This window comes from Amycolatopsis sp. N2S4-7 (genome assembly GCF_058119595.1).
Genome location: NZ_CP172299.1, coordinates 2207387 through 2665902, shown reverse-complemented (window position 1 = coordinate 2665902; position 458516 = coordinate 2207387). Strand labels below are relative to the sequence as shown.

The 458516-nt window shown below is 70.9% G+C and carries 406 protein-coding genes, 1 tRNA gene and 12 pseudogenes (1 of these 419 cut by a window edge); 233 read left to right on the top strand and 186 right to left on the bottom strand.

The window, feature by feature from the left end; translation table 11 throughout:
* On the top strand, positions 1 to 314 hold the 3' portion of the coding sequence (locus tag ACH54P_RS12300; protein WP_489912501.1) for a TetR/AcrR family transcriptional regulator. 238 nt of this gene lie to the left of the window's left edge; only the last 314 of its 552 coding nucleotides appear in the window; the start codon falls outside the window, past its left edge; the stop codon is at positions 312 to 314.
* A gap of 116 nt (positions 315 to 430) precedes the next feature.
* On the opposite strand, the gene ACH54P_RS12295 is transcribed toward ACH54P_RS12300, so the two are convergent.
* Genes ACH54P_RS12295 through ACH54P_RS12285 form a run of 3 tightly spaced genes read right to left on the bottom strand, consistent with a single transcriptional unit; the run spans position 431 to position 3796 of the window.
* The gene (locus tag ACH54P_RS12295) at positions 431 to 1729 is read right to left on the bottom strand and encodes an NAD(P)/FAD-dependent oxidoreductase (protein WP_489912500.1); all 1299 of its coding nucleotides are present in this window, start codon (positions 1727 to 1729) and stop codon (positions 431 to 433) included.
* Positions 1719 to 2573: an alpha/beta hydrolase gene (locus tag ACH54P_RS12290; RefSeq protein ID WP_489912499.1), complete on the bottom strand. Its 855-nt coding sequence runs from the start codon at positions 2571 to 2573 to the stop codon at positions 1719 to 1721. The genes ACH54P_RS12295 and ACH54P_RS12290 overlap by 11 nt, the downstream gene beginning before the upstream one ends.
* Positions 2570 to 3796, bottom strand: coding sequence for a metal-dependent hydrolase family protein (locus ACH54P_RS12285; RefSeq protein WP_489916404.1), 1227 nt, complete (start codon positions 3794 to 3796; stop codon positions 2570 to 2572). The genes ACH54P_RS12290 and ACH54P_RS12285 overlap by 4 nt, the downstream gene beginning before the upstream one ends.
* A gap of 80 nt (positions 3797 to 3876) precedes the next feature.
* Between ACH54P_RS12285 and ACH54P_RS12280 the strand changes: the two genes are divergently transcribed.
* Positions 3877 to 4467 carry a TetR/AcrR family transcriptional regulator gene (locus ACH54P_RS12280; protein WP_489912498.1) on the top strand — a complete coding sequence of 197 codons (591 nt, stop codon included), beginning with the start codon at positions 3877 to 3879 and terminating at the stop codon, positions 4465 to 4467.
* A 119-nt stretch (positions 4468 to 4586) separates the two neighbouring features.
* Entirely contained in the window at positions 4587 to 5267 is a 681-nt protein-coding gene (locus tag ACH54P_RS12275) for a hypothetical protein (RefSeq protein WP_489912497.1), read from the top strand.
* A 55-nt stretch (positions 5268 to 5322) separates the two neighbouring features.
* On the opposite strand, the gene ACH54P_RS12270 is transcribed toward ACH54P_RS12275, so the two are convergent.
* Positions 5323 to 6579 carry an MFS transporter gene (locus tag ACH54P_RS12270; RefSeq protein WP_489912496.1) on the bottom strand — a complete coding sequence of 419 codons (1257 nt, stop codon included), beginning with the start codon at positions 6577 to 6579 and terminating at the stop codon, positions 5323 to 5325.
* A 53-nt stretch (positions 6580 to 6632) separates the two neighbouring features.
* On the opposite strand from ACH54P_RS12270, the pseudogene ACH54P_RS12265 reads away from it, so the two are divergent.
* Positions 6633 to 6779 (top strand): annotated as a pseudogene (locus ACH54P_RS12265) (AraC family ligand binding domain-containing protein); the annotation flags it as partial.
* Positions 6780 to 7140: 361 nt separating this feature from the next.
* On the top strand, positions 7141 to 7371 hold the full coding sequence (locus ACH54P_RS12260; RefSeq protein WP_489916402.1) for a helix-turn-helix domain-containing protein: 231 nt from the start codon (positions 7141 to 7143) through the stop codon (positions 7369 to 7371).
* Positions 7372 to 7374: 3 nt separating this feature from the next.
* On the opposite strand, the gene ACH54P_RS12255 is transcribed toward ACH54P_RS12260, so the two are convergent.
* The gene (locus tag ACH54P_RS12255; RefSeq protein ID WP_489912495.1) at positions 7375 to 7722 is read right to left on the bottom strand and encodes a nuclear transport factor 2 family protein; all 348 of its coding nucleotides are present in this window, start codon (positions 7720 to 7722) and stop codon (positions 7375 to 7377) included.
* 56 nt (positions 7723 to 7778) lie between these two features.
* Between ACH54P_RS12255 and ACH54P_RS12250 the strand changes: the two genes are divergently transcribed.
* Positions 7779 to 8600 (top strand): MerR family transcriptional regulator, encoded by an 822-nt coding sequence (locus ACH54P_RS12250; RefSeq protein WP_489912494.1) that lies wholly within the window; start codon positions 7779 to 7781, stop codon positions 8598 to 8600.
* Between the two features lie 314 nt (positions 8601 to 8914).
* Here the strand turns inward: ACH54P_RS12250 and ACH54P_RS12245 are convergent, their stop codons facing one another.
* Together ACH54P_RS12245 and ACH54P_RS12240 are read right to left on the bottom strand one after the other, a co-directional pair.
* Complete coding sequence (locus ACH54P_RS12245; protein ID WP_489912493.1) at positions 8915 to 12049, bottom strand: MGH1-like glycoside hydrolase domain-containing protein; 3135 nt, start codon at positions 12047 to 12049, stop codon at positions 8915 to 8917.
* Positions 12050 to 12282: 233 nt separating this feature from the next.
* Positions 12283 to 13191 (bottom strand): LysR family transcriptional regulator, encoded by a 909-nt coding sequence (locus ACH54P_RS12240; protein ID WP_489912492.1) that lies wholly within the window; start codon positions 13189 to 13191, stop codon positions 12283 to 12285.
* Between the two features lie 116 nt (positions 13192 to 13307).
* Here ACH54P_RS12240 and ACH54P_RS12235 point away from each other — a divergent pair, with 116 nt between their 5' ends.
* From ACH54P_RS12235 to ACH54P_RS12225, 3 genes are read left to right on the top strand one after another with little or no spacing between them, the layout of a single operon-like run.
* Positions 13308 to 14402 (top strand): tartrate dehydrogenase, encoded by a 1095-nt coding sequence (locus tag ACH54P_RS12235; protein ID WP_489912491.1) that lies wholly within the window; start codon positions 13308 to 13310, stop codon positions 14400 to 14402.
* Complete coding sequence (locus tag ACH54P_RS12230) at positions 14399 to 16039, top strand: hydantoinase B/oxoprolinase family protein (RefSeq protein ID WP_489912490.1); 1641 nt, start codon at positions 14399 to 14401, stop codon at positions 16037 to 16039. Before ACH54P_RS12235 ends, ACH54P_RS12230 begins: the two co-directional genes overlap by 4 nt.
* The gene (locus ACH54P_RS12225; RefSeq protein ID WP_489912489.1) at positions 16036 to 18090 is read left to right on the top strand and encodes a hydantoinase/oxoprolinase family protein; all 2055 of its coding nucleotides are present in this window, start codon (positions 16036 to 16038) and stop codon (positions 18088 to 18090) included. Before ACH54P_RS12230 ends, ACH54P_RS12225 begins: the two co-directional genes overlap by 4 nt.
* A 7-nt stretch (positions 18091 to 18097) precedes the next feature.
* Here the strand turns inward: ACH54P_RS12225 and ACH54P_RS12220 are convergent, their stop codons facing one another.
* On the bottom strand, positions 18098 to 18826 hold the full coding sequence (locus ACH54P_RS12220; protein ID WP_489912488.1) for a GntR family transcriptional regulator: 729 nt from the start codon (positions 18824 to 18826) through the stop codon (positions 18098 to 18100).
* A 76-nt stretch (positions 18827 to 18902) separates the two neighbouring features.
* Between ACH54P_RS12220 and ACH54P_RS12215 the strand changes: the two genes are divergently transcribed.
* The 8 genes from ACH54P_RS12215 to ACH54P_RS12180 are packed head-to-tail and all read left to right on the top strand — an operon-like array spanning position 18903 to position 26493.
* Entirely contained in the window at positions 18903 to 20177 is a 1275-nt protein-coding gene (locus ACH54P_RS12215; RefSeq protein ID WP_489912487.1) for an MFS transporter, read from the top strand.
* The gene (locus tag ACH54P_RS12210) at positions 20174 to 21127 is read left to right on the top strand and encodes a phosphoglycerate dehydrogenase (RefSeq protein WP_489912486.1); all 954 of its coding nucleotides are present in this window, start codon (positions 20174 to 20176) and stop codon (positions 21125 to 21127) included. Before ACH54P_RS12215 ends, ACH54P_RS12210 begins: the two co-directional genes overlap by 4 nt.
* 5 nt (positions 21128 to 21132) lie before the next feature.
* A complete protein-coding gene (locus ACH54P_RS12205; RefSeq protein WP_489912485.1) occupies positions 21133 to 22515 on the top strand; it encodes an acyclic terpene utilization AtuA family protein in 1383 nt (460 codons plus the stop codon).
* Positions 22508 to 22855, top strand: a complete 348-nt coding sequence (locus ACH54P_RS12200) for a DUF4387 domain-containing protein (RefSeq protein WP_489912484.1) — start codon at positions 22508 to 22510, stop codon at positions 22853 to 22855. The genes ACH54P_RS12205 and ACH54P_RS12200 overlap by 8 nt, the downstream gene beginning before the upstream one ends.
* Positions 22842 to 24209, top strand: a complete 1368-nt coding sequence (locus tag ACH54P_RS12195; protein WP_489912483.1) for an MmgE/PrpD family protein — start codon at positions 22842 to 22844, stop codon at positions 24207 to 24209. The genes ACH54P_RS12200 and ACH54P_RS12195 overlap by 14 nt, the downstream gene beginning before the upstream one ends.
* A gap of 33 nt (positions 24210 to 24242) precedes the next feature.
* A complete protein-coding gene (locus ACH54P_RS12190) occupies positions 24243 to 25049 on the top strand; it encodes an alpha/beta hydrolase (protein ID WP_489912482.1) in 807 nt (268 codons plus the stop codon).
* 26 nt (positions 25050 to 25075) lie between these two features.
* Positions 25076 to 26110 carry an alpha/beta hydrolase family protein gene (locus ACH54P_RS12185; protein WP_489912481.1) on the top strand — a complete coding sequence of 345 codons (1035 nt, stop codon included), beginning with the start codon at positions 25076 to 25078 and terminating at the stop codon, positions 26108 to 26110.
* Entirely contained in the window at positions 26023 to 26493 is a 471-nt protein-coding gene (locus ACH54P_RS12180) for a hypothetical protein (protein WP_489917161.1), read from the top strand. Before ACH54P_RS12185 ends, ACH54P_RS12180 begins: the two co-directional genes overlap by 88 nt.
* A gap of 32 nt (positions 26494 to 26525) precedes the next feature.
* On the opposite strand, the gene ACH54P_RS12175 is transcribed toward ACH54P_RS12180, so the two are convergent.
* From ACH54P_RS12175 to ACH54P_RS12160, 4 genes are all read right to left on the bottom strand, one after another.
* Positions 26526 to 28715, bottom strand: coding sequence for a xanthine dehydrogenase family protein molybdopterin-binding subunit (locus ACH54P_RS12175; protein ID WP_489912480.1), 2190 nt, complete (start codon positions 28713 to 28715; stop codon positions 26526 to 26528).
* Positions 28712 to 29689 (bottom strand): FAD binding domain-containing protein, encoded by a 978-nt coding sequence (locus ACH54P_RS12170; RefSeq protein ID WP_489912479.1) that lies wholly within the window; start codon positions 29687 to 29689, stop codon positions 28712 to 28714. Before ACH54P_RS12170 ends, ACH54P_RS12175 begins: the two co-directional genes overlap by 4 nt.
* Positions 29689 to 30318, bottom strand: a complete 630-nt coding sequence (locus ACH54P_RS12165; protein ID WP_489912478.1) for a (2Fe-2S)-binding protein — start codon at positions 30316 to 30318, stop codon at positions 29689 to 29691. The genes ACH54P_RS12170 and ACH54P_RS12165 overlap by 1 nt, the downstream gene beginning before the upstream one ends.
* 157 nt (positions 30319 to 30475) lie before the next feature.
* The gene (locus ACH54P_RS12160) at positions 30476 to 30658 is read right to left on the bottom strand and encodes a hypothetical protein (RefSeq protein ID WP_489912477.1); all 183 of its coding nucleotides are present in this window, start codon (positions 30656 to 30658) and stop codon (positions 30476 to 30478) included.
* A 73-nt stretch (positions 30659 to 30731) separates the two neighbouring features.
* Here ACH54P_RS12160 and ACH54P_RS12155 point away from each other — a divergent pair, with 73 nt between their 5' ends.
* Positions 30732 to 31571, top strand: coding sequence for a helix-turn-helix transcriptional regulator (locus tag ACH54P_RS12155; RefSeq protein ID WP_489912476.1), 840 nt, complete (start codon positions 30732 to 30734; stop codon positions 31569 to 31571).
* Between the two features lie 39 nt (positions 31572 to 31610).
* On the opposite strand, the gene ACH54P_RS12150 is transcribed toward ACH54P_RS12155, so the two are convergent.
* Entirely contained in the window at positions 31611 to 32534 is a 924-nt protein-coding gene (locus tag ACH54P_RS12150) for an AraC family transcriptional regulator (protein ID WP_489912475.1), read from the bottom strand.
* 83 nt (positions 32535 to 32617) lie between these two features.
* Between ACH54P_RS12150 and ACH54P_RS12145 the strand changes: the two genes are divergently transcribed.
* Positions 32618 to 33022 carry a pyridoxamine 5'-phosphate oxidase family protein gene (locus ACH54P_RS12145; protein ID WP_489912474.1) on the top strand — a complete coding sequence of 135 codons (405 nt, stop codon included), beginning with the start codon at positions 32618 to 32620 and terminating at the stop codon, positions 33020 to 33022.
* Between the two features lie 146 nt (positions 33023 to 33168).
* On the opposite strand, the gene ACH54P_RS12140 is transcribed toward ACH54P_RS12145, so the two are convergent.
* A complete protein-coding gene (locus ACH54P_RS12140) occupies positions 33169 to 34170 on the bottom strand; it encodes an esterase/lipase family protein (RefSeq protein WP_489912473.1) in 1002 nt (333 codons plus the stop codon).
* A 304-nt stretch (positions 34171 to 34474) separates the two neighbouring features.
* On the opposite strand from ACH54P_RS12140, the gene ACH54P_RS12135 reads away from it, so the two are divergent.
* The 4 genes from ACH54P_RS12135 to ACH54P_RS12120 all read left to right on the top strand — a co-directional run bounded on the left by ACH54P_RS12135 (position 34475) and on the right by ACH54P_RS12120 (position 40525).
* Positions 34475 to 35419: a 3-hydroxyacyl-CoA dehydrogenase family protein gene (locus ACH54P_RS12135; protein ID WP_489912472.1), complete on the top strand. Its 945-nt coding sequence runs from the start codon at positions 34475 to 34477 to the stop codon at positions 35417 to 35419.
* A gap of 63 nt (positions 35420 to 35482) precedes the next feature.
* Positions 35483 to 37357 (top strand): helix-turn-helix domain-containing protein, encoded by a 1875-nt coding sequence (locus ACH54P_RS12130; RefSeq protein WP_489912471.1) that lies wholly within the window; start codon positions 35483 to 35485, stop codon positions 37355 to 37357.
* A 145-nt stretch (positions 37358 to 37502) separates the two neighbouring features.
* On the top strand, positions 37503 to 39137 hold the full coding sequence (locus ACH54P_RS12125) for a tannase/feruloyl esterase family alpha/beta hydrolase (RefSeq protein ID WP_489912470.1): 1635 nt from the start codon (positions 37503 to 37505) through the stop codon (positions 39135 to 39137).
* A 59-nt stretch (positions 39138 to 39196) separates the two neighbouring features.
* On the top strand, positions 39197 to 40525 hold the full coding sequence (locus tag ACH54P_RS12120) for an MFS transporter (protein ID WP_489916400.1): 1329 nt from the start codon (positions 39197 to 39199) through the stop codon (positions 40523 to 40525).
* 14 nt (positions 40526 to 40539) lie between these two features.
* On the opposite strand, the gene ACH54P_RS12115 is transcribed toward ACH54P_RS12120, so the two are convergent.
* The 8 genes from ACH54P_RS12115 to ACH54P_RS12080 all read right to left on the bottom strand — a co-directional run bounded on the left by ACH54P_RS12115 (position 40540) and on the right by ACH54P_RS12080 (position 49884).
* Positions 40540 to 41475, bottom strand: a complete 936-nt coding sequence (locus tag ACH54P_RS12115; protein ID WP_489912469.1) for an alpha/beta hydrolase — start codon at positions 41473 to 41475, stop codon at positions 40540 to 40542.
* The gene (gene fadD11 / locus ACH54P_RS12110; RefSeq protein WP_489912468.1) at positions 41472 to 43241 is read right to left on the bottom strand and encodes a fatty acid--CoA ligase FadD11; all 1770 of its coding nucleotides are present in this window, start codon (positions 43239 to 43241) and stop codon (positions 41472 to 41474) included. The genes ACH54P_RS12115 and fadD11 overlap by 4 nt, the downstream gene beginning before the upstream one ends.
* 10 nt (positions 43242 to 43251) lie before the next feature.
* A complete protein-coding gene (locus ACH54P_RS12105; protein WP_489912467.1) occupies positions 43252 to 44142 on the bottom strand; it encodes a short-chain dehydrogenase/reductase in 891 nt (296 codons plus the stop codon).
* Complete coding sequence (locus tag ACH54P_RS12100; RefSeq protein ID WP_489912466.1) at positions 44139 to 45632, bottom strand: aldehyde dehydrogenase family protein; 1494 nt, start codon at positions 45630 to 45632, stop codon at positions 44139 to 44141. Before ACH54P_RS12100 ends, ACH54P_RS12105 begins: the two co-directional genes overlap by 4 nt.
* A complete protein-coding gene (locus ACH54P_RS12095) occupies positions 45629 to 46687 on the bottom strand; it encodes a PDR/VanB family oxidoreductase (RefSeq protein ID WP_489912465.1) in 1059 nt (352 codons plus the stop codon). The genes ACH54P_RS12100 and ACH54P_RS12095 overlap by 4 nt, the downstream gene beginning before the upstream one ends.
* Positions 46684 to 47592 (bottom strand): metal-dependent hydrolase, encoded by a 909-nt coding sequence (locus ACH54P_RS12090; RefSeq protein WP_489912464.1) that lies wholly within the window; start codon positions 47590 to 47592, stop codon positions 46684 to 46686. The genes ACH54P_RS12095 and ACH54P_RS12090 overlap by 4 nt, the downstream gene beginning before the upstream one ends.
* Positions 47592 to 49103 (bottom strand): flavin-containing monooxygenase, encoded by a 1512-nt coding sequence (locus ACH54P_RS12085; protein WP_489912463.1) that lies wholly within the window; start codon positions 49101 to 49103, stop codon positions 47592 to 47594. The genes ACH54P_RS12090 and ACH54P_RS12085 overlap by 1 nt, the downstream gene beginning before the upstream one ends.
* Positions 49104 to 49224: 121 nt before the next feature.
* Positions 49225 to 49884: a TetR/AcrR family transcriptional regulator gene (locus tag ACH54P_RS12080; protein WP_489912462.1), complete on the bottom strand. Its 660-nt coding sequence runs from the start codon at positions 49882 to 49884 to the stop codon at positions 49225 to 49227.
* An 807-nt stretch (positions 49885 to 50691) separates the two neighbouring features.
* On the opposite strand from ACH54P_RS12080, the gene ACH54P_RS12075 reads away from it, so the two are divergent.
* Positions 50692 to 51948, top strand: coding sequence for a serine/threonine-protein kinase (locus tag ACH54P_RS12075; protein ID WP_489912461.1), 1257 nt, complete (start codon positions 50692 to 50694; stop codon positions 51946 to 51948).
* A 37-nt stretch (positions 51949 to 51985) separates the two neighbouring features.
* On the opposite strand, the gene ACH54P_RS12070 is transcribed toward ACH54P_RS12075, so the two are convergent.
* Both ACH54P_RS12070 and ACH54P_RS12065 read right to left on the bottom strand, forming a co-directional pair.
* Positions 51986 to 52177 carry a hypothetical protein gene (locus ACH54P_RS12070; RefSeq protein ID WP_489912460.1) on the bottom strand — a complete coding sequence of 64 codons (192 nt, stop codon included), beginning with the start codon at positions 52175 to 52177 and terminating at the stop codon, positions 51986 to 51988.
* A 522-nt stretch (positions 52178 to 52699) separates the two neighbouring features.
* A complete protein-coding gene (locus ACH54P_RS12065; protein ID WP_489912459.1) occupies positions 52700 to 55441 on the bottom strand; it encodes an AfsR/SARP family transcriptional regulator in 2742 nt (913 codons plus the stop codon).
* Between the two features lie 155 nt (positions 55442 to 55596).
* Here ACH54P_RS12065 and ACH54P_RS12060 point away from each other — a divergent pair, with 155 nt between their 5' ends.
* From ACH54P_RS12060 to ACH54P_RS12050, 3 genes are all read left to right on the top strand, one after another.
* Positions 55597 to 55935, top strand: coding sequence for a hypothetical protein (locus tag ACH54P_RS12060; RefSeq protein WP_489912458.1), 339 nt, complete (start codon positions 55597 to 55599; stop codon positions 55933 to 55935).
* Between the two features lie 10 nt (positions 55936 to 55945).
* On the top strand, positions 55946 to 56998 hold the full coding sequence (locus ACH54P_RS12055; protein WP_489912457.1) for a hypothetical protein: 1053 nt from the start codon (positions 55946 to 55948) through the stop codon (positions 56996 to 56998).
* Between the two features lie 243 nt (positions 56999 to 57241).
* Positions 57242 to 57829 carry a methyltransferase family protein gene (locus ACH54P_RS12050; RefSeq protein WP_489912456.1) on the top strand — a complete coding sequence of 196 codons (588 nt, stop codon included), beginning with the start codon at positions 57242 to 57244 and terminating at the stop codon, positions 57827 to 57829.
* Positions 57830 to 57839: 10 nt separating this feature from the next.
* On the opposite strand, the gene ACH54P_RS12045 is transcribed toward ACH54P_RS12050, so the two are convergent.
* Together ACH54P_RS12045 and ACH54P_RS12040 are read right to left on the bottom strand one after the other, a co-directional pair.
* Positions 57840 to 58670 carry a MerR family transcriptional regulator gene (locus tag ACH54P_RS12045; protein WP_489912455.1) on the bottom strand — a complete coding sequence of 277 codons (831 nt, stop codon included), beginning with the start codon at positions 58668 to 58670 and terminating at the stop codon, positions 57840 to 57842.
* A 147-nt stretch (positions 58671 to 58817) separates the two neighbouring features.
* Positions 58818 to 59339 carry a TetR/AcrR family transcriptional regulator gene (locus ACH54P_RS12040; protein WP_489912454.1) on the bottom strand — a complete coding sequence of 174 codons (522 nt, stop codon included), beginning with the start codon at positions 59337 to 59339 and terminating at the stop codon, positions 58818 to 58820.
* Between the two features lie 75 nt (positions 59340 to 59414).
* Between ACH54P_RS12040 and ACH54P_RS12035 the strand changes: the two genes are divergently transcribed.
* Positions 59415 to 59807 (top strand): nuclear transport factor 2 family protein, encoded by a 393-nt coding sequence (locus ACH54P_RS12035; protein ID WP_489912453.1) that lies wholly within the window; start codon positions 59415 to 59417, stop codon positions 59805 to 59807.
* Positions 59808 to 59836: 29 nt separating this feature from the next.
* On the opposite strand, the pseudogene ACH54P_RS12030 reads toward ACH54P_RS12035, so the two are convergent.
* The 5 genes and pseudogenes from ACH54P_RS12030 to ACH54P_RS12010 form a co-directional block, all read right to left on the bottom strand.
* Positions 59837 to 59950 (bottom strand): annotated as a pseudogene (locus ACH54P_RS12030) (TetR/AcrR family transcriptional regulator); the annotation flags it as partial.
* A 90-nt stretch (positions 59951 to 60040) separates the two neighbouring features.
* The gene (locus ACH54P_RS12025; protein WP_489912452.1) at positions 60041 to 61507 is read right to left on the bottom strand and encodes a glycoside hydrolase; all 1467 of its coding nucleotides are present in this window, start codon (positions 61505 to 61507) and stop codon (positions 60041 to 60043) included.
* A gap of 30 nt (positions 61508 to 61537) precedes the next feature.
* Positions 61538 to 63133: an SGNH/GDSL hydrolase family protein gene (locus ACH54P_RS12020; protein WP_489912451.1), complete on the bottom strand. Its 1596-nt coding sequence runs from the start codon at positions 63131 to 63133 to the stop codon at positions 61538 to 61540.
* Between the two features lie 167 nt (positions 63134 to 63300).
* Positions 63301 to 64185: an alpha/beta hydrolase family protein gene (locus ACH54P_RS12015; protein WP_489912450.1), complete on the bottom strand. Its 885-nt coding sequence runs from the start codon at positions 64183 to 64185 to the stop codon at positions 63301 to 63303.
* Positions 64186 to 64207: 22 nt separating this feature from the next.
* The gene (locus ACH54P_RS12010; protein WP_489912449.1) at positions 64208 to 66892 is read right to left on the bottom strand and encodes a glycoside hydrolase family 30 protein; all 2685 of its coding nucleotides are present in this window, start codon (positions 66890 to 66892) and stop codon (positions 64208 to 64210) included.
* 681 nt (positions 66893 to 67573) lie between these two features.
* On the opposite strand from ACH54P_RS12010, the gene ACH54P_RS12005 reads away from it, so the two are divergent.
* The 8 genes from ACH54P_RS12005 (at position 67574) to ACH54P_RS11970 (ending at position 76711) form a co-directional block, all read left to right on the top strand.
* Positions 67574 to 68158 carry a glycoside hydrolase family protein gene (locus ACH54P_RS12005; protein WP_489912448.1) on the top strand — a complete coding sequence of 195 codons (585 nt, stop codon included), beginning with the start codon at positions 67574 to 67576 and terminating at the stop codon, positions 68156 to 68158.
* The gene (locus tag ACH54P_RS12000; RefSeq protein ID WP_489912447.1) at positions 68155 to 69198 is read left to right on the top strand and encodes a glycosyl hydrolase 53 family protein; all 1044 of its coding nucleotides are present in this window, start codon (positions 68155 to 68157) and stop codon (positions 69196 to 69198) included. Before ACH54P_RS12005 ends, ACH54P_RS12000 begins: the two co-directional genes overlap by 4 nt.
* Positions 69199 to 69591: 393 nt before the next feature.
* Positions 69592 to 70890 carry an ABC transporter substrate-binding protein gene (locus ACH54P_RS11995; protein ID WP_489912446.1) on the top strand — a complete coding sequence of 433 codons (1299 nt, stop codon included), beginning with the start codon at positions 69592 to 69594 and terminating at the stop codon, positions 70888 to 70890.
* Positions 70891 to 70917: 27 nt separating this feature from the next.
* Positions 70918 to 71826 carry a carbohydrate ABC transporter permease gene (locus ACH54P_RS11990; RefSeq protein ID WP_489912445.1) on the top strand — a complete coding sequence of 303 codons (909 nt, stop codon included), beginning with the start codon at positions 70918 to 70920 and terminating at the stop codon, positions 71824 to 71826.
* A complete protein-coding gene (locus ACH54P_RS11985; RefSeq protein ID WP_489912444.1) occupies positions 71823 to 72683 on the top strand; it encodes a carbohydrate ABC transporter permease in 861 nt (286 codons plus the stop codon). The genes ACH54P_RS11990 and ACH54P_RS11985 overlap by 4 nt, the downstream gene beginning before the upstream one ends.
* Before the next feature lie 7 nt (positions 72684 to 72690).
* Positions 72691 to 73731 carry a LacI family DNA-binding transcriptional regulator gene (locus tag ACH54P_RS11980; RefSeq protein WP_489912443.1) on the top strand — a complete coding sequence of 347 codons (1041 nt, stop codon included), beginning with the start codon at positions 72691 to 72693 and terminating at the stop codon, positions 73729 to 73731.
* A 360-nt stretch (positions 73732 to 74091) separates the two neighbouring features.
* Entirely contained in the window at positions 74092 to 74310 is a 219-nt protein-coding gene (locus ACH54P_RS11975; RefSeq protein WP_489916398.1) for a hypothetical protein, read from the top strand.
* Positions 74311 to 74518: 208 nt separating this feature from the next.
* Positions 74519 to 76711, top strand: a complete 2193-nt coding sequence (locus ACH54P_RS11970; protein ID WP_489912442.1) for a glycoside hydrolase family 2 TIM barrel-domain containing protein — start codon at positions 74519 to 74521, stop codon at positions 76709 to 76711.
* Here ACH54P_RS11970 and ACH54P_RS11965 read toward each other — a convergent pair.
* Entirely contained in the window at positions 76614 to 77090 is a 477-nt protein-coding gene (locus ACH54P_RS11965) for a methylated-DNA--[protein]-cysteine S-methyltransferase (RefSeq protein ID WP_489912441.1), read from the bottom strand. The genes ACH54P_RS11970 and ACH54P_RS11965 overlap by 98 nt on opposite strands.
* A gap of 228 nt (positions 77091 to 77318) precedes the next feature.
* Here ACH54P_RS11965 and ACH54P_RS11960 point away from each other — a divergent pair, with 228 nt between their 5' ends.
* Together ACH54P_RS11960 and ACH54P_RS11955 are read left to right on the top strand one after the other, a co-directional pair.
* Positions 77319 to 78491 (top strand): glycoside hydrolase family 64 protein, encoded by a 1173-nt coding sequence (locus tag ACH54P_RS11960; protein ID WP_489912440.1) that lies wholly within the window; start codon positions 77319 to 77321, stop codon positions 78489 to 78491.
* A 42-nt stretch (positions 78492 to 78533) separates the two neighbouring features.
* Entirely contained in the window at positions 78534 to 78746 is a 213-nt protein-coding gene (locus ACH54P_RS11955; protein ID WP_489912439.1) for a hypothetical protein, read from the top strand.
* Between the two features lie 368 nt (positions 78747 to 79114).
* Here ACH54P_RS11955 and ACH54P_RS11950 read toward each other — a convergent pair whose 3' ends face one another.
* Positions 79115 to 79636 carry an ATP-binding protein gene (locus ACH54P_RS11950; protein ID WP_489912438.1) on the bottom strand — a complete coding sequence of 174 codons (522 nt, stop codon included), beginning with the start codon at positions 79634 to 79636 and terminating at the stop codon, positions 79115 to 79117.
* Between the two features lie 246 nt (positions 79637 to 79882).
* Between ACH54P_RS11950 and rho the strand changes: the two genes are divergently transcribed.
* Complete coding sequence (gene rho / locus ACH54P_RS11945; protein WP_489912437.1) at positions 79883 to 80944, top strand: transcription termination factor Rho; 1062 nt, start codon at positions 79883 to 79885, stop codon at positions 80942 to 80944.
* 4 nt (positions 80945 to 80948) lie between these two features.
* Here the strand turns inward: rho and ACH54P_RS11940 are convergent, their stop codons facing one another.
* The 5 genes from ACH54P_RS11940 to ACH54P_RS11920 all read right to left on the bottom strand — a co-directional run bounded on the left by ACH54P_RS11940 (position 80949) and on the right by ACH54P_RS11920 (position 83498).
* A complete protein-coding gene (locus tag ACH54P_RS11940) occupies positions 80949 to 81125 on the bottom strand; it encodes a hypothetical protein (protein ID WP_489912436.1) in 177 nt (58 codons plus the stop codon).
* Between the two features lie 42 nt (positions 81126 to 81167).
* Positions 81168 to 81446, bottom strand: coding sequence for a hypothetical protein (locus tag ACH54P_RS11935; RefSeq protein ID WP_489912435.1), 279 nt, complete (start codon positions 81444 to 81446; stop codon positions 81168 to 81170).
* A 248-nt stretch (positions 81447 to 81694) separates the two neighbouring features.
* Positions 81695 to 81895 (bottom strand): DUF3072 domain-containing protein, encoded by a 201-nt coding sequence (locus ACH54P_RS11930; protein ID WP_489912434.1) that lies wholly within the window; start codon positions 81893 to 81895, stop codon positions 81695 to 81697.
* Between the two features lie 76 nt (positions 81896 to 81971).
* On the bottom strand, positions 81972 to 82388 hold the full coding sequence (locus ACH54P_RS11925; protein WP_489912433.1) for a hypothetical protein: 417 nt from the start codon (positions 82386 to 82388) through the stop codon (positions 81972 to 81974).
* 57 nt (positions 82389 to 82445) lie between these two features.
* The gene (locus ACH54P_RS11920; RefSeq protein ID WP_489912432.1) at positions 82446 to 83498 is read right to left on the bottom strand and encodes a C40 family peptidase; all 1053 of its coding nucleotides are present in this window, start codon (positions 83496 to 83498) and stop codon (positions 82446 to 82448) included.
* A 457-nt stretch (positions 83499 to 83955) separates the two neighbouring features.
* Between ACH54P_RS11920 and ACH54P_RS11915 the strand changes: the two genes are divergently transcribed.
* On the top strand, positions 83956 to 84786 hold the full coding sequence (locus ACH54P_RS11915) for a peptidoglycan-binding domain-containing protein (RefSeq protein WP_489912431.1): 831 nt from the start codon (positions 83956 to 83958) through the stop codon (positions 84784 to 84786).
* Positions 84787 to 84870: 84 nt separating this feature from the next.
* Positions 84871 to 85689 (top strand): LLM class flavin-dependent oxidoreductase, encoded by an 819-nt coding sequence (locus tag ACH54P_RS11910; protein ID WP_489912430.1) that lies wholly within the window; start codon positions 84871 to 84873, stop codon positions 85687 to 85689.
* On the opposite strand, the gene ACH54P_RS11905 is transcribed toward ACH54P_RS11910, so the two are convergent.
* Positions 85643 to 86590, bottom strand: a complete 948-nt coding sequence (locus ACH54P_RS11905) for a threonine/serine dehydratase (protein WP_489912429.1) — start codon at positions 86588 to 86590, stop codon at positions 85643 to 85645. The genes ACH54P_RS11910 and ACH54P_RS11905 overlap by 47 nt on opposite strands.
* A gap of 84 nt (positions 86591 to 86674) precedes the next feature.
* Between ACH54P_RS11905 and ACH54P_RS11900 the strand changes: the two genes are divergently transcribed.
* On the top strand, positions 86675 to 87559 hold the full coding sequence (locus tag ACH54P_RS11900; RefSeq protein ID WP_489912428.1) for a LysR family transcriptional regulator: 885 nt from the start codon (positions 86675 to 86677) through the stop codon (positions 87557 to 87559).
* 99 nt (positions 87560 to 87658) lie between these two features.
* Here ACH54P_RS11900 and ACH54P_RS11895 read toward each other — a convergent pair whose 3' ends face one another.
* Positions 87659 to 88582, bottom strand: coding sequence for a LysR family transcriptional regulator (locus ACH54P_RS11895; protein ID WP_489912427.1), 924 nt, complete (start codon positions 88580 to 88582; stop codon positions 87659 to 87661).
* A 73-nt stretch (positions 88583 to 88655) separates the two neighbouring features.
* Here ACH54P_RS11895 and ACH54P_RS11890 point away from each other — a divergent pair, with 73 nt between their 5' ends.
* The 5 genes from ACH54P_RS11890 (at position 88656) to ACH54P_RS11870 (ending at position 93588) form a co-directional block, all read left to right on the top strand.
* The gene (locus ACH54P_RS11890) at positions 88656 to 89585 is read left to right on the top strand and encodes a DMT family transporter (protein ID WP_489912426.1); all 930 of its coding nucleotides are present in this window, start codon (positions 88656 to 88658) and stop codon (positions 89583 to 89585) included.
* An 11-nt stretch (positions 89586 to 89596) separates the two neighbouring features.
* The gene (locus ACH54P_RS11885; RefSeq protein WP_489912425.1) at positions 89597 to 90493 is read left to right on the top strand and encodes an NAD(P)H-binding protein; all 897 of its coding nucleotides are present in this window, start codon (positions 89597 to 89599) and stop codon (positions 90491 to 90493) included.
* A complete protein-coding gene (locus ACH54P_RS11880) occupies positions 90490 to 91080 on the top strand; it encodes a CPBP family intramembrane glutamic endopeptidase (protein WP_489912424.1) in 591 nt (196 codons plus the stop codon). Before ACH54P_RS11885 ends, ACH54P_RS11880 begins: the two co-directional genes overlap by 4 nt.
* A gap of 101 nt (positions 91081 to 91181) precedes the next feature.
* Entirely contained in the window at positions 91182 to 92948 is a 1767-nt protein-coding gene (locus ACH54P_RS11875; RefSeq protein WP_489912423.1) for a glycoside hydrolase family 76 protein, read from the top strand.
* A gap of 37 nt (positions 92949 to 92985) precedes the next feature.
* On the top strand, positions 92986 to 93588 hold the full coding sequence (locus ACH54P_RS11870) for a SecDF P1 head subdomain-containing protein (RefSeq protein ID WP_489912422.1): 603 nt from the start codon (positions 92986 to 92988) through the stop codon (positions 93586 to 93588).
* A 6-nt stretch (positions 93589 to 93594) separates the two neighbouring features.
* Here ACH54P_RS11870 and ACH54P_RS11865 read toward each other — a convergent pair whose 3' ends face one another.
* Positions 93595 to 94074 carry a MarR family winged helix-turn-helix transcriptional regulator gene (locus tag ACH54P_RS11865; protein ID WP_489912421.1) on the bottom strand — a complete coding sequence of 160 codons (480 nt, stop codon included), beginning with the start codon at positions 94072 to 94074 and terminating at the stop codon, positions 93595 to 93597.
* Between the two features lie 82 nt (positions 94075 to 94156).
* Between ACH54P_RS11865 and ACH54P_RS11860 the strand changes: the two genes are divergently transcribed.
* The 4 genes from ACH54P_RS11860 (at position 94157) to ACH54P_RS11845 (ending at position 97442) form a co-directional block, all read left to right on the top strand.
* Positions 94157 to 94798 carry an FMN-dependent NADH-azoreductase gene (locus tag ACH54P_RS11860; RefSeq protein WP_489916396.1) on the top strand — a complete coding sequence of 214 codons (642 nt, stop codon included), beginning with the start codon at positions 94157 to 94159 and terminating at the stop codon, positions 94796 to 94798.
* 478 nt (positions 94799 to 95276) lie between these two features.
* Positions 95277 to 95783 (top strand): ATP-binding protein, encoded by a 507-nt coding sequence (locus tag ACH54P_RS11855; RefSeq protein ID WP_489912420.1) that lies wholly within the window; start codon positions 95277 to 95279, stop codon positions 95781 to 95783.
* A gap of 1 nt (position 95784) precedes the next feature.
* Positions 95785 to 96750 (top strand): GlxA family transcriptional regulator, encoded by a 966-nt coding sequence (locus ACH54P_RS11850; RefSeq protein ID WP_489912419.1) that lies wholly within the window; start codon positions 95785 to 95787, stop codon positions 96748 to 96750.
* Between the two features lie 65 nt (positions 96751 to 96815).
* Entirely contained in the window at positions 96816 to 97442 is a 627-nt protein-coding gene (locus ACH54P_RS11845; RefSeq protein WP_489912418.1) for a response regulator transcription factor, read from the top strand.
* On the opposite strand, the gene ACH54P_RS11840 is transcribed toward ACH54P_RS11845, so the two are convergent.
* Complete coding sequence (locus tag ACH54P_RS11840) at positions 97423 to 100818, bottom strand: indolepyruvate ferredoxin oxidoreductase family protein (protein WP_489912417.1); 3396 nt, start codon at positions 100816 to 100818, stop codon at positions 97423 to 97425. The two genes, ACH54P_RS11845 and ACH54P_RS11840, sit on opposite strands and share 20 nt — an antisense overlap.
* A 150-nt stretch (positions 100819 to 100968) precedes the next feature.
* On the opposite strand from ACH54P_RS11840, the gene ACH54P_RS11835 reads away from it, so the two are divergent.
* The 3 genes from ACH54P_RS11835 (at position 100969) to ACH54P_RS11825 (ending at position 102454) form a co-directional block, all read left to right on the top strand.
* A complete protein-coding gene (locus ACH54P_RS11835) occupies positions 100969 to 101415 on the top strand; it encodes an Lrp/AsnC family transcriptional regulator (RefSeq protein WP_489912416.1) in 447 nt (148 codons plus the stop codon).
* On the top strand, positions 101416 to 102192 hold the full coding sequence (locus tag ACH54P_RS11830; RefSeq protein WP_489912415.1) for a hypothetical protein: 777 nt from the start codon (positions 101416 to 101418) through the stop codon (positions 102190 to 102192).
* Positions 102193 to 102310: 118 nt separating this feature from the next.
* The gene (locus tag ACH54P_RS11825) at positions 102311 to 102454 is read left to right on the top strand and encodes a hypothetical protein (RefSeq protein WP_489912414.1); all 144 of its coding nucleotides are present in this window, start codon (positions 102311 to 102313) and stop codon (positions 102452 to 102454) included.
* Positions 102455 to 102529: 75 nt separating this feature from the next.
* On the opposite strand, the gene ACH54P_RS11820 is transcribed toward ACH54P_RS11825, so the two are convergent.
* The 3 genes from ACH54P_RS11820 to ACH54P_RS11810 form a co-directional block, all read right to left on the bottom strand.
* The gene (locus ACH54P_RS11820; protein ID WP_489912413.1) at positions 102530 to 103525 is read right to left on the bottom strand and encodes a hypothetical protein; all 996 of its coding nucleotides are present in this window, start codon (positions 103523 to 103525) and stop codon (positions 102530 to 102532) included.
* Between the two features lie 90 nt (positions 103526 to 103615).
* Entirely contained in the window at positions 103616 to 105238 is a 1623-nt protein-coding gene (locus ACH54P_RS11815) for a thiamine pyrophosphate-binding protein (protein ID WP_489912412.1), read from the bottom strand.
* Positions 105235 to 106008: a cyclase family protein gene (locus ACH54P_RS11810; protein ID WP_489912411.1), complete on the bottom strand. Its 774-nt coding sequence runs from the start codon at positions 106006 to 106008 to the stop codon at positions 105235 to 105237. The genes ACH54P_RS11815 and ACH54P_RS11810 overlap by 4 nt, the downstream gene beginning before the upstream one ends.
* A gap of 120 nt (positions 106009 to 106128) precedes the next feature.
* On the opposite strand from ACH54P_RS11810, the gene ACH54P_RS11805 reads away from it, so the two are divergent.
* The 3 genes from ACH54P_RS11805 to ACH54P_RS11795 are packed head-to-tail and all read left to right on the top strand — an operon-like array spanning position 106129 to position 108410.
* Positions 106129 to 106536, top strand: coding sequence for a GntR family transcriptional regulator (locus ACH54P_RS11805; RefSeq protein WP_489912410.1), 408 nt, complete (start codon positions 106129 to 106131; stop codon positions 106534 to 106536).
* Positions 106537 to 107430, top strand: a complete 894-nt coding sequence (locus tag ACH54P_RS11800; RefSeq protein ID WP_489912409.1) for an ABC transporter ATP-binding protein — start codon at positions 106537 to 106539, stop codon at positions 107428 to 107430.
* A complete protein-coding gene (locus tag ACH54P_RS11795; protein ID WP_489912408.1) occupies positions 107427 to 108410 on the top strand; it encodes an ABC transporter permease in 984 nt (327 codons plus the stop codon). The genes ACH54P_RS11800 and ACH54P_RS11795 overlap by 4 nt, the downstream gene beginning before the upstream one ends.
* Positions 108411 to 108432: 22 nt before the next feature.
* Here ACH54P_RS11795 and ACH54P_RS11790 read toward each other — a convergent pair whose 3' ends face one another.
* Together ACH54P_RS11790 and ACH54P_RS11785 are read right to left on the bottom strand one after the other, a co-directional pair.
* Positions 108433 to 109278, bottom strand: coding sequence for an SAM-dependent methyltransferase (locus tag ACH54P_RS11790; RefSeq protein ID WP_489912407.1), 846 nt, complete (start codon positions 109276 to 109278; stop codon positions 108433 to 108435).
* Between the two features lie 86 nt (positions 109279 to 109364).
* Positions 109365 to 109565 (bottom strand): hypothetical protein, encoded by a 201-nt coding sequence (locus tag ACH54P_RS11785; protein ID WP_489912406.1) that lies wholly within the window; start codon positions 109563 to 109565, stop codon positions 109365 to 109367.
* 209 nt (positions 109566 to 109774) lie between these two features.
* On the opposite strand from ACH54P_RS11785, the gene ACH54P_RS11780 reads away from it, so the two are divergent.
* The gene (locus tag ACH54P_RS11780; RefSeq protein WP_489912405.1) at positions 109775 to 110509 is read left to right on the top strand and encodes a sugar phosphate isomerase/epimerase family protein; all 735 of its coding nucleotides are present in this window, start codon (positions 109775 to 109777) and stop codon (positions 110507 to 110509) included.
* Positions 110506 to 111606: a Gfo/Idh/MocA family protein gene (locus tag ACH54P_RS11775; RefSeq protein WP_489912404.1), complete on the top strand. Its 1101-nt coding sequence runs from the start codon at positions 110506 to 110508 to the stop codon at positions 111604 to 111606. Before ACH54P_RS11780 ends, ACH54P_RS11775 begins: the two co-directional genes overlap by 4 nt.
* Here ACH54P_RS11775 and ACH54P_RS11770 read toward each other — a convergent pair.
* The gene (locus ACH54P_RS11770; protein WP_489912403.1) at positions 111603 to 112190 is read right to left on the bottom strand and encodes a TetR/AcrR family transcriptional regulator; all 588 of its coding nucleotides are present in this window, start codon (positions 112188 to 112190) and stop codon (positions 111603 to 111605) included. The two genes, ACH54P_RS11775 and ACH54P_RS11770, sit on opposite strands and share 4 nt — an antisense overlap.
* A gap of 123 nt (positions 112191 to 112313) precedes the next feature.
* On the opposite strand from ACH54P_RS11770, the gene ACH54P_RS11765 reads away from it, so the two are divergent.
* The 8 genes from ACH54P_RS11765 to ACH54P_RS11730 all read left to right on the top strand — a co-directional run bounded on the left by ACH54P_RS11765 (position 112314) and on the right by ACH54P_RS11730 (position 120223).
* Positions 112314 to 113096: a DeoR/GlpR family DNA-binding transcription regulator gene (locus ACH54P_RS11765; protein ID WP_489912402.1), complete on the top strand. Its 783-nt coding sequence runs from the start codon at positions 112314 to 112316 to the stop codon at positions 113094 to 113096.
* A complete protein-coding gene (locus tag ACH54P_RS11760; protein ID WP_489912401.1) occupies positions 113093 to 114283 on the top strand; it encodes an MFS transporter in 1191 nt (396 codons plus the stop codon). Before ACH54P_RS11765 ends, ACH54P_RS11760 begins: the two co-directional genes overlap by 4 nt.
* A 501-nt stretch (positions 114284 to 114784) precedes the next feature.
* The gene (locus ACH54P_RS11755) at positions 114785 to 115681 is read left to right on the top strand and encodes an ABC transporter ATP-binding protein (RefSeq protein WP_489912400.1); all 897 of its coding nucleotides are present in this window, start codon (positions 114785 to 114787) and stop codon (positions 115679 to 115681) included.
* Positions 115665 to 116423 carry an ABC transporter permease gene (locus ACH54P_RS11750; protein WP_489912399.1) on the top strand — a complete coding sequence of 253 codons (759 nt, stop codon included), beginning with the start codon at positions 115665 to 115667 and terminating at the stop codon, positions 116421 to 116423. The genes ACH54P_RS11755 and ACH54P_RS11750 overlap by 17 nt, the downstream gene beginning before the upstream one ends.
* On the top strand, positions 116420 to 117388 hold the full coding sequence (locus ACH54P_RS11745) for an ABC transporter substrate-binding protein (RefSeq protein WP_489912398.1): 969 nt from the start codon (positions 116420 to 116422) through the stop codon (positions 117386 to 117388). Before ACH54P_RS11750 ends, ACH54P_RS11745 begins: the two co-directional genes overlap by 4 nt.
* The gene (locus tag ACH54P_RS11740; RefSeq protein ID WP_489912397.1) at positions 117385 to 118089 is read left to right on the top strand and encodes an isochorismatase family protein; all 705 of its coding nucleotides are present in this window, start codon (positions 117385 to 117387) and stop codon (positions 118087 to 118089) included. The genes ACH54P_RS11745 and ACH54P_RS11740 overlap by 4 nt, the downstream gene beginning before the upstream one ends.
* Positions 118086 to 119510, top strand: a complete 1425-nt coding sequence (locus tag ACH54P_RS11735; RefSeq protein WP_489912396.1) for a UbiD family decarboxylase — start codon at positions 118086 to 118088, stop codon at positions 119508 to 119510. Before ACH54P_RS11740 ends, ACH54P_RS11735 begins: the two co-directional genes overlap by 4 nt.
* The gene (locus ACH54P_RS11730) at positions 119510 to 120223 is read left to right on the top strand and encodes a GntR family transcriptional regulator (protein WP_489912395.1); all 714 of its coding nucleotides are present in this window, start codon (positions 119510 to 119512) and stop codon (positions 120221 to 120223) included. The genes ACH54P_RS11735 and ACH54P_RS11730 overlap by 1 nt, the downstream gene beginning before the upstream one ends.
* A 1-nt stretch (position 120224) precedes the next feature.
* On the opposite strand, the gene ACH54P_RS11725 is transcribed toward ACH54P_RS11730, so the two are convergent.
* From ACH54P_RS11725 to ACH54P_RS11715, 3 genes are read right to left on the bottom strand one after another with little or no spacing between them, the layout of a single operon-like run.
* Positions 120225 to 120938, bottom strand: coding sequence for a GntR family transcriptional regulator (locus tag ACH54P_RS11725; protein WP_489916394.1), 714 nt, complete (start codon positions 120936 to 120938; stop codon positions 120225 to 120227).
* A 2-nt stretch (positions 120939 to 120940) separates the two neighbouring features.
* Positions 120941 to 121855: a LysR family transcriptional regulator gene (locus ACH54P_RS11720; RefSeq protein ID WP_489912394.1), complete on the bottom strand. Its 915-nt coding sequence runs from the start codon at positions 121853 to 121855 to the stop codon at positions 120941 to 120943.
* 12 nt (positions 121856 to 121867) lie between these two features.
* On the bottom strand, positions 121868 to 122479 hold the full coding sequence (locus tag ACH54P_RS11715) for a UbiX family flavin prenyltransferase (protein ID WP_489912393.1): 612 nt from the start codon (positions 122477 to 122479) through the stop codon (positions 121868 to 121870).
* 163 nt (positions 122480 to 122642) lie between these two features.
* On the opposite strand from ACH54P_RS11715, the gene ACH54P_RS11710 reads away from it, so the two are divergent.
* From ACH54P_RS11710 to ACH54P_RS11675, 8 genes are read left to right on the top strand one after another with little or no spacing between them, the layout of a single operon-like run.
* Entirely contained in the window at positions 122643 to 123641 is a 999-nt protein-coding gene (locus ACH54P_RS11710; RefSeq protein ID WP_489912392.1) for an amidohydrolase family protein, read from the top strand.
* Entirely contained in the window at positions 123638 to 124423 is a 786-nt protein-coding gene (locus tag ACH54P_RS11705; protein ID WP_489912391.1) for an alpha/beta fold hydrolase, read from the top strand. Before ACH54P_RS11710 ends, ACH54P_RS11705 begins: the two co-directional genes overlap by 4 nt.
* Positions 124420 to 125289 carry an FAD binding domain-containing protein gene (locus ACH54P_RS11700; RefSeq protein ID WP_489912390.1) on the top strand — a complete coding sequence of 290 codons (870 nt, stop codon included), beginning with the start codon at positions 124420 to 124422 and terminating at the stop codon, positions 125287 to 125289. Before ACH54P_RS11705 ends, ACH54P_RS11700 begins: the two co-directional genes overlap by 4 nt.
* A complete protein-coding gene (locus ACH54P_RS11695) occupies positions 125282 to 125764 on the top strand; it encodes a (2Fe-2S)-binding protein (RefSeq protein WP_489912389.1) in 483 nt (160 codons plus the stop codon). The genes ACH54P_RS11700 and ACH54P_RS11695 overlap by 8 nt, the downstream gene beginning before the upstream one ends.
* Entirely contained in the window at positions 125757 to 128090 is a 2334-nt protein-coding gene (locus ACH54P_RS11690; protein WP_489912388.1) for a xanthine dehydrogenase family protein molybdopterin-binding subunit, read from the top strand. Before ACH54P_RS11695 ends, ACH54P_RS11690 begins: the two co-directional genes overlap by 8 nt.
* Positions 128090 to 128719, top strand: a complete 630-nt coding sequence (locus ACH54P_RS11685; RefSeq protein ID WP_489912387.1) for an SRPBCC family protein — start codon at positions 128090 to 128092, stop codon at positions 128717 to 128719. The genes ACH54P_RS11690 and ACH54P_RS11685 overlap by 1 nt, the downstream gene beginning before the upstream one ends.
* A gap of 4 nt (positions 128720 to 128723) precedes the next feature.
* Entirely contained in the window at positions 128724 to 130061 is a 1338-nt protein-coding gene (locus ACH54P_RS11680; protein WP_489912386.1) for a uracil-xanthine permease family protein, read from the top strand.
* A gap of 42 nt (positions 130062 to 130103) precedes the next feature.
* A complete protein-coding gene (locus ACH54P_RS11675) occupies positions 130104 to 131291 on the top strand; it encodes an MFS transporter (protein ID WP_489912385.1) in 1188 nt (395 codons plus the stop codon).
* 128 nt (positions 131292 to 131419) lie between these two features.
* Here the strand turns inward: ACH54P_RS11675 and ACH54P_RS11670 are convergent, their stop codons facing one another.
* Positions 131420 to 132433 (bottom strand): cation diffusion facilitator family transporter, encoded by a 1014-nt coding sequence (locus tag ACH54P_RS11670; protein ID WP_489912384.1) that lies wholly within the window; start codon positions 132431 to 132433, stop codon positions 131420 to 131422.
* Between the two features lie 54 nt (positions 132434 to 132487).
* Between ACH54P_RS11670 and ACH54P_RS11665 the strand changes: the two genes are divergently transcribed.
* From ACH54P_RS11665 to ACH54P_RS11655, 3 genes are all read left to right on the top strand, one after another.
* Complete coding sequence (locus ACH54P_RS11665; protein WP_489912383.1) at positions 132488 to 132847, top strand: ArsR/SmtB family transcription factor; 360 nt, start codon at positions 132488 to 132490, stop codon at positions 132845 to 132847.
* A gap of 129 nt (positions 132848 to 132976) precedes the next feature.
* Positions 132977 to 133135, top strand: a complete 159-nt coding sequence (locus ACH54P_RS11660; RefSeq protein WP_489912382.1) for a hypothetical protein — start codon at positions 132977 to 132979, stop codon at positions 133133 to 133135.
* A gap of 66 nt (positions 133136 to 133201) precedes the next feature.
* Complete coding sequence (locus tag ACH54P_RS11655) at positions 133202 to 134710, top strand: hypothetical protein (protein WP_489912381.1); 1509 nt, start codon at positions 133202 to 133204, stop codon at positions 134708 to 134710.
* Here ACH54P_RS11655 and ACH54P_RS11650 read toward each other — a convergent pair.
* Complete coding sequence (locus ACH54P_RS11650) at positions 134703 to 135512, bottom strand: MerR family transcriptional regulator (RefSeq protein ID WP_489912380.1); 810 nt, start codon at positions 135510 to 135512, stop codon at positions 134703 to 134705. The genes ACH54P_RS11655 and ACH54P_RS11650 overlap by 8 nt on opposite strands.
* A gap of 7 nt (positions 135513 to 135519) precedes the next feature.
* Positions 135520 to 136797, bottom strand: a complete 1278-nt coding sequence (locus tag ACH54P_RS11645; RefSeq protein ID WP_489912379.1) for an amidase family protein — start codon at positions 136795 to 136797, stop codon at positions 135520 to 135522.
* A gap of 100 nt (positions 136798 to 136897) precedes the next feature.
* On the opposite strand from ACH54P_RS11645, the gene ACH54P_RS11640 reads away from it, so the two are divergent.
* From ACH54P_RS11640 to ACH54P_RS11630, 3 genes are all read left to right on the top strand, one after another.
* Positions 136898 to 137476 (top strand): TIGR03086 family metal-binding protein, encoded by a 579-nt coding sequence (locus ACH54P_RS11640; RefSeq protein WP_489912378.1) that lies wholly within the window; start codon positions 136898 to 136900, stop codon positions 137474 to 137476.
* Positions 137477 to 137564: 88 nt separating this feature from the next.
* Positions 137565 to 137750, top strand: coding sequence for a hypothetical protein (locus ACH54P_RS11635; RefSeq protein WP_489912377.1), 186 nt, complete (start codon positions 137565 to 137567; stop codon positions 137748 to 137750).
* A gap of 50 nt (positions 137751 to 137800) precedes the next feature.
* On the top strand, positions 137801 to 138247 hold the full coding sequence (locus ACH54P_RS11630) for a nitroreductase family deazaflavin-dependent oxidoreductase (RefSeq protein WP_489912376.1): 447 nt from the start codon (positions 137801 to 137803) through the stop codon (positions 138245 to 138247).
* A gap of 3 nt (positions 138248 to 138250) precedes the next feature.
* On the opposite strand, the gene ACH54P_RS11625 is transcribed toward ACH54P_RS11630, so the two are convergent.
* From ACH54P_RS11625 to ACH54P_RS11615, 3 genes are all read right to left on the bottom strand, one after another.
* Positions 138251 to 138913 (bottom strand): ANTAR domain-containing protein, encoded by a 663-nt coding sequence (locus tag ACH54P_RS11625; RefSeq protein ID WP_489912375.1) that lies wholly within the window; start codon positions 138911 to 138913, stop codon positions 138251 to 138253.
* Positions 138865 to 139035: a hypothetical protein gene (locus ACH54P_RS11620; protein ID WP_489912374.1), complete on the bottom strand. Its 171-nt coding sequence runs from the start codon at positions 139033 to 139035 to the stop codon at positions 138865 to 138867. The genes ACH54P_RS11625 and ACH54P_RS11620 overlap by 49 nt, the downstream gene beginning before the upstream one ends.
* A gap of 65 nt (positions 139036 to 139100) precedes the next feature.
* The gene (locus ACH54P_RS11615) at positions 139101 to 139541 is read right to left on the bottom strand and encodes an Hsp20/alpha crystallin family protein (protein WP_489912373.1); all 441 of its coding nucleotides are present in this window, start codon (positions 139539 to 139541) and stop codon (positions 139101 to 139103) included.
* A gap of 106 nt (positions 139542 to 139647) precedes the next feature.
* On the opposite strand from ACH54P_RS11615, the gene ACH54P_RS11610 reads away from it, so the two are divergent.
* From ACH54P_RS11610 to ACH54P_RS11600, 3 genes are all read left to right on the top strand, one after another.
* Positions 139648 to 140256 carry an HSP18 transcriptional regulator gene (locus ACH54P_RS11610; RefSeq protein WP_489912372.1) on the top strand — a complete coding sequence of 203 codons (609 nt, stop codon included), beginning with the start codon at positions 139648 to 139650 and terminating at the stop codon, positions 140254 to 140256.
* 233 nt (positions 140257 to 140489) lie between these two features.
* Positions 140490 to 140723, top strand: a complete 234-nt coding sequence (locus ACH54P_RS11605) for a DUF6480 family protein (RefSeq protein WP_489912371.1) — start codon at positions 140490 to 140492, stop codon at positions 140721 to 140723.
* A 29-nt stretch (positions 140724 to 140752) separates the two neighbouring features.
* Positions 140753 to 140926, top strand: coding sequence for a hypothetical protein (locus tag ACH54P_RS11600; protein WP_489912370.1), 174 nt, complete (start codon positions 140753 to 140755; stop codon positions 140924 to 140926).
* Here the strand turns inward: ACH54P_RS11600 and ACH54P_RS11595 are convergent.
* Genes ACH54P_RS11595 through mdlC form a run of 4 tightly spaced genes read right to left on the bottom strand, consistent with a single transcriptional unit; the run spans position 140923 to position 145352 of the window.
* Positions 140923 to 141090: a hypothetical protein gene (locus ACH54P_RS11595; protein ID WP_489912369.1), complete on the bottom strand. Its 168-nt coding sequence runs from the start codon at positions 141088 to 141090 to the stop codon at positions 140923 to 140925. The genes ACH54P_RS11600 and ACH54P_RS11595 overlap by 4 nt on opposite strands.
* A gap of 31 nt (positions 141091 to 141121) precedes the next feature.
* The gene (locus ACH54P_RS11590) at positions 141122 to 142336 is read right to left on the bottom strand and encodes an MFS transporter (protein ID WP_489912368.1); all 1215 of its coding nucleotides are present in this window, start codon (positions 142334 to 142336) and stop codon (positions 141122 to 141124) included.
* Between the two features lie 11 nt (positions 142337 to 142347).
* A complete protein-coding gene (locus ACH54P_RS11585) occupies positions 142348 to 143775 on the bottom strand; it encodes a benzaldehyde dehydrogenase (RefSeq protein WP_489912367.1) in 1428 nt (475 codons plus the stop codon).
* Between the two features lie 2 nt (positions 143776 to 143777).
* Positions 143778 to 145352 carry a benzoylformate decarboxylase gene (mdlC, locus tag ACH54P_RS11580; protein ID WP_489912366.1) on the bottom strand — a complete coding sequence of 525 codons (1575 nt, stop codon included), beginning with the start codon at positions 145350 to 145352 and terminating at the stop codon, positions 143778 to 143780.
* 98 nt (positions 145353 to 145450) lie between these two features.
* Here mdlC and ACH54P_RS11575 point away from each other — a divergent pair, with 98 nt between their 5' ends.
* On the top strand, positions 145451 to 146341 hold the full coding sequence (locus tag ACH54P_RS11575; RefSeq protein WP_489912365.1) for a LysR family transcriptional regulator: 891 nt from the start codon (positions 145451 to 145453) through the stop codon (positions 146339 to 146341).
* On the opposite strand, the gene ACH54P_RS11570 is transcribed toward ACH54P_RS11575, so the two are convergent.
* Entirely contained in the window at positions 146338 to 147123 is a 786-nt protein-coding gene (locus tag ACH54P_RS11570; protein ID WP_489912364.1) for a cellulose-binding domain-containing protein, read from the bottom strand. The two genes, ACH54P_RS11575 and ACH54P_RS11570, sit on opposite strands and share 4 nt — an antisense overlap.
* A 184-nt stretch (positions 147124 to 147307) precedes the next feature.
* On the opposite strand from ACH54P_RS11570, the gene ACH54P_RS11565 reads away from it, so the two are divergent.
* From ACH54P_RS11565 to ACH54P_RS11555, 3 genes are all read left to right on the top strand, one after another.
* Positions 147308 to 148249: an NmrA/HSCARG family protein gene (locus ACH54P_RS11565; RefSeq protein ID WP_489912363.1), complete on the top strand. Its 942-nt coding sequence runs from the start codon at positions 147308 to 147310 to the stop codon at positions 148247 to 148249.
* A 42-nt stretch (positions 148250 to 148291) separates the two neighbouring features.
* Positions 148292 to 149968: an AfsR/SARP family transcriptional regulator gene (locus ACH54P_RS11560; protein ID WP_489912362.1), complete on the top strand. Its 1677-nt coding sequence runs from the start codon at positions 148292 to 148294 to the stop codon at positions 149966 to 149968.
* A 91-nt stretch (positions 149969 to 150059) separates the two neighbouring features.
* Positions 150060 to 150143, top strand: a tRNA-Leu gene (locus ACH54P_RS11555).
* On the opposite strand, the gene ACH54P_RS11550 is transcribed toward ACH54P_RS11555, so the two are convergent.
* The 6 genes from ACH54P_RS11550 to ACH54P_RS11525 form a co-directional block, all read right to left on the bottom strand.
* A complete protein-coding gene (locus ACH54P_RS11550; protein ID WP_489912361.1) occupies positions 150125 to 151876 on the bottom strand; it encodes a recombinase family protein in 1752 nt (583 codons plus the stop codon). The genes ACH54P_RS11555 and ACH54P_RS11550 overlap by 19 nt on opposite strands.
* 148 nt (positions 151877 to 152024) lie before the next feature.
* A complete protein-coding gene (locus ACH54P_RS11545) occupies positions 152025 to 154160 on the bottom strand; it encodes a cell division protein FtsK (protein WP_489912360.1) in 2136 nt (711 codons plus the stop codon).
* Positions 154153 to 154842, bottom strand: a complete 690-nt coding sequence (locus ACH54P_RS11540; protein ID WP_489912359.1) for a hypothetical protein — start codon at positions 154840 to 154842, stop codon at positions 154153 to 154155. The genes ACH54P_RS11545 and ACH54P_RS11540 overlap by 8 nt, the downstream gene beginning before the upstream one ends.
* Positions 154839 to 155168: a hypothetical protein gene (locus ACH54P_RS11535; RefSeq protein WP_489912358.1), complete on the bottom strand. Its 330-nt coding sequence runs from the start codon at positions 155166 to 155168 to the stop codon at positions 154839 to 154841. Before ACH54P_RS11535 ends, ACH54P_RS11540 begins: the two co-directional genes overlap by 4 nt.
* On the bottom strand, positions 155165 to 155500 hold the full coding sequence (locus ACH54P_RS11530) for a WhiB family transcriptional regulator (protein WP_489912357.1): 336 nt from the start codon (positions 155498 to 155500) through the stop codon (positions 155165 to 155167). Before ACH54P_RS11530 ends, ACH54P_RS11535 begins: the two co-directional genes overlap by 4 nt.
* The gene (locus ACH54P_RS11525) at positions 155497 to 155685 is read right to left on the bottom strand and encodes a helix-turn-helix domain-containing protein (protein WP_489912356.1); all 189 of its coding nucleotides are present in this window, start codon (positions 155683 to 155685) and stop codon (positions 155497 to 155499) included. Before ACH54P_RS11525 ends, ACH54P_RS11530 begins: the two co-directional genes overlap by 4 nt.
* Before the next feature lie 156 nt (positions 155686 to 155841).
* Between ACH54P_RS11525 and ACH54P_RS11520 the strand changes: the two genes are divergently transcribed.
* From ACH54P_RS11520 to ACH54P_RS11510, 3 genes are all read left to right on the top strand, one after another.
* Positions 155842 to 156222 carry a helix-turn-helix domain-containing protein gene (locus ACH54P_RS11520; RefSeq protein WP_020640049.1) on the top strand — a complete coding sequence of 127 codons (381 nt, stop codon included), beginning with the start codon at positions 155842 to 155844 and terminating at the stop codon, positions 156220 to 156222.
* A 144-nt stretch (positions 156223 to 156366) separates the two neighbouring features.
* Positions 156367 to 157929 (top strand): transcriptional regulator, encoded by a 1563-nt coding sequence (locus ACH54P_RS11515; RefSeq protein WP_489916392.1) that lies wholly within the window; start codon positions 156367 to 156369, stop codon positions 157927 to 157929.
* Entirely contained in the window at positions 157926 to 158276 is a 351-nt protein-coding gene (locus ACH54P_RS11510; RefSeq protein ID WP_489912355.1) for a signal peptidase I, read from the top strand. The genes ACH54P_RS11515 and ACH54P_RS11510 overlap by 4 nt, the downstream gene beginning before the upstream one ends.
* On the opposite strand, the gene ACH54P_RS11505 is transcribed toward ACH54P_RS11510, so the two are convergent.
* Positions 158265 to 159746 (bottom strand): helix-turn-helix transcriptional regulator, encoded by a 1482-nt coding sequence (locus tag ACH54P_RS11505; protein WP_489916391.1) that lies wholly within the window; start codon positions 159744 to 159746, stop codon positions 158265 to 158267. The two genes, ACH54P_RS11510 and ACH54P_RS11505, sit on opposite strands and share 12 nt — an antisense overlap.
* Positions 159747 to 160164: 418 nt before the next feature.
* Here ACH54P_RS11505 and ACH54P_RS11500 point away from each other — a divergent pair, with 418 nt between their 5' ends.
* The 3 genes from ACH54P_RS11500 to ACH54P_RS11490 all read left to right on the top strand — a co-directional run bounded on the left by ACH54P_RS11500 (position 160165) and on the right by ACH54P_RS11490 (position 161670).
* On the top strand, positions 160165 to 160506 hold the full coding sequence (locus ACH54P_RS11500) for a MarR family transcriptional regulator (RefSeq protein ID WP_489912354.1): 342 nt from the start codon (positions 160165 to 160167) through the stop codon (positions 160504 to 160506).
* Positions 160507 to 160588: 82 nt separating this feature from the next.
* Positions 160589 to 161416: a Scr1 family TA system antitoxin-like transcriptional regulator gene (locus ACH54P_RS11495; RefSeq protein ID WP_489912353.1), complete on the top strand. Its 828-nt coding sequence runs from the start codon at positions 160589 to 160591 to the stop codon at positions 161414 to 161416.
* Positions 161417 to 161454: 38 nt separating this feature from the next.
* Positions 161455 to 161670 carry a hypothetical protein gene (locus ACH54P_RS11490; RefSeq protein ID WP_489912352.1) on the top strand — a complete coding sequence of 72 codons (216 nt, stop codon included), beginning with the start codon at positions 161455 to 161457 and terminating at the stop codon, positions 161668 to 161670.
* Positions 161671 to 161980: 310 nt separating this feature from the next.
* Here the strand turns inward: ACH54P_RS11490 and ACH54P_RS11485 are convergent, their stop codons facing one another.
* Complete coding sequence (locus ACH54P_RS11485; RefSeq protein ID WP_489912351.1) at positions 161981 to 163447, bottom strand: hypothetical protein; 1467 nt, start codon at positions 163445 to 163447, stop codon at positions 161981 to 161983.
* A gap of 495 nt (positions 163448 to 163942) precedes the next feature.
* Here ACH54P_RS11485 and ACH54P_RS11480 point away from each other — a divergent pair, with 495 nt between their 5' ends.
* From ACH54P_RS11480 to ACH54P_RS11440, 9 genes are all read left to right on the top strand, one after another.
* Entirely contained in the window at positions 163943 to 165514 is a 1572-nt protein-coding gene (locus tag ACH54P_RS11480; protein ID WP_489912350.1) for a nuclease-related domain-containing DEAD/DEAH box helicase, read from the top strand.
* Between the two features lie 38 nt (positions 165515 to 165552).
* The gene (locus tag ACH54P_RS11475; RefSeq protein WP_489912349.1) at positions 165553 to 168678 is read left to right on the top strand and encodes a helicase-related protein; all 3126 of its coding nucleotides are present in this window, start codon (positions 165553 to 165555) and stop codon (positions 168676 to 168678) included.
* Positions 168675 to 170456: a DrmB family protein gene (gene drmB / locus ACH54P_RS11470; RefSeq protein WP_489912348.1), complete on the top strand. Its 1782-nt coding sequence runs from the start codon at positions 168675 to 168677 to the stop codon at positions 170454 to 170456. The genes ACH54P_RS11475 and drmB overlap by 4 nt, the downstream gene beginning before the upstream one ends.
* Before the next feature lie 44 nt (positions 170457 to 170500).
* Entirely contained in the window at positions 170501 to 173608 is a 3108-nt protein-coding gene (locus tag ACH54P_RS11465; RefSeq protein WP_489912347.1) for a sigma-70 family RNA polymerase sigma factor, read from the top strand.
* Positions 173605 to 175350, top strand: coding sequence for an AIPR family protein (locus tag ACH54P_RS11460; RefSeq protein WP_489912346.1), 1746 nt, complete (start codon positions 173605 to 173607; stop codon positions 175348 to 175350). Before ACH54P_RS11465 ends, ACH54P_RS11460 begins: the two co-directional genes overlap by 4 nt.
* Before the next feature lie 145 nt (positions 175351 to 175495).
* Complete coding sequence (locus ACH54P_RS11455) at positions 175496 to 177364, top strand: DNA cytosine methyltransferase (protein ID WP_489912345.1); 1869 nt, start codon at positions 175496 to 175498, stop codon at positions 177362 to 177364.
* Between the two features lie 880 nt (positions 177365 to 178244).
* The gene (locus tag ACH54P_RS11450; protein WP_489912344.1) at positions 178245 to 179042 is read left to right on the top strand and encodes a hypothetical protein; all 798 of its coding nucleotides are present in this window, start codon (positions 178245 to 178247) and stop codon (positions 179040 to 179042) included.
* A gap of 24 nt (positions 179043 to 179066) precedes the next feature.
* Positions 179067 to 181271: a YcaO-like family protein gene (locus tag ACH54P_RS11445; protein WP_489912343.1), complete on the top strand. Its 2205-nt coding sequence runs from the start codon at positions 179067 to 179069 to the stop codon at positions 181269 to 181271.
* Positions 181272 to 181311: 40 nt separating this feature from the next.
* Positions 181312 to 182382, top strand: a complete 1071-nt coding sequence (locus ACH54P_RS11440) for a phosphotriesterase family protein (RefSeq protein WP_489912342.1) — start codon at positions 181312 to 181314, stop codon at positions 182380 to 182382.
* Between the two features lie 491 nt (positions 182383 to 182873).
* On the opposite strand, the gene ACH54P_RS11435 is transcribed toward ACH54P_RS11440, so the two are convergent.
* From ACH54P_RS11435 to ACH54P_RS11420, 4 genes are all read right to left on the bottom strand, one after another.
* Entirely contained in the window at positions 182874 to 184346 is a 1473-nt protein-coding gene (locus ACH54P_RS11435) for a recombinase family protein (RefSeq protein ID WP_489912341.1), read from the bottom strand.
* Positions 184347 to 184559: 213 nt separating this feature from the next.
* Positions 184560 to 190760 (bottom strand): hypothetical protein, encoded by a 6201-nt coding sequence (locus ACH54P_RS11430; RefSeq protein ID WP_489912340.1) that lies wholly within the window; start codon positions 190758 to 190760, stop codon positions 184560 to 184562.
* A 155-nt stretch (positions 190761 to 190915) separates the two neighbouring features.
* Entirely contained in the window at positions 190916 to 193222 is a 2307-nt protein-coding gene (locus ACH54P_RS11425) for a hypothetical protein (protein ID WP_489912339.1), read from the bottom strand.
* Positions 193219 to 199668 (bottom strand): DEAD/DEAH box helicase, encoded by a 6450-nt coding sequence (locus ACH54P_RS11420; protein ID WP_489912338.1) that lies wholly within the window; start codon positions 199666 to 199668, stop codon positions 193219 to 193221. The genes ACH54P_RS11425 and ACH54P_RS11420 overlap by 4 nt, the downstream gene beginning before the upstream one ends.
* Positions 199669 to 200228: 560 nt before the next feature.
* Here ACH54P_RS11420 and ACH54P_RS11415 point away from each other — a divergent pair.
* From ACH54P_RS11415 to ACH54P_RS11380, 8 genes and pseudogenes are all read left to right on the top strand, one after another.
* A pseudogene (locus tag ACH54P_RS11415) lies at positions 200229 to 200555 on the top strand (transposase); the annotation flags it as partial.
* 631 nt (positions 200556 to 201186) lie between these two features.
* Positions 201187 to 202746, top strand: a complete 1560-nt coding sequence (locus ACH54P_RS11410) for a hypothetical protein (RefSeq protein WP_489912337.1) — start codon at positions 201187 to 201189, stop codon at positions 202744 to 202746.
* Positions 202743 to 203474 carry a hypothetical protein gene (locus ACH54P_RS11405; RefSeq protein ID WP_489912336.1) on the top strand — a complete coding sequence of 244 codons (732 nt, stop codon included), beginning with the start codon at positions 202743 to 202745 and terminating at the stop codon, positions 203472 to 203474. Before ACH54P_RS11410 ends, ACH54P_RS11405 begins: the two co-directional genes overlap by 4 nt.
* Complete coding sequence (locus ACH54P_RS11400; protein ID WP_489912335.1) at positions 203471 to 207964, top strand: coiled-coil domain-containing protein; 4494 nt, start codon at positions 203471 to 203473, stop codon at positions 207962 to 207964. The genes ACH54P_RS11405 and ACH54P_RS11400 overlap by 4 nt, the downstream gene beginning before the upstream one ends.
* Positions 207961 to 209010, top strand: a complete 1050-nt coding sequence (locus tag ACH54P_RS11395) for a hypothetical protein (protein ID WP_489912334.1) — start codon at positions 207961 to 207963, stop codon at positions 209008 to 209010. Before ACH54P_RS11400 ends, ACH54P_RS11395 begins: the two co-directional genes overlap by 4 nt.
* A 376-nt stretch (positions 209011 to 209386) precedes the next feature.
* Positions 209387 to 209602 (top strand): hypothetical protein, encoded by a 216-nt coding sequence (locus ACH54P_RS11390; protein ID WP_489912333.1) that lies wholly within the window; start codon positions 209387 to 209389, stop codon positions 209600 to 209602.
* Between the two features lie 147 nt (positions 209603 to 209749).
* Positions 209750 to 209950: a hypothetical protein gene (locus ACH54P_RS11385; RefSeq protein WP_489912332.1), complete on the top strand. Its 201-nt coding sequence runs from the start codon at positions 209750 to 209752 to the stop codon at positions 209948 to 209950.
* A 239-nt stretch (positions 209951 to 210189) separates the two neighbouring features.
* On the top strand, positions 210190 to 212091 hold the full coding sequence (locus ACH54P_RS11380) for a hypothetical protein (RefSeq protein WP_489912331.1): 1902 nt from the start codon (positions 210190 to 210192) through the stop codon (positions 212089 to 212091).
* 611 nt (positions 212092 to 212702) lie between these two features.
* Here ACH54P_RS11380 and ACH54P_RS11375 read toward each other — a convergent pair.
* The 6 genes from ACH54P_RS11375 to ACH54P_RS11350 all read right to left on the bottom strand — a co-directional run bounded on the left by ACH54P_RS11375 (position 212703) and on the right by ACH54P_RS11350 (position 217850).
* Positions 212703 to 212903, bottom strand: a complete 201-nt coding sequence (locus ACH54P_RS11375; protein WP_489912330.1) for a hypothetical protein — start codon at positions 212901 to 212903, stop codon at positions 212703 to 212705.
* Positions 212904 to 213316: 413 nt separating this feature from the next.
* Positions 213317 to 214078 carry a FadR/GntR family transcriptional regulator gene (locus ACH54P_RS11370; RefSeq protein ID WP_489912329.1) on the bottom strand — a complete coding sequence of 254 codons (762 nt, stop codon included), beginning with the start codon at positions 214076 to 214078 and terminating at the stop codon, positions 213317 to 213319.
* A gap of 145 nt (positions 214079 to 214223) precedes the next feature.
* Positions 214224 to 214979, bottom strand: coding sequence for an SDR family NAD(P)-dependent oxidoreductase (locus ACH54P_RS11365; protein WP_489912328.1), 756 nt, complete (start codon positions 214977 to 214979; stop codon positions 214224 to 214226).
* 11 nt (positions 214980 to 214990) lie between these two features.
* The gene (locus ACH54P_RS11360; protein WP_489912327.1) at positions 214991 to 215989 is read right to left on the bottom strand and encodes an acyl-CoA dehydrogenase family protein; all 999 of its coding nucleotides are present in this window, start codon (positions 215987 to 215989) and stop codon (positions 214991 to 214993) included.
* A complete protein-coding gene (locus ACH54P_RS11355; protein WP_489912326.1) occupies positions 215986 to 217119 on the bottom strand; it encodes an acyl-CoA dehydrogenase family protein in 1134 nt (377 codons plus the stop codon). The genes ACH54P_RS11360 and ACH54P_RS11355 overlap by 4 nt, the downstream gene beginning before the upstream one ends.
* Positions 217116 to 217850, bottom strand: a complete 735-nt coding sequence (locus ACH54P_RS11350) for an enoyl-CoA hydratase (RefSeq protein WP_489912325.1) — start codon at positions 217848 to 217850, stop codon at positions 217116 to 217118. The genes ACH54P_RS11355 and ACH54P_RS11350 overlap by 4 nt, the downstream gene beginning before the upstream one ends.
* 250 nt (positions 217851 to 218100) lie before the next feature.
* On the opposite strand from ACH54P_RS11350, the gene ACH54P_RS11345 reads away from it, so the two are divergent.
* From ACH54P_RS11345 to ACH54P_RS11265, 17 genes are all read left to right on the top strand, one after another.
* Positions 218101 to 219018: an SDR family NAD(P)-dependent oxidoreductase gene (locus tag ACH54P_RS11345; RefSeq protein WP_489912324.1), complete on the top strand. Its 918-nt coding sequence runs from the start codon at positions 218101 to 218103 to the stop codon at positions 219016 to 219018.
* Positions 219019 to 219027: 9 nt separating this feature from the next.
* Complete coding sequence (locus ACH54P_RS11340) at positions 219028 to 219900, top strand: MaoC/PaaZ C-terminal domain-containing protein (RefSeq protein ID WP_489912323.1); 873 nt, start codon at positions 219028 to 219030, stop codon at positions 219898 to 219900.
* Positions 219900 to 220694, top strand: coding sequence for an enoyl-CoA hydratase/isomerase family protein (locus ACH54P_RS11335; RefSeq protein ID WP_489912322.1), 795 nt, complete (start codon positions 219900 to 219902; stop codon positions 220692 to 220694). Before ACH54P_RS11340 ends, ACH54P_RS11335 begins: the two co-directional genes overlap by 1 nt.
* A 7-nt stretch (positions 220695 to 220701) precedes the next feature.
* A complete protein-coding gene (locus tag ACH54P_RS11330) occupies positions 220702 to 221493 on the top strand; it encodes an enoyl-CoA hydratase-related protein (protein ID WP_489912321.1) in 792 nt (263 codons plus the stop codon).
* Complete coding sequence (locus ACH54P_RS11325) at positions 221490 to 222701, top strand: CaiB/BaiF CoA transferase family protein (protein WP_489912320.1); 1212 nt, start codon at positions 221490 to 221492, stop codon at positions 222699 to 222701. Before ACH54P_RS11330 ends, ACH54P_RS11325 begins: the two co-directional genes overlap by 4 nt.
* Positions 222698 to 224080, top strand: a complete 1383-nt coding sequence (locus tag ACH54P_RS11320) for an OB-fold domain-containing protein (protein WP_489912319.1) — start codon at positions 222698 to 222700, stop codon at positions 224078 to 224080. The genes ACH54P_RS11325 and ACH54P_RS11320 overlap by 4 nt, the downstream gene beginning before the upstream one ends.
* The gene (locus ACH54P_RS11315) at positions 224077 to 225264 is read left to right on the top strand and encodes an acetyl-CoA acetyltransferase (protein ID WP_489912318.1); all 1188 of its coding nucleotides are present in this window, start codon (positions 224077 to 224079) and stop codon (positions 225262 to 225264) included. The genes ACH54P_RS11320 and ACH54P_RS11315 overlap by 4 nt, the downstream gene beginning before the upstream one ends.
* Positions 225265 to 225295: 31 nt before the next feature.
* On the top strand, positions 225296 to 226111 hold the full coding sequence (locus tag ACH54P_RS11310; RefSeq protein ID WP_489912317.1) for a hypothetical protein: 816 nt from the start codon (positions 225296 to 225298) through the stop codon (positions 226109 to 226111).
* Complete coding sequence (locus tag ACH54P_RS11305; RefSeq protein WP_489912316.1) at positions 226090 to 226269, top strand: hypothetical protein; 180 nt, start codon at positions 226090 to 226092, stop codon at positions 226267 to 226269. The genes ACH54P_RS11310 and ACH54P_RS11305 overlap by 22 nt, the downstream gene beginning before the upstream one ends.
* Before the next feature lie 221 nt (positions 226270 to 226490).
* Positions 226491 to 227333, top strand: a complete 843-nt coding sequence (locus ACH54P_RS11300) for an ABC transporter ATP-binding protein (RefSeq protein ID WP_489912315.1) — start codon at positions 226491 to 226493, stop codon at positions 227331 to 227333.
* On the top strand, positions 227330 to 228157 hold the full coding sequence (locus tag ACH54P_RS11295) for an ABC transporter permease (RefSeq protein ID WP_436387594.1): 828 nt from the start codon (positions 227330 to 227332) through the stop codon (positions 228155 to 228157). The genes ACH54P_RS11300 and ACH54P_RS11295 overlap by 4 nt, the downstream gene beginning before the upstream one ends.
* Positions 228158 to 228182: 25 nt before the next feature.
* The gene (locus ACH54P_RS11290; protein WP_489912314.1) at positions 228183 to 229208 is read left to right on the top strand and encodes an ABC transporter substrate-binding protein; all 1026 of its coding nucleotides are present in this window, start codon (positions 228183 to 228185) and stop codon (positions 229206 to 229208) included.
* 40 nt (positions 229209 to 229248) lie between these two features.
* On the top strand, positions 229249 to 230589 hold the full coding sequence (locus tag ACH54P_RS11285; protein ID WP_489912313.1) for a CapA family protein: 1341 nt from the start codon (positions 229249 to 229251) through the stop codon (positions 230587 to 230589).
* A 37-nt stretch (positions 230590 to 230626) separates the two neighbouring features.
* Positions 230627 to 231931 (top strand): MFS transporter, encoded by a 1305-nt coding sequence (locus ACH54P_RS11280; protein ID WP_489912312.1) that lies wholly within the window; start codon positions 230627 to 230629, stop codon positions 231929 to 231931.
* A 2-nt stretch (positions 231932 to 231933) separates the two neighbouring features.
* Entirely contained in the window at positions 231934 to 232851 is a 918-nt protein-coding gene (locus ACH54P_RS11275; RefSeq protein WP_489912311.1) for an alpha/beta hydrolase, read from the top strand.
* Complete coding sequence (locus ACH54P_RS11270) at positions 232851 to 233426, top strand: cysteine hydrolase family protein (protein ID WP_489912310.1); 576 nt, start codon at positions 232851 to 232853, stop codon at positions 233424 to 233426. Before ACH54P_RS11275 ends, ACH54P_RS11270 begins: the two co-directional genes overlap by 1 nt.
* A gap of 34 nt (positions 233427 to 233460) precedes the next feature.
* Complete coding sequence (locus ACH54P_RS11265) at positions 233461 to 233928, top strand: glycogen operon protein GlgX (protein WP_489912309.1); 468 nt, start codon at positions 233461 to 233463, stop codon at positions 233926 to 233928.
* A 392-nt stretch (positions 233929 to 234320) separates the two neighbouring features.
* On the opposite strand, the gene ACH54P_RS11260 is transcribed toward ACH54P_RS11265, so the two are convergent.
* Complete coding sequence (locus ACH54P_RS11260; RefSeq protein WP_489912308.1) at positions 234321 to 235343, bottom strand: SDR family oxidoreductase; 1023 nt, start codon at positions 235341 to 235343, stop codon at positions 234321 to 234323.
* Between the two features lie 148 nt (positions 235344 to 235491).
* Here ACH54P_RS11260 and ACH54P_RS11255 point away from each other — a divergent pair, with 148 nt between their 5' ends.
* Positions 235492 to 236034, top strand: coding sequence for a TetR/AcrR family transcriptional regulator (locus ACH54P_RS11255; RefSeq protein ID WP_489912307.1), 543 nt, complete (start codon positions 235492 to 235494; stop codon positions 236032 to 236034).
* Between the two features lie 184 nt (positions 236035 to 236218).
* On the opposite strand, the gene ACH54P_RS11250 is transcribed toward ACH54P_RS11255, so the two are convergent.
* Positions 236219 to 236803, bottom strand: a complete 585-nt coding sequence (locus tag ACH54P_RS11250) for a TetR/AcrR family transcriptional regulator (protein WP_489912306.1) — start codon at positions 236801 to 236803, stop codon at positions 236219 to 236221.
* Positions 236804 to 236905: 102 nt separating this feature from the next.
* Here ACH54P_RS11250 and ACH54P_RS11245 point away from each other — a divergent pair, with 102 nt between their 5' ends.
* Complete coding sequence (locus tag ACH54P_RS11245; protein ID WP_489912305.1) at positions 236906 to 237955, top strand: aldo/keto reductase; 1050 nt, start codon at positions 236906 to 236908, stop codon at positions 237953 to 237955.
* Positions 237952 to 238674: a DUF998 domain-containing protein gene (locus ACH54P_RS11240; protein WP_489912304.1), complete on the top strand. Its 723-nt coding sequence runs from the start codon at positions 237952 to 237954 to the stop codon at positions 238672 to 238674. Before ACH54P_RS11245 ends, ACH54P_RS11240 begins: the two co-directional genes overlap by 4 nt.
* Before the next feature lie 515 nt (positions 238675 to 239189).
* Here the strand turns inward: ACH54P_RS11240 and ACH54P_RS11235 are convergent.
* Positions 239190 to 240101, bottom strand: a complete 912-nt coding sequence (locus ACH54P_RS11235; protein ID WP_489912303.1) for a LysR family transcriptional regulator — start codon at positions 240099 to 240101, stop codon at positions 239190 to 239192.
* Between the two features lie 70 nt (positions 240102 to 240171).
* Between ACH54P_RS11235 and ACH54P_RS11230 the strand changes: the two genes are divergently transcribed.
* Positions 240172 to 241110 carry an SDR family NAD(P)-dependent oxidoreductase gene (locus ACH54P_RS11230; protein WP_489912302.1) on the top strand — a complete coding sequence of 313 codons (939 nt, stop codon included), beginning with the start codon at positions 240172 to 240174 and terminating at the stop codon, positions 241108 to 241110.
* A 50-nt stretch (positions 241111 to 241160) separates the two neighbouring features.
* A complete protein-coding gene (locus ACH54P_RS11225) occupies positions 241161 to 241937 on the top strand; it encodes an SDR family NAD(P)-dependent oxidoreductase (protein WP_489916389.1) in 777 nt (258 codons plus the stop codon).
* A 7-nt stretch (positions 241938 to 241944) separates the two neighbouring features.
* Here ACH54P_RS11225 and ACH54P_RS11220 read toward each other — a convergent pair whose 3' ends face one another.
* A complete protein-coding gene (locus ACH54P_RS11220; protein ID WP_489912301.1) occupies positions 241945 to 242352 on the bottom strand; it encodes a VOC family protein in 408 nt (135 codons plus the stop codon).
* Positions 242353 to 242444: 92 nt separating this feature from the next.
* On the opposite strand from ACH54P_RS11220, the gene ACH54P_RS11215 reads away from it, so the two are divergent.
* A complete protein-coding gene (locus ACH54P_RS11215) occupies positions 242445 to 243041 on the top strand; it encodes a TetR/AcrR family transcriptional regulator (protein ID WP_489912300.1) in 597 nt (198 codons plus the stop codon).
* A 99-nt stretch (positions 243042 to 243140) separates the two neighbouring features.
* Here ACH54P_RS11215 and ACH54P_RS11210 read toward each other — a convergent pair.
* Positions 243141 to 243251 (bottom strand): annotated as a pseudogene (locus tag ACH54P_RS11210) (winged helix-turn-helix transcriptional regulator); the annotation flags it as partial.
* 303 nt (positions 243252 to 243554) lie between these two features.
* Between ACH54P_RS11210 and ACH54P_RS11205 the strand changes: the two are divergent.
* The gene (locus ACH54P_RS11205) at positions 243555 to 244625 is read left to right on the top strand and encodes a Gfo/Idh/MocA family protein (protein ID WP_489912299.1); all 1071 of its coding nucleotides are present in this window, start codon (positions 243555 to 243557) and stop codon (positions 244623 to 244625) included.
* A 9-nt stretch (positions 244626 to 244634) separates the two neighbouring features.
* On the opposite strand, the gene ACH54P_RS11200 is transcribed toward ACH54P_RS11205, so the two are convergent.
* The 5 genes from ACH54P_RS11200 to ACH54P_RS11180 all read right to left on the bottom strand — a co-directional run bounded on the left by ACH54P_RS11200 (position 244635) and on the right by ACH54P_RS11180 (position 251786).
* Positions 244635 to 245138 carry a winged helix-turn-helix transcriptional regulator gene (locus ACH54P_RS11200; protein ID WP_489912298.1) on the bottom strand — a complete coding sequence of 168 codons (504 nt, stop codon included), beginning with the start codon at positions 245136 to 245138 and terminating at the stop codon, positions 244635 to 244637.
* Positions 245139 to 245344: 206 nt separating this feature from the next.
* Positions 245345 to 245968 carry a hypothetical protein gene (locus tag ACH54P_RS11195; RefSeq protein ID WP_489912297.1) on the bottom strand — a complete coding sequence of 208 codons (624 nt, stop codon included), beginning with the start codon at positions 245966 to 245968 and terminating at the stop codon, positions 245345 to 245347.
* Positions 245969 to 246197: 229 nt separating this feature from the next.
* A complete protein-coding gene (locus ACH54P_RS11190) occupies positions 246198 to 246614 on the bottom strand; it encodes a hypothetical protein (RefSeq protein ID WP_489912296.1) in 417 nt (138 codons plus the stop codon).
* Between the two features lie 342 nt (positions 246615 to 246956).
* Positions 246957 to 248450, bottom strand: coding sequence for an FAD-dependent monooxygenase (locus ACH54P_RS11185; RefSeq protein ID WP_489912295.1), 1494 nt, complete (start codon positions 248448 to 248450; stop codon positions 246957 to 246959).
* Positions 248451 to 248537: 87 nt separating this feature from the next.
* On the bottom strand, positions 248538 to 251786 hold the full coding sequence (locus ACH54P_RS11180; RefSeq protein ID WP_489912294.1) for an ATP-binding protein: 3249 nt from the start codon (positions 251784 to 251786) through the stop codon (positions 248538 to 248540).
* A gap of 127 nt (positions 251787 to 251913) precedes the next feature.
* Here ACH54P_RS11180 and ACH54P_RS11175 point away from each other — a divergent pair, with 127 nt between their 5' ends.
* The 7 genes from ACH54P_RS11175 (at position 251914) to ACH54P_RS11145 (ending at position 258845) form a co-directional block, all read left to right on the top strand.
* Positions 251914 to 253095, top strand: a complete 1182-nt coding sequence (locus ACH54P_RS11175) for an SGNH/GDSL hydrolase family protein (protein WP_489912293.1) — start codon at positions 251914 to 251916, stop codon at positions 253093 to 253095.
* Between the two features lie 474 nt (positions 253096 to 253569).
* Complete coding sequence (locus ACH54P_RS11170) at positions 253570 to 254175, top strand: hypothetical protein (protein WP_489912292.1); 606 nt, start codon at positions 253570 to 253572, stop codon at positions 254173 to 254175.
* A 1737-nt stretch (positions 254176 to 255912) separates the two neighbouring features.
* A complete protein-coding gene (locus ACH54P_RS11165; RefSeq protein WP_489912291.1) occupies positions 255913 to 256620 on the top strand; it encodes an SDR family NAD(P)-dependent oxidoreductase in 708 nt (235 codons plus the stop codon).
* Positions 256621 to 256655: 35 nt separating this feature from the next.
* A complete protein-coding gene (locus tag ACH54P_RS11160; protein ID WP_489912290.1) occupies positions 256656 to 257495 on the top strand; it encodes an NAD(P)-dependent oxidoreductase in 840 nt (279 codons plus the stop codon).
* A gap of 13 nt (positions 257496 to 257508) precedes the next feature.
* A complete protein-coding gene (locus ACH54P_RS11155) occupies positions 257509 to 258114 on the top strand; it encodes a TetR/AcrR family transcriptional regulator (protein ID WP_489912289.1) in 606 nt (201 codons plus the stop codon).
* A 41-nt stretch (positions 258115 to 258155) separates the two neighbouring features.
* Complete coding sequence (locus ACH54P_RS11150) at positions 258156 to 258353, top strand: hypothetical protein (protein WP_489912288.1); 198 nt, start codon at positions 258156 to 258158, stop codon at positions 258351 to 258353.
* A gap of 105 nt (positions 258354 to 258458) precedes the next feature.
* Positions 258459 to 258845 (top strand): hypothetical protein, encoded by a 387-nt coding sequence (locus tag ACH54P_RS11145; protein ID WP_489912287.1) that lies wholly within the window; start codon positions 258459 to 258461, stop codon positions 258843 to 258845.
* Positions 258846 to 259139: 294 nt separating this feature from the next.
* On the opposite strand, the gene ACH54P_RS11140 is transcribed toward ACH54P_RS11145, so the two are convergent.
* From ACH54P_RS11140 to ACH54P_RS11130, 3 genes are all read right to left on the bottom strand, one after another.
* On the bottom strand, positions 259140 to 259742 hold the full coding sequence (locus tag ACH54P_RS11140; protein ID WP_489912286.1) for a TetR/AcrR family transcriptional regulator: 603 nt from the start codon (positions 259740 to 259742) through the stop codon (positions 259140 to 259142).
* A 48-nt stretch (positions 259743 to 259790) separates the two neighbouring features.
* Positions 259791 to 260786: an NADP-dependent oxidoreductase gene (locus ACH54P_RS11135; protein WP_489912285.1), complete on the bottom strand. Its 996-nt coding sequence runs from the start codon at positions 260784 to 260786 to the stop codon at positions 259791 to 259793.
* 766 nt (positions 260787 to 261552) lie between these two features.
* Positions 261553 to 262479, bottom strand: a complete 927-nt coding sequence (locus ACH54P_RS11130) for an NADP-dependent oxidoreductase (RefSeq protein ID WP_489912284.1) — start codon at positions 262477 to 262479, stop codon at positions 261553 to 261555.
* A gap of 136 nt (positions 262480 to 262615) precedes the next feature.
* Between ACH54P_RS11130 and ACH54P_RS11125 the strand changes: the two genes are divergently transcribed.
* Positions 262616 to 263647, top strand: coding sequence for a GlxA family transcriptional regulator (locus tag ACH54P_RS11125; protein WP_489912283.1), 1032 nt, complete (start codon positions 262616 to 262618; stop codon positions 263645 to 263647).
* Positions 263648 to 263699: 52 nt separating this feature from the next.
* Here ACH54P_RS11125 and ACH54P_RS11120 read toward each other — a convergent pair whose 3' ends face one another.
* On the bottom strand, positions 263700 to 263849 hold the full coding sequence (locus ACH54P_RS11120; protein WP_489912282.1) for a hypothetical protein: 150 nt from the start codon (positions 263847 to 263849) through the stop codon (positions 263700 to 263702).
* 179 nt (positions 263850 to 264028) lie between these two features.
* On the opposite strand from ACH54P_RS11120, the pseudogene ACH54P_RS11115 reads away from it, so the two are divergent.
* Positions 264029 to 264148, top strand: a pseudogene (locus tag ACH54P_RS11115) (TetR/AcrR family transcriptional regulator); the annotation flags it as partial.
* On the opposite strand, the gene ACH54P_RS11110 reads toward ACH54P_RS11115, so the two are convergent.
* Entirely contained in the window at positions 264132 to 264806 is a 675-nt protein-coding gene (locus ACH54P_RS11110) for a DUF3592 domain-containing protein (RefSeq protein ID WP_489916387.1), read from the bottom strand. The pseudogene ACH54P_RS11115 and the gene ACH54P_RS11110 sit on opposite strands and share 17 nt — an antisense overlap.
* A 513-nt stretch (positions 264807 to 265319) precedes the next feature.
* On the opposite strand from ACH54P_RS11110, the gene ACH54P_RS11105 reads away from it, so the two are divergent.
* The 3 genes and pseudogenes from ACH54P_RS11105 (at position 265320) to ACH54P_RS11095 (ending at position 266665) form a co-directional block, all read left to right on the top strand.
* A complete protein-coding gene (locus tag ACH54P_RS11105) occupies positions 265320 to 265778 on the top strand; it encodes a hypothetical protein (protein WP_489917159.1) in 459 nt (152 codons plus the stop codon).
* Between the two features lie 52 nt (positions 265779 to 265830).
* A pseudogene (locus tag ACH54P_RS11100) lies at positions 265831 to 265971 on the top strand (acetyl-CoA C-acyltransferase); the annotation flags it as partial.
* A 421-nt stretch (positions 265972 to 266392) separates the two neighbouring features.
* Positions 266393 to 266665 (top strand): hypothetical protein, encoded by a 273-nt coding sequence (locus ACH54P_RS11095; protein ID WP_489912281.1) that lies wholly within the window; start codon positions 266393 to 266395, stop codon positions 266663 to 266665.
* Between the two features lie 3 nt (positions 266666 to 266668).
* Here the strand turns inward: ACH54P_RS11095 and ACH54P_RS11090 are convergent, their stop codons facing one another.
* Both ACH54P_RS11090 and ACH54P_RS11085 read right to left on the bottom strand, forming a co-directional pair.
* Entirely contained in the window at positions 266669 to 267985 is a 1317-nt protein-coding gene (locus ACH54P_RS11090) for a DUF4474 domain-containing protein (RefSeq protein WP_489912280.1), read from the bottom strand.
* Positions 267982 to 268290, bottom strand: coding sequence for a hypothetical protein (locus tag ACH54P_RS11085; RefSeq protein WP_489912279.1), 309 nt, complete (start codon positions 268288 to 268290; stop codon positions 267982 to 267984). Before ACH54P_RS11085 ends, ACH54P_RS11090 begins: the two co-directional genes overlap by 4 nt.
* Before the next feature lie 811 nt (positions 268291 to 269101).
* Here ACH54P_RS11085 and ACH54P_RS11080 point away from each other — a divergent pair.
* The 6 genes from ACH54P_RS11080 to ACH54P_RS11055 all read left to right on the top strand — a co-directional run bounded on the left by ACH54P_RS11080 (position 269102) and on the right by ACH54P_RS11055 (position 273438).
* On the top strand, positions 269102 to 270241 hold the full coding sequence (locus tag ACH54P_RS11080; RefSeq protein WP_489912278.1) for a serine hydrolase domain-containing protein: 1140 nt from the start codon (positions 269102 to 269104) through the stop codon (positions 270239 to 270241).
* A gap of 9 nt (positions 270242 to 270250) precedes the next feature.
* Entirely contained in the window at positions 270251 to 270940 is a 690-nt protein-coding gene (locus ACH54P_RS11075) for an MFS transporter (RefSeq protein ID WP_489912277.1), read from the top strand.
* Between the two features lie 23 nt (positions 270941 to 270963).
* Positions 270964 to 271731 carry an MFS transporter gene (locus ACH54P_RS11070; protein WP_489916385.1) on the top strand — a complete coding sequence of 256 codons (768 nt, stop codon included), beginning with the start codon at positions 270964 to 270966 and terminating at the stop codon, positions 271729 to 271731.
* 32 nt (positions 271732 to 271763) lie between these two features.
* Positions 271764 to 272255: a carboxymuconolactone decarboxylase family protein gene (locus ACH54P_RS11065; protein ID WP_489912276.1), complete on the top strand. Its 492-nt coding sequence runs from the start codon at positions 271764 to 271766 to the stop codon at positions 272253 to 272255.
* Between the two features lie 80 nt (positions 272256 to 272335).
* Entirely contained in the window at positions 272336 to 272773 is a 438-nt protein-coding gene (locus ACH54P_RS11060; RefSeq protein WP_489912275.1) for a DoxX family protein, read from the top strand.
* A complete protein-coding gene (locus tag ACH54P_RS11055) occupies positions 272770 to 273438 on the top strand; it encodes an NAD(P)-dependent oxidoreductase (protein WP_489912274.1) in 669 nt (222 codons plus the stop codon). Before ACH54P_RS11060 ends, ACH54P_RS11055 begins: the two co-directional genes overlap by 4 nt.
* 166 nt (positions 273439 to 273604) lie before the next feature.
* On the opposite strand, the gene ACH54P_RS11050 is transcribed toward ACH54P_RS11055, so the two are convergent.
* From ACH54P_RS11050 to ACH54P_RS11020, 7 genes and pseudogenes are all read right to left on the bottom strand, one after another.
* Complete coding sequence (locus ACH54P_RS11050) at positions 273605 to 273850, bottom strand: hypothetical protein (protein ID WP_489912273.1); 246 nt, start codon at positions 273848 to 273850, stop codon at positions 273605 to 273607.
* A gap of 38 nt (positions 273851 to 273888) precedes the next feature.
* Positions 273889 to 274029: a hypothetical protein gene (locus ACH54P_RS11045; RefSeq protein WP_489912272.1), complete on the bottom strand. Its 141-nt coding sequence runs from the start codon at positions 274027 to 274029 to the stop codon at positions 273889 to 273891.
* Between the two features lie 220 nt (positions 274030 to 274249).
* Complete coding sequence (locus ACH54P_RS11040) at positions 274250 to 276457, bottom strand: xanthine dehydrogenase family protein molybdopterin-binding subunit (protein WP_489912271.1); 2208 nt, start codon at positions 276455 to 276457, stop codon at positions 274250 to 274252.
* Positions 276454 to 277440: an FAD binding domain-containing protein gene (locus ACH54P_RS11035; protein WP_489912270.1), complete on the bottom strand. Its 987-nt coding sequence runs from the start codon at positions 277438 to 277440 to the stop codon at positions 276454 to 276456. Before ACH54P_RS11035 ends, ACH54P_RS11040 begins: the two co-directional genes overlap by 4 nt.
* Positions 277427 to 277963, bottom strand: a complete 537-nt coding sequence (locus ACH54P_RS11030; RefSeq protein ID WP_489912269.1) for a (2Fe-2S)-binding protein — start codon at positions 277961 to 277963, stop codon at positions 277427 to 277429. The genes ACH54P_RS11035 and ACH54P_RS11030 overlap by 14 nt, the downstream gene beginning before the upstream one ends.
* 4 nt (positions 277964 to 277967) lie before the next feature.
* Positions 277968 to 280763 carry a helix-turn-helix transcriptional regulator gene (locus ACH54P_RS11025; protein ID WP_489912268.1) on the bottom strand — a complete coding sequence of 932 codons (2796 nt, stop codon included), beginning with the start codon at positions 280761 to 280763 and terminating at the stop codon, positions 277968 to 277970.
* 402 nt (positions 280764 to 281165) lie between these two features.
* Positions 281166 to 281747: pseudogene (locus ACH54P_RS11020) on the bottom strand (fibronectin type III-like domain-contianing protein); the annotation flags it as partial.
* 143 nt (positions 281748 to 281890) lie between these two features.
* Between ACH54P_RS11020 and ACH54P_RS11015 the strand changes: the two are divergent.
* Positions 281891 to 283102 (top strand): serine hydrolase domain-containing protein, encoded by a 1212-nt coding sequence (locus ACH54P_RS11015; protein ID WP_489912267.1) that lies wholly within the window; start codon positions 281891 to 281893, stop codon positions 283100 to 283102.
* A 289-nt stretch (positions 283103 to 283391) separates the two neighbouring features.
* On the opposite strand, the gene ACH54P_RS11010 is transcribed toward ACH54P_RS11015, so the two are convergent.
* Complete coding sequence (locus ACH54P_RS11010) at positions 283392 to 283613, bottom strand: DUF8817 family protein (protein ID WP_489912266.1); 222 nt, start codon at positions 283611 to 283613, stop codon at positions 283392 to 283394.
* A 27-nt stretch (positions 283614 to 283640) separates the two neighbouring features.
* Here ACH54P_RS11010 and ACH54P_RS11005 point away from each other — a divergent pair, with 27 nt between their 5' ends.
* Entirely contained in the window at positions 283641 to 284057 is a 417-nt protein-coding gene (locus ACH54P_RS11005) for a MarR family winged helix-turn-helix transcriptional regulator (RefSeq protein ID WP_489912265.1), read from the top strand.
* A gap of 23 nt (positions 284058 to 284080) precedes the next feature.
* The gene (locus ACH54P_RS11000; protein ID WP_489912264.1) at positions 284081 to 284497 is read left to right on the top strand and encodes a hypothetical protein; all 417 of its coding nucleotides are present in this window, start codon (positions 284081 to 284083) and stop codon (positions 284495 to 284497) included.
* 423 nt (positions 284498 to 284920) lie between these two features.
* Here ACH54P_RS11000 and ACH54P_RS10995 read toward each other — a convergent pair whose 3' ends face one another.
* Genes ACH54P_RS10995 through ACH54P_RS10985 form a run of 3 tightly spaced genes read right to left on the bottom strand, consistent with a single transcriptional unit; the run spans position 284921 to position 287220 of the window.
* Entirely contained in the window at positions 284921 to 285688 is a 768-nt protein-coding gene (locus ACH54P_RS10995; RefSeq protein WP_489912263.1) for a GAF and ANTAR domain-containing protein, read from the bottom strand.
* 30 nt (positions 285689 to 285718) lie between these two features.
* Entirely contained in the window at positions 285719 to 286468 is a 750-nt protein-coding gene (locus ACH54P_RS10990; RefSeq protein WP_489912261.1) for a GAF and ANTAR domain-containing protein, read from the bottom strand.
* A 26-nt stretch (positions 286469 to 286494) separates the two neighbouring features.
* Positions 286495 to 287220, bottom strand: a complete 726-nt coding sequence (locus ACH54P_RS10985) for a GAF and ANTAR domain-containing protein (RefSeq protein ID WP_489912259.1) — start codon at positions 287218 to 287220, stop codon at positions 286495 to 286497.
* A 242-nt stretch (positions 287221 to 287462) separates the two neighbouring features.
* On the opposite strand from ACH54P_RS10985, the gene ACH54P_RS10980 reads away from it, so the two are divergent.
* Entirely contained in the window at positions 287463 to 287849 is a 387-nt protein-coding gene (locus ACH54P_RS10980; protein ID WP_489912258.1) for an STAS domain-containing protein, read from the top strand.
* A gap of 19 nt (positions 287850 to 287868) precedes the next feature.
* Here ACH54P_RS10980 and ACH54P_RS10975 read toward each other — a convergent pair whose 3' ends face one another.
* The 5 genes from ACH54P_RS10975 to ACH54P_RS10955 form a co-directional block, all read right to left on the bottom strand.
* Positions 287869 to 288612 (bottom strand): GAF and ANTAR domain-containing protein, encoded by a 744-nt coding sequence (locus ACH54P_RS10975; protein WP_489912257.1) that lies wholly within the window; start codon positions 288610 to 288612, stop codon positions 287869 to 287871.
* 25 nt (positions 288613 to 288637) lie between these two features.
* Positions 288638 to 289375, bottom strand: a complete 738-nt coding sequence (locus ACH54P_RS10970) for a GAF and ANTAR domain-containing protein (protein ID WP_489912256.1) — start codon at positions 289373 to 289375, stop codon at positions 288638 to 288640.
* Between the two features lie 217 nt (positions 289376 to 289592).
* Positions 289593 to 290813, bottom strand: coding sequence for a PP2C family protein-serine/threonine phosphatase (locus ACH54P_RS10965; protein WP_489912255.1), 1221 nt, complete (start codon positions 290811 to 290813; stop codon positions 289593 to 289595).
* Between the two features lie 243 nt (positions 290814 to 291056).
* Complete coding sequence (locus ACH54P_RS10960) at positions 291057 to 291299, bottom strand: hypothetical protein (RefSeq protein ID WP_489912254.1); 243 nt, start codon at positions 291297 to 291299, stop codon at positions 291057 to 291059.
* Positions 291300 to 291456: 157 nt separating this feature from the next.
* Positions 291457 to 291654 carry a hypothetical protein gene (locus ACH54P_RS10955; protein WP_410671453.1) on the bottom strand — a complete coding sequence of 66 codons (198 nt, stop codon included), beginning with the start codon at positions 291652 to 291654 and terminating at the stop codon, positions 291457 to 291459.
* A gap of 819 nt (positions 291655 to 292473) precedes the next feature.
* Between ACH54P_RS10955 and ACH54P_RS10950 the strand changes: the two genes are divergently transcribed.
* The 3 genes from ACH54P_RS10950 (at position 292474) to ACH54P_RS10940 (ending at position 294797) form a co-directional block, all read left to right on the top strand.
* The gene (locus ACH54P_RS10950) at positions 292474 to 292806 is read left to right on the top strand and encodes a helix-turn-helix domain-containing protein (RefSeq protein WP_489912253.1); all 333 of its coding nucleotides are present in this window, start codon (positions 292474 to 292476) and stop codon (positions 292804 to 292806) included.
* Positions 292807 to 293085: 279 nt separating this feature from the next.
* Positions 293086 to 294021 carry an ATP-binding cassette domain-containing protein gene (locus ACH54P_RS10945; RefSeq protein ID WP_489912252.1) on the top strand — a complete coding sequence of 312 codons (936 nt, stop codon included), beginning with the start codon at positions 293086 to 293088 and terminating at the stop codon, positions 294019 to 294021.
* Positions 294018 to 294797 (top strand): ABC transporter permease, encoded by a 780-nt coding sequence (locus ACH54P_RS10940; protein ID WP_489912251.1) that lies wholly within the window; start codon positions 294018 to 294020, stop codon positions 294795 to 294797. Before ACH54P_RS10945 ends, ACH54P_RS10940 begins: the two co-directional genes overlap by 4 nt.
* Before the next feature lie 1377 nt (positions 294798 to 296174).
* Here the strand turns inward: ACH54P_RS10940 and ACH54P_RS10935 are convergent.
* The 10 genes from ACH54P_RS10935 to ACH54P_RS10890 all read right to left on the bottom strand — a co-directional run bounded on the left by ACH54P_RS10935 (position 296175) and on the right by ACH54P_RS10890 (position 308333).
* Complete coding sequence (locus ACH54P_RS10935; protein WP_489912250.1) at positions 296175 to 297899, bottom strand: ATP-binding protein; 1725 nt, start codon at positions 297897 to 297899, stop codon at positions 296175 to 296177.
* Positions 297900 to 298131: 232 nt separating this feature from the next.
* Positions 298132 to 299604 carry a class I adenylate-forming enzyme family protein gene (locus ACH54P_RS10930; protein ID WP_489912249.1) on the bottom strand — a complete coding sequence of 491 codons (1473 nt, stop codon included), beginning with the start codon at positions 299602 to 299604 and terminating at the stop codon, positions 298132 to 298134.
* The gene (locus ACH54P_RS10925) at positions 299601 to 300968 is read right to left on the bottom strand and encodes a CoA transferase (protein ID WP_489912248.1); all 1368 of its coding nucleotides are present in this window, start codon (positions 300966 to 300968) and stop codon (positions 299601 to 299603) included. Before ACH54P_RS10925 ends, ACH54P_RS10930 begins: the two co-directional genes overlap by 4 nt.
* Positions 300965 to 301750, bottom strand: coding sequence for a class I SAM-dependent methyltransferase (locus ACH54P_RS10920; RefSeq protein WP_489912247.1), 786 nt, complete (start codon positions 301748 to 301750; stop codon positions 300965 to 300967). Before ACH54P_RS10920 ends, ACH54P_RS10925 begins: the two co-directional genes overlap by 4 nt.
* Complete coding sequence (locus tag ACH54P_RS10915; protein WP_489912246.1) at positions 301747 to 303294, bottom strand: class I adenylate-forming enzyme family protein; 1548 nt, start codon at positions 303292 to 303294, stop codon at positions 301747 to 301749. The genes ACH54P_RS10920 and ACH54P_RS10915 overlap by 4 nt, the downstream gene beginning before the upstream one ends.
* Positions 303291 to 304589, bottom strand: coding sequence for a protoporphyrinogen/coproporphyrinogen oxidase (locus ACH54P_RS10910; RefSeq protein ID WP_489912245.1), 1299 nt, complete (start codon positions 304587 to 304589; stop codon positions 303291 to 303293). Before ACH54P_RS10910 ends, ACH54P_RS10915 begins: the two co-directional genes overlap by 4 nt.
* On the bottom strand, positions 304586 to 305503 hold the full coding sequence (locus ACH54P_RS10905; RefSeq protein ID WP_489912244.1) for a UbiA family prenyltransferase: 918 nt from the start codon (positions 305501 to 305503) through the stop codon (positions 304586 to 304588). Before ACH54P_RS10905 ends, ACH54P_RS10910 begins: the two co-directional genes overlap by 4 nt.
* The gene (locus ACH54P_RS10900) at positions 305500 to 306138 is read right to left on the bottom strand and encodes a class I SAM-dependent methyltransferase (RefSeq protein WP_489912243.1); all 639 of its coding nucleotides are present in this window, start codon (positions 306136 to 306138) and stop codon (positions 305500 to 305502) included. Before ACH54P_RS10900 ends, ACH54P_RS10905 begins: the two co-directional genes overlap by 4 nt.
* Before the next feature lie 12 nt (positions 306139 to 306150).
* Positions 306151 to 307254, bottom strand: coding sequence for a DegT/DnrJ/EryC1/StrS family aminotransferase (locus tag ACH54P_RS10895; RefSeq protein WP_489912242.1), 1104 nt, complete (start codon positions 307252 to 307254; stop codon positions 306151 to 306153).
* Entirely contained in the window at positions 307251 to 308333 is a 1083-nt protein-coding gene (locus ACH54P_RS10890) for a DegT/DnrJ/EryC1/StrS family aminotransferase (protein ID WP_489912241.1), read from the bottom strand. Before ACH54P_RS10890 ends, ACH54P_RS10895 begins: the two co-directional genes overlap by 4 nt.
* 283 nt (positions 308334 to 308616) lie before the next feature.
* Between ACH54P_RS10890 and ACH54P_RS10885 the strand changes: the two genes are divergently transcribed.
* From ACH54P_RS10885 to ACH54P_RS10860, 6 genes are read left to right on the top strand one after another with little or no spacing between them, the layout of a single operon-like run.
* Positions 308617 to 309642 carry a Gfo/Idh/MocA family oxidoreductase gene (locus ACH54P_RS10885; protein ID WP_489912240.1) on the top strand — a complete coding sequence of 342 codons (1026 nt, stop codon included), beginning with the start codon at positions 308617 to 308619 and terminating at the stop codon, positions 309640 to 309642.
* Positions 309632 to 310486: a sugar phosphate isomerase/epimerase family protein gene (locus tag ACH54P_RS10880; RefSeq protein ID WP_489912239.1), complete on the top strand. Its 855-nt coding sequence runs from the start codon at positions 309632 to 309634 to the stop codon at positions 310484 to 310486. Before ACH54P_RS10885 ends, ACH54P_RS10880 begins: the two co-directional genes overlap by 11 nt.
* Positions 310483 to 311715: a M20/M25/M40 family metallo-hydrolase gene (locus ACH54P_RS10875; RefSeq protein WP_489912238.1), complete on the top strand. Its 1233-nt coding sequence runs from the start codon at positions 310483 to 310485 to the stop codon at positions 311713 to 311715. Before ACH54P_RS10880 ends, ACH54P_RS10875 begins: the two co-directional genes overlap by 4 nt.
* Positions 311715 to 312761 (top strand): Ldh family oxidoreductase, encoded by a 1047-nt coding sequence (locus ACH54P_RS10870; RefSeq protein WP_489912237.1) that lies wholly within the window; start codon positions 311715 to 311717, stop codon positions 312759 to 312761. The genes ACH54P_RS10875 and ACH54P_RS10870 overlap by 1 nt, the downstream gene beginning before the upstream one ends.
* Entirely contained in the window at positions 312758 to 313645 is an 888-nt protein-coding gene (locus tag ACH54P_RS10865; RefSeq protein WP_489912236.1) for a Gfo/Idh/MocA family protein, read from the top strand. Before ACH54P_RS10870 ends, ACH54P_RS10865 begins: the two co-directional genes overlap by 4 nt.
* Entirely contained in the window at positions 313642 to 314049 is a 408-nt protein-coding gene (locus ACH54P_RS10860) for a DUF6917 domain-containing protein (RefSeq protein WP_489912235.1), read from the top strand. The genes ACH54P_RS10865 and ACH54P_RS10860 overlap by 4 nt, the downstream gene beginning before the upstream one ends.
* A gap of 63 nt (positions 314050 to 314112) precedes the next feature.
* Here ACH54P_RS10860 and ACH54P_RS10855 read toward each other — a convergent pair whose 3' ends face one another.
* The 3 genes from ACH54P_RS10855 to ACH54P_RS10845 form a co-directional block, all read right to left on the bottom strand.
* Positions 314113 to 314646, bottom strand: a complete 534-nt coding sequence (locus ACH54P_RS10855) for an EF-hand domain-containing protein (protein ID WP_489912234.1) — start codon at positions 314644 to 314646, stop codon at positions 314113 to 314115.
* Between the two features lie 72 nt (positions 314647 to 314718).
* Complete coding sequence (locus ACH54P_RS10850) at positions 314719 to 315966, bottom strand: nucleotide sugar dehydrogenase (protein ID WP_489912233.1); 1248 nt, start codon at positions 315964 to 315966, stop codon at positions 314719 to 314721.
* Positions 315967 to 316011: 45 nt separating this feature from the next.
* The gene (locus ACH54P_RS10845; protein WP_489912232.1) at positions 316012 to 316308 is read right to left on the bottom strand and encodes a hypothetical protein; all 297 of its coding nucleotides are present in this window, start codon (positions 316306 to 316308) and stop codon (positions 316012 to 316014) included.
* 1250 nt (positions 316309 to 317558) lie between these two features.
* On the opposite strand from ACH54P_RS10845, the gene ACH54P_RS10840 reads away from it, so the two are divergent.
* A complete protein-coding gene (locus ACH54P_RS10840) occupies positions 317559 to 317732 on the top strand; it encodes a hypothetical protein (protein ID WP_489912231.1) in 174 nt (57 codons plus the stop codon).
* Positions 317733 to 318181: 449 nt separating this feature from the next.
* Here the strand turns inward: ACH54P_RS10840 and ACH54P_RS10835 are convergent, their stop codons facing one another.
* Entirely contained in the window at positions 318182 to 318769 is a 588-nt protein-coding gene (locus ACH54P_RS10835; protein ID WP_489912230.1) for an SMI1/KNR4 family protein, read from the bottom strand.
* A gap of 162 nt (positions 318770 to 318931) precedes the next feature.
* Between ACH54P_RS10835 and ACH54P_RS10830 the strand changes: the two are divergent.
* Positions 318932 to 319048, top strand: a pseudogene (locus ACH54P_RS10830) (oxidoreductase); the annotation flags it as partial.
* A 51-nt stretch (positions 319049 to 319099) separates the two neighbouring features.
* On the opposite strand, the gene ACH54P_RS10825 reads toward ACH54P_RS10830, so the two are convergent.
* The 4 genes from ACH54P_RS10825 to ACH54P_RS10810 form a co-directional block, all read right to left on the bottom strand.
* Entirely contained in the window at positions 319100 to 320095 is a 996-nt protein-coding gene (locus ACH54P_RS10825) for a YVTN family beta-propeller repeat protein (protein ID WP_489912229.1), read from the bottom strand.
* Between the two features lie 1242 nt (positions 320096 to 321337).
* Positions 321338 to 321829: an SRPBCC family protein gene (locus ACH54P_RS10820; RefSeq protein ID WP_489912228.1), complete on the bottom strand. Its 492-nt coding sequence runs from the start codon at positions 321827 to 321829 to the stop codon at positions 321338 to 321340.
* Between the two features lie 91 nt (positions 321830 to 321920).
* On the bottom strand, positions 321921 to 322565 hold the full coding sequence (locus ACH54P_RS10815) for an SRPBCC domain-containing protein (protein ID WP_489912227.1): 645 nt from the start codon (positions 322563 to 322565) through the stop codon (positions 321921 to 321923).
* A gap of 1 nt (position 322566) precedes the next feature.
* A complete protein-coding gene (locus ACH54P_RS10810) occupies positions 322567 to 322974 on the bottom strand; it encodes an ArsR/SmtB family transcription factor (protein ID WP_489912226.1) in 408 nt (135 codons plus the stop codon).
* 465 nt (positions 322975 to 323439) lie between these two features.
* On the opposite strand from ACH54P_RS10810, the gene ACH54P_RS10805 reads away from it, so the two are divergent.
* Positions 323440 to 324405 carry a hypothetical protein gene (locus ACH54P_RS10805; protein ID WP_489912225.1) on the top strand — a complete coding sequence of 322 codons (966 nt, stop codon included), beginning with the start codon at positions 323440 to 323442 and terminating at the stop codon, positions 324403 to 324405.
* Positions 324406 to 324480: 75 nt separating this feature from the next.
* On the opposite strand, the gene ACH54P_RS10800 is transcribed toward ACH54P_RS10805, so the two are convergent.
* Positions 324481 to 325257 (bottom strand): hypothetical protein, encoded by a 777-nt coding sequence (locus ACH54P_RS10800; RefSeq protein WP_489912224.1) that lies wholly within the window; start codon positions 325255 to 325257, stop codon positions 324481 to 324483.
* Between the two features lie 351 nt (positions 325258 to 325608).
* Between ACH54P_RS10800 and ACH54P_RS10795 the strand changes: the two genes are divergently transcribed.
* The 5 genes from ACH54P_RS10795 (at position 325609) to ACH54P_RS10775 (ending at position 330101) form a co-directional block, all read left to right on the top strand.
* On the top strand, positions 325609 to 326085 hold the full coding sequence (locus tag ACH54P_RS10795) for a DUF4383 domain-containing protein (protein WP_489912223.1): 477 nt from the start codon (positions 325609 to 325611) through the stop codon (positions 326083 to 326085).
* A gap of 80 nt (positions 326086 to 326165) precedes the next feature.
* Positions 326166 to 327389, top strand: a complete 1224-nt coding sequence (locus ACH54P_RS10790) for a low temperature requirement protein A (protein WP_489912222.1) — start codon at positions 326166 to 326168, stop codon at positions 327387 to 327389.
* A 204-nt stretch (positions 327390 to 327593) separates the two neighbouring features.
* The gene (locus ACH54P_RS10785; RefSeq protein WP_489912221.1) at positions 327594 to 328181 is read left to right on the top strand and encodes a DUF2231 domain-containing protein; all 588 of its coding nucleotides are present in this window, start codon (positions 327594 to 327596) and stop codon (positions 328179 to 328181) included.
* Positions 328178 to 328663, top strand: coding sequence for a hypothetical protein (locus ACH54P_RS10780; protein ID WP_489912220.1), 486 nt, complete (start codon positions 328178 to 328180; stop codon positions 328661 to 328663). The genes ACH54P_RS10785 and ACH54P_RS10780 overlap by 4 nt, the downstream gene beginning before the upstream one ends.
* A gap of 700 nt (positions 328664 to 329363) precedes the next feature.
* Positions 329364 to 330101, top strand: coding sequence for a hypothetical protein (locus ACH54P_RS10775; protein ID WP_489912219.1), 738 nt, complete (start codon positions 329364 to 329366; stop codon positions 330099 to 330101).
* A gap of 516 nt (positions 330102 to 330617) precedes the next feature.
* Here the strand turns inward: ACH54P_RS10775 and ACH54P_RS10770 are convergent.
* Positions 330618 to 331784: an ROK family transcriptional regulator gene (locus ACH54P_RS10770; RefSeq protein ID WP_489912218.1), complete on the bottom strand. Its 1167-nt coding sequence runs from the start codon at positions 331782 to 331784 to the stop codon at positions 330618 to 330620.
* A 162-nt stretch (positions 331785 to 331946) separates the two neighbouring features.
* Between ACH54P_RS10770 and ACH54P_RS10765 the strand changes: the two genes are divergently transcribed.
* From ACH54P_RS10765 to ACH54P_RS10745, 5 genes and pseudogenes are all read left to right on the top strand, one after another.
* Positions 331947 to 333263: an ABC transporter substrate-binding protein gene (locus ACH54P_RS10765; protein ID WP_489912217.1), complete on the top strand. Its 1317-nt coding sequence runs from the start codon at positions 331947 to 331949 to the stop codon at positions 333261 to 333263.
* A gap of 114 nt (positions 333264 to 333377) precedes the next feature.
* Positions 333378 to 334229 (top strand): carbohydrate ABC transporter permease, encoded by an 852-nt coding sequence (locus tag ACH54P_RS10760; RefSeq protein WP_489912216.1) that lies wholly within the window; start codon positions 333378 to 333380, stop codon positions 334227 to 334229.
* Positions 334222 to 335061 (top strand): carbohydrate ABC transporter permease, encoded by an 840-nt coding sequence (locus ACH54P_RS10755; protein ID WP_308678409.1) that lies wholly within the window; start codon positions 334222 to 334224, stop codon positions 335059 to 335061. The genes ACH54P_RS10760 and ACH54P_RS10755 overlap by 8 nt, the downstream gene beginning before the upstream one ends.
* A gap of 37 nt (positions 335062 to 335098) precedes the next feature.
* Positions 335099 to 336439, top strand: a complete 1341-nt coding sequence (locus tag ACH54P_RS10750; RefSeq protein WP_489912215.1) for a GH1 family beta-glucosidase — start codon at positions 335099 to 335101, stop codon at positions 336437 to 336439.
* A gap of 861 nt (positions 336440 to 337300) precedes the next feature.
* Positions 337301 to 337465, top strand: a pseudogene (locus ACH54P_RS10745) (hypothetical protein); the annotation flags it as partial.
* 197 nt (positions 337466 to 337662) lie between these two features.
* On the opposite strand, the gene ACH54P_RS10740 reads toward ACH54P_RS10745, so the two are convergent.
* Entirely contained in the window at positions 337663 to 338637 is a 975-nt protein-coding gene (locus tag ACH54P_RS10740) for a LacI family DNA-binding transcriptional regulator (RefSeq protein ID WP_489912214.1), read from the bottom strand.
* A 144-nt stretch (positions 338638 to 338781) separates the two neighbouring features.
* Here ACH54P_RS10740 and ACH54P_RS10735 point away from each other — a divergent pair, with 144 nt between their 5' ends.
* Together ACH54P_RS10735 and ACH54P_RS10730 are read left to right on the top strand one after the other, a co-directional pair.
* A complete protein-coding gene (locus ACH54P_RS10735; protein ID WP_489912213.1) occupies positions 338782 to 339699 on the top strand; it encodes a dihydrodipicolinate synthase family protein in 918 nt (305 codons plus the stop codon).
* A gap of 204 nt (positions 339700 to 339903) precedes the next feature.
* Positions 339904 to 341283, top strand: a complete 1380-nt coding sequence (locus ACH54P_RS10730) for an MFS transporter (protein WP_489912212.1) — start codon at positions 339904 to 339906, stop codon at positions 341281 to 341283.
* Between the two features lie 423 nt (positions 341284 to 341706).
* Here the strand turns inward: ACH54P_RS10730 and ACH54P_RS10725 are convergent, their stop codons facing one another.
* Positions 341707 to 342270: a TetR/AcrR family transcriptional regulator gene (locus ACH54P_RS10725; RefSeq protein ID WP_489912211.1), complete on the bottom strand. Its 564-nt coding sequence runs from the start codon at positions 342268 to 342270 to the stop codon at positions 341707 to 341709.
* Between the two features lie 58 nt (positions 342271 to 342328).
* Here ACH54P_RS10725 and ACH54P_RS10720 point away from each other — a divergent pair, with 58 nt between their 5' ends.
* The 3 genes from ACH54P_RS10720 (at position 342329) to ACH54P_RS10710 (ending at position 344418) form a co-directional block, all read left to right on the top strand.
* Positions 342329 to 343117, top strand: coding sequence for an oxidoreductase (locus ACH54P_RS10720; RefSeq protein ID WP_489912210.1), 789 nt, complete (start codon positions 342329 to 342331; stop codon positions 343115 to 343117).
* 215 nt (positions 343118 to 343332) lie between these two features.
* Entirely contained in the window at positions 343333 to 343617 is a 285-nt protein-coding gene (locus tag ACH54P_RS10715; protein ID WP_489912208.1) for a hypothetical protein, read from the top strand.
* Between the two features lie 156 nt (positions 343618 to 343773).
* On the top strand, positions 343774 to 344418 hold the full coding sequence (locus ACH54P_RS10710; RefSeq protein WP_489912207.1) for a hypothetical protein: 645 nt from the start codon (positions 343774 to 343776) through the stop codon (positions 344416 to 344418).
* On the opposite strand, the gene ACH54P_RS10705 is transcribed toward ACH54P_RS10710, so the two are convergent.
* From ACH54P_RS10705 to ACH54P_RS10685, 5 genes and pseudogenes are all read right to left on the bottom strand, one after another.
* Entirely contained in the window at positions 344406 to 344639 is a 234-nt protein-coding gene (locus ACH54P_RS10705; protein WP_489912206.1) for a hypothetical protein, read from the bottom strand. The two genes, ACH54P_RS10710 and ACH54P_RS10705, sit on opposite strands and share 13 nt — an antisense overlap.
* A 168-nt stretch (positions 344640 to 344807) precedes the next feature.
* Positions 344808 to 346073: a SulP family inorganic anion transporter gene (locus tag ACH54P_RS10700; RefSeq protein WP_489916383.1), complete on the bottom strand. Its 1266-nt coding sequence runs from the start codon at positions 346071 to 346073 to the stop codon at positions 344808 to 344810.
* A gap of 91 nt (positions 346074 to 346164) precedes the next feature.
* Positions 346165 to 346329 (bottom strand): annotated as a pseudogene (locus ACH54P_RS10695) (SulP family inorganic anion transporter); the annotation flags it as partial.
* Between the two features lie 169 nt (positions 346330 to 346498).
* Positions 346499 to 346687 (bottom strand): hypothetical protein, encoded by a 189-nt coding sequence (locus ACH54P_RS10690; RefSeq protein WP_489912205.1) that lies wholly within the window; start codon positions 346685 to 346687, stop codon positions 346499 to 346501.
* A gap of 32 nt (positions 346688 to 346719) precedes the next feature.
* On the bottom strand, positions 346720 to 347013 hold the full coding sequence (locus ACH54P_RS10685; protein ID WP_489912204.1) for a DUF1330 domain-containing protein: 294 nt from the start codon (positions 347011 to 347013) through the stop codon (positions 346720 to 346722).
* 101 nt (positions 347014 to 347114) lie between these two features.
* On the opposite strand from ACH54P_RS10685, the gene ACH54P_RS10680 reads away from it, so the two are divergent.
* From ACH54P_RS10680 to ACH54P_RS10670, 3 genes are all read left to right on the top strand, one after another.
* Positions 347115 to 347573 (top strand): MarR family winged helix-turn-helix transcriptional regulator, encoded by a 459-nt coding sequence (locus tag ACH54P_RS10680; RefSeq protein ID WP_489912203.1) that lies wholly within the window; start codon positions 347115 to 347117, stop codon positions 347571 to 347573.
* An 11-nt stretch (positions 347574 to 347584) separates the two neighbouring features.
* Positions 347585 to 349012, top strand: a complete 1428-nt coding sequence (locus ACH54P_RS10675; RefSeq protein ID WP_489912202.1) for an MFS transporter — start codon at positions 347585 to 347587, stop codon at positions 349010 to 349012.
* Between the two features lie 426 nt (positions 349013 to 349438).
* Entirely contained in the window at positions 349439 to 351769 is a 2331-nt protein-coding gene (locus tag ACH54P_RS10670; RefSeq protein ID WP_489912201.1) for an ATP-binding protein, read from the top strand.
* Here ACH54P_RS10670 and ACH54P_RS10665 read toward each other — a convergent pair whose 3' ends face one another.
* The 11 genes from ACH54P_RS10665 to ACH54P_RS10615 form a co-directional block, all read right to left on the bottom strand.
* The gene (locus tag ACH54P_RS10665; protein WP_489912200.1) at positions 351770 to 352663 is read right to left on the bottom strand and encodes a dienelactone hydrolase family protein; all 894 of its coding nucleotides are present in this window, start codon (positions 352661 to 352663) and stop codon (positions 351770 to 351772) included.
* A 269-nt stretch (positions 352664 to 352932) separates the two neighbouring features.
* Positions 352933 to 354048, bottom strand: coding sequence for a helix-turn-helix domain-containing protein (locus ACH54P_RS10660; RefSeq protein WP_489912199.1), 1116 nt, complete (start codon positions 354046 to 354048; stop codon positions 352933 to 352935).
* A 161-nt stretch (positions 354049 to 354209) separates the two neighbouring features.
* Entirely contained in the window at positions 354210 to 354887 is a 678-nt protein-coding gene (locus ACH54P_RS10655) for an alpha/beta fold hydrolase (RefSeq protein ID WP_489912198.1), read from the bottom strand.
* A 381-nt stretch (positions 354888 to 355268) separates the two neighbouring features.
* A complete protein-coding gene (locus ACH54P_RS10650) occupies positions 355269 to 356816 on the bottom strand; it encodes a hypothetical protein (RefSeq protein WP_489912197.1) in 1548 nt (515 codons plus the stop codon).
* Complete coding sequence (locus ACH54P_RS10645) at positions 356813 to 358726, bottom strand: AAA family ATPase (protein WP_489912196.1); 1914 nt, start codon at positions 358724 to 358726, stop codon at positions 356813 to 356815. The genes ACH54P_RS10650 and ACH54P_RS10645 overlap by 4 nt, the downstream gene beginning before the upstream one ends.
* Positions 358723 to 359955: a hypothetical protein gene (locus ACH54P_RS10640; RefSeq protein WP_489912195.1), complete on the bottom strand. Its 1233-nt coding sequence runs from the start codon at positions 359953 to 359955 to the stop codon at positions 358723 to 358725. Before ACH54P_RS10640 ends, ACH54P_RS10645 begins: the two co-directional genes overlap by 4 nt.
* A gap of 4 nt (positions 359956 to 359959) precedes the next feature.
* Entirely contained in the window at positions 359960 to 360595 is a 636-nt protein-coding gene (locus ACH54P_RS10635) for a 4Fe-4S single cluster domain-containing protein (RefSeq protein ID WP_489912194.1), read from the bottom strand.
* Complete coding sequence (locus tag ACH54P_RS10630; RefSeq protein ID WP_489912193.1) at positions 360592 to 361863, bottom strand: protein kinase domain-containing protein; 1272 nt, start codon at positions 361861 to 361863, stop codon at positions 360592 to 360594. The genes ACH54P_RS10635 and ACH54P_RS10630 overlap by 4 nt, the downstream gene beginning before the upstream one ends.
* Complete coding sequence (locus tag ACH54P_RS10625) at positions 361860 to 362696, bottom strand: PP2C family serine/threonine-protein phosphatase (protein ID WP_489912192.1); 837 nt, start codon at positions 362694 to 362696, stop codon at positions 361860 to 361862. Before ACH54P_RS10625 ends, ACH54P_RS10630 begins: the two co-directional genes overlap by 4 nt.
* A gap of 1 nt (position 362697) precedes the next feature.
* Positions 362698 to 363471: a vWA domain-containing protein gene (locus tag ACH54P_RS10620; RefSeq protein ID WP_489912191.1), complete on the bottom strand. Its 774-nt coding sequence runs from the start codon at positions 363469 to 363471 to the stop codon at positions 362698 to 362700.
* Positions 363468 to 364454, bottom strand: coding sequence for a hypothetical protein (locus ACH54P_RS10615; RefSeq protein ID WP_489912190.1), 987 nt, complete (start codon positions 364452 to 364454; stop codon positions 363468 to 363470). Before ACH54P_RS10615 ends, ACH54P_RS10620 begins: the two co-directional genes overlap by 4 nt.
* A gap of 987 nt (positions 364455 to 365441) precedes the next feature.
* Between ACH54P_RS10615 and ACH54P_RS10610 the strand changes: the two genes are divergently transcribed.
* Together ACH54P_RS10610 and ACH54P_RS10605 are read left to right on the top strand one after the other, a co-directional pair.
* A complete protein-coding gene (locus tag ACH54P_RS10610; protein WP_489912189.1) occupies positions 365442 to 365825 on the top strand; it encodes a nuclear transport factor 2 family protein in 384 nt (127 codons plus the stop codon).
* 80 nt (positions 365826 to 365905) lie between these two features.
* A complete protein-coding gene (locus ACH54P_RS10605; protein ID WP_489912188.1) occupies positions 365906 to 368755 on the top strand; it encodes an AfsR/SARP family transcriptional regulator in 2850 nt (949 codons plus the stop codon).
* An 11-nt stretch (positions 368756 to 368766) separates the two neighbouring features.
* Here the strand turns inward: ACH54P_RS10605 and ACH54P_RS10600 are convergent, their stop codons facing one another.
* Positions 368767 to 369036 carry a hypothetical protein gene (locus tag ACH54P_RS10600; RefSeq protein WP_489912187.1) on the bottom strand — a complete coding sequence of 90 codons (270 nt, stop codon included), beginning with the start codon at positions 369034 to 369036 and terminating at the stop codon, positions 368767 to 368769.
* A 199-nt stretch (positions 369037 to 369235) separates the two neighbouring features.
* On the opposite strand from ACH54P_RS10600, the gene ACH54P_RS10595 reads away from it, so the two are divergent.
* From ACH54P_RS10595 to ACH54P_RS10545, 11 genes are read left to right on the top strand one after another with little or no spacing between them, the layout of a single operon-like run.
* A complete protein-coding gene (locus ACH54P_RS10595) occupies positions 369236 to 370492 on the top strand; it encodes a helix-turn-helix domain-containing protein (protein ID WP_489912186.1) in 1257 nt (418 codons plus the stop codon).
* A gap of 38 nt (positions 370493 to 370530) precedes the next feature.
* Positions 370531 to 370992: a cobalamin B12-binding domain-containing protein gene (locus ACH54P_RS10590; RefSeq protein ID WP_489912185.1), complete on the top strand. Its 462-nt coding sequence runs from the start codon at positions 370531 to 370533 to the stop codon at positions 370990 to 370992.
* Complete coding sequence (locus ACH54P_RS10585; RefSeq protein ID WP_489912184.1) at positions 370989 to 372272, top strand: methylaspartate mutase; 1284 nt, start codon at positions 370989 to 370991, stop codon at positions 372270 to 372272. The genes ACH54P_RS10590 and ACH54P_RS10585 overlap by 4 nt, the downstream gene beginning before the upstream one ends.
* Positions 372269 to 373264 carry an asparagine synthetase A gene (locus ACH54P_RS10580; protein ID WP_489912183.1) on the top strand — a complete coding sequence of 332 codons (996 nt, stop codon included), beginning with the start codon at positions 372269 to 372271 and terminating at the stop codon, positions 373262 to 373264. Before ACH54P_RS10585 ends, ACH54P_RS10580 begins: the two co-directional genes overlap by 4 nt.
* Positions 373261 to 374538: a glutamate synthase-related protein gene (locus ACH54P_RS10575; RefSeq protein ID WP_489912182.1), complete on the top strand. Its 1278-nt coding sequence runs from the start codon at positions 373261 to 373263 to the stop codon at positions 374536 to 374538. The genes ACH54P_RS10580 and ACH54P_RS10575 overlap by 4 nt, the downstream gene beginning before the upstream one ends.
* Positions 374538 to 375827, top strand: coding sequence for an MFS transporter (locus ACH54P_RS10570; protein WP_489912181.1), 1290 nt, complete (start codon positions 374538 to 374540; stop codon positions 375825 to 375827). Before ACH54P_RS10575 ends, ACH54P_RS10570 begins: the two co-directional genes overlap by 1 nt.
* Before the next feature lie 5 nt (positions 375828 to 375832).
* Positions 375833 to 376048, top strand: coding sequence for an MbtH family protein (locus ACH54P_RS10565; protein WP_489912180.1), 216 nt, complete (start codon positions 375833 to 375835; stop codon positions 376046 to 376048).
* Positions 376045 to 379233 (top strand): non-ribosomal peptide synthetase, encoded by a 3189-nt coding sequence (locus ACH54P_RS10560; protein WP_489912179.1) that lies wholly within the window; start codon positions 376045 to 376047, stop codon positions 379231 to 379233. The genes ACH54P_RS10565 and ACH54P_RS10560 overlap by 4 nt, the downstream gene beginning before the upstream one ends.
* Positions 379230 to 383132 carry a non-ribosomal peptide synthetase gene (locus ACH54P_RS10555; RefSeq protein WP_489912178.1) on the top strand — a complete coding sequence of 1301 codons (3903 nt, stop codon included), beginning with the start codon at positions 379230 to 379232 and terminating at the stop codon, positions 383130 to 383132. Before ACH54P_RS10560 ends, ACH54P_RS10555 begins: the two co-directional genes overlap by 4 nt.
* Entirely contained in the window at positions 383129 to 383536 is a 408-nt protein-coding gene (locus ACH54P_RS10550; RefSeq protein WP_489912177.1) for a nuclear transport factor 2 family protein, read from the top strand. The genes ACH54P_RS10555 and ACH54P_RS10550 overlap by 4 nt, the downstream gene beginning before the upstream one ends.
* Before the next feature lie 29 nt (positions 383537 to 383565).
* The gene (locus ACH54P_RS10545; protein WP_489912176.1) at positions 383566 to 384636 is read left to right on the top strand and encodes a branched-chain amino acid aminotransferase; all 1071 of its coding nucleotides are present in this window, start codon (positions 383566 to 383568) and stop codon (positions 384634 to 384636) included.
* Between the two features lie 56 nt (positions 384637 to 384692).
* On the opposite strand, the gene ACH54P_RS10540 is transcribed toward ACH54P_RS10545, so the two are convergent.
* On the bottom strand, positions 384693 to 385484 hold the full coding sequence (locus tag ACH54P_RS10540; protein WP_489912175.1) for a hypothetical protein: 792 nt from the start codon (positions 385482 to 385484) through the stop codon (positions 384693 to 384695).
* Positions 385485 to 385791: 307 nt separating this feature from the next.
* Between ACH54P_RS10540 and ACH54P_RS10535 the strand changes: the two genes are divergently transcribed.
* The 4 genes from ACH54P_RS10535 to ACH54P_RS10520 all read left to right on the top strand — a co-directional run bounded on the left by ACH54P_RS10535 (position 385792) and on the right by ACH54P_RS10520 (position 389599).
* Positions 385792 to 386799: an ABC transporter substrate-binding protein gene (locus ACH54P_RS10535; protein WP_489912174.1), complete on the top strand. Its 1008-nt coding sequence runs from the start codon at positions 385792 to 385794 to the stop codon at positions 386797 to 386799.
* On the top strand, positions 386796 to 387554 hold the full coding sequence (locus ACH54P_RS10530) for an ABC transporter ATP-binding protein (protein ID WP_489912173.1): 759 nt from the start codon (positions 386796 to 386798) through the stop codon (positions 387552 to 387554). The genes ACH54P_RS10535 and ACH54P_RS10530 overlap by 4 nt, the downstream gene beginning before the upstream one ends.
* Complete coding sequence (locus tag ACH54P_RS10525) at positions 387551 to 388297, top strand: ABC transporter permease (protein ID WP_489912172.1); 747 nt, start codon at positions 387551 to 387553, stop codon at positions 388295 to 388297. The genes ACH54P_RS10530 and ACH54P_RS10525 overlap by 4 nt, the downstream gene beginning before the upstream one ends.
* Before the next feature lie 90 nt (positions 388298 to 388387).
* Positions 388388 to 389599 carry an acyltransferase family protein gene (locus ACH54P_RS10520; RefSeq protein ID WP_489912171.1) on the top strand — a complete coding sequence of 404 codons (1212 nt, stop codon included), beginning with the start codon at positions 388388 to 388390 and terminating at the stop codon, positions 389597 to 389599.
* Here ACH54P_RS10520 and ACH54P_RS10515 read toward each other — a convergent pair.
* The 3 genes from ACH54P_RS10515 to ACH54P_RS10505 are packed head-to-tail and all read right to left on the bottom strand — an operon-like array spanning position 389586 to position 392139.
* Positions 389586 to 390065: a hypothetical protein gene (locus ACH54P_RS10515; protein ID WP_489912170.1), complete on the bottom strand. Its 480-nt coding sequence runs from the start codon at positions 390063 to 390065 to the stop codon at positions 389586 to 389588. The genes ACH54P_RS10520 and ACH54P_RS10515 overlap by 14 nt on opposite strands.
* Positions 390062 to 391468, bottom strand: a complete 1407-nt coding sequence (locus tag ACH54P_RS10510; protein ID WP_489912169.1) for an ATP-binding protein — start codon at positions 391466 to 391468, stop codon at positions 390062 to 390064. The genes ACH54P_RS10515 and ACH54P_RS10510 overlap by 4 nt, the downstream gene beginning before the upstream one ends.
* On the bottom strand, positions 391465 to 392139 hold the full coding sequence (locus ACH54P_RS10505; protein ID WP_489912168.1) for a response regulator: 675 nt from the start codon (positions 392137 to 392139) through the stop codon (positions 391465 to 391467). The genes ACH54P_RS10510 and ACH54P_RS10505 overlap by 4 nt, the downstream gene beginning before the upstream one ends.
* Positions 392140 to 392241: 102 nt before the next feature.
* Here ACH54P_RS10505 and ACH54P_RS10500 point away from each other — a divergent pair, with 102 nt between their 5' ends.
* Positions 392242 to 392994, top strand: a complete 753-nt coding sequence (locus ACH54P_RS10500) for an SGNH/GDSL hydrolase family protein (protein ID WP_489912167.1) — start codon at positions 392242 to 392244, stop codon at positions 392992 to 392994.
* A gap of 61 nt (positions 392995 to 393055) precedes the next feature.
* On the opposite strand, the gene ACH54P_RS10495 is transcribed toward ACH54P_RS10500, so the two are convergent.
* Positions 393056 to 396190 (bottom strand): PA14 domain-containing protein, encoded by a 3135-nt coding sequence (locus tag ACH54P_RS10495; protein WP_489912166.1) that lies wholly within the window; start codon positions 396188 to 396190, stop codon positions 393056 to 393058.
* A gap of 368 nt (positions 396191 to 396558) precedes the next feature.
* Positions 396559 to 397560, bottom strand: coding sequence for an alpha/beta hydrolase (locus ACH54P_RS10490; protein ID WP_489912165.1), 1002 nt, complete (start codon positions 397558 to 397560; stop codon positions 396559 to 396561).
* 136 nt (positions 397561 to 397696) lie between these two features.
* On the opposite strand from ACH54P_RS10490, the gene ACH54P_RS10485 reads away from it, so the two are divergent.
* A complete protein-coding gene (locus tag ACH54P_RS10485; RefSeq protein ID WP_489912164.1) occupies positions 397697 to 400462 on the top strand; it encodes a helix-turn-helix transcriptional regulator in 2766 nt (921 codons plus the stop codon).
* 9 nt (positions 400463 to 400471) lie between these two features.
* On the opposite strand, the gene ACH54P_RS10480 is transcribed toward ACH54P_RS10485, so the two are convergent.
* Positions 400472 to 402220, bottom strand: coding sequence for a thiamine pyrophosphate-dependent enzyme (locus tag ACH54P_RS10480; RefSeq protein WP_489912163.1), 1749 nt, complete (start codon positions 402218 to 402220; stop codon positions 400472 to 400474).
* Positions 402217 to 403824, bottom strand: coding sequence for an MFS transporter (locus ACH54P_RS10475; RefSeq protein WP_489912162.1), 1608 nt, complete (start codon positions 403822 to 403824; stop codon positions 402217 to 402219). Before ACH54P_RS10475 ends, ACH54P_RS10480 begins: the two co-directional genes overlap by 4 nt.
* Positions 403825 to 403969: 145 nt before the next feature.
* Here ACH54P_RS10475 and ACH54P_RS10470 point away from each other — a divergent pair, with 145 nt between their 5' ends.
* Complete coding sequence (locus ACH54P_RS10470; protein ID WP_489912161.1) at positions 403970 to 404938, top strand: alpha/beta hydrolase; 969 nt, start codon at positions 403970 to 403972, stop codon at positions 404936 to 404938.
* 27 nt (positions 404939 to 404965) lie between these two features.
* On the top strand, positions 404966 to 405679 hold the full coding sequence (locus tag ACH54P_RS10465) for an alpha/beta fold hydrolase (protein ID WP_489912160.1): 714 nt from the start codon (positions 404966 to 404968) through the stop codon (positions 405677 to 405679).
* A gap of 105 nt (positions 405680 to 405784) precedes the next feature.
* On the opposite strand, the gene ACH54P_RS10460 is transcribed toward ACH54P_RS10465, so the two are convergent.
* The 4 genes from ACH54P_RS10460 to ACH54P_RS10445 form a co-directional block, all read right to left on the bottom strand.
* Entirely contained in the window at positions 405785 to 409780 is a 3996-nt protein-coding gene (locus tag ACH54P_RS10460; protein ID WP_489912159.1) for a LamG-like jellyroll fold domain-containing protein, read from the bottom strand.
* A complete protein-coding gene (locus ACH54P_RS10455; protein ID WP_489912158.1) occupies positions 409777 to 410259 on the bottom strand; it encodes a hypothetical protein in 483 nt (160 codons plus the stop codon). Before ACH54P_RS10455 ends, ACH54P_RS10460 begins: the two co-directional genes overlap by 4 nt.
* Complete coding sequence (locus tag ACH54P_RS10450; RefSeq protein WP_489912157.1) at positions 410256 to 410759, bottom strand: hypothetical protein; 504 nt, start codon at positions 410757 to 410759, stop codon at positions 410256 to 410258. Before ACH54P_RS10450 ends, ACH54P_RS10455 begins: the two co-directional genes overlap by 4 nt.
* Before the next feature lie 106 nt (positions 410760 to 410865).
* Positions 410866 to 411345, bottom strand: coding sequence for a hypothetical protein (locus tag ACH54P_RS10445; RefSeq protein ID WP_489912156.1), 480 nt, complete (start codon positions 411343 to 411345; stop codon positions 410866 to 410868).
* A gap of 286 nt (positions 411346 to 411631) precedes the next feature.
* Between ACH54P_RS10445 and ACH54P_RS10440 the strand changes: the two genes are divergently transcribed.
* Entirely contained in the window at positions 411632 to 412843 is a 1212-nt protein-coding gene (locus ACH54P_RS10440; protein ID WP_489912155.1) for an ATP-binding protein, read from the top strand.
* A gap of 42 nt (positions 412844 to 412885) precedes the next feature.
* Here ACH54P_RS10440 and ACH54P_RS10435 read toward each other — a convergent pair.
* Positions 412886 to 413212 (bottom strand): annotated as a pseudogene (locus tag ACH54P_RS10435) (response regulator); the annotation flags it as partial.
* The gene (locus tag ACH54P_RS10430) at positions 413209 to 413913 is read right to left on the bottom strand and encodes a response regulator transcription factor (RefSeq protein WP_489916381.1); all 705 of its coding nucleotides are present in this window, start codon (positions 413911 to 413913) and stop codon (positions 413209 to 413211) included. The pseudogene ACH54P_RS10435 and the gene ACH54P_RS10430, both read right to left, overlap by 4 nt.
* Before the next feature lie 733 nt (positions 413914 to 414646).
* Here ACH54P_RS10430 and ACH54P_RS10425 point away from each other — a divergent pair.
* The 11 genes from ACH54P_RS10425 to ACH54P_RS10375 all read left to right on the top strand — a co-directional run bounded on the left by ACH54P_RS10425 (position 414647) and on the right by ACH54P_RS10375 (position 423511).
* A complete protein-coding gene (locus tag ACH54P_RS10425) occupies positions 414647 to 416014 on the top strand; it encodes an ice-binding family protein (protein WP_489912154.1) in 1368 nt (455 codons plus the stop codon).
* Positions 416015 to 416535: 521 nt separating this feature from the next.
* A complete protein-coding gene (locus ACH54P_RS10420) occupies positions 416536 to 416841 on the top strand; it encodes a hypothetical protein (RefSeq protein ID WP_489912153.1) in 306 nt (101 codons plus the stop codon).
* A 177-nt stretch (positions 416842 to 417018) separates the two neighbouring features.
* Positions 417019 to 417411 carry an antibiotic biosynthesis monooxygenase family protein gene (locus ACH54P_RS10415; protein WP_489912152.1) on the top strand — a complete coding sequence of 131 codons (393 nt, stop codon included), beginning with the start codon at positions 417019 to 417021 and terminating at the stop codon, positions 417409 to 417411.
* On the top strand, positions 417309 to 418016 hold the full coding sequence (locus ACH54P_RS10410; RefSeq protein ID WP_489912151.1) for a SchA/CurD-like domain-containing protein: 708 nt from the start codon (positions 417309 to 417311) through the stop codon (positions 418014 to 418016). The genes ACH54P_RS10415 and ACH54P_RS10410 overlap by 103 nt, the downstream gene beginning before the upstream one ends.
* Positions 418013 to 418402: a cupin domain-containing protein gene (locus ACH54P_RS10405; protein ID WP_489912150.1), complete on the top strand. Its 390-nt coding sequence runs from the start codon at positions 418013 to 418015 to the stop codon at positions 418400 to 418402. The genes ACH54P_RS10410 and ACH54P_RS10405 overlap by 4 nt, the downstream gene beginning before the upstream one ends.
* Positions 418399 to 419655 carry a beta-ketoacyl-[acyl-carrier-protein] synthase family protein gene (locus ACH54P_RS10400; protein ID WP_489912149.1) on the top strand — a complete coding sequence of 419 codons (1257 nt, stop codon included), beginning with the start codon at positions 418399 to 418401 and terminating at the stop codon, positions 419653 to 419655. The genes ACH54P_RS10405 and ACH54P_RS10400 overlap by 4 nt, the downstream gene beginning before the upstream one ends.
* Entirely contained in the window at positions 419652 to 420908 is a 1257-nt protein-coding gene (locus tag ACH54P_RS10395) for a beta-ketoacyl synthase N-terminal-like domain-containing protein (RefSeq protein WP_489912148.1), read from the top strand. The genes ACH54P_RS10400 and ACH54P_RS10395 overlap by 4 nt, the downstream gene beginning before the upstream one ends.
* A gap of 1 nt (position 420909) precedes the next feature.
* Complete coding sequence (locus ACH54P_RS10390; protein ID WP_489912147.1) at positions 420910 to 421152, top strand: phosphopantetheine-binding protein; 243 nt, start codon at positions 420910 to 420912, stop codon at positions 421150 to 421152.
* A gap of 1 nt (position 421153) precedes the next feature.
* Complete coding sequence (locus ACH54P_RS10385; RefSeq protein WP_489912146.1) at positions 421154 to 421612, top strand: SRPBCC family protein; 459 nt, start codon at positions 421154 to 421156, stop codon at positions 421610 to 421612.
* Positions 421597 to 421926, top strand: coding sequence for a TcmI family type II polyketide cyclase (locus tag ACH54P_RS10380; protein WP_489912145.1), 330 nt, complete (start codon positions 421597 to 421599; stop codon positions 421924 to 421926). Before ACH54P_RS10385 ends, ACH54P_RS10380 begins: the two co-directional genes overlap by 16 nt.
* Positions 421919 to 423511: an FAD-dependent oxidoreductase gene (locus ACH54P_RS10375; protein WP_489912144.1), complete on the top strand. Its 1593-nt coding sequence runs from the start codon at positions 421919 to 421921 to the stop codon at positions 423509 to 423511. Before ACH54P_RS10380 ends, ACH54P_RS10375 begins: the two co-directional genes overlap by 8 nt.
* A 109-nt stretch (positions 423512 to 423620) precedes the next feature.
* On the opposite strand, the gene ACH54P_RS10370 is transcribed toward ACH54P_RS10375, so the two are convergent.
* On the bottom strand, positions 423621 to 425162 hold the full coding sequence (locus tag ACH54P_RS10370) for a B12-binding domain-containing radical SAM protein (RefSeq protein ID WP_489912143.1): 1542 nt from the start codon (positions 425160 to 425162) through the stop codon (positions 423621 to 423623).
* A gap of 705 nt (positions 425163 to 425867) precedes the next feature.
* On the opposite strand from ACH54P_RS10370, the gene ACH54P_RS10365 reads away from it, so the two are divergent.
* The 3 genes and pseudogenes from ACH54P_RS10365 to ACH54P_RS10355 all read left to right on the top strand — a co-directional run.
* A complete protein-coding gene (locus ACH54P_RS10365; protein ID WP_489912142.1) occupies positions 425868 to 428279 on the top strand; it encodes a phosphoketolase family protein in 2412 nt (803 codons plus the stop codon).
* Between the two features lie 268 nt (positions 428280 to 428547).
* On the top strand, positions 428548 to 429057 hold the full coding sequence (locus tag ACH54P_RS10360) for an STAS domain-containing protein (protein ID WP_489912141.1): 510 nt from the start codon (positions 428548 to 428550) through the stop codon (positions 429055 to 429057).
* 208 nt (positions 429058 to 429265) lie between these two features.
* Positions 429266 to 429484, top strand: a pseudogene (locus ACH54P_RS10355) (oxidoreductase); the annotation flags it as partial.
* 163 nt (positions 429485 to 429647) lie between these two features.
* On the opposite strand, the gene ACH54P_RS10350 reads toward ACH54P_RS10355, so the two are convergent.
* Complete coding sequence (locus tag ACH54P_RS10350; RefSeq protein WP_489912140.1) at positions 429648 to 431756, bottom strand: ArnT family glycosyltransferase; 2109 nt, start codon at positions 431754 to 431756, stop codon at positions 429648 to 429650.
* Complete coding sequence (locus ACH54P_RS10345) at positions 431753 to 433000, bottom strand: bifunctional glycosyltransferase family 2/GtrA family protein (protein WP_489912139.1); 1248 nt, start codon at positions 432998 to 433000, stop codon at positions 431753 to 431755. The genes ACH54P_RS10350 and ACH54P_RS10345 overlap by 4 nt, the downstream gene beginning before the upstream one ends.
* 167 nt (positions 433001 to 433167) lie before the next feature.
* Here ACH54P_RS10345 and ACH54P_RS10340 point away from each other — a divergent pair, with 167 nt between their 5' ends.
* Positions 433168 to 433845, top strand: a complete 678-nt coding sequence (locus tag ACH54P_RS10340; protein WP_489912138.1) for a response regulator transcription factor — start codon at positions 433168 to 433170, stop codon at positions 433843 to 433845.
* Positions 433842 to 435206, top strand: coding sequence for a HAMP domain-containing sensor histidine kinase (locus ACH54P_RS10335; RefSeq protein WP_489912137.1), 1365 nt, complete (start codon positions 433842 to 433844; stop codon positions 435204 to 435206). Before ACH54P_RS10340 ends, ACH54P_RS10335 begins: the two co-directional genes overlap by 4 nt.
* Positions 435207 to 435399: 193 nt before the next feature.
* Here the strand turns inward: ACH54P_RS10335 and ACH54P_RS10330 are convergent, their stop codons facing one another.
* Both ACH54P_RS10330 and ACH54P_RS10325 read right to left on the bottom strand, forming a co-directional pair.
* Entirely contained in the window at positions 435400 to 436248 is an 849-nt protein-coding gene (locus ACH54P_RS10330; RefSeq protein ID WP_489912136.1) for an SCO6745 family protein, read from the bottom strand.
* Positions 436249 to 436562: 314 nt separating this feature from the next.
* A complete protein-coding gene (locus ACH54P_RS10325; RefSeq protein ID WP_489912135.1) occupies positions 436563 to 436733 on the bottom strand; it encodes a hypothetical protein in 171 nt (56 codons plus the stop codon).
* A 285-nt stretch (positions 436734 to 437018) separates the two neighbouring features.
* On the opposite strand from ACH54P_RS10325, the gene ACH54P_RS10320 reads away from it, so the two are divergent.
* Positions 437019 to 438068, top strand: a complete 1050-nt coding sequence (locus ACH54P_RS10320) for a fatty acid desaturase family protein (RefSeq protein WP_489912134.1) — start codon at positions 437019 to 437021, stop codon at positions 438066 to 438068.
* Between the two features lie 138 nt (positions 438069 to 438206).
* Here ACH54P_RS10320 and ACH54P_RS10315 read toward each other — a convergent pair whose 3' ends face one another.
* Together ACH54P_RS10315 and ACH54P_RS10310 are read right to left on the bottom strand one after the other, a co-directional pair.
* Positions 438207 to 439796, bottom strand: a complete 1590-nt coding sequence (locus ACH54P_RS10315; protein ID WP_489912133.1) for an enoyl-CoA hydratase-related protein — start codon at positions 439794 to 439796, stop codon at positions 438207 to 438209.
* A 426-nt stretch (positions 439797 to 440222) separates the two neighbouring features.
* Positions 440223 to 441092: a hypothetical protein gene (locus ACH54P_RS10310; RefSeq protein ID WP_489912132.1), complete on the bottom strand. Its 870-nt coding sequence runs from the start codon at positions 441090 to 441092 to the stop codon at positions 440223 to 440225.
* A gap of 642 nt (positions 441093 to 441734) precedes the next feature.
* Here ACH54P_RS10310 and ACH54P_RS10305 point away from each other — a divergent pair.
* The gene (locus tag ACH54P_RS10305; protein ID WP_489912131.1) at positions 441735 to 442991 is read left to right on the top strand and encodes a hypothetical protein; all 1257 of its coding nucleotides are present in this window, start codon (positions 441735 to 441737) and stop codon (positions 442989 to 442991) included.
* A 98-nt stretch (positions 442992 to 443089) separates the two neighbouring features.
* On the opposite strand, the gene ACH54P_RS10300 is transcribed toward ACH54P_RS10305, so the two are convergent.
* Genes ACH54P_RS10300 through ACH54P_RS10290 form a run of 3 tightly spaced genes read right to left on the bottom strand, consistent with a single transcriptional unit; the run spans position 443090 to position 446723 of the window.
* Positions 443090 to 444574: a glycoside hydrolase family 130 protein gene (locus ACH54P_RS10300; RefSeq protein ID WP_489912130.1), complete on the bottom strand. Its 1485-nt coding sequence runs from the start codon at positions 444572 to 444574 to the stop codon at positions 443090 to 443092.
* Complete coding sequence (locus ACH54P_RS10295; RefSeq protein WP_489912129.1) at positions 444571 to 445590, bottom strand: hypothetical protein; 1020 nt, start codon at positions 445588 to 445590, stop codon at positions 444571 to 444573. Before ACH54P_RS10295 ends, ACH54P_RS10300 begins: the two co-directional genes overlap by 4 nt.
* Entirely contained in the window at positions 445590 to 446723 is a 1134-nt protein-coding gene (locus tag ACH54P_RS10290) for a glycosyltransferase (protein WP_489912128.1), read from the bottom strand. Before ACH54P_RS10290 ends, ACH54P_RS10295 begins: the two co-directional genes overlap by 1 nt.
* Positions 446724 to 447106: 383 nt before the next feature.
* Between ACH54P_RS10290 and ACH54P_RS10285 the strand changes: the two genes are divergently transcribed.
* Together ACH54P_RS10285 and ACH54P_RS10280 are read left to right on the top strand one after the other, a co-directional pair.
* Positions 447107 to 447319: an RGCVC family protein gene (locus tag ACH54P_RS10285; protein WP_489912127.1), complete on the top strand. Its 213-nt coding sequence runs from the start codon at positions 447107 to 447109 to the stop codon at positions 447317 to 447319.
* The gene (locus tag ACH54P_RS10280; protein WP_489912126.1) at positions 447316 to 447789 is read left to right on the top strand and encodes a DUF5994 family protein; all 474 of its coding nucleotides are present in this window, start codon (positions 447316 to 447318) and stop codon (positions 447787 to 447789) included. Before ACH54P_RS10285 ends, ACH54P_RS10280 begins: the two co-directional genes overlap by 4 nt.
* A 181-nt stretch (positions 447790 to 447970) precedes the next feature.
* Here the strand turns inward: ACH54P_RS10280 and ACH54P_RS10275 are convergent, their stop codons facing one another.
* The 4 genes from ACH54P_RS10275 to ACH54P_RS10260 all read right to left on the bottom strand — a co-directional run bounded on the left by ACH54P_RS10275 (position 447971) and on the right by ACH54P_RS10260 (position 451180).
* On the bottom strand, positions 447971 to 448876 hold the full coding sequence (locus ACH54P_RS10275) for a universal stress protein (protein WP_489912125.1): 906 nt from the start codon (positions 448874 to 448876) through the stop codon (positions 447971 to 447973).
* Positions 448873 to 449838 (bottom strand): universal stress protein, encoded by a 966-nt coding sequence (locus ACH54P_RS10270; protein ID WP_489912124.1) that lies wholly within the window; start codon positions 449836 to 449838, stop codon positions 448873 to 448875. Before ACH54P_RS10270 ends, ACH54P_RS10275 begins: the two co-directional genes overlap by 4 nt.
* Entirely contained in the window at positions 449835 to 450275 is a 441-nt protein-coding gene (locus tag ACH54P_RS10265) for a flavodoxin domain-containing protein (RefSeq protein WP_489912123.1), read from the bottom strand. Before ACH54P_RS10265 ends, ACH54P_RS10270 begins: the two co-directional genes overlap by 4 nt.
* 80 nt (positions 450276 to 450355) lie before the next feature.
* On the bottom strand, positions 450356 to 451180 hold the full coding sequence (locus ACH54P_RS10260) for a universal stress protein (RefSeq protein ID WP_489912122.1): 825 nt from the start codon (positions 451178 to 451180) through the stop codon (positions 450356 to 450358).
* 341 nt (positions 451181 to 451521) lie between these two features.
* Between ACH54P_RS10260 and ACH54P_RS10255 the strand changes: the two genes are divergently transcribed.
* The gene (locus ACH54P_RS10255; protein ID WP_489912121.1) at positions 451522 to 451689 is read left to right on the top strand and encodes a hypothetical protein; all 168 of its coding nucleotides are present in this window, start codon (positions 451522 to 451524) and stop codon (positions 451687 to 451689) included.
* A gap of 198 nt (positions 451690 to 451887) precedes the next feature.
* Here the strand turns inward: ACH54P_RS10255 and ACH54P_RS10250 are convergent, their stop codons facing one another.
* Positions 451888 to 452085, bottom strand: a complete 198-nt coding sequence (locus tag ACH54P_RS10250; protein ID WP_489912120.1) for a hypothetical protein — start codon at positions 452083 to 452085, stop codon at positions 451888 to 451890.
* A gap of 357 nt (positions 452086 to 452442) precedes the next feature.
* Here ACH54P_RS10250 and ACH54P_RS10245 point away from each other — a divergent pair, with 357 nt between their 5' ends.
* A complete protein-coding gene (locus ACH54P_RS10245; protein ID WP_489912119.1) occupies positions 452443 to 452901 on the top strand; it encodes an STAS domain-containing protein in 459 nt (152 codons plus the stop codon).
* A gap of 223 nt (positions 452902 to 453124) precedes the next feature.
* Here ACH54P_RS10245 and ACH54P_RS10240 read toward each other — a convergent pair whose 3' ends face one another.
* Together ACH54P_RS10240 and ACH54P_RS10235 are read right to left on the bottom strand one after the other, a co-directional pair.
* Positions 453125 to 453415: a DUF5994 family protein gene (locus tag ACH54P_RS10240; protein WP_489912118.1), complete on the bottom strand. Its 291-nt coding sequence runs from the start codon at positions 453413 to 453415 to the stop codon at positions 453125 to 453127.
* A 301-nt stretch (positions 453416 to 453716) separates the two neighbouring features.
* Complete coding sequence (locus ACH54P_RS10235; RefSeq protein WP_489912117.1) at positions 453717 to 454901, bottom strand: carboxylate-amine ligase; 1185 nt, start codon at positions 454899 to 454901, stop codon at positions 453717 to 453719.
* A gap of 259 nt (positions 454902 to 455160) precedes the next feature.
* Between ACH54P_RS10235 and ACH54P_RS10230 the strand changes: the two genes are divergently transcribed.
* Together ACH54P_RS10230 and ACH54P_RS10225 are read left to right on the top strand one after the other, a co-directional pair.
* On the top strand, positions 455161 to 455517 hold the full coding sequence (locus ACH54P_RS10230; protein ID WP_489912116.1) for an HPF/RaiA family ribosome-associated protein: 357 nt from the start codon (positions 455161 to 455163) through the stop codon (positions 455515 to 455517).
* Positions 455514 to 455969, top strand: a complete 456-nt coding sequence (locus tag ACH54P_RS10225) for an STAS domain-containing protein (protein ID WP_489912115.1) — start codon at positions 455514 to 455516, stop codon at positions 455967 to 455969. Before ACH54P_RS10230 ends, ACH54P_RS10225 begins: the two co-directional genes overlap by 4 nt.
* Positions 455970 to 456007: 38 nt before the next feature.
* Here ACH54P_RS10225 and ACH54P_RS10220 read toward each other — a convergent pair whose 3' ends face one another.
* The 3 genes from ACH54P_RS10220 to ACH54P_RS10210 form a co-directional block, all read right to left on the bottom strand.
* Positions 456008 to 456337, bottom strand: coding sequence for a hypothetical protein (locus ACH54P_RS10220; RefSeq protein ID WP_489912114.1), 330 nt, complete (start codon positions 456335 to 456337; stop codon positions 456008 to 456010).
* Between the two features lie 38 nt (positions 456338 to 456375).
* Positions 456376 to 457509, bottom strand: coding sequence for an AI-2E family transporter (locus ACH54P_RS10215; protein WP_489912113.1), 1134 nt, complete (start codon positions 457507 to 457509; stop codon positions 456376 to 456378).
* A gap of 329 nt (positions 457510 to 457838) precedes the next feature.
* On the bottom strand, positions 457839 to 458291 hold the full coding sequence (locus tag ACH54P_RS10210) for a DUF6292 family protein (RefSeq protein WP_489912112.1): 453 nt from the start codon (positions 458289 to 458291) through the stop codon (positions 457839 to 457841).
* Between the last annotated feature and the right edge of the window lie 225 nt (positions 458292 to 458516).

Sequence of the window (458516 nt, the reverse complement as noted above, 5' to 3'; positions counted from 1 at the left end):
TGGTGTTCTCCGAGCGGCTGTCGAGCTCGATCGGCCGGGCCCTGGCGCAGGCCGCCATCGCGGCTCCCGGCAACACGGATCTCGACGAGGCGGTGCGGGTCGCTTACGACCAACGGCTCGCCACCGCCCGAAAGCGATTCGACAGCGCCGTCGACAACGGAGAGATTCCCCCTGTCGACAGCTACTTCCTCACCGAACTGCTGTCCGGGCCGGTGTACCTCTACATCAACCGGCGACGCCGCCCCTTCACCCGCGAGGTGGCCGAGAAGATCGTCGACGTCGTCCTGGCCGGCATCCACGCCACCACGCTTTAGACGGGTCCACCGCGCTCCGGCCGGTGCGGGCGTCCGCGCCCCGAGACAGAGCTGGATCCCGTTCCTCCCGGCTCCGGGCTCTGCGGCATGCTGCCGCGCGCCCGGACGCAACGCCTTCAGCCCAGCACCGTGCCCGAGTTCGCGGTGTTTCGGTTGCGCTTGCGGGAGAACGCACCCAGGTCGATCTCCAGGCCGGTGCGCGGGGCCCGGAACCGGACGGGCACTGAGTCGTGGTCGACGCCGTTCTCCACCTGGTTGATCAGCTCCGTCATCAGCTGCCCCACGACCGGCGCGTTCTTGAACTGGTTGCCGCTCGTGCCGATCGCGACGTAGAAGCCCTCGAGTTCGGTGCGGTCGTAGATCGGCGTCCAATCGTCGGCGACGTCGTACACGCCCACCACGCCGCGCGCCCGGTTGGGCACCGCCAGACCGGGCAACCGCCGCGCGGCCCGCGTCACCTGAGCCTCGAAGACCGCGGCCGTCGGGTGGATGCCGACGGCGTCGGGGTCGTCGGTCCACGGCATCGGATCACACTCCGGTTCCGTTCCGCCGACGAGCAGGTCCCCTCCTGCTTCACCGCGGAAATAGGTGCCCAGATCCATGTCCGCCACCACCGGCCCGCCGTAGCCCTCCCGGACCGGCACGTGCGCTACTTCCTGCCTCATCGGGCGCACCCCGACCGTGAAGCCGGAACCCACGCCGGCCAACCGGTTCACCGCGCCCGACCACGGACCGGCCGCGTTGACCACGACGGCACAGGGAATCCGGGTGCCGTCCGACAGCCGCACCGACGTCACCCGCCCGCCGGCCTCCTCCACCGCTGCCACCGTGCTGCGGAAGCGGAATTCCGCCCCGCACGCCGAGGCCGCGGCGGCGAGGTTCACGGCGGCGAGGCCCGGGTCCGAGACGTAACCGGCGTCCGGGGTGTACACGCCACCGAGCGAGTCTTTCGCGTCCTCCCAGAATTCCTCGTCGTCGAGCCGCTTCGGCGGCCAATAGCGGCCGGCGTCGATGCCGGGAACGCGCTCGGCCAAGGTCGCGCTGTCCCATTCCTCGTAAGGGACACCGATCTCGTCGAACAACGGAAGCCACGACGAACGCGGAGCCGCCTCGACGTCCAGCATGACCAGCCCGCTCTTGCGGAACACCGCGAGGTCGCCGACCTCGTGCCCGAGGTGGCCGGCCCAGTCGAGCCAGCCGAAGTGCGCCTCCCACGCCGTCGCCACCCCGGCGGTGGTGGAGAAGTTGAACCGGACGATCGCACTCGAGGCCGAGGTCGACCCCTGGCCGGCCCCCGCGGCCCGGTCGAGCACGATCACCCGGTGCCCCGCCCGCGCCAGCTCGAGGGCGATCGACGCACCGATCACCCCTGCCCCGATCACGACCACATCGGCACTCGGGCGCTCACCGGGCACGGCAGGTCCTGAGGTAGCTGAGGAACGAGGCCTGCAGGCCGGTCACGTGCGTTTCGCGCAGGACCGCGCTGGTGACGGCTGCGCCGCGGGCGGTCAGGCGGTGCAGGACGGTGGCCGCGTTCTTCGTGAGGTTCTGGTAGACGGCCAGGTCTCCGAGGAGCTCCCGGTCGTTGACGGTCAGGTGGAGCTTGGCGGCAGGCAGGCGGTCACCCGATTTTTCGAGCATCGCGAAGACTTGGCTGTCTTCGCTGACGACACCGGGGCTGCCCGCTCCGATGCTCTCGAAGAGCGTGCTCCCGGTGAGCCAGGTGTAGAGACTGAAAAGTCCGCCGTAGGAGTAGCCGAAGAGGCCGTGACCGCTCGCGGCGGTGCCGAAGTCGCGTTCGATCCGCGGGTGCAGTTCCGCGGTGAGGAAGCCCAGGAACGCGTCGGCCTGGGTGTCTTTCAATTCGGCGAGGTAGGCGTCGGCGTCTTCGCGGGTCCTCGCGCCCGCTTGAACTCCCATCTCCACGGCATCGATGAACTCCTGGGCGATGGGCTCGCCGGGTGGCACGAGATCTCGGTTGCGCAGCCGCGCCCAGTGCTGGGCTTCTTCGCCCGCATAGCCGACGCTGACCTGGATGTAGGGCTCGATCTGCTGCATGGGGTCCAGCTGGGTGACGATGAGCGGCGCCGTCATGCCCACGGTCCAGTTGCCGTCGAGCACGTAGACGGCCGGCGCTTGCGTCGTGGCGGGGTCGTAGCCCGGTGGCGTGGTGACCCAGACGCCGTAGTCGTGCCCTCCGCTGGAACGCAGCTCGAAGTAGTCGGTGTCGGCGAGGCAGCCCTGCCACATGGTGCTCATCGGAGGTCCTTCACAACTCGGCCGGCCTGGAGAACGAGGACGGCATTGGCGGGATCAGCGAACAGCTCCGGATCTTCGACCGGGTTGCCGTTCCACAACACGAGGTCTGCCTGCGCGCCGGGAGCGATGACCCCGGCTTGGCCGGACAGGCCGAGGATTTCGGCGTTGGTCTTGGTGGCCGCCACGAGAGCTTCCATCGGTGTTTCGAGCTTTGCGCGCAGCTTGAGCTCTTCGCCTCGGCGGTGCTGAGCCGGGCCGATGAGATCGGAACCCAGCCCGATCCGCACGCCGGCCTCCTTGGCGACGGCGAGCGCTTCGGTCATCCGCTCACGAACACCCAGCACCCGTTCGCGGGTCGATGCGTCGAGGCCCGCTCCGGCGGTGTCGTGCAGCAGCTGCTCGACGACGGCGAACGTGGGCACGAGGGCCACCCCGCGAGCAGCCATCAGGGCGGCCGTGGATTCGTCGAGGTCGGTGCCGTGCTCGACGCAGCGCGCCCCGGCCTCGACCGCGTTCCGGATGCCGTCGTTGTTGTGGGCGTGCACCGTCACGTAGGTGCCCCGCGCCGCGGCTTCCTGGACGGCGACGGCGATCTCCTCGACGGTGAACTGGGTGTCGGTCAGCCGGTCGTGCGCGCCGACCACTCCGCCGGTCACGCAGAGCTTCAGGAAGGAGGCTCCGCGACGGAAGGCCTCGCGCACGTTGTGCCGCAGCTCGTCGGCGTTGCCGGACATCGTGGACAGGGCGCACAGGCCGGGCAGGTGGTGGCTGCTCCACAGCTCGGTGGGTTCCCAGTCGGCTCCGTAATAGCCGTGCCCGCCGAGCTGGCACTGAACCGGTCCGCACGACAGGACGCGCGGCCCCCTGACCTTGCCCTTCGCGATCGTGGTGACGAGGCCGCCGTCGACCCCGCCGGTGTCCCGGACGGTGGTGAAGCCGGCGTCGAGCGTCGCGCCGGCCGTGCCGAAGATGTCCGCCGCGAGCTCGGCGGCGCTGATCCGGAACGAGAACTGCGGCTGGATCGGGCTCGACAAGCCCAAGTGGACGTGAGCGTCGATCAGGCCGGGCGTCATCGTCAGGCCACCGGCATCGAGGCGCTCGCCGCGTGCGCCGGAGGCACCGACCTGGGTGATGTGCCCGTCTTCGATGCTGACGTCGACGTCGACCGGGTCGCGACCCGATCCGTCGACGACCGTCGCGCCGACCACTTGACACCGTTCCACGAATCGTTCCCTCCGCCGGCGCCGGCTGCGACCATGTGTGAGCAACGCGGCCCTTCTTTTCCAATGGATAAACTGTGGGAGTGATCCTGTCAAGCACGGAACGCGGCGGAGACGCACGCGAGCGTCTCCTGGTCCGGCTTCTCGACGCCTTCGAGGAGGGTCTTCCCTCGCCCGAGGTGTCGCTGCGTGAGATAGCCGCCAGGGCCGAGACCAGCCACGCCCTCTTGCGCTACCACTTCGGGTCACTCCCGGGCGTCTTGGCGGCCATGCTCAAGGCGCAGCGATCCCGTGACAACGAGGTACTGCTCGAGGCCGCCCGGCACGGCACCTTCGACGACCTCGTCGTGGCGATCTGGCGGGCCTACACCCGCCCGGAGCAGCTGTCGCGGGTCCGTGGCTTCTTCCATGTCGTAGGACTGGCCGCGTACAGCCCGGAGGACTTCCGTGAGTTCATCGACTCACTCGACGACCTGACCAAGATGCTCGCCTCGCTCGCGGAACGGGAAGGGCTCGGCGCCAAGGAAGCGATGACTTTGGCCACTGTCACGATTGCCGCGATGCGTGGCCTGCTCCTGCAGGAGGTTCTGGCGCCGACAGCCCACTCGGAGGACGCGGTCGCCTTCATCCTGCGCATGAACCAACCCGGTCCACGGACACGCCCGGGACCTTGAACGGGGACCCGCCTTTGGAGGGCCTTCACTGGTCTCATCCGGTGCTGATTTGAGCGTTCGCTCAAATCAGCGTAACCTTTGAGCGAACGCTCAAAAGCCGGTGTTCGCGGGGGGCCGTGATGTCCGATGACACTCGAGTCGATGTCGAACCTGTCGCGTGGTGGCGGCGAGGCCTGATCGGGCTGGCGGTGTTGACCGCGGCCGGCGCCGCGGCGTGGGCGATCGCGGGTGCGGCCCCTGACCTGCTGGTGTTCTATGCGGGCTTTGTCGCAGTTCCCTTGGCAGCACTGTTCTTCACGCGTGACGGCCGCCGGTTTCGCTTGGCGTGCACCGTCCTGGGCCTGGGCCTGCTCGTGGTCGGCGTGCTCTTCGCGCTGCTCGGCGTGTTCATCTATGCTCCCGCGGGCTTGGTGGTGCTGACCGCGGGATGGGCCGAACGCCGGCGGACGGTGCTGTCGGGGACGACGTCGCTGGTGATCGCCGTGCTGTCGCTGGTCTGCTGGACAATCGCGGACGTCCAGGCGTTTCGTCCGGCCGACGCCTTCGTCGTGCAGTTCGACGAGCACGGCTACGCGGAGAACAAGGACGCCCTGACGCCGCTGCCGATCGATCCGCCGCCCTTCGGCCGGGGAGCTACCGGCGTCAGCACCGGCAGAACCCGCGCCGGGCCCGCGTGGTGGGTCTTCTCCCGGCCCGACCTGTCCGCACGGGACAGGGCAGCACTGGAGGACTACCTTCGTGGCCTGCCCGCGGTGGTGTCGGTCGTGCCGTGCGGGCCGCCTCCGTGGGGTTGCAGGTAGACCATGTCCGCTCCGCCAGGTGAGCCGTTCTTCCCGCTCGACGCGAAATTCCCCGTTATTCCTCGGCCCGGTCCTTGCCCGGCGTGTACTGCCAGAACGACCTTGCCAGGACCGCGCCGGTCAGGACGAATACCGCGCACGTCAGAGCGGTCGCCGACCAGGCCACGGCGAGGGGGAGCGCCGAGGCCATGATCCCGGCGCGGAGGTCGCCGAGGCGGGGACCGCCGGTGACGACGACGGTGTACACGCCCTGCAGCCGGCCGCGCATCCGGTCGGGGACGGCGGTCTGCAGGATCGTCTGCCGGTACACCGCGCTGACGAGGTCGGCCGCGCCGGCGACGATGAGCAGCGTGACCGCGAGCCACAGGGTGGGGGCGAGCCCGGCCAGCGCGACGGCTCCGGCCCAGACCACCACCGCCGCGGTGAGGGCGGCGCCTTGGCGCCGCACCCGGCCGATCCAGCCGCTGGACAGCCCGGCGAGCACCGAGCCGATCGCGATGGCGGAGTAAAGCAGGCCGATTCCGCCGTGCCACCGCGTCTCGGCGGCTTCGGGGAACAGAGCGGTCGGCATGGCCAGCACCATGGCGGCGATGTCGACCAGGAAGGACATCAGCAGGACCTGGCGGCCGGCGAGGAAACGCAGGCCGTCGAAGACCGAGCGCAATCCGGGGCGGCCGAGGGGCGCCGCCGGAGGCAGGGCCGGGAGCCGGAAGGTGGCGTAGAGCGCGGCGGTGAACAACACCGCGTCGGCGCCGTAGGCGTAGCAGAATCCGTTCGGGAGTCCGAGGAGGACGCCCGCGACGAGGGGGCCCAGTACCTGTCCGACCGTCGAGGCCGTGTAGTTCAGCGAGTTGGCCGCGGGCACCAGATCCGGGGTGACCAGGGCCGGCACGATGGCGCCGCGGACCGCGGACGACACGGCGAAACCGCCGGACTGCACCGCGACGAGCGCGAGGATCAGCGGCGCCGACCGGAGCCCGGCCACCGCCTGGGCGAACAACGCGAGCGTGACCGCCCAGGTGAGCGCCGAGGAGACCAGGTACAGGCGTCGCCGGTCCACGGCGTCGGCCATCGCGCCGCCGTAGAGCCCGAACACCAGGATCGGGACGAGCCCGGCCAGCCCGGCGAGACCGACGTCGAACGACGAGTGCGAGAGGTCGTAGAGCTGCACCGGCACGGCGACTTCGGTCACCATCGTCCCGACCACCGCGGCGCCTTGACCGAGGAACGTCCGGCGGAACACGGGATTCGCCAGCGGGCGGGTGTCCACGGCGATCCGGCGGAGGCGGTTCTTCGGCGCGCTGGTCGTCATGCGCTCACGTTCGCAGCCGCCGCCGGGCGGCACTTCCGATAATCTGTCGATCAGTGTCAGAAAACCGCCACCGGCACGCGGCCGGGCACGTCATCGAGCGGCACCGGCACGACGAGCACCAGCTGGTGTACGTCATCCGGGGCGTGCTCGCGGTCCGCACCGACCGCGGCGCGTGGGTCGCCTGCGCCGACCGCGCCGTCTGGATGCCCGCCGGCACCTGGCACGAACACCGCGTCTACGGCGCTTCCGAGGTGCTCACACTGATGTTCCCGAGCCACGACGCGCCGCTGGACGGCAGCGCGCCCTCGGTCATCGCCGTCAGCGCGCTGCTGCGCGAACTCCTCATCGCCGCCACCGAACCCGGCCTCGGCGCCGCCGAGGCCGCCCGGCTCCACCTCGTGCTCCGCGACCGCCTCCGCCGCGCCCACGACCAGCCGCTGACCCTGCCCGTGGCCCGCGACCCCCGCTTGGCCCACGCGTGCCGGCTCGTCACCGAAGACCTCAGCCGGCCCCGCACGACGGCGTGGCTGGCCCGCCGCACCGGGACCAGCGAGCGCACGGCTGTCCCGGCTGTTCCGCGTCGAGTTCGGGACCACCTATCCGCAGTGGCGCACCACGACCCGCGTGTTCCACGCGATGATCCAGCTCGCGGAGGGAGCCAGCGTCACCCAGACCGCGCACCGGTGCGGCTGGTCCACGCCGAGCGCGTTCGTCGAAACGTTTACCCGCACCATGGGGCGGACACCCGGCACCTACCGGGCCACGGAGCCCCGGCGTCAGGCCGCTCCCTGATCTTCACGGCTCGATCACCAGTCCGGCGATGTGATCACCGTCCAAGGTGAACCGGAACCGCAGGTCGGCGACTCCGCCGGGGAAGTCGCCCTCGAGGTGGTGCACGGCGACGTAGTGCCGGTCGTCGACGCGGTGGGCCGCGACGAGCGTCGTGGTGTAGGTGTACTCGCTCGCGGCGCGGGCGAGCCAGTCGCGGATCTCCCGCTTGCCGTGGTGGGTGCGGCCCTCGTCGGTGACGACGGCGTCCTCGGTGTAGCAGGCCAGCGCCGGGTCCAGGTCGCGGGCCTGGTGGGCGGCCAGGTAGCCGGTGATCACTGCGGGCAGTTCACGGGTGTCGATCGCTTCACTCATGTCGTCCACCGTGGGGTCTCTCCCGGGGAGAGGGTCAAGCGGTGCACAGTGGAGGGGTGTTCCGTGGATTGACGATCGGCGAGTTCGCGCAGCTGACGCACCTGAGTGTGCGGACCCTGCGCCGGTACCACGAGTCCGGCCTGCTGGAGCCCGCTTCGATCGACCCCGCCAGCGGCTACCGGTACTACACCGCCGGCCAGATCCCGGCCGCGCAGGTCATCCACCGGCTGCGGGAGCTGGACGTGCCGCTGGCCGACGTGGCCAAGATCCTCGCGACCGAGGACGCGGCGGAGCGCGCGGACCTGGTCGCCGGCCACCTGCGGCGGCTGGAGGAGGAGCTCGAGCGGACCCGGGCCGCGGTGGTCTCCCTGCAGCGGCTCCTGTCTCCCGTGTCTCCCGAGGACGCCGGACTGGACGTCGAGCTCCGCTCGGTGGCGGCGAGGACGGTCGCGGCGGTCGAAGACGTCGTCGACCAGGAGGACGTGCTGTCGTGGTTCGACCGGGCGATGGCCGAGCTCGACGCCGCGATCGCCGGCCTGCCTCCGCTCGGTCCGCCGGGTGGCCGCTACGCCAACGAGCTGTTCACCGGCGGCCGGGGCGCGGTCCTGGTCCACCGGTCCGTCGCCGACCCGCCGGCCCGGGGACGGGTGCGGCCGGTGGAGTTGCCGCCCGCCGAACTCGCCGTCGTCGTCCACCACGGACCCCACGACGACATCGACGTCACCTACGGCCGGCTCGGCGCCTGGGTGGTCGACCACGCCCTCACGGTGGACGGTCCCGTCCACGAAACGTATGTGGTCGGCCCGCGCGACAATCCGGACCCCTCGACGTGGCGAACGGAGATCGGCTGGCCCGTGTTCCGGCTCGCGTCGCGCTGAGGGTGGACCGTTCTGCGCCAGGCAGTCCGGAGAGCTTCGAGTTCGTGTCGAGGGAAGGGACGGCCCCACCGGGCCTGGTAGCCGGCTGCTTCGACCAGGCGGATCGCGACCGTGTTCGCGTGACGAGGGAAGCGAACGCCTCGGCGCTGGTGTGCTCGTCCACGACTGAGCAGAAGGCTTAGCCGTGGTGCTTGAGCGGAAGGCGAGGAACGGCAGCCGGGATTCCGACCACACGGCCCACCGGTAGTAGGCGGGTTGGTCGACGGGTGCAGCCATCTCGCCGACGGCGTCGGTCGGCATGCGGTGCACCTCGATCATTTCCTCGATGGTGAGGAAGTGGCGGAAATCGAGCGGGCCGTCGAGCCGGTCGGGGTCGTGTTGGCCGGCTGAGGTGCGGAGCAGTGCGCGCAGATCGCCGGGGAGGGTGAGACCGGTTTCGGGACTTGACCGGCGACCTCGGCCGCGGTGAGCACCCGGTTCCACACCACCACCTCGTCGACACTGCCGGGCCAGAAGTCGCTGTGGTTCCCTCCGGAGACGGCGCGGCCGAGGGCCAGCGGGCCCGGTGCGGCGTCGCCGGCCGGCTGGTTCCACGTCTTGGCCTGCGCCACGCCGTCGACGTAGAGGACGTAGGTGCCCGCGTCGGCGTCGTGGACGCCGACCAGCTGGTACCAGCGCCCCGGTTGCGGGGCGAGGTCCGACAGGGCCCGGCCGGCGCTGGTCGAGAAGGCCAGGCGGTCGTCGGCCGCCGAGTACTGGAGGTAGAAGCCGCTGCTCGGGTTGCCGTCCTGGCTGACCGCGGTGGCCCACGAACCCGTGCGGTCCAGCCGGACCCGGGCGCTGACCGAGTAGTTCCCGGCGGTGTCCAGGACGGGCCCGTTCGTTTCCGCGTACTGGCTCGAGCCGTCGAGCTGCAGGGCGGTACCGGTGACGCCGGGGACCCACCCGGGTGAGCCGGTCAGGGTGGCGTCGTGGGCGCCCGCGCTGTCGTGGGCGACGGTGCCGCCGCCCTCGTCGAGGCTCCACGCGCCGACCGGGTCCGGCCGGCCGGCGGGGTGGGCGATCTGGAGGCTTTGGCGCTGGTGCGTGGTTTCCGTGCCGGTGGGGCCGCGGTAGGACGCGGTCGCGGTCAGCGCCGCGGCACTGCCCGGCTCGGCGCCCGCCGGTGCCGTCAGGGTGTAGTTCCACGTCCGGGACTGCCCGGGCGGGATCGTGGCCGCGGGCTGTCCGGCGGGGGTGGCCGACCAGCCGTCCGGCACGGCGAGGCTCACGCGTGGGGACAGGAGCGGGCTCCGCGTCGTGTTCCGCACGGTGACGGTCAGCGGCGTGCTCGGGCCGGCCGTGACGACGCCGTTGGCGTTGGCGGGCCCGACGGCGATCCGGGCGTCCGGGCTCGAGGGCGTCCACGACTGGAACTCGGTGACGCCGACGAACGCGCCCGGCGGGTTGGTGAACACGAGCCGGACCTTGCTGGTGGTCAGGGTGGGGAAGGTGATGCGGTTGACGCCGTTGCCGGCCGGGCTCGCCTGCTCGCGGACCTGACCGGGGACCTCCTGCCAGGCCGAGCCGGTCCAGTACTGCAGGCGGTAGGCCGCGGCGGGTCTGACTCCGCCGCCGTCGTCGTAGCCGTGCCAGCGGATGTCGCCGACCGGGGTCGGGGCGCCGAAGTCGACGCCGTAGAAGTCGCTCGAGTTCGGCGAGGCGTAGTTGGTCCACCGGGTGTTCTCGGGAACTTCGCTGTACCAGACCTTGCCGTCGAGGGCGTTCCACGGGTTGTCGTAGGTCCAGGTGTAGGACGTGATCGGCCGGGGATAGCCGGTGCGCAGCGGGTTGGCGGCGTCGTTGACGAGGTCGCCGGGCCGGGGGAGCACGGTGCGGCCGACGTCGACGACGGTGTTCCGCAGCGTCGCGGAACTCTGGGCGAGCCGTCCGTCGACGTAGAGCCGCATCCCGGCGCCCTGCCCGTAGTGCCTGCCGTCACGGTCCCACAGCACGGTGACGTCGTGCCCGTGGTACGGCACGTTTTCGGCGGCGAAGTGGTCCCATGTGGACGGTGTGAGCGGCCGGATCTCCAGGCTGTCGCCGGTTTGCGGGCGCAGGCCGATCAGCCCGGACAGGACGAGGTCGGTGTAGGTCGAGTGGTTGTAGTCCTCGCTGTGGTTGCGGCCGTCGTAGAGCCACCCGTCCCGGTCCGGGTCGTGCGCCTCGGCGACGTAGGGTTTCCCGTCCTTGGTCTGGGTCCGGGCGTAGGTGGCCAGCGCCGCGGCGTAGTCGTCCCGGGAGATCGAACCCTGCGCGGGGTAGTCGTCCAGCAGGTTCGCGAGACCGGTGAGGGTCTGGGAGGTGGCGAAGGGCCAGCTCGGCCCGTCCCAGCGGCAGCAGCTGCCGGCGTCCTTCATGAAGAACGGGCTGCGGCGCTCGGTCGTGGTCGGGCCGTAGGCGCTCGCGAATCCGCCGGGGTCGCGCAGCTGGGACCAGGCGGTGGCGTTCCCCGGCTCCGCGGCGCCGAACATCCACGGGAGGTACCCGATCTGCTCCCGGCTGCCGGACAGCCGGTGCCCCGGGTTGCCGTCGCGGGCCATGGCGTAGTAGAAGCCGCGTTGCGGGTCCCACAGCCAGTTCTGCACCGCGGCCTTGAGGTGGGCGGCGCGCTGGGCGTACTCGGTGGCGAGCCGGTGGTCGCCGACGGACTCCGCGATGCGGCTGATCGCGACGGCGTCGCCGTACTGGTAGGAGTTGAGCGTCGGGCGGTAGCCGGCGCCGCCGTGGTAGGGCTCGGCCGATTCGTAGGACGAGGCGGAGAACTCCATGGCGTCCCAGACCGGCACCGACCAGTAGAGCCCGAGCTCCGCGTTGAACTGCTTGTCCCAGCCGCGGTACTGGCGCACGAGCGCCGGCAGCAGCTCGCGCAGCGGCGCGAAGTCGCCGGTCACCTGCGCCTGGCCGTAGGCCGAGGTGGCCAGCCACACGCTGTACTCGTGCGCCCAGTCGGTGGTGTCGGCGTTGACGTCGTCGGTGGCCGGTTTGGGGCCCGAACCGGGGCCGGTGAGCCAGAACCGGAGGTAGTCCTGACCGTAGCCCGGGTCGCGGAGCCAGCGCCCTTCGGTGAGCTGGTGCCCGGTGGCCGCGTTGATCGCCTGGTAGGGCGCGGCGTAGCCGCAGCAGTCGAGGAACTCCGTCGAGATCCAGCCGTCGGCCGGGTCGGTGTAGCGCAGGTGTTCCTTGAACACGCGCCACCGGTAGTAGTAGACGCTCTGCATCGTGGCGTCGGGCAGGTCCACGAACGGGATGTTCGCCTCGTACCACGCGGGGTCCGCGTAACCGGCGAGGGCGGCGGCGTGGTCGAGGAAGTGCGTCCGCGTCGTCGGCGCCGGGGCGCTCCCGGCCGCGTCGGCCACGCCGAGGAGCGCCGCTTGCGCGGTGAGGCCGAGCAACGCGACGCCTGCCACTCCCCGTGACCAGGCTCTTCTCCAGGACAGTCGCCCGCGCATCGGTCCTCCGCACAGTTTTACAACGTTGTAAAAACTCAGGTTCCACCATTGTCACTCAGGATCGCGCAAAAGGGAACACCGGTCCGCGGGTCGCTCGAAGCCGGTGTTCCCGCAGCCGTCGACTTGAGTCCTCCGGCGGCGGGGACTCCTCGGCTGCGCGTCCGAGTTCTCGCCGAGGGCCGGGCAGCGACTTAGGGGGAACCGGCGATGCGGTCCGGCAGCCGGGCGGCCAGGTACCTGATCAGCTCGCTGATCCGGCGGGGGACGTGGACGTCGTCGGACCGGAGGGCGTAGATGTCGGCGGGTGGCGTCGGCAAGTCGGGCAGGACGCGCACCAGTGCGCCGCTCGCGAGGTGGGCCCGGATCTGCCACTCCGAGCGCATGATCACGCCGTGCCCCTGCAGCGCCCAGTCGGTCACGACGTCGCCGTCGTTGCTCGACAGACGGCCGCGCACGCGCACCTGACGCGGGTTGCGGGCGTCTCCGAAGCGCCACAGGGCGAAGTCGCCCTCGCTCTCGCGGAGCTCGATGCAGTCGTGGCCGGCCAGGTCCTCGATCCGCTCCGGCATCCCTCGTCGCTCCACATAGGACGGCGCGGCGCACGGCACCCGGCGGTTCTTCGCCAGCCGGCGCATCCGCAGCGAGGAGTCCGGCGGGGTGCCGACGTGGACGGCCATGTCGAACTCGCGCCGGTGCGGACGCAGGGGGAGCGCGGACGTGCGGAGCCGGATGTCCACCAGCGGGTGCCGGGCGCCGAACTCGCCGAGCAGCGGGGCGACGTGCGCGCGGCCGAGGCCGAGGGTGGCCTGGACGACGATGGATCCCCGCAGGTCCCCGGAGCGGTGGGTGACGAGGTCCTCGAGTTCGTGGACCTGGTCGAGGATCGGTTCCAGCCGCGCGGCGAACAGTTCGCCCTCGGAGGTCAGCACGAGCCGGCGCGTGCCGCGGTGCACCAGGCGGACTTCGAGCCGGCGTTCCAGCGCGCTGAGGCGCTTGCTGACGACCGGGAGCGAGCACTGCAGCTCGCGCGCGGCGGCCGTCAGCGTCTCGCTGGAGGCGACCACGTGGAAGAAGCGGAGGTCGTCGATCGAGGTGGTCATCGCGGATCGGCCCTTTCCATGAGCGAAAGGATAGGTTGCCGCAGGCGCTCTTGTCGTGGCGTGCAAGGCCGATCAGGGTGAAGGCGCGTGCCCACCGGATCGACAGGAGCGTCCCCGTGCCCCAGCGTCACCGCATCGCGGTCATCCCCGGCGACGGCATCGGCCGCGAGGTCGTCCCGGAGGGACTCAGGTGCCTGCGAGCCGCGGCCGAGGTCTACGGGTTCGAGCTCGAGACCGTCCACTACGGATTCGCCTGTGCCGAGTACTGGGTGCGGCACGGCGAGATGCTGCCGCCGGACTGGCCGGACGTCCTCGGTGGCTTCGACGCGCTCTTCTTCGGCGCGGTCGGGTGGCCCGAGGTGGTGCCCGACCACGTTTCGCTGTGGGGCAGCCTGCTGCAGCTGCGGCGGGGCTTCGACCAGTACGTCAACCTGCGGCCGGTCCGGCTGCTGCGCGGGGTGCGCAGCCCGCTGCGCGACCACGAGCCGGGTGACATCGACTTCCTCGTCGTCCGCGAGAACACCGAGGGCGAGTACTCGAGCATCGGCGGCCGGATCTTCGACGGCACCGACCGCGAAACGGTGCTGCAGGAGACCGTGATGACCCGGACCGGGGTGGACCGGGTCCTGCGCTACGCCTTCGAGCTCGCCGCCGCCCGGCCCCGCAGGCACCTGACGTGGGCGACCAAGAGCAACGGCATCGCCATCTCCATGCCGTACTGGGACGAGCGCGCCGCGGCGATGGCGGCGCAGTACCCGGGCGTCGTCGCGGACAAGGACCACATCGACATCCTCGCGGCCAAGTTCGTCCTGCGGCCCGGGCAGTACGACGTCGTCGTCGCCAGCAACCTCTTCGGCGACATCCTCTCCGACCTCGGGCCGGCCTGCGCGGGGACGATCGGGATCGCCCCGAGCGCCAACATCAACCCGGACCGGACCTGGCCGAGCCTGTTCGAACCGGTCCACGGCTCGGCCCCCGACATCGCCGGGCGCGGGATCGCCAACCCCGTCGGGCAGATCTGGAGCGGCGCCATGATGCTCGAGCACCTGGGGGAGACCGCCGCGGCCGCGGCGGTCCTGGCCGCGATCGAAAGCGTGCTCGCCGGGCACCCGGACGTGCTCACCCCCGACCTCGGCGGCTCCGGCACGACCGAGGGACTGGGCACGGCGATCGCCGCCGAGATCGCGCGCCGGACGGCGGTGGCGTCATGACGCCCGCGTTCGACCCGGTCGGCCTGGAGGTCCGGTGGGACCGGCTCGCGTCCGCGACCGACGAGGCCGCGTCGACCATGCTGCGCACGGCCTTCTCGACCATCATCCGCGAATCCAACGACTACACCGTCGTCCTGATGGACCGCCGGGGACGCACGATGGCGGAGTCACGGGCCGGCATCCCCGGCTTCGCGGCGCTGATGAGCTCGCTGACCGGGCTGGTCCTGGAGCGGTTCCGGGCGGAGGACTGGCAGGACGGCGACGCCGTGATCACCAACGACCCGTGGATCGCCACCGGGCACCTGCCGGACATCGCCATGATCACCCCGGTCTTCCACCGGGGCGCGCTCGTCGCCTTCGCCGGGACTGCCGCGCACTCTCCCGACATCGGCGGGACCCCGACGCTGGGCGCCACCGACCTGATGTCCGAGGGCGTCCTCATCCCGCCGCTGCGGCTGTACCGGGCCGGCCGGGTCGAACGGGGGGTCAAGGATCTCCTGCTGGCCAACGTCCGCCTCCCCGAACCGTTGTGGGGTGATCTGGAGGCGCAGGCCGCGGCGCACGCGGTGTGCCGGCGGCGCGCGCAGGAGTTCCTCGACGACTTCGGCGAGCCGGATTTCGAGGGCTTCGCCGCCGAGGTGCACGCGCTGGCCGAGGCCGCGATGCGGACGGCCGTGCGCGAGCTGCCGGACGGCGTGTACCGGGCGAGCGTCGACGCCGACGGGGTCGAGGGACACCCGACCCACATCGCGTGCGCGGTCACGGTGCGCGGTGACCGGATCGGGATCGACTACGGCGGAACCTCGGCGCAGGTGCCGTTCCCGACCAACTCCACCCTGAACTACACGCGCGCCTACTCGATGTACCCGCTGAAGATCCTGCTCGACCCGGCCACGCGGACGAACTGGGGGTCCTACCGGGCGATCAGCGTGACGGCTCCCGAGGGCACGATCGTCAATCCCGCGTTCCCCGCGCCCGTCGTCGCCCGGCACCTGACCGGGCACCTGCTGTCGTGCGCGATCTACCGGGCGCTCGCGCCGGTGCTGCCCGGCCGGGTCATCGCCGACAGCGGGGGAGCGCCCGCGCTCCGGGTCCGCTTCACCGGCGTCGACGACGCCGGCCGGCCCTTCGCCCAGATGCTCTTCGCCAACGCCGGAATGGGTGCGTCCCAGGAGAAGGACGGCCTGTCGGCGACCGCCTTCCCCACCAATTCCGGCAGCGGCAGCATCGAGGCCTTCGAGGTCGCGTCCCCGCTCCGGGTCGTGCGCAAGCAGCTCCGGCCGGGCTCCGGCGGCCGGGGACGGCGCCGCGGCGGGTTGGGACAGGTGGTCGAAGTGCGCAACCCGACCCGCCACCCCGTCCAGCTGGTGGTGCTCGGCGACCGCGAACGGCATCCGGCTCTCGGGCTCGCCGGAGGAGAGCCGGGGGCCACGGCCCAGGTGGTGCTGGACGGCGGTGGCCGCGTGCCGCTGAAGTCGATCTCGCACCTGGCCCCCGGCGCCTCCGTCGTCATTTCGTTCCCCGGCGGTGGCGGCTTCGGCGCGCCGGAGGACCGGGAGCCCGAGCTGGTGCTGGCCGACGAGCTCGGCGGCTACGTCGAGCGCGCCGCGGCGCCCGGAGAGGAGCTTTCCCGATGAGCCGCACCGTCCGGATCGGGGTGGACGTCGGCGGCACGTTCACCGACCTGCTGCTGCACGACCCGGTGCGCGGCCTGACCTGGCCGGGCAAGCTGCCCACCACGCCCCACGCCCCCCACGAGGCCATCACCGCGGGCATCGCGCGCCTGCTGGCGGAGACCGCCACCCCGGCCCGTGACGTCGCCGGGGTCGTGCACGGCACGACGCTGGTGACCAACACGCTGCTGGAGCGCACCGGCGCGGTGGTGGGGCTGCTCACCACGGAGGGGTTCCGCGACACCCTGGAGATGGCGCGGGAGATCAGGTTCGACACGACCGACCTGCTGGCCCGCCCGGCCCGCCCGCTGGTTCCCCGGCACCTCTGCCGCGGGGTGCGGGGCCGCCTCGCCGCCGACGGCACCGAACTGGAGCCGCTGGCCGAGGACGACGTGCTGGCACAGGCGAGCGACCTCCTCGAGCAGGGCGTCGAGGCCGTGGCGGTGGCCCTGCTGCACGCCCACCGCGACGACCGGCACGAACGGCGGGTCCGGCAGCTGCTCGCGCGGGCCCACCCCCGGCTGCCGGTCACCCTCTCCAGCGCGGTCGCTCCCGTCATCGGCGAGTACGAGCGAGCGAGCACGGCGTGCCTCAACGCCTACGTGCAGCCGTCGATGACGCGCTACCTCGACAGCCTGCGCGACGATCTGCTCGCCATGGGCGTCGACGCGCCACTGCGCATCATGCTCTCCGGGGGCGGGGTCACGACCTTGGCCGACGCCAAGGAGTTCCCCTTCCGGCTGCTCGAATCCGGCCCGGCCGCGGGAACGATCGCCGCGGCCGCCGTGGCGCGCCGACTGGGCGAACCGGACGTCCTCTCGTTCGACATGGGGGGCACCACGGCGAAGATCGCCATCGTGAGCGGAGGCGCACCCCGGCGCCGGCACGACTTCGAGGCGGGCCGCGTCGACAAGTTCAAGCCGGGCTCGGGGCTGCCGGTCCGGCTGACGGTCGTCGACATGATCGAGATCGGGTCCGGCGGCGGCTCGATCGCCGCCCCGGACTCGCTGGGGTTGCTCAAGGTCGGCCCGCGCAGCGCCGGGTCCGTGCCGGGGCCCGTCGCCTACGGCCGGGGCGGCGAGCGGCCGACCGTCACGGACGCGGATCTCGTGCTCGGCCACCTCGATCCGGCCGCCTTCCTCGGCGGGGAGATGCCGCTGCGGACGGCCGAGGCCCGCCAGGCGCTCGACCGGGAGGTGGCCGAGCCGCTCGGCCTCGACCCGGCCGCCGCCGCCTCGGGCATCGTCGAGGTGGTCACGGCGAGCATGGCGTCCGCGGCCCGGATGCACCTGTCCGAACACGGCCGGGACCCGGCCGGCTTCGCGCTCGTGGCGTTCGGCGGCGCGGGCCCGGTGCACGCCTACGGCCTGGCGAAGCAGCTGAAGATCACCCGGATCGTCGTGCCGATGCGCGCCGGCGTCATGTCCGCCTACGGGTTCCTGGTCGCCCCGGCCACCGTGGACCAGGCGCGCAGCCTGCCTTCGGCGCTGACCGAGGTCGACTGGCAGCGCGTCACCGCCCTCTACGCCGAGATGGCCGCCCACGCCACCGTGGTCCTGGCCCCGGCCGCCACAGACGAGGTGCGGCTGCGGCGCTCGGCCGACCTGCGTTACGTGGGCCAGGGCTCCGCGATCGAAGTCGAACTCCCCGACGCGGCGGACGCCGACCTGCTCCGAAGTGCCTTCGAGGAGACGTACCGCGCGACGTTCGGGCGTTCCCTCGACGGCCCCGCGGAGGTCGTCAACTGGCGGCTTTCGGCCCACCTGCCCGGCTACGACATCCCGGTGGGGTGCGAGCCCGTCGACGGCGATCCGCGCCGCGGGGTCCGCGACATCCGGTTCCCCGGCCACGGCCGGCTCGCGGCCACGGTGTGGGACCGCTACCGGTTGCGACCCGGAACGGAGCTCACGGGGCCGGCGGTGTTCGAAGAACGCGAGTCCTCGTGCGCGTTCGGCCCGGAGTGCCGGATTCGCGTCGACCACGATCTGACGCTCCTCGTCGACGTCGGGCCGTGACGAGCCCTCAAGCCGGGGCGACGGCGGCCGGCGCGGCGAGCAGGTCTCCCAGCCCGCCACGGGCGTCTTCGATGACGAGCGCCTCGGCCACCGCCGAGTCGCCGACCCGCAACGCCCGGACGAGCGCGCGGTGGCTGCCGTAGCGATCGAGGCCGAACCGGTCGTTCTCGGCGATGCGTTCGATCAGGCGGGCTCGGCGCTCCGGCCAGGAGAACACCCGCGTCTGGCCGAGCAGGCGCACGAGAACCGGGTTGTGGGCGCACGACTCGACGACCTCGTTGAAGCGCTGCATGGCGTCGAGCAGCCGGTCCAGGTGCCGGGCCACGTCCTGCCCCGCCTGCTGCCGTTGCTTGATGACGATGAGCAGGTCGTCGGCTTCGTCGAGCACGGCGTCGAGGTGATCCAGCTGGGCCGCGGTCGCGTGCCGCGCGGCGAAGCGGGCCACCATCCCGCGCAGGGCCACCTCCACCTCGGCGAGGTCCTGGATCGCGGCGTCCCCGACCGCGGCGACCTGGACGGTCCGCGGTCCGGTCCGTTCGAGGAGACCGTCCTGCTCGAGGCGCCGGATGGCTTCCCGCACCGGCGTGGGGCTCACCGACAGCCGCTCGGCGAGCCCGCGCTCGGTGACCTTCTGCCCCGGCCGCAGCTCGCCGGTGGTGACCGCGTCGCGGATGGCGCGGTACGCGCGGTCGGCCAGCGTGTCGGCCGTCAGGCCCTTCAACGTCTCACTTGCCATGGCGTCACTCTATCTGCCATGGCAACGTCATAAGAAACACTTGACGTTCTTGCTATAGCAAAAGTAGCTTGGCGGCATGACGACGACGTCGAGCACACAGCGCGCGCGAACGGGCCGGATCACGATCTTCGTGGCCCTGGCGGTCTTCGCGCAGGAATCGACGTGGAACCTCTACGACTCGCAGGTTCCGCCGCTGCTCCGCGAACACCTCGGCAGCGCCGCGCTGATCGGTCTCCTGATGGGGATGGACAACGTGCTCGGCATCTTCATCCAGCCGTGGATGGGCAACCGGTCGGACCGCACGCGCACCTCGTGGGGCCGGCGCATGCCCTACCTCCTCGTCGGAATGCCCTTGGCCGCGCTGCTGTTCCTCGTCATCCCGCACGTCGCGGCTTCGTTGCCGCTGCTGATCCTGGTCATGTTCGGCTACGCGCTCGTCGCGAACTCGTTCAAGCCGATCGCCGAGTCCCTGCTCCCGGACTTCGTCCCGCCCGAGCGGCGGAGCCGCGCGAACGCCGTTGTCAAGATCGCGGCCAGCCTCACGGTGATGGTCGCGGCCCTGATCAGCATCTTCCTGATCGACACGCACCCGAAGCTGTCGTTCGCGATCCCCGCGATCCTGATGGTGGTGTCCTTGGCCGTGCTGGCCGCGAACGTGCGCGACAGCCGGTCGCCGGCCTACCGGACCGCCGTCGACGAGGAACGCGAGCAGCCCGGCACGGCCGCACCCGCCGCGCGGGTACGGGACACCGTGCTCGACATCGTGCGCGACTCCGACCGCAGCCGGCTGCTGCTCATCGCGTCCATCCTGCTGTTCGGTGGCGCGTGGGCCGCCTCGCGGGCGCTCATCACGCCGTACGGCATGGAAGTGCTGGGCATGTCCCGCGGCGGAGCCGGCGGGCTCACCCTGCCCAGCGGCGTGGCCTTCATCGTGGCCGCCTACCCGGTGGCGAGGCTCGCCGAACGCTTCGGCCGGCTGCGGGTGATGACCGTCGGGATGACGGTGTTCGCGGCGGGCATGGTGCTCGGCACCGTGGTGCGGACACCCACCGGTGCCGTCATCGGTCTCTGCGTGGCGTCCGCGGGAGCCTCCGCGTTCCTGGTCAACGCGGTCGTCGTGCTGTGGAACCTCGCCCCGTCCGACCGGGTGGTCGGGACCTACACCGGGCTCTACACCGTCGGCTGGGTGAGCGGCGGCTTTCTCGGCCCGGCCGTGGTCGGCGGGCTGGTCGACCTCACGGGCTGGTCCCTCCTGCTGCTCCACGTCGCGATCGTCGCGCTGCTCGCCGTGCTGGCGGTCGCGCGCGTGAGTGCCCTGCAGCGCCGGTCGGCCGCGGGGCGTGCGCTGTGAACGAACGCGTGCTGATCACCACGGACTACCTGCGTCCCGGCGACGACGTCGACCTGTTCTTGAGGAGTTCCGGCCTGGAAACCGTGCACCTGCCCATGGCGGGCCGTCGCGGTCCCGGCGAACTCGCGGCCGCTCTCCGCGGGATCGACGCGGCACTGGTGGCCAACGAGGCACTGACGGCGGATGTCCTCGCCCGGGCGCCCCAGTTGCGCGTCATCGTGCGAACCGGCGTGGGCTACGACTCGATCGACATCGCCGCCGCGGGCCGGCTCGGGATCTCCGTGAGCAACCTGCCCGGGGTCAACGCCAACGCCGTGGCCGAGTACACCGTCGGCCTGCTGCTCGCGGGCGCCCGGCGGCTCGTGCAGTCCGCGCGCGGCGTGGCCGCAGGGAACTGGCCGCGTGCGGACGGCCACGAACTGCGCGGCTCGACGCTCGGGCTCATCGGCTACGGGGCGGCAGCGCGCGCCGTGGTGCCGTTGGCCCGCGCGTTCGGCATGAACGTGGTCTGTACGACGAACGTCCCGGCGGAACTGCGGGATCCCGGGGTCCGGTTCACCGGGCTGCCCGAGCTGCTGTCCACTTCGGACTACGTCTCCGTGCACACCGCGCTCACCGGACGGACCCGGGGACTGCTGGACGCGGTGGCGTTCAAGCGGATGAAGCCGACGGCGCTGCTGGTCAACACGGCCCGGGGCGCCATCGTCGACGAAGCCGCGCTGGCCGCGGCCGTGCGGTCCGGCGAAATCGCGGGCGCGGCGCTCGACGTCGTGGCCGAGGAACCGCTTCCGTCCGACAGCCCGTTGCGCGGCCTGGACGGGGTCGTCGTCTATTCCCACCTGGCCGGGCAGACGGCCGAAGCCCGCCGGGCCGCGGGCCTGCGCGGCGCGGAGGAACTGGTCGCCGCCCTCGCGGGACGCGCGCAGTTCGTGGTGAACGAAGAGAAATGAGGAACATGGACACCGAACCGGTGCAGTCCGTCCGGATCCTGTCGCCGAGCGGCATGCTCGGCGCCGGGTGGGACCACGCGACGATCGAGCGCGGCATCGCCCTGGGCGCCGACGTCATCAGCATCGACGCCGGCTCCACCGACTCCGGCCCCTCCTACCTCGGGTCCTCGATGCCCAAGACGACGGCCAAGGCGGTGGCTCGTGACCTGCGCAGCCTGCTGACGGCCGCGGCCGGCGCGGGCATCCCGGTGATCGTGGGCTCCTGCGGCACGAGCGGGACCGACCGGGGCGTCGACTGGGTCGCCGGGATCGCCGCCGACGTGCTGGCCGAGGAAGGCCTGGACCTGAAGGTGGCGCGGATCTACAGCGAGCAGAACGCACCCGAGCTGAAGGAGTACCTCGACACCGGCCGGATCCACCCGCTGCCCCCGCTGGGGGAGCTGCGGGCCGAGACGCTGGAGAGCTGCACGCACATCGTCGGCGCGATGGGGCACGAACCGATCGTCGAGGCCCTGCGCGCCGGTGCCCAGGTCGTGCTCGCCGGCCGCGCCACCGACACCGCGGTGGCGGCCGCCTACCCGCTCATGCGGGGCATGCCCGCCGGGCCCACGTGGCACGCCGCCAAGATCGTCGAATGCGGCGGTCAGTGCACGGACAACCCGCGCGCGGGCGGGGTCCTCGCCACCATCGACGCGCACGGCTTCACCATCGAGCCGCTCGACCCCGCGGTGGCGTGCACGCCGATCTCGGTGGCCGCGCACATGCTGTACGAGACCGCGGACCCGTTCGAGATGCGGGAGCCGGCCGGCACCCTCGACGTCCGGGACGCGCGGTACACCGCCGTCGACGACCGGATCGTCCGCGTCGAGGGGTCGCGGTTCCACGTCGCCGACCAGTACACGATCAAGCTGGAAGGCGCCCGCGTCACCGGCTACGAAACCGTGTCGTTCTCGGCGGTCCGGGACCCGCTCATCCTCGCCGACATCGACGCCTGGGCGCAGCTGATGCGCACGATGATCACGCAGCGGGTGGGGCAGACGCTGGAACTGGCGGACGACGAGTACGCCTTCGACCTCCGCCTGTACGGCCACAACGCCGTGCTGGACGACCTCGAGCCCGAAAGCGGGCCGCCGCGCGAGGTCGGCGTGATGCTGCTCGTCAACGCACCCGACCAGGCGACGGCCACGGCGGTCGCCAAGGTCGCCAACCCGCTGATGCTGCACCTGCCGACACCGGGGATGAGCTACCTGCCCAGTCTCGCGTTCCCGTTCTCACCCGCCGAGGTCGAGCGCGGCGCCGCGTACGAGTTCGTGCTGAACCACGTCGTGGACTGCGCCGGCCCCACCGACCTGTTCCGGACCGAGCTGGGGGAGAAGACCCGTGCCTGAACCGACTCTGGCGGATCTCGCGTACGAGGTCCGGTCCAAGAACGCGGGCCCGTTCTGGGTGACGATGGAGCTGTTCCTGCGCGACGCCGAGGGCTACCGGATCGCCGCGGACGAGTCCTTTTTGAACGCTCGCGTGCTCTCGGAGCTCTACGGCGTCGAGGAAAGCAGCGTCCGGGTGTTCCGGATCCCGTCGCTCAACGTCGTGAAGATCTCCTTCCCCCGCCCGGTCAGCCAGGGATCGCTGCGCGACCGCGACATCCACGCGGGCCAGCACCACATCCCCCTCGCCCGCATGCCGGTCCCGCGACCCGAAGCCGGGGCCGGCCGTGGCGATCGCTGACGACCTCGGCTCGTGGGCGGCGGGCCTGCGCTTCGAGGACCTCGGCGAGCACGCCGTCCACACCGTCCGGCAACGCCTGGTCGACACGCTCGGCTGCGGGCTGGGCGCGTTCCACGCCGAGCCGGGCCGGGCGGCACGCCGGCTCGCCCGCTCCCTTCCCCCGGGGCCGTCGAGGGTGTTGGGGACGAGGGAGTCCGCCACGGCGGACGTCGCCGCGTTCGTCAACGGGACCATGGTGCGGTACCTGGACTTCAACGACGGCTACCTCGGCTTGGAGCCCGGGCACCCCAGCGACAACATCCCGGCGTGCCTGGCGGTGGCCGAGGCCGAAGGGCGCTCGGGCCGCGAGCTGGTCACCGCGGTCGCGCTCGCCTACGAGGTCCAGGTCCGGTTGCAGGACGCCGCGAACCTCTACCGCCGCGGGTGGGATCACGTGAACTACGTGCTCGTGTCCGCCGCTCTCGCCGCGGGCAAGCTCATGGGGCTCGACGCCCGGCAGCTGACCCAAGCGGTGAACATCGCCCTGAACGGGCACCTCGCGATGCGTCAGGTCCGCGCCGGGGAACTGTCGTCGTGGAAGGGATCGTCGGCACCCAACGCCGCCAGGAACGGCGTGTTCTCCGCCTGGCTGGCCCGGGAAGGGTTCACCGGACCCGCGCCGATCTTCGAGGGCGAGATGGGGTTCATGCGGCAGGTGAGTGGCTCCTTCGTCCTGGAGCCACGCACGTTCCCGCGCACCCCCGGCGAGTCCTACGCCGTGTCCCGGACGCTGACCAAGCTCTTGCCGACCAACGGCGAGATGCAGACGGCGGTGTGGGCGGCGCTCGCCTTGCGCGAGAAGATCGCCGACCTCGGCGAAGTCGACCGCATCATCGTCGACACCACGCACATCGGCTGGACGATCCTGGGCAAGGACCCGGAAAAGTGGCGCCCCGCCACGCGCGAAACCGCCGACCACAGCCTCCCGTACACCGTGTCCCGCGTGCTCGTCGACGGGGAGCTGACGGGTTCCTCCTACGACCCGGCCGCGCTCGCCGACCCCGTGGTCGGAGCGCTGATGGCCCGGGTCGAAGTCCGGGAGGACCCGGCCCTCACGGCGATGCTGCCCACGCGCATCCCCAACCGGGTCACCGTCCGCCTCCGCTCGGGGGACGAGCTCGTCCGGGAGGTCCACGACGCGCCGGGCGGACACCGGACGCCGATGACCGACGAGCAGTTCGAGAACAAGTTCACGACCCTGGTGGAACCGCTGACGTCCGCCCGGCGGTGCCGCCGGATGCTCGACGAGATCTGGGACGTCGACCGCGCCCCGGCCGTCGCTGCCCTGATGGAGACGCTGGTCGTCGGCACCTAGCCCGTCATTCACCCGACCTGTGAAGGAAAGCCCGTGATCCGTGTGGAAGACCTGCCGGCAGCCCACCCCGGCCGCCGGCTGCTCACCAAGCGCACCCCGTTCTTCGCCGCACCGGACGAGCCGCGCTGCAGCTACTGCGCCTACATCCCCACGAGCTGGACGCCGGACGCCGAACTGCCCGTCCTGGTGGCCGTGCACGGGACCGGCCGCAGCGTCGGGGAGCTGCGCGAGGGGCTCATCCCCTTCGCCGAACAGCACGACGTCATCGTCGTGACCCCGTTGTTCCCGGTCGGCATCGACGATCCCGACGACGTGCACGGCTACAAGCTCGTCGACGCCCACGGGATCCGGTTCGACCGGGTGCTGCTCGGCATCCTGGAGCAGGTCCGGTACCGGTGGAACGCGCGGGTCGACACCGTGTTGCTGTGCGGGCACTCCGGCGGTGGCCAGTTCGCCCACCGCTTCCTGTACCTCCACCCGGACCGGGTCGCCGCCGTCGCGGTCGGCGCACCCGGCGGCGTGACCCTGCTCGACGACGCGCTCGCCTGGCCGGAAGGCATCGGCGACACGCGGCAGCGGTTCGGGATCACCGTGGATCCCGGCGCGGTCGCCCGGGTGCCGGTGCTGCTCGTCATCGGCGGTGACGACGACGGGCGGGCCGACCTGGCCGCCATGGGCGACCACGGACACAGCCGGCCGGAGCAGCTCGACCGGCTGGCCGGAAGCCTGACCCGGCACGGCGCCGCGATCCGGCAGGTGGTGGTCCCCGGAGTGGGGCACAGCGCGGCGGGGACACGACCGCCGGTTGTCGAATTCTTCACCGGCTTGCTGCGCGGATGAGCCGGACATCCACGAAAGGCAGTTCCTTGACCGAAACCCCCGGCCTCCGTCGACGTCGTCGAGCGGTGCTCGGCGCGGCGCTCACCACTGCCCTGCTGGGCACGCTCGGGACCGCGGCCCCCGGCCACGCGAGCACGACGCGGCCACCGGCGACCGCCTGCCCGCCCGGCCTGGCGGGGAAGGCCACCTGCTACACCGGCCAGGACACCGACGGCGCCTACTACACGATCGCCGTGCCGAAGCGCTGGAACCGTGCGCTCGTGGTCCACGCCCACGGTGGACCCGCCGCGTCCTACGACCCCGCCACCACCACGGAAGACCTGGCGCAGTGGGCGGTGCTGGTCGACGAGGGGTACGCCTGGACCGCCTCCTCGTACCGGCGCGGCGGTTACGGGGTCAGGATGGCCGCCGCCGACACGGAGAACGTGCGGCGCTCGTTCGTCGAGTGGTTCGGCCGGCCGGAGCGCACCTACGTCCACGGCCAGTCCTTCGGTGGCAACGTCGCCGCCAAGGTCGCCGAGACCTACGGCCGGGAGCGCGGCGCCTACGACGGGGTGCTGCTGACGAGCGGCCTGCTGGCCGGCGGGTCCCGTGGCTACGACCACCGCGTGGATCTGCGGGTGGTCTACCAGTACTACTGCCGCAACCTCCCCCGTCCGGCGGAGCCGCAGTACCCGCTGTGGCAAGGGCTTCCGGCGAATTCCACGCTGACCCCGGACGAAGTGTCCGCCCGCCTCCAGGAGTGCACCGGCATCGCCTCCGCCCCGGCCGCCCGGACACCCCGGCAGCAGCGGAACCTGGCCGACATCACCGCCGTCACGACCATCCCGGAACGCTCGCTGCCGACGCACCTGCAGTACGCGACGTTCCTGTTCCACGACATCGTGGGGAACCGGCTCGGCGGCCGCAACCCGTTCGGCAACCAGGGCGTGCGGTACACGGGCTCCCACGACGACCGGCCCTCAACGCGGGGGTGGCCCGGTTCTCGGCCGACCCCACCGCCCTTCGTGACCTTTCCTACGACAGCGACCTCACCGGCCGGGTCCCCCTCCCGGTCCTGACCCTGCACGCGATCGACGACCCGTCGGTGTTCGTGGAACACGAGGCCGCGTACCGCGCCACGCTCAGCGGCACCGACCTCGTCCAGACCTTCACCCGCGAATCCGAACACGACGAGTTGAGCGTCGCCGAGTACGCGACCTCCCTCGCCGCCCTCGACCGCTGGGTGCGCACCGGGCGGAAGCCGACCCCGCGCTCGATCGCGGATTCCTGCCGGGCGTACGACAGCACCTATGGCGGCGGGTGCTTCTACGACCCCGGATACCGGCCCTCCCCGTACGCCACCCGGATCCGGCCCCGGCCGGGCGCTGTCTCCTGGCCGGCCATGACCGCGGCGCAGGAGCGCGCGTGGAGCCGGATCGACGGCGTGGGAATCGCTCCCTGACGGGACGGCCGGCCGTTCCCGCCGCGCGCTGCTCAGGTGATGAGCTTGTCGAGGGTGATCGGCAGGTCCCGGATCCGGATGCCGGTGGCGTTGAAGACGGCGTTGCCGACCGCCGCGGCGCTGCCCACCGCGGCTAGCTCGCCGAGGCCGCGGGCTCCCGTGGCGCTGAAGGCGGGGTCCGGGTGGCCGATCCAGCTGACGTCGATCGCGGGGACGTCGGCGTTGACGGCCACGAGGTAGTCGGCGAGGTTCGCGGCGGCGAGGCGTCCGGTGTTCTCCTCCACCGGGTTGGTTTCGAGCAGCGCGGCGCCGATGCCGAAGACGACGCCACCGGCCAGCTGGCTGCGGGTCGTCCGGGCGCTGATCACCTGCCCGACGTCGACGACGGTGGTGAAGCGGCTGACCCGTGGTTCGCCGGTGAACCGGTTGACGCGCACCTCGCAGAAGTGCGCGCCGAAACCGTGCGCCACCAGGTTTGCGGGGGCCGGGCCCGACGCGCCCTGCGTGGTGAACTCGATACCCGGCAGGTCGGCCAGGTCGATGAGCTCGGCGAAGGAGACCGACCGGCCGTTGCCCTCGACGGAGCCCCGCCGATAGGTCAGCGACGCGGGGTCGAGCCCGTGGAACGGGGATCGCTCGGTCCGGACGGCGAGCGTGACGAGCTCCCCGATCAGGGACCGGGCGGCCGCCTGGATCATGGGGGCGACGGAGCCGGCGGCCCGCGAGCCGACGGCGGCCTGGCCCGCGGGCAGCGCGGAGTCGCCGAGCTGGACGACGACGCGGTCCAGCGGGATGCCGAGCGCGTCGGAGGCGACGATCGAGGCCATCGTGTACGTCCCGGTGCCGAGGTCGGGGGTCGCGGTGGCGACGACGGCGGTGCCGTTGTCGCGCAGCGTCACGCGTACGGGTACGTCGGACCGGCCGGCGGGGTAGATCGCGGTGGCCATCCCGGTCCCGACGAGCCACTCGCCGTCGATCCGGGAGCGGGGAACGGGGTTGCGGCGCGCCCAGCCGAACCGCTCGGCGCCGCGGCGGTAGCACTCGTCGAGCCGTTTGCTCGTCCACCCCTGGCCGGTGCCGGGGACGGTGGTCGCGTAGTTGCGCAGCCGGAGTTCGACGGGGTCCATCCCGAGCGCGACGGCCAGTTCGTCCATGGCCGTTTCCAGCGCGAACATCCCCGGTGCCTCGTTGGGGGCCCGCATCGCCCAGGTCGCCGGGGTGTCCATGGGAACCAGCCGTTCGTCGATCGCGAGGTTCGGCGTCCGGTACAGCACGGCCGTGGTTTCCGAGGCAGGTCTTTCGGTCCAGCCGCCGGCGGCCGGCATCTCGGCGTGGCACTGGTGGCTGACCGCGTTGAGCACCCCGTCTCGTGACGCGCCGAGCCGGACCCGTTGCTCGAGGGCAGGCCGGTGCCCGGTCAGGACGAAGACCTGCTCCCGCGTCAGGGTGAGCTTGACCGGGCGGCCGAGCGCGCGGGCGGCCGCGGCGGCGAGCATCCCGTCGCTCCAGGTCGGGACCCGGCTGCCGAAGCCGCCGCCGACGAAGGGGCTGATCACGCGGATGGTGCCCACGTTCACCCCGAGGCGTTCGGCGAGGGCGGCCGCGTAGTTCGCCGGCCCCTGGCATCCGCTGTAGACGGTCAGGTGGCCGTTCTGCCAGACCGCGGTCGTGCTGTGGGGCTCCATGGCGATGTGGCTCTGCGGCTGCTGGGTGACGGTGACGTCCACCGTGACCGCGCTCGCGCGGAGCGCGTCGTCGATCGAGGACACGCCGGGAGCGAGCACGGGGGCCGGGGGAGCGGCCCCGCCGGCCGGCGCTCCCGGCATCCCGGCGGCGAGGGAGGTCCGGGCCGCGGCGACGTCGTACTCGGTGGAGACGAGCGCGGCCGCGTCCCGGGCCTGCTCGACGGTCTCGGCCACGACCAGCCCGATGACCTGCCCCCGGAAGCGGACGTCGCGGTCCTGCAGTGGTGCGTAGGTTTCGCCACGGGACGCGGCGTAGAGCCGCAACGGGGTGAAGGGCGTGTAGACGGCGAGCACGCCGGGAGCGCGGCGCGCCGCGTCGACGTTCATCGACCGGATGCTGCCGCGCGCCACCGTGCTCAGCACGACGTGGGCGTGCGCGAGCCGGTCCACCCGGTGGTCCGCGGCGTAGCGGGCACCGCCGGTCACCTTGAGCCTGCCGTCGACGCGGGCGACGTCGGCACCGAGGGGCGTGGTCATCGGGCCTCACCCAGCCCGGTGAGTGCGCGCACCAGCGTGCGGCGCAGCAACGCGGGTTTGAACGCGTTGTGCCTCAGCGGGCGCGCACCGTCCGCCGCTCGCGCGGCGGCGGCCTCGTAGGTCCCGGCCGTCGCGCGCTGTCCGATCAGCGCCTGCTCCACGGCGGTGAGCCGCCACGGCCTGCTGCCGACGCCACCGGCGGCGACGCGCGCGTCGAGGATCACGCCGCGTCCGATGTGGAGCGCGATCGCGGCCGAGGTGAGGGCGAACTCGTAGGACTGCCGGTCGCGCACCTTGAGGTACGCCGAGCGGGTGGCCCACGGCAGGTGCGGCACGGTCAGCCCGGTGACCAGCTCACCCGCGCGCAACTGGTTCTCCACGTGCGGGGTCCGGCCGGGCAACCGGTAGAACCCGGCGAGCGGGAGGGTGCGCGGACCGGTGCGTCCCGCGAGGTGCACCTGGGCCTCCAACGCCACCAGTGCCACGGCCACATCGCTGGCGTGGGTGGCGACGCACGCGTCGCTGGTGCCGAAGACGGCGTGCATCCGGTTGTGCCCGGCGACCGCGGCGCAGCCGCTGCCCGGCGTGCGCTTGTTGCAGGGTGTCGACACGTCCCGGAAGTAGCCGCACCGCGTCCGCTGCAGGAGGTTGCCGCCCATGCTGGCCATGTTGCGCAGCTGGGCCGACGCGCTGAGCTCCAGCGCCTGGCTGATCACGGGGTAGCGCGACCGGACCTCCTCGTGCCGGGCGACGTCGCTCATCCGCTCCAGCGCCCCGATGTGCAGCCCGTTCCGGTCGGCGGTGATGCCGCGCAGGGGCAGGCGGTTGATGTCGACAACCCGCGACGGCGTCAGCACCTCCAGCTTCATCAGGTCCACCAGCGTGGTGCCACCTGCGACGTACGCGCTGCCGTCGCGGGCGTCGCGCAGTGCCCCGTCCAACGAACCCGGTCTGGTGAAGTCGTACGCGCGCATCAGGGCATCACCTCGCGGGCGTCCTTGACCGCGTCGACGATGAACGGGTAAGCGCTGCAACGGCAGATGTTGCCGGACATGTTCTCCCTGATTTCCTCATCGGACCCGGCGCGCCCCTCCTGGACGAGCGCGACGGCGGACATGATCTGGCCGGAGGTGCAGAAGCCGCACTGGAAGCCGTCGTGGTCGATGAACGCCTGCTGCATCGGATGCAGCTTTTCGCCGTCGGCCAGCCCCTCGATCGTGGTGACCTCGGCGCCGTCGGCGGATGCGGCCAGCGTCAGGCAGGACAGCACCCGACGGCCGTCGACGTGGACGGTGCAAGCGCCGCACTGCCCCCGGTCGCATCCCTTTTTGGTCCCGGTCAACCGAAGGCGTTCGCGCAGGGTGTCCAGCAGCGTCGCCCGCGGATCGGTTTCCAGCCGGGTGCGTTCCCCGTTCACCCGCAGGCCGACGGTCACGAGGTTCTCACCGGGTGTCGCCGCCGGTGCCGAGGGCTGGGCCACCGCCGGCCCGGCGACGGCTATGGCGGCTCCGGCGGCCGCGCCGCCCGCGTTGCCGATGAACTGACGACGGGACAGCGCCCGCCGCGGCTCCGGGTTTTCCCGGCGTCGCGAGAATCGAGGCATCGGATCACTCCTGGAGGTCGGCGGAACTGCCCGGAAACGCGGGGTGCAGGCCCTGCGGGACGTGGTCCCCATGGTGGCGCTCGGACTCGCGCCGATACAGGGGCTGCCGGCCCCCCTCAGGGCCGGGCTCGTCAAACGATCCCGCCGTTGGCCCGGATCACCTGGCCGTTGACCCAGCGGTCCGCGGCGCCGGCCAGGAAGGCGACCACGGCCGCGATGTCGGCAGGCGTTCCAGCGGCGCCTGTTCCTTGTTCGCGCTGCAACCGACGATCACGGCCATGCCGTCCGCGGCCGGCCGGGACACGACTTCGCGGCCGAGGCCACGCGATCCTCCGGTCACCACGGCGACCGCCGCTCACCCAGGTGGTGGCAACCCCTGGCTACGGCGCTCGTGATCAGGGCACATTGGTGGGGTGAACCTCGCCGAGCTGGGGGCCTTCCTCAAGTCGCGCCGCGACCGGATCCGGCCGGCGGACGTCGGCCTGCCCGTCGGTCCGCGGCGCCGGGTGTCCGGGCTGCGCCGGGACGAGGTGGCGCAGCTGGCCGGCGCCTCGGTCGACTACTACATCGAGCTCGAGCGCGGGGCCGGTGCCCAGCCGTCCGAGCAGATGCTGGCGGCACTCGCCAGGGCGCTGCGGCTCAGCCGTGACGAGCGCGACCACCTCTTCCACCTGGCCGGCCGCGCGGTGCCCGCGGACGGTGGTCCGGCCGGCCACGTCCACCCCGGCATGCTCGACCTGCTGCACCGGCTCGACGGCACCCCGGCTCAGGTGGTCACCGATCTCCGCGTCACGTTGGTGCAGAACCGGTTGGCGGCCGCGCTGCTCGGCCCGGCACCGCCCCCGACGGGGTGGCAGGCGAGTTTTCTGTACCGGTGGTTCACCGACCCGGCGTCGCGGGCGATCTACCCCGCCGAGGACCACGACTACTACGCCCGCTCGTTCGTCGGCGACCTCCGCGCGGCGATGGCGCGCCGTGGTGGTGACGACGCCGAGGTGGCCGCGCTGGTCGCGGAGCTGACCGCGCGCAGTCCCGAGTTCAGGGAGCACTGGACGCGCCACGATGTCGCCTTCCGCCGCCACGACCGCAAACGCCTGGTGCATCCCGGACTCGGGCTGCTGGAGGTGCACTGCCTCACCCTGTTCAGCGAGGACAGCAAGCAGCGACTGCTGTGGTTCACCCCGGCCGTGGGCACCGACTCGGTCGCGAAACTGGAGATGCTGGCCGTCGTGGGAACGCAGCAGCTGCGGTGAGGGCGAATCCGGCGGGGCGCGCCTTTTCGGGTGGCCCGGTCAGCGCCGGGTGCGCCGGTACTCGCTCGGGTTGACGCCCCGGACCCGCTTGAACGCCGCGCTGAACGCGAAGGGGTCGGCGTACCCGACACTGCGGGCTACCGCCGCGACGCCGGCGGTGTCCCGCTCGACCAGCAGGTCGGCCGCGAGCGCCATCCGGCGGCGGGTGAGGTAGGTCAGCGGCGGTTCGCCCACCAGGTCGGAGAACCGCTTGGCCAGCGTCGAGCGCGACACCCCGGTGCGGACGGCGAGCGCGCCGACCGTCCACGGTGCCGCGGGCTCCTCGTGCAGCAGCCGCAGCGCGTGGCCGACCACCGGATCTCGCTGGGCGGTCCACCACGCCGGGGGCTCGCCGCCAGGCCGGTCGAACCACTCGCGCAGCGTGCACACCAGCATCCAGTCGAGCAGCCGGTCGAGCACCACCTGCTGGCCGGGGATGTCGGCGGCGACCTCGGCGGCGAGGTGGTCCAGGACGGCGTCGCCGGTACCGCCGCCGCCGCCCACTCTCAGCACGACGGGCAGGGCGTCCAGCAGCGGGCGGCTGATTTCGCCGGCGACCGGGTAGGCGCCGACGATCATGGTCGTGGTGCCGTCGCCGGGGTCGTACCAGCCACGCCGGTGCCGGGTGCCGCCCTGCTCGGGCGTGGCGCAGTGCTCGCCGCAAGCGACGGGTTCGGCGCGGGTGCCGACCTCGTCGACGAAGGTGAACGTCCCCGGCCCGCGCACGACGACGGTCTCGTAGGCGCGCAGCGGCTCGGGCGGACCTTCCTCGGGGACGATCCACCCGGCCCCCGAGAGGACGGTGCACAGGGTCAGTGGCGCACCGTCGGTGAAGTGCACGGCCCAGGGCGGCGAGAGGGCCGAGCTGCCGAACAGCGAGCCGTGCGCCCGCAAACCGCGAAAGAGGTCGTCCACCACGTCCACTTGACCGAGGCTAGACGATCGCACAGGCATTCCGGCTTCTCGCCCATGGCATCGTCCGGGGTGGGCGGGGTTGAATCGGGGTCATGAACGCACTGACCCCCTCGGACATCGAGTTCCTCCAGCGTCCGCTGCACGGGTTCCTGGCCGTGGCCGCGGGCCGGCCGCGGCCCGTGTGGTTCGAGGCCACCGCCGAAGGCACGGTCCAGCTGTTCTCGGAACCGGACGCGCCCAAGGTGCGGCGGCTGCGCCGGGACCCGCGCGCGTCGATCGTCGTGGCCGCGCCGGTGGGGGAGCGTGAGCGGTGGGTGTCGGTCGAGGGCCGGGTTTCCCTGGACCCCGAGGGCGCCCACGACCTGGCGGGGCGCCTGGCCGCCCGCTACTGGGACCTCGACGATCCGTCCCGCGCCGCCGATCTCGAGGAAATCCTGGCCACGGACCAGATCCGCTTGATCCTCCACCCGGAAACCGTGCGCCGCTACGCGTACTGACCAGGGCAGCTGCTGTGAGGTCAGACCCGCTACGTCTTCGCAGTCCTGATGAATGCCGCACCGCCTGCGCGGCGGCGGGTGCTCCTGGTAGCGGCCCGGGGCGCTCGCTCGCGTACGAGCGCCCCGGGCCGCGGTCTCGGGTGGGATTACGGGCAGGTGTTGTCGAGGACGTAGTAGTTGCTGCCGGTTTGGCGCAGCTTGGTGGTGCCGTAGAAGGAGTCGAGACCGAGGTTCTGGTTGGATCCGTTGGCCAGCGCGTAACCGAAGCTGTCGTGTGCGCGGCCGGCGATCACGTGCGCGTAGTTGGACGCCGGGAAGCAGGCCCCGCCGGTGGGTGGTGTGGTGCCGGTCGTGGTGGGCGGTGTGGTGCCGGTGGTGGGCTGTTCGTGGGCGGTGATGAACGCGCGCATCCCGGCCAGGGCGGTGTTGTCGGAGATGATGGTGAAGTGGGTGGGGGCCATCGGGCCGGAGAGCAGGAAGTTCTCGTCGGCGCCTTCGAGCTTGGCGGTGTCGTAGGGCGCGGCGTTGGTGTCGTTGACCGACCGGATCGTCATGTAGGCGACCTGCGGGTGGCCGGGGACTTCGGTGCCGGAGTTGAGCGCGGTCAGGAACGCCGAATTCGCGCTGCCGAACTGCTGGCAGGAGACGTAGAACTGGCAGCCGTTGTTGGTGGTGCCGTGCTGGGGGCCGGCGTAGCCGATGTACTGCGAGACCTTGGCCGCGCCGCCGAGGTTCTTGATGTAGTAGCGCGCCGCGAGCGTCGAGGCCGACCAGGTCGCGAGCACGACCTTCGACGCGCCGGTCTGCGCACGCACCTGGTCGACCTTGGTGCTCAGTTCCTGGGCCGCCTTGGCCAGGTCCTGCTCCATGCTGCTGCTGTCGGTCCAGGTGAACAACCGGCCCGCCGCCCACCCGTTGGACTGCAGATCGGACTTCATCGTGTCCATGTTGGACGGAGTGCCGGTCATACCCGGGATCATGATCACCGGGTCGTGGGTGGCCGCGGAAGTGGCGGCGGCCGCGCCCGTGGTCACCGCGACCGCGGCGGCGACCACGGCGGCCAATGCGGCAGAACCGGCGGCCAGCAGCCGGGCCCGCCGGCCCGGGCCGCTCCGCGCCGCAGACGACGAGCGGGGATTCGCAGGCATCATTGCCTCCTTGAGCACAGCATGAGTGGGGAACTGGATTCGCGTTTTCGGTCACCCCGGTCCGTCGAGATCGGGAGTTCCGAGGTGCGATCACTGTAAAGAGCGCACCCCCATTCGGGGCTATGTGCCGATGTCACACGATTTGGGCGCCACTTGTGTGCTGTCGCGGTCGCGGGCGGATCAGTGACCACCGAACACAACATTCCCTCCAACGGTGTGATCGGTTCACATTGTTGCGGGCTGCCGCTGTTCGTACCGTCAACCGCTCGAACGCATCCAGCACATCGTCTCGGAGGACCTCCCAGTGACCCGTTTCGGCATCATCGGCGGCGGCTTGATGGGCCACGGCATCGCCGTCGCCCTCGCCCAGGCGGGACACGGCGCCGGGGTCTTCGACAACGATCCGGCGGTGCTGGCCAGCCTCGGCGACCGCGTCGGCAGCGCGTTGACCCGCGGTGCCACGCCGCGAGAAGAGGTGGACGCCGTCGGTGACCGGGTCGTCGCGGTGGACTCGCCGGCCGAGCTGGCGAAGCAGTGCGACGTCGTCATCGAGGCGGTGTCGGAGCGGCTGGCCGTCAAACACGACGTGCTCGCGGCGCTGGAGCCGCACCTGGCGCCGGACGTCCCGGTGTGGACGAACACCTCGGTGCTCTCGATCAGCGAGGTCGCCCGGGCGATGCTGCACCCGCAGCGGCTGGTCGGCGTGCACTGGTGGAACCCGCCGTACCTCGTTCCCCTGGTGGAGATCGCCCCGGGCACCGACACCGACCCCGCTTTCGTGGACCACGCGCACGCCCTCATCGCCGAGCTGGGCAAGACGACGGTCCGGCTGCACCGCGACGTCCCCGGGTTCATCGGCAACCGCCTGCAGTTCGCGCTGGTCCGGGAGGCGCTGCACCTGCTGGCCGAAGGCGTGTGCGAGCCGGAGACGATCGACACCGTCGTCCGGGCCAGTGTCGGGCTGCGGTGGGCCGCGGTGGGGCCGATGGAGAACGCCGACTACATCGGACTGGAGCTGACCCGGGCCATCCTCGGCAGCCTCGCTCCCACCCTGTCCGCGGAAACCTCCGAGTTTCCCGTGCTCGACCGGCTGCTGGCGCAGCGGCGCACAGGCCGGGCCGGCGGGCGGGGACTGCTCGGCCGGCGGCCCGGCCGGGCGGAGGAGGTGGCCGCCCGCCTGGAGGCCGGCATCCGCCGCAACCTGCCGATCGACCTGAGTGGCCGGGCCGGGCAGCGCGGGTCACACTGAACCGCGGTGCGCGGGTCGACGGCGGATCGGTGCGGCTGTGCGGTACCGGTGAGGAGGGAGACGATGCCGGCGGAAAAGCAGTCGATGCTGCAGCTGCTGATCGACGACGCGGGCCTCGAGGCGTTCGACGCCGCCGTCGCCGACGCGCGGGCACGGGGGCTGTCCGCGGAAGAGCTGGCCGAGGTCGAGCAGGAGCGGGTGATCGCGCTGCGGCTGCGGGACACCCTCATCCGGCACCGGCGCAACGAGGCGGAACTGCAGCTGCTCAACGACACCGCCAACGACCTGGCATCGTTGCGCGACCTCGATTCGATCCTGCAGGCCATCGCCGACCGGGCGCGCCGGCTGCTCGAGTGCGATTTGGCCTACATCAGTCTGAGCGACCGCGGCCGGGGTGACTGCTACATCCGGGCCGCGGCCGGCAACGTCTCCGGGTTGCTGGTCGGCCTGCGGCTGCCGACCGGCGCCGGGCTCGGCGGGATGGTCGCCCGGACGGGGGAGCCCTACAGCCTCAAGTCCTACGCCGAGGACGCGACGATCACCCACACCGGGGCGATCGACCGGACCGTCGCCGCCGAGGGGATCGAGTCGCTGCTCGGCGTGCCGGTGAAGCTCAAGCAGGAAGTCATCGGGGTCCTGCTGGCCGCCCACCGCGCCATCCGCTCGTTCAGCAGCCGCGACATCACCGCCCTGAGCATGCTCGCCAACCACGCCGCCGTGGCGATCGAAAGCGCACGCCTGCTGACCGCGGCGCAGACCGCCGTCGAGGACCTGCGGGTCGCCAACGCCACCATCGGCTCGCACGCCGCCGACCTGGAGCGCACCGCCGAGGTGCACGAACGGCTGACCAAGCTGGTCATCCAGGGCAAGGGAGTCGAGGAGGTCGTGCACGCCACCGCCGCGGTCGTGCCGGGGCACGTCCTGGTCGTCGACGAGCACGGTGCCACGGTGGCCACCTCGGGCGAAGAAGGCGATGAGCCGCCGCCGGAGCTCGCCGAGGCCGGGATCGACGCGCGGCGGTCCGGCCACACCCTGGTCCGGGACCGCCTGTGCGTGGTGCCGATGATCACCGAGTCCGAACCGCTGGGCACCCTCGTCCACCACGGCGCGGCGACCATCACCGACACCGACCGGCGCATCCTGGAACGCGCCGCCCTGGTCGCGGCCCTGGTGCTGGTCACCCGGCGGCGGATGACCGAAGCCGAGGCCCAGGTGCGCGGCGAGCTGCTCGGCGAGCTGCTCAGCCAGAAGAGCCAGGACTTCGACCTGCTGCGGCACCGCGCCGCGATCCTCGGGGTGGACCTCGACGCCTGCCGGGTGCTGGTGGTCGCCCACGTGGACGGGGTGGCGCGGGAGCGGACCTACCCGGCCGTGGCCGCGCTGGCCCGCCGGTTGCGCGGCCTGGCCACCCACCACCACGACACCGTCGTCCTGCTGGCCCCCGGCGACGATCCGCGCACGGTGGCCCACACCGCCGCGCGGGAGCTGTCGCGCGCCACCCGCAACCGCGTCACCGCCGGGCTCGCCTGCGTCCCGCACCCCACGGCCGTGGGCGCCGCCCACGACGAAGCCGCCAAGTGCATGCGCGCGCTGCTGGCCCTCGGCCGCCACGGCGAGACCGCCGCGGCGGAGGACCTCGGCTTCGTCGGCGCGCTGTTCAACGGCCACCCCGACGTCACCGGGTTCATCACCGCCACGCTCGGGCCCGTCCTGGCCTACGACCGCGAACACCACGCCGACCTGGTGCGCACCCTCGAAGTCTTCTGCCAGGCCAACCAGAACGCCCGCAGCACCGCGCAGCTCCTGCACCTGCACCACAACACCGTGTCCCAGCGCCTCACCCGGGTCGGCCGGCTGCTCGGCGACGACTGGCGCACCGCCGACCGGCTCCTGGAAATCCAGGTCGCCCTGCGGCTGCACAGCGTCAGCGGCCGCTGACGCCGCCGGTTTCATTCCGGCACCCCTCTTGTGTGCCGATGTCCCTGTCGATTCCGTCATTCAGTGTGTCGTCGACACATCGCGGTCCCGAAGTCGTGCTGCCTAACCTGATGGCCCGCACCGACGCGGACACGATGGAGGCACCATGAGAAAGGCTGTGCGGACCGCTTTCCTGGCGATTCCGCTGCTCGCCGCGGTCACCGCCGCACCCCCGGCGCAAGCCCGGACCGGAGCGACGCGGTGCGCCGGCCTCGACGGCGTCCGGATTCCCGCTTCCGCGATCGGCCTGCGCACCTCCGGCGGACAGGTCACCACCACCCGGCTGGTGGCGGCCACTACGACAACCGGACCGTATTGTCTGGCCGACGCCGCCATCAAGCCCGCCGATCCGGCGGCGCCGCCGATCAGGATGCAACTCGCGTTGCCGGAAACGTGGAACCACAACGCTTTGATGTTCGGCGGAGGCGGCTACGACGGCACCATCCCGAACATCGCCGGGAACGTCCCTTTCGGACCCGACAACGAGCCCGCCCCGCTCGCCCGCGGCTACGCCACCTTCGCCGGCGACTCCGGGCACCAGGCCGCGCCCGGCTTCCCGCCCACCACCACCCTCGACGGATCGTTCGGCCTCAACGACGAAGCCGTGCGCAACTTCGCCGGTGACGCACTGAAGAAGACCCGCGACGCGGCCCGCTACCTCATCGGGCGGCACTACGACGGCGCACGCCCGCGGCACAGCTTCTTCGCCGGGGGATCCAGCGGCGGCCGGGAAGCCCTCGCCGTCGCCCAGCGCTGGCCCGCCGACTTCGACGGCGTCATCTCCGCCTACCCCGCGTGGAACGCCGCCAGCCTCGACCTGTTCTTCGGCTACGAGGCCCGGGTTCTCGCCCAGCCCGGTGCGTTCCCGAACCCGGCCAAGCAGAATCTGCTCCACCGCAGCGTCCTCGCCGCCTGCGACCGCGGCGACGGGCTCGCCGACGGCGTCGTGTCCCATCCCGACGGCTGCCACTTCGACCCGGAAACGCTGCGCTGCCCGGCGGGAACCGATACCGGCGACACGTGCCTGTCCGACGCCCAGATCCACGCCGTCGAGAAGATCTCCGCGCCCCTGTCCTGGAACCATCCCCTGCGCAGCGGGGAACGCGGATATCCGGGATTCCCGTTCCTCTCCGGCGCCACCATGACGACCGCGCTGCTGGGCATGGGAACCCGGGCTCCTTCCTCGCCCATGCCGGCCACGGCCGGGTACGGGCCGCAGTTCTGGGACCAGTGGGTGCGCTACCTGGTCACCCGCGACCCCGCCTACGACTCCCTCACCCTCGACCCCCGCCACCCGGGCGCGTGGACCCCGCGGATCAGTGAGCTCTCGGCGCTGCAGGACGTCAACGATCCCGACCTGCGGCCCTTCGCCCGGGCCGGCGGGAAACTGCTGATCCTGCACGGCGCGGCGGACGAACTGGTCAGCTCCCGCTCCACCGCCCACTACTTCGACCGCGTCCAGCGGACCGTCGGCCGCCGGGCCACCGACCGGTTCGCCCGCTTCTACCTCGTGCCCGGCGCCAACCACGTCAACGTCGGCGCCGCCTTCGCCGCCGGCTGGGACTCCCTCACCGCCCTGGAGAACTGGACCGGGCACGGCGCGGCACCGGCGAACCCGGTCGTCACCGACGTCGGCCCGGACCACGGGCACCGCACCCGCCCGCTGTGCCAGTACCCCACCTGGCCCCGCTACACCGGCGGAGACCCGGCCGCCGCGAGCAGCTTCACCTGCCGGCGATGACGACCCGCATCGCGCAGGACCGCTGCGTGACTGCCACGATCCCCCTTTCGGAGCTCATGATGACCAGAACCCACGAAGGCACCCAGTCCCCGGCCCGCACCGGGCTCGGCCGGGTCGTCGCCGCCAGCCTCATCGGCACCGCCGTGGAGTGGTACGACTTCTTCCTCTACGGCTCCGCCGCCGCGCTGGTGTTCAACAAACTGTTCTTCCCCGGCAGCGACCCGCTCGTCGGCGTGATGCTCGCCTTCCTCACCTACGCCCTCGGTTTCGTCGCCCGCCCCATCGGCGGACTGGTGTTCGGGCACTTCGGCGACCGCGTCGGCCGCAAGAAACTGCTGATGCTCAGCCTCCTGCTCATGGGTGCCTCCACCGCCGCGATCGGCCTGCTGCCCACCTACGGCAGCATCGGCGTCTGGGCCGCGATCCTGCTCACCACCCTGCGATTGGTCCAGGGCTTCGCCGTCGGCGGCGAATGGGGCGGCGCGGTCCTGCTGATCAGTGAACACGGCTCCGCCGAGCGCCGCGGCTTCTGGGCCAGCTGGCCCCAGGCCGGTGTCCCGGTCGGCAACCTGCTGGCCACCGCCGTCCTCGCGATCCTCGCCGCGTCCATGGACGACGCGAGCTTCCTGGCCTGGGGCTGGCGCATCCCGTTCCTGCTCTCCGCCGCGCTGGTCGTCCTCGGCTTCTGGATCCGCAACGCCGTCGAAGACGCCCCCGCGTTCATCAAGGCCAAAGAACTCGCCGACGCCGGCGACACCCCGCGCCGCGCCCCCGCGCTGGAAGCCCTGCGCCGCTACCCCAAGCAGATCCTGCTCTGCATGGCCGCCCGCGTCGGGGAAAACGTCTCCTACTACGTCATCACCGCGTTCGTCCTCACCTACGTCACCACGCACCTGAAACTGTCCGGCGGTGTCGTCCTCACCGCGCTGCTCGTCGCCAATGCCGTCCACCTCATCGCCATCCCCGTGTTCGGCGCCCTGTCCGACCGGCTCGGCCGCCGGCCGGTCTCCCTGGCCGGCGCGATCGGCACCGCCGTCTGGGCGCCGCTGTTCTTCCGGTTCCTCGACACCCGCGAGCCGATCCTCATCACCGTCGCCGTGGTCGGCGGCCTGCTCATGCACGCCGCCATGTACGGCCCGCAGGCGGCGTTCTTCGCCGAACAGTTCGACATCACCGTCCGCTACAGCGCCACCTCCATCGGCTACCAGGTCACCTCCATCTTCGCCGGCTCCCTGGCCCCGATCATCGCCACCGCCCTGCTCAAGAACTACGGCAGCGCCACCCCGATCATCATCTACGTCGCCGCCGCAGCCGCCGTCTCCGTGCTCGGTGTCCTGGCCGCCGAGGAAACCCGCCGCCGCGACCGCACCGACGTGCCGGCCACCTGACCCACCCCGGACAACTACGCGCGAGCCGTCGCGGGTCCGGATCTCTCTGGAGTGGCGAGCCCGCCGGTGGTGAGGAACCGGGCGAGGTGCCGGAGTGCCGCGTCCGATTCCGGCAGGATGCGGGCGAGCGGGAACGCATGGGTTTGTCCCGGCCACACGCGCAGGTCGACGGGGACGCCGGCGTCGCCGAGCCGGCGGGAGAGCAGTTCACTGTCGTGGCGCAGCAAGTCGTGCTCACCGGTGATGATCAGTGTCGGCGGCAGGCCGTGCAGGCCGGCGTCCGCGGGCGCGGGGAGCGCCGCGCCTCCGGCCGTGCACAGGCGGGCGACCCGGGCGACGCAGACGGGGGACAGGAACGGGTCGGGAAACAGAGGCCGGGTGGCGGGGTCGAGGCCGGCCCAGGGCGAAATCACGCCGATCGCGCCTGGACCGGGCAATCCCCCGGTGCGCAGACGGGTGGCCACGGCGAACGCCAGCCCGCCGCCGGCGGAGTCGCCGGCCAGCAGGATGGCGGAGCCCGGGGTGCCGTGGTCGAGGAGCCACCGGTAGGCGTCGAGTGCGTCTTCGACGGCGTCGGCGATCGGGTGCTCGGGGGCGAGGCGGTAGTCCACGGACAGCACGGGTACCCCGGTGCGGGCGGACAGCACCGCGACGAAGGGGCGCCACGCGCGGGCCGAACCGGCGATGAACCCGCCGCCGTGCAGGTAAAGCACGACGGGAGCGGTGGCTGCCGCGGCGGCGCGGACGAGTTCGGCGCGGCAGGCGGGCAGGACCACGGGTTCCCACGTGGTGCCGCGGGGCAGCCGCCCGGTGCCGGCCGCGGCGCGGTCGATGGCGTGCCGGATCCACGGCAACGTCGTGGTGGTGAGCGGGAAACGGGCACCGAGCGGGCGGGCGGTCCGGCGGAGGACCTGGGCGAGCACGCGCGACTGCCACGAGGGCCCGGTCATGCGCCGACCGGGACGGCGGCTTCGTGCACGTCCCCGGTGACCGGGTCGGCGTAAAGGCTGTCGATCTCCGCGGCGTACTTGGTGGCGATGGGTTTGCGGCGCAGCTTCATGGTCGGGGTGAGCTCGTCGCCACCGGGTTCCCAGACGTGCGGCAGGATGCGGAACCGCTTGATCTGTTCGACGCGGGCGAGCCCGGTGTTCGCGGCGGCGACGGCGGCGGCGACCTCGGCCACGACGTCGGGGGTGCCGCGACCCGCGAGGGCTTCGGGGTCGAGGACGACGAGAGCGGTGACGTAGGGACGCCGGTCCCCGATGGCGACGACACCCGCGATGAGCGACGACCGGGCCTTCACGGCGTTCTCGATGTTCGCGGGCGACATGTTCTTGCCCGAGGCGGTGATGATGAGTTCTTTCTTGCGGTCCACGACGGTGAGGTAGCCGTCGGTGTCGACGGTGACGATGTCGCCGGTGGACAGCCAGCCGTCGGCGTCGAGGACTTCGGCGGTCTTCTCCGGCTCGCCGCGGTAGCCCTTCATCACCAGCGGCCCGCGCACCTGGAGCTCGCCGTCGCCGGCGACGCGCAGCTCCATGCCGGGCAGGATCTTCCCGACGGTGCCGAGCTTGGCGGGCGTGGCCGGCGCGGCGCTGGCGATGCAGGTCAGTTCGGACATGCCCCAGATCTCGGAGACCGGCAGCCCGAGGCCGGTGAAGAACGCGAGCGTGCCGGGCGGGATCGGGGCCGCTCCCGACACCGCCCACTTGAGGTCGCCGAACCCCAGCTTTTCGCGGAGCGGGGCGAGCACCGCGGCCTCGGCGCGGGCGTGCTCGGTCAGCAGTTCGGGCGGCACCCGGTGCCCGGCGCGCTCCAGCGCGACGCGGCGGGCGCCGACGTCCAGGGCCCAGCTCAGCGCGGCCCGGCGCGTCTCGTCCGGCTCGCGTTCCACGGCCAGTTCCACGGCCGCCTTCAATTTCTCCCAGATCCGCGGCACCGCGCCCCAGATGGTGGGGCGGCAGTCGGGGAGGGCCGCCGCGATGGCGCCGGGGTGATCGACGACGGTGACCTGGGTGCCGAAGACGAGCTGGAAGTACAGGGCGGTCATGCGGTCGGCGATGTGCGCCGAGGGCAGGAACGAGGTGATCCGGTCGCCGAACCGGATGGGCAGGATGCCCGCGACGGCGCGGGCTTCGAACAGCAGCGAGGCGTGGGTGGTTTCGACCCCTTTGGGATCGCCGGTGGTGCCGGAGGTGTAGATGAGGGTCGCCACGTCGTCCGGTCGCACGGCACGCCACGTGCTGTCGAAGTCGAACCCCGGGGCGGCGAGGGCGGTCAGCTCGTCGAGCGCGAGGGTGCCCGCGGGCGCCTGACCGGGCACCGCGTCCACGACGACGATCGTCTCGACGGCGGCGCCGGAGGCACGGATGCGCTCGACGTACTGGGCTTCGCAGACGACAACCTTCGCTCCGGCGTTGCCGAGGACGAACCCGATCGCGGCGGCGGGAAGGGTGTTGTAGACGGAGAACGACGTCGCACCGACGTGCAGGGCGCCGACGTCGACCGGGTAGAACTCGACGCGGTTGCCCATCATCAAGGCGACGGTGTCGCCGTGGCGGACGCCGAGCGCGGCGAGGCCGGTGGCGACGGCGCGCACCTGGCTGGCGTAGCCGCGCCAGGTGAGCGTCCGGGTCGCGCCGACGGTGCGGACCGCGACGGCGTCCGGGTCGATCGCGGCGATGTGCTGGAAAGCGGCGCAGAGGGTGGTGGACATGGTGCGTTCCTTACGGCCGGGCTTCGAGATCGCGGATGAGGGCCTGGACGTGGCGATCGCGGGCGAGGTAGGCGTCGGCGACGACGTTGACGACCCCGCGCAGCAGCGCCCACGGTTGCCAGGTAGCGGGCGCGAGGGTCCGGCCGGCGCGGCGGGTGATCGCGTCGGCGAGCACGGCCGCAGCCTGGTCGGCGGTGATGCGGCGGCGCAACGGCGGTGGGAGACGGGTTTCCAGGGCCCGGCCCAGCGGATCGTCGTCCAATGTGGTCCGGGCGAGCTGCGTGTCGACCACGCCGAAGTAGGCGACGCCGGCGGTGACGCCGTGCGGCGCGAGCTCGAGCCGCAGGGCCCGGCCGAGCTGCTCGACCGCCGCCTTGCTGATCATGTAGGGAGCGCCGCCGGGCCCGGGCACGAAGGCCGCGACCGACGACACGACCAGGACGTGCCCCCGCCGGGCGATGACGGCGTCGGCGGCGGCCCGGATCGTGGTGAACGCACCCGTGACGTTGACGGCGAGCACGCGGTCGAACTCGGCCGGGTCGATGCGGCGCAGGGTCGCGGGCCGCGGTGTCACCCCGGCGTTGGCCACGACCACGTCCAGCCAGCCCGCCCGGCGGGCCAGGTCCTGCACGGCGGTGGTGAGCGCGTCCCGGTCGCGCACGTCGGCGACCGCGGTGAGCACCCGGTCGTGGCCGATGGCCCGCGCGGTGTCCGCCAGCGCCGGGGCGTCCCGGTCCACGAGCGCGACGGTCGCCCCGCGCCCGTGCAACGTCCGGGCCAGCGCCCGGCCGATCCCGGCGGCGGCGCCGGTGATCAGGACGGTCCGGCCGGCCACCGGGTAGGTCCGGCCGCCGGGGAGCGGGAGGCCGAGGTCGCGCAGCACGCCGGTCAGCCCGCTCACCGCGGCAGCCGCCGTCCGTGCCGGACCCCGACCAGCACGCGCACGATCGCGTCCACCGCGGCGGTGCGGCGGAACGTGGTCAGCGGGAGCGGAGAGGGAAACCGCTGCACCGTCGTGGCGCGCGCGGAGGCGAACTCGCGCAGCCCGTCCGCGCCGTGCACGCGGCCGAAGCCGGAGTCCCCGACACCCCCGAGCGGGAGCGAGGGAACGGTCGCGTGGGCGACGAAGGCGTTCACCGAGACCGCGCCGGACCGGATCCGCTCGGCGATCGCGGGGCCGTTGCGCCGGGAGAACACCGTGGCGCCCAGCCCGTAGCGGATGTTGTTCGTGCGTGCCACCGCTTCGTCCATGTCCCCGACCTTCGTGACGACCAGGAGGGGCCCGAACGTCTCTTCGGTGACCGCCGCACTGTCGTCGGGAACGTCGACGAGGATCGTCGGGGCCACGAACCGGCCCTGGACCGCGTCGGTGCCGCCGAGGACGGCGCGGCCACCGCGGTCGAGGGCGTCGTGGATGTGCCGTTCGATGACCTTGACCTGGGAGGGCATGGTGATCGGGCCGATCTGCTCGCCGGGACGCACTCCGCGCGCCAGCGCGACGACCCGGTCGAGGAACTCGGCGTGGACGTCGGCGTGGACGTAGACCCGTTCGACGGCGAGGCAGGTCTGCCCCGCGTTGGACAGCCCGCCCCACACCGCGGCGTCGGCGGCCGCGGCCAGGTCGGCGTCGGCGTCGACGAGCAGGGCGTCCTTGCCGCCGCACTCCATGAGCACGGGCGTGAGCGTGGTCGCGCAGGCCGCCAGCACGGCCCGGCCGGTGGCGGTGGAGCCGGTGAACCCGATCTTGTCGACTCCGGCGCGGCACAGCGCCGCGCCGGTGCTTCCGTCGCCGGTGACGACCTGCAGCACCGGGTGTTCGGGGACGACTTCGCGGAAGGTCTCGGCGAGCCACCGGCCGACGCCCGGGGTGTACTCGCTCGGCTTGAACACCACGGTGTTGCCGGCGGCGAGCGCGCCGGACAGCGAACCCATCGGGGTGAAAACCGGGTAGTTCCACGGTCCGATCACGCCGACGACCCCGAGCGGCCGGTACTCGACGACCGATTTCTGGTTGACGGTCAGCACGCTCGGCCGCACGGACCGCGGACCCAGCACGCGGGCCGCGTTGCGGGCGGCCCACGCGAGGTGCTCGAGTCCCATCGCGATCTCGAGCATCGCGTCGGCGTGGGGTTTCCCCATTTCCCGGCTGATCAGATCGGCCAGTTCCGGGGCGCCGCGGGCGATGCGGCGCCGCCAGGCGTCCAGCCGCCGGGATCGCTCACCGAAGCCGAGCCCGGCCCACCAGGCGGCCGCGTCGCGGGCCCGGCGGACGGCGCCGGTGACTTCGTACTCCGTCGTGACGCGGTGAGTACCGACGAGTTCGCCCGTGGCCGGGTTCAGCACGTCGAACGTTTCGCTGGGCATGGGTTCCGTCCTTTCGGCCGCGGTCATCGATCGATCACCAGCCGGCCGGTCGCGCGGGAGACGCAGACGAGCATCGAGTCCCGGCGCTCGGCGGGGCTGAGCAGGCGGTCGCGGTGCTCGACTTCGCCGTCGAGGACGCGGACCTTGCAGGTGCCGCAGAAGCCTTGCCGGCACGAGTAAGCGACGTCGGAGGTGACCCGGGTGATCGCGGTGAGCGCGGTCTCCTGGGGACCGACTTCGACCGTGACCCCGGTCCGGCGCAGCTCGAGCTCGAAGGGCGCGCCGCCGCTGACCGGCAGCGGGGAGAACCGTTCGGTGTGCAGGGACGCGCTCGGGTCGCTCGCCCGCAGGAGGTCGCGGGCCGGGTGCATGAGCGGTGGCGGCCCGCAGAGGTAGACGGCCGAACCGGCGGGCGCGAGCGGCAGGATGTCGCCGAGCACCGGCGGGCCGCACTCGTCGTCCGGCCGGACCTCGACCACGCCGCTGCCGCAGCGGGCGAGTTCGCCGAGGAACGGCATGGTGGCGCGGCTGCGGCCCAGGTACACCAGCCGCCACGGGACGCCCCGTTCGTGGCAGGTCCGCACCATGGGCAGGATCGGCGTGATGCCGATGCCCGCGGCGACGAACAGGTAGGCGTCCGCGGCGACCAGGGGAAAGGCGTTCCGCGGCCCGCGGACCCGCAGTGAGCCGCCCGCGCGCACGGTGTCGTGGATTTCGCGGGAGCCGCCGCCACCGCCGGCGATCCGGCGCACCGCGATCCGGTACGACGACCGGTCGCCGGGGTCACCGCAGAGCGAGTACTGCCGTTGCCTCCCCGAGGGCAGCAACACGTCGAGGTGCGCGCCCGGAATCCAGGTGGGCAGCGGGCTGCCGTCGGGCGCGGCCAGGACGAGACTGACGACGTCGTCGGCCTCGGCGTGGATCGCCCGGACGGCGAGGTCGAGCTCGTAGCCGGTGCTGCGCACGGGCCTGGGGCGGGACAGCAGCGGGGCGACGCGGCTGGTGGCGAACACGCGCTGGTAGGTGGCGCTGGCCGCGGCGGCCAGGCGCATCGCCCGGGTCGGGGTGGACGTCGTGGTCACGGCCGGGCCTCCGGGTTGGCGGCGGGGGAGCGGGCCAGGTAGCGGATCGCGGCGTCCATGCTGCCCAGCTGCGAGGGGTGGAAGCCCGGGCGCAGGTACTTCGGGATTTCGGTGAGGAAGATCGTGGCCTTCGGGATCAGGCCGCGCCGGGTCGCGCTGATCAGCTGCCGCACCCACGACCGGCGCACGCCGGGAGTGGGATCGGCGAAGAGGAGGTACCGCGCGGTGGTGAGGAACAGCACCGCGAGGGTGAAGCTGGCGAGCAGCGCCGTGCGCACCCGCCGGGCGTAACTGCCGTCGACGTGCATGAAGGCGTCGAACGCGACGTTGCGGTGCTCGACCTCCTCGGCGCCGTGCCAGCGGATGAGGTCGAGCATGGCCGGGTGCATCCCGGCCCGCTCCAGCTGATCGGCGCCGAGCAGCCATTCCCCGACGACCGCGGTGTAGTGCTCCATCGCCGCGAAGAGACCGAGCCGTTCGCACAACCACGCGTGCCGGGCCTTGCCGGTCAGATCGTGGTCGCCCAGTACCCGGTCGACGAGCCAGTCCATCTTGCGGGCCACCGGTTCCACCGGCAGCCCGAGCGTCGCCAGGTGCTCGCGGGCGCCCTCGTGGGAGGCGGCGTGCGTGGCCTCCTGGCCGATGAACCCGACCACCTCCTCCCGCAGCCGCGGTTCGGTGATCAGCGGCAGGGCTTCGGTCAGCGCGGCGGACATGGCGCGCTCGCCCTCGGGCAGCACCAGGTGCATCACGTTGATGACGTGCGTGGCCATCGGCTCGCCCGGGAGGTAGTGCATCGGCACGCCGTCCCAGGAGAAGTGCACGTCCCGGGCCGCGATGGCGTGCGCCTGCTCGGTGTAGCGGCGTGCGCCGCGGGGGTCGACGACGGGTTTGCGGTTGAACATCACGCGGTCCTTGTCGTTGCGGGAAACCGGTCTTCGGCGTGGCCGAGGTGGTAGTCGGCCAGGTCGACCCGGCGGGTGCGGGCGCGGAAGCGGCGGTTGAAGCCGGGGTAGAACACGAAGTTGCGGCCGGCGGCGTCGAGGTAGTAGCTGCGGCAGCCGCCGGTGTTCCACACCGACCGGCTCAGGCCTCGATCGACCTCGCGGACGAAGTCGTCCTGCACCTGCTCGCGAACCTCTATTGTGGACAGTCGGCTCCGGTCCATCGCGGCGAGGCAGCTCAGGACGTAGGCGACCTGGGCCTCGATCGTGACGACCTGCGAGGTGTAGACGACCGAATTCGGGCCCAGCATGAGGAAGAAGTTGGGAAACCCGGCGACCGTGGTGCCCAGGTAGGCGCGGGGACTGCCGCTCCAGACGTCGGCGAGCGAACGTCCCCCGCGCCCGCGGATGCGGCCGAAACCGGGGTGGTCGGTCATGCGGAAGCCGGTCCCGAACACGATGGTGTCCACCTGGTGCTCGGCGCCGTCGGCCGTGACGACGCCGGTGGGGGAGACTTCGCGGATCGCGTCGGGCACGACGTCGACGTTGGGCGCGGCCAGTGCGGGGTAGTAGGCGTTGGAGAAGGTGGGCCGCTTGCAGCCGAAGGCGTAGGACGGCGTGAGCGTCGCCCGCAACCGCGGGTCGCGCACCTGCCGGCGCAGGTGCGCGCGGCTCACCGCTTCCATGCCTTTGAGCAGCCACGGCCGGTGCACCAGTCCCGGGACGAGGGCTTCCTGCACCAGGTCCACTGTGGACCGGGCCAGCCGCTGAACGGCGGGCGCGCGGGTGAACACCCGCTGCGGCCGGCCGGTCATGGGCCGGTCGGGGTGCGGCATGATCCACGTCGGGGTGCGCTGGAACACCGTGAGCCGCTCGGCCACCGGCTGGATCCGCGGGATGATCTGCACCGCCGACGCGCCGGTCCCGACCACCGCGATCCGGCGGCCGGCCGGGTCGTGGCCGTGGTTCCAGGCCGAGGAGTGGAACGTGGTGCCGCGGAAGCGGGACAGTCCCGGCAGGTCCGGCACGGCGGGTTCGCTGAACGGGCCGATCGCGCCGATGAGGACCTGCGCCTCCCAGGCGCCCTGGTCGGTGTGCACCCGCCACACCGCGGTGTCCTCGTCCCAGGCCGCTTCCCGGACCTCGTGCCGCAGCCGCAGGTGCGGGGTGATCCCGAAGTCTTCGGCGCACCGGCGCAGGTAGTCGTGGATTTCCGGCTGGAGCGGGTAGAGCCTGCTCCAGCGCGGGTTCGGCGCGAACGAGAACGAGTACAGGATCGACGGGATGTCGCACTGGGCGCCGGGATAGGAGTTCACCTGCCACGTTCCGCCGACGTCGCCGGCTCGTTCCAGCACGACGAAGTCGTCGATGCCCGCGCGCTTGAGCGCGATGGCCGTGCCCAGCCCGCCGAAGCCCGCGCCGATGATCGCCACCCGGACCCGCCGTGGACTGTGCGCCGGTGTGCTCGTCATGGGCTGCCTCCTCGCTGACGCGTGCCTGACCGCGCCGACGTTAAACTCGACAACGCATGATGTCAACATCAGGTGATGTCAACTTCGGGGCGACGACGGGCGAGGGGGCGTGCCTGGTCGTTCAGCCGGAACGGCGGGAGGTCGCCCGGGCGAGCTGCTCGATCACCTGGACGACGTGGTCGACGAAACGCTCGCGGTCGACGGCGAGGCGGCCCTCGAGCCAGCCCTGGAACAGGTACGCCAGCGCGCCGAACACGGCCTGGGAGTTCAGCTCCACATCGCGCTCGTCGGCCGAGCCGCCCGCGAGCGCCGGACCGCGCAGCGCGACGGCGATCGTCGTGGTGAACTCCCCGACCAGCTCGGCACCACGGCTGGACAGCTCCGGGGCGGCCAGCGACTCCACGAACAACACCCGGCCGCGGCGCGGATCATCGGTGATGAAACCGGTGAAGGCGCCGACACTGTCCCGCACCACCTGCGTGGTGTCCGCCGGCGCTCGCTCCAGGACCCCGACCAGCACCTCCCGGGCCTGCTGCGCGACCGATTCGAGCACGGCGACCAGCAGTTCCTCCCGGCGGCCGAACGACTCGTAGAAGTACCGCTCGGTCAGCTTGGCCTCACGGCACACCCGCCGCATGGTCACCGCGGCAGCTCCTTCGGTACCCATGATCGCGAAACCGGCCTCGATCAGCTGCGCACGCCGCCGAGCCTGCCGGTCATCGGGAGCCACTCCCCGCCACGGGCGGCGCGCAGCATTCCGAGCATCCTGGTCGGCGGTCATCCCGCAATCATGGCACCCCGGTCATCGCGCTGCCTGCACCACGACGTCGACCTTCGCGCCGGCGCGGCTCCGGTCGCAGGCGGCGGCGGACTCGCTCGACGTGGATGTGGATCAGGAAACCAGCGCCCTGGTGACCACACTTCGGGCCGGCCGGAGGTAGGGAGCTCCGGGACGCCGATCGTCCAGCCGGCGGATCGAGCACCGCATCGGGAACGTGCGGCCCTTCTCGAGACAGACTGGGCTCGGGCGAAATCGTCCCCGCAAGCTTTACAGTCCAGCCTGCCGCGCTTGACGGTTAGCCCGCACACAGGGCAGCCGTGGGTCTTGGGCCTCGTAATCGGCCACAGAATTCCGAGGATGACATCAGCGGCGACCCGCAATCCGACGATGAGCCCGCCGCCGATGGCTGTGCCGACGTCGCTCGCGGCCTGGCAGGTCTGAAGATCGAGGCTATTGCCCGTGGTGTTCGTGGCAGCCGGACGGCTTGCGGCGCCGACGCGGATCGCTGCGGTGTTCGGGATGCCGACCCGCGATTGTTCGGCCGGCGTGCGGTCTTCGGCTGCGCTGGTTAGTGTTCGAGGCCGCGGGCCGGGACGCTACCTCCCCCCTCGGTGTCCCGGCCCGCCCTTGGTCGCGGCCTGCGTATAGCCGGTTTCGCGCTGGAGCCGATCCTGCGGCCGGGTGAGCGTTGAGCGAGCAAGCGCCCGTCGCGCTCCTGCCTGTGTCGCACGCCGCCCGGATTGTCGTTTGCCCGGTCGTGGCAACCGGGTACTCGGTGGGTTCACCGAGAGCGGAGGGTGTCTGGCGATGACGGCTGAGCCGGTCAGCAGCGACGATGAGGGCACGTCCCCTCGATTCTCGCTGGACCAGGGCGGGAGTTTCCCGTCGGCGGCTCAGGACGACCTCCCGGTGTCGTTCGCCGGGCGCTACGAGGTGCAGGGCCTGCTCGGCACCGGTGCCACCGCGCAGGTTTACCGGGCTCATGACCGGCGGCTGGGCCGGGACGTGGCGGTCAAGCTGTACGAGCGGGGCGCGGTGGCGGTGGAGCAGCTGCGCCGGGTGCGCGAGAGGACCATCCAGGCCAGCATCGACCATCCCCGTGTCGTGGCCCTGTTCGACAGCGGCACCGACGGCGACCGGCCCCTTCTGGTCATGCAGCTGGTCGAGGGGGAGAACCTCGCTCAGCGCCTGCTCGCCGGGCCCCTGCCGGCCGAGGAGGTCATCGAGCTGGGGTCTCGGCTGGCCGAGGCGCTGGCGCACGTCCACGCTCACCGGATCGTGCACCGGGACCTCAAGCCCGCCAACGTCCTGCTCGGTCCCGATGGCCCGATGATCACCGATTTCGGGATCGCGCACGAACTGGACACGACCCACATCACCGGCACCGGCCTGGTGACGGGCACGGCCGCCTACCTGGCGCCGGAGCAGATCGTCGGTGACGCGGCCGGCCAGGCCGCCGACGTCTACGCGCTCGGCCTGATCTTGCTGGAGTGCCTGACCGCGGAGCGGGAGTACCCGGGCACGCTGGCCGAATCGGCGATGGCGCGGCTCAACCGGCCGCCCCGGATTCCCGCCGGTCTGCCCGCCGCGCTCGCGCGCACGATCGAGCTGATGACGACCCGCGAACCGGAAGACCGTCCCCCCGCCGGCGACATCGTGCGGCTGCTGCACGAGCCGGTCGCCGCCGAGCCGGCGTCGGCCGCCCTGCCGGTGCGACGTCGCCGCACGCTGGCTGCGAGCGGAGGGTTGGCGACCGCCTGCGCCGCGGTGGTGCTCGCGGTGCTCTTGACCAGGCCGGACGGCGCAGATTCCAGTCCGGATCGGCTGCCGGGTGCCGGGCCACCCGTCACGACAAGTGCGGCCCCGCCCCCGTCCGCGACGCCGCCCGCCTCGACCGCCATAGCCGCATCGTCGCAGAGAGCGAACTCGGCGACGCCCGAGCCGGCGGCGGCGACACGTCCCCGCGTCGCCACTCCGGACGCCGACGACGCTTCCGACGCGAGGGGCGGAAACGTCAAGGCCAAAGGCAAAGCCAAGGGAAACGGCAAGAGCCACGAGGGATAGCAGGACGCCGGCACCGCGGTGGATCGCAGCGGCGGAGTCAAGCCGTGGCGCGCTCGTCGTCTCCCGGTGTGGGGCGAGCGCGCGAGAGCCGGTCAAGGTGATCGGTGATCCGCCGATGCAGGTCGCTGGCGGCCCGGCCGAGCTCGCCCAGGTCGGCCGGCGTCACCTCCGCACGCCGACCGGCACCAGGCTCGGGTGAGGCCTGGGGCTCGCCATCCATCGCGGTCACGGCGCCTCCGCCATCGACATTCCCCCGGAGTGCTCCCCGAGGCGGCCGCGGCTCAAACGATGTGCGCGGGGTCGGGATGGCGCCGCCGCCAAGGCGCGTCAGGGGCAGTCGTCCCAGCGCGGACGAGCAGCTGGGTCCGCGGGTGGTCGACCGGGGGTGGCCGGGGCGGTGCCGAGCTCTTCGGCCAGCACGGCATTGAGCCGGCGTTCGGCGCGTCGCCACGCGGTTGCCGTGCCGACGGCTGCCGTGAGGACAGCCGTCACCAGGATTCCGGCGAGAGCCGACTGGGACCACGCCAGCAGCCCCGCCCCTGTTGCGGCGATGGCACAAGGCGCGGCCGCGGGACGCCACCACGCGCAGAGAGGGCGATCAGCGGGCAAGAGCATCGCAACCACCTTGGATCGAGCACGGTGACGGGGCACCGCGCTGTAGTCGGAGTCGCTGACGCGAGTCTCGCCGTTACAAGACGTCACCGACCTGGCGGTCGAGGCAGCCCGCGCCCTTCGCGAGGTCCGGCATCGGTCAGGGGCAGCAGCCCGCCATGGCCTCGCGCAACTCGCCGGCCGGGACGTGCGCCTCGACGTCTTCGAAGACCTCGAGCGCCTTGGCCCATGTCCGGTGGGCGGCCTCGAGCCGGCCTTGGGCGTGCCACGCGTGGCCCGCGCCGATCAGCGCTTCCGCTTCGAGCCGCCATTCGCCGAGTTCGACGGCGATGTGGTGGGCGTGGCGGAAGTCCGCCAGTGCGTCGGCCGGGCGGTGGGACTGGAGGTGGATGTGGCCGCGGGTGTCGCGGGAGTAGGCGGCCATGCCCGCCGCGTCGAGGGCTTGCTGGTGGTCGGCCGTGTCGCCGTGCAAGGTGGCCGCGTGCAGTGCCTGGTCGATCGCCTCGGCCGCTTCGGGGAGCCGGCCGGCTCGCTGCAGTGCCGTCGCGAGGTTGTTCCAGGCTCGCCAGCCGCGTTCGGGGTTGGCCAGCAGTGACAGGGCGGTTCGGCACAGGGGGATCGCGTCGGCCGCGCGGCCGGTGGTGATCGCGATGCGCGCGAGGTTGGTCAGCGTTTCGGCTTCGGCGGCGTGGTCGGCGCGGGCCTGATCGAGGGTGAGCGCCGAGCGGCCGCATTTCTCCGCCGCGTCGAATTCGCCGAGGAGCAGGTGGGCGATGCCGAGGCGGTTCAGGTGACGGGCTTCCGCTGCGTCGTCGCCGGCCGCGCGGGCGGAAGACACCGCGAGTTCGCAGATCGCCCGGACCTCGTGGGGCCTGCCTCGCATGTCGAGGTAGACCCAGTACAGCTCGGCCAGGGAGCCGACGGCTTCGTGCAGCCCGGCTCGCGCCGCGGCCTCGGCGATCGCGAAGACGCTCCGGCGCTCGGTTTCGCACCAGCTCAGGGCTTCCGCGCGACCGGCGAACGCGAGCGGGAAGACTCCGGCGTCCGGCGGCGGTAGGGGCACCGGCCGTGCCCGGGGGTCGAGGATCGCGCAGGCCGCCGCGATCGTGTGCTGGTACCACTCGATCAGCCGGGCGCGCGCGTCCGCCCGTTCGGTGGTCAGCAGTTCGGCGGCGTAGGCGCGGACGAGGTCGTGCAGCGCGAGCCGGTTCCCGGCCACCCGTCGTGCCAGGTGGAGGCCGCTCAGCTCTTCGGCGGCCCGCCTGGCCGGGCCGAGGGCGAAGCCGGCCGCCGCGGCCGCGGCGGCGAGGTCGAATTCGGCGGCCGGGAGGACCCCGAGCCGGCGGAGGAACGTCCGTGCTTCTGGCGGCGACGCGGTGTAGGACCAGCCGAGGACCGCCCGCATGCCGGCGGTCAGGTCGCTCCCGGCGTCGAGGGCGTCCAGCCGGTGCTGCGCACCGGCGAGCTCGGCCGCGAACTCGCTGATCGGCACCCCGGGGCTGCGCGCGATCCGTTCGGCGACAACCGCGATGGCCAACGGCAGCCGGTCGCCGAGCTCGACCACCTCCCGGGCGGCGTCCGGCTCGGCCGCGACGCGGTCCTCACCGGCCGCGGAGGCGAGCAGCCGCACGGCGTCCGGGCCGGCGAGGGGTTCGAGGGCCAGTAGCCGGGTCGCGTGCCGGGTGGTGAGCCCGGGCAGCCTGGCGCGGCTGGTGACCACGGTGGCGCAGCCGTCACCGGGCAAGAGCGGCAGCACCTGCGCGCTGTCGCGGGCGTTGTCGAGCAGCAGGAGCAGCCGCCGGCCGGCCAGCGCGGTCCGCAGCAGCGCGGACCGGGTTTCCAGCACGGCACCCGGATCCGGTTCCGGCACGCGCAGGGACCGCAGCAGCGCGGTGACGGCGTCGTGCGTGGTCATCGGCTCGCCCGGGCCGAAACCGTTGAGATCCAGGTACACCTGTCCGTCGGGGAAGCCGTCGCGGACAGTGTGCGCCCATGCCAGCGCCAGCGCCGTTTTGCCGACGCCGGCGGGGCCGGTCACGATCCCGATCGACGAGGTCCGCTCGCCGACCTCGCGCAACGCGCCGAGCTCGGTCTCGCGGCCGACGAGGCGCGGAGGTGGCGGCGGGAGCTGGGCGGGACTGGCGTGCGCGAAACCGGCGTCCAGCGCGGGATCGGCGTCGAGGATCTGCTGATGCAGGCGGCGCGTGGCGGGTCCGGGGTCGACGCCCAGTTCGTCGGCGAGGGCCCGGCGAAGCCCGTCGAACGCCCGCAACGCGTCGGCCTGGCGCCCGCACCGGTACCAGGCGGTCATGAGCAGGGTGGTGAACCGCTCGCGCAGGGGGTGCGCGGCCACCAGCGTGGGCAGCTCCGCGGCGACCTGTTCGTGGCGGCCCAGCTCCAGCCGCAGTTCGGCGGCGAGCTCCCAGGCCCGCAGCCGCAGTTCGTGCAGCGCGCCGACGGCGACGGGCAGTTCGACGCCGACGGCCGTCAGCGGTTCGCCCCGCCACAACGCCAAAGCCTCTTCGACGCGAGCCAGCCGCGCGGCCGCGCTCCCGCCGGAAGTCCCGATCAGGTCGGCGAACCGGCCGGCGTCGACGCTTCCCGGCGGCACGGCCAGCCGGTACCCGCCGGCTTCGGCGACCACGGCTTCGGCGCCGAGTACCTTCCGCAGCCGGGACACCGCGACGGCGACGGCGTTGCGCGAATCGCCGAGCCGCCCACCCCAGACCCTCTCGACCAGCGTGTCCACCGAGACCGGACGCCCGTGGGACAGCGCCAGCACGGCGAGCACCGCGGCCGGACGCCTGCCGGGAACGACCACGAGCCCGCCGTCCACGCGGACTTCCAGCGGTCCGAGCAGCCCGATGTGGATGTCTCGCATGGTCGGCACGCTACCCACCGCGTGCCCGGCCCGTGGGCGGTTTCCGGATCCGTGACCTGCTGTGACGACGGTTTGAAAGGACTTCGAAAGCCGTCCCGGATTGGCTGGACGCGGCGCGCCACCAGGGGCGCGGGCACTCCGAGGGGGATTCACCGATGGCAGATGGCCAGGGGTACGCGGTCGATCTGGAGGCGTTTCAGCAGATCCTGCGAGAGCACGTCGACCCGGCGGTCGACCACTTCCGGGCGGGCGCGGACGCGGTACGGCCGATCCGGGACGTCAGCACCGCCGGGCTGATCGGCCCGGACCCGGAGCACCTCTACGGCGATTTCGCGACCGAGGCGGACGCGTTGCAGAACCGCGTCGTGGCCGCCCACGACGGGTTGCGGGATTCGCTGCAACAGCTGAGCGAAGCGTTGTGGGAGGCCTGCCGCGTCTACTCGAAGACCGAGCAGGCCCACGCCACGCGGTTGACGTCCGTCTACGAACACTGAGGGGGGAATCGTGGTCAACACCGACCCGGAGTTCTTCGCCGGGCTCGCCGGGGAATTCTTCGACGGTGACGGGATCCACCTGCTGACCGATGTCGCCAACTGGGCCGATCTGTGCACGGCACCGCGTGGAACGCCGGTGCAGCACCCCGACTCGGGGATCGACAACGCCGTGGACGAGGAGAAGACCGTGATGGGCCCGTCGCCGTGGGACAACCGCCCGAGCACCCTGCCGATGGCGAACCTGGCCATCGAAGACTTCTTCACCGCGGCGAGGCTGCTGTCCGGCCCGGTCATCGCCGACTTCGGCGCCGAGGGTGCCCCGCACCGCCTCCTGCAGGGCGCGTTCGTCAACCTGGGCACCAACCTGATGAACACACCGGGCGGGGAAACCGATCCGGACGGCGGCATGATGGGCCTGCACGACGCCCTCGAGCGGCTGTTCGACCATTGGCGCGGCGACGCGGCGGAGGCCTGCAAGGACTACGCCGGAGCGATCTACACCTTCATGGCCCACGAACTGGAGGTGATCGCCGCGCTCGTCGACGCGATAACGGCGTATTCCTCGATCGTCCTGGCCGGGCGGAAGCGGCTGATCGGGTTGATGCGGGCGTTCGTCACCGCCATGCGAGCCAAAGAGGCCGAAGACGTCGCGAACTCGCAGCAGTTCCCGTGGGGGCTGGTGTTCGCGGCGGGGGCGATGCTCGTGACGATGGGGTTCGGGCTGGCCGCGGTCGCCACCGCCGCGGTCGCGGAAGGAACCGGAATCGCCGTGACCGCGGGCCTGAACGAGGTACTCCCGCCGTTGGCGTCGATGGCCGCCACCACGGCCGACAAACTGCTGGACGGCGGCGACAAGACCATCCCGGCCACCGACTACGCCACCGCCGCTCAGGCGTACCTCGACGCGACGAAACAGGTCCTCGACGACACCCGCGCGGCGGTCGAACCACTGACGAAGCAGATCACCGCCGCCCTCGAGCAGTTCATGGACCCACCCGCGCCACCACTCACGAAGGTGAAGTTCGAAGCCGACAACCACGCGCTCGAACCCGCGACCACCTGATCACATCCCGTCCGGGCAGAACCGGACCAGACTGTAAGGGAACCATGAAGCGTGCGTTCCACGCACTTCTCGCTCTGACCTACCACGCCGACTTGTTCGGCCCAGGATTCAGTTACCACCTCGAAGACGAGTACGTCACCGGGATGCGCCGGTACATCGGCTCCACGGTGTCGGCGGTGCGGGGTTTCCGCACCGCCGGCACCCTCGATGGCGGTGTGTGCTTGGCCGGTCGACAATGGTGGTGTGTTCGCGCCTTTCGGAGAGCTGCCGGACGTGGCCCGGGTCGTCGTGGTCGTCGGGGTCGGCGCCTTCGCGGTGGGCGAGCTCGTCCCAGCGTTCCGCAGGCGTCGCGGCGCGGAGCTCGTCAATGTGCGCGCAGAGGTCGTCTTCCGGGCGGTGTTCCTCGGGGCGGTTCTGCTGTGGCCGATCGGCTGGGCGGTCGTTCCGGCCGCCCGCATCGGCGGCGGCGCGTGGCTGTTCACGCTCGGGACCGTGATCGGGTGGCTCGGCCTGCTCCTGCGCTGGTGGTCCTTTGCCAGCCTGGGAAAGTACTTCACCGTGACGGTGCAGACCGCCGAAGACCAGCTCGTCGTGGCACACGGTCCCTACCGGGTCCTGCGACATCCGAGCTACACCGGCCTGCTGCTCACCTTCGCCGGCGGCGGCCTGGTCGTGGACAACTGGGTCAGCGCGGTGGGCGCGGTCGCTGCGTTGCTCGTCGCCCTGATCCACCGCCTCCGCATCGAGGAGCACGCCCTCCGCGAAGCGCTGGGCGACCGTTACGGGCAGTTTGCAGCGTCCCGCGCCCGGCTCATCCCGTACGTGTGGTGACCGGGAAGGCTCAGCTCAGCGATAGCGCGAATTCGGCGTAAGGCCCGGTCCCCCGGGTGCCGGCGGCCGGGACCAGCACGCCGCGCACGCCGCCGGACGGAGGGCGCTTCTGCTCGGCGGCCCAGGCGAAGAGCGCGCCTACCGCGACCTCGACCTGGGACCCGGCGGCCCATCGGCCGGGCGTCTCCTGGCGGACGAACGCTTCCTGGTGCGCGGGCTCCGTGCGCAGGGTCAGATCGGGGAACCGGCCCGCGATTTCGGCGGCCCGGTCCTCGGGCACGGGCCAGCACCATTCCACCGGGCCGTCGCTGTCGCCGCTGACCTCCCCGTGGTAGATCGTGAACGGCGCGCCGGCGATCCCCTCGATGCGCGGCACACCGCCGCGGCGCAACCGGTGGATGAACAGCTCCCGCGTCCGGGGTTCCAGCTCGTCCTGGTGCACCCTGCCGACCAGGCTGAGCAGGCAGCGCTCCGGGATGTCGCGGACAGTGACCTCACACATGGCGGACTTCTTCCCTTGAAGGCGATCAACGAGGCGGCCCACCAGAACGCGCCGGGCGGCGTGCTCGGCTTCGGCGTCGGCCCAGTGCGCCCGGATCTCCTCGGCGGCCGATGCCGGATCCAGGGCCAGGATGTCCCTGATCCGGGCAAGCGGGACGTCGGCGCGGCGCAGCGAGGCCACCAGGCGCGCGCGGTCCAGCTGCGTGCCCGCGTACCAGCGGTATCCGGTCTCCGCGTCGACGTGGTCCGGCACCAGGAGCCCGAGTTCGTCGTACCGCCGCAGTGCCTTGGCCGACAGCCGTGACAGCCGCGAGAACTCGCCGATGCTGACCAAGTTCATGGAGGACTCCTCGTTCCGGGCGGGTGCCCGGTCACGACCACTCTGCGGCTTCCCCGAAGGTGAAGGTCAACCCTCGAACCGAGTCGTCCGGACTTGTTCGGGGATTCCGACCACACCAGCCAGTGCTCGCCGCCCGGCTTGCCGTGATCACGCCGGGCGTAGTCCCGCGTAGACGATCCCGAGCGTGCGGCGCCGGAGGTCCGCGTCCCAGCCCGCGCGCAACGCGCCTTGGCTCGTCGCGGTGAGCAGCGCGAGCACCTCGTCCGCCTGGACCTGCGGCCTCACCGCGCCTGTCTTCTTCGCCGCGCCCACGAGTTCCGCGACCGCCTCCCGGAATTGCCGCACGGAATCCGCGACGTCGACGGCGAGCCCGGCGTCCGCGAGCAGTTCGACGACGGTCTTCTTCGACGCCGCTTCCGCGACGAAGTAGTCGAAGAACCCGAAGAGGTCCGCTTCGGCGGTCGCCCGCGCCGCCAGCCGTGCCATCAGGTTCTTCATGATGGCCTGCAGCAGATCCCTCTTCGTCGGGAAATGCCGGAACACCGTGCCGATCGCCACTCCGGCGAGCTGCGCGACGTCCTCGGTGGACGCTGACGCGCCCTGTTCGGCGAACACCGTCTCCGCGGCCTCGAGGATGCGCTCCCGGTTGCGTTGTGCGTCTGCCCGCATCGCCCGCCCTCCGTTGACAACATGAGTCATAACTCAGGATAATGTGAGTCCGAACTCATCCTAGTGAGGTGGACGATGACTGGCCCTTTGGCGCTCTACGAAAAGATGAAGCAGAGCTGGCTCGACGGCGTGACCGAGCTCGACGAGGACCTGTGGGCCGACGACGTCGTCGTCGAAACGCCCTTCTCCCGCCGCCGGATCGAAGGCAAGGCCAGGTGGCTGGCGCACGCCCGGGAGGGGCGCGCCGCGATGCCGCCGGTGCGCTTCGACGAGGTCCGCGAGATCGCGGTGCACGAAACGAAAGATCCCGAGGTGATCGTGGTCGAGTACGAACTGACCGGCACGGCGCTGGCCACCGGCAAGCGGGGTACCGGCCGGTTCGTCGGGGTGCTGCGCGTACGCGACGGCCGGATCGCGCACTGGCGCGAGTACCAGGACGTGGTCGTGATGGCCGAGACACTCGGCTGAGCGGGGAGGTAGACCACAGAGACCGGTTCGATCCGCATGATGTACCGCGCCACCGTGAGACCGAGGATCTGGACGTTGACCATGGCGGCCCGCAGGGCGGCGTCCGGCGTGGCGAGCAGCGTCGCCTGGCACCCTTTCTTCATCGATCGGTGGAGTTTTGCCCGAACCCGCCGTAGCGTGTTCTTCATTTGGCCCACGACGGCACCAGACCTCAGGGCGGTTTCGTCACCGCGTCAGGCGGAGACTCCGTCGAGCTGGAACGTCTGCACCTGGCCCGCCGCGAAGGGGGCCCGCAGCGTCTTGCCGTCGAGGCGGACGTCGGTGCGCTGGACGTACCGGTCGCTGCCGCTGCTCGTCGAGGTGGACCAGCGGGTGATCAGGCCGGTGGGCAGGGTGGTGAAGCGGGACAGGTCGAAGGTGATCGTCTGGGCCGACGTGGCGGTGTTGACCGCGACGAGGACCAGCCGGCGGGCCACGGGGTCGTGGGCGACCGCCGCGTTCCCGGTCGACGTGCCGAGGATCTGCATGCCCGGCCGGATGTGGCGGGTGAACTGGGCCAGCACGTACAGCTTGTTCTGCACGGCGCCGGCCTGCAGGGTGCTCGGGTCGTAACTGATCAGCGCCCACGTCGGCGTCGGGTCCATCACCTGCCAGTAGCACCAGGCCGTGGGGTGCAGCCAGCGCAGGTCCAGGCAGAGGTTGCTCGCCATCGAGAGCCCGGTGGTCTCCCGGTCCCCGTACTCCGAGGTCCACAGGACCTTTCCCGCCGCCCGGGCGTCGGCGTAGAGCAGGTCGCGACGGCCGCCGGAGCCCTGGTAGCCGTGGACGTTGATCCGGTCCACGAGGGACTTCGTGGTGGCGTCGAAGGAGTTCCACGTGCTGTGGGCCAGGTCGTAGCCGGTCTCGTCCGAGGCGGCGACCCGCATCCCGGACAGGCCACGGCGGTCCAGTTCCTCCCGCAGGTACCGCAGGATGGTCCGCTGGGAGGCCGCACCGACGTGGCAGCCCTCCTGCTTCCCGGTCGCCGACCAGTACGCCGAGGAGGGTTCGTTGAAGGGCTCGACCGTGCGGAACGTGACGCCGAACCGGTCACGGAACTGGCGGGCGACCTCGGCCAGGTGGACGCCGTGGTCGCGGTAGTGCTGGGACTTCAGGTTGTCGTCGGCCGCGTTGGCCGCGCCGGAGGGGTTGTGGTTGGCACACATCCACCACACCGGCGAGTTGGCGAACAGCTCGGTGGTGGCGCCCCGCGCGACCGCCTTGACCACCGCCGCCCGCTGCTTGGCGTCCGCGGTCCACTTCCACGCCGACGAGGCCGGATCGCTGCTGCGCCAGTCCTGCCAGTAGGCCTCGATCTGCTTGAAGCGGGGGATGTTCCGCGAGGCGGCCATGGACTGGCCCTCGACGGAGTTCCAGCTGGACGCGCCGAGGTTGTAGCGGGCGATGGTCAACCCGAGGCCGGGAAGCGCCTTCCCGTTGTAGGTCACGGTCTTGGTGGTGAACCACAGGTCGGCGAAGTCGTCGCGATCGCCGAACACGTTGGCCCACCAGGCGAGCGAAGTGCCCCAGCCCTCCCACGTCCCGTAGCCGGTGCGGGGGTCGACGGTGATGGTCTGGTCCGCGTGCGCGACGCCCGCGCCCACTGCCGCCGCCGCGACCGCGGCGGCGGTTCCGGACAGCATCGTCCTGCGTGTGATCATGGGCTTCTCCTGCTGTGATCGGCCGGCACTTCAGTAGCGCAGGGCGGCCAGGTTGACGGCGTCCGCCATGGCCTGGTAGCCGCGGTCACCCGGGTGCAGGTGGTCGCCGCTGTCGTAGGCGGGGAGGATGCGGGTGGTCTCGCCGGGGTCCCGGATCGCCGCGTCGAAGTCCACCACGCCGTCGAAGGCGCCACTGGTCCTGATCCACTTGTTGACGGCTTGGCGGATGCTTTCGCGTCCCGTGGTGTAGCCGCTGAAGTGTCCGAACGGCGTGAGGGTGCCGCCGTAGACGGCTGCTCCCGCGTTGTGGGCCTTGGTGATCAACGTCTGGTAGGCGTCGGTCAGCTGCTTGGCCGTCAGGGAGCTGTTGGTGGTGATGTCGTTGATTCCTTCGAGGAGGATGACGTCCTTGACGTCCGGCTGGTCGAGCGCGTCGTGCGCGAAGCGGTCGAGTGCCCTTTCGCCGTAGGTGTTTCCCGCGTCGGTGAGCACCCGGTTGCCGCCGATTCCGGCGTTGACGACGCCGAGCCGGGGGCCGCCGGACACGGCGGCGAGGCGGCGGGCCAGGTAGTCCGGATAGCGCCGGTTGGTCCCCTTCGACGACTTCGCTCCATCGGTGATGGAGTCGCCGAAGGCCACCAGCGTGCCCGTTGCGGTCGTGCTGGTCACCTCGAGGCCGGACAGGAAGTGCCAGGAGCTCTTCGTCGAGGGATACCGGCCGGTACCGTCGTCCGCCGCGTGGTCTCCGGTGGTCGAGACGTAGGTCGTGTCGGCCGAACTGGGGTGCCAGGTCGACGCGCCGGTCGTTCCCGGGACGTACACGCTCACCAGCAGGTTCTGCTGGGTGGCAACGGTCATGGACACGGGGTCGCTGACCTGTTCGCGGCCGGGTGGGATGGTCGCCGTGGCCGAGCCGGCGAGGGTCACCCGGTGGTGCGTGCCGGCCGTCGCGGTGCCTCCGGTGGACTGCGCCGCGAGATCGACGTGACCGATCGTGAGTGCGGTGGTGCCGTGCAGGTTCGACAGACGCAGTCGTGGCGCCGTCCCCCCGGCCGACACGTGCACCACTTGCCGGACGGTCTGGTTGGTGAATCCGGGGCCTCCCGCGTTGACTCCGGGGCCCCAGCTGCCCACCGTGGTCGCGGCCGCCGGCGCCGCGGCCGCGGTGGCGGCCGTGCTCGCCGTGACGAGAGCCGCCGAGGTGGCCACGGCCAGCAAACGAAGCGTGCGGTGACGGCTCCCGCCGGTCGTGGGGCCGTGTTCGTGCAGGGTGGTCACGAGCGCTCCCTTTCGTCTGCGAAGGAACTCGAAGGGCGAGGACGGGCTCAGCCCCAGCGATGAACAGGTACCAGCGCTCTTCGGTGTTCGACTTTCGGTGTTCGACTTGAAGACCAGCGCCGGGCTCGTGGAGTACAGCTTCGACGCCCAGAACACGACGTACCGGCCGAGTCCCTCGTCGTAGTACGCCTCGGGTGCCCACGTGTTGCCCGTCCGCTGGACCTGGTCCCAGTTGCCGTTGCCGTACATCCGCAGGTCGGTGGCGATCTGGTGGAACTTGCCGCCCTGGGGCGACCGGATGACGAACGGGTCGCGCACGCCGCGGGTGCCCACGGTCGAGCTCAGCACCGGCTTCCCGCCGTTGAGCTGCCGCCACCGCGTCGGGTCGTTGCCCTGGCTGATCCGAAGTGGACCTGCTCACTGGTGGCGGAGTTCTCGCCGGTGAAGGAGGTGAACAGATAGCCGGCGTACTTCGGGGCCGATGCCGCGTCAGCGGGTGGCCCACCACCGGCGGGTCAGCCCAGTTGGGCTTCCCACCTGGTCTTGGTGCCGGACGCGTCGGCCGCGAGGCGGTCTCGTGCGGCGGTGTCGCCGTACATGGTCCAGCGGGCCCAGTCGACGACGGTCTTGGGGAAGCGCTGGTCGCTCCAGAAGCTGGTGTGGCTGCCGCCGACGAAGGTGAGGAACGCCTTGGGCCACTTGATCTCGTTGTAGGCCTGGCGGGCCGAGGAGTAGGCGCAGGTGGTGTCCTTGTCGCCGTGGACGAAGAGGACCTTGGCGGTGACCGAGGCGGCGGGGTTTCCCATGTCCACACAGGACTGCGGGTTGGCGGAGACGATCCGGCTGTCGGGCCAGGAGGTCAGCAGGCCGTGGGTGACCATGCCGCCGAGGGAGTGGCCGGAGACGCCGACGCCGATCCCGGTGTCGAGGTGCCCGGCCAGCGGTCCGCTGGTGTTGAGGGCGAGGGTGTCGGTCAGGATCTGGGAGACGTCCTTGGCGGTGTTGCCGTTGTTGACGTCGCCGAAGCTGTGGTTGAAGTGCGGGGCGGGAACGACGAAGCCCGCCGCGGCCAGGGCCCGGATGATGAACAGGGAGTTCTGCGGGCTGCTGCCGAAGCCGTGGGTGAAGTTGTAGACGGGGAAGACACCATTGGCGGCCGGGGCGTTCGTCACCGGGTTGCCGCCGGCGGTGCCGGTGGCGGGGTAGTAGACGTAGGTGGTGCACGGGCGGCTGCCGCGTTTCCAGTCGTACCGGCGCACGCCGACCGCGAACGGTGTGGCCGGCGCCGTGCCCAGCGGCCCGAGGGCGGCCAGGGCCGGCCCTGCGCCGAGCAGGGCCAGGCCCGCGCCCGCCGCGCCGACCGCGGTCATGCTGAGGAATTTCCGTCGTTGCATGGTCATGATGACTCCTGGGGTGTGATGGCTAGCCGGCGACGGCGACCGCGTCGACGACCAGGATTCCGTTGCGTACCTTGAGTTGAACGGTGTGCCTGCCATACGTGAGCCCGCGAAGGCTGAAGGTCTGGGAGAACTCGGCCGATGCGGCCGTGCGGGCCGCGCTGTCGGCGATGCGTCCGTCGACGGTGGTCTCGAGCACGGCCGAGCCGTCGTCGGGGCCGGTGATGTCGAGTCCGGTTCCCGTGAAGGTGTAGCTCAGCGTCGAGCCGGATCCCTGGCTGGTGGACAGCGTCCGCTGGTAGTTGTACATGCTCTTGCCGCTTTCGTGAGCCCACTGTCCGCCGTAGACGAGCTTCGTGGCGGGCCGGGCGCTCAGGTCGTTCATCTCCAGGTTGTCGAGCAGTTCGGTGTAGTACGGCGTAAAGCCGTCGAGGGTGCGGACCCGGAGGTTGTCGAACCTGGTGTGGTAGTAGCCGCTGCCGATCTCGACGCGGCCGGAGAGCCGGGGAACCGGGTCGGTGTACCTGGCGAGCGTGACGCCGTCCAAGGAGGCGGTCACCTCACTGCCGGCGGCTTTGAGGGCGAGCTCGTGCCAGGCGTTGTAGGCGGTGTCGAAGCCGGGAATCTTGACGCCGTCGGAGCCGCTCACCACGTTGCCGCCGGCTGCCACCTTGTTGTCGACGATCAGCTGCCAGCCGCCGTCGAACGTGAACTTCAGCTTGTAGGGCGCGCCGACGTCGCCGTGCTGCTGCCGGACCCCGAGGACCGCGTAGTTGGCGCCGTTCTGGAGACTGTCGTTTTCGAACGAGACGTCGATGGCGGCCTCGTAGTTCAGCCACCGGCTGTCACCGATCCGGGTGACCGGATCGCCGCCGCTCCAAGCGTCGCCGAGCCCGTTGACCGACTTGTCGAGCTGCTGGCGGAGGACGGCGTTGCTCGACCCGGCCGGCCGATAGGCTTCGAAGGCACCGTTGCGATCGCTGGTGTAGAGCGGTATTGCGCTCCGGGATTCGCCGCGGGCGGCGACGAAGTCCTCGCTTCCCACGATCGTGCCGCCGGTCCCGAGCACCGGAGTTCGCTTGCCGGTGTAGTCGAAGCCGTCCGCGTACAAGGTGTCGTCCTCGGGGTGGTGACCCGAACCGGAAGCGTCGGTGTCCAGCACGGTTCGCGCGCCTTCCACCGGCAGCGGTGCCCGGTACGCCGGGTTCGTGTGCCGGGCCAACGTCGTCACGGTGACCACCGAGTAGGGCTTGACCCGGACGGTGTACCCGCCGTCGGAGCCGGCGGTGACGTGGCCGAGGTACTTCAGGTAGCGGGCGTTGAAGGCCTGACCAGGATCGGCGGCCCGCGTCTCCCACGTTTCCAGGGCCGGCGTCCCGGTGCGGGCCAGGTTGACGGTGCTGATGCGGTAGGTCTGCGGGTACTCGCTGTCGTTCATGAAGACCGTCGAGAAGTTCCGCTTGTCCGGAGCGGCCAGGGTCAGGTAGCTGGGGGTGCCGTTGCGCCCGTTGACGGGGTTCGTGCCCGCCGCTCCGGTGTGGCTCGCCTGGGGGACCGCTCGCCAGACTCCGGCGGTGTTGCCGGGGTTCTCCCAGCCGGTCTTCGCGAACCAGCTGAAGTGCCGCAGGATGTCGATGCCCACGTCGTAGTGAAGCCAGCCCGACCACGGGTCACGCGCGCTGACGAGTTCCTTGAAGCCGTACTGCCCGCCTTCGTAGAAGGAACCGACGGCCGGCTGGTAGACGAAATTCGTCCGGTTGGAGGCGGTGAACCCCTTGATGATGGTGTTCCCCATTTCCAGCGCACTGTTCTTCCCGCCGATGCCGGTGCCCGCGACGGTCGGGTCCTTCGTGTTGTTGTGGGGCCGGAAGGCCGAGTTGCCGAAGGTGGCCTGCGCCTCGCTGTTCCAGACCTCCTTGTCGAACACCTGCGCCAGCCGCTTGAAGTTTCCCGCGCTGTCGTCGTCCGGGTTGTAGTGGTATCCGGCCACCGCGACGGCGTCGCGCAGCGCGGCGTCGTCCACCATCGCCCCGCCGAAGCTGCCCAGCCCGGCCTCGTCCGAGATCACCACCTGGATGCGGTTGTACAGAGCTCGTTCGGCGGCGTCGGCGAAGCCGGCCGCGTCCGTCCTGACCAGACCGGTGTACCGCTCGCTCCAGGCCAGGTCGGGTGAGCGTTCGTTGAGCCCCGGGTCGACGTAGTCGACCATGAATCCGTAGGTGCGGTACGCCTCGAGGATCGTTTTCTTGTACCAGGTGTAGACCTTGTCGTTGTCGGTCACCCACGCGGGTGCGTTCCAGCGCAGCAGGCTCACCTTGAGGGCGGGGTTCACCTTCTTCGCGTCGGCCGCCAGCTGGAACCCCTGATCCCGCTTGACGTTCGGCTTCTCGTCTTCCGTCCGCATGGTGGCCGGATCGGGCCCGGTGGAGTTGTTCCGGTCGTTGCCCATCTCGATCTTCACGTTCGTCAGTACCGGACTCGGTCCGCCGAACAGGATCCGGAGGAGCTCCGCGTACCTGCCCGGGTGCTGGGCCTTGTAGTCCATCAGCAGCTCGCTCGTGCTGTTCGCGCTGAGCATGCCGAACCCCTTGAAGGTGAGCCCGTTGACGTTCCCGGCCTTGATGTCGTTCCCGTCGAGCACGATCCCGGTGCCCGGCTCGGCCGCGCTCACCGGCGTGTTGGTCAACGACCCGGCGAGGACGGCCGCCACGAAGAGCGCCGGTGCGCATCGCATGGCGCGGGGGAGGCGGACGCGAGCCGGGGAACTCGGGTGGTTCCGCGGTCCGGCGGGGGCGAAGCGGGTTGGCGGTGCACAGTCACGTCTCCGATCGGTGTGGGCGGCGGTGCCCGGCCGGTCACCACGATCCGGTGGCGCACCGCTGGCCGGCGAGGTGGTCGAACGGGTGGCTCCGGCCGTGCGGCTCCCCGTCACGCGGGAGTGCCGGACAGGCGGGGCCGGGCGCCGGAAACGGTGGCCGGGTGGGCGTGGCCGCGCTTCTAGGAAAGCGCTTTCAATCGCTGAGCACAAGAGGTTCGGTCCCGGACGTTCCGATTCGACGAGGCCATGGTCGAACGTTCGACGAACCGGCTCGGTGCGGGCGGTGCTTCTCCTGCCGGCCGCTGGTTCGAAAAATTCGATCTCCGGTCGTCGTTTGCCTGGGAGCGTTCCCAGTCTTGACGTGGGCCGGCGATCTGCGGTATCACTGGTCTTCCGCCACTGTGAACGTTCACAGTGAAAACTTGTCTCCCTGTTCGCCTGGCTGCCTGCGGGTGGAACGCTGGCTGCGCAGCTCTCCGCCCGACCGTCGCGCAGTGGGGCGGAGGTCTGCGTACCAGCCCCTGCCTGAGGAGAGTCGTCAAGGAGTACTCATGATGCTCGTCCACCGGCGCAGTGCGGGCCGGCGAGTCCTGTTGCTCGTCGTCGCTCTGCCGGTGGATCGCGGCAGGCCGGGACCACGCGGACACCGCGCCCGGCCCTTCGTTCACCAACCCGGTCGTGCCCGCGCCGGTGCAGTACAACGGCCGGTACCACGACGTGGCCACCACGTGGACGTCCGACATCCTGGTGCGCCGGTCGTCCACGATCGCCGGGCTGCGCAGCGCGCCGGAGCGCCGGGCTTTCCGTGCCTCGCAGAACGACGGCTGCTGCCAGATGTGGGCACCGCGCCTGGAGCAGATCAACAACCGTTGGTACATCTGCTGCCTCGCGCCGATGAGCGGCCCGACTTCGGTCTCGGCCTACGGCACCCGCGTCTCGGCCCCGACGCCGGCGTGGGAGCGGAAGGGGCAGCCGGTCGACGAGGGGTCGTTCGCCCTCCAGCACAACGGGCGCACGTTCCTCACCTATCCGGCCGGCTACGGCGGCACGCCGGACTACAAGCTGGGGATGCTGGAGTACCGCGGCGGCGATCCGCTGTCGGCGTCGTCCTGGTCGAAGTTCGCCAACCCGATCCTCCCCGGAAGGAAGTCACCATGAACGACAAGGCAACTCCGCTTGCCGGCAGCTCACGGCGAAGCGTGCTGCTCGGGGCCGCCGTCGGTGCGGGCGCGCTCGCGTTGGGCGCGGGAGCGCCGGCGCGGGCAGCGGAGGCCGCGACGTTCGTCAAGGGTGCGGACATCAGCTGGATGCCGCAGATGGAGGCGAACGGCTACTACTGGAACACCAAGTCCGGGCAACGGCAAGACCTGTTCACCATTCTCAAGGGCTACGGCATCACCGCGATCAGCCTGCGGACCTGGGTCGACCCGTCCGGCAGCCCGGCGAACGGGCACTGCGGCATCGAGGAGACCGCGAAGATGGCCGCGCGCTGCCGGGACGCGGGCCTCCAGGTCCTGCTCGGCTTCCACTTCGGCGACACGTGGAACTCCGTCGGCGTGCAGAACCCGCCCGCAGCGTGGAAGAACATGAACTACAGCCAGATGCGTGACGCGCTGCGCAAGTACGTCGACCGCTCGTTGAACATCATGAAGTCCGCCGGCGTCACCCCGGGCTGGGTGAAGATCGGCAACGAGCAGAACAGCGGCATCTGCAGGCCGGTGGGCAGCGTCGGCAACCCGGCCCAGATGACCGGGCTGCTGGGTGCCGCGTACGACGTGTCCAAGCAGATCTTCCCGGCCACCCCGGTGATGGTGCACCTGGCCCAGCCGCAGAAGCTCGACAGCATCCGGAAGTTCCTGGACGCCTACAAGAACAACGGGGGCAAGTGGGACGTCACCGGGTTGTCCTCGTACGCGCAGGGCGGCAACATCCCGGGCGTGCTGGGCAACATGAAGACCATCCAGTCCACCTGGGGCAAACCGGTCATGCAGGTCGAGTACGGCGGACCGCGGGACAAGGCCACCCAGGTGCGCGATGGGCTGCGGCAGTTCATCACCGGCCAGAAGGCCTTCGGCGGGCTCGGCACGTTCTTCTGGGAGCCCGAGGGTTACTCGCCGTTCACCGGCTACGGCAGCACCGCGTGGGACCCGGGCACGCGCAGGCCGACCGCCGCCATGGACGGTTTCCTCAACGTGTGACGTCCTCGAACCAGGGGATTCGGTGCTTGTCAACCTCGACGACCCGATCAGCCGAATACCCGAGTAAGCGCTTTCCTGGCGGAGGAAAGCATCGACACATTCGAAGCACGCGTCGCTTTCGGTGCCGCCATTGCCGGTTGACGCCGGGTGCCGGCGCGCTTAACGTGCTTGAATCGATTCAAAGACGAATTCCGGCGCACCCGGTGGCGATGAGACCTCCACGACGTCCGGTGCCCGGCCGGCCGGCGGGCCACCGCGCCTCGGTTGAGGCCCGGATCCCGTTGCCGTGCAACAGATCAAGCAGGCCGTCGAGCCGGCCGAAGTATTGACCTGGCCGCCGAACTGTGCCCGTGCGCAGTCGATGGTTCCGTCCACTCGACTCTGGAGGATCGGATGCAGCGCCGCGCCGCCCTCGCCCTCATCGCCCTGATCGGTTCCCTCACCCTCTCCGCTTGCAGCGGCGGCTGCCGGCCCCCCGAGCCGAGCGGGCCGGCCCGGCTGACCATGTGGTCGTGGGCCCCCAACCTCGACAAGGTCGTCGCCCTGTGGAACTCCGGGCACCCGGAGGCCACGGTCACCGTGCAGAAGCAGGCCGGCGGCGACGAGCTGATCCCGAAGATCCTCACCGCGGAGAAGGCGGGCACCGGACCGGACCTGGTGCAGGCGGAGTACCAGATGATCCCGACGCTGGTCACCAACGACGCGCTGGCCGACGTCGGCAAGTTCGCGGCCGGGGCCGAGGAGAAGTTCGCGGCAAACGTCTGGAAGCAGGTCACCCTCGGCTCGGACGCGGTCTACGGGGTCCCGCAGGACATCGCGCCGCTCGCGCTGTTCTACCGCGACGACCTCTTCGAACAGTTCGGCCTGAAGGTCCCGGCGACGTGGCCGGAGTTCGCCGACGCCGCCCGCGAGCTCAAGCGGAAGGATCCGTCCCGTGCGCTGACGACGTTCTCGAGCAACGACCCCGGCCTGTTCGCGGGGCTGGCCCAGCAGGCCGGGGCGGCCTGGTGGACGACGTCGGGCGACACCTGGAAGGTGGCCATCGACGACGAGGCGTCCCGCAAGGTCGCGGGGTTCTGGGGCGGCCTGGTCGCCGAGGGCGCGCTCGACAACCAGCCGATGTACACCCCGGCGTGGAACAAAGCGCTCGACGACGGCAAACAGCTCGCCTGGGTGAGCGCGGTGTGGGCGCCCGGCACGCTGACCACGGCCTCTCCGTCGACCAAGGGCAAGTGGAAGCTGGCCCCGCTGCCGCAGTGGACCGCCGGCGCGTCGGCGACCGGCAGCTGGGGCGGCTCCGCCACGAGCGTCACCCACGGCGCCGAGAAGCGGGGTCAGGCCGAGGCCGCCGCGAAGTTCGCCACCTGGCTCAACACCGACCCCGCCGCCGTGGCCGCGTTGGTGAAGGAGTCGGCGGTCTACCCGGCCTGCACCGCCGCGCAGACCGGCGGCGCGCTGAGCACCCCGGAGTTCTTCCCCAACCAGCCGGAGTTCTACACCGTGGCAGCGGACGTGGCGAAGGGCACCGCGACGGCGTCGTGGGGGCCGGACGCGATCGTGGCGTACTCGGCGTTCAGGGACGCCTTCGGCAAGGCGGCGCAGGACAAGTCGGACTTCGCGGCCGCGCTGGGCACCGTGCAGCAGGCGACGGTCGCGGGCATGAAGAAGAACGGGTTCAAGGTCGAAGGCTGACCGGCTCACCGACCGAAGGGATCCATGGTGTCCGCCCGTGTCCGCCGCCGGCTCGCGCCGTACGGCTTCCTGCTTCCGGCGATCGTCCTGTTCGTGCTCTTCTTCGCCCTGCCGATCGGCTACGCGATCCACCTGAGCCTGCACACCGTCCACATGAAGGGGCTCGGCCTCGGCGGGCAGGCCCGCGAAGAAGTGTGGGCGGGGCTCGGCAACTACCGCGCCGCGCTGAGCGATCCCGAGCTGCTGGCGGGCGCGAGCCGGGTGCTGCGGTACGGCGCAATGGTCGTGCCGTCGATGCTCGGCCTGGCGTTGCTGTTCGCCCTGCTGCTGGACAGCGCGCGGACGAGGTTCCGGGCGTTCTCGCGGTTGGCGATCTTCCTGCCGTACGCGGTGCCGGGCATCATCGCCTCGCTGTTGTGGGGATTCCTGTACGTGCCGAGCGTCAGTCCCGGCTACTTCCTGCTCCGGGCGGCCGGGCTCGACGGCCCGGAACTGCTGCAGGGCGGTGGCCTGTACCTCGCGTTGGCCAACATCGCGGTGTGGGGCGGCACGGGCTTCAACATGGTCGTCATCTACACGTCCCTCCGCGCGGTGCCGCCCGAGCTGTACGAGGCCGCCCGGCTGGACGGCTGTTCGGAACGGCGGATCGCGGTGCGGATCAAGATCCCGCTGGTGCTTCCCTCGCTGGTGCTGACGTTCTTCTTCTCGGCCATCGCGACGCTCCAGGTCTTCGCCGAGCCGATGACGCTGCGGCCGCTGGCGAACACGCTGAGCACCACGTGGAGCCCGTACATGAAGGTCTACCGGGACGCCTTCGTCCAAGGGGGACTGTATTCGGCCGCGGCGACCGCCGTGGTGATCGCGGCGGTGACGCTGCTGCTGTCCCTGGTCTTCCTGAAGCTGGTCGACCGGCGCGCCACGGAGGCGGGCCAGTGACCGCTCCGGGCCGCCGCACGGCGTGGGCCCCGACGATCGTGCTGCTGCTCGGCGCGGGCTACTGCCTGGTTCCCGTGCTGTGGGTGGTGATGGCCGCGACGAAGAGCCGTGACGAGCTGTTCAGCACGTTCACCCTGCTGCCCGGTACCGGGTTCTGGGACAACCTGGCCGGGCTGACGGCCTACCGAGACGGTGTGTACTGGAGGTGGATGGCCAACTCCGCGCTGTACGCGGGCGTGGGCGCTCTTCTGTCCGCGGCGGTATCGGCCGCCGCCGGGTACGCGCTGGCCAAGTACCGGTTCCGAGGCCGCGGGCTGATCTTCACCGTCATCCTGACCGGCGTCCTCATGCCGCCGATCACGCTGGCCGTGCCGCAGTACCTGCTGCTGGCCAAGGCGGGCCTCGCGGGCACCTCCTGGTCGGTGCTGCTGCCCAGCGTCCTCAGTCCCTACGGCATCTACCTGGCCCGGGTCTACGCCGCCGCGGCGGTTCCCGACGACGTGCTGGAAGCGGCGCGGATGGACGGCGCCCGCGAGGTCCGGCTCTTCACCTCGGTCGTGCTGCCGATGATGCGGCCGGGACTGGTGACGATCTTCGTGTTCCAGTTCGTCGCCATCTGGAACAACTTCCTGCTGCCCTACATCATGCTCGGCGACGACCGGCTGTTCCCGGTCACCGTCGGCCTGTACAGCCTGCTGCAGCAGGGTGCCGGGATCCCCGCCGTGTACACGCTCGTGATCACCGGGGCGCTGCTGTCGGTCGTTCCCCTGATCGCGCTCTTCCTCGGTCTCCAGCGCTACTGGCGGGTCGATCTGCTGACCGGAGCCGTAAAGTCGGGAGCACCAGCCGGCAGATGAGGGGCCCATGACGGACACAACGCCGCAGCGGCGTCCACGGCACAAACGCTCGCCGACCATCCACGACGTGGCCGCCCACGCCGGCGTTTCCCGCGGCACGGTTTCGCGGGTCCTGCAGGGCGGGCACAACGTCAGCCCGGCCTCGCAGGAGGCGGTCAACGCCGCCATCCGCAAGCTGGGGTACGTGGTGAACCGGGCGGCGCGCAGCCTGGTCACCCAGCGCGCGGGCACGGTCGCGTTCCTGCTGTCGGAAACGCAGGACCGGTTCTTCGAGGACCCCAACTTCACCACCCTGCTGCGCGGCTGCACCCAGGCGCTCGCCGAGCACGACGTCCCGCTGGTCGTGATCACGGCGGGCACCGAGGCCGAACGGCGTCGCATCACGCCCTTCCTCTCGGGTCACCACGTCGACGGCGTGCTGCTGATCTCCTCGCACCGCGGCGGCCCGATGGTCGAGCACCTGCGGCGGGCCGAGCTGCCGTTCGTCTGCTGCGGCAAGCCACCGAACCGGCGCGGCAAGGTCTCCTACGTGGCGGCTGACGACCGCGAAGGCGCCAAGGACATGGTGCGCCACCTGATCGAGTCCGGCCGCGAGCGGATCGCGACGATCACGGGCCCGCCGGACTCGCCCGGCGGGCTCGAGCGGCTGGCCGGCTACCGCGAAGTGCTGACCGAGCACGGCATCGCCCTCGACGAGCGGCTGGTCGCGGTCGGCGACTACAGCTGGGCCAGCGGGGAGGCGGCCATGCAGCAGCTGCTCACCCGGGCCCCGGACCTGGACGCGGTGTTCGTCGCCTCCGACCTGATGGCCGACGGCGCGCTGACGGCGATCGGGCGGACGGGCCGCCGCGTGCCCGCCGACATCGCCGTCGGCGGGTTCGACGACTCCCCGGTGGCGGCCGCCGCCCGGCCGCCGCTGACCACCATGCGGCAGCCCTGGGACCGCATCAGCGAGACGATGGTGCGCCAGCTGCTCGCCCAGATCGACGGGGAAGGCCCGGCCAAGGTGATCCTGCCGACCGAGCTGGTCGTGCGCGAGTCGACCTGAGGCCGGCGCGCCCGGGATCGCCGCGGGCTGTGCACGTTCACAGAAATTGTCGAACGGGCTTGAAAATTTCCCACCGGTGCGGTTGCATCCTTAGCAGAACCGTCCGAGGCCTATTGTGCGCGTTCACAATGGGTGCCCGTCCTGGATTTGCCACGTCGTCGATCAAAGGAGATCGAATGATCGTGTCCCGCACCGGTCGCGCCGCGAAGGCGGCGCTGTCCGCCGCCGTCTTCGACCGAAACGGCCCGCTCAACGCGAACGCCCGCTGGGCCCCTGAACCGGAAACGGGTTCAGCGAAAAGCCGAATTCCCGGGACAGAGCCCGGTGCGCGGCCGCGTCGACGCCGGACGCCTGGCGGTGATGGGCCACTCGACGGGCGGGGGAGGAGCCATGTCCGCGGCCGCGTGCCGGCCGTCGTCGCGGCCGGCGGTCGGCCGGCGTCGTCCGGCCCGTCGCAGAACCCGGCCAACGACGAGGTGGCGACCTTCCTTCGGCTGCTCGGTGAGGGCGGCACCCCCCCCGGGCACCGATGGGAATGCGCTTTCTAGATTCGGCCCGTTCTGCTTGACGGTTCAGTGATCCGGTCGGTTTCGTCCCGGCGACCGGTGTCCGTCAGGTGTCTTCCGTGTTACCGTGGGAGCGCTCCCAGATCGAACCGCCCTGTCGGGTGTTCTCCAGGGATGCCGCGTCGCATGGCAGAACACCGCGTACCACCAGCCGCCCACCCGAGTTTCGCGATGGCGAGGTGAATGCTTTGTCCCCCACCCGAGGAAGGCTCCGGAAAGCCGTGGCCGGCGCACTGGCACTGGTGATCGCCCCGGTGTCCGTGGTGTCCGGTCCCACCGCTACCGCTACCGCTATCGCGGGTACCGGCGCGGCCGCGGCGGCCAACCGGTACCGGACGGTCACCGACTTCGATCCCGGCTGGCTGTTCAACTACGGCGACGCCAGTGGCGCCGGCGGTGCCTCCTACAACGACGGCGGCTGGCGCAAGCTCAGCGTGCCGCACGACTGGAGCATCGAGGGCAAGAGCCCGCCGGCCAATCCGTTTTCGCAGTCGGCGCCGAGCACCGGCCGCGGCGGGTACCTGCCCTCGGGCATCGGCTGGTACCGCAAGCACTTCTCGCTGGCCGCGGTGCCGGCCGGGCACGAGGTGTTCCTCGAGTTCGACGGCGTGATGGCCAACGCGAGCGTGTACGTCAACGGCACGCTCATCGGCACCCACCCCTACGGGTACACCAGCTTCCGCTACGACATCACGGCGGCGGCGAAGTTCGGCGGCGCCGACAACGTGGTCGCCGTCAAGACCGACACGACGTCGCAACCGGCGTCGCGTTACTACACCGGGGCCGGGATCTACCGCGACGTGCGGCTGATCGCGACCGACCCCGTGCACGTCGGCCAGTGGGCGACCCGGGTCACCACGCCCGACGCCAACACCGTGCACGCGGAGACCACGGTGGTCAACAACGGAAGCGCCGCGGCGAGCGTCAGCGTCCAGGGCGTGCTCAGCGACCCGGGCGGGGCCGCGCTGCCCGCGGTGACGACGGCGGCCAGGACCGTCGCCGCCGGCGCCTCGGCGACGTTCGGCTATGACGTGGCGGTGAGCAATCCGAAGCTGTGGGACCTGGCGAACCCGAACCTGTACTCGCTGGCCACCAACGTCCTCGTGGGCGGCACCGCCGTGGACGACGACATCACGCCGGTGGGCATCCGCACGCTGACGTTCAACGCCGCGACCGGGATGAGCCTCAACGGCAAGAACGTGAAGTTCCAGGGGGTCGCGGTGCACCAGGACCTCCACGGGCTGGGCGTGGCGGCTCCGCAGCGGGCCGTGCAGCGGCGGCTCGCGCAGCTGAAGGCACTCGGCGTGAACGCCATCCGCACGGCGCACGACCCGCCGAGCCCGGCCTTCCTCGAGCTCACCGACCGGATGGGGTTCCTGGTCCTCGACGAGTTCTTCGACGTCTGGACCCAGCACAAGTACTCCGACGTCGGCGACTACGCGACGTACTTCACCAAGACGGCGTCCTCGCCGACCGGCGCGCCGGCCGTGCCGGGCGCGAGCGGCCCGGTGCCGTGGTACCAGGTCGACGCCACCAGCGTGGTCATGCGGGACCGCAACCACCCCAGCGTGGCGATGTGGAGCACCGGCAACGAGATCCGCGACTCGATCTCGACCCGTACCCCGCTGCTGACCAGGATGGTTTCGATCGCGCACGCCCTGGACGGCCGCCCGGTCACCCAGGCGCTGTTCCGGCCGAGTGACAGCGGCGACGTCACCGGCGCCACCCGGACCATCGTCGACGTCTTCGGCGGCAACTACCGGCCGGACGAGGTCATCAAGGCCGCCAAGACGTCCCCCGCGCGCCCCGGGCTGTTCACCGAGATGGGCACCGACACCTCCGCCTGGACGACGGTGCGGAACAACCCCGTGGTCACCGGCCTGTTCCTCTGGACCGGCGCGGCGTACCTGGGGGAGGCCGACGGGCTGTGGCCCCGGGTCGAGAGCGACTTCGGCCTGATGGACGGGGTGGGCACGGTCCGTCCGATCGGGTACTCGTGGCAGCGCGCCTGGGGTGCGCCGACCACGTCGCCGCCGGCCACCGGCACCACGGCGAACAAGGTGGTCCTCAACCCCGACCACAGCAGTGTGTCGACGGACATCGACGACGTCTCGTATGTGAAGGCGACCGTGGCGGACTCGTCCGGGCGGGTGGTGACCGGCTCCTCCGCCGCGGTCACGTTCAGCGTCAGCGGGCCGGGCGTGCTGGTGGCGGTCGACAGCGGCAGTCCGGTGCAGGAGAGCTTCCGGGGCAACGTCCGGAAGGCGTACCAGGGGGTCGCCTACGCCCTCGTGCGGGCGACGGGCCCGGGCACCATCACGGTGACCGCGAGCTCCGGCGGCCTGACGACGGGCACGACCACGCTGACCGGCACCACGGCGCCGTTCGTCCCCTGCTCGGGCGGCTGCAACTGATCCAGCCGGCGTGGTGCGCGCCGCGGTGCGCACCACGCCTCCCCCTTTGGAGTGTGCGCATGAAACCCGTTCGTGCCCTGGCGTTCTCGGTGGCTACCGTTTCGCCGTACGGGATCTTCGTCAGCAGCGCCCAAACCTGCTTCTCGAAGGCCGAGCCGCGCGGCGCGAGGTCGAGGTCGAATTCGCGCCGCGCACCCGCGAAGTACTCGCCCAGCTGTTTTCGCGCGGCCTCGAAGCCGTCGTCCTCGCGGCGGCCGCGGTCGGTGAGGCGGGGGGTGCGCAGGTGGCCGTCGAAGTAGAGGCTGATCAGCGCGGCGCCGTCGCCGACCAGGGTCAGCGGCCCGACGGGGGAGTCGATGACGGTGTGCCGGACGCTCATGGCGTCAGCCTAGCGCCGGCTGCCCCCTTGTACCCGGCGCCCTGGTACGCGCGGGCAGACCCGGGCGAGTCCGGTTTGGAATTTCCTCATCCGGGGCACCGCGCGGGCGACTGGGATGGTGGTCTGGACCTCCTTGGGACGGGTTGTCAGGGCGGGAAGCGCGGCCTAGTTTGTTCGTGGCCACAACAAATAGCGTCCACTGTGGACTTCCTCAACGTGGAGGACGACATGATTTCCCGTCGCTCGTTCCTCGGGCTCTCGGCGGCCACGCTCGCCACGGCGACCGTGCTGCCCCTGGCGCGCCCGGCCGCGGCCGCGACGCCCGCGACGTTCGGCCTGAAGCTGGTGAACAAGTCCGGCTCGGGCACCGTGTACGCCTACGTCACCGGCACGACGCCGGACGGGCGCCTCGTACTGCTGCGCGCCGACGGCACGCCGTACTACCCGGACTCGCCGTCGGCGCCGACCACGCCGCTGCCGGTCGACTGCGCGATCCCGATCGGGACGTCGGCGCAGGTGTCCGTGCCGAAGATGGGCGGTGCGCGCGTGTACGTCGTCACCGACGCGAAGCTGGACTTCTTCCTCGACCCGGGACCGCACCTGGTGCACCCGAGCTTCCTCGACGCGGCCGACCCGAACTTCGGCAAGAACTGGTCGTTCAGCGAGTTCACGTTCAACGACACGCAGCTGTTCGCCAACATCAGCTACGTGGACTTCGTGGGCATCCCGATGGGGCTCTCGCTGACGACCTCGGGGTCCGGCACCAAGACCGTCGCCGGCCTGCCTTCGGGCTCACTCGACGCGATCTGCACCGCTCTCACGGCGTTGGGCGGCAGCTGGGGCGAGCTGGTGCAGACCGGTCCGGGCGGCACCCTGCGGGCGCTGTCACCGCACCACCGCGCCGACCGGTTCGCGGGCTACCTCGACGGCTACATCGACCAGGTGTGGCAGAAGTACGCGGGCACGGACCTGGTTGTCGACTCCCAGAACCCGGGCCTGGGCACGTTCACCGGCCGGGTCGGCGGCGGACAGCTGACGTTCGGGGCCGAGACGTTCGCGAAGCCGGTGACGGCGGACGTGTGGAGCTGCGACAGCGGGCCGTTCGCCATCGCCGAGGGGGCTAGCGAAGCCCGCAAGAGCATCATCCCGCGCCTGGCGGCGGCGCTGAACCGGACGACGTTGCTGGCCAACCCGAACCAGCCGGCGGCCGAAGACCCGGCGACGTTCTACCAGGGCGACGCGACCAACCACTACGCCCGCATCGTCCACTCGAAACTGCCGGACAACCGGGGCTACGCGTTCCCGTACGACGACGTCAGCCCGGGCCCCGACTTCAGCGGCGCGGTGTTCGCGGGCGATCCGGAAGTGCTCACCGTCACCATCGGCGCCACGCACGGCTGAGGCAGTGCGAAAACTGTCGGTGGTGGCGGCTAGCCTCAACGCATGAACACGGACGACGCGACGGTCCCGGCGGACCAGCTGACCAAGGGCCAGTGGTTCTGGCACGAACCGGCGCCGGGCCTGCCCGCGTGGCAACTGCAGGTGAACTCGGCGGAGCTGCTGGAGGACTCCGTCGAGATCTTCACCACGGACGAGGAGCGCGAGCTGGTGTCCTACCCGCGCAACCGCCTGGTTCGGTTGGCCAGCGCGGCCTGAGGGGTGGGTTTGGTGCGGCAGCAGGGGTGAGGCCGGACCGCAGGGGGAATCTGCGGAGCACGCAACCCTCGAACAACGAGGGGTGCCGGGCCACCAGGGGGAATTGGGCGGGGGCCTGTGGGCCGCCGGGGCAGGGTGGCCCGTAGGTGAAGCCCTTCAAGGCTTCCCCTGCGTTTCATGTGCGGTCCCTGTGCGAGGCCGTTCTCGGCACTCGCGCGGGCGCGCACTCAGCCGGGCGGGCTGCTCTCAGCCACGCGCGGCTACGAACCGTAATCCCCCTGTGGCACTGCGCCACGACTCAGGCCGGGCGTGCCTCGTGAGCGCCGCCGGGCGCCAGGTCGTCCGGGCCGTTGGCACCTTGCCACAGCTCACGCCGGGCGTGCCTCGCGTAGTGCTGCCGGGCGCCAGGTCATGCGGACCGTTGTTCCGTGGCCGCCCGTGTCGATGTCGGACTGGTCGGTCACCTTGTCGATCAGCACCAAGCCGCGGCCGCCGGAAGTGCGCAGGCCGGCCACCCGGGGCCGGGTCGCCGGGATGCCGCAGCCGGTGTCCGTGACCGTCACCGTGACCGCGTCGCCCGCTCGGCTCGCCTGGAGGCGGGCCCAGCCGTGGCCGTCCGGGTAGGCGTGCGCCGCCACGTTCGCCAGTGCTTCGTACGTGGCCAGCGTGATGTCGTGCGTGCTGCCCGCGTCGAGCGGGAGCTCGCCCAGCCAGCGGGTCAGCTTGCGGCGCAGGTCGGCCATCTCGTTGGGCAGGGCCGGCGCCAGCTCTTCGAACGTCGAGACGACCACGGCCCCGGCGGTGCTGCGTTCCGGTGACGTGGTCCCGGCTTGGTCGGCGTCGGTGCTTTCGCCCGTATCGACGCCGGGTTCCGAGGTGTGTCGATACACGATCCGCTCCCATCGGTCAGCCGCGGTCCCCCGTTGCGGCGGGCTTCTCAAGTGGGCTACCCACCGCGACGGAGTCCTACCCGTTGTGCTTTGCTTAATGTCTCGCTACAGTGAAGACGCTCCTCGCGGATGTCGGCCCTTCGGCCGCCCGGAGGTAGCTCCCCGGATCCAGGCCACTCGGCCTCTTTCCTCATTGCACGGCCACGCTGTCGTACGCGGGCCATCCCACCTCATCTGGAGACACCCATGTCTTTTCACGGAATCCTTGACCTGTCAGGAAAAACCCCGTTCGTCCGGACCGGCTACCGGCCGGCGCCCGACGACATCGCCCTGCCGCTTCCCGTCGTCCGCAAGCACAAGCTGCGGGCCGGCGACGAAATCACCGGCACCACCGAGACGATCGCCAGCGTCAACGGCGCCGATCCGGCGGAGCCGCGCCCGTTCTTCGACAACCTCGTCCCGGTGCACCCCGACCAGCGGCTGCTGCTCGAAACCACGCCGACGCGGCTGCTGCCGCGCGTCATCGACCTCGTCACCCCGCTCGGCCGGGGACAGCGCGCACTGGTCGTCTCGCCGCCGAAAGCCGGGAAAACCACGGTGCTCAGCGAAATCGGCCACGGCATCGCGGCCAACCACCCGGACTGCCGGCTGCTGGTCCTCCTCGCCGACGAGCGGCCGGAGGAGGTCACCGAGCTGCGCCGGACCGTCCGAGGCGAGGTGATCGCGTCCACTTTCGACCGGCCGCCCGCCGAACACGTCGCGGTGGCGGAACTCACCGTCGAGCGCGCGAAACGCCTGGTGGAGCGCGGTGAAGACGTCGTGCTGCTGCTCGACTCGCTCACCCGGCTCGGCCGCGCGTACAACCTTTCGGCCCGCCCGTCCGGGCGCACACTGTCCGGCGGCGTCGACGCGGCCGCGTTGCAGCCGATGAAGCGGATCCTCGGCGCCGCCCGCAACCTCGAAGGCGGCGGATCGCTCACGATCGTCGCGACCGCGCTGGTGGAAACCGGTTCGCTGGCCGACACGGTGTTCTTCGAGGAGCTGAAGAGCACCGGAAACGCCGAACTCAAGCTCGACCGCAGGATGGCCGAGCGCCGGGTGTTCCCGGCGGTCGACCTGGCCGCGTCCGGCACCCGGCGCGAAGAACTCCTGGTCACCCCGGGCGAACTCGCGGCGATGCGCGAAGTCCGGCGTGCCCTGCAGGGTCCGCACGCGGTCGAGCAACTGATCGACCGGCTCCGCAAGACCGGCTCCAACGCGGAGTTCCTCTTCCGCGTGACGGGTTCGGCGCTGCCCGCAGTGGCCTGACGGCTCACTTCCCGCGGCGCTCCCGCAGTTCGCCGATCACCTTTCCCCCGACGCTGTAGGCCTCTTCGGCGCTGTCCGGTGGTTTGCCTTCACCGGTTTCGTAGAGGTTGTCGTCCGCCCGGCCGGGATCCGGGGTGGCCGGGCGCGCGATCTCGGGTTGCTGTTCGTTCGGCTGGGACATTTCCCGGTGGTACCCGTCGAACGGCACCGCCAACCGCCCCGATCACCGAGGCGGCTGGTAGGGAGTGGCGTGCGGGTAGGACGGGCGCTCGGGCCCGCGGTTCAGGGTGGCCACGAGCAACCCGAACCCGACAACGGTGACGACGAGCGCCCCAGCACCGGGCGCAAGACCCCACCAGACGGTCCCGGCGGCGGCCACCAGCCAAGCCAAGACGAGAGTCCGCTTCGCGGTGACCGGATAGGGCTTCGGCAGCTCCCGGACGGCACTCGCGCCGAGCACGAGCAGCCCGGCCAGGATCACGAGCAGCACGATCAGATACACGGGATGTCCTCCTTCGGGGAGTAGGGCATCAGGTGTCCGATTACCCGCACCGGGGAGCGGCATGCCGTGGCGTCGAGCACACGCGCGCCGGCTGCACCGCGTCGCGGCTCACCCAGCGGGGACTCGCAGCCGCGACCGGCCTGCCGATCGCGGCGCGTGCACACCATCGCGCCTCACCGAGGTCGCTCAGCGCCGCCGATCGGCTACCCCTGGCCCAGCTTGAGGTCCCGCAGAACCCGCACCAACCCTCAGGTGCCCCGCCCGGTGGTCCGCTGCAGTTCGTCGATCCGCTCTGAAGCCTCCGCCTTCGTGAGGTTGTCCGGCACCTCCACCCCGGCCTCCTGGGCCAGGGTCTGCAGGTACGACTTCTGCGGCCCGGTCATCGGCTCGTCGCCGGTGGTCCAGTCGCTCGGGTCCTTCTCGGGGTTCGGTTCGACCTGGTCCGTCATGACTTCTCCCATCGCCGTCGATCGAACGTCTGTTCGTTCGGATCCGACTGTATCCCAGGGGTACGACAATCGCCGGTCACGCGGGCGGGGTGCTCGGCGAGCCCGCCTCGTGGCCCGGCCGGCCCGGCGTCCGGCGGTCCGCCTTCATCTGCTGTTCGTGCAGGTGGCGGCGCCCGTCGGTGAGCGACGTCAGCAGGTCGCGCTCGAGGTCGCGGCAGGCCTTGTAGTAACCGTCGTCGTACTCCTCGACAACCTGGAAAGTCCACCGATCGGGTAGCACGTTGAGCCCGATGAGCTCTTCGGAGATGCGCCGCGCCCAATCCGTGTGACCGGCTTTTTCGAGCTGCTCCACGGCTTCGCCGAGCGCCAGGTCCGCGCTCCCGGTCAGCTGGTGGAACGAATACAGGTGCCCGCGGGCGCGCTCGATCGTCTCGAGCGCTTCGGTGACCTTGCCGACGGCTTTGACGGTGGCGGCGTCAGGTTTCTCGACCATGACGGGAAAGTGCCCCGTTCCGGGATTTCTACACTTCCCGGAACGGGGCACCCCACGTCAGGCGGTCGGCCGGGTCGCGCCCGCGTACTGGCTCTGCAGCGGCGAGATCTTGACGACGTCGCCGCTCGTCGGCGCGTGCACCATCTTGCCGTCGCCGAGGTACATCCCGATGTGGGACACGGGGGAGTAGTAGGCGACGAGGTCGCCCGGCTGCAGCTGGTCCCGCGACACCGGGGTGCCGAAGCCGGCCTGCGCCGCCGACGTGCGGGGCAGGGTGATGCCGGCCTGCTTGTACGCCCACTGCATCAGACCCGAGCAGTCGAACGTGCTCGGCCCGGTGGCGCCCCAGACGTAGGCGCTGCCGAGCTTGCTCAGCGCCGCGTTGACCGCCGCCTGCGCCGCCGCGGTGGGCGCCTTCACGGTGGGAGCCGTGCCGCCGGTGTCCTTCTGAGCGGCCTTGTCGGCGCTGCTGAGGGTCCGGCTCTGCGCCTCGAGCTGGTCGATCTGGGTCTGCAGGTTCTTCTTCTTGGCCTCGATGTCCGACGCCAGCTTCGCTGCCGCGTCGCGGGCGTCCTGGGCCCGCTTCGCCGCGTCGGTCGCCGCTTTCTCGGCCGCCGTGGCCTTCTCGGCCGCGCCGCTGAGGTTGTCCATCGCGGCGTTCTTGTCGGTCGCGATGACCTCGAGGGCCGCCGAACGGTCCAGGAAGTCCTGCGTCGACGTGCCGGCCAGCAGCGCCGACAGCTTGTTCATCTGGACGCCGCTGGTGAACGACGCGCCGGCGAACTTGTCCACTTGGGACTGGTACTTCTGCTTCGCCTCGGTGGCCTGGACGCCGGCGTCCTTCGCGGCGGTGACGTCGGCGTTGGCCTTGTCGAGCTGACCCTGCTTCGCGGTCAGGTCGTCCTGCGCCTTGAGCAGGTCTTCGTTGAGCTTTTCCGCCTGTGCCGCGAGGTCGCGGTACTTGGCGAGGGCTTCCGACCCGGTGGGCGGGGCCTGGAGGACGGGGATGGGGGCGGCGGTGGCCGTCGGCTGGGCCATGGTGACGAGAGTGATCACCGAGGCCGCGGCGAGGGCACCTGACACCACGCGCTTGACGGGATGCGAACGCATTCTCGCGCGGGTCTCCTTTGCTGATCAGCCGCCGTCGGGCACCGGGGCGGCGAGTCGGGGGCCTCGTCCGCGCTGTCCCGTCATCGGGCCGTGCTTCACCGCATCAGGTGAAGCGCGTGATGGGGGTCCGGTCCCCGGGCAGGGGGTATCGGCGGCGATCTCGCGTCGCCGCCTCATCGACGGCCGGGGGCCGCGAGATCTCGAACAGGTTACGAAACGAGCACGGGCGCGTCCAGTCCCCCGGCGTCGGAACTCTCCGTGACGCCAAGAAACACGTACGGACCAGGTAGAACACAAAATCGGTGTGGGCGGTATTACAAGCTGTTACGACGCTGCGGGGTCGGGCGGCTCCGGGCCGTGACCGGCGCGTCGCCCGGGAACGCCGGTTTTGTACGTCCCTTGTATCCGGTCGGGTGATCGTGGTGGCCGCAGAGATTCCGATCAGTGGAGGACAGGGATGTTCACGAAGGCCGCCGTACTCACGGCGTTCACCGCCACGCTGTTCGCCGTGGCCGCGCCGGCGCAGGCCGGGACCGCGGTCACGACGGCGTTGCCCACGGCGAACATGGAGGCCGTGCTGAAGGCGGCCCAGATCGACCCGCGCCGCGCCGACGACACGCAGACACCGGGCGCGCACGACAGCGTCCTGCTGGTCGAGCAGGCGCTGCAGGCGAAGGGGCTGCTCGACAGCACCTACGTCGACGGCTACTTCGGCACGACGACGATTTCGGCGTACTCGCAGTTCCAGAAGTCGCTGGGCTACACCGGCATCGACGCTTCCGGGCTGCCGGGCAAGACCTCGCTGGAGACGCTGGGCTCCGGCCGGTACACCGTCACCAGCCCGGTGTCCGCGGGCAGCCACGTCACCTACCACGGCGTCACGCTCAACACCCGCACCAAGGCGATGCTCGTGGCCGCCGAGGGGATCTTCGGCTCCTCGGTCAGCCTGACCCAGGGCTCGTACAACCCGGGTGGCGTCGACGCTTCGGCCGGTACGCACGACGGCGGCGGCGCCATGGACATCTCAGTGTCCAACCTGTCGACGACGAGCCGGACGAACCTGCTGAAGGCGCTGCGCAAGGTCGGGTTCGCGGCGTGGCTGCGCACCCCGGCCCAGGGCTTCGCCTACCACATCCACGCGATGGCGATCTCCGACCCGGACCTGTCGTCGGGCGCGCAGCACCAGACCGGCGACTACTACCTGGGCATGAACGGCCTCGCCGGCCGCGGCGCCGACGACGGCCCCTCGGTCCCGAAGGTCACCTGGGAGGAATACCAGCGCGGCTGACGCCGGGCGCGCGCCCGGCCGTGGTGGCACGGCCGGGCGCACCGGTGGTTGGATCGAAGGACCAGACGACGTGGGGGTGTTTCGATGCCGCAGAAGGCGTTCCGGTTCGGTGTGGTGGCGGGGGCGACGGAAGGAGGCGCGAAGTGGCTCGCCACGGCCCGGCGCGCCGAAGAGCTCGGCTACGCGACGCTTCTTTGCCCGGACAACCTGAACCTGCCGAGCCCGACCGCGGCGCTCGCGGCCGCCGCCGCCGTGACGACCGATCTGCGCGTCGGCTCGTTCGTCCTGGCCAGTCCGCTGCGCACCGCGCGGGCGGCGGCGTGGGAGGCGCACAGCCTCGCGGTGGTGACCGGCGGCCGGTTCGAGCTCGGCCTCGGCACCGGGCTGCCGTCGATGCGGCAGCAGGCCGAAGAACTCGGGCTGCCCTACGGCTCCGGGCAGGAGCGCCTCGACTCGATCTCCGAGACGGTCGACCACGTCCGGCGGCTCGACGGGGACGCGCACACGCCGGTGATGATCGCCGCGGGCGGCCCGAAAGCGCGTCGCCTGGCCGGCGCGAAGGCCGACATCGTCACGCTGGCCGGCGGTCCGCTGACCACCCGCGACGAGATGCGCGGCTACGTCGAGGAGATCCGCGCCGCGGCCGGTGACCGCGACATCGAGCTCTCCCTGAACCTCTGGGTCGTCGGCGAGCAGGTGCCGCCGTGGATCCGCGGCTTCATCGGTGTCGACGCCGAGACCCTCATCGAGCACGACTCGCTGGCCATGGTCCGCGGCAGCGTCGACGCCATGGCCGAAGAGCTCGAACGCCGTCGCGAAGAGCTCGGCGTGTCCTACGTCAGCGTCAACGGCGCGTTCATCGAGGAGTTCGCGCCGCTGGTGGAGCGGCTGTCGGGGAAGTGAGCGTCGCGGGGTCGGTGTTGGCGCCGCAGAGCAGGACGGCGACGCGCTCGCCGGGCGCCGGCCGGTAGGCGCCGCTGAGCAGCGCCGCGAACGCCGTCGCCCCGCCGGGCTCGACGGCCAGGCGGTAGCGGTCCCACAGCGCCGCCCGGGCTTCGACGATCGCGGCGTCGTCCACCAGCACCGAACCCGCGTCCGTGCGGGTGGCCACGGCGAAGGCGATGTCCCCGAGCCGGGACGCGCCGAGGGAGTCGGCGGCGACGCCGGACACCTCGACCGGGACCGGCTCGCCCGCGGCCAGGGCGGTGTTGAGCGTCGGAGCCGTGTGCGGTTCGACGCCGACCACCCGCGCCCGGCCTTCGACGGCCGCGGCGATCCCGGCCAGCAGCCCGCCGCCGCCGACCGCGACCAGGACGGTGTCCAAGCCGTCGGTCTGCTCGAGCAGCTCGAGGCCGATCGTGCCCTGCCCGGCGCAGATCTCCGGCTGGTCGTAGGCGTGGCAGAAGAGCGCACCGGAGTCCGCCGCGTGCTTCACGGCCGCGTCGTAGGCGTCGGCGTACCGGTCACCCACCAGCTCGACGGCCGCGCCCAGGTCGTGCAGCTTCGCCACCTTCACCGCGGGCGCGTTCGCCGGGACGAAGACCCGCGCGGCCAGGCCGAATTCCCGGGCGGCGTGGGCGACGGCGAGCCCGGCGTTGCCTCCGGACGCCGCCACGACCCCGGCCGCCGAGAGCTCGCCGGCCGCGATGATCCGGTTGAAGGCGCCGCGGGCCTTGAACGACCCGGTGTGCTGCAGCTGCTCCAGCTTGAACCACACGCCGTCGTCCGCGGCGAGCACCGGGGTCCGGCGGACCCGGCCCCGGATCCGCGCCGCCGCCAGTTCCACATCCGAAGTGCTGATCATGGCCCCAGCATGCGCGCGGGCGGCCGTAAGCACCAGCGACGTCTCCTATGCTGGCGTTAGCGCTGCTTATGGCTGGAGGAACCCGTGCTCGACGCCCACCGCCTGGCCCTGCTCGCCGAGGTCGCGCACGCCGGCTCGATCGCCGGCGCGGCTCAAAGACTCGCCTTCACTCCGTCCGCCGTCTCGCAGCAGCTGGCCAAGCTGGAGCGCGACGTCGGGGCGTCCCTGCTGCACCGCAACCCGCGCGGCGTCACGCTCACGCCGATCGGGACGGCGCTGCTCACCCACGCGGAAACCATCGTCGGGGAGCTGCGGACCGCCGAGCGGACGGTCCGCGCCCTGCTCGGCGAGGAACCGGCGCAGCTCACCGTCGGCACGTTCGCGAGCGCGGGCATGACGCTGGTGCCCGCGGCGCTCGCGGAGTTCCGCCGCGACCACCCAGCGGTCGCGCTGCGGCTGCTGGACCTCGAGCCGCCCGACGGCTACGGCCTGGTCAGCTCCCGCGACCTCGACCTGCTCATCACCCACCGGTACCCGGGAGCGCCGCTGCCGGACCCGCGCGGGCTGACGCGGTCGCTGCTGCGCTCGGAGCGGTTCCGGCTGGTCCTGCCGGTCGGGCACCCGAAGGCCCGGGTCCGCCGGCTGACCCTGAGCGCCCTGGCCGGGGAGGACTGGATCTCCGGCAGCCCGGGCGTGCCCAACCGGGCCTGCCTCGAAGAGCTCGCCGTCGCCGCCGGGGTCCGGCTGCGCGTCGCCTACGAAACCCGCGACTACCAGGTGATCCTGGCGCTGGTCGAGGCCGGGCTGGGCATCGCGTTCGTCCCGGAGAGCGTGCTCGGCCGCGCCGGTGGGGCCCGGATCGAGGTCCGCGACGCGGCCGGCGCGCGCCCGGCGCGGGAGATCTTCCTGGTCCACCACCGGCGGCCGGGGAAGCTGGTGACCGAGATGGCGGAGCGGCTCAGCCGGTAGCCGGTTCGCCTGGGCCGGCGGCGCCGGGGTGCAGCGGGCTCCCCGCGTCGACCGCGCCCGCCGTGGTGAGCCCTTGCCCCTCGCGTGAGAGGACTGCCCTCAGCCGACCGGCCGTCCCGCGCTTTCGAACCGCGCGGAGGCGGCCCGGAGCGCGTCCAGGCACGCGCGCACGGCGCCGTGGTCCTCTTCGCCCGCCCGGCAGATCGCGTAGATCGTCCGGGTCAGCGTCGGGCGCGTGGTCAGGATGCGGACGCCTTCGGGCAGCCGCTCGCGGGCCAGCCGCGGCACCAACGCCGCGCCGACGTTGCCCGCCACCAGGGCCAGCTGTGTCGGGTAACCGCCGACCGTGCAGCTGATCCGCGGCTCCAGCCGCTGCTTGCGCAGCACCTGCACCAGCCACTCGTGGCACCCGGACCCGGCGCTCCAGCCGATCCACGGCAGATCGTCCACTTCGGACAGATCGACCGTCTTGCGGTGCGCCAGCCGGTGCCCGGCGGGCAGCGCCAGGTCGGCGACGTCGGAGAAGAGCGCGATCCGCGTCGTCGACGGCGGGATGACCGTCGGCCGGTCCTCCCAGCTTTCCAGCACCGCGACGTCGAGGTCGCCGGCCAGCACCCGGGGCATGGTCTGTTCCGCTTCACCCTCGTGCAGCGTCACCGCCAGCCGCGGGTGCTGCGCGGCGAGCGTGGCGAGCGCGGGTGGGAGCAGCGCGTGCACGGTCGTCGGGATCGCGCCGACCCGCAGCGGGCCGATGACGTCCTCGCGCAGCAGTTCGAGGTCCGCCTTCGCCTCGGCGACCTGCGCGAGGATCCGCTCGGCGTGGCCGGCCAGCACCTGGCCCGCCTTCGTCAGCCGGACGCCGCGGCCGCGCGGCTCCAGCAGCGGCTGGCCGGCTTCCCGCTCCAGCTTCGCCAGCTGCTGCGACACCCCGGACGGCGTGACGTGCAGGGACGCGGCCGCCGCGGCGACCGAGCCCTGGGTCGCGACGGCGTGCAGCGCGCGCATCCGCTCGAGTCCGAACACGGTAGAGATGCTACCGAATTCCGCGCAGAAACATTCGCTTGTCCTTGACAGTGGGGCGCCGGAGGCTGGAGGCGTGACCACGACCGTGCCCCGCCCCGCCACCCGACCCGGGTTCACCCAGCGCTTCGACCCCCGTCTGCTCGCCGCGCTCGGCAGTTTCTGCATCTCGCTGTCGTCGGTCTTCATCAAGGTGTCGCACACCAGCGGCAGCACGAGCGCGTTCTGGCGTTGCCTGCTGGCGCTGCCGGTCCTGCTCGTGCTGGCCGGGCGGGAACGGCGGAAGGCGGACCCGGCACAGCGCCGCCGCGTGCTCTTCCCGCTGCTGGCCGGGGCCGGGCTGGGCCTGGACTTCGTGCTGTGGGGCGAAGCGATCCCGCGGGTCGGGGCCGGCATCGCGACGGTGCTCCTCGCCGTGCAGGTGGTCATCGTGCCGCTGCTGGCGTTCGCGTTCCTCGCGGAACGGCCGTCGAAGCGGTTCCTCGTCGCCGCGCCCGTGCTGCTCGGCGGCGTGGTGCTGGCCGGCGGGTTCGCCGGCACCGGCTCGTTCGGCCCGGACCCGGTCACCGGCGCCGTCGCGGCGCTGCTGGCCGGCGCCGGGTACGCCGCCTACCTGTTCCTGATCCGGCTCAGCGGCGGCTCGGGCACGCAGGCGCACTCGCTGGTGCTGGCCACGATCTCCGCCGGGCTGGTCGCGCTCGTGCTCGGCATCCCGACCGGCACGCTCGACCTGGCGCCCGGCTGGCCGGCGTTCGGCTGGCTGGTCGCGCTCGCCGTGGTCGGCCAGCTGACCGGCTGGCTGCTCATCTCCGCCGCGCTGCCGCGGATGTCCGCCACGACCGGGGCGACGCTGATGCTGCTGCAGCCGGTCGGCGCGGTGCTGCTGGGCATCGGCCTGCTCGGGGAGACGCCGAGCCTGGTGCAGCTGCTCGGCTGCGGAGGCGTCGTCGCCGCGGTCTGCGTCGCCGGTGGCGGACGTTCTGCGGACCGGCGAAGCCCCCGCTAACGTCGACGGGTATGCGAGTGCTGGTCGCCGGGGCTTCGGGGTTCGTCGGCAGCCGGTTGTGCCCGGCGCTGGAGGCGGCCGGGCACGAGGTGCTCGCGATGACCCGCCACCCCGCGAAGTACCGCGGCGCCGGCAAGGCCGTGCGCGGCGACGTCGCCGACGTCGGTTCCCTGCGGGACGCGCTCAAGGGCGCCGAAGCCGCTTACTACCTCGTGCATTCACTCGACAGTGCGGACTTCAAGAGCCGCGACGCCTCCGCTGCGCGTGCGTTCGCCCGCGCCGCCGCGGACGTCGACCTGCGCCGGATCGTCTACCTCGGCGGCCTCGGGGACGACGACGACTCGCTGTCGGAGCACCTCGCCAGCCGGCGCGAGGTCGAGCGGCTGCTGGGCGAGACCGGCGTGCCGGTCACGGTGCTGCGCGCCGGCATCGTCATCGGGCACGGCGGCACGTCGTGGGAGCTGACGCGCCAGCTCGTGGAGCACCTGCCGGCGATGGTGACCCCGCGCTGGGTCGGCACCCGCACGCAGCCGATCGCCGTCGCGGACGTCGTCCGCTACCTGGTCGGCGTGCTCGACCACGCGGAGGCCGAGGGCCGGACGTTCGAGATCGGCGGTCCCGAAGTGCTGGCCTACCGGGACATGCTTCAGCGGGTGGCGGCGATCGAGGGCAGGCCGCTGCTGATCGTGGCGGTGCCGCTGCTGTCCCCGCGCCTGTCGTCGTACTGGCTTTCGCTGGTCACCGACATCGACGTCACGACCGGCCGGGCCCTGATCGACTCGATGACCAACGAGGTCGTCGTCCGCGACGACGCGATCCGCCGGATCGTCGAGTTCGAGCCGATGGGCTACGACGACGCCGTGCTGCAGGCCTTGGGCGAGCGGGCGAAGAACCGGCGGACGGAGTGAAGCCGTTCCTCGCCGCCGTGACCGCCGCCGGGTCCGGGCTGCTCGGCGCGTCGCTGGCCAGCCGGCCCGGTTCGCGCCGGTTCCACGCGCTCACCGCGTCCGTCGCCGGAACGTGGTTCGCCGGGGCGCTCGCGGTCGGGCCGGTGTCCCGTGGCCGCGCCGACGTGGCGCAGCCGGTGCTGGCCGGAGCGGGCGCGTTCGGCGTCTTCTACGGCTGCGCGCTGGTCGCCCGCCGCATCCCGCCGCTGCGCCGCGCGATCGCCGGCGTGCTCTCGCACGCCCACCGGGGTTCGACGCCGTCGGTGCTGGCGACGGCCCTCGTCACGGGCGCGGCGGAGGAGTTCTTCTTCCGCGGCACGCTCTACGACGCCCTCGGCGCACGCCGAGCCACGGTGGTGTACGTGCTGTCGACGACGGCGACCCGGAATCCGGCGCTGGTGCTCGCCTCGGCGGTGATGGGGACGCTGTTCGCGTTGCAGCGCGGCCGGTCGGGCGGGGTGCAGGCGCCGCTGCTGACGCACGTGGTGTGGTCGGCGCTGATGCTCGCCTTCATGCCCCGCCTGTTCCCGCCGCCCGCGGACCAGTAAGCCGGCGATTGTCCGGAACGAGCCAGAACCGGGTGATTTCCTTCAGAACGCGCCCGCGATTTCCTATCCTGGCGGGAACTCCGGTGCGTGGAGGGATGTCGATGCGGACATTGCTCGTGCTGCTGCTCGTCTTCGGCTCCCTGACCCCCGTCCCCGCCGTCGCCGCGGCCGCGGCCGTGTGCGTGACCTCGTGCGACACCCTCGACCCGTCGCGGGCCGCGCGGGAGAGCTTTCCGTTGCCCGACAAGGTGATCAACGGCCGCGTGCTGCGGCTGCACGCCTCCGATCCCGACGGCATGGCGTGGGCGAGCATCGACAACGGCGTCGCCGGGGACGCCGTCTGGCTCGACCGGTCGTGGGACGGCGGCGCCACCTGGGAAGGCCTGCTCGGCAAGGCGAGCGTCCCCGGCACGTGGACCGGCACCCGCACCTTGATGTACAACCTCACCGATCCGGCGCACCACCGCCGCGGCCTGCTGCGGGCCTGTGGTGACGCGCAGGGCGTCGGCTGCACCGCCTGGATCTACCCGGCCGTCTGCGACGCCGCGTGCGACGGCACCGCGCCCGCCGCGGGCGACAGCCAGCCGGTAGCGCCGACGACCCTGTTCGGCCGCACGATCCGGCTCCACTTCGACGGCCGCGGCCTGGCGTGGGCGGGGATCGAGGCGAGCGGGACCGGCGACGAGGTCTGGCTCGACCGTTCCTGGGACGGCGGCGCCACCTGGGAAGGGTCGCTGGGCCGCACGAGCGTGCCCGCCGCCACGCGCACGACAGCGTTCGCGACGCGGGATCCCCGTGGCCGGCTGTACGGCGGCGCGGTCCGGGCGTGCGGCCGCGAAGCCGCGCACGCGCAGGGGAGCTGCACGGTCTGGGCGCGCCCGGCGCCGACCCGCGCCGCCGGGGCGCTCGACGCGCTGATGTGGTCCTACGAGCCGTACACGGCGTGGTGGCCGTCCAGCTGGTGGAACTCGGCGGTCGCGGTGACGGCGGCGGCGGACGCCGGCGGGCTCGACGCCGCGCTGGCCCGCACCTTCGACGTCAACCGGGCCGCTTTTCCCGCCGGGGTCCGCAGTTCCGACCCGATCGAAGGGCACTTCGTGAGCCGGGCCGTCGACGACAGCGCGTGGTGGGGCCTGGCCTGGATCGCCGTCTACGACCGCACCCGCGACCCACGTTACCTCGCCGAGGCGACGACGATCGCGAACTACGTCCACGGGTTCTGGGACCCGAGCACGTGCGGCGGCGGAGTCTGGTGGGACCGCGAGCGCACGTACAAGAACGCCGTCACGGCCGGGTTGTACCTGCGGCTGACCGCGTCCCTGCACCAGCGCACCACCGGCGACACGGTGTGGGGGCAGCGGGCCAGGACGGCGGGTGACTGGTACCTGAACAGCGGCCTGATCAACGCGTCGGGCCTGGTGAACGACGGCTTGACGGCTTCGTGCGCCAACAACGGCCAGACCGTCTGGACGTACAACCAGGGCCTCGGCATCGGCGGGCTGGTGGAACTGTGGCGCGCCACCGGCGTGCTGTCCTATTTGGACGCGGCGCGGCGGCTGGCGGACGCGGCGACGGCGAGGCTCACCTCGGGCGGCGTGCTCGTCGAATCCTGCGATACCGGCACGGCTTCCTGCGACGACAACCAGAAGCAGTTCAAGGGCATCTTCATGCGCTACTTCGGCGACCTGGCGACGGCGACGGGTTCGGTCGCGTACCGGGCTTTCGCGCAGAGGCAGGCGGACGCGGTGTGGGCGGGAGACCGCGATGCGCTCAACCGGATCGGCCAGCGGTGGACCGGGACCACGCCGAACGTGACGGACTGGCGGACCCAGGCGTCCGGGCTCGAAGCCGTCCTCGCGGCCGGATGACTTCCCCGCGGGCCCGTCCACCCAGCAGAATGGCGGCGTGCGGATCCTCTTGCTCGCGGCCGTCGCCGTGCTCGTCACCGGCTGCCAGGCCGAGGTGGCGGGCCACGCCGCGCCCACCGGTTTCGTCGTGAAGGACGGCACCCAGCTGCGGTTCCGGCCGGTCCTGACCGAGCTGCCGCCGGGGCCGCCGACCGGGGCGGCCACCGACCGGCAGAGCACCGATCCCGCCGCGCAGCAGGCCGCCGCGCAGGCGCTCGACTGCGCGGCGGGCGCGCCGGACCCCCTGGACGGCCGCGACGACCCGGCGTTGCCGCTGGTCAGCTGCGACCGCGTGACGGGCGCGAAGTACGTCCTCGGCCCGGGGTTCCTCAGCGGCGCGGACGTGAGCCGCGTGGACGCCCACGTCGAGCCGTCGAGCGGCGGTTCGGTCATCGACCTCAGCTTCACCGCCGCGGGCGCGCGGAAGTGGGCCGACTGGACCGGGCAGAACGTCGGGAAGCAGGTCGCGATGGTGCTGAAGAGCCGCGTGCTGACCGCGCCGGTCGTCCAGTCCGCCATCACCGGCGGCGAAACGCAGATCGCCGGGAAGTACACGCTGCCGGAGGCGCGGCAGCTGGCGAAGGACATCGCCGGCGGCTGAGCCGGGTCAGCAGGTCGGGCCGGTCACGCCCTCCGTGCAGGCTTCCGCCTCCGTCTTGCTCGTCACCTGCTGCAGGAGCGCGTAGAGCGTCTCGCGCTGGTCGTCGCCGAGCGCGCTGAACACCTCGTCCTCGACCGCCGCCAGGGCGAACTCGGCCCTGGCGAGCAGCTTCGCGCCGACGTCGGTGAGCTCGACGACGTGGCGCCGCCGGTCGACGGGGGAGCGGCGCCGCTCGATCAGGTTCTCGGTTTCGAGGTCGTTGAGCAGCCCGACGACGTTCGTGCTGTCCATCTCGAGGGTCTTCGCCAGGTCCTGCTGCGAGCTGCCGCCCCGGTCGCGCAGGACGGTGAGGGCGATCAGGTGCCGCGGCCGCAGCCCGAGCGGGGCCAGCACCGACTCGCTGCGCAGCCGCAGCCGGCGCGCGACGTGGTCGAGCAACGCCCCGCACCGGTGGGGCGGCTGGTTGACGACCGGCAGCGAGGTCATCGGCCCAGTATATGGGCACCCCGATGGTCGGTGTGCTATTAATGGTTTGTCCTACACAAACGATCTATGGATGGCGAACGACATGGCGCACCTTCTCCACATCGACTCGAGCATCCAGGGCGAGCGCTCGGTGAGCCGCCGGCTCAGCGCGCGGGCCGCGGCCGCGTGGCGGGCCGCGCACCCCGCCGGCACGGTGACCTACCGCGACCTGGGCGCGAATCCGCTCCCGCACTTCGACGCGACCGGCGGGCTGGCCGGCATGGTCCCGCCGGAGCAGCACACGCCCGAGCAAGCGGCGACGTGGGCGCGGACCCTGGAGGTCATCGGCGAGGTGAAGGCGGCCGACACGGTGCTGCTGGGCCTGCCGGTGTACAACTTCGGCGCGCCGAGCAGCGTCAAGACGTGGGTCGACCACCTGATCGCCCGGGGCCACTCGATCGACGCCGAGACGGGGGCCGGCCTGCTCGCCGGCCGGGAGTTCATCGTGCTGGCCTCCCGCGGCGGCGGGTACGGCGAGGGCACGCCCCGCGAAGGCTGGGACCACGCCGAGCAGTGGCTGCCCCACGGCGTCTCGCTGACCGGCCTCGAGCCGCGGTTCATCACGGCGGAGCTGACCCTGGCCCACGTGAACCCGGCGATGGCGGAGCTCATCCCGCTCGCCGACGAGAGCCTCGCGGCGGCGGAACGCACGATCGACGAGCTGTGGGTGCCGGCCCGGGTGTGAGCGGCGGCGGGCCGGGCGTCGCGGCTCCGCGGCGCCCGGCCCCAGATCCAGCGGCTGCCCGAAGAACCCGCCGATCTCCCGTTCCCGGTCCACGAGGTGCACCTCGAGGATCCAGTGCGACGTCCGCCCGGCCGAGTCCGGCCGCCGCATCGGGGGGCCACCTCGCCGGGCGGTTCCCGCACGAGACGATCGACAGCGCCTGGATCGGCTCCCGCGTCGCTCCGGGCAGCGACCCGCGTCGCTCGCCTCGGTCTCGCGGACGCCGGGCGCCAGGATGCCGCGCCCGGCGACCGCGTCGAACAGCTCGACCGCCTTCGCCTGCGTCCAGCAGCCGTTCGGCGCGCAACGCCTCGTCTTCGACCCGCTCACCCATGGCCCCGACGGTGGCAACGCGGACGCGGCCGGTACCGTGCCGCCGGAGGCCGGGTGGCAAGATGCGGGACCCGAAACGGCCGCACCTGGGTGAGGAAGGTCAGGTTTGAGCGCGCACACCTCCCAGATGGACGACATCCGGCTCGTCGCGCAGCCCAGCGCGCTGCCGGTCACCGAGCTGTTCGTCCGCCTGATTCTCACCGACTGGTCCCTGATGCCGATGCTGGAGCAGGTGACCGCCACCGCGAAACGCCTGGTCGAGGCCGTGATCGACGCCGGTGACCCCAAGTCGCCCGCCTTCGTCACGCTGCGGCTGCGGCTGCGCGCCGAGGTGCTCTCGGTCGAGGTCGACGACGACGTGCCCGGCCTGCCGGCCCCGCAGGCCCGGCCCGGCGAGCGGGTCGGCGTGGTGCCCGCCGACGGCGGCGGCCGCACGACCTGGTGCGAGCTCCCGCTGCCCGGCGGGATGACCGCGCGGCAGGTGCGCCTGCCGCGGCGGCAGGACCGCCGCACCCTCGTCGACGAGCCCGTCTCCGGCGACCCCGTGGCCGCGGACCCGCAGGTGCTCGAGCGCCTGCTGACCCGCCTGAGCGGCTGGTCCGCCGACGGCTGACGTGCGGACCCGCCCCGTCCTCGTCGTGCTCTACGACGGCGTCCGGCTGCTCGACGTCTCCGGGCCGCTCGAGGTCTTCGCCGAGGCCAACGAGCACGGCGGGCGGTACGAGCTGCGGACGGCTTCGCCCGGCGGCGCCGACGTCCGCGCCAACACCGGGACCCGGCTGGGCGCCGACCTCGACCTCGCGGCGGCGGATCCCCGCGGCGCGACCGTGCTGGTGCCCGGCGGGCCCGAATGGGTCCGCACGATCGCCGACGCCGAGCTCGTCGCGCAGATCCGGCGGCTCGCCGGCGGCGCGAACCGCACGGCTTCGGTGTGCGCGGGCGCGTTCGCGCTGGCCGCCGCCGGCGTCCTCGACGGGCGCCGCGCCACCACGCACTGGGACCTCACCGGCCAGCTCGCCCGCCGCTTCCCGCTGGTCCGGGTGGACGGCGACGCGATCTTCGTCAAGGACGGCCCGGTGATCACCTCGGCCGGCGTCACCTCGGGCATCGACCTCGCGCTCGCCCTGGTCGAGGAGGACCTCGGCGCCGAGGTCGCGCGGCTGGTCGCCAAGCACCTCGTCGTCTTCCTGCAGCGGCCGGGCGGCCAGTCCCAGTTCAGCGTCCGGCTGGAGACGGGCCGCCCGCGCACCGGGCTGCTGCGGACCGTGCTCGACGCGGTCGCGGCCGATCCGTCGGCGCCGCACACGCTGGACGACATGGCCGCCCGGGCCGGCGTCAGCGTGCGGCACCTGACGCGGCTGTTCCGCGAAGAGCTCGGCCGCACGCCGGCGCGGTTCGTCGAGCAGGTGCGGCTGGAGTTCGCCCAGCAGCAGCTGGAGGGCACCGCCGATCCGCTGGACGTCGTGGCCCGCCGGTCGGGCTTCGGGTCCGTGGAGACGCTGCGGCGCGCCTTCGCCCGCGGCCTCGGCGTGACGCCGAGCGACTACCGGGCCCGGTTCCGGACCACGGGCATCGGCTGAACCCTCCCGCCCGCGGAGCCGTGCATCGAGGCAGGGGAGGACGCGGACGTGAGGAGGCAGCCGCCGTGCGGATCGTGATCGCGGAGGAAGACACCCTGTTGCGGGAGGGGCTGGTGCTGCTCCTGCGCAGCGAAGGGTTCGACGTCGTCGCCGCCGTCGACCACCCGGACGACCTGCTGGCGGCCGTCGGGGCGGACGCACCGGACCTCGCCGTCGTCGACGTCCGGATGCCGCCGACGTTCACCGACGAAGGGCTGCGCGCGGCCCTCGAAGCCCGGCGCCGCTCGCCGGGCCTGGCGATCCTCGCGCTGTCCGCTTTCGTCGAAGACGGCTACGCGGGCGACCTCCTGGCCGCGGGCGGCGGCGGGGCGGGCTACCTGCTCAAGGAGCGCGTCGGCAAACCGGCCGAGTTCCTGGACGCCCTGCGCCGCGTGGCGGCCGGTGGCACGGTCCTCGACCGGGACGTCGTGGCCGTGCAGCTGTCCCGGCCCCGGCCCGGCGACCCGGTGGCCACGCTGACCCCGCGCGAACGCGAGGTCGTCGCGTTGCTGGCCGAAGGCCACTCGGTGCCGACGATCGGGCGGCTGCTCGGCATCGGCACCACCGCCGCGCGGCAGCACGCCGGGGACGTCAGCGCGAAGCTGCGCGTCCCCGACGAAGCCCAGGCGATGCTCAGCTACTTGCGCGCGTGAGGATTTCGGCCTGCTTCTCCCGGTACTGCGTCACGTTGGCCAGCTTGACGTCCTCGTAGCCGCGCACCATGTCGGGCAGCTCGGCGAGGGCGAGGAGCCGGGCCCGGTCGACGTCTCCGGCGCGGAACGCGCGCAGCACCGTGCCGCGGTACTCCTCGACCAGCTCGCGCTCCACCCGCCGCACCTCGGCGCGGCCGAACGGGTCGAAGGCGGTCCCGCGCAGCCGGCGCAGCGCGTGGAGCAGCCGGAACGCCGGCCGGAACCACGGGCCGAGGCTGATCTTGCGCCGCATCCCGAGCGCGCGCAGCACCGGCGGGTGCAGCCGGTAGGCGTACCGCGTGCCGGCGCCGAACTGGTCCTCGAGGCCGGCGGTGAACGCCGGGTCGAGTGACAGCCGGGCCACTTCGTACTCGTCCTTGTAGGCCATGAGCTTGTACAGGTGCTTCGCGACGGCCTCGGTGACCTCCGTCGGCCCGTCCTCCAGCACCCGCACCTGCTCGACGAACCCGGCGTACGCGCGGGCGTAGGCCTCGTCCTGGTAGGCGACCAGGTCCGGGATCCGGATGTCGAGCAGCCGCGCCAGTTCGGAGCCGGGCTCCGCGTGGACCAGCGCCCGCACGGCCGGGGCCGCGGGCTTCGGCGCCGCCACGGGGGCCGGGGTGTCGAGGGCCGCCGGGTCGGCCACCAGCTGGCGGCCGCGGCGGAACGCCTGCAGGTTCGCGGCGACCGCGGTGCCGTTCAGCTCGATCGCGCGCTCGATGACCGCGGCGGGCAACGGGATCGCGCCGGTCTGGTACGCGGCGCCGAGCTGGAGCACGTTGGCGAACTGGTCGTCGTCGAAAAGCGTCTCGGCCAGGCCGCGCGCGTCCAGCGAGACCGTGCGCGACGCGGCAGTGTCGATGGGCGCGAGAACGCTGCCGGGGTCCGGGAAGGACACCGTCGTGTCGACGACCATCCGGCCGGTCGGGACCTCGGTGGTGGAGACGACGGCGGTCGTGCGCGCCGGGTCGGCCACGCCGAGGTTCGCCGCGTCGGCCCCGACGAGCGCGTCGCAGGCCAGGTAGAGGTCGCATTCGCCCGCGGCGAGCTTCGGCGCCTGCTCGACCGGCTCCGCCGTCACCTTCAGGTCGGACACCACGGCGCCGCCCTTCTGGGCGAGCCCGGTCTGGTCGAGCGTGCGGACGTGCCGCCCGTCGAGCACCGCGGCGGTGGCCAGGATCTGCGTCACGGTGACCACGCCGGTGCCGCCGATCCCGGTGATCCGGACGGTGAAGTCCGTCTTCGTGGCGGGCGGCGCGGGGACGGCGTCGGCGGCCAGCTCGGTGAGCTTCCGGCGCTGCTTGCGGCCGCCCGGCACGACGGTGACGAACGACGGGCAGTCCCCGGCCAGGCAGGAGTAGTCGACGTTGCACGACGACTGGTGGATCGTGGTCTTCCGGCCGAACTCGGTCGCGACCGGCTGCACGGACAGGCAGTTCGACTTGGTGCCGCAGTCGCCGCAGCCTTCGCAGACGCGCTCGTTGATCACCACGCGCGTCGCGGGCGCGGTCTGCTTGCCGCGACGGCGTTTCCGGCGCTTCTCGGCCGCGCACTCCTGCTCGTGGATGAGCACGGTGACGCCCTTGACGGCCGCCAGTTCTTCCTGCGTGCGCAGGAGTTCGGTGCGGTCGCGGACCTCGACGCCGCCGGGCAGCTTCCGGCGTCGCAGCTTCGCGGGCGCGTCGCTGGTGATCACGACCCGCTTCGCGCCCTCGACGAGCAGCAGCTCGGCGACCTTCTCCACCGGCAGCCCGCCGACCGCGTCCTGCCCGCCGGTCATCGCCACGGCGGAGTTGTAGAGCAGCTTGTAGGTGATGTTCACGCCGGCGGCGACCGCCGCGCGCACCGCGAGGCTGCCGGAGTGGGTGAACGTGCCGTCGCCGATGTTCTGGACGAAGTGCTCCGCCTCGACGAACGGCGCCATGCCGATCCACTGGGTGCCCTCGCCGCCCATCTGCGTGACGCCGAGGACGGTGCCGACCTGGTCGGGCTCCATGAACAGGGCCATGGTGTGGCAGCCGATGCCACCGCCGACCAGCGTGCCTTCCGGGACCTTCGTCGACGAGTTGTGCGGGCAGCCCGAGCAGAAGTACGGCGTCCGCGCGAGCAGCGGCACCGAGATGCGCTCCCGACGACGGCGTCCCCGGTAGGCGTCGACCGGCGGGATGCCGTCCGGCAGGCTCCTGGCCAGTCCGGCGGCGATGCCGTCCGGGTCCAGCTCGCCGAGCTCGGTGAACAGCGTCCGGCCGTCGCGGTCCTTCTTGCCGGTGATGCCCGGTGCGCCGGGAACGCCGTAGAGGAGCTCTTTGAGGGCGGTTTCGACGAACGCCCGCTTCTCCTCGATCACGATGATCTCGTCGAGGCCGTCGGCGAACTCGCGGACGATGCCGGGCTCCAGGGGGTGGATCGCGCCGAGCTTGAGGACGCGGATGCCGTACTTCGCCAGGGCTCCGGCGTCGAGCCCGAGCGCGCGCAGCGCCTGCTGGAGGTCCAAATAGGACTTGCCGGCGGACACGATGCCGATCCGGTCGGCCGGGCCGCGGGTGGTGATCCGGTTGACGTCGCTGGCGCGCAGGTAGTCCGTCACGAGCGGCAGCCGGACGGTGAAGAGGCTGCGCTCCAGCTCGGCGAGGCTCGCGCCGAGCAGCCGTGACGTCGGCTTGTGCCGGTAGGCCTTCGCGAGTTCCGGTGCGGTCCACTGCGGATCGACCACGGCGGTGCCCGAGGCGTCGGCGACGTTGGCGACGATCTTCAGCGACGTCCACACCCCGCTGGCCCGCGACAGCTCGACCGCGTGCATCCCGAGGTCGAGCACGTCCTGGGAGTCGGCCGGGTAGAGGATCGGGATGGCGAGGTCGGCGAGGGCGAGCTCGGACGCGCAGGGGACGGTCGAGGACTTCGCGTTGGGGTCGTCGCCGACCAGCGCCACCGCGCCGCCGCGCGGGTCGGTGCCGGCGAGGTTGGCGTGGCGGAGGGCGTCGGTGGCGCGGTCCAGGCCGGGTGCCTTGCCGTACCAGAAGCCGGTGACGCCGCGCTGCCCGCCGGCGCCCGCGACGAGCTGGCTGCCCATGACCGAGGTCGCGGCGAGCTCCTCGTTGAGGCCGGGGCGGTGGACGACGTCGTGCTTCTCCAGCAGCGTCGCGCGGCGGCCCAGTTCGAGGTCGTAGCCGGCCAGCGGCGAGCCCTCGTAGCCCGAGACGAAGACGGCGGGGTCGCCACCGTGGGCGCGGTCGTGGCGGACGCGGTCGAACAGCAGCCGGACCAGGGCCTGCACCCCGCTCAGGTGCACGGTCCCCGCCTCCCGCAGGTAGCGGTCCTCCAGCGTGAACGTCTCCACGGCGCGGCTCCCTTCGCCTCGGTGTGCTTCCGGGCACGATGCGATGCGGACCACAGTGACGCAACAGGCGTCGCCACTTTCGGGGTCCGGACGCAAAATTCGGTGCGCGCCGGCCTTCGTCGGTGCGAATCTTTGCTTACGATGCTGCGTATGTCCAACGAGCTGCTCGACGCCACCGACCACGAGATCCTCGGCCTGCTGCGCGAGGACGCCCGGCGGACGCTGTCCGACATCGCGGGCCGGGTCACGCTGTCGACGGCCGCGGTCAAGCGCCGCATCGACCGGCTGCGGGAGACCGGGGTGATCACCGGGTTCACCGTCCAGGTCGACCACGCGAAGCTGGGCTGGGGGATCGAGGCGTTCACCGAGCTGCGGTTCGTCGGCAACACGAAGGTCGACGAGATCCTGCGCACGACCACGCGGATGCCGGAGGCCCAGGCGGTGTTCACGATCGCGGGCGACCCGGACGCGCTGGTGTGGCTGCGCGTGCGGGACATGGCGCACCTGCAGAAGACGATCGACGAGATCCGGCGGCACCACCAGGTGACGGGCACGAAGACCCTGATCGCGCTGGAATCCTGGTCGCGGGGGAGCTGAGTGATCGTCACGCTGGCGCAGCGCCCGGACCTCGCCGAGGCCACCTACGCGATCCCGTACCCGCCGGGCTCCCCGCGGTTCATGGAGGGCAGCCTCACGAGTGCCCTCGTGCGCGGCCGCCGGGTCGCGCGCCGGTGGCCGCACCTGGTGGTGGCGCTGCTCGAAGACGGGCGGCCGGTCGCGCGCGGGGTGATGGTGCCGTTCCGGGGCCGCTCGCCGTTTCCGGCCCGTGGCTGGGACGAGGTGGTCGTCTGGGCCGCCGAGGACGCTCTCGACGGCGTCGCTCCCGATACCGCTTGCGCGCTGGAAATCGCGGTGCACCCGGATCATTCGGGCCGTGGTCACTCCCGTGCGGTGCTGGAGGCCATGCGGTCGGCTGTGTCGTCGGCCGGCTTGTCGTCCCTCGTGATTCCCGTTCGGCCGCCGGACAAGGCTCTGGTTCCCTCGATGCCGATGTCCGACTACGCCTCGGCGATCCGGGCCGACGGGCTGCCTGCTGATCGGTGGCTGCGGACGCATGTCCGGGCCGGGGGCCGGATCGAGGGGGTCGCCGTCTGTTCGGCGACCGTTCAGGCTCCTTTGGCCGACTGGCGGCGTTGGACCGGGTTGGCTTTCGATCGTGATGGTGCTGTGGTGGTTCCTGGGGCTCTTGCTCCTGTGCTGGTTTCGCTGGCTCAGGGTTTTGCTGTCTATGTTGAGGCGAATGTCTGGGTGTCTCATCGGGTGGCTGGGTTTCGCGGGCGAGGCCGGGCACAAGCAGGTCGCCGCCCTGGGTAGCCGCATCCTGGCCCACCTCGACCCCGGCGGCCACGAGCCCGAACCGGCGACCCGGCCCGGGAACTCTCGTTGCGCCGCAAAAGAACCGGGATCGATGCAGGCGGGCGAACGAGCCCACGTGGTGGTCGCGGTCTCGCTGGAAGACTTGAAGTCCGGGGTCGGCACCGCCACCCTCGGCGACACCGGCCAGATCACGGCGGCCGAGGCGCGGATCCACGCGTGCGACAGCCTGATCATCTCGGCCGTCCTGGGCGAAGAGTGAGCGCATCAGCACGCCGCCGACCTCCCGGACCGAAGCTGCCGGGCAAACGAGACCTGGCCACCACCCGGCGGAGCCTCAGCCCCGCAGCAGAACTCCGGACCTGCGCTCTCGCTCGAAGAACGTCTCCGGCCACTCGAGCGAGTCCGGTGGCGCCTCCAAAGCCGTAGCCCGGCGGCGCAGCTCGGCCAGATAATCCGTATCCAGCACAGCCCGGGCCGACAAAGGCTCCCGCAGCAGCGAATCAGCCGGACCTTCGTACAGGTACGCGTCCACGCCCGGATACCCCAGCGTCCCCGGCGGGTAGTCGCGGTTCGTCGGGAAGTACGTCGTCGGCAGGGTACCCAGCCAAGACCCTGCGACCGGAACCAAAGCAGGCCACGAACCCAGCCGCTGTTCGAGGCGCGCGTTGTCCGCCGCGAAGCCTCGGTGGTCCGCGATGACGTACGCCGCGCCTGGGTACTCGCGCTCCAGCTGGGCCACCGCGCCGCTGCCGCCGTTGTGGGTCAGGTGGCCCAGGCCGAACAGCATCAACGCCTTGCGGTGCTTCTGCAGCACCTGCGTCTTCACCACCGAAACGATCGACGCGTCCCGGTCGAGGAACGGCTCCAGGTCCGCCGGCGCGTGGACGCGGCTCCAGTCGACCGGGGGATCGGACGCCAGCACCCGGACCTTGCGGGCGGCAGGCAGCCCCCCATCAACCTGCCGCACCAGGGCGAAAAGCTGTTCGTAGAACGTCGAAAACCCGCAGCTCGGCTGGGTCGTCTCGCGCCACACGCGGCCGATGTCGGGGACGTCGCCACCGAACACGTAACTGTCCAGGAGCGGCTGCAACCGCGCATTCCCGCACTCCACGGCGATGTCGTTCACCCGGCCCGGGAAGCGCGGGTCGCGGACGAGGTCGAACACGAACGGCCCGACGTCCGGGCTGGACTTCGCGACGATCGGATGGTCGTCGAACGCGGCGAGCAGCGCGCCCGCGGGATCGGGTGGGCGGGGCTGGCCCGCGTCGGCCGGGGCGGCCACCAGGGTGGCGGCCGCGAGCACGGCCAGGACCGTACGAAAGAGGCGCATGACAACTCCGGAAGTAGTTCCCCCATTGTCCTACGACTATAGGACAACTAGGTCAGCATCCAGTCCGCTCCGGGTGCTGTCAAGGCCGGATCAGTGCCGGAACGCCTCCGCGAGCCACCACGAGCCGCCGTCGTCGGCGATCTTCGCGTCGATCACCAGGGGTGCCGTGCGGGGACCCGCGAGCCACTCCCGCACCGCGAAGAGGTCTTCGGGCGATCGCACGGTGACGCCGGCGCAGCCGAAGCCGCGGCCGATGGCGGCCAGGTCGGAATCGGGGAACCGGACCGTCGACATGTCCGCGTCGCCGAAGTGGTGGACCTCCGCGCCGTACGCGGCGTCGTTGTAGACGATCACCACCAGCGGCAGCTTCAGCCGGACCGCGGTGTCCAGTTCGGACAGTGCCATGTGGAACCCGCCGTCGCCGGTACCCAGGACCGGCAGGCGGTCCGGGCGGGCGAGCGCCGCGCCGATCGCCGTGCCCAGGCCCAGCCCGATGCTCTGGAACGCCTGGGTGAAGCAGAACCCCTGCTCGTCGGGCACCGAGAGGTACGCGCTCGGATAACCCATGAAGTTGCCCGAGTCGATCGAGACGATCCGCTCGGCAGGCAACACCGAATCCAGGAGCTTGCTGAGCGTCCGCGGGTCGATCCGGCCGCCGCGGGTGAGGTCGTCGTGCTCGACGTCGTTCCAGCGCCCGGCCGCGATCCGGGCCGCGACGTCCTCCGTGCGGTACCCCGGCCGCTCCTTCGCCAAGGCCAGCACGTCCGAGGCGGTGCACGCGACGTCGCCGACGACGCCGAGGTCGATCGGGCGGTGCGCGCCGAGCGCCGCCTGCTCGAGGTCGACCTGCGCGAGCTTCGCGTGCGGGCTGAGCAGCTTGCCGTGCCGGGTGGTCCACATGTTCAGCGCGCAACCCCAGCCGACGACCAGGTCGGCGCCCACGATCAGCTCGGCGGCCGACGGCGACGCGAACCCGCCCGAAATGCCCAGCGCGAACGGGTCGCCGTGGAACAGCCCGTGCGCCACGGCCGACGTCGCCAGCAGCGCGCCACAGCGCGAAGCCAGCTCCCGCAACGGTTCCCGGCTTCCCCGGGCCCCACGGCCGGCGATGAACACCGGCCGCTCGGCGGCCGCGAGGAGTTCCGCCAAGGCCGCGACCGAACCGGCGTCCGGCCGCACCGGAGCGGGCCCGGAGAGCGCCGGCAGCGTGTCCGGAAGAGACGGCGCGGGCTCGGCCTGGACATCGAGGGGCAGGTTCAGCACCACCGTCCGGCGCTCCTGCCGCGCGGTCCGGAAGGCCCGCACGGTGTCGGCGACCGCGCTCGCGGCCGAGTGGACGCGCTCGGGCACCGCGCCGACCGCCGCGGCCAGGCCGTCCTGGTCGACGCGGAAGTTGGACAGCACCGACGCGCCCGCGGAGTCGGCGGTGAGCACGAGCATCGGCGTGCGGCTCTTGGCCGCCTCGGTGATGCCGGTCATCGCGTTGGTCAGCCCGCAGCCCTGGTGCAGCGACAGCACCGAAACCTTCCCGCTGATCCGGGCGTAGGCGTCGGCCATGCTCGCCGCGCCGCCCTCGTGGCGGGCGGCGACGAACCGGACGCCGCCCGCCCGCAGCGCGTTGGTCACCTCGAAGTTGCCGCTGCCGACCACGCCGAACGCCGTGCCGGCCCCGAGGCCGGCCAGCGTCCGGCCGACGAGTTCGGCGACGTTCACCGCTCCACCAGGGCCAGTACGCGCGCGGGGCTGCCGGAGCCGCCGACGATCGGCAGCGGCGAGACCACCAGCAGCGTCCCGGTCGGCGGCAGCGACGCCAGGTTCCGCAGCTGCGTCAAGCCGTGCTTCCCGGCGCCCAGCAGGAGTTCGTGGCACGGGAACATCGGCTCGAGCCCGGGCGCCTGGCCCGCGTCGGTGCCGACGGTCTCCACGCCGAGCCCGGTGATCGGCGTTTCCTCGGCGAGCCAGCGCGCGCACTCGGGCGCGACGCCGGGGGAGTGCGAGCCCGACTCGTCGGCGTTGAGGAACTCGGCCTGGTCGTGGCTGCGCGCGTCCCAGCCGGTGCGGTAGAGCAGCCAGCCGCCGTCGGGCAGCGGCCCGTGCTCGGCCGTCCACGCGCGGACGTCGTCGACCGAGAGCAGGAAATCCGGGTCCTGCGCAGCCTGAGCGGAGAAGTCCAGCACGACCGCGGGCGCCACGAGGGTCTTCAGCGGCACCTGCGAGACGTCGTGGCCGTCCTTTCCGGACACCCAGTGCACGGGGACGTCGAGGTGGGTGCCGGTGTGCTCGCCGGTGTGGATGTCGTTCCAGTACCAGCGCGGGCCGCGCTCGTCGTAGCGGCTGATCTCCTCCAGCCGGAACGGGATCGTGTTGGCGAACGGCTCGGGCAGCTGCAGGATCGGCGTGCTCGAGCTCAGGGGAGCGGTGAGGTCGACGATCTCGATCGACCCCGCGGTGATCGCCTTGCTCAGCCCGTCCAACAACGACATGCCTGCCTCCCGGTGCCGGTGTGCGTCTCGATCGAGACCTTATGCCCGCGGGCCCGTCCTTGACAGCCGAGCGCCGGGAGGTGTTGTCTTAATGTCGTAGGACAATAGGAGGGTGGCGGGGTGATCGAGTTCGTCCTGGACGGCCGCTCCCGGGTCGCGACGTACATGCAGCTCGTCGTGCAGGTGAAGCAGGCGCTGCGGGTCGGCCTGCTGCGCCCCGGGGACCAGTTGCCGAAGGTGCGGGAAGTGGCCCAGGCACTGGCGATCAACCCGAACACCGTGCTCAAGGCCTATCGCGAGCTGGTGCTGGAGGGGCTCGCCGAAGGCAAGCCGGGGGTGGGCACGTTCGTCACCGGCAGCCTGGCGGGGCCGTCGCTGGGCAACCAGGCGCAGCTGCGCGACGAGCTGGTGGCCTGGCTGGAGCGCGCCGAAGCAGCGGGGATGTCACCCGACGACATCGCCGCACTGATCGAGACCACGTTGCGCGGCACCCCGGTGCCGCACGACCTTGTGCAGGGGAGTTCCTGAATGGAGCTGGCGGTTGAAGCCCGGGCGCTGGGCAAGCGGTACGGGCGCACCTGGGCGTTGCAGGACTGCGCGCTGGAGGTGCCTGCCGGGCGGATCGCCGCGCTGGTGGGGCCGAACGGCGCGGGCAAGACGACGTTGCTGCACCTGGCCGTCGGGCTGCTGCGGCCCGACGCGGGGGAGGTGCGCGTGTTCGGCCGCGACCCGCGGGCCGGCACCTCGGTGCTCGCCGACATCGGGTTCGTCGCCCAGGACACCCCGGTGTACCGCGACTTCACCGCGGCCGAGCTGATCACCATGGGCGGCAAGCTGAACCGCGCGCGCTGGGACGCCGCGCTGGCCCGCGAGCGGCTCGCCATGCTCGGCATCCCGCCGGACAAGCCGGCGGGTAAGCTCTCCGGCGGCCAGCGGGCGCAGGTCGCGCTGGCGCTCGCCCTGGCCAAGCGCCCGCGGCTGCTGCTGCTCGACGAGCCCATCGCGAGCCTGGACCCCCTGGCCCGCCGCGAGTTCATGCAGGCGCTGATGGGCGCGGTGGCCGAGAGCGAGACGACCGTGCTGCTGTCCTCGCACCTGCTCGCCGACCTCGAACGCAGCTGCGACTACCTCATCGTCCTGCAGACGTCCCGCGTCCAGCTGACCGGACCGGTCGACGAGCTCCTCGACACCCACCGCACGCTCGTCGGCCCGCGGACCGGGAGCGAGCCCGTCGCCGGCGTCGCGAAGGTGGTCCGCGCCAGCCACACCGAACGCCAGTCGACGCTGCTGGTCCGGCGCGACGCCGGGCCGGTCGATCCCTTGTGGACGGAGCACGAAGTGACCCTCGAAGACGTCGTCCTGGCGTACCTGGCCGAAGCCGGCACCCGCGTGAGCGCGGCCGCCTGGGGGGTGCCGGCATGATCTGGCTGACCTGGCGCCAGCACCGCAAGCAGGCGCTGTTCACCCTCGTCGTCCTCGGCGTGGTCGCCGCGATCATGGTCCCGACGGGACTGGCGATGCACGCGAAGTACGACAGCCTCGGCCTGGCCGCCTGCCGGGCCGCGCTCGGCAGCGGGTCGATGATCACGCAGACCGAGGCCGTGGCGCAGTGCGAGAGCCTCGGCCACCAGTTCCAGCGGCAGTTCAACGGCCTGACGTTCGTCGCCGTCCTGTTCGTCATCCTGCCGGTGCTGGTCGGCGTGTTCTTCGGCGCGCCGCTGGTGGCCCGCGAGGTCGAGCAGGGCACCCACCGTCTGGTGTGGACGCAGGGCGTCAGCCGCCTGCGCTGGGCGCTGGCGAAGTTCGGCCTGGTCGGCGCGATCACCGCGGTGCTGGCGGTCGGCTACGCGCTGGGTGTGTCGTGGTGGTTCCAGCCGCTGGTCTCGGCGAGCACCGGCCGGCTGACGTACCTCTCCTTCGACGTCCAGGGCGTCGTCCCGATCGCGTACACGCTGTTCGCGCTGGCGCTGGGGGTGTTCGCGGGGACGTACTGGCGCAAGGTGCTGCCCGCCATGGGCATCGCGCTGGTCGGGTACGCGGCGGTCCGCCTCGCGATCGAGGTCCTCGCCCGGCCGCGGTACCTGCCGGCGCAGACGGTCTCGTTCTCACCGACGGGCAGGCAAACACCGAACCCGGCGTCCGGCGACTGGGTGATGGCGCAGGGCGTCCGCAACGCGGCGGGGGAGATGGTGCTGCCGGATGCCCAGATCGGCCCTTGCCCGGCCGGCGGCTGCGGCGGCGGGCCGGGGGGCGGCCAGGCGGGACCCGGGGCGTACAACTGGCTGCAGTACCAGCCGGGCGACCGGTTCTGGACGTTCCAGGGCATCGAAACCGGGATCTTCGTGCTGCTGACGGCCGCGCTGGTCTTCTTCGCGCTCCGCCGCCTGCGGACCATCGCCTGACCGGTTCGACGGGGACAGCCGGCTAGGGCTTGACGCCGACGATCCCCGCGACGCAGCGGGCCGAGCCGGACAGCGGAGTCAGCCGGGGACCGTCCGGCCACCACTCGTCGCACACGGCGACGCCCGGCTCGGAGAGGGCGTTCGGCTTGAGGATGTCGAGGCCCGGCAGCATCGCCTCGATCTCGGCGCGCGTGCGGAACCGGCCGGCCCCGAGCGGGCCCTGGACCAGGATCTGCTCGATGCGCTTCGCGATCGCGGTCAGCTCCGGGACCTCGGGGTCGAAGAAGTGCGACAGCACCACGTACGAGCCGGGGGCGAGCGCGTCGATGTACTCGCGCATGACGTCGATCGCGCCGTCGCCTTCGTAGTGGTGCATCGTGCCGACGTGCAGCAGCGCGACCGGCTCGGAGAAGTCGACGTGCCGCAGCACCTCGTCGTTGTCCAGGACCTGCCGCGGTTCGAAGATGTCCGCTTCGACCATGTGCGTGAAGTCGTTCTCGACGAGCAGCGCCCGGCCGTGCGCGAGCACCACCGGGTCGTTGTCGACGTAGACGACCGTGTTGTCCTTGTCGATGCGCTGCACGATCTGGTGCGTGTTCTCCGCCGTCGGCAGCCCGGACCCGCAGTCGACGTACTGCCGGATCCCGGTCTGGTTCGCCAGCATGCGCAGCGCGCGGTTGTGGAAACCGCGGTTGCCGCGCGCGATGTCGACCGCTTCCGGGACCGCGGCGCGGATCTTCTCCATCACCAGGCGGTCGACCTCGTAGAAGTTGTGGCCGCCGAGGAACCCGTCGTAGATCCGCGCGATGCTGGGGCGCTCGGGGTCGACTCCCACCGGCGTCTGGCTCGGCGACAGGGCCTCGGACATGGGCGACCTCGCAGGACTTCGGCGGGTGGCTTGGGGGCACCCAGCGTAGTAGGTCGCGTCCGGGCGGTAAACGCGAGGTCGCTCGTTCAGCCGCTCGGGCGAAGCCGCTGGTCGGGGATCTCGTCGTAGGCGCCGAGGCGCTGGGCGCGCTCGCGGCGCAGCCGCGCCAGGTGCTGCTCGATCCGGCGGTCGAGGTCGCGCGCGGCCTCGGACAGTTCCGTCAGGTCGCGACGGGACGCCGGGTGCGCGACGGCCCCCGTGTCCACTTCGTCCCCTGCCCTGTCCACTCCCGGCACCTCCCGGATCGGCCCTGGCCCTGCCCTTCTTGGCGTTACTGCCCCAACGGCCGCCCGCCAAAACAACCCGGGACGTGAGTCCGGGCACGCCGCCGTCCGGTGGACCCCGGCGGGAAAGTCCTGGTGTCAATTTTGACCAAGTGGTAGAAATTTGGGAAAGCCGTGGCGGGCGGCCGCCACCGTGAACTCAGGAGCTGGGGATGAGCGTGCTTTCCGTGCAGCTGTATTCGGTCCGCGACGCCTTCGCGGCCGATCCCGCCGACACCCTGCGGCGGCTCGCCGCGATCGGCTTCACGCAGGTCGAGCCGTACGGCGTCGTCGAAAACGCCGACGCGCTGCGGGCCGGGCTGCCGGCCAACGGCCTGACCGCGCCGACCGCGCACGCCCGGCTGATCGGGGCCGACCAGCCCGCCGTGTTCGCGGCGGCGGCCGAGCTGGGCATCGGCCTGGTGATCGACCCGCTGGTCAAGCCCGAGCAGTGGCAGGACACGGCCGACATCGCCGCGACGGCCGACGCGCTCAACGCCGCCGCCAAGCTCGCGGCCGAGCACGGTGTCGGCGTCGGCTACCACAACCACTGGTGGGAGCTCGAGTCCCGGATCGACGGCCGCAGTGCCTTCGAGGTGTTCGCCGACCAGCTCGACCCGGCCGTGGCGCTGGAGGTCGACACCTACTGGGCCACCGCGGGCGGCGAGGACGCGGCCGCCCTGCTGCGCCGGCTCGGCGACCGCGTCCGGGCCATCCACGTCAAGGACGGCGGCCTCGCCACCGACGCCACCGGCCAGGTCCCCGCTGGCCAGGGCCGGGTGCCGGTCGCCGACGTGCTCGCCGCCGCGCCGGACGCGCTGCGCGTGGTCGAGTTCGACGCCTACGACGGCGACCTCTTCGAGGCCATCGCCGCCAGCCACGCCTTCCTGACCGGCGCGGGCCGGTGACCGGCGGGCCGGTCGGCGTCGGCGTCATCGGCACCGGCGTCATCAGTGGCACCTACCTCGAGAACCTGACGAGCTTCCCGGACGTCCGCGTGGCGCGGACCGCCGACCTCGACACCGGCCGCGCGGCGGCGCGGGCCGCCGAGTACGGCGTCCCGCGCTCCGGCACGGTGGCCGAGCTGCTCGACGACCCCGAGGTCGAGCTGGTGGTCAACCTGACCCTCCCGGCCGCGCACGTCGACGTCGGTCTCGCCGCGCTCGAGGCGGGCAAGCACGTCTGGGCGGAAAAGCCGCTCGCGCTCGACCGGCAGACCGGCCGCAAGCTGCTGGACCGCGCGCGGGAGAAGGGGCTGCGCGTGGCGAGCGCGCCCGACACCGTGCTCGGCGCCTCGCTGCAGACCGCGCGCCGGGCCGTCGACGCGGGCCGGATCGGCCGTCCCCTGACCGCGCTGGCCCTGTTCCAGGTGCCCGGCCCGGAAGTGTGGCACCCGGCGCCGGAGTTCTACTTCCAGGCCGGCGGCGGGCCCCTGCTCGACATGGGCCCGTACTACCTGACGTCGCTGGTGCACCTGCTGGGCCCGGTCCGGCGCGTCACCGGGGCCGGCGGGCGGGCGCGCGACACCCGGGTCGTCGGGTCCGGGCCGCGTGCGGGGACGGAGTTCCCGGTGACGGTGACGACCACGGTCACCGCGCTCGTCGAGTTCGAAAGCGGCTCCGCCCAGCTGGTGCTGAGCTTCGATTCGGCGCTCAAGCGGGCCGGGCTGGTCGAGCTGACCGGCACGCTCGGCACCGCCGTGCTGCCGGACCCCAACCGGTTCGACGAGCCGACGACGCTGCACCTGCTCGGCCACGACGAGCCCGAAGAGCTGCCGGCGCGGGGACACGCGGCTTCGCGCGGCACCGGCGCACTGGAACTGGCGCGGGCGATCCGCGCCGGCGTGCCGGAACGCGCGTCCGGCGAGCTGGCCTACCACGTCCTCGACGCGATGCTGGCGATCGACGAGTCCCTGACCCGCGGGCAGACCGTCGAGGTCGCGAGCACCGTCGAAGTCCCGCCGCTGCTGCCGGAAGGCTGGGACCCCTACGCGAAGACCCTCTAGAGCGGGACGGTGAGCAGGTTCTGCAGATAGAAGCGCAGCGAGCCGACCAGGTCGACGTCGCCGGGCACGGTCAGCCACTGCACCTGGAGCCCGTCCATCAACGCGACGAATGTCAGCGCCGCCATGCCGGGCTCGACGCCGTCGCGCAGCTCGCCGCGGTTCGCGAGGGCTTCGAACGACTCGTGGACGCCGGCGCGGGCGGCGCGGTAGTGGCGCTCGAAGTACTCGTGCGCCGGGTGGTCCGCCGCGACCGCCTCGGCGGCGAGGCGGGAGTAGAGGTCGACGATGCCGGGGTGGCGGACGTTGTGCTCGGCCAGCGCGATGAAGTGGCGGAGGACGTCGAGCCCGGGCGGCACGGTCAGCTGCTCGCGCTCGGAGTCCTCGGCGTCCCGCCGCTCCAGCACGGCGGCGAGCAGGGCTTCCTTGGTGGGGAAGTAGTAGAAGAGACCGGCGTGCGAGATCCCGACGCGCTTGGCGATCTCGCGCAGCGACGAGCCGTGGTAGCCGAGCTCGCCGTACGCCGCGGCCGCCGCCGTGATGATGTCCTCGCGGCGGATCCGGCCCTTCAGGTAGCCCCCGGTCACGGGGTCGCGGTGGTCTCGGCGGCGTGCACGGCCCCATCATGCCGCAGCCGGTTTTCGCACAAGCGACGTGAGCGGACGAACAAACCGGTTGTGCGAACGCTCGCCGCTTGCGAGCATCGCGGGGTGAAGAGCGCGGAACGGCAGCGGATCATCGTCGAGCGGCTGCGCGACGCCGACCAGGTGGGCGTCGCCGAGCTGGCCGGCGCGACCGGCGCGTCGGAGATGACTGTGCGCCGCGACCTCGACCAGCTGGCCTCGCGGGGCGTGCTGCGGCGGGTGCACGGCGGGGCGGTCCCGGCGTCGCCGTCCGGCGTCGAACCGCCGTTCGCGGCCCGCGCGACCGCCGCGACCGCGGCGAAGCGGGCGATCGCGGCCGCGGCGGCGGAGCTGGTCCGCGACGGCGAGACGGTCGTCCTCGACAGCGGCACCACGGCGCTGGAGCTGGCGCGGCTGCTGCGCGGGCGCAAGGTCACCGTGATGCCGTTGTCCCTGCACGCGGTCCGCGAGCTGGCCGACGCCCCGGACGTCCGGCTGCTGCTGCCGGGCGGCGAGCCGCGGCCGGGGGAGCAGGCGCTGGTGGGCCCGCTGACGCTGGCTTCCCTGCGGGCGCTGCGGTTCGACGTCGCCGTGCTGAGCCCGTGCGCGTTCGACCTCGACTCGGGGCTGACCGCCTTCGACCTCGGTGACGCGGAGGTCAAGCAGCAGGCCCTCGCGGTGGCGGCGCGCACGATCGTGCTCGCCGACTCCGCCAAGTGGGGCCGCGCCGCGCTCGCCCACGTGTGCCCCGCCGACCGGGCGGACGTGGTGATCACCGACCCGGGCGCCCCCGAAGACCAGCGCGCGGCCCTGGCCGAACGCGGCGTGCTCGTGCACGTCGCCGTCCCCACCCCCACGGAGAGCCGATGACGACCGCCCCCGCCCACCCGCGCGCCGCCCGGTTCGCGACGTTCATGTTCTTCGGCCTCAACGGGTTCGCGATGGGCATGTGGGTGGTGCACATCCCGAACGTCGAGCGCGCGACGGGCATCTCGCACAGCACGCTGGGCGCGCTGCTGCTGGTGCTCGGCGGCGCGGCGTTCGCGGGCATGCAGATCTCCGGGCCGCTCGTCGACCGGCTCGGCCACCGCCGGCTGGTCCCGGCCGCCGGGGTGTTCCTCGGCCTCGCCCTGTGCGGCCCGGGGTTCGCGAACTCCTGGTGGACGCTCGGGCTCACGCTGGCCCTGTTCGGCTTCGGCAACGGCGCGATCGACGTCGGGATGAACTCCCACGCGGTCGTGGTGGAGCGGGCGTACCCGCGGCCGATCATGGCGGCCTTCCACGCGATGTGGTCGATCGGCGGCGCGATCGCCGCGGTCATCGGCGCCGCGACGCTCGGCGCGGGCGTGCCCACCGGCGTCACCCTCACCGGCACCGGCCTGCTGTGCGTGCTGCTTTCCCTGGCGTCCGCGCGGTTCCTGATGGAGCCGGCCGACGCGCCGGCCGCCGTCGCGGACACGCCCGAGCCGGCGGTCCGCCGCCGCGCGCCGGGCAAGGTGGTGTGGCTGCTCGGCCTGCTGGCGCTCGCGCTGATGCTGTCGGAGGGCGTCGCGAACGACTGGGCCGCGCTCCACATGGAGAAGGTGCTGGGCACCTCGCCGTCGACGGCGGCGTTCGCCTACGGCGCGTTCGCGGTGGCCATGACGACCGGCCGCTTCCTGACCGACCGCGTCGCGGCCTGGGCGGGCCCGGCCGCGATCGTCCGCTACGGCGCGGCACTGGCGGCGGTCGGCCTGACGACGGCCGCGGCGGCCCCGTGGGTGCCGCTTTCGCTGGTGGGCTGGGCGTTGTTCGGCCTGGGCCTTTCCGGCGGCGTCCCGCAGCTGTTCACGGCGGCGGGCAACCTGGACACCCGGGCGTCCGGCGCGCTGATGGCCCGGGTGGTCGGCCTCGGGTACGTCGGGCTGCTGGCCGGCCCGGCCCTGATCGGCGGGCTGACGCGGTGGATGCCGCTGAACGTGACGTTCGGGGTACCGGTGGTGCTGTGCGTCCTGGCGGCGGTGTTCGCCGGGGTCCTGAGCCCGAAGCCGGAACCGGTGGAGCAGCCGGTCGCCTGATTTGGTGGAGCAGCCGGTCGCCTGACCCGGCGGTCCCTCGCGCTCCTGAGGCGAGGGAAGAGCGTGCCGGGTCGGTGGGCCTGGCGTTCCTCTCGCGCCTGCAGTGGGTGAAGTCGCGTGCCGGGGTTGCGGGCCTGGTGTCTCGCTCGCGCCAGTGGCGGGGGAAGTTGCGTGCCGGGGTTGGCCGCCTTGGCATCCCTCGCGCCTGCGGTGGGGCGAAGTCGGGTGCCCTCGCGGCGGCCAGCCGCCGGAATTCGGCCTCGCCACCGCCCCGCGTGAAGTGGCTAGTGTCGACAGTTAGCCTCCCTCCTCCTCCTTGCCGTGCGCTTACCTTCAAGCTCCGCACCTGCGCCTTTCGTTACTCCGACTCCTTGACATTGCCTGCGTCACAGTCGCAGACTCTCCCGAAGTGTCGACACCTTGCGATCCGCAGTGCAGCCATCGGCAAGGAGGAGCGGTAGTGAACAAGCCAGCAACGCCGGACGGGGTGAGGGCGCCCTGATGTCCGTCTCGAACATCTGCCTGGACGCGAGGGACCTGCTGCTCGGGCACAAAGCCCGGCGCGGCGGCGGGTTCTCCACCGCGTGCCTGGACCTCAACCTGCAGATCCGCGACGAGGAGTTCGTGGTCATCGTCGGGCCGAGCGGCTGCGGCAAGACCACCTTCCTCGAGGCGGTGGCCGGGCTCGTCCCGGTCGCCGGCGGTGCCCTCGAACTCGGTGGCCGCCCGATCACCGGGCCCGGGCCGGAGCGGTCGCTGGTGTTCCAGCACGCCTCGCTCTACCCGTGGCGGACCGTCCTCGACAACGTCCTCTTCGGACCGCAGGTGCAGGGCAGGCTCACCGCGGAGACCCGCCAGCGGGCCGAGGAGCTGCTCGAGATCGTCGGCCTGGCCAAGGTCGCGAAGAAGTACCCGCACGAGCTGTCCGGCGGCATGCGGCAGCGCGTCAACCTGGCGCGCGCCCTGGCCACCGACCCGACCCTGCTGCTGCTCGACGAGCCGTTCGGCGCGCTCGACGCGCAGACCCGCGAGAACCTGCAGGACGAGCTGCTGCGGATCTGGCAGGCGGACGCGGTCACGAGGAAGACCGCGATGTTCGTGACCCACGACGTCAACGAGGCCGTGCTGCTCGCCGACCGCGTGCTCGTGTTCTCCCCGTCACCGGCCCACGTCGCGCTCGAGGTCGTCATCGACGTGCCTCGCCCGCGTGACGCCGCCTGGCGGCGCAGCGCCGAGTTCCTGGCCTACGGCGACAAGATCCTTTCGGCCCTCCACCACGACCCCGTCCCCACGGCTTCGGAAGACCCGGTGAGCAACCATGACCACGGCGTCACTCCCGCGCACGACACCCCCACCGGCAGTGTCGGTGAGCTCCGGCTGGGTGCAGCGACACCGTAGCGGCCTGCTCGGCACCGCCGGCATGGCGATCGTCCTGCTGCTGTGGCAGCTTTCGACGGCGCTCGGGCTCGTCGACGTCTCCTTCAGCAGCAACCCCGGGCGCATCGCGGCGGCCGAGGTGAAGCTGTTCGGCACCGGCGAGATCTACCCGGCGCTCGGCGCGACCGGCCTGGAACTGCTGTGGGGCCTCGGCATCACGTTCGTCCTCGGCATCCCGATCGGGCTCGTGCTCGGCCGGAGCAAGGTCCTGCACGACATGACCGAGCCGATGGTCAACATCCTCTACTCGGTGCCGTACGTGATGTTCCTGCCGATCATCATCTTCTGGTTCGGCATCGACAACACCTCCCGCGTGATCGTCATCGTGTGGGCGGCGATCCTGCCGCTGATCATCAACATCACCGCGGGCGTCCGGAACCTCGACAGCGACTACACGCGCGTCGCGACGGTGTTCTGCACGCCGCGGCTGAAGTTCTTCTACACCATCGCGTTGCCCGCCACGCTGCCGTACATCCTCGCGGGTGTCCGGCTGGCCGTCGGCCGCGCGCTGGTCGGCGCGATCGTCGCCGAGCTGTTCCTGGCCAGCCAGGGCCTCGGCTACTACGTGCAGACGCAGACCTCCAACTTCAACATGGACTCGGCGATGGCCGGGATCGTCCTCCTCGCCGTGCTCGCCCTGCTGCTGAACTGGGCTGTCCGGCTCGTCGAACGCCGTTTCACCCACTGGGCAGGTGCACAATGAAACTCCGGACCACGCTCGCCGTCGCGAGTCTCCTCGTCGGTCTCACCGCGTGCGGCGGCGGTGCCGGCGGCACGGTCGCCGCCGACGCGAGCGGCGCCCTGCCGGTCACCATCGGCTACACCGCGCTCGGCGCGGGCTACTCCGACCTCTACACCGCGCAGGACTACGGCATCTTCGCCAAGCACGGCCTGAACGTGAAGCTCAACCGGCTCAACGACAGCTCGCAGCTGGTCGCCGGGCTGGCCAGCAACAGCGTCCAGATCGGCGTCGGCGTCGCGGCCGACACCGCGGCGGCGATCATGAAGGGCGCCGACCTCAAGTACGTGGCGATGTCCGAGCCGCACTACAACCTGGAGATGTGGGCGAGCCCCGACGTCAAGTCGGTCGCCGACCTCAAGGGCAAGAAGGTCGCCATCACCTCGCCCGGCTCCGAAAGCGACTTCGGGCTGACCGCGCTGCTGGAGGCGAACGGCCTCAAGCGCGAGGACGTCACCGCGGTGTTCGTCAAGGGTGTCCCGGCGGAGGTGGCGGCCTTGGGCAGTGGCGCCGTCTCGGCGATCCTCACCCAGCCGCCCAACGGCACCGAGAGCCGCGAGAAGGGTGCCCACCGGCTCGCCGCGCTGTCGAACATGCCGTTCCCGCTCGGCGCGTACACCGTGCAATCGAAGTACCTGCAGAACAACCGCGAGGTCGTCAAGCGGTTCGTCGCCGCGGAAGCCGAGGCGCTGCAGTTCATCCGCGCCCACAAGGACGAGACGGTGAAGAGCATCCAGAAGTACAGCGGCGTGAAGAGCACCGAACTCGCCTCCTACGCCTACGACTTCTTCCTCGACGTGTGGGCGAAGACGCCGGTGGTCGACGAGAAGGTGATCAAGCAGGCCTTCGACGAAGCCGCGGAGAACGCGAAGACGAATCCGCCGGCGGACATCGCGAAGTACATCGACAACAGCTTCGCGACATCATGAACTTCGAAGCCGAATGGTCGAAGTACCTGACCGAACGGGACCGCGCGGTGCTCGCGGCGACGTCGTGGGCGAAGCAGGCCCCGTTCGGCCTGGGGGAGTACCCCGCCGTGCTCGTCGTCGACCTGTACTACGCGGCGCTGGGCCTGCCCCGCCAGGACATCCTCGGCGCCGTCGGGGACTGGCCCAGCGCCTGCGGCGCGGACGGCTGGGCCGCCGTCGACCGGACCATGCCGCTGCTGCGCGCGGCCCGGGACGCCGGTGCCCCGGTGGTCTACTTCCACGCGACACCGCCGGAGTACGGCCGGTGGAACCGCAAACCGGGTTCAGCGCTCACGCCGAAGTCCACAGTGGACTCGAACGCGATCGTGGCCGAAGTGGCACCGTGGGCCGGCGACCTCGTCCTGGAGAAGATCGGCCCCAGCTGCTTCCACGGCACCCCGCTCGACACCATCCTCCGGGCGGGCGGGCACGACACCCTGCTCGTGGTGGGCGAGGCCACGAGCGGGTGCGTGCGCTCGACCGTGGTCGACGCCTGCACCCGCGGCTACCGGGTCGGCGTCGTCGGCGACTGCTGTTTCGACCGGTTCGAGGCGTCGCACTGGATCGGCCTGTTCGACCTCGACCAGAAGTACGCGGACGTGCTCACCGCCGAGGCGGCGATCCGCCACCTCCGCCAGACCTCACGGAGGATCCCGGCATGACCGACTTGCGGAAGTGGCTGGCCGAAGCCGAAGCGGCCGGGGAGGTGCAGACCGTCGAGGGCGCCCACTGGGAGCTCGAGATCGGCGCGCTGTCCCAGGTCAACTACCGGCGTGGCAAGCCGAAGGCGCTGGTGTTCGACGACATCAAGGACTACGCGCGGGGGCACCGCGTGCTGTCCGGGTCGGTCAGCAACCCGCGGCTGCTCGGGTCCGTGCTCGGCCTCGGCTGGGACAACACCGACGAAGACCTCGTCGAGAAGCTCGCGGTCAAGCCGGGGGAGTGGATCGAGCGCTCCGGCGAGTTCCGCGCGGTCACCGTGGCCGACGGGCCGCTGCTGTCCCATGTGGACGACGAGATCGACCTGCTGAAGTTCCCGGTGCCGCGCTGGCACGAAGGCGACGGCGGCCGGTACATCGGCACCGGCTGCGCCGTGGTCACCCGCGACTACGACACCGGCCGGATCAACCTGGGCGCCTACCGGATGCAGGTGCAGGACGACGGCCGCTCGGTGAGCGTCAACATCGAGGCCGGCAAGCACGGTGCCCAGCACCTGCGCCGGTGGTTCGAGGCGGAGGGCCGGGCGCCGATCGCGGCGTCGCTGGGCCACCACCCGGCCTACCTCGTGGCCGCCGGTGTCGAGGTGCCCGGGGACGTCTCGGAGTACGACTACGTCGGCGCGATGGCCGGCGCCCCGGTGCGCACGGTGGCCGGGCTCGCGACCGGCCTGCCGCTGCCGCACGACGCCGAGATCGCCGTCGAAGGCTGGGTGCGGCCGGACGACAAGCGCCCGGAAGGCCCGTTCGGCGAGTGGACCGGCTACTACTCCGGCTCCCGCGACCCGATCCTCACCATCGACGTCGAAAAGGTGTACTACCGCGACAACCCGATCCTGCTCGGCGCGCCGCCGGGCAAGCCGCCGCACGACTACTCGTACATGCGCACGGTGATGAAGTCCGCGATCATCACCGACTCGCTGCGCAAGACCGGCCTGCCGGGGCTGCGGGGCGTCTGGGCGCACGAGGCGGGCGGCGGGCGGTCGCTGCTGATCGTCGCGATCGAACAGCGCTACGCGGGGCACGCGCGCCAAGCCGCGTACCTGACGTCGCAGCTGCCGAGCGCGGCGTACATGAACCGGTTCACGGTGGTCGTCGACCACGACGTCAACCCGCGTGATCTCGGCGAGGTCGTCTGGGCGATGTGCGGGCGGACCGACCCGTCGCTGGACATCGAGGTGATGAAGCGGACGTGGGGGAGCCGTGTCGACCCGCTGACGCTGCCCGGCCAGGTGGCGTTCAACAGCCGCGCGATCATCGACGCCTGCCGCCCGTTCGAGCGGCTGGGCGACTTCCCGGCGGTCGCGGAGTCCAGCCCCGAGCTGGTCGCCGAGGTGAGCCGCCGGTGGCCCGAGGTCCTGGGCTAGTGACCGTGCTGGGTCTGCCGGACCTGCCCGATCTGCGGCGGGAGCTGCTCTTCACGGCGCTGGGCGGGGTGGAGGGCAGCTCCTCGCTGGCGTTCACGATCTTCCAGGAGATCGCGGTCGGCATCGTCGAAGGGCGGCTGCCGCCGGGGCACGAGGTGAACTCGGCGGAGCTGGCCCGGCGCTTCAACACGTCGCGGACGCCGGTGCGGGAGGCGTTGCTGCTGCTCGAACGCGAGTCGCTGGTGATCGTCCCGCCGCGCCGCCGCCCGTTCGTGTCCCCGGTGGACATGGCGCAGGTGCGGGAGGTCTACGAGATCCGGGCGAGCCTGTACGCGCTGGTCAGCGAGCTGCTGGTGGCGCGCGCGTCGGACGAGGAGATCGACGGCCTGCGGCGCTGGCAGGGGCTCCTGGAGGCGGACGCGCGGGCCGGCGACGTCGACGCGTACTTCTGGCACAACGTCGGCTTCCGCAACGCCGAGGTGCGCCTGGCCAAGAACGGCGAGCTGCAGCGCCGGTTGAGCTCGCTGGGCCTGCAGATGCACCGGTTCCGCCACCTGAGCCTGTCCCTCCCGGGCCGGTTGCTGCACTCGGTGGCCGACCACGAGCGGCTGGTCAACGCCTACGCCGACCGCGACGTGGGCCTGGCGGCGGCGGTGAGCCGGTCGCTGGTGATGCGGGGCTACCGGGCGATCGAGCGCTCCGGCGGGGTGTGACTCAGTCCGCGACTTCGAGACCGGACCAGCCGGAAGCCTCGATGGAGTGCAGCCCGGTCATGATGATCGACCGGGTCAGGGCCACCGCCAGTGGTCCGTCCCGGTCGGCGTACGCCGCCAGGAGGCGCTCGTGGTCCTCGACCGAGCGGTCCAGCCGGCCGGGCTGGGACAGGCTGACGTGCCGCAGCTGCAGCGTCCGCAGGCCCAGCGACCCGAGCAGGCGGGTCAGCTGCCGGTTCCCCGCCACCTCGGCTTCGGCCTGGCGGAAGGAGACGTTGTGCCAGAAGTACGCGTCGACGTCGCCGCGGGCGGCGTCGTCGCGCAGGTGGGCCTGCCAGGAGACGAGCACCGACAGGTCGGGTGCCTGCGCCACGATCAGCTCGCTGACCAGCGCGTGCAGGGTCGCGCGGATCTCGTACAGCTCCCGCGCCTGCGACAGCGTCACCGGCGCGACCCGCGGCCGCCGCCGGGCCGGGATGTCGACCAGCCCTTCGCGCTGCAACGTCAGCAGCGCCTCCCGCACCGGGGTCCGCGAAGTGCTGAACCGGCGGGCCAGTTCGACGGAGTTGACGTCCGCGCCGGGCGGCAGCGACCCGTCGATGATCTGCCGCGCCAGGTCTTCGACGATCCGGTCGACCAGCGAGACGTCCGTGTGCCCGTCGCGCAGCATCTGGCGCAGGATGTCGCTGCCGGGCCGGTCGCCGTTGTCCGGCACGGTCAAGAGTGCTCCTCCGGGTCGGTGGTCGCTACCACCCGCAATACTTCCAGCATCTGCCGCGCGGCGGGGGGATGACTCGCCTCCAGCAGCCGCACGGCCGCGATCCGCCGCCGCGGCGCCGACGGCGCGATCGCCACCGCGACGACGTCGGGGCGCTGGGCGACGAGCGCGAGCCGCGGGGCCGCGCCGATGCCGATCCCGGCGGCGACCAGGCCCTGCACCGACAGGTAGTCCTCGGTCGCGAAGCCGATCCGCGGCTCGAACCCGGAGAGCCGGCACAGCGTCGTGAACGCCTCGTCGTAGGGCGGCCGGTGGCTGCGCACCACCCACGTCTCGCCCGCCAGCTCCCGCAGCTCCACTTCGGACTCCCCGGCGACCGGGTGGTCCAGCGGCACCAGCACGCACAGCGGGTCGTCGGCCAGGTGGACCCACTCGACGTCGGCGGGCACCGACCGCGGGTCGAAGTCGTAGTCCCAGACCAGGCCGAGGTGGATCGAGCCGTCGCGCAGGGCCGCGGTCATGTCCGACGCGTGGGCCGAGCGCAGCACGATCTTCGTCTCCGGGTAACGCCGCTGGTATTCACGCACCACGCGGGGGATGAGGTCGGCCCCGGCCGTCGGGAACGCGCCGAGCCGCACCGACGAGTGCTGCGCCTTCAGGTCCAGCATCTCCTGTTCGATGTGGGCGATCGTGCCGAGCAGGCCGGTGCTGCGCTCGGCCAGCAGCCGGCCCGCTTCGGTGAGCTCGATCCCGCGCGGGCCGCGCAGCATCAGCGGCACGCCCAGCTGCCGTTCGAGCAGCGCCATCTGCTGCGAGACCGCGGAATGCGTCATGAACAGGGCCTCGGCCGCCGCGGTGAACGAGCCGTGTTCGGCCACCGCGGAGAAGATGTGCAGCCGCCGCGCCTCGAGCAAACCGGTCCTCCGTCACCCGCGGGGGAGCAGCTCGGCCGGATCGGCCCTGGTCAGTTCGCCGTCCCACGGCTCCGGCGCCAGCTCCCATAGTCCCACCCTGGCCAGCGCGCGGCGAGCGGTGTAGTCGACCAGGTCCCCGATCGTCCGCGGGCGCGGGTAGAACGCGGGCACCGGCGGCGCGATGATCGCGCCCGCCTCGGTCACCGCGACCATCGACTTGAGGTGCCCCAGGTGCAGCGGTGTCTCGCGCACCATCAGCAGCAGCGGCCTGCCCTCCTTGAGGGTGACGTCGGCGGCGCGGCTGACCAGGTCGTCGGTGTAGCCGGTGGCGATCGCCGAGAGCGTCTTCACCGAGCACGGCGCGACCAGCATCGCCGCGACCGGGAACGAGCCGGACGCGATGGTCGCCCCGATCTCGCCCGGGCGGTAGGTGACGTCGGCGAGCTCGCGGACGTCGGCCACCGTGAGGTCGCATTCGTGGCGCAGGGTGAGGATCCCGGCCTTGGACAGCACCAGGTGCGTCCGGAACTCGGGCCGCTCGCGCAGCAGTTGCAGGATGCGCACGCCCAGGCACGCTCCGCTGGCGCCGGTGATCGCCACGACCACGTTCCGGATCTCCGTCACGATCGCCGCCTTCCTCTGTGGACTCGTCGGGTCATCGCATCACGAACGCCCGCGGGAAGCGAGCCCCGGGCTGTCAGTTCTCCTTACGCCTGCTGCCAGGAAAGCGCGCTGGTCCGCGGGGCGACACCGACTTAGCGTCGGGACACCAACCCGACCGGTGGAGGTGAGTCGGACGGAAGTCCTCGACACGCACGCGCACATCGTGCCCCGCTCGCTGCTGTCCGCGCTGGAACAGGCCCCCGTGGCGGGGTTCTCGGCGCGGCGCACCGAGCAGGGCTGGGTGGTGGCGGTGCCCGGCACCGGCGACACCCGGCCGATCGGCGCGCGGATGACCGAGGCCGCCCCGCGCGCGGCCTGGCAGCGGCAGGCCGGCGTCACGCGGCAGATCCTTTCGCCGTGGCTGGACATCCAGTCGGCGCCGCTGAACCCGGCGCGGGCCCGTGACTGGGCGCGCACGGTCAACGACGCGATGGCCGAGTCGGCCGACGGCAGTGTCGCCCTGGCCTCGGTGGCCGTCGACGACGGCGACCAGGCCGCCGACGACCTCCTCGAAGCCTGGAAGCGACCCGAGTTCGCCGGGGTGCTCCTCAACACCGACCCGCCCGCGGGCCCGGCGCCGCACGAGCCGGCGTTCGATCCACTGTGGACGCTGGCGGCGGCCGAGGGCATCCCGGTGGTGCTGCACCCGCCGACGTGCGGGCCGTCCGGGGACCTCGCCTCGCTGGGCACCATGGGCAACGTCCACGGCAGGCTGATCGACAACACCGTCGCGGTCACCAAGATCATCCTGGCCGGTGTCCTCGACCGCCACCCCGGCCTGCGGCTGGTCCTGGTGCACGGCGGGGGTTTCCTGCCGTACCAGGCCGGTCGCCTCGACGGCGGCTACCGCACCAAGGAAGCCTTCGCCGGCGCACTCGAGCGCGAGAAGCCCTCCGCGTACCTCGGCGACTTCCACTACGACACGGTCGGGCTGTCCGGCCCGTCGATCGCCTTCCTCGCCGGGCTCGTCGGCCCCGAGCGGGTCCTGCTCGGCAGCGACTACCCGTTCGCGCTCGGCGACCCCGATCCGGTGCGGACCGTCCGCGAGAGCGGCCTCGACGACACCGCCGTCGCCGGCATCCTGCACGCCAACGCCGAACCGCTCTTCCGGAGGCCCGCATGACCCCCACCGCCGGGCCACTGGCCGTCCGCCGCCGCGGCGCGGGCGAGCCACTGGTCATGCTCCACCCGCTGGCCCTGTCCGGTGAGCTCTGGACCCCGCTGGCCGAAGGGCTGGCCGACGAGTTCCAGGTCTTCGCCCCCGACCTGCGCGGCCACGGCGACAGCGCGTGGGACGGCAAGCCGTTCAGCATCGAGGACCTCGCCGACGACGTCGCGCGGACCCTCGACGCGCTCGACCTGCCTTCGGCGAACCTGCTCGGCCTGTCCATGGGCGGCAGCGTCGCGGTGAACTTCGCGGGGCGCTTCCCCGAGCGCGTCCGCTCGCTCGTGCTGGCCGACACCACGGCCTGGTACGGCGAAGACGCCGTCACCGCCTGGGCCGAGCGCGCGGAGAAGGCCGTCGCCGTGCCGCGGGCGAAGCAGGTCGCCTTCCAGCTGGACCGCTGGTTCTCCCCGGAGTTCCGCGACCGGCACCCGGAGGAGGCCGACCGCGTCGTCAAGATCTTCCTGCGCACCAACAGCGAAGCCCACGCGGCGGCGTCGATCGCCATGGGCGCCATGGACTCCCGGCCGCTGCTGCCCGCGGTCACCGCGCCGACGCTGGTGCTGGTCGGGCGGCACGACTACGCGACCCCGCCGTCGATGGCCCGCGCGCTCGCCGACGGCATCGGCGGCGCCGAGCTCGAGATCCTGCCCGACCTGCGGCACCTGTCGCTCATCGAAAGCCCGTTGCTCGCCGGCCGCGTCCGGCAGCACCTGCGCCGTGTCACGGAGACCCGATGAAACCCGCCCGCTTCACCTACCACGCGCCCCGCGAGCTCGACGAAGCCCTGGAGCTGCTGCGCGAGCACGGCGACGAGGCCAAGGTCCTCGCCGGCGGCCAGAGCCTGATGCCGATGCTCAACTTCCGCCTGGCCCACATCGAGCACCTCGTCGACATCAACCGGCTCGGCGAGCGGTTCGCCACCCCGGAGTTCGGCGAGCGGACGATCACGATCCCCGCCCTGGTCCGGCAGCGGCAGCTCGAACGCTCGCCCGAGGCCGCGCGGCTGCTGCCGGTGCTCACCGAGGCCCTGCACCAGGTCGCCCACCCGCAGATCCGCAACCGTGGCACGGTCTGCGGCAGCCTGGCCCACGCCGACCCGGCCGCCGAGCTGCCGAGCGTGCTCACCGTGCTGGACGCGCAGTTCACGCTCGCCTCGGCCCGCGGCGTCCGGACCGTGTCCGCGGCCGACTTCTTCCTGTTCCACCTCACCACCGCGCTCGAGCCGGACGAACTGCTGCTGGAGGTGAGCGTTCCGCGGCCGGGGGCGAACCGGTTCTCCGCGTTCCGCGAGTTCGCCACCCGGCGCGGGGACTTCGCGCTGGCCGGCGTCGCCGTGGTGTGCGAAGTGGACGACGGCGTCGTCACGGCGTGCCGGATCGCGGCGGCCGGCGTGGCGCCGACCCCGCAACGGCTCACCGACACCGAGCTGCTCGTCATCGGGCAGCCCCTTGGACCCGACCTGGGCGCGGCTGCTGAGGCCACCGCCCGCGCCCAGGTCGACCCGACCGGCGACATCCACGCGAGCGCCGAGTACCGCGCCCGGCTCACCGGCGTGCTGGTCAAGCGCGCGCTCGCCGACATCACGGAGAAAGCCCATGCCTGAGCCCCGTCACCGAGTCCGAGGCACCGTGAACGGCGAGGCGTTCGACGAGTCCGTCGACGCGCGCCTGACCCTGGCCGACTTCCTGCGCGAGAAGCTGCGGCTGACCGGCACCCACCTCGGCTGCGAACACGGCGCCTGCGGGGCGTGCACGGTGATCGTCGACGGCGCCGCGACGCGCTCGTGCCTGATGCTGGCCGTGCAGGCCGACGGCGCGGCGCTCGAGACCGTCGAAGGCCTGGCCGCCGACGGCGAACTGGCCCCGCTGCAGCGGGCGTTCAAGCGCAACCACGCCCTGCAGTGCGGGTTCTGCACGCCGGGGTTCCTGATGAGCGTGACGGCCGCGCTGCGGGAGGACACCGTCCGCGACGAGGCACAGGCGCGCGAGGTGCTGAGCGGGAACATCTGCCGCTGCACCGGCTACTCCGGGCTCGTCCAGTCCGTTTTGGACGTCGCGAAGGGACGGACCGATGCCTGACGCGATGATCGGCGCCCGGCTCCCGCGCCGCGAAGACGAGCGGCTGCTCACCGGCCGCGGGCGGTACCTCGACGACCTCGACCTGCCGGACGCCCTCGCGGCGGCGTTCCTGCGCTCGCCGCACGCCCACGCCCGGATCACGGCGTTCGACGCGACGGCGGCCCGCGCGCTCCCCGGCGTCGTCGCGGTGTTCTCCGGCGCGGACCTGATGGAGATCCAGAAACCCCTGGCGCCCAAGGTGCAGCACCCGGAGCTGCGCGACTACCCGCGGCTGCCGATGCCGCCGGAGGAGCTGCACTACGTCGGCGAGGCCCTCGCCGTCGTCGTCGCGGAGTCGCGGTACATCGCCGAGGACGCCCTCGAACTGATCGAAGTCGACTACGAGGTGCTGCCCGCGGTCGGCTCCACCGCCGCCGCGCTGCGGCCCGGCGGCCCGCTGGCGCACAGCGGCGACGAGTCCAACGTCGCCGTGGTCCTCACCCAGAGCGCCGGCGACGCGGCGGAGGCCCTGCGCACCGCGCCGCACACGCTGAGCGAGGAGTTCTACCAGATGCGCGGCGGCGGCCACTCGATGGAACCGCGGGCCGTGGCCGCGCGCTTCGAGCCGGCGACGGGGCAGCTGACCATCTGGGACACCACCCAGTCCCCGCACTACGCGCGCCAGCAGCTGTCGATGATCTACGAGATGGCCGAGGACGACCTGCGCGTCATCGCCCCGCCGGACGTCGGCGGCGGCTTCGGCCCCAAGGCCCAGTTCTACGGCGAAGAAGTCGTGATCCCGTGGGTCGCGAAGAAGCTGCGTCGCGCGGTGAAGTGGGTCGAGGACCGGCAGGAGAACTTCGTCTCGGCGATGATGGAACGCTCGCAGACGCACCGGGTCGAGGTCGGCTTCGACGAGGACGGGCGGCTCCTGGCGGTCCGGGACGTCATCGAGCACGACCAGGGCGCGTACTGCGCCGGGCTGCAGGTCCCGTCGATCACGACGTCGACGGTGCCCGGCCCGTACAAGGTGCCGAACATCGCGATCGAGCTGCGGGCCTGCTACACCAACATGGTCCCGACGTCGTCGGTGCGCGGGGCGGGCCGTCCGCAGGCGGTGTTCGTGATGGAACGCATGATCGACCGGATCGCGGCGCACCTCGGCCTCGACCCCGCCGAGGTCCGGCGGCGGAACCTGATCCAGGCCGACGAGTTCCCGTACCGCGTCGGCATCATGTTCCGCGACGGCAGCCCGCTCACCTACGACAGCGGGAACTTCCCGGCGCTGCTGGAAGGCGCGCTCGACCGCATCGGGTACGACGAAGCCCGCCGCGAGCAGGCCCGCCTGCGCGAGGAAGGCCGGTACCTCGGCATCGGGCTCGCGGTGTACGTCGAAGGCTGCGGTCTCGGCCCGTACGAAGGCGCGAAGATCCGCGTCACCAACCGCGGCCGGATCCTGGTGACGCTCGCCGCGGCCGGGCAGGGGCAGGGCTACGAGACGATCTACGCCCAGATCGCCGCCGACGGCCTCGGCCTCGACATGGACCACATCGACGTCACCACCGGCGACACCGCCCGGATCCCGTTCGGCCAGGGCACGTTCGCCTCCCGCATCACGGCCACCTGCGGGCCCGCGGTGTTCGACGCGGCGAAGCAGATGCGGGCCCGGCTGCTCGACACGGCGGCGGTGCTGCTCGGCTGCGATCCGTCCGAAGTGGACTTCGACGGCGACCGCGCCTGCCTGGGCGGCGACCGCGAGAAGTCGGTTTCCCTGCAGCAGCTCGCGCAGGTCGCCAACATCGGCAAGCACGGCATCACGCTGCCCCGCGGGATCACCGCCGGGCTCGAAACGGCCAGCTACTTCTCGCCGGAGCGGGCCGCGTACGCCAGTGGCGCGCACGCGGCGCTGGTCGAGGTCGACCCGGAGACCGGCGGGATCACCATCCTCAAGTACGTCATCGGCCACGACTGCGGGAACGTCGTCAACCCGCTGCTCGTCGACGGCCAGGTGCTCGGCGGGTTCGCGCACGGCCTCGGCAACGCGATGTACGAAGAGGCCGTCTACGACGACGAGGCGACCCCGCAGGCCACGAGCTACCTCGACTACGCGCTGGTGTCCTCGGCCGAGGTGCCGCCGGTCGAGCTGTTCCACATCCAGACCCCCAGCCCGCTCAACCCGCTCGGCGTGAAGGGCGCGGGGGAGGGCGGCACCGTCCCGCCGCCCGCCGCGATCGCCAACGCCGTCGAGGACGCGCTTCGCCCGCTGGGCGCCCGCGTGACCCGGGCGCCGGTCACGCCGGCCCGCATCGTCGACGCCCTGGTCGCCGCCGAAGGAAAGGCCCCCTGATGCTCATCGAGAACTCCTTCGAGGTCGCCGCCGACCCCGACGAGGTCTACCGCTTCCTGCAGGACGCCCACAACGTCGCCGCGTGCTTCCCCGGCGCCGAGCTCACCGAAGACCTCGGCGACGACTCGTACCAGGGCAAGGTGAAGATCAAGGTCGGCCCGGTGACCGCGGCCTACCAGGGCGTGGCGAAGGTCGTCGAGCGCGACGCCGTCGCCCGCACCGCGGTGCTGGAGGCCGACGGCAAGGACACGCGCGGCTCCGGAACGGCCAAGGCCCGGGCGACCATGCGCGTGACGCCGTCCGGCGAAGGCGCGAACGTCGTGCTGGCGACCGACCTGACGATCTCGGGCAAGCTCGCCCAGTTCGGCCGCGGCATCATGGCCGACGTCTCCGGCCGGATGGTCGGCGAGCTCGCGTCCCGGGTGCGGCAACGCATCGAGCACGGCGACGAGCCCGTGGCCGCCGCGGCCGAAGCGCCGCCGGGAGCCGTGACGTCCGGAGCCGCGACGCCCGTGGCCGCGCCGCCGCGGGAGGAAGCCCCGCCGATGAAGGCGTCCGTGCTGGTCCGGATCGTGCTCGCCGGGATCCTCGAACGCTGGGCCGCCCGGCTCCGCCGTTCCGTCCGCTGAGCCCATGGCCACTCGTATCGACGTGCCGGCGCCGTCCGGACCGGTGCCCGTCTTCGACGTCGGCATCGACGACAAGGTCCGCCTCGGCAGCGCCGTCGGGCTCGGGATCCAGAACATCCTCGGCATGGCGGGCCTGCTGATCTTCCCCGCGCTGATCGGCACGGCGTTCAAGCTGTCCGCCGCGGACACCGCCTACCTCTACGGCGTCACGTTCATGACGTCCGGGCTGGTGGTGGTGCTGCAGTCGGTGCTGCTGCTGCGGCTGCCGATCATCCAGGGGCCGTACGCGGGTTCGCTGGCCGCGCTGCTGGCCGTCGGGCACGGCCGGGGCGGGCTCGGCGCCGCGTTCGGGTCGATGGTGGTCGCCGGGCTGATCTGGTGCGTGCTCGCGATCCCGCTCAAGCGGTTCGGCCCGGTCGGGTACCTGGCCCGGTTCGTGCGGGACCCGGTCATCTCCGGCGTCCTCGTGCTCATCCTGGCCACCCAGCTGACCAGCACGGCGTTGCCGAACTGGCTGGGCACGCCGGGCGGTCCCGGGTTCCCGTGGGTGAACCTGCTCGCCGGCGGGGTCGCCGCGGCGCTGGTCATCGCGTTGACGCTGCTGCCCAAGGGAACCCTGCTGCGCCGCGGCGCGGTGCTGGTCGCGGTGGTCGCCGGGACGGTCGTCTACTCGTTCCTCGCCCCGACGAACTTCGGCGCGGTGGGGGCGCACCTCGACGTCACGGTGCCACGGATCTTCCCGTTCGGCTTCGCGGTGCAGGGCGACCTCGTGCTGATCTTCTTCATCACGCTGCTGCCGGCGGTCGCCGAGAGCATCGCCACCTACGACATCGTCGCCGGCTGGGGCGGGCAGGAGCTGTCCGGGCACCGGGTGTCCCAGGGCGTGTTCGGGGAGGTGCTCGGCAGCACCGTCGGCGCGGTGTTCGGCGGCCTGTCCACGCTGGCCTACCCGGACAACATCGGCCTGCTGCGCGTGACGAAGGTCGGCTCGCGGTACGTCACGCTCGCCACCGGCGTGATCCTGCTGGTGCTGGGCGGCCTCGGGCCGTTCGACCGGCTGCTGCAGGCGGTGCCGCTGCCGGTGCTGGCGGCGGCCGGGACGGTGCTGTTCGGGGTGCTGTTCGCCAGCGCGATCGACGTCCTCTCGGGCGTGCACTGGTCCCGCGACAACCTGATGCTCGCCGGCTTCCCGTTCATCACGGCGATCGGTGGCCTGTTCGTGCCGGCGCCGGCGCTGAAGGCGATGCCGATGCTCGTCCAGCTCGTCCTGGGCCAGCCGCTGATCCTCGGCACCGTGCTGCTGGTGGTGCTGAAGGTCGCGTTCGGTCTGCGCCGGACCTAAACCGTCCGGCGGTCCCGCGCGTGGACACCCGGGGTGATGCGAGTGGCGGGGTTCGGTGACGCGCTGCGCGTCCGGGAGTTCCGGGCGCTGTGGCTGGCCGAGGGGCTGTCGGTGTGCGGCGACCAGGTGGCGAGGGTCGCGCTGGCGCTGCTGGTCTTCGCGCGGACGAACTCGGCGGCGCTGACCGCGCTGACGTACGCGCTGACGTTCGTCCCGGCCGTCCTCGGCGGGGTGCTGCTGTCCGGGCTGGCCGACCGGTACCCGCGGCGGGCGGTCGTCGTCGCGACCGACGTCGTCCGCGGCCTCCTCGCCGCCGCGATGGCCGTGCCGGGGCTGCCGTTGTGGCTGCTGTGGGGCCTGATCGGGGTGCTGACCCTGGCGTCCGCGCCGTTCAAGGCCGCGCAGCTGGCCCTGCTGCCGGACGTCTTGCCGGGACCGCTGTTCCAGGCCGGCATGGGCCTGCGGCAGATCACCATCCAGGCGGTGCAGGTCGCCGGGTTCGGCCTCGGCGGCGTCCTGGTGACGGCGACCGGGCCGGTGCTCGCGCTGCTGGTCAACGCGGCGACGTTCCTGGCGAGCGCGGCGGTCGTCCTGGTGTTCGTGCGGGCCCGCCCGGCGGCCCGGGCCTCTCGGGTGGCCGGGCCTCCGGCGAAGACGGGGCCGGTGCTGGTCGCGGTGTACGTGTTCGCCGCGATGATCGGCTTCCTCGTCGTCCCGGAGGGGCTGGCGGCGCCGTACGCGTCGGCGGCCGGCGTGGGTTCGCTGGGCGTCGGCTTCCTGATGGCGGCCGACCCCGTCGGCAGCGTCCTCGGCGGCTGGTGGGCGGCCCGGACGGCGGCGCGGCCGCGGGCGGCACCCCGATCGGTGGCGGTCCCGGCGGCGCTGGCCGGGCTGCCGCTGCTGGTGTGCCCGCTGCTGCCGGGTCCCTGGTGGGCGGTCGGGTTCTGGGCCGTGTCGGGCGGGTTGTCGACGGTCTACCTCATCCACCTGCAGGCGGCGGTGGTCGGCCTGGTCCCGGACGACCGCCGCGGCACGGTCATGGGCCGGCTCAGCACGTGCCTGTACAGCTCCCAAGGCGTCGCGATCGTCGGCGCGGGCCTGCTGGCGGAACAGGTGGGCCCGACGGTGGCGGTCGCGGTGTCCGGCGGCCTGGCCACCCTGACGGCCCTGACGGCGACCGCGGTCTGGCGCGCCACGGCCCGCCAGGCGACCCTCGCCCCGGCAAGCTAGCGAGATCCGCTCGCAATCACGCGAGATCGGCCCCCAGTCACGCGAGTCGCGCGCCCAATCACGCGTGATGCCTCGCCAGTCACGCGCGATGCCTCGCCAGTCACGCGTGATGCCCCTCGCGGGCCGGGCTACCGGTGGTGGGCCAAGGTCTCGTGGGCCCGCTCGGCCCCCGTCGCCGGTTCGGTGTGGACCACCACCGCGGCCAGGCGGGGGATCGTGTGCAGCAGCCGGTGCTCCACGTCGTGGGCGAGCGCGTGGGCCTTCGTGACCGTCAGGTCCGCCGCCACCGTCACCGCCAGTTCGGCCCGCAGGTGGTGGCCGATCCAGCGCATCCGCAGGTCCCGGGCGTCCAGCACGCCGTCGACGTCGCGGGCGGCGCGCTCGGCCAGCTCGACCGACGCCGGGTCGACGGCGTCCAGCAGCCGCCGGAAGACCTCCTTCGCGGCGTCGCGCAGGACGAACAGGATCGCGACGGTGATGCCGAGCCCGACGATCGGGTCCGCCGCGGGGAAGCCGAACGCGACGCCCGCCGCGCCCGCGACAACCGCCAGTGACGTGAAGCCGTCCGTGCGGGCGTGCAGGCCGTCGGCGACCAGGGCGGCCGAGCCGATCTCGCGGCCGACCGTGATCCGGTACCGCGCGACGAGCTCGTTGCCCGCGAAGCCGATCACGCCGGCCGCCGCGACCACCCACGGGTGGCCGACGGGGTGCGGATCGAGCAGCCGCAGCACGGACTCGTACCCGACGATCGCCGCCGAAGCCGCGACAACCAGCACGACAACCACCCCGGCCAGGTCCTCGGCCCGCCCGAGGCCGTAGGTGTAGCGGCGCGTCGCCGCGCGGCGGCCGAGCAGGAACGCGATGCCGAGCGGGACGGCGGTCAGCGCGTCGGCGAAGTTGTGGATCGTGTCGCCCAGCAGCGCCACCGACCCGGTGAGCAGCACGAGCACCAGCTGCGCGACGGCGGTGACGAACAGCGCGGCGAACGACCACACCAGCGCCCGCATCCCGCGCCGGCTGGTTTCGAGGGCGTGGTCGACGCGGTCGGCGCTGTCGTGGCTGTGCGGGGTCAGCGCGTGGCGGACCCGCTGCCGGAAGGAAGCCCGGTGCCCGTGCCCGTGTCCGTGGTGTTCGTCGGCCATGGAAGGAGTCTACCTGCGCAGGCACGCAGATACGCAAATAGTAAGGTAGCCGGCATGCACGCGTCGCTTCCGGACTTCGACATGCCCACCGAAGAGCAGGTCCACCTGGCCGCGGAGTCGTTCCGGCTGCTGGCCGACCCGACCCGGATCAAGGTGCTCTGGGCGCTGCTGCAGGGCGAGTCCTCGGTGGCCTGCCTGGCCGAACTGGCCGGCGCGGCCCCGACGGCGGTCAGCCAGCACCTGGCGAAACTCCGCCTGGCGGGCCTGGTGAAGGGCCGCCGCGAAGGCACGTTCGTCTACTACTCGGCGGCCGACAACCACGTGCGCGGCCTGCTGGCCCAGGCGCTGCACCACGCCGATCACCTGGACCACGACCTCCCGTCCGAGCACGCGCACCGCCCGCGCGTGGAGTGACGGGGACGCAATTCGGCCGGCCGGGTTCGGCCTGTCCGCTATGGGTGAATGGACACTTTCCGGTCAATTCGTGAATGCGGCCGGATTCGTTGGCGTTCCGCGGTTCCACCGGTCTAGGTTCTCTGAACCATGGACACGCGCGTTGCGAATGGCGAAGAGCTACCGACGCTCCAGTTCGCCGAGGTGACTCCTTTTTTGACGATCACCGTGCTGGAGTGCGTCGGCGACGAGCCCGATGTCGCTTTCCGGTCGCTGGCGCGGTTCCTGCGCAAGACCGCGGACGAATGAGGACGTGCGGACTCGGTCCGGATCCGGGCCGAGAGCACGGTCGGCATTCATGACTCCATCGAGGACGTGGGCGTCCTCGGTGAAGTGGGCTTCGACAACCTCTACGGGATCGCCCGTGAGGTGATCCGTCCCCCGGACTGGGCCGACAAGGATTCCGGGTTCGCCGACGTGTCCAACCAGCTGACCATCGCCGTGCGGCGGCGCCGGCTGGTCGCGGTGTGCACCGGCATCACCAGTGACGCCAAGCTCGCGAAATGGATCCAGCGGCAGGCGGCGCCCTTCCGCTATCTTCCGGCCGACGTGCTGACGAACACCTTCCGGGGTGACGGACGGATGCTGTGGACCCGCGGGATGCATCGCCGCCGGACGACCAAGCCGGACAGCAAGGCCGTCGGGGGACTTCGTGTCCAGGACACCCTCAACGCGATCGAAGACAGCACATTCGCCTTGACCGCCGTGAAGGTCGTCTACCTCCCTGATGACGACAAGGCCGTTCTCCGTGACCTTCTCACGGTGTCCGCCGACAAATCGCGCCTGTCCTGGAAGCGGACGTCTTATTTTCCGATGTTCCTCGCGGCGGCCGGGGAAGCTCTCGACCTCCTCGAGAAGGCGTTGGTCGCGGACGACGATCCGCAGCCGCCCTTCGTCGAACTCGCTGTTCGTGAAACAGATCTGAATCGGGTCCGGGGTGCGTTCGACGTCATGGTCGCAGATCCGGATCAGGTCCGTGGGGAACCGGATGCCGACGAAGATCGCGTCGAGCGCGCAGAACTGCTCCGCTCTGCCGTGATCGAAGTGCGGGGTGCGGAAGACTCGGCCACTGCTGAGGTGGATGTCGGATTCGGCGACGCCGTCGCGGGAACGCTCGTGATCAAGCCGGTTGGCGCCGGCGGTTCCGTCAGCCTCGACGTGCGGTACCAGGGCGATCCCTCCGCCGAGCCCATCGCCCGGCAGATCAGGGACGCGGTGGCCGAGGGCGACGTGCTGACCGTGTACTACGAGTCGGGTCACGCGTTCACCGGTCATCAGGTCTTCCGGCAGCCGTTGGTGACCACTCCTTTCCCGAATTTCGCATTCAAGGACTTCGCGGGGTTCGGGGTCAACAAGGAGAAGCCGGCGGTCCGCGGCGACCAGGCGATCCACGACGCCATCGCCCGCCACGGCGACAACTCCCTTTTCGCGTGGGTCGTCCGCGAGTACGCACGGGGCTGGTTGCTCTGCGACGACGGCGCCGGCGAGGTCGCGGACTTCCTCCACCTCGCCGGGGACGGCACGCTGACCGCGGTTCACGTCAAGGCGGCGAGCAACCTCAGGACGAGCCGTCGCATCAGTGCGAAATTCGTCGAACAGCTGCGTGAGCGTTCGGCGACCGGCCGGACCAAGATCGTGATCGTTCAGCCGCATCTCCTGAAAGCCACGCATGACGAGGCACGCGCAGCGGTGGAGGAAGGGCGAACGAACCGGGACACCTGCAGCCTTGCCCTCCTCGACAACCTGTTGCACAGCACCAGGCGAACGGTGACCGCGCTGTGGGACGACCTGACCGTGATCGGCTGCGAACAGTGCCCTAGCTGATCGGCTCCTGCAGCTCGGTCACCCACTCCGCCGGGTCCGCCGGGCAGTCCAGGTACAGCTCCCGCTGCGGCCCGGCCGAGCGGTGGCCGTGGTCGTCGATCCAGCGGACCACCTCCTGCCACGCCGGCAGGACGTCGTCGATCGGGCCGCGGTGGACCAGCGTTGCCGCGCGGGCCGGGGGGAGGTCCGCCACCGCCAGGCCGTTGAGGTCCCCGGTTCCGGCCGACGCCGGGATCGCCGCGTGCACGACAACCTCGTCCTCCGCCCGCTGCTCGTAGTAGCAGGTCAGCCGCCCGGTGGGCGTGACGTCGGCGGCGGGCAGGCGGCGGCCCAGCTCCGCGCACAGCGGGCGGACGACCGGGCCGATCGCCTCCGGCGCGAACCCCGCCGCGATCCCGGTCAGCTCGACCACCCGCATCGCGGGCAGCTCCTTGACCACGACGTCGTGGGCTGGCGGGCGGCCCTCGGCCTCGATCGTCCGCAGCCGGGCCTCGACGCGCGCCAGCCTCGCCGCGTCCTCGGCCAGCGCGGCCGCCAGCTCCGCGCGGCGCAGGGTGAGCATGCCGCGCACCCGCTCGACCGGTACCTCCTCCGCCAGCAGCGTGGCCACCTGGTCGAGGGTGAACCCGAGGTCCTTGAGCGCGACGATCCGGTTGAGCCGCGCCAGCTGGCCCGCGGTGTAGCCGCGGTAGCCGGTCGCCGGGTCGACGCGCGCGGGGCGCAGCAGCCCGATCGCGTCGTAGTGGCGCAGCATCCGCACGGACACCCGGCCGTGGCGCGCGAAGTCGCCGATCGAGAACACCGCCCGATCATTCCCCAGGCGCGGTGAACCCGCCGACGACGCCGGCGGCGAGTTCCGCGAACGTGAGCGCGGTGTCGTCCTCGCGCGCGGGCCCGACAACCTGCAGCCCGACCGGCAGCGCACCCCCGGCCGGCGCGCTCACCGCCGGCAACCCCGGCAGCGACGCCTGCGCGATCCAGAACACCTGGTCGTCGTAGCGGTGCCGGTCCTCGTGCCGGAACGCCGTCGTGAACACCGTCGGGCAGAGAAAGACGTCGACGTCCCGGAAGTACCGGTCCCACGCCGCCGCCAGCGTCGCCCGGCGTCGCTCCTGTTCTTCCGCGCCGGCCGGTACACGACCTTCCTGCGCCGCGAAGAACCACTCGACCTGGAAGCCGAACGCCTCCGCCTGGACGACCGGGTCGACGCCGTCCGGCCAGCCCCGGCGGATCCGGACGCCGGCGCGGGCGAGCGCGTCGACGGCGTCCGACAGGACCTCGCCGACCTCGCCGGTCACCGGGCAGGCCGGGTCGTCGAGCACGACGCCGGCGCGGAAGCCCGCGAGCCGGGACCGGCGGGCCGGCGCGAGCTCCCGCTCACCGGTGACGCTCAGCGCGAGCCGCAGGTCGGCGGCCGAGCGGGCCAGGGGACCGACGGCCGACGGGAACTCCCGGGCGGGCTCGGCGGGCGGCCCGGGCGGCTGGAAACCCCGCAGCGGCACGGTTCCCGGCGTGGGCTTGAGCCCGTAGACGCCGCAGTAGGCCGCCGGGATCCGGATCGAGCCGGCCAGGTCCGAGCCGTACTCCAGAAAGGACAGTCCGGCCGCGAGCGCCGCCGCGGCGCCGCCGCTCGAGCCACCCGGCGTCCGCGCGGGGTCGTGCGGGTTGACCGTCCGCCCGTAGACCGGGTTGACGGTCTGCCCGAAGTCGGCGAGCAGGTGGTGGACGTTCGACTTGCCCACGACGATCGCCCCCGCGTCCCGCAGGCGTTCGACCACCGCCGCGTCCCGGTCCGCGACGCGGTCCGCGAAAGCCGGCTCGCCCCAGGTCGTGGCCATCCCGGCCACGGCGAAGGCGTCCTTGACCGTCATCGGGACGCCGTGCAGCGGCCCGACGTCGGCGCCGCGCGCGACCGCCCGATCGGCCGCCGAAGCGGCTTCCAGCGCGAAGCCGCGCCGGGTCGCGACGACGGCGTTGACGTCGGAGGCGTCGATGCGGGCGAAGAGCTCTTCGGTCAGTTCGCGGGCCGAAAGCGTGCCGCGGCGGATGCCGGCGGCCACCTCGGTGGCGGTGCGGAGGGACGTCATGCGTCCGGACTACGCCCTGACACGGTGTCAGGGTCAACTGTCGAGTCCGGCCGGGCCCGTTCGTCCTCGAGGCAACGGATCGCCTCGACCAAGGAGTGAAATGGACACGATGGACTTGTTCCGGCGCGCGCAGGACGGCTTCGACGCGGTGCTGGCCGCGGTGCGCCCCGGCCAGTGGGAGACGCCTTCGGCGTGCACGGAGTGGTCGGTGCGGGACGTCGCCGGGCACGTCGTCTGGGGTCAGCACCAGCTGCGTGCCTGGGCGACCGGCGAGGACTACGGCGAGACCGCGGGCGCGCCGGGGGCACCGCACCCGGCGGTGCTGGCCGGGCCGGATCCCCTCGCGGCGTGGCGGGCCGCGGCCGTGCCGACGCTGACCGGGGACGAGCTGCGCCGCCCGGTCTCGCTCCCCGGCCTCGGCGAGATCCCTCTCGAGGGCGTCGTCACGCTGCTGATCACCGACCTCGTCGCGCACCGCTGGGACATCGGCTCGGTCCTCGGCCAGGACGTCCGCCTCGAACCGGAGCTGATCGCGGTCGCCTTCGGCTGGGCCCGCGCGCACGTCGTGCGCCGGCCGGGGTTCTTCGGACCGGAGCTCGTCCCGCCCGCGGAAGCGGACGAGCAGACGCGGCTGCTGGCCTTCCTCGGCCGCCGGGCGTGGGCGCCGGTGCCCGCCTGAGGGGTTTCCGCCGCCCGCCGGAGCGGGTAGCCGGAAGGGATCGCCGTCCGGCACGCGGACGGCGCAAGCGTGGCGGAGGGAAAGACCGATGCCGATCGCAGCAGCTCGCCTCACCGCACCCCCGGTGCCGCCGGAGGCGATCCCACCCGATCCCGTGGTCCCGGACCCGGCGACGCCCGGCCCGGGTCCGGACCGGCCGATCCCGGAGCCGGAGAGCACGCCCGTGCCGGACCCCTTGCCGCCGGAGCCGAAGCCGGGTCCCGACCGCCAGTAAATATGAAACTCTGATCGTATGAGTTTCATATGATCTGATACGGTCGAGGCATGACAACAGCACAGACCTACCGGCGGATGGTCAACGCCGGGAACAAGCTCGTCGTGGGGCTGCATCGGCTCGGCGTCGCCTTCGGCCCGATGCAGCTGCTCACCGTCGCGGGACGCCGCACCGGCGTCCCGCGCACGTTCCCCATCGCGGTGGTCCCGATCGACGGTGCCCGCTACATCGTCCAGGCCTATCCGAAGGCGGCCTGGGTCGCGAACGCGCGGGCCGCGGGCGACGTGACGCTCACCCGCGGCCGACGTTCGTCGGCCGCCCGGCTGGCCGAGCTCCCGGTGCCGGAGCGGGGCCCGATCCTGCGCAAGCTGGTCGAGAACAGCCCGGCGAGCGTGGGGAAGCGGTTCGTGACGACCGGCCTCGCGGACGGGGCAACGCCGGACGCGGTCGCCGCGGCGGCGGCCCGCATCGCGGTCTTCCGCGTCGATCCGGCCTGAAAGTCAGCCCGACGGCGTCAGCCGGGTCCTTCCTTCGAGGGCCCGCAGCACCTGCGTGGCGGCGACGCGGGCGGCGGCGCTGGGGCAGATCGTGCGGTCGCCGACCGGCTGGGGCGCGGGGGCGCCGGCGAGCAGCTCGACCAGTGCGACCGCGAGTTCGCGCACCTTGACGTTGAACTGCTGGCTCGCCCGCCGCAGGGTCTGCCACGCCTCGTCGGGGTCGCAGCGGCGCAGGGCGATGACGATGCCCTTGGCCTCCTCCATCGCGGCACGCGACTGCAGGAGGTCGAGCATCTGCCCGGTCCGGTCCGGCCGGGCCGCTTCGGCGACCACCAGCGCCATCGCGGCGAGCCGTTCGTGGCGCCGCAGCACCGTCAGCGTTTCCCGGGTGGCCGGCCGGTCGAGCACCACCGACAGGACGAGGCTGCCTTCGGCGTCCCAGGTGGCGGGCAGGGCGGCGACCCCGCGGACGCGTGACCAGGCCGGGGCGTGCTCGGGGTGGTGTTCGATCAGGCCGCTCAGGGTGAGCGACGGCCAGCGCTCGTCGGTGAAGACGTCGGCGGTGACCACCGGCTCGCCCGTGTGGCCGGCGGTGCGGACCGGGCCGCCGAACCCGTTCAGCTGGGCGGGGACGAAGACCGCCGAGAGCCCGTGGGCGGCCGCCACGTGCAGGGGACCCCCCGGTGGTGCACGGTGATCGCCGCGCCGAGCGCGCCCGGCACGTCGGCGGCGATCCGGACCAGGAGTTCCTCCAGGAGTGCGGTCACCGGCGTCTTGGTTTCGGTCAACGCGAGCCCCCTCCTCGATGCCCTGGAGGCGGGGCCGGGAGCGCCCGGCCCCGCCCCGGGCGGGGTCAGGCCTTGATCTCCTGGCGCTCGCCGGTGCCGGCGATCTCGATGCGCCGCGGCTTCGCCTTCTCGGCGACCGGGATGCGGATGGTCAGCACCCCGGCGTCGTAGTCCGCGGTGATGCGGTCGCTGTCCAGGGTGTCGCCGAGGAACAGCTGGCGGGAGAACACGCCCAGCCGGCGCTCGGAGACCTGCAGCTGGACGTCGTCACCGGTCGGCAGGGGCCGGCGTTCGGCCTTGACGGTGAGGACGTTGCGCTCGACGTCGAGCTCGATGGCGTTCGGGTCGACGCCGGGCAGGTCGAAGCAGACCACGAACTCGTCGCCGGAGCGGTAGGCGTCCATGGGCATCGCGGCCGGCTTCGACCAGGTACCGGCGGCCGCGGTGCCGAACACCTGCTGGGCGAACCGGTCGAAGTCGCGGAACGGGTCGGTGCGCATCAACATCGGGATCCACCTCCTGGGACTCGACGACTCTGGTGTCAACACGCGGTTCTGTTCTAGCATGTCGTCAAAACGATGACAAGAAGCGGGTCGTCGAAAGGATGACGATATGGACGGAACCGATCCCGCCGGCGCGGTGCGCCGGATCCACGACGTCGTCGCGGCCGCCCGCGCCGGCGCGGCGGACCAGAACCAGCTGCTGACCGCGCTGGCCGGCCTGCGGCTGGTGCGCGAGGAGCTCGCCGGCTGGGAACCGGAGCTGATCACGGCGGCGCGGGCGGCCGGGGCCAGCTGGGTGGCGCTGGCGCCCGCGCTGGGGGTCGCGAGCCGCCAGGCCGCGGAGCGGCGGTACCTGCGGCTGCAGCCGTCGCACACGGGGGAGAAGACGGGGGAGGCCAGGGTCGACGCGGAACGCGACCGGCGCGCGGGCGACCGGGCGGTCGCCGACTGGGCGCGGCGCAACTCGGCCATCCTGCGCCAGCTGGCCGGCCGGGTGAGCGCACTGGACGGCCTGGGCCCCGCGGGCCAGGAAAGCGCGGACCGCCTCGGCGCGGCCCTCGGCGACGACGACCCGGCGACGCTGCTGCCGCCGCTGGCCGCGGCCCGGCCGCACCTGAAGGACGCCCACGCGGGACTGGCGGAGCAGCTCGGGGAGATCTCGGAGCACACGGACCGGCTGCGCCGTGACGCGGCGGGGAATCGCCGGGCGCGGGAGTGAGCCGGGGCGTGGCGCATCCGTTGGACCGGCTGCGCCGTGACGCGGCGGGGAATCGCCGGGCGCGGGAGTGAGCCGGGGCGTGGCGCATCCGTTGGACCGGCTGCGCTGTGGCTGCGGCCGGGATCGCCGGGCGCGGGACTGAGCCGGGCGGCCGCCCGGGAGCGCCCGGGTTTGCCCGGCCAACCACCGGGCACTCGCCGCGGGAGCGACCGCGACGGAAGGACGGTGCCGCCATGACCGCCGAACCCCCGGATCCGGACCCGCGCCGGACCCCGGACCTGGAGGCCGGCGGCGGCGTGCCACCGGGCAGCACGCCACCCGACTCCGCCCAGACGTCCGGGCTCTCCCACCCGCAGCCGATGCCGTCGAAGACCATGCCCGTCCTGTGGCTGGTCGTCACCGGCGTGCTCGTGCTGATGGTGGCGGCCATGATCGTCGCGCTCGCCGTCGGGTGGCTGAGTGTCTGAGACGCCGCGAGAGCGGGTACTCGCCCGACATGGACGACACTCCTGACCGGACGGAAACCCGGGCCGAACTGCTGCCCGAAGAGCAGGCCGTCGACAGCGACAACCCCCAGGGGCAGGCCCGCGAAGTCCTGCGCGACTCCGACCGCCGGACCGAGCACCCCGAAGCGACGCTGGGCCGCCGCCGCCCGGAGGACACGGTCTAGTCGCCGCCGCGGAAGTTCTCGTGCGAACCCGGGTGGCCGGGCCGCGCCTTGGCGTCTTCGTCTTCCAGGGGCCCGTCGGGCTCCTTCCGCGGCGGGTCGTCGTCGGGCAGGACGCGGTTTCCGCTCGAGTCCTCTTCGCCGGTTTCGTCGTGGGGCTGGGACATCGTTCCTCCTCGGCTGGCCGATCCTCCCGGGCTACCCGGCGGACACGGCCGTCAACCGCTCCCCGGCCCGCGTCTCGCCGCGCAGCAGCAGCACCGCGACCAGGCCGAGCACGGCCACGACGGCGAAGAAGTAGAAACCCCACGGGTAGGCGACCCCGGCGGTGACCAGCGCGCCGGTCACGAACGGCCCGAGGATCGAGCCGAGCCGCCCGACCGCCGACGTCAGCCCGAGCGCCGTGCCCCGTGCCTGCGCCGGGAACGCCTGCGCGACGTACCCGTAGATCAGCACCTGCGCGGAGAACACGAACACGCCGGTCAGCAGCACGACGGTGTTGAGCAGGACCGCGTTGCCGATGCGCAGGCTCAGCGCCGCCAGCAGCACCGCGCCCGCGCCGAACCAGATCCGCGCGATCGGCCGGATGCCGAACCGGTCGGCGATCGTGCCGGCCAGCAGCAGCCCGAGCACCGCGCCGATGTTGAGCACCAGCAGCAACGTGATCGACGTCGAGATCGGATAGCCGGCCGTCCGCATCAGCTGCGGCAGCCACGTGTTGAGCCCGTAGACCAGCAGCAGGCCCATGAACGACCCGGTCCACACCGCGATGCTGATCCGCCGGAACCGGGGGCCCAGCAGGTCGCGCAGCCCGACGCGCTCGGTGTCTTCGCGAGACGCGAGGTACGCCGCGGATTCGGGCAGCTTCCACCACATCAGCGGCACGGCCAGCAGGCCGACGATCCCGCCGCCGTAGAAGAGCCAGTGCCAGTCGTCCTTCACCGACAGCGCGAGGACCGACGTCAGCACCGCGCCGACGTGGTAGCCGGTCATGGTGAACGTGCTCGCGCTGGCGCGCCGCCGCGCGGGCAGGTTCTCCGACATCACCGTGAGGGCCACCGGCATGCACGCGCCGAGCCCGAGCCCGGCGACGAACCGGAAGATCCCGAACGTCGCGACGTTCGGCGCCAGCGGCGTCAGCAGGGTGAACAGCGAGAACAGCAGCACCGAGCCGATGAGCATGACGCGGCGGCCGAAGCGGTCGGTGAGCGGGCCGAGCCCGGCCGCGCCGACGGCGACGCCGATCAGCGACACGGTGGCGACCAGGGTGGCGCCGGCCGCGGTGAAGCCGAGGTAGCCGCTCTTCAGCAGGGTCGGGATGGTCGCGCCGAGCGCGACCAGGTCGTAGCCCTCGAGCAGGACGGTCAGCCAGCAGAGGACCGCCGTCCACACCGGACGGGGAGACGTCGTCATTGCCGTGCTCCTTAGAAGGGATAGCCCGCGATGTCCGCGCGGACGGTCAGCCACTGGGTTTCGGTGAAGGCCTCGATGTTGGCCTGGGCGCCCCCGAAGCGGGAGCCGTTGCCGGAGTCGCCGACGCCGCCGAACGGGGCGGTGGGCTCGTCGCCGACGGTCTGCTCGTTGATGTGCACCTTGCCCGAGCGGACCTCGTCGGCCAGCGTCATCGCGGTGCCGACGTCGCCGAGGATGCCGACCGAGAGGCCGTACTCGGAGTCGTTGACGATCCGCGCGGCCTCGTCGAGGTCGCGGTAGGCGCGCACCGGGGCGACCGGGCCGAAGATCTCCTCGCGCCAGGCGGGCGTCGCGTCGTCCAGTCCGAAGAGGACGGTCGGCGGGTAGAAGGGTGCGTCCGGTTTCCCGCCTGCCACCACGCGAGCGCCGGCCGCGACACTGCGGTCGACGACGTCGGTGACGTGCGCGAGCTGCCGGTCGTCGATGATCGGGCCGAGCGCGACGTCGCCGGCGGCCGGGTTGCCGACCGGCAGCCGCCGCGCCTTCTCGGCGAGAGCCTCGACGTATTCGTCCACTTGGGACTCGTGGACGAGGTGGCGGCCGGTGGTCATGCAGATCTGGCCCTGGTGCAGGAACGAGCCGAACGCGCCGGCGGACGCCGCCTTGGCGACGTCGGCGCCCGGCAGCACCACGAGCGCGTTGTTCCCGCCGAGTTCCAGGTGCACGCGCTTGAGCGCCCGCGCGGCGGCTTCGCCGACCTTCCGCCCGGCGGCGGTCGAGCCGGTGAACGACACGACCGACACCTCCGGCGCGTCGACCACCGCGGCGCCGACGGCGGCGTCCCCGGGCAGCAGGTGCAGCAGCCCTTCGGGCAGTCCGGCCTCCTCGAAGACGCGCAGGATGCTCACCCCGCCGGACACCGCGGTCCGCAGGTCGGGCTTGAGGAGCACCGCGTTGCCGAGCGCGAGCGCGGGCGCGACCGAGCGGATCGCCAGGATCAGCGGGAAGTTGAACGGCGAGATCACCGAAACCACCCCGGCCGGGACGCGCCGGGCCAGCGACCAGCGCGGTTCGCCGGTGCTCAGCACCTCGCCGCGGGGGTGCGTGGGCAGGGCCGCGGCCTCGAAGCAGATCCCGGCCGCCATCTCCGTCTCGATCCCGGCCTTCGGCCGCGTCGAACCGGCTTCGCGGACGATCCAGTCCTGCACCTCGGCGGCGTGCGCCTCCCACAACGCACCGGCGCGGCGCAGCACCCCGGCGCGCTCGGCGGGCTTGCGCCGCGCCCAGTCGCGCTGGGCCTTCGCCGCTGTCGCGGCGGCCTGCGCGACGTCGTCCGGCGTCGCGATGCCCACGCTGCCCAGGACTTCGCCGGTGGCCGGTTCGACAACCGGGTGGGTCCCGCCGGTACCGCGGACGAAGTCGTCGTCGAGCAAGGTCATGATCACTCCGGGGTGGTCGGTTCGGTGTCGACCTGGATCAGCCTGGGGCCGTCCGGGGTCGTCTTCAGCAGGTCGTGCAGGTCGTCTTCGCCGGTGACGGCGGTGGCCTCGACGCCGTACCCGGCGGCGATGGCGGTGAAATCGAGTCCGGGGATCTCCGTGCCCGGCACGTCCGGCGTCCCGAGCAGCTCGCCGAACCACTTCAGGGCGCCGTAGACGCCGTTGCGCAGGATCACGAACGTCACCGGGACGCGGTAGTGCGCCGCCGTCCACAGCGCGGTGATGCCGTAGTTGGCCGAGCCGTCGCCGATGACGCCGACCACCGGGCGGTCCGGGCTGCCCATCGCCACGCCGACCGCGGCGGGCAGGCCGAACCCGAGGCCGCCGGCGGCGGGGAAGAAGTACGAGCCTTCGCGGCGCAGGTCCAGCTGCCGCCACCACGCCGAGTTCGTCGAAGTCGACTCGACGACATAACGGGTGTCGTCGGCCTGGGTGGCGCGCAGCGCGGCGAACACCTGCTCCGGGTGCAGCGCCGTCGTGCCCGTCCGGGGCTCCGGGTTCGCGGTGTAGCCGCGTTCCGCCGCGCGGGCGGGCACCTTGGCCAGCAACGCTTCGATCACCGGCGCGGGATCGGCGACCAGCGCCTCGCCCATCGGCGCGCGGGCCGCGGCGCCGACGTCGTCGGTCACCTGGATCAGCCGCGTGCCCTCGGGCAGGTACGCGCCGGGGACGTACTGGTGGTAGCGGAACACCGGCGCGCCGAGCACCAGCACGAGGTCGTGCCCGGTCAGCGCGGCCGAAACCGGCGCGATCCCGGCGGGCAGCACCCCGCGGAAGAGCCGGTGCCGGTTGGGGAAGGGCAGCCGGTGCGGCGACGGCGCCACCCAGGTCGGCAGGTCGAGGTGCTCGGCCAGCGCGACAGCCCGGTCGAACAGCCCGGTGGCGTCCAGGTCGCCGCCCAGCACGAGCGCGGGGTTGCGGGCCTGTTCGAGGCGCGCGGCCAGGTCGTCCAGCTGCGTCCCGCTCGGGTTGAGTCCCCTTCGGACGTCCCGGTCGAGCGTGACGGCGGTGTTCGCGTCCAGCTCGGCGCCCCAGTCGTCGTAGGGCACCGACAGGTAGCTCGGCCGCCGGTGCAGCTCGGCTTCGAACACCGCCTGCGCCAGCGACCGCGGGACGTCTTCGGCGCAGCTCGGCTCGCCGGACCAGGCGACCAGGGGCCGCATCAGCTGCGTCGCGTCGACGTTGGCGAGCATCGCCTCCATCCCGATGGCCGCCCGGACCTGCTGGCCGGCGGTGAGCACCAGGGGAGAGCGCGAATAGACGGCGTTGGTCAGCGCGCCCATCGCGTTGCCCGAACCGGCGGCGGCGTGCAGGTTGACCAGCACCGGGCGGCCGGTCACCTGGGCGTAGCCGTCGGCCATCCCGACGACGGCGCCCTCGTGCAGCCCGAGGACGTACCGGAAGCCCTCGGGCAGCCCGGCGAGGAACGGCAGCTCGTTGGAGCCGGGGTTGCCGAAGATCGTGGTCAGGCCACGGCGTTCCAGGAACTCGTGGGCGAGCCGGCGGGCGGTGGGCATGCGCGGGTCCTCTCGGGCGGGTTGGCCCAGACCCTAGGGAGCACCCCCGGTCGTGTTCCAATAAATGTTGGCGCGATCGTTCATAGAGGGGATCGATGATGCGGGACTTCGACCTGAACCTGGTGCGCACGTTCGTGCTGCTCTACGAGACCCGCAGCGTGACCGCGACGGCCGAATCCCTGCACGTCACGCAGCCGACGATCAGCTACAGCCTCCAGAAGCTGCGGCGCCGGTTCTCCGACGAGCTGTTCCGCCGCACCGGCGCCGGGCTGGTGCCCACGACGACCGCCCGGGCGCTCTACGAGCCGCTGCACAGCGCCCTGTCCGCGATCGAGACGGCGGTCAGCGGTGCGTGGTCGTTCTCGCCGTCGAGCGCCCGGGCGGCCTTCACGCTGTGCCTGTCCGACCTCGGCGAGATCTCGCTGCTGCCGCGCCTGATGGCGGCGCTGCCGCTTCGCGCCCCCGGGGTGACGTTGACGGTCCGCCCCCTCGACGTCGACGGCGCGGCCGACCAGCTCGGCCGCGGCGAGATCGACGCGTTCATCGCGTCGTCGCTGATCAGCTCCCAGCGCGTGGCGCGGATCCCGCTGTTCTCCGAGGGCTACCTGGGCATGGTTTCCCGCGACCACCCGCGCCTGGGCGCCGAGGTCGGGTTCGAGGAACTGGCGGCCGAGCGCCACGTGACGGTGTTCGGCCCCACGGGCCACGACGGCCCGCGCCGGGCGCTGGAGGCGTGCGGCCTCCTCGACCGCGTGGTCCTGGAGGTGACCCGCTTCGCGGCCCTGCCGTACCTGGTCCAGGACGGCGAGCTGGTGGCGATGGTCCCGCGCCTGGTGGCGGAGATGTTCGCGGCCGAGCACCGCGTCCGGCTGTTCGAGCTGCCGCTGGAGGTGGAGCCGGCGCAGGTGTCGGTCTACACGCGACACACGCACGCCCGCAGCCCGGCGCAGCACTGGCTGGTGGACTTCATGCGGGAGGTGCTGGGTTAGCCCGCGTCGCAGCGGACGCCGTTGAGGGTGAACCCGATCGGTGCCGGGTTGCCGCGGTCGAAGGCGCCGTTGAAGCCGATCTCGACGGTCGCGCCCGGCGCGAGGGTGAGGTTGTACGAGACGGCGTTCATCGTGACCCGGGACCCGCTCTGGCTGAAGTCGCCGTTCCAGCTGTGGGTGACGCGCTGGCCGGCGGTGAACGTCCAGCCGGCCGTCCACGGCGAGAGCGTCTTGCCGCTTTTGTTGGTGACGGCGACGCCGGCGGTGAACCCGTTGTTCCACTGGTCGGTCACGGAGTAGCGGGCCAGGCACGCCGCCGTTTCGACCGGCGGCGGCGCGGGCGGGGGCTGGGACGGGGCCGATGAAGACGTCGAACTGGCCGTCTGCCGCAGCACCGTCGGGATCGGCGTGGGGCTCGGCGCCGGGGTGCTCGACGTCGTCGTCGGCGGCGGTGTCGTCGCGGGCGCGAGCGGGTCCGACAGCGCGGCCTGCCGCCCCGGCGAGCTCTCGGAGGTGACCGCGATGACCACCAGGCTGCCGACGACCACCAGAGCGCCGGCGATCGCGGACACCCACCGGATCCGCCGTCCGGCCCGCTGCTGGACCGCCGCCGCTTCGCGGGCCCGTTGCTCGAGCCGTTCGCGGTAGCCGTCGCCGGTGTCGTCCTCGCGCGGCCGCGCTTCCGGCGGTGTCCCGCCGAGCGATCGCGGGGTCGCCCCGGTCTCCCGGAGCAGATCGTCGACGGAAATCTCGTCCTCGGGCCGCCGACCGGCGCGCGCCATACCGGAACCTCCAGTCCCTGCGGGCGCTCGAACGCGCTGGCTTGCCCGGCGAATCCTAGGAATCCGGGGCGGTCTTGTAAATGGTGTGCACGCCGCGTGCACCCGGCGTGCACGACACGCTGACGCCGCGGCGATTTCCTGGGTCCGTGGCCGGAACACCCCGGCCGGAGCTCAGGAGGTTTCGATGTCCGACAAGAAGATCATCGCCGTCGTCGGCGCCACCGGTCAGCAGGGCGGCGGCCTGGCCCGCGCGATCCTCGACGACCCGGAGCAGCGGTTCGCGCTGCGCGCCCTCACGCGGAACCCGGACTCCGAGGCCGCGCGGGCACTGGCCGCCCGCGGCGCCGAGGTTGTCGCGGCCGATCTCGACGACGAGGCAAGCCTGACGACGGCCCTTCAAGGCGCGTACGGCGCTTACCTCGTCACCGCGTTCTGGGAGTACAACTCCGTCGAGCGTGAGCAGCAGCAGGCGCGCGCGATGGCCGCGGCCGCGAAGACTGCCGGGCTGAAGCACGCGATCTGGTCGACCCTGCCGGACACCCGGCTGCACCTGCGTGACGACCGCGTGCCGACGCTGCACGGCCGGTACAAGGTCCCGCACTTCGACAGCAAGGCCGAGGCCGAGGCGTTCTTCGTCGACGCTGGCGTGCCGACGACGTTCCTGTCGACCAGTTTCTACTTCGAGGCCTTCCTGGACTTCTTCCGCCCGGTCCGCGGCGACGACGGCGTCCTCGCTCTGCCCCTGCCGATGGCCGACCGGCGGCTGCCGGGCATCGCGGCCGAGGACATCGGGCGGACCGCGTTCGGCGTCTTCACCCGCGGCCCCGAACTCGCGGGCGAGACGATCAGCATCTCCGGCGAGAACCTGACCGGCGAGGAGTACGCGGCGGCGTTCGCGAAGGAGCTCGGAGAGGCCGTCGCGTACCGGCCGATGAGCGTCGAGGACGTGCGCTCGTCGGGTGCGCCCGGCGCCGACGACCTCGCGAACATGTTCTTCTACTACGCCGAGCACGAAAGCGCGTTCGCCGGAGCGCGCGACCCGGAGGCGGTGCGGGAGCTGAACCCGCGGCTGCAGGACTTCGCCACCTGGCTCGCCGAACACCGGGACGCCTTCAAGGGCCTGTGACGCCGGAGGAATAGCCGTCCGTCGCAGCGGGTTGCGCTCTGCGTGACCGATGCGATGCGGTTCGAAGTGCTGGGCCCGGTCCGCGCGTGGCGCGGCGACGTCGAGATCGAGCTGGGCCCGCCCCAGCAGCGGGCGGCGCTGGCGCTGCTGCTCCTGCAGGAGGGCACGCCGCTGTCGCCGGCCCAGCTCGTGTCCGCGCTCTGGGGCGGCGCCGAGCCGCGCGCCGCGGTGGGCATGGTGCGGTCGTACGTGTCCCGCCTGCGGCACGCGGGGGTCGCGATCGAGTCCGTCGGCGGCGGCTACGCGATGCGGGCTCCGGCGCTGGACGTCACGGAGTTCCAGCGCCTAGTGGCCTCGGCCAGGGAAGCCGCCGACGCCGCACCGGCCCTGCGCGCGGCGCTGCGCCTGTGGAAGGGCACGCCGCTGGCCGGGCTCAACGGTTTCGAGGCCGAGCGCGTCCGCCTGACGCAGCTGCGCCTGAGGGCCCGCGAAGACCTGGCGGCGGCCGACATCGCGGCGGGCCGCCACGGCGAGGCGGCGGCGGAGCTGGCGGACCTGATCGCCGAGGAGCCGCTGCGTGAGCGGCCGCGTGAGCTGCAGATGCTGGCCCTGTACCGCTCCGGCCGCCAGGCCGAGGCCCTCGACGTCTTCGCGCGGACGCAGCGCCTGCTCGAGTCCGAGCTGGGCCTGTACCCGGGGCCGGAGCTGCAGGAGATGCAACGCCGGATCCTGGCGGCGGACCCGGCCCTGGCGACGACGTCCCGTCCCTCCCAGCTGCCACCGGAGCTCCCGGAGTTCGTCGGCCGCACGCTCGAAACCGCAGCGCTCATCGACGCGCTGACGCCGTCGGGCGCGTCGGTCCCGGTGATCGGCATCGAAGGTCTGGCGGCGATCGGCAAGACGACCCTGGCGGTCCACCTCGGCCACGTCCTGGCGCCCACGTTCCCGGACGGTCAGCTGTTCCTGGACCTGTCGGCGTCGGCGGACCCGCTGGCCGAGCTCCTGCGCGGCATCGGCGTGGACCCGCCATCGTCGTCGAGCGAGCGCGCGGCGGTCTGGCGAACCCGCACGACGGGCCTGCGGGTCCTGCTGGTCCTCGACGACGCCCGTGACGCCGACGAGGTCCGCCCCCTCCTCCCGGCCGCAGGCGGATCGGCGGTGATCATCACGGCCCGCCAGCGGCTGTACGGCCTGCCGCACGCGACCTGGACCAAACTGGGCGGCCTCCCGCTTGCGGAGTCCCTGGCCCTCCTCACACACGTGATCGGCGCGGACCGCGTCCAAGAGGCGCCGTCGGAGGCCCGCGAACTGGCCGCCCGCACGGCGGGCTTCCCGCAGGTGCTGCAGGCGATCGGAGCGCGCTTGGCCGCCCGCCCGGGCTGGAGCCTCGCCGAGGCCCTGCAGCGCCTGGGCCGTCCCGCCCCAGGATCACCGGTGACACCCCCGGAGTGCGGAGCGATCGAGAAGCCGTACGAGTCGGCTCTGTCCCGCCTGTCCCACGCTCAGGCCGAGGCGTTCCACCGCTTGTCCACCACCCCGGACATCTCCGTCGATTCGGCGTCCTCCGCCCTGGGTCTCACGTGGGGTGACGCGGCTGTGCTGCTGGAGTCCCTGGTGGACGCCCACCTCCTGGACCCCGCCGGCACGGACCGTTACCGATACCCGGAGCCGTTGCGCGTGTTCGCCCAGAGCCGCGCTGAATCGATGCAGAAGGTGTGAAACCGGCCGATCATGCCAGACGTCGGGAGGGTGCTGACCCGGACCCCCCTGAACGAGCCCTGGGGGTGGCCGTATACTCTTTCTTCAGCAGGTCCGAGTGGCGGAATGGCAGACGCGCTAGCTTGAGGTGCTAGTGCCCTTAACGGGCGTGGGGGTTCAAGTCCCCCCTCGGACACACACGTTACCCACACGGGGAGAGGCAGTCACTACGACTGCCTCTTTTTTGTTGTCGTAGACCACCTGCAGGCCCAGGTCGCGGTAGACCTGCGTGATCCTCTCCGGGCTCCGCGAGTTCAGGTGCCTCGCGACGTCGCCGAGCTGGTCGAGCATCGCGTACACCTCAGCTACGTCGACCGCCTGCGTGTCGGGCAGGTGCTTGAGCTCCTCCATCGCCGCCTGCCGCTCAGCCTGTGCGCGCTTCATCGGCTCGACGAAGTTGACGGGGTCTACGCCTGCCTCGATAGCCGCGAGGTGCCGCCGTAGCTTCTCCTCGGCGCCCTTCATCCGCTTCTCCGCGTTGGCTCGACGGCCGTCCACCCGGCCATCCTGCGACCCGGTCAGCAGCCGCACCGTCTCGTCGCGGTTGTCCGCGTCGAAGACCTGACACAACCACTCGTTGATCGGCGGGACTACGACGTCCTCTCGAAGGTTCACCGTCTTCGGGTGCTCGGCCAACGCCGCCGACCCCGGCGCCATCGTCCGTGCGATGCACCGGTAGTAGACGCCCTTCCTGATCGCCGCACCCTGCATCTTCCGGGTACAGATTTCGCAGCGCACCAGCCCCTTCAACAGGTACGTGTGCTTAGTGGCTGCCCGATTCCGTTCGAGCTTGGCAATCCCGGGCAACCCGCCAGCCGCCCGGGACCGACGCATCAGCTGTGCCTGCGTGAACGCCTCGACTGAGACAAGCTCCGGGTGCGCAGGTCGTCGTGACCGAACAACGCGATCCGGCGCTGCCCGCTTGAACCGCACGACGTGCCCGGCGCCGACGTCGTCCGGATTCAGCAGCGTCTCTTGCTTGGTCCAACGCCCGAAGATCGCGTACCCGGTGTACCGGGGATTCTCCAGAATGGATCGAACGGTGCTGCCTTGCCAGCCGTCAGCGAGCCGGTGCCGGTTCTGGTCGGGCCGGCGCTCGGAAGGGCAGGGCACGCCGTCCTCATTGAGCCCCTTGGCGATAGCTCGATCGCCGACCCCTTCCATGTACTCGGCGAATATCCGCTGGACCACCTCGGCGGCCTCGGGATCGATGGCCAGCACGCGCAGCCGGAACCCCTCGGCGGCCTTCCGCGGATTCGGGTGCGGACCGCCATCAACGACGACGTACCCGTAGGGCGCCCGGCCGCCCTGGTGTCGCCCTTCGTTGACAACCTGCGCGTCCATCGCGGCGCGGACGCGAGCCTGGACGTGCTGGCGTTCCGATTCGCTCATCCCACCGAGCACGCTCATGAGCATCTTGTGCGACGGGTTCCGCGCGTCGTACTTCCCGCCAAGCTCCGGCACCCACAGGTCGACGCCGTACGCGGCGAACCGCGGCGCGATGAGCGAGAACTGATTGCCAAACCAACACCGAGTGCCCTCGCCGACTACGACGGCGTTCCACGTTCGCCGCGGATTCTTCAGCTCGGCGAGTAGCCGCGCGGCCTCTGTCCGACGCTCCCAGGGCACCGACCGCGACTGCCCGACGTCGAAGTACTCCGCTACGACCCGGCCGCCCAGCGGCTCGACGAACTTCCGCGCGTTGCCGAACTGCCAGCCGCGAGAAGTCTCCGGGTCCTGGTTGTCCTCTGTCGAGCACCGGCCGTAGACCGCCAGCTCACCGATCCCGTCGTCGACCGGCTCGGCGACCTCAAGGCCCAAGATCTCGTCCAGCGTCGACCACGGGTCGTTGCTGATTTCAGCCGTCACGGTTCCTCCTCTGCCGGTCCGTCCAGCACCGGCACCTCGGTAAGCTCGATCAAAACGGCCAGCAGTCCGCGTGCTACAGCTGGCGTCAGCTCTGGCAATCCCGCAGGTAGGATAACCCGGATCGATCGATCCTCGGATTGAGCGGCGCTCATGAATGACCTTCCTGGCTGGTCGGTTCGCCGCCTTCCCGTGCGCGGTCGATTGCGCTCCTGATTTCAGCCGTCCGGTACCCGCGAACCTGCCGCGTCTCGCCGTCCTCCCCGATCACGCGGTCTCGCGTCGGCCGGCACCCCACCTCGGACATCTGCTGCGCGAACGTCCGCGAGTCGACCTCCAGGACGTCCAGCAACTCGGCAGTCGGCACGAAGGCCCGGCCGTCCGGCCCGAGATCGTCTCCCAAGCACTCAATGAGCGATGCGAGCACCTCGGGCAGTTCGCCAGGCGACTGAGCCGCGTCAGTCGTGTGACCTGCACCGATTGCCTTGACCGCGGCCGCGTGGTCGAGCACCGGCATCGTGTCCTGCCCGGCCGCGTGCCCGGTGAGCGTCCCGGCCGCCTCGCGTAGCGTCCGGCCCTGCTCGCAGATGGTCCGCCAGTCCTCGTTCGGCATGTAGTACGTCCGGACCGTCATGGCCAGCACATCGGCGCCGGCTGACGTGTCGCCGTCCGGCCGCAGGATGCCTACGCCCTTGTGCGAGGGCAATAGCCGGCTGGAGTCGAACCCGCGCGTGTTCATCTGCTCGCCGAGCACGATGTTCGAGTCGCGCCAGTCCATCACCCGCAGCGCGAACCGCGACCCGAGCACCGCCCGCAGCCCGGACGGGATCGTCTTCGAGTCCGGCCGCTGAGTGGCGAGCACGAGCACGATCCCCGCGGCCGGCCCCTTCTTCGCCAGCCACGTCAGCAACTCGCCGACATACTCGCCCGCGGTGAGCTTCTTGCCTTGCACGTCGACAGGCGTGCGATCCTCCAGAGGAACCTGAACCTCATCGATGAAGATTGCCGTGATCGGCATGTTCAGCGCCTTGTCGCGGGACATTTCCGGCGTGACCTTCGATTCCGGACACGTGAGGTCGTCCAGATCGCGCATCCGTCGGAATCGCGTCTGAACCTCGCCGACCAGCTCAATCAGCCAGTCCACAAGCGCCAAAACGTGTTCGGGTTCGTCGCCGGACATGAACCGGTGCGCCACCAGGCCGGCCGCGTCCCAGTCCTTCCCGGCCTTGAAGTCCGCTACGTACAGGCGCACCCAAGCGTCCAAGATAAGCCCGGCCGCCGCGAGCCGGGCGGCGAAGGTCTTGCCCTGCCGAGGAATGGCACCGACCAGCAGGGACGTCCACACCAGCGGCAGGTCAATCCGCCGGTCCCGCGCATCGCGTCCGAACGGGATCGGCCGCCACGCATCCCACTGCGCCACGCCGAGCAGCGGCGTCCGCAACGGCGGTGAGGCGTACGGATCCTCGTCCGCAACCCACATCGACACGCGCCCGGCGTGTCCACCGTTCCCGCGGACCCGTTCGACGATCAACTGGACCTCATCGACGGCGAGCGCCGACGCGAGTGCATCCCGGTTCTTCACCACGTCGGCCGCCTTGCGCGTGGCTGGAAGGTCGACGGTGACCGCCCAGCCGTCGCCGACACGCGTCGCGCGTTCGACGAGCCGCAACACCTCGTCCTTGCCGATCAGCTTCGCGTCCCGGAACGCGTCCACCAGTACCTGCGGGTCCATCGTCCAGGTCAGGGTCCGCGGCCCGGCGAGCGCTGGCTTTCGGCCAGGGCTGCCGTCCTTCTTGCGTCCAAGGATCGCGAGTGCCAGGGATGCCGCCGCACCTCCCATCCACAGAGGATCGGTGCCGTACACAAGATCGACGATGGCGACCGCCACAGCCGTCACGACCACGACGGCACCGGTGACCTTCCACCGGAACAATGTCAGCGCCCGAATCTCGGTGAACTTGTCGGCAAGCTTCTCGGACTCCTCAGCGGCCGTCCGGTAGTCCCGGACGGTGACCCACCCGCGCCACCACCGCACCCCGACGACCAGCCCGCGAACAACCGCGCCGACGTACCGCCACGGCGACTTCACCAGCCCGACGACGGCATCCCTGCCCGCCTGGACGGCCTGAGGCTTGCTCTTCAGCCACAACGGCACACGCGGGGAGTGCCGCCACCACCGGATGAAGCGGTTCGTCTTCGGCTCCCGCCGACGCGGTTGAGGCAACGTGTCGTCCACCAACTCGCCGTCAAACACGGGATCGGCCTTGATCGGCAATGAGTCAGTCATTGCCCACCTCCGACCGCAGCGCCCGCGCCAGCCGGGGTGACAAGCCACGCGAGCAGCCGGTGGCCCGCCGCACCCACGCCGGCGTGATCTCGACGTCCGGCGTCCAGGTCTCCCGAGCGATAGCGAGGTAATCGGCGAACAGCACCCGTCGCCCGGTCTCCTGCTGAACGGGCCGCCGTTCAGCCGCGACCAGCACGGCATCGGTGAGCTTGTCCCGCAGGTCGGTGATCGCCTCGACGGCGACGAACACGACCAGCGGCGGCACCGAGTGCAGCACGATCGCCGCAGCCTCCCCGGCGGCGAAGGAAGTCCAGGTATTCATGACGTAGGTGGCCGCGAGCGTGAACCACTTAGCCCGCCGCACCCACACGCCGGTCCGAACCTGGTATCGCGCGGTCACCTGCTCGGCCCGCAGGATCGCCAGCAGGACGAGCGAGACGGTCGGGTCCAGCACCCACGCGGCCAGCCACGGCAGCGATCCCGGCCGGGTGCCGGCTGACGCGAAACCTTGGACGTTGGTCATCGTGAACGCCAACCCGAGCACGATCCCGGACCAGCACATCCAGTCGACCTGCCGCCGCACCCGCTCGATCCGCAGAGCGACGACGTCCGGATCGGTCTGGTAGGCACGCACCTCCGCGGCTTCGGCCGCATCCTGCGCGAGCCGTTGTGCCCGGTTCATCGCCGACCACCCCGCTTCGACGTGTCGACGGTGGTCACCGTCATGGCACGGGTCAGCGCGTAGGACGCGAATAAGGCCGGCAACCCGAGCACGGCGAACAGCAGCCACGGGCTGCCCGGATGAGCGATCACGACCCACTGAACAGCAACAATCAGCCCGGCGTTGAACAGCACCCGCCCGGCCAGCGACACGAGCCGGGCGCCACTCCGAGCAGCTTCGGCAGCGGCCTTCGCCCGGCGAGCACCGGCCCGCCAGACCCAGAACAGCACGAGCAGCACGCCGACACCGGCGAGGATCTGCGTGGGCGTCACGGTGAGTCCGTTCATCGGGCACCCCGATCGGTCCGTTCGCCGCGCCGCAACCAGAGCGGGTACAGCGCGCGCCGGTCGTCGTCGGTCATCCCGCCCCAGACGCCGACCGTGTCGAGGCCGGCCGTCCGCAACTCCAGCTCCAGGCATTCGTCCCGGACGGGGCACCCGCCGCACAGTCGCTCGGCCAGTTCGCCGTCGCCCCTCGCGTCGGGTGGTCCGTCGTCCGGCGGAGGCCACATGCAGACTCCCTCGCTGGTCACGACCTTGGTCAGGACTTCGGTCGGTACCCAGCGCAGCCGGTCCAGCCGCCAGGCGATCCCGATCAACTGCAGGTCGTCGGCGCTCATGCGGCACCTCCGGTCTGACGCGACGCGAGCAGTCGGGCCAGCTCGGTCGACGACACGCGGAGGCCGGAACGGCAGCGGGTGGCGCGCAGCTCGCGCGTCCGGATTGCCCGGCTGACCGCAGCGCGGGACACGCCGAGCAGCCAGGCCGCTTCTCGAATGGTGTGAAAGGTGATTTGCGAGTTCATGAGAAAGACCAATCTGATGATTTCAAGACTATGTTGTTGATTTCAGCTCTTTGAAGCGCGCGTTTGCCCGACGCGCCGCCGACGAAGTGCTAGGCGAGGTGGTAAAAGCGCGAAGTACCGCTAATCTCGGCGCTGAGGCGGAGCGCGGAGGAATACGTGACGGAGGACTGGGCGGCAGTCGCCAAGGCCATCAACATGCGCGTGAACGAACTCGGCTGGCGACAACGCGAGCTGGCCGAGCGATCGCACGTGTCGCAGGCGATCGTGCGCGAGCTCCAGCACCACACGGTCGAGCGCCGCCGGAGCGCGCGCACGCTCGAAGCGCTGTCGACGACGCTGGGCTGGCACCCGCAGCATCTGTTGGCCGTGCTGCAAAACCGCACACCGCCGCACCCGGACGAGCCGGCCGACGACGGCCACGAGCTGTGGTCCCGGCTGGACGCGCTGGAACAGCGCCTGGCCGAGATCACCGACCGGCTGGAGGACGTTCAAACGAGCCTCGCGACCGTGGTCGAGCACGTGAAGCCGAAGCGTTAGCGGAGGGCAATTCGGGCTGGTGAACCAGGTGATTTCCATACCTAGAATTCAAGGCCGAAACGACGTCCGATCCCATGCACAACCAGTGCAGAAGCAGTGCGCAACCACTGCATATCCGCTGCACAAGAGCGCTTTGGGGCGGCAATGAGTGGAGTGGGCGGCTGGACCGGACGGTCAGCGTCAGCGCTGCAATCCGCGTTGCGGCTGAGCAATGAGAAATTCGCCGAGAAACTCGGAATCGGCGCACGTACGGTCGCGTCCTGGCGCCAGAAGCCGGACCTTCGCCCGCAGTCAGAGATGCAACAGGTCCTCGACACCGCGTATGAGCGAGCGTCGGACGCCGAGCGAGCCCGCTTCGCGGAGCTGACCGGCGACGGGCCGGCCGCCCACACCAGGCCGGACACGAAGGAAGCCGATCGACGACTGGCCGCGGATCCCCACATCGGCGCAGCTCTCGAATGGCTCGACCAGCACGCCTACCGGAGTCCTGGCGCTGCACGCCGCGCCGTAGCCGAGCAGGCTGCGCGCGTCGACGCGCAGGAGGCCTACGCTCGGGCCACGCGCCGCGCGTGGGTCGACCAGCGCGCCGTGACCGACGCGCTCGCCGAGTACTACGGCCGGCACCATGGTGACCACGGCTTGTACGCCGGAAGCTGCGGTGACCAGGCCGTGAACACCAGCATCCTGACCTGCGCTGATTGGCTCGACCTGGCTTGCGAACTACGCCCGCCGCACGACGGGCTCACGATCGCGAGCGCCCGGCCAGACCCGCGGGAAGTCCTGGACGAGCACGCGACGAAGGCAGCGGTCAACCGGCTCGCTGAGACGGTAGCCATGAACACCCGGCTCATGAATGCGCCGCTTTACCGACTGCTGAGCACGGACATCCATGAACGCCACCTCGGCGGGACGTTTGGCGTGGACCACTTCGTCCACTACGCCCTGACGATGGACCTGCTCGAAGGCGAGCTGCTCGACGCGCTCGCGACTGGCGACACGACGTCGCTGCCCCTGCGTGATCGCTACCTCCCAGACGTCGGCGCCATCTTGGACGTCGGCGGCCGACTCTGCGCAGGCGGAGCCCTCGCGTTGACGGCCATCGCTCGGCCGGCCGACCCGTACCGCGGCGAAGCGGACTACGTGCTCTTGGTCCAGGAACGCTCCGGCCACGTACTCAACGCCACGCGCCGGCTCGCCGTCATCCCGAAGGGCTTCCACCAGCCACTCACCGACGTACGGCGAGAAACCCAGATCGGCGCCACCTTGCGACGCGAGATGGAAGAGGAGCTGTTCGGCCGGCCGGACGCTGACAACACCGTCGCCGACACCCTGACCGCGGACCCGATGCACCCGACCAGGCTCACGGAGCCGATGCGCTGGCTCCTCGCCGAGCCCGACCGCCTACGGATGGAGTGCACCGGCTTCGGCCTCAACCTCGTCAGCGGCAACTACGAGTTCGCCAGTCTCATCGTCATCGACGACGAAGAATTCTGGACACGCTACGGCGGAGTGGTCGAAGCAAACTGGGAATCCGCGACTCTTCGTCAGTATTCGACTACCGACGCGGAACTCGTCACCGAGTTGTTGGGTGATGTAGCGTGGAGCAACGAAGGACTGTTCGCCATGACGCAAGGACTCCGCCGCCTTGCGGAAATCGGCGGAGAGCGCGTGAAACTGCCCGCGATCGAATGGGAGATAGGCCAGTGAGCGACGGTTGGACCGCCGGCAACGCCAACGAGGACGCGGCCGACACGCGCGGCTGGTTGGTCGGTCACTTCATCGACCCATCGCAGGGCGTCCGAGCCTCCAAAGACGTCGAAGTCAAGTGGGCCAACCACCCTGCGGGTGACAAGCGTCCCGAGTGGACGTCCGATGACCAGCGAACCACGCTCGTGATGCTGATCTCCGGCGAGTTCCGAGTGGATGTCACCGGCGGCGGCAAGACTATGACGCGCCAGGGCGATTACGTGATGTGGGGCCCAGGGGTTGACCATTCTTGGGAAGCGTTGGCGGATTCGGTTGTCCTGACGGTTCGCTGGCCCTCAGCAACCTAATTCGACGGCGGGAATCTTCACTCGATCACCGCCAATCTCGGCGAGTCGACGTAACCCCTGGACAAATGCAAACAGTCCTTCGTTGCTCCAGCTCTCGTCACCGATCAGTTCGGTGACCAAGTCGCCGTCGAGCGTCGAATACTGCTGGAGCCCGGTTGCCTCCCAGTTCGCCACAACGTCGCCACCGAACTGAGGCCAGAACTCTTCATCCTCGATCACGACCAGGCCGGCGAACTCGTAGTTCCCGCTGACCAGGTTGAGCCCGAACCCCGTGCACTCCAGCCGCAGACGGCCGGGCTGCTCGGTCAGCCACCGCATCGGAGCGGACAGCCTGGTCGGATGCATCGGATCGGCCACCCTGCGTTCTCCGGCGGACCGATCGACGTCCGTCCTGCCGAACAGCTCCTCCTCGAGCTCACGGCGTAGGGTGACGCCGATGCGGGCGTCTGCTCGCCGGTCCGCGAGCGGCCCATGAAAGCTCTTCGGGATCACCGACAGCCGGTCGGCCGTGTTCACGACCTGCGCGGACCTTTGCTGAACCAGCAGTACGAAGTCGGCTTCACCACGGAACGGGTCCGCCGGCCGCGCGATCGCTGTCAACGCGAGCACGCCACCCGCGCAGAGCCGCCCGGGCAGGTCGAGTACTGCGGCCACGTCAGGTAGCTGACGATCCCGGAGCGGCATGTGTCCTGGACGCGCGGCACGACCGCTCGCCAAGTAATCGATCAACTCGCGTTCCAGCAGGTCAACGCCAAGCGCGTACTCGACAAACGACGCGATCCCGACCCTCGCCCGCAGTGCGCCGGGCTGCGGGTCGACGTCGAGCAGCCGGTACAGGGGAACGTCGGTGATCCGTGTGTCGGACGCTGCCGCGTCCGCGAGACGCTGTACCGCCGCTCGTTCGTCAACCGCCGCCGGTGGCCGCGCGTCGCCGCCCTCGAAGGTGGTCTGCTCGCCCGTGGCCGTCAGCGAGCAGGCGAGGTCCAGCCACGCCGCCCGGGTAAGGACGCTGGTGGTCACTTCCACCTGCCCACAGCGCGCGGTGTACGGCCGGTGGTCGCTGGTCGGCGGCGCGTAATAGTCAGCCAGGGCATCTGCGATGACGCTTCGCGGCGGATTCGGCCGGTACCGAGTTGGGGTGGCTGCGCTCGCGTACACCTGTTCACGGGCTCGCCCCAGCGGCCACCCGGCGTGCCGATCGAGCCACGTGAACACCGGCTCGAACGAGTCGTCCGGGCTGAACTCCCGCGTGCCTGCGCTCGGACCGATCAGGGCTTGCAGCTCGTCTCGTGAACGACCGAGCACGCTCGCGAGCTTCGGCCAGAGGTAGGGGAGTGGCACGTAGTCGCCGGCCTCCCAGCGAGCAACGGTCGACCGGTCGACGTGCAGCACGTCCGCCAGACCCTCTTGGGTGAAGCCAGCGACCTTGCGAGCTGAGATCAGCCCATCGCGACGTCGCCCTATAGGCATGACCGACCTCCAACCCTGCTCGACCAGAACAATGTAGCAGCAGTAACTGCAGCTCAGACCAGCTACTGCGACGTTCACGCCACACAACTGCCGCATCATTGCTCTGGTCGTCGAATCTGACTCCCGCTTGACTGATTTCATCAGTCGCGAGGTCGAAGGGAGGGGACGTGACAGGCACTAGCTGCAGGTCGCTGCACTCAGCGCACTACATCAGCTGGTACCGGTGCGTGCTCGACGGCCTGACGCACGCGGTTACGGACGAGGAGTTCCTGCGAGGCATCCGCCTCCAGCAAGGCCGGTACCACTCTCTCTGCGGCCACGAAGTGCTGATTCACTCCTGCCTGGCACCGGCCGACCGTTCATGTCCGACGTGTCGTGAACTCGTGAACGCCTCAGCGCGCGTCGCGGTGAGGCGACGATGACGCGGATCTCGCCCCCTTCGCGTACGGACCTCGACGCGCTGTTGCTGCAGCCGGTCCGCCTGTTCATCGCCTGCCTGCTGGCCGACACCAGCTGGCGTTCGCAACTGGCCGTCCAGCAGGCTCTGGGGCTCCCCACGCCCGACCTGGACCTGCACATCGAGTTCCTGCGCGCGGCCGGCTATCTCCAGTGCCGTGCCGAACCCCGCGAACTCCGCCTGACCCCGCTCGGCTTGGACCGGCTGATAGAGCACATCGGCGCATTGAAAACGGTCGCAGCGACAGCCGGCGCCTTGGTCGCGGAGGCGCGAGCTGCGGTTCCCGCCAAGGGGCCGCCCTGACAGCAGGCCACCCAACCGCCGTCGTCAATCCGCAGCCACCTGCGCGTGCCTGCCACCAACAGCCCTCAGCAAGGACCCGAAGATGCCCAAGCCGATCATCCGTCCGCCCGCGACTGTGGCCGTCAGCAGCAGCCTGCGCGACGCGCGTAAGCGCCGTGGCATCGGCCTGCGGAGGCTGGCCGAGAAGATCGGCGTTCATCCCGCGACGCTGTCGGCGTGGGAGCTGGGCATCAAAGTCGCGCCGGCGACGGCCGTTGCCTGGATCCTCGGGTACCTCCGGGTCGAGTCGGCCGAGTACGACCGGGTGATGGCGCTCGCCCCGAACGCCGGCGCCGCGAGCCTGGTCGACCAGTCTGATCCGCAGCTAGGGCACCTGCTGTGGACGTACGAACAGCTCTCCAGCCGCGTCGTGGAGTGGGCGTCGTCGGGCATTCCCGACCTTCTCCAGACGCGGGCGTATGCCGAACGAGTGCTCGACAAGGCCGTGGTAGAGGACGACCGCAGGAGCATGGAGCAGCTGAGCCGCCAAGCCCGCCAGCAGGCACTGGATCGAGGGGACCGGCGCTACCTGTTCCTTATCGGTGACCAGGCACTACACGGCATGGACGACCTGCATAACGAGCAGATCGAGCACCTTCACGCGGCGGCGCAGCTCAAGCACGTGACTGTCCGGATCGTGCCGTCAACGGAGACCGCGCTGAAGTCGATCGGCGCCTTCACGCTCTTCGAGGATCGATCCGATCCGATCGCCGTGGTGCTCAGGCACCCCTACTGCAACACCTACCTGACCGACCGCAAGATCCTGAGCCGCTACCACGACACGGCAAGGGCCCTGCTGCGGCGCGCGTTCGACGAGCAGGCAAGCACGTCCGCCCTGGCCGCACCTGCGCTGATTCGAGCGACGCGGTGACGGCGGCAATCTACATCGACCCGCTTACGATCCTCCCGGTGATCGAAGGTGAGTGGCATCGAACCCGGTTGACAAAGATCCCGACACCCGGGCAGGTCATCACGATGCTCTGCGGAGCCTCCGGCGCCGCGGTGTTCGAGCTGTCCGACGAACGCCGACGGCGCGAGATCCACCGGCAGTGCGAACGCTGCGATGTCATCTATCGACGTGAGCGAGGGATCCCGCTTCGGCAAGAGCGGATCGGTCCGCCCTAAGCACTCGCCTCGTCCATTCGACTCGCTGTGACTGGTGCAGGGAGGGGGACCCGGAGTTGCGTCTTTGCGGCAGTCTGGGACAGCTGTGACGGGCCCGTCGGGGCCCTGTCCCAGCCGTCCCGGGCAATGTTTTAGCAGGTAGACCGTCGGTCGAGGCGTCACAACCTGAGTGGCGGAGTGTTGTCATCCGCGACGGGGTGTGACAGTCAGTTACGTGACATGGAGGTCGCTGCAGGCGTCGCCGTCGGTGCGCCCCGCCGCGCCCGGCTCGTCGCAGGACCTGCCGCCGCCGAGCGGCTGAGTCGAGCGTTCAGGGTTGACTGCCGAGTCGGCCGCGGAATGTGATCGTGCGGTGCCAGGCGAAGTATGGCTCGGACTCCGGCCCGTGTGCTTCGCAGCGTCGACTGGACAGTAGTTCTATGCGCGTTTTCAGGCTCCCGGCCGGGAGTCCGTCGACCTCGACGGTCCGGATGTGGCCGGTGCTGTCGACTGTGACCCAGCCCGACTCGTAGAGGATGTCGCATCCGAAGCTGCATGCGAGCATCGCTACGTCGCGCAGGTTCCGACGCTCGGCGTCGGTGCAGGCTGCGCGCTTCTTCACGTGCGCGGCGACAAGGAACCGAACCGGAAACTCGTCGCCGCACAACGCGCACGTCGCGCTGTCGCGGCCATCCGCGAGCAGCCGGCGGAGTCGTGTCTGTTCGGTCCGGACCTTAACCTGAGCGAGCGCGTCGAGCTCGCCGAAGTGGATGTCACCCGGGTCGGGTTCGACCGCCGAGCTTTCCAGCGTCACCATCGCAGGCGACGAGCTGACGCCAGCGTGCGGCAGAGTTGCCAGCACTGCCCCGACGAAAGCGCTTCGGTGACCGAGTTCGTTGACCGAAACATGGACCGAGCCCCGTTCAGCGAGCAAGTCGAGCCCATCCTGTACGTCGGCGACGGCGACCGGCTGCCCTTCCGGCGACCGGTCGGTAGCCACCAGCACGAATCCGTCCTCGATCTTGAGCACCCTGTTCTGTCGACCGGCGACGGTCCGGATCGTCTCGCCAGTGAGATCTCGGAGCAGTTCGCCTGCCTGTGGCAGCTCCGCGATCGAGGCCGGTTTGGCGGGTGCCGCGAGATCTGCCGCGAGTCGTGCAGCATCGTCTGGGCCGTAACCCGGAACATCCAGGTGCAGCTCGATTCGCTTCCGGTTGTTCCCTTCCTTCGCAGCACCGTCCGGCAGACCGACCCGCCCTTGCGCCCGCGTGATCTGCAGCCGCACCTCGTTGATGTCGCGCTCCGCGGCCAACTGGATCGGACTTGGGACGATGCTGCGGGCTTCCTCCGACAAGTGGGCGGTCCGCGCAGACGCCACCAGGCCGGAGACCAGTACCGCGCGTCGGTCGCGAAGTCGACCAAGCAGCAACGTCAACGCGGGCACATACTGGTCGTTACGTGGCCGCGGTCCGGTCGCCCGGCCGCCGGCGCTCTCCAGCACCAAATTCAGGTGCTCGCCACCAGCAATCACCGAGAACTCCGCATTCAATTCAATACCCTCATCGTCACGCGCGTACACCGCATCAGCCTCCCAGACCAATCCGGTCACCGATCGACGGGAGTTCCTCTGTATCAGCTGGGCCGCAGCCGCGGCGCCCACCAGGCTGGGCGCACTACGCGCTGGCGTGCCCAGCTCGGCTATGACCCGCTGCGAGGACATGTTCAAGGACTTCGCCAGTTTCCAGATTCCCGGCGTCGCACGCTTTATTGACCTGCAGTTTTGGGGGAGCTCGTCCATGTTACCCAGCGTGTGGCTCGGTTAGCCGGGTGCATCGAGGTGTCGCGCCACCCAACTGGAAAGAGCCTGGCGGGACGTGACAAAAAGTGGTCAAGTTGTGGACGTCCTTCCCGAGGTCGATCAGCTCTTCGGCTGTGTCCGGCGGCAGCAAAAGTCGGCCGGGTGCGGATCGGAGTGAGGAGCGGTTCGCGCTGACCGGGGAGCTGCGGAAGATCCAGGCCAACGTCGCTGGCTCAGTGTCGAGTCCGCGAACACAAAGAGCGAGGTCACGGGGCTCTCGAAGGCGCTCCTGATCGGCTGCGGAGAAGCGATATGCACCTGTGATCAAAGTTCACTTCTGGATTATGTAACTATGTCACCTGAACTAACGATTGACTGTTCACGCGTGGCCGCGCACCGCTGCTCAGGTGATCCAAGGGGGACTTCGCTGCATTTATCGAACAGGCTTTCGATGACCCTTCCATCTCGAAACGATGCAGGCAGGTTACTGTGCACATGATTCCGGAATCGGTGCACTCCGGTGCCAGTCGGGCAGAGCAGGAGATCTTCTTCCAGCTGGCCACACTCGAAGTGGCCGGGTGGGAGTATGCCCTGCACAGCACCAACCTGCCCGAGCACGACCGCAAGCGGGTCTGCGAGATCGACTTCCTGCTGCTGGGCGAACGCGGCTTGCTGGTGCTGGAAGCCAAGGGAGGCGAGATCCTCCTGAAGAAAGACGTGTGGCACACGCGCGACCTCAAGGGTAACCGGCACCGGCTCAAGGAGAGCCCGCTCGACCAGGCGCAGACTAGTATGTTCGCCTTGGCGAAAGTCCTCCGCCGCATCACCGCCGACCCGGAGCTGGTCGAGCGCACGGTGTTCGGATACGGAGTCGTTTTCCCAGACAGCGAGTTCGACGCGGTCAGCGTGGAGTGGACCCCGGAAATGGTGATCAACTCGATTCGCCTGGCATCCGAGGGGTGGACGGACTGTCTCGACCGGTTGGGCGCATTCTGGGAGGGAAAGCCGGGCAACCGTGGTCCTCTGTCCGCCGATGACGTCGAGCGCTACCTCAACGTCCTCCGCCCCGACTTCGACCGTGTGCTGTCCTTGCGCCGTCTCGACGACATGGTGGAGAAAGAACTCGTTGCCCTGACCAGGGGCCAGTACAAGGCACTTGACCAGCACAGAAGGAATCCGCGACTGGTGTTCGAGGGCGGTGCCGGCACGGGCAAGACGATGCTGGCGGTGGAGATGTGCCGACGGGCCCGGGACTCCGGCGAACGCATTCTGCTGACCTGCCACAGCCACGTCCTGGCAGCCTTCATCCGTTCGCAGCAGGACTTGGACGGCATTACTGCAGTCCCGTTCGACGAGGTGTCGACCTTCGGTGCGGACACCTTTGACATGGTCGTGGTGGACGAGGCGCAGGATGTCATAAATGGGCACGGCCTCGACGTGCTGGACAGTGTGCTGTCCGGCGGATTGGCCGACGGTCGCTGGGCCTTCTTCCTCGACTCCAACAACCAGCGAGGACTGGTCGGTCGCTACGAGGACCAAGCAAAAGTCAGGCTGGACTCGCACCGTCCGACCTTCGTCGACCTGATGGACAACTGCCGGAACACCATCGAAATCGTCCGCGCAACCCAGGAGCGGACAGGTGCCGACCTGGGGGTGACCGAGGCCGGTCACGGCCGTGAGGTCGTGGTGGTCGAGGACGACCGCGACAAGGCAATCATCGCAGTGTCTGCGGCGTTGGCCGAGCTCGAGGAGCACGGCGTGCCGCTCGAGCAGGTCGTGCTGCTGTCACCGCACGACCTGGCCGCATCGATCTTCGTCGACCTGCCCGCGGAGTGGCTTGAGCGGGTCGACGTGCTGGACCTGATGCGCATGCGCCGTCCTGGCCGTGGCCGCGTCGGGTTCGCGCAGGTCGCCGACTTCAAGGGGCTGGAGAGCCGGTACGCCTTCCTGGAGGTCGACGCCGCGGCGGACGAGCAGGCAGCACGCGCCCAGTTGTACGTGGGCATGACCCGCGCCAAGGCCGCGCTCTGGGTGGTCAAACCGGGCGCATCGGGGGCAGATCAGTGACAAGGTCGCACACCACCGGCTTCCCGGACCGTGACCGGGTGATCGACTATCTACATGACCAACTGGTCGGTCCGGTCGACGGCGAGGACGAGGTCCTGTACGAGCGGGCTCCGCAGCACCGGTACCTGACCGCCGTGCTGTACCCGATGTCGCTTACCCCGCCCTCCGCCGATGTGAGCTTCCCGGCCGATGATGCCGAGGAAGTCGACGATCAAGCCGGGGCATTACCCGACGACGACGAGAACCCCATCACGCTGGCGGGACAAAGTCGGCCGAGTTCGGCCGGCATCAGCTTTATGACCGCGGAGCGGTCCGCCATTGTGGTGCAGTTGCGAGCTGGGCGATACCGGGCCACCTCGGACGACGAGTGGCAACGCGAACCGCTGGACCTTGTGGGGGAAGAAGGTCTGCGGTTCGAGCCTCCACCCTCCGGGGCGAGCCAGCGGAAGGAGGTCTGGAACGAGGCGGCCAGCGTCGAGGTCATCTGGCGCTGGCACCCCGACGGCGTGATCGTCACCGTCGTCTTGGTCAACCGCAAGGTGCAAGAGGAGCGGCGGGCGGTGAACCCGGAGGACTGCATCTTCCAGGTCGACCTGCGCTGCTCAGCCGCGGAGGGCACCCTCATCCGCTATCCGGCACAGGCACGGGCGCACAGCGACGAAGAGGCGGAAGAACTCGAACTCCAGTACCGCGACGTGCCGGTGTACGCCGTCGGCCACGGGACGGCCGCCCGCTGGGACACGACCGGAGACCAGCCCTCGTGGGTCGGCACGTCGTTCCTTCCCATGCACGTCGTGCCCGACGTCGACTTCAGCCTCCCCGGCGTGGCCGAGGCCGTCCGCCTGAACCGCCTAGCTGCGATCGCCACCGATCCTGAACCCGTGTTCGCGGCCCTGACCGGCTTCGTCGACCGGTACTCGGACTGGATCGCGAAGACCTGGGACGCCGCATTGGCGAACCTTGACGAGCGACTCCACTCCGCCGCTCAGCGATTGCGCGTCCGTGCCACAAGTGCCAGGGACCGCATGCTGGGCGGTCTCGAATTCCTGCGCAAGGACCAAGACGCACTCAAGGCGTTCGCGCTGGCCAACCGGGTGATGGTCATGCAGATGGCGCACAGCCGGCCGCATCTCGGTGGCACCCCGCACGCTCCCTCGGAAGCACCGGACCCGGTAGTCGACTACGACTCGCTCGACTACGCCTGGCGACCGTTCCAGCTCGGTTTCCTGTTGATGACGGTGAAGGGCGTAGTCCAAGAGGGTGAAGACCGGGACTTGGTTGACCTGATCTGGTTCCCCACTGGTGGCGGCAAGACCGAGGCTTACCTCGGGCTCGCCGCGTTCACCATCCTCCACCGGCGGCTGACCAGGGGTGACGCGGGAGCGGGTACGACGGTCATCACCAGGTACACCCTGCGTCTGCTCACCAGCCAGCAGTTTCAGCGCGCCGCGACCATGATCGCCGCCTGCGAGCGGGTGCGCCAGGACAACCTCGAGTACCGGGGGCAGCTCGGCAGCCGCGCCGTGTCGATCGGCCTCTGGGTCGGCGGTGAGAACAGCCCCAACAGCTTCGCGGAGGCCCGCCGCCTGCTCGCACGGCTGCGTGACGGCGGCGCGAGCGACCAAGGCTTCCAAATCGAGTCCTGTCCGTGGTGTGGTACCAGGGTCATGCCCGGTGGCCCGGACGACGAGCAACGGTGGGGCATCTCTGCGACCAATAACTCCTTCCGCGTGCGGTGTGTGAACGACAAATGTCCTTTTCGCACCGAGCTGCCCATGTCGTCCGTGGACGAAGACCTCTACCTGAACCCGCCCACCATGCTGGTCGGCACGGTCGACAAGTTCGCCCGCACGGTCTGGAAAGAGGACACTGGCGTCTTCTTCGGCGCGGGTCCCCACCCGGGTCCGTCACTGATCATCCAAGATGAGTTCCACCTCATCTCCGGTCCGCTCGGGACTATAGTCGGCCTCTACGAAGCGGCTTTCGACGTGCTGATGGAGCATCGCGGTAACAAGCCCAAGATTGTCGCCGCCACAGCTACCATCCGCCGGGCCGATGAGCAGACCAGGGGTGTCTTCGGGCGGCCTGTTGCGCTGTTCCCGCCGGCGGGTGTCGACGCGGCCGACTCGTACTTCGTGAGCACAGACCGCGATCGACCCGGCCGTGCCTACATGGGGGTTATGCCCCAGGGGCACACGCCGCTTACCGCGCTCATCCACGTGGCTGCAGCGCAGTTGCAGGCACCGCTCGAAGTCGAACTGACGCCCGCGGCCAAGGATGCATACTCGACTCTCGTCGTCTACCACAACAGCCTCCGCGAGCTGGGCAAGACGATCAACCTCGCCTCTGACGACATTCCGTCGCGTTTGAAGGTAATCGCCCAGGCCGAGGATCACGTGCGGCACCTCGACGACGACAACGTGGTCGAGCTGACCAGCAACGTGGCGTCAGCTCAGATCCCACAACGCCTGGACCGGCTCAAGAAACCGCACGACGATCCGGATGGTGTCGCCTTCCTTGCCAGCACCAATATGATCTCCGTGGGCGTCGACGTCGGCCGTCTCGGCGTCATGACCGTCGTTGGACAGCCGAAGACGACCGCCGAATACATCCAGGCCACCAGCCGTGTGGGCCGGAGCGCAGACCGCCCCGGCATCGTCGTAACGGTGTACTCACCGTCCAAGCCGCGAGACCGGTCGCACTACGAGTCGTTCACTCCCTATCACGCGAGCCTTTACCGCTCAGTGGAGCCGAGTTCGGTGACTCCGTTCTCGGTACCGGCGCGTCTGCGCGCCCTTCACGCAGACTTGGTCGTGCTGGTGCGCCACGCGCTTGGTCTCGCGAGTGATCCGGATGCCGCGTCGTTCGACCCCAGCGACGAACGCTTCGCCATGCTGGTCGAGAGGTTCCTCGGCCGAGTCAAACGAGCTGACGCGACTGAACTGAAGCGGGTCAAGACCCACCTCAGCGACCTCGTCGAGACGTGGGTAAAGCGCGCGGTGGATGCGGAGCCTGCCGGTGGTCTGCGCTACAGCCAGGGCGGCCGAGAGCGCCCGAGGCTGCTCAAGCGGTTTACCGACCGAGGCGACGGCTGGGCCACGCTCGACTCGATGCGCAGTGTCGACGTGGAGGTCCAAGTCGAGGTGAAGGGGTCTAGGAAGTGACGGTCCGCAAGGTTCGGCGTTCGCAGATCATTAGCCCTTTCGGCCCTGGAGCGATCATCGACCTTGTCGGCGAGTCGTTCGTGGTCGAGGATGCAGGGAAGTGGCGCGGCCCGCACGTGCCCATCGATTTCCCACGCCTGGCCGCCTACCTGAAGGTGGATTCGCTCGCGGCGCCCTCACCCCGCTGGCCCATCCCTTACTACCGCTTCCCCCAGTGGCTGTTCTGCCCAGGCTGTCGGCGCATGAGCCGGTGGTCGTACAGGAAAGAGATCGCCAACACTGCCCCGTCCTGCGAACACTGCCCCGGTCGCAAGCAGCTCGTCCCAATGCGGTTTGTTGCGGTGTGCGCCAACGGGCACCTGTCGGACGTGGACTGGGCCCGCTGGGCCCACTCCGAAATTCGCCGGAATCGGAATCAGAACCAGTGCCAACGGCCGGACCTGAAATTCCTGAATAAGACCGGCGTCGGTGGTGGCCTCAACTCGCTCGTTGTGCGCTGCGGAACGTGCGACGGCGAGAGGTCCTTGGACGGATTGACCACCAGAATCGGACTGAGGCAGATTGGCGGCAAATGCTCTGGCAGGCAGCCGTGGCAGGACCCGAGGGACGCCTCGGCCTGCTCCGAGCAAATGGTTGCGATGCAGCGTGGGGCGTCGAGCGTGTACTTCCCAACAGTGGAGAGTGCAATCGATATTCCGCCGGAGTCTGCGTGGAGCACGATCAGCGACCCGTTGGCGGCACTAAAAAGGAGCGACGAGTTCAAGTTCCTGGTCAGCCAACCTGGCTACAAGCTGGCCAAACAGATGATCGAGGTAGCGGCTGACCAATACGGGCTCTCCGTCACCGAGGTTGAGGCGACACTGGCTCGTGAAGCGGGCGATCCGCGCACTCCCGTCGACGGTGGCCCCGAGAACATCCGTCCGGACGAGTGGGCGGCCCTGATCAACCCCCAAGCGGACCACGACCACCGGGATCGCTTCATCTCGCGCCGAGCCGATCGACCGCTGGGCGCTACCGGAGGGACGGCGAGCGGCTGGCGGAAACTGATTGCAGACGTCGTACTGGTCGACCGCCTGCGCGAAGTTCGGGTGCTGACGCACTTCGAGCGCCACACGATGCAGGAAAAGGTGCCGTCGAACTTGAGTGTCGACGGCGACTTCCTGCCGGCGATCGAGGTTTTCGGGGAGGGTTTCTTCATCAGGTTCGACGAAGAAGCACTCGTTCACTGGGAACGGTCCGGCGCAGTGGTCGACCGATGCCGGAAGCTGGTGGAGCGGCACAAAAACAAGGGAGCCAAGTGGCTCCCCGCGCCGACACCGCGCTTGGTGCTCCTGCATACCTTCGCGCACCTGCTTCTGCGCAACACCGCCTTCGAAGCTGGCTACTCGACTTCCGCGTTGCGCGAGCGCCTATACGTGACGAAGAGCGGAAAAGGCCCCGCCATGGCTGGCGTACTGATTTACACCGCAGCTGGTGACTCGGAGGGCACCCTCGGCGGCCTCGTCAGGATGGGTGAGTTCCCCCGGCTGGGCCGGCTCCTCGACATGTCGATCACCTCGGCCCAGTGGTGCTCGTTCGACCCCGTGTGCGCTGACCACCCCGGGCAGGGGCCGGACGGGCTATCCCTGGCGGCGTGCCACGCGTGCTCGCTGACCCCGGAGACGAGCTGCGAGGTGATGAACAGGCTGCTGGACAGGCGTCTCCTGATCGACCCGGAGGTCGGGTTCTTTAAGGATCTGGCTGCGATGGTTGACGGTGCACCGGGGAGCGCGCTGTGAGTGCTGCTTTACGGGCCCCGCTTCACGAAGCACCGTGTCACACCGTGGTGGCCGCCGCGCCCGCAGTCGATCAAGCGGACCAGGCGGTCACGGCCTACCGCCGCCTGCGGGGGAGCGGCAAGGAACTCCACGTCATCACCCGGTCAAGCGTGCTGACGAGCCGCATCCGCACGATGATGCCGTTCGAGAGCCGTGGAGACACGGTGATGACCTACCACTCCTACTTCGCAGACATGTGGCGCACGGTGTTGCGAGTGAGGCAACCGGAGACGGACGATTACGACGTCGACTTCTGGGAATTCAAGCGGCACCTCCGAGCCCGTTACGTCCGGCCGCTGGACCGGCGACATGTCATCGTCGTCCAAGGGCAGCAGCTGCCACCCGACTTCTACACGGTGCTCCGGCTACTGAGCATCGAGGCGACGGTATTCGTCGACCCCGTGCAGACGGTCGGCGACTCCGGTACGACATTGGACGACCTCACCGCTCTCCTTGGCGCGGATGCCGCCACGACCTCGCACGACGTCGATGGCGGCACCGCGCAGATCGACCAGTTGCTAGAGCGCCTCGGCGATGGATCTTTGCTCAAAGACGTCTCCCGCCGTGAAGGTCCGCGGCCAGTGTTGGTGGACCACGAGGACGTCGACGAGGAGATACGGTTTGTTGTAGAGCACGCGACGGCGCACCGCGACCGGCGAATCGGCGTGCTGCTGCCGACCCGCGAATTGGTCCAAGTCTTCAAGGATGGGATCGGCGACCTGTTCGACGGTACGACTCAGTGGCACCTGTCCGGTGCAAGGGTCCCGCGGCATGCCGCGGTTACCGCATCCGATCCGGGAGTCAAGGTTCTGACCTGGGTCAGCGCCATGGGTATGCGGTTCGACCACGTCGTGCTGGCGGGACTCGACCAGGTGGAGGACCGGTTCCGGTTCGAGAACGCGCTGCGGGTGCTCGGCCCGACGACGCGCTCGGAGTTGTTTCTCTCCTACTCCGGTGTGGGACGACCTACTGCTTTGAGCGGGCTCCCGTCCGCCTTGGTAGACGACCGCACGCGTAAAGCAGTCGGCGACGAGTGGGTGGAGGTGGTGTCCACCCGGCACCTCGCTGCTTCTCCTTCCATGGCAGAACAGCTGCCCCCGCCCAGCCGATCAGCCGTCGACAGGGCCCGCGCCGTGCTCGCTGCTCCAATGCGTAGCGAGGACCGCGCCAAACGCCTGCTGACGGCGGAGGAGGAGGTCGGGCTGGCGCAGCTGATGCGGCCTACCGGTGAAAATCTCGCGGAGGAACTGCCCAAGGGTTTTCGCTCAACGCTGACCAGCGCTGATGAGCGGGCGAAGGCGTTCGACGCCATGGTGTTGCACAACACCGGCCTCGTGGGCTCCTACATCGCGAAGCACCTGGGTGCCGGTCTTGACTACGAGGACCTGTACCAGCACGGGCTGTTGGGTCTGATGCGGGCGATCGAAAAGTGGGACGGCTCGCGAGGGCTGAAGTTCTCCACCTACGCGGTGAACTGGATCAACCAGCACATTGGCCGGGCAGTTCCCGACGAAGGCGCAATGATCCGGCTGCCGGTCCACAAGTACGAAGAAGTCCGCAAGGTTCGCACCGTCCGGAACAGACTGCTCCTCCAGCAGGAAGATGCTTCGGTCGCGAAGATCGCCAAACGCACCGGGTTGTCTCGGGAGAAGGTGGTGGAATGCCTACGGTTGTCCTTGGGCGTGATCAGCCTGGACGCACCCTTGGGCATAGATGGCGAGATCTCGTTCGCGGAGCTGATCCCCGCTCCGCTCGAAGACCACTCGAACCCCGACTACGTGGTAGACCGCGAACTCGGCGCCGAACTCGTGCGGGAAGCTCTGTCACTACTGAAGGAGCGCGAGGCCGAAGTGCTCAGATTGCGGTTCGGCTTCGACGGTGGTGACGAACTCACACTGGATAAGATCGGCGAACACTTCTCTTTCACCCGCGAACGAGCTCGGCAGATCGAAAGCAAGGCGAAGGACCACCTGCGCGACAAGCTCGCGGACGTAGGTCTGGTGGCCGGCGGTGGAAATCCCGTACCTATGCCCTCACCGAAGCGTCCGACCCGTCGGTCGAACGGCATGCGCACACTGGAGCGTGAGAAGCGCCCGACCAGCACGGAGATCGCCACGGGATCGGGACTCGTGGAGCTGCTCGGCGCTGCAGACGGCGACAGTGCCGTAGGAACTCTGCTGATCGCCCTGGTGGACCGCGCGTTGCGGTCCGGCGCCCGCCACGTCCGCATCAGGAGCGCTGGCTCTGGCACGAGCTGCAGACTTTCGCTGGTCCACGACGGTGCAACCTTCGCCGGGTATTCGTTGCTCTCGACGCTGTCCGAGGGACACGCGGTGTCCCGCGGATCGGTGGCCCTCGGCATCGCCGCTTCCCTGTACGGTGAGATCACCACCTGGGAGTCGCATGCGTCCCCGGCCTGCCTCGTGCTCACCTCCGCCGTGGACACCGACACCTGGTGGCTGCATCGCACTTCTCGGAGGCTCCCCGCGGGACTGCTGGCCAAGGACGAGGTCGACCGCTGGTCGGTGGTGTTGCTCCGCATCCCCCGTCCGCAAGTCGCGGGCGCACACCTCGGAACGATCCTCAACCGGTGCATCCGCGATCTGGGCGTGGTGTTCGGAGAGTTGTTGGAGCGCAGTACCCGCCTCGACGTCAACGGATGCGTGGTGACTGCGAAAGACCCGTTCCTGTGGGGTAACCCGGCCGGGCAGCACCTCGGGGAAGAGCGGGTAACTGGCGAAGGCTTCTCGGTGGTCGCCAGTCCTCGCGTCCTACCCCACCCGGACCTCCTGCGTGCCGGAGAGGCGGACTCGGTCGGCGACCCGGTCGACTGGCAGGCCTCGCAGGGCTTCTACGTGCGATGTGATGGCCGGTACCTCTCGCGCGGTGGGTGGCTCAGACTCGACGGCTTGGACATGGCGGAGAGCACCGCACTGGCCAGGGTCCTCGTCGAGGTACCGTTCGCACAGCGCTCCGCCTGGGGCGAAGATCACCCCGGAGCCGCGGTCGTGGTGCCGGCACCGCTGCGGCCGAGGCTTACTGCTCTCGCGCGCATAGCACGCGGCAAGTCAGAGCTTGTAATCGAACAGCACCGAACCAGGGGGACGACGTGACGGACGGCGAACTCGCCACCTTCGTAGCGGAGCTGCGGCGCAGGGTGGAGGACCGGGTCCAGGCGGAGCCGGAGCTAATGGCACGGGACGCCTTCGTGACCCTGATCGGTGAGCACCTGATCGACGACGGGGCGCTAGACGATCTGGACACCTGCTACTTGTTCATGCCCTGGCAGAGCCGTCGCATCGAGGTCGCGGGGTATGACATCACAGGAGACGGCACGATCCTGCACCTCGTCACCGTTGATTACGGCTTGGACGCCGAGCCCCTGAAGCGCGAGCGGCTAACCCAGTTGGTCCGCCGCGCCGGCGCGTTCGCGGAGTTCTGCCGCAGCGGACTGCACGAGCAGCTTGAGCGGTCGAGCCCGCCTTACGACATGGTCGAGCACATCCACGGCGCTTGGCCCCAGTTGCAGATGATCAAGATTCTGGTCTTCACCGACGGGAAGAGCGGGTTGCGTCGAGCGGAAGAGGCCACCGTTGCTGGTCTCCCGACCCTCGTGAACGTGTGGGACGTCAACCGTCTCCAAAAGCTGATCAGCTCCGGCGCCCACCAGGAGGACATCCTCATCGACGTCGCGGAGATGGGGTACGAAGTACACTGCTTGGAGTCACCTGAGCAGGCCGATGGTTACCGCTGCTTGATGGCGATGCTGCCGGGGAAGCTGCTCGCCGATCTGTACGACGAGCACCACAGCCGGCTGCTCCAGCGCAACGTGCGCGCCTATCTCCAAGCCAGGGGAAAGGTCAACAAGGGAATCGCGGAGACGCTCAAGGAGCAGCCCGGCCGATTCCTGGCCTACAACAACGGCGTCTCCGCCACCGCTCGGGCAGCGGACCTCGAGCAGACGTCGGGCGGACTGGTGCTGCGCACCCTGACCGAGCTGCAGATCGTCAACGGCGGGCAGACCACCGCCTCGCTGCACCACGCTGCGCGCAAGGGGATCGACCTGGCCCAGGTCATGGTGCCCGCGAAGATAACCTTGATCCCCGATGACCGGCTTGACAGCATGGTCCCGGAGATTTCCCGCTACGCAAACTCGCAGAACGCTGTCACCCCAGCCGACTTCGAGGGCAACAGCCGCTTCCATGTCGGGTTGGAGCGGTGGTCCCGCACCACCTGGGTGCCCTCTCTCGGGGTCGACGTCGAGCAGACTCGCTGGTACTACGAGCGCGTGCGCGGGCAGTACGACGTCGAGAAGAACAGGTTCACGACCGCCGCCACGCGACGAAAGTTCGACCGCGAGAACCCTGTGCGACAACGATTCGGCAAGACGGATGCCGCCAAGTACGAGTACGCTCACTCGCTGCGACCTGAAATCGTGTGCCAGGGCGCTGAGAAGTGCTTCCGGACGTGGACGTCGGACGAGGGCTTAGCCGAGCGCGAAGCCCCCGATGACGTGTACTTCCGCCATCTGGTCGCCAAGGCGATTGTGTTCCGCCAGGTCAGGGCGATTATCCAGAAGCAGAACTTCGGGGGGTACCTCGGTCAGACAGCTGCGCACAGCGTGTCGCTGATCGTACACACGCTCGGCGGGCTCGATCTCGACCGGCTCTGGCGCGAACAGACGCTGCCCGAAGCGATCGTCAGTGCGGTACCCGACGTTGCCAAGGCTGTGCGCCGGGTGCTCACCTCACCTCCGAGCGGCGGAAACGTCACCGAGTGGGCGAAGAAGACCGCCTGCTGGGACCGCGTCCGCGCGATAGGGTGGGCCCCTCCTGCCAACGTCCTCGTCGGTTAGGCGACTTCATCCCCGGTTTCATTGTTAGCGCGTCGGGTCGGCCGAGTGGACCGGTCCCGGGAAGTGGCATGAAGAAATTGAGCACAACCAGATCTACGGTGGTGGAGGTCCCGCGCGGGTCCCTGTTCGGAGGACGGGAGGCGACGTGGCGGTCTACGCAGTGAAGCTCGAGCGCAGCGACCTGCTCCAGTTGCCGGCACACCCGGACGCGTGTACCGAGGAGACCTTCGAGCAGTGGTGCGCCAAACGGGTGGCGAAAGGTGCGCGGCTCGCGGTCGACCTGTTTTCCGGCGGCGGTGGCTTGAGCCTGGGCTTGACCGACGCAGGGTGGACCGTCGCGGCCTCGGTTGACCACAACAAGTTCGCGTTGCAGACTCACCGGGCGAACTTCCCCGGCCTCGCGCTCGACGTCGACTTGGGGGACCCGAAGAAGCGCGCCGCGTTGATCAGGATGCTCAAGCGCGTCGAGATCGATCTCATCGCCGGCGGGCCACCGTGCCAGCCGTTCAGCAGGGCAGGGCGCAGCAAGATCCGCAGTCTGGTGGACGCGGGTGTGCGCGACGAGTTCGACGAACGCAAGGAACTGTGGCGAGCGTACGTCGATGTCGTGCTCAAGGTGAAGCCTCGCGCGGTGCTGATGGAAAACGTCCCTGACATGGCCTTGGGCGACGACTTCCACGTCGTGCGGCGGATCGTGAACATGCTGGAGGACGTCGGCTACCGGACCAACCTCCGACTGGTCGACGCCCGGCACTACGGCGTTCCCCAGCACCGCAAGCGACTGATCCTGCTCGCCCGCCTTGACAGCGACACCTTCACTTGGCCTAGCCCAGGCAAAGAGGTGTTCGTACAGGATGCAATTGACGACCTACCTCGCCTCGGCCTCACGACCGGTCGTCGAGACCTGCCCTACTCGCCCGAAGGCGAGGTTTCGGAGTTCGCGAAGGCGATGAGGCGCGACATCGGCGAGCAGAGGGTGTGGGATCACATGACCCGGCCGGTTCGCGACGACGATCGTGAGATCTTCGCCTCGATGACGTCGAAGACGCTCTACGCGCACATCGATCCCAGCCTCCGCAGGTACACCGCAGAAACGTTCGACGACAAGTACAAGCGGTTGGCCTGGAAAGAGCTGAGCCGTTCCATCACCGCGCACATCGCGAAGGACGGCTACTGGTACATTCACCCGTCTGAGAACCGCACGCTCACCGTGCGTGAGGCTGCCCGTATCCAGACATTCCCGGACAACTTCCGCTTCGCGGGCAGCCGCAGTCACGCGTTCCAGCAGATCGGCAACGCAGTGCCGCCGATGCTGGGCAAGGCCGCAGCTACCGCCCTGGTTCCGGTACCGGTCGCCGATAAGGCTCGGCAGAACCGGTGGCGCGTTCTCGCAAACCACTTGGTCGTTTGGGCCGAGGAGCGGCGTGCCGGGAGTTACTGGTGTGTGCTCCCCGGAGACGAGCTGACCCCGCCCGTCGCCGCGGTCGTGGCGATGCTGGCCCCGTCACCCGTTGAACTAGCCGCCTACGCTTCTGGCCTCCGTGAGGTGGCCACGCGGGGGCGGATCACCAAGCGAGCGGTCGACCTCATCGAACGAGCGGTGGTCAAGCGCGGAGCTGCTGCATCGGTCACACGCCTACGGGAGTTGCAGAACGACAGGAAGCTCTGGCTTCACCCCCAGGACATGCCGGAAGTCTTAGCGCTTCCGCCTGGTAAGACCGCACTCCTAAAGCTGCTGGCGGGCGACGATGTCCTGTTGACCAGCCAGCCGGCCATCCGCGTGTCGTCACGTGTACTAAACACCAGCTCGGAGAGGACGAACAGCCTCACTGACGGCAGGGTCGACATCTCCCGTTTGATAGGAGGCGACTCCAAAGCACCGCTGCGCATGGCCGCGTTGCGACTGGTCGGCCAGCTTCACTGCCACAAGCGAGCACCGATGTGCGCGGGATGCCCACTGGCCCGCCAGTGCGCGACCACCCGGGACAGTGAATTATCGGACAGACTGTTCTGATCAGAACCGCAGATAATATCGACGGTCGAAAGGATATCGGAATAGATCCAGAGATTCATCTCTATCTACTGTCCTCCCTTCCAGTGTGGTAAAAGGGTGGGTCAGGCGGATCCTGTGGTCCGGTCGTCGCAGGTGAGAAATCAGCCGGCCGTGGGTTGCGTGAGCTTGCGCCATTGCCCTGCCGCGGTGGCATTAGCGGCTCGATCACCGCGCATGCCTTGTCCGTTAAGTCACCGCGACCAGCCACTTCTGTAATCCGATCGGACCGCAGCTAGATTGCTTACAGGACACGCCCTGGTCACGTGCTTCGGCGGGAGTTATTACTTGGTGCCTCTGCCGCAGCGTGTTGACAGACGGCCGCGCGGTAGTAGTTCTCCTGGTAATCGACTTGCGCCTATCGTGATCAAGTAATTGTACATCTTTCCCAACTCTGACTGTTAGAATTTGCGGGGGTAATCAGTTCCTTGCGATGTGCGCTGCTAGTGGAAAAGTTTCAAGCTGTGACATCGCGGCCTCATCTGATACAATAAAGAGCTTGATTACGGCGACAAAAATGAGGAAACCTATGGCAGGCGACAAAGAGAAGCTGTTCTCGATTCGGGTTCGAAATTATGAAGAACCGTATAGGTCAGATTTCCCTGCGGATTGCGGTGGTTCAGGTGGGTCTGGGGGCAGCAGTTCGGATGCGGCGATCTACATAAAGCAAATCTCTACGGCTGTCGTTACCGATTGTGGTTCCAGTAGCGGTCCGCCGCCAACGGAAGACTGATGAGTAGTTGGACTCAATTCCTTGTGTTGGCCTCAATGGTAGCTTGCTAAGCAGGGAAGTCTAATGCGACAAAATGATTTGAGTCAGCTAATCAGGCGGTGGCTTGCCTTAGTGGCTCTCGGTGTCACTATCGGGGCGTTTATTGCGTTCGAAATCGGCGAGGGGATTCTCGCGGCAATCAAGGCTTTGATGATCGGCATGCTGCCTAGTGCTGCTGTTGTTCTGATTGCTTACCTGATAACTAGGCAGTGGCTGGCCCGGAGAGGACTGTCCGAAGCGGACGATCTTGAGACTGCTATCGTGCGACGGATTGCTCCATTGGTCGTCCCGGCGCCGGGGGTGTTGTCCGTCGATTACCGAGTTGAAGAGAATCCGTGGCGCACTCTTATTGATAGCTCGAAGAATTCGCTCGTGATAGTCGGTAGGTTTTTTGATGTACCCGTCCAAAGTTTCGGGCTCGACGGGATGGCTGATTTCTTCAAGCGTGGCGGGCGTGTTGTAGTGATTACTCTCGACCCGCACAATGGTTCTTCGATCGCGACTGCTACTGACCAGTGGAACTTTAGCGCAAAGCAGCGCCAACTTCTTTCGGGTCATCTATCGAGCAGAATCTCAACTGGCATTGCAATGCTTGAGAATGCTAGAATAATGGCGGGAAAGCCCGGCGAATGCCTTAAGATTTTCACGGTCGATTCGGTTAACTACGCTGCATATGTTTTCGATGCCGGTAAGCTTATTATGGTTCCCTATGCTCACGCCAATTCACTTGACCATCCACCTCCGAGGTTTTCTGTAGATTTGACGGTTTCGCAACCGTTTTCGTCTTTCTGGGAGAACGAGGTTAACGGACTGACTAGGGGGCGGCAAGCACAAACTGCGGAGCAGTTCCTCGGGATTATTAAGGAGTAGTCGGCTCTGAATTGGGAGGGCGCGATGATTCGTGAAACAAGACCTTTAGTATGTGCGTTCGGGTGGCTGCGCTCGGAAAATTCATATACATTCCTGACTGCGCGCGGATATGTTGATGTTGATCTAGAGGTCGGCAGCTTGGTCGTTTTTTTTCAGTTATCCAATGGCATGCGCACACTGAGTCAAATTGCTGATGAAGCTAAAATACCCAGAGGTGTAGCACGTGAACTTTTTCTTCATCTTCGCGAGACAAATGTCATTGTGAACGCGACTGAGCAGTATCGAACATTGCATGAATTTTCAGAAAATCCTTCCAGATTCTTGCCTCGCAGCTCGCCTGAGCACCTTCGCGCATTATCAAACGAATCTGTAGTCCGTCGTTCAAAGCTGCCTGAAGGGCGACGTCGTGTCAAACTGCACGCTGTCACCGCACAGGGCTTTCGTAGAAATCCTACTTGCCGATATTTTGATCCGCATGGGGTTGTTGGCTTGGAAGAACTATCTAGAGTGCTAACTAGCATGCTAAGTCGAGGAACCCTCCAGCCGACGCCGTCGGCTGGAGGGTTCTACTCATCGACGATCGATATCTTGGTTCTAAAAGAATCGCGGGAGTTGCAGCGAGGAATATACCGTTACTTCCCCCTCGCTGGAGAAATAGTTCTCTTGAGCGATCTGGGTGAACGGGAACATCTTCTTCTTGCTATCGATTCGTACGAGATTGTCGATGGCGCTGCGATAGTTATTGTCGTGAGTTCTTCGATGGGAGAACTGGAGAAAAAGTACGGAAATCGCGGATATCGTTACGCTCTAATCGAAGCTGGTCACGTGGCTCAGAATGCGCAAATATTGGCCACTGAGTTAGGGTTAGGTATATTCGAATACGGCGGGTTCCGAGATCGTCTTGTGTCTGATTTGTTGTCATTGTCTGACGAACATCTTCCTATTTTGTTGCTCGCTCTCGGTGTGCCTGGCGATGATTCCCGGAAGAGGTTAGATGAGTTAACTCGCCCGTCTGTGCACGCCGTAGCGGCGCTTCGAAGCTTCCTTGTTGATCGCAACATTCTAGATGCCGTCTCCGTAAACACTGAAGTTCACGCCGATGCTCCCTTCAATATTGCATTGGCGCTTTATTCGCACGTTGGCCAAGCGAGCAGTTCAACGGATCGGACTGCCGGCGGTTCGGGGCTGACTTTGGCGGAGGCGGAGATGAAGGCGATGGCGGAGGGTGTTGAACGGTATGCGTGCGGCTTGATCAGGGTTGACGCCGTTGACCGCCGCGACAGCTTGCCTGAAGCCGCGTTAACGCCTTCTGCAATCTGCCCTTTTGCTGAGATTCAATACAAACTGATGGGTCTAGAAAGATTCTCAGAAAAAGATGTTTGGGATTGGGTGCTAGGTCAGCGCCTTTCTGATGATTCGCCTGTGTATGTAGCGATTGATAACGTGTATTATCCGATCGATAGATCTCGTCTTACGCGACGGCTGAGCGCTTATGCTTCATCAAGCGGGGTAGCGGCGCATTTTTCAGTTGACCTAGCAATTTCCTCTGCTCTGTTAGAACTTATTGAGCGTGATGCCATCGCTCTCATGTGGCTTTCGCGAAAACCGCCTGCCCGGCTTGGTTCGACATCACTCCCCGTGTTCGCGCAGAAGAGGGTTAATTATTGGAGGCAGCGGGGGTACGAACTCCACATACTCGACATAACTGTCGACGCTTGTCCGGTTATCCTTGCGTTCATCTACTCATTAGAGAAGTTTCCTCACGTTGCTGCTGGGGCGGCGGCAAATCTTCGGTATGAACAGGCAATTTCTCATAGTATACGTGAAGCGGAACGCCTTTTCAGATTTTGGACAAAAGGTGAGCTTGGAGAACTTAGCGGCGAGCCGAAGGACGTCCACTACCCGATTGACCATGGGAAATTTTATTTATCTCAGGAGCGGGCGCACGAGTTATCGTGGGTTCTTTCTGGCCCGGAGCTGCTGCTCGGAAATGTTCACTCGATCGGCGAATGTTCGATCGACGATCTCGTCTTGAAATATGATCCTGTTGCGATCGATCTTGGTTTGGATCAGAACTTCGGTGGCTTGCATGTGTTTCGAGTGGTGTCCGACAAGTTGATACCATTGAATTTCGGATGGGGTAGTGAACTTTTTGAACATCCAAGGCTGAAAAGCGTAAACTTGTCGTATGGTTGGGATTATCCGGCTCGACCACATTTCTTTACGTAGAATTAGACCTGATGCTAAAGGTGAAGTTTGGAGGGGAAAAGTGCAAGGGAAAAGCAATTCGTCAAGCGGTTCTGACGGTGAGGTCGAGACCGTCCTGGGCCCTGTTTCGTCGTCCGCGCTTGGTCTCACGCTGATGCATGAACACCTCCTGATTGACCTGCGGCCTCCTGGGATGCGTATCGATGGAGTGCACGGTGTGGATGATGTGAGCGCTCGAGACTGTTTTAAGCTTACCTGGGGCCAGTCACAGCATCCGGCAAACTTCGAACTTCGCAGCCTTGATGTAGCTCAGGCTGAACTTGTTGATTTCCAAGCGGCGGGCGGCATGACCATTGTCGATTTGACCAATGGTGGCCTCCGGCCGAATCCCCTTGGTCTAGTCGACCTCTCGCGGCGAACAGGCGTCCATATCGTGATGGGGTGCGGTCATTACGTGAACGAGTACCAAGCCGCGGCGAACGCGAGCCGATCGGTTGACGACTTCGCTACCGAGATGATCGAGCAACTCACCTCGGGTGCATGGGGAACATTAGTACGGTCGGGAATCATCGGAGAGATCGGCTGTCAGGCGCCCTGGACAGAACAGGAGCGCCGTGTCATGAGAGGAGCCATCGTTGCGCAAGCCGAGACCGGTGCGACCATCAACGCCCACCCAGGACGCTCGGCAGACCAGCCATTCGAAATTGTGGCAGCCGCTCGTGCGGCCGGGGCGCCGTTGGATCGCTTTATCGTGAGCCACCTCGACCGAACCCTTATGGAGATCGATCAGTTTCTGAGGCTTGCTGATAGTGGTTGTGTGCTCGAGCTAGATCTTTTCGGCTGGGAGACATCGAACTACTATCTTAACCCGGATATCGACTTGCCGAATGATGCTATCCGACTGCGAATCGTTCGGGCACTTATTGACAAAGGGCATCTAGATCGAATCTTGATCAGCCATGATATCTGTACTCGTAACCGGCTCGGTCGGTATGGTGGGCACGGATATCAACATATCCCAGCCAATATTGTCCCGCTCATGATGCGACGTGGATTTGAGCAATTTGAGATTGACGCTATCCTTCGCGTTAACCCTGCTCGTCTTCTCGCTTCCAGTCGGGGAACCGGGTAGCAATTTCATATAGTCGTGCCGGCCCGCTCGGCAACACCATGTCAACGATCTGGCTGTGGCTGATCGATATCGTCTTCGCCCTTAGGCGAGCATGCACTGGTGTCGTTCTGGTTCATCGATCGCGGGCGACGTCCTCGTAGGCGCGCAAACAGGCCTACCATGGAACCTGTGTGATCTTTGTAGACTCCAACGGCACCAGGTGGTGATTGCCCTGTCGGTCGATCGGGTGGCAGCTGGCCTGCTGATCCCTAATAGTTGTCCCTTTCGTCGACGCAGCCGAAGCGCTGCGATGGCTTGATCAAGAAGCTGGAGGCGTGTGGCTACCGTGCACGATCTGTCTCGGATGCCAACGGTTGGCTTAAGGAGCAGGGTGGCTTAGATGCTCAATCTCTTAGAGAATGAGCATTGTTGCTATCGAGCAAGATCGTCCTCGGACACAGTATTACCCCACGGATCGCGAATCGCGATCTTGGAACTGGGGTGCTCGGGGCCTAGCTCGAATCGATCTCTTTCAGGCGCCATCCGGTGCCGTTGTAGGCGATGATCTTTCCTGAGTCGCGCAGTGTTGCTGCCACGTGTCTGTGTCGTGTTCGGTCAGGCTCGAGCCTGGTGCAGCCGTCGCTGATCTGGCCTCCAAGTCTGATGTTGATCTGATCGATGAGATGGTCTTCGCGGATGTAGAGCGTCTTCGGCCGCGGCTGGTCCGCGCGCTGGGTGCTGGTGTGGCCATGGCGGCAGCGGTACGTCGGTCGCCCATGGTTCCAGTGCGAGTCCAGCCGCCGGTCGCAGACACCGCAGTGGATCAGCCCGGCCAAGGCGAACCGGCGAGCCCGGCCGTCACTGGCCGGTCGCGCCGCTCGGATCTGCTGGGCGGCGATGAAGTCCTGTTCGGTGACGAGCGCCGGATGGGCGGCCTTCTCTGACAGGGCCGGCGTTGCGGCTGGGCCTCTGGTGTCGGTGGCGCGGCGGTTCCAGGTCTGTCGGCCGGTGTAGCGCGGGTTCGCCAGGATGACGGCGACGGTGCGCAGTGTCCAGGCGTTGCGGGTCCGATGGCGGTTGCGGTCCGGGTCGGCGCTGGACGGGCAGGGGACACCGCGTTCGTTGAGGTGTCGGGCGATGCTGGCGACGCTGTGTCCGGCGAGGCGTTGCCGGAACATCCAGGCGACGTGTGGTGCGGTGCGTGGGTCGGGTGCGAGGCGCTGGAGGCGTCGGCCCCAGCGCGCGTCGGCGGGGTTGGGGTGCGGGCCGGCGTCGACGAGGCGGTAGCCGTAGGGTGGTCGGCCGCCGAGGTAGCGGCCTTGCTGGGTGGCTTGGTTGTGCATCGCGGCCAAGACGCGATGGCGGGCGCGGAGGACTTCGCGCTGTGACTGGGTGGCCAGCAGAGCGAGTAGCGCGCGGTGGTCCCGGTTGCCGAGGTCGACCGGTCCGCCTGTCTCGGGCAGCCACAACTGGACACCGTGCCGAGTGCACCAGGTGTAGAGGGTGGCGAACTGGGTGCCGGTGAAGGCGCGTTCGTATTCGCCGACCACGATCGCATCGATCGCGGACTCCGGGCTGGAGGTCTCGGTCATGAGCCGCGCAGCCTGCGGTCGCTGGCGCCATGGGATTCGGCGTGAGGTGCCGGCGTCGAAGTAGACGGCGACGACCTGGCCGTGGCCTGCGACTAACTCGTCGGCCATGTCGCGTTGCCAGCCCTGTGACGACACGCGGTCTTGATGGCGGGTGGTCGACGTGCGGCCGTAGAACGCGAACCGTATGCCGGTCACCTGGACGTCTGTGGATGCAGTCCCGATCTGGTTCTTTCGGCTCATCCACTGCGCAAGTAAGTCCGCGGCGTCGTCCGCTGGAGGAAACTGAGCCGGGTGTGGTTGATGCGGATGCACGTTGGACCGATGGCGAAGCTGACGTCTTATGACGGCGTGGTCGAGTTCGTTCGCCCGTTCGGCGCAGCGGATCGGGTGCACGTCGGCCGTATAACGACCTATGCGACGAGGCGAATGTGATTGGCATATGGCCGAGCAAGCTGGAGGGTCCTGAAGGTGACTGGGATTGACTCAGATCACGGACTTTCTACCGGCAAGTCACCGAATTTTCCGCACCTGACGTTGCGAAGCCAGCAACCCCAACCGAGACGGTCGGGGCTGCTGGGTGTCCGAATCGGCGGAAGGCGTCACCGGTCAGGTCAGCGACGCCTGCCAGGCAGACAGCAGGCGCAGCTCGACGCTGTAAAGGCCATCGCTGTGGGTGTCGAACACCTGCAGTGCCATCAGCCGCTCAACGACTCTTGTGGCGGAGCCGTCCATGTCGGCGGCCGCCTGCAAGTCAACCCAACTGACTTTTTGGTCATCGACGAGCGCGACGATCGAGGCGTAGGCGCGCGCTAGGTCGGGATCGCGGATGAGACCGACACCATCGAGCAGGTCGCTGAAACCGGTCGGGCTGTTGACGTACGCCTCGAGCTCGTCCAGGGCGGTGGGCTCCTGCGCGCTCTCACTGTCAGCGAGGGTGGCGGCGTGCTCGACGAGCATCGGCCACCCGCCGGTGAGGTTCCAAAGTCGCTGCAGGCGCTCGTCGTGGCTGAACATCTGCCGCGTGATCGTCCAGACCCGCAGGGTCTGCTGGTCGTAGCGGCGTAGTGCGACAGCGACGCCGTGTTCGAAGGCGCTGTCCCAGAGCTCTGCCTGCTCCGGGCTGGAGATCAGGACTGCGGCGCGGGTGACGCCTGGGGCGGTCGGCACGTGCGTGCGCGCCAGGTCGAGCGCCTCCAGGCACGCCGATGCCTGCGGCTGGACGCTGGCCAGGTCATCGATAATGACCCGCCGCCGTCCGGCCTGTCCGCCGCGCAGCTCCTCCTCGAACGCGCGTCGTCCGTTGATCGTCGGGATGTCGAAGTCGCCGGCCTTGCCGGTGACCTCACGCAGCGCCTCGTCAACTCGATATAGACCGGTTGCGTGCGACCCGACGACGACACGGACGTGCGTGCTGTGGTCGCCGAGGATGTCGTCGAGCTGCGCAGCAGTTAGGGGCGCGCTGCTGTTGTCGGACAACTGCGGCCTGCCCTCCAGCGCCAAGAAAGTCTCGGGCACCGCCTCGGACTCGGCCATAAGCAGCTGCCGCTCAACCTCGGAACGGTTGCCGATCATGTTGAGCACGTTCGGGCTACGCAGCCGCCACCCGCGCCCGTCAGTATTCGGTGCGACGACCCCGAGGCCGTCCATCTCGTTGAGGTAGGCGCGGAAGCTCTCGCTGTCGAGCGACTCGAAGCCCGCGCGCCACCAACTCAGACACTCCTCGCGCAATTCTGCGTCTTGCAGGCGGGCGTCAAAGCCGAACCGGAACGCGTGGTCGGCCAGCACGTTGGCGATGACGTTGTACCGAGGGTCCAGGTTCAGGGTGTCCTGGAACGCCGAGGTGATGTCGGCGCGCAGGTCACGGTTGCGCTCGACCACGGCGACGTCGTCGTCGGTGATCATGTACGGCGGCTGGTCGACAGCCAGGCCGTCGCGCCGTTTGGCGTGCAACGCTTCGACTAGCCGATGGCCGAACATTTGGAGCAAGAACGGCTGGTAAGAGCAGTAGCCCAGGACCCGGTTGACGAGATTGTCGTCGGCGAACTCGTATCCGAGCACACCCAGAGGCACGGTCAGCAGGTCGGCGGCGAACTGCGGGCGCAACGGCCCGATGACGGTGGGGCGCTGCGCGAGATGGCTGAACGGACCGTTGCGAGCGCTCTTGGCGTACCGCTGCACCGAGTGAAGACCGGCGAAAACGACCTTGATGTTGTTGTCGGTCACCACACCGATGTCGCGCAGCCGCTTGGTGTCCAGGAACGCCGGTGCGTCGGCCTCGAAGAACTGGTCGGACTCGTCGAGCAGGATGAGCAGCCGGTTGCGACTGTCCTTATTGCGCCAGTCGAGCATCCCGGCGCGGACCTGGTCGTACACGTCGCCGGTCTTCTTCGCCTTGCCGGTCGGGACAGGCAGCACCTCGCGCTTGGTCAGCTCGTTGCGCAGCCCGACCCACAGGGCGTCCTTGCTGAATGCGGCACCGGCAGCGACCGAGTCCAGGCTCAGGTAGACCGCGATGCGCTGTCCGGGCTCGCCGGAGGACTCGAACTTCTCGGCGGCGTAGCGCAGCAGCGCGGACTTGCCCAGGCCGCGACCGCCGTAGAGCACTTGCGTGCCGTCAGGATCGGTGACCTGCACGCGCTCAAGGTCGCGGCCGTAGAACATCTCCTCGGCGACCGCGCCGCGCTTCATCCGGATGTAGGGGTTGACGGAGGCGAACGGCATAAGGATCGACATGGCCACACCGAGCTGACGGTTGCCGCGGGCGGCAAGGTAGGCCAGGGTGGCGTCGTCGAGGATCGCAATAGGACCGCCGGTGCGCTCGACGCGGGCGGCGAACTTCGTCCGCGCGGCGGTGCTCATGGTGCCGAAGTGCGCGATCAGCAGGCTGTCACCAGACTGGTCGTGGTCGGCGTAGGTCATCAGCAAGTCCTCGGTGGGCTGGCCCCACACGAGCAGGACGCGCAGTCGTCCGCCGAGCTTGCTGCCGAACGCCGGGATCTGCGCGTCCCTGTTGGGCCGGACGTCGGTGATCTCGATGAACCGGCGCTCGCCACCCTTGGGCATGTCGTCCAGGCGCCGGATCTTTGAGCATTCGTAGCCCATGAGGCGGATCGCCGGCAACAGCAGATCGCGTTCGGTGAGGCTGCGTCGGCCGGTCACCGGCGCGGTCGCGGCTTGACGCCAGGCGCCGAGCGCCTCGGCGATCTGCTCGGCGGCGTCGGGTGACAGGTGGCTGTAGTCGAGCACGTCGCTGCCGGCGTAGCTTGTCCGCTTGCGGACTGCGGTGACCAGCTCGGTGGTGATGCCCTTGGGCAGTATGTCCGGAATAGCAGGGAAGAATGCGCGCAAGTCACGGCGGCTGTGGTCAGTACGGGGAACTGGCTCGCCGACGTCCTGGAAGTACAACAGCTCCTCGGCGGTGAGCAGGTCGCCCTTCTCGATCGGGTCGCTGATGCGGGCTCGCTCTTCGTCGTCGATGCTCAGCGCGGCAAGCCGGTCGCGCAGGCGCTGCGCGGCCTGTTCGCGGTAAGCCGGCAGCAGCTTGCTGATCTTGGCAAGGGTGGCGCGGACCTGGCCGAGGTGGTCCTGGGTGGGGTCGGCGCTGGCCAGCAGTGCGGTGAGCTCGCCGTCTGCCTCCTCGGTAACGACGTTGCTGCGGCGGGCGCGACGCAGGGCAGTGTCGACGGTGTTACGTTCGGCGACCATTTCGGCGCGGCTGCGCTCCAACGCCATGGTGTAGCGCGTGCGGGCGTCGTTGCCGAGGGCGTCTCGCGCCAGGATGCCGACGTCCTGCATCTCGAGCATGTACAACGCAGCGGGATAGTTCTCACGCTCCAGCTGCAACGTGAACGCTTCGGTCCAGCCGCGCGGGACAGCGGCGATGAGCGCCGGAAGCGGGTCGGTGCTGCGCAGCTGAAGCGTACCGGTGTCGCTGACGAAGACATCGTCAGCCTTAAGCAGCTCGAGGTCCAGCGCGACCGTGACGCGTGGCTCGCCGGCCTGCAGCGGCTCGATCCCGTCGAGCATAGTGAAGGTATGCCGCAGGCTGTCGTGTGCGGCCTGTGCGGCGGCGACCAGCAGCGAGTCGGCGGTTTGGGTCTGCGCCAGCAGGGCGGCCAAGGCGGCGTCGCGCTGGGCGAGCACCGCGCTGCGCATGTCGGCGACCTCGCCTGTTGTCCACTCGTCGCGTCCGATGCGGCTGCGGGTCAGAGCGCTGGTCAACTCGATCCAGGTTCGGATGGGCCGCAACGTTTCAAGGATCAGCGCGTGCAGGTCGTGCCGCCCAGATCCTTCTATCGGCTTGCCGCTATGCCCGCGGAAGTAGGCGTCGAGCTCGTCGATCTGCCGCTCGCGGACCGAGGCGTCGGACAGGTGCTGGACCTCGGTCTGCACTTCGACAAGGCGGTCAGCGTCGTTGGCGACGACGATGTCGAGCAGCCGGCCAAGAGCGCCATTGCCGTCGAGCCAGCGCTTGGCGATGTCGCTGCACCGCTTGAAGCGCAGGGTCCGGGGCCGTCGGGCTGCGCCAGCCTGCTCGATGATGAGCTCCAGGTCACGCTCGGCGTCGCTGACGTCGGCAAGGACGTTGAGGGCCGGAGTGGCGTTCAGGACGCCGCGCAGCGCGCGCCTCCCGATCTCGTCGGCGATAGTCGCCAGGTGCGGGTCGAGCCGGCTGCTGAGTTCGCCTAGCAGCGCGCCGGCTGCTGGCTCGCCGGTCACGAGCGCGACCCGCACGAGGCTGCTCACGGCGGTGAGCAGACTGACGTTGTCCTCGGCTACTTGATTGCTGTCCAGGTCGGCCAGCTCTTGGCGCAGCATCGCGCCGCAGGGTCCCGTATCGCTGCGGACAGCTTGGGCCAGCCCGGCCATCCGGAAGATGCGGATGCGGGTGTCGTCCCACTTAGCTTGGGCGGCCAGATGAGAGGCCATCCCGTAGCGGCAGGTAGACAGCAGCGTGGTGACAGCCCGCTGTACGTCAGTAGGGGTGGGCGCGTGCTGCTCGGTTTCGCCCTGATTTGCGCTCCGCTCGGCGGCGCTGCCCGAGACGGCCGTTGTACCGGTGGGTCGCGTCGGGACGCTGCTGGTATGCGCGGTGGTCGAGGCCGTGGCCGGCGTGGCCTCGTGAGGCACGGCAAGGGTGGCAGTACCCACGGGTCCGCCCGGGACCTGGGCAGCTGGGTCGGCTGCCGCGGCCGGGGCGTCACGAGTCGGGTGCTCCGAGGCTTCGGTCAGCACGCTGACGTCAGCAGTATTCGCGGTGACAGCGGCGGCGGGGGCCTGCTGCGCCGACACATCGGTTGCAAGTACAGGCGGCGGTGTGGCAACGGTGGCAGTCGACTCCTGTCCGGTAGGCGGCTGGGGGGCTTGACCGATTAGCGAAGCTGTGCCACTGAAGGGTTCTTCGAGCATTAGCTGGTTGGCGAGCATGCTGAGGACGGCGAGGGCAGGCAGCGAAGCCACTGCTCCGCTGACTCGGGCCTGCAGCTCCAGTCGGGTCTCCGGCTCGGCTTGTGGGTTGCGGACAAGGTCGACCAGCGCGGCGATCGCGAGCGCCAGCGTGCGCTGAGTGTCGGTCCAGTCGGGCGCTGCCAGCAGCTCTGCGGTCAGCGTCCGCAGCTGCGCGACGTGCTCGGAGATGCCAAGGGCGTCGCTGGTAATGCCGTCCGCTGCGGCGATGCTCTGGCGCAGCGGTGCGTCAGCGTCACGCGCGGCGCGCAGAGTGAGTAACTGGGCGATCTCGTCCAGCGTCGGCTGCTCATCGGACGCGGCGCGCGGGTCTTCCTTGCCTGCCTCCGGGACAGCGGAGCAGGCGTGGCTGTAGGCGCTCTGGGCGGCGCGCACGGCAGAAACGTCGTCGGCAGCGGGCCCACGGCCGGCCCTCAGGTCGGCCAGGATGTGCTCGGCGGAGACGACGGCCAGTGCGAAGCAATGGCGGGCGGCGTGCAACGCCTGCGTGGCGTCGGCTGGAGCATCCGGAGCTGCGGCGGGGGTGGTCTGCGGATCTGCGGGCCGGATAGTGCTGGCGACGGCGACTGGCATGCTGGTTGAGGAGGTGCGGGAGTTAGACGAGATTTCGCAGTAGTCTGGCGTCGTGACTGGCTGGCTGGATGAACCGGATGAGGCGGCAGGCTGGTCGTCGGGTGCGTCGTCGCGGATCTCGATGATGGCTTCGGGGTGAGTGGAGTGGGCGATGACCTGCTCGGCCGCGGTGCGGATCTTTGCGGCGGTGGAGGTGTCGATCGCGCCGTGGATGAACCAGGGCCGTTCGACTGCCCATGTCCACACGTGGGCCGATATTTCGTTCTGGGCGATGGCGGACCAAAGCGCCAGGCGCAGCAGGGCGGGGGTCCAGCGGTTTTCAAGCTTGTCGGTGATCTGGTCGGCGCTGCGCTCGTCGGGTCCGTCGGTGGTGGTCACGGATCGCACGGCATGGGTGCGCAGGCTGCCGTAGAGCGCTCCGGCGGTCAGGTGGAACGCCGCGTGCCAAGCGGTAGGTTCTTCGGCTCGCCGAAGCCTGCCAACTACGTCGCGGCACAGCCCTTGCGACAGCGTCTTGGGGGTGAGGTGGATGCCGAGCGGCTCCAGAGCATGCTGCCGGGCGCGGATCGGCAGGGTTGACAGGGCTTTGAGGACGTCTCGGGTGGTCAGCTCCTCAACGACGTCGCCGATCGGTCTATCGACTGTGTTGAGCACCTCGGCCAGCTGATCGAGCGCGGCGCGCAGCTCGTCGCTGATGTCACGGGTGAGCGGCTGGACGATGTAGCCGGTGTAGGCATCGTCGGGGCAGCCTGATCGAGTGCGCGCCATGGATCTCCTCGGTGGTTCGCCGCGGGGTAATGCGTGAGCAGAAATCGGGTGCGGGGAGTCGTGCGGGTCTAACAGCTCGTGATCAACTGGAGCATTTTGTCCCAGCAGCAGTACCAGGAGCGCGGTCGGATGCTGTCGTCAGCTCACGTCCAGGCTCAGCTCCCGCGCTCGTGCGGACGCACGAACGTCCAGCCATCGGGCAGCTCGGCCGGACCCGCCAGCCCGTGCTGCGCCCGGTATTCCCGGTAGTCGGCACGGGCACGCGGGGTGGCGCTTTTACCTAGGTGGTCGATGCGGCGTAGGAAGCCGGCGACGACGTGTTTGCTGACGAACCGTGTGTCCAGACGTTGGAAGCGGCGCGGCCGGGGCGGGCCGGTGACTACGGTGGGTGTGTAGCAGAGCAACGACACGATCGGCTGTCTGGCGACGGCTGGGAACGTGATTCCCTCGGCAGTATGGGAGCCGGTGTCCTGGGTCAGAGCGCCGCGCTCCAAAAGCTGGGCGACGGCCATGTCGATGGCTTGTTCTGTTTGCTCGGTGCTGCTGCCGTATATCTCTTGGGTCAGCTGGTCACGTGCCAGGCGGGCGACGCCGTCGGGATCGAGTAGGCCGAGGCGCCGGACGGCGCGGAGGATGCGCTGTGCGAGGGGGGCGCTGGTGCTGCCAGTCCTGTCGAGGGCGTCTCGGGTGACGATGCGCGGGTCATAACAGTGCTCGATGTCGAGCTCGTCGTCGATGGTGACGGGCATGTCCAGCAGCGTGCTGGTGATTCGCAGCGTGGCGGTGTTGCGTGGCCAGGTGACGGTGAGCAGGATGCCGGGGAAGTAGTCCATCGGCCAGGACACGCCGGTCAGCACCGCCGGTGAGCCGTGCAGGTCGGCGGTGGCCATCTGGGTGGCGTCGGTGACGTCGAGCTGGTAGCCGTCGTGGTTGAGCAGCAGGCGCATGCGTGTGCCGTTGCGCCGGTCGCTGATTAGAACGTGTGCGGCTTGTTGGGGCAGCGTGAGCTGTCCGGCGTCGATGTGTGCGGCGCGCAGCGCGACGGTCCAGCTGATTTGTGAGTCGCTGACATCGAGCTCGTCGTCGTACCCGTCCTCAGGCTCCGGCTCCAAAGCGGCCGGTTCGGTGGCGGCAGGTGGCAAGGATGGGGCGAGCGTCTCGGCCCAGCCGAAGCCGCGGGGCACGGTCGGGTCGAGCAGCGCATGGGCGCTGCCGGATGCTTCGGCTCGCCAGAGTCCACCGCCTTGCCAGTAGTCGTCCAGACGTAGGTGCACCTGGTCGAACAGCAGTCCATCCTCGGCATCACCGCGCACGTAGTCGGCGAAGATGAGGTTGGCGTGCAGGACAACGTTGGCGTATCCGGTCCCGTGCATCGGGGTGGCGCTGCCGTCCACGCAGCGCAGCCGTGGCCCAAGCGCTGTGTATGTCACCTGGCGGGCGGTGCCAAGCCGGCGACTCTGGTCAGGAAGTGCGCTGCGCGCGGTGGAGTTCGCCAGGGAAGCGATGTCATCAGCGCCCAGCGCATCGCAACTGCGTAACCGGGTGGACAGGCTGGCTCGGGAGACGGCGTAGGGCTGCCACATGCGGACGGTGTCGAGCTCGTGGAGCGCGGCGGTCACGGTCGCGAACAGCCCGTCGAGCGCTGCCTGGTGCTGTTCGGTTCCGGCATCCTCGGTGAGGAGCAGCGGCAGCGGTGCGACGGCGGCGGTGCTAAACAGTAGTTCGCGGCCAGGGCCGAGCAGGTAGTGCCGGTAGAAGCCGGCGTCGTCGAGCTCGGCGAGTTCGGCGGTGGCGTAGCGGGAGCCGACGAGTAGGTGGCCGAGCTCGTCGAGGCGGCCGCGCCGGGTGAGGCGGGCGATCTGTGCGGCGGTCGGCGCAAGCCCAAACACGTTGAGGTCGAGAACGAGCCGTTCGTGCAAAATTGGCCGGCTGTGCAGGTCGGTCTGGGCTGGGCCGGTGGCGCCCGCGGGTGCGCCGGACAGCCAGGATGGGACGGCGCCGTCTTCACCGAGCTCGGCGTGTGCGCCCTCCTTATAGACGACTTCTGCCCAGATGGGGTCGCCGCCGGACGCCACGTTGATCAGGGCCCCAACGGGCAGCGCGTCGATCGTCTCGCCGAGCGCGACGGTGGGGAAGCTGGCCGGGTCCACGGCGGCGCCGGCATAGCCTGTGGTCAGGTCGTACCCGAAGTAGCAGGCGTTGAAGGCGACGTTGACGTGGACTGGGGTGCTGCGGGCGGCGACGAGCGCGCCGAGGTAGCGGCACAGCACCTGCATCTGGCTGGCCGGAACGCGCTCAGGCCCCAACGTCATCGCCGGGGTCAGCAACGGGTCGTTGGTGTGCGGGCGCCACGGGCGAGCCGCGGCGAGCTGCGCCGATTCGGGTCCGGCCGGTGCGAGCTGCTGCGCGAAAGCGTCCGGGCGGGTGGGGGTGCTGCTGTTAGGCGGGACAGTGGTTGTCACGGAGCCGTCCCAGCGGGGACCGGCATGACGACGGTCGCGGCGGCGCGGGCGGCTGCTGCAGCGGCCCGGTCGGCGTGCCCGCGCTCGCGCCACATTCCGTGTCCGAGCGGTACGACCCGACCGTCGGTTTCCAGCCGGGCAAAGCTGTCCTCGATCTGGTCAAGCTTCACCATGTGCTGGGCGCCGAAGTAACGCGACACGACGAGGTTACGGCGAAGGCGTACCCGACGTCGACGGATTGGGTGGTAGTAAGAGTCCTCGCCGCGCAGCGCCCGGTACACGTCGCGCGCGTGCACGCCGCGGTAGTCGGCCCAGACCAGCCGGTACACCTGCTCGTCGAGACGCTTCTGTCGGACGCTGCTGTCGGTGCGGGCGCCAGCCAGCCGCGGCTTGGGCATGTTGAGCGCGTCACCAGCGGCGGGTGGCTTCTGCTCGATGGGGATCGTGGTGTCGTTGTCCCAGCAGGCCGAGCATCGGTTCGCGGCGGTGCTGCAGCATCCGTCGGGTAGGGCGTCGACGCCGAAGTAGTCGGCGAACTTGCGGTTGGCGCACTTATTGCGGTCGGTGAAGAAGTCGTGCAGGAGGCGGATCTCCTCGGCAGCGCGCGCAGACTTGCCGGCTAGCGCACCGGCGTACCCGGCAGGCAGCGTCGGGGTGTGCACCGCGATTCCGGTGACGAGCTTGCGACTGGGTGCTGCGGACACGTCGAGCTGGCCTCGGTCGTGCAGATCTGCCAGCAGCTGCCATGTGCTGGGCGGATCGTCGGCGAGGTCGGCATAGCGCTTGACGGTCGCACTCAGGTACCGGTGCACGCTTGGGACGTGCAGCCGGGCCCGGTGTAGGTCGCTGCGTTCGTCGGTGCGGCCCGGCAGCGCCAGGATCGCGTCGACGACGGCTTGCTCGGTCGGGTCCCTGTCCTGGTCGCAGCTGTTGCGCAGCTCGCCAGGCTTTATGGTGCACAGCGGTGGGAAGTCGCCGAGGTCGTCGACGACGCCTAACTCCGATAAGGCGGCGAACGCGCGCATAACGCCGGACGTGTACTGCTCGCTGGTGCGAGACTTGGCGGCGTCGTCCTGACTGAGCCGGCCGGCATCAACGTCTTCGGCGATGAGCCGGTCGGCGATGGTGCCAGCGTCCAGGACGCCGTTACGGACGGCTAGGACGGCTTTTCCCATCCGCGCGAGCAATGACGCGGGCAGGTCGCTGGTGGTCATAAAACGGGCGGTGCGCAGTCCGCGCGGTGTGAGCAAGGCCAGTCCGACGTTCGCCGGCGGCGCGGCTGCCGCTGCGGTATCTCCCACACTGCCGGCTCCGGCGACGTCACGGCCGGCTCGTCCGACCTGCTGGTATAGCTGCGACAGGTCAGTGGGGGTACTGACGCAGAACACGGTGCGAATGTCGGGCCGGTTGATGCCGAGCCCGAAGGCACTGGTCGCGACGATGAGCATCGGTGCGAACCCGTCGTCTTCGCGCCGCGGCGCCTCGCGGAACTCGGTCATGACAGCATGCTTCTCGGCCTCGGTGAGCCTGCCGTGGAAGCGCCGGACCCGCACGTTGCCGTCACCCACGTAGTCGCGCATGTGGGCGTGCAGCGCGACTACGTCTCGCACGGTGAGGCAGTAGAAGATCGCGTGGTCCTCCAGGTTGTCGACGACCTCCTCGGCCAGTCCGGCATTGACGGCCGGCCCGGCGGGGCTGATCGAGCGGCGGAACAGCGCCAGCTCAGGCCGGATCGGGTTTTCCCGGACGGTGACCAGTCCGGTCGGCCCGGCCGCGCTGGCCTCGGCGAGTGCCTCGGAGCTGCTGGCTGTGGGGATGTCGGGGGCAAGGCCGAACACCTGGGTGCGCAGTCCGGCATGGACGGTGCGATTGGCGGTGGCGGTCAGCGCGGTGACGGCTAGCCCGTAGTCGGCACGCAGCCGGGTCAGAAACTGCGTCGCACGGCGCATGGACGGGCGGAAGTCGTCCCACTGCACGACCGTGTGCGCCTCGTCAATGACGATGCGGCTGATGATGCCGGTTCGAACCGCTTCAGCGACGATCTGCCGGAAGCGCCGCTGTCCCAGGCGCTCGGGACTTGCGTAGATTAGCTTGATGTGATGTTCAGCGCGGCCGAGCAGCTGATCGGCGATCTCGGTCTTGCCGGCGCGGCTGCTGCTTTCGCGCAGCGGAGCGACCAGGGCCCGAACGGCGCCGCCGATGCTGGCGTTGAGCTCGAGCGCTTGGTCGTGCATGAGGGCCACGAGCGGGCTGATGATCAGGGTGACGCCGGGCAGGACGAGCGCGGGCAGCTGGAAACAGTAACTCTTGCCGAAGCCGGTCGGCAGCAATCCGAGGACGTTGCGGCCCTCGGCAACAGCCGTGATGACAGCCTGCTGGGAGCTCTTGAGCTCGGTGGGAGCGTCGGACAGCTTAAGCAGCCCACCGACCTGGGCACACCGGTCGAGCACCTCGGCGACGAGTGTGCCGCTCGTCTGGTGCTGCGAGACCTCCTGGGCGGTCAGCGCTAGCTCACGGATGCGGCGGGTCTGCGGCAGGACGGTGTGCTCGAGCAGAGCCTGCGGCGTGGACAGCTCGCTGGCGCGCGCCGGGTCGAGCAGGCCGTTGCGGGCGTAGAAGTCCCAGATCCGTGCCCAGGCGTCGGCCGTCGACATGACGTTGCCGCCGGTGCGCTCGCCGGTCACCGGGTCGGGGCGCAGCAGGTCGGCATCGAGGCTGCCTAGGAACGTCTCGCGGTAGGCACGTCGCAGGACAGTGTGTCCGGCGAGCTTGCGGTCGCTGATGATGATGACGCCGCGGTGCTGCTCGGAGCGGATGAGTCGGCCGACGGCCTGCCGCAGCTGTAGCGCGGCCAGCGGCAGGTAGTACGTCTCGGTGGCGACCGCGTCGGGGTCCTCGGCGTGGGCGGCGTCGGCGCGAGCGACCACGGCGGCGCGGCGCGCTTCGATCACGGGAGCCGCGAACGGTGCGAACGGCAGCTTGTTGATCCAGACGAGGCGCAGCCTATTGGAGTCGGCGATGTCGACGCCTTGCCACAGGCCCTTGGTGCCGACCAAAATGCCGCCGCCGTCGGTGTGGCTGTCGAACTGTCGGACGGCGCGGGGGTTGCCGAGCAGGACGGCGCTGTGCACCGGGGTGGTGTCGCCGCAGCGTCGGAGGCCCTCGGCCAGGTGCTGGCTGATGCCGGCGGCGGTGCTCTTGGCGGTCGTGAGGACCATCGCGCCGCTGTCGTAGCCGCCGCGAGTGTTGTAGTCCTGGGGTTCGTCAGCCTCGTCCAGGACCGGCTGGATCATCTCTCGGGTGTAGCCGGTGAGCTGGTGGGCAACAGTGCGCATGGCGCCGTCGCTCTGCTCGGCCCAAGAGGGGAAGTCGGCCAGGCAGACGAGCTCGGCCTGTTTCTTCATGTCGAACGGTGTTGGCAGGTGCAGGGTCGGGACGGAGCTGCGCAGCCCAAGCCGGGTTCGAATGAAGGTCCACTGCGCAGCGACGCGCAGCGTGGCGGACACATAGTAAGTACGGTCGAAGGTGGCCAGGAACTGCTGCCAGGTGCCGTCGGCGGGCAGCTCGATCGGGCTGGTGCTGATGCGGAAGCGATAGCGGCGCAGCTCGGCGCTCAGCGCTTCGACCTCCTCGGCGTAGACGGCCTGGTTGGTGGTGCCGGGCGGCAACGCACCCAGCGCCGGTGTCGCCCTCTCGCCGGTTAGGCCGTGATCGGTCAGGTCGCCGTCGACCGTGCCGGTGGGGCCTTCGGCTGCGGCGGGATCGAGGTCGTCAAAATCGGGTTCGCCATCGGGGTCGGTCGCGTCGAGTGGCAGCGTCTCGTCCGTGTCGCCGTCCTGATCATCTTTGGCGGCGTCGATTGCGGTGCCTCTTTCGGTGCTGCCGTCGCCGGTGTCGTCCGTGCTGGGGTTGCCACCGGGCGTGCTGCTTTGGACGGTGTCGGGGGTGCCAGTGGCGGGTAGGCCGAGGGCGGCGTTGGTGTCGCCGACGATCCTTTGAGCGGTCGCGCTGATCTCGGCCGCGCCAACGACGAGGGAATCGAGCCGTTCGAGGTCGTAGAAGCTCAAGGTGGCGGCGTGCGCGCCGCGGTAGGCCGACAGGGTGCCGACGAGCACTTCGCAAATGCCAGACAGGCGCAGCAACAGGCCCATCAGGTAGCGGACCTGCCCGGTGCCGCTGGCGCCGCTGTATGGGCTGGCCAAGGTGACGGTGCGTGAGCCGACGAGAGTGCCGACGCCGGTGCCGCGCGCATCGAACGCCTGCCCTGCGACTTTGGGCAGCGTCTCGTGGTCGAGTAGCAGGCCGAGGTTGCGCACTCCTTCTGCGGCCTGGTCGCGTTCGACGCCGGACCGAGCGTCGCGGGTCCAGCTGTCGAGCTCGCTGTACAGATCTTCCACTAGGCGGTAGTCCAGTGTTGTGGTCAAGGCGCTGGTGGCGCTGTCTTCGAGCTGGTGGGCCTCGTCGAGGATGAGCAGGGTGTTCGAGCCAAGGTCGGACAGCTCGTCGAGGTGGGCGAGCAGCAACGCGTGGTTAGCCAGGATGAGCCGATGGCCGAGCAATGCCTCCTTGACGCCGTCGGTGTGGACGGCCAGCGGTGTGAGGGCAGCCGCGTCGTACTCGCCAGTGGTGGCCTGGGACAGCGACTCAAGCCAGATGCTGACGGTGTTGTTGCTGTAGTCGGTGAAGAACAGTGGCACGTCAACAGCGTCAACCGAGTGGGCGGTCCAGGACTGCTCGACGGTAGTGGAAGCGATCAAGCGCAGCATCAGGTAGGCGAGCAGCTCGCGGAAGATGACGCGCTCGAGAAAGCGGTTGCGACCGGTGCTGCGGCTACGCCGTGGGGCGGTCGGCGTGGCGAGCAGCGCGGTTGCGTCGGCTAGCGACAGCGTCAGCGCGCGCAGCGACAGCCGGTTGGCTTTGCCTTTGACGACATCGGAGGCGTTGAGCAGCCCTGGGATTGCCGCTTCGAGGCGCGCCACGTCGGCGGCCAGCTGCGCCTGCAGCTGCTTGGTAGCGGTGGTGATGATCGCGGTGCGATCGGGGGCGCCAGTGAGCCAGTCCAAGGCGACGGCGAGCACGGCGAAGCTCTTACCGGTGCCGGTGGGCGCTTCGACCAGGCCGGAGCTGGCCTCGTCGACCCAGCTGTGCATCTGCTGGGTCATCTGCGTCTGCGGCTCGCGCAGTGCGGCGCCGGGGCGGACAGCGCGGGCAAGGGCGGTGACGTCGACCTTGCCGTCGGTTCCGCGCAGGCTCGCGCTGACGCTGACCGCCGAGCGTCCGACCGGTCCGGTGGGGCTCCGCCGCGGGGCGTGCCCGGCCAGACCGGAGTTCAGGACGCCGGCGACCTCTGCGGTGGTGTGGACGCGCTCGTCGCCTAGCAGCTCATTCTGCGGCGCGCCGGCGTGCCTGGCGGCAAGCGAGCGCACCAGCATCCAGGCGGGGGAGTCGGCAGTCAGGCTGGCGAGCAGGTCTTGAACGTCGGAGGGCATCGCGGCGAATGTCTGTGCGCATTGCTGTAGGACGCGGGCGAGCAGCTCGCTGTCGTCGACAGCGTCGTGCCAGCCCAGCCCGGCGCGGTCGATGCCGAGGTCGTCAGCTAGCGGCGCGAGCGCGTGCCGGGTGGCGGTCGGATAGAGCGCGAGGGTGAGGTAGAAGGCGTCGACGTAGGTGCCCCGCAGGTCCGGCATGTCCTCGCGGGCGGCAGTGGCGCTCAGCAGCGGGAAGTCGGCTTGAGTGCCGTTGTAGGTGACGATCAGATCGGCGCCTTCGGTATAGGCGTAAAAGTCCTCTAGCGCCTGCCTTGGGCTGACGGCCGCTGCGGCGTGCGCCTCGCGAACGCGCTTGGAGCGGATGGTCCAGGTGTCGTCGGGCAGTTCGACGTAGGAGCTGAACTGCGGCTGCTCCGCAACCCAGGCGCTGTCGTTACTGAGCCGAACGGCGCCGATCTGGTATATCCGCTTGTCGGTGTACGGGTCGCTGGTGATGGTGTGGACGACGGACTCGAGATCGACTAGGACGGCGCGCACGGCGGCGCCGAGCGCTTCCGCGGCCGCCGGGGGGTTTGCGAGCGGCTGCTCGGCCGGACCGTCGGGCGCGCGCAGGGGCGTGGTCCTTGCTGCTGAGGCGGTGACGGCCGGACCGGAGATGGTGACGCCGGTGGTGGCGTCGGCAGTTGGATCGTGAGTGGGTGAACTGACGACCTGGGCGGTCGCGCCACCAGGAGCGCTGATGCGTCCGGAGCTGTCGCGGTGGAGAAGACCGGCAGCCACGGCCTCGTCGAGTAGTGCGACCAAGCGCCCGCGGCGTTGGCCCGCAAAACGGCGCATGACCGCCGTGAGCAGCTCGTCGAGGCTGGCCCTAGGGTGGGCGCGCAGGTACTCGAGGGCGAGAGTGGCGAGCCGCCGGGCGTGCGGGGATGCCGCATTGTGTCCGGCGTCGTTGGCCAACTTTGACTCCTACGTGTCGTACGGTGTGCCCCGCGTGATCGTGTGCTTCTGGTCATAGGTATCGGGCGCTGATAAACCCGGAGAACAGACGACGCCGACGCCGAATATGAACATCGGTTCGTTGTCCCTGAGCACTGCTGGCGCCAGTGCAAATGCGATTGCCGCTGTCGTAGGCCGTCGGCATTTCTTTGCGCCGCCGTTCGGACACGGTGGCCGACAGCAGGAGGCCGGGCTCGCGTTCCTGATTTCATGCATGCTTGCCAATCAACAGGCGAGAACGCGGAAACCGGCTACCCCGTCGGCCAGCTCGTGAGCAACTCGAGCTGTGACCTTGGCAGAGACCCGATGATCGACGAGGAGGCGACAGTCGATTGGGCGTTGCCCAGGTGCTGAAAAGGCGGAAGCCAGCCGGTGAAGACTCTGTCTCGTTGCGTGTGGACTTTACCCAGACGGACGTGTCGACGTTCTCGGCGAGTCTCAATGATCTTGCCTCCTCCCTGTTGCAGGCACAGTCAGCTTTCGGTGGGCGTATGTTTCACTTCCGGCCGAAGTTACCCCGAATGGAGCAGCTGGCTCGGTTGAGAGTTGCCCCGCTGGGGGTGAACCGATACGGCGGGTATAGAGGTCGGGCTGTGGGCCAACCTCGCCTGCGCGAGTACGACCATGGCGAAGGCGTTAGCGTTCAGGCCCGGCCGGGGCGGCTGCTGCGCTGGGCGGACTGGGACATCGACGGCGTCCGCGACGACGTGCGGGACTGTGTGACCGAGCATCTCGGCGAGCTGGGCGGGGTGCTGATCGTGGACGACACCGGGTTCCCGAAGAAAGGCACGCGCTCGGCCGGGGTGCAGCGGCAGTACTCCGGCACCGCCGGCCGGATCGAGAACTGCGGGGCGTCGACGAGCGCTGACCAAGGGCGCTCGGCCAGAGCCGTGACGTAGTGGTGGCCGGGGAGCTGGCCGAGACAGGCGAGCAGGTCGCCGGTGGTGGCCTGCTCGGGGCGTCACGGGTGCGGTGGCAGGTGGAGGTCGACCTGGGTGGCGAAGCTCTCGGTGAGGAGGAAATCGACCAAGGGAGGTCGTCGACCAGCTCGGCGGCGGTCGAGTCGGCGGTCAGGCATACCCGGTCCGGTGCGACCGGCCGGAGGCAGCCGGTGTCGGTGTACATCGCCCCAGGCTGGTGACCACATCGTGACACCGGCTCGGCTGATCGGGTGGTTTCCGAGCTTGCGGGAAACACCGGCTGCGTGATCGGCGAATTGATCAATACCCACCGGGAATGCCCAGATGGGGGGTGTGAATTGCCGTAAGGAAGCCAGCCTTTCAGCGCGGAGTCGTTGAGCTCGTTGACACGTGAGCTTTGAGCACGTCAGTCCGCCGAACTGACCTCGGCCGTGCCGCTTGATGTCTCGTAACAGCGATGGTCTTCTAGGATCAGTGTCGACGAAGTCCGTCAGATGCAGCCTGGAGGCCGGCGGAAGAGAGGGCCGATGCTGGCGGGCGACCGATGTGGGGATGGTTCGTGACCGATCCTTGGGAGCCGTTGCTCGAGGCGCCAGAACGGGACGTGATGATCCCGACTGACGATGAGTCCATAACGAGACGCCGTCGTGCGTTGGCGCCGATCCAGGTACTGACCGAGATCGAACGGACCAAGGGGAGTTTGGACGGCGCCTACTGGGAGCGTTACGACCTGTTCACGATCGCCCTGGCCGTGATCGACCAGGTGGCGTTGGCGATGGGGATTTCGGCCGGCCGCACGTGGGAGGAAGCACTCGACTATGCGGCGGGGCAGGCCGCTCGGCAAGCGCCGGACGCCGATGACTCCGAGTGGTCCCCAGTGGCGGAACGAGTGCTCGTTTCGCTGGTGACGACGGATGTGGAGATCGTCAAGCATCTCGTGCACACCACGACCGGTCCGGCGTGGCGGAACCAGCGGTTCCGGCTGCTCTACCTGCATCCGACCGGGAGCGAGGGGATCGAGCACCTGCGTGCTTCCGAGCAGGCGATCAACATCTTCGTCGAGGCTCTCGACCTGGACATCGAGGCTGCCCAGATCGCCAACGAGGCACAGCTCAACGCGCTGATCGCTCGCGGCGCAGTGGAGTCAGCCGTTCAGATCGCGAAGCTTGCCCGCTACCGATCGATCCAGTACCAGGAACGGATCCGCCGGGTCATCGCCGACACGCTGATCGATCCGGACGTCCACGATTGGATCAGCGAAGTGCCTTCGCTGTTGCAAGATGCCTTGGCGCATGTCAAGGAACGTCTCGACGCCGAATCGGCTCTGCTCGACGCGGTCGCGGATCGCCGGACCCAACTGGACGACCAGACCAAGCTCGACGCGGCGAACCAGTTGATCGAGATTCTCCGAGAGTGCCGCCGGCGCCATGACGACCTGCATCGCCACCTCATCGGTGCCCGAACCCGTTTGCGGGAAGCTCTCGAAGACCGCTTTCGGCGCGCCCCGCGCACGGCACGGCGGTTCGACATCGGCACGGATCTCCTCACGCCTTACCTCGCCCGCAGCACTGCCACCTCCGCGGACGCGGCCGATCGCATGGTGGCTTTGTTCGGCGGACTCCCCACACGCTGGTGGCCGTTTCTGACCACGTTGACCGACGAGCTTTGCACCCCGCTGCCGCCACCTCGGCCCGGCGAGGAGTATCAATCGCCCGAATTCGACCCCGATGTCCAGAGCGAATGGTGGGAGCCCTACGAAGACACGGTGGAGTCCCTGCTGAACGGCATCGACCAGCCGATCCGGCTGTCTCAGTTGCTGGCGCGAGCCGGTCAGATCGTCGCCGGGGTCGGCGCAGATCCGGACGAGCTCCCATTGGACGAAGGCGTCCTGGCCGCGGCGATCGTGCATGCCGCCCATCGAGCCTGGGCGGCGCGGCTCGCGGGTCGCTCGGCAGGCGACCGGATCGTGGTAGCGGTGACCACGGGAACCGATCTCGACAGCGGTGGTATCCGTGCCGACGACCTGCTACTGGTGCCCGGCGAGGTGCTGACCGACATCAACGAAGCGGCCGCGCCTCGAGCAACTGCCGGCGGCTATTCCGAGGAGGAGGTCGGGTGAGGTCTTCGACCGACGACGTCGACATCGGGAAGTTCCTGGCCTGGGCCGGACGTCCGCGGGAAACGCCAGGGCGCAGCGAAGACCTGCATCGTATCGTCAGCCGGTACCTCGATGAGCCGGACTTCGCCGCGGCCGTCGATCGGGTCTTCTCCGGCGCCGGGCTCGATGTCCGTGTTGACGCCCGGGACGGGATCATCGTCACGGCCCGGCACCACTCGTTGCTGAGGTTGCAGGCAGGCGACATCGTCAAACGTGCGCAGCCTTCCCAGCGCAGCGTGATCGGAGCGGTACTGCTGGCTGTCGCCCGCACGGCCTACCCGGAAGCCGGGATGGTCGACGATCCGGATCGGGTCGCCGTCTTCACCACCCAATCCGTTGTGGACACTTTGGACCGGGCGGCGCAGCGGCTCGCCGACGAGACCCGCGAAGACAGCGAGCTCGACGAGGACCTCGTAGAAGGCTGGCGCCGCTGGCTCGACTTGCCTCAGGCCAGGCCCAATGCCCAGCGGCGGTCGGCGGGTGACCGCGCCGGTGCGGTGAACCGGATCTGCAAGCTCCTGGCCGAAGCCGGGTACCTCAACCTCCGAGGCGACACCGATGGTGGTACCTGGACCGCGCGGCCACGGTTCCGCTACGCCGTGGCCGCCCTCGCCGAGGATTCCGATCTCTACACCCTCGTCAACGACCTGCCCGAGCCAGTCGAACTCGACACTACGGATCCGGAATGACCGATTCGCTGTTCGCGAAGACATCCGAGATACCATCGGCATTGCCGGTCCCGCCGCTGCGGTTACGGCGGATCAAGCTGTACGGGGTCGGCCCCGAGGGCGCCCGGTTCGACCCGCTGGACCTCGATTTCGCCACGCGGGACGGGGCGGCGGCCAGGGTCCTGTTGTCCCTGACCAACACCGGCGGCAAGTCGACTTTGATCACGTTGGTGTGCAGTCTTGTCGTCCCGGCGGCGCGTGCACAGGTTGGCGGCAAGGTGCTCGGTGACTACGTTCTCACCGGCGACACATCGCATGTCGTGTGCGAGTGGGAAGACGCCACGACGGGCCGACGTACGGTAACGGGCGCCGTCATGGAATGGAAGGACCGCAGGCGGCAGCCCCCGCACGCCGCCCGATCGACGAGCAACATGTTGCGCTCGTGGTACTTGTTCACCACGGGGCCGGACCTTCCCGGCATCGACGACTTGCCTTTCGTCGTCGATGGCCGTCGGCTGCCTTTACGTCCGTTCTGTGCTGCGGTGGACGACTTGATCGCCACGCATACCGGCGCGCAGGGCGTGCTGACCGACAAGCAGCCGATGTGGAAGAAATCGCTCGAAGAACGGACGAGCATCGATCCCACACTGTTCGGTTATCAGATGCGGATGAACGACTCCGAGGCCGGCGCGGAAAAGCTGCTGGCGTCGTTCGATTCACCGGACAACGTGGTCCGGTTCTTCGTGGGCGCGCTCAACGATCAACGTGAGCTTGAGACGTTCACCGGAAGCCTCGAGGAGTACGCCGTGCTGGCCGCTCAGCGGGCCGACCTGGAGGCGATCGCCGCCTTCGGTATGGAGATTGCCCCGCTGATCGAACTGATCGCCGCCCGGACCGCGGCTGCAGAGGCGGCTGCCGCGGCGGCACGTCAGGCGCACGCTCGAGGCAGCGAACACGCAGCCGCCCTCGACAACCGGGTCAAGCGGGACGAAGAATCGCTGGTCGAACTCCGTGCCTCCTTGGAAGCCGCCAGACGTGAAGCCAACCGGGCGCGCCAAGACTACGGCCGGGTCAGCGACATCCGGCAGCAATTACTGCTCGAGGAAGCGCGGGCGCGGGTCGAATCGACCGTGCAGGCAGTCGCTCGGGCCGAGAGCGAGGCGCACGAGGCTCGGCAGTACGAGCAGGCGTGGCAGGCCGTCGACGCGGTGATCGATCTCGGTATCGCGAGGCAGGAGAGCGCAGCCGCCACACTCGCCTACAAGGCGGCCGACGCCGGTCTGGACTCGCTCCGGGCCGAGGTCGGCGATGCCGCCGCGCGCACCGCTGGACGGCTCGACGCGCTGGCATGGAAGTCAGCCGAGACCGCCACCTTGGCGAATGCGGCAGCCGAGGACGCGACTCGGCAGGCCGAGCAGGCCAATGCAGAGCTCGTGGAGGTCGCTCGCGAGCTGGAACGCACCAAGGGTGCACTCACGCAGATCAGGGCAGAGCGCGACGATGCCGAACGGCAGACGGCGGCAGCGATTGCGGCAGGCTGGCTGGTCGAGGACGAACGACCGGATGCTTGTATGCGTCGCTGGCAGGACACCCGCGGCGAAGCTTCCCAGGCCGCGGACCGAGCCGATACGGCTGCGGAGGCCGCGGAACAGGCCGACAGGCGTCTGGGCGCCGAAATGGATGGGCTGGACGGCGCTCTCCTGGGTCTCCGCTCGGCCGAACACGGCGCCGAGGAAAAGGTGGCCGCGTTCGACCGCGATCTATCAGCGGTCGGCGACGATGAAACCGTCATCCAGTTGGCCGGTGGCCGGCTGGCCGACGGTGCTGCCTTGGCGCGGGTCGGGGCGCTGGCGGAAGAGTCTGCTCACGACGCCGACACCAGAGCGTCGAAATACGCAACCCTTGCCCGTGTGGCCAAAGAGGAGCTGGCACTGATCGACGGGACCGGAATCGCGCCTGCGGGACCCGACGTACTGGCCGTGCTCCAGACGTTGACCGAGGCGCGCATCGGGGCCTCGACCGGCTTGAGCTGGATCGAACGCAACGTCGTCGATCCCGATCGGCGTGCCACGTTCATCGAGAACCATCCCGAGCTGGCCGGGGGCGTGGTCATCACCGACCCCCAGCGGTTCGATGAGGGGATCGGTGTCTTGACGGCACAGCCCGCGCACACCAAGACGCCGGTCACTGTCCAGACTGCTCCGTCGTCCACTGCCGGATTCGAGGACGACACAGAGGCGAGGGAATTGCACTACGTCGTGGTTCCCCATCGTGCCACGTGGGATCGGGCTTGGGCCGCGGATGCACGGAACAAGCTGGAGCAGACCGCACAGAAGGAAGGTAAGGCCGCTCAAGACGCTACCCAGGCCGCCGCGCGATATCGCGCGGCGGTTGCGATGTGCGCAGACTTCGCGCGCCGGTGGGGCCTGACCACCCGGGACGAGCTTGAGGAGGCTTTGTCCACCGCAGCGAAAGCGGTCGCGCAAGCTGAGGAACGTCGCGGCACTCTGGCGAAGGAAAGGGAACAGGAGCGCCAGAAGGCGCGAACGGCACGCCGAGAAGGCGGCGAGCAACGACTGCTCGCCCAGAAGGCCGACGGACACGTGACTCAGGCGTCGGCGCTCGACGCAGTCGTGCAGAAGGCCGACACCGCTGCGGCGCTCGTCCCGGGGCTGAACGCCAAACGTGACCGGCTTCTCGAGCGCCAGAGCGTTGCGGAAGCGACGATCGAAACGACCGAGGCTGTCTTCAAGGAACAAACCCAAAAAGCCTCCGACGCGCGAAGCGCGCATGACGCCTACCGCAGGGAGCGGGGCGAGATGGGCGTTGACGCGGCGGCACCGGACCCTGGCGGCAACCTGGAAGTGCTCAGGGATGCCTGGAAGACCCTGCGCCGCGAGCTGAGGAGCGCTGAACAAGGAATGGTCGAGGCCGACCTCTTGAACCGCGCGGAGGAACGGGTCGGCAAAGCCCTGCTCCGCACCCAGCGGTTCGACTCGTCGGTGATCGCCGATGCGGAACAGCTGGCTCAGACCAGCGAAGGTTCGTCCCAAGCAAGCAGGGCCGGTGCTCAGGAGCGCGCACAACGGGCTCACGACGCAAGGCGGACCGCGCTGACGATCGCCGTAGCCGAACGCAAACAGGCGAGCAAGGCACTGGCCGAAGCGCAGCCGACGGCCGCGGGTCACCAGAACTTCATCGACCTCTCCACGACGGAGTGGGTGCCGGCCGCACCGGAGGAGATTCCCGGCCTGCTCGAGCGGCTTGAGGTGCGCAATGCCGAACTTCGTCAGCTGCGCGACCAGGCCGAAGCGGCCGAGCAGGAGGCACTCGACTTCGTCGATGCGGTCTCCGAAGACGTCGAGTCGATGAAGGACATCGCGGCGCTGTGGACCGCAGAGCGGGTACCGACTCCACGAATCTTCGACGGTACGAAGGGACTCGCCCGCGAACAGATGCGGCTCAATGTCCAGCAGTATGCCGCCGCGGATGGGGTCAACCGCGAGGCCAAGGGACAGTTGCATGACGCCGTGCTCGGCGCTCGCAACAGCGCGATGAACACACGGTGGTCGACCCTGGATGCCGCCGCGGCCATCCGCGTGCGCTCGCTCCCGGAGCCCGATCTCGTCGCCGAAGCGGAGGTCCTGGCCAGGCGGATCCGGGCCATGGCCGAGTCCGCTGCCGCGGACTTGCGGGAACTCGACAAGCACCGGGGCATCCTGCGGGACAGCCTGCTCACGCTGTGCCGGGATCAGCGTCGAATGCTGCGTGAGGTGTCGCGCTACTCGAAGCTCCCCGACGGTCTGGGCGACCTTTCCCATCAGCCCGCGCTCAAGATTCGGTTCGAGGAAGCGCCGGACGACGAAGCGGCGGCCCGGCTCGCCACCAGGATCGACACATGGTCCGTCGAACTGAGCGGCAACCCCAAACGGGCGAGATCCGCTGAAATCCGCACACGCTGGCTCGCCGACGCGGTCCGTGACACCGTGCTCGACCGGACCCGGGCCGGTGCGTGGTCCATCGAGATCCTCAAGCCGTCGATCGACGGTCGCGTGCGGTATTGCCCACCCGACCGGATACCCATCGAGTTCTCAGGTGGACAAGTACTCACCTTGGCCGTGCTGGTCTACTGCGCCTTGTCTCGCGTCCGGTCCGCCCACCGGCAGGGTGGTCCCCGCCCCGCCGGGACACTGCTGCTGGACAATCCGTTCGGCGCGGCATCGGCGGAAGCGCTGATCCAAATGCAGCACCAGCTCGCGGCGCACTCGGGTGTACAGCTGGTGTGCGCGACCGGCTTGCACGACCCCGCAGTCGACGCGGCATTCACCGGACACGGCTCGGTAATCGTGAAACTGCGCAACGACGGTGACCTTCGCCGCAACCTCGCCTACCTGCAACTACGTGCGACGGTCGTGGACGGAGTGGACGTGATCGACTCGATCACCGGGGGCCGGGACCGAGCCTCGGCTCGAAACTGGGTCGATGCGACGCGCTACGAGGTGGATCTGTGACTGTCCGTCCGTCCGAGGTCGCCACGCTGCGGGGAGCGATCCTGGACACGAGATCAGTGAAGATCGAGTTCGACACGCTGTGGCAACTCTGGAACCGCTCTGCACCCAGGTTCGTCGGCGATCCCGATCAGGCGGCTGCCTTGCACGAGGCTTTGCTGCAGCTGTCGAACTCCTCCGTGATCGAACTGCCGAAGCAGGCATGGGACGCATCCATCGTCCCCGCGCTGCCCCGCCATGTGTTGGTGCCGGCAGCCCGGCGTGTCGACAGTGGACGGCCGTGGGTGACATTTCCGTGGCGCCGCGAACTGGGCTGGGTGTCGTCCTTGCCGACATTGTCCGCTGCCCTATTCGACGATCTGACGGCCGTGAACGATTGGCTGGGTCGGGTCGAGCCAGCGAGACTTCCGACTGTGCCTATCCGCTATCGATCCGCGGAGATTTTTGGTCGGGAGAAGCGGCTCGAGCAGCTGGAACGGTCGAAGATGTTCGGTCCGGGCCGGCTAAGGCTGCCGATGCTCGCGTGCGTGCGGCTGGCGCCACCCGCCCCGGCAGCGGTCGTGGGGGCGGGACCGGACGTCCTCGTCGTCGAGAACAGTGACACATATTGGGTGGCTGTCCAGACATTGCGAGCCAGCCGGGGCCACCGCATCGGTGCGGTCGTTTGGGGCTCCGGCAAGACGTTTCCGGCACAGGTTCCTTCGCTCGCGGTCGACGTAGCCGGTCAGGGACCGGTACGAGGGGTTGCTTGGTACTGGGGCGACTTCGATCCGGCCGGTACGGCGACCGCGGTGGCAGCGGCACGAATGGCGCCGGACGTCGACGTCCGCCCTGCGACGGGCTTATGGGCGGCGATGGTGGGGCTTGCAGTGCAGGAGGCTGGAACGGTCGACTGGTCGGGCGCGGTAGGGCAGGAATGGCTTGGCGCTGAGTTGTGGGATGCGCTCGCACACGTGCGCGCTGCGGGTGGACGCATCGCCCAGGAGCTCGTGCCGGTGGATGTGGTAGCTGCCTGGGCAGGTCAGCCCGATCACCGGTTTGCTCTGTGAAAGCTCACGGGGAGACGGATCGGGCTACTCTGCGCTACAATACTCGCATGATCTCCCCAAACACGGGAGATATCCCACGTATGGGGGTTCAAGTCCCCCTTTGAACACACAGACGTGGGAGATCTCCCGCGCGGATGCGGGTCACTCAAGCTGCAGGTCAGTACACGGACGATCTGAGTGCCCCCGAGCACCGTGCCATGGTCGTCATGGACATCCCGCGTGAGGTCCGCGTGGTCTGAGGTTGCTCGGCAGTCGAACGTGTGTTCTACTGCCGTTGGCTGGGGTCGATGGGGAAGATCGACCCCGGCTCAACCTTGTAGCGGTTTCTGCTGGCCGCCCGATACTGATGGCGAATCTCACCATGAGGAGGCCGTCAGTGCGGCAGCAGATCGAGAGCTTCAGCAAGAATGAGCACAACGACCTGGCGGTGGAGATCCAGGAGTACTTGGCTCGCCTGAACGAGGACGCGCCTACGCGGATCTCATCGATGTCGATGTCCGAGAGCTGGGCTGTCGAGACGGGCGCCTGGTACACCGCGATGGTCGTCTTCGACATCGATGAGCAGGATTCGGCCCCGCCGAGCGTGTACTAGGCGGGTAGCACAGAGCCCCACGGTGGCCTACTGAGACGTGGGTGCCGTGGGGCTCTGGCCTTCACCCTTCACCCGAAGGTGAAGTGGACACCCGGCTGACGCGCCAATGGAGGGCAGCGCGCCCTTCGTCCCAGAGGGGCGCATGCGATGACCATCGTCGATCGGATGACCGCAGCGGTCCGCACCGGTAAGAGCCGTCCGTTCGTGGTGCACGGCGCTCCCGGGGTCGGGAAGTCGGCCTTGCTCGAGCACCTGGCGAGTTCGGCGACCGGCATGCGGGCGCTGCGTGCGGGTCATCCCGTGGCCGCTCGCAGGCATCTGGGCCTTACCTGGCCGGGCAGGAGATGATCTCACAACAAGCACCTGTGACAAAGGCTCGTCCACCGGAACATCCTGAAAACTTGCCGACCGACGTTCCCGATCATGCTGTACGGCCGGCGCCACGGCGATCGAGCGACCGCTTCGACGCGGTGTTCGGCCTGTAATGTCTGAAGAGCCGCAACGATACTACGGCTATGGCAAAGCGAGCAGCTACGCCGGTGAGAGCCGATGAGGCACGATTGGAAGTTCTCCTTCACGACTACTCGATGGCGCGGGACGACGAACGGTCGTATCTGAACACTTTGGCAGCGATGTTCAGCGTGGCGATCACCTTGCTGGGCTTGCTGATCGCCATCGCATCGACGGCTTGTGACTTCCGCCCGGACCAGAATCAGTGCTTGCCGGTCGCGCGACCGGCGTTGGCCGCCCTGCCGCTTCTCCCGCTGGCTACCATGGCGTACATCCAGATCGCGTCGTCGCTGGCCACCTTGAGGTCTTACTACCTGCGTGGCCTCGAACGAGAGATCAGAAGTATCGCCGGAGTGCCCATCGCGGCACTGGCGGGAATCTATTCTAGCTCCTTCTTCGACTTCTCTCAAACCTTGGTGAGCCTGCGCCGCGGGCGCAAAGGACTGAGGATCAGCGGCCTGATCGTCCTGTTCTCGATCATCGTCATATTCGGCGGATTCACCTTCCTCATTGCGACCAAGATGACGTTGCTATACCAAGTCGCCATGGTCGTTGTGTACGTGCCGATGTTCCTCGTTCTTCTGGTGGAAACGCTGAACGCCACGGTCGGCGGGCGTTCTTTGCTGACCACGGTGGTGCGTCAGTACCTCGCGGAGACACACGACGATCGTTTTGTTAACCCCGTGACGTGGGCGAGGGAGCGCACACTCGCTTCCTATCTGATATTCCCGCGTCCCGAGGACTGGCACAAGTGGCTGTTCCTGCCTCTAGCCTTTTGCTTCGGGCTGTTCTACACGCAACGCCCGCTCGCCGACACCGTGCCGCAGCTCGCTCTGGCTGTTCTGGTTCTTGAGTACCTCGTGTACCAGGGCAGATACCAGTGGAATGACATCCGGGGCCTGGCCGAAGACGTCGTCCACCCCGAGAAGGGGGCGCGCAAGAGGCTGCCGGTGGCGCGCGCCGGCGTGCGGACCGCCGTCGGAGCCAGCACGGGGACGATCATCGTCCGGCAATCGGTCGCCGGCGTGGTCATCGCGTGGTTAACCTACTCCGGCCAGGACGCGGCTGGCGGCATCCTGACCGCGGCGATGGTGATCGTCTGGCTGGCGGCCCTCTGGTACGAGGCACTTCGCGCCAAGGCGGTTACGACGGCGCCGACGGGGATGTCGCGCAATTCGCTGACCCTGGTGATCCTGGTCGGGTGCGGGTACGCGGCCCGCGCAGTCGTCGGGCTGGTGATCGCTGGGGTGTCACTCACCCGCCAACCAGCGGTCTGGGTGCTGGTGGTGGCCGCGTGGACGTTCGGGGTGATGTTCGTCAGCATCACCTGGGCGCTCGAAGGTTTGGCGCACGTCAGGAAGAAAGACGGCGGGTACCACTATGCGACCGGCCCGCGAGCGGAGCAGAACGGATTGCCGCTCCTGGGCCGGAAACCCCATCTGGGCGCCATGCTCTCGTTCCTCCGCGACGTGCGGCCCGATGCCGAGCTCGGTGCCGCGGACCTGAAGGAGGGTGCCAAAGAAAAGCCGTTCCTCGACAACGGTGGACCGCTGTCTGCTCCGTGGAACCTCGGCCTGGTCGCGTCGACCCCCCTCGGGTTCTTGTCCATCGCCGTGCTCGACGATCTGCCATGGCAGATCGGCTGGGGTGGCATGGCCCTCACGCTCGTAGCCGGCGTCGCGGTGGTGAAGGCGCCGATGGGAGGCGCGTTCGTGGTGATCTGGGGCCTCACCCTGGCGGCGCTATGCACGGTCAGTATTTCCGCCGGTCTGCTGTGGGTGGCTTTTTCCGGGATGTACGCCCTGTTCAGGAGCAGCTCGTACCACTCCTTGAAGCACCCTTTCGAGGAGATAGCGAAAGCGCTCAGGGATGTGAAAAACTGGCTATTCTATCGCTTCGTGGGTGCTGGCACTACTGGCCTGCTCGAAAAGCAGCCAGACGCAGCAGCGCTGACTGCGGATGCCAGGGCGCGGATGTAGTCCGCCCCGAACTTGCCCTGGGGCTGCGCGTATCCAGCACGGTCCCCCTCTCGGTGCGGCGTGAGGTGGCTGCATGCCATGCAAACTGCATGCGGCGGCTGTCGGGCAAGATGCACCCGTGAGCATGGCGTCGCAGACGTCCAGCCGACCAAGATCGACTATTGCTCTGTCGAAATGGAAGACATCGGCAAGGCCGGCTGCAGGGCCAGAAAGCGGTGCTGTTCCGGGGAAGGCGCGGTGGCGGGCGGATCCGGTGCCTAGTCTTGCAGACCATAACGAATGCTGGGTGTACGCAACACTCCATCATGTCGTCAATAAGGGCCCGCGAGTGACCGAGAATCTCGTCGAAGTTCGGATCGACGGTACGGTCGCGGGGCGGCTGGCACCAAGATGTCCGAAGAAATGCTGCCCGTGGTCCAGTTCCTCGCGGGCCGCAGGTTGGCGATCTGCTCAACCGTCACACCGGGCTCACGGTTGCGGGCGACCCGTACGACATCGTCGCGGAACTCCTGGGGGTAGGGCTTGGGCGCAGCGACATCCTCCCAGCTCACCATCACGGCAAGCCAACTCAGATGTCACCTACTCGTGCAGCAGACCCCCTACTCAATCTCTTAGATGATGAGCGTTGTTGCTATCGAGCAAGATCGTCCTCGGACACACGCATTATTCACCCGCGGAGAGGCCGTCACGTCGACGGCCTCTTTTTCGTGGTCGAACCGCAGGTCAAGCCGCAAGTCCCGGTAGAGCTGCGCCAGCCGGCCCGGCTGACCGTCGGCCAGCGCGGCGCTGACGTTGCCGAGCGAGTCGATCATTGCGTACACCTCAGCCTCGCCGAGTCGAACTGAGACCGTTCAACGTCGCAGCCGTGTCGATCTGGATGGGTGGGCTCACCACCGAGCGTGCCCTCGCTACATCGCGTCGCTGCCCGAGAACGTCCAGCCGGCCGGACGCCGGGAGTCGCCTCAGTTCACCGGTGAGGTCGTGGCGGCTCTCTGCGCCGCCGAGGACTTCATGGACTACTCAGGACGCGCCTTCATCGGCGCGGAGCTGGGTGTGACGGACATCGACGGTACTGCGCCGCCGTCGCTGCGTGATCGCCTGGGTGCGCCGCCGGAACTGCACGACAGCCTCCGGCAGCGCCGACTACCTCGAGTTCGTACGCGGCGCAGGGCGGCCCCACGTCCCGGTTGATCATTCGGGATCTGTGCGCCACCGCCTGCCGGTCTCAGCCGGAGAAGAACGAGCTGAAGGCCGGCGAGTGGTCTCGCAGCCACTGTTCTTGCGGGACGATCGGCCGGTCGAGGCGGCCTTCGCGGCTCATGCGTTGTTCGAAGGCCTCCAGGTGCTTGGCCATGGCGCGGGTGGCGCGGTCGGCGTCGCCCGCGGCGATGGCCTTGGCGATCGCCATGTGGGCTTGGTTGGCCTCGTCGAGGTCGGTGTCCTCGATCGCTTCGCCCTTGAGGTGCTCGCGCAGCAGGTCGTGCGGCACGATGACGAGCACGCGCAGCAAGAGGTTGTTCGACATCTCCGCGATGCGCTCGTGGAAGGCGACTTCGTTGGTGTAGCCCGGGCCCGGGTTGTGCTCGGCGAGCTTGAGCAGTGACTGCTTGCTTTCCGCGCTCGCCAGCGTCGCGGCGAGGCCGGCTGCCGGCGGTTCGACCATCTTCCGGTATGTCGTCAGGTCGCGCAGCGGTGCCTTCGACAGGGTCAGCACGGGCGCCAGTGTGTGGCTGAGGTTCGACAGGTTCGGTTGCGCCACGAAGATCCCGCCGTGCGAGCCGCGGCGGATGACCACGAGACCCTGGGCTTCCAGCAGCCGGATGGCCTCGCGGACGGTGGCGCGGCCGAGGCCGCTCTGGGAGATCAGCTCGGGTTCGCTCGGCAGCTGGCTGCCCGGCTCCAGGCCCAGGCCCAGGATCTGCGCGCGGATTTCCTCCGCGAGCGAGGCGGCGGCCTTCGGTAGCGTGCGGGCGCTCTTGACCGCCACGGTGGGAACGCTGTCCCGCCGAACTCCCTCGGGCACGCTTGACCTCCTGGTGGGGACCTCCGGGCGCCGCGCCCATGAGGACAATGATGCGACAAATGCTAGCACCGGGCGCAAGGGGCATGGCGGCCCGCTTGCGCCCGCGTGCTCAGCGGGGCGGCATGCGGACCGCGCCGTCCAGCCTGATGGTCTCACCGTTGAGCATGGGGTTGGCCACGACGTGCCCGGCCAGGTGCGCGAACTCGTCCGGACGGCCGAGCCGGCTCGGGTGCGGGATCTGCTTGCCCAAGGAGTCCTGAGCGGCTTGCGGGAGCCCGAGGAGCATCGGCGTCTCGAAGATGCCCGGCGCGATCGCACAGACACGGATGTAGTGTTCGGCGAGGTCGCGGGCCGCGGTCAGCGTGAGGCCGTGGACGCCCGCCTTGGACGAGCTGTAAGCCGCTTGCCCGATTTGCCCGTCGAACGCCGCGATCGACGCGGTCAGCACGATCACGCCGCGGTCGCCGTCGAGAGGCTCGTTGAGGCGCATCGCCTCGGCGGCCAGGCGCAGCACGTTGAAGCTGCCGACGAGGTTGACCTCCACCACTTTCCGGTACAGGCCGAGGTCGTGCGGGGTGCCGTCCTTGCCCAGCACGCGCTTCGGCGGTGCGATGCCGGCGCAGTGGACGACCACCCGCGGAGCCTCGCCCGCGGCGAGGGCGGCGCGCACCGCGTCCTCGTCGGTGACGTCGGCGGCCACGAACCGCACGCGGGCGCCGAGCTCGGCTGCGAGGGCGGCGCCGGGGGAGCTGGGCAGGTCGGCGATCGTCACGTGAGCGCCCGCGGCGTGGAAGCGGCGCACGGTGGCGAGGCCGAGGCCGGAAGCGCCGCCGGTGACGACGGTCTGCTGGTCTTTGAGTTCCACGGTTTCTCCGATCAGAGGGTTGAGGAGTGGGCGGTGAGCGCGGCCCACAGGTCGCCGCCGTAGCCGGTCTGCACGAGGCGGGCGAGCCCGCCCGACCACTCGGTGGCCGACCCGAATTCGTCGCGCCAGGCCCAGAGGCGGGTGGTGAAGTGGTGCAGCGGGTGTTCCTCGGTGACGCCGATGGCGCCGTGCAGCTGGTGCGCGGCGCGGGCGACCCGGGTGGCGCTGGTGGCGGCCTGGATCTTGGCCGCCGCCACGGCGACCGCGGCGGGGGTGTCCGGGGCGGTGCCGGCGCCCGGGAGCAGGCCGGCGGCGAGGCCGACGGCACTTTCGACCGCGGCCACATCCACCAGCATGCGGGCCAGCGTGTGGCGGACGACCTGATGCGCCGCGAGGGGTTTGCCGAACTGCTCCCGGGCCAGTACGTGCTCGCGGGTGAGCCGCAGGCAGGAACGCAGCGCGCCGAGCAACCGGCAACTGCTCCCGAACGCGCCGAGCAGGCGGATGTCCTCCCGCACCCGGGCGTCCAGCGACCGGGCCTCGTCGGTCTTCACGGTCACGATGCCCCGCGGCTCACCGGCGAGGTTGTGCCCGGGCTCGCCGGAGCACGGGGGCAGGCGCGTGAATGCCGTCCCCCCGCCCGGCGCCGCACCCACCACCCAGATCTCGTCGGCCACGGGGGCCCACGCGACGTCGACCTCGGGTTCGCCGTGGGAGTCGGCCACCGCGACCACTCCGCCGGGCACGGGCTCCCCGGTGAGGACGGCCAGGTGCGCCACCGGGAACAGTGCTTCGGCCAGCGGCACGCTCAGCCCGGCCTCGGCGGCCTTCACCGTCACGGTGACGGCATCGGTCAGTGCACCGCCGGATCCGCCGAGGTGTTCGGGGATCCCGACCCGGGTCAGCCCGGTCTCGGTGAGCGCCGCCCAGGCGGCGCCTTCGATGCCGGTGCCGGCGTGTTCGCCGCGGCGGCCGGCGATCTGGTCCAGCAAAGCGTCCAGGTCGCTCATGACAGTCCCTCCGCCCGGGCGATGATGTCGCGCATGATTTCGCCGGCCCCGCCGCGCAGGGTGAACCCGGGCGAGTGCGTCTGCGCTTGACCGAACAGTTCCGCGAGATCCGGGGCCGGGTGCTGCGAGAGCCACTCCCTCGCGACGTCGAGGGTGTCCTGCTCGAACGTCGTCCCCAGGTCCTTGACCACTGCCGCGGCGACGCCGGGAGCTTCGCTGTCGCCGAGGTGCTTGCCGACCCGCGCCGACATCGATCGCAGGACCACCAGCCGTGCCACCAGGTGTCCGAAAGCCGGGTCTGCCGCGCCCTCGCGGGCCATCGCGGCCAGCAGCGGAAAGGTCGACAGGAAGCGCTCGGGGCCGCTGCGCTCGAACCCCAGTTCGCCGAGCACCTGCTTCCAGCCGCTGCCGGGCGCGCCCAATACCCGGTCGGCGGGTACGAACACGTCGTCGAAGAACACTTCACAGAAGTGCTCGCGACCGTCGAGTGTCCTGATCGGACGGACGGTGACACCGGGTTGCGCGAGGTCGACGATCATCTGGGTGAGCGCTGTGGACGCCTTCTCGCCGCGATCTCCGGTGCGCACCAGGGCGAGCAGGTGGTGGGAGTGCTGGGCGTGGCTGGTCCAGATCTTGGAGCCGGTGACTGTCCAGCCGTCCCGAGCGGGGACGGCGCGGGTGCGTACCGAGCCGAGGTCCGAACCGGACTCCGGTTCGCTCATGCCGATGCTGAAGTACAGCTCGCCGCGGGCCATGCGCGGCAGGAAGAATTCCCGCTGCTGCGCGGATCCGTGGCGCAGCAGCGACGGGCCGACCTGCCGGTCGGCGAACCAGTGCGCGGCCACCGGTGCGCCCGCGGCGAGCAGCTCCTCGATCACGGCGAAGCGCATCGAGGGCGAGGTTTCGCGGCCGCCGTGGTGGCGTGGCCAGGTCATGCCGATCCAGCCGCGGCGGCCCAGCTCCCGGGAGAACTCGGGCGAGTGGCCGGACATCCAGCTGTCGCACGATGACGCCATAAGCCCGGAAGCCCTGGCCTCGGCGAGGAATTCGCGTATCGCGACGCGTTCGCGGGTGATCTCGCCGGGCTCCGCGCCGAGGGGTTCGCCGAACAGTTCCAGCGCCGCGCTCATCGGTGGGCCGCCAGCCGCTCGCGGTACTCGGGCCGGTCGACGCTGGCCAGCTGGCGGCGCAACTCGAACTCGCTCGCCTCGGCGTGCTCGGCCAAGGACGGCGTGGTTCGCAGCGTGTCCTTGATCTCGCGCACCAGCCGCCGTGGTGCCGCCGCGACCGGACGGCAGAATGCCACGGCTTCGGTCAACAGTTCGTCATCCGCCACGCAGGACCACGCGAGGCCCACCTGCACGGCGCGCGGGCCGTCCACGGCGTGGCCGAACAGTGTCATCGCGGCGGCTGCCTGCGTGCCGGCCGCGCGGTCGAGCAGCCAGGTGTGGCCACCACCGGGGTGCACGGGAATGCCGACGAAGCGCGGGTCGAACACGGCCGAGGCGCCCGCGATGCGGACGTCGCAGGCGAGCGCGAGGTTGAACCCCGCGCCCACGGCCGGGCCGTTCACCGCGGCGACGGTCGGCAGCGGCAGGGCACGCACCCGCAGGAACGCCGAGTAGACGCGACGCAGCACCTGCTCGTCGGCGCGGCGCAGCGCGTCGCGGTCGGCGCCGGAGCAGAAGGCGGTACCCGCCCCGGTCAGGACGACCGCGCCGACCCCTGGATCGGCTTCGACCTGCGTGATGACGTCGCCGAGCTCGTCGGCCAGTTCGAGGGAGACGGCGTTTCGGCGGCGGGGGTCGGTGAGGGTGATGACGGCGACCCCGTCGTCGTGGTCGTACCGGACGAGTGGCATCAGGCGCTCCTTCGCGTCTTGCGCTTCAGGTCAATCTGGCGCAAGATTAGCCTAATGCGACGGAGCGTGGGAGGTTCGATGGCGAGCACCGCGACGACCTGCCGGGGAATCGGTGGTTCCTCTCCGGTGGACGGTCGGCCACCCTCCCCGCGCGCGTCGACCGTCCCCCGTGTGACCCCGAGGGACGGTCGCGCGCCCAGATCCCCTTGCCGAAGCAACATCCCCTGCACGAGTGAAAACGGAGGCGTCCATGACTGAACGCGAGACCGAGGGCCGCGTGGCCGTGGTGACCGGCGCCGGACGCGGCATCGGCCGAGCGATCGCGTTCGCCCTCGCGGCCGAAGGCTGGGCGGTCGTGGCCAACGACCTGGGCGCCGGCCCGGCCGGCGGCGGAACGGACGCGGGGCCGGCCGAGGAAGTCGCGGGCAAGATCCGCGCCGAGGGCGGCCGCGCGCTGGCCAGCACCGCCGACATCACCGACTCGGCCGCGGCCACGGAGCTGGTGCGTTCGGCCGTGACGGAATTCGGCCGGCTCGACGGCGTGGTCAACTGCGCGGGCATCCTGCGCGACACGATCTTCCACAAGATGGCCGAAGAGGACTGGGACTCCGTCCTCACCGTCCACCTGAAAGGCAGCTTCAACGTCAGCCGGGCCGCGGCCGAGGTGTTCCGCAACCAGTCCTCGGGCGCGTTCGTGCACATGACCTCGACCGCCGGCCTGATCGGCAACCTCGCGCAAGCCAACTACTCCGCGGCGAAGTCGGGCATCGTCGGCCTGTCCCGGTCGATCGCGCTGGACATGGCGCGCTACCACGTGCGGTCCAACGCGATCGCTCCGTTCGCGTGGAGCAGGCTGATCGACACGCTCCCGGAGAACACGCCGGAGGAGAAGGCCCGCGTCGCCCGCATGAAGCGGATGACCCCGGAGCAGATCGCCCCGCTGGTCGTCTACCTGCTCGGTGACGACGCCGGCGAGGTCAGCGGGCAAGTCTTCGTGGTCCGTGGCAACGAGGTCATGCTGATGAGCCAGCCACGGCCGCTGCGCACGATGGCCCGCAACGACGGCTGGACCCCGCAACTGCTGGCGGACCACTTCGGCCCGGCGGTGCGGTCCAGCCTCGTCCCGCTCGAGACCTCCCCGCAGGTCTTCTCCTACGACCCGGTGTGAGGTGACCCGATGACGATCGACGCGGCGGAGCTGCTCACCTGGCGGTTTCCGGTCACCGAGCACATTTTCACGGAGAAGGACGCGATGCTCTACGCCCTGGGTGTGGGGCTCGGCGAGGATCCGGTCGACGAGACTGAGCTGCCCTTCGTCTACGAGCGCGATCTGGCGGTGCTGCCCACGCTGGCGGCCGTGCTCGGACACCCCGGCCCGTGGTACTCCGATCCCGCCACCGGCATCGACTGGGTGCACGTGGTCCACGGCGAACAGGAACTGCGGCTGCACGCTCCGCTGGTGCCCGGTGTCCTCCTGCGCTGCGAAACGGCGGTGACCGACGTCGAGGACAAGGGTGCGGGCCGTGGCGCGCTGGTGCGCTGGCGACGACGGCTGGTGGCCGTGGCCGACCGTTCGCCGGTGGCCACAGCCGACAGCACCTTGTTCTGCCGCAACGACGGCGGATTCGGCGGCCAACGCCGCCCGAAAGCCGCCGTGCCCGCCTGGCCGTCGACACCGCCGACGGCCGTGACCGAGCAGGACATCTCGCCCCGCGCGGCGTTGATCTACCGGCTCAGCGGCGACTTCAACCCGGTGCACGCCGATCCGAAGGTGGCCGCGCAGGCCGGCTTCGAGCGGCCCATCCTGCACGGGCTGTGCACCTACGCGCTGGCCACCTGGGCGGTGCTCAAGGAGCTGGCCGGCGGCGACGTCTCGGCGCTGGAGTCGGTGCGCGTGCGGTTCAAGGCTCCGGTGCTGCCGGGCCAGCGGCTGCGCACGCAGATGTGGCGCGACGGTGGGCGTGTGCTGTTCCGCAGCAGCACCACCGACACCGGTCAGGTCGTGCTCGACGGCGGCGAACTGCGGCTGCGCGCGGACAAGGTCGCGTGATGGCCGAACACGACAAGGACATCGGCTACGCGGTCGAGGACGGCGTCGCGACGATCACCTTCGACCGCCCGCACACCCTCAACGCGCTCACCACCGACATGGCCACCCGGCTGCTGCCGGACCTGTGCCGCGAGGCAACGGAGGACGACCGCGTCAAAGTCGTCGTCGTCACCGGGGCGGGCCGCGGCTTCTGCTCCGGCGCCGACGTCGGCGAGCGCATCCCCGCCGTGATCAAGGCCGTGGACAGCGCGACCTTGGAGCGGCCGGTGGGTGCGTTCGTCGAGGCGGTGTGGTCGATCCCGAAGCCGGTGATCGCGGCGGTCAACGGGGTCGCCGCCGGCGGCGGCATGTCGATCGCTTGCGCAGCGGACTTCCGGTACCTCGCCGAGTCCGCACGCTTCGCACCGTCGTTCGTGCGCCGCGGCCTGATGCCCGACAGCGGCCTGACCTACCTGCTGCCGAAGCTGATCTCCCGGTCACTCGCCCTGCGGCTGATGATGACCGGCGAGACCGTCTCCTCGGGGCAGGCCAAGGAATACGGCCTCGCGGACGAGGTCGTGCCCGACACCGAACTGACGGCCGCCGTGCGGGAATTCGCGGCGCAGCTCACGCGCGGGCCCGCGGTGGCGTTGTCGTTCACCAAACGCGCTGTGCAGCGCTCCGACGAGCAGACCCTGCAGGCGCAACTGGCCTTCGAGAGCTGGGGCCAGGGGATCTGCTTCAAAACCCAGGACTTCGCCGAGGGCATCAAAGCCTTCGCGGAGAAACGAGAACCTCGGTTCGAGGGACGGTAGGAGAGCAATGACCTACACCGACATCGTGGTCGGGACCGCCGACGGGATCGCCACGATCACCATCAACCGGCCCGAGGTGCTCAACGCCCTTCGGGCGCAGACCGTGCGGGAGCTGACGGACGCGTTCCTGCGGGCCGACGACGACCCTTCGGTCGGCGTCGTCGTGCTCACCGGCGCGGGGGAGCGGGCGTTCAGCGTCGGCGGCGACCAGAAGGAACTGGTGTCGCAACTGGACGCCCAAGGCTGGCGAGTCGCCGCCCGCGAGCTGCGGGACCTGTTCGCCGCCATGCGCGGCATCGGCAAGCCGATCATCGCCGCGGTGCGCGGCTACGCGATCGGCGGCGGCCACGAGCTGCACTGCTTCGCCGACCTGACCATCGCCGACGAGAACGCCCGCTTCGGGCAGGTGGGCGCGAAGGTCGGCGGCGCGCCGATCTACATCACGCGGCTGCTGCCGAAACTGGTCGGGGAGAAGAAGGCCCGCGAAATCATGTTCCTGTGCGAGCAGTACTCCGCGCAGGAGGCACTCGACATGGGCCTGATCAACCGGATCGCGCCGGCCGGCACCCTCGACGACGCGGTCGCGAGGATGGCGGCCGACCTGCTCGCCAAGAGCCCCACGGTCATCCGCACGCTCAAGAAGGCGGTCAGTGCCGAGAACGTACTCGGTGACGACGTGATCCCGATGATCGTCGAGAGCCTCACGTCGTTCTTCGGCTCCGCCGAACAGCGTGAGGCGACAACGGCTTTCGCGGAGAAACGCCAGCCCGACTTCGCACCGTTCCGGAGCGGATCATGAGCGGCCAGTACCCGGTCCCCGGCCCCCTCAACGGCGTCAAGGTCATCGCTTTCGAACACGCCTGGGCCGCCCCGTACGGGACGATGATGCTCGCCGACATGGGCGCCGATGTCGTGAAGATCGAGCCCCCGGGCCTCGGCGACCACGTCCGGGCCTGGACCCGCAACGACCTGGGCGGCCAGAGCCCGCACTTCCTCGCGGTCAACCGCAACAAGCGGTCGCTGGTGCTGGACCTGAAGAACCCGGCGGGCGTGGAGACCGCGCGCACGCTGATCGCCGAGGCCGACGCGCTGGTCGAGAACTTCTCGCCCGGCACCATGGCGAAGCTGGGCTTGGACTACGAAGCGGTCCGCGCGATCAACCCGGAGCTGGTCTACTGCTCGGTGAGCGGGTTCGGCGAGACGGGTCCGTACTCGCACCGCCGCGCCTACGACCTGCTCATCCAAGCCGAGGGCGGCATCCTGTCGGTGACCGGCGCGGACGAGCACACCCCGGCCAAGGTCGGCACCGCGGTGGTCGACATCCTCACCGCGATGGTGGCGGCGTTCTCGGTCGCCTCGGCGGTGCGCGGCAAGGAAGCGCACGGCGCCGGCCGCTACATCGACGTGTCCATGCTGGATGTGACGGCATCGGTGATGGCGTTCAACATCTTCAGCTACGGCATCTCGGGCGTGATGCCCAAACCGATCGGCACCGCGCACCCGCTGCTGGCCCCGTACGAGGTCTACGAGACCGGTACCCACCCGGTCGCGATCGCGATCCTGACCGAGGCGCACTGGGCCACCTTCTGCACCCTGATCGGGAAACCGGAGCTGTGCGCCCAGGACGAGTTCGCGACGGCGCCGCAGCGCGTGGCCAACCGCGAGCTGCTCAACGAGCGGCTACGGCCGGTCTTCGCCGAGTGGGACGGCACCGAGCTCGTCGACACCCTCGCCGAGGCCGGGCTGGCCTGCGCCAACGTCAACGACGTCGCCGCGATTCTGCGCCATCCGCAGCTGGCCGAGCGCGGGTTCTTCACCGACTGGCAGGTCGCCGGGCAGCAGCTCAAGGCACCTGGCGCGCCGTGGCGGATGACCGACGCACCCCAGCCCGAAGACCAGCTGCCCGCGCAAGCACCCGGCATGCACGCCGAATCGGTGTTGCGGGACTGGGCGGGCGCCGACGACGAGGCCATCGGCAAACTTCGAGCGGACGGAGCATTGGGATGACCCCGCGCACCACCGCCGTCGCCCTCCGCGCGGGAGCGAGCTACGTTCCGCGCTACCGGCTGACCGGCGAAGAGATCGAACGCACCCACAACCGCACCGGCGGCCGTGGCGCCCGCAGCCTGGCCGGCCCGGACGAGGACGCGCTGACGCTGGCCGTCGAGGCCGCCCGTCGCCTGCCTGCCGGCGCTCTCGACGGGGTGCGAACCGTGCTGTTCTGCTCGACCAGCGCGCCGTACCTGGTCAAGAACAACGCCAGCGCCGCCGCGGCCGCACTCGGCCTGGCACCCGACGTGCTCGCCGTCGACGCGGGCGGTTCGCTCCGCTCGACCGTCGGCGCACTGCTGGGAGCCGCGCCGGGCACGCTGATCCTGGCCGGCGAAGTCAGCACCTCCCGACCCGGCGCGCCCCAGGAGCTCACGCACGGCGACGCGGGGGTGGCCCTGGTCGTCGGCGAAACCGGCGAGGCACGCGCCACGGTGACGGCCGCGGCCCACGTGACCGACGAGATCCAGGACCACTGGCGCGAACCCGCCCGGCCGTGGGTGAGCCAGTCCGAGGAGCGCTTCCCCGTGGAGCGCTACCTCACGCTGCTGGACACCGCGGCCGACGGGTTCGCCGACGCCGACCACGTCGTGATCAGCGCGGCCTCGGTCCGGGTCGCGAAAGCGGCCGGGAAGAAGCTGAGCCACCGGGGCAAGGTGGGCGCGTTCGCGCCCGCCGGCTACACCGGTTCGGCGGACCTGCTGGTGCAGCTGTGCGGCGCGCTCGCGGAGTGCGCGGCGGGGCAGACGGTGCTCGCGGCCACGCTGGCCGACGGCGCCGACGTCCTGCGGATCGAGGCCGGCGACGGCGCGGGAGAGGCGTTCGTGCCCGGCGCGACCGGAGCCACGGCCGTCCCGACCTACCTGCAGGCGCTCACGTGGCGCGGCCTGCTGGAGCGTGAACCTCCGCGCCGCCCCGAGCCCCGGGTGGTCAGCGCACCGGCCGCGCTGCGCGGCGTGGGCTGGAAGTACTCACTGCTCGCCTCGGTGTGCGCCTCGTGCGGGTTCGTTTCCGCACCGCCGCAACAGGTCTGCCTGCACTGCGGCTCGACCGAGCACGGTGAGCCCGTGGACATGACGCGGCGCCCGGCCGCGATCCGCACGTTCAGCGTCGACCGGCTCGCCTATTCGCTCAACCCGCCCATGGTCGCCGCGGTCGTCGGGTTCGAGGGCGGCGGCCGGCTGGAGGTCGAGCTGACCGACACCGACCTCGCGGCGCTGCGCGTCGGGGCGCCGGTGCGGATGACCTTCCGCCGCCGGCATTCCAGCGGTGGCGTGCACAACTACGTCTGGAAGGCCACGGTGCCCGGCCGCACCGGGGAAGGAAGCACCGCATGAGCAGCCACGGCATCCGCGACAAGGTCGCCATCATCGGCATGGGCTGTACCCGCTTCGGTGAATTGTGGGACCGCAGCACCGCCGACCTGCTGGTGGAAGCGTCCGAGGACAGCGTGAAGAGCGCCGGCGTCACGCTCGAGGACGTCGACGCGTTCTGGCTGGGCACCATGGACTCCGGTTACAGCGGCCTCACGCTCTCCACCGCCCTCAAGACCCGCGGCAAACCCGTGACGCGAGTGGAAAACATGTGCGCCACCGGGTCGGAGGCGCTGCGCGGCGCGGTCTACGCGGTCGCCTCGGGCGCGGTCGACATGGCGATGGCGATCGGCGTGGAAAAGCTGAAGGACTCCGGGTTCTCCGGGCTGGTGCGCAACGACCCACCCGACGACGGCACCCCCACCGAGACCACCGCGCCCGCCGCGTTCTCCTACCTGGCGCCCGCGTACCAGGACACCTACGGTCTCGACGACCGGACGATGCGCGACACGCTGAGCCACATCGCGGTGAAGAACCACGCGAACGGCGCGCGCAACGAGCGGGCGCAGTTCCGCAGCCCGGTCACAGCCGAGGCCGTGTCGTGCTCACCGCTGGTGGCGGGCATGCTCGGCATCTTCGACTGCTCGGGCGTCGCCGACGGCGCGGCCGCGGCGATCGTGGTGCGGGCCGAGGACGCGCACAAGTACACCGACAAACCGATGTACGTGAAAGCTCTGTCCATCGTGGCCGGCAACGGCACGGCGATCCTCGACGACGAAGCGTCGTTCGCCTCCATCCCGGAGGTCGCCGCGAGCGCGCAGGAGGGCTACCGGCAGGCCGGCATCGTCGACCCGCGCCGCGAGCTTTCGTTGGCCGAGGTGCACGACTGCTTCACCCCGACCGAGCTGGTGCTGATGGAGGACCTCGGGTTCTCCGAACGTGGCCAGGGCTACCGCGACGTGCTCGCCGGAGCGTTCGACGCCGAGGGCGATCTGCCGGTGAACATCGACGGTGGCCTGAAGTCCTTCGGCCACCCCGTCGGGGCCACCGGGCTGCGGATGGCGTTCGAGTGCTGGCTGCAGTTCCGCGGCGAGGCCGGCGAGCGGCAGCTGCCCGGTCCCACCCTCGGCCTGACCCACAACCTCGGCGGCCGACCCGGCCGCTGCGTGTCCTTCGTCGGCGTCTTCGGTTCCGAGAAGTCCGCCTGACCCCGAGATCCCCAACCCGAAAGGAAGCAGTATGGCCATCCTGGAACCCGCCGAGCTGACCAAGGAGCTGGAGGGCACCTACTACAGCCCCAAGATGCAGTGGTGGTGCGCCCACACCGACCTCGTCGACGACGAGGGCAACGAGACCGCCCTGTACTTCTGGCCCGCCCTCGGCTCCCTCGACGAGGCCTGGATCTGCTCCTTGCACACCAAGGACGAGATCATCGACCTGACCGAGCTGTACCAGCCGCTCGGGACGTTCAAGACCTCGCGCTCCGGGGTGGACGTTCAGTTCGGCTCGCAGTACATCCGCGGCAGCTACCCGGACTACGAGATCCACGTCGAAGGCACGCACGACGGGCAGCCGGTCTCGCTGACCGTGCGGATGACCGCCGACATCGCCTCCTACGAGGCTCTGCCGAAGCTGCGCGGCATCACCTGGCACTACGTTCCCCGCTTCACCGTGACCGGCGAGCTGACCCTGCGCGGAAAGACCACGAAGGTCGGCGGCGCGGGTTATCTCGAGCGACGCCGTGGCCGGTTCTGGTCGCCGGGCATCGACCGCGGCCTGTGGGAGAGCGTGGTCAAGCCCGGTCCCGACCCGTCGTTCGCGATCCCGCTGTTCTACAAGGTGTGGAAGAAGGACGGCAGCATCCAGCTGCAGACCCTCACCTTCACCGTGGACGGGGAGTCCATGGTGGACTTCGGGGAGGTCGACGTCGACATCCAGGAGACCGCGAAACTGCCCGGTTTCGAGGACATCGACCACCCGATGCGCTACCGGCTCACCGCCGAGGGTGACGGGGGAAAGCGTCCATCGACGTCGTGCGCAGCCCGCACCGGCTGAAGCTGCGCAACTACTTCGACGACCCGGACCCGCGCGCGGAGTGGGCGGGGATCTACGGCGCCGGGCACGCCTCCGGTGAGATCACCTACCGAGGTGAGACCTACCGGGTGGACGGGCCCAGCTACGGCAGCGCGCTCTACTTCACCGAGAAGAGCTGACACCGGCGACTGGCCGGCCGTCCCGCGGACCTCTCACCCGTGCGGCGGCCGGCTTTTTCGTGCCCGCACAAGCACTTCCGCGTCGAGGTGCAGTCGCCTGAGCACGGCCGGTGAGCTGGGCGGATTGTGTTGACGTGACCGGGAGCACGTGCTTCTATTAGGTCAATCATGCGCCCAATGAACCGGATAGCCTGAACCGGATCACTCAGAGAGGAGTGACGGTGCTTCCTTCCGCCTCAGAAGCCACAGATACCGAACCCGCGGGTATCACGGGCACCGCACCACACAGCACGGCCGGAGCCGGCGTCGTCGCCGAGGGCGTGCGGGTCGACTTCCCCAGCCGTGACGGCTCGACCCTGCGCGTGCTCGACGGGGTCACGGTGACCGTCCCACCCGGACAGTTCGTCTCCCTGCTCGGCCCCAGCGGCTGCGGCAAATCCACGTTCCTCAACGCCGTCGCCGGTCTCGTCCCGACCTCGGGCGGCACCATCACCGTCGGCGGACAGCAGCTGGACGGGCTCAACCGCCACGCCGGCTACATGTTCCAGGAGGACACCCTCCTGCCGTGGACCAGCGCACTGGACAACGTCCTGCTGCCGATGCGTGCCGCCGGTAAGCCCGACGTTGCCGAAGCCGAGCGCCTGCTGGAGCTGGTGGGCCTGTCCGGCTTCTCCCGTCGCCGCCCCGGCGAGCTGTCGGGTGGCATGCGCAAGCGCGTCCAGTTCGCGCGCCTGCTCGCCCAGGACCCCGATCTCATCCTCATGGACGAACCTTTCGGCGCTCTCGACGCCCTGACCAAGATCGTGATGCAGCAAGAACTGCTGCGGGTCTGGGACCTCGCGCCCCGCACTGTGTTGTTCGTGACCCACGACCCGGGCGAGGCGATCCTGCTCAGCGACCGGATCCTGGTGTTCGGCTCCCGCCCCGGCCGCATCGTGTTCGACGAGCAGGTCGGTATCGACCGCCCGCGCGGCGACCTCTCGCAGGTCATGAAGCGCCCGGACTACCGGGAGCTCTACGACGTGCTGCTGCACCGCCTGATGTCGCCGGAGGACCTGCGATGAGCGCCGTCGCCACCAGGACTTCCGACGCCGCTACGCGTCCCCGTCTGCGTCCGGTGAGGGCGTCGCTGCGGCTGTTCGGGCTGCGTCTCCTGCTGCTCGTGGCCGTGCTCGCCCTCTGGCAAGCGGCCGTCGAGCTGGGCCTGGTCGACCCCTTCTTCGTCAGTGAACCGACCGCGATGCTCAAACGCCTCGGCGAACTGCTGGGAACCGGTCAGCTGTACGCCGACATGGCCTTCACACTGCAGAACGTGATCGTCGGCTTCGCGATCAGCGCGGTCGCCGGCATCGCCGGCGCCTGCCTGCTCTACCGGATCCCGTTGCTGCAGAAGGTTGTCGACCCGTTCGTGCTCGCGCTCTACAGCACGCCGCGGCTCGCGCTGGCGCCGCTGTTCACCATCTGGTTCGGCATCGGCGCGGCCAGCAAGATCGCGCTCGTGGTCTCCCTGTCGTTCTTCATCATGCTGCTCAACACCTACGCCGGTCTGTCCACAGTCGACAAGCGGCTGATCAGCCAGGTGCGCATGATGGGCGGCGGCGACTGGTTCGTCTTCCGCAAGGTGAGCCTGCCCGCCTCAGTGCCCTGGCTGCTGTCGGGCACCCGGGTAGGTCTCGGCTTCGCGCTCATCGGGGCTGTCGTCGGCGAGCTGATCATCGCCGAACACGGCCTCGGCCTGCGCATGGCCCGCGCCTCCGGGCTGTTCGACACCACCGGCGTGTTCGCCTACCTGATCGTCGTCGCGCTGCTCGGGATGATCCTCGACCAGCTCGTCCGGGTGCTCGAACGCACCCTCGCCGGCTGGGGAAACCAGCCTTCCGCTTCCTGATCCTCACTTTCCGAAAGGAACCACCGTGCAACGGAGCACCGTGCGAAGAGCCGCCGCGATCATCGCGGCCCTGCTCATCCTGACCGGCCTGACCGCGTGCGCGGGCCGCCCCCAATCCGGCGACCCGAAGAACGTCAAGATCGCCGCGATCAACCTGCTCACCTTCAGCCCCGTGTACGTGGCCGACAAGCTCGGCTTCTTCAAGGACGAGGGACTCGACGTCACCATCGTCCCCACCACCAGCGGCGACGCGTCGGTGCAGGCGATGCTCGGCCGCAGCGTCGACGGCGCCACCACCGGGTTCGACACGCCCATCGAGCTGACCGCCAAAGGCCAGGCCGTGCAAAGCCTGGTCGGCATGGAGATGGCCACCATCTACGCCTTCGTCGGTGGCAAGAACTTCCCGGCCGTGCCGGCGGACGACCCGGCGGCGTTCGTGCGGGCGGTGAAAGGCCACAAATTCGGCGTCGCTTCCTCCGGCTCCACCGGCGACCTGATCGCGCGCGGCCTGTTCACCGAATACGGCCTCGACCCCGAACACGACGTCTCGATCATCGCCGTCGGCACCGGCGCGGCCGCCACCGCCGCACTGCAGTCCGGCGCCGTCGACGCGCTGATCTCCTACGAACCCGATCTCACCCGGATCACCGGCTCCGGCGCCGGCAAGGTCGTGTTCGACCTGCGCACCAGCAAGGCCGAGCAGAACTACTCGCAGCTGCCGACCTCGACGCTGCAGGCCACCAGCGCCTGGATCAAGTCCAACCCGGACATCGCCAAGTCGCTGGTGCGCGCCGTCGCCCGCGCGGACACGGTGCTGCGCGAGAAACCCGACACCGCGCTACCGGTGCTGAAAGGCCTGTACCCGGAGCTGTCGCCGCAGCAAGTCGAGAGCATCTACTCCGCCTCCCGAAGCCACTTCCGGGCGGAGATCAGCCGGCCGACCTTCGACTCGGCGATGAAGATCTACCGAGGCGCCGGCGTGGAGACCGGGCAGGTCTCCTACGAGCAGGTTGTCGCCACCCGGTTCAGCCAGGACTGGTCCGCGGCCTGAGCGGACCGGTCACCCACCCCGACACGGAGGAAGATCCACAGTGGACAGCACTATTCTGGTCGCGACCGGGGACTCGATCCTCACCCACCGGATCTCACCGATCGAGAACGAGGACTTCGCCGGCGTCGTGGACCTCGTCCGCGAGGCCGACGTGGCCTTCACCAACCTCGAGATGGTGTTCCCCGGCGCGAACCGGCACCCGGGCGCGACCTACCACGGCACGCACCTGGGCGTGGACCCCGCGCTGCTGGAGGAGTTCACGTGGTTCGGGTTCGACCTCTACGGCATGGCCAACAACCACGCCACCGACTACGGGACCGACGGCCTGGCCGCGTCGCTGGCGAAGCTGCGCGAACGCGGGATGACCTTCGCCGGCGCCGGCCACACCCTGCGAGAGGCCCGGCGACCGGCGTACTTCCAGACCCGCAACGCTCGCGTGGCGCTGGTGTCGGCGGGCTCGAGCAACGCCCGCCTGTCGGTCGCGGCCGACCCGGGGGAGGGCGATCTGGGCCGCCCCGGCATCGCGCCGGTGCGGGTGCAGAAGACCCACCACATCCGGCGGGAGCGGTTCGAGCAGCTGCGGGAGATCCTCGCCGAGACCGGCCAGGACGTCCAGGCCACCGGTACCACCGCCCCCGGGGTGTTCCTGCCCTACCCCGACCGCAACATCTGGGACGGTCCGCCGCCGGGCGGGTTCGCCGTGGAGGGTGTCCACTTCGTACCCGACGACGAGTCCGCGGTGCGCACCACGGCGCTGCAGCGCGACGTGGACGCCCTCGTCGCCTCGGTCGAGGAGGCCCGCCGCCAAGCCGATTTGGTGTTCGTGGCGCTGCACTGCCACGAAGGCGTCGACGGGCGCTGGAACAACGACGTACCCGCGGAGTTCCTGCGACCGCTGGCCCACGCGCTCGTCGACGCCGGCGCGCACGCCGTGCTCGGCTCCGGCCCGCACCAGCTGCGCGGCATGGAGCTCTACCGCGACCGGCCGATCTGCTACTCACTGGGTAACTTCCTGTTCTCCCTCGAGACCATCGCCTCGTTCCCGGTCGAGGTCTACGAGCAGGTCGGGATGCCACCCGGCTCCACCACCGCCGACCTCTACGACCGCATCACCGGCTACGCCACGCACCAGCGGTTCTGGGAGACCGTGGTGCCTCGGTTCGAGTTCTCCGGCTCGGGCGACCTGCTCGCCACGGAACTCGTGCCGGTCACGCTGGGCTTCGGACTGCCGCGCAGCCGCCGGGGCCTTCCCGTCCTCGCCGGCGCGTCCGCCGGACGGGAGATCCTCGCCCGGCTCGACGAGCTGTCCAAGCCGTTCGGCGCCCGGGTCGAGACGGCCACGACCGCGGCCGGCGTCCGCGGCCGCCTCGTCGCCGCCTGATCCCGCACCCCACCGGCACGCACCCCAGGAGGTCTGCATGACGTCGGCGCACGAACGGCGGGTCGCCCTCGCCAGCCTCATCGGCGGCTCCATCGAGTACTACGAGTTCTTCATCTACGGCCTGTCGGCGTCGCTGGTGTTCGGCAAGCTGTTCTTCCCCTCGGCCGACCCGCTGGCCGGGACCCTGCTGGCGCTGTCCACGTTCGCGGTGGCGTTCCTCGCCCGCCCCGTCGGCGGCTGGCTGTTCGGCCACTTCGGCGACCGCATCGGCCGCCGGGCCGTGCTGATCCTGACCCTCGTCGGCATGGGCGGGGCGACCACCCTGGTCGGCCTGCTGCCCGGCTACGGCACGATCGGCGTGGCCGCACCGATCCTGCTGGTGGTCCTGCGCCTGGTCCAGGGGTTGTCGGTGGCGGGGGAGACCACAGGCGGGTTCCTGCTCACCTACGAGCACACCGAGCGCGGCGGCCGGCCGGGCCTGTTCACCGGGGCGGTCAGCACCGGGAATGTCGTGGGCCTGCTCCTGGCCAACGGCGCGTTCTTCCTGGTCAACCTGCTGCCCGAAGACCAGTTCCTGCGGTGGGGCTGGCGGCTGCCGTTCCTGTTCAGCGCGGTGCTCGTCGGCGTCGGGCTCTACATCCGCACCAAGCTCGCGGAAAGCCCGGACTTCACCGCGATGAAAGCCGCCGGGCGCGTGAGCCGCAACCCCGCCTTGGAGGTCGTGCGGCGGCACCCGCTGCGGTTCCTCGGGGTGGTGCTGGTGACCATCCCGCAGAGCATCTTCTTCTACGTGGCCTCGGTGTTCTCGCTCAGCTACGCACCGAAGGTTGGTGTCGCGGCCTCGACGGTCTCTCTGATCGTGATGGTGATCTGCGCATTGCTGGTTGTCGCGATGCCGTTCTTCGGCTGGCTCGGCGACCGTACCGGGCGACCGCGCGTGATCTTCGGCGCGGGGCTCGTGGTGATGGCGATCTCGCCGTTCGTGTGGTTTCCGCTGTTCGACACCGGCAATCCGGTGCTGCTGTTCCTCGGGTTCGCGGTCCTGCTGGGCGGTTTCGCCGTCAACTACGGGACGCAGGGCATGTACTACCCCCAGCTGTTCCCGGCTCACCTGCGCTACAGCGCGATCGGTGTCAGCGTCGCCGTCGGCGGCGTGCTGGGCGGCGCGTTCGCCCCGCTGATCGCGATCTGGCTGCTCGGCACGTCGGGCAGCTGGGTGCCGGTTGCCTGCTACATGACCGGCACGGCGGCGGTGGCGGCGGTGACCACGCTCCTGCTGCGGCCCCGGACGGTCGACCGCCCCACCGCCATCGTGGGCAAGTCCGCGGCGGTGCGCTCGTGAGCGTGACACGCACGGAATTGCGGGTGGACGTCAGCGCCGCCGTCGGAACCGACGCCTCCCTGGCGGTCACGGTCTACCGCAGCGGGCCCGCGGCGGAGGTCTTCGCCTTCGCCGTGCCCGGCGGCGGCTACACCCGCGGCTACTACGACCTGGTCCATCCGGCGCTCGACGGGCCAGGACAAGCCGAGTACCACGCGTCACGCGGATGGGTGTTCGCCGTCTGCGACCCGCTCGGCAGCGGCGAGAGCACCCCGGTACCCGGCGCGCTCGCCGGACTCGACGCGAGCGCGCACGCCGCGCACTTGGCGTGTACGGAGATCCGGGCGCGGCTGGGCCTCGGGCCGACCGTCGGCATCGGGCACTCGCTGGGCGGGATGCAGCTGATCCACCAGCAGAGCCGGTTCGCCACGTTCTCGGCGATCGCCGTACTGGGCTTCAGCGCGATCCACACCCGGATCCCGACACCGGACGCGCGGGTGCTGGCCCCCGCCGGCGGCCGTTCGGTGGCCGAGGCGTGGGCCGGCGAGCTGAGCGACGACCTCGCGAACCTGCGCTACGCCTACCACTGGGACGATGTGGCACCCGAGCTGGTGGCCGCCGACCTGTCCGCGGGTTTCCCGGTGCGCACCGCCGATCCGCTTCCGCCGTGGATCAGCCGCACGTTCCCGCCGTGTGCGGCCGATTGCCTGGCTCCCGGTGTGGTGGCCGAGCAAGCCGCCTCGATCGACGTACCGGTCTTCGTCGGCGCCGGCGAACGCGACGTCCTGGCCGACGCCCGCGCCGAGGCGGCCGCCTACCCGGCCAGCCGCGACATCACGGTCGCCGAAGTTCCCCGTTGTGCCCACATGCACAACTTCTCACCCCGGCGTGCGCGACTGTGGCAGCGGCTGCACGCGTGGGCCGAATCCTTGGAGGACTGATGCCTGACCGCACCGCTCTGCTCCTGATGGACCTGCAGCCCCTCACCGTCCCGGCCTTCGGCGGAGACGACGCGCTCCTGACCCGCCTGGCCGGAGCCGCGGCCGCGGCCCGCGCGGCCGGCGTCGACGTGATCCACATCCGCATCGCCTTCCGTCCCGGCTACCCGGACGTCGCGGCGAGCAACAAGATCTTCTCCGCCGTGACCGGCATGATGGACATGACCGAGTCCAATCCGGACACAGACGTGCATCCGGGGCTGGCTCCCGATCCGGCTGACTTCGTGGCGACCAAGCGCCGGGTGAGCGCGTTCTCCGGCAGCGATCTGGAGCTGTTGCTGCGTTCTCGTGACGTCGGCACGCTGGTGCTGGCGGGTGTGTCGACATCCGGTGTGGTGCTGTCGACGCTGCGCCAGGCCGCCGATCTGGACTATCGGTTGGTGGTTCTGTCCGACGGTTGCGATGACCACGACTCCCACGTGCACGAGGTGCTGGTGGGATCGGTGTTCCCGGCACACGCGGAGATCGCGACCACGGAGGAGTGGGTCGCTGCGCTGGGCTCGGACCGGCACGGATGACAGGTGCTCCCTCGCCGAACGGAAGGTCTCGGAGATGACTCTCGACCAGCAGGTGCAGCCGTCTCAATCCGGAACCCGGCCGGATCCGGTCCCCGAGCGGTGCGAACTGCGCTACGACCAGCTCTTCGGCTGGTCTGTGCGGAGACGCGGCGTCCAGTCCTTTCTGGTGCTGGAGAGAGGTATCTGCGCCGTGACGCTGCCGAAGCTCAGCGCCGGACCGGTCATCGCCCGTCTCGCCGCCACCGGCTGCGCGGGGCCGGCCTTGGTGATCCCGACGCGGCGTGGCCCGCACGTGGCTCTGCTCGCCGAGGTCGACGGGCTCATCCCGGCCCGATCGGAGTTGCCCGAGGACGTCGAGGTGCTCGCTTGGGGCGCGCTGCTGCCCTTGCCCGCTCGAGCCCGCCGGGACGCCACGGCGGAATGGCTCATCGCGCCCGACCCTCGGCAGCGGTGGCTCCCCAGCTTGGACGCAGTGCTCGCCGGCATCTCCGCCCGCCGCTGACCGCTCGGCGCCGCCGATACCTCGCCCATCGCTCCTTCGCCGCGCACTCTTTCTTGCGTCCGCGGTAGGCGCGGGTGGCCATCTGGCCGTTGCGACGGCACTCCAGCCGCGATGACCCGCGGGGCGGGTGACCGCAGCTGCCGTCACTCGGCGATCCGGTCAAGATGGCCGACCGCATCATCGCGAGTGCCCGGCAGTCGCCGGCCCCGAAGCGGCTCGTGCTGGGCAGCGACTCGTACCGCTTCCTGCGAGCCGCTGGCGGAGCGTCTTGCCGACGTCGAGGCGCAGCAGGACACCGCCGGACGCACGGACTTCACCGAACAGATCAGCCACGGTTCGAACCCCGGCGGACCAGGCGCCGTGGTCCGAGCCGAGGTCGGTCGTGGTCGCCGTCAGGCGCTCGCGCCTTGAAGGGCGAGCAAGCTCTCTGCGGTGTCGGCGATGGTGTCCTCGATCGGCCGCGGTGACCAGCCCAGCACGTCCTGCGCCTTCTTCGAGGTGGCGTCGAAGTTCTTGCCCAGCTGCGGGCGCAGGATGCGCAGGCCGGGGTTGACGCGTGCGAGGGCACGCGCCGTCCACACCGGCAGCTCGCGCGTGGGCACCTTCGACGCGCGTTCACCCAAGCGGTCACGCAGGATCGCGGCGATGTCGCGCACCCACAGGCTGTGCCCGGAGATCGCGAGGAACCGCTGACCCGCCGCGGCCGGGTCGGTCATCGCCCGCAGGTGCAGGTCCGCGACGTCACGCACGTCCACGTACCCCATCGCGAACTTCGGCAGCGCGGGCAGCTCGCCGTCCAGCATCCGCTGCAGCAGCCCGAGCGAGGGCGAGTAGTCGGCGCCGAGGACGGGCCCGAACACACCCACGGGGTTCACGACCGCCAGCTCGACACCGCCGTGCTCGGCGACGAAGTCCCACGCCGCCTTTTCCGCCAGGGTCTTGGACTTCTGGTACGGCGCGATCCCGCCGTCCACATTGCTCCAGTCCTCCTCGGTGAACACCCGCGACTTCTCCGGGTGCCCCATCCCGACCGCCCCGAACGCCGACGTGAGCACGACCCGTTTCACCCCGGCCGCGCGCGCGGCCCGCAGCACGCGCAGCACCCCGTCTCGGGCGGGCGCGACCATGTCGTCGTCGCTCTGGGACAGGCTGGTGAGCGTCGGCGAGGCGACGTGCAGCACGTAGTCGCACCCCTCGACGGCCTCGCGCCAGCCGGCGTCCTGCTGCAGATCCGCCTGCAGGACGGTCAGTTTCGCGTCCGCGGACGCTCCGCCGGCACGCAGCATCGCCCGCACCGCGGATTCCTTCTTCAGGTCGCGGACCGTGGTGCGGACGGTGTGCCCGTCGGCCAGCAGGGCGAGCACGCAGAAGCTGCCGATGTAGCCGGAGCCGCCGGTGACCAGTACTTCAGCCATGGATACCTCGCAAGGTCTCGGGAGAGTGGCATTTCTCGAACCGGCTCGGGTTGCTCCGGGCTTGGTGCACCGTGTGGTGCTCCTGTACGGTTCTGGAGAGGTCTCCACATAAACTACCGGAGACCTCTCCAGATAGCAAGGAGGACCCGTGGTCCGCTCGGACGCCCGCGAAAACAGGGCTCGCATCCTGCAGGTCGCCCGCGAAGCCTTCGCCGAGGACGGTGAGGTCTCGATGAACCAGATCGCACAGCGTGCCGGGGTGGGACCGGGCACCTTGTACCGCAACTTCCCGACCAAGGAGGCTCTTGTTCTGGTCGTCTACCGGCACGAAGTCGACCGGCTCATGGAGTCGGTGCCGCAGCTGCTGGCGACGCACCCGCCGCTGGAGGCACTGCGGCAGTGGACCGTCGACCTGGTGGCCGCCATGCGGAAGAAGCACGGTCTCGGTGACGCCCTCAGTCCCGACGCGCACCAGGCGATCGCCGAGCAGACCTACGGCCCCGTCATCGCCGCCATCACGCAGCTGCTCGACGCCGGCAAACACGACGGCACCATCCGCGACGACGCCGATCCGCGCGACTTCCTGCAGCTCACCGGCGCCCTCTGGCGGGCGGCCTCGGGACCGGAAGACCGCTCAGCGTCCATGCTTGCCCTCATCCTCGACGGACTGAGCGCTCACCGGCGCTCGTGAAGCAATCACCGTCCGTGGCGCCGGTTCCTGCTCGATCTAGCCGCGATCACCCGAAAAACCACGTTAACGGGTGAATCCGCGTGTCTGTGGTGGTCGGCGGAACGGTGACCGACGAAAGCTGTTGCTGTGACAGAGGTCCATCATTGCTGCTGCGACATGGTGCATGCTGCGGATCGCCGGCTGTTCACGCTGGTCGGGGTGCTTGTTCGAGTCCGGAGAAGACGGCGGAGATCAGGCGCCGTCCCTGGGCTGCGCCCTCGTCGTTGTTCGCGACCCGCCACAGGAAGCTCATCAGCATGATGATGTCCGCCGGGTCATGCCCGGCGGCGATGGTGCCCTCGGACACGCACGCGTCGACGAGCTTCTTCACCGCCGCGGTGGTGGGCGCCCACGAGGCGTCGATCATGTCCTGGGCCGCGGCGCTGTGCAGGGCGTCGCCGAGGCCGTGCTTGATGCGGATGTAGGCCGAAAGGGTCTCGAACCACTCGATGAAGGCGGCCTTGGCGGATGAATGCCGCGCCAGGACCTCGTCGGCGGTGGTGGTCAGGCGCTCGATGTCGTGCTGGTAGGCCGCGAGAATCAGGTCTTCCCGGGTGGGGAAGTGGCGGTACAGCGTTCCGGCGCCGACGCCGGCGCGTTTGGCGACCTCGCTCAGCGGCACGAGCGGGTTCTGCGCGAACAGCTCGTGGGCGGCCTCGATGATCGCGACGCGGTTGCGCGCGGCGGCCTTGCGCTGCGTGCCGTAGGTGGTCGGCGGCTGGTCGGTCATCACTCCATAGTGCCCCCTCGTTGACTCGCGGACAATCCTCCGCTAGTTTCGAGAGCACTTGCGGAGGATCGTCCGCGAGTTCTGCCTCTCAGGAGATCTTCCATGCGTTATGCGAAACTCGGAGCCACCGGCCTGGACGTCTCGCCCATCGCGATCGGCGCGATGACCTACGGCGAACCCGACCGCGGCCACCCCGTCTGGTCCCTGGGCGAAGAGGACGCCCGCCCGCTGATCAAGCACGCCCTGGACGCGGGCATCAACTTCTTCGACACCGCGAACATGTACTCCAACGGGTCCAGCGAGGAGATTCTCGGCCGGGCGCTGAAGGACTTCGCCGACCGCGACGACGTCGTGATCGCCACCAAGCTGCGCCACCCGATGCGCCCCGGTCCCAACGGAAAAGGCCTGTCGCGCAAGGCGATCATGACCGAGGTCGACCACTCCCTGCGGCGGCTGGGCACCGACTACATCGATCTCTACCAGGTGCACCGCAACGACCACGCGACGCCGCTGGAGGAGACCCTCGAAGCGCTGCACGACCTGGTGAAAGCGGGCAAGGTGCGGTACCTGGGCGCGTCGTCGATGTTCGCCTGGGAGTTCGCCAAGGCGCTGCACCTGCAGAAGCAGCACGGCTGGGCGCGGTTCGTGTCCATGCAGGACCACTACAACCTGCTCGCCCGCGAGGAGGAACGCGAAATGATCCCGCTGTGCCTCGACGAGGGCGTCGGCACGATCATCTGGAGTCCCCTGGCCCGAGGCCGTCTCGCCCGCGCCTGGGACGACGCGAAGTCGACCGCCCGCTCGGAGACCGATGGCGGCTACGCCGACATGCTCTACTCGCCCGCGGAAGAGGCGTCGAACCACGCCATCATCGACGCGGTCGGGAAGGCCGCGGCCGAGCACGGCGTGAGCCGCGCCTCGATCGCGCTGGCCTGGCTGCACCGCCAGCCGGTCGTCACCGCCCCGCTGGTCGGCGCCGGCTCGACCAAGCAGATCGACGACGCCATCGCCTCGCTGGACGTCGAGCTCACCGACGAAGACGTCCGCGCGCTCACCGCCCCCTACACGCCGCGCTACGACTGGCAGGGCGTCTCCGATGAGGCGACCATGGACGCGATCCGCGCCCGTGTGCCGGGAATGGCGCTGAAGTGACGCCGATCGTGCGCTCCGGCGCGGCGGCCCGCATCGGAGCGGTCCTGCTCCTCATCGGTCCGCTGGTGTCGTGGGTGGCCGAACTCGTCACGGCGGCGGCCTGGCAGGAGCCGCACTACTCGCCGTTTTACAACTGGGTCAGTCACCTCGGGCTGACCGGACCGAGCCAGGTCGCGTTCGGGCAGGTCGGGAACTCCCCGCTCGGGGCGGTCATGGACATCGGCTGGGTGCTTTACGGCATCCTGCTGATCGTTGGCGCGCTCCTCGCTTTCGATCTGCGCGAAGGACCGCGGCCGATCGTGATCGTCGTGCTGGCGATCCTGGCCGGTGTCGGCGTGTCCTGCGTCGGGATCTTCCAGGGATCCAACGCGAACGTCGCGAACGGCCTGATCGCCTTGCACACCTACGGTGCGCAAGGCGTGATGCTGGCCGGAAACCTCATGGCGATCACCGTCGGCGCCGCCGGCGGCCGGATCGGCTTGGGGCGTGGCCGCCGGGTCGCGAGTATCGCGCTGGGCGTCTTCGGCCTGGTCGCGTTCGCGGTCTTCATGGCCGATGTGTTCACCGGCTGGGCGTGGAACATCGGATTGTTCGAACGCGCGGTGATCTACCCGATCATGGTCGGCCACGTCGTCCTCGGCAGTGGCCTCATCGCCACTCGAGCCGCCCGGACCGCCCAGCACACGTCGCAGCGCCAGCCGGTCCCCGCCGGCCGATAACGGAACCGGGTGGGCCGACCTCGCGCCGGTCCGCCCGGGACAGAGAGAGCGAGAAAGACATGACCGAGGTGCTGGTCACCGGAGAAGGAACCGGCTACGTCGGCGGGTGAGCGGTCATCGCCCTCCTGCAGTGCGGCTACGACGTGCGCACCACGGTCCGCTCGGCATCCCGAGAGCAGGCGGTGCTCGACGCCGTGTCCACCGAAGATGATCAGGGCGGGCGGTTGAGCTTCGCGCACGCCGACCTGGATGAAAGACGACGGCTGGGATGCCGCGATGGACGGTGTCGAGTTCGTCCTGCACGTCGCCTGACCACTGGGCGACGGAGGAGACAATGACCCCGACGCGCTGATCGTTCCCGCCCGCGACGGCGCGCTGCGCTCAGTGACCCGCGCCCAGGTGAAACGGGTCCTGATGACCTCTCCCGCCAACGCCAGCCCCATGTCCTGCAACACCGAGGGTGTCACCGGCGAGACACGGTCCGGAACGCCCGGGATCGGCCAGCTGTCTCTCGATCAGGCGTCTGTGTCCAGGGCGGCGGCGCGCAATGCGGCGGCGACGCGGACCGCCGGTTCCGAGAGCGGTCGTGGAAGGCGGGCGAGTACGACGCGTCGCTGCTCTCCAGGTCCGCCGCGGACGGCCATCACCCGCACCCCCGGCGGCACCACGGATCCGAATGCACCGGGCACGGTCGTGATGCCGCAGCCAACGGCGACGAGGTGCAGCTTCGCCAGCCAGTCGCGGGCGGTGTGCGCGATATCGGGCCGCTCGTCCAGGCCGGGCCACACACCCATCACGTGATCGTCGCCCGAGCCGCCGATCCAGCGCTGGCCGCGCAGGTCGGCGACGTCGACGTACTCCCGGCGCGCCAGCGGGTGGCTCTCGGACACGGCCACGCGCAGGCTGCGCTCGGTGAGCGTCTGCAGGACCAGCGCCGGTGTTTCGGCGTCGGGCGGTCGGAACGGCGGCGCCGAGGCCAGCAGCGCTAGCTCGACGGTGCCAGCACGCAGAGCGCGGATCAGCGCGGGGGTACGGCCTTCCCGGCTGAGCACGGTGATCGCCGGGTGTGTCCGTCGCAGGGCCGACAACGCTCGGGGGAGCAGGTCGGCACCTGCGGTCGGGATCCACCCCAGCCGGACCGTGCCCTGCTCATCCGGTAGTCCGGCCAGTTCGCGGGCGGTGGCGTCGAGCTGGTTTATCACGTCGGCGGCGCGGCGCACCACGAGCTGCCCGGCCGAGGTGAGCCGCACGCCGTCGTGGCGCCGTTCGAGCAACGGCGTTCCCGCCGCGCGTTCCAGCGACGCGATCTGCCGGGAGACTGCGGACTGGGTGTAGCCCAGCGCGGCCGCCGCCGCGGTGAGTGTGCCCCGCTCGGCGACCTCGCGGAACACCCTCAGCGCGGTCAGCGACGCATCGGAGAAAGCCATGAGCCAACTGCATACCAGGTTTGCGTTTCCTTCGCTGCCGTCATGGCAGGAACGCTCCTAGCGTGGAGGCATGGACCTGATCAAGACTCCTTTCGGATTCAGCAGCACCGCCGCGGAAGTCGCCACGGGCATCGACCTGACCGGCCGGCGAGCCGTGGTGACCGGCGCCTCCTCCGGCCTCGGCGTCGAGACCGCCCGAGCCCTGGCCGCGACCGGCGCCGAGGTCACTCTCGCCGTCCGCGACGTCGAAGCCGGCCAGCGTGCTGCCGCCGACATCGCTGCCACCACCGGAAGCCGCGCGCTGCACGTCGCCCCGCTGGACCTCGCCGACCCGGCATCGGTCGCCGCGTTCACCGGCTCCTGGAGCGGCCCGCTGCACATCCTGGTGAACAACGCGGGGGTGATGGCCACGCCCGAGCAGTACACGCCGCAGGGCTGGGAATGGCAGTTCGCCACCAACCACCTCGGGCACTTCGCCCTCGCGACCGGCTTGCACGGCGCACTGGCCGCGGACGGCGCCGCCCGCATCGTGGTGGTCAGCTCCACCGGGCACATGCAGTCGCCGGTCGTCTTCGACGACGTTCACTTCGCGTTCCGGCGTTACGACCCGTGGCTGGCCTATGGCCAGTCGAAGACCGCGAACGTGTTGTTCGCCGTCGACGTGACGCGCCGTTGGGCTCGTGACGGCATCACGGCGAACGCGCTGATGCCGGGCGCGATCTACACGAACCTGCAGCGCCACACCGGCGGCCGCGGCAGCGGCAAGGTCCCGCCCGAGCTGATCAAGACCCCGGACCAGGGCGCGGCGACGTCGGTCCTGCTCGCCACCTCACCCCTGCTCGACGGGATCGGCGGCCGCTACTTCGCCGACTGCAACGAGACCGAAACCATCGACCGCCGCGGCGACGCCCCGCCCCTGCACGGCGTGGCCCGCTACGCGCTCGACCCCGACGGCGCGGAACGCCTCTGGATCCTGTCGGAAACCCTGCTCGCGAAAGAAATCGCATGACCCCGAAGGTCGCTCTCGTCACCGGTGCCACGTAAGGCCTCGCCCTCGCCCTGGTCGAAGAGCTCACTGCCTGCCTGTCCACCGAGGACACCGTCTACCTCACCGGCCGGGATGCCGGGCGTGTCGCCCAGGCGGTCCAAGCTCTGGCCGCCGGCGGTGCCCGGGTGCGCGGTGAGGTCCTCGACGTCGCCGATCCCCACGAGGCCGACCGCCTCGCCGTGCGGCTGCAGGAGCGCCACGGCGGCGTCGACATCGTTTTCGGCAACGCCGTGATGCGCGTCGGCCCCGACGACGACCCCCGCGCGATCGTCGACGACTACGCTGAAGTCAACAATTTCGGCACCACCCGGTTGCTGCGCGCTTTCACGCCGCTGCTGCGCGACGGCGGCCGGTTCCGCGTCGTGGCCGGCTCGTTCGGCACGCTGAACCACCTCGCACCCGCCCTGCACGACCGGTTCGACGGACTGTCCTCATTGGACGAGGTGGACAAGCGGGTGACCGCGTGGCGCGACGCGGTGAAGGACGGCAGCGCCCGCGGCGGCGACTGGCCGGGCTTCGTCAACATCCCGTCGAAGATCGGCCAGGCCGCGGCCGTGCGCACGCTGGCCGCCCAACGCCGCGACGACGACCTTGCCCGGGAGATCCTGCTCGCCGCCGTCTGCCCGGGCATGATGAACACCCCGGCATCCGCGATGTGGTGGGACGTCAGCGACGCGCCGAGTCCCGCCGAGGCGGCGGAAGTGTTATGGGGCTTGGTGTTCCGGCCTGTCGACCTGGCCCAGTACGGCGAACTCGTCCGCAACGGTGAGGTCTTGCCCTGGCGGTGACCCGGATTCAGGCCGGCTGGATCAGTTCGATCAAGTTGCCTTCGGGGTCTTTGACGTAGCCGAAGCGGGCGCCGGGTTGGACGGCGTCGGCGGGCGGCCACACCGGCTGCGCGCCGGCGCCGGTCAGGTGGGTGTATGTCGCGTCGAGGTTGTCGACCTCGAGGGCCCAGTGGCCGTAGCCCTGGGTGCGGAGGATGTCCATCGGGTCGGTGAACGTCTCCTGGCGCGTGGAGCCCGCGCGTTCGATCAGCTCGATCCGCGTCCCGCCGAGGGTCTGCACGACGGCCGTGCGGACGCCGGCTTCGGGCACCTCGAACTGCTCGATCACCTCGGTGAAACCGAGCGCGTCGGCGTACCAGCGCAGCTGCGTGTCGAGGTCGGCGACGGACACGCTGACGTGGTGAAAACGGATCATGGCGGGCTCCTGGGTTCGCGGATACCACGAATGTAGGCATTGCCCACAATGTTGTCAATGACCATATTATTGGCAGTGGCTACACTGCGGTGATGGACGACAAGGTCGCGCCGTACCACCACGGCAACCTGCGTTCGGAGCTGCTCGAGCTGGCCGAGCGCACCTTGGAGGAGGGTGGGACAGCCGAACTGTCGCTGCGCCGGCTCGCCAGGGAACTCGGGGTCAGCCACAACGCGCCGCGTCAGCACTTCGCCGACAAGCAGGCGCTGCTCGACGCGCTCGCACTGCGCGGGCTGCGGCGGCTCGGCGATGAGCTCGACGCAGGGCTCGGCCGGGCGACGGGCGATTTCGAGGAGCGGCTGACCGCGTTCGCTCGGGTCTACGTCGGATTCGCCACCCGGTGCCCGGCGCTGCTGGCGCTGGTGTTCGCGCGCAAGGACGACCCGGCGCGGCCGGAGCTGCGGGAGGCGAACGAGCGGGCGTTCGCGGCACCGGTCGCGCTCGTCGCCGAGGCGATGGAGCGTGGCGACATCGTGCGTGACGATCCCGACCGGGTCGCGATGGCCGTGCTCGCGGTCCTGCAGGGACTGGCCGCGATCATCACCGCCGGCATGATCGCGGACCGGTCGCCCGACGCCGTGGTGACCGGGACCGTGCACAGCCTGGTGCGCGGCCTGCTGCCGCGCTGAGCGTCCCGGTCCTCGTGGATTCGGGGACCGCCGGAGCCAGGGCGATGCCTCGGCGGTGTCGTAGCGTTCCCGGCACTGCCGGATGTCGTCGAGATTGTCCTCGGCCCGGGCGGCGAGCTCGGCGAGGATTCGGTGCAGGCTGCGGCCGCGGTCGAGGGGGGTGTACTCGACGCGGGGCGGCACGGTGGCGTGGACGGTGCGGATGAGCATGCATGCCGCTTCGATCGACGTGCCGGTCCTTGTCGGCGGGCGAACGTGACGTTCTCCGGACACGCCACCGCACTTTTCGGTCTTGCTCTCCCGCTCAGCTTGGGTATAGTCCCCCGGTAACCTGAGTCTGAGAATCCAATTCAAATGTCGGGGACATCATGCTGCACCACGCCACCGGGCCTCACGTCCATCAGTCCCACTCCGCCCGATCGGCCACGGCCGGCGGATACCGCGAGTGGGAAGCCGGCGTGGGAGTCCGCGCCAGGCTCGAAGGATCGTCGCCGGCTGTGGACGGCGTGAACCATGGCTGAGACGATCGGGGTCGGCGTCGTCGGCCTCAGCGCGAGGGGCAACTGGGGAGCCGTGGCCCACCGGCCGGCCATCCAGGCGGCCCCGGGTGTGCGGCTGCGGGGATTGATGGCTGGATCGCCGGAGTCGACCGCCGCCGCGGCGGAGTTCTATGGGGTGTCGGGATACGCGTCGGTGGCGGAAATGGCGAGCCGTGCGGAGATCGATCTGATCGCGATCACGGTGCGGGTGCCCGAACATCGCGCGCTGCTCGGGCCGGTGCTCGAGTCCGGGAAGGCCGTTCTCTGCGAGTGGCCGCTGGCCCTCGACCTCGCCGAAGCCGAGTTCCTGCAGGCCGCGGGCCGGCCCGGACCGCGCTTCACCGGCCTGCAGGGACACGTGTCACCGACGATCAGCTGGGTCCGCGACCTGATCGTCGACGGCTATGTCGGCGAGGTGCTCTCCTCGTCGATGATCTGCTCCTTCCCGGGCGGCGGAGCGACGTTCACTTCCGCGTCCGCCTACACCGCGGACGCCGCCAACGGGGCGACGATGATGACCATCCCCTTCGCGCATGCGCTCGACATGCAGGCGGCAGCGCTGGGCGAGCTGAGTGAGACCACGGCGACGATCGCGACGCTGCGTACCCAGGCCGTCAACACCGACACCGGAACGCTGATCCCGAAGACCGCGCCGGATCAGATCGCGGTCACCGGCCGGTTGCCGGGCGGAGGGGTCGCCGGCATGCACTTCCGGGGTGGGGCGCTGCGAACGACGCCGTTCGCCTGGGAGATCGACGGGACCCGAGGGTCTCTGCGGATCACCGGCGACGTCGGGCTTCCGATGAGCGCCGCGCTGGCGGTCGAAGGGGCCCGCGGCGAGGAGGCGTTGTCCTCGCTGAAACTCCCGGCAGAGTACGACCGGTTCCCCAAGCTGGCCGGAACTCCGGCTCACAACGTGGCCCACCTCTACGCGCAGATCGTCGAGGCGCTGTCGGGCCGAGACTCCGCCGCGCCCACGTTCGAGGACGCAGTGCAGTTGCATCGAGCACTCGAGACGATCGCGGGCAAGGGATCCGCCCGATGAGAGACCAGGTCATTCGCTCGCTTCGGATGCCTGGGCCTTCCAGGCGTAGTACCCGGGTCCTAAGACACTGTCCACCTGCGTGTGGTCGACTTCGTCGCCCTCTTCGTCGATGAAGGCGAGGCGCACGGGCCGGCTGGTCCTGGTGTCGACGAGCACCGAGGAAGGGCCGTAATCGTTGGGACGGTTCGTGTTGCCCCACTCGAGAAGAGCGCCGAGCACGGGCCGTAGCTGCCGCCCGGCTTCGGTCAGGTGATAGCCGTGGCGTTCTCGGGAGCCGCGGCCCCCAGCCTCGGGGCGGTAAGGGCGACGTTCCAGCACGCCCTCGTCGACGAGCGTGGTGAGCCGGGTGGTCAAGATGTCGGCGGAGATGCCGAGTGAGGCGCGGAACTCGCTGAAGGTGGTCCGCCCGTAAAACGCGTCCCGGATGATCAACAGTGACCATCGGTCTCCGATGACACCGAGGCTGCGCGCGATGGCGCAGATGGGGTCCGAGGCAGCTGTCTTGCGGGTCATGCCGCAAGACTAGACAGTTTGACTCTGGTTTTCCAACCGCTCCGGGCGTGCGGCGGCTGCGGACGGAACCTGTCCTCGATGTCCCCTAACGTGATTTAGGGTAGCCGCCTCCTGCCGCCGATCCGAAGACCACAATGGGGAGCCGCGAGCGGCTTTGCACTGCAGCGAGCCGAACAGCTACGGCATTCTGGTCGCAGACAATTTAATCAGATACCGGCTTGCCGGCAGGCCCCGGAGGGCGGCGGAACGTCATTCGGCCTCGTCGGCAGAAAGCGCTGGGATGAACTCCGCGTGTTTGCGCTGGAGGTAGGCGCGGCTGGTCTGGTCCGTGGAGACCAGTTCGAGCGCCGAGCGGAACGCCTGCACCCTCCGGTCAGCCTGATCAAGCAGTTTCCCCAGGTCACGACCCAGATCCGGTAGCGGGGATCGTTGGTGGTCAGGCCAGGCCGTGCGGGTCGCTGCACAGGTGCGGACCGCGTCGTCGACCTCGGTACCGACCAGCCAGAAGTCCAGTCGTGCGGCACCCCGACCACCTCCGGAGGGGCCGTGATGGCGGACGCGTAGTTGTTGACCTGGCCGAACTCGGTCATGGTGAGTCGCATCGGGGTGAGTTCGACGACGAGATGCCGGGTGCGTTCGCTCTCGGGCAGGGCGCGGGAGAACACCATGTCCACCCGCTTCCGCTTGCCGGACGGCAGCTTCACCGGGTTCGAGGCGAACTCCAGGTCGCCGCGTTCGATGATCAGCGTGCGCACGACGCGGGTCAACCCGGTCTCCGAGAGCGCCAGGCTCCATTCGTCGCCGAAGACCCACGGCTCGTTCACCAACATCGGGTGGAGCTGCCGAGGTGGGCGTTACGCGGCCTCGCCGCGACGCGATCACCATTCTCGGCCAGGTGGGAGGATGCGAGACGGCGTGGGAGTGGTTGGCGCCGATCTCATCCTTTGGGTAGTCCGAAAGCAAGCATCCGAAGGGTTCACCCGAGCGGGCACGGTACGGGCCGATCCGCAGGTGCGGATCGACCCGTACCGGTGGTGCGAATCAGGGTTTCATCCCATTTCAGTGCCCGAGTTCCGTCCACGTCAGGGCGCCGATGTGGTGGTAGAGCGGTTCGCCCGCGTACTTCCCCGTCCTGGCGTCGAACCGGTACAGCCGAAGGTCGTTGATCGCCGCGCCGCAGTACACGCCGCGGCGGGCGGGGCCGTACATCAGTGCTTCGGCGTACACCCACACGTCCGGGTACCGTTCGTTGCAGAAGCCGTTGTTCCACAGGGAAGCCGTGTTCATGTAGCAGGTGCCCAAGCCCTCGACGTCGTACTTGAAGGCGCCGCAATGGTTGGTCAGATTGAACCCCGTGTACAGGTGCAGGGCGCCGTCCGACTGCACGGACGTGGTGGTGGCGCCCGCGTCCGTCACCGGCAGCAGCGCGCCGGCGAGGCAGGCCACGGCGGTGACCAGGTATCGGATCTTCTTCATCGTTCTCCCTCTTTCGGTGCGGAAATCCGGGATGCGCGAACGATCTCCCACGCGCGGGGGACGGCTGCGGCTCGCAGCGTGTCGTACGCGGCCGTCTCCGCCGGATGCTCGGCGCGGGATCGAGCCGCCTGGTGTTCGTCGAGTCGGCTCGCCACGTCGCCGAGGCCGGACGTGCCCGCGCACCCTCCGGCTGCCTTTCACCGTGGCCGCCCACCAGGCCGACCTCGTCGCCGGCTTGCTCGAGCAAGCCTCGCTCCGCTCCGCGGCGCCACCGAACCGGGACCTGCACGTCTCCCGCTGGATGGCCTGAGCAGCCTGGCCATCGAGCGCTCCGACGATGGTTCAGAACCACCGGGTGACGGCTCGGTCGAACGCACCACCGTCCGGAGCGGGGTCGCCGGCCCAGGCGATGATGCCGTCCGGCCGGACGAGCACGGCGCCGAAGCCGAGGTCGTCGAGCGCCGGGCCGGTCGCGTACCGGATCCGGTCGCCGTGGTGCGACGCCAGCTCGCGCAGCTGCCCCTCGGCGGTGAAGTCGAGCGCGACGCCGCGGCCGTCCCGCAGCAGCTCGCCGAGGCGGGTGCCGTCGGCCAGGCGGAAGTCTGGCGCGTTGCGGCCGACCAGCGGCTGTTCGCCGCCGAGCTCGTAGCGAAGCGACGTGCCCGAGGTGCGCTCGAAGACGTACGTGGTGCCGTCGCGGGTCGCCAGCAGGTCACGCACCACGGCCTGGACCGCCCGGGAGTGCGGGTCCGGCCGCATGGTCGCCACCTGGGCGCGCGACCAGTCGAGCACCCGCGCGCCGACCGGGTGGCGTTCGGCGGTGTAGGTGTCGAGCAGACCTTCCGGCGCGTGCCCGCGCACCGTCGCCGCGAGCTTCCAGCCCAGGTTGACCGCGTCGCCGAGGCCGAGGTTGAGTCCCTGGCCACCGAGCGGGGAGTGGATGTGCGCGGCGTCGCCGGCGAGCAGGACGCGGTCGCGCCGGTAGGTGGTCGTCTGCATCGCCCGGTCGGTGAAGGTCGACGCGAGGTGCACGTCGTCGAGCGTCACGTCGGTACCGGACACGCGGCGCAGCACCGACTGGAGGTGCTCGCGGGTCAGCGGCCGGGAACGGTCGTACGCGCCGCCGTCGAAGTCCATGACGCCGAAATGGCCGGGCTCGGACATCGTGAGGTACATGCCCGCCGGGGTCAGGGTGAAGCCGCGGCGCAGTTGCTCCGGATCGGAGAGCGTGGCCAGCGCGAGGTAGCCGGTGAACTGCGGTTCGGTGCCGGCGAAGCCGAAGCCCGCGAGGCGGCGCACGGCACTGCGGCCGCCGTCGCAGCCGACGAGCCAGCGGGCCGGGTACTCCTGCTCGTCGGCCCGGGCGACCACGGTTTCGCCGTCCTGGGTGACGGCCGTGACGGCGACCCCACGCCGGATCTCGACGCCGAGCTTTTCGGCTCGCTCGGCCAGCACCGTCTCCACCGCCTCGAGGCTGGTCATGATGCCCTCCGAGGCCGGGCTGGGCAACCGGTAGGGCAGCCGGGCGAGGTCGACGTCGGCCGGGTCGAGCATCATCCCGGCGAAATGGCCGGCCGTCCGCGGGGGCGCCGGCTCGTCCGAGACCGGCGTCTCCGGCACGCCCGACGCCGTCAGCAGGGCCAGCAGCATCCCGCGGCGGTAGAACGCCTCGACCGAGCCGGCCGACAGGCCCCGCATGCCGAGCGGGAAGCTGCGCCACGGGGTGTGCGGCTCCGGCTCCCGTTCGAGGACCAGCACCGAGCAGCCCGCGAGGCCGAGCTCGCCGGCGACGAACAGGCCGACCGGACCGGCCCCCACGATCACTACGTCATGCATGGCAGTTCCCTTCTCGAGGTGTGCCCCGAGACTGGCGACCACCGCGCACATCAGACGCACACCGCGCGCACACCAGGGTTTGCCCTGTTAGGGACGAGACAGCGAGGCCGGGTCGGCTTCGGTCACGGCGGTTTCCGCGTCCAGCTCCCAGCCTCGCGCGTACGCCGCAGCGAACTCGTCCGCGCCCGACGCGGCCCGGACCCGGCGGGTGAGCTCGCGGACCTGCGGATCGGTGAGGTCGTGCGCGCCCCGCAGCCGGGCGGCGACCCCCAGCAGCACGGCCGGCTGATGCCGCCGCCCGAGTGCTTCGGCGAGCGCGGCGGTGTACACCGTCACCAGCGAGAGGATCGGCAGGTCGCGGGCGACCAGCGCGGCGGCGTACGCGGTCCGCAGCGCCTTGTCCGCGCCGGCCAGGTCGCCCTGGGCCAGGCAGAGCGCGGCACGGGCGCCGGCGACCAGGGTCCGGGCGTGGTCCGAGGGGAACGCGGTGTCGCCGGGCAGACCGCGTTCGGCGTCGTCGAGCAGAGCACCGGCCCGGTCCAGGTCGCCGAGGCGCACTCGCAAGTCGGCCTCCCGGGCGTCGATCAGCACCAGCATCTCCGCCGACGACGTGCGCAGCGCCCGCTCCCGGGCGGCGCCGATCACCGCCATCGCGCGGTCGGTTTCGTCCCGCCGCACGTGCAGGTCGATCCAGCGCAGGTCGCTGTAGAACTGGTCGCCGAGGCTGAGCGAACCGAACTCGCCCGCCAGCGTCCGCGCTTCGCGCAGGTCGGCCAGCGCACCGTCGAGGTCGTCATAGCACCGCAGCTGGGCGCGCATCGGCAGCGTCGCCGCCTGGCCCCAGCGGTCGCCGGCCTGCCGGAAGCCGTCCAGGGCCGCTTCCACGTGGACGCGCACCCGATCGAGCGCACCGGTGTTCTCGGCGAACTCGGCCTGGAACATGTGGGCCAGGCCGGACAGCCACGCGTCGTCGCCGTCGGCCAGGCGCTGGAAGGCCGGGATCGCGGTCTCCTCTTCCAGCAGGAAGAGCAGCACCGGGCCGAACACGCGGTAGCGGGCCGGCAGCCGCGGGTGCGCGAGCAGCCGGTCGGCCAGCTCCCGCATCTCCGCCCGGTCCGCCGCGGCCTCCCCGGCGGTGATCCCCGACAGGATGTCCGCCCGGTTGAGCAGGTAGACGGCTCGGGCACAGTCGCGTTCGGCCATCGGTCCGCCGCCGGGCACCGCCAGCGCCGCACCCAGCCAGTGGTCGGCGTCGGCCGTGCGGCCGAACATCTGCCAGTACCAGGTCATGGCGAGCACGAGGGTGATCGCGGCGGCGGCGTCACCGGTGGCACACAGGTGACGCAGGGCCGCGATCGTGTTGTCGTACTCGGCGTCGAAGACCTGCATGGCTCGCACCTGGTCGTGGCCGCGCAGGCCGGGTTCGTGGCGGGCCATCAGCTCGGTGAAGTGGGCGGCGGCCAGGTCGCGAGCCGTGCCGAGGTCGCCGGAGCCGGTCAGCCGGCCGGTGCCGTACTCACGGAGGGTTTCGAGCATGCGGTAGCGGCCGGAGCCGGTCGGCAGCTGCAGCAGTGACCGGTCGACGAGGGCGGCGAGCAGGTCGGGGATCTCGTCGGCCGGCACGGCCGTGCCGGCGCAGACGGCAGCGGCCGAGGCCGGGGTGACGCCGCCGGGCAGGATCGAGATCCGTTCCGCGACGGTGCGTTCGTGCTCGTCGAGCAGTTCCCAGCTCCAGGCGATCACCGCGCGCAGGGTGCGGTGCCGGGCCGGCGCGGTGCGGTGGCCGGTGGTGAGCAGCCGGAACCGGTCGGCGAGCCCGTCGGCGAGGTCGGGCAGGGCCAGCGTGCGCAACCGGGCGGCGGCGAGCTCGAGGGCCAGCGGCAGGCCGTCCAGGCCGCGCACCACGCGCACGATGCCGGGCAGCGTGGTCTCGTCGACGGCGAAACCGGGGCGCACGGCGGCGGCCCGTTCGGTGAACAGGCGCACCGAGGCCACCGTGGCGGCTTGGTCGACGTCGACGTCCGGCTCGGGCAGCGCGAGCGAGCCCAGCGGCACGAGTGCCTCACCGTCCACCGCGAGGGGTTCTCGGCTGGTGGCGAGCACCCGCACGCCGGGGCAGCGGGGGAGCAGTGCCGCGACAAGGTGGGCCACGGCCACGATCAGGTGCTCGCAGTTGTCGAGCAGCAGCAGGATTTCCCGGCCGCCGAGCTCGCTGACGAGGACGTCCAGCTCGTCCCCCTCGACCCGCCGGTGGACGTCGAACAGCGCGCCGCCCCGCAGCCCGATCCCGGCGAGCAGGGCCGGGCCGATCTTCGCCGGATCCGCGACGGGCGCGAGGTCGACGAAGCAGGCGCCGTCGCGGTATTCGTCCTGGTGCCGGCGGGCGGCTTCCAGTGCCAGCCGGGTCTTCCCGGCGCCACCGGGGCCGAGGACGGTGACCAGGCGTCCGGTGGTGAGCAGGGCGCCGATCCGGGTGAGGTCGTCGTCGCGGCCGATGAAGCTGGTCAGCGGCGCGGGCAGGGCGGACGGCGGGACCCGGTCGGGTCCGGTGGCGGGCCGCCGTCCGGTTTCCGCCGTGCTGCCCGAGGTGTCCGGCACCAGCAGGCGCAGATGGCGATCCCGCAGGGCGGTGCCCGGGTCGGCGCCGAGGTCCTCGGCTAGGGTCCGGCGGACCCGCTCGTAGACGGCCAGCGCTTCGGCCTGCCGCCCCTGGACTGCGAGCGCGTCCATCAGCAGTCCGGCCGCCCGCTCGTGTGCCGGGTGCTCGGCCAGCAACCCGGTCAAGCGGGTAGCGGCCACTTCGGCGCGTCCCGACGACAACTCGGCGTCGGCGAGGTCGGCGACCGCCTCGACCGCCACCCGCGCCAACCGGGTCGCCACCGTGGGCGCGACCGTGGCGATCACCGCGGGCTCGGCACCGGCGGGGTCGCCCCACATGGCCACGGCCTCGGCGAGCGCGGCCCTCGCGGCCTCCGGGTCACCCGCCCGCAGCCTCTCTCGCCCGGCTGCGGTGAGCTGCTCGAAGCGCAGCGCGTCCACGTCGGCGGCGTCCACCGCCAGCCGATAGCCGCCCGCGACCTGCACGATCCCGGCCGGGGTGAGCGTGCGACGCAGCCGGGAGACGAGGGTCTGCAGAGCGGAGGCGGGCCCGGACGGCGGTTCCTCGCCCCAGATCGCGTCGACCAGCACGCCGGGCTCGACCGCGCGGCCGCCGGCGAGCGCGAGCCGGACCAGCAGGCCCTGCAACCGCGCGCCCGGCACGGGCAGGACCACGTCACCGCGAGCCACCTCGAACGCCCGCAGCAGCGTGATGCGAAGCCGGGCACCACCGTCCATCTCCCGATCTTCGCGCGCTGGCCCGCGCCACCTCGAACCAGGGCGGCCGTGTCAGCGCCGTGTGCGTCCCGTGTGAGCGGCCCGCCGCAGTCTTGCGCCACGACCACCACGAACCACGGAGGAACCGATGACCAAGACGGACGACGCGGGCAGCTGGGTCCGGACCTGGGGCGCTTCGCCCCAGAGTGCCCACGACGGGTTCGGCTCGCTCGACGACCACCCGCCCCTCGCCGACGTGACCCTCCGCCAAGTCGTCCGCATCGGCGGCGGCGGGCGCCGGGTACGCATCCGCTTCACCAACGAGTTCGGGACCGCGCCCCTCACCATCGGCGCCGCACAGCTGGGCCTCGCGGCCCCCGGCGGTGCGGTGCGGGCCGGCAGCGAGCGCGTGCTGACCTTCGCGGGCGCCCCGGCCGTCACCGTCCCGGCCGGCGCGCCCGTCCTCAGCGATCCGGTCGACCTTTCTCTGCCCGCGCTCGCCGAGCTGTCCCTCAGCCTCTACCTGCCGGAGCGCGTGGAGACCTGCACCTGCCACGACCCCGTCTTGGACACCGGCTGGACGATGCCGGGCGACGCCGTCGCCACCCCCACGCTGCCGGAGAACGCCGGGGATCTGCCGGTGCGGGCCCTGATCTCCGCCGTCGAAGTGCTCCCCGACGCCCCGGGGAAGGCGATCGTGGTGCTCGGCGACTCCCGCACCGACGGCGCCGGCTCGACCCCGGGCACTCACCACAGCTGGCCGGAACTGCTGGCCGAGCGGCTCGGCACCGGATACGTGGTCAACCAGGGCATCAGCGGCAACCGGCTGCTCACCGACGGCATCGGCACCGCCGGCCTGGCCCGCTTCGACCGCGACGTGCTGGCGACGCCCGGCCTCGGCTACGTGGTGCTTTCCCTCGGCGGGAACGACATCATCATCTCCTCGGCCCCGCGCGACGACAGTTCCCTCGCCGATTTCCTGAAGATGTTCCCTGGCGCCCCGGTGACGACGGACGACGTCATCGCCGGCTACCGGCAGCTGATCGCCCGGGCGCAGGACCGCGGCGTCCGGGTGTACGGAACCACCATCGCGCCCTTCGAAGGCTCGGAGCTCTACACACCGGAGAGCGAGACCGCACGCGTGGCGGTCAACGAATGGATCCGCACCGGCGGCGCTTTCGACGCGGTACTGGACTTCGACGCGATCTGGCGCGACGCGGACCACCCCAGCCGGATCAGGGACGACCTCCACGCCGGCGATCACCTGCACGGCAGCGACGCGGGTTACCGGGCCCTGGCCGATTCCGTCGACCTGTCGCTGTTCGGCTGAGCCGGCTGGGGCGCTCCGCACGGCGGGCAGTTCGGGCCGGCCGGCGTTATGGCGGGCGAACTCCGCGACGTTGCCCTGGGCTTCGGCGCCGTGCTCCGGCCCGGTGACCGGGGCGCTTCCGTTACAACACCCACCCCGGCGACCCGGCCGGGGTGGTGCAGCGCGAAGTACTGCGCGACGAACCCGACGTGGGAATGGCCGAGGAGGAGGGCGTGGCCAGGCCGAGCTTGTTGTCGACCTCATCGAGGGCTTCGGCTGCCCGGGCTGCGTCCGTGCTCGCGCATGCCCGCAGCAAATCTGGCAGATCCGACGCATCACCGTAGTTGTGTCGCAGCTGCGACCAGACAGAGTGGTCCGTGGCATCCCCCATTTCGGCAACTGTAGACACGCCCGTGTCTCAGCCGAGGGCGGTACGACGCAGTCTCGTGATCATGTAGCACGCTGGCCTCGCCGCCTGCGCCGGCCGAACCGGCGGTGAGCGTGCCGCCGATCCCGGGCACCGGGCTCGCCGGCGCTGTCCGGTTCAAGGCCGATCCCTGCGTGGCGGTCGCCGTCGACCAGCTGAACGCCCTCGGCTTCACCGGCGGCGAGCGTCGCCGTGACGGCGGCGGCTGCATCACCGCTTTCGGGCCGGTTGCCACCGTCGACACCACCAACCGCGGCAACAGCCTCCAGACCCTCTACCTCGAGCACGCCCGAGGCCACGACACCGGCGGCCACTGGGAACCCACCACCGCCAGCACCATCTACCCCGCCGTGATCGTCGCCATCGACGACAACGTCGCCAGCAAGCAAGCCGACGCCCGCTCGGCTGCACCCCAGCCCTCGCCGCCGACACCACCACCCTCGTCTACATCACCGCTGCCACCTACGACAAACCCGAAACCGTTCCCTGGCAGCACGATCCCTGCGGCGCCGCTCAGAAGATCGCTGAACTCACCGTCCACAACCTCAAGCCGTAACGCTGCCGAACCACCGCCCTGCCCACCGATCTCGGGAAATCATCGGCTGCGCCCCTGCCGATGTGTTCAGTCGCCTCGCACAGCAAAACCGCACCAGAGTCCGGTCCAGGCCGCGTAGACTTGCTCGGCGCTTGAGGTCGCTCTCGGGTGGTTCCACCCTCGCGGGCGCCGCAGCCCGAACAAAGAGCAACTCGCCTCGCCAGCGGGTTAATCCTGGCCGGGCCCCGGGGAAACACCGATCACGGGATAGATCCGTAACAAGCTGGTTTGCCTGGGCGGGCCCGTGGACGCGTCCATCAACTGTCGGCGCGTGGTTTCTGGTGGACGCACGGCGCTCCCGGGCTCGGATAGGCGATGCGGGCCCGGAAAGCCTGCGCCACGGGGCTGTCGGGCAGGGGAGTCCGGGACATGTGGGCTCGTAACATCCGGCACGGACTGATCGCAAGTGGGCGCTTTGGCGGTGATCAGCCCGTGGCCGACTGGCCCTCATGGCCGGGACGCTGTTGGATGAGGTTCGTGGAGAGGGAGACGAAGCGGTCCTCGGGTGACGCGCCCGTTGGGGAGGTCTATTCCGCCCTGGGCAGACTGCGGGTGACCATCAGTGATCTTGATGTTCTGCTGGCGAAATTACGCAAAAGGTACAAGCCGGAGTGCATCGTACTTCACGCCGGGAGGGTGATCGAATCACCGGACGATCTGCGAATGGTCTCCGACACTGACTTGCGGAATCTTTCCATTACGGTGTTGAATGATCCGTTGAGCACGCGATGGGACGGCCGGACGTCATCGGAATTGACAGACGATGATCTTGTGGTCCTTCTGAGAACCGGCGAGGCCGCGGCGGTCGGTGTCGTGCCACTCGTGCTCATGGTCGAAGACTGGGCCAGGACTCGGCAATTCGTTGGTCTCCCGCCGCGCACGGTGCTGGAACGGAGGAAGAAGTCCACTTGGAAGCGGCCAGTTGCACTGGTGCTTGTAGCGCTTTCCCTGGCGATTTCATTGTTCTTTGACCCGCCTGCTGGGCGCACGGTGGCGGGTTACATCTCCGCGGGGAGCAGTCTACTTTTCCTGATCTTCCTTTCGTGGTTTTTCTATCGGTGGTTCATGGAGCCGGCGAGGGTTGACAATTTCACCCTGGTGGTCCCCGTGACATTGCAAGCAGGAGGACGGCGAGCGATATTGCCGGCAAGCTCTCCGGGTGAAGGCCGGTCTCCCGTCACGACGTGCACTGTGTCGTCGCCGAGCCGTGGTGTCCTGGTCCTGGCCGGGAGCCGGGCTCGAACAAAGGCCGACAAGCCGTCCGACGAAGCCGCGCCCACTGATGTGGCGGCCGAAGCCTGCTCCTGCCCGCGGCAACCCCCTCTTCCGGTCTCAACCACGAGTCGCACCAGAGCGGGCCAGCGTAACGACGCTGAACCGGACACTGCGAGGATTCCCCACTCGATCTCGGTACGTCGGCGACCGCGGCGTAGCGCTCAGCCCGGGCTACTGCGTCAACAGGCTTGGTCGCCGCGCAGGTAAGGCCGCTGCGGCTGGCCAGGGTGGTTGTCGCTCGACAGCCATCTGTCGAGCGACCGTCAAGCTGGCCAATGCGACAGCCGATCTGGTCACCACTTGGTCATGCGATGCGGAACCTGCGCAGCCCTGCCGCGGTGGCGCCGCTGAGCTGACCGGCCACCTGGCTCGCGGAGTGGGCGGCGTTAGCTCCGCCGGTACCGGTGTTCGGCTGGCCGAGGAGTTGCCCTGGCCGGGCGTCGGTGCTCGAGGTCACTTGTAACTAACCATTGACTTACGTGCCGGCCGGGCACACGATGTATATATCCAGTTAGTTACAAGATCGGACAGGAGAACCATCATGGCCACCATCCTGATCACCGGTGCGAACAAGGGACTCGGTTACGAGACGGCTCGGCAGCTGATCGCCGCCGGGCACACCGTGTACGCCGGGGCTCGCGACGCCCAGCGCGGCCAAGCCGCCGCCGACGCCCTCGGCGCGCACTTTGTCCTGATCGACGTGACCGACGACGCCTCGGTCGCGGCCGCGGCCAAGGCCGTCGAGGCTGACGGCGGTCTGGACGTCCTGGTCAACAACGCCGGCGTCGAACCGCGCACGGCCGACGGCGGCTTCATCCCGGTCGCCGACGTGACCGCCGACAGCATGCGCAGTGTGTTCGAGACCAACGTCTTCGGCCAGGTCCGGACGCTCCACGCGTTCCTGCCGGTGCTGGCGCGCTCGGCCGCTCCGGTCGTGGTCAACGTCAGCAGCGGCCTGTCGCTGACGCGCGATGTCGTCGACCCGCGGAACCCGTCGCACTTCTACCCGGCGGTGGAGTACCCGGCCTCGAAGGCCGCGGTCAACATGGTCACGGCGCAGTACGCGAAAGCGTTCCCCGCCATCCGGATCAACGCCGCCGACCCGGGTTTCACCGCCACCGACCTGAACCACCACACCGGCACCCAGACCGTCGAGCAGGGCGCGGCGGTCATCGTCCGCCTGGCGCAGGTCGGCCCGGACGGCCCCACCGGCGAGCTGTTCGACGCCGCGGGCCCGGTGGCCTGGTGATCCAGCTCGTACCGAGCGCGAAAGGAAACCCGGTCATGCCTGACACCAAGCCGACGGTCGGTTTCATCGGCCTCGGCGACCAGGGTGCCCCGATCGCCCAGGCCATCTCCGGCGGCGGCTACCCGCTCCACGTCTGGGCGCGGCGCCCCGGATCGCTGACCGCCCTCGACGGCGACGCGTTCACGCCCCATCCGAGCATCGCCGAGCTGGCCGCCGCCAGCGACATTGTCGGGCTGTGCCTCCGCGAGGATGCCGACAACCTGCAGGTCGCCGTCGAGGGCGGCCTCCTCGCGAACATGCGTCCCGGCACGGTCCTGGTCAACCACGGCACCGGCTTGCCCCAGGCGGCGCGCGAGCTGGCCCGGCTCGCCGAGCCCTACGGTGTCGACGTGGTGGACGCCCCGGTCAGCGGCGGCCACGCCGTCGCGCTCGCCCGGGAGCTCACCACGATCGTCGGCGGCGAAGCGCGGGTCGTCGAGCGCCTGGTACCGGTCTTCCGGACCTTCTCCAAGGAGGTCGTCCACGTCGGCCCCGCGGGCTCGGGCCAGTACGGCAAGCTGTTCAACAACGCCTTGATGATGATGAACCACCGCAACGTTCTCGAGGTGCTGCGTCTGGCCCAGGCCCTGGAGCTGCCGATCCAGCCGCTGCTGGACGTGCTGCGCTCCGGGTCGGCGAGCAGCTTCGCCCTGCAGGCGATCGGCCCCTCGATCACCTCCGGGAACGTCCACCACCTGCAGCCACTAGAACTCACCGACATGGAGTTGTTCAGCGGAGCCGTCGACTCCCTCGGCGAGGCGGCGCACGCCGTCATCGAGCGCGCCGTCGCCGGCGCTAGCCAGCTGGACGAGCTGACCGCGATCGTCGGCGTCTGAAAGGGTGAATCGCATGTCCGAGCCGACCACCGAGCGCAAGCAGCGCCCCCGCGACGCCGCGGCCACCAAGGCGCTGCTGCTCCACGCCGCCACCGAGGAGTTCGCCGAGTACGGACTCGCCGGCGCCCGGATCGACCGCATCGCCGATCGCGCGGGCGCGAACAAGCGCCTGATCTACGCCTACTTCGGTGACAAGGACCGCCTCTTCGACGCCGTCGTGGACGATCAGGCGCAGGCCATGGTCAAGGCCGTTCCGTTCGACGACGGCGACCTGGTCGCGTTCGCCGCGACCCGCTTCGACTTCGTCCTGGCCAACCCGGCGACCCGGCGGATCGCCGTCTGGCGCGCGTTCGAACGCGCCGAGCCCACCGACGCGGAGACAGCCAGCTACCGCCGGCGCCTCGACGCGGTCACCACCGCCCAGCGCGAAGGACGGCTGCGCGCCGACATCCCGGCGGCGGATCTGTTCGCGATCGTCCTGCGGATGACCGAAAGCTGGCTGAGCGCACCTTCGGCGCTCCAAGCCGCGGCCACCGACGAACCCCTGTCCGCCGACCGCCTCGGCCGGCATCGGACCGCACTCCTCGCCGCCGTACGCAGCGTCGTCCAACCACAGTGACCGGTGCTTGTCCTCGCGGCCCTGGAAGCTCGAGCAGGTTGATGTTCACGCTCGCGGCTGGCAAGGCTCGTGCCGGTGCTGTGCTGGACAACCCGGTGTTGCGCACCGAACGGCGTGCGACGCTGGTCGACGGGTTGCTCGCGGTGGCGGTGCTGGCCGGCTTGGTCCTGAACGCCGCGGTCGGCTGGACCCGGTCGCCGGTGGTTCTGTCGGTAGTTGGTGACGTCAGTTGTTCGTGAAAGCTGACGGCACCAGGTGATGGCCCAGAAAGATGTTCGCGAATTCTGACGTCACCATCGGGGCTGCGGTGTCAAGCTGGATGTGCTCGGTAAAGGAGCACCCCGATGCCGCCTGGCCAATCGAAGGTCGAGTTGTACGCCGCGCTGCGGCGCGACTCCCGCGATGGCATGTCGAACCGGGCGTTGCAGTGCAAGTACGGCGTCACCTGGAGCACGGTCAACAAGGCCCTGACCTCGGCTTGGCCGCGGCCACGCACGACAACCGCTTCGGCGCGGCCGTCGAAGCTGGATCCGTTCACGCTCCTGATCGACGAGATCCTGCTCATTGATCTGGACGCGACCAGGAAACAGCGCCACACCGTCACCCCGGATCTACCGCCGTCTGATCGACGAGCACTCCTCGTCCGAGGCGTTGCGTTGACCACCTTCACCCGCACCGATGAGAGGGCGCAAGCGTCCTGCGAGCAACCGCGCGGTCCGGCCAGGGACTGAGAGTCCGGTGTTTATACCTTGCTCGCGACCACCATGTAGTTCTCGGCCTCAAGATCGAACGTGCTCAGTTCCGCTTGGAGTCCGACCCGGTGCAGCTCGACTTCGAGTTCCTCGTACCGGTAGGGCCAGCAGGACAGCAGTTCCGAGCGGACCCACAAAGCCCTGACCGCACCACACGGGCCTCGACCCGGAATCCTGCGGACAGGGACCGTGCGACGGGGACTCGACGCCACCTAGGCAGGCAATCTCCGGAATCCCAGCAGCACGCGGTGGCGGTAGTCCTCCGGCCGCGCTTCAGCGAGGCAGCAGGACGGCGACCTGCCTGCGGATGTCCTGCACGATCTCCTCGACGCTCAAGGCGATGTTCACGCCCGCCGCCATGCTGAGGAACATCACGGCGGACACGATGTGTGCCAGCGTCGCGGCGTCGCCCTCTGCGACCCGTTCGTCTCGGCGCAGCACGGCGGCGAGGGCCTCCTCGGTCTGCGCGACGATGGCCAGTGCCGCGCCGTGCCGGGGCTCCTCAGGGTCGCCGAAGACCATCTCTCGCAGGTAGGTGCGTCCGTTGTCGATCTGGACGCGGTTGCACTCGACGATCGGCCGGATGATCGCCAGCACCGCGTCCAGCACGCCTGGGACGGTCTCGGCGTCCGCCCGGCCCTGCTCGAGTGCTTCGACGTACTTGGCGTTCTGGACAAGGAGGAGGAGTTCGCCCTTGGTCTTGGCATAAAGGAACAGGGTCCCGGTGCCGATGTCGGCCTTGTCGGCGATTTGCTGGGTCGTGACCTCATCGACGCCGTGTTCGGCGAACAGCTCACTGGCGGCAGCGACGATGCGGTCGAGTTTTTCCTGCTTGTTCCGCTCGCGCCGTCCGACCGACTGGGAGGCGGCAGACATGGGTGGTGTCCTCGTGCGTTCTGTGTCGCCCGTCGCGGTTGCGGCGGGTCAGCTGTGGTCGATGACGGCCTTGCCGCGGATGCCACCCTGGGACAGGGACTGCAGCGCCTGCGGGGTCTGGTCGAAGCCGAGCACCTTTCCCACGACCGGACGCACCACGCCCTGGTCGATGAGAGTGGTGATCTGGCGGAGCTGGTCGCCGCTGGCGCGCATGAGCATGAACTCATACGTCACGCCGAGCTTTTTCGCCTGCTTGCGGATCTTGCGGCTCAGGGCGGCGACCCCCAGGCGCAGCAGCGGGTTGAGGCCGGCCTCGCGCGCGAAAGTGGGCTCCGGGGGACCAGCGATCTCGATGGCTTTGCCGCCGGGCTTGAGCACCCGCAGGGACTTCTCGAGAGTCTCCCCGCCGAGGCTGTCCAGCACCAGGTCGTAGCCGGTCAGGAGCTGCTCGAAGTCCTGGGTGCGGTAATCGATCACCGTGTCCGCGCCGAGCGCGCGCACGAAGTCCGCGTTGGAAGCGCTGGCGGTCGTGGCGACGCTCGCACCGAGGTGCGCGGCGAGCTGGATCGCGATCGAACCGACCCCGCCGGCCCCGGCGTGGATGAGGACCTTCTGCCCGGGCCGCACCTTCCCGCGCTCCACCAGCGCCTGCCACGCCGTGAGCGCCACCAGCGGCAGCGAGCCGGCCTCATTCATGCTGATCGAGGCGGGCTTGAGCGCCAGGTCGCCCTCCGCGACGGCGATGCGTTCGGCGAAGGTGCCGATGCGGTCCTGGTCGGGCCGACCGTAGACCTCGTCTCCGGGCTTGAAGCCGCGAACCGCCGTCCCGACGCTGATGACAGTGCCCGCGACATCGTTGCCCAGGATCAGCGGCAGCTTGTAGGGCAGGATCTGCTTCAACTCGCCGGCGCGGATCTTCTCATCCAGCTGATTCAGCCCGGCGGCCTCCACCCGCACAAGCACGTCGTGCTCCCCCACGGTGGGCTCGGGGACGTCCGCCTCTTGCAGCGGCTCCTTGTACTTGGTGACGACGAACGCTCGCATGGGGCGCCTTTCCTTGTCTTCATCCTGTTTATCCAGGCGTGAGGTCAGATCAGCCAATTCGGCGTGACATGGGGCCTAGTCTCACTCCATGAACCTGATTACACTCAATTATGAGTCTGCTCAGTTTGACTGTCAAGGGAGGTCCCATGGGACGCGGCCCACATGCCGATCGGGCGCCGCGAGCGGGCCACCGACGGCATCGTCCCCGGTGCCGGCTCGAGCGGGTACGTCGCCGCGACCCGCGCCGCGCAACTCGGCAAGAACATCCAGTCCGGCAGTGCGGACAACGGACAGCCGCAAACCCTGTCCATGACTTCGGTTCCGGCGGGCTACCGGCAGACGGGGCGGACCGCGGTGGAGGAGCGGGGGAGCGGCGTGGCCGCAGCGCGGGTCGAGGCGGTCCGGTGGGCGGGCGCCGCTGACGGGCGGCCGACGAGGCCGCCGTCCTCGGCACCGAGGGCGTCCTGGGCCCGCAACGCGCCCTCCGCGGTGCCACATACCGGCCGCGAGCACCCGCCGGCAGCAGCAGGCCCCGGCCACCACCGAAGACACCCCTCCGGCGCGAGCCGCAGCCCTGCCTCCGCCCCCGTGCGAGCCGCCCCGGCCGTCACCGAAGCACCCCGCGAGCCGCAGCCCCGCCCCCGCCGAAGCCCCGAGCCGCAGTTCCGTCCTGTCCGGCCGTGCCCGCAGGTCCGCCCCGTCCCGTTCGGCCGCGCCCGGAGCCCCGTTCCACCTGCCGCAGCCGACCCGGCCGGGGCGGCTGGAGTCAGGCCACGCTCAGGACGATCTTCCCGGTGGTGCGGCCCTGCTCACCGATCTCGTGCGCCTTCGCGGCCTCGGCCAGCGGGACGACGGTCTCGACCACGGGCGTGAGCGCGCCCCGCTCGGCCAGTGCGGCGATCTCGCGCAGCCCCAGGTGGTCGGGCTCGACCAGCATCCACACCGCCCGCACGTGGCCGGGGACGTCGGCGGGGACGTCTTCGGGGCCGGGCAGGGTGATCAGCCGGCCGCCCGGGCGCAGCACCGTCAGGGACCGCTCGGCGTTCTGGCCGCCGAGCCCGTCCAGCACCACGTCGACGTCCCCGACGGCGTCCTCGAAGCGGACCGTGCGGTAGTCGATCACCTCGTCCGCGCCCAGCTGCCGCAGCAGGTCGTGCTTGCCGGCGCTGGCCGTGCCGATGACGTACGCGCCGCGGGCCTTGGCGATCTGCACGGCCAGGTGGCCGACCCCGCCGGCCGCCGCGTGCACCAGCACCCGCTCACCGGCGCGCACCCCGGCGGTGTCCACCAGGGCCTGCCAGGCGGTCAGCGCGGCCAGCGGCAGCGCCGCCGCCTGCACGTGGGTGAGGTTCGCCGGCTTGGGCGCGAGGTGGCGGGCCGGGGCGACGACGTACTCGGCGTAGGCGCCGGCCTGCCGCGGGAACAGCGGCATGCCGTACACCTCGTCCCCGGGGCGGAACATCCCCACGCCCGGTCCGACGGCCTCCACGGTGCCGGAGACGTCCCAGCCGACCGCCGGGACCTCGCCCCACTCGATCAGGGCCCCGCTGGCCCGGGTCTTGAAGTCCACCGGGTTCACACCGGCCGCGTGGACCCGCACCAGGACCTCGTTCAGTCCCGGCTCGGGCCGGGCGACCTCACGCTCCACGAGCACCTCCGGTCCGCCCCACTGCTCCACGACCACCGCACGCATGCTGTCCGCCTCACTCTTTTCCGTCTTGATCGGATACCGGCCGCCCGGGCCCTTCCCGGCGCGACGCAGTCCACGATCCGGCACCCGCCCCCACCATGGTGTTGGCCGCCTGGTCACTATGTGACAGGATCTGGCCATGAGTGAGATGCAGTGGCCGTGCACCGACCCGAGCGCCGACGCGGCCGGGCGGCACCGCATCGCCGTCCTCGCCCTGCCCGGCGTCCCGCCCTTCGAACTCGGCATCCCCTCCCGCGTCTTCGGCAGCGTCCTGGACGCCGGCTCACGCCCGCTGTACGAGGTCACCGTCTGCACCGCCGACGGCGCCCCGGTCCTCAGCGACGCCGGGTTCACCGTGCAGCCCGCGGCCGGTCCCGAGGCCCTGGCCGCCGCGGACACCGTGATCGTCCCGCCCACGCACGCCATGCCCGAGCTGGGCCGCGGCGGCCCGCTGCCGCCCGAGGTCACCGCGGCCATCGCCGGCATCCGGCCCGGCACCCGCCTGGTGTCCATCTGCACCGGCTCCTACGTCCTGGCCGCCGCGGGCCTCCTCGACGGCCGGCCCGCCACCACCCACTGGCACCTCGCCCCCGAGTTCCGCCGCGCCTACCCCCGCGTCAAGGTCGACGAGGAGGTCCTCTTCGTCGACGACGGCGACGTCCTGACCTCCGCGGGCGTCGCCGCCGGCGTCGACCTGTGCCTGCACATGATCCGCCGCGACCACGGCGCCGCCGCCGCCAACCGCGCCGCCCGCATGTGCGTCGTCCCGCCCTGGCGGGACGGCGGCCAGGCCCAGTACATCGACCGCCCGGTGCCCGAACCCACCGTCGCCACCACCACCGCCACCCGCGCCTGGGCCCTGGAACACCTCGGCGAACCCCTCTCCCTGAACCGCCTGGCCGAACACGCCCGGATGAGCCTGCGCTCCTTCACCCGCCGCTTCCGCGACGAGGTCGGCATGACCCCCGTGCAGTGGCTCACCGCGCAACGCCTGGAACTGGCCAAGCAGTTGCTGGAGACCACCGACCTGTCCATCGACCTGGTCGCCCACCGCTGTGGCTTCGGCTCCGCCAACTCCCTGCGCGCCCACATGCGCACCGCCTTCGGTGTCTCACCCGCCTCCTACCGCCGCACCTTCCATACCGACAACCTGGTGGAAGCGGGCGTCTGAGGACACAACAGCCGCACATACCCGCTCCGCGGGCCGGCCGGGATCCGCCTGATCATCCGCTGCCGGTGCCCCCTCCAGCGGAGGCCGGCAGCATCATCGCCCGCCGGTAGCGCACCGAACTCGTGCTGCCCCGGCGCACGATCTGTTGCAGCTTCTGCCCCTCGTGGTCGGTCAGTCTGCGCACACGGACGGGCTCGGCCACCGCGCCTCCAGCGGTCGGATCGGATGTCACCGCACATGCAACCGCCACGACCGCCGACCCGGCGAACCTATGCGGTCACAGCACTAGGCCGAGACAGGTCTACTTGAATCCGTCAGCCCCGTGGTGCCTCGTGCTGCAGCCGAGGGAACACTCCGTGCCCCGGCTTCGTCGAGCATCCGCTCGGCATGGGCATGATCCGGTACGTGGCGAAGTTCGAGCCGTCCGCCACCGAGGAGGTCGAGGTTCTGGTGCGTGCGGTGGCGCCGAACCTGCGGCGCTACCTCACCGGCGAGATCGGCTGGCCCGCTCCCGGATCGCGTGAACGGCCAGGACGTACGGGCCGTTCTCGATCCCCACGACCATCGACTTGCCCCAGCCGCCGACCCAGCCCTGCTTGTTCTTCCAGCCGGCAGACGGCGACAGGGCGAGGAGCGCCCCGGAGCGGCGGAGCGCGACCGCCGTCCCGTCGCTGAATCCCGCGTGCAACGCCACCTGCTCGTCGCTCACGCCGGCCCGCCGCCACCCGGTGCGCTCGACGGCCCGGATCCGGTGCCGCCAGCCGGCCGCCACCGCGATCGAAAACGGCAGGCCGAACAGGGCGGCCAGTATCGGGACCACGCCGACGCCGAGCCGGAAATCGCCTTCGTTCGGTTCGTCCGCGGTGCGTACGCGCGCCGGGTCGGCCGGGTCGTAGATGACGATCACCTCCTCGCCGACCTGGTAGCTGCGGTTCGACTCCCAGACGATGTCGTCGGTCCGGTCGCCGTGGCTCACCCGGATGTACGACGTGCCCTTGGCGTGGTGGAACACGCCGACGACCACACCGATCTCGTGGAAGCCGGTGTGGAGCAGGTCCTCGGCGGCCGCGGTGACCAGGGCGACCTGGGTGAACCCGGCCGCGAGCACCACCGCCCAGCCCACGACGAAGCCCGTCGCGCGGCGGGAAGCCCGGCGCATGCGGGCGTTCAGTTCCGGGTGGTCACCGTCGGCGGGATCCGCCGCGGGCAGCCACCGGCCGAAGTCCCCGGCGGCGGCCGGCGCGCTGCGGTCCAGAAGCCGCAGCGCGTACCAGCCGAAGGCGGCGAACGCGAGGGCACCGGTCAGGAGGATCGCGTTGCCCCACAGATCGTCCTCGCCGGAAATGAGCGAGTACGCCGTGGCCGCGGCGCCGAGCCCGGAGAGGACCGAAAAGACGACGACGATGACCACCCAGAGTGCCCGCATGGAGTGATGTTAGGACCGTTGGCCTGCGTGGACGCTGCGAGAAACGGCACAGGACGGCGAGACAACCCCGTGGCCTTCCCGTGCGTGCAAGTGAGCAGGCGTCACATTTCGCTGACACCGTTCGCGCATTCTCGGAAGTGCGCGGCTACGGCCACGTCATCTGTCCGGGCCGGCGCGTCGCCGAGGTCACGCAGCTGACCGCACCGGAGAAGACTGGTTTCTGGCCGGACGAGGTGGACGCCGCGCGTGCAGTCCATGGCGGATGATCCCGCCGATCTCATCGAACAGTGTGGAATCGTCACCGCCCCTCCCCAAACTGAAGGCCTCGCATCGCACTCCGAAAGGCAGAGTCTCGCTGGCGCAACGACGGATCGCTCGAAGCTCAGTCCACCCACGCCGACCGCCCAGGCCGGTGAACTCGAGACTGATCACTACTCGTGCGGCCAGCCGCGGCCTCCGCAGCTGGACGGCTCCGCGCTGGTGCAGGCGAACAACACGACCGGCGGCTACCGGGATTCCTCGTTCGGCTGCGGCGCCAACGGAACGATGGTGCCGGGGGACTGGCTGGACTACTACTGCACCACCATCGGCAACGACGGCCGGGGATGGACGTACGTGTCTATCTACGAACGAGGTTTCGCCGGCTGGGCGTACGAGGGTTACCTGCCCCACGGCGGCAGCTCGGTGCCCTGCCCGATCTTATGAGCCGCAGCGGTCAGCAGGGGACCGACTCCGCCCCCGAGATCAGCCGGTCGACGTCTCCCCAGGCCACCCGGTCGGCGCGACCGGCACCAGGATCCTGGCGACGCCGGCCCGGAAGCTGCAGCGCCGCGAAGCCCGCTACGGCCTGGAGACCGTGTGCATCGGCGGCGGCCAGGGCCTGGCCGCGGTATTCGAGCTGTCCCTCATCCTGCAGTTCGCGCGCGAACTGCAGGAACTGGACTTCGGCGCCGCGCGGGTCAACTACGGCCTGGCAAAGTCCGGTTCCCCGCACCGGTGCCGGTCGGCTCTCGCCTGCGCGCCACCGCGACCTTCACCGACTTGAGCGACGGCCCGGCGGGTCACACGGTGACCACCGGTACGTCATCGAGCTCGACGGTGCGACCAAACCGGCCCGCATCGCCGAAACCCTCGTCGTAGTGAGCTGACAGCGGAGATCGGATCCCTGGTCGTGCCGAGTGCAGCCGTTCGACAGAAGAGACCCGTCGGCGACCTCGGGTAGACCATCTCGGGGGCCCCAGGGTGGTCCGGGCGCACCAGCGTGCTGCTGGTGCCCGGAAAAGGACTTGAACCCGACCCGGTCCGTCTAGGCTGAGGGCATGACCGACTCGAGGCGGGGTGCCGGCGAAACGCCGGAGGAGCTGGCAAGCGCGTTGCGGGAGCAGGCCAGGAGCGCAGCCACGACGGCGTTGCGCACGGGCCTGGAGGACATCGAAGACCGGCACGGTCACCACGTCGCCGATGAGGTCGCCGCGCTGGTCGACGTGGACGGTGTGTTCGCCGGCCTGAACGACCCGGTCCCGGCTCGCCGGGGACGGTCACAGGAGGACGACGACGAGCCGTACGAGTTCACCCCGGTGGGCTCGCTGTAGGGGTCACTTCCGCCAGTCGTAGCTCAGCGTGGGCGGCTGGTCGGAACCCTTCGTGACGGTGAGGTGGTCGTCGGGGTGCGCGGCGGCGTACCGGACCATCTCGTCGTACATCCGGTCGCGCATCCCGACGTCCCGCACCTCGATCGTGGCGCGCTGGCCCAGCGGGAGCTGGTCGGCTTTCACGTCCGGGTCGTTGCGGATCGCCAGGTTCCAGAAGTGCTTCTTGTCGGTGCCGTCGGCGCCCTGGCCGTCGTTGGTGAAGTAGACCTGGCCGGTGTCCTTGTTGTAGATCGTCTGGGTCACCTTGATCTGGTCGTCACCCTGGGCGGCGTTGAAGTGCCCGTTGTTGTTCGGCGAGTCGCTGGTGTAGAAGCCGACTTCCCCACCGAACGCGTGGTTCGCGTACTTGCCCTTCCACAACTCCAGCCGGTACGTCTTCCCGGTCTCGGGGTCGGTGAACTCCATGTTGTCGCCGTCGTCGCCGGTTTCGTCGAGCTCCATCCCGAAAGCCTCCCCGAACTTGTCGTAGAGGTCTTTCCAGCCCAGGTAGCTCTGCACCGAATGCTCACCGGTGGTGAAGAAGCCGCCTTCCTCGTTGTACCGGAAGCCGAGGTAGTCGTAGATCTTCTGCGCGACCTCGGGATTCTGCATGATCTTGTTCCAGTCCTGGTGAAGCAGCGCCTCCCGTAGTTCCGGGTACTTCTTCAGCAGCGCGAGGAGTCCGGGTATTTCGCGGAGCAGGATCGCGCCGATCTCGGCGACGTTCCGCTTCTCGGAGCCCGCGAGCTCCCACACCTGACCGGTCTTGAACCGCAGCTTCTGGCCCTCGATGAGCAGGATGGCGTCGTAGGTGGTGGTCACCCGTTCCAGGTTGGCCAGCAGGACGAGGGCCTGAGCCTTGACGGCCTTGTCCTGCGCCCAGGCGACGGCGAGGTCGACTTGGCGGATCCCGAAGCCGTGCCAACCGTGGTCGAGCTTCTTCTGGAGGTTCTGGGCGTCCGCGCGCGTGTTCCGGGCATCCTGCTGGGCCTTCGCCAGCGCGTCACGGATCGTCTCGAACGACTTGGCCGAGTCCTCGAGATCCTGCGCCTGGTCGTCGCGGTTCTTCTTGAACGCTTCCAGCGATGTGAGCGCCGCTTCGCCGGCCCCGCCCTGCCAAGCCTCGCTCAGCTGGACGCGCACGCTCTCCAGCAGGGCTTTGGTGTCGGTGATGGTTTCCTTGGTGGCCCGGCAGGCCCGGGCGCGGTCGTCCAGTTCGGTGGTGCTGCCCTTCTCCACCTGGTCGGCGAGTGCGTAGATCTTGTCGAACACCGCCGTCACCGGTCGATCCTCTCGAAGCTGCTGTCCAGCGCTTTCAGAAAGGCGTCGCGGGCCCCGGAATCGGTGCTGTGATAGCTCTTCGCGGCCGTCTGGATGCTTTCGACCAGGTTGTCGACCTGCTGCTGCGCGGCGTCCAGGTCGTCCTTGCGCGTCGCCAGCCAGACGTCGTAGTCCCCGGCGAAGCCGGCGGCGCGCGCTGTGCTCCCGACGTTCGGTGATCCGCCGATGGACAGTGTCGGCGACGTCCCCGCACTGAGCTTGGCCGCCGCGGCGTTGATGTCCGCGACGTCGACCTCGAAACCCACCGGAACTCCCTCTCAGCCGTCCGAGTGACAGGCCCCGTCGGCAATGTAACAGTTTGCCACGAGGTCGGAGGCCGAGGTGCCGTTTTCAGTGCCCCGGTCAGCGGCCAGAACCGGACATGTGCACGGCTGGTTCAACCTGCTGGAGGTTCTGGTGATCGACGACGGGATGGGCCGCGCGATCTCAATCGCCCCGACCGCCCCGGCCCGCTGCTACGGTGAGTGCATGATCTCCCTAAACACGGGAGATATCCCACGTGCGGGGGTTCAAGTCCCCCATTGAACACGTGGACGTGGGAAATCTCCCGCGTCGCGGTTGGCTTCTGGGCAGTCAGTCAAGCTGCGGGTCCGGGGCAAATTTCAGTGTGGGTTATAGATCAACTCGGTCCACGGTTTCGGTGCCGGACAGGATTCGCATGCCGTCGGGGAACGCCTTTCCGCCGTCTGCGCGCAACGGTCAGAAGGCGTCGATGACCCGGCGCTGGGCCGTCGGGGTCGGGGACCGCGGCCGCACCCTGGACGCGCCGGCGTGAACGCAGCATGTCCGGGCAGACCCGGCCGACGACCGTGGTGAGCCGGTTGTCGAGGTTGTCGACCTCCCCGGGTCCGGCGCGCGCAAGCCACCGATTTGAGGTGCGTGCGGCGCTCCTCGAACGGCGGGCCAGGAAGCCGTGGTCGTCCTTCGGGTTGACGGTCGGAGACATGACGAACGGAACTTCCCCGATGTGACCGTCGGCGGGTGGTCACATTCCCGGCGGCTCGTACGTCATGTCTCCGACGAATCGGCAACACGATGATCGGAGCGGCTCGAACAATGAGCGACATCGACGTTCACGGCACGGTGACCAGCGGTTTCGAGGGGGTGCGCGAGGAATTCGCGGCCGCGGTCGCCGAGGAGGCCGGCGCGCAGCTGGCGGTGTATGCGCACGGCCGTCTCGTGGTCGACCTGTGGGCAGGCGACGAGGTGACCGGTGACACCCTGACCGGGGTCTACTCCTCGACCAAGGGCGCCGCGACCCTGGTGGTGGCCCTGCTGGTGCAGGACGGCGTGCTGGAGCTGGACCGCCCGGTCGCCCGCTACTGGCCGGAGTTCGCCGCGGCGGGCAAGGACCGGATCACCGTGCGGGACCTGCTCACCCACCGTTCCGGCGTGATCGGGGTCGACGGCGGGTTCAGCGCCGCCGAACTCGCCGACGACCAGGTGATCGCGCGGCGGCTGGCCGGGCAGCGGCCGTACTGGCGGCCGGGTTCGGCCTACGGCTACGGCGGGTTCGTGACGTTCGCGATGGTGGGCGAGGTGGTCCGCAGGGCCACGGGCCGGTCGCTGGGGGAGCACTTCGAACAGCGGGTGCGCGCGCCCTACGGGCTGGACCTGTACCTGGGGCTGCCGGAGACGCTGGAGGACCGGTACCGGGAGGTGCTGCCGGGGCTGGCCGACCCGGATCGGCTCGCGGCGTTCTGGGCGAACGTCCCGGGACCGCACAGCCTCACCGGGATCGGTTACGGCCTCAACTCCACCCCGCCCCTCGACCAGGTGGCCTTCCTCAACACCCGGCGGGTGCGCGCGCTCGGCCAGGCCTCGGCCGGTGGGGTGGGCAACGCCCGGGGGCTGGCCGGGATGTACGCGGCACTGGCTTTCGGCCTGGGCGGACGGGCCCCGCTGCTCGAACCCGGCACCCTGGGCGAGTTCGCCATGCTCCACTCCACCGGTCGCGATCTGGTCACCGGCGAGGCGGGCCAGTACGCCCTGGGGTTCCAGGCCAAGGGCGCGCGCTACCCGTTCCTGAGCGCGAACGCCTTCGGACACAACGGATCCGCGGGCTCGGAAGCGTTCGCCGACCCGGTCGGCGGCATCGCCTTCGGCTACACCCGCCGGCGCTTCTCCTTCGACTGGTCCTATCCCGAACACGACCGGCTGGCCGCCGCGGTCCACCGCGCGGCCACGGCCTCCTGAGGAGCCGGCGTGACTTCGCAGACCGAGGCCCGGTCGTCCCGTGGTGGCCTGGCGTTGCCGGTGATCGCCGCCGCGCAGCTGCTGATCGTGATGGACGGCACCATCGTGACCGTCGGGCTGCCCGCCATCGCGACGGGACTGGACATCGCCGAGACCGACCTGAACTGGGTCCTGATCGCCTACGCGCTGGCGTTCGGCGGACTGCTGCTGGCCGGGGGCCGGGCCGGCGACCTGTTCGGCCGCCGCAGGTTGTTCCGGGTGGGGCTGGTGGTGTTCCTGCTCGCCTCCGTGCTGGGCGGCGTGGCCCAGACCGGCGGCATGCTGATCGCCGCGCGCGTACTGCAGGGCGTCGGCGGCGCGGTCATCGCCCCGACCGCGCTGTCCCTGCTCGCCGACACCTTCCCCGCCGGGCCGCGGCGCACCAAGGCGCTGGGTGTGTACGGCGCGATGGGCGGTCTCGGCGCCGTGGTCGGCCTGCTGCTCGGCGGCACGCTCACCGAGTACCTGGGCTGGCGGTGGATCATGTTCGTCAACATCCCCTTCGCCCTCCTGCTGCTCGCCGCACGCTCGTGCTCGGCCCCGGAACCCGCCGGCGCGGCGGCCTCGACCTGCCCGGCGCCATCACCGCGACCCTCGCGCTCGGCTCACTGGTCTACGCGATCAACCGGGCCGGGTCCGACGGCCTCGACGACGGGCTGAGCCTCCTGTCCGGCGCGGCGGCCGTGGTCCTGGCCCTCGCGTTCGTGGCCTTCCAGCGCCGCGCCCGCACCCCGATCCTCCCGGCCGCGCTGCTGGCCGACCGGGCCAGGCTCGGCGCCAACCTGGTCATGCTGCTCATGGGCGCCGGTCAGCTGGCCACGTTCTACTTCCTCACCCTCTACATGCAGTCGATCGAGCACTACCCGCCCGTCCGCACCGGACTGGCCTACCTGCCGTTCGCGATCGGCATCGGCCTCGGCTCCGCCGTGGCCGGTCCCTGGCTGCAGGCCCGCACCTCCGCCCGGAACACCCTGGCGGCCGGCCTGGCCGTGGCCGCCGTGGCGATGGGCTGGTTCAGCCTGCTCACCCCGGACCAAAACCCGCTGGTCGTCCTGCTGCCCGCCCAGCTGGTCGGCGGGATCGGCCTGGGCATCGGTTTCGTCGCCGCGACAATCGGCGGCGTACAGGGTGTCGCCGCGAAGGACACCGGCGTCGCCTCCGGACTCCTCAACACCAGCCAGCAGATCGGTGGCGCACTGGGACTGGCGATCCTGGCGAGCGTCGCGGCTGCCGCCACCGCCGCCCGGCCCGGAGCCACCCCCACCCGGGACGCCCTCACCAGTGGCTACACCACCGGCCTGCTCGGCGCGAGCGCGTTCTACCTGACCGCCATCATCGCCGCCCTGCTCCTCCTGCGGCCACGCCCGAGTCGTCCGGCGAACCCGGACAGCCCCGCGAACCGGTCGCCGGAACCGGTTACCTCCACGACCCGCCATCCGTCAGAGCAGTGACCACCGCAGAGTCCGGAAAGGACACCAGCACCATGACCACTCCCACGACCGGTCGCCGGTCGCGGCTTCCCGACCCCGCCAAGCTCGTGCCCGAACTGGCAGAGGTCGGCGCGGCCCTGTTCAAGGTCACCGGGAACGGCTCGATCCCGCGGACCACCATCAGCCTGGTGCAGCTGCGCGCCGGGCAGATCGTCGGGAACACCTACCTGACCGCCCTGCACACCGGCAACCTCCGCAAGGCCGGGGAAACCGACGAGCGCGTCACCGCCGTGGCTTCCTGGCGGGACGCAACCTGCTTCACCGAAGCCGAACGCATCGCGCTGGCGCTCGTGGAGGCCGTCCTCACCCCCAACCCCCACGGCGAACGCGTGCCCGACGAGCTGTACGCCCAGGCGGCGACCCACTACGACGACAAGGCGCTCGCCACCCTCACCATGGCGATCGGCCAGGTCGGCTTCTTCATCTCCCTGGCCCTCATCGGCAAGCCGCTCGCCGGTGTCTCGCCCACCGAGCAGTGGCGGTAGCAGCACCCGGGCCCGGTCGCTCGCACGCGAACGTGGCACTGACCACGAGGCCGGTCCGTCCCACCGAAAGGAAAGAACCCATGCCCACCCGAGTGTGGCCTCGACGGCTGCGCACCGCGTTCTACTGGTTCCTCGCCGCCGAATTCACCCTGGGCGCCGTGACCAAGTTCTGGCCCGGCCCCACCTTCACCGGACCGGCGTACTCCGTGAAGTTCGCCGACTGGGGCTACCCGACCTGGTTCCGGTTCGTCGTCGGCGCGATCGAACTGGTCTGCGCCGTGCTGCTCGTCGTTCCCGGCCGCCGGCCCCGGTTCCTCGCCGCGGCGACCCTGGTCCTCCTGCTCACCAGTGCGGTCACCACCCACATCGTCAACCACGACGAGCTCTACCAGAGCGTCGCGGCACCCACCCACCTGGTGATCATGGCGGTCATCGGCCTGGCGAACTGGCCGGCGGACTGGCGGGACCTGCTGCGGAGTGCACCGCAGAACCCATCGACGACAGGGGATCGGCTGTGAAGCTCACGGTTTTCGGTGCGAGCGGCGGCATCGGCCGTCTCCTGCTCGAACAGGCCGCCGCCGCCGGACACGACGTCACCGCGGTGGTCCGCGACCCGGCGAAGGTGGCCGGGCACCCCGGGCGGGTCGTGTCCGCCGACCTGCTCACCGCCGCCCCGGCGATCCTCGCCGGCGCCGTCGCCGGTGCGGACGCGGTCGTGTCCGCGGTGGGCCCGGCGAGCAACGCCACCGCCGGAGTCGCGTCCCAGGCCACCACGAAGATCATCCGGGCGATGCGTGAGGCCGGGGTCCGCCGCCTCGTCGTGGTCAGCGCCGCCCCGGTGGGCACGATGCCCGCCCCGGGGCGGCCCCACCCGCCCCGGCGCGACCCGGGGGACCGGTTCTTCCTCGGTGCCGTGCTCTACCCCATCCTCAAGGCCGCTTTGCGCCCGCAGTACCGGGACCTGGCGCTGATGGAGGACATCCTGCGCGACAGCGGGCTGGACTGGACCGCGGTCCGGCCGGTCCAGCTCACCGGCAAACCGCCGACCGGCCGCTACCGCACCGCCCTCGACCGCAATCTCCCCGGCGGCCGGTACGTCTCCCGCGCCGACGTCGCGGCCTGTCTGCTGCGCGTCCTCGACCAGCCGGAAACCGCAGGGCACACCGTCGGCATCGCCAACTGACTTCGGCGGAGAAGTCTCAGACGGCGGGACAGAGCGATCAGGGCCGGGGTATGTCGTTCCTCGCGCGTTCGCGCAGGTGAACGGAGCAGCCGGACCGCCGAGCCCAGACGCACCTCGACTCGCGAGCAGGATATGTGAACCGGCCGACCGCCGTCCGTCGGCCGGTTCACCCTGTCGTCCCCACTCCGTAGTCGCCCAAGCTCGACCGCCGCCACTCCGGCGACGTCAACGTCGAACGCGCCGTCGTGCAGGCCCTGATCAGCATCGACGGCCCTGCCAGAGCGAACCGACGAGGTCGGCCGTCGCTGGAGGAACGCGCTGCCCGGATCTGCTGGGCGGCGATGAAATCCTGCTCGGTAATCAGCTGCCGCCGCATGATCTTGCCCGACCCCGTCTTCGGCAGCTCCGCCACGAACTCCGCCGAGGCTTCTGCGGGTCGACGTGGCCGGTTCACCCGGCCGGCCGCGTGCTGGACCGCCGCCGCGCCAGCGAGTCGGAAGGCCCGGTCGTCGGGATGCCCGGCCTCCGCCGCAGCGCGTCTTCATCGCCGAGGCCGACGTCGTCGCGGACCTGGATGAGCTCGCCCGTCACGGCGGTGCGGCTGCTCCAGGCGCCGCACCGCATCACCCGGCCCCGAGCGGCCTGCCGTACGGCCGGGCGGTCTGGCTCCCCAGCCTCTCGACCGTCTTCTGGGCGCTGCGGGCAGCCGCGCCGAGGGGGCATCGAGCGGCCGGTGCCGCCGTGTCGGCGTGGCTGTGCGTTCTGAACTCCCGGTACCGCCACGGCGCAGGGGCCGACGCCCGCTGCCGGGTCAGAGCAGTGCGTCCAGGGTGATCGGCAGTGACCGCACGCGCACGCCGGTCGCGTGGTGCACGGCGTTGGCGATCGCGGCCGCCACGCCCACCAGTCCGACCTCGCCGACCCCCTTGGTGCCGATCGGGTTCATGCGGTCGGGCTCGCCGACGAAGGTCACGTCGATGTCGGGGATGTCCGCGTGCACCGGGACCAGGTAGTCGCCGAGCGTCGCGTTGGCGATGCGGCCGGTGGCCGGGTCGGTGACCGTTTCCTCGAACAGCGCCATGCCGATTCCCCCGATGACGCCGCCGATGATCTGGCTGGTCGCGGTCTTCTCGTTGAGGATCCGGCCACCGTCGACCACCGAGACGACGCGCGTCACCCGGATCAGGCCGAGATCCTCGTCGACCCGGACCTCGGCGAAGTGGGCACCGAATGCGCCCGCGGGTGCCATTCCCAGGCGCCGGGGGTCGGCGGGCGTGCTGCTTCCCTCGGCGGTCAGCTCCGGCAGCCCGTGGCGGGACAGCACCTCGGCGTAGCTTTCGCCGCGCCGGGGATCGGCGCGAAACTGGATGCGTCCCTGCGCCGGGACCACGTCCGCGGGGTCGACGCCGCGCAACGGCGACTCCGCGTCGTCGTGCACAAGGTCGAGCACGGCGGCGAGCAGCCGCGAGCACGCGTCGTGGACGGCGGAGCCCAGCGCGCCGGTGAGACCGGATCCGCCCGCCTGCGGTGCCTTCGGCAGATCGGTGTCCCCGAGGTCGAAACGCACGTGTTCCGGTGGCAAACCGAGCAGTTCGGCCGACAGCTGGGTCATCACCGTGTACGTTCCCGTGCCGATGTCGATCGCCGCGCTGCCGACGGTGGCCCGCCCGTCGGCCGAGAGCGTCGCGCGTGCCCGGCACGGGGCTTGGTACCAGGGATAGCTCACGCCCGCGACGCCCTGGCCGACCAGCCAGTGCCCGTCGCGCGAGGACCGTGGCGCGGCGGCACGCCGGGACCACCCGAACCGCTCGGCGCCCACGGTGTAGCACTCCCGAAGCGACTTCCCGGACCAGGGCAGCGCCAGCGCGGGATGCGTGTCGGCGTAGTTGCGCAGCCGGAGGTCCACCGGGTCCATGCGCAGCGCCAGCGCCAGTTCGTCCATCGCCGATTCGAGCGCGAAGTTCCCCTGCGCCTGGGCCGGGGCCCGCATCGAGACCGGCGCCGGGATGTTCACCCGTACCTGCTGGTCCTGCGTGCGCACGTTCTCGCACGCGTACGCCTCGGCCGAGCCCGCCGCGAAGGGCTCGTAGTCGTCGTCCTCGATGGCCAGCAGCGAACGGCTGCGGTGCTCCAGGGCCAGCAGCCGGCCGTCGGCGCTCGCCCCGAGCCTGACCCGCTGGACGCCCTTGGGCCGGTGGCCGACCGAAGTGAACATCTGCGGCCGCGTCAAGACGAGTTTCACCGGACGGCCCAGTTCACGGGCCGCCAGTACGGCGAGGATCACGTGTGGCCAGACGCGCAGACCGGCCCCGAACCCGCCGCCGACGAACGGGCTGAGCACCCGCACCGATTCCTCGGGCAGGCCGAAGACCACCGCGAGTGTCTCCCGCACCAGCGACGGCCATTGTGTCGAGTCGTGCACGGTGAGCCGGTCGCCTTCCCACTCGGCGAGGGTGGCGAACAGGCCCAGCGGGTTGTTGGTGTTGTCCGACGTGGTGTATTCCGCCTCGACCCGCACGGGCGCCGCGGCCAGTCCCGCCGCGGGGTCACCTCGCTCGCTGTCCAGGCCCCACGGGTTGTCGACGGTGACGGCACGCGGATCGTCCGGGTCGAGGACGGGTTCGGCGGCGGCGTACTCGACACGCACCGCCGCCGCGGCCGCGACGGCCTGTTCACGGGTCTCGGCGACCACGAGCGCGACGTGCTGCCCGTGGTGCAGCACCCGGTCGTCCTGCATCGGCGCCGGCGGCGACGTGCCCAGCGCGGTCATGGGTCCCCGCGCCAGCGGAGGCACGTTCAGGTGGCTGAAAACCCGCACCACTCCCGGTGCCGCTTCGGCGGTGGCCGTGTCGATCGCGGCGATCCGTCCCGCCGCGACGGTGCTCTGCACCAGGACGGCGTGCCCCTGCCCGGGTGCGCTGAAGTCCGACGAATAGGCCGCTCGGCCACTGACCTTGCGGGGCCCGTCGACCCGGTTCATTCCGGTGCCGATGAAGGGCAGTGCCCGGGACGTGGTCATCGGAACCCCTCCGAAACCGTGAGGAGCTGCCGGACCAGTGCGCGTCGGGCCAGCTCGACCTTGAAAGCGGTGCCGGGCACGGTCCACGCACCGGCGACCGCGGCCACCGCGGCCTCGCGACAGTTCGCCGCTGTCACCGGCGCGCCCCGCAGCTTCTCCTCGGCCGCCATCGCCCGCCACGGTTTCGAACCGACGCCGCCCAGCGCGATCCTCGCCGTGCGCACGACGCCGTCCTCGGTTTCGAGTGCGGCCGCCACCGAGACCAGGGCGAACTCGTACGACACCCGGTCGCGCACCTTCAGGTAGCCCGAGTGCGCGGTCTCCGGCAGCAGCGGGATCTCCACAGCCGTGATCAGCTCACCGCGCGCCAGCACGGTTTCGACGTCCGGTGTCGTACCCGCTTCGGCGTAGAACTCCGTGAGCGGCACGCTCCGCGCTCCGTCGACGCCCTCGGTGTGCACGATGGCGTCCAGCGCCACCAAGGCCACGGCGAGGTCGGACGCGTGCAGCGCGATGCACCGCTCGCTCACGCCGAGGATGGCGTGCATCCGGGCGGGTCCGGTGACGGCCGCGCAACCGGACCCCGGCGCGCGCTTGTTGCAGACGGTGACCGCCGGGTCGCGGAAGTACCGGCACCGGGTGCGCTGCAGGAGGTTGCCGCCGATCGTGGCCGTGTTGCGCAGTTGCACGGAAGCCCCGAGCAGCAGCGCCTCGCGCACCACGGGCAGCCGGCGCGTGACGACCGGATCCGCCGCCAGCTCCTCCATCGTGGTCAGGGCGCCGACGTGCAGCGAGCCACCGGTCTCGAGAACGCCGCGCAGGGGCAGCCGCGTGATGTCGACCAGCCGCTCGGGATTCAGGATGCCGTCCTTCATCAGGTCGACCTGGGTGGTGCCGCCGGCGAGGTACGCCGTGCCGGCGTGCTCGGCGGCCGTCAGTGCTTCGGCGACTTCGGACGCCCGGACGTACTCAAACGTGCGCATCGGTGCCTCCGGTGTCCGCCACTTCACGGATCGCCGCCACGATGTTCGGGTACGCGGCGCAGCGGCAGAGGTTCCCGCTCATGAATTCGCGGATGTCCTCGTCGGACGTCGCGCGGCCCTCGGCCAGCAGTGCCACGGCCGACATGACCTGGCCGGGCGTGCAGTAGCCGCACTGGAAGCCGTCGTGCCGGACGAACGCCTCCTGCACCGGGTGCGGACGCCCGTCGCGGCCCAGTCCCTCGATCGTGGTCACCTCACGCCCTTCGCACTGCGCGAGCAGGAGCAGGCAGGAAAGCACCCGCCGCCCGTCGGCGTGCACGGTGCACGCCCCGCACGCGCCCTGGTCGCAGCCCTTCTTGGTGCCGGTGAGGGCCAGCCGGTCGCGCAGGGCGTCGAGCAGGGTGACGCGGGGGTCGGCGACCACCACCCGCGGTTCGCCGTTCACGACGAGGGCCGTGGTGATCCCGGTGGGGCACCGGTCCGGGACTCGCGACGCCGTCCGTAGCTGTGGTGTGGAGGTCATCCCCTCACGGTGCGCCCGGGTCGCCGTCCGCGAACCCGGGATTCACCCCGGTGGGGCCCGGGAGAGGCCCGGGGTGCGGCGGCTTCGGCAGGGTACGCAGCTGCTTGCGCGACGTGACGCCGAGCTTGGCGAACACCCGGCCCAGGTGCCATTCCACCGTGCGCGGGCTGAGGAACAGCCTCGTTCCGATCTCGGCGTTCGACAGGCCTTCGCGGACCAGCCACGCGACCTGGACCTCCTGGGCGGTGAGCTCAGGACCGCCTTCGGCCACGCGCCTCGGCGGATTCCCGCCCGGGAGCAACTCGCGCTCCGCCCGGCGCGCGAACGCCTCCATCCCCATTTCCGCGAACAGGTCGTGTGCGGTCCGGAGCTGCTCGCGCGCCGCCTGCCGCCGCCGGTTCCGTCGCAGCCACTCGCCGTACAGCAGGTGGGCTCGCGCGAGTTCGCCGCGCACGCGCGTCCGGCCGAGCCGTTCGATCGCCTCGCGGTAGTCGTCCTCGGCAGCCGGGCCTTCGGTGACCAGCGCCCGGCACCGGGCCTCGATACCGAGTGCCCAGTCGGTGCCACTGACCCCGGTGTGCGCGCGCAGCCGCCGGAACGCCTCCGCGGCCTCACGCGGCTGTCCGTTCCGGGCTGTCGCTTCGACCCGTTCGGCCACCATCCACAGCCCCGCTCCGACCAGCAGCCGCTCCTGCGCCACGAGCCCGGTCGCGGTCACCGCGTCGGCGTACCGGCCCAGGCTGTTGCCCAGCAGCGCCTCCGCCCACGCGTAGATCTGCGCCCCGGCTCCTTCACCGCGGGCCAGCACCGCACCACGGGTTGCGGCGATCAGCGCCGTGGTCTCCCTCTCGCGGCCCTGCCAGGCCGCGAGCATGACCGCTCCGTAGGGGGCGAGGCCGACCCCGATCGCCTCCGCCAGGACGTCGATCTCGCCCACCAGCGCCGCCGCCTCGGCCAGCTCGCCCAGCACCACGTGCACCGCCACCCGCGAGGTCACCGCCAGCGGCAGCGTGGTGAGCGCCCCGGCCGCACGGGCCTGTTCGACGTGGTGCGTGGCGAGCCGCTCCCAGCTCGGGTAGTCCCACAAGTCGGGGGCGGTGGTGCCGGCCAGCCAGAGCCAGCGCAGCTCGTCCGCGCCGGCGTCGGCCTCGGCGCAGAACGCCCTGATGGCCCGCTTCAGCCGGTGGCTGCCGGCGGCGAACTCACCGGTGTCGCGGGCGGCCAGTCCGTCGAGGAGCAGATCCGCCGGAGTGGGCGGGCCCGGCGGCGCCGGCGCGCGACGTGCGGCCTCCGCCACCTCCACGACGGTGCCGCCCACCGCGAGGTGGAGCGCGAACCGCGCCGCGGACAAGGCCTGCAGGTAGGTGTCCCTGGCCAGGCGCGCGTCGAACGGCTCCAGCTGCTGGGCGGTCTTGAGCAGCAGCATCGGCGCCTCGGCGCCGCGGCTGACCGCGAAGGCCACCTCGGCGCGGAGCAAGTTGACCTTCGCGTGGCGCAGGTCGTCGAAGCGGCCTGCCTGAGCCGCGGCCACCAGGCCGAGCGCCGTTTCGGGTGCTCCCGCATCGAACGCCGCCCGCGCGGCGGCCAGTGCGCGCTCCGCCCGCAGCACCGGGTCGCGGGTCAGTTCGACCGCTCGAGCCAGGAAGGCCGCCGCGGCGGGGAGCCCGCCCCGCGCCTGCGCGCGGCTCGCCGAGCGTTCCAGCTCCGCCGCCACCTCGTCGTCCGGCCCGGTGACGCCGCGCGCCCGGTGCCACGCCCTGCGGTCCGGATCGGACGCGGGGTCCGTGCACTCCGCCAGCGCCCGGTGCGCCCGCTGCCGCTGCTGCTCGGTGGCGCCGTCGTACACCGCCGACCGCACCAGCGGGTGGCGGAACCGCACCCGCGCGCCGAACTCGACGAGCCCGGCCGCCACCGCCGGGCCCGCCGCGTCGGGTCCCACCCCCAGCCGTTCGGCGGCGGCCCACACGAGCACCACGTCGCCGAGCGGGTCGGCCGCGGCGACCAGCAGCAGCCACCACGAGGCTTCCGGCAGCCGCGTGACCCGCTGCCGGAAACTCACCTCGATCCGGCCCGGCAGCACCCGCCCGGCCGGCAGGCCGAACCCACCGGCCAGCTCCGCGGGGGACATGCTCCGGGGCAGCTCCAGCAAGGCCAGCGGATTCCCCCCGGTTTCCGCGACGATCTGGTCCACCACGCGCTCGTCCACCGGCCCCGGCAACGCCGTCCGCAGCAGCGCCCGGGCGTCCTCGGTGGGCAGTCCGGGGACCGGCAGCTCGGTGAGACCGGCCGGCAGGCTGCCCGGGTCCCGGTTTCGCGTCGCGAAGATCAAGCCCACGGAATCGGCGAACAACCGGCGGGCCGCGATCGCCAGCGCCTGGGTCGAAGCGCGATCCAGCCAGTGCAGGTTGTCGACCAGGCACACCAGCGGACGCTCCGCACCGGCCTCGGCGAGCAGGCCCAGCACGGCGAGCCCGACGAGGAGCCGGTCCGGCGCCGAACCCGCGGTCAGGCCGAAGGCGGTGTACAGAGCCTGGCGCTGCGGCCCCGGGAGCGCGTCCACCCTGTCCAGCAGCGGCACGCACAGCTGGTGCAGCCCGGCGTACGGCAGCTCCATCTCGGCCTGGACCCCGGCCGTGCGCAGCACCCGGCACCCCGGCGCGTGCGCGGCGACGTACTGGAGTAGCGCGGTCTTGCCCGAGCCGGGCTCCCCGACCACCAGCAGAGCGCGACCCTGTCCCGCTCGCACGGCGTCGACCAGCCCGTCGAGCGTTGCGCACTCCCGGCGCCGGCCCAGCAGCACCCGATCGCCTCCGTCCAGCAGCTCCCCGGCGGCGCGGGGTTACGCCCGCGGGCAACCAGTTTAAGGTGCTTGCGGCCGTAGTGCTTCCGCCGTGGCACGGAGGCTGCCGAGGACATGACCGAATGGAAGAGAACGAGCGGAAGGCGTTCACCGCCGCAGGGACCCGCACCGGCAAGCCGACCACCGTACGGGCGTACGGCGGCCCCGCATCGCACCCGTGGGGTGACCCCGTACTTCTACGCGGTGTTGTGGGGGCGCCCGGAAGCGCACCCGTTCACTCACGAGGGTCCGGGGGTGAGCCACTGATGCCCACGTCTGATTCCCAGCACCTGATCGGCCTCATGCGCGCAGGGGAGTGACCTCGACCGGCGTGTGCAGGACGCGGTCGTGGCCGGTTTCGCGTCACGGGCCGGTGAGTTCGAAGGATCCGGTGCAGGGCAGGTCGGCGGCGGAGCGTCCGAGGAGCACCTCGATGGTTCCGGGTTCGACGACGCGGCGGAAGTCGAGCCCGGTGAAGGCGGTGCGGTCGGCGTGCAGGGTGAACGTGACCCGGGCACCCGCGCCGGGTTCCAGGGCGACGTGAGCGAACCCGGCCAATTGCCGGACGGGGCGGGTGACCTGAGCTTGGACGTCGTGCAGGTAGGGCTGCACGATTTCGTCGCCGGCCCGCTCGCCGGTGTTGCGGAAGGTGACCGAAATGGACAGCCGGCCGTCCGTCGGGACCTCGCTTGCGCTGATGTCGAGGTCGGAGTAGGCGAACGTGGTGTAGGAGAGGCTGTGGCCGAACGGGAACAGCGGGGTCGGGTTGAGGTTGCTGATGCCTTCGCTGTTGCGACCGAGCGGCGGGTTCAGGTATGTGCCCGGCGAGCCACCGGGCGACTGCGGGATCCGCACCGGAAGGCGTCCCGACGGGGTGATCCGCCCGGTCAGCACGCCGGACAGGGCGCTCCCGCCTTCCTCGCCGGGCATGAACGCCTGGACAAGGCCCAACCGGCTTGGGCGACGCAACCCACTTGATCCCCCGGACGGGGACGAGCTCGTCCCTCGCTCGGGGGACGAGCACTGAGATTCGGGAACCGGGGCATTTCCTGGATGGCGCGACGCCCGCCGGCCCATAGTTTTCGGGCATGAGAAAGACAGCTATCGCGGTTCTCGCCGCCGCGGCCCTTGGGCTTACCGCCCTCCCCGCCTACGGCGCGACGGCGGACGCGCCATTGAGCAAAACCCCCCTGAGTGCCTGCGCCTACGCCGATCCCGCCGGCGCCGAACCCGTTCCCGACCTCACCCGGCCCAATGCCACGGCGCTGGCCGAGTCGATTTCCAGCGCGCCCGACCAGGACACGACCGGCGCACTGGTCCGCCTCACCGGCTCTGCGGGCGGCTGGAGCGGGACCAGCGGGTACTCCGACGTCGCCACCCACGCACCTGTCGACCCCGATGGCTACGTCCGGATCGGCAGCACCACCAAGACGTTCACCGCCGTGATCGTGCTCCAGCTCGCGCAGGAACACCGCGTCGATCTCGAGCAGCCCGTGCAGAGGTACCTGCCGGGCGTCCTGCCGCCGAGCTACCCGCCGATCCCGGTGCGCACCCTGCTCGACCACACTTCCGGCCTGCCCAGCATCGACATCCCGTGGCTCGCCGACCCCGACGAGGTGATCAAGCATCGCTACGAGCACTGGAGCCCGGCCCGCGTGCTGGGCACCGCGACCGCTCATCCGATCGACTACGCGCCCGGCACCGCGCAGAAGTACACCAACACCAGCTACGTCCTCGCCGGGATGGTCATCGAGAAGGTCACCGGCCACTCCTACGGGCAGGCCGTGCGCGACCGGATCGCCCGGCCGCTCGGCATGTGGCGGACCTTCGAACCCGGCGACGACCCGCGGCTGCCGAACCCTCACTCGAACGGGTACATCACCAACGCGCACGGGGACCTGGTCGACGTCACCGAGATGAACCAGTCGATCCCGTGGTCCGCGGGCAGCCTCGTGTCCACCGCACCCGACCTCGACCGGTTCATCACCGGCCTCTTCCGCGGCCGCCTCCTCGGCCCGGCGATGATGACCCGGCTGTTCACCGTGCCCAAGGTCCCGATGTTCGACGGCACCGGCGACGCGTACTACAGCCAGGGCCTCATGAAGATCCGGCTGGGCAAGATCACCGTCTGGGGAAAGACCGGCAGCCGCTACGGCTACTCCAGTGGCGTCTTCGCCACCTGCGACCTGCAACGCAAACTCGCCTACTCGGTCAATGCCACCACCAAGAGCAGTGACGGCCAGCCGGCGATCGTCCAGAAGATCGCCGTGGCCGCGACGATCCCCTCGCCTTCGGCGTAGAAGGGCGGCCGGCGGTTCGAGCCGACAGCCGGGGCCTGCGCGATCCTGGCCACGTACGAACTCCCGCTCCGCTGACTCGGCGACGCGTCGCACGGCTGCTGATCACCTCGACCGGCGCCTCCGCGGCGGGTTGGGAGCGGCGGCGTCACCAGCCGGCGGGGCGGAGGTGCGGGGGCGGTCGCGGGCGCTTCAGGCTGAGCGGGTGGCGGCTTCGCCAGCGGCTTGCACTGGCCCGGCGGTGAGGACACCTACGACCTCATCGACAACGCCGAGGTGGTCAGGGCCGCGCTCAAGCGCCTGGACGCGGCTCGGACCCCTTGATCCGTTCGACGAGCTCGTCGCGGTACTCCCGCACCGCCTGAAACTCGGTGGCCCGCTTCAACGCGTTTTCCAGGATTTTCGGCCCTTGGTGTTCGTCGCCGCGCGCATCCGCCTGCCTCGCGGCGTTCTCCATGGCTTTGGCGAGCCGTGGAGGAAGCGGCCGAGGCTGAGGCCGCCGCTGGCCCAACATTAGTACGAGATCGTATAATACGAAACCGTGAAGAACGAATCCGTAATACTCGAGCTGCAGCGCGCAACCCATGCGACACTCCACCTGCTCACGACGGAGCTCGTTGATCTCGACCTGACTGCGTCAGAGATCAACGCGTTGGGCAACCTCGCGGACGGCACCGGCCGAACGGTGTCCGAACTGGGGGCCGCCGTAGGGACCCGGCCCGCGACGCTGACCGGCATCCTCGACCGCCTGGAACGCCGCGGCCTGATCACTCGCGGTGCCCGGCCGGGCGACCGTCGTGCTGTGCTCATCGAACTCACGGTGGACGGCGAACAGACCGCCGCGCTGATCCGCCGTACCCTCGGCGATCTGGAGAAACGCGCTCTCGCCGGGCTTTCGGCGGATGCTGTCGACGGGGCTCGTGCAGTACTGCGGGCCTTGACCGAGGCCGGCCGGTGAGTCTCGACCACGCGGCAGATCGGATGCCGGCCACCGACGACCCGTTCGATGCTCTGATGGCCGAGGTCATGGCACGTGCGGACCGGTTCGGCCATCGCCAGCACATCCACCTGACCTGGCTTGCCGTGCGTCGATACGGCACCGGCACCGCGGCCGCGATGATCAGCAACGGCATCCGGCGGACGGCGCGATATGCCGGCGCGCCGCAGAAGTACAACGCGACGGTCAGCCGGGCCTGGGTCGAGCTTGTCGGCCACCACGTTGCGTCCGGCGACGAAGACGACTTCGACGCCTTCGCGGATCGTTACCCCGCGCTGTTGGACAAGCGTCTACTCGCGCACCACTACCGACCGTCGACGCTGGCGACGGCCGAGGCGAGGTCCGGCTGGGTGGCGCCCGACCTCAAGCCGTTGCCGGGCACCGACGAAGCCGTCGCCTAACGTCAAATGAGGGGCCGACAAACGCCTCTCCGTGCTCGAAGCTTCAGCTCGATGGTGGCCACCGTCGCCGGCTTGCGCACTGCCATCGCCCGAGGCGGGCCTGCGCACGGATCGCGGCGGATCCGCGCACCGTCGTACGTCCTTGATGTCGGCGGGTCGCAGGGTGTCCGGCGGCCCCGCCGGTCGACCTCAAGCCGGCGGCCGTAGGCGTAGGCACAGCGGCGGTTGTCCGACGGCATCGCCCCGGCCGGCAGCGGAACACCGGTCACCCGGCCGGCTGGTCGAGTGCGGCGATCTTTCTCGGCGTCGTGAAAACGTGATCGTCAGTCCGACTTGGCCCGGGAGCGAGTCGGTGAGCAGCAGCCGGCGGCTTCGAACACGATGGCGGCTCTGGACGCCTTGTCCGCGGCGGCGGGCAGCCGCTCATCGCTGCGGGCGCTCCAGGACCTTGGTCAGCTCGACGTTGCCGCCGACGACAGCGCGGGCCAGGTCGGTGAGACGCAGGTGTCGCGCGCGGGCGTAACCGCGTAGCCGGGCGAACGCCTCGTCCATCGAAACGGTGCCGTGTTCGGCGAGCACTCCCTTGGCCTGTTCTATCACCAGGCGGCTGGTGAGCGCGGTCTGCAGCTGCTCGGAGAGCTGGTCGCCGCGTTCGATGCTCCGCTGCTGCAGGATGCCGATCGTGGCGACGTCCGCCAGTGCCTGCCCGAGCTCGATCTCCTCCCGGTCCGCGCCGCCGGTTTCGGTGTTCAGCAAGGTCAGGACCCCGATGACCTGGTCGCGCAGCCGCATCGGCAGGGCTTGCGCCGCACGGAACCCGCACTCGGCGGCCGCCGCGGCGAACCTCGCCCAGCGGTGCGCCTCGGCCGGCAGGTCAGTGCAGGACACCGGCGCTCCGCTGCGCACGCAGTCGACGCAGGGACCGTCTTCGGTCTGCACAGCGAACAGTTCCAGCAGTTCGGCCCGCTGCGAAGACGTGGCCACTACCTGCAGGCCGCGGTTGGCGTCGAGCAAGATCACCCCGGCCGACGAGACGCCGAGCAGGTCGACGCAGTGTTCGGTGAGCATGTGCAGGAAGTCGGCGACGTCGAAATCTGCCACGAGGGTGTCGGCGAGCTCGACGAACGTGCGGGATATCCGCCGCACCCGGTCTTGCGGCGCTTGCTCCAGCGCTTCAGGGGTGGTTGCCATGAGTGGCGGTTACCCCCGTCTCGCCCGATCTCACGGCCGCGACGCGTCGGTCGATCCGGTCAGCAGTTCGGCGGGGTCGAGGTCCGCGGTCGCGACGTCGTGCGCGACGTCAGAGAGCCGTCGGCGGTGCGTGCGGGCGTAGCCGCGCAACGCGAGGTACGCCTGGTGCATGTCGAGCCCGCCGGCTTCGGCGAGGACGCCTTTGGCCTGTTCGACGACGGTGCGGCGGTGCAGGGTGGCTTGCAGCTGTTCGGACACGACCTCGTCGTGGCGGATCGCGCGCTGCTGCAGGATGCCGATGGTGGCGACGTCGGCCAGGGCCTGGCCCAGGGCGACACTGGCGTCGTCGATGGCTCCCGGGGCCGTGCCCAGCAGGGTCAGTGCGCCGATGACGTCGTCGCGCAGCCGCATCGGGACCGCGCACGCGGCGCGGAATCCCGCGTTCACCGCCGCCGGCGCGAACTGGGGCCACCGCCCGGACTCGGTCGCCAAGTCGGCGCTGGCCACCGCGACCCCGGTGTCGACGCAGTCCAGGCACGGCCCCTGAAGGGTTTGTGCCGCGAACACCTCGATCAGCTCGGCTTGTTCTGATGACCCGGCGGTCGGGCGCCAGCCGCCGCGCTGGTCGGAGAGGACGACCGCGGCGGCGTCGACGTCGAGCAGTTCCGCGGCGCGCTCGGTGAGCATGCCGAGGAAGTCGAGCACGTCGAAGTCGGCGACGAGGGTGTCGGCCAGGGACACGAACGTGTTCGCGAGCCGCTGGTCCCGGGCATCGCTCATCTTGCCGGGCCTTCCGTCACTGTGTGTCATTGCCCGTCCTCGGTGTCGGTGAAGCGCAGAGACCGCTCGACGACCTGCCGGGCGACGTCGGCCAGTGGCACGTTGTGGGTGAATGCATGGGCACGCAGCCGCATCAGCGCCACGTCGGTCGTCGAGCGCAGCTGGACCTGAACCATGCCGGTGGCCTGGTGCACCTGTTCGTATGGGTCGGCCAACCAGCTCACGTCCTCGGTGCGGTGTCCGTCCAGATCGGCTATCACCCCTTGGGTGGCCAGGTCACTGAGGATCAGCGCGTCGGCCAGCTCGACTCTGGTGAGGGGGCCGGGCGTTTCGCGGTAGAGGTCCAGCGAGCCCAGCCGGACCACGCCGATCTGGAGCGGGAAGGAGAACACCGCCGCCGCGCCCAGCTCGCACGCTGCGGGGGTGAAGGCGGGCCACCGTGCGTTCGCAGCCGCCAGGTCGGCGATCAGCACCGGCCCGCCGGAGGCGAAGGCGTCCAGACATGGCCCTTCACCGACCGTGAGTTGCAGATCTTCCAGCCCGGCGCTGACGTCGTTGGTCGCGTGCACCAGTCCACGGCTCGGCGACGACCCGTTGCCGTCGGGCATTGTGCTCAGCACGGTGGCGCCGGCTCCGGACACGGACAGCTCCCGCACGCACCGCTCGCACGCCAGGCTCACGGCGGATGCAGAGCGGACGGCACCGTCTGCGGCCAGCAAGGCCTGCATCCGCTGACGCCGGTTTTCCACCATCGGTCCTCCAGGCGCTCGACCCTCGTGCGACTACCCGCAGCGTACGACCCGACCCGTGCAGGTAGCCGCCGTCTCCGCCCTGGATGCGGGGGCTCCGGATCGGGCGCTGGTTGATCGCGTCACTTAAGCGAGTTACCGTGGCTCTGCGTGGTTGAGCAGTGCCACCGCCTTCCAACGCTTCGGCCTGGCCGAGTCCCCGCCTCGTCGTTAGCGTCCGATCTTGACGCTGTGCAGGGGATTCGATGGACAAGTTGCCCGGTTGGACCGACATCGGTCATGAGGCGCTTCTGTCTTTCCGGACGTCTCGTCCCGAGCCCGGGGTGGCGGTGGTGGCGATCAGGGGCGAGATGGACCTGGCCACCGCTCCGCGGATGGCGGACGAACTCGACACGGTTCACCGCGAAGCACCCAAGCGGTTCGTGCTGGACATGTCCGGCGTGGTGTTCCTGTCGTCGACGGGTATCGGAGCGCTGCTGAACCTCCATCGTGCGTGTCAGCGTGGCGACACGGATCTGACGTTGATCCCGTCGTCGTTCGTACGGCGTGTACTGACTGTGGCGGGGTTGGCCGAGTCGTTCACCATCATCGAACCGCCGCCGCAAGAGGCGGATCGACGACGTCTCGCCTGACGGTTGCCCGGGTGAGCGGTCAGCGAAGGGCAGCGCCGAGGTCTGCGGGATCGAGGGTTCTCTCGGCCAGGTCACGAGCGACATCGGAGAGCCGGCGCCGCTGCCGGTGGGCGTATTCGCGCAGCCGGGTGAACGCGTCGTGCATGTCCAGGCCGTCGTGTTCGGCGAGGACGCCCTTGGCCTGCTCGACGACGATGCGTTGGTGGAGCGTGGCTTGCAGTTGCTCGGCGAGGAGCTCGCCGCGGTCGGCGGCGCGGTGGTGCAGCATGCCGATCGTCGCGACGTCCGCGAGTGCCTGCCCGACGGCGATGGTGTCGGCGTCGAGGGCGATGGGTTCGTGGTTGAGCAGGGTCAGCGCCCCGATGGTCTGCTCCCGCAGCCGCATCGGCACGGCCGACGCCGCGCGGAAGCCGGCGTCCAGTGCCGCGGGCGCGAAGCGGGGCCAGCGGGCCAGTTCCGTGGCCAGGCCGAGGTCGGCGCTGGTGACCGCCTCCCCGGTGGCGACGCAGTCGAAGCACGGGCCTTGATGCGTTTGCGCGATGAACAGTTCCAACAGGTCGGCCCGCTCGGACGAGCCGGCGGCGGGCCGCCAGCCGCCGCGCTGGTCGGACAGGATGACCCCGGCGGCGTCGACGGCCAGGAGTTCGACGCTGCGCTCGGTCAGCAGCGCCAGGAAGTCCAGGACGTCGAAGTCGGCGACGAGCGTGTCGGCGAGCGCGACGAAGGTCCGCGCCAGCCGCCGGTCCGGGTTGCCAGTGCTCATGCGGCGCGCCTCTCTTCGTCGATCGTCATGCGGGTTCCCCGTCCGGGGTGAACCGCAGCGTCCGGGCCACGACCTGGCGGGCGACGTGGGTCACCGTCACGGCATGGGTGAACGCGTAGCCGCGCAGGCGCAGCAACGCCGTTTCGGCGGTGGCGCCGAGCTGGACGCTCACCATGCCGGCCGCCTGGTGGACTTCGACGTGGGCATCGGCCAGCCAGCTCAGATCGGTGGTGGCGTGCCCGTCCAGCTCGTCGATCACGGCGTGCGTGCCCAGGTCGGCCAAGATCAGCGCATCGGTCAGCTGCAGCGGGGTCAGCGGACCCGGCCGGTCGCGGTAGAGGTCCATCGAGCCGAGCCGGACCACTCCGACCTGCAGGGGGAACGAGAACACCGCGGCCGCGCCGAGTTCGGCCGCGGCCGGGGCGAACGCCGGCCATCGCCCGAGGTCGGCGGCGAGGTCGGACACCAGGATCGGTCCGCCCGCGGCGAAGGCATCCAGGCACGGGCCTTCACCCACGGTGAGCTGCAGATCTTCGAGCCCGGCGCTCACCGGATCGCTGGCGTGCACCAAGCCTCGGCGGGGACTGCTCAACGCACCGTGGTGGCTCTCACTGAGCACGGTGGCACCGGCGCCGGACACGGCCAGATCGGAGACGCACAAGCGGCAGATCTGCGCTACCCGCTGTCCCCCGTCGATTTCGCCTTCGGCGGCCAGCAGCCCCTGGAACCGCTGCCGCCGCTCGGACACCTTGACCACTCCCATCGCCGTACTCCGAGGGTAGGCCGTCTGTGTGGCGATCGCAGGCCACGCCGTCAGGCGCCGGCGAGATTCTGGACGCGCTTGTAGTCGGCAGAGCGATGCGGGCGGCCGGCGCCGCGCTCTTCTCCGTCTGCTCTGCGACCCAAGCCGGTGTCCGCGGCCTGACCGGCGGCGGCGCGGTGGTCGACCGCTCGGTTGGAGCCCGGCCGGCTGAAGGCCACTAGGCGGGCGAGGCGGTGTCGGTGTCGGCGCCGTTGTCGGCCCGGCGTTCGGTGTGATCGGTTCCGTGCCAGTCCAGGCACAGCACGGTGGCGTCGTCCTGGAGTTGATTGCGGCAGGCGTGCCGCACGGCCCTGGTCGCCGCCCGCACCACCTCCCGGGAGTGGAGCCCCTCGGTCTCGCGGATCAGAGCGGGCAGGTCGACGCCGGCGGCGTCGCGCTCGAACATGCCGTCGGTGAGCAGTACCAGCCGATCACCGGGGCGCAGGTCCAGCCGTTGCACCACGTACCGGTACGGCTCGAAGCCGAAGAGCAGGTCGATCTCCAGCTCTATCGCCTCGACCACGCCGTCGCGCAGCAGCAGCGGCGCGGGATGTCCGGCGTTCACCAGCTCGACCCCTCCCGCGTGCAGGTCCACGCGTAGCAGCAGCCCGGTCGCCAGGGATACTTCCTCGCCGTGGTCGAGCAGGGCCTGGTTGGCTTGGCGGGCCTGCTCTGCCAGGTCGTGGCCGGCTCGGCGGGCCCCGCGCAGCGCACCGACCAGCAGGGTCGCGGTCAGTGCCGAGTTCACGTCGTGACCGGCGGCGTCGGTGATCGACAGGTGCAGGGTGTCGCCGTCCACGGTGTAGTCGTAGGTGTCGCCGCCGATGTCGTCGGCGGGCACCAGGGCGCCGGCGATGGTGAACTGGGCCGCCTCGCAGGAGGACGCCGAGGGCAGGAGCTGGTGCTGGATCTCCGCGGCCAGGCTCATCGGGGTGGTGCGCCGGCCGGTGTGGTAGCGGTCGGTGAAGCGGCGGTCGGTGATGATGACGTAGGCCAGTGCGTGCGCGGCTTCCCCCAGCTGCGCCAGCACTTCCTCGTCGCAGGAGGGCACGGTCACCTCCAGGACACCGATGCAGTCGCCGCGGTTGGTCACCGGCAGCACCACCCGGACCCCGTCGTCGTTCTGCTCCTGCCACGGCTGCTGGGTGCGCAGCACCCTCTCGTAGGCGCTGTCCCGCAGATCGACCGGCTCCGGGTCGTGCCCATCCGGGTCCTGCGTGGTCGAGGCCAGCCGTACCAGGTGTTCCTCGACGAGGTCTACCAGCAGGAAGGAGACGTCGAAGGCACCCAGCCGCTTCGCCAGGTCGCGCGCGACAACCTCGACCGACTCCACGGGCGGTGCGCTCTCGGCCGCCGACAGCACATCACCCGGTCCCAGCACCCCACCGTCCACAGCCACCTCCGACCACCTCGAGCCCACGCAACCTCATCATCCGCACCGCCCGGGCGCAAGATCGCCGGGATTCGAAGACTCGTCTGGCCGGGGCTGGCGCAACGGTCGGAGGATGGGGCCGATGAGCTGAACCGACGATCAGCCGCTCGTGATGACGCCGGCCACAACCACTGGTGGCTCGGACCTTTCACGATCATGGGTGCGATCTCGTCTTGATGACGGGACCGGTCGTTCCCCGGCGCCGGGATGTCAGTTCTGTTGGTGTGGTCGTCGCGCTGCGATGTCCGCGGCTCCCGCGCCGCCCAGGCGCGGCGCAAGGGGAGGCCCGTTCAGCCGGTCGTGGCCGGTTCGGGCGGTACCGCGCATTTCCTCGATCGCCGCGTCCGTCACGCGGGCGAACTCGGCCTGCGCCGCGGCCTGAGCGGAGAGCAAGCCCGCGCCGCGAGCCTCGGCGACCTCGCTCTCCGCGGTACTGACCGCGATCTGTGCCACAGCGTGCGGTGCTCGGCGTCGGCGTCTCGGCCAGCCGCTCTTGCACACCTGGATCCGCGATCCGGTCCCGCTCGGAACCGCCCCGGGAGGGCTCGGTCATGATCGCCACGTTTCGGGTCGTGTGGGCACCGCGTGTCCCGTGTCGGCCGGTCGGGTGTCAGGCGCCGAGACGGCTGTAGATGCGGCTGGCCAGCGACGCGGCCAGCTGGTTCAACGCGGCCGGCGGGTCGAGCTGCGCGAACTGGCCGAGCAGCTCCGCCGCCGCGTAGGCCTCGGCCTCCGACAGCACGGCCGCGCACCGCTCCCGGCGGCCCTGCTCCAGCAACCGCGTCAAGGCTTCGGCGTACTCGGCCATGTCACGCACTCCGACCAGGCCGTACCGCTCATCGAGCGGGCTCTGCTGCGTGATGTCCTCGCTCAAGGCCGTACGCCCTCCTCGTCACCCGTTCGACTGCCTCCAGAAAATCTATGTCGGCCGAAGTAGACATTCAACGGCGGGCGTGTGTAGTGTCCTCCTCGTACCGAGAGAGACAACGTCAAGCAGGCGCGGGAGAGGACGTAACTACCCGCGAGGTGAGACAAGGCGGTCAGGCAGCACGGAGCCGATCCAGGGAACAAGGTTTCGGCTGGTGACCGCGAGCATTGCTCCAGGACCGGGTCGTGAAGAAGGTTCGACCGAGCAGTACCGGTTCCGGAGCGGAAGTGCAGGACGCGGGCAGAGTGAACGTGCCCGTGAAGAACAGCAGTATCAGCGTTACATGCAGTTGCAGGATGTGTCAGGTGGCCGGAGCCGATCAGTGAACGGGGCTCCGGGCAGTGACCAGCGGCGTCAGCGTGCTGGGACCGATCAGTGGAAGGGTTCCGGCAGTGACGTGCGCAGCAAGTGAAGTAGCAGTGGCAGTACCGAGTAAGTGGAAAACCCAGGAAAGAAGGGAACGGGAACATCATTGGATCGCCCGCAGCGGCCAAGTAACGCCGCGCGGGTGCCGCAGTCCCATCGAGTTCGGAGGTGGTGCTCGGTCACGAGTAAGCGATCCCCGCGTCATCCGGCTTTCGGCCGGACGCGGGTGCAGGAAGCCGGCGGTCGCGCCGGTTGACAATGGTGAAGATCCCTACCCTTGAGGACCCCGGGTGCCGCAGTGGCACCCGGGGTCCTCTGTGACGTGGAGGTGGAATGATCCCTGACCAACAAGGCCCGGCCACGCCCAGCGCGGCCGACAAGTTCGACGACGAGAACTACCCGGGTTACACGATGGGCCGGGCCGCCGACATGCTCGGCACCACGCAAGGTTTCCTGCGCAGCCTCGACGAGGCCGGCTTGATCACCCCGCAACGCTCCGCCGGCGGCCACCGCCGCTACTCCCGGCACCAGCTGCGCCTGGCCGCCCGGGTGCGGGAACTGGTCGACCACGGCACCGCCATCGATGCCGCCTGCCGCATCGTCACCCTCGAAGACCAGCTCCACGAAGCCCGGCGCCGCAACACCGAACTCCCCGCCGGCGGCTGAATCCCAACTCGGCACGCGGCCTCGGCGCCGCGTGCCGATGTGCAGTCAAAGCCATGCCCTTTCGCGGCCGTGGCACGGAACCCGACCACAGGGGCGCCCGGCCGGTCGGAACCGGCTGGGAGGCTGACATGGGCATCCAGGACATGAGCGAAGGCAAGGAGAAGCCCGGGAAGTGGCCGATCAGGGGGAAGGCGGCTTGAAACCAGGCTGAAACCGGGGTTGCGCACCCTCGTAGCGTCCGTGGCCATCAGCGGCCACGGACGCTACGAGAGGAGAACCGTGACCACCCCGGCGATAGCGGCCAGCGGGCTGCGCAAGTCCTTCGGCGACCAAGTCGTGCTCGACGGCGTCGATCTGCAGGTCACCGAGGGCACGATCTTCGCCCTGCTCGGGCCCAACGGTGCGGGCAAGACGACCGCCGTGCGGATCCTGTCCACCCTGATCCACGCCGACGGTGGGCAGGCCTCCGTCGCGGGGCACGACGTGGCCACCGAGCCGGACGAGGTCCGCGCCGCGATCGGCGTCACCGGACAGTTCTCGGCGGTCGACAACCTGCTGACCGGCGAGGAGAACCTGCTGCTGATGGCGGACCTGCACCATCTCGGCCGCGCCGAGGGGCGGCGGAAGGCGGCCGGACTGCTCGAGCGGTTCGACCTGGCCGAGGCCGCGCGGAAGCTCGTGTCGGCCTACTCCGGCGGGATGCGGCGGCGGCTGGATCTGGCGATGACGCTCGTCGGCCGGCCGCGTGTGCTGTTCCTCGACGAGCCGACCACCGGGCTCGACCCGCGCAGCCGGCACACGATGTGGCGGATCATCCGCGACCTCGTGGCCGGTGGCGTCACCGTCTTCCTGACGACGCAGTACCTGGATGAGGCGGATGAGCTGGCCGGCCGGGTCGCGGTACTCGACCACGGAACGGTGGTGGCCGAAGGCACGCCGGACGAGCTCAAGCGGCGCGTGCCCGGCGGCCATGTCCGGTTGCAGTTCGCGGACGCCGCGAACCTCGACGCCGCCGCCCGGGCGCTCGGGGAGGGCACCCGGGACGAGTCCGCGCTCACACTGTCGGTGCCGGGCGACGGCGGGGTCCGCCTGGTGCGCGGGCTCCTCGACCGGCTGGACGGCGCGGGCGTCGACGTCGGCAGCCTGTCCGTGCACACCCCGGACCTCGACGACGTCTTCTTCTCCCTCACGACCAAGAAGGAAACCGTCCGATGAGCTACGCGATGCGCGATTCGGCCACCATGCTGCGGCGCAACCTGAAGCACCTGCGCCGCTACCCCGGGATGATGATCATGTCACTCGGGATGCCGGTGCTGCTCCTGCTGCTGTTCGTCGGGGTGTTCGGCGGCGCCTTGAACGCGGGGTTCGCCACCCGGCCGGGCGGTGGGGCGTACGTCGACTACCTGGTGTCGGGAATCCTGCTGATGACCGTGGGGTACGGCGCGTCGATGACGGCGCTGGCGGTGAACCGGGACATGACCGGGGGGATCATCTCGCGGTTCCGGACGATGGCGATCGCGCGGGTGTCGGTGCTGACCGGGCACGTCCTGGGCGCGGTGCTCCGCACCCTGTTCAGCGCCGTGCTGGTCGTCGCGGTGGCGCTGCTGTTCGGGTTCCGTCCCGCAGCGGGCTTCGGCGGCTGGCTGGCGACGCTGGGCATGGTGCTGCTGCTGGCTTTCGCCCTCACCTGGCTGGCGGTCGCGGTGGGGCTGGCGGCGAAGAACGCCGAGGGCGCGAACCTGTTCATCCTGTTCGTGCAGGTGCTGCCGTTCCTCAGCAGCGCGTTCGTGCCCACGGACACGATGTCCGGGGCCGTGCGCTGGTTCGCCCGCCACGAGCCGTTCACCCCGATCATCGACACCCTCCGCGGCTTGATGCTGGGCACGCCGGTGGGGAGCAGTGCGTGGATCGCGGTGGCTTGGTGCGCCGGCTTCGCCGTCGCGGGGTATGTCTGGGCGCGGGCGTTGTTCAGGCGTGATCCCGCGGCCTGAGCGCCAGTGCCGCGATAGCCGTGGCTCGCAGCTCTTCGCGGCCGAGAATGGCGTATTCCGCCTGCGCGGCGGTGTACGCCGGCTCGTCGGCCTGTTCGGCCACAGCGCGGATGCGGGCCGAGGACATCGTGGGGTGGAAGCCCCGCACGTACCGGAAACGCTCGGCGAGGGCGATCATGCGTACCGCCGCGGATCGCTCGTCGGCCGTCTGTGCGCGGTCGAGGTCGGTCAGCGCCAAGGCCAGCAGGAGGGCGCCGCAGATCGGCAACGACGTCGCGGGATCTTCGAGCAGGCTGGGCAGCGCGCGGGGGAGGTCGCCGGTGATCTCGGTGACGAGGTCGAGGCGGTGGTGGTGGGCGTGGGCGACCACGGTGACGGCTTGGGTCTCCCACGCCCAGCCGTCGGCGCCGGGGCCGGTGTCCTTCGTGGAGCGATGGTGCTCGGCGGTCTGGCGCCACAGGCGCAGGCCCGTGTCGGCGTCGCCGCGGGCCAGCAGGATCTCCGCGCGGGCGCCGACATCCACCATGGACGCCCCGGCGACCTCGCTGCCGCCGGTCAGCACGGCTTGGTCGAGCCAGTGTTCGGCCTCGTCGATCGCGCCGGTCTGCAGGTTGGCCAAGACCAGCGCGCCCCGGATCCGGGCCGCGCCGGGCCAGGTGTCGGTTTCGTCGAGCACCTCGAGCACGGTCGTGATCGCTCGCCGTGCTGCTTCCCCGCGCTCGAGTTCCAGGCACAGTTCTCCGACGCGGGCGTGGGCGACGGCGCGCAGCCACGGTGACGCGTGGTCGTCGAACACGGCGACCATGCGCTCGGCCGCCGCCAGGGCGCGTTCGGGGTTGTCGAGGGCCGACCACGCGTAGCTGGCGACGCCCTCGGCCAACCCGGCGACGAGCGGGTCGTCGTCGCCGCACAACGCGAACAACGGGGCGAAGTCCGCCGCAGCCACCGCGCGGATCACCGTTTCGGCGGCGTGCACCAGAGTGCCGGGTGCTGCGGGCGGCAGCCGGCGGAGGGCGACCAGGGCGCGGGTGGGGCGGGGGCCCTGCAACAGGAAGCTGTTCACCGCGCTCAGCACCAGCGTCGCGCGGGTCACCTCCACGAGGCCGGGTCCGGGGCGGAAGTGCGAGAGGAGCCAGGCGGTGTCCTCGACCAGCGTGGCCATGCGGGTGAAGTTCGACTCGAACGTCCACAGGCCGGCCAGTGCGGCAGTCGTCGCCGCGACGGTCGCGCCGTCGGCGTGGTCGAGCCCGTGCCGGAGCGCATGAACCAGGTTGTCCTGCTCCGCACCGATCCGCCGCATCGCGGGGACGAGGCCGGCGCCGAAGAGACAGTCGTGGTGAGCCACGGAAAAATCCACGGCCCAGGTCAGGAAGCCGGTCACGCTCTTCTCGGTCTCCCCGGCTTCTGCCCGGCGGGTGGCGGTGAACTCGCGGACCGTCTCCAGCATCCGGAACCGCGTGCCCGCCGGGGTGTCCTGGACCTTGAGCAGCGAGTGGCCGGTGAGCTGGTCGAGCAGGTCGACCGCGTCGCCGCCGAGCAGGTACCGGGCGGCGTCGGCGGTGAAGCCGCCGGGAAAGACCGACAGCGCCCGCATGGCGGCTCGTCCCGCACGTCGAGGAGCGCCCAGCTCCAGTCGATGACAGCCTGCAGCGTGCGGTGCCGCGGTGGGGCGTCGCGGGTGCCGCCGCGCAGCAGGGCGAACCGGTCGTCGAGGTGACGGGCGATCTCGCGGACCGACATGACCCGGGTGCGGGCCGCGGCCAGCTCGACGGCGAGGGGAAGCCCATCCAGGTGTGCGCACAGTTCCCCGACGGCCTCGTCCGGCAGTTCGACGTCCGGGCGGACGGCCCTGGCCCGCTGCCGGAACAGTTCGGCGGCGGTCGCCGGGCTCAGTTCCGGCAGCGCGTGGACCGCTTCCGAGGAAAGGTCCAGGGGGGTCCGGCTGGTGGTGAGCACCCGCAGGTCGGCGCTGAGTGCGACCAGCGTCCGGACCAGGTCGGCCACACCGCGCACGACGTGTTCGCAGTTGTCGAGCACCAGCAGCGCCGGACCGGAGCCGAGCGCGTCGAGGATAGCGGTCACCGCGTCGCGCGGTGCGGATGGGAGGCTGCCCGGCGGTCCGCCCGGGTCGGCACCGACAACCGCCGAGGCGACTTCGGCGGCGACGTCGTCGTCGTGGGTGATTCCGGCGAGCGGCACGAAGTGCACGACCCGCTGTTCGGCCCGGCGGCTTACGGCGTGCGCCAGCCTGGTCTTGCCCAGCCCGCCCGCGCCGACGATCGACGTGACCCGCGACGTCCGCAGCAGCCTCGCGACGGCGGCCAGGTCGGCGTCCCGGCCGAGCAGCGGGTTCGGCTCGTGCGCGACGCCGTGGCGCACCGCGGGCGCCTCGCCCCGCAGAAGCTGCTGGTGCAGCTCGCGCAGTGCGGGACCGGGGTCGCCGCCGAGTTCGTCGCGCACCTGGCGCCGGTAATCCTCGTACCGGGCCAGTGCGGTTGCGGGACCGGCTGTCGCGGCTTCGCTGCGAAGCAGTTCTACCAGGAGTTCCTCGTCGCGCGGTCGTTCGGATACCAGCGCGGCGAGCTCGTCGACGGCCTCGTCGGCCCGGCCCAGCCGCGAGCGGCACAGCGCGCGGGCCCGGACCAGCCACCGGCTGGTCGACGCGCGAGCCGTCCGCAGTGCGCCGAGCGGATCGGTGCCGCCTGGGTCGTCGTGCGCCGTCCAGAGCGCCAGGCCTGCCTCGGCTTGGGCGAGCGCGGCTTCGTGGTCGCCGTCGCGGGACAACCGGGCGCAGGCAGCCGCACTGAGCACGAGTGCGCCGGTGTCCACCTGGTGCTCGGCCAGGGTGAGCCGGTAGCCCGACGGCGTGGCTTCGATGACGTCGTGGCCGAGCTGGGCTCGCGCGCGGGACACGAGCACTTGCAGCGCCTTGGCAGGGTGTTCCGGTCGCCCGTCCGGCCAGAGCCCTTCGATCAGGCGGGCGGTGCTCGCGCCGGTGCGGAGGTCCCCGGCGAGCAGGGCGAGCAGCCCGCCGAGGCGGGGGCTGGTGATCTCCCGGCCGTGGTAGGCCACCCGCGGCAGCAGGACCAGCTCGATCGTCACCGCCTCAGGCTAGTGGGGGTTCACCGGAGTGGACGCGCCTCGACGGGCACGATCGTGTGCGCGCGTCGCGCAGGCTGGCTCCGGCGCGCCGGGAAGTCCGGTCGGCATCCGGACTCGCCGGCGGCGAGGGCGGCTTTGCCGGGCATGCGGACGCGGAGTTCGGCGTCGGCCGACGGCCTTGGCGAGGTCGGCAGGGCTTGGTCTCCGGACCCGGCCTGCGGGTCGAGACTGGTCACCGTTCGCCGTGGTGGGCGGTGGCGACGTCGGCGAGCGTGCGCAGGCAGACCTTTCCGGTGTGGGTCAGGGGAAGCCGGGTCAGGACGAGCAGGCGCTCGGGGAGCTTGTGCGGGGTGATGCCCCGGTCGGTGCGCAGGAACGTGGTCAGCGCGGCGAGGTCGGGAACCGGGTGGCCGGCGCGGACGGTGACGCACGCGCACAGCCGCTCGCCGAGGTCGCGGTCGGGCACGGGTACGCACGCCGCGTCGGCGATGGCGGGGTGGCCGGTCAGCGCGGACTCGACTTCGGCGGGGCTGATGGTGCAGCCGCCGCGGATGACGACGCGTTTGATCCGCCGCAGGACGTGCAGCGTGCCGTCGGTGTCGAAGCTTCCCCGGTCGCCGGTGCGGACCCAGCCGCCTGGGAGCCGGGGTGGTCCGCCGCCGACGTGGTCGAGCGGGGTCATGGGCCCCAGGGCGCAGATCTCGCCGGCCACGATCCGGATGCCGGTCACGGCCGGGTCGGGACGGCCGACCCCGTGCTCGGGCGTGGTGGTGTGGCAGTTGACCCCGTCGGAGGAGCCGTAGACGTTGACCACGTCGACGCCGAACACCTCGCGGCACCGCCGCAGGGTGTCCGACGGAAGCACGTCACCGCTGGACACGACGGCCCGCAGCGACGAGGTGTCGAAGTCCGCCGCGTGCTCGGCGAGGCGACGCAGCATGGTGGGCACGCCGAACACGTGGGTGGGCCGGTGCTCGGCGATGGCTCGCAGCGCGTCCACGGCGTCGAACCGCGGGCGCAGCAGCAGTGTCCCGCCGAAGCGGCACAGGGTGATGGTGGCCCCGAACGACCCGTAGGCCGAGGACAGCGGCACGAGCACGAGGTCCCGCCACACCGGGGTATCGCCGTGCACGGCACGCAGGTAGTTGCCGCGGCCGCCGGCGAAAGCGTTGTGGGAGTAGGCGACGAGCTTCGGCTCCGCTTCCGAACCCGAGGAGACCAGCAGTCTCGCCGGGGATTCCGGGTCCACGGTGACCGGCTTCCACCCTTCGCCCCGGGCGCGGGGTGACACGGTCGGCCACGGCAGGTCGTCGTCGGTGATCACCGACGACGCGCGGGCCCGGCCCAGCAGGTTCAGCGCGTCGGCCCGTCCTCCCGTGAACGGCAGGGCGACCGCGCCGCACGCGGCGACGGCGAGCTCCGCGATCACGGCGTCGCGGCCGTTGGGCACGCGGACGCCGACGATGTCGCCGGGCCGGGCCACCAGCGCGCCCGCCAGCCCTCGCACCTGCTCGGCCAGTTCGGCGTAGGTGAGCCTCCCGCGGTCGTCGATCACCGCGACCCGATCGGGATGGCGGTGGACCCGGTCGCGCAGCAGCGAGTGCAGGTCCCGGTCGGGGCAGTGCCCGGCGCGGACCCAGGCACGCCTCGCCGCGGCCGGCACCCGGTCGGTGAGCACGATCCCGTTGCGCGAGACCCACGTCATCGGAAGAACTCCCAGGGGGAATCCGGCAGCACGCACCGCTCCCGGACGAGGGCCCGCGCGAACCGCGGGTCGCGGCCCAGCGCCGCGAGGTCGGTGCACACCGGCACGGCCGGCGCGGACGTGTCACGGTGCCGGGTGAGCGCGTTGAGGCGCGAGGCGGCGGACAGCAGCGACGACGCCACAGTCTGGCCGCGTCGGGTCCGTTCGCGGCGCAGCAGCGCGTCCACCACGGCGTGGGCGGCGACCACGCCGGCGAACACGTCCACGACGGTCATGGGCGATGCGGGCACGCCCGCGTGGGCCTGGACGACGAAGTCGGTGCCCAGCGGCGGTTCGGGACCGAGCTCGTCGCCCCACCCGGAGGCGTGCGCGTACACCAGACCGGCGGGGAAGTCCTCGGCTCGCAGGCCCCAGCGAGAGGCTTTGCCCGGCGCCCAGTTGTGCACGAACACGTCCGCCGACGCGGCGAGGTCGAGCACCTCGTCCCGCCCGGTGCCCAGGTCGATCTCGACCACGGCCTTGCCCCGGTTGAGGGCGAGGAACCGGGCGGAGGTGTCCCCGGCCATCGGCGGTACCCAGCGCAGCGGGTCGCCGCCGGGCGGCTCGATGCGCACCACGGTCGCCCCGAGCATCCCCAGCAGGTGCCCGGCCAGAGGTCCCTGCACGCGCCGGCACGATTCCAGCACGACGATGCCGGACAGCGGCAGCTCCCCGGCCGGGGTGACCTCGCCCAGGCTGCTGCCGCGCGGGGAGATCCGGTAGGCGGGGAGGCTGTCCAGCACCCGCTCCGCCCGGACGACCAGGGTCATGCCCGCCCGTCGAGCGGTGGTCTCCAGGACAGCGAGCGGGAAGCGGGCCGCGGAGCCGGCGAACTCGGGCGGCAGCGGGCAGGTGGCCGTGGCGAAGCGGTGCAGGAAGGGGCGCCAACCTCGTTCGACGGCCCGGGCCGGGACACCCAGCTCGGTCCAGAATCGCTGCCACGGAACGGGATCGAGGGCCTCCACTTCGAACACCACGCCGTCGGCGGAGCGGAACGGCGGCCCCGCCCCGGGCTGCCACTCGTCGGGTTCGCCGGCGGTCGCGGCCGCCAGGTACTGCGAGACCGCGAGCAGGGCGGCCTGCGCGACCGACGTCGTGTGCCCGGTGAGCGGCACACCACGGGTGCGCCCCAGTTCGACCGCGAGCACCCCGATCGCGGCCAGTTCGACGGCGACGGCGCGGGCGTAGTCCAGCCCGAGCGGCGCGGGACGGCCGAGCCGGCGGCCGTGGACGTGCATCAGCCCGCACGCCGCCTGCACGTCGGGTTCCCCGCGCAGCGGGAGGTCGACGGGTCCGCTCCAGCTCGGCGCGTCGACGGCGGTCATGCCGGGCGCCGGCCCTGGACGGTGTAGAAGACGCAGGACGTGGCGCGGAACGCGGGGTGCGTCATCGCGGCGCGGGCGGTTTCCAGGCCGGTGTCGGTGAGGCCCACGGCGAGCAGCTTCTCGCGCAGGTGGTGGGTGTGGTGGACCAGCAGCCGCAGCCCGGGGGAATCCGCGTTCCACTGCTGCACCACCGGCTCCGGGTCGACCTCCACCAGGCCGGCGGCGACCATCGCCGCGGCGACGCGCCGGCCCCAGCGACAGTCCGCGCCGGCCGCGTCGAACATGCGTTCCTTGGCCGCCAGGAACTCCTCGTAGGCGGCGGCGTGCCCGGCGTCGGCGGCCAGGAGCACCGGTCCGTAGTCGACGTCGAACTCGTCCAGCTGCAGCAGGCCGCCGGGCTTGAGGGCGCGGACGAGCTTGCGCAGCACCTGTTCGCGTCCGGGTAGGTGCAGCAGCACGAGGCGGGCGTGGACGAGGTCGAACTCGGCTTGGGGGAGCGGATCGTGGACGACGTCGTGCCGCAGGACGGTCAGACCCGCGGCGGGCGGGACGTGCTCGGGCTTGACGTCGGTGGCCACGACCGACGCGCCGCGATCGGCGAGCCAATGCGCGACGCTGCCGCCGCCGGCACCGACCTCCAGGCACCGCCACCCCGGTCCGACGCCGGTGCGCTCCAGCCGGGCGAGCGTCGCCGGGTCGTAGGCGGCGGCCAGGCAGCGGTGCTGCTCGGTGGCGTGCACGCTGTGGTTGTCGAAGGCGTAGCCCTCTTGGATCGTGGTCATGTCCACCTTCCGGTGCCGTGGGTGCCGGTGTGCCCGGCGATGCGGGTGAGCAGTTCGCGGCGGCGCACCTTGCCGGTGCCGGTGCGCGGGAGGTCGTCCCAGGTGACGACGCGCGGGGGCGCCAGGGGCGGCAGGCCGGCGACGGCGGCCCGCCAGCGCCGCGGGTCGAGGCTTCCGTCGGCGGTGACGACGACCGGGACGGGCGGGCTGCCGGGCGTGCCCAGGACGACGCACTCGACCACCTCGGGCAGCCGGTTCTCGAGCACGTCCTCGGTCTGCAGGCAGCTCAGGCCGGGCACGGTGTCGACCTCGCGGTCGAGCAGCAGCACGGCCCCGGTACGGGTGCGGACGCCGAGGTCTCCGGTGTTCCACCAGCCGTCGCTGTTCTTGTCCTGCCAGCGGTCCTGCTCGCCCACGTACCCGGCGCAGAGGGCCTTCGTCCGGGCCAGCACGAGTCCCGGCCGCCCGCGAGGCACCGGCCGGAACGTCCCGGCGTCCACGACCGCGAGCTTCGCCCGCCCCGGCAGCGGGCGGCCGAGGTGGCGGGCGTGGGTGGCGCGGTCGACGGCGGCGCGAGTGAGGAAGCGGAAGGTCAGCGGCCCGGTTTCGGTCTGCCCCCAGCCCTGCATCCACAGTGGACGGCGGCGGTGCGACGCGTGGAGCATGGTGCGCACGACGGGCGGGTGCACGGCGTCGTAGGTGCTGACGAACAGGCGTACGTCACGGAAGGGGTTGTCCGCCCCGCGCGCCAGGGGGCGCCACCGCACGTAGGCGGCGGGCAGGGCCTCGATGGTCGTGGGCGGGTGGGCGCCGAGCACTTCCCGGGCCGAGGCGGGGTCCGACAGCAGCACGATCTTGCGCGGGGCGAGGCAGAACACGCTGCCGGTCCAGCAGAAGGGGCGGCCGTGGGCGTAGGAGGAGGCGTTGGCGACGACGTCGTCGCGGCGGGTGCCCACGACCGGGACGCGCAGCGCCTCGAACCGGGCGAGCCGGTCGATGATGGTGCGCGTGGTGTGGACGACCAGCTTGGGGGTGCCCGTGGTGCCGGAGGTGTGGTTGATCACCAGCGGGTCGTCGTCGGGCCGGCGCCGGCGCGCGGGGGCTCGGCTGCCCCGCACGTCGTCGAGCGCGAGTTCACCCGCGCCGGGGGTGGCCAGGGACAGCACGCGGCGGGTGTGGTGCGCCGGGACGGGCCGGTCGGTGACGAGAACCGCCGGTTCGAGGCGCTCGAGCAGCGTTTCCAGGACGTCGCCGGACAGCTCGCCCGACAGCAGGGCGGGCACGGCGCCGAGCCGGATCGCCGCGCAGGCGAGCAGGTTGTAGTCGTAGTGGTTGCGTTTGACCACGGCGACCCGCTCTCCCGGGCGGGCCCCGGCGGCGTGCAGCCAGCCCGCGGCCTCTTCCACGAGGTCGGCCAGCTGGGGCACGGTGAATTCGGTGCCCCGGCCGGGAGCGATGTCGAAGGGCCGGTCGAGCACGACGGCGGTGTGCGTGCCGAGCGCGGCGACCTCGTCGAACAGGGTGCCCATGTCGTGGGGCCTCATACGGGTTCCCTCCTGGCGGGGTGGGTGGAGAGCAGCCGGGCGGCGGCGCGCTGTCCGGAGCGCACGGCCGCCTCGCTGCACGGCACGAGCCCGGTCCAGTCGCCGGCGTACTCGACCGCGGAGACGGGCCGGGTGGCGAAGGCAGCGCGCAGGGCCAACGCGCGCGGGGTGGCCTCGGGCAGGGCATCGCGGAAACGGGTGACCAGGGCGCCGGTGGCTGTGCGCAGGGCGGGGAGGAACCGCCGGCCCGCGCCGGACAGCACGTCGGCCACCTCGGCGTCGGTGGCGTCGAGCAGGTCGGGAGTGACGGCGGGGTTCGCCATCACGGTGACCAGGCCCCGTCCGGCGGGCGCCCGCCCCGGGTGCTTGACGTGGTCGAGGATGAGCGTGGACACCACCCGGTCCTCCGCGGCGGGGACGACGATCGCGTAAGAGCGCGCCGCCGGGCGGGTCGACAGCATGAAGTGCGCCTTGACAACCGGGGTGAACGTGGCGGCGGCGAGGAACTCCGCGTCCTGGGCGGGGGCGTCGAGGTGCAGGACGCGGGCCACCGGTGCGGGCACGGCGAGCACCACCTGCCGCGCGCGGATCTGCTCGGTGCCGCAGAGCACCCGGACCGATCCGGACTCCGGCACCACGCCGTCGACCCGGGCGCCGGTGGTGACGTCCAGGGACCCGGCCAGGGCGCGCGCGAAGGTGTCCATGCCGTCGCGGTAGGTGCGCCAGGTGTTCGCCGGTCCGGCGGCGGCCAGCAGCGCGAGCAGCGGCGCCGCGGCCGAACGCTCGGGCCGCCAGCCGAAGAACCCGGACACGACCGGCTGGCAGAGGTAGTCCAGCACGTCGGGGTGGAAGGCCCCGGCGAACTCGGCGACCGTGCCGAGGGCCGCGCGTTCCGGGTGGTCGAAGTCCGGGCGCACGCGCAGCACCCGCAGCAGGTCCAGCCGGGCGCGTGGCCCCAGGCCGGCCCCGGTGAGCAGGCCGCGGGGGTGGGCGAGCCCCGGCCGCGCGCGGCCGCCGCGCCACACGGCGAGGTGGCGGCCGATGCGGGGAACGGCGGCCTGGTCCACACCCAGCTGCCCGAGCAGCTCCCACGTGGCCGGGTAGCCCCGTTCGGGCACCTGCTCGGCGCCGGTGTCGACGAGGAACCCGCCGGTGCGCAGGGTCCGCATCCGGCCGCCCACGGCGTCGGCGGCCTCCAGCACGCGCACCGAGCGGCCGGCGAGGCGCAGCGCGTGCGCGGCGGCCAGTCCGGCGATGCCGGCCCCGACGACGACGACGTCCTCTTCGGCGGTCACAGCAGGTTCACCACGACCAGCGCCACCACGGTGACGCGGTGGATGCGGATGCCCAGGAGGCGGGCGCGCAGGATGTCGCCCTGGCCGAAGGCGATGCGCAGCTGGAGGGCCCGCAGCAGGAGCGTCGGCAGCAGCGCCACCGGGAACCACCACGCGGTGCCCAGCAAGGGCCCGCAGACGATCAGCGCGGCCTCCACGGCCGTGACGGCGAAGATGAAGCGCATGTTCCCGCGCGGCGAGGTGAGCGCGGCGACGGTGGGGCGGCCCACCCGGCGGTCGCCCTTGATGTCGTTGGTGTTGGAGTAGACGCCGAACAGCAGCGGCCCCAGGCCGAACAACAGCGCCTGCACGACGACGTTGCCGTCGAGCGAGCCCACGGCCAGTCCGTAGGGCGCCAGCACGAGCGCCCAGCCCAGGGCGGCGATGAAGAACTCCTGGAACCCGTGGTAGCTGAGCTTGACACCCCAGGAGTACTGCACGGAAAAGAAGTAGGTGACGCCGATCAGCACGACTGTCCACAAGGGAGTGTGTGGTGCGGTGACCATCGCCGCGATCCACAGGAGCGCCCCGATGATCCCGGTGACCCACGCGAACCGCAGCACCTGGTCCTCGGTCAGCGTCCCGGCGACGAGCGGCTTGCGGTACCGGCGCCGTTTCGGGTCGTCGGGGGCGTAGTTGGCGACGTCGCTGCCGTCGCGGAAGCCGGTGAGATCGTCCAAGGCCACCATCGCGGCGATGACGAACACCTCGCCGAGCAGGAACAGCCCGCCGGCGGCGAGCACACCGCCGTCGAAGCGCAGCGCGGCGGGCAGCAGTGTCCCGACAACCAGGACACCGAGGTAGTAGTCGACGATGTCGAGCTTGGCCAGCCGGACGTAGGCGCGGGTGGTGGTGGAGGTGATCGAGGTGGTCACCGGTGCCCCTCCAGGGCGATCAGGGCGGCGAAGGACCGGTCGCCGCCGTAGAACACGTCGCGCCGCTCGACCAGCCGGGCACCCGGCAGCAGCTCGAGGTAGGCGTCCAGGTCGCGCAGCCGCGAGTACTCGCCGACCGGGATGTCGGCGTGCTCGTACTCCACCAGCACCAGGTGCCGGGCGGAGGCGGCGATGCGGCGGCACGCTTCGGCGAGGTCGTCCTCGCCGAGCACGTGCATGAGGACCCACACGCACACAGCGACGTCGAACGGCTCTCCGGGGACCGGCAGCTGCTGGACGGCGGCGTGCGCGAACCGCACGTGCGGCAGGTCGGCGCACTCGGCGCGGGCGAGGTCGAGCATCCGGGGCGTCAGGTCCACGGCCAGCACGTCACGGGCTTGCGCTGCGATGGTGGGGGTGAGCCTGCCCATGCCGCAGCCGATCTCCAGTGCGGTGCGGGGCGCGATCGCCCGGAGGTGCTCGGTGACGATCGCGCGGGTGCGTTCGGTGGTGGTCCCGGCGAGGCCGGCGGGCTGGGAGGCGCGCATGACGCGCGTCAGGCCGGGGCGCGCGGCCCGGCGGTGCCACTCCAGGGCGACGGCGTCGGCGGTGGGAGCGGGGGTGGTCTGCGGCATGGGGTCTCCGTTTCAGCTGCGGGCGAACCGGCACACTGCGTCGGCGATGTGCTCGACTTGGGTGTCGGTCAGGTGGGGGTGGATCGGGATGGCGAGTTGCCGCGAGCAGGCGTGTTCGGCTGCCGGCCAGTCGCGACCGGTGGTGCGGAACGCCGCTTGGCGCGGCAAGGGGGAGCGGTAGTACACGTGCGAGCCGATGCCACGGGCGGCGAGGTGGTCGTGCAGCGCGTCGCGGTGCTCGGCGAGCAGGGAGTACACGTAGAAGCAGCGTCCGTCGCGGCCGGGCGGCGGCGGCACGACGCCCGGCAGGCCGGTGAACCGCTCGGTGTAGTACTCCCCGATGCGGGCCCGGCGTTCCAGGCGCGCGGGCAACCCCGGCAGGCGGCGCAGCTGGAAGGCCGCCATGATCTCGTCGAAGCGGCTGTTCACGCCGATCCGGTGGTGCAGGAACCGGGTGCGGCCGTCCTGGCCGTGGTTGCGCAGCATGCGCACGGCGCGGCCCAGTTCCGGGTCGCCGGTCACGACCATGCCGCCCTCGCCGGGCATCCCGAACGTCTTGACCTGGACGAACGAGTAGACACCCGCGTCGCCCCAGGTGCCCGCGGCCCGGCTGCCGAGCACGCCGCCCTGCGCGACGGCTGAGTCTTCCAGCAGCCGCGCACCGGCGCCGTCGGCGATGACGCGCAGCGTCGGCATGTCGGCCATCATCGAGAAGACGTGCGCGGGCATGACGACCTTGGTGCGCCCGGTGACCGCCTTCTCGACCTCGACCGGGTCGACCACCATCGTGGCCGGGTCGACGTCGGCGAAGACCGGCGTGGCGCCGAGCAGCGCGGGGGCGGCCGCGAGCGGCGCACAACCGTAGGCGGGGACCACGACCTCGTCGCCGGGCCCCACGCCCATGGCGCGCAGCACGAGCGTCAACGCCGAAGTACCGCTGGAGCAGGCGACCGCGTCGGCCGCTCCGACGGCGTCGCGGATGACGGTCTCGAAGTGCTCGGTGCGGCGTCCGAGGATGAACCGCTGCTCGGGGTCGAGCGCCACTTCCCGGACCACGTCCAGCAGCACCTGGCGGTCGTCTTCGAACAGATCCGGCGGGAAGAACGGGATCTTCACGCCGCCTCCGCGGATCGGAAGAAGCAGCGGATCTCGTCGCAGACTCGGGCGACGTCGTCCTCCTGCAGGTCCGGGTAGAGCGGCAGCGCGAGCGCGTGCCGGCAGGCGGCCTCGGCGTGGGGAAAGTCCCCGGGCCGGTGGCCCAGGCCGGCGAAGCAGGGCTGCAGGGGCAACGGGATCGGGTAGTACGTCTCGGTTCCCACGCCGCGCGCGGCCAGGTGCGCGGCCAGCTCGTCCCGCCGCTCGACCTCGACCGCGTACACGTAGAAGACCCCGCGCACGTCGGCCCGGCGCGGCAGCACCGAGGGCAGCTTCCGCACCCCCGGCACGTCGGCGAGCAGTTCGGTGTAGCGCTGGGCGAGGGCGGCGCGGCGCTCGATGTCCGCTTCCAGGCGGCCGAGCTTGGCCAGCAGCACCGCGGCCTGCAGGTCGTCCATCTTGCTGTTGACCCCGACCACGCCGGTGGTGGTGTTGATGGCGGGGAAATGGCCGGCGGTGGGACCGAACCGGCCGTGGTGGCGCAGGGCGGCGACGGTTTCGGCGACGGCCGGGTTGTCGGTGAGGACCGCGCCCGCGTCGCCGAGCGCGCCCAGGGTCTTGGTCGGGAAGAACGACAGCACGCCGCCCGCGCCGAGCAGCCCGGCGTGCGTGCCGCCGTACCGCATCCCGATCGCCTCGGCGCTGTCCTCCACCACCGTCAGCCCCAGCCGCCGGGCCGCCTCGCCCACTCCCGTCATGTCCGCGGGCTGGCAGAACAGGTGCACCGGCATGACGAACCGGGTGCGCTCGGTGGCCACGGCCGCGAGCGAGGCGGGGTCCATGCCGTAGCCGTCGGCCTCGATGTCGGCGAACACCGGACGACCACCGGCGAGCACCACGGCGGAGGCGGAAGCGATGAACGAGAAAGCGGGCACCACGACCTCGTCCCCGGGCCGCAGGCCGCACGCGCGCAGCAAGAGGACCAGCGCGTCGGTGCCGCTGTTCACCCCCACCACGTGCTTCGCGCCGGTGTAGGCGGCCAGTGCTGCTTCCAATTCGACGACCTTGTGACCATGTGAGTACTTTCCGCGGTCCAGCACGTCGATAATGTGCCTGCTCGTGGTGGGCCACAATTCCGAAAACGACGCTGATTGGGTGAATAGTGGTACGGTCAACTGTTCGCCTCCGCTGTCGGAACTCTTCGGCGATCCTAATTCGGGGCCCAGGGTCGACCGTCAATGCGAGTTGTCTTCACTCTTCTTGGTCAACTACGAGAAGGCGGTGTTGACAAGTGTCGCCGGAACCGTGAAATCTCACCTCGTTGCGAACCGGATCGCCTTTCGACGACGGGGGCGATATTCAATCCACAATGGACGGTGATCGGTGTTGCGGACACTTCTGGTGGGGCTGGGACGAGCCGGCGCGCAGCTGCACCTCCCGGTGCTCGCGGGCGCTCGTGGCGCTGCGCCGCAGTTGTTCGACGACGAGCCGGTCGTGGGCTGCGACCCGTGGCGGTCGCCGCCGGAGCGACCGGGGCTGATCGTGCGGGAAAGCCTGGCGGCCGCCGCGGCGGAAGTGGATCCGGCGCGGACCGTGGCGCACGTGTGCACGCCGCCGGAAAGCCGGTCCGAGGTGATCGCCGAACTCGCGGGACTGGGGTTCCGGCGGTTGGTGGTGGAGAAGCCGCTGGCCATCGACACCGATGAGCTGTCCCGGGTGATCGAGCTGCGCCGGCAACACGGATTGCGGATCGCCGTCGTCGAACCGTGGCTGACCAGTTCGCTGACCGCGCGGATGACCTCGCTGGCTCGGGAAGGGAAGCTGGGGCAAGCCCGCTCGATCACGCTCGTGCAGAACAAGCCGCGGTTCGGGCGCTCGTTGACCACGACGTCGCACCGGACGGCGTTCGACGTGGAGTTGCCGCACGGCGTGGGCTTGGCGCTGCGCCTGGCCGGCAACGCCCGGGTCACCCACGCCTCCGACGCCGACCTGGTGGTCGGCAAGACGCGGGTGCCCCGCATGGGTGGCGCCCGGGTGGGGCTGCGGCACACCAACGGCACGCGCACGGAGATCGAGTCGGATCTGACGTCCCCGGTGCGGGAACGGCGCGTCGTGCTGCAGTTCGAACGCGGTACGGCGGTCGGGCACTACGCGGTCAGCTCCGACGACCCCTACTCCCAGCTGACCGTGACGGTGGGCGGCCAGCGCGAGCACCAAGTCCTGCGGGACGACTCGCTCACCGAGTGGATGATCTACGCCTACCGGTTGTTCCAGGGCGGCCGCGACCAGCACGCGAAGAGCTTCTCCGTTGCCTGTGACGTGGCCAGGCTGCTGGCGGTGGCCAAGAACATCAGTGCCGAGCCGGTGGTCCCGGCAGCACGCGCGCCGGAGGCCGTCAGTGCGGTCTGAGGCCGCGGCGACCGCGTCCCCGCGGCACGCCGGCGACGCCGTCCTGGCCGGCATCACCGACGAGGCGGCCCCGGACTTGGCCGGCCAGCTGGCCGTCCTCGCCGAGCTGGGCTGGTCGGCCGTCGAACTGCGCACCGTCGACGGGCTGGCCGTCGCCGACCTGGACGAACGGTACTTCGCCCGGGTGGCCTCGACGCTGGCCGACCACGGCGTGCGGGTGGTGTGCATGGCGTCGCGGATCGGCGGCTGGGCCCGGCCGATCACCGCGCCGTTCGAGGACGACCTGGCCGAACTGGACGTGCTGGCCCGGCGGTGCGCCGTCCTGGGCACCCCCTACGTGCGGATCATGTCCTATCCCAACGACAACCTGGCCGAGTCCCGCTGGCGCGCGCAGGTGCTCGACCGCGTGGCGGTGCTCGCCCGGACCGCCGAGGCCGCCGGTCTCGTGCTGCTGCACGAGAACTGCTCGGGGTGGGCCGCTTCGGACGCCGGCCGGATGCTCGAGCTGCTGGCCGCGGCGAACGGCTCTTCGTTGCGGCTGCTGTTCGACACGGGCAACCCCGTCGCCCACGGCTACGACGGCTACGCGGTGTTGCGGCGCATCGCGCCTCACGTGGCGCACGTGCACGTCAAAGACGCCCGGGGCGCCACGTTCGTCGATCCCGGCACGGGCGAGGCGCGCGTGCGCGACTGCATGCGGTTGCTGCGCTCGGCCGGCTACGCCGGGGCGTGGTCGCTGGAGCCGCACGTGGCGCTCCAGCCGCACCGCTCGGATCGGCCGGCCGAGGGCGCGGCGGAGGCGTTCGTGCGCGCGGGACGGGCGCTGGCCGGGCTGCTGCGGTGATCGCCCCGGATCGCGACCTGCTGCTGGAGCTGCTGCGCACCCCCACCGCGGGTCCGTTGGAAACCGACGGCGAGGTGCGGCTGTGGGACACCGTGCACGTCTACGCCGAGGCCGCGCACGCCTTCGGCATGCACACCGCGCACCTCGGGCCCGCGTCGCCGGAGGTGATCCGGCGCGCGGATGTCCCCGCCGTCGTGCGCGAGGCGGTGCGGCGCGATCCCGGCTTCCTGGCGTGCCAGCCGAGCCTGGTGCTGCGGCTGGGCCACGCCGAGCCGGCCGTGATGTTCAACGTGCACCTGGACACGGTCGCGCCGGTCGAACCGGTGGGGTTCGACGGGAGCCGGTTCCACGGCCGGGGCGCGATCGACGCCAAGGGGCCCGCGGTGGCCTTGCTGGCGGGCCTGCGGGAGGCGGCGCGCGATCCGGCGGTCGGCCGCGACGTCAGCGTGCTCGTACAGGCCGTCTCCGGCGAGGAGGGCGGTGCGATGGGCGTCTTCGGCACCCGGCCGCTGGTGGAGGCGGGCTTCCACGGCACGCTCAACGTGTTCTGCGAACCCACCGGCCTGCGCTACCTGCCGCGCTGCACCGCCGCCATGACCGCGGCCGTCGTCGTGCGCGGCGAGGACGCGATCGACGACGAGCCGCACGCCGGGCACAACGCGACGGTACTGCTCGGGTTCCTGGCCCAGCACCTCGCGACCGTGCTCGCGGGACGCGTCGCGAACGGCCGGGTGTGCGTGGCGGGCCTGCACACGGGACGGCTGCACAACCGCGTCTACGGCTCCGGCGAACTGCTGCTGAACCTGTCCTACGGAAGTGCCGAATCGGCCGCGGTCCTGACCGGGGCGCTGGAGGAGGGGCTGCGGGACGGTCTGGCGGAGTTCACCGAGCGCTTCCGGGGCACCCAGCCGTTCCGCCGCACCGCCGTCGACGCGTCCGCGATCACGGCGCTGGAGTGGCGCAAACGCGGCCTGCCCGCGCTGCGCGACCACGACGTGCCGGACCTGGACGGGATTGTGCCGCCCTGGCCGGCCGGCGAGCCCGGGTTCACCTGTGACGCGATCTGGCTGGCCGACGTGCCCGGGACCCGGACCGCCGTGCTGGGGCCGGGATCGCTGGAAACCAACAACGCCCACGCGCGCGGCGAACACGCCGACGTCGAGGAACTGGACCGGTTCTCGGCGGCGGTGCACGAGCTGGTCACGCGCTTCGCTCGCAACGGAGGATGATGAACGTCGTCGTGCCCTACCCCGAACTGGTCTCGACCGTGGCGGGGGTGTTCACGAGCCGCGGCGTCCCGCCCGACCGTGCCGATACCGCGGCCCGGGCGCTCGTGCACGGGGACCTCACCGGCGTCACCTCGCACGGGCTGGTCAACCTGACCCGGCTGTACCTGCCGCTGCTGGCGTCCGGGCGCGCCGACCCGGCGGCCGACATGGAGGTCCTCACCGACTCGGGAGCGTGCGTGCTGGCCGACGCCCACCGCACCCTCGGCCTGTGGTCGGCCTCCCAGGCGATGGACCTCGCCGTGTCGCGCGCCGAGCGGTACGGCGTCGGCGTGGTGTCGTTGCGCGGCGCCACGCACATCGGGTGCGCGGGCTTCCACGCCGCCCGCGCCGCCGACCGGGGCGTCATCGGCCTGGTCACGTCCAACTGCGGCGGCCAGGCCATCGCCCGGCCACCGGGCGGCCTGGCGAAGGTGCTGGGCACCAACCCCTTGGCGCTGGCCTGCCCCGCGGGCGACCGGCACCCGTTCGTGCTGGACATGTCCACGACCGTGGTGCCCACCGGCCGGGTCCGGGCCGCGGCGCGGGCGGACGAGCCGATCCCCGCCGGGTGGCTGGCCGCCGACGACGGCACGCCGGTCACCGACCCGGCCGCCTACGACCGGGGCGAGGGCCACCTGCTGTGGCTGGGCAGCGCCCCGCAGACCGGTGCCTACAAGGGCTTCGGACTCGGGCTGCTGGTGGAAGCGCTGTCGGCACTGGTGTCCGGTGCCGCGCTGGGCCCGGTGCGGGCGGGGGACACCGACGACGACATCGGCGTCATGGCGCTGGCCATCGCGCCCGCGCGGCTGCGGACGGGCTTCGCCGACGACGCCGACGGGTTGTTCTCCGCTCTCCTGGGCTGCCCGCCGGCCGACCCGCGCCGCCCGGTCGTCTACCCGGGCTGGCACGAAGGCGAGCGGGCGGCATGGCGGCGGAGGCACGGCGTGCCGCTGCCCGCCGACCTGTACGAGGAGCTGCGCGCGTCGACCCTGCGGGCCGCGGGGTGATCCGGCTGGGGGTGGTCGGACTCGGCGTCATCTCCCGCTTCTACCTCGCCGCGATCGACCGGCTGGCCGGGTTCGCACTGGCCGCCGTGTGCGACCCGCGTCCCGAGGCACGCTTGGGTCATGCGGTCCCGGCGTTTCCCGGCCACCGGGCGATGCTGGCCGCCGGCCTGGTGGACGCCGTCGTGGTGACCGCGCCGAACGACGCGCACGCGGCGGTCTGCCGCGACGCGGTCGAGGCGGGATTGCCGGTGTGCGTGGAGAAGCCTCTGGACATCGATCTGACACGCGGCCGGGAGCTGGCGGCGCTGGCCCGCGCGCGTGACGTGGCGCTGTTCACCGCGTTCCATCGGCGGTACAACGACAACGTCCTCGCCTTGCGGGCCGAAGTGGACGGCCGGCCGCTGGAGTCGTTGACCGTGCGGTACTTCGAACGCATCGAGGAGCACGTCGGAACCGACCGCTGGTACCTCGACGCCGCCCGGTCCGGCGGTGGTTGCGTGGCCGACAACGGCCCCAACGCGCTCGACGTGGCGCGCCTGTTCGCCGGTCCGCTGCGGCTGTGCGAGGCGCGCGTCGGGCGGGATGCGGCCGGGACCGACCGGCACGCCGTGCTCACGGCGCGGGGGACGGCGCCGGTGCGGGTGGAGCTGGACTGGTCCTACCCGGGCGAGGTGAAGGACGTCACCGCGCGTCTCGCCGGCGGCCGTGAGCTGCGGGCGGACATGCTCGCCGGGCACGACGGCTTCAAGGGCTCGCTGTGGCACGAATACGAGGGCGTACTGCGGGACTTCGCGCGCGCCGTGGCCGCCGGCGGCACGTGGACCGACGGTGGCTTGGCTGCCTTGGCCTTGGTGGACGAGGCGTACCGAAGGGAGAACACGTGATCGAGGACGGGCCGAAGCGCGCGGTGCACAGCCGGGTGGTCAAGGTGCTCGTGCACCGCCGCGACGACCGCGGCATGCGGCTGGAGCCGTTCGCCAGCCGCTGCGTCCGGCAGGGCGAGGTGCACGAACTCGTCACGACCGACCACCCGGTGACCGCGGAACGGATCGATCGGGTGGGGTTCCTGGGCTTCGTGGAGATCGACGACGCCGGGGTGATCGACCGCGGCGACGAGGTGTGGCTGGAAGGCGAGCTGATCGGCACGGTGCTGGGGTTCGACGCGTGCCACCACCCCAACCACTACAACATCCTCATCGCCACGCCGCGGCCGCACACCGGACCCGAGGTCGGGATGCACCCCGAGCGCACCGTGCGGTTCAGCCGGCCCGCCGGCGTCGCGCACTGACCGCACCCACGACGGACGGGCCCCGGAGAGATGCTCCGGGGCCCGTCCGTCGTGGGTGAACCGTCAGCCGAGCAGCGGCACGTCCAGCGTGCCGAAGTGGTAGGCCTTCACCGCCGCGACCAGTTCGTCCACGGTCAGCGAGCCGTTGCCGTTGGTGTCGATGAGGCGGAACGACTCCTCGGCCTTCGCCCGGCTCACTCCGACCGCCCCGAGCCACTTGGCGAACTCGTCCGGGCTGACCTCGCCGTCGCCGTCGGTGTCGCACACGTTGAGGATCGCCTGGATCATCGGCCGCACCACGCGCCCGAACCCGGCGTCACCCCCCTTGAACACCTCCGCCTCGATGACTTCGGTGAACTGGCGGCGGTCCAGCGCGCCGTCTCGGCCGACCCCGGCCCGCTCGGCGAGGTACTCGAAGGTGCTGGTGAACGACTCCACCAGGGCGCGGCCCTGCGGGGTGGACGGCGACTCGCCGAACGCCTCGAGGATCCGGCGGGCTTCCGCGTCCAGGTCGGACCGCTCGATGCGGCCGTTGCCGTTGCGGTCCCACTTGTCGAAGCGGAGTTCCAGGCGCTCGTTCTTGACAGCAGTGGTCATTTTCTGCGTGCTCCTTCAGCATGCGGACGGTGTCATGACCGCGGCCGGGGTTCCACCCCCGGTCACGGGGTACTACAGGCGGTGGACCTCCTCCCCAGGTACGCGACCCGTGACGTCGAGCAGGAGCCGGGCGTTCCTGGCCAGGCGGCTCAGGTCGTACCCGCCGTGCCCGACGAGCAGGACGGTCACGTCCGCGTCGCGCAGGGCGGAGTCCAGGTCGGACACCGGTGGTCCGAGTTCGGGCACGGGGCCGGTCACCGGGTCGTGGTAGCGGACGTGCGCGCCGAGCGCGGTCAGTTCGGCCGCGACCCGCAGCGTCGCCGACTCGCGCGTGTCCGGCACGCCGGCTTTGTACGCCACGCCGAGGAGCAGCACCGTGGAGCCGGCGAGTCCGAGTCCCGCGCCGGCGAGCAACCGGGCCGTTCGCTGCACGAGATAGGACGGCATGGACGAGTTCACCTCGTGCGCCGCCTCGACGACGCCCAATCGAGCTCCGGCGCGGCGCGCCTTGTCCAGCAGGTAGTGCGGGTCGACCGGGATGCAGTGCCCGCCCACACCCGGGCCGGGCGTGAACGAGGCGAACCCGAACGGCTTGGTGCCCGCGCAGTGCAGCACGTCCCAGACGTCCAGGCCGAGCTGGTCGCAGAACACCGCGATCTCGTTGGCCAGTGCGATGTTCACGTACCGGTAGGTGTTCTCCAGCAGCTTCGCCATCTCGGCTTCGCGCGTGCCGCGGGCCACGACCACGGTGTCCACGAAGCGGCTGTAGAACGCGACGCACTGCTTGGCGCACAGCGGCGTGTGCCCGCCGACGACCTTGGGGGTGTTGCGGATGCCGTACCGCCGGTTGCCGGGGTCGACCCGTTCCGGCGAGTACGCGAGGGAGAAGTCTTCCCCTGCCACAAGACCGCGGCGCTCCAGGATGGGCCGCACCACCTCGTCGGTGGTGCCGGGGAAGCTGGTGGACTCCAGCACCACCAGGGTGCCCGGACGCAGGTGGTCGGCCGCAGCGGCCGCCGCATCGCGCACCGCCGACAGGTCCGGAGCACCGTCCGGCCCGAGACCGGTGGGCACGCAGATCACCACCGTCTCCGCCCCCGCGATCACGGACGGGTCGCCGGTCACCGCGAACCCGCCGGCGCGCAACGCCCGCAGCTGCGCGCTGCTCACGTCGGGCACATGGGGCCGGCCGTGTTCCACCTGCTCCCGCACCGCCGGAGACGTGTCGTAGCCGACCACCGACAGGCCGGCAGTGGCGGCGGCGACCGCGAGCGGCAGGCCGACGTACCCGACTCCGACAACGACGAGATCGACCGACACGTGCGTCCTTTCAGCGTGAGCGGAATGTGTGAGCACGGTGGCCGATCAGACCCGGAAGCTCGCCGCGGCCGGAGGGACATGCGATCCCCAACTCGCCTTGACGGTGAGGATGGGCACCCCGAAGCACTCGGGAGTTCCGTAAACCAGTACCGGCCGGTCGGTGCGGTTGGCGAGCACGTGCGCTCCCTCGGGCAGCGCGTAGCAGCCCCGGGGGTTCTCGTGGACGTCCAGCGGGACGATTTCGGTGGTGAAGACCACGACTTCGCCCGTCGCGGCGCCGGCCGCGGGACTGGCCGACATCAGCAGGGCGGTGGCCGTCAACGCGCTCGAAAGGACTGCCATGAACCGCTTCATCTTTCCTCCATGAGGGAAGTCCGCCTCTCCTCCGTGAAACTAACAGTCCATATTCAGGGAGAACCAATCTTGATCGGAATCCCACTCGTGCAGGTTGCGGCGCGGCGCGGTCGTTCAGTCGAATGGCCGCGCATTGTTCTTGCCTGAGTACGCGCCCTGCTCGTGAAATCCTTGTGGTTCACGACGTCGAGTGACCGGTGACGCGGACGCCGTGATGCAGAGTGAGCACGGACAACCTCGTCCGATGTCGCCCCTGATAGGGCCGCCTGGCGAGAGCGGTGAGACGGCCGTAGTCCGGGTTCCGTCGAACAGCATTCGACGCCATGGGGGCGGGTGGTGGTGATCTGGTAGCAGATTTCCTCCCTGAGGCACCGCTCGCCGGAAAACCGACCAGCGCCCAGCCGGGCGGCGTCTTGGCACGCCTCGGCTTCGTCCCAGGTAAGCGCGCGCCGGTTCCGCGTCGTGATCTACACGGTTGCACGGCAACCGGCGCGGCCCTGACCCTGCCGACGTCGAGGGCACGCTCGCCGTGTGCCGAGTAGACACTCGAGGCACGCAGGCCGCCGTCGGGATGGGGTTCTCCAAGCTCGACTCCGCGCTCGGCCGGGCCGACGAGGTCGACAGCTTCTCCATCGGAAGCTCCCTGAGAAGAGCACGTTTGACTGTTGTGACAGTGGGTACACGTCAGCTCAGCCGGCCAGGCGGGGGTGGCTCCGGGGGTTGAGAGACGAGCCGCCGGGTCATCTCCGCCGCTCGTGGTGGGTGCTCGACAGTCACGCGGCGACGGCGTGCAGCCCTTGTGGCACAACGCGACTCGGGCGTATTCGGCGCCGACCAGGATCCCGGAGCCACCGGCGGGTGCTGGCCTTCGGCGGAGCAGGACTTCTCGTTGGCGTCGCCGTCTCAGCGCCGTGGTTTATGGAGTTCACGCCCGTTACGCGGGGCGGCGCCCCGGCGAGTTCGAGTTCGACGTCGGCCCGGCCGGCCACGACCTCGCGCACGGAGGTTGAGTTCACCTACCGTACCGATGGGTGCCCTCGAAATCCCGCAGCGGATCAACTGGGACCCGCCAGCGGCCAAGGCCTGGTGGAAAATGAGCAAGCAGATCAAGTCGCTGCACACCGACTCCGGGTCCAGCCCGACGACAGTACCCAGGCACCTCGGTACGTCGTGGGCGGGAGGATCCACTCGAACACGAACTGCCTCGTCCGTGTCGAAGTCCGAGCCAGGGCGCCAAGGTGGTGAAAGAACTCGATGGAGGCACCCCGGAACTCGACCTGCCCGGCCCGTTGCCCGCGATCGGCCCCGATGACTCGATCGTCATCGACGCCACGATCAGGGTGCGCCCCGAAATGGGCGACTCGTGCGCGGGTGAGCTGCGGGACGACATCAATCTCTACGTCGTGAGGTGATGGGAAAGCGATGCAGCTCCTAGGAGGGGCGAGACGCAGAACGTCATTCAGGATTCCGTGGCGATCGATTCGGTGGTGCGGGCCCGGGAGGTCGGCGGGATGTCTGCGGTGCTTGCCGAGCTGATCCTTGGATTCGATGCCTTTGCCGGCGATGCGGACCTTGATACCGCGGTCGCGAACCCCAGCGGCGCAGGTCGGGCTGGTCGTAGGCCTTATCGGCAGCTTGGCCGGCTTGCGCCGCTGGGGGCCACGGCGAGACTTGATCGCAGGGATCGCCATCAGCAGCGGTTTGAGCGCGTAAGAGTCGTTCGTGTTCGCGGCCGAGACAGCCACCGCGAGTGGCAGCCCGGCACGGTCGCTGTGAACACCGCACGAGCGGCCACCGGGGCCGTGCCACCGCGCTGCGGACGCGGCTCGGACACCGGGATCAACGGCTCTGCCGACGGGCTTCACCTGAGGTCCCTGTCCCAGGTCAGCAGCCCCTCGTCGTCGGCGGCTGCCTCGCCCGTGGCGAGACGTTCGGCGACGTCGGTGAGCATGTGCGTCACGCTGTACCACTCGGCTGCGTATGCACCTTCGCTGGCGTACCAGTTCATGACGCAGCCGTACTGCTGACCAGGCCGGGTATCGATGCACAGCATTCCGCCGTCGACAGCACGGCAGACGGGGACCAGCGCCGTGCAGTACGGGAACACGGACTCGCCGGCGGCCATGTCGTGCTCGCCCTCGGCGGTGCAACAACGGTCATCGGGATACTCGTGCTGCCGGAGGTACTCTTCCCGGACCCGATGCACCGCCAGGGGCACGAAGTGGTGAGGGATCACCGCCCCGGCCCGGTAATCGTGCTCGTCGTCGATGCCGTCCATGGCCGCCCACCACCCGAGGAGGTCGGCGGGCAGGTCGGTCGGAAGCACGCTCCGCGCACGCTGCACTTCTGCGCTCGGTGACGGCGGCCTGATCACTCGTGCGGTCGCTGGCGCCAAGTCCTGGAGCAGAGTGACGATCCGCTGCCACGTCCGTGCCCCCAGTTCCGGCATCCGGATCACCTTTCCCGGTTCGTCAGCTCGTCACGGGTACCTGCTGTGGGTGTGCCCCAGGGCCCGTCGGGCGCACCCACAGCCTATCCATGAGCCGGACGGATCATCCGCCTCAGGACGTGACCGCGATGTAGAACCGCTCCTGGGCGTTCGGATGCAGCGATGGCGGCGCTCGGCATCAGCCCCGACGCTGTCGCGCGGGCGATCGCGTTCGCCGTCGAGCAGCCGGACGACGTCGAGATCGGCGACCTCACCATCCGGCCCACCCGGCAAGACTGAGTCGGGGAGGCGGCGTCCGGCCGCCCGTAGGACCCGAGGCCAGCGCCGAAGTCACGACGTCACGGCGAGGCCCTCCGGTTCGCTGCCGACCGGCACGGTCGCCACGACCGTGTTCGTCGCGATGTCGATCACCGACATCGACCCCGAAGCCGAGTTCGTGACGAAGACATAGCTGCTGTCGGGGGCCGCCGCGACGCCTTCGGGCTCGTCCTGGACCGGGATCGTCACCGGGGGGTTGCGGCCCAGCAGGGACACCGTGTCGGAGCCGGCGTTGGCGACGTAGACCTGCCCGCGCGGGGTCACCGCGACCCCCATCGGCACTTCCCCGACCGGCTGCGTCGTCATCAATGACGGACCGGAGGCGCTGATGGCGTTGACGCTGTTCGCGCCGGTCGCCGCGATGTAGACGCGGTCGCCCGCCGGGCTGGTCGCGATCCCGGCCGGGAAGCGGCCCACCGGCAGCGTGGCCACGACCTGGTCCGACCCGGCATCGATGACCGACACGGAGGCCGAGCCGTTGTTGGTCACGTACACCCGGCGCCCGTCCGGGCTGGCGGCCGGGCTGTGCGGGAACCGGCCCACCGGGATCTGCCGCACCACGGTGTTCGTCGCGGTGTCGATCACAGATACGGTGTCGGCCCCGAAGTTCGTCACGTAGGCGTGCGAGCCGGCGACCGCGACGCCGAACGGGTGCAGGCCCACCGGAACCGTGGCCAGGGTGGAATACGTGCGGGCGTCGATCACCGAAACGGTGTCGGAGAGCTCATTGGTGACGTAGACGCGGTCCCCGCCGGGTGCCGCGCCCACGCCCACCGGCGACCGGCCCACGCGGACGGTGGCGACCACCTCCTGCATCCGGGTGTCGTACACGGTGACGTTGTCGGAGCCGCTGTTCGCCACGAACACCTGCACCCGCGCGGGGTAGGCGTGCGCGTCCGGGCAGCTGGAAGCGAAGACGAGCAGCAGGGCCGCCAGCACTCCGCCGGCTCGCCCGGTGCCCGGCCGCCGCCGGCGCGGAACCGTCGCCGCGTCATGGCCGAATGACATGATTTTCTCCGGTTCAGCAGGCAATCGTGCCTTGTTCGAGAATGAAGGCTCTTCGGATCTCATGATCGGACGCCTTCGGGGAAGCCGGTCGGCGAAGCGCTTGTGGCGCGCCGTTTCCCCGGCCGGGATCACGCTATCCGACGGTCGGGCGAAGCTGCCACCGGAACAAGATCATGATCGCCTTGACGAGTGAACACGGCGGCGGAACGCCTTGATTTCCCCATAAACCTTTTCAACCCGTCCGTGTGTCACCGACGTCGGGGAAACGGTGCACACCGCGATTTCCGGCGATTTCCTGCATTGGGTGAAGCGATGCCGCCGGACGGAGGGGAGTCCCAGCGGTGGACCGGCAGCGGGAGACGAGTGCCGTCGGGCCGGTCGATGGCGAAATCGCGCCGATCGACGGCCACATCGGCACACGGTTGCCCGCCCCCGGACGCTGTCGGCCGCCGTGGTCTGGGAAAGCTGGTGGAGGTGGGGCCGGGCTCGCCCCCTACGCGAGCCCGGCACACCGCTTCCCCTGGTGCCGCCCTCCGCCGCCCCGGCCGCAGGTGAGAGTGGCGGATCCTGCCCGCGGCCCCGAAACCGTGTGCGTCGGTGAAACCGTCGACTCGCGCGGTCGTGACGAGCCTGCCGATCATGAACACCCGGACGGGGGATGAGGCCGGTTGCGAGCATTGGGGGGCGACTGCGGCAGTCGGGGGTGTGGCTGGGCTGTCCGGGTTACCGTGGTCACGCACGGAAACCCAGCTGGCGTGGGCCGGGATGTGGCGGCTGGCCGGGACGGAGGCGGTCATGGCGGCGCGAGGTGGTGCTGCGGGACGGGTGCCGGGCTGGTCGAGCCGGTGCTGGCCAGTCCCGACCGCGGCCGGCTACCCGCTGACCCCGCGTGGACGTATGCGTACAAGCTGGATGGCTATCGGGCCTGCATGCGCATCGCCGCGGGCGGACCACTGTGCTCACCAGCCGCCGTCTTCGCGCGCAGGTTGTCGCGGAGCCAGGCGTCGATCACGTCCCGTAGGCGTCGAGCCGGGATCCCGCTTCGGTGGTGGTTCCGGTTGCTTGGGCCACGCCGGCTCCGACGCGGTGGCGGCGGTACCCGACGCCGTGTTGCGCTCCAGGGCTCGAATGACAACCCGCCTCCGCGTCACGACGTATCGCGGCACGCCCGCAGATCCCGTGACCGGGCGCGCCGAGCAGCGGCGATCGCCGTCGGGGATTCTCGTTGCTGACTGCGGCAGATCAGTACGTCCCTTCGCGGACATCCATGCTCTGTTCGGCGAACGCCTTGAAATCCTGCATGTGCTGCTGCGACTGCTTGCGGAAGGCGCGGGGCATCACCAGCCCTGCCAGCCGCATCAGCAGGCCGCTGAACCGGTATTCGCTCTCGCTCTCCCAGAGCGTCGTCTCCGGGTTGACTTCGGTCAGCCGATCACGCACGACGCTTTGCATGCCCGCGCCGACGCTCTCGCGATCGAAGCGGACGACGCGCTCTTTGGGGATCTCGTTCAGGTCTACCGGCTCCCGGCATGTGATCGTTTCGGTGAATTCGACCCTCCGTTGCCCCGACTGCATCACGACTCGCGACCTGGTACCAAGCTGCCCGTGTATCCCGTTCACCGGCTCGTGCAGCACCAGGCCCCGCAGCCACTTCGGCAGGTGGGCCGGGTCGGCGAGCAGCTGGGCCACCCTCTCCCGGGGCAGGGCGATCTCGATCGAGTTGGTGTACTTCATCAGCATTCCCTCCCGGCGTCATCGTCTGGCGATTGACAGTCGCATCGGGTGCGAGCACCAGGGATGCCGGTCAGTGCACCGCGGCGGGCTGTCAGGCCGGGTCGGGTGCGTAGAACTTGGTGGTGGCCTCGACTGCGGCCGTGACGTGCTCCGGTTCGCCACCGGCGGCCAGGTGGGCCTGGCCCCAGGCCGCGGCGCTGCGCCGGATGAACTCGCGCCCTTCGGGCGACTTCTGGACCGCCTCGTGGTCGACAGTCTCGCCGGCGGCCAACAGCCGGGCCAGGGAGAGGAGATGCAGGTCCCAGCCAACGCCGCCGGCACCGGGGCCGTAGGTCGGAAACAGAGGCTCCTCGACGACCACTGCGTGGATCAGCTCGAATTCGGTCTCGCCGGTGGGGCCCGGGACCAGGCGCACTTCCACCTCGCTGGTGCCGGGCCAAGCGTCAGCGTCCGGCCCGTAGAGCCAAGACACCTTGAGCAGACGCGGCGGCTCGCACCGGAGGATCTCGCCGTGCTCGCCACCCTCCAGCTCGAACTTCCCGCCCAGCCGCAGATCCCCGGTGACCGGTTTCAACCAGCGATGAAGCCGCTCGGGGCTGGTAACGGCGTCCCAGACGTCCTCGATCTGCGCTTCGTATCGACGCCGCACCTCGATGGTGTACGCGTCGCCGGCGGGCACGCTGCCCTTGCCCATTGCCCGGCGCGCGGCGGCCAGCTCCTCCAATACGTCTTTCATGTCAGGGTCCCTTCGCTGATGGATCGGCCTTGTCTGCATCGGTGCCGGGCTCGGCCGGTCGGCCGGGCTCACCACCAGCCGGAGTCCGAGCTGCACGCCTGCCCCGGGCCAGCTCGGTTCCCAGAGCGTCGAGGCGTTGTTCCCACAACCGGCGGAACCGGTCCAGCCACGCGTCAACCTCGCTCAGCGGCGCGGGCTCGACGGCGTAGAACCGGCGAGCGCCCTCAGCCCGCACCGACGCGAACCCGCTGTCACGCAGCACGCGCAGATGCTGTGAGACACCCGGCTGGGAGAGTCCGAACTCGGCCCGGATCACGTCCGTGATCGCGCCAGAGGTCTGCTCACCGTCGGCGAGCAGCTCCAGAATGCGCCGGCGCACCGGGTCGCCGAGGATGTCGAACGCGTGCACGGATAGAATCGTACCAGTCTGCACTTATATAAGGCAGCGCTAGTATGCTGACGCCACGGTTGGCATCCTGCGAGTACCGCGGTCTGGCTTCGGTCGGCGGCTGTAGCGGCCGTGCACTCGGCGCCACGCCAACGGTGCTGCCGCGGCACGCGGGCGTCTGAACGACCGGCTCCGGGGCCGAGATTCGCCGAGGCGGTCGAGCAGGCGGAGGACGTTGCCGGGCCCCGGCGCCGGGCTTCGCCGAGTGGGCCGCGGACCACGCGGGGACCTCTCCTGAATCGGCGAGTGCGGCGTCGAGCTCCGACGCGTGCAGCGCGTTCGGGTGCCATTCGTCGAGCTATAGTGTTGGTCACGGACTGGTTCGGCGGTCGTGCCGCGGGGCTCCCGGACATCTACCTTCGATCACTGACGGTGTCGCGTCGCGTGGCGCGCATTGCCGGTGGTCCGTGCGTTCAGGAGCCGTCCTTGACCAGCTACAGCGTTATGTCCGCAGGCTCTCGCTTCGCCGTACTCGCGACCTGGCCCGGTGTGGAGAACGATCACACGGTGAAGGTCACGACCCTCGACAAGGGCGAACTGGCCCGTGATCTCGCCGTGTACCTCACCCATGTGTCCGAAGGCGCGTGGGACGCCGCACCGTGGCTCGACACGTACCCCGTCATCGAGGCCGCCATTTCCGCGCTCATCGACCACTTGCGCCGGCCGGAGTCCGCCATCCCGCAGATCGACCTTTCCGGGCACGGCTACCGCCACGGCGAGCAGTGGAGCTTCTCCGACGTCGCCGAGGTGCTGCTCTACCTGCCGGACGTGCTCAACCGCCTGACCAGAGCCCAGCGGCTGACCATTGCCGACGAACTGGCCACCGATGCCACCGGCCGGGCCGAGGCGCTCCGGACGTTGCCCGTCCGAGCGGAGCCGGCCACCGATGCCTCCCGCGCGTGGCAGGCACTAGAGGTCACGCGCGTGCTGCACAACGGCCAGCTCGGACCACTACCTGAGGGTGCCGCCGGGTGGATGGTGCGGGCGTGGGGGAACGAACTGATGTTGCTCGACCGTTGGGCTGCGCGCAACCGGCTGACCCGGATCGAGCAGCTGGTGGCGGCGTGCGCGCAGTGCGGAGGTCGTGCCGAAGCGCGGCTCGAACCGGACCTCCATGCCCACCTTGTCGTGCCCGGAGGCAGGGGCGTGACCGACAACGACGTTTTCTTCGTGACCGTGCCATCAGGGCACAGCGGCTCCCACGACGAGCGTCCCACGGCGCCCATGACCGTCAAGCGGTTGCACCTCACCCACGGCACGGTCGACGAGGTTGCCGTCCTTGATCCCGCCGATGACGACGGCTTCGCCGAAGCCCTCGGCGAGTGGACCCGCCTGGTGCCGTGGTCCGGCCTGCAGGTGCCGGCTCGTACCTCGGCGTCCGCACCCGGCTGAGCGGTCGCCGTTCAGACAGCCTGGTCATCGCCGAGGCCGGTCTTCGACGTGGGTGCACCGGCACCATCGCGATCTTCACGGTCGGTCGGTGCCGAGGTCGGCGCGGTCGACCTTGCGGTGGAACCGCATCCCGGCCAGACCCCCGAGGATCGCTCCGACCAGGGCGACGACGAGGGCCACGGCCACGCCGATGATCGTCGTGATGGTCGCGGCGTCGTCGCTGACCGGCAGTTTCGGCAGCCCGCCGACGCGGCTGACGACGTCGAACCGGTCACCGGCGATGGCGGCGAGGATCGCGACGACGACGGTGATGACGATCGTCCAGACCCACACGGCGATGCCCTGCTTCACGCCGTTGAACCGGGCCATGCGTCCGGCGACGTAGCCGCCGCAGTAGTACGCGACCAGCAGGACGGCCGCGGCGACGACGGCGCTGACGACCCCCGCGGTCCGCGTCATGTCGGGATTCTGCGCGGCCTGCCCGGCCACTTGCCCGCTGTCGTCGGTGAGGGACAGGCCGATCAGGCCGCCGATGGCGGTGAGCAGGGCGAAGAGCAGGACGGCGGTGCCGATCGCGGTCAGCCAGCCGAAGAACGCCGAGCCCCACTTGATGCCCCCGAAGCGGTCCTTCTGCCGGTGGAGGACATCCCCGCGGGAAGGCCTGATGTCGGTGTCCGCCTCGAGCCGGTCGTGGTGATCGAGGTCGGTCCGGGCGTCGTCCGGGTGCTGCCCGGGACCCGCGCGGCCGGTCAGCCGGTTTCGCACCGACGGCTCCCGTCGCGGGGAGTCCTGGCTGGTGGGGTGCGCAGCGGCGCGGTCGCGGGGGTTGTCGCCTTGGCGTTCGGTGGGCATGGTGGCTCCTTCGGTGGTCCGGTGACCGGCCGGGTGAAACCGACCGGCCGGTCGGCGGATGACGGCAGGACGGCGGCTCCGAGTGCCGGGACCCGAGTCGAGCGGGAGATCAAACCGCCGGCGCGACTTTCGCGGACGTGTTCGAGAAGGCAACACCGGACCTCCCAGGCGCACTCGCCGTCGGACACCGGGGTCTGGGGTGGGTGACCGAGCCAGGGGTGGCTCTTGCCGGGCGAATGCCCTCGACCCGCCTCATCAAACATCGGCACGGCAACGTGAGCGCGGCCGCTTCGCCGTTTCCGGCGGCCGTCCCCGGGTAATCGCGCACTCCGGCAGCGAACGGAGAACGCCATGTCCACCCCCATCCGCACCGGCCAGGCTTCCGCCGGGCAACGACGACGGAGCGGGCTCGTGCGGCTCGCCGCCTTGGTGCTCGGCGTGGTCTACCTCGTGCTCGGCGTGGCCGGGTTCTTCGTGCCCGGCAACGCCGGGTCGACGTCCGCCGGTCCGTTCGGCACCCACGCGACGCAGTACACGCTGCTGATCTTCAGCGTCAGCCCGCTCTTGAACGCCTTGCGCACCCTCGTCGGCGTGGTGGGCGTGGTGGCCGCCCGCAAGATCGGCGGCACCGCGATCTACGCGCTCGCCCTCGCCGTCGGGTTCGCCGGGTTCAGCGCGTACAGCGTCCTGGTGCTCAGCTTCGGCACCGGCGACCGGTTCAACCTCAACTGGGCCGATGTGATCCTGCACCTGGTCACCGTGGCCGGCGCCGCGGTGCTGGCGTACGCGGCGTTCCGGATCCGGCGGACCGAGGCCGCCGGATCCTGACCACACCGACGATCGTGCCGGACTGGGCGGGGCCCCGGGACAGCCGGTACCCGACGCGGGGCCGAGGACAGGAGACGCGCGTGAGCGTGGGTACCGAACGCGAGCCGATGGTCCGCCCGCCCGCACTGCGCACCGGGCAGGAAGCGTCGGCGAGCAACCTCGAACTGTTCTTCGACCTCGCCTACGTCCTGGTCGTGAACGAGCTCGCCGTCGCCTTCCTCAAGCACCTGACGTGGTCCGGGGTCGGCACGTTCGTGGCCCTGTTCATCGCCATCTGGATGTCCTGGGTGGGGTACACCCTCTACGCCAACCGGTTCGACACCGACGACGTCCTGTTCCGGATCGCCAAGCTCGCCGCGACCCTGTCCATCGCCGGGTGCGCGGCGAGCGCCGCGACCGCGACCTCGTCGTTCTCCACGCCGTTCGCGGTGTGCTTCCTCGTCGGCCGGGTGATCCTGCTGGGTCTCTACGCGCGGGCGTGGCGGCACGTCCCCGACGCGCGGGGCACCATCGACGTCTACCTCGCCACCATCGCGGCGAGCTCGGCCCTGTGGGCCGTGTCGCTGGCTTTCGGGGCACCGGCGCGGTACTGGCTGTGGGGCGCGGCAGTCGTCGTCGACGCCGTCGGCCCGGTCGTCGCCACCTGGCGCGACAACCACCTCCCTCTGCACATGGAACACCTCCCGGAACGGTTCGGGCTCTTCGTGATCCTGGTGCTCGGGGAAGCCGTGGGCGGCGCGGCCATCGGCGTGCACGACGCGGTGTGGGGCCCGTCCGCAGTGGCGGTCGGGGTCGCCGGGTTCGTCATCGCCGCCGCGATGTGGTGGATCTACTTCGACACCGCCGCCGCCGTGGGGGCCGCCGCGTTGCGCCGGCGCGACGACGAGTCCCGGGATGACGGCACGCCCGCCGACGAACGGCACGACCTGTTCGTCTACGGCCACCTGCCGCTCGCCCTGGGCGTCGTCATGGCCGGCGTCGGCGTCGAAGAGCTCGTGCTGCACCCCGGGGCAGCGCTGCCGTCGGCGGGCGGCTGGGCCTTGGCCGCCGGCGTCGCCCTCTTCCTGACCGGAACCGCCCTCGTCCTCGGCGGCAGCAGCCGGTCCTGGCGGGCGATCTGGCCGTGGCCCGTCGCCGCGGTCCCGCTCGCGCCGGCCGCCGCCGCGTTCGGGCACCACCGAGCCCTGCTGCTCGTCGCGGGACTGGCACTGCTGTGCCTCGGCCTGGCCATGCGAGGAACGGTCGTCCGCCGCAACGGTGGCTCGGACCCGGTGGCGCGGAAGACGCCTCGTACCCCGGTCTAGTCCTGCTGGGTCCTTCCGGTTCGACGAGGTGGGCCGGCGCGGAAGTCCGCGAACAGCGTGTGGCGGCGCGACCGCGGCAGCTGCCGGATCCGAGCAGCCGGAGACCGGTCCGGCGTGGACGGCGGGAACTGCCGCGCGGTCGCTCGAGATCCGGCCGACTCCTGATTCCCGGTTGTCCAGCGCTGACGTGGGTAGCCGGAAGTCATGACGGATGACCAGAACGACGGCGGTACCGCGGAACGTGGCATGGCGGCCGCACCGCACCGCCTGCTCGCGGCGGTGGAACGGGCGCGAATTCTGGACGGGCTCGCCGAGTTCGTCGCGAAGCCGTTGCGGCGCCTCTTCGGTGGCCGAGCGGGCCGGACGCTGCGTGGCCGCGAGGTCGGGCACCCGCTGCATCCGCTGGTGGTCACCCTCCCGATCGGCGCCTGGCTGTGCTCGTCGTTGCTGGATTTCCTGCCGGGCAACGGATCCGCCGCCCGGCGGCTCGTGGCCGTCGGGTTGCTCGCCACGCCGGCGGCGGTCGTGCTCGGTGCCGCGGACTACAGCGAGCTGGATGCTCGCCAGCGTCGCGTCGGGGTCGTTCACGCCGCGGCCAACGTGCTCGCCGCCTCGGTTTTCGTGACGTCGTTCAGCGCGCGGGTCCGGGGCGCGACGGCGGCGGGCAAGACCCTGAACCTCGTCGGCCTCGTCGTGCTCGGTGCCGGCGGTGCGCTCGGCGGTCACCTCTCCTACGCCCAGGGCGCCGGCGTCTTTCGCTGGCAGTCCGCGGGGGAAGACGTGCCGCGATGACCGACTTCCTGGCTATCTACCTGCGCGACCAGCAGGCGCTCGCGGTGACGTGGCGAGCGGTCGCGCGCCGAGCCCGGGACAACAACAAGGGCACGGAGCTCGGCGCGGTCCTGGCGGAGGTCGCGGACGCGATCGCGCAGGACGTGCGGACGTACGAGGGGATCATGCGCGGCCTCGGGGTCCGGTCCAACCCGGCCAAGATCGTCCTGGCCGCCGCAGGGGAGCGAGTCGGCCGGCTCAAGCGAAACGGCCGGTGGCTGGCGTACTCGCCGCTGAGCCGCTTCCTGGAGCTGGAGATCCTCGCGATGGGCATCGAGGGCAAGAAGATCCTCTGGCACACCCTCGGCGAGCTGGCCGGGTTGCGGGAACGGCTGCCGGACACGGACTTCGACGAGCTGCTCGCCCGCGCCGCCCGCCAGCGGCAGACGTTGGAGCCTTTCCGGCGCGAGGCCGGCCTGCGGGCGTTCGCCACCAGGACGTGAGCAGATCCACGGCTGAGCGCTTCAGCTGGACGCGTAGGCGGGGCGGGTGACGCGGCTGTAGTCCTGTCACTCCGCTGAGGTCACGAGGCGCCGGTCGAAGTCGTCGCGCAGCAACGACATCGCGACTCTCCCGCGCGCCGACCGTGCCGGTGTCTATCCTCCCGGTCTTCCCGTTCACGGCTGTTCTCCTTCCGCGCTGGATGTGCGCTGTTCGTCGATGACCGCGTGAACGGTGCCGCCCGCCGGTTTCGTGGCAGAGGCGATGGTGCGGATCGGCTCGCCGGGTGGGGACCGGTCCCGGGACGTGTCCGCCACCATGCATGGGAGCAGAATTTGCCGGGTGAGCTCAGTGACTCGACTTGCTGTTGCGTCCGGTGAGGCGGGCTTCTGCGCCCTGGGGATTCAAGCTCGCGTTCGGTTGCGGCTCCGAACGGATTGAGGGGGAAACCGGTGAGAAAATGGCTGTTCGTCGTGATCTCCGCGGCCCTCGTGTCGGCATGCGGCAGAGAACCGGCGCCCGACCCGGAACCCACCGTAGTACCCGAGCCGCCGCGAATGCAGGGCGTGGCCGTGCTGAGTTCCGACACGAACGGCAACCGGCTGGAGTTCGTCGACCCGGGAACCGGCACGATCACCACGACGCTCCCGTTCCCCGCCACGGAAAAACCGTTGGTGACCCCGAACGGCCCGTGGGAGGCGAATGAGGTCTTCTCGCCTGATTGGCGGGTGCGCTGCCGCGTACACCGGGAACGACATCCAGCTCTACACCCTCGCCGACGCCGAGAAACGATATGTCCCCACCCGCAGGATCACGGCGCCGCCAGGGGCGGGCGTGATCGAGTCGTTCCGGTTTGGCGGCAGCGGGTCGAAACTGTGGTTCACCACGGGCATCACCTCCGCTCCGGTCTATTCGGTCGACTGCCTCAGGGCGGATAGCGCCCCGGTCCAGGAGGACGCCGCCTTTTTTCACACGTGGGGCCTGATGTGGGACGCTCGAGGCAAGCTCGTCAAAGAGTCCGTGCTCACGACCATCGCCCCGGACGGCAAGTCGTGGATGTGCTCCGTGGCGGACGAGTCCGGCGCCGTGGTGGATGCCTCGCTGAGCATGGGCTCCGGGAACGAGTACTTCCTCGTCGCGCCGCCCGACGGCGACACGCTCCTGTTCGGCGCGAGGAGCAAACCCGCCGGGCCGGCACTGATCAGGGTCGTCAAGGACCAGGCAGCGGGGACCATCCGGGTCGCCGTGATCGCGAACTCACCGCAGCCTGTCACCAGCACGGTGGTCTCGCCGGACAAGGCCGACGCCGTCTTCGAGACGGAAGGCGGACCTTGGTTGATCTCCTCGACCCCTCCGGGCAGCACACCTCGGCAGGTCGTGGTCCAAGGTCTGCCGGAAGACGGGAACAGGACGGACCACCGGTTGCTCGGGTGGGCTTGACGATCACCTGCCCACAGAGTCCGGCCGGCACCAAGCTGACGATGGCCGCTTGCGACGACGACACTGCGCAGAAGTTCTCCTTCCCTGGCGCATTCCTTGTGATCAACGACCGTTGCGCGGGCATGAACGGCAGCTCGTTCGAGCTGCAGACCTGCACCGGCGGCCCCTTCGGACGGTCTGGGCCTGATGGGCCGGCAAGTTGCTCATCAGCCAGGGCCACTCGGTCACCTTGCACGCCCGCAACACCCACCCGGGCCGAGGACGCCCGTGCGGCCCTGCCCGGCGCCCACGACGTCGTGATGTCGATGCGGTCTCGAGTTGATGCTGGGGCCGTCGTGATCAACGAGATGATGTGGGGAAATCGTGTCTGCCTGAACTGCGACAGGTCGAGGGCAGCGGGTGTTGCCGGAGCGGCCGCTGTGAGGACGCGGAACGTGAAGGCCGTTGATCCAAGCGGGTGAAGAACGACCCTCGGCGCGCATCGGGGCGCCCAGGATCGTCTTCCGGGTATGAGCTTCACCCATCCAGGAAGCGCTCAAGAGGAAGGGCGGCGGCGCCGCGGGTAGCGGCCTCCGGGCCGAGGCTGCACAAGTCGATGGACGTGGTGGCGAAGCAGCGCTTGAGTGAGTGAAGTCGGGCTGCGTCGCGGATGACGTCGAGGTTGCGCCGGCCGAGGAGTAAGCCGGCCCAGCCGCCGAGGATGATGCGGGAGGGGTTGAGCAGGTTGATCAGTCCGCCGATGCCGGCACCGAGGTACCGGCAGGTTTCCGCCAGTACTCCGGTTCCCTGGTCGTCGTGCGTGATGGCGGCGAGGGCGGATTCCTGGTCGGCGTCTTCTGCGATGACCCCGCCCGCTTCGCGGAAGCGATCGAGGATCGCCCCGGCGCCGACGTAGGCTTCGAGGCAGCCCTTGCTGCCACACCGGCAGGTGCGTCCGCCGGCGACGAGCACTGTGTGTCCGAATTCCCCCGCGGTCGCCGCGGCGCTGCAGACGTCGGAAATGATGCCGGCTCCCACGCTGGAGTCGAGCAATGCGACCACCGCGCTGGGTGTTTCCCGGCCGCCGCCGAACGCCGGCTCGGCTCGCCACACGGCGTGGGCGCGATTGTCGAAGTGCAACGACAGGTCGGTACCGCCGCGCAGCAGCCGCTCGAGCGGAACCATATTCCAGCCGAAGGCCTGCGAGTCGACCGTCACTTCGGGGGTGTGCCGCACCGTACCGGGTACTCCCACGCCGACTCCGATGATGGTGTTCGATGGAACGGCACTCTCGGCCAGTACGCTGAGCAAGCCCGCGAGAACCTGTGAGGCGACCGCTTCCGGGCGGTGCCGGCGGGGATCGATGGGGTAGTCGGCTCTGGCGAGCCGGGTCATGGACAGGTCGAACAACCCGACCCGGAGCTTCGTTTCACCGACGTCCACACCGACCACGTGACCGTAGCCAGGAGCGATGCGCAACAGCATCCGGGGGCGGCCGCCGTCGGACTCGATCGAGCCGACCTCGATGACCAGGCCTTCGTCGACCAGCTCGCGCACCACTTTGCCGACCGATGCCGCGCTCAATCCGGTGGCCGTGGCCAGCGCGTGCCGGCTGGCAGGAGCACGGAAGTACAGCGAGCGCAGCAGCAGTGAACGGTTGCCTCGACCGAGGGTGCCCACTGTGCTCGGTCGGCGCTGCGTCATGGCTCGTGTTCTCCCGGTGACACTTCTTCCATGGCGTGAACAAAGAGGGTTCACGTCCTTGACTCTTCTTGGTCACACGAGTTAAATCAAGGCGCGAATTAAGCTGTGTCCTGAGTCACAGAGCTCCCCGTGGCTCGCCCGCGCACCCCCCGAGGACTTCAGATGCGAATGAGAACCACCGCGTCAGCGCTCGTCCTGGCGCTGGCCGCCGCCACTACCGCCGCGTGCGGTGGCGGCGACTCGACGTCGGCCGACGGCCCCAAGGAACTCACCTACTGGGCCTCCAACCAGGGCACGAGCCTCGACAACGACAAAGCGGTCCTGCAGCCCGAGCTCGACAAGTTCGAGAAGGCCACCGGCGTCAAGGTCAAGCTCGAGGTCGTTCCGTGGTCGGATCTGCTCAACCGGATCCTGGCCGCGACGACTTCGGGCCAGGGGCCCGATGTCCTCAACATCGGCAACACGTGGTCGGCGTCGCTCCAGGCGACCGGTGCGTTCCTGCCGTTCGACGATGCCACCCTCGACAAGGTGGGCGGCAAGTCCCGGTTCCTCGGGCCGTCGCTGGCCGCGACCGGTGCGAACGGCCAGCCCCCGGTGGGAGTCCCGCTCTACGGGCAGGCCTACGGCCTCTACTACAACAAGAAGCTGTTCCAGGAGGCCGGTATCACCGCGCCCCCGGCGACGTGGGAAGAGCTCGTCGCGGACGGCAAGAAGCTCACCGACCCGCAGAAGGGGCAGTGGGGGCTGTCGCTGCAGGCGGGCCAGGTGACCGAGAACAGCCACCACGCCGCGATCCTCGGCGCTCAGCACGGGGCGAACTTCTTCTCCCAGGACGGCAAGCCGCAGCTGGCGTCGGATCCGGCGGTCGCGGCCGTCCAGCAGTACGTCGACCTCATGCAGAAGGACAAGATCGTCAACCCGTCGAACGCGGAGTACGCCGACACCGCGAAGTCCCTCAAGGACCTGGCGGACGGCAAAGCCGCGATGTTCATGAACCAGGCGTCGGCCGGTTCGTTCAAGAACATCGGGGCGGACCTGGCCAACATCGGCGTCGCGCCGATCCCGCTGCCGGCCAGCCCGCCCGCGAACGGCCGGAAGGTCACCAGCTTCGTCGCGGGCATCAACATGGCGGTCTTCAAGTCCGCCAAGAACCCCCAAGCCGCTCTGGACTTCGTGAAGTTCATGGTGTCGGCACCCGAGCAGGCACAGCTGAACAAGACCTACGGGTCGCTGCCCACCGTTCAGGACGCCTACGGTGACCCGGCGTTCCAGACCGCTGACGTCAAGGTGTTCCAAGCCGTCCTGAGCACCAGCGCCGAACCCATGCCGCAGGTCCCCCAGGAGTCGCAGTTCGAGACGCTGATCGGCACCGCCATGAAGACGATGTTCGCCGACGTCGCGGCGGGCCGGACGGTCGAGGCCGGCAAGATCAAGGATCAGCTGGCGCAAGCCGACCAGCAGATCGCGGCCGGGAGCTAACCCGAAATGACGACCGCTGTGCGGGGGGCTCCGGCCGCGAAGGCGGCCGGAGCCCCCCGGCCCGGAAGCCCGCGGCGCAAACGCCGCCGGCCGGCCCTCCCGTACCTCCTGCTGTTGCCCGCTCTGCTGCTCGAACTGCTCATCCACGTCGTCCCGATGCTCGTCGGCGTCGTGATGAGCTTCGTCAAGCTGACCCAGTACTACATCCGCAACTGGTCGGCGGCCCCGGGCGCCGGGCTCGACAACTACAAGTTCGTCCTCGACTTCGACACCGCCACAGGCAAGGCGCTGGCGCACTCGTTCGGGATCACCGTCGAGTACACGGTGCTGTCGGTGGGGCTCTGCTGGCTCTTCGGCACGTCCGCCGCGGTCTTGATGCAGCGCAGCTTCCGCGGGCGTGGGCTGCTGCGGACGTTGTTCCTGGTTCCGTACGCGCTGCCGATGTACGCCGCCGTCATCACCTGGTCGTTCATGTTCCAACGCGACACCGGCCTGGTGAACAGCCTGCTCGGCACCCACTCGTTCTGGTTGATCGGGGACAACAGCTTCTGGTCGCTCGTCACCGTTTCGGTGTGGCGGAACTGGCCGTTCGCCTTCCTCATCGTCATGGCGGGCCTGCAGAACATCCCGGGCGAGCTCTACGAAGCGGCCTCGATCGACGGCGCCGGTTGGTGGACCCAGTTCCGGGCGATCACCCAGCCCATGCTGCGGCCGGTCAACCAGGTGCTGATGCTGGTGCTGTTCCTGTGGACGTTCAACGACTTCAACACCCCGTACGTCCTGTTCGGGAAGTCCGCTCCGCGTGAGGCGTCGCTGATCTCCATCCACATCTACCAAAGTTCGTTCGTGACCTGGAACTTCGGGCTCGGCTCCGCCATGTCGGTGCTGTTGCTGCTGTTCCTGATGCTGGTCAGCGCCGCGTACCTCGCGTTGACCGCCCGCCGGAGGAGGACGGCCAGTGTCTGAGCCCCGTTGGGTCCCCTGGGCCCGCCGCTTCGTCCTCGGCTTCCTCGCGCTGTTCACCCTGCTGCCGCTGTACGTGATGGTCTCCACGTCGCTGAAGCCCCTCGGCGACGTTCAGGGAGTGTGGCAGTGGATCCCGACGACGTTGACGATCCAGCCGTTCCTCGACATCTGGAAGACCATCCCGCTGGCCAAGTACTTCCTGAACAGCTTGGTCATCTCCGGCGCGGCCACCGTCTGCTCGGTCCTGATCGCGATCTTCGCGGCCTACGCCATCAACCGGTACAAGTTCCGCGGCCGGAACTTCTTCGCCATGACCGTCCTGTCGACCCAGATGTTCCCCGGCATCCTGTTCCTGCTGCCGCTGTTCCTGATCTTCGTCAGCATCGGCAACACCACCGGCATCGTCCTGTACGGTTCCCGCCTCGGCCTGACCCTGACCTACCTGACCTTCTCGCTGCCGTTCGCGATCTGGATGCTCGCCGGTTACTTCGACTCCATCCCGAAGGAGCTCGACGAAGCCGCGATGGTCGACGGCAACGGACCGGTGGGAGCGCTGATCCGCGTCGTCATCCCCGCCGCGGTCCCCGGCATCGTCGCCGTGTCGATCTACTCCTTCATGACGGCCTGGGGCGAGGTGCTGTTCGCCTCTGTCATGACCGATTCGGACACCAGGACACTCGCCGTCGGCCTGCAGGAGTACTCCACCCAGGTGCAGGTGTACTGGAACCAGGTCATGGCCGCCAGCCTGATCGTCTCGGTCCCGATCGTCGCCGGATTCCTCCTCTTCCAGCGCTACCTGGTCTCCGGGCTCACCGCCGGCGCCGTCAAGTAACCCCCACGCCCACCCACTTCCTAGGTGAGGTCCTGCCTTGAAGCTTTCTCTGCCCGCGGAGTTCCTCTGGGGTGCGGCCACCGCCGCGTACCAGGTCGAGGGTGCCGTCGACGTCGACGGCCGCCTGCCGTCCATCTGGGACGACTTCTGCCGGGTACCCGGTGCCATCGACAACGGCGACACCGGTGACGTCGTGTGCGACCACTACCGGCGCTGGCCCGAAGACCTGGCGATCATGAAGCAGCTGGGTCTCGACGCTTACCGCTTCTCCATCGCCTGGCCCCGGGTGATCCCGACCGGCCGCGGCAAGGTGAATCCCCGGGGCCTCGACCACTACGACCGCTTCGTCGACGCCTTGTGCGAAGCCGGGATCCGCCCGTTCGTCACCCTGTACCACTGGGACCTGCCTTCGGCGCTGCAGGCCGCGGGCGGGTGGCCCGAGCGGGACACCGCCTACGCCTACGCGGAGTACGCCGCGGTCGTCGCCGCCCGGCTCGGCGACCGGGTGCGGGACTGGAGCACCATCAACGAACCGCTGTGTGCCGCCTGGCTCGGTTACCTCGAGGGCCGGTTCGCCCCCGGTGTCAAGGACCTGAAGCAGGCTGTGGCTGCCTCGCACCACCTGCTGCTCGCCCACGGGTTGGGTGTTCAAGCGATCCGCGCGCACGCCGGCCGTCCCGCGAACATCGGCCTGGTCTGCAACCTGTCGGGGATCGAAGCCGCCTCGGACCGCGACGAGGATGTCGCCGCGGCGCGGCGGATGGACGGGCACGTCAACCGGTGGTGGCTCGACCCGGCCAACGGGCGCGGCTACCCGGCCGACATGCTCGAGGTCTACGGTGTCGAGCCGCCCGTGGTCGGCAACGACCTCGACGTCATCGCGGCACGCACGGACTACCACGGCCTCAACTACTATTTCCGCCAGATCGTCGAGGACGATCCCACCGGCCCCGCGCCCTTCGCCAGGCAGGTGCCGGCGGAGGGCGCGGGTACCACCGCCATGGGCTGGGAAATCCACGGTCAGGGGCTGGCCGACCTGATTCACCGGCTGCACGACGACTACGGCGCGCAGGCCATTTACATCACCGAGAACGGCGCCGCGTTCGACGACAAGGTCGCGGAGGACGGCTCCGTGCCGGACGACGACCGCATCGCCTACTTCGAGGAGCACCTCACGGCGGTCGCGTCGGCCGCCCAGGCGGGTGCGCCGGTCAAGGGATACTTCGCGTGGTCCCTGCTGGACAACTTCGAGTGGGACAACGGCCTCGACAAGCGGTTCGGCCTCGTCCGTGTCGACTACGGCACCCAGCTCCGCACCGTCAAAGCCAGCGGCCACTACTACGCGGACCTCATTCGTGAGCACCGCGGCCGGGCCTGATCTCACCACTCGCCGGCTTCGCCCCCAGGGCCCTTGGCCCGCTTGACGCGGTATGGAGGTGCGGGTCGCGCGAACCTGGTGTCGTTGGTGCGCTGGTGGTGGACGGCCGTTGCCCCTATCTGGCGGGCCTCGGCGACCCCAGCCGCAGCGCGACGCCGTCGGTGCTCTCGGCCTTGGGTTCGAGGGTGAGGTGGGGGACGCCGGCAGCGCCCGGCCAAGGGCGGCCGACCGTGGTGTCCCGGGCGAAGGCAACCACGCGCGGCTGCCGATCCAGTCCGGCCTCCTCCGCTCGATTGCGCGTGGAGGAGCAGGGCCAGGGGAGGGGCGCGAGGTATCCGGTGCTGCCGACCTGCTGCCCGAGTTGCCCGCGGACCGGCCGCGTCGAGCGTAGGAGGGGGCTCGACGCGGCCGGTTACTGGCGGAACCGACCACAGTGGACGGTGACCTCGACGCTGGCCGCGGCCGTTCCCCCGGAGCCGATCTGACCGACTCCCCACGTCGTCGCCTGCGGGTGTCGCAAGCCGGTCGCGGCGTTTTGCGTGCCCCTGGCCACACGAACTCACCACCGCCGGCCAGCGGCACGGCCCGTCGCCACCGCGGAGTGCGTGCGCGGGACTCACCGTCGCGGGTCGCCGGCGCCGTCGTCCGGGATCTGAGCACCGCACGGTAGCGGCAACTGAGCAAACAGCCGAAGCGATAATTCCTAAGCTCGACGTGGCCCCGGTTTCGGGAGCGGCGGCCTTGACGGTGCCGTTCGGCGACGCGCTGCCGGACCTGCATCTGCTGCGGCTGACCCTGACCGATGGCCGCGGCACGGTGCTGTCGGAGAACACGTACTGGCGCTACCGCAGCGACAGCGCGATGCGGGCCCTCAACCAGCTCCCGGGCGCGCGCCTGACGACCTCCCTGCGCCCGGACGGCGACGCGTACACGGCCACGATCCGCAACGACGGCCACACGGTAGCGGCGATGATCCGCCTGTCGCTGCGGGAGCACAACGGGACCGACCGGGTGTTGCCGACGCGGTACGGCGACAACTACTTCTGGCTCCTGCCAGGGGAGAGCCGCACGGTCCGGGTCGAGCCGCGGCGGCGCGTGCCGGGGCCCGGCCGCAGGTGGAGGCCTACAACGTCGCGGCCAAGGTGGCAGGATGAGGCTGGTTGGAGGCATTCGTGCCGTAAGCCGCGTCGCGCTCTTTCGCTCGCAGTCAGGTGTTCGGCTGCTCAGGGATGCCTGGTCGAGCTGCGGGGGATGAGAGTGGGGGCTGCGACGACGGTGCGAGGTGGTTCGTCGCGGGTGGCCTCGGAGAGCAGGTCGAGGGCGCCGGTGGCGATCTGGGCGAAGGGCACGCGGACCGTGGTGAGCGGGACGGGCAGGCGGCTGACGATGGGGATGTCGTTGTAGCCCACCACGGAGAGGTTGTCGGGGATGCGCAGGCCGAGTGCGTGGGCGGCGGCCATGACGCCGATCGCGGTGTTGTCGTTGACGGCGAAGATCGCGGTCGGGCGGTCGGCACGGTCCAGGAGCTTCCGGCCGGCGCTCTCGCCGGACTCGATGGAGAACGAGTTGCCGGCGATGAGCGAGTCGTCGATGCCGAGGCCGGCCTGGGTGAGGGCGTGCCGGTAGCCGGCGAGGCGGTCGCGGGCGCTGGAGGCGTAGCCGGGGCCGCCGACGAGCCCGATGCGGCGGTGACCGAGGTCGAGCAGGTGGCGGACGGCCAGCTCCGCACCGAGCCGGTCGTCGCCGATCGAGGCGGGGCCGGTGCCGTCGGTGCGCAGAGCGAGAGCGTGGGGCACACCTCGTGCGGTGGGGGTGCCGAGACGGGCGGTGGTGAGCACGAGCCCGTCGACGCGGCGGCGCACGAGGGTCTGCACCGCGACTTCTTCGGTGCCGGGGTCGTCGCCGGTGGTGGCGACGACGGCGAACAGGCCGCGGGCCGTGGTCGCGGTGACGATCTCTTCGTAGAGCATCGCCATGACGGTGTCGGTGAGGCGGGGGACGATGACGCCGACGGTGTTGGTGCCTGAGCGGCGCATGCCGGAGGCGAGGGGGTCGCGGACGTAGCCGAGCTCGGCGGCGACCTGCCGGACCCGCTGGGCGGTGGGGCTGCTCGAGTGGGGGAGTCGTTCGTCGAGCACGCGGGAGACCGTGGACTTGCTGACCCCGGCGGCCCGGGCGACGTCGATGATGGTCACCACGCGGTCGAGCGTACTGGGACGCGGACTTTTTCCGGACGGGGTGTTGACGTCGGCGGGCATGTGAGTCATCGTACGGGAACGTTCCCGCAACCGTTCCCACAACGGCGGGATCACATCGGACGTCTCCGTGAGAAGGGCCAACGAATGTCTCTGGATCTGCGTGGGCTGGTGCCCGCCCCCGTCACGCCGTTCACGCCGGATGGCGAGGTCGACCACGCCGCGCTCGCCCGGTACGGCAAGTGGCTCGCCGGGTTCGACGGCGTCAAGGGCCTGGTCGGCCTCGGTCACGCCGGGGAGGGCACCTTCCTGACCCAGGCCGAGCAGGTCGCCACGATCCGCACGCTGGTCGAGGCCGTGAACGGCACGGTGCCGATCATCGCGGGCATCACCGGCGAGGGCACCGCGGTCGCGGCCGAGGAAGCCGTCCGCGCCGTGGACGCCGGTGCCGCGGCCGGGCTGGTCTACCCGTCGCACGGCTGGCTGCGGTTCGGCTTCCAGGCCGGCGCCCCGCAGGAGCGGTACCGGGTGATCCACGAGACCTCGGGGCTGCCGCTGATCCTGTTCCAGTACCCCGACGTCACCAAGGCCAGCTACGACCTGCCCACCCAGCTGGAGATCGCCGCCCAGCCCGGCGTGTTCGCCACCAAGAACGGCGTGCGCAACATGCGCCGCTGGGACACCGAGATTCCCGTCCTGCGCGCCGAGCACCCCGACCTGCAGATCCTCACCTGCCACGACGAGTACCTGCTGCACACCATGTTCGACGTCGACGGCGCCCTGGTCGGCTACGGCGGCCTGGCCCCCGAGCCGCTGCTCGAGCTCATCGCGGCCGGCAAGGCCCGCGACTACGCCGCCGCCCGTGCGGTGCACGACCGGCTGCTGCCGGTGACCAAGGCCGTGTACCACCGCGGCTCGCACATGGAGGGCACGGTCGCGCTCAAGCTCGGGCTCAAGGCCCGCGGCATCCTGCCGTCCGCGACCGTGCGCTCGCCGCTGATCGACCTGTCCGCCGAGGCCGAGGAGGAGATCGTCCTCGCCCTCAAGAGCGCCGAGCTGCTCTGATCGCGCTCCGCGGCGGCTCCACCTCCGAGGGGGGCGGTGGAGCCGCGCGGCCTGCCGGGCCGGCTTTCCGCCGCGGCCCGGGACCGATCCGGCGGCGGCACCCGTTGCCGCCGCCGGATCCGCTCGCCGGCGCGGTCGCGCCGGCTCGGTGACAATGCAGTCTTCGCTGACTCCGCACCGCCGCGGAGGGCAAGGAACAGTCCCATGACCACTTACGCAGCCGGCGGGCCGACCGCCACCACCGGCGCCGCCCTCGTCGCCCGCCTCGAACGGCTCCCGGTCACCCGGCGCCTCCTGCTGATCCGCGTCGTCATCGGATCCGCCACCTTCTTCGACGCCTACACCGTTCTCGTCATCGCGTTCGCGATGCCCCAGCTGGTCACCGAGTGGAACCTCGACGCCACGCAGGTCGGCCTGATCCTCTCCGCCGGCTACGTCGGGCAGCTGCTCGGCGCGATCACGTTCGGGTGGGTCGCCGAACGCTTCGGCCGGACGAACACGCTGCTGATCACCATCGCGCTGTTCGTCGCGATGGACATCGCCTGCCTGTTCGCCTGGAACGGCCCGTCGATGATGCTCTTCCGGTTCCTGCAGGGAATCGGCACCGGCGGCGAAGTCCCGGTCGCGAGCGCCTACATCAACGAGTTCATCGGGGCTCGCAAGCGCGGCCGGTTCTTCCTGCTCTACGAGGTCATCTTCCCGGCGGGCCTGATGTTCGCCGGCATCGCCGGCTACTTCCTGGTCCCCGAATTCGGCTGGCGCGCCCTGTTCGTCGTCGGGATCATCCCCGCCGTCCTCACCATCCCGCTGCGGGCCCTCATGCCCGAGTCACCGCGCTGGCTCGCCGCCAAGGGGAAGGTCGAGCAGGCCGACAAGGTCGTCACCATGCTCGAAACCGAGGCCGTCAAGCGAGGCCACGTCCTCACCGAACCCGTGCTGCGCCCGGTCGATCCCCGAGCCAATGCACGGTCGGATTGGCGCGAACTCTTCAAAGGCGTCTACCGCAAGCGGACGCTGATGATCTGGGTGCTGTGGGCGACGGTCTACCTGGTCAACAACGGCCTGGTCACCTGGCTGCCGACGCTCTACAAGCAGGTCTTCCACCTGCCGCTGCGGACCAGCCTCGCCTACGGCTGGCTCACCTCCGGCGTCGGTGTCGCCGCCTCGGTCGTCTGTGCGCTGCTCATCGACAAGATCGGCCGCAAACGCTGGTACTCCGCCGCTTTCCTGCTGGCGGTTCTCCCGCTGATCGCGTTGACCGCCGCAGGCGCCACCACTGCCGCCCAGGTCCTCGTGCTGGCCACCCTCGCCTACGCGATCCTGCAGACGATCTCCTTCTCGCTCTACCTGTATTCCGCGGAGCTCTACCCCACCCGGCTGCGCGCGATCGGCACCGGGTTCGGCAGCGCGTGGCTGCGCGCGGGGTCGTCGATCGGCCCGCTGCTCGTGGGCTGGATCGTCGCCGACCTCGGTATCCGGTACGTGTTCTCCGCCTTCGCCGCGGTCGCGCTGATCGGCGGGATCGTGACGATCCTCTTCGCGATCGAGACGAAGGGCAGGGTCCTGGAGGAGCTCTCCCCGTGACAGCAGGGGTGCTCGGAAGTCGGCGCAGCACCTGAGCCACCGCACCGACAGCTCCGGAGGCAGCCTCGCCCGGTCGGCGAGGCTGCCTCGCCCGAGACCGACGTCGACGAAGAGTGCGAGACGTCGTAGATCTGCACCGGCGCAGCGACTTCGGTCACCATCGTCCCGACCACCCGAGGCGCTTCCCATGCTTGCCGGCTCGGCACCGGCGACCTCAGCCGGCCCCGCACGACGGCGTGGCCGGCTCGTCAAACCGGCGCCAGCGAGCGCACGCTGTCCCGGCTGTTCCGCCCCGCGGTGGCGAACCACGACCCGCGTGTTCCACGCGATGATCCAGCTCGCGGCCGCCATGGCGGGAAGCCGGCGCGCCCCAGGGACCGATGCTGCCGGCCGAGCGCGGATCGGGGTTCGCCGTCCAGGACCCTACTTCCGGTTCAGCAATTCACGAGCCAGCGCGAGTGCCGCAGTAGCCCGTTCCTCCGCTGTTCCGCCGAGCTGCGCGCCGCGCGATTCGGCCATCACCAGGGTGCTGAGGGCGAGCCGGGCGCGCATGCGGCCGTCGATGTCGGTGCCCGGGCCGAGTGATCGCGTGAGGGCGTCGAGGTGGTGGAGCAGCTCGGCCGCCGCCGGGAGGCCGGCGAGGGCGTGCTCGTTCACCCGGGCGCACACGAGCAACGCGCCGTGCTCGCCCCGGATGAGCGCGGCGAACCGGTCCAGGGCCTCGCTGCGCCGGCGCCAGGGGGCCGGCGCCGGCTGCAGGGACTCCGCGAGCTCGGCCAGCTCCGGCAGGACCTGGCCGTACGAGCTCGTCAACACGTCTTCCTTGCTGCGGAAGTGGTGGTAGACCGCCGGGCGGGTGATGGCGAGCCGGTCCGCGACCTCGGCCAGCGTGGTTCGCTCGTACCCCTGCGTCGTGAACATCTCCAGGGCGGTGGCGCGGATGCGCTCGCGGGTGTCGGTACGCCGGCCGTCGGCGCGTTCGCTCATGCCGTCAGCATCCCACCCAGCCAACTGACTTACACGTAAGTCAGGTATCTTCGGCAGCATGGGATCCGATCAAGACGTCGTCCACGAAGGACTGTCCGGCCGCCGGGTGCTCGTGACCGGCGGCAGCCGGGGACTGGGAGCGGCGATCGTCCGGCGCTTCGCGGCCGCCGGCGCCACCGTCCTGGCCTCCGCCCGCACACCGCCGGAGCCGGGCGAACTGCCCGCGACGTTCTTCGCGGCCGACCTCGCCACCGCCGAAGGGGCCGCGGACCTGGCCCGCCGGGTGCTCGACACCGCGGGCGGCGTCGACGTCCTGGTCGACAACGCCGGCAGCGCCTCGCCGCCGGCGGACACCCTCGTCCGCACCGACGAGAGCTGGGAGACCGACCTGGCGCTCAACCTGCTGGGCGCGGTCCGGCTCGACCGGCACCTCGTGCCCGGGATGGTCGAACGCGGGCGCGGTGTGGTCGTCCACGTCTCGTCGATCGCGAGCCGGTTGCCGCAGCCCGGCCAGGTCGCCTACGCGGCGGCGAAAGCCGCGCTCAACACCTACAGCCGTGCCCTGGCCACCGAACTCGGCCCGAGCGGCGTGCGGGTGGTCAACGTGCAGCCCGGCTTCATTCCCACGCCGGGGGCGATCGCCCACCACCGCGAGATCGCCCAGAGCCGCGGCGTCAGCCTCGAGCAGGCCCAGCGGGACCTGGCCACCAGCCTCAACGTCCCCATGGCCCGGCCCGGCTCACCGGAAGACGCGGCCGAACTCGTCGCGTTCCTCGCCTCGGACCGCGCCCGCTGGCTGACTGGCGCGCAGTACCGGGTGGACGGCGGCATCCTGCCCGTCGTCTGAGCATCGCGCCCCCCGGATGCCGTCCAAGACGACGTCGACGACGGACCGGGGCATCTCGGCTGACCGGGAACGACGCCGAAGCGGGGCCCGCCCTCGGCGACGAGAAACCTGGAAACCACGCCGGCGGCCCCCCAGCGTTCGGGGGCAGCCGCAAGACCGATTTCAGCAGCTGGACATATTCGGTCCTGACGAGGCGGATGCCGCCTCGTCAAACTTTGTCTTTCGGTCTCGCGGTCTTTGCCGCAGGTCACATCGTTGTTGCGCTCGACTCGGACTTCGGTGCCCGGCGGGCCTTCCAGGCGCCACAGCGCAACACGCCCCGCTTCATGGAGGCATGGGCGGGCAACGGTCCCAGCGGCGTTGCCTGGTACGCCTCCGGAACGGGCACCGCGTTCACTTGGGGGATCAACAAGTGGATCAAGGTGGACTCCGGAACCTGTGGTGCCTATCGTTGGAGCGACGGCAGCCGGTCCATCACCTGCATCACCATCAAGGCCTGACCGCCAGCACGCCGAACCGCGTCAGGTCTGATTGACCTGCGGCCAGCATGGTCGGCATGCGTATAGGAGTGCGAAGGCGAGCGCCTACGCGCCAAGCCCCACATCGACGATAGCGGTGTAAGGTAGTCAAGTTTGTAGGAAGTCTAATGCGTCACGGTGAGCAGGAGGCAGAAGGTGCTGTGGCCTCTTCGCTGGAGGAGTGCCCGCTCGGCCATTGCAACCGGTAATCGCCTCCAACGGCGAGGAGACACCGATGGTGCGCTGCGGGCTTTTCGCCGCGCCATGGACTCAGGCGATCGTGATGGTGCGCCTGCCGGCGCCTGGTGGACCGCCACCTTGTTGCATCGCTCGGGCAATGACAGCGACGCTTGCGCGTTCTACGAGCTTGCCATCGAGTCCGGACACCCAGCTTGGTCATTGAGAGCAGCGCTAAATCTGGCGATGCTCCAGGAAGAGATCGGCAACGCCGGAGAAGCCCGCAAGCTGTACGAGTGGGCGGTTAACCACGGAGATCCGACGTGCAGTGACGGCACAGACATCTTTGTCCTCCGTGCCGCAACCAAGCTGGAGGTGCTGCTGAGTCGCCAGGGCAAGGATGCGGAGGCTCGCGTGGTCTACGACCGGGTGACAAAGGGAGTGCGGGAACAACAAGCCCGGTTCGCGATAAGCCGAGCGACCGAACTGCGGGCACGCGGCGACGTCCAGGGTGCAGCCGCCTCGCTTCGCGAGGCGATCGACCTCAAGGTTCCCACCTTGTCTAAGCGGGCAGCAGAGATGCTGTCAAGGCTTCAGACGCCGTAGCGGGCGAGTATATTGGAGCGAATTTCCCTGTTCGCTAGAACTTGTTGGGTGCCGGCTCGTTTGAAGGACGTGCCCTTGCTTAAGGACGCAACTTCCAGTGCAATCAGGTTCAACGCTGCCACCACCGCGGTTTCGCGTACGGCAGCGTCGGTGATGTTGTAGACGTCCGCGTCGTCGCCGGCAAGGTACGCCGTTACGCCTCCGACCGCGGCACGGCGCATGGCCGTCCGATTCTTCGTTCGCCGCTCGACACTTTGGCCAGGTTCCTCCCTGGCGTCCTCTCATGCCACTGAGCGCAATTGTTGCCAGCCCTACCTGAACTGAACCGACCAGACCGCTACAGCCGAGGGCAGGACCAGCGCAGACCGACCTGCCTCGCCTGGTGACCGTCAAGCAGTTCCCAATTGGCCCGGCTCGTGGCGCACGCTTCGAACGACCGGATCGTATGGTGGTGAGCTGAATGCAGATCGCAGGCGTGTACAAGCGGTGCGGCTGTCGAGGCGGTGCCGGGCGGCCGCCGAACAGCCGATGTCCGCAGCTGTGGAAGCGAGGACACGGCAGCTGGTACTTCCGGATCGAAATGCCACCAGCCCCCTGACGGACGCCGACGACAACTCCGCCGCGGCGGTTCGGCTCGCATAGGTAGCCGCGCGGGCAAGCCCGCGGCTACCTATGCGACCCCGGCGGACATGATCCCCGCCGGCTACGGTCACCACCGCGCAGTGACTGCAGCTATGGCTGGACATCCGGGTGGGGCGGGCGAGGCGATGCTGCGCGGCTACCACCAGCACATCCGCGCCTACTTGATCTCCTACCTGGGCGGCCGCCTGCTCAACGAGCTGACTGGCGCCCACGTCCAGGCGATGTTCAGGCCGATCTCGACCGCGAGGATGAGGCCGGCGGCGACGGTGACCGCTGGAGCGGCTCGCGCGGACGACCTCGCGGATCGTGGCGAGCGGCACCATGCGGAGACTGGTGACCAGCAGGACACCGGCGAGGGCGGCGAGGGGGATCCGGGAGACGAGCCCGGTGGCGGCGTAGATGACCGCGAGGATCACCAGGGCGTGCGCGCCCCTGAACGGACGTTGACTGCTGTGCGGGCGATCGCGCCGGTCGCGGGCATTCCGCCGAACAGGCCACTGACGATCGAGGCCACGCCCTGGCCGACGAGCTCGCGGTCCGGGCGGGTGGGCCCGACCGGCGGGCCGCCGCGGGTCATCGTCGCCGCCACCCGGGGCGGACAGCAGGGATTCGATGGCCGCCAGTGCGGCCACCGCGACGATCGCTCCGGCGAGGTCGTGGGCCACGCCGAAGCTGAAGTGCGGCAGCGCGGGGGTCAAGCTGCTGGGCAGATTCCCGATGCGGGGCACGGGAGCGTGCGTGACCTCGGTGGCAACGGTCGCCACGGCCGCCGCCACCAGTGAGGCCGGGATCCCGCGGTGCAGCTTCGGGAGGAGCACGGTCACCACCACGGTGGCGACCGCCGCCACCGTCCAGGCCGTCACGCCGCCGTCGGCCGCCGTGAGCGCGGCGCCCGCGCCCAGCAGCGGGTTCCGGCCCGCCGGCGCGGTGGTCCCGACGGCCGCGGGGATCTGCTGGAGGAAGGTGATGCAGGCGATGCCGAGCGTGAAGCCCTCGGCGACCGGCCAGGGCAGGTAACCGACCAGCCTGCCCAGCCGCGCCGAGCACGACCACGCCGCCGAGGATCGAGACCAGCGCCACCGACGACGTCCCGTGGACGGCCACGATCGGTGCCAGGACGACGGCCATGGCCCCGGTCGGGCCGGAGACCTGGACCGGTGAGCCGCCGAACACCGCGGCCACGATCCCGGCCACCACGGCGGTGATGAGCCCGGCCGCGGCGCCGGCGCCCGAGCTGATGCCGAAGGCCAGCGCGAGGGGCAGGGCCACCACCCCGACGGTGAGGCCGGCGAGCAGATCCGCGCGCAGCACCGGCGCGCAGGTCGTAGTCGGCCCGGCCGGAGAGCGGCTCCCGGGCGGCCGCGAGGCGGGTCACGCCCGGGCCGTGATCGCGTCGAGGAGGCGAGGTGCTGGGACAGGTGCGACGCTTCGCAGTCGGTCACTTCCAGCAGCCGGGTGACCGGGGGCCTTCCCCGCCGGCCGCGGCCAGCACCTCGAGCACCTGGATCCGGATCGGGTGGGCCAGGGACTTGAAGAGATCGGCTTCGATCCGCTGCAGCGGCTCGGTCGTGCGGGCTCGGGCGGGCATCGGCACCGTGTCCGCGTCGGACGTGATCCCGGATGTCACCTCGCCGGCGTAGCGATGGCTGAGGCCGTCGGTCAGTCGATGCCTTCGATGATGCGGAAGTCGCGCTCGAAGCCGTCGGGGAGGGCTGTCAGGGCCTTCTGGTAAGCCTCGCTCTCGTATGCCGCGACGGCCTGTTCGAAGCTGTCGAACTCGATCAGGACGACGCGTTGCGCGATTCCGGCTTCGTGGGCGACGACTCGGCCGTCACGGGCCAGGACCCGCCCGCCCCCGGCTTGGACGGCCGGACGGGCCGACTTGTTGTAGGCAGTCAGCCTCTCCGGGTCGGAAATGGCGGGGTAGACGCTGACCCAGTAGCCCTTGGCCATGGAGACCTCCTGTGTTCGGCCGGACACGTCCGACTTCGGATTCGCGGGGTGTTCGGGACGAGATGCATAAAGGATTCATATAAATAATGTATGCTTCACCCATGAGCCGTCAAGACGCCACTCCGGGCGCTTCCGCTGCGATCGGGTCGGCCCTCTACGGGCTGGCCACCAGGGCGGTGAGACGCCTTCCGCGCGATATGAGCATCACGTCCGCCGCCACCCTGGCCACCCTGCACAGGTCCGGCCCGCGACGGATCACCGAGCTGGCCGTGATCGAGGGGGTCACCCAGCCCGCGATGACCGTCCTGGTCCGGGTGATGGAGGAGTCCGGACTGGTCGAGCGGCGAGGCGACGCGTCGGACAAGCGGGTCACGCTGGTGCGTCTGACCGAGGCCGGCGAGTCGTACGTTCGGACCCGGCACCAGGCGGGCGTCGACGCGTTCGCGCGGCTGATCGACGAACTCGCCGACGACGAGGTCGAGGCCCTGGTGGCGGCGCTTCCGGCGCTCGCGCACCTGGCAGAGCTCGAAAGCCAGGACCGAGAAGGGCCGAAGCGGTGACGGAGCGCACCATGGGGCGCTCCGAGGCGCGGCTGCTGGTCCCCGCCCTGATGTTCATCGCCCTGGTCGTGGCGGCGGTCGCCAGCCTCGGGGCGCCGCTGATCACCAGTGTGGCGACCACGTTCCACGTCTCGCTGGACAGCGCGCAGTGGACGCTGACCGTCGCACTGCTGAGCGGCGCCGTCGCCACGCCCGTCCTGGGCCGGCTCGGAGCCGGCCCGCACCGGCGGGCCACGATCCTCGCCACGCTGGCGATCGTCGTCGCCGGCAGTGCGCTCACCGTGCTGCCGCTGCCGTTCGCGTGGCTGCTCATCGGCAGGGCGGCCCAGGGCGTCGGGCTCGGTCTGACGGCGCTGATGATGGGCGTGGCCCGGGACCACCTTCCCGAGGAGCGCGGCACGGCGACGATCGCCCTGATCTCGGTCGTCTCGATCATCGGCGCCGGCGTCGGCTACCCGCTCACCGCACTGCTCGCCGAGATCGGCGGCGTGCGGGCCGCCTACGGCTTCGGTCTGTGCGTCACCGCTGTCGCCTTCCTGACCGCTTGGCGTTCCCTGCCCGCGGCTCCCGAAGGCCGCTCCGCTCACGTGAACGTGGCGGGCGCGCTCACCCTGGCGGGCGGACTGTTCCTCGTCCTGTTCCTGACCGGCCAGAGGAGCCTGTGGAGCCGTCACCTCGCCGTGGCGGTGGTCCTCGCCGTCGCCGCCGTGCTCCTGCTGGGCGTCTGGACCGCCTCCGAGCTGCGCAGCAAGACGCCCCTGGTCGATGTCCGGGCGGTACGGCACCGGGCGGTCGCCGGAGCGAACATCGCCATGTTCGTCGGCGGGAGCGGCATGTACCTCCTGCTCACGCTCATCACGCGGTACGCGCAGACGCCGCACAGCGCCGGCTACGGCTTCGGACTGACAACCTTCGTCGCCGGGCTGGTCCTCGTCCCGTTCTCGGTACTGGGCTTCGTCGCCGGCAAACTCACGCCCCGGGTCCGGACGCTGATCGACGCACCCGTGCTGCTGGCCGGCAGCGCGGTCATCGTCGGCGGCGGGTTCGTCCTCTTCGCCGTGGCCCGGTCGAACGTGGCCGAGCTGCTCGTCGCGATGGGTGTGCTGGGCTTCGGCGTCGGCAGCTTCTCGGCCGCGATGCCCGGCGTCATCCTGGCCGTCACCCCCAAGAGCGAGACATCGAGCGCGATGAGCTTCAACTACGTCGTCCGCAGCGTCGGGTACTCCCTGGGCAGCGCGACCGGCGGCCTGGTCCTGGCCACCGGCACCGGTCAGCTCTTCCCGGACGACCACGCCTACACCACCGCAGCGCTGGTCGGCATCGCCGCGATGGCGGTCACGACGCTGGCCGCCCTCACTCTCGCCCGCCGACGCCCGCCCGAGAGCAACCCCACCGTGGCCACGGTCAGCGTGCCGAAGCGAGACCGGTCGAGCCGATGACCGGCTCGCCGGAGGCCCCGCCGCCTGGCCGGCGCCCGCCTGGTGGGCGCGGAAGAGGCGGTCGAGGTCGCCGCCCGGCGCGTGCTCCGCGACGTCGGCGCCGCGGAAGGCGTCCGCGGTGATCCGACCGGCGCCGGCCGGGCTCCGCTCAGCGGCGGCGCCACGACTCCGTGGCGCCGCGTCGAACAGCGCGGCGTACTCGGGGACGGCGTGCCGTATGCCGCACGACCGCGCGGACGAGCGGCGCCACGGCACCAGGGGCATCGGCGGGGCGCCGAGCCCGGCCCACCGGACGCCCAGGCAGAAAGACGTAGCACCGCCAGACGTACCGTTGCGGCCGAGCGGAGCAACGGACGCTGGGCCACATGGACAGGGCGGCCCGGACGGATCAAGATGTGGGTGGGTGGACGGGATTCGGGTGATGGGATGACGGCGGACGACCGCGGCGTGGCGGCGCGACGGGACCTCACGAGCTACGTGGGGCACGCCGAGGACGAGGACGAGGTGCGGCGCCTGCTGGGCGAGGCCCGCCTGGTCACGCTGACCGGTCCCGGCGGGGTGGGCAAGACCCGGCTCGCCGGCCGGGTCGCCGGCTTGGTGACCCGTGCGTTCCCCGACGGCGTGGTCGTGGCCGGTCTCGCCGAGGTGCGCGACGGCACCATGGTCACCCGCACGCTCGGCGACTGCCTGGGCCTGCACGACACGGCCGCCCGGACCGCCCGCGACACCGTGCTGGCCCACCTGCGCGAGCGGCGGGTGCTGCTGCTGCTGGACAACTGCGAGCACCTCGTCGCCCCCTGCGCCGAGCTGGTCGATGTCCTGCTGCGGCAGTGCCGGAACCTGGTGATCCTGGCGACCAGCCGGTGTTCGCTGGGTGTTGCCGGGGAGCGGGTCATGCCCATCGCGCCCTTGGCGGTGCCGCCGGAGAGTGCCCTGACCGTCGAGGACGCGATCTCGTACGACGCGGTGCGGCTGTTCGTCGACCGGGCGGCCGAGGTGCTGCCGTCGTTCCGGCTCACCGAGGACAACGCGGCCTCCGTGGTGAGCCTGTGCCGGCAGCTGGACGGCCTGCCGCTGGCCGTCGAGCTGGCCGCGGCGCGCATCCGCGTGCTCTCGCCCGGCCAGATCGCCGACCGGATGAGTGACAGCCTCGCACTGCTGACCACCGGTGCGAGATCACTGCCCGAGCGCCACCGCAGCCTGCGGGCCACCATCGAGGGAAGCCATTCCCTGTGCACGGATGTCGAGCGCGCGGTCTGGGAGTGCTGCTCGGTGTTCGCGGGTGCGTTCGACCTGTCCGCCGCCGAGGACGTCTGCGCGGCCCCCGGCCCGGCGGGGCTCGACAGTCTCGCGGTGCTGGATGCCGTGGACGGTCTGGTCGACAAGTCGGTGCTGCTGCGCGTCGAGGGGGCGACCGGGGTTCGCTTCCGGATGCTGGAGGCCCTGCGCGAGTTCGGTCAGGAACGTCTGGCCGGGGCCGGGATCGCCGAGGCGGTCGCCCGGCGGCACCGCGACCACTACGCACGGATGCTCGACCAAGCCGACGCCGAGTGGTTCGGCCCCCGGCGCGACGTCTGGTTCGCCCGCTTGTCCGACCAGCACGCGGACATCCGGGCGGCGCTGTCGTGGTCGCTGCGCGACCCCGGCGAAGCCGAGGTCGTCCTCCGGACGGCGAGCGGCGTCATCGAGTACTGGATGGCCCGGGGCGCCGCGTGGGAGATCCGGGAGTGGCTTGACCGCGCGCTCGCCGTCGCCGCCGAAGACGTCCCGGGCCGGGCGAGGGCAGTGGCCCGCGCGGCTCTCTGTGCCGCCCTGCACGCGGACCTGGACGGGGCCAGGAACCGGCTGAAGCTGGCCGAAAGCACCAGCGACGAAGACGCGGTTCCCTACATCCGCCACGTCCGGGCGTTCGTGGCGTTGCTCGCGGTCGAGCCGCACGCGCTGGAGAACGCCGCCGAAGCCGTGCGGATTTTCGGTGAGCGGGGTGCCACCCGGCAAATGCTGCACCCGATGTTCATCCAGGCGGTGGCCACGGCGTTCCGCGGCGATCTCGCCGGCGCCCGGCGCCTGCTGGAGGAGATGCTGCGGCTGTGCGAATCGGCGATGGACGAGTCCTACCGGTCCATGGCCCTCTTCGGACTGGGCACGGCCGAGATCATCTTCGGCGGCGACCTCGACGTCGGCGAACGCGCGATGCGCGACGCGCTGGAGATCGATCTGCGGGGGCCGGACGTGCTGTCCGCGGCGTACCGGGTGGACGGGCTGGCGTGGGCGTCGGCCAAGCGGGAGGACTGGCCGGCCGCGGCGAGGTTGTTCGGTACGGCGGCGACGTTGTGGGACCGGTGCGGAGCGGAGCCGGACATCGCCGTGTCGCTGGCCCACCGGGAGCTGCTGCAGGCCACTCGCGGCGCGCTGGGCGACGCGCGGTTCGAGGACGCCTTCGCCGAGGGGCGGCGGCGGAATCCGCACGACATCCTGGCCCCGGTGGACCCGGCGTCCGGGGGTGGCCACGACGAGCCCGCCGAAACCGCGGTGTTGCCGCCGCTGACCCGGCGCGAGTCGGAGATCGCCAGGCTGGTCGCGACCGGGCTGAGCAACCGCGAGATCGCGGTGCGCTTGGTCATCGCCCAGCGGACCGCGGAAACCCACCTCCAGCACATCCTGAACAAACTGGACCTCGCGAACCGGACCCAGATCGCCATCTGGGTCAACGAGCAGCTCGTGACCCGGACGGGACCCGGATCCGGCCCGAGGTGATCAGCCCAGCGGGCAGGTGCCCTGGTACGTGGCGATCGCGGGGTCACCCGTGGGCAGCGGGCAGAGGAACTGCTCGTACCGGGTGTCCTCGTCGACGAAGCGCTTCAGCCAGGAGATGCTGTACTCCGCGATCGTCGTGTTCGGCTTGGTCGGCGCCAGGTGCCCGACACCGGCGAGCAGCAGGTACGCCTTGTCCAAAGAGGACGGCAAGCTCCGGTAGAACGGGCGCGAGAAGGTCCCGTCCGGGGCGATCAAGTCGTTTTGCGCGCTCACGACGAAGGTCGGCACCCGGATGTCGGAGAACGTCGTGTTCGGGCTCCAGCCGGTGAGCGGGATCGCGGCCTTCAGCGTGGGCGCCTTCCGGGCGGCGATCAGCGTCCCGCCACCGCCCATCGAGTGTCCCATCACGGCCAGCCGGTTCCGGTCCACGCGCCCCTTGGCCTGACTGGAATCGGTGACGTGACGCAGCGCCGCGAGCAGCTCTTCGGAGCGGGCGTCCGGGGTGTCCCACACACTGTTCGTGGCGATCGTGATGACGACGAAGCCCTGCGACGCGAGTCGTGGGCCGTACCAGGCGATCGCGGCTTCGGTCTCGAGAAAACCCGGCGCGACCGCGACGGCGCCGAACGTGCCCTGGCTGCTGTCGGCCGGGAAGTAGATCGTTCCACCACCGAAGCCCTCGGCGGCGCCGACCTTTTCCGTGGCGACCGCGAAGGGGCCGTGCTCCGCTTCGACGGAGGCTTCGGTCGGAGCCGGTCCCCGCGCGAACGGGTTGTCCCCGGCCAGGTCCGGCGACGCTGCCGCCGTGCTTGCGCCGGTTACGCCCGAAGCGCCGAGCAGAACAGCGCCCAGAGCGCCGGCAACCCATGACTTCCCTCGTGCTTTCCGCGACATTGCGAACGTCCTCTCGGCAATCCTCCCCGTGGACCACGGGAGGCTCAGGTATAGCGATCGCCTGGGCTGCCGCGCGTCGGAAGAATTACGTATCCGCGATCAGCCGGAGCCGAGGAACGGGGAACGCGCGCGGACCGGGCCTCACCGCAGGCAGAGAACTGTGTGCCTGGTGATAGAAAAGGGAAGGTCGCGCACGCGGCCTCACCGGACCTGCGCCGGCAGCGCGGCGGCCGGGTCTTCGGCACCGGGGCGCCGGTCGCTGCTGTCGGTCAGGCCGCCTGCGCCGCGGCGGACTTCGCGCGGATGGTGAGGAGCCGGTCGGCGCGCACGGCGATACGGAGGCTCAGCTGTTCCTGCGGGTTGTCCAGCCGGGCGCCGAACAGCATCCGAAGCCGGCGCATGCGGTTGCGCGCGGTTTGCGGGTGGACGCCCAGCCGGGTGGCCACCTCGGGTGCCCCGCCGCGGGAGGCGAGCATGGCACCGAGGGTGTCGACGAGCTTTTCGCGCTGGTTGGGGGAGACCCCGGACAGTGGCGCGAGGCTCTGGGCAGCGAGGGCGCCGGTGAGTAGTTCGTCGGCGAGCAGCCAGTGCGTGGTGACGTGGTCGGGCCAGCGCAGGATCGAGTCGAGCGGGACCAGCCCGTGCCTGCGCAGCGACCACGTCCGCCGGGCCCACTGCAGCGAGGTCGCCGCTTCGGCGAGGAGGACGGCCGGCCCGACGGCCGCCGGTGTGTCCCCCAGTACATCCGCGGCGTCCGCGTTCTCGGGGAGCAGCAGGTACGGGTGCTCCCCGGAGAGGTCGGCCAGTACCTCCGGGGCGAAGGACGCCGGCCGCGTTCCCGGCGGGACGACGACGGCGACGACGCGCTCCGGAGGCGTCCATCCCGCGCGCGCGGCCAGGTCCGTCCACCGGGCCGGTGGGTGGCCGGCCATCAGTTCCCGGAGCAGGTCGCGGCGTAGATCGACAGCCCGCGGTGCCTGGGCCGCGCGGAAGGCCGCGGTGGAGACGCGGGTCAGGACGTCGACGCAGCGGAGCACCGCCTCGACACCGGCCGCGACGAAGCCGTCCGCCGGGTCGGCGTGGCGGCACAGTTCGGCGACGACCGGCAACGCGCACCGGCCGCCGGCCTGATAAGCGTGGGAGAGCCGGCCGAGGTCGCCGCCGGCGACGTGTTCGGCCACAGCGGCGCGACGGAAGGCGTCGGCTCCGGCGGCGATCCCGACCGGAGTGCCCGGGTCGGGCCGGCCCAGGATCAGCGCGACGAAGTCGGTGGCTGTCGCGTCGAACGTGGGTGCGTGGTCGGGCAATGCCTGCCGGATCCCGGCCACGACCGCGCGAGCGATCGTCGCCGCGGCTCGGTGGGCGAGGGGCTTCGGCGAGGGCATCGTCGACCTCCGTAGCTGGCTGGCGTGGCTGGAGAGCCGAGTCTGGCCGGAACCGGCCGCCCTGTGCGTCGGGTGAATTACGTATTCACAGGTACGTAGGCCCGGTGAACGGGGGATACCAGCCCGCCGCACAGGGACGCCATACGTTCGCTACACGTCTGTCACGGCAGCGCCGCCACGACCTCGTCGAGGAGCCCGGCCAGCTCGGCGGGCCGGGTCAGGAACGGCGAGTGGCTGCCGGGCAGGTGCCGGACGACACCCGTCAGCCCGTCCGCGACGGCGCGCTTGACGATCGGTTCGGGCATGGCCCGGTCGTCGTCGCAGACGATCAGCGCGGACGGGGTGTCCCGCCACGCCTCGCGCGTCAGCTCCTCGGTGAACGCCTTCGCGCTCTGGGGCCGCAGGTGCGCCACCGCTTCCCGGGCCCGGTCCGCGGGGACGTCGTGGTAGAGCGCCGTGAGCGGATCGGCGCCGGGCACGAACTCCGTCTCCGGCGGGAACCACGGCCCGCCCAACGGGGAGACCAGGGATTCGCCCGCCTTCAGCACGTGCGCCGCGAGGTAGACGAGCGCACGGACGTTCGGCGCCGCGGCCTCGGTGGCGGGGATGCCGCCGTAGGAGTGCGCGACCAGGGTCACCGGGCCGTCGATCGCGGCCAGGTGCGCCTCGATGGCGCGGGCGTCGGCGTGCATCCCGGCGGCCGGGTCGGCGGCCGTGCTCGGCAGGTCCACAGCGGACACGGCCCAGCCGCGGCCGGCCAGCTCGGGCAGCAGCGGCTCCCAGCACCAGGGTCCGTGCCAGGCGCCGTGCACGAGCACCAGGTTCTTCGGTTCGGCCATTCGTCCTCTTTCACGCGGTGAACAACGACCGGGTTCCGGCGTGCCCGAAACCCGTTTCTTCGTAGAGCGGCACGCTCGGCGTGCAGGAAGGCCGTCCGCGCGCCGAGGGCGTACCCCTTGGCGCAGCGCGGCGGCGGTGGCGGCGCGGCGGCGGAATCGCGGTGGCACGCCGATGGTCGACACGCCGACGCCGAACGGCCCGGCCGGGTTCGGCGAACAGGGCCGTGGACCGTGTCCAGGCCCGCGCGCCGGTCGGTTCGGTGCTCGGTCACGCCGCCGAGTCTCCGGCCCGGTTGCAGACGATCGGTAGGGGGCACGCGTTCGTCGTGTCGGTCACCGGGCGGGTTCCAGCGGGGGGCGGGCTTCCGGCACGGCTGAAAGTCAGGCGCCCAGGCTGGTCTTGATCGCCGTCTCGGCTGCGGTCATCGCCAGCTTCCCCGCCATCGTCATCGCCCACTGACCCGCCTTCTTGAGGTGGGCCGCGACCCCCTTCTCGTCGCCGATGCGGGCCTGCTGCTCCGCCGCGGCCAGCTGGGCCACCGACTCGCGCTGGGCGTCCGTCGTTGCCCAGGTTTCCAGGGCCTCGCGCAGCTCCGACAGGTTCTCCGCCAGCTCGCGTAGCTGCGTGACCGTCGTTTCCGTGTGCGTGGTCGTCGTGTCGCCCGACTTCGTCGTCGTGCGGTCGCCGACGTGGACCCGGGCGTGGCCCGCCGCCACCGGGCCCTCCACGTCGCCGCCGATGCTGATGTTGCTGTTCTCCTCGTGCTTCATCACGTGACCTCCGTAGGCGTTGACGTTCAGGGCACCGGCGCCGCGGTAGTACTCCTTGAGCCGGTCGATCTCGTCGTACAGGCGCTTCTCGCTCTTCCAGCGGCGCGTGGTCGCCTGGAGGAGCATTTCGCCGTTCGACGTCTGGTACTGCGGGGCCGGCAAGCCCAGCAGCGCGTGGCGCCGGGCCAGGTCGCTGCTGTGCGCCCAGTGCTCCTTGGCCGCGCGGATCTGCAGCTGGCACTCCTCCCAGTCCTGCCGCTCCAGCGCGTGCTCCGCGTGCGCCCAGGCCTGCCACCCCTTGAAGTGCGCGAGTTCCATCGCCCGCGCCGCCTGGACCTGCTCCGGCAGCGACGTCGCGGCGCCGCGCTTGCCCCAGGCCTCGTGCAGAACCACCGAGTCGTCGACGTAGACCAGCGCGTCGCCGACGTTGTCCGCCTGCATCTGGCCGAAGAACGACACGAAGCGGATCATGATGTCGGTGTAGGCGAACTGGTCGTCGAGCTCGCGCAGGAACTCCTTGAGAGTGTTCTGGGCCCGCGGGTCGGCCCCCGCGGCGCTCTCCAGATCGTCCTTCAGCACCCCGTACTTCGAACGCGCCTCTTCGAACCACTCCTTCGCCGTCTCGTACTTGCCGCGCTGCATCGCCGCCACGCCGTCGAAGAACTCGATCTTCGTGACGGTCAGCGCCCTGGTCACGCGGCCGATCTCGTGCTGCGGGAACGCACTCGCGTGGAGCTCGGCGTAGCACTCCGACGCGTGTTCGAGGTGGATCTTGCCCTCGACCAGGTTGCCGCCGAGGATGTGCTCCTCCGCCTTGTTCTGGCAGATCTGGCCCTGGATCAGCAGGATCAGCCCGGACGCCGCGTCGGACGCCCCGGCGAGGCGGTCCCGGTACTCCTCGCTGGTGCCGGGCCGGTCGAGCTGCTTGCGCGCGACCGACCGCATCACCTGGTTCAGCTTGATGACCTCGTCGAACAGGTCGCGCGAGTCGGCGAACTCCTGCCGCGCGGCGCGCGCCCCCGCCAGCGCGGTGAGCCGCGACTCCAGCTCGACTTCCGTGGCGTAGTAGCGGTCGAACTCCTCCGGGGACAGCTCGTCGGCCAGCTCGTAGCGTTCGAGCTCGGCACCGAGGTCCGACACCGGTATGGGCCCGGTCACGGTTCACCTCCCGGCAACTCCTCGACGACGAACGGCGGGCTGTTCGCGCCGCGGTGCACCCAGATCCGCGTCCCCGGTGCGGGCGAGTGGTCGATCACCCACTTGTTGAGCGGCCGCCGCACCCATTCTTCGAGCAGCGGGCTGCGGATCTGCCGGGCGCCCAGCGCCGCGCCGTCGCCGGCCAGCTCGGCCGTCACGGCTCGCTCGATCGCCCGCCGGTCGAAGACCAGCTCGTAGCCGCGCGCGCCGGCGGAAGCTTCGAGCTGGGCCAGGAACTTCGCCACGATCCTGACGATCACGTCCCGGCGCAGGATGTCGAACACGACGATGCCGCTGCCGAGCCGGCCGAGCAGCTCCGGCCGGCGAAGTTCCGTCGTGAGGTAGGTGGTGACCGCGGTCCGGAAGTGCTCGCGCACTTCGGCGTACGGCGGGGGCAGATCGGGCGAATAGCCCGACATCAGCCGCGGCAGCTCGCTCGCGCCCAGGTTGGAGGTGAAGACGACCACCGACTGCGAGAAGTGCGCCGTGCGGCCCAGCCCGTCGGTCAGCCGGCCGTCGTCGATGATCTGGAGGAACTTGTCGAAGATCTTCGGGCTGGCCTTCTCGATTTCGTCGAACAGCACCACGCTGAACGGACGTTCGAGCATCCAGTTCGTGAGCAGGCCGCCGTTCTCGTGCCCGACGAACCCCGGCGGCGCCCCGGTCAGGCGCTCGCTGGCGTGCTCCTGGCTGAACTCGCTCATGTCGAAGCGCCGCAACGCGTTCTCGTCGTCGAAGACCAGTTCGGCGATCGCCTTCGCCAGCTCCGTCTTGCCGACGCCGGTGGGGCCGACGAAGAAGAACACGCCCTTGGGCCGGGTGAGGGCCGCGTCGACGTCGGCGACGAAGTCCAGCCCGATCCGCGCGTTGACCAGCATGTCCGACACCGTGCGCACGGCCGTGTCCTGGCCGATCACCCGCTCGGCCAGTATCTCGTCCGCGCGCCGCACCTTGGCCCGGTCGAGCTGCTCCCACGGGTCGTCCTGCAGGCCGAACCGGTGCCGCATCACCAGCCGCCGCGGCGTGGTGACCGGGATCGCGGCCAGGCGCGAGGTCGCGGCCAGCGCGCGGATGTCCAGGATCGTCATGCCGTCGCACAGGTTCGCCAGCGTTGCGGACGCGCGTTCGGCCTCCCCGGCGGCGAGGTCCGCGGCGGCGTGGAACCGCGGGAGGGTGGTGCGCAGGAAGGCGGCGCGCTCGGCGGTGCCGGGGTGCGGCACCTCGATCACGGCGACGTGCGGGTTCTGCCGGTGCACCCAGTCCGGCAGCGCGCCGAGCTCCTGGCTGACGAGCACGACGATGTTGCGCACCGGCTCGCCGTCGCCGCCGGGCGCCGGCACCGCCTCGGTGATCATCTTGCGCAGGCACGCCAGGTTGGCCTGGTGGCGCTCCTCGTTGGCCCCGTCCTCGCCGAAGATGAGGTCCGCCTGGTCGATCACCACCGCGGCCGCCCGCTCGTCCTGGACGAGCAGGTTCCGGGTGGCCGCGAGCAGGTCCGCCGGGGTGCGCACGCTCGGCCGGGCCGCGGCCGCCGCCCGGGCCAGCAGGGCGGCTTCGGCCTCGCTGACCCGCCGGCCCCGTTCGGTCGCCCCGGGCGGGGGAGCGGGTGGTTCGGCGGCGCCGGTGTCCACCCGCGACTGGACGAACTTGCGGCTGTCGTCGTCGGCGTAGCTGAGCCCGTCGACGAGGTCGTAGCGGGTGACCACGCGGAAGCCCGCGACGGTGAGGAACGCCGGGAGTGCCGACGGCAGCGGCTGGAAGACGTCGTCCCACAGTACGAGGTCGTCGATGTTGCCGTGCAGCACGAGGTGCCGGCCACGGTGGATTTCGTGGTAGGCGCGGGCGAACCAGGTCGCGGCGGGCGCGCTCACGGTTCGCTCCGGCGGCGGTCGTCGCGGGTGACGGCGGTGCGGCGCGCAGCAGGCGGCGGCCGGTTGCCATCGTCGTCCCAGGTGACCGAGCCGGGGTCGAAACCGTTGCGCCGCATCGACGAGTTGAGTTCTTCGGCCAGCGTCTTCAGCGACGCGCAGGCCCGCCCGTCGAGCGGGCCGGTGGTGTCCCGCAGGTAGTTGACCCGGTGGTCGTCGGGGCCGTCGTCCTCCACGACGACCATGAGTGCCTCGCCGCGGTGGCGCCGGGCCTGCATGCCGATGCTGCCGTCGGTGCCGTGCACGAAGGACGCCCGGTTGACCGCGAACCCGAGCGCGGGCAGGGCTTCGATGATCGAGCCGAGCATTTCGCGGCGTGCGGACAGCCGTTCGATGGCCGTGTCCAGTTCTTCTTCCAACGCGTCGAGCCGGTGCGCGAGCCGCTCGGCGAGCGCCAGCGCCTCCGCGGGCCGGTCGGCGGCGAGTTCGGCCCGGACGGCGTCGAGCACCTCGCCCGCGACCGTGAGCGAACCGAGCGGGGTGCGCGCGGCCTGGGCGTCCGCGGTCAGGCCGGCCAGCCGGGCGGCCAGCTCGTCGAGCGTGGCCTTGGCCGTCCACGAGCGTTCGGCGTGTTCGGCCGCGCGGGTCGTCACCGCCAGGTGGTGCGCGCGCACCTGGGTGAGCACGGCTTCGACGTGGCGCTCGAACGCGGCGATGTCCCCGTGGTCCAAGGCGTTCGCGAGCGTCGCGACCGCTTCGTCGACGACGGTCGCGGCGGCCGGCTCGTAGCGGATCCGCTGCTCCGCGTCGAGTTCGGCGAGCAGGCCCCGGACGGCGGCGAGCTGCCCGGTGGCGTGACGGGTGCTGCGGCGCAAGAGCTCGGTGGACGCCGTGACCCGCAGCCGCTCGGCCACGTCGAGGGTCCGCACGGCGGCGGCGATCCCGGCGTCGTCCACGGCGGCGTCGATCGCCCAGCGGGCGCGCTCGAGCGCCTCCCGCGTCGCCGCCAGCTCCGCGGGGGTCGCCGCGGGCTGCCTGCTCAGCGCCTCGCACCGGGCGGCCACGGCGGCCACCTGCCGGGTGAGCGTGGCGCGGGCCTGCTCCAGCGCCGCCTTGGCCCGTTTCTCCCGGTCTTCTTCGCGCCTTCGCTCACGAGCCAGGCGTTCTTTCTCCAGGCGCTTGCTGATCAGCTCGCTCGTCCGCACGATGCTGTACTTCGGCGATCTGCTCACGTCGTCACCGGTCCTCGGGCTCGGAGCGGGGCACCAGGCCCAGCACGCGTTCGAAGTTCTTCCGGAAGTCCGGGACCGGCGGGACGCCGAGCCACTGCACGCCGCCGTCGGCCAGGAGCTCGATCTGCAGCCCGCTCCCGGTGTCGGGCCCGGCCAGCTCGGCGGTGTGGCGGCCGGTCAGGTCGTGGACGCGCTGGTTGGCCGACCCTCGCCAGCGCAGGTCGCCGTGCCGCGCGGCGACGTACGGCCCGTCGACCAGGATGTCCACTTCGGACAGGAGGGTCCGCGCCTCCGGACCGCCGTGGCGCCGCAGGTGCTCCAGGGTGTGCCCGGTGTAGCAGAGCACGGAAAGGTCCCGGCGCGTCCGGACGGCCGAGACCAGCTCGGCCAGCGCGCCCGCCTGCGCGAACGGCTCGCCGCCCGAGAGCGTCAGGCCGTCCGCGCCGGAGCCGGCGATCTCTTCGGCCAGATCCGCGACGGCCACCCGGTGCCCGCCGTCGAACGGGATCCACTGTGGACTGATGCAGCCCGCGCAGGACAGCGGGCAGCCCTGCACCCACACCACGAACCGGGTGCCGGGGCCCAGCACCCGGCAGGCCGGGTGGGTCTCGGCGACGGTGACGAAGCCCCCGGTGGTCACAGCGCCGACAGGATCGTGGAGACGATCATCAACGTGACGATGACCGTGAAGACGGCGATGACCGCGATGGCCCACGTCGGCAGCTCGCGGAACCTCTTCGCCGGCGTCGGCCGCGGCGCGGGCTGGTTCGGCGTTCCCCGCTCCACCTGCCAGCGGGGCTGGGGTGCCGGGGGCCAGGACACGGGCGGCGGGGCCCACACCGGCTGCCGGCCCTGCGCGGGCACCGGATACGGGATGGCGACGGTCGCGATCCCGGGCGGCGGGAAGTGGTCGCCGTGCCCGGCCGCGCACTTGGCGCACCAGGGGCACGCGCCGAGCGTGTGGTGGTAGTTGTGGTGCTCGTTGCGGCGGCAGCCCATCAGCTGAAAACCGACCTGGTCGAGCGCGTTCGCCCAGTCGGCGGCGGACGGCCGGGCGCCGGGATCGCGGTGGCCCTCGCCGAAGCAGGCTCGGGCGAGGTCGAGCACGCGCGGCGGCAGGAAGTCCGGCGGCATGCCGTCCGCGACCGCCGTGAACCGCTCGGGGAAGAGGATCCGGTTGTTCTGCATGCGGATGTTGTCCGCGGCGGTGCCGTCGGGGCACGCCGGGTCGGCCGGGACGCCCTCGAACGGGTGCTCGCCCTCCATCAGGAGCTGGCAGACCAGGATCGCCAGGCCGAAGTCGTCGTGGCCGGGCCGCAGCTGCGCCACCGCCCCGCTGCCCACCTCGGGCGCGGCGTACTCCGGCGTCAGCTTGGTGCAGCGGTGGGCTTCCCCGGTCTTCGGGTCGGTGAACTGCACCGTGTCGCAGTCGACCAGGGTGACGTGCCCCGTGCTCGACAGCACCAGATTGGTCGGGCTCAGGTCACCCATCACGATGCCCGCCTCGTGCAGCATGGCCAGCAGCCGGGCGACCCGCGCGGCCACCGTGACGACCATGCGCCAGGTGGGCGCGTCGACCGCGGCAAGCCGTTTGCGAGGGTCGAAGAGGTGGGTCAGGGGCGCCCCTTCCACCAGGGGCATGAGGAAGCCGCGCGCCAGCCCGTCGGGGTCCCACAGGATCTCGCGCGGCCAGGCGACGTGCATGTGCTCGGCGTGGTCGCCGCGCCAGTGCGCGGGCGCGGTGCCCATCATCGCCGACAGTCGTTCGCCGGTGTACGGCGTCGGGTCGAGGTAGATCTTCGCGCAGAGGTCGGGGGTCTCCGCCAGCCGGAAGATCTGGCCCTCGGCGCCGCCGCCGAGCGGTTCGCCCAGCTCGATCACCCGGCCGGTGGACATGAACAGGGTCATGGCCGCCGCACCGCCATCACGATCGTCTTGTCGTCGCTCGAGGTGACGGCGAACTCGGGCGACGCGAGCTTCGCGCCGAGCTCGCGGCCGTCGACGCGCTGGTCGCCGAAGAGGTCGAAGTAGGCGCGGAACTCCGGCGGGGCGAGGTAGCGCAGCACGCCGTCGCCGTCCTGCCGCGCGCTCAGCAGGCCTTCCGCGACGCCGTCCGAACACAGCGCGAGCGCGCTGATCCGGTCGTCGAGCAACACGCCGGTGCGGACGTGCTCGTCGCGGTTGCCCGAGGTCAGGAAGGTGGTCACGCCCGCGTGCTCACGTTCCGGGGCGCTCACCACCAGCGCGGGGTCGCCGGGCCGCCGGTCGACGACCAGGAAGCAGTCGCCGACGCTGAGGTAGCCGAAGTACGGCGGTGCGGCCACCACGGCGAGCAGGGTGGTCGCGAATTCGCGGCGCAACTGCTCGACCGGCGGTGCGCCGGCCGGGTCCGCGGCCCGCGACTTCAGCGCCGCCTCCTGGACGGACCGGTCGAACCACTGGAGGCAGGACCGCCGGAAGGTCCGCATCGCCGTGCGCCAGCCCGCGATCCCGGCCGGGAACCCGGCCGCGCCGAAGACCGAATCGGCGGCCTCGGCCGCCGCGAGGACGGCGAACTGCGCCCCCTCGTCGGAGCGGCCCCGCGAACCGGCCCCGTCCGCGACCGCGTACAGGCAGGCGCGCGTGCCGACCGGGTGGACGAGCCAGCGGTCCTGGTTGGGCAGGCCGGCCCGCTCGTGGCCGGGGCCGATGACCGAGGCGACGGTGATCCGCCAGCCCGCGCTTTCCCCTGTGGCCCGCATGTCAGCCGTTGCCCTGCAGGAACTTCGTCATCCTGGCCACCATGTCGAGGCGGTCGTTGACCTTCCCGTACACGGCCTCCGCCGGTTCGGACCGTGCCGATGCGGCCGACGCGGATTCGATGCTGGCCGAGACGAACTTCAGCACCTCGGCGAAGTTCAGCCCGGCGAGCAGCTTCCACGACGCGGGCGCGAGGCCGCTGAGCACCTCCTGCTCGGCGCCGTCGACGCCGAAGGCGAAGAACAGCAGGTGCTTCCCGGTCTCCTGCTGCCGGATCATCGGCGCCAGGTCGCGCCACCGGTCGCTGCGGTACCCGCGTTCGTCGGTCGGCACGCCGTCGGTGATCAGGTAGACCAGCGGCCGGCTGGCCAGCGAGATGCCGCCCGAGCGGAGCTGCTGGCGGCGCGTCGCGAGCAGGTCGAACGCGTACTGCAGGGCTTCCACCATCGGCGTCACCCCGCCCGCCTCCAGCTGGACCGGGCAGAACCGCGAGACCGGCACGTACGGCTCGGGGGCCGGCCCGACGACCTGCCCGCTCGGGTCGACGGCGACGACGTGGTCCTTGCCGAAGGTCACGAGCGCGATCTCGCCTCGGCTGCTCAGGTGGTCGTCCTTCATCAGTTCGGCCCGCCACGAGGCGAGCGCGCGGTTCAGCTCGCCGATGCGGTCGCCCTCGGCCATCGAGGACGACGTGTCGACGACGAGCGTGATCAGGATCCGGCTCTTCGCCGGCTGGACGGGCAGGGCGTCGCGCACCGACGCGGGCGGCTGGGTCACTGGTGGAACCCCTGTTCTGATGCGGGTGAAATCGTCAACGGGGCGGCGGGATCGCCGGTGAACTCGACGCCGACGGCGTCCCCGGGCAACACGCCGGTGGCCGAACTCGCGCCCCAGACGACGACGTCGCCAACGGCCACGTAGCCGCCCGGTGCGCCGACGTGGGTACGGGCGACGGCCCGGCCGCCCGTGTCGCGGACGAGCCGGGCGAGCTCCGGCAGCGGGGCGGCATCGACGGTGTCCAGCACCACGACCGCCGGGGTCGGCGGGGCCCACGGCGCCGCCCGGGGCACGGCCACCGGCTCCCGGGGGCGGGGAGGCTGGAATTCGGGCGCCGCAGGCACCGGGCGGGCGGCGTACGGGTCGGTCATGGGGACCCCCAGCCCACCGGAGTACGACGCGATCGCCGGGCGAGCCCGGGATTCGCGGTGGCGCCGCGACAGCAGCCGCGGGCCGGCCAGCAGAACGACGGCGAGGAGGCCACCGGTCACCAGCGCGGCGGTCCAGGCGAAGGACTCCGCCGGGATGCCGGCGTCCGAGACCCGCGGGCCGGAGCTCAGCACCGTCAGGTCTCCGGCGGCCTGCTGGACGTCTCCGGCGACCGGCTCCCGGTCCTCGACGACGGTCAGGTGGTCGAGTTCGGGCCGGGGGCAGTACCCGACGTCCGTGGGCAGGTCACTGAAGGCGGCCTTGTCATTTCCCGGCTCGGCAGCCGCGCACACTTTCCCGGCCCCTCCCGCGACGATGAAGATCATTTTTCCGTTGAAGGGCTGATGGGCGGCCAATTCGTCGTCGATGTTTTGCTGGGTGTAGGGCGCGCGAAGATCGATGACCAGTGCTCGTACCTGTTCATCGGACCGGAAGAGGATTCCGGCCAGCACGGACACGGCACAGGTGATCAGCACCGCAAGCACTTGCCACCAGCGGCGCCACGTCGTCGGCACGGCGATCAGCTGCCTTCCTGGCGATGGGTTCGAGGGCAAACCGGCATTCCTTCCGGCGAAGTCGTATCAGTACGAGTCCGTTGTTGCGCGGTTGAGCGCATCCGGGCATGACTGTGTCCGAACCGTTACTTTGCCCTTTGGGGCAGTTGATCGGGCAACTGCCGGAAAAGGGCGCGGCTCGCCGAAATCGCCACCCAGCTCCGAGGACCCGATCGGTTGCGTGCGAACAGCAAGTCCATCGAGGCCCGGGCCGAATACGGTTGCATCCACGGCTCATCGGCTGTTCTGGAACCCGACACTGCGGTCGCGGTCCTTCGCTGTCGACCTGAAACGTGGCCAGCAGCTCGATATACCGGGTGAGGGTCGCGCGATAACCGGCGAGCACGCTGTTGAAGGTGAGGACCGTGGCACCGCCTGGGGCGCTTGCCGCGGCGCCGCGCACAGCGAGCATCGGCTGGCATCAGAGACGTTGCGCGATTCCCGGTGTCCGCACGGCCGCCCAACTCGAGCGGCCGAACTCGAGGCGCTGGGTTGCTGCCGGGTGGCGTGGCACCACGGTCGCGGCCTCGGGCTCGACCGCTTTGATCCCCGCGCTGCTCGCCGAAGCGGCGCAGCAAGGGCTCGTGGGCTGCCGCCACCGGCATGCCCGAACTCGCCGCAGCCGCCTGGGTCGGCCGCGGCGAGCACCTGCCTGCTCACCGAGCCGTTCGACCAGATCGCGGATCTGGTCCTTGGTCGGTCGCTGTTGCTTCGAGGGCTGCGCGGTGGCGGTCGGGCGCGGCGATGACCTTCTTGGTGGCCGTGGGTGACCGCCGCAATGGATCGTCGTGTCCAGTGTGAGCCGGGATCACCCGTTGCGGTCCGCATTGCCGGGCACCGGAATTCCGCAAGAAGCCGGCTGACGTACCCTTTCGCATACCCCCGGCGTCGTGATAAGGGCGGAATAGCCGGATGGAAACGCGGGCGGGAATCATGGACGGTGCACCGGAAAGCGGATATGCGAACAGAGGAATCGGCGGGCGAGTGATGTCAGACGATCGAGTGCGGGCGGCGGTCGTGGCCGTGGGGCTCGAGCACGTGCGGCTCAGCTACGAGTACCTGAATCGAGGGGACACCGACGGCTACGCGTCGCTGCTGGACGCCGGGGTGCGGCTCGATTGGCCTGGTCAGGAGCCGATTCGTGGGCGGGGGGCCGCGGAGCGGCTCGCCGCCGTGCGGCGGTTGCGGGGTGCCGGGGTGCACGTCGTGCACGAGGTCTTCGCCTCGGGAGAGCGGGTCGCGGCCATCGGCCGGTTCGTCGGGGAGTGCCGCGGTTCCGCTGTCGAAGTCGACTTCGCGGACATTTTCACATTGTCGGAAGACGGTTTGCTCGTCGAGCAGAAGTGTTACCACTACGTCGATCCCGCCTGATGGGTTCACCCGGCTGGGGGCTGACACTGAACAATCGGTCACTTAGCCTCGCTCGGAAGTGTGTGCTCTAGGGGGGACAGATGGCCGCGGTCGTCGAAGCGCACCAGGGCGCGCCGATTTACCGGATACTGGGCCCCCTCCAAGTAGCGAAGCCCGGTGACGCCGAGTACGAAGTTCCGCACGGGCGGCAGCAGACCGTTCTGGCCGTGCTGCTGCTGGAGGCCAACCGGGTGGTCAGCATCGGCCATCTGATCGACGCGATCTGGGAAGACGATCCGCCGGCGACCGCGCGCACGCAGGTCCAGATCTGTGTTTCCAAGCTGCGCACCAGCTTGGTCGAACACGGGCTCGGCGAGGCGATCGTGACCAAGCCGCCCGGCTACCAGCTGAACGTGGCACCGGGGCAGCTCGACGCGCAGGTGTTCGCCGAGTCGGTCGCCGCCGCGGACGCGTTGAGCCGGGAAGGCAAGCCGGCGCAGGCCGCCGAGGTGCTGGCCCGCGCGCTCGCCCTGTGGCGGGGTCCGGCCTTGAGCGGCGTGCGCGGCCGGATTCCGGAGTCCAAGGCCATCCAGCTGGACGAGAGCAGGCTTTCGGCGATCGAGACGCGCGTCGACATCGAACTGGGGCTGGGCAGGCACCACCAGCTGGTGGGGGAGCTGTCGACGCTCGTCGCCGAGCAGCCGCTGCGGGAACGGCTGCGCGGCCAGCTGATGCTGGCGCTGTTCCGGGCCGGGCGGCAGGCCGAAGCGCTCGAAACCTACCGGCTGGGCCGGGAGCTGATGATCGACGAGCTGGGCTTGGAGCCGGGGGAGGAACTGCGCAGGCTGGAGACCGCGATCCTGGCCGGCGAGGTGACCGACGCCGCGGCCGAGCCGCCGCCACCACCGGAAGAGGCCGACGTCCCGGTGCCGTTCCAGCTCCCGACCGACGTCGCCGATTTCACCGGCCGCACCGACCTTCTCGGCCGGGCCGAACGGCTGCTGCTCGGCCCGGACGGCAGGCACGCCACCCGGGTGGTGGTGCTGCTCGGCAAGCCCGGCGTCGGCAAGAGCGCCCTCGCGGTGCACCTCGCGCACCGGCTGGGCGACGCCCACTTCCCCGACGGCCAGCTGTACTGCGATCTCGGCGGCCACCGGGACCAGCCCACCAGGGCGGTCGACGCGCTCGGCCGGTTCCTGCGCGCGCTGGGCGTGCCCGGCGAGGTGATCCCCGAGCACGCCGACGAGCGCGCCGAGATGTTCCGCCACCTGCTCGCCCGCCGGCGCGTGCTCGTCCTGCTCGACGACGCGGCGGACGAGGCGCAGGTGACGCCGCTGCTGCCGGGCAGCGGGAACTGCGTGGTGCTGGTGACCAGCCGGGCCAGGCTGACCGGCGTGGCGGGGGCGCCGACCCTCGAGGTCGAGGTGTTCGGGCACGACGAAGCCATCGGCATGCTGGCCAGCGTGATCGGGCAGCGGCGGGTCGCGGCGGAACCGGCCGCGGCCGACGCGCTGGTCCGGCTGGTGGGCCGGCTCCCGCTGGCTCTGCGCATCGTGGCGGCCCGGCTGGGTGCGCGTCCACATTGGACTTTGGCCTGGATGCTCGAACGGCTCTCCGACGAACGGCGCAGGCTGGACGAACTCGCGCACGGTCAGCTGATGGTGCGCGCCAGCCTCGCGTTGACCTTCGACGGGCTGCAGCCGCAGGCGCGGAAACTGCTCGGGCTGCTCGGCCTGCTGGACACGCCGAGCTTTCCCAGCTGGGTCGCCGCCGCGCTGCTGGACGCCGACTACCTGGCCGCCGCCGACCTGCTGGAACTGCTGGTGGACGCGCAGATGGTGGAGGTGGCCGCGCTGGACGTCACCGGCGGCCCCCGCTACAAGCTGCACGGCCTGATCCGGCTGTTCGCGCGGGAACAGCTCGAACACGCCGAGGCCGCCGACCTGCGGCAAGCCGCGGTGGCCCGGGTGGCCGGCGGCTGGCTGGCCCTCGCCGAGGCGGCTCATGCGCGGATCTACGGCGGCGACTTCACGGTGCTGCACGGGACCGCCGAGCGGTGGCGCCAGCCGCCGTCCTACGCCGATCGGGCGCTGGAGAACCCGCTGGGCTGGCTGGAATCCGAGCAGGAGAACCTGTGCGGCGCCGTGGCACTGACCGCGGAGTGCGCGCTGGACGAGCTGTGCTGGGACCTCGCGGTCACCCTGGTCGCGCTGTTCGAGGCACGCTGCTACTTCCAGGACTGGGAACGCACCCACCGGCTGGCGCTGGACGTCGTGCGCGCCAAGGGAAACCGCCGCGGGATCGCGGCCTTGTCCTGTTCGCTGGGGTCGCTCTACCTCAGCCGCGGGAAGCTGCCTTCGGCGGAGGCCGAGCTGGAGCCGGCGTTGCGCGAGTTCGAGCTACTGGCCGACACGCACGGGCTGGCGATGGTCCGGCGCAACCTGGCCCTGCTGCACAAGGCGCGGGGTGACGCCGAGGGTGCGCGGGAGCGGTTCGCGGACGCGTTGACCGGCTTCCGCGCGGTCGGCGACCTGGTCGGCCAAGCGCACGTGCTCGGCCAGATCGCCCAGCTCGAGCTGGACCGCGGCGAGCTGCACCAGGCCCGCGGCCACCTGGACGACGCGCTGGCCATCTGCCGGGAGGTCGGCAACCGCCGCGTCGAGGTCCAGCTCCGCTACCGGCTCGCCGAGCTGATGATGCACGACAACCAGTGCGAGCCGGCGCGGCAGGTGCTCGTCGAGTTGCTGCGGGCGGTCCGCGAAGGGGGCGACATCGTCGGGGAGGCCCGGATCCTGCGCCGGCTCGGCCAGGTCAACGCCCGGCTCGGCCGTCCCGACGTCGCCGAGCAGCTGCTGGCCGAGGCGCTCGGCGTCTGTGAACAGACGATCGATCGCGCGGGAGCCGACGACATCCGCGCGGACCTGGCGGAGCTCACCGCCGGCTCGCGCTAGGGGGAGCCCACTCACCACGGGGTGTCCTCGGACGGCTGGCCGGCGCCCCACGGGGTGTCGTCGTCACCGGAAGCCGCCATGCCCCAAGGCGTGTCGTCGTCGCCCGAAGCCGCCGCACCCCAGGGCGTGTCGTCGCCCGATCCCCACGGGGTGTCGTCCGCGACCGCGCTCATCGAGGCCGGCGTCGCGGGGCCGCCGGTGGCGGCGAACGCGGTGACGGTGGGTGCCAGCACGGCGGCGGCGATGGCGGCGGCGGTGGCGGTGGCCCTGATGATGCGCATTCTCGGATCCGTTCTTCCGGTGTTCCCTGCTGTCGGAATCGAATTTATGGGCCGGAGGTATCGGCGCCCTATCGCAGCGACCGCCGGCCCGCGCGGTCCGGTGATACCGCGGCGATAACCGCGCATCGATGCTGGTCACAGTGACTCCGCAGGTGGGGAACGGCCCCACGAGCGGACGAGATCGCGGGACGGACACAGCATGAGCCAAGAATTCGGGACACTGCTCCGGTCATTTCGGGGCAAGCGCGGGTTGACCCAGCGGCAATTGGCCGATCTTTCGACGGTCAGCATCCGGGCGATCCGCGATCTGGAATCGGGCCGGGTCCGGCGGCCACGGCCGGACACCGCGCGGCTCATCGCCGACGGGCTCGGCCTGTCCGGGCCCGGCCGGTCCGAGCTCGAGTCCGCCGGGCGTGGAGGCCTCCGGCCGGAGGCCCCGCCGCTGCCCGCGCCGCTCGGTGCGCTGATCGGCCGCGACGTCGAATGCGCGCAACTGGACGAGTTGCTGCGGTCGGGCGCGCAACGACTGGTGACCCTCACCGGGCTGGCCGGGATCGGCAAGACCAGGCTGGCCTCGGAGGTGGCCTCGGCTCTGCGCCGGCAAGGCATGCCGGTGTGGTGGCAGGGCGACGACGATCCCGGGGCGGTCGCCGACATCGAAGCGCGCTCCGGCCACGCGCCGGCGTTGCTCGTGCTGGACGGCCTGGACCACCGGTCCGGGCTCCCCGAAGACGTCGCCCGGCTGCTGGGCCGGTATCCGGGTCTTCGCGTGCTGTGCACCGCGCGGGCGCCGCTCGGCGTTCCCGGCGAGTGCGCCGTTCCGCTGGAACCGCTCGCCCTGCCCGAGGGGCAGCCGTCGGCGGCGGCGCTGCTGGCCTCCCCGGCCGGAGCCCTGCTGCTGCACCGCATCCGGCACGTCCGGCCGGGGTTCCGGGTGAGCACCGCCGACGCGGTCGCGCTGACGGCGATCGTGCGCCGGCTGGACGGCGTGCCGCCGGCGCTGGACGCGGCCGCGTCGTGGTTCCTGGTCTACCGGCCCGCGGACCTGCTCGGGTACCTGACCGGCGACCCGCTCGGGTTCGCCACCGAGCGGCTGGCTTCCTGGCTCGAGGCCGTGCGGGACACGGTGTCCGGGCTCGACGCCGCCGAGTCGGCGTTGCTCGCGCAGCTCGCCCAGCCGGACGGCGCGGGTCCGGACCGTTCGCTGGCGGAGATCGTCGAGCTGAGCGGTCACGCGGCCGGCGAATGCGTGCGGCTGGTCCACCGGCTGGTGTTGCTGGGGCTGCTGGCCGGCTCGCGGCCCGGCCGGTTCCGGGTGCTCGAACTGGTGCGCGCGGCGCGGTCCACGGCCCCGCGCAACGGTCCCGAAACTGCCGCCGTACTGCCGCTGCGACTGCCTGTTCCGGCATTTTCACCGGATAGGTTCGAGTCAACCGATTCAACGCGAAGTGCCTGATAAAAAAGGTGATTCGCGCCGACGGAAAAGGCGGGGCAATGCATTCGGGCGAACCATTGCTGGACGGCCGCGCGAGCGGCGGGGGACTGGATGTGGTGATCACCAGCGTGTCCTCCGACGCGCACACCTGGAACCTGGTCTACCTCCAGCTGGTGCTGGAGGAACTCGGCCACCGGGTGTTCAACCTCGGCGCCTGCGTACCCGACGACCTGGTCGTTTCCGAGTGCCTGCGGATCCGGCCCGCCCTCGTGGTGGTCAGCAGCGTGAACGGACACGGCCACCGGGACGGGACCCGGCTGATCGGCCGGGTCCGGGCGAGCCCGGAACTGGCGCGGACGCCGGTGGTCATCGGCGGAAAACTGGGGATCAACGGCAGCAGCGGCGGCGACCGGGCCGCGTCATTGCGTTCGTCCGGGTTCGACGCGGTATTCGAGCGGGACACCGGAACGGGTTCGTTCGTGTCCTTCGTCGCACAATTATCGGTGGGTGTCGGGAAATGAACGGGTTCGGAGCACGTGTCGCCGAAGCGCACCGCCTCGGGCAGCTGGTCGTGCAGCCGAGGATGGGCATGAGCGATCCGGCGGTCATGCGGGCCGGGCTGCTCGCCACCCGGGACGCGGCGGCCACCACGGTCGGCACGATCACCCTGGACAGCTACACCCGGGTCGGCGACCACGCCGGCGCCCGGGCCGCGCTCGAAAGCGGGGCGGCGCTCAACGGCTACCCGATCACCGCGCACGAGCTGTCCACCACCCGGCGGGTGCTGGCCGGTGCGGCGAGCGACGGCTTCCCGGTGCAGGTCCGGCACGGCTCGGCGGTGCCGGAGGAGATCGTCGCCACGGTGATCCGGGCCGGGCTGCACGCCACCGAAGGCGGCCCGATCTCCTACTGCCTGCCCTACAGCCGGGTGCCGGTGCAGAACTCGGTGCGCAGCTGGGCGCGCTGTTGCGAGCAGCTCGCCGAACTCCGGTCCACCGGTGTCGAACCGCACCTGGAGAGCTTCGGCGGCTGCATGATGGGCCAGCTCTGCCCGCCGGGCCTGCTGGTCGCGATCAGCGTGCTGGAAGGGTTGTTCTTCCGCAGCCACGGGCTGCGCAGCATCTCGCTGAGCTACGCCCAGCAGACCAGCCCCGAGCAGGACCGCGAGGCCGTGCTCGCGCTGCGCACGCTGGCCGCCGAGCTGCTCGGAGACCTCGACGTCCACGTGGTGATCTACACCTACATGGGCGTCTACCCGAAGACCCCGGGTGGCGCGACCGGCCTGCTCGCGGACGCGGCCCGGCTGGCGGTGCGGACCGGTGCCGCGCGCCTGATCGTCAAGACCGTCGCCGAGGCGCACCGGATCCCGACCATCGCGGAGAACGTGGCCGCGCTCCGGATGGCGGCGCGCGCCGCCGCCGGGTGCGTCCCGGACGGCGTCCCGGCCCCCGACACGGGGATCTACGCCGAGGCCCGCGCGCTGGTCGAGGCGGTGCTGAACCTGCGGGCGGACGTCGGGCAGGCGCTGGCCGACGCGTTCCGGCTGGGCTACCTCGACGTCCCGTTCTGCCTGCACCCGGACAACGCCGGGGCCGCCCGCAGCTACCTCGACACCGACGGCCGGCTGCGCTGGTCGCGGACCGGCTCGATGCCGTTGCCGCCCGAGCGCCGTCCGGGCACCTCCGGCGCGCTGACCGCGGCCGGCCTGCTCAGCTCACTGTCCTTTGTGGAACGAACCTACGACGAAGCCGCCATCGAGGGGTGCCTGACCGGCACCCGCCAGGGAGCGAACCAGAGATGACCGACGAAACGACGCCCGCCCTGCCGGCGAGCCCGCGCGAGCACCTGTCCTCACCCGTCACGCGCTCGGTGCTGAAGATCCAGCACCGGATGCTCACCGCCACCCGGGAATTCCTGTCCGGGCAGGGCTTCACCGAGCTCCTGCCCCCGATCATCGGCCCGGTCACCGACCCCGGCGCCCGCGGCGCCAAGCAGGTCGACGTCGACTACTACGGCCACCGCTACAAGCTGATGACCAGCGCGATCCTCTACAAGCAGGCGTCGCTGACCGCGTTCGACAAGATCTTCTGCATCGCGCCGAACGTCCGCCTCGAACCGCTGGAGACGGCGAACACCAGCCGGCACCTGGCCGAGTTCCACCAGATCGACGTCGAGGTGGCGAACGCGTCGCGCGAGGGCATCATGGCGGTGGCCGAAGGGCTGGTCGCGGCGGTCGTGCGCGAGGTCGTCGCCCACCTGCCCGCCGAGCTGGAGCTGCTCGGCCGGGACGCCGGTGCGTTCGCCGACCTGCTCGCCGGCTCCTTCGAGCGGCGCACCCACGCCACCGCCGTCGCCGACCTCCATTCCCTCGGCCACGACCAGAGCCCGGACGCGGAGATCGACTGGGCCGGCGAGGCGTTGCTGTCGCGCAAGTCGAGCAAGCCGTTCTTCGTCACCGACTACCCGAAGGGCTCGCGTGGTTTCTACGACCGGGAGAACGAGCAGCTGCCCGGTTTCCTGCGCAACTTCGACCTGATCGCCCCGGAAGGCTACGGCGAGCTGTGCAGCGGCAGCGAGCGCGAGAACGGCTACGCCACGATCGTCGCCCGGATGCGCGAGACCGGGGAGAACCCCGCCAAGTACGGCTGGTACCTGCGGATGGTCCGCGACGGCATCCCGCCCAGCGCGGGCTTCGGCATCGGCCTGGAGCGGTTCACCAGGTACGTCGCCGGGCTGGACTCGGTGTGGCAGGCCAGCGCCTACCCGAAGGTGCCGGGAGTGGTGCTGCCGTGAGCGCGCTGAGGGCGGAGAACTTCCCGGAAGCCGCGGTCCGCGAGCGGGCCAGGTCCGGCACGGCGCAGGTCTTCCCGGACGTCGGCGGGTACGGCACCACGCTGTTCGGGGCGGGGCCGGAGGACACCGCCGACGGCATCGACGCGCTGCGTCTCGTTCCGCCGGTGTTCGTCCCGCAGCGCCTGGAAAAGCTGATCGACCTGGCCAGGGAGCCGGTGTACACCGACGTCGCCCTGGACACCGCCATCGGCGGGTTCGGGTCCCGTTACCCGCTGTACCTCTCGGCGTTCGGCTCCACCCAGGTGGCCAGTGTCGATCTCGGCACGGCCGCGAGCAGGCAGGCGGGGCGGCTGGGGATCCCGATGGTGGTCGGCGAGAACGTGGTGCCGGTCAACGGGTACGGGCGGATCGAGCAGGACGGTGCCCGTTCGCTGCTCGGCCGGATCACCGCCTACGCGGCGGAGCTCCCGGACGGCTGCGGCGGCGTGGTGATCCAGCAGAGCACCGAGGACGCCGACGCCGAGGTCTGGAACCTGGTCTACAGCGACCCGAACACGCAGCCGTTGCTGGAGTCGGGGCGGCTGGCGTTCGAGCTCAAGGTCGGCCAAGGCGCCAAGCCGGGGCTCGGCGGGCTCACGGTGCTCGACGCGGCCGGCGCCGGCCGGCTGTCCGAGGCCTTCGCGATGGACCCGGTGTTCGGGGCCGGCAGCGACCGCGTGCTGCGCTGCAGCAGCCCGGGCACCTTCACCGAGGAGATCCTGCGGCAGCAGATCCGGTTGATGCGCAACAACTTCCCCCGCGCCAGGGTGTGGGTCAAGCTGCCGCCCGCCAGGGACGTCCGCCCGGCCGCCGAGGTCGCGTGGGAAGCCGGCGCCGACGCGGTGACCGTGGACGGCGCCGAGGGTGGCACCGGCTGGGCCCCCACCGCCTTCCTCCGCCACGTCGGGCTGCCGCTCGCCGAATGCCTGCGCCGGATCGGCGAGCACGGATCCTGCCTGCTCGTGTCCGGCCGGATGTGGGAGGGCGCGCGCGTGGCGAAGTGCCTCGCGCTCGGTGCCGACGCCGCCGGTCTCGGGCGGGCCGCGCTGCTCGCGGTCGACGAGGATCCCGAGGACGGGCTGGTCAACCTGGTCGAATGTCTGGCGCTGGAACTGCGGATGCTGACCAGCGCGCTGGGGAAGTACCACACCGGGGCGCTCGGCCGCGACGACGTCTGGCCGGTCGAACCCGCGTCGTCCGCGGTGCCCGGCCTGGCCGGATCGCGGAGTTCGTGATGAGCGCGCCCGCCGGCACGGCGGCCCCCGCGCGGGGCGGACTGCTGCGGCACCACGACTTCAAGCTGCTCTGGGCCGGGGAGACGACCAGCAGGCTGGGCACCGGGATCACCGCCGTCGCGCTGCCGCTGGTGGCCGTCGGCACGCTCGACGCCGGCCCGCTGGCGATGGGGGTGCTCAGCGCCGCGGCCTGGCTGCCGTGGCTGCTGATCGGCCTGCACGCCGGGGCACTGGTGGACCGGCTGCCCCGGCGCGCGGTGATGATCACCTGCGACCTGGCCTGCCTGGCCATGCTGATCGCGGTGCCGGTGGCCGCCTGGTTCGGGTGGCTGTCGATCGGGCTGCTGCTGGCAGCGGTGCTCGTGCTGGGCGCGGCGTCGGTCTTCTTCAGCACGGCCTACCAGGCTTATGTGCCTTTTCTGCTGGACAAGGACCAGCTGGCCGAAGGCAACGCGAAGCTGCAAGGCAGCGAGCAGGTCGCCAACATGGCCGGGCCGGGCGCGGGCGGGCTGATCGCGCAGTGGCTCGGCGGGCTGGCGGGGCTGTTCGCCGACGCGCTGACGTTCCTGGTCTCGGCGGTGTCCCTGTACCTGATCCGGGCCAGGGAACCGCGGCGGCGGGTCGAGCCGCGGCGCGGGGACATGCGGCGGGAGATCGGCGAGGGCCTCAGGTTCGTCGGGCGGGACCGGTACCTGCGGGTGCTCGCACTGGCGGCGTCGGTGGACAACCTGATCCTCAACGGCTACATGGCCCTGATCGTGCTGTTCCTGGTGCGCGAAGTCGGGGTGCCGCTCGGCGCCGTCGGCCTGCTGCTGACCGCCGACGCGGTCGGCGGGCTGCTGGGGGCGATGCTGGCGGCGCGGCTGGCCAAGCGGCTCGGCACCGCCAGGGCGATGCTCGTCTGCTCCCTCGGCGCCACCCCGTTCGGGCTGCTGGTTCCCCTGTCCGGCACCGGGTCCGGCCTGCTGTTCTTCGTGGTCGGCATGGCGGTGCCCGCCGCGGGGATGGTGGTCGGCAACGTCGTGGTCAACGGGTTCCGGCAGACGTACTGCCCGCCGGAGCTGCTCGGCCGGATGTTCACCAGCTCCCGGTTCCTGCAGTACGGCGTGATGCCGGCCGGTGCCGTGCTCGGCGGCGCGCTCGGCGCGGCGATCGGGCTGCGCGGCGCGCTGTGGGTGCTGTTCGCCGCGGCGGTGCTCGGCAAGTGCGTCCGGCTCATCGGCCCGATCCGCCGCACCCGCGATTTCCCTTCCGAATACCCAGTCGCTGCAAGCAACCCAACGAGGTGAGTGAAGTGCAGAACCCCTTCGACAACGAGGACGGCAGCTTCCTGGTGCTGGTCAACGACCGCGCGCAGCGGTCGCTGTGGCCCGCGCAGCTGGACGTGCCCGGCGGCTGGCGCGCGGAGCACGGCCCCGGTCCCCGTGCCGCTTGCCTCGACCACATCGACGCGACCTGGACCGACCTGCGTCCGGCCGCCACGCCCGTGCTCAGCGAGGAGTTGTCGTGATTCCCCTTTCCTACGCCCAGAAACGCCTGTGGTTCCTGACGCAGCTCGAGCAGAGCCCGGCGTACAACATCCCGTTGGTGGTGCGGCTGCGCGGGCAGCTGGACCGGCCGGCGATGCGGGACGCGTTCAACGACGTCGTCGCCCGGCACGAGGTGCTGCGGACGTTGTTCCCCGTGGTCGAGGGCGAACCGTTCCAGGAGACGCTGAAACCCGAAGAGCTGCCCGAGCTGCTCACCGAGCAGCGGAGCACCGAAGCGGACTTGCCCGCCGACGTCGAGGCGATCGGCAAGCACCGGTTCGACCTCGCCGTCGAGCCGCCGGTCCGGGCCTGGCTGTTCGAGCTGGGCGCCGAGGAACACGTCCTCGTCCTGGTGCTGCACCACATCGCGGGTGACGGCTGGTCGCTGGGCCCCCTGCTGCGTGACCTCGGCACGGCCTACACCGCCCGGTACGAAGGCGCGCCGGCGCAGTGGCCGCCGCTGGCCGTCGAGTACTCGGACTACACGCTGTGGCAGCAGGAACTGCTCGGCGACGAGGCCGATCCGGACAGCCTGCTCGCCCGGCAGCTGGAGTACTGGCGGACGACGCTGGCCGGGTTGCCCGACGAGCTGACCCTGCCCTTCGACCGCAACCGGCCGGCCGCGCCCAGCCACGAGGGCGGGACCGTCACCGGGCACATCGACGCCGAGCTGCACGAGGCGCTGCTGGAGCTGGCCCGGTCGAACCGCGTGACGCTGTTCATGGTGCTGCAGGCGGCGTTCGCCGTGCTGCTGAAGCGGCTGGGCGCCGGAGACGACATCCCGCTCGGCTCGCCGGTCGCCGGCCGGACCGACGAGGCGCTGGACGAGCTGGTCGGGTTCTTCGTCAACACGCTGGTGCTCCGGACCGACGTGTCCGGCAACCCGAGCTTCAGCGAGTTGCTGGCCAGGGTGCGGGAGCGCGATCTCGGCGCGTTCGGCAACCAGGACATGCCGTTCGAGCGGCTGGTCGAGGAGCTGAACCCGGTGCGGCTGGCCGCCCGGCACCCGCTGTTCCAGGTCATGGTGGTCCTGCAGAACAACGAGGCGCCCACCCTGCGGCTGCCCGCGCTCGAGGTGACCTCCGAACTCAGCTCCAACGGCGCGGCGAAGTTCGACCTGACCGCCGCCTTCGAGGAGCAGGAGGCCGACCCGGCGGGCCGGCCCACCGGGATCCGGGGTGCGCTGGAGTACGCCGCGGACCTGTTCGACCGGGCCACGGTGGAGTCCATGGCCGCCCGGCTGATCCGGCTGCTCGCCGCGGTCACCACCGACCCGGACGAGCCGGTCGGCCGGATCGAGCTGCTCGAGGAGGCCGAGCGGCAGCAGATCGCGCTGGACTGGAACGACACCGCCCGCCCGCTGCCCGAGACCACCATCGGCGAACGGTTCGCCGAGCAGGCCGCGGCCACGCCGGACGCGACCGCGCTGGTGTTCCGCGACCAGCGGGTGAGTTACGCCGAACTGGACCGGCGGGCCAACCGGCTCGCCCACCACCTGCTGGCCACCGCACCCGTCCGGGGCGAGCTCGTCGGGATCTGCCTGGACCGCGGCCCGGAGCTGATCGTCACGCTGCTGGCGGTGCTCAAGGCGGGTGGCGGGTACACCATGCTGGACCCCGACTTCCCGGCCGCCCGGCTGAGCCGGGTGCTGGCCGACTCCGGCAGCGCGCTGGTGATCACCGACCGGGCGCTGGCCGACCGGGTCGCCGGCGCGGAGGTCGCGGTGCTGCTCGTGGACGAGCAGGCCCCGGCGATCGCCGGGCGCCCCGCCACCGCGCCCCCGCCGATCGCGGTCCCCGACAACCTCGCCTGCGTGATGTTCACGTCCGGGTCGACCGGCCGCTCCAAGGGCGTCGCGGCTCCGCACCAGGCGGTGCTCGGCACCCTGCTCGAGCAGTCCTATGTGGATTTCTCGGCCACCGAGGTGGTGCTGCAGTGCTCGCCGGTGTCGTGGGACGCGTTCGCGCTCGAGCTGTTCGGCGCGCTGCTGTTCGGGGGGACCTGCGTGCTGCAGCCGGGCCAGCGCCCGGAGCCGGCGGTGATCGCGCAGCTCGTGCGCGAACACCGCGTCAGCACCATGCACCTGTCGGCCAGCCTGCTCAACTTCATGCTCGACGAGTACCCCGGTGTCTTCGCCCGAGTCGGCCAGCTGATGACCGGCGGCGAAGCCGCGTCGATCGCGCACGTGGCCAAGGCGCTGCGCGAGTACCCGGGCATCCGGCTCGTCAACGGGTACTCGCCGGTGGAGAACATGATCTTCACACTCTGCCACCGGATCGTCGAGCAGGACACCGGGCTCGCGTCCATCCCGGTGGGCAAGCCGATCGCCAACAAGCGGGTGTACGTGCTGGACGACCAGCTGAACCTGGTGCCCTCCGGGGTGATCGGCGAGCTCTACATGACCGGGATCGGGCTCGCGCACGGCTACGTGAACCAGCCGGCCCTGACCGCGGAACGGTTCGTGGCCAACCCGTTCGGGGAGCCCGGCGAGCGGATGTACCGCACCGGCGACCTCGTGCGCTGGCGCGCCGACGGCGTGCTGGAGTTCCTCGGCCGGGCCGACGGCCAGATCAAGATCCGCGGCTTCCGGGTGGAGCCGCGTGAGGTGGAGACCGCGCTCGGCAAGCACCCGGGGGTGGGCAAGGCGGCGGTCGTCGCCCGGGAGGACCGGCCCGGCGACAAGCGGCTGGTGGCCTACGCGGTGGCGGCCTCCGGCGTCGAGCTCACCGCCGGTGACCTGCGCGAGCACGTCGCCGCGCTGCTGCCGGAGTACCTCGTGCCCGCCGCGTTCGTGCTGCTCGACGAGCTGCCGATCACCCCGAACGGCAAGCTCGACCGGGCCGCGCTGCCCGCACCCGACTACGCCGCGCTGACCACCGGCCGCGACCCGCGCACCCCCGAAGAAGAGCTGATGCGCGGACTGTTCGAAGAAGTCCTCGGCGTGACCGGGATCGGCATCGACGACGGCTTCTTCGACCTCGGCGGGCACTCGCTGCTGGCCACCAAGCTGATCAGCCGGGCACGGACCGCGTTCGGCCGGGAGCTGTCGATCCAGGCGGTGTTCGAGGCGCCGACGGTGGCCGGGCTCGTCGAGTGGCTGGGGCGCGCGGAGAAGGCGCGGCCGAGCTTGCGGGCGATGCGCCGGCAGCGGGTGGAGTCGGCATGAGCGCGCCGACACCGCTGTCCTACGGCCAGCGCCGGCTGTGGTTCCTCAACGAGCTGGAACGCGGCCCCGGGTACAACTGCCCGCTGGCGATCCGGCTGCGCGGGAACCTCGACCGCGCCGCGCTGGCCGCCGCCCTGCGTGACGTCCTCACCCGGCACGAGGTGCTGCGCACGGTGTACCCCGTCGTGGACGGCCTTCCGGTGCAGCGGGTGCTCGAGCCGGCGGAGGTCGTGCTCGAGCCGATCGTGCGGGACGTGCCCGGCGGCGAGCTCGCCGAGGCGCTGATCTCGGCCGCGCGGGACGGGTTCGAGCTGGCCACCGAGCCGCCGATCCGGGCTTTCCTGTTCGTCGCGGGCGAGGCCGACCACGTGCTGGAACTGGTGCTGCACCACATCGCCAGCGACGGCTGGTCGATGGGACCGCTGCTGCGTGATCTGGGCACGGCGTACGAAGCCCGCATCGCGGGGACCGGACCGGACTGGGAGCCGCTCCCGGTGCAGTACGCCGACTACGCCCTGTGGCAACGGGAACTGCTCGGCGACGAGTCCGATCCGGACAGCCTGGTGTCCCGGCAGCTGGCCTTCTGGCGCGACACGCTGGCGGGCATCCCGGACGAGCTGGCCCTGCCGTTCGACCGGCCCCGCCGCGCGGAGGGCGGCGCCGCCCGGGTGGTGCCGCTGGAATTCGACGCGCGGCTGCACCGCGGGCTGGCGGAACTGGCGCGCGCCAACGGGGTCACGCTGTTCATGGTGTTCCAGGCGGCGTTCGCGGTGCTGCTGAGCCGGCTGGGCGCCGGCGAGGACATCCCGTTCGGTTCACCGACCGCCGGCCGGACGGACGAGGCGCTCGACGACCTGGTCGGGTTCTTCGTCAACACGCTGGTGATGCGGACGGACGTGTCCGGCAACCCGGGCTTCGGCGAGTTGCTGGCCAGGGTGCGGGAGCGCGACCTGGCCGCGTTCGCCCACCAGGAAGTGCCCTTCGAGCTGCTGGTCGAGACCCTCAAACCGGCCCGCTCGCTGTCGCGGCACCCGTTGTTCCAGGTGACGGTGCTGGTCCAGAACAACGCCGAGGCGCTCCTGCGGATCGGTGACCTGGACGCGGCGGTCGAGCAGGTGCCGGTGAACGTCGCCAAGTCGGACCTGATGCTGGCCGCGGGCGAGCACTTCGACGACGCCGGCCGGCCCGCCGGGATCAGCGGCGCGCTGGAGTACGCGGTCGACCTCTTCGACGCCGCCACCATCGAATCGATGGCGGTGCGGCTGGAACGGGTGCTGACGGCGGTGGTGGCCGATCCCGGCGCACCCGTCGGCGCGATCGAGGTGCTCGGGCCGGACGAGCGGGAGCGGATCGTGGCGGACTGGAACGCCACCGCGGCGCCGGTGCCGGACACGACCCTGCCCGCGATGTTCGCCGAGCAGGCCGCACGGACTCCGGACGCGCCGGCGGTGCTGTTCGACGGGGAGCCCGCCCGGTCGCTCACCTACCGCGAGCTGGACGACGCGGCGACCCGGCTGGCCCATCGGCTGCGCGCCCGCGGCGCGGGACCGGGCGGCGTCGTGGCGGTGTCCCTGCCTCGTTCGGTGGAGCTCGTCGTGGCGCTCTACGCCGCGCACAAAGCCGGTGCCGCGTACCTGCCACTCGATCCGGCCTACCCCGCGGAACGGGTGGAGTTCATGCTCGCCGACGCCGCGCCGGCGGTGGTGCTGACCCCGGAGTCGTTCGCGCGGCTGGCCGCCGAGCCGGCCACCGCGACGGGGTCACTGCCCGCGGTGACCGGCGCCGACCCGGCGTACGTGATCTACACGTCGGGTTCGACCGGGCGGCCGAAGGGAGTGGTGGTCGGGCACGCCGCGATCGTCAACCGGCTGTGCTGGATGCAGCACGAATACGGGCTGGAGCCGGGCGAACGGGTGCTGCAGAAGACGCCGTCCAGTTTCGACGTGTCGGTGTGGGAGTTCTTCTGGCCGCTGCTGGTGGGCGCCACGCTGGTGCTGGCCCGGCCGGACGGCCACCGGGACCCGGCCTACCTCGCCGACCTGATCCGCCGGGAACGGATCACCACCGTCCACTTCGTCCCGTCGATGCTGGAGGCGTTCGTCGCGTCGCCGGATTCGGCGGGCTGCCCCGGCCTGCGGCGGGTGATCTGCAGTGGTGAGGCGCTGTCCTCGACGCTCGCCGCCCGGTTCGCCGCGATCTCCGACGCCGGGCTGCACAACCTCTACGGGCCCACCGAGGCGGCGGTCGACGTGACCGCCCACCGCTACGACCCCGGCGACGCCACCGTGTCCGTTCCCATCGGCGCCCCGGTGTGGAACACCCGGGTCCACGTCCTCGACGAGCGGCTGCGGCCGGTGCCCCCGGGGATCCCGGGGGAGCTCTACCTGGCCGGGGTCCAGCTCGCCGACGGCTACCTGAACCGGCCGAAGCTCACCGCGGAACGGTTCGTCGCCGACCCGTTCGACTCCGGGGGCGGGCGCCTGTACCGCACCGGCGACGTCGTCCGCTGGTGCGGCGACGGTGTCCTGGAGTACCTCGACCGGGCCGACGACCAGGTGAAGATCCGCGGCCAGCGGATCGAGCTCGGCGAGATCGCCGCGGTGCTCGGCGGGCACCCGGCCGTCGCGCAGGCGGCGGTGGTGGCCCGTGAGCACCGGCCGGGCGACCGGCGCCTGGTGGGCTACGTGGTGCCTACCGAAGGCGCGGCCGATCCGGCCGCGCTGCGGGAGCACGCCGCGGCCGTCCTCCCGGACCACATGGTGCCTTCGGCGATCGTGGCGCTGGCGGAGTTGCCGCTCACCCCGAGCGGGAAGCTCGACCGGAAGGCGCTGCCCGCACCCGAGGTGGTCACCGTCGCGGGCCGCGCGCCGGTGACCGCGCGGCAGGAGGTCCTGTGTGGACTGTTCGCCGAGGTGCTGGGACTGGACTCGGTGAGCATCGACGACGGGTTCTTCGACCTCGGCGGGCATTCCCTGCTGGCGACCAGGCTGATCGCCAGGGTCCGCGCCGAACTCGGCGTCCGGCTGAGCATCCGGTCCCTGTTCGAGGCCCCGACGGTGGCCGGCCTCGCCGACCGGCTGGATGCCGCCGCGGACGGCGACCCGCTGGCCGTGCTGCTGCCGCTGCGCGGCGGCGGGACCGGCGAGCCGCTGTTCTGCGTCCACCCGGCGGCGGGCGTCGGCTGGGTGTACGCGGGGCTGCTCCGGCAGGTCACCGGCCGTCCGGTGTACGCGCTGCAGGCCCGTGGCCTGTCTGCTCCGGGAGCCCGGCCCGCGAGCGCCGACGAACTGGTCAAGGACTACCTCGCGCAGATCCGCGCGGTGCGGCCGAACGGGCCGTACCACCTCCTCGGCTGGTCGTTCGGCGCGAACATCGCCCACGCGATGGCCGCGCGGCTGCGCGGTGAGGGGGAGCGGGTGGGGCTGCTCGCCCTGCTCGACGGCTACCCCGCGGGTCCCGCGGATGCGGCTGCCGCGCTGGACGCCGACGACCCGGAGGTCCTGGCCATGGTGCTGGCTTCGCTGGGCTATCCGGTGGACCAGGTGATCGACCGGGCCCGGTTCGCCGCCACCCTGCGGGCGCCGGACAGCCCGCTGTCGACGCTCGACCCGGCGGCGATAGCGGCGCTCCCGGGGGTTTTCGCCGACAGCGTCACCATGCGGGCGGAGCAGACTCCGGACGAGTTCGACGGGGACGTCCTGCTGGTCGTCGCCGCGGCGGACCGGCCGCCCGGCTCGCCCGTGCCCGGCGACTGGCTGCCGTACGTCACCGGCCGGCTCCGGGTGCACGAAATCGACTGCCGGCACGGCGAACTCGCCGCGCCCGGCCCGATCGACGCGGTCGGCGCGCTGCTGGCCGGAGAACTGTCCGCACTCCAGGGAAGGGAAACCCGATCATGACCGCCGATGTGCACGTCCGCCCGGTCGCCGGAACAGCAGGGACAGCCGAAACGGCGGCGACGGCCAACGCCCGCCGGTTCTACGACTGCGTCGACGCCGGAGATGTGCCGGGCCTGGCCGCGCTGTTCGCGCCGGAGTCCAGCTACCACCGCCCCGGCTACGAGCCGTTCCCCGGCCCGGAAGGCGTCGCGCGGTTCTACACCGAGCACCGGGTGATCCGCTCCGGCAGGCACAGCCTGACCACCGTGCTGGCCACCGGGCGCGATGTCGCGGTGCGCGGCGAGTTCCACGGCGAACTGCACGACGGCAGCCCGGTCGACCTGCGGTTCGCCGACTTCTTCCAGGCCGGGCCGGACGGCCGCTTCACGCGCCGGGAGACCTTCTTCTTCGCCCCGCTGGTCTGAACCGACGAAACCCAGAGGAGAAACCAGTCATGACCTCACTTCTCGAGCCGGCCACGAACCCGGCCGCCACCACGAGTCCCGGGCACGGTGACGCGTTCACCGACCACCTGTACGCGATGAGCTGGACCGAGCAGGACGGGTGGCACGCACCGGAACTGCGTCCGCTGGCCAACCTGTCGATCCACCCCGCGATGCTCGGCCTCCACTACGGCCAGGTGATCTTCGAAGGGATGAAGGCGTTCCGCCAGGCCGACGGCTCGATGGCGGTGTTCCGCCCCCGGCAGAACGCGCACCGGTTCCAGCGGTCGGCGCGGCGCCTGGCCATGCCGGAGCTGCCGGAGGAGGACTTCCTGCTGGCGCTGGAAAGCCTGGTCGCCGCCGATCAGCACGCGCTGTCCGACGACCCGGATCACAGCATCTACCTGCGGCCGCTGATGTACGGCAGCGAGGCGAACCTGATGCTGCGCCCGTCGCAGACGTACGAATTCCTGCTGATGGCGTTCGTCGCCGGCGGCTTCTTCGGCGACACGGTGCGCCCGGTTTCGGTGTTCGTCAGTCACGAGCACAGCCGGGCCATGCCGGGCGGCACCGGCAACGTCAAGTGCGCCGCGAACTACGGGCCGTCCTTCGTGGCCCAGCGGATCGCGCAGGACGCCGGGTGCCAGCAGGTCGTCTGGCTGGATTCGGTGGAACGGCGCTGGGTGGAGGAAATGGGCGGGATGAACCTGTTCTTCGTCCGCGGCAGCGGCCCCGGCGCCGAGGTCGTCACCCCGCGGCTGACCGGCACGCTCCTGCCCGGGGTCACCCGCGATTCGCTGCTCACCCTCGCCGAGCGCGACGGCTACCGGGTGGGCGAGGAGCGGATTTCGGTCGAGCAGTGGCGCGAGGAATGCACGGCCGGGTCGATCACGGAGGTGTTCGCGTGCGGCACGGCGGCGGTGGTCACCCCGGTGGGCCAGGTGGTGGACGAAGCCGGCGACTGGACCATCGGCGACGGCGGAACGGGTCCGGTGACGCGCCACCTGCGCACGGCCCTGGTGGACGTCCAGCACGGCCGCGCGCCGGACCCCGGCCACTGGATGCACCACATCCCCCGGTAACCGGGACGGGTGGGGGAGGGGCTTTCCCCGAAAGTCCCTCCACCCCCGTGCCTTGCCTATCGTCGGAACCAGCGCCGTCGCTTCCGCGAGCTTTCTGCAGAGTCGGCCGGCTGTAGTCCCAGTCTTCCGGTCAGGAAGAAGGTCCCCGTCACAATGTTGCCGGGCGCGGGTGGTTGCTCGAGGTCGGTGGTCGCGATCGCGACGCCGAGTTCGATCGCGGCGATGGTGCGGACCCGGATCCGGTGGAATGCCGTGCCGGTAACGGTGTTCACGGGAGTCTCGGCCTCGATGACCTCGCCGGCGAACAGCGCCTGGGCGGAGGGCGTCCAGCCGGGCGAGGGTTCTGCGAGCGGGAAAGCGCCGGAGGGGATGAAGTGGTCGGCGGCGAATTTCGGCAGGTCGTCGTCCTGAGAGGCGTAGTAGGCCTCGGCGTCGGCGTGCACGGTGACGTCTTCGGCCAGGGCCGCCAGCACCAGGGAGCCGCTCTCGAGCCGCCCGCCGGAGTGGGCGAGGATCGCTCGGTCTTCCAGCTCCACCGCAACGGGGCAGACCAGCTCTCCGTCGACGCCGTCGAGGAGTTCGAGCGTCGCGGTCTCGTCATCGACGAGGCGGACGTCGCGCACCGGTACCGCGGGCGTGGTGCCGGCCAGGCTCGGCAGGAGGAACTCGATCTCGCCGTTGCGGACCTGCGCGACCAGCCGGGCGCCGGAGGGATCGGTCCAAACGTGCTCGCTGGTCTTCCCGGCGATCTGCCGCGCTGTGCCCGCGCCGATCAAGGAGACCACCCTCTCCCCGAACTCAGCCTTGCCGGTAACGCCGATCCCGATCGCCGCGAAGTGGCTGGACACGATCACTCCCCTGTTTCACCGTCCACTGGAGACTAGTGCCGGGCCGGAACAAGGTCATCCTGGTTTACGGGGGAGTGCGCCAGGGCACGGACAGCCGTGGATGTCGGACGCGGCGAGCCGGGGACCTCCGCACCTTCGACCCCTGCGGCCGGCCGCTGACCACCACCGGTGCGGTCGGCATCCGAACGTGCCGGGCAACCGCACCGCGCGGCGGCCGCCTGTTCATGCGAGTAGCGGTTGTCCGTGGTCGCGAAGAAGGTCGAAGCTACTGGGACAAGACCATCAGTTTCGTCGGGGGAGGGGCGTCATGAGGCCTGGTCTGGCTGTTTTGCTCGCGGTCGCGCTGGTCGCGCTGGTCGCCACGGGGTGCGGCGGGTCCGGCGACACGCCTTCCGCCGGCCGGGACAAAGTCGCCTATCTGACGTCGTTCGGCACCTTCGGCCGTGACGCCTACGCCTACGTGGCCCAGGAGAAAGGCTTCTTCGCCGAAGCCGGGCTCGATGTCACGATCACGCCGGGCAGTGGCACGGTGGACGTGCTCAAGCTGGTCGCCGCGGGCCGGGCGGACGTCGGAACGGCAGACTTCACCGCCACCGCGATCACCGTGGCGAAGGAGAAGCTGCCGGTCACCGCCGTCGCGGCGGTGCACCAGCGGTCCCTCGCCGCGATCGTCTCGCTCGAGGGCAACGGCATCACCAAGCCGGCGGACCTGGCCGGGAAGAAGATCGCCGATCAGGCCGGCTCCACGAACCAGGTGATGTTCCCCGTCTACGCCAAGGCCGCCGGTGTCGACCCGGCCTCGGTGCGGTTCGTGCCGGCCGCTCCGCCGGCCCTTCCGCAGCTGCTGGCGAGCGGGCAGGTGGACGGGATCGGGCAGTTCGTCGTGGGCCGGCCGCTCATCGAAGCGGCGGCGCGGGGCAAGAAGGCGGTCGTGCTGCCCTACGGTGACCTGGTGCCCGACCTGTACGGCAACGTGGTCGTCACGTCGAAGGATCTCACCGCCCGGAATCCCGCTCTGGTGCGGCGGTTCACCGCGGCGCTGCTCAAGGGGCTCGGCTACGCGATCGAGCACCCCGGCGAGCTCGGCGCGATCCTCAAGAAGTACCAGCCGGCCCAGGACGCGGGTGTGGCGGGCGCCGAGATCGGGTTGATGGCGCCCTACGTCCGGCCTGCCGGTTTCACCGGCCCGCTCGGCCAGGTGGCCGAGGCGCGGGTGCGGAAGATCATCGGCACCCTCGCCGACGCCGGAGCCGTCCCGGCCGGTGTGCTCACCCCCGCCGACGTCGTCTCCTTCGGGCTGGTGCCCCGGCCGTGATCGTTCTGGACGGCGTGGCGCAGGTCTTCGACGGCCGGGCGGGGCCGGTCCAGGCGCTCGCCGGAATCGACCTCGAGGTGGGGGAGAACGAGTTCGTCGCGGTCATCGGGCGGTCCGGCTGCGGCAAGTCGACGTTGCTGCGGCTCATCGCCGGCCTGCTGCCGCCGACCCGGGGACGGATCTTCGTCGACGGCGAGCCGGTGACCAGGCCGCGTCGCGACGTCTCGTTCATGTTCCAGCGCCCGGCGCTGCTGCCGTGGCGGTCGGTGCTGTCGAACGTCATGCTGCCGATCGAGATCTTCGGCCTGGACCGGAAGTCCTACCGGGACCGGGCGCACGAGCTGCTGGAGCTGGTCGGCCTGCGTGGCTTCGAGAAGCGGTTGCCCCACGAGCTTTCCGGCGGGATGCAGCAACGGGTCTCGCTGTGCCGGTCGTTGATCCACGCTCCGGCGGTCATGCTCATGGACGAACCGTTCTCCGCATTGGACGCGTTGACCCGTACGGAGCTTTCCGCGGAACTGCAACGCATCCAGCTGGAGCAGCCCCGGACGGTCGTGTTCGTGACGCACTCCATCGAGGAGGCTGTCGTGCTCGCCGACCGGGTGGCGGTGCTCACCCCGCGGCCGGGCAGGCTCCGCAAGACCGTCGACCTCGCCGTTCCCCGGCCCCGCGTGCCCGGGCGGCCCGACGTCGATCAGGCCGGTCGTGAGCTGCGCGATCTGCTCACCGCACCGGTCGACGGGGGAGCGACATGAGGGGCCGCGTGCTGCCCGTCGTGGGGGTGCTGGTGCTCATCGGCCTCTGGTGGCTGGTGACGATCGTCTTCTCGATCGAGCGGTTCCTCGTGCCCAGCCCGGCCGACGTGGTCGCCTCGTTCCTCGAGCTGCCGGGCTACCTTCTCAGGCAAAGCCTGGTTACCCTGGTCGAGACCATCGAAGGGTTCGCGCTGTCCATAGTGGTCGGTGTGCCGCTCGCGATGCTGATCGTCCGTTCCTCGCTCCTGGAACGGACGTTCTACCCGATCCTGCTCGCCGTGAACGCGGTGCCCAAGATCGCCGTCGCCCCGATCCTGGTGGTGTGGTTCGGCTTCGGCCAGGGGCCGAAGGTGGTCCTGGTCGTGCTGGTGTGCGTCTTCCCGGTGGTCATCTCGACCGCGTCCGGGATGAAGTCCACGCCGCACGAGCTCGTCGAGCTGCTCCGCTCGTGGGATTCCTCCCGCCGTCAGGAGTTCTTCAAGCTGCGGTTCCTCCACGCCCTGCCGCAGATCTTCGTCGGGCTCAAGGTGGCGATCTCGCTGGCGGTCATCGGCGCGGTGATCGCCGAGTTCGTCGGCGCCGACGCCGGGCTCGGTTTCGTCATCGTGCAGTCCGGTGCCAGTGCCGACACGTCGCTGGCCTTCGCCGCGATGACCCTGCTGGCGATCATGAGCATCGCGTTGTTCTACGGACTGGCCTACCTCGAGCGGAAGCTGTTGCCGTGGGCCGAGGAGCACCGGTGATCGCCGTGGTGGTGCCGGCGACACCGGCTGCGACCGGACTGCGACGTCGCGGGGACCACCTGCCGACACGGACGCGGAACAGTCGGCGGCATGAGCGAAGTTCAGCCCGCCGGGGTCATTCGGTTCGCCGGCGGGCGCAAGCCACACCTGCCCGCGCTGGACGGGTTGCGCGGGGTCGCGATCCTCGGTGTGCTGTTGTTCCACACCGGCCACCTGCCCGGGGGTTTCCTCGGGGTGGACCTGTTCTTCACCCTGTCCGGGTACCTCATCACCGGCTTGCTGCTGCGGGAGGTCGAGGCGACCGGAGCGGTGTCGCTGCTCGCTTTCTGGGGCCGCCGGATCCGCCGGCTGCTGCCCGCGCTGGTGACGATGCTCGCCGGGGTGACCGTGGTGGTGTGGGTGATCGGGCCGCCGGGCCTGGTGCGGACGGCCCTTGACGACGGCCCGTGGGTGCAGCTGAACCTGGTGAACTGGCACCTGCTCGCGCAGTCGGCGGGCTACTGGGACCGCTTCGGGTCGCAACGGGTCTTCGAACACCTGTGGAGCATCGCGGTCGAAGAGCAGTTCTACCTGCTGTGGCCGCCGGTCCTGCTGGTCGTCGCCCGGTACGCGAAACGGCCGGAAACCTGGGTCGCGGTGGTCGCGGCCACGGCCTCGATCGGTTCGCTCGCGCTGATGGTCACGCTCGCCGGCCCGGCCGATCCGAGCCGGGTCTACACCGGCACCGACACCCGGGCGTTTTCCTTGCTGCTGGGCGCGGTTGTCGCCACCGGGCCGGTGCGGGCGGCGCCGGCCCGCGCGGCCGCCCGGTGGGCGGGCGCCGCGGCGGCGTTGCTCGCGGCCGGCATCGGGATCCTGTGGTCGCTGGCGGACGGGACGACGTCGAGGTGGCTGTTCACCGGCGGGCTGTTCGCGCACTCGCTGGCCGCCGCGCTGCTGATCGGGCTGTGCGTGCAGGCGCCGCGAACGGGGGTGGCGACAGTCCTGGCCTGGCCGCCGCTGCGGTGGTTCGGGCTGATCTCCTACAGCCTGTACCTGTGGCACTGGCCCGTGTTCGTGCTGGTTTCCCCGGAGCGGACCGGGCTCGACGGTCTGCCCCGGACGCTGACGGTGCTCGCGGTGTCCATCGGCTTGGCCACGCTGTCGAAGTACCTGGTCGAGGACCCGATCCGGTTCCGGGCCCGGTGGGCGCGGGGCCGGAGCGGGGTGCTGGCGTGCACCGCGGTCACGGCCGGGCTGGCCGTGCTGTGGGTGGTGCTGCCCGCCCCGGCCCCGGCCGTCGTCGACATCACCGGGCTGTGATCAGCGGGCAGGTCCGCGCCGGGTCCGACTCCGGGGTGGGCTGGACGAAGCGGACCTGCACCTTCGTGCTCCGGTCCCCGCCGGCCTGGACGTGGGCGCCCAGCGCGGTGCACACGATCTGGTCGATGCCCAGCGGGGTCACGTCGTGGATCGTCAGCGGCACCGACAGCTGGAGCACGCCGGTCGTGGGCGTCACGACCACCCTCGTCACCGGCGTCGGGGCGATCTCCGTGTGCAGGTCCGAGCCGCTGGGCACGCTCAGCAGCAGCGCCAGCGCCTCGGAGACCGAGCCGAGGTGACCGGTCGGCCGCAGGTCCGGCCGGAGCTGCTCGTGCGCGTCGACGAGGTACAGCGTCATCCCCGGCGCCACGCCCGTCGGGGCCTCGCCCCCGTCGGCCACCTCGGAGGGCCGGACCCCGCAGCCCGCGAGCAGGAACACCGCCACCGCGGGCCAGATCCGCTTCACGAGTCCTCCCGGTTCCGCGGCAGGGACAGCACGAACCGCGCCCCGCCGCCGTCGGCGTTGCCCGCGGTGAGGTCGCCGCCGTGCAGACGCGCGTTCTCCAGCGCGATCGCCAGCCCGAGCCCGCTGCCCGGGGTGCGGGTGCGCGCGGCGTCGGCCTTGGAGAAGCGGTCGAACACGTGCGGCACCACGTGCGCGGGCAGCCCCGGCCCGCGGTCGGTGACTTCGATCCGCACGTCCTCACGGGACTCCGAGACGGCGACCCGCACCGGCGGCTCCCCGTGCCGCAGCGCGTTGCCGGCCAGGTTGGCCACGATGACGTCCAGCCGGCGCCGATCCAGCCGCAGCAGGATCCCGCCCGGTGCCACCACCTCGACCCGGTCCAGCCAGCCGCGGGCCCGGAGGCAGTTCCGCACGGCACCGGCCACGTCGACCTCCTCCACCCGCAGCTGCGCGGTGCCGGCGTCCAAGCGGGCCACCTCCATCAGGTCCTCGACGAGCCGGACCAGCCGGTGCGTCTCGACGATCGCCAGCTGCGCGGACTCCCGGGCGTCGGCCTCCATCCCGTCCGCCGTGGTCGCCAGGACCTCCACGACAGCCGTCAGCGTGCTCAGCGGGGTGCGCAGCTCGTGCGAGACGTCGGCGGCGAACCGCCGGGCGTCCGCCTGCATCCGTTCCATGGCCAGCATCGACGTCTGGACGGACTCGGCCATTTCGTTGACCGTGACGGTCAGTTCGGCCAGCTCGTCGGCGCCCTGGGGCGGCGACCGGGCGCCGAGGTCGCCGCCGGCCAGCCGGCGCGCCGTGTCGCGGAGCTCGCGCACCGGGCGCAGCACGCTGCCCGCGGCCAGCAGCGCCAGCAGCACCGCCAGCGGCAGCGCGAGGGCGGCGGTGATGGTCGCGGACCGGGTGAGGCCGTCGATCTGCTGTTCGACGCCGGTCAGGTCGTGCACGGAGTACACCTCGATGCCGGACGGGGTGCGGGCCCCGTCCGGCGCGGTGATCGTGACGGGCGTGCCGACCACCAGCCACGGCCGGCTCCCGGCCGTGATCCGCTGCGTGACGAGCCGGTTCCGGCTGCGCACGGCGGCGCGCAGCGTGCCGGGGACCAGATCGGTGCCGGTGCCGGCCGAGGACCGCAGATCCCGGTAGGTCACCACGGTGTTTTCCCCGGCGGCCGTGCGCAGCCGGTCGAGCGCGTCCTGGTCCGGCGGAAAGGTCAGCTGCGGGGTGATCGCGCCGAGCCGGCCGGCGACGCCCTCGGTGATCCGCTGCTGCGTCGAGGTGACCAGCGCGGTGCTCGCCGAGCCGGCGCTCGACCAGGCCGCCGCGGCGGCACCGAGCACGGTCACCAGCACGAACGCGACGAGCAGCCGGGCGCGCAGGCCACGCGGCCGGAGCCTCACACCGGTCCGAACCGGTAGCCGAACCCGCGCACGGTCTGCACGTACTCCGGCGTCGCCGGATCGGCCTCGATCTTCGCCCGCAGCCGCTGCACGCAGTTGTCGACCAGCCGGGAGTCGCCGAGGTAGTCGTGCTCCCACACCTCTTCCAGCAGCTGCTGCCGGCTGAACACCCGGCCGTGCGCCCGCGACAACGTCAGCAGCAGCCGCAGCTCGGTCGGCGTCAGGGAGACCGGCTCGCCGCGCGACGACACCGTCAGCGACGTGGTGTCGATGCGCAGGTCGCGGTGCACCCGCACGCCGTCCGGGGAACCCGTGCCGCGGCGCAGCACCGCGCGGATCCGCGCGTCCAGCACGGCGGGCCGCACCGGCTTGACGACGTAGTCGTCCGCGCCCGCCGCCAAGCCGCCGACGACGTCGAAGTCGTCGCCGCGCGCGGTCAGCATGATCACCGGTACCGAGCCGGCGGCCCGGATGCCGCGGCAGACCTCGAACCCGTCGATGCCCGGCAGCATCAGGTCGAGCACCACCAGGTCCGGCGGGGCCGAGCGGAACCGGCGCAGCCCGTCCTCGCCGGTGTCCGCCGTGCCGACGTCGTGGCCGTGCCTGCCCAGCGCGAGCTCGAGCCCGCGCCGGACCAGGGGGTCGTCTTCGATCAGCAGAATCGCCGCCACCCGTCCAGTATGGACAAGCCGGGCCGGCTCGGCGGTTTCTTGCGACACGACCGGGACAAGACGGCGGAAGCACGCGGACACCGGGGCGGCACCGTCGATTCCATGAGCAAAACGCGAATTCCCGTCCTCGGCGTGGCCGGCCTGCTCCTGCTGACCACCGCCTGCTCCGGCGGGGCCACGACGACCGGCGCGCCCGCACCGGCGCCCGGCTCCGGACCGGGCAAGGTGCTCTTCCTCGGTGACTCCGTCGCCGCGGGCGAGGCACTGCCCCTGGCCGCCGCGTTCAAGGCGAGCGGCGTCGACTTCCAGTCGATCGCCGCCGACGGCGGCGGGAACGTCGTCGGGCCGTTCTCCGAGGAGAACTGGCGGAAGCTGCCCGGGCAGCTCACCTCGGCCCACCCCGCGGTGGTCGTCTACCAGCTCACCACGTACGACTGGGGCAGCCGGGAAGAGCAGCAGGCCGCCTACGGCAAGCTGTTGACGACGGTCACCGGCGCCGGCGCGAAACTGGTCTTCGTCACCACACCCCCGATCAAGCCCGACGACTTCTACCAGCCGCACCTGGCCGACCTGAACCGCGCTCCCGAGGCCGCCCGCGCGATCGCGCAGGCCGCCCCGGGCCAGGCGAGCGTGCTCGACGCGGGCACGGTGTGGGGCAGCACCTACCAGCAGGTCAAAGAAGGCAAGGCGGACCGCAGCGCCGACGGGATCCACACCTGCCCCCAGGGCGCCGCTCGCTTCACCGGCTGGCTGCTCGCCGAACTGGCGAAGCTGTTCCCCGGCTTCGCCCCGGCACCGGCGCAGACCTGGGCCAACACCGGCTGGTCCGCGGACAACCACTTCAAGGACTGCTGAGCTCGCGGAGCAGGCGCGGGTGCCGCGCTTCGCAGCGCGGCACCCGCGTCGCGGGAGGGCATCAGGAGAGCTGGGCGACCTCCGTGTCCGTCAACGCCTTGCCGGCCACGCCGACCTCGTCGACCGCGCCGGGCCAGAAGTCGACGTTGCGGCTGTCGTACTTGGCCCGCCCGACCGTGAACGCGCCGGTACTGACCAGCGCCGGTCCGGCGGGGGCCGTCGCGACCTTCACGCCGTCCACGTAGAGCCGGATCTCGTTGCCGGACCGCACACCCGTGAGCTCGTACCAGCGGCCGGTCTCCGGCACGACCTCGTACCGGGCCCGGTTGCCGCCGGGGGTGCTGAACGCGAACGCGCCCTGGCCGTACTGCAGGTAGAACGGGCTTTCCCGCTCCCGGCCGTCCTGGCTCACCGCGGTCGCGTAGTTGCCGGGCAGCTCGTCGAGCCGCACCTTCGCGGAGACGGTGTAGTCACCGGTCGTGTCGACGACCGGGCCGTAGGTGTCGGCGGAGCCGCCGGTGAACTGCAGCGCGCCGTCCTTGAACGTGACCCCGGTCGGGGTGAGCGTCAGCGGGTTGTTGCCGCCGCTCGAGTCCTTCGCGGTGGTTCCTCCGCGCTCGTCGAGGTTCCATTCGCCCTTGCCCGCGTACGGGTAGGGCTTCCCGGCGTTGGCACCGGCCTCGATCACGCGCCGGTTGATCTCGCGGACGGGACCCGGGTCGACCTTGAGGCGTTTGCGGTCGTAGGTCCAGAGCCCGTTGAGCTCGCCTTCCAGGTCGGTGACTTGCGTGTAGACCGAGGCCGACAGCTCGGCCCGGGCCTGCCCGAGGTAGAACGTGCGGGTGTTGTCGACGTACTTCGCCGTCAGCGCCGCCTTGTCCGCAACCCCGCTGTAGATCGCGATCGGCGCACCCGGCCACTGGTGACCCGGCGTGCGCAGCGTGAAGCCGCCGTGCTCGCCGTCCATCGCGACGCGCCTGCCGTCCGAGCGGGCGGGGTCGGTGTTGTTGTAGTCGTGGTGGTCGATGACGTCGCCGCGGCCCGAGTCGCCCTTGGAGGCGCAGCAGTTCACCCCGCTGTGGGCGTTGACGATCCGGCTCGGGTCGGCGGCCTTGACCTGGTCGGTGATCCGGCCGGTGGCGGTCTTGTCCCACTCGCCCCAGCCCTCGTTGAACACGATCCACGCGTAGACCGACGGGTAGTTCTGCAGCTGGTGCATCTCCTCCAGGCCCTGGCTGAGCCAGGCTTGCTGCGCGGCTGGGTTGTTGCCGTCCTCGACGGACACGAAGTCCTGCCACACCAGCAGCCCGAGCTGGTCCGCGTGGTAGTACCAGCGGGCGGGCTCGACCTTGATGTGCTTGCGGACGGCGTTGAAGCCGAGGTCCTTCTGCGCCTTCAGGTCGAAGACGAGGGCTTCGTCGCTCGGCGCGGTGTTCAGGCCGTCCGGGTAGAAGCCCTGGTCCAGCTGCATCAGGTGGAAGATCGGCTTGCCGTTGAGCGTCAGCTTCGGCGTGCCGCCGACGTTCGTGATGCCGGTGGACCGCATGCCGAAGTAGCTCTTGACCTTGTCGCCGCCCAGTTTGATCTCCAGCTGGTACAGGTACGGGTCGTCCGGCGTCCACAGGTGCGGGTTCGGCACCGGCAGCTTCAGGTTCGCGTTCGCCGGGCCGGTGACCGTGCCGACCTGCCGGCCGCGCGAGTCCTTGGCGACCGCCGTGACGGTGGCGTTGCCCGCGGACTTGACGTTGAGCGCCAGCGAATCGGTGGTGAGGTCGGGAGTCGTCTTGATCTCGTCGATGCCCTGGTCCGCCACGGGTTCCAGCCACACCGTCTGCCAGATGCCCGACGACGGCGTGTAGAAGATGCCGCCGGGGTTGGGGGACTGCTTGCCCTTGGGCTGGTACGGGCCGGTCGTGTCGGTGACGGCGACGACGATCTCCTGCTCGTCGCCGCGCTTGAGCGCGTCGGTGATGTCCGCGCTGAACGCCGTGTAACCGCCGGTGTGTTCCGCGACGAGCTTGCCGTTCACCCAGACCTTGGCCTGGTAGTCGACCGCGCCGAAGTTGAGCTTGAGGCGCTGCCCGCCGCCGATCTTCCAGTCGCGCGGGACGGTGACCGTGCGGCGGTAGAACATGTGGTCTTCGTGCCGTTCGAGCCCGGAGAGCTGCGACTCGATCGGGTAGGGCACGATCACCTTCTCGGGCAGCCTCTTGCCGAAGGCCGGCTGCTGTCCCTCCTTGGCGGCCGAGAACTCCCACGGACCGTTGAGGTTGACCCACTTGTCGCGCTCGAGCTGCGGCCGCGGGTACTCCGGCAACGGGTGGCGCGTGTCGACGTTCTCGCCCCACGGCGTCCTGAGCCGTTCCGTCGACGCGTTCGCGACCGTGCGCCCGGTCTTGCCGATCTTCGCGCCGTTCACCGCGAGCGCACCCGCGCCGTCGTAGTAGAGGGTGACTCGCTGGCCCTTCAATACCTTTTCGGCCAGCTGGATCGTGGCCCGGGTGCGGGTCGTCGTGATGAACGAGACCGGCATCGGCGTCGCGTCGACCTCGATGCGCAGGTGGTCCTTCAGGTCGCTCGTCCCCGAGACCCGGCCGTCGAAGTCGGCCGTGAGGGTGCGGCCGTCCTTGGCCACGTCCGCCGAGCGCGGCACGACCGCGTAGTCGGCGGGAGGCGTGAACGCCGAGAGCGGCACGATCTGCTTCGCGATGGCGGCGCTCGACCAGCGCAGGAACATGTTGGCGCCGCCGACGTCCTGGAACATCTCCAGCTTGAAGTCGTACTGCCGGCCGGCGGTCAGCGTGACCGGCGCGCTGGTCTGCTCGGTGTCCCAGTCCCCGACCCAGTGGTCGATGACCGGCGCGCCGTCGATGAACAGCCGGAACCCGTTGTCACCGGTGGCGTAGAACGTGTAATCGCCGGTCTGCGGCACGGCGAGCTGTCCGCTCCACCGGGCGGTCGTGTGCTCCGTGCGCCCGGCGACCAACCCGAAGACCGAGGTCAGATCCGCGTGGTTTACCTCCGAGTCGAGCGCGGTACCGGCCAGGTTCGCGAAGTCACGCGCGCCCGGCATGGACATCGTGAAGTACTCGGCCTTCAAGCCGTGCACGGGCTCGGCGGCGCCTGCGGGCGGCGTGCCGGACGCCACGCCCAACGCCACCAGCAGGGCGACGAGGACGGAAGCGGCTCTTCTCATCGGCGGGGTCCTTTTCACTTTTACAACGTTGTAAAACGAGCTGAGGGGATCCAATCAGACAAGTCGGACCGCTCAGTACCGCCGAATGTAGGTATCTCTAGGCCAACTGCCAGGACTCAAGGCCACCGTGTGTGGGCGACCGCGGTGTCATGCGAGCGGGGAACGCCTTGCGGGCCTCGACCTGGTGCGTCACCCCGATCGACGCCTGCGTGACCGCCGTGGCCACTCGGTTCCGGCCACAGGACGGAGCCGAGTGGCAGCGGCAGTGAGGCGGCCGGGCTCCTTCGGTGGCCCTGCCGTTGGCGCGTGCTGCTGCCTGAGCCGACTCGATCGGGCGTCGGCGCACTCAGCGACGCGCCTGAACCGCGTCACCGGGCGGGCGGCGGCCCCCACAGCGCCTCGCGGAGGAAGGTGCCGCCCTGGTGGACGGCCGCCCGGGCGGCCGGGATGTCGCGGAGTGCTTTGAGGGAGACGAAGTCGTGCGTCGTTCCCAGATAGCGGGTGGCGGTGACGGGCACCCCGGCCTGCCTGAGGTGCCGGGCGTACTGCTCGGCTTCGTCGCGGACGACGTCCGCCTCGGCGGTGATCACCAGGGCCGGGGGCAGGCCGGTCAGTTCCTCGCGGGTGGCGCGCAGCGGGGCGGCGGTGGGCTCGTCGAGATCGCCGGGCCGCCCGGCGTATTCGTGCCAGTACCAACGTGCTTGGCCGCTGCTGAGCAGGTAGCCGGTGGAGAACCGGCGGTGGGACTCGCTGGTGCAGTGCGGGTCGGTGAGCGGGTAGTACAGCAGCTGAGCGTGGATCCGGGGTCCGCCGCGGTGCTTGACGAGCATGGTCAGCGTGGTGGCGAGCGTCGCTCCGGCGCAGTCGCCCGCCACGGCCAGCCGGGACGTGTCGAGACCCAGGTCTCCGGCGTGGCCGGTGATCCAGTCCAGCAGGGCGTAGCACTCTTCGAGGGCCACGGGGTAGCGCGCCTCGGGGGTGCGGGTGTACTCGGGCACGACGAAGGCCGCGCCGGTCGTGGTCGCGAGTTCGCGGACGAGCCGGCCGTGCGTGCGGGCCTCCCCGAGCATCCAGCGTCCGCCGTGCAGGTAGACGACCACCGGGAGCGGGCCGGTCAGGTGCGCGGGCCGGAAGAGCCAGAAGCCGACCGGGCCCTCGGCCGTGATCGGCGCGATCGCGAACTCGGCGTGAACCCGCTCGTCGCCGATCGTGTCGTCCTGGGCCTCGAGCAAGGCGAGCCGCCCGTCATCCGGGCCGAGCTGCTGCAGGTGGGGTGGCGCCGCCGAAGCGCGGACGTAGCGTTCGACCACCGGATCGAGGGCCACGGAGTCGTGTCCGGCCGTGCGATCGTCGTGCGGGTCGGGTCCCATCGCCTCACCTCCGCGCAATCGTAGGACACGGCTGCCGGTCGCGGCCGACGTCCACCTCGGCGGGGCCGCGGACCGGCTCGGTTAGGGTGGGGCGCACGGCGGGGCAGGCGCGCTCGCCCGAGTTCGGAGGACACCCGTGGAGCTGGTCGGCCGGGCCCGGGAACTCGAACGGATCCTCGGTGTCGTCGATCACGCGCGCACCGGTCCGCGGGCGCTGCTGGTGCTCGGCGACGCCGGCGCGGGCAAGACGGCGCTGCTGGACGCCGCCGCCCGCCGCGCCGCGGAATCCGGTTCCCGGCTGCTGACGGCGCAGGGGTGCGTTGCCGAGGCCGAGCAGTCCTTTTCCGGGCTGCACCAGCTGCTTCGGCCCGTGCTGCCGGAACTGGCCGGGCTGGCCGCGCACCTGCGGGAGGCGGTCGACGTCGCGCTGGGGAGCACGCCGGCGCAGAGCGCCCCGGATCCCGGCGCCCTGCGGATCGCGGTGCTGACGTTGTTCGGCGCGCTGGCCGCCGAGCGGCAGCTCGTGCTGCTCGTCGACGACATCCACCTGATCGACGACGACACCGGTGACGTCCTGGCTTTCGTGCTGCGCCGGCTCACCACGGAGCGGCTGGCCGCGGTGCTGGCCGGGCTGGGGCCGGTCCGGCCGGCCCGGGTGGACGCGACCGTGCCGGTCCTGCGGGTGGAGCCGCTGCCCGACGCCGCCGCGGCCCGGCTCGTCGACAGCCTGCCGGGTGCGCCGACGGGCCGGGCCCGCCTCGAGGTGCTCCAGCAGGCCGCCGGCAGTCCGCTGGCGTTGCTGGAACTCGCCCGGGCCGCCGCGCGCAGCGGCACCTCGGTCCTGCCCGGCCGGCCGTTGCGGGGTGATCGGCGCCTGGCGGCCGTGTACGCCGGCCGGCTCGGTGAGCTGCCCGGGGACACCCGGCGCCTGGTGGTCTACGCGGCGGCGGCCGACGGCGCCGATCTGGCCACGACGATGGCGGCGGCCGAGGTCGGGGACCTGGCCGCGTGGGCGCCGGCGGAGCGGGCCGGGCTGCTCACGGTCACGGCCGAGGGGGTGGCGTTCCGGCACCCGCTGGTGCGCGCCGCGGCCTACGAATCCGCGTCGGCCGAGGTGCGGGCCGGGGCCCACCGCGCTCTGGCCGCCGTGCTGCACGGCGATCCCGAGCGGCGCGCGTGGCACCTCGCCGAGGCCGCGGTCCTGCCGGACGAGGCGATCGCGAAGGAGCTCGAGCAGGCCGCGGAGCTCGCGCGGCAACGCGGCGGGGTGTACGCCGCCGCCCGTGCGCTCGAGCGCGCCGCCGAATGCACTCCCGACCCGCGGGAACGGGCCCGCCGCTACGCGCGGGCCATCCACGAGGCGGACAACTTCGGTGATCCCGTCTGGATCCGGGAACTCCACGACCGGATCGTCCGCCTGACCGACGATCCCGGCCTGCTCGGCGTCGCCGCGGCCGGCGCCGGGCACGCGTTGTCGCTGTCGGCGCACCAGCGCGAAGCCTTCGACCTGCTGCACGCCGCGCTGCTCGACCACCGGCCCGGCGACGGCGACACCGCGCTCGCCCTGACCTCGGTGCTCGCCGCCGTCGTCGTGCAGTCCGGCCTGCCCGGGCACCGCGCGGTCCTGGCGGAGCTGCTGTCCCGGCCGGACTTCGAGGGCGACGGCGGCGCGGACGGGCTCCTGCCCGTCGCCGCGCGGCCCGCGATCCGCGAGAACATCCTCGTGCAGAGCGATCCCGCCGGGCAGGCCGCCGCGCTGGCCCGCCGGGCGGACGCGGCCGTGCACCGGTCCCTGGACGGCCCGGCCGAGGTGGTTCGCTTGCTGTGCCTGGGTTCCGTGGCGTGGTTCGCCGACGAATCGGACGTCTGCGTCACGACGTTCCGCCAGGTGTTCACCCTGCTCGGCGCGCGACGGTCGCACGGCATGGTCGTGATGTGCGTTCCGGCTTTCGCCTCGGCGCTGATCGCCACCGGACGCTGGGCGGAGGCCGGTGACCTGATCGAGGAACTGCGGGCGAGCGCCGCCGTGCACCACCTGCGGTACGTGGCCGTCGACGCCGAGGCCCTGCACGCGGAACTGAACGCCCTGCGGGGAGGGCCCGAGGCGGACCGCGCGGCTTTCGACGCGGCCTGGGCGTCGATCGACCTCACCGAAAACCTCTTCACGCACCTCCGCCTGCGTCGCGCGGCCGGGCTGGCCGCGCTCGCCGCCGGCGACGCCCAGACCGCCCACCGGCACCTGCGCGCCCTCTTCGCCGAGGACGGCACCCCCCACGACGTCTTCCTCTCGAGCCGTTCGGTCGCCGACTTCGCCCTCGCCGCCAAGCTCACCGGCGAGGGCGCCGACGCCGCCGACGTGGTCGCGGCGGTGCGGGCCGCCCACGGCGAGCACCCGAGCGTCCGGATGCGGTTGCTGCTGCACCACGCCGACGCCCTGGTCGCCGAGACCACGGCGGGCCGGACCGCCGACATCGAGCGCAGCTACCGGCTGGCGGTCATCGACCCGGCCGGTGAGCAGTGGCCGCACGAGCGGGCGCAGGCCCGGCTGGACTACGCCCGCTGGCTGCGCCGAAGACGCCGTCCGCTCGACGCGCGGCCGCTGTTCACCGCGGCGCTGGAAACCTTCACCCGGCTGGGAGCCACCGGACTGGCCGACCTCGCCCGGGGCGAGCTGCGGGCCAGCGGGGCCGCGATCGCCGGCCCGGCCGAGGCCGATCCCTTGGAGGCGCTGACCTCGCAGCAACGGGAGATCGTCCGGCTCGCGGCGCGCGGGCTGCGCAACCGGGAGATCGCCGAGCAGCTGTTCCTCTCGCCCCGCACGGTCGGCTCGCACCTGCACAACGCCTACCCCAAGCTCGGGATCAGCGGCCGGCACCAGCTCCGCGACCTCCTCGACGGCTGACCCCGGCGCTCAGCGCGGGATGTTGCGCAGGTTCTGCCGGGCGAGCTCGTAGACCTGCCCGATGCCGCCGCCGAGGACGGCTTTGCCCAGGGAGAGCGCGAATCCGCGTGCCTCCTCGAGCGTGACGTGGGACGGCACCTCCAGGGCGTCGGGCGTGGTGACGACGTCCAGCAGCGCCGGGCCGTCGTGGGCGAGCAGTTCCGCGACCGCGGCGCGCAGGTCGGCCGGATCGGTGACGCGGCGGGCGTGGAACCCGGCCGCGGCGGCGATGGCCGCGTAGTCGACCTGGTCGTGATCGGTTTCGAACGGCGGATCACCCGCGACCATCATCTCCAGCCGGACCATGCCGAGGCTGGAGTTGTCGAACACCACGACCTTCACCGGCAGGCGGTGGGTCTTCACGGTGAGCAGTTCGCCGAGCAGCATCGCCAGGCCGCCGTCGCCGGAGAGCGACACGACCTGCCGGCCCGGCGCGGCGGTCTGCGCGCCGATCGCCATCGGCAGGGCGTTGGCCATGGACCCGTGCACGAACGAACCGAGGATCCGGCGCCGCCCGGTCGGGGTGAGGTAGCGGGCGGCCCAGGTGCAGCACATGCCGGTGTCGACGGTGAAGACGGCGTCGTCGTCGGCGGTCTCGTCGAGGATCCGCGCGAGGTACTCGGGGTGGATGGGGCTGCGCTGGCCGTGGTCGCGGGTGTAGGTCTCGATCGAGTGCGCCAGGGCGCGCTCGTGGTGGCGCAGCATGTCGTGCAGGAAGCCGCTGTCGGTGCGCCGGTCGAGCAGGGGGAGCAGGGCGCGGAGGGTGGCGCCGACGTCGGCGGCGATGCCCTGCACCAGCGGGGTCCGGCGGCCGAGGCGGCCCGGGTCGATGTCGACCTGCACGGTGCGGGCGCCGGGCAGGAAGTCGTCGTAGGGGAAATCGGTGCCCAGCATGAGGACCAGGTCCGCGTCGTGGAGGGCGCGGTAGCAGGCGCCGTAGCCGAGCAGGCCGGTCATCCCGACGTCGAACGGGTTGCCGTGCTGGAGCACGTCCTTGCCGCGCAGGGTGTGCCCGACCGGCGCCTGCAGGCGTTCGGCGAGGGCGAGCACCTCGTCGCGGGCGTCGGCACAGCCGATCCCGGCGAAGATCGCGACCTTGCCCGCGGCCGCGATGTGCCCGGCGAGTTCGCGGACTTCTTCGGGCACGGGCACCGGCACCGGGCGGCCGCGGACCAGGTCGCCGACCGTCGTGGTCCCGGCACTGTGGTCGGCGAGGACGTCGCCCGGCAGCACCAGGACCGCGGCCCCGCGCTTGCCGACGGCGTTCTGGATCGCCAGCCGCGACACGCGCACCAGCTGGTCCGGCCGCAGCACCGCTTCGCAGTAGTGCGCGGTCTGCGTGAACAGCGCCTTGGGATCGGTCTCCTGGAAGTAGCCGCTGCCGATCTGGCGGGACGCGATGTGCGAGGCCAGGACGAGCACCGGCGCGCCGGAGCGGTGGGCGTCCATGACGCCCTGCACCAGGTGGGTGTTGCCGGGCCCGCAGCTGCCCGCGCAGACGGCCAGCTGCCCGGTGAGCTGGGCCTCGGCGGACGCGGCGAAGGCGGCGGCCTCTTCGTTGTGGACGTGCACCCAGTCGATGCCGCCGGCGGCGGCGCCGCCACTGCGCCGGACGGCGTCGCTGAAGGCGTTGAGGCTGTCGCCGACCAGCCCGTAGATCCGGCGGACGCCGGCTCGGACCAGGACGTCGACGAGGTCGTCGGCCGCGGTGCGGGTCATGGGTTCACTCCTGGAGCTTTCTTGGTGGGGTGGAGGCGGAACAGGTGCGCCACCTCGGCGGCGCCTTCGGTGAACTCCTCGACGCCGTCCTGCACCTGCCGGTCGAGCCCGGTGAGGCGCTGCTCGTGCTGCCGCCGGTGCTCGTCCCAGGACGCGACGGTGTACTGCTCGACGTGGACGGCTTCGTCGCGGGCGTCGCGGTAAAGGGCCCAGCCGGTGCCGCCGGTGCGCAGCCGCGTGTTGCGCAGGTCGGCCATCGCGGCGACGAACCCGGCCCGCCGCTCGGGCCGCACCCGGTAGCGCAGGGACACCAGCACGGGTGCCGTCTCGACGTCGGGAGCCGGCGTGACGCCCGGATCGGGCCAGTAGGCCATGGTCTCCCGGCCGGTGGTGGCGACGTCGAGCATCGGCCACCGGGGCACGGTCGCGGCACCGGCCAGCAGCAGGACACCGGCGACGACGAACGTGGCGCCCAGCCCGATCCCGCTCGACACCACCCCCCACAGGGCCGCGCTCCCGGCGAACGAGGTGAACAGCACCAGCTGGTAGATCGACAGCGCCCGGGCGCGGACCCAGCCGGGGAGGAACGCCTGCGTGGCCGCGTTCATCCCGGCGATCACCGCGATCCACGCGGCGCCGGTGGGCACCAGCACGGCCAGCACGAGCGCGGGGGAGCGAACGCTGCCCACCACGACCACGGCCACCCCGAAGACGAGGCCGGCCCCGGCGACCAGCCACGACGCGCTGACCCGGCGTCGCAGCCTCGGCAGCACGAGCGCCCCGCCCACCGAGCCGATCCCGGCCGCGCCGAGCAGCAGGCCGTACCCGGTGGAGCCGAGGCCCAGCCGGTCGTGGGCCAGCGGGGCCAGCAGCGCCCACAGCACGTTGGCGGGCACGGCGAACACCACCAGCCGGACGAGGATGCGCCGGACCACCGGCGCGTGCCGGACGTACCGCCCGCCCGCTTCGATCCCGGCCAGGAACGCCTGCCGGGCGGCGGGCGCCCGCGCCGGGGACGGCGAGCGCAGCAGCACCAGCGCGAACACCACGAACGTCACGGCGTTGAGGGCGAACAGGCCGCCGACGCCGAGCCGGGTGACGAGCAGGCCCGCGATCGCGGGCCCGACGGCCCGGGCCAGGTTGACCCCGACCGAGCTCAGCGCGGCCGCCTGGGCGAGTTCGCCGCGCGGGACGAGGTCGGGGACGAACGCCTGGTAGGCCGGCAACTGGGCGGCCGAGCCGCAGCCGAGCAGGAAGGTGAACACCAGCAGCAGCACGGGAGTCGTCCGGCCGGTGACGGTGACCACGGCGAGGGCGGCGCCGGCGGCGACCTGGAACGCCTGGGTGCCGACCAGGAACCGGCGGCGGTCGGCGAACTCGGCCACCACCCCGGCCGGCAGGGTGAGCAGGAGCACCGGCAGGCTCGACGCGCTCTGCACGAGCGAGATCACGAGCGGGCTGCCGTGTTCGTCCACCAGCAGCCACTGCGCGCCGACGGTCTGCATCCAGGAGCCGATGTTGCTGACGAACGAGGCGATCCACAGCGCCCGGAACGCTCCCCGGCGCAGCGGCGCCCAGGTCGACGTCTCGGCAGACGTGGTCATGGGGCTCCTTTGCGAAGACGGGCAGCCAGGATCACGCGCCGGCAGCCGCGCACGCATCGGTCGGCCGACCGGTCCGGGCACCCCGGCGGTGGTTGCGTCGATCGACCGATGCGTGCGCTCGCGCCGGTGCGCCAGGGTGGGCGCCATGCCGGACACCCCCGACACCAGCCCCGTGCTCGAAACCGCCGCCCAGGAGTTCGCGGACGCCACGAGCAAGCCCCCGTTCCTCTACGACCTCGGCCCCGTCGAGGGCCGCAAGACCGTCGACGCCGTCCAGGCCGGCGAAGGCGTCGAGCGTCCCGACGCCGACATCACCGACCTCACCGTCCCCGGCGGCCCCGGCGGGCAGGTGTCCGTGCGGATCGTCCGCCCGAGGGGGGCGGCCGCGACCCTGCCCGCGGTGCTGTACACCCACGGCGCCGGCTGGGTGTTCGGCAACGCGCACACCCACGACCGGCTGGTCCGCGAGCTCGCCGTCCGCGCCGGCGCGGCCGTGGTGTTCCCGGACTACAGCCTGTCCCCGGAAGCCAAGTACCCGACGGCGATCGAGGAGATCTACGCCACGCTGCAGTGGATCGCCGCGTCCGGCGCCGAGCACGGCATCGACCCGGCCCGGATCGCCGTGGCCGGGGATTCGGTGGGCGGCAACATGACCGCGGCCATCACCCTGATGGCCAAGGAGCGCGGCGGCCCGGCCCTGGCGGCGCAGCTGCTGTTCTACCCGGTCACCGACGCCGGCTTCGACACCCCGTCCTACGAGCAGTTCGCCGAGGGCTACTTCCTGTCGCGCCAGGGCATGCACTGGTTCTGGGACCAGTACACGACCGACCCGGCCGAACGCGCCGAGATCACCGCGTCCCCGCTGCGCGCCTCGCTCGAGCAGCTGGCCGGGCTGCCGCCGGCGCTGGTCATCGTCGGCGAGGCCGACGTGCTGCGCGACGAAGGCGAGGCCTACGCGGCCAAGCTGCGCGCCGCCGGCGTCCCGACCACGGCCGTGCGCTACCAGGGCATCATCCACGACTTCGTGATGCTCGACGCCTTGCGCGAGACCCACGCGGCCCGCGCGGCCACCCGTCAGGCAGGCGAGTTCCTGCGCGACGCCCTGCACCCCTGATCAGTTCCACTTCGAGGAGAACCCCCCATGACAACCCCCACGGTCGTGCTCGTCCACGGCGCCTTCGCCGACGCGTCCAGCTTCGCGCGGCTGATTCCCGAACTGCTCGCCGACGGCATCCCGGTGGTCGCGCCGGCGGTGCCGAACCGGTCGCTCTCCGGTGACGCCGCCTACATCGCCTCGGTCGTCCGGCAGATCGACGGCCCGGTCGTCCTGGCCGGCCACTCCTACGGCGGCGCGGTGATCACTGTCGCCGGCGCCGAAGACAACGTGCGAGCGCTGGTCTACCTGGCCGGCTACGCCCTCGAAGAAGGGGAAAGCCTGGGCGAGCTGCAGGGCCGGTTCCCCGACTCCGACCTCGCCGCGGCCCTGGTGACGACGTCGTTCCCGGTGGAGGGCGGCGAGCCGGGCACCGACGTGTCGGTCGACGTGGCGAAGTTCCCGGCGATCTTCGCCCACGACGTCGACCCGGACCTGGCGAAGGTCCTCGCGGTCTCGCAGCGGCCCTTGGCGGCGGCGGCGTTCGCGGAGCCCGCCTCGGCCGCGGCGTGGAAGACGAAGCCGGCCTGGGGCGTGGTGTCCACATCGGACCACACGATCAACCCCGAGGTGGAGCGGTTCGGCTACCAGCGGGCGGGGATGAAGCAGGTCGAGCTGGACTCCTCGCACCTGGTGATGCTGTCGCACCCGAAGGCCGTCGCGGACGTCATCCGCGAAGCGGTGCGGTCGGTCGACGCCTGACCGGACCCGGTGCGGACGGCGAGCGCGTCGTCCGCACCGGGGCCGCCATGCGACGTCCAGCGGCAGCAGCCGGTGCACGGCGAAACACGGCGTCATCGTCACTGGTCAGCAAATCGGTACGGTGACCGTACGGGTTGCCGATCGTGTGGTGCCGTACACGGATGTGATGGTGTATGTGTAGGCGGTACTGGCGCTGGTGGTTCTGTCAGTCCAGGTGAGGGTGGTCCGGCTGGCGATGGATGTCGTGGGTCCGCCGGTCCGGGTGATCTCGTACCCGGTGGCGTAGGTGTCCGGGGTGGCCGTCCAGCTCAGGTCGATCTTGGGGTCGACAGTGGCGGCTGGTGCCTTGATGAGGATCGACACGCCGACCGATGCGCTGGGGGTGGCGCCGAGCGAGCTGGTCCGGATGCCGGTCGCCCCCGTGCTGGGCCGTGCTTCGTCGGAGTAGATGATCCGGTCACGGTCGCCCAAGTCGTTCAAGGTGATCACTGTGGCGCGGACGGTCATGCCGGCTGGGGTCGTCGGGACGATCGTGGCGTCGTCGTCCACGCCCATGATGGTCAGCAGCGTGGTGGGCGCGCTGACGGCGGTGAGGCCGGGGGCAGTGATCGTCGTCGACGTCGCGTTCGCCTGTGAGCCTGCGGCCTCGATCGGGGAGACGGCGTCTGCGCCGGTGTAGGAGGCCATGAATCCCGCGGGATTTCCGAATGCGGAGTCGAAGGCGAAGGTGTAGCTGGGCGGCGGAGATGCGGGTGCGAACCGCCAGTAGGTCGTCGTGCGGGAGGCGTTGCCGTTGGCTTGCGACGGCGCGGCCAGCGTCCAGCCGGCCGGCGTGCCGGCAGTGATGTTGTTGCTGTTGAGGTCGAGGACGTAGCCGGCGACGAGCAGATCACCCTGCAGGGTGCCGGCGGGCACGGGGATGGTGATCGAGCCGAAGTTCAGCACGCCGACGGCTGTCGTTTGGGCCTTGAAGGCTGGGGCGGTAACGGCCCCGGCTGTGCAGGCGCGGGCGTAGGTGAACGTGGCGGGTGGGTCGAGCGGATCGGCGGTGAGCGTGACGGCGGTGGCCGGTGAGGTCCTGCCGGCGTTGTCGGTGACGGTGATGGTGACGCCGGCGTTGGTGGTGGGCGTCGCGGGACCGGGCCACGAGTAGGTGTTGACACCGAGGCTGCCGGCGGTGGAGGTCCAGCTGGTGCCGGCGGAGCTGAAGGTGTAGCTGGCTGCTCCGGCGGCGCTGCCGGTGGTGGCAGTGGTGGTGAAGGCACCGCCGGTGGCCGAGTTGGCGATGTAGGTCAGGGTGCCGGCGACGTAGCTGGTGTTGGTGAGCGCGGAGAAGGCCAGGCTGGGGGCGGCCGGGGCAACGGTGCTGACCTTGATGTCCGGGCTGGTGTAGACGGTCTGGTTGCCGAGCGTGTCGGGCACGAGGTAGCGGTAGCGGTAGCAGGCTTGGTCGGTGACCGTGTCGGTCTTCGGTGAGACGGGGTCGGCGCCGCCGCTGATCAGGGCGTAACCGCCGAACGCGGTGCAGACGCCGGCGGTGAGGGTGCCCGCTGAGCGCTGCAGCAGCGCGCCGCCGGCGGCGACGCCGCTGGGGTCGGTGCCCTTGGCGAAGGTGAGGGTCAGCGTCGTCGATGTCGAGTAGCGGGCGCCGGTGCCGACGAGTCCGCCGGCGTCGACGGAGCCGCCCGTCGGGCCGGTGACGTCGCCGGCCGCCGTGCCGAGCGCGTAGTGGTTGGTGACGGTCGTCTGGGTCAACGCCGTGGTGTAGAGCGCGACCTCGTCGAGAGAGCCGGTGAAGTAGTGGCCGGAGTTGGCGTCCCCCGGGTTGATCACCGCGCCGATGCCGAAGCCGTAGGCGTCCATGACGGTGGCGCGGGTGGCGGCCTGCGAGGCGAGGGCCACGCCGTCGACGTAGATCGTGATCGAGGTTCCGTTGTAGGTTTCCACGACCTGGTGCCAGGCCCCGTTGTTGACCGCGGTGGCCAGTGGGAACGTCTTGTCGTTGCCGCTTCCCCAGCCCCACGCGTACAGGGCCGTGCCACCGGTGTCGAGCCACAGGCCGAACTCCTGGTTGCTGCCCAGCGTGCCGTAGTCGAAGAGGACCTGCGGGGCCGAACTCGTGGTCTTGAACCACATCTCGACCGACCGCGGCGAGGAGCCGGCCGGGATGCCGGTCGAGCCGAGGACCTGGACGTAGTCGTTGACGCCGTCGAACTGGGCCGCGGTGTTCGGGTCGCCGGCCAGGGCTCCGGCGGCCCCCAGGGTCACGCCGTTGACGTAGTCACCGGTGTTGCTGCCCTTGCTGTCGGCGGCCCGCGGGGCCGACGAGACCTGGAAGTTGTCGAAGTGCAGGCCGGTCGTGGCGGACTTGGTGACCAGGCTGCCGGAGTTGCCGTCCATGATCCCGGCCTTGCCCGCGGTCTGCAGGTTGGGCGTCGTATCGGTGAACGGACCGAGCTTCAGCACATTGTCGACCGAGAGGCTGAGTGTGCTGGTGGTGGCTCCGTCGCCGCTGACCTGCAGCCGGATCCGATAGGTCGCGTTGACGGTCAGCGGCGGCTGCCCGGTGATGAAACCGAGGTAGGACACGGTGCCGTTGACGTATTTGAGGAGGTTCCAGCTGGCGTCGGCCTGCTCCCACCTGGCCGCGTAGAACGTGCTGGCCGTGGTGTTCAGCCGGGCGGTGACACCCGCGTCGTCGCCGGGCAGGGTCGACTTGACCACCAGATCGGCCTCGACGGCATAGGTGGCGCTGGGCGGTGTCGCCGGCAAGTAGGGGGTCGCGAGACCCGTTCCGTCCCGGTAGGCGCGGCCCTCTGAGCTGATCTTCTCGACGACGGTCGGGTTCTGCCAGGTACCACCGATCTCGGCGGTATGCGTGACCAGCGTGCTGCCGGCGGTACCGGTAAAGGAATCCGAGGAAGTGAGCGAGCTGGATGTTTCGCCGAAGCGCCACTGGCTCAGCAGCCCGGTGGCGGCGGTCACGGCGCCCGCGTAATCCACCCGAGCCACGTTGCCGCTGGTCGCGAACCCCTGGTTACCCACCAGGTCGGTGCTCGCGTAGCGGTACTGGTAGCACGTGCTGTTGGTGACCAGGCTGTCGAGATACGAAGACGTGGGGTTGACCGGCCCGACATTCGCGAAGCTGGTGAACGTCCCGCAGCTGCCGTTGGCCAGCGGCGCACTGGACCGCTGGAGCTGACGGGTGGCGATGCCGGAACCGCTGTCGGCGCCGGCGGTGAAGGTGACGGTCACCGCCGGGTCGGCCTGGTAGCCGTCGGTGTAGGTGACGGTGCCGCCGGTCGGGGCGGCCGAGTCGTCGACGAACGACAACGTCGTGGCCGCGGTGTTGCCGGCCACGTCGCGACCGGTCACGGTCTCCGTGGGTGCGCTCGTGGTCCCGGCTGCCCAGCTGAACGACGCGGAGACATACGGTCCCGCGGAAGGCGTCGATACCGTCGACGGGCTGTGGGTCCAGCCGGTCGACGTCCCGGCGAGGGCGCTCGTCGTGCTCGACGCCGGTCCCGAGCCCGCGTCGCTCACGGCGTTGGTCAGGGTGAAGGAGCCCGCGGCCGCGCCGCGGTAGTAGATCGTGTTTCCGCTCTTGACGGCGTTTCCGGCGAGGCCGGACGCGGAGATCGCGTTGACCGGGGCGGTGGGGTCGGCCGGCAGCACCGTGGCGGTGGTGCTCACGGCGCTTTCCGCGCCGCGCCAGTGGGCGGCGATGACCGGTGTGACCGAATAGACCCACTGTCCGGCTGGGACGTTGTTCTCCGTGCACGTTGTCGTCCCGACCGTGCCGGTGCAGGCCGGCAGGGTGGTTTGCGTGGTATGGGTGGTGCTGTCGTAGCGGGTGATGGCGTAGCCGTCGACGGAGTGGTTGTCGGACAGGGTGCTCGCGGCCCAGCTGACGGTGACGGCGTTGCCGGTCACGGTCGCAGTGGGGGTGCCGCCCTGGTTGACCGTGGTGGCGGCGGCAGCGCCATTTCCTCCCGGAACGGAGGTTGCGGACCAGAACGCCAAGGCCACGGCCGTGGGGATGATGAGGGAGAGGGGGATCAGCAGCAGGAGCTTGCGCCTGCTCCAGCGCGTCCTGGTCATGGTCCGGCGACCAGGTAGGCGGTGATGTTCGCGCCCTGGCACGCGTTCGCGGCGGAGAGGTCCATGGTGAGCGCGTTCGGCAGCGTGATCGGCAGGACGCCGTTCGCGGCGCCCACCTTGGCCGGCACGGTCCAGCCCGTGCCGTTCGTCTGCGTCGTGTAGCCGAGTGTTGCCGTGGCGCAGCCGGAATGGCTCGCGTCGACGGCGAATCCGCCGGTTCCCAGGCCGGTGTCGAGGGCGAGGGAGCCCAGGTGCACGGTGAACGGGTTCGGGTTCGACGCGGTCAGCGCGACGCCGGCCAGACCGCCGGGATACAACGCGGCGGCCGGGGTCCCGGGACTCAGCGCTACGGGCACAGCGGTGCCGGCCGTCCCGGAGCCGTTCCCGCTGCCGGATCCGCGCCAGTACGCGAACGCCGCACCGCCCGCCGTCACGGCGAACACGACGACGAGCGTCATCACGAGCAGTCGCCTCTTCATCGAGTGCCTTCTGTCCCGGACGCGGTGTAGGCGAGCGTCAGCGACGCGCCTTTGCACCCGTCCTGGTTGACCGGGCGGTTCAGCATGCCCACGCAGGGCCACCTCGTCGACGGGATGCCGAGGCCGCTCAGCGTGTTCGTCGCTCCTGCGGCCAGTGTGATCTTCAGGTCGTTCGGCGAGTGGGCGACGGCGAAGTCCTCGACGGTGCAGTCATGGATGGTGCCGGAATTCGGTGCGATGACGTCGTGCACGGCGACGGTGAGGTTGGTGATCGACACGGCGGCGTCACGCGGGTTGGTGAACGTCAGGTCGAGCGGCACCATGAGTCCCGGGGAGATCGGGGCGACAACGTTTCCTTCGATGTGCACCGGTCCGGTGGACCACCCAGTACCGGAACGGCCGGTCCCGTTCGCGATCGTGTGCCCCGTCGGCTCGCGCAGGAAGAAAAGCACTACACCGAGCAGGCCGAGGAGAGCCAGTGCGCAGCCGAGCACGAACACTTTGCGGGTAATGCGGTTCATCCTGACCTCCTTGGTGATCGGGCGGGACTGATGGGGGTGGTCTTGTCGTCACGTCCCCCCACCAGTCGGTTCTGTCGGGTTCGGGTCAGCTCACTGCGTAGGCGAGGTTGACCGTGGCGCCCTTGCAGGCGTCCTGGTTGACAGCGGTGTCGTTGAACGCGATCGTCGCGTCGCTCCACGATCCGACAGCGGTGCCGACAGGCACTTCCGCTCCGACGGTCATCGCCGGACCGACGATCGTGTAGTCGGTCGCCGCGCATTCACCGGCCACTGCACCGGCAGCCTTGGTCACGCCGGCGATGCTGGCCGTCACGGTGCTCACGTAGACCGGGCCGGAGCCGGCGTTGGTGAAGTTGCCCGAAAGGGTCTGTGGCGCAACACCCGGCCCCATGGCCGCCACCGTGCTTGTCTGCAGAACGGTGATGTCCGAACTGCTCCCGGTCGCGGCCGTGCCGACACCGGCACCGCCGGCCGTCCAGAAGGCGAAGGCCACGCCGCCGCCGATTACGAGGAAGGCGGCACTCGCCGATAGTACTGTGGTTTTCCTGCTGAACCTGCGCATCATGCAACTCCTGTTCATGGGCTTGAGTGGTGACGACGAAAGAAGAATTTCTTCCGGCGCAGTCCGACAATAACACGCCAGGACTTATTCTGTGCATTTGTCAATGTTGTCTCAGGAATGCATCAGGAATAGTTTGAAAGGTAACTTCCGGGAAATTTCTTGAATCTCCGTGCCCGCTCGCCTGCGTGAACGCCGTGACAGCGGTCGCGTCCCCCACATGGGCCGCAGTGATCACCTGATCGAGTAATGCCTGGTCAAGGAGCGGTTGTTCCGGTGGATAGTCGTGCCGATGGGAAGCAGCAAGGCCGAAACCGAGCGGGTGACGGCCCTCCGCGCGTTGCGGCTGCTGGACACCCCTGCCGAGGAGCGGTTCGATCGGATCACCCGGCTTGCCCAGCACCTGTTCGACGTGCCGATCGCCATGGTGTCGCTGGTCGACGCCGACCGTCAGTGGGCGAAATCCCGGGCGGGGGACGTTCCGCTGGAGCTTCCGCGCGACAAGTCGTTCTGCTCGCACGCGATCGATGCCGGCCGGCTGCTCCATGTGCCGGACACCACCGCCGATCCGCGGTTCGCGGACAACCCGGCCGTGCTCGGTGCCGCGCACATCCGTTTCTACGCGGGCCGGCCTTTCGCGGCGCCCTCCGGCCAGCTGATCGGCACGCTGTGCGTGCTGGATCGCGTGCCCCGGCGGTTGACCGGCCGGCAGCAGCAGGAGCTGGGCGAGCTGGCCGCGTGGGTCGAACTGGAGTGCGCGGTGGTGCAGGCCAGCCAGTGGGAGCAGGAAGCCGAACGTGCCCGGCGTGACTTCGTGTCCATGGTGAGCCACGAACTGCGGACACCGTTGACGTCGATCCACGGGTCGCTGGAGTTGATCGCCTCCGGCCGGTTCGGCGAATTGCCACCGCAGGTCGGCAGGCTCGTGGACATCGCGGTGCGCAACACCGACCGGCTGGTCAGGCTCTCCCAGGATGTGGTGGACCTGCACCAGATGCGCCGCGGGCAGCTGCGCCTGCGGCTTGACGACGTCGCGCTGTCCGAGGTGGTCGAGCAGGCGGCGGACGCCGTCAAAGACGTGGCCGAGCACGCCGTGGTGCCGGTGGTCGCGCACTGCACCGAGCCGGCCACCGTCCGCGGCGACGCGGACCGGCTGGTCCAAGTGGTGACCAACCTGCTGGTCAACGCGGTGCGCGTGTCACCGCAGGGGGAAGCCGTCACCGTCAGGTGCGGGATGGACGGCGGGTGCGCGCAACTCGAGGTCCGCGACCACGGGCCCGGCGTCCCGCAAGGACAGCTCGACGAGATCTTCGAGCCCTTCGTCCAGTTCGACGTCCCCAGTCAACGCTGGACCGGTGGCGCCGGCCTCGGCCTCGCCATCGCCCGCGGGATCGTCGAGGCGCACGGTGGCCGGATCGGGGCGCGGCCCGCCATCGGCGGAGGCAGCACCTTCGTGGTGTCGTTGCCCCCGGCCGGTCCGCAAACGGACCGGGCTTGGTGGTGACAGCGGCCAGCCCAGCCGCTGGGCGACCTGCTCACCGATGTGCAACGGGTCGAACGGCTTGGACAGCACAGCCGTGGCGCCCAGTCCGTGGAGCCGCGCGTCGAGCACCGGATCCGCCAACGCGGTCACGAAGATCACCGGCAGGTGCGCGGTGCGTGGATCGGCTCGCAGCGCCGCCAGCACCCCCCGCCCGTCCATGGCCGGCATCTCGACGTCCAGCAGGACCGCGTCCAGTTTCCCCGACCAGCAGATCTGCAGTGCCCACCGGCCGGTGGTCGCGGTCTGCACGTGCCAGCCGTGACACAAGACCAGGCTCAGGGCGAGTAGTTCGACGGTGTCCGTGTCGTCGTCGACGACGAGCACCCTCATGACTCGTCCTGGGGCATGAACCGATAGCCGACACCACGCACCGTGGTGATCATCCCGCCGTGGCCGGTCGCACTGAGCTTGTGCCGGAGGTTGGACATGTGCACGTCGACGGCATGGTTGTCGGCCAGCCACGCGCCGCCCCAAACCCGCTCTCGCAGCTGGTCCCTGGTGTGCACGTGCCGCACGTTGCCGGTCAACGCGACCAGCAGCTCGAACTCGATCTTCGTGAGGATCACCGGCTTGCCGTCCACCGTCACCTCCCGGGTGTCCCGGTTGATCTCCACCCACCCCGCCGGACGCCGGACTCGGGCATCGGCCAGATCACGAGGGCGACGCAGCATCGCCTGCACCCTGGCGACCAGTTCACGCGGCGAAAACGGCTTGGTCAGGTAGTCGTCCGCGCCGACCGACAGCCCGATCAGCTTGTCCACCTCTTCGCCGCGACCGGTCAGCATCAGCACGTACGCGTCGGAAAACTGCCGCAGCCTCCGGCACACCTCGACTCCGTCGGGTCCGGGGATGCCCAAGTCGAGCAGCACCACGTCGGGCACCCAATCCTGCGCCGCGGCCAGCGCGTGATCACCGTCGCCCACCGCGCGCACATCCAGACGGGCAGCATCGAGCGCGACCTCGATGACGTACCTGATTTCGGGGTCGTCCTCGACGATGAGGATCTTCGCTGGGCTGCTCACCCCCCTCATTGTGCGGGCTCCGCCATGCAGCGCCACCGAAGGCACGGCGTTCATCGCGGCTCGATCTTTCGCCTGGTTCTCATGGCGTGACAGTTCCACGCGTACCTCTGCGTCGTATCAGCTGCACCCCAAGTTATTCGCAAGACGCCGAGCCCGGCAGGGGGAATGGTGCGGCGGTGGTTCCCGGCCCGGCAATTCAGGTGGTCACTTTTCCGGTGGCCGTCGACATACCGGCCAGGAATGGCGGTCGACGGGAGGACGCGGACCTCGTCGCCCGGTCCGGACCGCCGGCACTGTCCACGGCGGTCGAGCGCGTCGCCCGTCCCAGCCGGACTCGTCTCCGGCATGGCATGTCCCGCACGGCAACGGTGGCCTGGCCGGCAACGACGAGTCTCATGTGCACAGAGAGCACGCTGTGACTCTCTTCGGACCTGATTTCCGGTGGAAAAGCGTTTTAGGTCCGTGATGCCACGACGGCCCTCACGGGTATCACTCGTCCGTGTGAGTGACCGCAGGCTTCACTTTCGTGTTCACATGGTGGCGTTCGCTGGCGGGTCGATCTCCTTCGGTCTACCGTTCATCGGATCGAACGCCAGATGGCGATCATCGCCGCTCCTGCGTGGACGTATCTTCCGGCCCAGACCCTGCCGGCTTCGGTTGTCGGGTGATGGAAGGAAGACGAATGGAAAGCGAGTCCGGCAGAACGCGTCCGGTGCGGAACCGGCGCCGGAGCAGTGCGGTCGTGGGTCTCTGCGCGGTCGCGACCACGCTGGGGCTGGGCCTGGTGATCGGGGCCCCTCAGGCCGGCGCCGCCGAAGCACCCGTCGGGCTCGGCACCGCGGGCTCCTATTCGGTGCTGGGCGGGCAGACGGTGACCAATACCGGCCCCACCACGCTGGCCGGGAACCTCGGAGTCTCCCCCGGTACCGCGATCACCGGTTTCCCGCCCGGTACCGCCGCCGGAGCCACGCACGCGGGTGATGCCGTGGCCGGCCAGGCCCAGTCCGACCTCGTCATCGCCTACGACGACGCCGCCGGCCGCGCGCCGACCGCGAACGTCGCGGGTGACCTCGTCGGCCAGACCCTGGTCGGCGGTGTCTACAAGTCCAGCGGCCCGCTCTCGCTCAGCGGGACCCTGACCTTGGACGGCCAGGGTGACTCCAGCAGCGTCTGGATCTTCCAGGTCGCCTCCACCTTGATCACGGCTTCGGCGAGCAACGTGAACCTGATCAACGGTGCTCAGGCGTGCCACGTGTACTGGCAGGTCGGCAGCTCGGCAACACTCGGCACGAACTCGCACTTCGTCGGCACGATCATGGCGTTGACCTCGATCACCGTGAAGGCCGGAACCGTCGTCGCCGGGCGCGCACTGGCCCGCAATGGCGCGGTCACCCTCAACAACAACACGTTCACCACTCCCGCCTGCAACACGCCTCCCACCACCACGTCGTCCACGGGCACCGGAACGACGACCGGTTCGAGCACGGGAACCACGACGGACACGACGTCGTCCACGAACACCCAGACGACCACCGGGACCACCACGGACACCACGTCGTCCACGAACACCGAAACGACCACCGGCACGAGCACGGGAACCACGACGGGCACCACGGGTACCGAAACGACCACGGGTACGAGCACGGGAACCACGACGGGCACCACGGGTACCGAAACGACCACGGGTACGAGCACGGCAACCACGACGGGCACCACGGGTACCGAAACGACCACCGGTACGAGCACGGGAACCACGACGGACACGACGTCGTCCACGAACACCCAGACGACCACCGGGACCACCACGGACACCACGTCGTCCACGAACACCGGAACCACGACGGACACGACGTCCTCGACCGGTGAGACGACGAGCAGCTCGCCAGGGGCGGGTCTCGGCACGACCTCGCCCGGCATCGCCCGCCCCGGGAGCGGCCAGGATTACGGCAACGGGCCGATCGGTACGTCCGATCTCGCCGGCACCGGCGCCGGCCCCCTGCTGGGTCCTCTGGTCGGGCTGGGAGCGTTGCTCGTCGTCCTCGGCGGACTGCTGCTCGCGGTCGCCCGCCGATCCCGCAGGGCAAGGCGGCAGGGCCGGGCGATTCGCTGACGGTTCAGCCATCCTCCTGCGGCCGGCCTGGTGCATCCCGGCGCGGGCCAGCTCGAACTCGGTCATTCCCTGCCCGCGGACTCAGGTCTTCGCACCCTCGAGGCCCGGCTTCACGGCCGTCATCGTCGCGCGATCCCGACCACGTGGGGACGATGGCGGCCATCCGCACCGTTTTCGAGCCGGCCAGTCATGCTCGGCAACGACAGGAAACTCCGCGTTCCCAAGCGACACCGCCGGATTCGCCGCGGCAGAACCGCTCGCTCACGAGGAGCCGGTTCGAGGGCAGCCATGCCTGCCGAATTGGACACTCCACTGTGGTGTCACAAGCAGGATGGAAGGAGCTGTGGACACGGAACGCAGTGATCGATGCGACCCGACCGGGTGTTGTCGTCCCCCGACGAAGGACTGTCGGCCTGAATTGGCTTGGCCATGGCCATCATGGGTATTCGCCGGCCGATGCCTGGCGGGGTACGCCGGATCCTCCGGCACCGCGCTCGGCGCTACCAGGAAGGAAAAATCCGATGTCGCACGCGTTCTCTCAGGGGTGGTCACGGGTCGCCTTGTTGGCCAGCACCGTGCTCGCGGCCGGGGCGCTCTCCGCGCTCGGCGCGGTCCCCGCCCACGCGGATCCCGGTATTTGCATCGACAAGGTGATGGAAATGGGTTACCCCGCCAACCCCACGGTGCTCAAAGCGTGCAAGGTCGCGAAGACGGCCAAACCGGCCGACGTCCGGACGTGCCGCCGCATGCTGATCGACGACGGGGTGCGTTCTGCGGTGGCGCGCGAGGCATGTCGGATCGCTTCCTATCCGGATCCGCAGTCCTGACGCGTCACTCGCGACGTGTCGCATTGCGGCGCCGGTTCCTCATCCGGGGGCTTTCCCCTTCAGGTGAACCGGGCGCGGCGAGCGCTCTTCGGGTTGCGGATGCGTGACCGTCAATCGACCATCGAACCTTGCGGGAATGCGGGATTCGAGTGTTCTGGGTGTCGCGAGGAGGGGATTATGGCGTCGACTGAGGAGGACCGCGCGTCCCGGCTCGAGCAGCGTGGTGGCCGCCTGCGGGTGATCTTCCGGTTGCGTGTCGCGGACGGAGCGGAAGCCGGATTTCTGCACGCCTACCGTCAGATCCGCCACCAAGTGGCCCAAGTGGACGGTTATCTCGGCGACCAGCTGTGTCAATCGATCACCGACCCGGCAGACTGGGTGATCACCAGCGAGTGGGAAAGTCCCGGGCATTTCGAGGTGTGGGAGGCCGGCCCCGGCCACCGTGAACTCGCCGCCCCGCTGATGGCGTGTGTGACCGCCCGGGAATCGCTGCGCTACCGCGTCCGGCTCGCCACGGTGCCGGGATACCGCGCGGACGCCGATCACGTACTCGTTGGAGGACAGTCGTGAACCGCTATGCACTGACGTTCCAGGTGAGATCGGGGTCCGAGTCGGCGGTGGCCGAAATTCTGGCGGGGTACAGCGGACCGCCACCCGGCCGCCCGCAAGCCGCGCGGCCCCTGCTGGACCGGACCTCGGTGTTCATGGCCGGTCCGACGGTGGTTCGCGTGGTCGACATCGCCTGTCTGCCGCAGGAAGCGATCCGGCACCTGGTTGGCCAACCGCAGATCCGCGCCGTGGAGGAGCGGTTGCGGCCGCACCTGGTCGAGGACCGAAACCTGGCCGACGAGGACAGCCGCCGGCGTTTCCTGGCCACCGCGGTGATGCGGGTGGTCGCGGAGCACCGCGGGCCGACCCGGCACGCGGCCCGCGCCGCGGCGCTCTATCAGGCGCCGCCCGGCCTGGGCCCGGAGGTGGCGCGGCAGCTCGCCGAGCAGGACCGGGACACCGAGCACGGCGCCACTGTGTTCCGTCGCCGGGACCTGATCGTGCACCTCGTCGAGAGCGCTGACACGGTCCCCGCCGTGTCACTGCCGGACCGGTTGGCCTCCCGCCTCCGGTGGGCGCGCCCGATGACCCTGGTGACCGACCGGATCGTGGAGCCGGCGGCATGACCCGCCAGCTGCACCGCGCCGTCCGTCCCGAGGACGTGAACGCCAACCGGGCCAGAGGCGGCGACATCCGGGTCCTGCTCGGCCCGGCGACCGTGGGGGCGACCAGCGGCTTTCTCGGCGTGGTGACCGTGTTGCCGGGCGAGCAGGTCAACGAGCACTACCACCCGTACTCGGAGGAGTTCCTGTACGTCATCGAGGGCCGGGTGGAACTCGACCTCGACGACGTCCCGCACCCGTTGGGCGTGGACCAGGCGTTGCTGGTCCCCATCGGGGTGCGCCACCGGGTCCGCAACACCGCGGCCGTACCCGCGCGGCTGGTGTTCCACCTCAGCCCGCTCGCACCCTGCCCCGAACAGGGGCACGTGGACACCGAGCGGTCGTCGTGACCCGCCGGGTGGCCGTCACCGGCCTGGGGGTGGTGGCACCGGGAGGCGGCGGGGGGAAGGCGTTCTGGGAGTTGCTGACCTCCGGGCGCACCGCCACCCGGCGGATCACCCTCTTCCCCGCGGAGGGCTTCCGCTCCAGGATCGCCGCGGAGTGCGACTTCGACCCCGCGGAGGCGGGACTGACCGCGGCCGAGATCGACCGGATGGACCGTTACGTCCAGTTCGCCGTCGTCGCCGCGACCGAGGCGTGGGCCCAGGCGCAGGTCGAAGTGGCGGACCCGTGGCGGGTCGGCGTGTGCATGGGATCCGCGGTGGGCGGCACGACGCTGCTGGAACACGATTACGTGGCCACCTCCGGCGGGGGCGAGCAGTGGCTGGTCGACCCGGCCTTCGCTTCGCCGTTCCTGCACCGCGCCCTGTCTCCGGCGTCGCTGGCCGCGGAGGTCGCCGACAGGGTCGGTGCCGGCGGGCCGGTGCGCACGGTGTCCACCGGCTGCACCGCGGGCTTGGACGCCGTGGGGCACGCCGCCCGCCTGATCGAGGAGGGCCGGGCCGACGTGGTGGTCGCGGGCGCCGCCGACTCGCCGATCTCCCCGATCACCGTGGCCTGCTTCGACGCGATCCGCGCCACCTCGGCGCGCAACGACGACCCCGAGCACGCCGCGCGCCCGTTCGACCGCGACCGGGACGGGTTCGTGCTCGGCGAAGGCGCCGCCGTGCTGGTGCTCGAGGACCGGGAACACGCACGCAGGCGGGGCGCGCCGGTGCTGGCCGAGGTGGCGGGTTTCGCCACCCGCAGCAACGCCCACCACATGACCGGGCTGACCACCGAAGGCGTGGAGATGGCCGAAGCGGCCCGGCACGCCTTGGACCAGGCGAAGGTGTCGCCCGCCGACGTCGACTACGTCAACGCGCACGGCTCCGGCACCCGGCAGAACGACCGGCACGAGACAGCCGCGTTCAAGCGGGTGCTCGGCGAACGGGCGTACGCGGTGCCGGTCAGCTCGATCAAGTCGATGGTCGGGCACTCCCTGGGCGCCATCGGGTCCATCGAGCTGGCCGCCTGCGTCTTGGCCCTCACCCACGGTCTCATCCCGCCGACGGCGAACCTGGACACCCCCGACCCCGAGTGCGACCTGGACTACGTCCCGCACACCGCGCGGGAGAAGGACCTGCGGACGGTGCTGTCGGTGGGCAGCGGTTTCGGCGGATTCCAATCCGCGGTCGTGCTCACCCACCCGGAGCGGTCATGAGCCCGGTCGCCACGGAGAGTGCGGCGGCCGTCATCACCGGGCTCGGCGTGGTGGCGCCAGGCGCACTCGGGGTCGAGCAGTTCTGGCCCGCGGTCCGCGACGGGCACCGCCCCCTCGGCCGCTTGAGCCGGTTCGAGCCCAACCCTTATCCGGTGACCGTCGCCGGCCAGGTGCACGGCTTCGAGCACACCGCCTGGGTCGACGGGCCGATCGCGGTGCAAACCGACCGGTTCACCCACTTCGCCCTCGCCGCGGCGAGCATGGCGCTGCGCGAGGCCGGCCTCGACCCGGCCGCGGTGCCTTCGTTCGCGTTCGGTGTGATCACCGCGAGCCATTCCGGCGGTGTCGAATTCGGCCAGCGCGAGATCCAGCAGCTGTGGCGGCACGGCCCCCGGCACGTCGGCCCGTACCAGTCGATCGCCTGGTTCTACGCGGCCTGCACCGGCCAGATCTCGATCGGCCACGGCCTGCGCGGGCCGTCGGGTGTGCTGGTCACCGACGAGACCGGCGGCCTGGACGCGCTGGCCGCCGCCCGCTCGGAACTCCGGCGAGGCGCCCGAGCCATGGTGGTGGGCGGCACCGAGGCCCCGTTCAGCCCCTACGCGATCTGCTGTCAACTCGGCCACGGCCTGCTCACCACCGGCGACGACCCGGCCACCGCGTACTTGCCCTTCACCTCGCACGCCACCGGCTTCGCGCCCGCCGAGGGGGGCGCGATGCTGGTGGTCGAGGCCGCCGAGGCGGCCCGCCGGCGCGGCGCGCGGGCACGCGCCGTCGTCGCGGGATACGGCGCCACCTTCACCGGCCCACAGCGGTTCGACCGATCGGCCGAAGGGCTGGCGCGGGCGGCGCGGACCGCGCTGGCCGAAGCGGACCTGAACGCCGATCAGGTGGATGTGGTCTTCCTCGACGCCCTGGGCGACGGACGAGCCGATCGCGCCGAAGCCGAGTCGCTGCGCCTGCTGTTCGGCCGGCGGGCCGACCGGGTCCCGGTCACCGCGCCGAAGACCGGCTACGGACGCTGCTTCGCGGGCACCGCGGCGCTCGACGTAGCCGCGGCGGTCCTGGCCCTCGAACACGGCACGATCCCGCCCACGCCCAACGTCCGCGAGTGCCGGTTCGACCTGAACCTGGTCACCGCACACGCTCGCGAAGCCGACATCCGCACCGCACTGGTCCTGTCACGGGGACTCTACGGCGGGAACTCGGCCCTGGTCCTGCAACGTCCGGAATCGAACCGAGGAGGCAGTTGACGTGGACACCACCCTTTCCGCAACCGACCTGGCGGCGTTGATCAACCGGTGCGCCGGTGTCGCGGTCACCGGTGAACAGATCAGCTACTCCGGGCTGAGCTTCGACGAGCTCGGCGTGGACTCCCTGGGCCTGCTGGGCGTCGTGGCGGAGTTGCAGCGCAACCACGGCATGTCTCGCGACGTCGACATCGCGCCGGACCAGTCGCCGCGGGAACTGCTGACCCTGCTGAGCGGGAAGGCGTGACATGAGCGGCCACACCGAAAACGAGATCGTCGTCGCCGCGCCCATGGACTTGCTCTGGGAACGCACGAACGACGTCGAAAGCTGGCCGGACCTGTTCAGCGAGTACGCCTCGGTGCAGGTGCTGGAACGCCACGGCAACCGGGTGCTGTTCCGGCTCACCCTGCACCCCGACGAGAACGGCAGGACGTGGACCTGGGTTTCCGAGCGCGTCGCCGACCCCGCGACCCGCACGGTCGCCGCCCGGCGCGTCGAGACCGGCCCGTTCGAGCGGATGCACATCCGGTGGACCTACGAGGAGGTCGAGGGCGGCGTGCGGATGCGCTGGGTGCAGGACTTCGCCATGAAGCCGACCGCGCCGATCGACGACGACACGATGACCCGGCGCATCAACGACAACAGCAGGACGCAGATGTCGCTGATCAAGCGGAAAGTGGAGGAGCTCGCGTGTACCGCGCCCTGATCGTCGCCCGGATGGACCCCGACGCCGCGGACAAGATCGCCCACGTGTTCACCGAATCCGATCGCCACTCGGACCTGCCCGCGCTGATCGGGGTGCGCGGGCGGAGCCTGTTCCGGTTCGGGGAGGTGTACCTGCACCTGATCGAGGGTGAGCGACCGATCGGGCAGGCGGTCGCCGAGCACCGCGACCACCCCCAGTTCCAGCGGATCAGCGACGAGCTGCGCCCGCACGTCTCGGCCTACCACCCGGACACCTGGCGCGGACCGCAGGACGCCATGGCCCACGAGTTCTACCGCTGGGAGCGTCGTGACTGACCACTTCCCGGACACCACGACGGTGCTGATCGCCGGCGGCGGCGTGACCGGCCTGTCCGCGGCGGTGTTCCTGGCCCGGTACGGCGTGCCCACCCTGGTGGTCGAACGCCGCGCCGAGCCGGCCACCGACCCCAGGGCACGGGCCCTCAACCCGCGCACCGTCGAGCTGTACCGCATCGCCGGCCTGGAGCGGGCCATCCGCGCCGTCCGATCGCCGGTGGCCGGGCACACCGTCGTGGCACACGCCGAAACCCTGGCCGGGCCGGAACGCATGCGCCTGCCCAACCGCCTGGGACCGGAGACCGACGGCCTCAGTCCGTGCGCCTGGGCGGCCATCGACCAGAACCAGCTGGAACCGCTGCTGCACACCCACGCCGTCGCCGCCGGTGTGGCGGTGCGCCACCACACCGAGGTGGTGGCCGTGTCCGACACTTCCGGCGGTGTCGTGGTGACGCTGCGCGACGGCGAAGACGAGCACCTGGTGGTCGCGGACCACCTCATCGTCGCGGACGGCGCCCACAGCCCGGTCCGATCGCTGCTGGGCATCGCCCACGACGGACCCGGCACGATCGCGCGCAAAGTCAACGTCTACTTCGAGGCCGACCTCCGTGAACCGCTGCGCGACCGCAAGATCGTGGCTCTCACCCTGCGCAACGCCGCCGTACACGGCTTCCTCACCTCGATCGACGGCGCGAAGCGGTGGCGATTCGCGATTTCCCTCGCCCCCGGGCAAGAGGCCGCCGAGTTCACCGAGGCGCGGTGCGTCGAACTGCTTCATGCCGCCATCGGCCTTTCCGTGCCGATCGTGGTCGAGCGGATCTCCGAATCGCCGTGGGAGATCCGCGGCCAGGTCGCCCGGAGCATGCGCACCGGACGGGCGTTCGTCGCCGGCGACGCGGCCCACACGATGCCGCCGGTGGGGACCTTCGGCGTCGCCACCGGCGTCCAGGACGCCTTCAACCTGGCCTGGAAGATCGGCCTGTGCCGGCGGGGGCTGGCCGGTCCCGGGCTGCTCGACACCTACGAGGCCGAGCGGCTGCCCGTGGCCCAGGAGACCACGCGACTGACCGTCGAACGCTACGAACTGGTCAACGGCAAGCCCGGCGACGCCCGCGAGAGCGCGCTGCGGCAGCGGATGATGATGTTCGGCTACACCTACCCCGCCGGTGCGTTCCTCCCCGAACAGGCGATCGTGCCAGGCGGCTTGGACGATCCGGACCACCCCTCCGGCGCGCCGGGAAGCCGCGCCCCGCACGTCACCTTGGAACGCGACGGTGCCCAGCTGTCCACCGTGGATCTGCTGGGTCTCGGCCCGGTACTCGTCGCCGGGCCCGCGAGTACCGGCTGGCCCGCGGCAGCGGCCGAGGTAGCGCACCGGTCGGGCGTGCAAGTCGACTGCCACCACCTCGGCCACGACTTGGCCGACGTCACCGGGCGATTCTCGGACGCGTACGGGATCGACGAGGACGGAGCGGTCCTGCTCCGACCGGACGGCTTCATCGCCTGGCGCAGCACGGCCTCCGTCGCGCCGACCGAACAGGCGGCCACGCTGGCCGCGGTGATCGACCGGACGCTGTTCCGGTGAGCCGGCTTTGCCGTGCCGGGGCGGAACCGGGCCGGCCTGGGCCAAGGCGATCCTGACCGGACGGTCGGTGGAGGCCTCCACCAGCCGCCGTCAGGGTGGTTGCCCTCGGCTATCGCTTCTCGATGCTGAGATGGTGCGGCGGGGGCTCGGCCGGTGCCAGGTCGGGCGTCCGGTCGGCGAGGGTGAGCAGTTCGGCGTAGCGGCCCAGCATGCGTTCGCTGACGCGGCGGTAGAACTCCGGGAGGGCGGTGGCCCGGCCTTCGTGGAAGGCCAGGAATCCCGGGTCGGATCGCAGCATTCCCAGGATGCGGCGGAAACTCGCGATGTCGGAGCGGAAGCCCGCGGTGCGCGCCCGGTGGACGTAGCCGATGATGCGGTTGGAGGTGGTCCGCAGCCGCCGTCGCAGCATCGCGGGGGATGCGGCGTGCGTGTAGAGGTCGATGAGTTTTTCGTAGTAGGTGATCGGGTCGTAGTGCTTGATCGTGGTGACCAGGTAGGGCGCGTAGTAGAAGTTGAACGGCATGGTGGCGAGGATGCGGCCGGTGGCGGTGAGTTCGTCGTGCAGCGGGGTGCCGCCGAAGGGGACCGGGATGTTGATCGTGGGGTAGGCGAACGGGGTCAGGTCCATGAACCGCTTGGTCAGCTCGACCGGTGCGTCGCCCTGGTCGGTGTCGAGCCCGAACATGAAGTTCGCTTGCAGGTACGGCACGTTCTCGGCCAGTTGGGCGAAGTGGGCGGCGACGCGTTCGACTTTCGCGGTCCCGCCGGTCCGGCCGACGCCGGCTTTGTTCGAGTAGTCGGTCCAGGATTCGACGCCCGGCGCGACCATGGCGCAGTTCGTTTCCTTCAGCCGCCGGGGCCGGTCGCCGCGCAGGACGGTGAGCGAGCTTTCGATGATGTAGGGCGGGCGTCGGCCGGGCGGTTGGGCTTCGAGCGTTTCGAAGACCTGGTCGAACTTCACGGCGAAGTTGGGGTCGTGGAACACGATCAGCCGGTTCGGCAGGTGCCGGGCCAGGTACCGCAGGTCGGCCTTGAGCCGGTCGGCCGGGAGCGGGCGGTAGGTGCTGTTCCAGTCGATGCAGAAGTCGCACCGGTAGGGGCAGCCCATGCTGGCGAGCATGGGGACGGCGGACAGCAGCAGGGGTTTGCGTCCCCAGAAGAAGGCCGACGCGCGGATTTCGGGCATCCGTTCTTCGACGGTCGGCACGTCGTCGAACGGGCGGCCGGCCGAGATGATGGTGCCCGGCGCGAACTGTCCGGACAGGATGTCGGTGACCAGTTCCGGGTCGCATTCGCGGACGACCAGGTCGAAGAAGCGCAGGCAGTCGACGGGGAAGGCCTTGGCGTGCGGGCCGCCGATCACGGTGCGGACGCCGGCCCGGCGGTAGAGCTTGGCCAGCGCGTAGGCGAGGTGGCTGACCTGCGTGTAGCAGGAGATGAAGACCACGTCGAGGTCGGCGGGCAGCAGGCGGTGCGGCCGGCCGCGGCCGTAGTAGGTGGCGTAGAAGGTCTCGTGCCCTTGCCGGCGGCACCACACCGAGATGGCCTGCGGGGTGATACTCGCGTACTGCTTGGTGATGAACAGCTGGTAGGCGAAGTCCACCGGGCGCCGGGCGGGTGGGCCGAGGAGATCGAGGATTCCGATTCGCACCGCGGGGTCCTCTCGACAGCCGGCCGGGCCGGCCGGCCGGAAACGACGATCAGCGAGAAGCCGATGGCGACGTCACCGGGGACTGGGGCGAACGCGGCGATCAGCGACGACTATACCCCCCGAACCGGCTCCGAATGACGCGCTTCGAGCTCGACGCGCTCGACCGGGGGAGCGGCCTGGCCGGGATGACCGGCACCGGTGGTGACGTGCGGGACGTCGATCGCGGTGCGGGCGTCGGGGTGCCGCGGTCCCGCGCGGCCAGGACACCAGCCGGCCTTGCCGGCCGAGCTCTGCGGGCGGCTGGGGATCTTCGGGGTGCGGGCCGGTTCCGGGCGCCTGGCCGCCGAAGGCAGGCCGTGCGGGTGCTGGTCGTGTCCGCGCGGGAAGGGCTGGAGATCGCCCGGGGCCGGAGGACCTCGCGATCGGTGACGAACGACCGCAGCGCACCCGCGGCCCCGCCCCTAGCGTGAAGACCGACGGAAGAGGTCTTCGATGCAGGCACGCGACGTCATGAGCGGCCCCCTCGTACCGGGCGGGACCGGTTCCCGCGCGACGCCCGGTACCGCGGCGACGCCGAGCCGCCCGAGCCGCCGGCCGGGACCGTGCCGGCGCAGGCGGTGCCCGGGGTGACCGCGGTCCGCGTGAGCGGTACCAGCCCGGCCGGCTGACCGGCCGGCCCGACCCACCTGGCGGAAGGCCACGGCGATGCAGCAGACCACGACCTTGACCGGCACCACGACCACGGCTCCGGCGTACGAGGAGCACGAGCGGGACCTGGACCTGAGGTGGTGGGCCGCGGCGAACTACCTGACCGTCGCCCAGATCTACCTGCAGGACAACCCGCTGCTGCGCGAGCCACTCTCGGTGGAGGACATCAAGCCGCGCCTGCTCGGGCACTGGGGCACCAGCCCCGGGCTGTCGATGATCTACACCCTGCTCAACCGGCTCATCCGCGAGACCGGTGCCGACTGCGTCTACGTCGCCGGTCCCGGCCACGGCGGACCGGCGCTGCTCGCGAACGCCTACCTCGAAGGCACCTACGGCCAGGCGTACCCGGCCGTCTCCGGCGACATCGGCGGGCTGACCCGGCTGGTGCGGCAGTTCGCCACGCCCGGGGGCGTGCCGAGCCACGGCGGCGTCCAGACGCCCGGCAGCATCCACGAGGGCGGCGAACTCGGCTACTCCCTGGCCCACGCCGCCGGCGCCGCGTTCGACCACCCGGACCTGATCGTGGCCTGCGTGATCGGGGACGGTGAGGCGGAGACCGGCCCGCTGGCGGGGTCCTGGAAGATCCCCGCCTTCCTCAACGCCCGCCGCGACGGTGCCGTGCTGCCGATCCTGCACCTCAACGGGTACAAGATCGCCGGGCCCACCGTGCTCGGCCGGGCCGACGACACCGACGTGCTCGGGTTGCTGACGGCGCAGGGCTGGGACCCGGTCGTGGTGACCGGGGACGACCCCGCCGCGGTGTTCACCGACCTGCACCACGTCCTCGCCGCCGCCCACGACCGGATCCGCGAAAACCAGCAGCAGGCTCGCACCGGCGCGGCCGAGCCGTTCCAGCCGGTCCGCTGGCCGGCGATCGTCCTCCGGACGCCGAAGGGCTGGACCGGCCCGGAGGTTGTCGACGGCGCCGTCGTCGAAGGGACGTTCCGGGCGCACCAGGTTCCGCTGACCCTGGTCCGGGAGGACATCGGACACTTCCGGTCGCTCGAGCGGTGGCTGCGGTCCTACGCCCCGGAAACCCTGTTCGACCTCACCGGACGGCTCGTCCCGGAGCTGGCCGCGCTCGCTCCGCACGGGGACAAGCGGATGTCCGCGAGCCCGTACGCGAACGGCGGCCGGCTGCTGCAGCGGCTCGACATCCCCGCCCTGGCACCGTACGCGCTCACCGTGCCGGCGCCCGGTGTCGTGCACCACGGCAACACCCGTCCGTTCGGGGAGCTGCTGCGCGACATCTACCGCGCCAGTACGCGCGAATCCGACGGCGGCGGCACGTTCCGGTTGTTCTGCCCGGACGAAACGGCGAGCAACCGGCTGGGTGCCGTCTTCGAGGCCACCGACCGCTGCCTGCAGGCGCCGATCCTCACCACCGACAACCACGTCTCACCCGACGGCCGGGTCATGGAGGTGCTCTCGGAACACCTGTGCCAGGGGTGGCTGGAGGGTTACCTGCTGTCGGGCCGGCACGGCGTGTTCGCGACCTGCGAAGCGTTCGCGATGGTGTCGGCTTCCATGCTGATCCAGCACGCCAAGTGGCTGCAGCACGCCGCGGACCTGCCCTGGCGGCGCTCGGTCGCGTCGCTCAACGTCCTGTTGACCTCGACCTGCTGGCGCAACAACGGTTTCTCGCACCAAGGGCCGGGCCTGATCGACATCGCCATCCCGCCGGCGCCCGCTGTCGTGCGCCTCTGGTTCCCGCCGGACGCCAACACCACCCTGTCGGTGGCGGAGCAGTGCCTGCGCAGCCGCGACCACGTCAACCTGATCGTCGCCGACAAGCAGGAGCACCTGCAGTACCTCGAACTCGAGGAAGCGGCCGCCCACTGCGCCGCGGGAGCGTCCACATGGGACTGGGCCGGCACCGAGACGACCGACGGCGAACCCGACATCGTGCTCGCCGCCGCGGGTGACGTGCCGACGCTGGAGGTCCTGGCCGCGGCCCGGCTGCTCCGCGACTACGTCCCGTACCTGCGGGTGCGGGTGGTCAACGTGGTCGACCTGATGGGCCTGCTCCCGCCCGGCGACCACCCGCACGGGTTCGGTGACCGGAAGTTCGAGCGGCTGTTCACCGCCACCACCGACGTCGTGTTCGCCTTCCACGGCTACCCCCGGGCCGTGCACCAGCTGCTGCACGGCCGCCCCGAGCCGGGCCGGTTCCACGTCCGCGGTTACACCGAGCAGGGCACCACCACGACGCCGTTCGACATGGTCGTGCTCAACCGGATGAGCCGCTACCACCTCGTCCTCGAAGCCCTGCGCAGGTCCGCCCGGGTCCCCGAAGGCGGCGTGGGACTGGCCGAGCACTGTCACGCGATGTTGGCCCGCCACCACGGCTACATCCGTGAACACTTCGAGGACATGCCGGAAATCCGCGGCTGGACCTGGGCCGGCTGACCGGCGTTCGGCTCAGCTCGGGACGCGATCGCCAGGGGGCTCCCGGTCCTGCGGGGCCGGAGCCCCCGGCCACGCGAACCGGCCGGTGTGGGTCCGAGGACGACGCGGATCACCCGCGTTCGCCTGCCAGGAAACGAAGTTGGGCTGAACGACCAGGCTCACCAGTACCGGGGTGCGGTATGCTGCGGCGGACAGCGCCGAAGTGCCGAGCCCCCGCTCTTGCGACGACCGACAGCCGATGACTGAACGTCCGCACCGGACCCGTGCAGTGTCCGACGTGACGAGGCCGCACGGCGATGCTTGGAGCGAACCCATGAAACTCAGCGCGCTGGCCACCCGCCGTCGTCACGACCTCGCAGCGGAACCGTTGGTGCTGATCATGTTCGGCCCGCACGGGGCACCGTCGCTCCCGCCCGGGCTGAAGCTGTCGGAGGAACTGATCGGCCGCACCGCGATCCTGGCCCTGGACGGCGAATTCGACCTGCACACCGCGCCCGAGGTCGACCGGGCCCTCGACCTGATCGTGCGCCGCGCCCCGCGGCGGCTGGTGGTGGACCTTGCGCAGGTCAGTTTCCTGAATTCGGCGGGACTCGAGGTGCTGCTCGCCTGCCACCGGCGCGCCGGCCCGCAGACCGATCTGCGCATCGTGGCGACGACGCGATCGACGTGGCGGCCGCTGCAGATCGCCCGGCTGCACGAAACCCTGGTGATCCACACCTCGCGCGCGGCCGCCGTCGCCGCCCCGCGGCCCAGGGGTCCGCGTGCCTGGTCGCCATGACCAAGGGCCGGTACGAGCAGCGAGGGCCGAGCCGACCGTGCCGCACCTGGCATCGCGGCTCGAAACCGTGAGTCCCGTTCTTGGCCTGCGCCCGGACCGCTCGTCGTAGTACCGCAGAGCCCGCACGCTCACGCCGGCCACCCGCGCTTCCCGCGTCCTGTCCCGCCCGCTCACGCTCGGCGAGCTCACCGTTCCCAACCGGATCGCCATGGCGCCGATGACCCGCGGGCAGTCGCCCGGCGAGCAGGTGGCCGCCTACTACACCCGCCGGGCGGCCGGCGGCGCCGGCCTGATCATCACGGAGGGCACCTACGTCGGGCACCCGTCCGCCGGCGAGCACGACCAGGTGTCGCGCATGTACGGCGACGCCGCGCTGGCCGGCTGGTCCCGGGTTGTCGAGGCCGTCCACGCCGCCGGCGGCGTGATCTTCCCCCAGCTCCAGCACGTCGGCATGACCCGCAAAGCCGGGACGGCGCCCCACCCGGGCGCGCCCGCCATCGGCCCTTCGGGCGCGGCGCGAGGACGAAATCACGCCCTTCACCCCGGCGGCGCTGGCCGTGCTGCAGTAGCCCGTTGTTCCGTTGTTCCGTTCAGCTGTGGCACTCGTAGAGGGTCTGGGCACCGCCCATCGGCCCGGCTTGTTCGGTCTGCTGGGCGGCCTGCCCGCCGTAGGCTGCCGGGGCGACCGCGGTGCAGTGCTGCTCGATCCACTGCTGCCGCTGGAGCCCGGCGTCGCCGTTCATGCCCGGCATGCCGCCGCGGCTGTCGCCGGTTCCGGCGAGGACGAACTTCAGCTTGCCTTCGGCCGTCCACTGCTGGAGCTGGCCGATCGACGGCGAGTCGTCCGTGCCGATGAAGCCGCCCATGCCGATGACCGTCTCGTCGGAGCCGATGATGAAGCCCGCCACCATGCTCGCCGAGCTGTTGACGGCCAAGGTGATCTCCGCGCCGCCGCGGTGCTGCTTGGCGTAGGCCAGTACGCGGCGCTGCTCGTCGGTGAGCTCGCCGTCCATGCCGCCGAAACCGCCGGACGGCCGCCCGGCGCCCGGGAAGCCGCCGGTGCCGCCGCCGGGGAAGCCCGCGCCGGTGCCGCCCGGGAAGCCGCTGGGCAGCTGCGGCAGGTCGGCCGGTCGCAGGCCGCCGAAACCGCCACTCGGGCCTGCCGCAGGCATCGCGCCGAGGTTCTCGCCGGTCGCGGCGGTCGCCGTGGACCACACCGCCGGGACCAGCAGCAAGGTGACCAGCCCGAGCACGAGGGAGACTCGCGAGAGCACCGCGCGGCGGGCCTCGGCGAGCCGGGCCGCGAGCAGTGCGGCCACCGCCACCACCCCCGTCACCAGGACCGCCCAGCGCGTCCAGCCCTGCCACGAAGCGTCGCGGCTCGCCAGCACGAAGGCCCACACCGCGGTCAGCCCCACCGCGGCGGGGAGCAGCAGCCACCCGGCAGCCCCGTCGCCGCGGTAGGCGCGCCAGAACCGCGCCAGCCCGGCCGCGGAGATCGCCGCGATCGCCGGGGCGAGCATCGTCGTGTAGTACGGGTGCCAGATGCCCTGCGCGTAGCTGAACACCAGGGCGGTCACCAGCAGCCAGCCGCCCCACGCGAACCAGCCGGCCCGCCGGGCCGGGTCACCCGCCTGCTTCGCCGCCATCCGTGAGACACCGTGAACGGCGACGACCACCAGGACGAACAGCGCCAGCGGCAGCAGCCACGAGATCTGGCCGCCGACCGACGTGCCGAACAGGCGGCCGAGACCCGTGCCGCCGCCGAGGAGGCCGCCGCCCATCCCGGACGGCGGGGTCATCCCCTCGGGCAGGTCCGGACGCGGTCCGCCGCCGCCACCGGGGCCGAGGTTGCCTTCGCCGCCGAAGATCCGGCCGAAGCCGTTGTAGCCGAAGATCAGGTTCCAGGCGGTGCCGTCGGTGCTGCCGCCCATGTACGGCTTGGCCCCGGGCCACCAGTCGTGCAGCGCCACCCACCAGAACGACGACGCGAGCAGCACGACACCGGCCCCGAGCAGGTCGAGGATCCGCCGCTTGACGGGCGCGCTGGTCCCGACGAGGTACGCCAGCGCGAACCCGGGGAGGACGATCCACGCCTGCATCATCTTCGTGACGAACCCGCAGCCGACGAAGAAGGCACACCACAGCAGCCACTTCGTCCGCGCGCGGCCCGCGTCCGCCTGAACCGAGCGCGTGAACGCGTAGGCCGCCGCGACGAGCAGCAGCACGAGGAGCGTGTCCGGGTTGTTGTCCCGGTTGATCGCGACCGTGATCGGGGTCAGCGTGAGGATCAGCGCGGCCAGCAGCGCGACGTTCCCGCCCGCCCAGAGCCGCACCGTGCGGTGCAGGAGGAACACCGCCGCGACGCCCTCGAGCACCTGGGGCAGCAGCAGCGCCCAGCCGTGGAAACCGAACACCAGCACCGAGAGCGCCTGCGGCCACAGCGACATCGGCGGTTTGTCCACGGTGAACACGCCGTACGGGTCGAACGAGCCGAACAGGAAGTTCGTGAAGCTGCCCGTCATGGACTTCACGGCGGCCGAGTAGTACGCGTTGCCCAGCCGGCCCGCGCCGATCCGCCACGCGTAGAGCAGACCCGCGGCGACGCAGATCCCGGCGAGCGCCCCAGCCCGCCACCGCGTCCCGGAGGGGACGCCGACCCGGCCGGCGGGTGCCGCGGCTTCGGCGGCGACTGTCATGCTTCGTCCTTTCGGTTGTCCTTGCGGAAGACCCAGCTGCGCAGCAGCACGAACCGGCCCGCGGTGCCCAGCACCGAGGCCGCGAACAGCACGGTCAGCTCCAGCGCGCGTCCGGGTTCGGGGTCGAACCCGTGCAGCGCGAGCAGCGCGGCCGAGGTGAACGCGTAGTAGAGCCCGAACACCACCAACCCCTGCAGGTGCGCCTTGCGCCGGGGAACGTCCGCGCCCGCGAACGTGAAGCGGCGGTTGGCTTCGGTGTTGAACAGCGTGGTGAGCACCAGCGCGGCCAGGTTCGCCACCAGCACCGGCCACCACAGCCGGAAGAGCCCGTACAGCACGAGGTACGCGACGGTGGAGATCACCCCGATCACCGCGAACGACAGGACTTCCCAGAGCCGGCCGCCGCCGGGCGCGCCCAGCACCGCGTCGGGGTGGGCCGGGCGGGGTGCGGGACGGCGGGGCAGACCGGGCACGCGGGCCGTGCCGGCCGCTTTCGCGCGGGCGACGCGGACCAGGCCGCGGATGTCGTCGAGCGCGGTCTTGGCGACGTCGACGCGGCTGTCGGTGTCCTCGACCCAGTCGACCGGCACCTCGTGCACGCGCAACCCGTTGTGCTCGGCCAGGAGCAGCAGTTCGGTGTCGAAGAACCAGGCATCGTCCTCGACGTGGTCCAGCAGCGGCCGGATCACGTCGGTGCGCGCGGCCTTGAACCCGCACTGCGCGTCGGAGAAGCGGGCGCCGTGGCTCAGCCGGATCAGCCCGTTGTAGCAGCGGGAGACGAACTCGCGCTTCGGCCCGCGCACCGTGCGTGCCCCGGGGGCCAGCCGTGAGCCGATGGCCAGGTCGGAGTGCCCGTTGACCAGCGGAGCCACCAGCGGCAGCAGCGCGTCGAGCCCGGTGGACAGATCCACGTCCATGTACACGACGACGTCGGCGGTGCTGGCCCGCCAGGTCTCGCGCAGGGCCAGGCCGCGGCCCTTGCGGTCGAGGTGGCACACGCGGACCGGGCCGTGTTCGCGGGCGAGCGCCTCGGCGACCTCCCGGGTCCGGTCGGTGCTCGCGTTGTCGGCGATCACGATGCTCCAGTCGAACGGGAACTGGTCGCGGAGGAACTCCCGCAGCACGTGCACGCAGCCCGGCAGGGCCCGTTCCTCGTTGTGGACCGGGACGACGATGTCCACCGTGGCCGTCGCAGCACGGTGTTCGGGGGAGGTCCGCAGACCCCCGGTCGCGCCGACCGACATGCTTCCTCCGTTCTCGCTGGTTCGCGGCCGAGCACGACGCTGTGTGACCGGTTACGTTGCTCATACGGTGGGCTACCGATCGTGAGAAGCGCCTGGAATTCCTCTGAGAGAATCGTGAGAAGTGGATCTACAGCTCACGCACAGGCTGGCCGCGTAGCCTCCGCCGGGTGCGGCTATTGGTGGTGGACGACGATCCCGACGTGCGGGAAAGCCTTCAGCGCAGCCTGGAGTTCGAGGGCTACGCCGTCGGCACGGCGACCTGCGGGGCGACGGCGCTCGAAGCCGTCGCGGGCGAGCAGAAGCCCGACCTGGTGATCCTCGACGTGAGGATGCCCGGGGTCGACGGCCTGGAGACGTGCCGGCGCATCCGCGCGGCTGGGGAGCGGCTGCCGGTGCTGATGCTCACCGCACGCGACGCGCTCGGCGACCGCGTCACCGGCCTCGACTCCGGGGCCGACGACTACCTCGTCAAGCCGTTCGCCCTGGAGGAGCTGCTCGCTCGCGTCCGGGCGCTGCTGAAGCAGAACCGCGGCCGCCGGTCCGTGCCCGAGGTCCGCCGGTTCGCGGACCTGGAGCTCGACCCGCACACCCGGGAGGTCACCCGCGGTGAGCTGCGGATGGAGCTGACGCCGACCGAGTTCGACCTCCTGACGGCCTTCCTGGACGCACCGGGCAAGGTCCTGACCAAGCACCAGCTGCGCCAGGCGGTGTGGGGGAGGGAACCCAGCCGCACCAACAACCTGGACGTCTACGTCGGGTACCTGCGGCGCAAGACCGAGGTGGGCGGGGCGAGCCGGCTGCTGCACACCGTCCGCGGTGTCGGGTTCGTGTTGCGGGTGCCGTGAAGCGCCGCCGAGAGCGCCGGATGCTGCTGCGCAGCCGCGTCGCGCTGATCACCGCGGCGATCGTGGCGCTGGCGATCGCGTCGATCAGCACCGTGACCTACGTGGCCACGCAGCACAACCTGCGCGCGCAGCTGGACGAGACGCTGCTCGGCGGGTTGCCGCCCCCCGGCGCGGAGGACCCCGCCCTGCCGAAGCCGGACTGGGCCGACCTGTGCCGCGCGGTGAACGGGGGACGTCCGCTGCAGCGGTTCCTCGAGGGCGTCCAGCTGCTCAAGGCCGACGGGACGACGTGCTCGCCCGCCGGGGTGGACTCGGTCGTCCTCGAGCCGTCGGACCGGACGACGCGGACGGTGACGCTGCGGGACGGTCACACGCAGTCCGGCACGCCGGTGCGGGTGCTGCTCGGCCCGGCCGGCGACGGCAACGTGCTGGCCATCTCGCGCAGTCTCGCCGAGGTCGAGAGCACGCTGGCCGGGCTGCGCAACGTCCTGGTCGTGGTATCGGTGCTGGGTGCGGCGCTCGCGGCCGCGGCGGGCCTGCTGCTCACCCGCCGGACCCTCGAGCCGATGGCGCGGCTGACCGGCGCCGCCGAGGAGATCGCCCGGACCCAGGACCTCGAGCTCCCGGTCGCGGTGTCCGGCCGCGACGAGGTCGGCCGGATGGGCCGCGCGTTCGCCGCGATGACCGGCGCGCTCGCGGACTCCCGCCGTCGCCAGCGGGCGCTGGTGGCGGACGCGGCCCACGAGCTGCGCACGCCGTTGACCAGCTTGCGCACCAACATCGACCTGCTGGCCCGCAGCGAGCGCACCGGCCGTCCGCTGGCGGCCGGGCAGCGCGCCCGGACGGTGGACCGGCTGCAGGTGCAGGCGGAGGAGCTCGGCGACCTCGTCACCGAACTCGTCGTGCTCGCCCGCGACGAACGCGAGCTCGAGAGCACCGACGTCGCCATGGCCGCTGTCGTCCGGCAGGCGGTCCGGCGGGCTTCGAGCCGCGCCCAGGACCACACGTTCGACGTCGAAAGCGCCGAGTGGTCCGTCCGGGGTGACGCGGGCGCGCTGGAGCGGATGGTCCTCAACCTGCTCGACAACGCGATCAAGTTCTCGCCCGCCGGGTCCGTGGTCACGGTCCGCTCGACGCCGGGCCGGATCTGCGTCGCCGACGCCGGCCCTGGGGTCGCTGCAGCGGATCGCGGACCCGCGTTCGAGCGGTTCTGGCGGGCCCCGGCGGCCCGGGCCCTGCCGGGGTCAGGCCTGGGCCTGGCGATCGTCGCGGACACCGCGGCCGCCCACGGCGGGCGCGCCCGGTTCGAGGATCCGCCGGCCGGGCGGGGTGCGCTGGTGGTCGTCGAGCTGCCGGCCTGACCGCGTCACCCCAGTCCTTTGTGTACTCCGCGGCGGCGGTTCACGGGTGCCATGCCGGAGCCCGGCCCCGGAACGCGGCGAACTCGACGGTCGTCACCCGCTCCCTCCGGCACCGTGACGGCAACGGAACACCCCCGACGCTGACCTGCACGCCCACCTGAGCGAACCCGCAGCGGGCTCGTGAACCGCGCCGCTACTGCCTCGCGAGCACCCACGGCATGAGTTCTCCGGCGAGCGCCCGGCTGAACGGGCGGACCAGTTCCTGCAGTTCGGCGCAGGCGGACTCGCCGATGTGCGCGTAGGGAGTCACGCTGTTCTCGTCGGTCGCCTTTTCGATTTCCGCTCGGCGGTCCGCGCCCGCGGGCGTGAAGGTCGGGTCGGCGTCGCCGGTGAGCCAGTCGCGCTCGCGGAGGCCGGCGACGGCCCGGTCCCAGTCCACTTCGGACCACGACCGGGAGGTGCGCAACGTCTCGGCGGGGACGGCGCCGGAAGCAGCGTGGGTGACGAGGGCTTCGATGCCGTCCAGACCTGCCGTCAGCAGAGCCGCGATGTGCGCGTCGCCGCGGTACTCCCGGAGCAGGGTCTGCGCGTGCCACAGGACCAGATGGGGCTCGGTGGGCCACGGCAAGGCCGCATGGGCGGCAAAGAGGGGCCGGCCGACGACGTCACCGGCGACCGTCTCGGCGGCCTCGCGCGCCAGAGCGGCGGCCCTGCGCATCTCCGGCGAGCCGATCGCCTCGCCCAGGATGCCGCGCAACGTCCGGTCGGCCGCGGCGAACCGCGCGGCCAGGACGGCGTCCGGGTCGGTGGTGGACCAGGCGGCGGTGATCGACTCCCGGACGAGGGCCGGGTTGAAGTTGTAGAAGGTCGCGACCACGACCGGCGCCGGGACCGCGCCGAGCGCCGCCGACCTCGACGCGAAATAGCCGGCGCGGCCGGTGAGACCGAGCTTCTCGTACGCGGCAGTGGCTTCCGGGGCGAAGTAGATCATTCCGTGGTAGGGCTCGAGAAGTCGCCAGGTCCGGCGCGCCGCTTCGATCACGCGGTCAACATACCATCCAGTCGGTACGGCGTGGGTCTTCGTGATCCACCGGGCACCCGGTATCGCCGCCCCCGGGCCGGCATCCCGGCGGCGGCGGAGATCGTCTTCGTTCGCGACCTGGCGAAACGCCGGCGGGGCGGCCGCGGTGTCACTTCGTCGAGCTCCGGATGCGCAGCGCGGCCCCCGCCCGCCGGGAATGGCCGGTCCGGCACGCGACGCGGTGGACCAGCGTCAGCCTCCGGCCGGGGGATCGACCTCCGCGGATTCCCGCCCCGCCACCGGGGCCGCCGAGCGCCGGGAGCGGCTCCCGGCCGTCATCCGTTCGCCTCCGGCTGCGCCGAATCCGCCGGCAGGTGGTTCAGCAGCCACATGAGTTCCGCGGCGTCGATGATCCCGGCGTCCGCGGCGCGGACCCAGGCGTCGGCTGCTCGCCGGGTGAATTCGCGCGTGAGGAGGGGTTCGATCGCGGGCTGGACGCTGGTCATCGGCTGCTCCCGGTAGGCGGGTGACGCGTGTTCGGCCACCGGGGTCCGGGGTTGCCGCGACGTGTTGGTCTTCCGAATCTTAAGCCGACTTCCGCCGGGGGGCGATTCGGTGACCGACAGCCCGCCTCCGGCGGCGGCCGGGGCGCGGTGGACGCCGCGGCTGCCGGACGGCCGGAAGCCGGTCGTTCCCGACGTCGTTTAGTACGTGGGTCCACTGGGAATCCGGCCGGGGTAGCGAACATGTGGTCGCCCCGGTCCCCGGCGCCATGACTGGGAAGGACTTCCATGGTTGCGTCTCCCGAGAGCGTCGACGTCGGCGTTCGCGCGAAGTCGCGGGACGACTTCAGTGAACTTGTTCGCCTGGTGCGAGCTGAAGGCCTGCTTGACCGTCGTCGCGGTTATTACGCGGTGAAAATCAGCCTCACGCTGCTCGCGCTGGCCGGCGGCTGCGTGGTCTTCGCGGTGCTGGGCGATTCGTGGTGGCAGCTGGCCACCGCGGTGTTCTTCGCGGTGGTGTTCGCCCAGATCGCGTTCCTCGGCCACGACGCCGGGCACAACCAGATCTTCCGCACCGGGCACGCCAACGACCGCGCCGGTTACGCCTTCGGCGGCCTCGTCGGGATGAGCTACGGCTGGTGGATGGGCAAGCACCGACGCCACCACGCCAATCCCAACCACGAAGGCCACGATCCCGACATCGACATCCCGCTGCTCGCCTTCACCCGGGGGCAGTCGGCCGAGAAGAGCGGGTTCGTGCGCTGGACTTCGAAGCACCAGGCGGCACTGTTCTTCCCGTTGCTGTTGCTGGAAGGGCTGAGCCTGCACTGGGCGGGTATCGAAGCGGTGTGGCGCGGCGAGGTCAAAGCGCGTCGGCTCGAGGCGGTGCTGCTGCTCGCCCACGTCGGTGTCTACCTCGGTGCGGTGTTCGTGGTGCTGTCCCCGCCGGTGGCGGTCGCGTTCATCGCGGTGCACCAGGGGCTGTGGGGCGTCTACCTGGGCTGCTCGTTCGCGCCGGGCCACAAGGGCATGCCCACCTTCACCGACAAGACGCAGCTGGACTTCCTGCGCAAGCAGGTGCTCACCAGCCGCAACGTCCGCGGCGGTCCGTGGGTCGACTTCACGCTCGGCGGGCTGAACTACCAGATCGAGCACCACCTGTTCCCGAGCATGCCGCGCGCCAACCTGCGCCGAGCGCAGCCCCTCGTGCGCGCGTTCTGCGCCGACCACGGGATCGACTACGCCCAGTGCGGCCTGCTGAAGACCTACCACTACGTCCTGCAGCACCTGCACGACGCGAGCGCGCCACTCCGCGCGAAGAGCGCACCCGCCGGGTAGCCGCGAGCTTGCCGGCCCGGACTCGGGCGCCGTAGACCTGACCCCACCGCCGCACCCCGGCGGGCGACGGCCGGAACGCCCGTTCGTCAGACCGGGACGGGCCCGCGGAGGATCGGTCGGCGGACCGCGCGACCACGATCAGTGAACGGGCCTCAGCTGGGGGAGTCGTGGGCCGGGCACACGAGATGGTGCCGGGCCGGCGGGCCTGCCGGCGAGGAAAGTGCGCCTGGCGTGGGCGAAACCGTGGCGGTCGTCGAAGATGTCGCGGCTCATCTCGGCGAGTTCCCGGACCCGGTAGGTCTCCAGCGGCCGGCGTTGCTCGTCGGCTGCCCGGGTGGCTGTTTTGTGGTCGAGCAAAGCCTTCGCGCGCCCGCCGGCGACCAGTTCGGTGGCGTAGTCCAGCGCGGTCGCGAGGAATTCCGCGCGGTCGCTCGCGGCGAGTTCGTCGACCATCCCGATCCGGGCCGCCTCGGCGGCGGTGATCGGCTCGCAGTGCGTGGTCAGCCGGTGTGCCTCTGCTTCGCCGACCCGGTGTGGCAGCACGTAGGTCCAGTACTCCGAGCCGTACAGGCCCATCTTCCGGTAGTGCGGGTTGAACAGGGTGCCGTCCCGGGCGATCACCTTGTCCGCGCCGAGGGCCAGCATCACCCCGCCCGCGCCCGCGTCGCCGGCGAGCGCGGACACCACGAGCTGGCCGGTGCAGGCGATGATCTCCCGGCAGAGGTCGTCGATCGCGGTGATGTTCCGCCAGGCTTCCGCCGCGGGGTTCGGATGGGCGTCGATGATCCCCAGGTGCAAGCCGTTGGAGAACACCTCACCGCCGGCCAGGACCACGGCGGCGGTGTCTTGCTCGGCCGCGTAGCGCACGGCCGCGGCGAGCCGCCGGCACTGCGCGGTGCCCATCGCGCCGTTGTAGAACTCGAAGCGCACCAACCCCACCTCGCCGAAACGCCGGTAGCCGATCTCCCGAACGCCCGGCGGGCCTGCGATCCGCGGCGCCTCGGGAGCGCCACCGAGAGCCAGTGCGGCGGGGAGCTTGACCGTCGTGCCCGGGGCCTCGGGGGCCAGCCGCCGCGCGTGCCCGATCCACAGCGCGCCGTCGCCGGTGCGGACCAGTACCGCACCCTCACAGCGGGCCGCGATGGTGCCGGGCTCGCCGGGGGAGGACTCGCCGGGATGGGCGTCGAACACCGCGACCGGCACCCCGGCCAGCTCCGTGTGCACTCCGGGACGGCCGTCGGCGGCACGGATGCGGCGCAGGATGTGGTCGGCCGGGTCATCCCAGGAGAAGGACCGATCGGCCTGCCGGACCAGGGGGCGGACCGCGTCCACCCGGCGGTCCTGGCTTCGCGGTGTGAACCCGGGGTCTTCGGCCTTGGTCACGACCTCGTCGATCAGGTTCAGCGCGGCGTCGGACACCTCGGTGTTGTAGAGGGTGCTCTTGCGCGGCAGATCAGCCGGCATCCGGAACACCCGCGTGCCCCAGACCGGCCCGCCGTCGAGGTCGCCGGTCGCCTGCAGGGCGGTCACGCCCCAGGTGCGCTCGGCGTCCATGATCGCCCAGTCGAGCGCGGACGGGCCGCGGTCCCCCTGCGGACCGGGATGGATGATGATCGTGCGGTAGCGCCGCCAGACCACTTCGGGAACCCGCCGGCGCAGGAACGGGCAGATGATCAACCCGGGGTCGGTGGCCACCGCCGCGGCGGCCATCTCCTGCGGATCGTGCACCGTCTGGACCGTGACGCGGTGACCGCGAGCGCGCAGACCGGCCCAAGCGCGCTGGCTGAGGCCGTTGAAGGCAGAACACAGCAGCAGGATTTTCAACGGGCCTCCGCTCGCGCAGTCCTCGAGCCGTCCCGAACCGCGGTTCGGCCCGACCTGCCGGACATTCGACCGAGGCAACGAGACAACCGGTCGACGGTACCTGGCGCCGCGACGGCAGTGACGCGGCCAAAGGGGTAAACACCTTCGGCCGACCAGGGCTACCGCGATGGCCCGCGGCCCCGCGGTGTCCGGTCGGTTCAGCACGACCCCCGCCGGCCGGGTGGCCTGCGGGGGTCGAGCTGTGGTGCTGCAGCGGCAGGAGGAGGACGGCGCCGGCGGCGCTGGTGATGACGATGCCCTCCGGCTGGATCTGTCTGCCGGCTGCGGTGGTCACCCGGTGCAGCCGGGGACGGCAGGGACGCTGCCGACGCAGTTGTTGGGCGTGTTGGCGGTGATGGGGGCGTTGTTGGTCGTCATGGTGCCGCCCTGGCGGTAGACGCCGCCGGAGTTGCCCAGGAGCAGCAGTGCGTGGTTGTTGGTGACGGCGGTTTGGGTGAGGGTGGTGGCGGTGGAGTTGATCGTGGAGATGCCGCCGCCGCGGCCGGCGTTGTTGCCGGTGATGAACAGCGGGCTGCCGGAGACGCCCGTGACGGAGAGGGTGCCGCGGAGGCCGTTGTAGATGGCGCCGCCGTCGCCGAGGAGGGTGGTGTTGCCCGACAGCGGGCTGTTGGTGAACGTGGCGGAGGGTGCGGTACCGGTGGGGGTGTCGGGGTTGGCGAGGCCGCCGCCGTTGCCGGTGGCGGTGTTGCCGGTCAGGGTGCTTCCGGTGAGGGTGACCGCGCCGCGGTTGAGGATGCCGCCGCCGTCGCCGACGACGTTGCCGCGGGTGAAGGCGACTCCGGTGACGAGGGTGAGGTTGCCGGTCGGACCGACTTCGGCGATGCGGAACATGCCGAGACCGGACAGTGAAGCGTTGGTGATGGTGGCGGGGCCGGTCATCTGGATCGGCGTGGTGATGACCGGGAGCGCGTTGGCGGCGCCGCCGTGGGCGGTGGTCATGCCGTAGGTGCAGCCTCCGGCCAGGACGAGGGTGTCCGGGATGGGGGTGGAATTGGCCAGGTCGACCGCCGCGACGAGGGCGGTTTCGCTGCAGGCCACCGGAATGGTGATGGCCTGCGCCGCCGGGGCCAGCGCTATCAGGCCGCCGGTCGCGACGGTGGCGCCGAACATGATCCTGGCTATGGCGTGGATGCGTCGCATGACGTTTTCTTTCCTGGAACCTGATAGTGGCGGGCTGCGGGCGCGGCGCGCCGGCAGGATAATTCCGCAAGGGGTCGGCCCGATTCACCGAACGGGCCGGGTGGAATTGGTCCACGAAAAGGACCTCGGCTCGCGATCTGCGCCGCAATCGTGGCGAGCAGATCAAGTACCGAGGTCCGGGGTAACAGGAGTCAGCCTATCCCTGTCCGCCGGATGATCGATACCGGGGTCCCCCCAATGGCCGCACGCAAAGGGGTTCAGCTGCCACAACTGCGCCGATTCGAATAGTAGGCGGGTCCATGTGATTAATCGGATTCGTGGGAAATCGATCGTTTATCTCCGGATTCGGCCCTCTTGTCGGCGAATATCCTCGCAGAGGGGTGAACAACCCGCTTCTGGTTGCCGAAGTGTCCGCGACGGGACGAGTGTGGGTCTTGAGAGCGCCGGCGGACCCTGCCCCGGATATCCGGCACGGAAATGCCACATTCGAAGTGGTTATCAGCCGCGCTCCCGGTTCCGTGGCTTCAGCCCGGATCCACTCGACACCATGAAGGTTTTCCCATGAGATCAAGTGCACGTACCACTACGGCTCGTCGAACCCGTACCGGCCTCATTGGACTGGGCACCGCCGCGGGGTTCGCCTTGATCGTCCCTGGCGCGGCCCACGCCGACCCGGTCGGCTGCACCCGTGTCTTCAACGGTTCCGGTGACACCATCACCTGCACCGCGGGCATTCCGGCCGCGCAGCTCCTCACCGGTACCGCCGGCAACGACTTCGTCACCGTCACCGGTGGGCCCATGAGCGGCACCATCGACGCCCTGGCCGGCACCGACACGATCACCATGACCGGCACGGCGGGCACCACGGGTGCTCCCGGCGGCGCCGGCGGGACCGGCACGAGCACCAGCCCGGCCGGCTTCGCCGGCGGTGCCGGCGCGGCAGGCGGCGTAGGTGGCCTCGCGCTGGGCAGCACCGGGACGGTCAACGGCGGGGACGGCGCCGACAGCGTCACCGTCACCGGTGGCGCCGGCGGGACCGGTGGCCTCGGCGGGACCGGCGGAGCCGGAGTCCTCGGCGGGGCCGGCGGTGCCGGTGGAGTCGGCGGCGCGGGCGGAGCGGGCGGCCAGGCCGGCGTCGGCGCCATCCACGGCGGCCTCGGCAACGACACGGTGAAGGTCACCGGCGGTGCGGGTGGCGCCAGTGGCGCCGGCGCGCTCGGCGGCCCGAGCGGCCCCAGCGCCGGAACCGGCGGCGTCGGCGGCGTCGGGGGCGCAGGCGGCGTGGGCGGTCTCGGTCTCGGCAGTTCGGGAGTCGTCAGCGGTGACGACGGCCTCGACGGCATCACGGTGGCCGGTGGCGCCGGAGCCAACGGCAGCGCGGGCGGGAACGCCGGTGCGGGTCACGGCGGCGGGGCGGGCGGTTTCGGCGGCGTCGGCGGAGCGGGTGGGATCGGCAGTTCCGGTTCCGTCACCGGCGATGCGGGCAACGACACCTTGAAGGTCGCCGGCGGGGTCGGTGGCCTCGGCGCGACCGCGGGCAAGGGCGGCAACGGCATCGGCGGTGGCCAGATCGGTGGCGCCGGTGGCGGTGGCGGCGCCGGTGGCGCCGGCGGCGTCGGCAACAGCGGGACCGTCAACGGCGGCCTCGACGACGACAGCCTCACCGTGACCGGCGGGACGGGCGCCAACGGTGGCACCGGCGGTGGCGGCGGCAACGGCTGCAACCCGGGCGCCGGTGGCGCTGGTGGCGCCGGCGGGACTCTCGGCGCCGGGGGCGTCGGCAGCTCCGGCACCGCGGCCGGTGGCGGCGGCACCGACGTCCTCATGACGGCGAACGGCATCCCCGGGCTCAACGGCATCGGCGGCGCGGCCGGCCTCACGGTCGTGTGCCTCGGCTGATCAAACCCAGCCCGGCAGGGGCGGCTCCGGCCGTCCCTGACGGGCTGTTCGCCGTCCAGGTCCGAAGCGGGAACACGAACCGGCTCACCGGTGCGCGGTCACGCGCCCGCCGCTTCGAGCCGGGCGATGAGGGCGTCCACCGGTACGGTGGCCAGGGCGACCCGGGTGTCGCTGCTGCCGTAGGGGAGCCAAAGCGTGCCGTCGTGGATCATCCCGCCGCAGGAGTAGACGACGTTGGGGACGTAGCCTTCACGCTCGTCCTCGTCCGGCAGGAGCAGCGGCTCGGGGAGCGCGCCCACGATCCTGGCCGGGTCGGCGAGGTCGAGCAGGAGGGCGCCGATGGCGTAGGTCCGCATCGGGCCGACGCCGTGGGTGAGCACCAGCCAGCCCGCCGGCGTTTCCAGCGGCGAGCCGCAGTTGCCGACCTGCAGCAGTTCCCACGCCGCCGTCGGCCCGTGCAGCGGGACTTCGCCGGACCACGAACGGCCGTCGGACGAGGTCGCCAGGCTCGTCGTTTCCCCGTCCCCGCGGCACAACGCGAGGTGCCGGCCGCCGACGAGCCGGGGGAACAGGGCCATTCCCTTGTTGCGGGCCGCCGGTCCGGTGAGGGCGAACGCGCTGAACGAAGTCAGGTCGGCGCTTTCCAGCAGCCGCGGTGTCACGGTGGCGCCGTTGTACGCGGTGTAGGTGGCCCGATAGCCGGTCACGCCCGTGTCGTCGGTGAAGCGGACGAAGCGGGCGTCCTCCATGCCGTGGCTTTCGGTCGCGCCGACCGGCCACAGCAGCCGTTGCGCGAGATCGGTGTCGCCGGGGAAGCTCACCGTGTAGCCGGAGGCGGCGAGTTCGCGGATGTGCTGGGTCGTGCCGGCCGCCCCGGGGCGTTCGAGCAGGCGCGGATCGAGTGTCGCGAGCGCGTGGTCGAGGTCGTACTGGCCGAAGGGATCGGGGAGGGTCGCGGTCACGGTCGCGGTGATCTCGTTGTCGCAGCCGTCGTGGTCCAGGGCGGCGCGCAGCCACGAGCGGCTCCAGGAGTCCGGTTGGCGCTCGCCCTTGCTCACCGGTCCGGTCCGGGGGTGCCACTCGGCGCGGGTGCCCGGCCCCAGGACGCCGGTGGCGAACCCGATCGAGGAGATGTGCCCTTCGCCGATCCCGCGCAGGCTGAGCACGACCCGCACCTGCCCGCGCGACAGCCCGTCCTGCCGGGGGTGCGCCACCAGGGACGGATTGCACAGCGCAGCCGCCTCGACCGCGTACTCGTGCGTGAAGTACGCGCCGAGGAGCAGCCGGCGCCGAGCGTCGAGAGAGCGGGGATCGACGAGCCGGTGGCTCATGATCGACGCGTTGTGCTCGAGGACCGCGCCCAGATCCCGGTGGCGGCCGGAGAAACCGGCCAGTACCCGGTCCACTGTGGAATCGACCGAACTTTCCGGCAGGGCGAGGACGCGCGCGATCAGCGCACCCGCCCGCGACCGGGTCTCCGGTGCTTCTTCGCCGGGCACGAACAGCTTCGTCATGACCCGCGTGGGATCGGGCCGGATCCCGGCCGGGTGCCGGGACACCAGTCCCGCGCTCTCGCCGGTCACGCCGTACCGACGCCGGTCAGCGCGCCGGTGCCGATACGGCGTGAAAGCTGGAACGTCGCGAGCATCGCCAGCGTCGATTCCGCGCCCTGGTTGCGGTTGACGCCGTCGGCGCGGAGCCCGTCGCCGCAGCCACCGGTGTCCTGGTCCAGCAACGGCACACCGGCGTCGTTGGTGCCCAGGAACCAGGCGCGGGCCAGCTCCACAGTGGACGTCCAGCGGGCGTCGCCGGTGACAGCGTGAGCCCGGGCGCAGGCCGCCGCGAGCGCGGCCACCTCGATCGGCTGCTGGTCGAATCCGGGCGGCGACTGGCGTGGCGCCCAGCCGCCGGCGGGCACCACCGACAGCCGGGCCTCCCGGGTCTGCCGGTCCACCAGCCAGTCCAGGGCACGCAGGCCGTCGGCGAGCGCGCCCGGTTCGGGCAGCAGCGCGCCGGCGGCGATCAGGACCTCGGCGACCGCGGCGTTGGCGTATTCCAGCCGGGGCTCGGGCCACGGCCAGTCCCGGCCGGGCGGAACCGGCCCGATCGCCGTGACGGCGGCACCGAGCAGCGCCCGCGCCGGCTCGTCCGCCGGGAACCGGGTGAGCACCTCGGCGGCGCCCAACGCGGCGAACACCGTCGCGCGCAGGTCCGGAGACCGGCGGCGGGCTCCCGCGTCGAACAGCAGCCGGGCCTCGGCGCGCAGCCACGCGCGTCCGGCGTGCGCGGCCGTACTGCCGAGCCCCCAGAGCGCGCGGCCCCACCAGTCGCCGAGACCGGGGGCGTCGTGCCAGCGGCGGTCGTAGCCGAGCCGGTTGCGGAAGCGGCCGTGTTCGTGCGCGTGCGCGGTGAAGGCGAAGAGCGTTTCCTGCAGCCGTGACAGCTGGGGGGTCAGGTCCTGCGCGCGGCTCAGCACCACCAGGCCGCGAGCGGCGTCGTCGAGGCAGTATCCGTGCTCGCGCCGGGGGATGGCCCCGCACGCGTGCTCGAAGAGCCCGACGTCGTCGGACATGCGCAGCAGGTGACGGTCGTCCAGCATCACGCCACGACCCGGGGCCGGGCGGAGACGAGCTCGGCGCCGAGCCGGCTGTACTGCGCGGCCACCGACGCCCAGCCGAGGCTGCGGGCGGCGATCCCGGCGGCCGCGGCCATCCGGCCCGCCGCGGCCCGGTCGGTGAGGACTTCCTGGAGCGCGTGCGCGATGGCTCCCGGATCCCGGTGGTCCACCAGCAGGCCCGCACCCCCGGAGAGCAGCTCGACGGCGTGCGGGAAGCGGGTCGCCACGACCGGTGTCCGCGAGGTGACGGCTTCGATGAGCACCCCGGAGGTGACCTGGTCGCGGGAGTCGTAGGGCAGGAGGACCACTTCCGCGTGGGCGACCAGCCGCCGCAGCGACGCGGCGGGGAGGTAGCGGGCGTCGAACCGGACCCGGTCCCGCACGCCGAGCCGCTCGGTCCGCAGCTGCAGCGACCGGCGGTAGCTTTCCCCCTGCTGCGCCCGCACCTTCGGATGGGTGCGGCCGGCGACCAGGTAACGCGGCTCCGGCCACTGGGCGGGCAGCAGGGCCATCGCCTCGATGCCCCATTCGATGCCCTTGCCGGGGCCGAGCAGGCCCCACGTCAGGATCTGGCGGTGCTGGCTGTGGTGCGGCGCCGCGGCCGGGCCACCGTTGTCCGGGGCACCGTGCGGGATCACCACGAGCCGGCCGGCGGGGACGTCGTAGCCGGCGACGAGCCGGGCGCGCGCGGTCTCGCTCATCACCACGATCGCGGCCGCGGCGGCGAGCACACCGTCGAGGACTTCGCGCTGGTGCGGTGTCGGCGCGCTGAGGACGGTGTGCAGCACGACGATCGCGGGCACGCGCAGCAGTTCCAGCACGCGCAGGACGTCGTCACCGTCCGGGCCGCCGTAGATGCCGTATTCGTGCTGGACGATCGCCACGTCGTCCCGGTCGAGCAGGCCCGCCGCCGCGCGGCAGCTCGCCGGCGAGCCGGCGACCAGGTCCCCGGCCACTTCGGGGCCGCCGGCGGGATCCGAAGTGGCCGGCGCCTCGACCGCGCGGACCACCCCGCCCGCGGAACCCGGCGGCAACGCGGCGCGCAGCGAGGCCGTGAACGACGCGAGGCCGCAGAGCGTGGGCGGATAAGTACTCAGGAGACCGAACGTGATCACACGGGTCCTTCGGGTCGGCGGCTGCGCACGGCAGCCGGGAACGGGGTGGACGGTGGCGCTCGGAACTCACCGGGCGGGGCGTCACGCGGCCGCGGCACGTCGTCCTCGCGTCCGAGGCGACGCCGAGGTCATGCCGCGACTCTGTTTCCTCACGCGGTCCCGGGCCTAGAGTCGTGCGACCTTTTTCGGAGGGGCGTTCGGCTGCCGGGACCGGAGCGTGGGTGTGACCGGCACGGCGCGTAAGCTGGACGTATCGTCCCGGACCTCGGCGTATTCGATGAAGCCGGGATCCGCAGCCGGAATATCCAGCGAGTCCTGACTTTTCTCGTCTGATCAGCGGACCGCGCCCGTGTGGTCAGCCATCCGAAAAAGGAGAATCCGGTATGTCGAGGATCGATGTCGAATCGGCCGTCGCCGTCGCGGAAATCGACGACCCGGCGGTGACCGCCTGTGCGGTGTGCCCCCATCCGGTCGAATCGCACGACGTGATCGCGCGCCGGTTCTGCACGGCGACGCAGGCGGGCGCGTTCAACCGCGGCTGCGTCTGTTCGGGCGGGCCGGAAAAATCGACCGCCGCGATGCGTGTCCGGAAATGACGTTCTTGTCGGACAGCGCCGCGAGGCCGGTGGTCGGCTCCCCGGCGGTCGACGAGCGGCTGCGGGTGAAACCGCCGGGTGCGGTCAAGGGCTGCTTCGACGGCGCCTGGTGGCCACGCTCGCGGGAGCCGGTCGCGGAATTCAGCGCCCTGGTCACCGCGCTCGCCGCGGACTCGGGCCCGGTGGACCGGATCGGCTTCAACCCGGGTATGTGGGACCTGGCGCCCCGGACGCTCGCGCTCGAGAGCGGTTTCGTCCGGCTGGCGGGTTTCTTCGGCCTGGATCGGCACACGATCGTCGTGATCGGGCCGCGCATCCGCCGGTTGACCCTGTTGGTGGTCCCGGCCGGCGCCGATCCGGCCGCCGCGGAGCGAGCGCTGGAAGCGGCCGCCGCGCCGGACGCGGTGGGTTCCGCCGTGCTGATCCTGACCACCAGCGGAGCCCTCGGCCCGGCCACCGGGACGGCCTGAGCGCCACCGCCTGCGGGCCACAGGTCCCGGCAGCTGGTGACCAACGGCCGGCGCGCGGCGGTGTTCCGGCGGCACAGCACCGCAGGTCGTTCCTGGACAGGCCGGTGCCGCCCGTTGCCCGCGTTCCAGACCGAAGGGGGAGAGGCGGCCCCGGGCGCCGCCCGGGCCAAGATCCGGTGCTTCACCCCGTGACCGGGTCCTCCGGACGGACCACGAGCACCGGGCAGCCGGCGTGCTGCACGAGCGCCTGGCCGGTCGAACCGAGCAGCATCCCGGTGAACCCGCCGCGCCCGCGGCTGCCGATGACGACCAGCTGGGCCGTCTCCGCGGCTTCCAGCAAGGCGTGCCGGGGGCGGTCGTGGCGCAGGACACGGCGGATCTCGACGTCCGGGTACTTCTCCTGCCAGCCGGCCAGCCGCTGCGCGAGCAGCCGTTCCTCGTCGTCCTTCACCGACGCCCACTGCGGCATGATCCGGATGGTGTTGTAGAAGTCTTCGTGGGCGACGTCGCTCCAGGCGTGCACCGCGACCAGCGGCGCACGGCGTGACGAGGCCTCTTCGAACGCCGCGGCGATCGCCAGCTCGCTCGGCGGGCTCCCGTCGACCCCGACCACCACCGGCCCCGGCTGTGAGTCGTGTGCCGAGCCCGGCCGGCCCCGGATCACCGCCACCGGGGAGTGCGCGTGGCTCACGAGGGTGGCCGTGGTGGTGCCGAGCAGCATCCCGGCGAGGCCCCCCGAGCCGGTCGCGCCGACGACAACCATCCGGGCCCGCCGCGAACGTTCGGCGAGCAGCGGCGCCGGAGCCTCGATCGGCGTCTCCGTCGTGATCACCAGGTCCGGATCGACCGAAGCGGCCAGCTTCCGGGCGACGGCGACGATGCGTTCGCCGTCTTGGCGGACCGCGTCGATCAGGACGGCGATGCCCGCCAGGCCTCCGCAGTGACCGAGCGCGCCGATGTGCAGGCCGTGCACGATTTCGAGGTCGAGATGACGGGAGGAGGCCCGCTCGGCGGCCCACGACACCGCCGTCACCGAGGCTGCCGAGCCGTCGGTTCCCACCACGATCGTCCGGTTCCGGGCCTTCACCGGACCTCCTCGTTTCCCGCGTCCTGGGTCCGGATCACCGCGACCGGGCACGGCGAGTGCACGATCAGCGCCTGGCTGGTCGAGCCGAGCAGCATCCCGGTGAAGCCACCGCGGCCCCGGCAGCCGACCACGATCAGCTGCGCGTGCTCCGCCCGCTCGAGCAACGTCCGGACCGGGCGGCCACGGGTGGCCTCGAGCTTGATCGTCAGGTCCGGGTACTTGTCCTGCCAGGGCCGCACCTGCTCGGCGAGCCTGGCGCGTTCTTCCTGTTCGATCTCGGCGGGGTCGTTCCGCAACGGATGCGCCCGGAGCACTTCGCCGGCGACGATGTCGCTCCAGGTGCGCACCGCGGTCAGCCCGACGCCTCGCAGCCGTGCCTCTTCACACCCGAACGCCAGTGCGCCCTCGCTGTGGGACGAGCCGTCCGTGCCGACGATGACCGGGCCCGTGTCCGGTGGCGGATCCTGCGGCCGCCTGCCACGCACCACCACGATCGGGCAGTGCGCGTGTGCGACCACGGAAACGGCCGTCGAGCCGACGAGCATCCCGGTGAACCCGCCGAGGCCGCGGGAACCCACTACCACCAGCTCCGCGTGCCGTGACTCCTGGACGAGGGCCGCGACCGGGTTCCATTCCCGCGCGGCCACACCGATGTCGAGGCCGGGAGACTGCGCGAGCACCGCGGCCCGCGCCTCGGCCAGCCGGCCTTCGGCGTACTCGGCCAGCCCGGCGCGCACCTGTTCGCCGGCCCCGACCGCGATCGGCGCGCGCACCGGCGGCAACGCGTAGACCTGCACCAGGCGCAACGGCCGGTTTCGCCGGAGGGCTTCGGCACCGGCCCAGACCGCGGCGCGCAACGCGGAGGACGAGCCGTCGACCCCGGCGACGACGGCGCCGTGCGTGACCCGGGCCGCCCGCCGGCCGTCGAGCGGTGCCGGCCGGACCCCGCGTGGCGTGGTCACGACGTACTCCCGGCGACGGCCGCGGCGGCCAGGATCGCGCCGATCTCGTGGCCCCAGGCCCGGATCAGCGGCCGGTCGGCGGCCCCGTCGAACACCCGGTGGTCGCGGGCCGCCAGCTGGCGGACGAGGTCGCGGGCGGGCTCGTCCCGCTCGTCCACCGGCCCGCGGGAGAACAGCCAGACCGGAAGCCACCGCAGACCGTCCGAAAAGGACTCCGCGAACTCCCGGGCCGGGTCGAGCCACCGGCCCCGGTGCACGGAGCTGCCGAGGACCACGGCGTCGAAGCCCTCGAGCGAAGAGACGAGCCCGACGTCGCGCACCTCGACCTCGGGCGCCACTCCGGCGTCGGTCAGCGCGGAGCCGAGCGACGTGGCGAGGTGTTCGGCGATTTCCCGGGTGGCGCCGTGCCGGGTGGCCACCGCAACGAGGATTCTCATGGTGCCAGCCTCGCGCGTTCGCGGCTTCGTGAGCAGAGGCCAACGACCTCGACGGACCGGCGAAAGGCTCCGCCGCCCGCTCAGTGGACGACGGCGACCGGGCAGGTGGCGTGCGCGAGCAGGTCGTTGCCCGTCGATCCCCGCAGCGCGCCGGCGAGCGGGCCGCGGCCGCGGCTGCCGACCACGATCAGCTGGGCGCCGGGCGTGATGCCCATGAGCGCACGCGCCGGCTCGCCGTCTTCGACGACCCGCGTGGTGATCTCCAGCTGCGGGTGCTTCCGTGACCAGCCGGCGACCAGCTCCTCGAGCGCGCGTCCGTCCTCGGCCTGCTGGTCGGCGAAGGAGGGTTCGATGCTGGGTGTCCGTTGGCGGGCGGCGTGCGCCACGACCAGCGGTACGCCACGCGCGGCCGCCCCGTCGGCCGCGAAGTGCAGCGCTTCCGCGCTCGCCGGTGAGGAGTCCACGCCGACCACGACCGGGCCCCTGGGGTCGGCGTGGCCGCGGAAGACGACCACCGGGCACTTCGCGGCCGCGGCGACCCGGAGAGCGACCGAACCGACCAGGGCGCCCCGCAGGCCGCCGAGGCCGTGCGAGCCGAGCACGATCAAGGGCGCGGTCGCGGACTCGGCGAGCAGCAGGTCGACCGCGAGGCCGGGCCGCACGTCGATGCCGATCTCGAGGCCCGGTGCCGCGGTGCGGGCGATCTTCGCCGCGTGGTGCGTCCGCCGGGTCACGTGTTCCGGCAGGAATTCGGAGTCCTCGCCCGGATCGACCACGCAGGCGTGGAACAACCGCAGGCCCGTGGTGCGCCGAGCCGCCTCCTGCGCCGCCCACCGGACCGCGCGCAGCGACCCCTCCGAGGCATCCACGCCGACGATCACCGCGGCCTTCGCCTTTTCGGCCATCGCCGACTCCTGCCCTCCGGCGCCGCCCGGACGGCGACCCCCTTCCAGCATGTCCTCCGCCGCCTCCCCGCGGCAGAGCACGAAGACCCTTCGCCGGGGGACCAAATCCGGGAACGGCTCCCGGCGCCCCCGGCACTCAGGCCGGCCCGCCGATCCGAATCCCGTTCGCGAACGCCGAAGGGCGCCCCGCCGCCCCAGATCGGCACCCGCGCGAGCGCCTCTCCCGAGCTCGACGTCGCGCACGCCGCGGCGTTGCCCGGGGGAGCGACGACCGGGCGCGTAGGCTGCGTGGTGAGTGCCCCGGACCCGGCGCGACGACCGGTCCGACCGAGGAGCACGCCATGGCATCCGCCGATCTCGCGGGAATCGCCGAGCCCCACCGCAGCGCGGTGACCGCCATCATCGATCTGGCCCGTCAGGGCCTGTTCACGGACGCGCAGGCGCTCCTCATGATCGGCCGGATCCGCGCCGCGGCGGGTGAACCCGCTGTCCGGGAGGGGACACCGTGACGGCCGCGCGGGTCCTGCTCGCCGACGGCGAGGTGCCGGGATCCGCAGGCACCGCGGCCGTCCTGGCCTTGCCCCCCACCGGTGAAGTACGCCGCGAACCTGCTGTCCGCCCCGGGTTTCCCCGCGCTTCCGGTCCTCGGCGCCGACGGCGGGCCGGAACTGCGCGGCCGGCCCTGGGCCGGCTGACCGGAGGCCGATTCAGCTCGGGACGGGGGGCTCGTCGCCCGGCGCCGCGAGACCCTCGGCCGGATCCAGCCCGAGGATGGCGAGCAGCGTGGCGCAGTCGCCGGCGTCGTCGGCCGAGGAGGCGACCGTGCGGGCACCACGGCGGCGTTGCTCGGGGCTGAGGGCGAACGGGTCCGGCTCCCTGCCCGGGGCCACCTTCGGCTGCCTCATCGGGGTGGCTCCGCGGTGCCGTCCACTCGCCGGTGACCCGGTGTCGCAGTGATCATCACAGCCCTCCGCCCGGTCGAGGCCACTTCAGGGTGGCACCACCGAGGTCCGGGGTGGACACCACCGACGATAACCCGCCCGGCCCGCTCGGGGCGTCGGCGAACGGGTGGATCCAGGTGGTCGGCCCCCGGGACCGTCGCCTGCCGGAAAACGGGATCCGGTGAACGATCGGGCTCGCCGCCCCTGGCGCGGTATGCTCGGAAACAGCGCCGAGGTGCCCGGTCCCCGCCCTTGAGACGACCGGACGTCCGCGCCCGCGCCCGAGGTGGCGAGCCGGACGGTGATGCCTGGAGCGAACCCATGAAGCTCAGTGCCCTGACCATCCGCCGTGGCCCCGACTTCGAACCGGTGGTACTGCTCAGGGCCGGCACCCGCGGGGCACCGTCGCCATCGCCGGGGCTGAAGCTGGGGGAAGAGCTGATCGGCCGCACGGCGATCCTGGCGCTGGACGGCGAATTCGACCTGTACACCGCGCCCGAGGTCGACCGGACCCTCGACCTGGTCCTGCGCCGGTGCCCGCGGCGGCTCGTGGTGGACCTTTCGCGGGTCCGTTTCCTGAGTTCGGCAGGCCTCGAAGTGCTCGCCGCCTGCCACCGGCGGGCCGTCCCGCGGACCGACCTGCGCATTGTGGCGGCGACGCGGTCGACGTGGCGGCCGTTGCGGATCGCCCGGCTGCACGAAACCCTGGTCATCCACAGCTCGCGGGCAGCCGCGGTCGCCGCTCCCGGGTTCGGGGAGCCACGCGCGTGGTCGCCGTGATCCGCGGTTTCCGGCAGGTCTAGGGGGTCTCGGCCGCTTCGCGGGCGATCACGTCGTCGGCCGGCCGGTTCTGCGACAGCAGCGATGCCGGTTGGCGGGGGACCGGTACTCGCGCTGGTGTCCTTTTCGGACGTTCATCGGCCCGTTCCGGTCGTGCCTCGGGGTGTCCGGGCCGGTACCGGCTCGGTCACGCGTCCTCGCGTCCCGTGTTCGGCGGGGGAGGTCAGGAGACTTGCCCGCTTTCGGTCTCCCAGCCGTCTTCGGTGGTGCCGGGGTGGGGCCGGGGCGCCGCCGGAGCGACGAGGACCCCGCTCGCGGCCAGGATGTCCGCGGCCGGCCGGTGTTGCCGCGGCGCACTGTCCCCTTCGGACACGGTGTACGCCACCCCTGGTGAGGTGGCCCTCCGCGCCGTGAGCACGGCGGCCAGCCCCGGCAGTTCCGCCGCGAGGTCACGCGACCACGGCCACCAGCCGCCGTCGACGTGACCAGCCGGTCCGCTCCGCGGTTTCCACACCAGCCTGGGTGCGGGAAGCGCCCCCCGACGCGGCCGCGCGGCGGACGTTCTGGTTCTGGTGGGCGATTCCGGCGTCATGCCGCTGTCCCGTCCCGATCGTGGTGACCGAGGTGGAGGGAGAGGAGTGACGTCGTCCACCGGCGTGACACGGTCCGGACAGCTTGGACGTGCCACGCCATCCACCAGAACCGAATCCCCGGATGAGGGACCCTCGAAAGGAGGGCGACGGTTCGGGTCCGGTCGGCGCGCGAGATCGGTCTGCCGGGCGGCGCCTCGGACCGCGGACGCCGCCGGAGCCGGCTCAGCCGTCGTGGGCGGCCACCGGTCGTCGCCCCGGCGTCGGGCCGGAGCGGCCGGGCCCGGCTCTCCCGGCGAGAGTCGCCGAGGCCAGCTTCGCCACGAGCGCGGCCGGTGAGCCGGCGTCGGCGAACAGCGCGCGTTGGCGTGCCGCGCCGGTTTCCCCGGCCTGCACCGCGGCGAGCTGCCGGTCGATCGTCGTGAAGTCCCCGTTGGCCTGCAAGGCCGGCCGGACGTACTCCAGGAGCCGGCCGACGAGCACGTGGTGCGGGAGGACCTGCCCGGTGAAGGGGTCGATGCCGTGGCCGGGGTAGCCGCCGCGGGCCGCGGCGGTGAGCGATGCGACAACCAGCGCGGTCCGGACCGGCCGGGGCACGACGCCGGCCCGGGCCTCCGCGAGGATCGTGACCACGAGGGCGCGGGACAGCCCGGCGAGCAGCACCGCGTCTTCGGCCGTCAAGCCGACGTCCGCGATGCGGATTTCGACTGTCGGGTACTTCGGTGAGAGCCGGGCGTAGTAGTAGATCCCGTTCGCGTCCAACGCCTCGCCACGGCGTACCGCGCCGTCGACGCTCGCGGCGTAGGCGGTCGCGTCCGGCCAGTCCAGCGGCGGGCTCGCGGTCGGCCAGCGCGACCACAGCGGGTACCGCCCGCTGGCCCACCCGGAGTCCGCGTCGTGGGCGAGCGGCGAATTGGCGCTGATGGCGAGGAGCGGGGCGAGCCAGGGCCGCAGGCCGGCCAGGACCCGGACACCGAGTGCCGGGGACGGGATGCCGACGTGCACGTGGCAGGCGCACGTGCCGGCTTCCGCGAGGAGCGCGGGGTACCGGGCGGCCAGCGCGCGGTACCGGGGTTCGGCGGTGACGCCGGGCAGGCCCGGCAGGTCGCCGCACGGGGGTGTCCCGGACGCCAGCACCAGGCAGCCGGCGTGGCCGGCCGCGTCCGCCACGAGCCGGCGCAAGCCGAGCAGGTCCGCCCGGATTTCGTCGAGGCCGGTGTGGATCCCGGTGGCGGTTTCGATCTGGAACCGCAGGAACTCCGGCATCACGGCGGGTTCGCCGTCGAGCAGCTCCAGCACGCGGGGCGCGGCGAGCGCCACCCCGCCGGTCGCCGGGTCCGCGAGGACGAACTCCTCCTCGACGCCGAGGGTGAGGTCGTTCCTTTCCGGCAGGGAAAGTCGCACTTGCACGGCGGGGCTCCGTCCCTCGTCCGGATCGCCAGTCTCACCGCTTCGCCCGCGCCCGGGTAGGGCCTCAGGTCACCCGTCGCGGAACTTTCGGCCCTTCCGATCCTGCCCGGATCGGCAGCGGACGGAGAAAGGTTCCTTCGGCCTCCGGCCGGGGGCCGTGTGACCCTGGGCGGACCGTCGCCGGAGCGGCCACGATGGCCGGAGGCCGGACGCCCGCATCGCGCAGAGCCGGGCCGGCCGGTCGGCGAGAGGACAACGCATGCAGATCCAGATCAGCACGGACCGAACGGTGCCCGGCGGCGAAGAGCTGATCCGGCACTTCGAGGGGGAGCTGGCCGCCAAGCTGTCGCGGTTCAGCGACCACCTCACGCGGCTGGAAGTCCACTTCAGCGAAGAGTCCGCCGCCGCAGGCGGAATGGATCGCCGCTGCGTGCTCGAGGCCCGGCCGGCCGGACGGCGGACGGTGGCCGTCAGCCACCACGCGGGTTCGGTCGACGAGGCGTGCCGGGGTGCCGTGCACAAACTCGAGAGCGTGCTCGACGGCGTGTACGGGCGGATGGACCACCACAAGGGCGGGGACTCCATCCGGCACCAGGGCGAGGGCGCCGGATCATGACCGTCCACCCCGGACAGAGTTCGGCCGGCGAGCCGATCGTGCCGTCGGTCGTCATCGACTTCCCGCGCCCCCGCCGGTCGCCGGTCCGCCGGCACCAGGATCTGACGATCACCGTGGAGAACCTCGGCGGGACGCTGGTCGTCGCCGTGGACGGTGACGTCGACCTCTGCACCGCGCCGATGCTCCACGACGTCCTGGAAGCGAACTTGAGCCGGGCGCCGCGGCGGATCGTCGTGGACCTGTCCCTCGTCCGGTTCCTGAACGCCGCCGGGCTGGAGGTGCTGCTCGACGCCCACCGCCGGGCCACCCCGGGCACCGATGTGCGGCTGGTCGCCACGACGCGCGCGACCTGGCGGCCGCTGCGGCTCACCTGCACGGACGAACGCCTGGCCGTCCACACTTCGCGGGCAGCGGCCATGGCGGCGCCGCGGTGGGCGGCGGACACCGGCTGACCGCCGGGAACCGGTTGCACCTGCGTGAAAGCGACAGCTCAGTTCCCGGTCAGCTCGTCGAAACCGGGCGGGCGGGCGTCGAGGATGTCGGTGGCCCGTACCAGGCTGACCTGCTCATCGGAGGCGGCCCCCTGCCGGCGGACGGGCACCCAGGTGGTGCTGGTGTGTTCGTCGCGCAGGCTGTGTCCCGCGACGGTCCCGACGTTCTCGCACCACGCCGGGGCCGCGGACGAGGCCGGACGCGCGCGGCGGCGGTAGCGGACGAGCCAGCCGGGCGGGTAGCCACCGCCGTGGCGCGTGGGCCACGGCCGGTACGGGCTGCCCGTGGCCCGAGCCGCCGGATACGGATCGGTTCGCTCGTCGTCCACCAGGGCCCGCCTTCGCTCGCGGCGCACGGCGCGCGCCATCATGGGTCGCCGGGGTCCGGGGCGCGGTCTTCCAGACTAGAACGGGAGGTGCCGGGCACGGTTCGCCCAGGTGAGTGGTTCTCCGGCCGGGTGGTCAGGCTCCGCACGCCCGCGCTGAAGACGGCGAGCAGGGGCACGGCGAGCAGGGCACCGACGATGCCGGCGGTGACGAGGCCGGCGGCGAGGGCGAGGACGACGGCCAGGGGGTGCAGCCGGACGGCCCGCCCGAGCAGCAGTGGCTGCAGGACGTGGCTTTCGAGCTGCATGACACCGACGACGACGGCGAGCACGATGACGGCCGCCCACGCGCCGTTGGCCACCAGGGCCACGAGGACGGCGATCGCGCCCGCGATCACCGAGCCGATGACCGGGACGAACGCGCCGAGGAAGACCAGCGCGCTCAACGGAGCCGCCAACGGGACCCCGACGATCACCAGGCCGAGGCCGATGCCGACGGCGTCGACGAACGCGACGGCCGCCGTGCCGCGGATGTAGTGCGCCAGGGTGGTGAATCCGCTTCGCCCGGCGACGTCGACGCGGTCGCGCAGGCGGGCCGGCACGGCCCGCAGCACGAACACCCAGATCACCCGGCCCTGGGCGAGGAAGAAGATCAGGCAGAACACGGCGAGCAGGGACTCGGCGAGCAGTTCCCCCACGGTCACCGCCGTGGTGAGGGCACCCGAGGCGATCGCCGACTTGTTCCGGCCGAGCATGGCGGTCAGGTTGCCGAGCATTTCGTCGAGCTGGCCCTGGCTCAGGTGCAGCGGCCCGGTGCGCAGCCAGGTGTGCAGGTCGGTCAGGCTCGCGGTGACCTGGTCGATCAGCCCGGGCATGCCCATGGTGACGTTGATGACCACGAACGTCACCACGCCGCCGGCCAGCACGATGCCTCCGACCAGCACGATCGCGGCCGCCAGCCCGCGGGGGACCTTCTTGCCGGCCAGCCAGGAAACGGCCGGGGAGAACAGGCCTGCGAGCAGCAGCGCCACGGCGACCGGGACCAGCACCGAGGCCAGCTTGACGGCCACGAACCCCAGAACCGTCAGGGCGGCCGCCACGACCAGCGAGCGCCAGGCGACAGCGGCCGCGACCCGGAGCCCGTACGGGACCGGGGAAGAGTCGGGGTCCGGCATCGGATCAGCGCACCAGCGTGGCGGAGCGGTCCGGTGCCGCCGTCCCGGCGGGGTGGTGCGGGGTGGTTCGCGCTGCGGTCATGAAGATCCTGCTCCTGGTGGGGGACGGCCGGGCCGGCCACAGTGTCGGTCGCCGTGAGAGCAGGGTCCGGACGCTCGGCAATCCGCGCTCCGATCATACCGCCGGCGGCCTTCCGGCGCGGTTTCGTTCGCCTGGCTGGGCCGTCCCGATCCTGGCCGCCGCGGTGACCGAGCCGGACGGATCCCTCTTGAATGGACGCCGCGCGGGAAACGCGGTGCCGGAACACCCTGCCCGGTGGACCGCGCGATCAGCCGCCCGCGCGGTGAGGCGAACCCGGTTCGGGGGCGTCGCGGAGGTAGGGCTCAAGCCGCTCGGCCAGCGAACTGCGGGTCGCGGCGGCCACCGGTCCGGGACGCTCCCGGCCGGTGTGGCGTCCGGCGGCCGTGTCGGCGACGAACCGCGCGACCGCGTCCGGGGACGGCACGAGGTTGTCCTCGCCTTGGTACGCGAGGACGACCGCGGCTTCGGCGGGTTCGGTCTCCACCGCGAGCGACCAGCCGCGCCGTTCGCTCCACACCAGCATGACGTCGTGGTCCGGCCGGTCGAGCCAGCGTCGCGGCAGCCCGACGTAGGCGGTGGCCGTGTCGCTGATCTCCACCGTCGTGCTCTCGTCCGGGACGCCGACCGCGGCTGCGACCGCGCGCACGTATTCGCCGAGGCTGCGTTCCAGGGTTCGGGTGTCGGGTTCGGCATGCTCCATGCCCGCCACGCTAGGCGGCCGCCGACCGGCGTGCCGGGCGGGCACGGTACCGGTCGGTGCCCGGGGGGCCCCGGGAATTTTTCCGGTGGCTCGTTCGTTGTAATTGTTAGCTGCCCTCTCTCGCGCGGCACCTTCGCGGGCCTCTTGCGGCCTCCATCTCCTCCGGGTTTGAGTCCGCCTCCGGCGGGCTACCCGATATTCGATCGCCCCGGACCCTGGCGAATG

Bases quoted from the DNA above. Each gene is read 5' to 3' on its own strand.
- ACH54P_RS12290 (WP_489912499.1), bottom strand. From the start codon at position 2,573: ATGAGCACCATGTGGCAGGGCTGCCTCGCCGACACCGACTACTTCGAG.
- ACH54P_RS12275 (WP_489912497.1), top strand. From the start codon at position 4,587: ATGTCCGATGACACTCGAGTCGATGTCGAACCTGTCGCGTGGTGGCGG.
- ACH54P_RS12270 (WP_489912496.1), bottom strand. From the start codon at position 6,579: ATGACGACCAGCGCGCCGAAGAACCGCCTCCGCCGGATCGCCGTGGAC.
- ACH54P_RS12255 (WP_489912495.1), bottom strand. From the start codon at position 7,722: ATGAGTGAAGCGATCGACACCCGTGAACTGCCCGCAGTGATCACCGGC.
- ACH54P_RS12240 (WP_489912492.1), bottom strand. From the start codon at position 13,191: ATGACCACCTCGATCGACGACCTCCGCTTCTTCCACGTGGTCGCCTCC.
- ACH54P_RS12230 (WP_489912490.1), top strand. From the start codon at position 14,399: ATGACGCCCGCGTTCGACCCGGTCGGCCTGGAGGTCCGGTGGGACCGG.
- ACH54P_RS12225 (WP_489912489.1), top strand. From the start codon at position 16,036: ATGAGCCGCACCGTCCGGATCGGGGTGGACGTCGGCGGCACGTTCACC.
- ACH54P_RS12220 (WP_489912488.1), bottom strand. From the start codon at position 18,826: ATGGCAAGTGAGACGTTGAAGGGCCTGACGGCCGACACGCTGGCCGAC.
- ACH54P_RS12215 (WP_489912487.1), top strand. From the start codon at position 18,903: ATGACGACGACGTCGAGCACACAGCGCGCGCGAACGGGCCGGATCACG.
- ACH54P_RS12205 (WP_489912485.1), top strand. From the start codon at position 21,133: ATGGACACCGAACCGGTGCAGTCCGTCCGGATCCTGTCGCCGAGCGGC.
- ACH54P_RS12175 (WP_489912480.1), bottom strand. From the start codon at position 28,715: ATGACCACGCCCCTCGGTGCCGACGTCGCCCGCGTCGACGGCAGGCTC.
- ACH54P_RS12170 (WP_489912479.1), bottom strand. From the start codon at position 29,689: ATGCGCGCGTACGACTTCACCAGACCGGGTTCGTTGGACGGGGCACTG.
- ACH54P_RS12165 (WP_489912478.1), bottom strand. From the start codon at position 30,318: ATGCCTCGATTCTCGCGACGCCGGGAAAACCCGGAGCCGCGGCGGGCG.
- ACH54P_RS12145 (WP_489912474.1), top strand. From the start codon at position 32,618: ATGAACGCACTGACCCCCTCGGACATCGAGTTCCTCCAGCGTCCGCTG.
- ACH54P_RS12140 (WP_489912473.1), bottom strand. From the start codon at position 34,170: ATGCCTGCGAATCCCCGCTCGTCGTCTGCGGCGCGGAGCGGCCCGGGC.
- ACH54P_RS12130 (WP_489912471.1), top strand. From the start codon at position 35,483: ATGCCGGCGGAAAAGCAGTCGATGCTGCAGCTGCTGATCGACGACGCG.
- ACH54P_RS12125 (WP_489912470.1), top strand. From the start codon at position 37,503: ATGAGAAAGGCTGTGCGGACCGCTTTCCTGGCGATTCCGCTGCTCGCC.
- ACH54P_RS12120 (WP_489916400.1), top strand. From the start codon at position 39,197: ATGACCAGAACCCACGAAGGCACCCAGTCCCCGGCCCGCACCGGGCTC.
- ACH54P_RS12115 (WP_489912469.1), bottom strand. From the start codon at position 41,475: ATGACCGGGCCCTCGTGGCAGTCGCGCGTGCTCGCCCAGGTCCTCCGC.
- fadD11 (WP_489912468.1), bottom strand. From the start codon at position 43,241: ATGTCCACCACCCTCTGCGCCGCTTTCCAGCACATCGCCGCGATCGAC.
- ACH54P_RS12100 (WP_489912466.1), bottom strand. From the start codon at position 45,632: ATGACCGCGGCCGAAAGGACGGAACCCATGCCCAGCGAAACGTTCGAC.
- ACH54P_RS12090 (WP_489912464.1), bottom strand. From the start codon at position 47,592: ATGTTCAACCGCAAACCCGTCGTCGACCCCCGCGGCGCACGCCGCTAC.
- ACH54P_RS12085 (WP_489912463.1), bottom strand. From the start codon at position 49,103: ATGACGAGCACACCGGCGCACAGTCCACGGCGGGTCCGGGTGGCGATC.
- ACH54P_RS12080 (WP_489912462.1), bottom strand. From the start codon at position 49,884: ATGACCGCCGACCAGGATGCTCGGAATGCTGCGCGCCGCCCGTGGCGG.
- ACH54P_RS12075 (WP_489912461.1), top strand. From the start codon at position 50,692: ATGACGGCTGAGCCGGTCAGCAGCGACGATGAGGGCACGTCCCCTCGA.
- ACH54P_RS12065 (WP_489912459.1), bottom strand. From the start codon at position 55,441: ATGCGAGACATCCACATCGGGCTGCTCGGACCGCTGGAAGTCCGCGTG.
- ACH54P_RS12060 (WP_489912458.1), top strand. From the start codon at position 55,597: ATGGCAGATGGCCAGGGGTACGCGGTCGATCTGGAGGCGTTTCAGCAG.
- ACH54P_RS12045 (WP_489912455.1), bottom strand. From the start codon at position 58,670: ATGAACTTGGTCAGCATCGGCGAGTTCTCGCGGCTGTCACGGCTGTCG.
- ACH54P_RS12040 (WP_489912454.1), bottom strand. From the start codon at position 59,339: ATGCGGGCAGACGCACAACGCAACCGGGAGCGCATCCTCGAGGCCGCG.
- ACH54P_RS12035 (WP_489912453.1), top strand. From the start codon at position 59,415: ATGACTGGCCCTTTGGCGCTCTACGAAAAGATGAAGCAGAGCTGGCTC.
- ACH54P_RS12025 (WP_489912452.1), bottom strand. From the start codon at position 61,507: ATGATCACACGCAGGACGATGCTGTCCGGAACCGCCGCCGCGGTCGCG.
- ACH54P_RS12015 (WP_489912450.1), bottom strand. From the start codon at position 64,185: ATGACCATGCAACGACGGAAATTCCTCAGCATGACCGCGGTCGGCGCG.
- ACH54P_RS12000 (WP_489912447.1), top strand. From the start codon at position 68,155: ATGAACGACAAGGCAACTCCGCTTGCCGGCAGCTCACGGCGAAGCGTG.
- ACH54P_RS11995 (WP_489912446.1), top strand. From the start codon at position 69,592: ATGCAGCGCCGCGCCGCCCTCGCCCTCATCGCCCTGATCGGTTCCCTC.
- ACH54P_RS11980 (WP_489912443.1), top strand. From the start codon at position 72,691: ATGACGGACACAACGCCGCAGCGGCGTCCACGGCACAAACGCTCGCCG.
- ACH54P_RS11975 (WP_489916398.1), top strand. From the start codon at position 74,092: ATGGGCCACTCGACGGGCGGGGGAGGAGCCATGTCCGCGGCCGCGTGC.
- ACH54P_RS11965 (WP_489912441.1), bottom strand. From the start codon at position 77,090: ATGAGCGTCCGGCACACCGTCATCGACTCCCCCGTCGGGCCGCTGACC.
- ACH54P_RS11960 (WP_489912440.1), top strand. From the start codon at position 77,319: ATGATTTCCCGTCGCTCGTTCCTCGGGCTCTCGGCGGCCACGCTCGCC.
- ACH54P_RS11955 (WP_489912439.1), top strand. From the start codon at position 78,534: ATGAACACGGACGACGCGACGGTCCCGGCGGACCAGCTGACCAAGGGC.
- rho (WP_489912437.1), top strand. From the start codon at position 79,883: ATGTCTTTTCACGGAATCCTTGACCTGTCAGGAAAAACCCCGTTCGTC.
- ACH54P_RS11940 (WP_489912436.1), bottom strand. From the start codon at position 81,125: ATGTCCCAGCCGAACGAACAGCAACCCGAGATCGCGCGCCCGGCCACC.
- ACH54P_RS11930 (WP_489912434.1), bottom strand. From the start codon at position 81,895: ATGACGGACCAGGTCGAACCGAACCCCGAGAAGGACCCGAGCGACTGG.
- ACH54P_RS11925 (WP_489912433.1), bottom strand. From the start codon at position 82,388: ATGGTCGAGAAACCTGACGCCGCCACCGTCAAAGCCGTCGGCAAGGTC.
- ACH54P_RS11920 (WP_489912432.1), bottom strand. From the start codon at position 83,498: ATGCGTTCGCATCCCGTCAAGCGCGTGGTGTCAGGTGCCCTCGCCGCG.
- ACH54P_RS11915 (WP_489912431.1), top strand. From the start codon at position 83,956: ATGTTCACGAAGGCCGCCGTACTCACGGCGTTCACCGCCACGCTGTTC.
- ACH54P_RS11910 (WP_489912430.1), top strand. From the start codon at position 84,871: ATGCCGCAGAAGGCGTTCCGGTTCGGTGTGGTGGCGGGGGCGACGGAA.
- ACH54P_RS11905 (WP_489912429.1), bottom strand. From the start codon at position 86,590: ATGATCAGCACTTCGGATGTGGAACTGGCGGCGGCGCGGATCCGGGGC.
- ACH54P_RS11885 (WP_489912425.1), top strand. From the start codon at position 89,597: ATGCGAGTGCTGGTCGCCGGGGCTTCGGGGTTCGTCGGCAGCCGGTTG.
- ACH54P_RS11875 (WP_489912423.1), top strand. From the start codon at position 91,182: ATGCGGACATTGCTCGTGCTGCTGCTCGTCTTCGGCTCCCTGACCCCC.
- ACH54P_RS11865 (WP_489912421.1), bottom strand. From the start codon at position 94,074: ATGACCTCGCTGCCGGTCGTCAACCAGCCGCCCCACCGGTGCGGGGCG.
- ACH54P_RS11860 (WP_489916396.1), top strand. From the start codon at position 94,157: ATGGCGCACCTTCTCCACATCGACTCGAGCATCCAGGGCGAGCGCTCG.
- ACH54P_RS11835 (WP_489912416.1), top strand. From the start codon at position 100,969: ATGTCCAACGAGCTGCTCGACGCCACCGACCACGAGATCCTCGGCCTG.
- ACH54P_RS11820 (WP_489912413.1), bottom strand. From the start codon at position 103,525: ATGCGCCTCTTTCGTACGGTCCTGGCCGTGCTCGCGGCCGCCACCCTG.
- ACH54P_RS11810 (WP_489912411.1), bottom strand. From the start codon at position 106,008: ATGTCGTTGTTGGACGGGCTGAGCAAGGCGATCACCGCGGGGTCGATC.
- ACH54P_RS11800 (WP_489912409.1), top strand. From the start codon at position 106,537: ATGGAGCTGGCGGTTGAAGCCCGGGCGCTGGGCAAGCGGTACGGGCGC.
- ACH54P_RS11795 (WP_489912408.1), top strand. From the start codon at position 107,427: ATGATCTGGCTGACCTGGCGCCAGCACCGCAAGCAGGCGCTGTTCACC.
- ACH54P_RS11790 (WP_489912407.1), bottom strand. From the start codon at position 109,278: ATGTCCGAGGCCCTGTCGCCGAGCCAGACGCCGGTGGGAGTCGACCCC.
- ACH54P_RS11780 (WP_489912405.1), top strand. From the start codon at position 109,775: ATGAGCGTGCTTTCCGTGCAGCTGTATTCGGTCCGCGACGCCTTCGCG.
- ACH54P_RS11760 (WP_489912401.1), top strand. From the start codon at position 113,093: ATGACGACCGCCCCCGCCCACCCGCGCGCCGCCCGGTTCGCGACGTTC.
- ACH54P_RS11755 (WP_489912400.1), top strand. From the start codon at position 114,785: ATGTCCGTCTCGAACATCTGCCTGGACGCGAGGGACCTGCTGCTCGGG.
- ACH54P_RS11745 (WP_489912398.1), top strand. From the start codon at position 116,420: ATGAAACTCCGGACCACGCTCGCCGTCGCGAGTCTCCTCGTCGGTCTC.
- ACH54P_RS11740 (WP_489912397.1), top strand. From the start codon at position 117,385: ATGAACTTCGAAGCCGAATGGTCGAAGTACCTGACCGAACGGGACCGC.
- ACH54P_RS11735 (WP_489912396.1), top strand. From the start codon at position 118,086: ATGACCGACTTGCGGAAGTGGCTGGCCGAAGCCGAAGCGGCCGGGGAG.
- ACH54P_RS11705 (WP_489912391.1), top strand. From the start codon at position 123,638: ATGACCCCCACCGCCGGGCCACTGGCCGTCCGCCGCCGCGGCGCGGGC.
- ACH54P_RS11700 (WP_489912390.1), top strand. From the start codon at position 124,420: ATGAAACCCGCCCGCTTCACCTACCACGCGCCCCGCGAGCTCGACGAA.
- ACH54P_RS11695 (WP_489912389.1), top strand. From the start codon at position 125,282: ATGCCTGAGCCCCGTCACCGAGTCCGAGGCACCGTGAACGGCGAGGCG.
- ACH54P_RS11690 (WP_489912388.1), top strand. From the start codon at position 125,757: ATGCCTGACGCGATGATCGGCGCCCGGCTCCCGCGCCGCGAAGACGAG.
- ACH54P_RS11685 (WP_489912387.1), top strand. From the start codon at position 128,090: ATGCTCATCGAGAACTCCTTCGAGGTCGCCGCCGACCCCGACGAGGTC.
- ACH54P_RS11680 (WP_489912386.1), top strand. From the start codon at position 128,724: ATGGCCACTCGTATCGACGTGCCGGCGCCGTCCGGACCGGTGCCCGTC.
- ACH54P_RS11670 (WP_489912384.1), bottom strand. From the start codon at position 132,433: ATGGCCGACGAACACCACGGACACGGGCACGGGCACCGGGCTTCCTTC.
- ACH54P_RS11665 (WP_489912383.1), top strand. From the start codon at position 132,488: ATGCACGCGTCGCTTCCGGACTTCGACATGCCCACCGAAGAGCAGGTC.
- ACH54P_RS11660 (WP_489912382.1), top strand. From the start codon at position 132,977: ATGGACACGCGCGTTGCGAATGGCGAAGAGCTACCGACGCTCCAGTTC.
- ACH54P_RS11645 (WP_489912379.1), bottom strand. From the start codon at position 136,797: ATGACGTCCCTCCGCACCGCCACCGAGGTGGCCGCCGGCATCCGCCGC.
- ACH54P_RS11640 (WP_489912378.1), top strand. From the start codon at position 136,898: ATGGACACGATGGACTTGTTCCGGCGCGCGCAGGACGGCTTCGACGCG.
- ACH54P_RS11635 (WP_489912377.1), top strand. From the start codon at position 137,565: ATGCCGATCGCAGCAGCTCGCCTCACCGCACCCCCGGTGCCGCCGGAG.
- ACH54P_RS11630 (WP_489912376.1), top strand. From the start codon at position 137,801: ATGACAACAGCACAGACCTACCGGCGGATGGTCAACGCCGGGAACAAG.
- ACH54P_RS11615 (WP_489912373.1), bottom strand. From the start codon at position 139,541: ATGTTGATGCGCACCGACCCGTTCCGCGACTTCGACCGGTTCGCCCAG.
- ACH54P_RS11610 (WP_489912372.1), top strand. From the start codon at position 139,648: ATGGACGGAACCGATCCCGCCGGCGCGGTGCGCCGGATCCACGACGTC.
- ACH54P_RS11605 (WP_489912371.1), top strand. From the start codon at position 140,490: ATGACCGCCGAACCCCCGGATCCGGACCCGCGCCGGACCCCGGACCTG.
- ACH54P_RS11600 (WP_489912370.1), top strand. From the start codon at position 140,753: ATGGACGACACTCCTGACCGGACGGAAACCCGGGCCGAACTGCTGCCC.
- ACH54P_RS11595 (WP_489912369.1), bottom strand. From the start codon at position 141,090: ATGTCCCAGCCCCACGACGAAACCGGCGAAGAGGACTCGAGCGGAAAC.
- ACH54P_RS11590 (WP_489912368.1), bottom strand. From the start codon at position 142,336: ATGACGACGTCTCCCCGTCCGGTGTGGACGGCGGTCCTCTGCTGGCTG.
- ACH54P_RS11585 (WP_489912367.1), bottom strand. From the start codon at position 143,775: ATGACCTTGCTCGACGACGACTTCGTCCGCGGTACCGGCGGGACCCAC.
- mdlC (WP_489912366.1), bottom strand. From the start codon at position 145,352: ATGCCCACCGCCCGCCGGCTCGCCCACGAGTTCCTGGAACGCCGTGGC.
- ACH54P_RS11575 (WP_489912365.1), top strand. From the start codon at position 145,451: ATGCGGGACTTCGACCTGAACCTGGTGCGCACGTTCGTGCTGCTCTAC.
- ACH54P_RS11570 (WP_489912364.1), bottom strand. From the start codon at position 147,123: ATGGCGCGCGCCGGTCGGCGGCCCGAGGACGAGATTTCCGTCGACGAT.
- ACH54P_RS11565 (WP_489912363.1), top strand. From the start codon at position 147,308: ATGTCCGACAAGAAGATCATCGCCGTCGTCGGCGCCACCGGTCAGCAG.
- ACH54P_RS11545 (WP_489912360.1), bottom strand. From the start codon at position 154,160: ATGACTGACTCATTGCCGATCAAGGCCGATCCCGTGTTTGACGGCGAG.
- ACH54P_RS11540 (WP_489912359.1), bottom strand. From the start codon at position 154,842: ATGAACCGGGCACAACGGCTCGCGCAGGATGCGGCCGAAGCCGCGGAG.
- ACH54P_RS11535 (WP_489912358.1), bottom strand. From the start codon at position 155,168: ATGAACGGACTCACCGTGACGCCCACGCAGATCCTCGCCGGTGTCGGC.
- ACH54P_RS11530 (WP_489912357.1), bottom strand. From the start codon at position 155,500: ATGAGCGCCGACGACCTGCAGTTGATCGGGATCGCCTGGCGGCTGGAC.
- ACH54P_RS11525 (WP_489912356.1), bottom strand. From the start codon at position 155,685: ATGAACTCGCAAATCACCTTTCACACCATTCGAGAAGCGGCCTGGCTG.
- ACH54P_RS11515 (WP_489916392.1), top strand. From the start codon at position 156,367: ATGAGTGGAGTGGGCGGCTGGACCGGACGGTCAGCGTCAGCGCTGCAA.
- ACH54P_RS11505 (WP_489916391.1), bottom strand. From the start codon at position 159,746: ATGCCTATAGGGCGACGTCGCGATGGGCTGATCTCAGCTCGCAAGGTC.
- ACH54P_RS11500 (WP_489912354.1), top strand. From the start codon at position 160,165: ATGACGCGGATCTCGCCCCCTTCGCGTACGGACCTCGACGCGCTGTTG.
- ACH54P_RS11495 (WP_489912353.1), top strand. From the start codon at position 160,589: ATGCCCAAGCCGATCATCCGTCCGCCCGCGACTGTGGCCGTCAGCAGC.
- ACH54P_RS11485 (WP_489912351.1), bottom strand. From the start codon at position 163,447: ATGGACGAGCTCCCCCAAAACTGCAGGTCAATAAAGCGTGCGACGCCG.
- ACH54P_RS11480 (WP_489912350.1), top strand. From the start codon at position 163,943: ATGATTCCGGAATCGGTGCACTCCGGTGCCAGTCGGGCAGAGCAGGAG.
- ACH54P_RS11445 (WP_489912343.1), top strand. From the start codon at position 179,067: ATGATTCGTGAAACAAGACCTTTAGTATGTGCGTTCGGGTGGCTGCGC.
- ACH54P_RS11430 (WP_489912340.1), bottom strand. From the start codon at position 190,760: ATGGCGCGCACTCGATCAGGCTGCCCCGACGATGCCTACACCGGCTAC.
- ACH54P_RS11400 (WP_489912335.1), top strand. From the start codon at position 203,471: ATGACCGATTCGCTGTTCGCGAAGACATCCGAGATACCATCGGCATTG.
- ACH54P_RS11385 (WP_489912332.1), top strand. From the start codon at position 209,750: ATGACCATCGTCGATCGGATGACCGCAGCGGTCCGCACCGGTAAGAGC.
- ACH54P_RS11380 (WP_489912331.1), top strand. From the start codon at position 210,190: ATGGCGCGGGACGACGAACGGTCGTATCTGAACACTTTGGCAGCGATG.
- ACH54P_RS11375 (WP_489912330.1), bottom strand. From the start codon at position 212,903: ATGATCGACTCGCTCGGCAACGTCAGCGCCGCGCTGGCCGACGGTCAG.
- ACH54P_RS11360 (WP_489912327.1), bottom strand. From the start codon at position 215,989: ATGAGCGACCTGGACGCTTTGCTGGACCAGATCGCCGGCCGCCGCGGC.
- ACH54P_RS11355 (WP_489912326.1), bottom strand. From the start codon at position 217,119: ATGAGCGCGGCGCTGGAACTGTTCGGCGAACCCCTCGGCGCGGAGCCC.
- ACH54P_RS11350 (WP_489912325.1), bottom strand. From the start codon at position 217,850: ATGCCACTCGTCCGGTACGACCACGACGACGGGGTCGCCGTCATCACC.
- ACH54P_RS11345 (WP_489912324.1), top strand. From the start codon at position 218,101: ATGACTGAACGCGAGACCGAGGGCCGCGTGGCCGTGGTGACCGGCGCC.
- ACH54P_RS11340 (WP_489912323.1), top strand. From the start codon at position 219,028: ATGACGATCGACGCGGCGGAGCTGCTCACCTGGCGGTTTCCGGTCACC.
- ACH54P_RS11335 (WP_489912322.1), top strand. From the start codon at position 219,900: ATGGCCGAACACGACAAGGACATCGGCTACGCGGTCGAGGACGGCGTC.
- ACH54P_RS11330 (WP_489912321.1), top strand. From the start codon at position 220,702: ATGACCTACACCGACATCGTGGTCGGGACCGCCGACGGGATCGCCACG.
- ACH54P_RS11325 (WP_489912320.1), top strand. From the start codon at position 221,490: ATGAGCGGCCAGTACCCGGTCCCCGGCCCCCTCAACGGCGTCAAGGTC.
- ACH54P_RS11320 (WP_489912319.1), top strand. From the start codon at position 222,698: ATGACCCCGCGCACCACCGCCGTCGCCCTCCGCGCGGGAGCGAGCTAC.
- ACH54P_RS11315 (WP_489912318.1), top strand. From the start codon at position 224,077: ATGAGCAGCCACGGCATCCGCGACAAGGTCGCCATCATCGGCATGGGC.
- ACH54P_RS11310 (WP_489912317.1), top strand. From the start codon at position 225,296: ATGGCCATCCTGGAACCCGCCGAGCTGACCAAGGAGCTGGAGGGCACC.
- ACH54P_RS11295 (WP_436387594.1), top strand. From the start codon at position 227,330: ATGAGCGCCGTCGCCACCAGGACTTCCGACGCCGCTACGCGTCCCCGT.
- ACH54P_RS11280 (WP_489912312.1), top strand. From the start codon at position 230,627: ATGACGTCGGCGCACGAACGGCGGGTCGCCCTCGCCAGCCTCATCGGC.
- ACH54P_RS11270 (WP_489912310.1), top strand. From the start codon at position 232,851: ATGCCTGACCGCACCGCTCTGCTCCTGATGGACCTGCAGCCCCTCACC.
- ACH54P_RS11265 (WP_489912309.1), top strand. From the start codon at position 233,461: ATGACTCTCGACCAGCAGGTGCAGCCGTCTCAATCCGGAACCCGGCCG.
- ACH54P_RS11260 (WP_489912308.1), bottom strand. From the start codon at position 235,343: ATGGCTGAAGTACTGGTCACCGGCGGCTCCGGCTACATCGGCAGCTTC.
- ACH54P_RS11250 (WP_489912306.1), bottom strand. From the start codon at position 236,803: ATGACCGACCAGCCGCCGACCACCTACGGCACGCAGCGCAAGGCCGCC.
- ACH54P_RS11245 (WP_489912305.1), top strand. From the start codon at position 236,906: ATGCGTTATGCGAAACTCGGAGCCACCGGCCTGGACGTCTCGCCCATC.
- ACH54P_RS11235 (WP_489912303.1), bottom strand. From the start codon at position 240,101: ATGGCTTTCTCCGATGCGTCGCTGACCGCGCTGAGGGTGTTCCGCGAG.
- ACH54P_RS11230 (WP_489912302.1), top strand. From the start codon at position 240,172: ATGGACCTGATCAAGACTCCTTTCGGATTCAGCAGCACCGCCGCGGAA.
- ACH54P_RS11220 (WP_489912301.1), bottom strand. From the start codon at position 242,352: ATGATCCGTTTTCACCACGTCAGCGTGTCCGTCGCCGACCTCGACACG.
- ACH54P_RS11215 (WP_489912300.1), top strand. From the start codon at position 242,445: ATGGACGACAAGGTCGCGCCGTACCACCACGGCAACCTGCGTTCGGAG.
- ACH54P_RS11205 (WP_489912299.1), top strand. From the start codon at position 243,555: ATGGCTGAGACGATCGGGGTCGGCGTCGTCGGCCTCAGCGCGAGGGGC.
- ACH54P_RS11200 (WP_489912298.1), bottom strand. From the start codon at position 245,138: ATGACCCGCAAGACAGCTGCCTCGGACCCCATCTGCGCCATCGCGCGC.
- ACH54P_RS11195 (WP_489912297.1), bottom strand. From the start codon at position 245,968: ATGTTGGTGAACGAGCCGTGGGTCTTCGGCGACGAATGGAGCCTGGCG.
- ACH54P_RS11190 (WP_489912296.1), bottom strand. From the start codon at position 246,614: ATGAAGAAGATCCGATACCTGGTCACCGCCGTGGCCTGCCTCGCCGGC.
- ACH54P_RS11185 (WP_489912295.1), bottom strand. From the start codon at position 248,450: ATGCATGACGTAGTGATCGTGGGGGCCGGTCCGGTCGGCCTGTTCGTC.
- ACH54P_RS11180 (WP_489912294.1), bottom strand. From the start codon at position 251,786: ATGGACGGTGGTGCCCGGCTTCGCATCACGCTGCTGCGGGCGTTCGAG.
- ACH54P_RS11175 (WP_489912293.1), top strand. From the start codon at position 251,914: ATGACCAAGACGGACGACGCGGGCAGCTGGGTCCGGACCTGGGGCGCT.
- ACH54P_RS11165 (WP_489912291.1), top strand. From the start codon at position 255,913: ATGGCCACCATCCTGATCACCGGTGCGAACAAGGGACTCGGTTACGAG.
- ACH54P_RS11160 (WP_489912290.1), top strand. From the start codon at position 256,656: ATGCCTGACACCAAGCCGACGGTCGGTTTCATCGGCCTCGGCGACCAG.
- ACH54P_RS11155 (WP_489912289.1), top strand. From the start codon at position 257,509: ATGTCCGAGCCGACCACCGAGCGCAAGCAGCGCCCCCGCGACGCCGCG.
- ACH54P_RS11150 (WP_489912288.1), top strand. From the start codon at position 258,156: ATGTTCACGCTCGCGGCTGGCAAGGCTCGTGCCGGTGCTGTGCTGGAC.
- ACH54P_RS11145 (WP_489912287.1), top strand. From the start codon at position 258,459: ATGCCGCCTGGCCAATCGAAGGTCGAGTTGTACGCCGCGCTGCGGCGC.
- ACH54P_RS11140 (WP_489912286.1), bottom strand. From the start codon at position 259,742: ATGTCTGCCGCCTCCCAGTCGGTCGGACGGCGCGAGCGGAACAAGCAG.
- ACH54P_RS11135 (WP_489912285.1), bottom strand. From the start codon at position 260,786: ATGCGAGCGTTCGTCGTCACCAAGTACAAGGAGCCGCTGCAAGAGGCG.
- ACH54P_RS11130 (WP_489912284.1), bottom strand. From the start codon at position 262,479: ATGCGTGCGGTGGTCGTGGAGCAGTGGGGCGGACCGGAGGTGCTCGTG.
- ACH54P_RS11125 (WP_489912283.1), top strand. From the start codon at position 262,616: ATGAGTGAGATGCAGTGGCCGTGCACCGACCCGAGCGCCGACGCGGCC.
- ACH54P_RS11110 (WP_489916387.1), bottom strand. From the start codon at position 264,806: ATGCGCCGGGCTTCCCGCCGCGCGACGGGCTTCGTCGTGGGCTGGGCG.
- ACH54P_RS11095 (WP_489912281.1), top strand. From the start codon at position 266,393: ATGACCGACTCGAGGCGGGGTGCCGGCGAAACGCCGGAGGAGCTGGCA.
- ACH54P_RS11080 (WP_489912278.1), top strand. From the start codon at position 269,102: ATGAGCGACATCGACGTTCACGGCACGGTGACCAGCGGTTTCGAGGGG.
- ACH54P_RS11065 (WP_489912276.1), top strand. From the start codon at position 271,764: ATGACCACTCCCACGACCGGTCGCCGGTCGCGGCTTCCCGACCCCGCC.
- ACH54P_RS11060 (WP_489912275.1), top strand. From the start codon at position 272,336: ATGCCCACCCGAGTGTGGCCTCGACGGCTGCGCACCGCGTTCTACTGG.
- ACH54P_RS11040 (WP_489912271.1), bottom strand. From the start codon at position 276,457: ATGACCACGTCCCGGGCACTGCCCTTCATCGGCACCGGAATGAACCGG.
- ACH54P_RS11035 (WP_489912270.1), bottom strand. From the start codon at position 277,440: ATGCGCACGTTTGAGTACGTCCGGGCGTCCGAAGTCGCCGAAGCACTG.
- ACH54P_RS11030 (WP_489912269.1), bottom strand. From the start codon at position 277,963: ATGACCTCCACACCACAGCTACGGACGGCGTCGCGAGTCCCGGACCGG.
- ACH54P_RS11015 (WP_489912267.1), top strand. From the start codon at position 281,891: ATGAGAAAGACAGCTATCGCGGTTCTCGCCGCCGCGGCCCTTGGGCTT.
- ACH54P_RS11010 (WP_489912266.1), bottom strand. From the start codon at position 283,613: ATGTTGGGCCAGCGGCGGCCTCAGCCTCGGCCGCTTCCTCCACGGCTC.
- ACH54P_RS11000 (WP_489912264.1), top strand. From the start codon at position 284,081: ATGCCGGCCACCGACGACCCGTTCGATGCTCTGATGGCCGAGGTCATG.
- ACH54P_RS10995 (WP_489912263.1), bottom strand. From the start codon at position 285,688: ATGGCAACCACCCCTGAAGCGCTGGAGCAAGCGCCGCAAGACCGGGTG.
- ACH54P_RS10990 (WP_489912261.1), bottom strand. From the start codon at position 286,468: ATGAGCGATGCCCGGGACCAGCGGCTCGCGAACACGTTCGTGTCCCTG.
- ACH54P_RS10985 (WP_489912259.1), bottom strand. From the start codon at position 287,220: ATGGTGGAAAACCGGCGTCAGCGGATGCAGGCCTTGCTGGCCGCAGAC.
- ACH54P_RS10980 (WP_489912258.1), top strand. From the start codon at position 287,463: ATGGACAAGTTGCCCGGTTGGACCGACATCGGTCATGAGGCGCTTCTG.
- ACH54P_RS10975 (WP_489912257.1), bottom strand. From the start codon at position 288,612: ATGAGCACTGGCAACCCGGACCGGCGGCTGGCGCGGACCTTCGTCGCG.
- ACH54P_RS10970 (WP_489912256.1), bottom strand. From the start codon at position 289,375: ATGGGAGTGGTCAAGGTGTCCGAGCGGCGGCAGCGGTTCCAGGGGCTG.
- ACH54P_RS10955 (WP_410671453.1), bottom strand. From the start codon at position 291,654: ATGGCCGAGTACGCCGAAGCCTTGACGCGGTTGCTGGAGCAGGGCCGC.
- ACH54P_RS10950 (WP_489912253.1), top strand. From the start codon at position 292,474: ATGATCCCTGACCAACAAGGCCCGGCCACGCCCAGCGCGGCCGACAAG.
- ACH54P_RS10940 (WP_489912251.1), top strand. From the start codon at position 294,018: ATGAGCTACGCGATGCGCGATTCGGCCACCATGCTGCGGCGCAACCTG.
- ACH54P_RS10930 (WP_489912249.1), bottom strand. From the start codon at position 299,604: ATGACGTGGGTCTCGCGCAACGGGATCGTGCTCACCGACCGGGTGCCG.
- ACH54P_RS10925 (WP_489912248.1), bottom strand. From the start codon at position 300,968: ATGACCGCCGTCGACGCGCCGAGCTGGAGCGGACCCGTCGACCTCCCG.
- ACH54P_RS10920 (WP_489912247.1), bottom strand. From the start codon at position 301,750: ATGACCACGATCCAAGAGGGCTACGCCTTCGACAACCACAGCGTGCAC.
- ACH54P_RS10915 (WP_489912246.1), bottom strand. From the start codon at position 303,294: ATGAGGCCCCACGACATGGGCACCCTGTTCGACGAGGTCGCCGCGCTC.
- ACH54P_RS10900 (WP_489912243.1), bottom strand. From the start codon at position 306,138: ATGCCGCAGACCACCCCCGCTCCCACCGCCGACGCCGTCGCCCTGGAG.
- ACH54P_RS10870 (WP_489912237.1), top strand. From the start codon at position 311,715: ATGAACGTCGTCGTGCCCTACCCCGAACTGGTCTCGACCGTGGCGGGG.
- ACH54P_RS10855 (WP_489912234.1), bottom strand. From the start codon at position 314,646: ATGACCACTGCTGTCAAGAACGAGCGCCTGGAACTCCGCTTCGACAAG.
- ACH54P_RS10845 (WP_489912232.1), bottom strand. From the start codon at position 316,308: ATGGCAGTCCTTTCGAGCGCGTTGACGGCCACCGCCCTGCTGATGTCG.
- ACH54P_RS10835 (WP_489912230.1), bottom strand. From the start codon at position 318,769: ATGCCGGAACTGGGGGCACGGACGTGGCAGCGGATCGTCACTCTGCTC.
- ACH54P_RS10825 (WP_489912229.1), bottom strand. From the start codon at position 320,095: ATGTCATTCGGCCATGACGCGGCGACGGTTCCGCGCCGGCGGCGGCCG.
- ACH54P_RS10820 (WP_489912228.1), bottom strand. From the start codon at position 321,829: ATGAAGTACACCAACTCGATCGAGATCGCCCTGCCCCGGGAGAGGGTG.
- ACH54P_RS10815 (WP_489912227.1), bottom strand. From the start codon at position 322,565: ATGAAAGACGTATTGGAGGAGCTGGCCGCCGCGCGCCGGGCAATGGGC.
- ACH54P_RS10800 (WP_489912224.1), bottom strand. From the start codon at position 325,257: ATGCCCACCGAACGCCAAGGCGACAACCCCCGCGACCGCGCCGCTGCG.
- ACH54P_RS10795 (WP_489912223.1), top strand. From the start codon at position 325,609: ATGTCCACCCCCATCCGCACCGGCCAGGCTTCCGCCGGGCAACGACGA.
- ACH54P_RS10785 (WP_489912221.1), top strand. From the start codon at position 327,594: ATGACGGATGACCAGAACGACGGCGGTACCGCGGAACGTGGCATGGCG.
- ACH54P_RS10780 (WP_489912220.1), top strand. From the start codon at position 328,178: ATGACCGACTTCCTGGCTATCTACCTGCGCGACCAGCAGGCGCTCGCG.
- ACH54P_RS10775 (WP_489912219.1), top strand. From the start codon at position 329,364: ATGAGGTCTTCTCGCCTGATTGGCGGGTGCGCTGCCGCGTACACCGGG.
- ACH54P_RS10770 (WP_489912218.1), bottom strand. From the start codon at position 331,784: ATGACGCAGCGCCGACCGAGCACAGTGGGCACCCTCGGTCGAGGCAAC.
- ACH54P_RS10765 (WP_489912217.1), top strand. From the start codon at position 331,947: ATGCGAATGAGAACCACCGCGTCAGCGCTCGTCCTGGCGCTGGCCGCC.
- ACH54P_RS10735 (WP_489912213.1), top strand. From the start codon at position 338,782: ATGTCTCTGGATCTGCGTGGGCTGGTGCCCGCCCCCGTCACGCCGTTC.
- ACH54P_RS10730 (WP_489912212.1), top strand. From the start codon at position 339,904: ATGACCACTTACGCAGCCGGCGGGCCGACCGCCACCACCGGCGCCGCC.
- ACH54P_RS10725 (WP_489912211.1), bottom strand. From the start codon at position 342,270: ATGAGCGAACGCGCCGACGGCCGGCGTACCGACACCCGCGAGCGCATC.
- ACH54P_RS10720 (WP_489912210.1), top strand. From the start codon at position 342,329: ATGGGATCCGATCAAGACGTCGTCCACGAAGGACTGTCCGGCCGCCGG.
- ACH54P_RS10705 (WP_489912206.1), bottom strand. From the start codon at position 344,639: ATGCGCCGTGCCGCGGTCGGAGGCGTAACGGCGTACCTTGCCGGCGAC.
- ACH54P_RS10685 (WP_489912204.1), bottom strand. From the start codon at position 347,013: ATGGCCAAGGGCTACTGGGTCAGCGTCTACCCCGCCATTTCCGACCCG.
- ACH54P_RS10680 (WP_489912203.1), top strand. From the start codon at position 347,115: ATGAGCCGTCAAGACGCCACTCCGGGCGCTTCCGCTGCGATCGGGTCG.
- ACH54P_RS10675 (WP_489912202.1), top strand. From the start codon at position 347,585: ATGGGGCGCTCCGAGGCGCGGCTGCTGGTCCCCGCCCTGATGTTCATC.
- ACH54P_RS10670 (WP_489912201.1), top strand. From the start codon at position 349,439: ATGACGGCGGACGACCGCGGCGTGGCGGCGCGACGGGACCTCACGAGC.
- ACH54P_RS10665 (WP_489912200.1), bottom strand. From the start codon at position 352,663: ATGTCGCGGAAAGCACGAGGGAAGTCATGGGTTGCCGGCGCTCTGGGC.
- ACH54P_RS10660 (WP_489912199.1), bottom strand. From the start codon at position 354,048: ATGCCCTCGCCGAAGCCCCTCGCCCACCGAGCCGCGGCGACGATCGCT.
- ACH54P_RS10655 (WP_489912198.1), bottom strand. From the start codon at position 354,887: ATGGCCGAACCGAAGAACCTGGTGCTCGTGCACGGCGCCTGGCACGGA.
- ACH54P_RS10630 (WP_489912193.1), bottom strand. From the start codon at position 361,863: ATGACCCTGTTCATGTCCACCGGCCGGGTGATCGAGCTGGGCGAACCG.
- ACH54P_RS10625 (WP_489912192.1), bottom strand. From the start codon at position 362,696: ATGCGGGCCACAGGGGAAAGCGCGGGCTGGCGGATCACCGTCGCCTCG.
- ACH54P_RS10610 (WP_489912189.1), top strand. From the start codon at position 365,442: ATGTCAGACGATCGAGTGCGGGCGGCGGTCGTGGCCGTGGGGCTCGAG.
- ACH54P_RS10605 (WP_489912188.1), top strand. From the start codon at position 365,906: ATGGCCGCGGTCGTCGAAGCGCACCAGGGCGCGCCGATTTACCGGATA.
- ACH54P_RS10600 (WP_489912187.1), bottom strand. From the start codon at position 369,036: ATGCGCATCATCAGGGCCACCGCCACCGCCGCCGCCATCGCCGCCGCC.
- ACH54P_RS10595 (WP_489912186.1), top strand. From the start codon at position 369,236: ATGAGCCAAGAATTCGGGACACTGCTCCGGTCATTTCGGGGCAAGCGC.
- ACH54P_RS10590 (WP_489912185.1), top strand. From the start codon at position 370,531: ATGCATTCGGGCGAACCATTGCTGGACGGCCGCGCGAGCGGCGGGGGA.
- ACH54P_RS10585 (WP_489912184.1), top strand. From the start codon at position 370,989: ATGAACGGGTTCGGAGCACGTGTCGCCGAAGCGCACCGCCTCGGGCAG.
- ACH54P_RS10580 (WP_489912183.1), top strand. From the start codon at position 372,269: ATGACCGACGAAACGACGCCCGCCCTGCCGGCGAGCCCGCGCGAGCAC.
- ACH54P_RS10570 (WP_489912181.1), top strand. From the start codon at position 374,538: ATGAGCGCGCCCGCCGGCACGGCGGCCCCCGCGCGGGGCGGACTGCTG.
- ACH54P_RS10555 (WP_489912178.1), top strand. From the start codon at position 379,230: ATGAGCGCGCCGACACCGCTGTCCTACGGCCAGCGCCGGCTGTGGTTC.
- ACH54P_RS10550 (WP_489912177.1), top strand. From the start codon at position 383,129: ATGACCGCCGATGTGCACGTCCGCCCGGTCGCCGGAACAGCAGGGACA.
- ACH54P_RS10545 (WP_489912176.1), top strand. From the start codon at position 383,566: ATGACCTCACTTCTCGAGCCGGCCACGAACCCGGCCGCCACCACGAGT.
- ACH54P_RS10535 (WP_489912174.1), top strand. From the start codon at position 385,792: ATGAGGCCTGGTCTGGCTGTTTTGCTCGCGGTCGCGCTGGTCGCGCTG.
- ACH54P_RS10525 (WP_489912172.1), top strand. From the start codon at position 387,551: ATGAGGGGCCGCGTGCTGCCCGTCGTGGGGGTGCTGGTGCTCATCGGC.
- ACH54P_RS10520 (WP_489912171.1), top strand. From the start codon at position 388,388: ATGAGCGAAGTTCAGCCCGCCGGGGTCATTCGGTTCGCCGGCGGGCGC.
- ACH54P_RS10500 (WP_489912167.1), top strand. From the start codon at position 392,242: ATGAGCAAAACGCGAATTCCCGTCCTCGGCGTGGCCGGCCTGCTCCTG.
- ACH54P_RS10495 (WP_489912166.1), bottom strand. From the start codon at position 396,190: ATGAGAAGAGCCGCTTCCGTCCTCGTCGCCCTGCTGGTGGCGTTGGGC.
- ACH54P_RS10490 (WP_489912165.1), bottom strand. From the start codon at position 397,560: ATGGGACCCGACCCGCACGACGATCGCACGGCCGGACACGACTCCGTG.
- ACH54P_RS10480 (WP_489912163.1), bottom strand. From the start codon at position 402,220: ATGACCCGCACCGCGGCCGACGACCTCGTCGACGTCCTGGTCCGAGCC.
- ACH54P_RS10475 (WP_489912162.1), bottom strand. From the start codon at position 403,824: ATGACCACGTCTGCCGAGACGTCGACCTGGGCGCCGCTGCGCCGGGGA.
- ACH54P_RS10470 (WP_489912161.1), top strand. From the start codon at position 403,970: ATGCCGGACACCCCCGACACCAGCCCCGTGCTCGAAACCGCCGCCCAG.
- ACH54P_RS10465 (WP_489912160.1), top strand. From the start codon at position 404,966: ATGACAACCCCCACGGTCGTGCTCGTCCACGGCGCCTTCGCCGACGCG.
- ACH54P_RS10460 (WP_489912159.1), bottom strand. From the start codon at position 409,780: ATGACCAGGACGCGCTGGAGCAGGCGCAAGCTCCTGCTGCTGATCCCC.
- ACH54P_RS10455 (WP_489912158.1), bottom strand. From the start codon at position 410,259: ATGAAGAGGCGACTGCTCGTGATGACGCTCGTCGTCGTGTTCGCCGTG.
- ACH54P_RS10445 (WP_489912156.1), bottom strand. From the start codon at position 411,345: ATGATGCGCAGGTTCAGCAGGAAAACCACAGTACTATCGGCGAGTGCC.
- ACH54P_RS10440 (WP_489912155.1), top strand. From the start codon at position 411,632: ATGGGAAGCAGCAAGGCCGAAACCGAGCGGGTGACGGCCCTCCGCGCG.
- ACH54P_RS10430 (WP_489916381.1), bottom strand. From the start codon at position 413,913: ATGAGGGGGGTGAGCAGCCCAGCGAAGATCCTCATCGTCGAGGACGAC.
- ACH54P_RS10420 (WP_489912153.1), top strand. From the start codon at position 416,536: ATGTCGCACGCGTTCTCTCAGGGGTGGTCACGGGTCGCCTTGTTGGCC.
- ACH54P_RS10415 (WP_489912152.1), top strand. From the start codon at position 417,019: ATGGCGTCGACTGAGGAGGACCGCGCGTCCCGGCTCGAGCAGCGTGGT.
- ACH54P_RS10405 (WP_489912150.1), top strand. From the start codon at position 418,013: ATGACCCGCCAGCTGCACCGCGCCGTCCGTCCCGAGGACGTGAACGCC.
- ACH54P_RS10395 (WP_489912148.1), top strand. From the start codon at position 419,652: ATGAGCCCGGTCGCCACGGAGAGTGCGGCGGCCGTCATCACCGGGCTC.
- ACH54P_RS10385 (WP_489912146.1), top strand. From the start codon at position 421,154: ATGAGCGGCCACACCGAAAACGAGATCGTCGTCGCCGCGCCCATGGAC.
- ACH54P_RS10365 (WP_489912142.1), top strand. From the start codon at position 425,868: ATGCAGCAGACCACGACCTTGACCGGCACCACGACCACGGCTCCGGCG.
- ACH54P_RS10350 (WP_489912140.1), bottom strand. From the start codon at position 431,756: ATGACAGTCGCCGCCGAAGCCGCGGCACCCGCCGGCCGGGTCGGCGTC.
- ACH54P_RS10345 (WP_489912139.1), bottom strand. From the start codon at position 433,000: ATGTCGGTCGGCGCGACCGGGGGTCTGCGGACCTCCCCCGAACACCGT.
- ACH54P_RS10325 (WP_489912135.1), bottom strand. From the start codon at position 436,733: ATGACCAGCGTCCAGCCCGCGATCGAACCCCTCCTCACGCGCGAATTC.
- ACH54P_RS10320 (WP_489912134.1), top strand. From the start codon at position 437,019: ATGGTTGCGTCTCCCGAGAGCGTCGACGTCGGCGTTCGCGCGAAGTCG.
- ACH54P_RS10310 (WP_489912132.1), bottom strand. From the start codon at position 441,092: ATGCGACGCATCCACGCCATAGCCAGGATCATGTTCGGCGCCACCGTC.
- ACH54P_RS10295 (WP_489912129.1), bottom strand. From the start codon at position 445,590: ATGCTGGACGACCGTCACCTGCTGCGCATGTCCGACGACGTCGGGCTC.
- ACH54P_RS10285 (WP_489912127.1), top strand. From the start codon at position 447,107: ATGTCGAGGATCGATGTCGAATCGGCCGTCGCCGTCGCGGAAATCGAC.
- ACH54P_RS10280 (WP_489912126.1), top strand. From the start codon at position 447,316: ATGACGTTCTTGTCGGACAGCGCCGCGAGGCCGGTGGTCGGCTCCCCG.
- ACH54P_RS10265 (WP_489912123.1), bottom strand. From the start codon at position 450,275: ATGAGAATCCTCGTTGCGGTGGCCACCCGGCACGGCGCCACCCGGGAA.
- ACH54P_RS10260 (WP_489912122.1), bottom strand. From the start codon at position 451,180: ATGGCCGAAAAGGCGAAGGCCGCGGTGATCGTCGGCGTGGATGCCTCG.
- ACH54P_RS10255 (WP_489912121.1), top strand. From the start codon at position 451,522: ATGGCATCCGCCGATCTCGCGGGAATCGCCGAGCCCCACCGCAGCGCG.
- ACH54P_RS10250 (WP_489912120.1), bottom strand. From the start codon at position 452,085: ATGAGGCAGCCGAAGGTGGCCCCGGGCAGGGAGCCGGACCCGTTCGCC.
- ACH54P_RS10245 (WP_489912119.1), top strand. From the start codon at position 452,443: ATGAAGCTCAGTGCCCTGACCATCCGCCGTGGCCCCGACTTCGAACCG.
- ACH54P_RS10230 (WP_489912116.1), top strand. From the start codon at position 455,161: ATGCAGATCCAGATCAGCACGGACCGAACGGTGCCCGGCGGCGAAGAG.
- ACH54P_RS10225 (WP_489912115.1), top strand. From the start codon at position 455,514: ATGACCGTCCACCCCGGACAGAGTTCGGCCGGCGAGCCGATCGTGCCG.
- ACH54P_RS10215 (WP_489912113.1), bottom strand. From the start codon at position 457,509: ATGCCGGACCCCGACTCTTCCCCGGTCCCGTACGGGCTCCGGGTCGCG.
- ACH54P_RS10210 (WP_489912112.1), bottom strand. From the start codon at position 458,291: ATGGAGCATGCCGAACCCGACACCCGAACCCTGGAACGCAGCCTCGGC.